This is a genomic window from Azospirillum sp. TSH100, from assembly GCF_004923295.1.
Taxonomy (GTDB): domain Bacteria; phylum Pseudomonadota; class Alphaproteobacteria; order Azospirillales; family Azospirillaceae; genus Azospirillum.
In genome coordinates, this window is the sequence record NZ_CP039635.1 from 541,394 (window position 1) to 998,163 (window position 456,770).

A 456,770-nucleotide genomic window follows, 5' to 3' on the forward strand; every position below is an offset into this window, starting at 1 on the left:
AGGAGGTCGGCATCTTCGTTCGCACGTTCGACCAGATCGACCGCGCCAAGGCCGCCGCCAAGCAGTCAGGTCACCCCTGGGTCACCCTGCAGGACCGCGGCGACGCCGAGAACGGCCGCATCGCGATCGGCACCATGCACCTCGCCAAGGGGCTCGAGTTCAAGGCCGTCGTCGTGATGGCCTGCGATGACGAGGTCATGCCGCTTCAGGAGCGCATCGAATCGGCCTCGGAGGAGTCCGAGCTGGACGAGATCTTCGAGACCGAGCGCCACCTCCTCTACGTCGCCTGCACCCGTGCCCGCGATCGTGTCTGCATCACGGGCGTGGAGCCGGGTTCGGAGTTTCTGGCCGACCTGATGGGGCCCTGAACTCCGGGGAAAATAACGCGGGCCTGAAGGGAGCTGAGAATCGTGAGCCAAGACCGTTTTCGTGCCATGCGATGGCTGACCGGAGAATTCCTGCCGCGACGTGGTCTTGGCGATCCTGATGGTCGGCCGCTCTACGCCTACCGCTGTACCGATGCCGAGTTGGCTGCCCTGAAGGATGGGCTTATCAAGGCGAAGATCGATCAACCGCCTGTAGAGACGCATCTCGCCGCACTGTTTTGCCTTTACGTCGCGGAATGGTGGCGTCGTTACTACGATGGCAACGCTTGGGGATGGGAGCCCGTATTCCAAGCGCTGCGTGCCGAATACGAGTGGAAGACAGCTAGTGAGCTGACGGAAAAGGGACTCCGGTTTTGGCGGCGGGACCTGCGTCATTTGGCGCATCGCCGTGGTTTTCTGGTAAGTCTTGTTCTGGAAGGGGGGCTGCCGCTCGGTCTGCTTGCCTTAGGCAAGGGTCGCCTCACCGACCACCTCCGGCGTGTGCTGGGCGAATTGGATCGCTTCGGCCCCAATGAGGATTTGGGTCGCCGGTTATCGGAACAGCACGCCCATGTTCTGCCGGCGAGTTTCCGGCGGCCGGAGGTCCATGTTCTGATCGGGGGACTGCTCGCCGCGGTGCTGCGCCGGCGTGACGGCATTCCCACATCGGTTGCGCCAGCTGATGCCGTGGCTTGGCTCGACGCGCACGCGCTGGGCTGGCGGGAGGAGTTGCCGCTGTCCGTGGAGGACGACGCGGCGCACGGGCTGCTGGCCGGCCTGATCCGGGAGACTGTGGCGCTGCGTAGCCACAGTGCCGACCTGAACACGCTGGTCAACCGAACGCTGGTGAATGACGGTGTGGCGTGGCGTCCCATGCTGACGTTCACCCTGGACGGTGTGGTTCCTCAGGACGGCCCGATTCCCCTGGGAACGATCGCTGGTGGAGCGACGCGCGCTCGGCTGCGCGCCACCGGCGATCTTGAAGGCGTTGTCGGCGGTCCGTTGGCGCTTCTGCAGGCTGAACGGTCGGAGCGAAGGGAATGGCGGGTCGAGCCGCTGTCGGCGGCGCGGGCGCCCATCGCTTGGCCTCTCAATGCGCCGGTCGAACTTGCCCTGCGCGTGGACAATGCCACGGTCCAGACCTTCGCCGCTCCCGGCGGCGAGCCGGCGTCACAAGAACCCTTGGTGTTCGACGCGATCGACGATGAGGTTCCATTGGTGCGCCTGCGCCTCATCGGCAGCGGCAGCACGCGGACCCGGCGGGACCGCCTGTTCGTCGCCTGCCACGACGGCACCGACCTGATTCCCTCCGACGGGGCAACCGTGCGAGCCTTGGGGCCGATCGGCGGGACGGGCCTTACGATCCATGAGGTGGCCGGAACGATCCGGTGGCGCGACGGCGGCGACGGGCTGTCCGTCGTCTTCCGGACCGGCAGCGACGACGAGGCGCGCAGTCGCCTGAGCGTGGACGGGCGGGCGCCGAACTGGGACGTTGGGGCCCCGCTGGCTGTGCTCGGCCATCCCGTGCTGCGCGAGGTGGCCGGCGGCACGTACGGCCGGCCGGTGCCCCCGGGTGATCTCCGCTGGCGACCGGCGGGCGGGGGCGCCTGGCAGGCGCTTCCACGCGACGGCTCCTGGCCGTGCGGCCTCATCGACGTGGTGCTGGTGCGGGGAGGCGAAGCACTCGACCGGCTGCGCTTGGCGGTGCTGCCGCAGTCCGCTCAAGTGCGGATCGAGGCGCACGGCCCGCGCCGCGGGCGACTCGTGCTGGAGGGCTTCGGCGCGGCCGACCTGCGCGTGGATCGCAACGAACTCGGCGGGGGCGTCCGCTTCGAGGTCGAGCCGGTCGGGTCCGGCGTGGCGATCGCGCTGGATGCCGATGGCAAGCCGCCGAGCCGCGTGCCTCTCGTTGCGTCTTGGCCGGGGCAGGGCGAGGTGTGCTGCCGCTTTCCCTTCCCCGTGCGGGGCGGCGGCTTCATCGATGCCCGCGGGCAGTGGCTTCGGGCGTGGGCGCGCTTGCCCCTCGACCAGCTTTACGGCGTCCGCGCCGTCGCCGATCCCGGCAGCGGCGATGCCGAGATCTTCGGCTGGCTGAAGGCGGACCGGATGGATGACCGCTCGCTCTGGATCCGCCACCGCTTCCAGGGGACTTGCTCCCTGGCGTCCTTACGCGGTGCCATGTTGAACCTGCTTGCGGTGTCCCAGGACCTTGATGCCGTCGTCCGGCTCATGGTCCGATGCGGCGGCCAGGAGAGCGAGATGGTGGAGGTGTGCCGGGTCGACCTGAAGCTGAAGATCCAGGACGAGTCGATCGGCATCGACCCCCACGCTCTCGCCATGCTCGACGAGGCGGAACGTGCGGACATCGAGATGGTCTGTCGTCCCATCACCGACCTCGATGCGCCGGAGGAGCCCCTGCCGTCGGCGCCGTCGACCGACGGCCCGCCCGCCTGGGTGTTCCGCAAAGACAGCCGGGAGCCCGGGCCCTGGCTGATCTATGGCCGCGTCCGCGGCCGCCATCGCTTCCGGCCGCGGGCCGTGCCGGTTGCCGGGGGCGAGGCGCCCGACGCACCGGACACCCTCGGCGCGATCAGCCGCATCGCCGACTTCCTCCAGCGCCAGAGCGCCTTACGGGACCTGCTCGACGCCATGACCGCCGACCCGCAGCACGCCGCGTGGCAGGAACTCGACCAATCGCTGCAGGCGGTCCAGGGGCGGCTTCCCCTGACCACGCTGGACGGGTTGCGCCTGCTGCCGGATCTGCCGGATGCGCTGACCGTCTTCGTGGCACGCGCTCCCGCGCCGATGGTGGGGGCGATCCTGGGGATGCAGGATGAGCTGCCGTTCCTCTGGGCTGCTTTGCCGCTCCGCTCCTGGGTCGGCGCCTTCGCGGCCGCGGAGCGCGGCCTCGCGGCGCTGCTGGTGGCAGGCGGCCAGACGGAGGATAGGGCGCGTGCCCTGGCGGCGCGGGTGACGGACGACACGCTGGGGCAGGTGGAGAACGAGCTTCCGCTGCTGTTCTGCACGGCAGCCCTGGTGCGGGAGCATCTGGGACGGGCTCGGCCGGGAGACTGCACCCTGGCCCGCCTGGGCATGGAGCCGTTCCGGTTGCATTTTGCCGGAAGCCTGGCCGAACTGCGGATGGGCCTGCGGCGGCGCAACGACGGAGCCCGGTGGCCGGACCAGCACGATTTCCGCGGCGTGGTGACCGGCCTTCCCCGCGAGCATCTCGACCTTCCCCAACCGTATCGGCCGGTGCTCGACGCACCCTTCGCCGCTGCCCGGCTCGCGGCTTCCGGTGCCCCGGTCGAGGGGCAGACGCTGCGCGCGCTGCGCCTGTGCCGGGCGTTCGACCCGGAGTGGTTCGATGAAGCCTATGTGTTCGCCCTCGGTCTTGCCGCGTCCGAACCGGACATGATCGCCTGCTGGAGTGCCTGATGCAGACGTCTCTCAACACCCTGATCTCCGCCATCGCCGAACGCTCCGCCTACGCGGTGATCAGCCAGAGCGGCCTGAACTCGGAACCCTTGCGCGAGCATCTGCGCCACCGGCTCGTCCGGTTCCCCGGGCTGGGCGAATCCTTCCTTGCGGACCCCGTGCTCGAGGCGGCGTTCGGCTGGCGGCCGGCGGCGGCCACCATGGGTGATCTGGCAGGGTCCCTGCTCGACCCGCGCCTTGTTCAGATCCTTGACGGCGAGGGGATGGAATGGCCCGATCCCGACCGGGAGCCCTACCGGTTCAGGAAGATCTGGCACCCCCACGCCCACCAGCTTGAGGCTTGGCAACGCTTGGCCGAAGAGCCGCCGCGCTCCGTCCTGGTCGCCAGCGGCACGGGTTCCGGCAAGACCGAGTGCTTCCTCATCCCGATCCTCGACGATCTGGCGCGCCAAGCAGCGGAAGGCGGCGGTCTCACCGGCGTGCAGGCGCTGTTCCTCTATCCGCTGAACGCCCTGATCAACAGCCAGCGCGACCGCCTGACCGACTGGACCCACGGGTTCGGCGGGCGCGTCCGGTTCTGCCTCTACAACGGCGAGACCCCGAACGAAGCCAAGGAGGACCAGCAGCGACGCCGGCCGTCGGAGGTCCTGTCGCGCAAGCGTCTGCGCCAGGACCCGCCGCCGATCCTGGTCACCAACATCACCATGCTGGAGTACATGCTGGTCCGCACCGAGGACGCGCCGATCCTGAACAAGTCGCGGGGGAAACTGCGCTGGATCGTCCTCGACGAGGCCCACACCTACATCGGATCGCAGGCGGCCGAACTGGCGCTGCTCCTGCGCCGCGTCATGCGTGCGTTCGGTGTCGACGGCTCGCAGGTGCGCTTCGTCGCCACCTCGGCGACGCTCGGCGAGGGGCCGGACGTGCGGGACCGGCTGCAGCGCTTCCTCGCCGATCTGGCCGGCGTTCCCAAGGAACAGGTTGTGGTGATAACCGGTGAGCGCGCCGTGCCGGATCTGCCGGAGGTGCCGGACACGGCCATCGGCTCCCCGGCCGAGATCGCCGCCCTGTCATCCAAGGCGGCCTTCGAGCGCTTGGCGGCCAGTCCACGCATGCGCGATCTACGGCAACGCCTCGTCGATTCGCCGCTCAAGCTGAGCGACGCCGTGCGCGTCCTGATGGACGGAGAGGCTGAACTGGCGGAAGATGCCGAGCGCCGGCGCCGGGCGCTCGACTTGGTCGAACAGGGTGGGCGCGCCAAGCGCGACGGCCATGCCTTCCTACCGTTGCGCCTGCACCTGTTCCACCGCGCCCAGCCGGGTTTCTGGGCCTGCATCGATCCCGGATGCCCGGGACGGGCGGGAACGCCGCTCGACACGCCGGACTGGCGCTATGGCGCCGTATTCACCCATGAGACGGACCGCTGCTCCCATTGCGGCACTCCGACCTTTGAGATCGTCGGCTGCACCGATTGCGGCGCGCCGGTTGTGGTGGCAGAGGAAGCGGAGGACTATTCCATTCGCCAATGCCAGAGCGCGGAAGACCTCGACGAGTTCGCCCAGGATGTGGACCCGCCGACCACCGAGTCCGATGATGGCGACGGGGGCGACGACACTCCGGCCGTCGCGCTGGCGCGGCGTCTCATCATTGACCCGGCGCATCCCGATGCCAGACACGCCTGGCTGGATCGCAAGGAATCGCGCCTCCTCGGCCGGGAAGCGCCCGATGCCCTGCCAATCGGACTGCGGGATGACGACGAGTGCCCGGCCTGCGGATGCCGGAAGGACGCGTCATCGGCCCCGCTGTTCCGGTCGGCACGGTTCGGGGCGCCCTTCCTCCTGGGCAACGCGGTTCCGCAGCTCCTGGAAGCGTCTCCGCCCCGTGGTGGCGACGCGCATCTCCCGTTCGACGGGCGCCAGCTCATCACCTTCACCGACAGCCGACAGGGTACGGCGCGGTTTGCTGCAAAGCTGCAGCAGGACGCCGAACGCAACTTCGTGCGCAGCGCCATCTATCACGCCGTGCAGGCAGCCGCCACGGGTGGGCATGAGGAGGAGATCGCCTCACTTGAAAAGGAGATGGCCGAACTCGAGCCGGTCCTCGCCTTGGCGCCGCAACTTCGCGGCCAATACGACACCAAGCGCGAGAAGATCGAGGCGCTCAAGGCCGATGTGCCGGCACCGGCCTGGCGCGACGTTCAACAAGCGCTGGCCGGCCTGGACGATCTGCGGGAGTCCATGGTCGATCTCTGGCATCGCTACGACAGCGACTTCAGTGACCCGTCGCGGTTGGCCGACTTTCAGCTCTGGCGAGAGTTCCTCCGCCGCCCCAAACGGCTGAACAGCGCCGAGACCATGGGATTGGCATCTTTGCGCTTCGACACGATCGAGCGCATCCCGGAGTCCAGTGTGCCAGGGCCGTTCGTCGAGCGCGGGCTCGGCATTTCGGATTGGCGGGACTTCCTCTATGTCCTGATCACGCATTTCGTGCGCAACCGATCGGCCGTAGCGCTCGAGCTCAAGCTCGGCCATTGGATCGGGCGCCGGGTTTCGATCAAGCGGCTCAAGCGCCCAGGTGAGCCGACGCTCGTCAAGGGTATCGAGATCGCGTGGCCGTGGGCCACACGGGAAACCCATACCAGCGCGATGGTCCGCCTTCTGTCGGCCGGGTTGAGGCTCGACCTCGCCGATCCGGCGCAGCGCGATCGCATCAACGAATGCCTGCAGTCCGCCTACAATCAGATCCTAGGGGTGCGGGACCAGCAGAAATCCGATTTCGTGCTCGACCTGCGCAAGGCGCGCATCACACCGGTGGAGAAGGCTTGGCTGTGCCCGAAGACCGGCCGCGTGCTGGACCGCACCTTCCTTGGCCTCACTCCCTTCCTGCCGCTCGGTTCGCGCATCGAAGCGGTATGGTGTGAACCGATTCAGATGCCGCGCCTACCGTTCCCTTGGAGGCGGAGCCGCGACGGTGCCGACGTCTCGGTGGACGCGATCAAGGAATGGCTCTCCCGTGACGAGCGGGTGCAGGCCGTCCGCGACAAGGGCGTCTGGACGGATCTGCACGACCGCATCGTCGAGGGCGCTCCCTACGTGCGGTCGGTCGAGCATTCCGCGCAGCAGCCGAGTCGGCGTCTGCAGCGCTACGAGCGGGCGTTCAAGGAAGGCAGAATCAACATCCTGAACTGCTCCACCACCATGGAAATGGGCGTCGACATTGGCGGCCTCTCCACCGTCGTGATGACCAACGTCCCGCCGGCTCCGGCGAACTATCGTCAGCGCGTTGGCCGCGCCGGCCGCCGCGGCGAATCTCTGGCGATCGGGTTCACCTTCTGCAAGGACAATCCGCTGGGCTGGGCCGTCTTCCGGGAGCCGACCTGGCCGTTCCGCCACGCCATCCGTCCGCCGTCGGTATCCCTGGACAGCCCCGTCATTGTCCAGCGCCACGTCAACGCCCTGCTGCTCAGCGCCTTCTTGCGGGATCGGTCGACGGGATCCGACATTCCCAAGCTTGAGGCCGGCACCTTCTTCGAGCCGTCGGCCGCGGCGGAGGCCGCCGGGCGTGACGACGCACTCAGTGCCGCCTTCCAGGGGTGGTGTGAAAACCCGGCGGGACTTCCACGGGGCGTCGCTAACGACCTCAAGATGCTGGTGGCCGGAACCTGCCTGGAGGGACGCGCCGGCCTGCGTTTCGACACGGCGGCGGCGGTTGCCGAGGTGACCGACGCTTGGCGGCGCGAGTGGCGGGCGCTCAAGGATTCGATGGCGGCGTTGCCGAGCACCGACGATGCGGCCAGGAAGGCCCTGAACGTCCAACTCAAGCGCCTTCAGAAGGCCTATCTGCTGTCGGAACTGGCATCGCGCGGCGTGCTGCCGGGTTACGGCTTTCCGACCGACATCGTTTCCTTCGTCAATACCACGGCCGGCAAACTGGCCGAGGAAGAGGGCGACGGCGGCACTCGCGACGACAATCGATTCACCGCCCGCGGCTATCCGACCCGGCAGCTCAGCTTGGCGATCCGCGACTATGCGCCGGGGTCCGACGTCGTGGTCGATGGATTGGTCTATCGCTCGTCTGGCGTGACATTGAACTGGAAGCGGCCAGCCTCGGACGAGGGGGCGCGAGAGATCCAGGCGATCGGCTTCGCCTGGAAGTGCAGGAGTTGCGGCGTCACGGACACCGCGCCGGTGCAGCCGGAACTGTGCAGCGCCTGCGGAAGCGACGCCATCGAGACCTTGTCGTACCTGCAGCCGGCGGGCTTCTCCGTCGATCTCCGGGAGAAGCCGCACGCCGACATCACGCAGACGACCTACCTGCAGCCGATCAAGCCGTGGATTTCGGCGCGCAGCGGGCAGTGGACGGCGTTGCCCGATCCGTCGCTGGGCCGCTACCGGGTGACCAGGACGGGGCACGTCTTCCACTTCGCCCCCGGTGCAGAGGGCTACGGCTACGCGGTCTGCCTGCACTGTGGCCGGGCCGCCGCCGAACACGCGCGTGCCGGCCAACCCGACGCGGTCATACCGAGGGACCTCGTCTCGCATCTGCCTTTGCGCGGGGCGGTGAAGGGAAGGCAGCATGACGGCGTCTGTCCGGGTGCGGACACGACGTTCGGCATCAAGCGCCACCTGATGCTGGGCCACGGCATCGGTACGGACGTTCTGGAACTCCAACTGCCCGAACTGGGAGACGAAGTGATTGCTACGTCTCTTGCCGTGGCGTTGCGCGAAGCCCTGGCCCGCCGGCTCGGCGTCGAAATCGCTGAACTTGGCTGGGCGTCGGTACTGTCGCGGGCTGAGGGACAGGTAACCTGTTACTCGCTTTTCCTTTACGATCTGGCATCCGGTGGTGCCGGATTCTCCAGCGCTGCCGGCGAGTTCATGGACGCCCTCCTGCGGGATGCCGAAGGCGTCCTGGACTGCCGGAATCCCGATTGCCGTTCTTCCTGCCACGCGTGCCTGTTGTCCCGGGACACCCAATACGACGAACCCAAGCTCGACCGGCGGAGGGCGTTGGAGTTCCTGCAGACCTCCGTCCTGCGACGGCTGGCATTGCCGACGGAGCTTGCATTCTTCGGTATCGGGGCGTCGAGTGCCGAGGTGCGGCCATTGGTCGAGGCCATTGATCGAGCGATGCACGCCCGCCCGGATACTACGCTTCAGCTCTGGCTCGGCGGCACGCCAGCAGACTGGGACTTCGTGTCCTGGCCGGCCCGCCCGCTGCTCGAGAAATGGGGGGCCAAGGACCGCCCGGTCGTCCTGACCCTTGCGGAGGACACTATTGCGACGCTGACGTTCGGCCAGAAGATTTCCTTGCGCAGCCTTCTGGAACGGTCTCGGGCCGACTTGGCCAGTACGCCATCCTTGCCGAAGGTCGGTGGGGGAGCGGTGCTGGCGCGCGTGCACAGCGCTGCCGGAGATGAGCATTGGGCGGCGGCGGGCGCTGTGGCGTGCGTGCCCGATGCCGGCTGGGGTGATGGGCAAGGTGAACCGATCGTCGTCGGACGAGGATCGGCGTCGGGCATTGGCGTGAGCCGTCGCCTCGATTCCGAACTGCTGTTCCAGACCGAGACGGAGCGGGCTGACCTGATCCGGATCGCCAGCGAGATGAATGGCCCGGCGGAGGGCTTCGGTCAACGCTTCTGGGCGCTGGTCCTCGAGCGCAAGCCAGAGATCGGCCAGCTCCTGCAGCCCGGCGGGAAGCTGTCGGAGGTCGTCTACCAGGATCGCTACCTGTTTAGTCCGCTGCCGGTGCGTCTGCTCTGCGAGGTGTTGAAACCGATTGCGGCGACCGGGCGGGCGGGGGAGGTGGATGTGCTGGTTCGGACGCGGGCGCGCCGCTCCTCCGACTATGCTTCTGTCCCGTTCCAGCTTCGTGACGACTGGGCATTCACCGAACACCGGGATGATGTCGTCAAGGCAGCGCTCGCCAGACTCGCCCTGCGAGGGCGTATCGAGACCGGGCAGAACCGTGATCTGCCGCACGAACGTACGCTCCTCCTGCGCTGGGACAACGGTGGAGAGCTGAAGATCCACCTCGACCAGGGTTTCGGGCACTGGGACACGATTCGTCCTGCTTCGTTTCCCTTCACCGCGAACCCTGAGGCGCAGAGCCAAACGTTGCTCGAAATGCGATTCGATATCCGGAACCGCACGATGCACCCGATGTCGGTCTTTGTGCTCGACATCGTACTCGCTGGGGCTACGCGACGACCTGCGTGATGAAAATCTGGGTAGGGAAAGCGGGACCTTCCCCCGGCAGAAAGGACACCAGGTTAAGCGGCTCGAAGCTCGGCCTGGTGCGGGGTGATGTGGCACAAGAGCCGAGTGCAGTCGCTGGCTCCCCTTCCCAAAACGCCCGAACCAGTATCTGCGGCCGAACTGCCAACCACCACGGCAGATCGCCGTGCCGCAACGTCGGACCGCCAGCATGTCAAGGTGTGACGTGTCAGCGGCCTATCGCGAGACGATTACTGCCGCCGCCACGCCCTTGTGCACCGGTTCCGCGGTCGTCGCAGAGCAGCGCAAGGGGCTTCAGGGCGCCGGGATGTCCGCTGGGCTGGATTCCATACGCGAGCCCGCCCTTGCGCCGAGGTGTCGTTATGCGGGCATAGAATGCCGCCGCGAACGCCCTAGACCGCCGGCGAAACCGTCGATGATCCCTGCCGCGTCGGCCGGCTCAACCGGCAGCGCCGATCACGCCGCAACATACGGGACGCGCGCCCTTATCCCGCCATGGTCCTGCGGAACGGTCGGCGACCACTGGAACTCGCGCCATCGACGACACGTCGTGTGATCGGTCCCGAACGTGTGGCGGTGGCTTGACCCGGCGGGCTGCCGAGCCCGCTGCTCTGTTCCGCTCCGAAGTCGACGCTCGCATCGCGTCGGCAGCGAACCCGAAGGAAACCACAAGCGACGCCTCGGACGAGGCCTCGTAACCGCGACGCTTTGCTCCGAGTCATGTTTCATCCCTGAAACGTAATTTACGGTGCAACTCCTTCCTTAGTGGTGGACATGTCGTTCTCCTTATCTATTAGTAGCGAGGGGCGGACGCCCCTCTGGAGACCGGCCGCCACGAGAGCGGAAAGCGCATCGCACCGGCGCCAGGCAGGGAGAATGAGGCCATGGGAACGCCGATCGCCGCCGAGACCATGCCGCCGGCGGTCACGCGCTGGCGCGGCCACGCCGCGCCCGACGCCATCCGCACCGCCCTCCGGCACGCGCTGGAAGGTCGCCCGGAAGGCTTCGACCTCTTCCGCATTCTGCGCTTCCTTCGCGCGGCGCGCCTCGACGCCACGCCGGCAGCGGTCGCCGAGCAGCTCCTCGGTCTGCAGCGCGACGGTCTCGCCCGCGTCGCCCCGGACCGCCGCTGGACATGGATCGCAGGTTCCACCGCCAGCGCGCCGTGGCCGGACGGCGCCGACGACGCCCCGGCGGGCCCGGCCGGGGCCGACGGGCGCCGCCTTCTCGCGGTCCGCGGCACGGTCGCTCTGACCGACGGCCGACGCCACCCGCCGCCCGAGCCGCACGCCTCCGCCGTCCTCGAGCACGGCCTGGACGCCCTGCGCCGGCTCCTCCCCTTCTACCGGGAGTGCCTGATCCGAAACGAGTCCCGGGACACCAACGGGAACGCCGAGGGCTACGGCAAGCAGTTCCTGTTCTGCCGCCCGCCGGAGCGGTGGTGGCCCGAGCTCGGAAGCGAAGGACGCCTGCGGATCGAGCGGGCCCACCTGCCGGAGGCGTTCCTCGCCGGCCTGGCCCGGCGCAAGGCCGAACCCTTGGTGCTCTCCTACCCCGTCCATTACGTCCGGCCGCGCAGCGAGGACATGCCGCCCTTCGTGCTCCCGGTGGCCGCGGTGGCCTGCGGCTGGTCGCTGACGGCGGACGCCTTGGAGATCGTCATCCCCGCCGAGACTCCGCGGTTCGCCGCCGACTGGCTGAAGGACCAGCGCTTCCGGGGCCGCGACACCAGCGATCTCTCGCGCTGGACCGCGCTGGAGGACACCGAGGACGGCAAGGACGCGCCCTTCCAGGACTGGAGGTCGGTCGCCGAACGCGCGCAGATCTTCGCCGCCGCGGACGTGCGGGCGCCCATCGAACCGGCGCGTCTTGCCGATGCCCTCGACCTGTCCGACCGCACGGGCATGTACAACCTGCTGGGCGTCTTTCTTCCCTCGGAGCTGCGCTTCGCCCGCGGCGCGGCGCGCGAGATCGCAGAGATCGCCGCCTGGTCCGAGCACGACCTGTCCGCCACGGCGCTCGCCGCCGTGTTCGCCCTGGCGGCGGACGGAGCTGAAGGCGATCGCGTCGACGACGCCCTCCCGGCGCCGTCGGCGGCAGAGCCACTCGAGCTCGGCCAGGACCAGCTCGCCGCGTTGCGTGACGCGCTGCGCGGGCCGTTGACGGTGGTCACCGGTCCGCCTGGGACCGGCAAGTCCCAAGTCGTCGCGGCAATCATGGCCGACGCCGCGCTTGAGGGCCGCAGCGTCCTTCTGGCGAGCCGCAACCACAAGGCCCTCGACGCGGTGGAGGAGCGCATCCGCGCCCTCGTCGACGACAAGCCCCTCCTGACACGCGCCAACACCGACGAGGACTCTGTCGGCTTCAGCTTCGAGCGCGCCATCGAGTCGATCATGGCGCGCCCCGCCGCCTCCGGACGGCGCGACCGCCTCGCCGAGGCGCTCGACCAGATCCGCCGCCTGGACGGACTGCGCGTCGCGGCCTGCCAGCGGCTCGACGAGGTGGCGGCCGCAGCCGACGCCCTTGGCCGGATCGTCGAGGAAATCGACACCCTCGAGGCCGAACTCGGCGCGGAAACGGCCGGATGGGTGCTTCGCGCTCCGGCGCTGCCGGACCTCCACCGCACCCCCTGGTGGGCGCGCCTCCTGCCCCGGCTCCTCACGCGCCGCATCCTCATGCGCGCCGTGGCCCGCCTCCGCTCGCCGTCCGCCGCCGCGCCCGTCGACGAGGAACACCTCGAGCGCTGGCGCGCCGTCTGCGGGAAGGGGGCGCGGCTGCGGGCCGCGCTGGCCGAACGCGATCGCCTCGAAGCCAAGCTGCGCGCGTTCGACACCGCCGAACGGCCGGATCCGGCCGGATACGCCGCCGACATCCGCAGCCGCTCCGCAGCAGCGCTGCGGACGCTGGTGGACGCCCTGGCGGAGTGCGAGCCGTCCGACCGGGCGGAACTGACGGACCTGCGCGGGGAGGTCGGGCTCACCCAACGGGGCGGCGCCGTCGGCGCCGAGCTGTACCGTGACCTCTGGATGCGCGCCAAGGAGCTCATCTTCCGGCATTTCCCGCTCTGGGCCGTGTCCAACCTCGGCGTCTCCAGCAAAATCCCGCTCATCCCTGGGCTTTTCGACATCCTCATCATCGACGAGGCGTCGCAATGCGACATCGCCTCGGCCCTCCCTCTGCTCGCCCGGGCGCGCTCGGTCGTGGTCGTCGGCGACCCCGCGCAGCTCAAGCACATCACCAAGGTCGACCACGCGTGGGAGGCCGACGCGCTGCGGGCCGCCGGGCTGTACGCCGCCGGCATCGGCCGCTACAGCTTCGTCGCCAACAGCCTGTTCCATGTGGCCGCCGCCGCCGGCGGCCGACAGCACCTGCTGCGCGACCACTACCGCTGCCACCCGGACATCGCCGACTACATCAGCGACACCTTCTACGGCCAACGCCTGCGCCCGCTCACCGCGCCGGCGGCGATCCGCCCGCCGCCCAGCACGCCGCCGGGCTTCCATTGGACATCCGTCGCCGGTCCGATCAGCGCGGCGGCGAGCGGCTGCTGGTCGCGGGCCGAGGCCGACGCCGTCTGCGCGCATCTGCGCACCCTGCTGCTCGACCAGGGCTACCGCGGCTCCGTCGGCGTAGTTACGCCGTTCGTCGCGCAGGCCGATCGCCTGCGCGACCGTCTCGAGGCCGAGATCCCGGCCGAAATCCGCGACGCCGTCCGTCTCACCGTCGCCACCGCGCACAAGTTCCAGGGCGACGCGCGCGACCTCATGGTCTTCAGCCTCTGCCTGGGGCCGGACATGCCCCGCGGCGCCCGGGGCTTCGTGGCCACCACGCCGAACCTGGTGAACGTCGCCGTCAGCCGCGCCCGCGCCGTCTGCCACATCTTCGGCAACATCGAGTTCGCGGCGACGTGCGGCATCGGGCATGTCCAGGCGCTCGCCGCCCGCCGCACGCGCCGATCGGCCGATCGCATCGGCACCTTCGATTCGCCCTGGGAGAAGCGCTTCCATGACGCGCTGCTCGGGCGCGGCGTCGTCACGGTGCCGCAGCTTCCGGTCGCCGGGCGCCGCCTTGATCTGGCGATCGTCGACGGCGGCCGCATGATCGACGTCGAGGTGGATGGCGACCGCTGGCACCGCGACATCGACGGCAGCCGCAAGCAGTCCGACTACTTCCGCGACCTGCAGCTCCGGTCGCTGGGTTGGAAGGTGCTCCGCTTCTGGGTCTACGAACTTCGCGAGGACATGGAGGAATGCGTTGAACGGGTCGTACGAGAACTCTGACGGCGTCCGGGATCCGGGGGCCGGCGAGGCCGACCGGGCCCTCGCCGGGCACTCCCGTCTCTTCAAGACGGTGTTCGGCCTCGGCCTGCTCGGCACGCTCGGGCTCGCCGGCGCCGGCGCCGCCATCGTGTCCGACGGCGCCGCGCGCCGGGCCTGGAGCGAGCAGCGCGTCCAGCTCACCGCCCTCAACGAGGACCTCGTCCGCAGCCGCTCGTCTCTGGAGAAGGACATCGCGCGTCTGCGTCAGGAGAAGGCGGACGCCGACGCCGCGGCCGCGCGCGCCGGCGCCGAGGCCAAGCAGTTCGAAGGCCAGGTCGCCGAGGCGGCGCAGCGTCTCAAGACGTCACGCGAGCAGGAGGCGGCGGCCCGCGCCACGGCGACCGCCCTGGAGGCCGAGAACAAGCAACTCGCGCAGCAGATCGAGACGGCACGCCGCCAAGCGCAGAGCGCCGAGCGCGATCTCGACGGCCTGCGGCGAAGCGTCGCCGCCGCGGAGAAGGACGCGCGCGACGCGGAGACCCGGCGCAAAGCCGCCCAGGAGGCCGAGCAGCAGGCGGCCGCCAAGCAGAAGGAGGTCGCCGCCGTCCTGCAGGATCTGCAGCGCAAACGCGCCGATCTCGAGGACGCCGTCGAACGGGCCTCCAAGGACCATGCCGACGGCGTCGCCAAGCTCACCGCCGCGCGCGCGGAAGCCGGCGCCCTCAAGGTCGCGGCGGACACCGCGCGCGCCGAGCGCGAGCGCGACGCCGCGGCCGCCCAGAAGGCCCGCGAGGCCGCGGCCGACCTGGAGCGGCGGCGCGACGACGCCGAGCGCCAGGCCCGCGACGCCGAGGACAAGGCGCGCGCGGCGACCGGGCGCTTGGCCGAGACGGCCAAGAGGCTCGAGGCCGCGCAGAAGGAGCTCGAGGCCGCGCAGGCCGGAGCCCGCACCGCCGAGGGCCAGGCCGCGGAGAGCCGCGGCGCTCGGGAGCGCGCGGCCGAGGACCTCGCGCGGATGCGGGCGGAGGCCGACCGCCTGCAGGCCGTTCGCCAGGAGTTGGGCGAACGGGAGAAGGCCCTCGCCGCCGCCCGGACGGCGCTCGACGAGGCGGAGCGCCGCCGTGCCGGAGCGGCCGAGTCCGCGGCGCGCGCGGAGAGCCGCCGTCAGGAGGCCGAGAGCGCCGCGATCGCCGCCGAAGCCCGGGTCAGGCGGCTGGAGGAGACGGCGGCCAAGCTGACCGCCCCCCTCCAGGGCGCGTCGGCCCCGTCCCCGTCTCCGGCTGCCGGCGCGGCGGTGACGCCGGCAGTTGAGCTGCAACCGACCTCGCCCGCCCGCTGATCGCGTCGCCAAGGAGCGCTTCCCGATGGACCTCATCGATCCCGGCTTCACCCCCTACCTGTTCCTGATTGGCGCGTTCCTGGCCTTCGCGGCCGTCGTCGTCGGCGGCGTCGCGCTGTACGCCAACGGCATGGTCCTCAAACGCGTGCCGGCCGCCGCCTTCCTCGAGGACGTCGCGGCGCGCCTCGCTACCAAGCGCGAGGAGCTGAAGGCCGTCGCGATCTCCGAGGAGGAGCGGCGTCGGGAGGCCCGCGAGGCGCTGGTCGAGCTCGAGCGGGTCCGCGCCGCCCGCCAAGCCGAGGAGGAGCGTCTGTCGGCGATCCGCGTGGACATCGAAGCCTCGAAGGACGAGGCGCGCCGGGCCGAGGAGATCTCCGCCGAGCTGGCGGAGAAGTTCCAGCGCCTCGCCGAGGTCGAACGGGATCTCCAGGCCAAGGAGGAGCGCCTGGAAGAGCTCAAGCGCCGCGAAGCGCGCGTCGACGACGCGGAGGTGCGCATCGGCGAGATCGAGGCGGCGATCTCCGCGCTCGCCGACGCCCGGAGCAAGGCGCAGGAGGAGCTTGAGCGGACGAGCGGCGATCTGCAGGCAAAGCGCGACGAGCTGCAAGCGGCGGAGCTGGGGGTCGCCGAAGCGGCGACGCAGGCGGAGGCGGCCCGCAGGGAGCTGGAGGCGGCGCGCGGCGCGGCCGACGCCTTGGAGAACCGCATCGCCGAGCTCCGGCGTCTGGCGGACGCCGGAGGCGAGGAGGTCGCGGCCATCGAGGCGCGGGCCCGTGAGGCCCGGGAGCGCGCCGACGCGGCGGACCGGGCCGCCACCGTCGCCGAGGCGGCTGCCGCGGCGCAGCAGGCCCTCCTGGCCGACGCCGAGACGGCCGCCGCCGAGGCCGCCGCGGCGCTCGACCGCAAGCGGGAGGACATGCTCCAGGCCGAGCAGGCCGTCGCCGTCCTCCAGGTGCGAGCCTCCGCCCTCGAGGCGGAGATCCTGCGTCTCCGCGGCGAGCACGCCGGCGGCTCCGCCACCGGTGCGGACGGGACGCCGGCGCCTCTCGACCTCGAGCGGGTCCCCGAGTGCCTCGGCACGGAGGACGCGGACGGCAACGTCAAGCCGGCGATGGCGAAGCGCTTGGCGCGCACCGACGAACGCGACGCCCTGGAGGACGTCCGTAAGCATCTCGCGGCCCTCAAGCTCTCGTTCCCCGATCGGACCCTCAAGGCGTTCCACACCTGCCTCAAGGTCTCGCCGATCAGCCCCATCACCGTCCTCGCCGGCATCTCCGGCACCGGCAAGAGCCAGTTGCCGCGGCGATACGCCGAGGCGATGGGGCTGCACTTTCTCAAGGTCGCGGTGCAGCCGCGCTGGGACGGACCGCAGGACATCCTCGGCTTCTACAACTATCTCGAGAAGACCTACAAGGCGACCGACCTCGCCCGCGCCATGGTGCATCTCGACCCGGTCAACTGGCCGGACCGGGCGCGGCCGTTCCAGGGGCACATGATGCTCGTGCTCCTCGACGAGATGAACCTCGCGCGGGTCGAGTACTACTTCTCGGAATTCCTCAGCGGCCTCGAGGGGCGCCCGCTGCCCGGGACCGAGACCGCGGACCGCGTCCGCAAACTGAGCCTCCAGCTTGACCTCGGACGCATCGGCAAGGGCGTCCGCAGCCTGTACGCCGGCCACAACACCCTCTTCGTCGGCAGCATGAACGAGGACGAGTCGACCCTCTCGCTCTCGGACAAGGTGCTCGACCGCTCGAACCTCCTGCGCTTCCCGAGGCCCGAGGCGCTCGCCAACGAGCCGCCCTCGGATCATGACGCCGCCTTCGACGCACATCTCCCCGAAGAGCAGTGGCGCAGCTGGTGCCGACGGTTCGATGCGCTGCCCGATCCGGTGAAGACCAACGCCAAGGATTGGGTGCGCCGTCTGAACGAGGCCATGGACAGCATGGGCCGGCCCTTCGGCCATCGCCTGAATCAGGCCATCCTGTCGTACGTCGCCAACTACCCCGGCTCCGACGACCAGGGCGTCGCCCGCATCGCCTTCGCGGACCAGATCGAGCAGCGCATCCTGCCGAAGCTGCGCGGCGTCGAGCTTGCGGACTCGGCCGCGCCGCTCGAGAAGCTCCACGGCCTGATCGCCAACGACCTCAAGGACAACGAGCTCGCGAAGGCGCTCCGCGACGCCATGGCCGACGACGGCACCGGGCGGACGTTCAACTGGCGCGGAGTCCGGAGGACCGCCTGATGCCGGCTCTCCCCTTCCTGCTGACCGTGCCGTGGGGGCTCTACGCGGAAACGCCGATCCACGGCGCCGCGCCGCGCGTCCCGTTGCGCGCCGGCGCGCCGGCGCGCGCGATGGCCGCCCATGGCCTCATGCTCGCCGTCCCCGCCGCCGCGCGCGTGCTCGTCGCCGGCCGCCGCATGCGCATGCAGCAGGAGGGGGCGTCCTTCGACTGGGCGCGCGATCGCTTCGCGCTGTACGGCCTCCCGTCCGGGATTCGGCCCGAGGAGCGGGCCCTCACGCTCTCCATCGGGACGCCGGACGCGGAAACGGCGGCGTCCATCGAACTCGACGGCTATCTGCCGAAGCCGCCGAAGCGTCAGCCCGACGCCCCGGCCGCTGACGGCGATCGCATCCAGGACTTCATCCTGAAGGTGCTGTCGCGCATCCGCGAGGCGGAGACGTCGGAGGGCGAGCGCCCCGCCGCCGGCTCGGCCGCGTGGTCGCGCATCGCCACGGCCTGGACCGCCACCGAAGCGAACGCGCTCGACGCCCCCAAGGAGCTCATCGTCGAACACGCCGAAACCCACCGTCGCGTCCTGATGGAGGTTGCCCAGCACCCGCGTCGGGTGCTCGCCCGCGTGCGCCGCCTCATGCCCCTCGATCGCGTCCAGGAGATCGACAAGGGCTGCATCGACTGGCTCATCCGGCAGCCCGGGACGTCGATCGAGGAGAAGGCCGGGCCGCGCCAGGCGGTGCTCGGGATCGCCCGCGAGGAGAACCTGAACACCCTGGAGAACCGCGTCCTGAAGGACCTGCTGCGGCGGTCGGCGATGGAGGCCAACGGCTACCTGCGCGCCAACAGGCGCTACGCGGCCAGCGAGCGCTACCGACTGGTCGCGTCCTACGGCGGCCTGTGCCGCCGCGCCTGGCGCGAGCTCGAGGCGCAGGGCATCGCGGACCCCGCCCCTCCCGTCACGCCCAACTACGTGCTCCAGCACGACGCCCGCTACCGGTCGATCTGGCAAGCCTACCAGGAGATCCTCGGCGACGAGCAGCGCCAGGACGACACGTGGCGTTGGCAGCGCCGGCTGTGGAGCGACTTCGTTCGGCTTTCCGTGCACATCGCGCTCGGCCGGATCCCAGGATGCCGCCCCGTCGCGCTCAGTCCGTTGCGGATCCGACGCGAGCAGGGGCGCGGCCGGTGGAGCGATCTGGCCCAGCAGAGCGGACTCTTCCTGCTTCGTCGCCCTGGCCGCGACCTGGCGATCTCCGTCCTCGATGCCACGTTGTCCGACGGCCATCCGGCGCTTCGCCCATGGCAGCACGCGCTGGGCGCCACCATCGTCCTCGCGGTCGAGGACTGCGCGACCGGGCGCCAGGCCACCATCTGCGTCTGGCCGATCCATGGCACCGGGTCGGAGCCGATCGCGCTTTCGGAGTTCATGTCGTCCGCCGACGAGGCTCTGCGCGCTGTCGTTGAGGAGGAACGACGCTACCGGGATGTCCGAGAGGAGGTCCGCGGCCTGGTGATCCGCTCCACCCTCGACGCGGCCAACCCGGATTGGGGGCAGCGGGGCCTCGTCTACGGCCTCGCGATGGGACCGTCCGCGGAGATGATCGAGGAGACGATGGAGATGGGCGCCATGGTTCTTGAGGACGCCATCATGTCGTTGCGCTGGTAGGAGGCGGTGATGGACGGAAGCGTCATCGAAGATCGTTCGCCTCCCTCGGCGCCGGCGGTCGGCGTGGATCTCAACGGTGTTCGCGACCGCTGCGTCCTCGTCGGCGCGGGCCGCGAGGCTTTCGCCGGTCCGCCCGGGCCGATCGTCGTCCCGCTGGGCGGCACCCAGGTGCTGACCGGCGACGAGGCGATCGCCTCGTTCCATGGTCGCGGCTGGCCGTCGCCGCCCGAGGCCGCCAGCGCGCTCCCGCGCTTGCCGGTCCTCGGGATGATCCAACGCCTCGGGAGCCGCCATGCCGCGGGGACCCAGGCGCCGGACCTCGTCCTCGGCCATCACATCCGTTCCGTCGTTCCCCCGCGCGCGCGCAGCTGCGTTCTGGCGGTGCCGGATCTCCCGGAGTACGACGAGGACGTCCGCAACGCGGTCATCGAGTGCGGCGGGCGCGTCGGCCTCGACGTGAAGCTGCTGTGGCGGCCCGTCGCGGCGATGCTCGGGTGGGGGGAAGACGCGACGCCGGATGAGCTGGCGCGCCTGCACGACGCCGAGGCGCTCGTCGTGCAGATCCTGCCGGACGGCATCACGGCCACCGGCTTGCGGTTGGAGGTTTTGCCGCTCGACGGTCGTCCGGCGGTCGTGCCGGTGCGCCGGCGGGACGACCTCCGCGCTGTTGCCCGTTACGACGGCGCGGACCTCGCCACCCTGCTCCGGACCGCGGCGACCGCCGATGCGGACGGCGATCCCGGCATGGCCGGCCAGATCCTCTGGTCGACCGGGCGCTACCGGAATCCGCTGGCCGGCCTCGAGGCCGCGGACGGCCTCGTGCGCGGAACCGACGGGCGCTGGCGGGTGATCGACGGCGACGCGACTCTCCCCGAAGCCGCCGCAAGCGGCATTGTGCGCGCGATCCAGGCGTTCTGCGCGGATCACGCGACGGCGCTGCGGCGCGCGAGCCTCGTCGTCGTGGAAGGGCCGCTGGCCGCCGCCGTCTTGGGCGAGGGAGCCGGGGCGACCACCCCGCTGGCCGTCCTCGCGGACCTGATCCACGCCCTTCGGCCGGACGGGGCGGCGGTGGTGCCCGTCGCCCCGGAGCGCGGGCTCGTGGCCCTCGGATGCGCCGTCTACGCGCGCCGACGCGCTCTCGGGCAGACCGCCTACTTCGACTTCCTGCCCGCCATCGAGATCAACGCCATCCGTGACGGCCGGCACCGGTTCGTCCACCTCGTCGAACCGAGCGCGCGCGTCGAGGGCGGCATGACCTACGAACGGTCGCTCCTCGACCGCTTCGAGGTCACCGCCGGGACGGAGGAATTGGAGTTCTACCTGCTGAAGCAGGATGAGGCCGGAGCGCGGCACAGCCACGTCCGCCTCCCGAAGCCTCCGGTGTCCGACGTCCGGGTGGCCATCCACGTCACGCAGATGCCGGCCCAGGGGCATGCCCGCGTCGAAGTGCGCCCCGAGACCGCGGGGGCCCTCGGCGCGGCGCCGGTGCTTCTCGACTGGGGGTGCATGGAGGCGACCGCCGACGACCGGGACGCCATCCTGCGCCGTCTGAACGAGAAGGGAAGCTACCCCGCCGTCACCCCTCAGGAGGCACACCTCTGCCTCTGGACCTGGACCCGCGCGAGCGGTTCCTCCCTGAAGGCGGATCTCGACGCCTACCTTCGCATCGGCGCGCCGGACGCCGCCAACGCCATGGCCTACAAGAGGTTCCTGAGCGGCAGGCTGGAGAAGACCTTCGCGGTGCGGGCGTCCCCGATGTTCGCGACGGGTGGCGACGATCCGGATCGGCGGCCGTACACCTTGTTCTCGTCCGACGGACGAACGCCCTCCGCGATCGAAGACGACCCGGCCTGGACCCGTCCGCTTCGGGCGGCATTGGCCAAGCTCGACGCGGATTACGCCACCCTGCTCTCGGCGCCCGCCCTCTCGCCGACGCAGCGGAGCATCCTGCGCGCCTTGCGGAAGATCGCGACCTTCACCTTCGGCGCTTGCCCCCCGGCGGTCCGCGGATCGTTCCGGCGGATGTGCGCCAACAATGCCCCAGATGGCCGCGCCGCGATGTACATGGGGCGCGTCCTGCGCGACGAGACCGATCTCGCCGCCCTATTCGCGTTCGCGTCGGAAAGGGCGTGGCTCAGCATGAACTCTGGCAAGGCGCTGAATTCCGACATCGCGAAGGCAATGGCGGACGTCCTCGCCTTCCATGAGCCCGCCGGGGAAACACTTCAGCCGGAGCAGGCCAACAGGTTGGCGAGGTTCGCTTCGGCGATGCTCGACGAATGCGCGAATCATCAACGTCCGCAGAAGTACGCCGGAGCCTTGCGCCTCACCGCCTTCCTGCTACGCCATCGCGTGCGGCGGCACGACTTCCTGTATCCGGACGCGGCGGACAAGGAGACCTCGGCTCTCGGCAGGAGGGTCGAGAGCCAGTTGAAGGCGTTCAGGGAGAAGACCGCGAAGAGGTCTTACGGGCCTGAGCACGATGCCGCGATCGACGAGATCCTTGCTTTGCTCAGGCATCGCGGCAAGGGCCTTCGCATCGAGATCGATGACGAGGGTGGCGAGGACGACAATATCTTAATCAATGATTAGCAACCTCATATATACGAAACAAAGTCTAAATTTTCCTGTATTTTAAATGACGCATAAGAAAATTTACTGCAACGACATTGCCTTTATTGCGGGCCGAAATTGTAGATAAAATGTTGCGTGTAGAATTTATTCTATGAATAATTCGGAGTGCGCCCCACATAACGATAATCAAGAATGGAGGGCGCACCTATTTATTTTATTATTGCTCGGTTCTGGAGCGCGTAAATACCCTCGCAAGCGCCGCCCTGTGGTGCATCGTGACTGTCAGGTCGTTTCGCTGGGCGAAGTCGAGGACCGCCCCCTGCGTCCGGCTGGGAAGCCGTTTGCGGCGGACGTAGTCGCGGGCAACCTCGACTTCGGATTGCAGCAGCACCAAGGCCGCCAGGACTCGCTCGGGACGCTTGATCTCTCGACGAACGAGGTGAATCGCCCGCTGTACGACATCCCAATCGTGCAGGGAGTTGAAGCCGAAGACTTCGGTTCTGCACAGGGCGTCCTCCCTGACCGTCAGGGTGCCGAAGAAAGGATCAGGGGCGGTGAGCTGGTAGTCTCCATCTCCCCGATGGATGGAAATCCCGGACGGCACGCCGCGACCATGAAGATCAATCCACCGCTCGACGCCACGACGCGCGGAGCAATAGTAGTGCGGCAGGCGCTTGGACCAGAAGTACTGATCGAAGTACGGCTTCGCGATCGTGTTCATGAGATGATCCTCGCTGTTTCTTCGATCTTTTTAAAGGAGTACTGCATTCCGGAGAATCGGTGAAAATTCGGCACAGATCTTCCTCCAGCGTGGGAACCGGCTTTCCGCGACGAACCCATGCCCAGCGGTTTACGCTTCTCGAGAGAGTGGAAACCACTGGGCATGCCGGGGCGATCCACCAATAGCCGCCCCGGCATGGCCGACAACGCCTCCCCGTCACGTCACCGTCGCTTTTCGAGGCGGCCGAACAATGCGGCGCGCTCAACCCTCTCATGGGCCGTCAGGCCGTCCTCGATCCGCTGCTCGATCAACTCCTCGAGCGAACGCGCGGCGGCGACGGTGGAGGCCTGCTGGATGTAGGGCTCGCAGGATCGCGGGTCCCGGTGTCCGAGGAGCCTTGGAATGAGGTCGGCCTGTTCCGGGGCATGGTCGACGATCGCGGTTGCGGCGACATCCCGGAACAGATGAGGTCCCAGCCCCAGCCCGAATTCCTGCTCGGTGATGCCCATCACGCACTCGGTCAGGCCGTTGGGCGTGAGCGGGGAGCCGAAATAGCCCGGACAGGCCGACAACCAAAGAGCGTCTCCGGACTCTTCGGTGACGAGCGTCGGTCGCCAGAAGGCCAGCCAGCGTTCCATCGGCTCAATCATGCCGTCCGCCAACGGCTCCACCCGGCTGTCGCCGTTCTTGGTGTTGAGCCACATGAGACTGAATCCTCCGCGCGGCAGGCGGTCGATGAAGCCGCCGGTAATGGCGTCGTCCGGCGCCTCACCCAGGCGGAGTTCATGAAGATTGCGGCGGCGAACCGGGTGATGAGTCAGCATCAGGATGATCAGCCCCTTCTGGTAGAGCGCCGCTGCCCGCCGGGTCCGTCCGGTGGTCTCCGCCCGCACCATCAGCCCTCGGGCGAGGTCGCGGAGTTCGGTCACGCTTCTCATCCGTTCGGCCTTCCGACGGGCCTTTGGCGCCTCTTCGGCCTCCTCCTCGAGTTCGAAGGCATGATCCCGCAGCCAGCCCCAGTCCTCATCGGGCCACAGCGCGCGGGCCATCATGGCGAGGTTGATCGCCGTGCTCGTCAGCGTAGCGGCAGAACATCCCTTGCCGGCCTTTGCGGCGAGATAGGCCTCCACCTGCTCCGGCGTCACTGCCAGCGGCAACGATGCCGACCGGCAGAAGGCGAGGTACAGGCCCATGTCCTGCTCGCGCAGGTCGACCGTCTTCGCCGACCACTTCCGCGCCGGGTTGTCCTCCTCCGCATGGTCGCGCAGCGACAGCCTCCGCCTGCCCGTTCCCCGTGCGGCGGCCCAGGCGGCGCGGATCGGCGCCGGCCACTCCTCGACCAGCAGGCGGACCCGCCGACGCCGGCTGGTAGCACCCCGGCCCGGTCCGTCCGACAATTTGCGCGCCGGCGAGGCCATCCAGACCGCCCTCACGGCGCGCTCGACCCACAGATGGTCGCCGGCCGGATCGCGCTCCCGCAACGCGGCCGCCAGACCGTAGAGCAGTTCGCACATGTCCTTCGGGCGACTGGCATGCGTTACCGCCAGATGGGCGACGTAGGCCTCGAAGCGGCCAGGGTCGATGCCCGGCTGCTCCTCGCCGCACCACCGGCGATAGGCGTTCCAGCCGCGACGATTCCGGCGATTGTGGATGCGTTCGTCCCGCTTCACGACGGCCTCCATGCGGCTTTTGCCGTCCGGCGTGCGCGGCCGGGGGTGTGCGCCCGAATCCGATCGACCGCGGTCTCCAGCGCCGCCGCAGCCTGATCCTGCGACACACCGCCATACTCGTGCCGCCCCGCCCCATGATGACCGAGGAGGCGGCTGACCGTGTCCCGATAGCGCGGATCCTCATCCAGCAGCAGCTTGGTGGCGAGGTGACGCCACAGGTGCGGGTTCATGGCCAGGCCGGTTTCGCGCGCGACCACCCGCGAAATGAGCCCGGAAAACGGCGCCGCCCGCATCGGCTTGTCCTTGCCGTGACGGGGAAAGAGAAAGGAGTTGCCGACATCGCCGAGCAGCGGGCGGTAGTGGGTGCGATAGATGCTCAACAGCAGAATCTTCCAGGATTTCAGCACGGCGCGCGCAGGGATCTTCCCCTTGGTCTGCCGCGCCTCGTACGCGACGGCGCCATCGGCGTGGCGGGACAGCGGCCATTGCACGTTGTCGAGACGGGTGCCGCTGAGTGTCAGCACACGCACCGGCAGGCTATTGAGCAGCAGCACCCCCATCGCCGCCGCCGCGGTCAGCGCCATGCGCAGCGTGACCGGCGTTTCCCCCGCAGCGGTTCGGGACTGCCGTTCGCTTTCCAGATACTCCATCACCCGGATCGGCATCTCGTGCAGCGCACGCAGGTTCTCCGGGATGGCGAACTGGGCGAGCTTCCGCTGATTCTCTGGAGTCAGCTCACCATAGGTCTCGTGCTCCTCGCGGGCACAATCGAGCATCGGGAGAAGATCGGCGACCACCGGGGCGTCCTTCAGCGGCAGGCGGATGGCGGCCATGGCGAGGAAACCACAGGCATTGTGCAGAGTCTTGGCCGGCTTGCGCGGCATGTCCTCCTCGCCAGCGGGAACGTGCTTGTCACGGTAGGCGTCGTACCACGCAACGAACACCTGCTCATTGACGACATCACTGACGGCACTCAGTTCCTCCAGCTTCCTATGGCCATGGTGAACCGCCCAGGAGGCGAAGCGGCGGAGAAAATCACACATCCCCTCGACAGAGGCGGCGCGGAGCCGCTTGCGCCCGCCGTCATCCTTCTTCCGACGGTCATCGCCCTTGATGGCGCGGCTCTTCCGGGCCTCGGCCCTGGCGCGCAGCCCGGTCACACCGGGCTGGTAGCCGGTGCGCGCGACGGTCCGAAGGTCCTCGAGGCTGCGCTGGAAGGCCGGCGGGAACGCAGTCAGCGGGAGGCTGACCGGCCCCTTGTCGACGAGCCCGAGCGTCAGGTGTCGGCTCGGCCAGCCGGGTACGGTCTCCACCGCCTGGTTCCAGTAGCCACGGACTTGGCGGATCACAACGGTCAGATCCCCGCGACATCCACAGGCCATCATGCGATCGGCCACTGCGGCGGCGACGGCGGCGTCGACGGCGTCCGGGGCGATCCCCACCTCGGAGCAATGACGCATCAGGAAGGACAGCGGGCCATAGGCGCGAGGCACCGTCGTCCGCCACGCCGCCCACAGCGCCCGCCATTCCGGCGTCAGGGCGTTCGGGTCGCTCACCGGAGGCAGGGCCGGTCGCGGAGCGACGAGGTCCAGAGCCTTGCGCAGCAGCGACTTGACGTTCTTCACCGTCTTCCGGGATACCCCGAGCGCGGCATGCTGGTTGGCGAGCGCCTTGAGCTGCGGATCGAGCGACCGCAGGCTGGCCGGCAACTCGCCAGGCGGACGCCCCAGCCAGCGCGCGGTGCTGGTGATCGCGCTGACCAGCGCGGGCCGGTCGCTGTCAGCCACCAGGGCGGACGAGGCGACGACCTGCCGGAGATCCTCGAGCGTCCGAGCCGTTGGGCGGACGGCAGCGGCGACCTGAGGCCTGGGCGGCTGCGGCGGGGCCTGCACGATCGCCTGCGGCCAGCCGGGGACCTTCTTCACGGCAGCGTTCCAATAGGCCCGCACCTGCCGGTAGGCTTCCTTGCGGTCGGTCCAGGTTCCGGCGGTCGTCAGATGGTCGGCCACCGCGTTCAGCACGCCCTCGTCGACGGCGGAGGGCTCGACGCCATTCGCGCTGCACCAGCGCGCGGTGGTGGACAGCGGTCCCGGAATCGTGCCGAGCGCCGCGCGGGCGTCGCACAGGCGACGCCAATCCGGCGACAGGGCGCCCGGCGCATCGCGGCGGGGCAACGTGAGCGGTTCCGTCATACGGTCCTCCTGGTTTCTCCCGACGCGAAAGGCTTCGGGACGGCAAGGGGGCCGACAATGCGCGACGATCCACGACAATCCGCGACATCTACGCGCATTCGGGACAGGGGATGGGGGAAAAGCCCCCATTGTTTCGCACCCCTTGTCCCGAGCCGGCCCAAGTGATTGGAAAATCAGCGACAATCCACGACAATTGACGACCATCCGCGTCGGCGCATCAGCGCGGCCGGCGAGGCTTGGTCGAGGGACGAACGGGCTTGCCTTTCGTATCCCCGCCGGTGTTCCCGGAGGGGTCGGCATCGTTGGGCGTGAGCGCGGGCGGCAGCGTCACAGCCCCGTTCGCCTGTTCGAACGCCAGGAGCGACGCAGCGCTGATGCGGCGGGTGGTGCCGGCCAGCGTGGTGACGACGATGCGTCCGTCCCGCGCCCAGCGTTCGACAGCCCGCCGCGTCACGCCGTAGCGGTCGGCAGCCTCGTCGAGGCTGTACCAGAGCTGATCAAGAGACATCGGATCCTCCTCCTCTGTTGCGTCGGCCATATGGGGCCGTGGAGGGAGGAGGCGCCTGCAGGACGCCGATTTCTTCGACGTCCTGCAGGCATGTGGCGGCCGGGACGACCGGCGTCAGCGAAGGACCGCCACCCGTGCCTTGCGCGGGCGGTCATGCACCGTGATGGTGATCTCGAGGTGCTGATGGGGGGCGGCGAGGCGGCCACTGACGACGGCGGCCTCGGTCATCGCCTGAAGAAGGTCGAGAACCTGGGCCTCGACGGCGCGCTGTTCGGCCTGCCGGCTCAGGGCCGCGTCGAAGGCCGCTTCGTAGCGATCATCGGGGTCGTCACCCTCGTCGTCGACGTTCCGGTCCTGCACCCGGTCGCAGAGGCCCGCCAGTTCCATGATTTGGGACCGGAGCGCCTCGGACGGCGCCGGGCCGTCGAGCAGCGGATGGATCGCGCGCCCCAGGGCGGCGCTGCGGGTGATGAGCCGGGCGAGGGCCTCGAGCGATTGGGTGGTCGTCATGTTGCTCCTCCGCGATGGCCGCCGTGCGATACGGCGGGTCAAGCAGAGGGCTGACTGGCGGAGTACATCGCGTCGCCGCCGACCATATGGGGCCGTTCCGGCGCAGCGTCTCCGAAAAAGTGACGCCGCTCCCGCTGACCGCGGTTGCCGGAATCATCGATGACTCTTCGATGATGGCTCTGTCTCAACCGGACCAAGGGGTTGCGGACCGCTTTCGTCCGCCTTTGCCGGATTTCGTCCGCCGATGGCGGCCCCGCTCAGGGATGCCCCCGAATGGATGCCGGGATGACCCCGAACGAATGCCGGAACCCTCCCGAACAGATGCCGGGATCCCTCCGAACAAATGCCGGGAACCTCCCGAACAGACGCCGGAATGGTGTTGGCAACCGATTGATCGGACGTGGCTTTTCGCTCTCTGAATCAATGAATCCGTCGAATTGGAAGAACAAGGGAGGAAAGGCGACGCCCCTCGGCGAGGGGCATCGCGGGGCCCGCTGCGCGTTCTCCGGTGAGGAAATGGAGGGACGGCGAGGGATGCCGGAAACGGGCCGCACCCATATCCCCGGCGCACCGATGAGCGGAGGGGAAAGGATGGCGATGACGGCGAGTGCGGCGAACTGGAGCGCGGCGGAGACGCTTTCCGGAAAAGGCGGACAATGCCGGTCCGCCGGCTGTCCAGCCCCGTCCGCCGACGGACGGAAACCGCCCGCCTCACACTCGACGACCGGAGGACCGCGATGATCCGCGAGCGCAGGGGCAAGCGTGGAGCTGGCTGCCTTCAGGTGATCAGCGTCCGCTACGATCCCGCGATCGGCCGGAACCGGCAAAGGGTTATCGCCACGCTGCCCCTGGACGCCGACGGCCTGCCGTCACGCGTCGCCGCCGAACTGACGACGACCGAGCGGCGCAACGCCGAGGCCTTCTTCGCCGCCCGCAGCCATGACCTGCGCGAGAGACGCATTTTCGAGAGCGTCGCCGCCCTGGTGGTGCAGGGCCACAGGATCCGCGCGGCGCTGGCCGATCCTGGCGATCGCCCGATGGTGCTTCGGGCGGCGGAACTGTACGGCCTCGGCACCAGCCTAGTGGAGTTGGTCGGCGCGGCCACTGCCAGCGGGTTGCGTGGGCGGATCAGGGTGCCGGCCCGGCGCCGGTAAGGCGCGCAATAGAAAACTTCCGAGGTTGGGGGGAAGCCGAAAATCAACGGACCGACATATCCGCCGGCGCCGCCCGGCGTCCCGGATTGGAAAGGGAGGAAGCAACGACGGCGCAGTGATCGAACTCCGGCATGCTTGATCGCCGGAGCACAGCTGCCCACGGGCTCCTCGGCTCGAGGGTACGGACCGCGTTCCCTCATCATGGAAAAGGACATAGGCATGCTGGCTGTCATGGAGAATCGTCAACCGATGGAGCCCGGGCTGCCGTGCTACTGCATCGAAACGCTGGCCACGGCCTGTGCGAACAGCGCGCGCAATTGAACACATCCCCTCCGAGTGGTCCTCGATTATGATCGCGGGATGATGGTCGCGCTCTCCGGAGGCGATTGGCAGGGAGGTATCTACCCGAGCGCCGAGGAACGGCGCGCGTGGTTCGAGCACATTAACGGCGCCTATGTCAGTCGCGACGTGCTTCTCTGGTGGAGGCGCTACGCGCGCACCCTTGGTGTCCAGCTGAGCAGTGCCACAACGATTCTGATGCCGTCCGGCACGGCGACGTGTCGCCAGGTGCACCATATCCGGGAAAAGCTCCTGATCTCCATTCTGACGTATCTCCCGGAAGAGATGCTGGGGCGTTACGACACTTTTCTCATCAACCTGCTGATCGACGCACCGGAGACCGCCGGCACGGCGCCTGGTAAGCTCCGCGTGCAGTTCCGCGGCGACCGTCGGCAAATGCGTCTCCCCGACGCGGAAGGCGCGATCAGAGCCGTTCTCCAACCTCTCCTACCGGACATCGTTACACCGATCTTGGAAGGGGCGACGGCCTGCAGTATCGGTCTGCGCCTGCGCGTTCCGCGCGTCGCCTCTAACCGTGAGCTCGTGGATATGATCTGTGAGTTGAGGGAAATCTGAGACTGGCGTTCTCCAGCTTCGCAGCTTTCCTCGAGGCCCTCAGTGAGTTTCGACTGTCTTACATCGCCGAGGAGGTCGAACTGGCGAAGGCGCCCTTTACGGCGTGGGGGAGCCGGCGGACCGGGCGGCGAGGAGTCCCCCAGCGGGGTGGCCCCGGGGCCAGCGCCGCCATGGTCGGTAATGGTGGTTACCGGCCATCGACCCTGTCCCCCGCGCCGGCGGCCGTGCCGGGAGCTATCGCCGCCACCATTGACCAGGACAGGACGAAGGGGCAGGTCAGGAAGACCGCCGCCGGAGGCGGCCGGCGCGGCCGTGCCGCGAGACATGGCCGCGACAACCAATCCAATCGATGCTAGAATGGAAGGATGCGATTCTGGCCTTACGATCCCGATCAGCGCGCAGCCGAGAAGGCGGAGTCACGCCGCCGCGACGAGGAGGCTTTGCGCTCGGGCGCGGTCACGCGCGACGAGTTGCAATTCGTGAACGGCGGTTACGGGCTCTTTCGGCGGTCGACCCTCGTGCGCCGGCCGCCAAGAGGTGGCCGTCCCGACTCCGACACGCCCGTCGAGTCCTGAGTCCGACCCCGGTTAGGCCGCTTGGTGCCGCGGCCGGCCGATCGCCGGCGTCCCGCGGCGCCAGATGGCGCCGGTCGCCGCCGTACACCGCCCGCCGGCGCAGCGTCACCAGCGACAGCCCGTTGCCCGCCCGGTACAGATCCTTGAGCCAGCGGCTGCGGTTCTCGGCATGGCCCTGCGAGGGGCGTGCTCCGTTGGCGGCGGAGGCCGGCGGGCGGGACGAGGTGAGCGCCCGCGACATCCCACCGAAGGACATTGAGAAGTTCCTCGTCTTCTCGGCGCTGCGGGCTCTGCCCCATCGCGCGGATCCCGCTGCCCGACGGCTTCGAGATCGAGCACCGCGACGGTCTGGCTGAGAACGACTGGTTGATCGCCCGCGACTTCGTGCTTCGCCGTTCCCTCCCTTCAGCGCCGAGGACTGACCGATGCTGAGCGACCTGCAGACGCTTCTCGACCGGGCGACGGGCAAGGAGGCGGAGACGCTGGAGGGCGACCTGCGCAGCACCGTCCGGACCCTGTGGGATCGCCAGTTCATCTACGCCGATGACCACGGCGGCGCGACACCCTACGAACTAGCGCGACGGCACCGGACCTACCTCGAATCGCTGTTCGAAGCCATGGGCTTCGACCTCGTGATCGACGAGCGCGAGCGGCTGGTCGGCATCCTCGACCAGGACGGGGCCGCGCCGCGCACACTGAAACTAGACGAAGCGCTGTTTCTGCTGGCGCTGCGGGTCATCCTTCGCGGAGAGGATCGCGTCGTTCGACCTCAAGGAACGCGGCCGGTGCGACACCTCGCTCAGCGAGGTCTGGACGCTGATCGAGGAGCGGGCCCAACGCCGACGTCCGCCCCTCACCCGCTGCGTCGAGATCGCCCGCCGTTTCCAGCGCCGCGGTCTCGTACGCGCGCTGGACGACAACGGATAGGACGAGACGCTCGAGATTCGGCCCGCCATCCGTCTCGCGATGAGCGAGGCGAGCTTGGAGTCCCTGCTCCGCTACGCCCAATCCGTCGCGGAGGGCGCCGGAATGGACGCGGGCCGGCCCACCATTCCCTCCGGTCTCATCGACGCCGAGGACGACCGTCCGGACGGGGACGAACCGGACGACGGGCCGGACGGCGACGACTGCGTCCCGTTCCGCGACCACGAACCCTGAGAGGCCCGCGATGCCGGACAGCACGATCACGCCCCCGCTGGATGCCGGCGCGCGGGACGGCGCCGCGGACACCCGACGGCCCTCGTACCCCGAGCTGCGCCACACGGGGTTCGTGAACTGGTACGCCTTCTTCAAGGAGGACATCCGGATCGACGGGCGGACCGCCATCCTCGGCCACAACGGCGCCGGCAAGTCGGCGATCCTCGACGCGCTGCAGACGGTCCTCACCGGCAACGACCGCTCCCGCCTGCGGCTCAACGCCTCGGTCCAGAACGACGAGATCGCCCGTGTCACGAAGTCCCGGCGCAGTGTGCGCGACTACTGCCTGGCGCGATCGACGACGTGGAGACTGACAGCGACGCGGAAGGCGTCGCGTTCCTGCGTGAACAGGCGATCACCTACCTCCTCATGGGATTCCGCCGGACCGAGACCGGCCGCGAGGTAACGCTCGGTGTCTGCCTCGAGGCGCATCGGGAGATGGCGAGCTGAACCGCGAGAACGCCGAGCGCGTCCGTGCCGGCAAGCGTCTGCTGTCCGACCGGACGCTCGCCCTCATGCGTGCGCTGCGGGCGGCATCGAAGCGACCCCGCTTTGCGAGCGCGTGACGGACCTCGACGAGGGGTGGCGCGCCGCCGCCGAGACGGCGCTCGGCGATCGCCGCGAAGCCCTCCCCGTCGACCCCGACGCCTACGAGCAGTCCCTCATGACCTATCGCCGCCAGCAGGGCCTCGACGGCGCGATGCTCGTCAACACCACCAAAACCGCGGAGACGCGGCCGGCCAGGCCCGGGTCGCTGGCGACGGCCATCGCCACCGAGGATCGCCATCCGCGGGCTTTCCTGGACTACGCTTTGGGCGGCATCCTGATGGTCGATACGGAGGCCGAGCTTCGCCGCGAGGACGCCGCCATCACCCGGGACCTGATGTCCGCGGGCGGCCGCACGGTGCGCAAGTTGCGGGCGCCGGTCCCGTTCCTGCTCGGCAAGGTCGACACCCAGGGCATGCTGGACTCGGTGGAGGAGAGCCTGACCGAACAGCGGACCGCGTTGGAGCGCCTGCGCGGCGCCGAGCGCGCCCTGCGGGACGCGGTGGCGGAACTGGAGCGCCTGACGGTCCCCGTTCTCGCGGCAAGCCTGGCGGAGTTCGATCGGATCGCGCAGGACCGTGCCGACGCTGAAGTGCGACAGCAGTTCGAGGCCGCGCAAGACCGGTCGCTGATCGAGGCGATCCGCGCCGCCGAGGCGGATCCTTCCGCGATCGTGGAGGCCATCCGCGAGGCTACGGCGGAGAAAGGACGCATCGAGGGCACCCTGCAGGGTGTGCGCGAGGTGATCGGCGCGGTTGGGCGAACCATCGCGGACCTGCGGGACAAAGTGGAAGGGTTGCTCGCCTACGCTGATCACGTGATGGTCGCGTCGCAGGCGGCCGAGCGCAGGGCCGTGCTGACCGCGGACGGCGCCCCCGGGCGTCCCGAGTTCGACCGCGTGCTGATGGAGGAGGAATTCGCGCTGATCGACCACCCGGCTGACGACCTGCGGTGGCTGCCGGCCGCCCTCGAGCGCCTGGACGGTTACGTCCTGCTCCGCAGCGACAAGCGCCTCGCCGGCACCGAGGACGCCTTACTCGAATCCGTCCGGGCGTACCTCCCGCGCTCTGACCTGCCGCGCCCGGCGTGCGTGCCGGCGGCCCCTCTGGCCGACGACGCGGCGGGCGATGCGTCCGACGACGACCGGATGGCAACGATCGACGTGGTCGCCGCGTGGGTCTTGGGGGAGGACGCCAACCTGCGCGACAACGAGGTCGTGCGCAAGGAGGTCGAGACCGCCCATGCGCGGCTGGAGGCGATCCAGACCTTCAAGGAGGATTTCGTCGGCAAGATGCGCGGCGCGTTCGACGCGATGGGCGGGCTGCTCGCGGAGCTGAACCGGCAACTGCGCAAGCGCTCGTTCCACGGTCTGACGTCCCGCTTCGCGCGCCAGGAGGCGCCGGGCTACCGGGACATGATCGCGCTCATTGAGCGGTCGTCCGACCCGACCTTCGACATGCCGCTGTTCAACACCGCCCCCAAGGACGCCGGCGGTCTGGACGAGGAGAGCGCGCGGGCGCTCAAGCACTTGCAGGAGATCGCCACCGACCCCGACGCCGGCATCGGCGACATCGAGGACCCGCGCCGGTATTTCGAGTTCCGGCTCGAGATGCTGAACAGCAAGGGCGTGGTCAAGACGGACTTGGCGAGGCGCATCGGCACGGCGTCCGGCGGCCAGCTGCAGGTTCCCTTCTATGTCGCGATCGGCGGCGACCTCGCGGGGACCGCCTATCCGGATCGCAAGGGGCTCGACAGCGGAATTTCCCTGGCCCTGTTCGACGAGGCGTTCAACAAGATGGACGCCGCGGTGATCGACGAGGTGCTCGCCTTCAACCGGAGCATCGGCCTGCAGACGGTGATCGCCGCGCCCGATAAGGAGCGGACGACCTTCGAGCAGCTCATGGAGACGATCGTGACGATCTCCCGCATCGGCACCTCAGTGATGATCGACACGCAGCATGTCAAGGAGCTGGCCCGGGAGCGCTTCCGCTCGAAGAACCCGCGGCTGCTGGGCTTCGCGGCGTTCAAGGAGCACGCAGCCGGCGCGTCGGGAGGCGTCGGGTGACGGCGTCCCGCCCACCGGCGGTCCTCGACGGCCCGGCGCGCGACCTGCTGGGGCGCCCGCTGCGGCGGGGCGACCGGCGCCGGGACGGCGCGGCCGGGGCGGAGAAGCCGGACACGCACGGCTGCCGACCGGCCAGGACGAGGCGCGCTTCCTTAAGGCGCTCGCCGCGGCGGAAGCGGCCGGCGCCGTCGAGGTCCGCATGGGCAAGCACGAGCGCGCCCACCTCGTGGACAAGGTCCTGCTCGCCGATCTGGAGGCGCTCGCCGCGTTCCTCGGCGTGCGGCGGGCGACGGCGCAGGCCCGGGACCTGGGCGAGCGGATCCGCTGGCTCCTGCCGGCCGACGCCCGCTGGCTCGATGGGCTCGCCGAGCGCGCCTGCGGCCGCTGGGCGCGCGGCGACAGCGCGTTCGGGCTGGCGCCGTCGGACGAGGCCGGCATCGACCAGCGGTTCCGGATCCTCGCGGCGCTGGCGCGCGGCGAGGCGGAGGGCGCAGATCCGCGGACCTTCTCCGTGCGGGTGTTCCCGACGCATCCGAACGACGCCAGCAAGATCGTCGAACGGCACCGGGCCGGGCTGGTGCGGATGCTGCGCTCGGTGGCCCAGGCCGACGCCGACGACGCGGAGGCTGCCCCGTCGTCGGCTCTTGCGCCGACGACGGACGAGGGGCTGTCCGACGACGAACTCCTCGCCCGTTTCGGCCTGACGCGTTTCCCGGCCCCGATCTTCCTCAGCGGTCCGGTGACCGTCCGCTTCGGGAACACGCCGGAGGACGGCCTGCTGCCCGGCACGGCCCCGCCCTTCGTGGCCGTCCAGCGCGAATGGCTGGACGGGCTGTCCTGGAACGGCGAAGGCCCCTTTTCGATTCTGACGGTCGAGAACCTCACGTCCTTTCACCGCCAGGTGCGCGAGGCGCGGCAGGCGGACGTGTGCGTGGTCTACACCGGGGGCTTCCCGAGCCTCACCGTGATCCGGGCGCTGCGCCATCTGCTCCGCGCGGCCCCGACGCCACCCCGCCTGTTCCATTGGGGCGACGTCGACGTCGGCGGCGCGCGCATCGCCGGACATCTGGAGGACAGCCTCGGGGCCGCGGTCGTTCCGCACCTGATGGACGCATCGACCGTGCGCCGCTTCGGGCGTGCCGGGCGCACGGGCGACGTGACAGCGCTCAGCCGGCGCCCCGGAGCGGTCGGGATCATCGCCCGGACGATTGTGGAAACCGGCCTCCTGCTCGAGCAGGAGGCCGTGGATCCAGTGCCCGTTGGCAACGCCTCCGGGAGCGCGTCCTGTCAGAGCGGCAGGCAGCGTCCGGCATCATCCACAAAGGGAAAGGGTGACCGATCTCGCTATTCGCCCGGCGCCGGATCGCGTTCCGGCACCAGCGGAGCGAAAGTCCAGGATGCGTAGCCCCGGCGATCGAGATAGTGTTTGCGGGCGAGGATTTCCGCCAACTCGTGCCCGCTGATCTCATCCTTCTCCACGCGACGGGCCAGCCTGAGGAGCGCCTTGGTCAACTCGAGCGATTTGCCCATCGCCTGATTCAACCCCTCGAGCATTGCTTCGAGCGACTCTTCCTGTTTTGCCAGCGGCACCGCCGTCCGATAGACAGCCAGCATGGCATCAGCGACGGCTTCACCCACCTTCTTCAGCGATTCCACGTCACGCTTCAGCGTGGCGACGAGGATCATGCACTCCGTGTCGATCGTGTCGGTCATGCGTTCCGTTCCTTACCGAGGGCACCACGTTCGTGCGGTGCCGGGAAGGGAAGATCGGTTCACACGCTGAGGGCATCCTCCGAACCTGCGGAAGCTTCCCCACTCACGCGCATGGCGGCAGCACCAGGCACAGCTGGCCGTCGACCATGGCCGTGTGGAGGCGGTAGTTGATCGACGCGATCGCCTCGGTCAGCTTCGCCAGCCGCGCGCCCTTGTAGTAGCGGTTCCGGGTCTGCCCGTGCTGCGCGTGCCCCATCAGCTCGCTCACCCGGACATCCGGAACCTCGCGGTTGAACAGGTGCGTGTCGAAGCTGTGGCGAAACGAATGAAACGAAAGCCGTTCCCGCTTCATCCCAATGTACTCGAGGTAGCGGCTGAACCATTCTCCAAGGTTTTCGCCGGCGCGCGTCGCTTTTTCCGGCCGGAGGCCGGGGAACAGGTCCCGTTTGCCGGCGCGTTTCTGCGCGTCGACGTAGTCGAGGAAGCCGAGCTCGAGCAGCAGCGGGTGGATCGGAATGATCCGCTTCGAAGAGGGGGTCTTCACGCTCTTGCCGTCCTCCGGAATGACGTCGATGCACCAGATGCCGACGGTCGGAACACCATCCTCATCCTTGGGCGAGAACCGCCGCAGACGGGGCCACGGACCCGACGGATTATCGAGATCGACATCCCAGTCGGTGAAGTCCTCCTGATCGAAGCAGCGCAGTTGGATGTCGGTGGTCAGCAACTGCGCCGCTTCGCCGAGCCGCACCCCCTCGAGGGCAGCCAGCAGCGGAATCCAGAACTTGGCGTCCTTGACCGTGCTGGAGCCTGGACGATGCCGGTAGTCGATCCCGGCGCAGCCGGTCCAGCACGGGCTGGCGAACAGCTTGCGGAGGTCCGCGCTCAAGAAGGCTTCCCGATCGGCGTTGGCCGCGCGTCCGATATCCTTCTGATCGTAGCGGATCTTGAGATCGAGCAGGTCCCGGTCGATCGCCACCTTCATCGTGGTCCGGAGCCAGCGGAGCAGCCCCTTGATCTTGTCGAGGTGCTTGTTGACGGTCTTCATCGACAGGCGCGGCACCTCCGCGTCGCGCATCTCGTGGGCCAAGTTGTCGCGGTCGATCTGTCCGTCCTCCGCACGCGCCATCACCGCAGCCTGCTGGGAGGCCGTCACCGCGTCGGCCCTGGCGACGGCCTCGGCGCCGGTCATGTTGCGATAGGTGCCGCGGCCGAACAGGTTCGGAACCCGGTGCAGTTCCCCCCGGAACCGCAACAGGTCTTCTTCCGTCACCTCGACGGCACGGCGGTCGCCGATGAGGCTGGTGAAGAGCTCCGCGGCAACGCGGTAGTTCCTCTCCTCCTCCTTGCACAGAGACGCTGTCTTGAAGGGGTTCGCATCGCGCTGACGGCGGCGGACCCATTCGCCCATGGCCTGCTGGATCGTCCAGTCCTTTGCCGGGCTGGACCTCTGCGGTTGGTGGCGTGCTTCCGCCTCCGTCGCTTCGGGCGTCCGGTCGACAATGGTGGCAGAGTGGGCGATCGGGCTCGCGGGAGCCGCGGCAGGGGAGGTCGTGACGAGCACGGACGCCGCCGCAGCGACGGCGGGCTGAGCGGCCTGGGAGTGCGGGTGGGCTTCCACCTCCGTCCGGACGGGCACCGGACTGGCGTTGGGTTCAACGGGGTCGATTGATGCCACGGGGGCCGTGACCGAGGAGGACTGCGCCGCCGGCTGCGCAGGCATGACGGTCGGCACCGGCGCTGGCGGCGCCACGACGATGGCGGTCCGACCCTCGGCTCCGGGAACCGCATTGCCCGACGGCGCGCCGGCCGGCATGCCGACCGCCATGCTGCTGGCCGGCAAGGGCGGCAGGACATCCGCAAGGTCGTCGTCGTAGTGATTCTGCTCCCGTTCGGCGTTGATGCGGTGGATGCGGGGAAGCCCGCGCAGCACCAGCCGCGCGAGGTAGCTGTGCTCGGCCGTCTCCGCCGCCGGCACCGGCAGGCCGACGGTGACGGCGCGCTCGAGCACCGCGCGGGCGGCGTCGAGCCGGTTGTGCCGGACGGCGTCCTCGATGGTGGCGACGGCGTCGAGCTCGGCCTGGACACGCCGGGCGATCTCCTCCGGCCCCCGCTCCCCGCCCAGAGCACGCGCCACCTCTGCCCGTTCCAGCTCGCCGAGCAGGATCGGTTGGAGGAGGGCGCGGAGCGCGCTGGTGTCGATGGTGCCGGCCTGCATGACCTCGCCGAGGAGTGCGAGCACGGCATCGACCACGACGCTGAGACGCCGCCCTCGCTGCCGTGCGAGGCCGGGCATATTTGTCCGCAGGGAAAGGCGTATCTCCCGACCGACGATTTTTCTCGAAGAATTTTCCGGGGCGCCGACATCCCCGACCGCAGCCCCACAGGCCGGCAGGATCCGGCGCCACCAGTAGACGGATCCGCGGCGGTAGAGATGGACCCCAAGCGACATCCCCGGCACTCCCCCGTAAAGGGCGCCGAACCGTCGTTGGCACAGGCTGATGGCACAGTTGGGGGACAAGCCTGCTGGCTTCGCCCTAAGTGCCTGATGTGCAAGGATTTCTAGGAAAGGTTGGTTGGGGGACTAGGATTCGAACCTAGGCTGGCGGAGTCAGAGTCCGCTGTCCTACCGCTAGACGATCCCCCAGACCGTCACCGGAGCGGCTCGTTTGCCGTGCCCCGTGGTGTGGGCGGGTTTATAGCGACCACATGGCGGGCTGTGAAGAGCTTTTTTCGCTCCGGATGCATTTTTTTCAGAAGCAGTGCGCCGGCCCGGTTTTCACCCCCCGGACCGGCGGCCTCTGTCGGTCAGTGCGGTGTGATTCCCATCATTGGGGCGATGATGCTGCGCAGCTCGTCGTCGTCCGCCAAATCCTCCAGCTTGCGCGGAAGACGGCGGCGCCAGTTGGGGTGCTGGTCCACCGTGCCGGGCAGGTTGGGCTGCTCGTCGTCGGCCAGCGCATCCTCGATCTGCACCATCACGATGCGGGAAGGCGTGCGCGCCAGATAAGCGTGGACGGCGGCGGACAGCTCCACGCCGAAGGGCTGGTCGCCATCCTCGGTCGGATAGCAGTCCGGACGCAGCCCCTCGCGCGACAGGGCCTGCAGCAGGCGCCAACGGTCGACACCACGGTCCCAGCGATCCTTGTCGCGGCTCGCATCGTCCGGATAAAGGCCGAGGCGCTGGCGCCAGTCGAGATCGCGGCCGGTCCAGAAGCCCTTGAAAGGCGCAAGGTCATGGGTGCTGACCGTCGCCATCGATCCGGCAGGATATTCGCCAGGGGACTTGAAGCCGCCGTCGGCGGTGCGCTCGAAATAGAGCACGCGGTAGCTGAGGATCCCGGCCTGCTCCAGGGCCGGGCGGAAGCCGTCCGGCACGGTGCCCAGATCCTCGCCGATCACCACGCAACGGTTGCGCCGGCTCTCCAACGCCACGATGCGCAGCATGTCGTGAAACGGATAGGCGACATAGGCCCCGGGGCTGCCATCCTCCGGGATCCAGAACAGGTGCTGCAAGGCCATCACATGGTCGATGCGCAACGCCGCGGCATGACGCATGTTGGCGCGCAGAAGCTCGATGAAGGGGCGGTAGGCGGACTCTCGGAGGCCCAGCGGCGACAGCGGGGCAAGACCCCAGTTCTGCCCGTTCATGTTGAACTGGTCGGGCGGCGCCCCGACATTGGCGCCCTGAACCAGCATCGACGGATCGGCCCAGGCAGACCCGCCGCCGGGATGGGCGGCAACGGCAAGGTCGCGGTAGAAGCCCATGCCAAGGCCGGCTGACCGGCCGCGCGCCGCAGCCTCGCCCAGTTGGCGGTCAGCCTCGAACTGTGCCCAGGCGAAGAAATCGACGCGGTCGGCATGCTCGGCGGCGAAGGTCGCAACCTCGGCACTGAGCGGGTCCTGGAAGGCGGCCGGCCAGCTCCGCCACATCCATTGCGAAGAATCCTGGCGGAAGAAATGCTCGTGCAGGGCATCGAACAGGGCGTGGCGGTCGAGCGCCGCTCCCATCTCCTGCCGGAAGGCGGCATAGGCGGCCTTGCGCGGATGGTCGTCGGACAGGCTGCGGAAGCGGGTGTGCAGGGCCTCCAGCAACGGCAGCTTCAACGCGGCGACCGCGGGATAATCGACCAGTTCCGCCTGCCGGGCGGCGGCCAGCGCAGCCTGGAAGTCGGGGTCGCCGATCCGGGCGCGCAGATCGTCGGCACCGGCGAATTCGGGGACAGAGGCCGGATCGATGTAGAGGATGTTGAGGAACTGGCGGCTGGACGGAGAATAGGGGCCGATGTGGTTGGGGTCCGCCGGGAACAGCGCATGCAACGGATTGAGGCCGACCAGTCCGGCGCCGAGCCGCCCGGCAACCTCGGCGAAGCCGGCAAGGTCGCCGAAATCGCCCATGCCCCAGTCATGCTCCGAACGCAGCGAATAGACCTGCAGCCCGATACCCCAGCTGCGGCCGGCCGGCACCATCTCCTCCACCGTCACGCAGCGGTCGGGCGCCACGATCAGGGTGGTTGAGCCGGACGGCCCCGCAGATGGCTCCGCAGCTCCGCCGACAGCCTCCACATGCAGGTCCAGCCGGTGATAGCCGATGGGCAGGGAAACCGGCAGCAGTGCGCCAAGCGCTCGGCGCTCATAGGCGGCGCCGTCCAGGGTGGCCCGGTCGGTCACGGGAAGCTCGCGGACGGTGATGCGGCCGCCCTGGGCGGTCCCGCCCTCCGGCGTCAGTTCCCACACCAGCAGGGCGTCATCCAGGCCGGCCGGCAGGGCGACGCCGAGATCGATCCCCTGCCCTTCCCCGGCGACCAGAACCGCTGGCAGCGGACGGCTCCAGGAGTGGCGTTCCACCGTACGCAGACTGTTGGCGACCTGTTCGTCCGTGGCGGCCGGCAATCCCATGGCGGCGATCAGCGCCCGCTTGGTGGCGGCCGAGGTCTCCCGCCGGTTCCCCCAGATGTCGTGATAGTGGGGTTCGAGTCCAAGCAGATCGGCCAGCCGGTCGAGATCACTCATGCAGGGTCCCCGCAGGTTGTACGGAAAGAAGGATGGGGCTTAGGGATTGGGGCGGCGGCGGCTGGCGTCAATGCCGCACGGCGGCCTATGCCATCGGATCGCATCCCGCCGCCGACCATTCAGCCGGCGGCCAAGGCCGTGCCCGCCGCAGCCGGCGGCGACGGCGGCGGTGGGACGGAAGAGTCGTTGATCACCTCGCCGGGCGCCGCAGCGGTGGAAGCCGGCAGCGCCGATGCAGCGGCGGCCTTGGCCTGGGCGATCTGCTCCAGCCGGATTCGATAGCCGGCGACGGCGGACGACACCTCGCGCGTCATCGCCTCCAGCGGGCGGTCGGGGTCGACCGCCTGCATCAGGGCGCGGGACAGCGCCTGCAGCTGGTCGCGGTCGTCGGCGGAAACGGGCCCCGTTTCGGCGGCCGTGCGAACCTTGTCGGCCAGGGTCTTGATGGCGCGGGCGACCGCCTCCACCGGCGCATGGTCACCGTCGTCGCCCAGCCGGCGCAGCAGGTCGTCCAGGAAGCCGCCGATGCGGCCGACATGGTCGACGGACATGCGGTCCGGCGACGGCCGGGCCAGACCGTCCAGGGCGAATTCAACCAGAAAGGCGACCTGGATGCTGGCGCGCAGCCGCTTCTGAGTGGTGACGGTGGCGATCGCCTCGTTCAGCAGCATGCGGGCGCCGGACTGGGTCCATTGGCCGGTGGCCTTCAATCGCAGCGTGTTGGGGGCGTCCAGCACCGGCACCTGCGCCCCTTCGCGCGGTGACTTGCGGCGATCGGGGCCGGTGTAATCGGCGGTAACGACGAACCCCTTGCGCGACTCGATCAGGCTGATGATGCGGTCGCGCACCTGCTTGGGCGAAACCGGCTTCATCAGCAGGTCATCGCCGCCGGCATTGGTGACCCGGGTCAACAGTGCCGGGGTCGGTGCCCAGGTGGTGACGATGATGCCGGCGAAGGGGTTGGACACGCTCGGTTCGTTGCGCAGCGACCGGATGAAGCGGAAGGCCTCGGAATCCTCGCCATCGGCATCCACCAGCACCAGATCGGGCACGGTGGCACCCAGCAGACCGGCGGCGGCCTTCACTTGGTCAAACAGCTCCACCCGCCGAAATCCCAGCCGGATCAGCACGTCGCGGAACACGCGCGCGGTGTTGATCTGGCTATCGATGATCGCGGCATCGGCCTGTGAGAAGTCGTAATCCGGCATCGTCCTACCCGAAGCTCCGCTGCGGCTGTGACGGGAACGCGCGGCACAGTGTAACACGCTTTGTCTTCGCCCGTCGCGGTAGCATCTCCACCCGGGCGGCGCATTGACAGTGGGCAAAGGATCGCAGGGCGGCTCGCCGCCTGTGACATGCCCGCCCCTCACATGCCCGGCTGTTCCACAAGGGTGAAGACCAGGACCGTCCGCCCGTCGACCAGCACCGACCGGCCGGCAAGATGCATGCGCTCGTCCCCCGCCCCGTCGGCGACACGGGTGTCGAGCACACAGCGCCAGCCCCGGCCGCCCGGCACGTCGGGCAGGGTCACGGTCAGAAGGTCGGCATGGGCGTTCAGCACGATCAGCAGGACGCCATCGGACAGCGACTGCCCGTCCGGCCCGACATGGGTGCCGGCACGGCCGTTCAGCAGCAGGACGATGCAGCGGGCCTGGGTGTTGCGCCAATGCTCCGCCGTCTTTTCCACTCCTTGCGCGTTGTACCAGACGATGTCCTTCAGCCCGTTGGCCGCGACCTCCCGTCCATGCAGGAACAGGGGGCGGCGCAGCACCGGATGAGCGCGGCGCAGCGCGATCAGCCGGCGGACGAAGGAGACCAGCGAGCCGTCGCGCCGGCTCCAGTCGAGCCAGGTGATGTCGTTATCCTGGCAATAGGCGTTGTTGTTGCCGTCCTGGCTGTGGCCCAGCTCGTCGCCGGCCAGCATCATCGGCGTGCCCTGCGACAGCATCAGCGTCGCCAGCATGTTGCGCTTCTGCCGCGCCCGCAGTTCGACCACCGCCGGATCGTCGCTCGGTCCCTCCACCCCATGGTTCCAGGAGCAGTTGGAGGAATGGCCGTCGCGGTTCTCCTCGCCGTTCGCCCAGTTGTGCTTGTCGTTGTAGGAAACGAGGTCGTGCAGGGTGAAGCCGTCATGGGCGGTGATGAAGTTCACGCTGGCCCAGGGGCGGCGTCCGCGCTTCTCGAACAGGTCGGCGGAGCCGGCGATGCGGCCGGCCAGTTCCGGCAGCATGCCGTCGTCACCGCGCCAGTAGCGCCGCACGGTGTCGCGGTAGCGGTCGTTCCACTCCGCCCAGCCCGGCGGGAAATTGCCGACCTGATAGCCGCCGGGACCGACGTCCCACGGCTCGGCGATCAGCTTGACGTCGGCCAGCACCGGATCCTGGCGCACGGCGTCGAGGAAGCCCGAACCGGGGTCGTAGCCGTAGGGCTCCCGCGCCAGCACGGTGGCGAGGTCGAAGCGGAAACCGTCGACATGCATCTCCGTCACCCAGTAGCGGAGGCTGTCCATCACCAGCTGGACCACGCGCGGGTGGCTGAAATCCAGCGTGTTGCCGGTGCCGGTGTCGTTGATGTAGTGGCGCGGGCTGTCCGGCAGCAGCCGGTAATAGCTGAGATTGTCGATGCCCTTGAAGGACAGGGTCGGCCCCAGATGGTTGCCTTCGGCCGTGTGGTTGTAGACGACGTCGAGGATGACCTCGATCCCCGCCTCGTGCAGGCGGGCGACCATCGTCTTGAACTCCGACAGGACGCCGGTGTTCATGTAGCGCGGCTCCGGCGCGAAGAAGCCGATGGTGTTGTAGCCCCAGTAGTTGGTCAGGCCGCGGGTGACGAGATGCTGCTCGTCGGCGATGGCCTGGACCGGCAGGAACTCCACCGAGGTGATGCCGAGCGCCCGCAGATACTCGATGACGCTCTGGGTCGACATGCCGGCGAAGGTGCCGCGCAGATGGGCCGGCACCTCGGGATGACGCATGGTGAAGCCGCGGACATGGGTCTCGTACAGCATCGTGTCGGTCCAGGGCACCCGGCGGTGACGGTCGTGGCCCCAGGTGAAGGCGCCATCCACCACCCGGCATTTCGGCATGCCGCGGGCATTGTCGCGCCGGTCGAAGGAGAGGTCTTCCTTCGTCGAGCCGACCCGGTAGCCGTAATGGGCATCCGACCATTTGAAACCGCCGAACAGCGCCCGCGCATAGGGGTCGAGCAGCAGCTTGTTGGGGTTGAAGCGGTGTCCCTCCTCCGGCTCGTACGGACCGTGGACGCGGTAGCCGTAGAGCAGGCCGGGCCGCGCGTCGGGCAGATAGCCGTGCCAGACCTCGTCGGTGTGTTCCGGCAGGGTGATGCGTTCCACCTCGCGCTGGCCGGTCTTGTCGAACAGGCAAAGCTCCACCCGTTCGGCATGGGCGGAGAAGATCGCGAAATTGACGCCGAACCCGTCCCATGTGGCGCCGAGCGGATTGGGCTTGCCGGGCCAGACCGGGGTACGCGAGGGGGTGGAGGGCATCAGCGGGCGGCCTGTGTGGTGGATGTCTTGGAGGTGATCGTCAGGGCCGGCGATGCAGCGGGGCGCCGATCGGAGAGTCGGCGGATGGAACGTTTGGAACAGGATGAAACAGTTTTCGGAAGGTGTTCCATCGTTTCACGGCCCTGGCGGCACGGCGCCATGCGGTTCGCCGGCCGGTTCCGCAGCGCGTCATCAAGGGGGGTAACAGGGTTCCTATCGACCATCAGCCAACGCACGCCTCACCGGTTCCCCGAAAAGACACAAGGGATCCAATAAGAAAGCCTCCCCCCGGCGGCGTCAAGGGAGGTTGGCAACGATGGGGCGGGTGGCCGCATTTGGCGTGATCGCCCTCTCCCGTCTCGGAAGAGGGTGTGAAATGCGCCGCACCGGTCAGGTCGGGAACGCACCGAACGGGGTCATGACAGTGCAGCACCCCGTGCAAGTGGGGGCTGTGCCTTCTGCACCCCCTCATCCTAACCTTCTCCCCAGGGGGGAGAAGGGATGGGTGTCGGGTTGGAGGAGCGGGTGCGGGTTGGGCGGAAGGGGCTACTCCGCCGTCCGCTCCAGAATCAGCGTCGACAGCGGCGGGATGGTCAGGTCAAGCGAGTGGGTGCGGCCATGCCAGGGGGTTTCCTCGGCATAGACGCCGCCGCCGGGGTTGCCGACGCCGCTGCCGCCGTACGTCGCGTCGTCGGTGTTCAGCCGCTCGACATAGCGGCCGGGCAGCGGCACGCCGACGCGGTAGCCCTGGCGCGGCACCGGCGTGAAGTTGCACACGGCGATGACGATGTGCCCGGACTCGTCGGCCTTGCGCAGGAAGGTGAAGACCGAGTTCTCGTTGTCGTTCGACTCGATCCACTCGAAGCCGGAGGGGTCGCAGTCGGTCCTGTGCAGCGGTTCCAGCTCGCGGTAGAGGTGGTTCAGGTCGCGGACGAGGTCACGCATGCCCCGGTGCATCGGCTGGTCCAGCAAATGCCAGTCCAGGCTGCGCGCCTCGCTCCACTCGTTCCACTGGGCGAACTCGCCGCCCATGAACAGCAGCTTCTTGCCGGGATGGGCGAACATGAAGCCGTAATAGGCGCGCAGGTTGGCGAACTTCTGCCAGTCGTCGCCCGGCATCTTGTTGATCAGCGAGCCCTTGCCATGCACCACTTCGTCATGGCTGAGCGGCAGCACGAAGTTTTCGGAGAACTGGTAGATCAGCCCGAAGGTCATCTGGTGGTGATGGTAGCGGCGGTGGATCGGGTCGTTCTGCATGTAATGCAGGGTGTCGTGCATCCACCCCATGTTCCATTTGTAGCCGAAGCCGAGACCGCCGAGGTAGGTCGGCTTCGACACCATCGGCCAGGAGGTCGATTCCTCCGCCACCGTCATGGCGCCCGGCTGCTGGCCGTAGACCAGCTCGTTCATCCGCTTCAGGAAGGCGATGGATTCGAGGTTCTCGCGTCCGCCGAACTTGTTGGGGATCCACTCCCCTTCCTTGCGGCTGTAGTCGAGATAAAGCATGGAGGCGACGGCATCGACGCGCAGCCCGTCCAGCTTGTACTGGTCGAGCCAGAACAGCGCGTTGCCCAGCAGGAAGTTCTGCACCTCGGTCCGGCCGAAATTGTAGATCAGGGTGTTCCAGTCCTGATGGAAGCCTTGGCGCGGGTCGGCATGCTCGTAGAGATGCGTGCCGTCGAAATTGCCCAGCCCATGCGGGTCGGTCGGGAAATGGCCGGGCACCCAGTCGAGCAGAACGCCGAGGCCGGCGCGGTGGCAGGCGTTGACGAAGTCCTTGAAGTCCTCCGGCGAGCCGTGGCGGGCGGTCGGCGCATAGAGGCCGATGGGCTGGTAGCCCCAGGAGCCGTCGAACGGATGCTCGGTGATCGGCAGCAGCTCGATGTGGGTGAAGCCCATGTCCTTGGCGTAGGGGATCAGCCGCTCCGCCAGTTCCTGATAGGTCAGGAAGCGGTTGTCCTCCTCCGGCACCCGCGCCCAGGAACCGAGATGAACCTCGTAGATCGAGATCGGCGCCGTGCGGTCCGACGACGACAGCTTGCGGCTCTGCCAGTCCTGGTCGCGCCACTCGTAGGACGGCAGGCCGTGGACGACCGAGGCGGTGGCCGGGCGCATTTCCGCCTGGAAGGCGTAGGGGTCTGCCTTGGCCGGCATCAGGTTGCCGTTGGGACCGCGGATCTCGAACTTGTAGCGCTGGCCGGCATGGGCGTGGGGGACGAAGATCTCCCAGACGCCGACCTCGACGCGCCGGCGCATCGGCATCCGGCGGCCGTCCCAGTTGTTGAAGTCGCCGACGACGCTGACGCTGCGGGCGCTGGGCGCCCAGACGGCGAAGGACACGCCGGCGACGCCGTCGACCTCGCGGGGATGGGCGCCCAGCTTCTCGTAGGTGCGCAGGTGGGTGCCCTCGGCCAGCAGATGGACGTCAAGCTCGCCCAGCATGTTGCCGAAGCGATAGGCGTCCTCGAACTCCTGGGTCGCCAGCGGGTACTGGGCGCGCAGCCGGTAGCGGAAACGCTCCGTCCGGTCGGGCAGCACCGCGCGATAGAAGCCGTCCGGGTGGATGCGCTCGGCCTCGCCGGCCGGCTCGCCGGTGGCGCTGTCGATCACCCACAGCTTTTCCGCGCCGGGAACGAAGGCACGGACCTCGACCGGGCGGCCGGGGGCTTCCTGCTGCATGCCGAGCACGGCGAAGGGGTCGCCATGGTCGGCCCGCGCGATGGCGTCCGCCGCCGCGCGCAGGGCCTCGGCCCGGTGGTCGGCGGGGCCGGGGTTGCGGCTTTCGGAGACGCCGGTCTGCGCCTGGTCCTTGCGGGTGTCCGTCGTCATGTCGCTCGCCATTGGCCAAGTGCCCTTCTTCGTGGAGGCCCTGTCGTCCCGTGGACCATACCCGTTCCGACGCCGGGACGCCTTCTCCGGACGTGAACATACCCGCGGCGGTTTCGTCACACCATGCCCGCCGCGGATTTGTCCGGCTATTCCTTCGCGCCCGCCTCTTTGGCGCCCTCTTCCTTGGCACCGTCGAGCAGCCCCAGCACGCCCTTGACCGGGATGCCGATCCAGTTCGGCCGGTTCGCCGCCTCGTAGCCGATCTCGTAGAAGGCCTTCTCCAACAGGAACAGGGTCAGCAGGCCGCGCGCGGTGTCCTCGCCCCCCTGATCGTCCGCCGGCCAGACCGGGCAGCCCTCGATGGCCGAGCGGTAGCCGTCGAGGAAGGAGTCTACGCTGCGGCGTTCCCAGTCGCGCGCGGCGGCCAGTGCCGGGCTATCGCCGCTGTTGGCCCCCTCGCCGGCACTGTCCAGCCGGAACAGCGCCGCCCAGGCGGCATAGTTGAAGGAGCGCAGCATGCCGGCGACGTCGCGCAGCGGGCTGGATTTGGCGCGGCGCTCCTCCAGCGTCTTCGCCGGCTCCCCTTCGAAGTCGAGGATGTACCAGTCGTTCTGCGCCCGCACCACCTGCCCCAGGTGATAGTCGCCATGGATGCGGGTCTTGACCCCGCCGGGCGGCATCGATGCCAGCGCCGCAATCCGCTCCATCGCCTCCGAACGGCGGAACAGAAGCTGTTCGGCGTCGGTCCGCACATCGGCGGGCAGGCGGTCCAGCGCTCCGGGCAGGGCGGCGAAGGCGGCCTCCGCCTGGACGCGGACGGCGGCGGCCCAGCGCGCCAGATCGTCGGCGGCGATCGGCTCCGGATCGAAGGCGGCGTTGCCGGTGTTCTGCGCCAGCGCCCGGTGCAGTTCGGCGGTGCGCTGCCCCAGCGTGGTCATCATCACCAGATGCATACCGAAGGGCTCGCCCGATTCGGCCGCGTCCTCGGTGGTGCCGGCGACGCCCAGGCGGATGTCCTCCAGCTGGCGCTCCAGCTCCTCCACCGTGCTGGCCCAGCCGTCGCCCTGGTTGCGGACGAAGGCCTGGGCCACCGCCAGCGCGGTCGGGGTGCCATCGGCGGCGACCTGCTCCACCGTGCCCAGCAGGGCGGGGGTGTTGGCGAAGCCGACCTCGGTCAGGAAGCGGCCCATCTCGACCTCGGGATGCTCGCCCTCCACCAGACGGCGCAGCACCTTCAGCACGATCTGGCTGTCGACCAGGACGGAGGTGTTGCTCTGCTCGACGCCAAGGCGCCGCACTTCGGCCTCCGGCGACAGCTCGATGGCGCCCAAAGCCTCGGTCGGGGTGAAGCGGATGCTGTCCTCGCCAGCGGTGGCCTTCAGCGTGTCGCCGCGCCGCAGCGCCTCGATCAGCGCCAGGGCGAAACCGTCGGCCTGCACGGCGTCATAGATGGCGCCGGTGCGCGGGCCGCGCCGCACCTTGGCCAGCGTGTAGGGCAGCAGCGGCCAGCCGGTGCCGCCGGCCCCGTCCTCCCAGCTCATCGCCATCGGCAGGAAATAGCTCTGATCGGCGGCGTCGCCGTCCAGCCCAACCCCACTCAGGCCCACTTGAGTTCGGACCAGCATGAAGCCTTCGCCCGGCCCCGGAAGCTGGGCGGCGAGGGTGACGTGGGAACGGGTGATGCGGCGGTCCTTGGCGGAGAACCAGCGCTGCTGCGGCAGGAAAGCCTGCAGGATGTCGCGGCCCAGCTCGTCCGCCGCCTTGCCGCTGGTCAGGCTGTGCCAGCCGTCGCGGACGACGACGGTCAGCAAGTCGGGCACCGGCTCCGGCGGGGTTTCGTGCCAGGTCGGCAGCTCCGCCTCGGCGGTCAGGGCGAACCAGTAGAAGCCGTAGGCCGGCAGGGTCAGCAGATAGGGAAGGTCGCCGATGGGCGGGAAGACGGTGCGGCCCAGCAATTCGACCGGGATGCGGCCCTTCCAGGTCTTCAGGTCGAGCTCCACCGCCTGGGCCGAGCGCGACAGGTTGGCGACGCACAGCGCGATCTCCGACCCGTTTTCCGTCTCCAGCGAGCGGATGTAGGCCAGGACCTTGCGGTTACCGGGATAGAGCAGCGAGAAGCCGCCGCGGCCGAAGCTCTGGCGCTGCTTGCGCACCGCCACCAGCCGCTTCATCCAGTTCAGCAGCGAGGAGGGGTTGCGGGCCTGCGCCTCGACATTGACCGCCATGAAGCCGTAGATCGGGTCGAGCACCGCCGGCAGATAGAGCCGCGCCGGGTCGGCGCGCGAGAAGCCGCCGTTGCGGTCGATCGACCATTGCATCGGTGTGCGCACGCCATCGCGGTCGCCGAGATAGATGTTGTCGCCCATGCCGATCTCGTCGCCGTAATAGAGCACCGGCGTGCCGGGCATCGACATCAGCAGGCTGTTCAGCAGCTCGATCTTGCGGCGGTCGTTCTCCAGCAGCGGGGCGAGGCGGCGGCGGATGCCGAGGTTGATCCGCATGCGCCGGTCGGCGGCGTAGAAGTTCCAGAGATAGTCGCGCTCGGTGTCGGTGACCATCTCCAGCGTCAGTTCATCGTGGTTGCGCAGGAAGATGGCCCACTGGCAGTCGGCCGGGATGTCGGGCGTCTGGCGCATGATGTCGGCGATGGGATGCCGGTCCTCCATCGCCACCGCCATGTAGATGCGCGGCATCAGCGGGAAGTGGAAGGACATGTGGCATTCGTCGCCGCCCCTCGAAGGATCGCCGAAATAGGGCAGCACGTCCTCCGGCCACTGGTTGGCCTCGGCCAGCAGCATGCGGTCGGGATATTCGGCGTCGAGTGCGGCGCGGATCGCCTTCAGGACATCGTGGGTTTCCGGCAGATTCTCGTTGTTGGTACCCTCGCGCTCCTTCAGGTAGGGGATGGCGTCGAGCCGCAGCCCGTCCACCCCCATGTCCAGCCAGAAGCGCATCACCTTCAGCACCTCCTCCAGAACCTCGGGATTGTCGAAGTTCAGGTCGGGCTGGTGCGAATAGAAGCGGTGCCAGTAATAGGCGTTGGCGACCGGATCCCAGGTCCAGTTGGACTTTTCCGTGTCGCAGAAGATGATGCGCGTGCCCTGGTATTTCTGGTCGCTGTCGGACCAGACATAATAGTCGCGGTGGTTGGACCCCGCCGGCGCCTCCCGCGCGCGCTGGAACCAAGGATGCTGGTCGGAGGTGTGGTTGATCACCAGCTCGGTGATCACCCGCAGGCCGCGGTTGTGGCATTCCTCCATGAAGCGCCGGAAATCCTCCAGGTTCCCGTAGGTCGGGTTGACCGAGGTGTAGTCGGCGATGTCATAGCCGTCGTCGCGCAGCGGCGATGGATAGAAGGGCAGAAGCCACACGGCCGTCACCCCCAGTTCCTGGATGTAATCCAGCTTCTGGGTCAGACCGGCGAAATCGCCGATGCCGTCATTGTCGGCGTCGAAGAACGCCTTGATGTGCAGTTGGTAAATGACGGCGTCCTTGTACCAGAGCCGGTCCTGCCGATCGATCATGGGTCCAGCACTTTCGAGAAGCGATTGACGGAACATGTGTCGCGGGAACACGGGACGGAAACACGCCACCGGGTCGAAGGTTTCACCCGCACGTGCGTTCGGCAACCCCTGACTTCCGGATAGGCGGCACGGCGGAATCCAAGGTGTACGACCTTCAGCGGGGGATCGGGAGCGTGCGTTAAAATGCGTGGCGATCCGGACTGGACGCCGGTTGACGTCTAAGGATTATGCAGGCAGGGTGCTTGTACGTACCACTTTGCGCTTAGGGCGTACGGGATATAGAATGTTGGGTTCCTTCATCGTCGTGACCGGCGGCGACTCCCGCTACTGCCCGTTGATCCGCGAGCTGATCGCCTCGCTGCGGGCTTTGAAGCCGGCGGCGGAGTGCCCCATCGGCGTGATCGACGCCGGGCTGACCGCCGAGCAGATCGCCGAACTCAAGGCCGAGGGGGCTGCGGTGGTGACCCCGCCCTGGCCGGTGAGCATCCCGGCGCACAAGCTGCGCAACCGCATCCACCTGAAGGCCAACCTCGCCAAGCTTCACCTGCCGACCTACTTCCCCGGCTACGACACGGTGATCTGGATCGACGCCGATGCCTGGGTGCAGGATTGGGAGGCGGTGGAGATGCTGCGGCGGGGGGCGGCGCTGAACCGCTTCGCCATCGTCGCCCAGTTCGGCCGCTTCTCGGAGACGGAGCTGCGGCTGAACTGGCTGTTCGGTGGCTTCGCCCGGGTGCGCTCCATCCTCTACAAGAACTCCAGCCGCGCCGGCCTGACCACGGCGGAATGCCGCGCGCTGGCGACCCGCCCGACGCTCAATGCCGGCGCCTATGCACTGAAGGCGGACGCGCCGCATTGGGAAGCCTTCCAGCGCTGGCAGAAGCGGGTGCTGCGCAAGGGCCGGCTGTTCACCTCCGACCAGCTGGCGATGGCAGGCGCGATCTATCTGGACGGGCTGCCGGTCGAGCTGCTGCCGGAATGGTGCAACTACATCGGCCCCTGGCGCTTCGACCCGGAGCGGCGGGAGCTGGTGGAGTATTACCTGCCCAACCGCCGCCTGGGCATCGTCCACATGGCCGGCGAGGACGCCATGCGCGCCGACCCGTCGGTGCTGCGCCCGGTGCTGGACATGCAGGACCGCCCGCATCAGCTGAGCCTGCGCTACCCGGCCTGGGAAATGCCGGCGGTGGAACGGGTGGCGGAGGCGGTTTAGCGGTTCGACACGTCCACGGCCAGCCGTGCCAGATCGCGCACCGCGCGGTCCAGCGCTGCCGGGTGGTGGGCGGCGAAGCCCAGCAGCAGGCCGTTGCCGGCGCTCCCGCCGTCGGTGCGGTAATAGCTGGACAGGCATGGCGTGGTCAGGCCGATGCGGGCAGCGCGTTCGGCCAGGGCGTGGTCCGGGCAGTCCGGCGGCAGGCGGAGCAGGACATGCATGCCGGCTTCCCCCGCCTCCGCCGTGGCGACGCCGGCGAAGGCGCCTGAGATCGACTCCAGGATGGCGGTGCGCTTGGCGGCGTAGAGCGAGCGCATGGCCCGCAGGTGCGAGGCGAAATGGCCGTCGGCCAGGAAGCGGTGCAATGCCGCCTGCGGCACCACGCTGGTCCCGCCGTCGAAATGGCGGCGCGCGGCACGCACCGGCTCGACCAGATCGGGCGGCACCACGACATAGCCGAGCCGCAGCGCCGGGAACATCACCTTGCTGAAGCTGCCGACATAGATGACCCGGCCGGCGCCGTCCAAACCCTGGAGGGCGGCCAGCGGCGGGCCAGCATAGCGGAACTCGCTGTCGTAATCATCCTCGACGATCCAGGCGTCGCGCGCCGCTGCCCAATCGAGCAGGCGCAGCCGGCGCGCAAGGCTCATGGTCACGCCCAAGGGAAACTGGTGGGAGGGGGTGACCAGAGCCAGCCGGGCGCCGGCCCCGCGAGCCATGCCGGCGGCGACGTCGATTCCCTCCCCGTCCACCGGCACCAGGACCAGCCGCGCCCCGGCGCCCAGCAGGGCGGCGCGGTTGCCGGGCCAGCCCGGCTCCTCCACCCAGGCCTCGTCGCCGGGATCGAGCAGCAGCTGCGCCATCAGCGCCAAGCCCTGCTGCGCACCGGAGACGATGACGACCTGTTCCGGCTCGCAGCGCACGGCACGGACAGCGCGCAGATAGGCGGCGATCTCCGTGCGCAGGGGGACATGGCCGAGCGGGTCCGGCTCCGTCGCCAGCATCCGCCCGCCATGGCGCCAGCAGCGGCCGAGAAGCTGCGCCCACAGGGCGAAGGGAAAGGCACCGAGATCCGGCGTGCCGAGCGCGAAGGGGCGGCCCACCCGGTCGCGGGCGATGGACGGCGCCTCGGCCAGCGCCCGGCCGCGGGCGGACAAGCCGACGCCGCGGCGCGCTTCGTCACGCGCGGTGCCTCCCGCGGGCATGGCATCGGGCAGGGAGGTGGCGACGAAGGTGCCGGCGCCGACCCGGCCGGTGATATAGCCCTCCGCCAGCAGCGTGTCATAGGCGGTGACCACCGTATTGCGCGACAGGCCCCAGTCGGTGGCGAGCGACCGGCTGGGCGGCAGCCGCTCCCCCGGGCGCAGCCGGCCGTCCAGCACCGCCTGACGCAGGGCGCGGTAGAGCTGGCGGTGCAACGGCTCAGCGCCATCCCGGTCGAGCGCCACCGGCCCCAGGCTGGACAGAACCGGACGTGCTGAACGGGCCATGGCGATACTCACGGGGGGCGGGAGAATTGGTCCCTATGGAATCGGCATTCCGGACCTTTCGAGGGAGCCATTCTGCCGCTCATTCTGGGCCATCGCAACAGTCCGGCCTTGAGCACGAGCATGACCAGCCTTCCCACCGCCTCCGAATCCCCGACCGCCCTGCCCCAGACCCCGCGCACCCGTCCGGTGCGTCTGGGCGACCGCGGCAGTCATGAGGTCGCGCTGATCCACGCCATCATCGACGAGGCGCCAATCTGCCACGTCGGCTTCGTCGACGACGCCATCAAGGGGCAAAGCGGGGGCCATGGCACCCCCTCTCCCATGGTGATCCCGACCATTCCCTGGCGGGTGGGGGACGAGCTGCTGATCCATGGCGCCTCCTCCAGCCGGATGATCCGGCGGTTGCAGGAGGGCGGCGAGGCCTGCATCACGCTGTCGCTGATCGACGGCTGGGTGCTGGCGCGGTCGGCCTTCCATCATTCCGTCAACTACCGCTCGGTCATGCTGTTCGGCCGGCCGCGGCTGGTGTCGGAGGAGGTGGAGAAGCGGGCGGCGCTGGACGCGCTGATGGAGAAGATCGAGCCCGGCCGCAGCGCCAAGGTGCGGGCCCCCAACGCGCAGGAACTGAAGGCGACCAGCGTTCTGGCCTTCCCCATCGCCGAGGCGTCGGCGAAGCGCCGCTCCGGCCCGCCGGGCGACGATCCGGAGGACATGGACCACCCGGTGTGGGCGGGCGTGGTGCCCTTGCGGCTGACCGCGGGGGAGCCGGAACAGGACCCGGCCCAGATCGCCCGCCAAAAAAGCGCCGGTTGAAAAATCTCGGGCTGAAGAATCTCGGGCTGAAGAATCTCGGGCTGAAACGGAAAAAGGCCGCGACCGGGAAGCCCGGTGCGGCCTTTTTCCTGCGGTTTCTCCCGCGGGCGGGAAGGCCGTTCCGAAACCCCCGGAACGGCCCCCTGCCAACCGTCCTTAGGACGACGGAGCGTTCAGCAGGCGCGGCAGGATCTGCGCACGACGGTTGGACGGCTCGCGGACGTTCGGACCGGTCTGGACCAGCAGCTGGCTCTCGCCCTTGCCTTCGGTCGTGATGTTGGCGGCCTGGATGCCCTTGGCGACCAGGGCCTTCTTGACCGCGTCGGCACGACGGACCGACAGCTTCTGGTTGTAGGCCGGCGAACCCGACGTGTCGGTGTGGCCGACGACGTGGATCTTGGCGCCACCGTTCTTCAGGATGGCCGACACCGCGTCACCGATCACGCGATCGGCGGCCGGGGTGATGTTCGACTTATCCCAGTCGAAGAACACCAGGTATTCGCTCTGGACCGCGGCGACGGCGGCCGGAGCCGGAGCGGCAGCGGCCGGCGGGCACGGATAGCTGCCCTGATGGATGACGTAGCCGCCATCAGCGGTGCGGGCGGCGACGCCTTCCGACACCTGACCGGTCCAGCCGATGACCGGGTTGCACCACTGGGTGCCCTTGCCGACCAGGCTCGCGTCCTGGGCATTGGCGGCCGCCGACAGACCGAAAGCGACGATGGCGGCCGGAACGGCAGCCAGACCCGCGCGAACAATAGTCTTCATTGTCTTCACTCCCTTCCAGAACCCTTCCCCATCAGAGTGCCTGCGGGGGATGAACCTATCAATCGAAGCATCCGCCCATGTTCAAGCGCGGCGACGACCTTCCCAACATGTGGTGCCGGATGATGTTCCAGCACCTCAGCCGATTGGCCGAACCGTACCTGTTCTTGGACCTATGCTCCACTTCCATAGCAGCTTTTCCGGTAGGTTTCCGCCAAATCCGTGTAACGGTGGCCGATAACCGGAAAAACCGCGAGATCGCGTTCCGTCAGCTCGCGAACCGGTCTAGCAGGGCTGCCGGCCCACAAGAATCCGGACGTCACCCGTTTTCCAGGGGTCACCAGAGCACCGGCGGCGACCATCGCCCGCGACTCGACATGAGCCCCATCCAGGATGCAGGCCTTCATGCCGATGAAGCAGCCGTCTTCCAGCGTGCAGGCATGCAGCATCGCCATATGGCCGACGGTGATGTCGTCACCGATGTAGGTGCCCTGCCCTTCAGCGGCCACGTGGATCACGGTGCCGTCCTGAATGTTGGTGCGAGCGCCGATTCGGATCTCGTTGATGTCTCCACGCACGGTGCAGCCGTACCAGATGCTGCTGTTCGCCCCGATCACGACATCGCCGATCACCGCCGCCGTTTCCGCGATGAACGCGGTCGGGTCGATGGTGGGCAGGATGCCGTTGAAGGCGCGGACAAGGCCGGACATCAGGTCGTACCGAAATCGTGCATGACGGGCCGGATTGAAGCACCGTAAGGCTTAAGGCACCACCTGATTTCGCATTGACAGGCCAAAGCAAATCCCGATTGGTGCCTCTGTGCAACAGTGCGGACGGGGGGCCACAACGCTGTCACAGCCCCCTGCCTGTCCTTTCGCGGTATCCGATTACGGGAAAAGCGGCGCCTGATCGATGCCGGTCGTCTCGCCCAGCCCCATCATGACGTTCATGTTCTGGATCGCCTGGCCGGAGGCGCCCTTCACCAGATTGTCGATCACCGACACGATGATGGCGCTGCGCGGAGCACGGTCGGCGACCACGCCGATCAGGTTGTGGTTGGACGCGCGGACATGGCGCGTCGCCGGCACCACGCCGGCGGGCGTCACGCCGACAAAGGGCTCGTCGGCATAGCGGGCGGCCAGCGTCGCGCGCAGGTCGTCGGCGGTGACGCCCTCGGCCATGCGGACATAGATGGTCGCCATCATGCCGCGGTTCATCGGCACCAGATGCGGGGTGAAGGAGACGGTGATCGGCCGGCCGGCGGCCAGCCGCAGCTCCTGCTCGATCTCCGGCATGTGGCGGTGGTGGCCGACGCCATAGGCGTTGAAGCCTTCCGACACCTCGGTGAACAGGTTGGCCTGCTTGGCGTCGCGGCCGGCGCCCGACACGCCGGACTTGGCGTCGATGATGATGCCGCCCGGCTCGATCTGGTTTTCCAGCAGCAGCGGCAGCAGCGGCAGCAGCGAGCAGGTCGGGTAGCAGCCCGGATTCGCCACCACCCGCGCCTTGCGGACGCCCTGGCGGTTGAACTCGGTCAGGCCGTAGGCGACCTCCTTCTGGAGATCGACGGCGCGATGCGCGTGGCCGTACCAGGTGGCGTATTCGGCCGGATCGCTGAGGCGGAAATCGGCGGACAGGTCGACCACCTTCAGCCCGCTCGGCAGGCCGGCGATCACCTCCTGCGTGGTGCCGTGCGGCAGGGCGCAGAAGATGAAGTCCAGATTGTCCCACTTCAGATCGTCGATCTTCACCAGATCAGGCAGGCCATAGCCGCCCAGATGCGGGAACACCTCCGCCATCGGCTTGCCCGCCTGTCGTTCGGCGGTCAGCGCGGCGATCTCCACATTCGGGTGGCGCAGCAGCATGCGCACCAGTTCGGCGCCGGTGTAACCGGACGCGCCCAGGATGCCGACGCGGATTTTCGAACCGCCGGAGGTGCTGCCGGGAATGCTGGTCGAGGCCATGGAGGCAATGTCCTTCGCTGAAAACGATCTGAAGACGGGTGGAAACCTGTATCCGGGATAAGCGAAAGCGTGATGACAGCGCAAAAAGAAAGGGGCGCCCCTTTCGGGACGCCCCTCGCTTGTACCGTAAAGGCGCGGGCCCGTGTAGGGATTAGCGCTTCGAGAACTGGAAGCTGCGGCGGGCCTTGGCGCGGCCGTACTTCTTACGCTCGACCGTACGGGCGTCGCGGGTCAGGAAGCCGGCGGCCTTCAACGGCGGGCGCAGGGCCGGCTCGAAGTAGGTCAGCGCCTTGGAGATGCCGTGACGGACGGCACCGGCCTGGCCCGACAGACCGCCGCCGGCGACGGTGGCGACGACGTCGAACTGGTCCAGACGCTCGGTCACGCCGAACGGCTGGGCGATCATCATGCGCAGCACCGGACGGGCGAAATAGACCGACTGGTCGCGGCCGTTCACGGTGACCTTGCCGGTGCCCGGCTTGATCCACACGCGGGCGACGGCGTCCTTGCGCTTGCCGGTGGCGTAGGCGCGGCCCTGGGCGTCCAGCTTCGGAGCGGCCAGCTCCTCGGAGACGGTCGCGGTGGCGGCAGCGCCCGTCAGTTCCTTCAGGCTGGAGAGGGTGGTGGTGACCTGAGCCATGCTTACGCGCTCCGCTTATTCTTCGGGTTCATGGCGCCGACGTCGAGAACGACCGGCTGCTGGGCGTCGTGCGGGTGGGCGGCGCCCTTGTAGACCTTCAGATGGGTCATCTGCTTACGGCCGAGCGGACCACGCGGAACCATGCGCTCCACGGCCTTCTCGATCACACGCTCCGGATACTTGCCGTCCAGGATCTGGCCCTTGGAACGGCCCTTGATCCCGCCCGGATAGCCGGTGTGCCAGTAGAAGATGTCGGCGTCGCGCTTGTTGCCGGTCAGCTTCACCTTCTCAGCATTGATCACGACGACATGGTCGCCGCAATCCATGTGCGGGGTGTAGGTCGGCTTGTTCTTGCCACGCAGGATGTTCGCCAGGATGCTGGCGAGCCGGCCGAGAACGAGGCCGTCGGCGTCGACGACGTACCACTTCTTCTCGATTTCGGTCGGCTTCAGATTGAAGGTCTTCATCGCCACACTCGTTTCTTCGAATACGGATCGGCAGGCCGCCGATACCGGGGCGCCGAAGCGGACGGCTTTCTAAGGGCTCGGGCGCCCCTCTGTCAACGGAAAAATTATCAATTCATTTCAACGACTTGCAAGCGCGGTAATTAGATACCGCTATTGCAAACCCATTGATATTAAGCGTTTTTTTATGACACCCCATCCATACGGTAATTAGATACCGCAACGGTGACGGGATCATGCGGCGGGATGGAGTAGGTTCCGGTGACGTGGGCGACCGGCTCCGGATCGCCTTCGGAGAACAGCAGGATCTCGCCATAGGCCAGCCGCTTGCCCAGCTTGAGGACGCGCGCCTCGGCGATGATGGCGACGGGCGGCGGGCGGCGCAGGAAGTTGATGGTCATGCTGGTGGTCACCGCCAGCTCGACCCGGCCGATCAGGCTCAGCACCGCCCCATAGAGTGCCACGTCGGCCAGCCCGAACATCGCCGGGCCGGTGACGGTGCCGCCGGGCCGGACGAAATCGTCCTTGTAGGGCAGGCGCAAGCGGATCGTGCCGGCGCCCAGGCTTTCGACGACGATGCCGAAGTTTCCGACCAGGGGAACCCCCTCGCGGATCAGTTCCTCCAGCTCCTCCTTCGTCATGGCGGGAACGGGAGCGGCGGCGGGCGTATCGACGGCGGACATGGAGCCTCTGTCGGTGGTCTTGGTTGGATCACCGGACTGTGCGCCATCCCGTCCATTCGGACAAGTATGGTGCTACTCGACGGGCTTCTACTCTGCCGGGGGCTGGCTGGCTGGCTCCGCCGTCGTCGCGGATGCGGGGGCGGCCGAGGGGGTGGCAGGAGGATTGTCGGTCGGGGCGGTCAGGCGGATCGGACCACCGCCGCTGGCGGGCTGCGCCGCACCGGCAGCGGACTGTTCGGCCTGAGCGGGGGCAGTGGAGGGCGCGGAAGCGGGGGCAGCGGGTGCCGTCTCGGTGGGCGGAGCGAGCGGCACCGCCTTGATGTCCGATTTCGGCGTCTCGGGCTTCGGGGCATCGGCCTTGGCGGTGTCGGTCTTCACCGATTCGGCCTTGGCAGGTTCGGGATCGGCAGGGGTGGAATAGTCGGGGACGATGCGGGCCTGACTGCCGGTGATGACCAGGACCTTCTGGCCGATCGGCAGCGGCTGCGGCTCCTTCTGGGTCAGCGACAGCAGTTCGCCGTTCGATTTGCGGACGATGTACTCCCAGCCGTTGGTGTCACCGGCGATATGCTCCATCGCCGTGCCCAGCAGACCGCCGATCGCCGTGCCGCCGACGGTGCCAAGTGCCGCATTCATGCCACCGCTGCCGACCTGCGCGCCCAGGATGCCGCCGGCCGCACCGCCGCTGACGGCGCCGACGGTGCCGTTGGCGCTGATCGCCACCTGACGGAAACCAACGACGACGCCCGGCTCGACCTTGTTAGCCTGCTGGACCGCGCTGGAGGCGTAGGTGTTGGGAGAATAGTCGGAGGTGCAGCCCGCAAGAGCGGCGGCCACGGCGATGAACAGGCAGAGAGAGACCGATCGGAGCACGGGGGAACCATCCGTTTTGAAACCCGCCCAGTTTCTTACGGCAAAGCCCCCCGACTCGTCACCGGGCAAAATCCGGACACGGCGGGAATGCTGCATTGCAGCAAACGGATGGCGGCCCTGGGATGGCGGTCTGGCGTCAGCGGCCGGCGGTCTGGTCGCCGGCCTTCAGCGACAGGTATTTCAGCGTCAGGGTCGGCACATTCTCGATCACCCAGGAGGCCATCGCCTCCTCCTCGCGCAGGGAGGTCTGCAGAAGCGGGGTCGCGAAGGCGAAATTGCCGGCGTCCGCCACGGTCAGCAGCGACCGGTAGCTCGCCACCTCGAAATTCTCGAAGGCGTAGTTGGCGAAGGAGTTCTTGAGGATTTCATCCTCGGCGAAGCTGTGGCCGAGTGCCGCGAGATTGCCCATGATCGACAGGGCAGTGTCCTTCAGGCCGGAATGAGTCTCCTGAAGCTGATCCAGGATCTGCTCGATGCGGCTGATCTGGGACTCGGTCTCGCCACGGTGCATGCGCAGGTGGTCGGAAACCTCCGGATAATTCACCAAACGGTCCAACTGGCGGTCCATCAGGGCCAGCGCCTGCTGTTCCACCGCATGGGCGTTGCGCAGGCCAGTGACGAACAGCGCGCGCGTGAGGTCCGCGGGATAGGCAGCCATGTGTGTCTCCTGTGGCATCAACGCTCCGTTGAACGTCTGCCAGCACCAACAGCAGGACACCGCCTTCGACGCCTACCGCATCCGCCATAACCCGAAGGCGAAAGGCCCGTGCCGCCGAGGGTTCGTGCCGGCTGGAAGTGCCCCGACCGGGACACGGACGCGTGGTTGCCTGAACCGGCGTGCAACGGGGAAATGGCGGCATGATCCGCACCGGCACGCCAGCAAGAGATGCCCCAGCCATGACCAGCACCCTGCCCGGCTCCGTGGGAGCGGTCGTCGTCCTGATCCTGATGCTGGCGGGCCTGGCCGGCTGGCGCCGGGCCGAACCGGAGGATCTGGCCGGCTGGCGCGCCGAACGGATGGCGGCCTTCCATGCCTGGCAGACGGACAGCCCCCCGCGCGAGATCTGGGACCATCCCGACGTCCCCATCCTGGTGACGATCCCCGCCGGCACCTATCTCCAGGGCTCCCCGTCCACCGAGAGGGAACGCTTCCCTGATGAGCCGGAGCAGCGCCCGGCGGCGATCCCGCAGCCCATCGCCGTCGGCAGATATCCGGTGACCCGCGGCGAATATGCCCGCTTCATCGAGGACAGCGGCTACCGGCCGCGGACGGTCTGCCGCGGCTATGCCGGAGAGACGGAGTTGCTGCCGCGCTGGCACTTCTCCTGGCGGCGGCCGGGCTTCGGCCAGACCAACGACGACCCGGCGGTCTGCGTCAGCTGGTACGACGCCAGTGCCTATGTCGACTGGCTCAGCCGGAGGACCGGCGAGCACTATCGCCTGTTGACCGAGACCGAATGGGAATATGCCGCCCGCGCCGGCAGCCGGACCGCCCGCTGGTGGGGGGATGACCCTGCGAAGGGCTGCGACGCTGCCAACGGCGCCGACCTGACGGCAAAGGACCGCTTCACCGACTGGGAGGTGGCGAACTGCCGGGACGGCGCCCTGTTCACCTCACCGGTCGGCAGCTACCACGCCAACGCTTTCGGCCTTTACGACATGCTGGGCAATGTCTGGCAGTGGGTGGAGGACTGCGCGGAGGACAGTCAGGCCGAAGACAAGTCCGGCGGGCGCTGCTCCCGGCGGATGATGCGTGGCGGGGCGTGGCACAGCAACCCGCGCTACGTCCGTTCGGCGGTGCGGCGGGCAGACGCGGCGGAGAGCGGCTATGCCGCCTACGGCCTCCGCGTCGCCCGCGACCCGTAAAGCCGCTTACTGCATGGCGGCGTCGAGCTTGGCTTTCCACAGTCCGCTGGACAGCGCCTTGGTCATCCAGGCGTCGACGGCCTGCTTCAGCTCCGGATCCTTGCGCAGCAGATAGGCGTTCTCGAAATGGGTGAAGGGCGTGGCGACCGGAACGGCGCAGAGAACGCCGGGGTTCAGCTTCGCCTGCATGTCGACTTCGATGCCGTCGGTGACCATGACGTCGGCCTTGTCGGCGGCGATCTGCGCATGGATGGTCTTGTTGTCGGGCCAGACCTCGATCGGCGCCTTGGTGAAATTGGCGCGGGCGAATTTCTCGTTGGTGCCGCCGGGGTTGACGACGACGCGGGTGGTGGGCTGGTCGATCTTCTCGACGGTCGTGAATTTCTCCTTGTCGGCGCAGCGCGCGATCGGCCGCTTGCCGTCGCTGACGTTGGGAACGGAGAAGTCGCCGACGGCGGCGCGGTCGGGATTGACGGTGATGCCGCCCAACGCGATGTCGAACTTCTCGGCCTTGAAGTCGTCCATCAGCGTCTTCCAGCTGGTCTGGACGAATTCCACCCGGACGCCCAGCGTCGAGGCCAGTTCCTTCGCCATCTCGATGTCGGCACCAACCAGCGCGCCATCGGCGCCCTTGTAGCTGAAGGGCTTGTAATCGCCGGTCGTCCCGACCCGGACGACGCCGGCCTGCTTGATCGCCTGAAGCACGCTGTCGGCGGCCCAGGCCGTCGGAACCACGGTGATGGTAGCAATGGCAGTCGTGGCGAGCATCGCGGCCGCCGTCAGAAATACCCTCATCCTGAACCCCTGTCGTTGGTCGTTTCTATCGTTCTTCGCCGTGGCCGGCCTGCCGGTCGGCGCTCCACACCGGGAGTGCACCAGTATGCCGCCGAGCGCGGCGAATGTACGGTCGGAAAATGCCGATCGGGCCGGGTTCCGCGGTGGATCATTGCGCTGTCGAGCAGTGATGCGAACGATTTTCCCCGCATCCCCGCCCGCTCCCTGGTCAGGCGCGCAGCACCTCCAGCGCCGACAGCCCCTGGACCGCATGGTCGAGAAAGACGCGCACCCGGCCGGGCATCAGCCTTGCCGTCGGCACCACGACATGAACCGGGATCGGCGCCGGCTCGGTATCCGGCATCAGCCGCACCAGAGTGCCGGCGGCGAGGTCGTCGGCCGCCTGATAGGACAGCGGGCGGGCGATGCCGTGCCCGTCACGCGCGGCGAGCAGGGCCGGCTCGATGTGGCTGACCGCCAGCTTCGGGGTGACCCGCAACACCCGCTCCCGCCCATCGGCCAGAAAGCGCCAGTCTAGCGGGCCGGGCCGGGCGGTGGTCAGGATGAGGTCGTGGCGGGACAAATCCTCCAGCATCGCCGGCGAGCCGCGCCGCGCCAGATAGCCGGGGCTGGCGACCAGATAGCGCCCGACCTGCCCAACCCGCCGGGCGACGAGGCCGGAGTCGGGCAGCGGGCCGATGCGGATCGCCACATCCAGCTCCTCCTCGATCAGGTCGAGGTTGCCGTCGGACAGCACCAGCTCGACCCGGATGTCGGGGAACTCCCGCATGAAGTCGAGGACCAGCGGCGTCACATGCTTGCGCCCGAACATCACCGGTGCGGTGACGCGCAACCGTCCGCGCAGCGGCCGGTCGGTGCCGGTGGCGGCCAGCGCCTCGTCATAGTCGGCCAGCAGCCGGCGGGCCTGCTCGGCCAGCCGGCGGCCGGCGTCGGTCGGAGCGAGGTTGCGGGTGGTCCGCTCGATCAGCCGCAGACCGAGCCGCTCCTCCAGCCCCGACAGCGCGCGGGTGACGGCGGGAGCAGACCGCCGCAGCCGCTTGGCCGCCCCGGCGAGGCTGCCGGCCTCCAGGATCGCGACGAAGGTCGCCAGTTCGTCCAGCCGGTCCACGATTGTTCCAGTTCCTGAAAGAGAACCTTTCGATGAAAGCGCGTTCCTGCAGAAAGACGCAAGTGGTTGGCTGTCTGGCAACCGCGATCGACTGAAAAGAGGAGCCCTTCCATGAGCATCAGCGCCGATCCCGCCATCACGCTCTACGGCACGCCGCTGTCGGGGCATGCCCACCGGGTGGAGGCCTTCCTGAACATCCTCGGCCTGCCATACCGCTATGTCGAAGCGAATGCGGAGGTGCGGCGGTCGGAGAGCTTCCTTGCCCTGAATCCCTTCGGGCAGATTCCGGTGCTGGTCGACGGCGATCTGGTCCTGCCGGACTCCGTCGCCATTCTGGTCTATCTCGCCGACCGCTACGACGGTTCCGGCCTGTGGAATCCGAAGGTGCCGGAAGAGGCAGCCCAGGTGCAGCGCTGGCTGTCGATCGCCGCCGGCGACCTGCGCTTCGGACCGGCACTGGCGCGCATCCTGACGCTGTGGGGCGGGGCCGGTTCGCTGACCGATGCGCAGAGGGTCGCGGAGCGCGTCCTGCGCTTCATGGACAGCCATCTGGACGGGCGCTACTGGCTGGCGGCGGTACGGCCGACCATCGCTGACATTGCCTGCTATGCCTACGTCGCCCGCGCTCCGGAAGGCCGCATCCCGCTCGATCCTTATCCGGCCGTCCGCCGCTGGCTGGAACGGGTGGAGGCGATCCCGGCGCTGCCCCCAATGCCGCAGAGCGCCATTCCCCAGACTGCCTAGCCGGGTGCCGCAGGACGGCGTGACGCGAGCGTACCCGGATGGCTTGACGCAAGCGTCACGAGACCGTCGCCAAGCAGCCGAATCTGTGCTTCGATGACAGTTCCATGACACTTGATGGATGGGTGAGTCGATGCGCAATTCCGCCTGTTCCGGGCGCTGGTCGCTGCTGTCCGGTGCGGTTGCCCTTTCCCTTCTGGCCGGCCCCGCCTTGGCGGCGGATCCGGTGCCGCAAAGCGATCTGCTGAACGCCGAGCTGTGGATGCAGCGCTCGGTTGAATACAAGGCGAACGCGTTGGCGGTCTATGCACTGGGCAGGATCCAGCTGGACAAGGCGCTGGCCGACAGGAACTGGACTGCGGCGACCGAGCAGACCGGCAATTACCAGGACCTGCCGCCGGCCGTGGTGCTGGACCTGGACGAGACGGCGATGGACAACTCCGCCTATCAGGCCGGGCTGGTCACCACCAACGGCGAATTCTCGCCCAAGACCTGGGATGCCTGGGTGAAGGCGGAAAAGGCGACGGCGGTACCGGGTGCCGTGGAGTTCACCCAATATGCCGAATCGAAAGGGGTGAAGGTCTTCTACGTCACCAATCGCAACGCCGACCAGGAGGAGCCGACCCGCCGCAACGCGCAGGCGCTGGGCTTCCCGATGGGCGGCAACGTCGACACCTTCCTGATGTCGAAGGAAAAGCCGGACTGGGGCTCGGCGAAGGGGACACGCCGCGCCTACATCGCCAAGGATTACCGGATCGTCCTGCTGTTCGGCGACAATTTCGGCGATTTCAGCGATGCCTATAACGGCAGCGAGGCGGACCGCCTGAAGGCGTTCGAAGCGGCGAAGGAGCATTTCGGGCGTGACTGGCTGATGCTGGCCAATCCCGGCTACGGCTCGTTCGAGAGCGCGCCCTACGGGCATAACTTCAAACTGTCGGCAGACGAGAAGCGGGCCAAGAAGATCGGTGCATTGGAGCCCTGGGTGGCGCCGGCCCAATAATGCTGTGAAGAAGGTGCGCCGGTTCTTTAAAAGATCAGGCGCACCGCTTCCACGATCACCACCCACGGCGTGCCGATCATCACCGTCCACACGGCCAGACGCGGCAGGCCGGTCATCTTGCGGACCTTCGGCTCGGCGGAGGGGACGGCTTCGAACGAGGCGGCGTTGTAGATCGACATGACCTGCGGCTCCGTGAGCAAGATGGCGTTGAAACCATCATGCGGTTTGGATCCTTAACGACCTTTAAAGAGCGCTGCCTGCGAAGTCGTCGCTTGTGATGTACCGCCTCGGATAGGTCATACCTCCAATGCAGTGGCGAGGTACGGCGCCGGTCACACCGTCAGATACTTGCGAACCTCCTGCTCGTCCAGGCCGCTGCGCGGGCCGGAAAGCATCACCTCGCCGCGCTCCATCACAACCCAGTTGTCGGCGAGGTCGCGGGCGAAGTCGAAATACTGCTCGACCAACAGGATCGCCATGGTGCCCTTGTCGCGCAGATAGGAGATGGCGCGGCCAATGTCCTTGATGATCGACGGCTGGATGCCTTCGGTCGGCTCGTCCAGCACCAACAGGCGCGGACGGGTCACCAGCGCGCGGCCGATGGCGAGTTGCTGCTGCTGGCCGCCCGACAGATCGCCGCCACGGCGGTCCAGCATGGATTTCAGCACCGGGAACAGCTCGAACACCTCGTCGGGGATCGAGCGCTGGGCGCGCGGTAGCGGAGCGTAGCCGGTCAGCAGGTTTTCCCGCACCGTCAGCAGCGGAAAGATCTCGCGCCCCTGCGGCACATAGGCGATGCCGCGGCGCGCCCGGTCGGCAGGCGCCATCTTCGTCACGTCGGCGCCGTCCCAGCCGATGGAACCGCCGGACACCGGCTTCAGCCCGACGATGGCACGCAGCAGGCTGGACTTGCCGACACCGTTGCGGCCGACCAGACAGGTGACCTTGCCGATTTCGGCCTTCATGGATACGCCGCGCAGCGCCTGTGCAGCGCCGTAATGCAGATCGAGAGAACGAACGTCGAGCATCATGGGATCTCCCGTCAGCGGCCAAGATAGGTGTCGATGACCTGTTGGTTGGCGCTGACCGCGTCCAGCGAGCCTTCGGCAAGGACCGAGCCTTCCGCCAGCACAGTCACCTTGACACCGAGCGCGCGGACAAAGCTCATGTCATGCTCCACCACGATCACCGAATGCTTGCCGGCGATGCTGCACAGCAGTTCGGCGGTCTGTTCGGTCTCGGCATCGGTCATGCCAGCCACCGGTTCGTCGACCAGCAGAAGCTTGGGGTCCTGGGCCAGCAGCATGCCGATCTCCAGCCATTGCTTCTGCCCGTGCGACAGGCTGCCGGCCTGCCGGCCGCGCAGTGCGGACAGGCGGGTGATGTCGAGGATCTCCTCGATGCGGGCGCGGTCGTCGCGGCTGATGGCGTAGGTAAGGGTCTTCAGCGGCCGGCGCGGTGCCTTCAACGCCAGTTCGAGGTTGTCCCACACCGTGTGCGGCTCGAAGACGGTCGGACGCTGGAACTTGCGGCCGATGCCAAGGTTGGCGATGGCCGCCTCGCGCAGGCGGGTCAGGTCGGTGCCGCCCTCGAACAGGATGGTGCCGGTGTCGGGGCGGGTCTTGCCGGTGATGACGTCCATCATCGTCGTCTTGCCGGCGCCGTTGGGACCGATGATCGCCCGCATCTCGCCGGGCATCATCACCAGCGACAGGCTGTTCAGCGCCTTGAAGCCGTCGAAGCTGACCGACACGCCGTCGAGATAGAGAAGGGTCGATTCCGCGCTCATGGGTCAAGCTCCCTTCTGGTCGGCGGGTTGGGCGTTGGAGAGGGGCGAGGCTTTGCGGCCGGGCAGCTTCGCGGTCAGCTGGCCCCACAGACCGAGCAGGCCCTTGGGCAGGAACAGGGTGACCGCCACGAACAGGCCGCCAAGCGCAAACAGCCACAGCTCCGGCAGGGCACCAGTGAAATAGCTCTTGCCCATATTGACCAGCACCGCGCCGAGGATGGCGCCGGCCAGCGTGCCCCGCCCGCCGACGGCAACCCAGATCACCGCCTCGATCGAACTGGCCGGGGCGAATTCCGACGGGTTGATGATGCCGACCTGCGGGACGTAGAGGGCGCCCGCCACGCCAGCCATGCAGGCCGACAGGGTCCAGGCGAACAGCTTGTAGCTTTCGGTGTCGTAACCCATGAAGCGGACGCGGCTCTCGGCGTCGCGCAGGGCCACCAGCACCTTGCCCAGCTTCGAGGCAATGACGCCGGAGGCGATCATATAGGAGAGCGCCAGGGCCACCACCGTCGCCACGAACAGGGCGACGCGGGTGGTGTCGGCCTGGATGTCGTAGCCGAGGATGTCCTTGAAGTCGGTCAGGCCGTTGTTGCCGCCGAAGCCCATGTCATTGCGGAAGAAGGCCAGCAGCAGGGCGAAGGTCAGTGCCTGGGTGATGATCGACAGATAGACGCCGGTGACGCGGCTGCGGAAGGCGAACCAGCCGAAGGCGAAGGCCAAGGCGCCCGGCACCACCAGCACCATGATCGCGGCGAACCAGAACTGGTCGAAGCCCAGCCAGTACCAAGGCAGCTCCTTCCAGTTCAGGAAGACCATGAAGTCGGGCAGGACCGGGTTGCCGTAGACGCCACGCGGGCCGATCTGCCGCATCAGGTACATGCCCATGGCATAGCCGCCGATCGCGAAGAAGGCGGCGTGGCCGAGCGACAGGATACCGCAATAACCCCACACCAGATCGAGCGCCAGCGCCAGCAACGCGAAGCACAGATATTTGCCCAGGAGAGAGACGGTGAAGACCGACAGGTGGAAGGGCGAGTCCGCCGGCACCCACAGCGTCATCACCGGAACCGCCACCGCCAGGATGGCGAGGATCGTCAGGACGATCCCGGCCTTGCGGTCCAGCCCCATCAGGAAAAAGCGCAGCAGCATCGGATCAGGCCTCCACCGCGCGGCCCTTCAGCGCGAACAGGCCGCGCGGACGCCGTTGGATGAACAGGATGATGAAGATCAGCACCAGGATTTTGCCCAGCACCGCCCCGGCATAGGGTTCGAGGAACTTGTTCATGGTGCCCAGCGTCAGCGCGCCGACCAGCGTGCCCCACAGGTTGCCCACACCGCCGAACACCACGACCATGAAGCTGTCGAGGATGTAGCCCTGGCCGAGGTTCGGGCTGACATTGTCGATCTGGCTCAGCGCCACCCCTGCCAGACCGGCAATGCCGGAGCCGAGGCCGAAGGTCAGCGCGTCGACCCGCGCGGTGCGGATGCCCATGGCGTTGGCCATCGGCCGGTTCTGCGTCACCGCGCGGATCGACAGGCCGAACCAGGTGCGCTTCAGCGCCACCAGCAGGGCCGCAAAGACGGTGAAGGCGAAGATGACGATCCACAGCCGGCCGTAGGTGATGGTCAGGCCGCCCAGCTCGAAGGCGCCGGACATCCAGCTCGGCGCGCCGACCTCGCGGTTGGTCGGGCCGAAGATCGAGCGCACCGCCTGCTGGAGCGCCAGCGACAGGCCCCAGGTGGCGAGCAGCGTTTCCAGCGGGCGGCCGTAAAGCCAACGGATCACGCTGCGCTCGATGACGATGCCGACGCCGCCGGACACGAGAAAGGCGGCGGGCAGCGCCACCAGGATCGACAGGTCGAACAGACCGGGGGCATGGGCGCGGAAGAACTCCTGCACCAGGAAGGTGGTGTAGGCGCCGATCATCACCATCTCGCCATGGGCCATGTTGATGACGCCCATCACGCCGAAGGTGACGGCCAGCCCGATGGCGGCCAGCAGCAGCACCGAGCCGAGCGACAGCCCGTACCAGAGATTTTGCAGCGCGGCCCAGAAGGCCAGCTTCTGCTCCAGGGTCGAGACCGCGGCGGCGGCCAATTTCTTGGTGACATCCGACGCGCCGGAGCCGGCGACCATGTTCAGCAGCACCAGGGCGTCGCGGTCGCCGCGGGCGGTCAGCGTGTCGGTCGCCGACTGGATGTCGGCGTCGGTCATCTTGGAGGCGGCCTCGCCGGTCAGCAGGATGGCGGCCCGCGCCTGTTCCATGGCGGCGCGCACGCCCTTGTCCTGCTCCTTGGCGATCGCGGCGCTCAGCGTCTCCAGCGCAGAGGCGTCGCGGCTCTTGAACACCGCATCGGCGGCGGAGCGGCGGACACTGGCATCGGGGCTCATCAGGGTGAGGGCACCCAGCGAGGCGCTGATGGCACGGCGGAGCGAATTGTTGATGCGGATCTTTTCGATTGCAGCGGCCGGCGCATCGCCGAGCGCCGCGCGGGTCAGCGGGTCGGTCAGGGCGAAGGCGTCGCCGGCCTTGCGGGCGATGACGACGGTGCCGTCGGCCTTGCGCACATAGAGGTCGCCGGCCTGGAGCGCCTCGATCACCGGCACGGCGGCCGGGTCGCCGGCCTCCGACAGTTGCGCCAGGGCCTTTTCGGTTCCGGAATAGCCGCCGCTGCCCAGGGCCTGGACAAGCGGGCGGAGATCGGCGGCTTGGGCGGCAGCCGATGTGGCGACCACCACACAGACAGCCATCAGCCAGCGGAGAGCGCGTCGCATCGGGGGTCCTTCGGTGCAGGGACAGTGCGGGAGGGGCGGTGCGGGAGGGCTGGAAACGCGAAACGCTTGCCCTCTCCCCTCCCCCGCCCGGCGGGAAAGGGGAAAGGGCAAGCGTCGCAACCACTCAGGTCAGAGAGGGCAAGTCAGAGAGGGAACGCTGCCCTCACGACCCCTTGCCGCCGCACTTGCCGGTCTTCACGTTGAAGTTGCCGCAGGACATCGGCTTGCGCCAATCGGCGATCAGATCCTTGCTGTCCGGCAGATAGTCCGACCACTCGTCGCCCGGGACGAGGCCCGAGGTCTTGGAGACGACGTCGAACTGGCCGTTCTCCTGCACTTCACCGATCAGCACCGGCTTGGTGATGTGGTGGTTCGGCAGCATCGCCGAATAGCCGCCGGTCAGGTTGGGCACGGCCACGCCGACCATGGCGTCGATCACCTTGTCCGGATCGGTGGTGCCGGCCGCCTCGACCGCCTTAACCCACATGTTGAAGCCGATATAGTGGGCTTCCATCGGGTCGTTGGTGACGCGCTTGTCGTTCTTGGTGAAGGCCTTCCATTCCTTGATGAACTCGGCGTTCGCCGGGGTCTCGACGGACTGGAAATAGTTCCAGGCGGCCAGATGGCCGAGCAGCGGCTTGGTGTCGATGCCGGCCAGCTCTTCCTCGCCGACCGAGAAGGCGACGACCGGGATGTCCTGCGCCTTGACGCCCTGGTTGCCCAGTTCCTTGTAGAAGGGAACGTTGGCATCGCCGTTGATGGTGGAGACCACCGCGGTCTTCTTGCCGGCCGACCCGAACTTCTTGATATCCGCCACGATCGACTGCCAGTCGGAATGACCGAACGGCGTGTAGTTGATCATGATGTCTTCGGGCTTGACGCCCTTGCTCTTCAGGTAGGCTTCGAGGATCTTGTTGGTCGTGCGCGGATAGACGTAGTCGGTGCCGGCCAGCACCCAGCGCTGGACCTTCTCCTTCTGCATCAGGTAGTCGACGGCCGGGATCGCCTGCTGGTTCGGGGCGGCGCCGGTGTAGAACACGTTGCGCGAGGACTCCTCGCCCTCATACTGGACCGGGTAGAAGAGGATGTTGTTCAACTCCTCGAACACCGGCAGCACCGACTTGCGGCTGACCGAGGTCCAGCAGCCGAACACGGCCGACACCTTGTCCTTGCTGATCAGCTCGCGCGCCTTTTCGGCGAACAGCGGCCAGTTGGAGGCCGGGTCGACCACCACCGGCTCCAGCTTCTTGCCCAGCAGGCCGCCCTTCTTGTTCTGGTCGTCGATCAGCATCAGCATGACGTCCTTGAGCGTCGTCTCGCTGATCGCCATCGTCCCGGACAGGGAGTGCAGAATGCCCACCTTGATGGTGTCGTCCGCCGCCTGGGCAGGCATCGCGAAGGACGCCATCGCGCCCATGGCCAGACCGGCCAGCGCGCTGATCCCGAAGCTCGACGTCAGTTGCTTGGTCCGCATGAAGTTGCCCCCTTCCTGTTGACGCCCCGGTTGATCCGGGGCTTCGCCATATCGTCGAAGGAAAAGCTACCGCGCATGCGAAAGGCGGTATCTACGTCAAATGACACATACGGCCAGCGCACCGCCTTCATGGCCGGCTTTGCGGCATTACCTCCAGCGAAGGTTCGGAATAATTCCATCGCCACGACGTCCAACCAGTGGATGAGCGCGTGTAACGGCAACGGCCTTCGACGGGTGAGACGGCGATGCAGGGGAGCAACAGTGTGAACAGCAGGTCTGTCGTCACCAAATGTCGCTTGCGATTCACAGAAGGCTTGTCGAAGGTTGCAGCGTTCGATCCTTTCCGTTCACGTTCCGGTCCCGTCGCCATGCATGACATCCGCCGCCCGATCACCCGCCGCTCCGCCGCCCTCTGCATGGTCGGCGGACTGGTCGGCATCGTCCTGAGCGGCCCGGCCTTTGCCGCGACGGCGAAGGAGGCCGTGCACGCCGCCAAGCCGCCGCTGATCGCCGGCTGGGCCGCGGCGCTGGAGCAGCGCGCGCTGGAGGTGCAGAATGCTCCCAAGGCGACCGCCACCCGCATCGGTTATGGCGCCGTCGTCAAGAAGGGCGACGGCGGCATGGTCGAGAGCGTCGCCCCGGCCGTGGAGCCGCCGCCCGCCGAGGTCCAGGCGCAGGCCCCCACCCTGCCCGGCCTTGCTCCGGTCGAACCGGCGCCGCCGGTGGTGTTCTCCGTCCGCTCGCCGCTGGCCGACCGCGTCGGCAAGGTCTCGCGCCGCCTGATCGAGCTGGGCTTCCTGCCCGCAGACAAGTGGACCGACAGCTTCAACGACGATGTCGAGGCCGCCGTCCGCGCCTTCCAGCTGACCGAGGGGTTGCAGCCCGATGGCAAGGTGGGCGAGGTGACGCGCCAGGCGATGGACCGCACCCCGGCGCAGACCGTGGCGCTTCTGCGCCGGGCCGCCGCGGCGATGCGGGCGCAGCAGGCCTCCATTCCCGACACCACCATCCTGGTCAATCTGCCAGGCCAATCCGTGACGCTGATCGAACATGGCCGCCCCACCTTCACCATGCGTGCGGTGGTGGGTCGGCCGTCGCGCAAGACGCCGCTGCTGCAGGACAAGGTGACCAGCGTCACCATCAACCCGACCTGGACCGTCCCGCCCACGGTGTTGAGCGAGGACAAGCTGCCGGCCCTGCGCAAGAAGGGCACCACCGGCATCAAGAACGCCGCCGTCTATCTGGACGGATCGGAGGTGGTCAACACCCAGTCGGTCAACTGGTGGTCGGTCGATCCCGGCCGCGTCCGCATCGTCCAGAGGCCGGGCGACGACAACGCTCTGGGCCGCTTCCGCTTCAACCTGACCAACGGCGACGGCATCTTCCTGCACGGCACCAACGACCCGCGCCTGTTCAGCCGCGACCTGCGCGCCGCCAGCTCCGGTTGCGTGCGGCTGGAAGATGCGCGGCTGATGGCGGAGACGCTGCTGGGTGCGGCCAAGATGACGCCGGCCAGCATCGGCCAGCAGCTCGACACCGGAGAGACCAAGACGATCCGGTTGCCGAACGCCATCCCCGTGCGCTTCGTCTACTGGAACGCTTCGGTCGACACCGCCGGCGTGGTGCGCGTGCATCCCGACATCTACGAGGATCCGCCCACGCTGGCGACGCCGTCCGGTCAGTCGGGCTCGGCCGCTCCAGCCATGTCGGCCAATCCGGCGTCCGCAAATCCGGTGACCCCGGTGTCGACGCCGCGCCCGCTGTCCAAGCCCGCCCCGCTGCCGGTACCGACCGCCCATGCGCCGACGCCACTGTCCTCCGCCTCCACCCCGGCGCCGGCCAAGCCGCTGCCGCTGTCGACCGGAATGTGAGGCCGATTTGCGGATCGACCGGATCGACCATTTCGTCCTGACGGTCGCCTCGATCGAGGCGACCTGTGCCTTCTACCGCGACGTGCTGGGGATGGAGGTCGTCACCTTCGCCGGCGGCCGCCGCGCCCTGTCCTTCGGTGCGCAGAAGATCAACCTGCACGAGGTCGGTCGGGAGTTCGAGCCGAAAGCCGTCAGCCCCACCGCCGGCAGCGGCGATTTCTGCTTGATCACCGACACGCCGTTGGATCAGGTGATCGCCGAACTCCAGGCCCGTGGCATCACCATAGAAGAAGGCCCGGTGGGCCGCACGGGCGCCACCGGGCCGATCAGATCCGTCTACATCCGCGATCCCGACGACAATCTGGTCGAGATCGCCAATTACGCCTGAGGGCGTCGCGTCCTCAGCGCGCCTGAAGCACGCCGACGGCGCCTTGGGCAACCTCGTGCAGGTCGGACGCGCCGCCGGCCTGGACGTGGGCGAACAGGCCGGCGCGCATGCGCGGATCCCAGAATTTGCGGATGTGGGTCGCGGTTTCGCTCACCGCTTCGTCATGCGGGTAGGTGGCGAAATGGACGGCGATCTGGTTCGCCATCCGGACCAGATCCTTGGCGTGGTTCGTGTGGCTCATCGGTCTCTCCGGACTGGGTTGAAATCAGCGGAACAGGATGACGGTGTCGCGGCGCGACAGGGCACCCAGGGTCAGGTTGGCGTTGCGCGCCAGTTCCAGCGCCAGCGCCGTCGGGGCGGAAATGGTCGCCAGCAGCGGGATGCCCACCGCAGCGGTCTTCTGCACCAGCTCGAAGCTGCAACGGCTGGTCATCACCACGAAGCCGGTGGCCGGGTCGGCACCCGAACCGACGACGGCACCGATCAGCTTGTCCAGCGCGTTGTGTCGGCCGACATCCTCGCGCGCCATCCGGATGCTGCCATCGGGCGCGCACCAGGCGGCGGCATGGACCGAGCGGTTGGTCCGGTTCATCGGCTGATGGTCCGGCAGGGCGCGGAAGGCGGCAGCCACCGCGGTCGGCTCGACATCCAGCGAGGTCTCGATCTTGCGGGGCTCCCGAACGGCGTGGACAAGACTGTCCACGCCGCACAGGCCACAGCCGCTCCGCCCCTCCATGGAGCGGCTGCGCAGACTTCCGCGCAGGAGGCGCAGGGGATCGACCGTCAGGTTGACGACGAAGCCCAGCGGGGTTTCCCGCACGGCGATGTTCTCAATGTCGGCGGCGGACCCGACGATCTCCTCGGCAAGGCTGAAGCCGAGCGCGAAGTCTTCCAGATCGGCGGGGGTCGCCATCATCACGGCGTGGGACCGGCCGTTGTATTCGAAAGCGACCGCGGTTTCCTCCGGCACCTGCCATTCGACATCCGTGCCCTCCTCCACCCCGACACCGGCGGAAAAGCCGGTGCCGGTGACGGCGATGGAGCACATGAGGCTGTCGTCGGGACTGATGGAACCAGAGGGCATCGCGGTCATGCTTCCCACTCCTCACGTCATTCGGCGGCGATCACGTTGGCGGCGGCGATGCGCTTGCGCTCGACGTCGTTCTTCGCATAGTCAACCTGCCAATCGGACGGTTGGTTGCTGCGGGCGACCTGCACCGCCGTCACCTTGTATTCGGGGCAGTTGGTCGCCCAGTCCGAATTCTCGGTGGTGATGACGTTGGCGCCGGTCACCGGGTGGTGGAAGGTGGTGTAGACGACGCCGGCCGGCATGCGGTCGGAGATGACGGCGCGCAGCGTGGTGGCCCCCATGCGGCTGGCGAGCGACACCATGTCGCCGTCCTTGACGCCCCGGAGTTCGGCATCCGCCGCGTTGATCTCCAGCACATCCTCGGGATGCCAAGCGACGTTGGCGGTGCGGCGGGTCTGGGCGCCGACATTGTAGTGGGCGAGGATTCGGCCGGTGGTCAGCACCAGCGGGTACATCCGCGTGGTCCGTTCGTCGGTCGGCACATATTCGGTGATGACGAAGCGGCCGAGACCACGGGCGAAGCTCTCGCCATGCATGATCGCCATGCCGGTGTCGTCGTCCTCCAACCCGGTGCAGGGCCACTGAACGCTGCCGACGCGGTCGAGCTTCTCGAAGCTGACGCCGCGGAAGGTCGGGGTCAGCCGAGCGATCTCGTCCATGATCTCGGACGTGGTCTCGTAGTGCATCGGATAGCCCATCGCCGTCGCCAGCGCGCAGGCGACCCAATGCTCGTCCTTGCCGACCTTGGACGGCATCGCCTTGCGGACGCGGTTGATGCGGCGCTCGGCGTTGGTGAAGGTGCCGTCCTTCTCCAGGAAGGAGGTGCCGGGGAAGAAGACGTGGGCGAAGGCCGCCGTCTCGTTCAGGAACAGATCCTGGACGATGACGATGTCCAGCGATTCCAGCGCCGAGGTGACATGGGTGGTGTTGGGATCGGACTGGACGATGTCCTCGCCCTGGACGAACAGACCACGGAAGCTGCCGTCATGCGCGCTGTCGAACATGTTCGGGATGCGCAGGCCGGGTTCCGGATCCAGCGTGACGCCCCAGGCGGCCTCGAACTCCTGGCGGACGAGGTCGTCCGAGACATGGCGGTAGCCCGGCAGCTCGTGCGGGAAGGAGCCCATGTCGCACGAGCCCTGCACATTGTTCTGACCGCGCAGCGGGTTCACACCGACGCCCTCGCGGCCGATGTTGCCGGTCGCCATCGCGAGGTTGGCGATCGCCATCACCGTGCTGGAGCCCTGGCTGTGCTCCGTCACGCCCAGCCCGTAATAGATCGCGGCATTGCCGCCGGTGGCGTAGAGACGGGCGGCGGCGCGGACCTGATCGGCCGGGACGCCGGTGCGCGATTCCAGGTACTCCGGCGAGTTGCGGTGCTCGGCGATGAACGCCTCCCACTTCGCGAACTCCTTGGGATCGCAGCGCTCCTCGACGAAGGCGCGGTTCACCAGCCCTTCGGTGACGATGACATGGGCGATGGCGTTCACCACCGCGACGTTGGTGCCGGGCTGGAGCTGGAGATGGTATTCGGCCTGGACGTGCGGGCTGCGCACCAGATCGATGCGGCGCGGATCGACGACGATCAGCTTGGCCCCGGCGCGCAACCGCTTCTTCATGCGCGAGCCGAACACCGGATGGCCGTCGGTCGGGTTGGCGCCGATGACCAGGATGACGTCGGACTTGTCGACGCTCTTGAAATCCTGGGTGCCGGCGGAGGTGCCGAAGGTCTGCGACAGGCCGTAGCCGGTCGGCGAATGGCAGACGCGGGCGCAGGTGTCGATGTTGTTGGTACCGAAGGCGGCCCGGATCATCTTCTGGACGACATAGACCTCCTCGTTCGTGCAGCGCGACGAGGTGATGCCGCCGATGGAGCCGCGGCCGTACTTGGCCTGCACCGCCTTCAGCCGCTCGGCGGCGTAGGCGACCGCCTCTTCCCACGACACTTCACGCCACGGATCGGTGATCTTCTCGCGCACCATGGGCTTCATGATGCGGTCCTTGTGGGTGGCGTAGCCCCAGGCGAAGCGGCCCTTGACGCAGGAATGGCCCTCGTTGGCGCCGCCATTCTTCCACGGGGTCATGCGCACCACCGTGGTGCCCCGCATCTCGGCCTTGAAGGAGCAGCCGACGCCGCAATAGGCGCAGGTGGTGATGACGCTGTGTTCCGGCTGGCCGTGCTCGATGATCGACTTCTCGGTCAGGGTCGCGGTCGGGCAGGCCTGGACGCAGGCGCCGCAGGACACGCACTCGCTGTCCATGAAGTTTTCCTTGGCGCCCGGCGACACCGAGGAGGCGAAACCGCGCCCGTCGATGGTCAGCGCGAAGGTGCCCTGGGTCTCCTGGCAGGCACGGACGCAGCGCGAGCAGACGATGCATTTCGACGCATCGAAGGTGAAGTACGGGTTGCTCTCGTCCTTGGCGGCGGCGCGATGGTTTTCGCCGTCGAAACCGTACCGCACGTTGCGCAGACCGACGGCACCGGCCATGTCCTGCAACTCGCAGTCACCGTTGGCGGCACAGGTCAGGCAGTCGAGCGGATGGTCGGAGATGTACAGCTCCATCACGCCACGGCGCAGCTTGGCCAGCTTGTCGGTCTGGGTGTGGACCTTCATGCCGGGGGCGACGGGGGTGGTGCAGGAGGCCGGGGTGCCGCGGCGCCCCTCGATCTCCACCGCGCAGAGGCGGCAGGAGCCGAAGGGCTCCAGGCTGTCGGTTGCGCACAGCTTCGGCACGGTGATGCCGGCATCCATCGCGGCGCGCATCACGGAGGTGCCTTCGGGGACGGTGATGCTGCGGCCGTCGATCTCCAGCGTCACCAGGGTCTCGGAGACGCGGGCGGGAGTGCCGTAGTCGGTCTCGTGGATGAGGGTCATCTCGGGTGCTCCTGGGGCGCTCGTTATTCGGCGGCGATGTGGGTGACGCGGACGGCGTGCTGCTTCTTGCGGAAGTCTTCCGGGAAGTGCTTCACCGCGCTGCGCACCGGATAGGGCGTCATGCCGCCCATGGCGCAGAGCGAGCCGTCCACCATCACGTCGCAGAGGTCGGCGAGCAGTTCGAGGTTCGCATCGACGTTCTTGCCGGCGATGATCTTGTCCAGCGTCTCCATGCCGCGGGTCGAGCCGATGCGGCAGGGGGTGCACTTGCCGCAGGATTCCGCCACGCAGAATTCCATGGCGAAGCGGGCCTGCTGGGCCATGTCGACGCTGTCGTCGAAAACGACGATGCCACCATGGCCGACCATCGCTTCCTGGGCGGCGAAGGCCTCGTAATCCTTGGGCAGGTCGAACTGCGAGGGCGGCAGATAGGCGCCCAACGGACCGCCGACCTGCACCGCGCGGATCGGCCGGCCGGTGATGGTGCCGCCGCCGAAGTCGTAGAGCAGCTCGTGCAGGGTGATGCCGAAGGCCTTCTCGACGATGCCGCCCTGCTTGAGGTTGCCCGCCAGCTGGAAGGGCAGCGTGCCGCGCGACCGGCCGACACCGAAGTCGCGGTAATAGTCGCCGCCCTTGTCGAGGATGATCGGCACCGAGCAGAGCGACAGCACGTTGTTGACCACGGTCGGCTTGCCGAACAGGCCTTCCAGCGCCGGCAGCGGCGGCTTGGCGCGCACCATGCCGCGCTTGCCCTCCAGGCTTTCCAGCATGGCGGTTTCTTCGCCGCAGATGTAGGCGCCGGCGCCGACGCGGACGTCGAGGTGGAAGGTGCGGTTGGTGCCGTGGATGTTGTCGCCGAGCCAGCCCTCGTCATAGGCGAGCTTGATGGCATGGCGCAGGGTGGCCGTGGCGTGCGGGTATTCCGAGCGCATGTAGACGTAGCCGGAGGTGGCGCCCACCGCGATGGCGGCGATGGTCATGCCCTCGATCAGGCAGAAGGGGTCGCCTTCGATGATCATGCGGTCGGCGAAGGTGCCGCTGTCGCCCTCGTCGGCGTTGCAGCAGACGAATTTCTCGTCCGCCTTGGCCTGCATCACCGTGTTCCACTTGATGCCGGTGGGGAAGCCGGCGCCGCCGCGGCCGCGCAGGCCGCTGTCGGTTACCGCCTTGACGATCTCCGCCTGGGACATCGCCAGCGCGTTCTCCAGCCCGCGGAAGCCGCCATGGGCGCGGTAGTCCTCGACCGACAGCGGGTCGATGATGCCGCAGCGGGCGAAGGTCAGCCGCTCCTGCTTCTTGAAGTACGGGATTTCCTCGGTCAGGCCGTGGCCCAGCGCATGCTCCCCGCCGGTCAGGAAGCCGGCGTCGAACAGGCCGGGGACGTCGGCGGCGGTGACCGGGCCGTAGGCGACCCGGCCTTCCGGGGTTTCGACCTCGACCAGCGGCTCCAGATAGAGCATGCCGCGCGAGCCGTTGCGGACGATGCGCAGCGGCAGGTCGCGCTTGGCAGCCTCGGCCCGGATGGCGGCGGCCACGGCATCGGCGCCGACCGACAGGGCGGCGGAGTCGCGCGGGACGAAGACGGTGATCAGATGGCCGCTCATTGGGCGTGACCCTTATGGCTGAGGGCGCGGGGAATTTGCTGGTGGGCGTGCGGGTTGGTCCGCGTCTCCGCCGCCAGCTCGTCGAAGCGGTCGGGCGAGACCCGGCCGTGCAGGTTCTCGTCGATCATGACGGCGGGCGACAGGGCGCAGTTGCCCAGGCAGAAGACCGGTTCCAGCGTGAAGGCGCCGTCGGCGGTGGTGCCATGGAAATCGACCTGCAAGCGCTTCTTGATATGGTCGACCAGCGCGTTGGCGCCCATCGACTGGCAGGCCTCGGCCCGGCACACCTTGATGATGTGGCGGCCCGGCTTTTCGCGGCGGAATTCGTGATAGAAGGAGACAACGCCATGCACGTCGGCGCGCGAGAGGTTCAGCGCCGTCGCCAGCAGGGGGATGGCTTCCTCGTCGATATAGCCGAACTCCTCCTGAAGCGCGTGAAGGATCGGCAGCAGGGCGCCGCGCAGATGCCGATTGTCTTCGACAATCGTCATGGCGCGCTCAGCGCTCCACGGATGGCAAGCGTTCACGGGTGTCCCTCCTTGCGATCGTCCGCGCCGCTCTTGAGGTCGGCGTCGTTCTGGCTTGGCTCTGTTGGCTTTTTCCGGACGTCTCTCGTCGCCCGGCACCGTCAGAGTGGCGGAGGATACGGTATACCAGCAAATTGTATTTTCTGATGGCGTGATAGCTTTTGGCTATCGAGCGCCGCTGCGACCGTTCAGCGGAGCGCCAGCCGCCAGGGGATCATGGCGTCGGCGATGCCGATGGCGACGCGCTGGGCGATGTCGGCGTCGGCTGCCGCCACCGCCAGCGCCTTGGCCAGCGGCGAGGGCGGGTCGCGGTCGGCATAGGCCAACCCGACGACGTGGCTCAGCTCCGGATCGACCAGCGGCAGGGCGACGATGTCGGGATGCGGCGGCACGAAGGTCAGCAGTTGCCCCGGAACGATGCTGGCGCAGCTGCCGGCGCGGACGATGGTGTAGAGGGTGACGATGGAGTTGGTCTCCATCACCGGCTCCACCTTGCGGCCGGTCATGCGGAAGGCGGTGTCGGCGATGCGGCGGTTCTGCATGTCCGGGGTCAGCAGGCAGAGCCGCAAGCTCGCCGCCGTCTCCCACGGCACCGCCCCTTGCGCGATCAGCTCCTCCGCCAGCTCGTCGCGGCGGGCCAGCAGATGGTAGCGCTCGGTGTAGAGCGGCAGGGTGCGGACGTTGTTCAGCGGCTCGTTGTCGAGATAGGTGATGGCGGCGTCCAACTCGAACTCGTCGAGGCCGCGCTGGATCTCGCGTGAGCTGAGCGAGATGACGCTGGAGCGGATGTGCGGGAAGCGCGTGGTGAAGGGCGTCATCACATGGGGCACCACCGGCAGGGCGGTGGGGATGGCGCCCACCCGCAGATGGCCGGTGACGCCCTGGGCCAGCGCCAGCAGCTCGTGACGCAAATTGTCGCGCTCGCCGACGATGCGGCGGGCATATTCCAGCACCTTCAGCCCCTCCGGCGTGAAGCCTTCAAACTTCTGGCCGCGCTCGACGATGGGGACCTGAAGCTCCTCCTCCAGCTGGCGGATGGCGTTGGAGAGGGTCGGCTGCGAGACGTGGCAGCTTTCCGCCGCGCGGCCGAAATGCTTTTCGCGCGAGAGAGCCAGCAGATAGACGAACTTGCGGAACATCGCCGGCCCCCTCCCCGCTCAGGCTTCCGGATCGAAGGGCGGGACCGGCAGGCCCGGCACATCGACCGTCATGGCGAACAGGCCGCCGGACTGCGGCAGCCGCTCCAGCTCGTCCGCCGGGCGGCCGGCGCTGGCGGTGGTGACAAAGAGCGTGCGCAGGTCGGGGCCGCCGAAGGCCACCATGGTCGGGCAGCGCGCCGGCAGCGGGTGTTCCGAGAGCAGCACCCCGTCCGGCGAGAAGCGCGCGACCCGCCCGCCCTCGTAGAGCGCCGACCAGTAGCAGCCCTCCGCATCCACCGCCGCCCCGTCCGGCCGGCCGCGGTCGCCGTCCTTCGGCTCCAGCCGGATGAAGATTTCGCCGTCGGAGATCGCGCCGGTCGCCGGATCGTAGCGGTAGCGGCGGACGGTGAAGGTCGGGGTGTCGGCATGATAGAGCGTCCGCCCGTCCGGGCTGAAGGCCAGCCCGTTGGAGGTCAGCAGCCCGCCGGCCAGCACCGCCAGCCCGCGCCGGTCATAGCGGTAGAGATGCGCCTTGCCGCCGGCCTTCGGCTCGTCCAGCGTGCCGGCCAGATAGCGGCCGGCGGGATCGGTCCTGCCGTCGTTGAAGCGGCTGGCGCCCTGGTCCTCCGGATTGGCGGCGAGGCAGGCGACCGGCCGCCCCTCCCCGTCCAGCTGCCACAGGCCGGAGCGCAGGCCGGCGATGAAGCCGCCGCCCTTGCGCGGGGCGACGCAGCCGATCTCCTCCGGCAGAGCCATCACCCGGTTGGCGCCGGTGGCGGGATCGAAGCGGTTCAGCGCCTTGCCCTTGATGTCGACCCAATAGAGCGCCTGCTCGTCCACCGACCAGACCGGCCCCTCGCCCAGCCTGGCACGGGCATCGAGCACGCAGGTGAAGGTCGGGGCGGAGGCAGGGCCGGCGGTCATCGCGTGATCCTCGGTGGTCGAACGGACCCGCAGGGTCGGACAGTTCGGCCGCGCGATCAAGCCCGCAGGTGGGGCCGGACCGTTGGGGGGCGGCGGAGGGATGGAACGGCGTGGAACGTTTTCCGGCGGCTGTTGCATGGTCCGGCCGGCATCCGGCGGGCGGGCGTCCGGAGCCCCTACCGGCGCCAGGAGAAGGGGCCGGCGGCGCGGCGGCTGACCGGGCCGGGGTTGAGGTTGGGATACTCCTCATACCGGTTGAGGGTGTAGGGGAAGACGCCCTTCGGCCCCTCCGCCTCCGGCTGGGCCAGGACGGCGGCGACCATGGCCGGGCTGGGCGGGTGGCGCTCGCGCAGGGCGCCGGGGATGGCGTCGTCGTCCAGTTCGGGGACGGTGACGGCGGGCGGGTCTTCGGGTTTCGGGGCCGGGACGAGGCCGGCGGCCGACGGATCGTTGGGCTGGCGGTCGGGCTGGGCGGGCGGCCGCTTGGCCGTGGGCAGGTCGAGGCCGGCGAACAGGCCGAGCCGTTCGGCCAGCCAGCGGACGGTGGCGGGATCGCCAGATGAGACCAGCCGCTCGATCTGTTCGGCCACGAGGATGCGCAGGGAGGACAGGCGCAGTTCGGCCTCGCGGTTCAGCGCCTGCCGCTCCCACCACACCCTGTGACGGAAGTCCTTGGAGCCGTAATAGGCGCGCCAGAGGGTGGTGCGGCTGCACCCCATGGCGCGCGAGACCTGGAGGAAGCTGTTGCCGCGCGCCAGCATGCCGGCGGCCATGATCCACTGCTCTTCATGGAACTGCGAACCGGGGACCAGCGAGCCTTCGGACGGGGTCGGCGGCTCTTCGGCCCAGCGGGGGAAGTTGTCGTTGTTGAAGCTGCGGCTGTCGAGGGGCATGGCGTGGCTCCGCGAATGAGGGGGCATTGCGGAGAGAGTATAGGATTTTTATCCTGCTGTGGGGCGGTTTTGGGAAAAAGGGGGATAAACGGATGCGGGAGTAACTGCTTCCACTACGAAACGGACGATACCATCGAGAATCGCCCCTGGTCTTTCCAATAGACAATGAAGTAGATAAATTAGGCTTTCTCAACCACAACAGATACTTTTGATACGTTGTATACCGTAACATTGCCACCGGTTGCCTTATTGGGATCAAAGAGCGCAAGGTTTATCCCATCGCTTACAGAACTACGATAAACGACTCCATCAAATCCAATTTTCTTAATAAATTCACATAAATATTGACTAGGTATATAATCAATGGCGGCGCCTGAAGGCAAAACTGGCCGTGTAAGCTCCTCTCCAAGCCGCTCCAAGAACGGAAGATCAGCACGCAATTGACCGATAGCACTTGCATCCTCAAGAATAAATGGAGATACAAGCTTGCGTGGTTCACGCAGGTCAACTGCAAGTATTTCAGGGATTGTAAAATCGGCTACACAAGCAACCTCACCTGTATGCGGCCTCACCTCAGCTGCGGCCGTCTCAGGCTTTGACCCTAAATAGAGATAGGGGATTCCAGCTGGGTTTGCGCGTCCATGCGATGCTAGCCGATTGGGTGGGGCGCCCATTTTGTCGATTGTATAGTTTTCGCCACCAGACCGAATACGTGCACGATACCAAGCACGCGGGAGCTTAGTAGCTGTCAAATGATACAGTAAATGACGGAGACGATCAGTGTCGATATTCGTATCTAAAAACCACCGGTTTCGGTGCATCATTTCATCTCGCAACGTCTCCCATTGCAATAACCCTTCACTCTTATAGCTGGGAGATGGAGCAAATAATTCTCGCACGATATCGCCATCACTAAGAATATCAGCTAATAGCTCTTTCGTGTGGGCAACATCCATCACATTGTGGGAGAAGAGCTTCCAATCTTCTTTCAACCAATGTGCGAGTGGCTGTCCTTGTTCATTCAGTTCATAAATGCCTATGATCAACTCAAAATAGGGCGCCAGCAATTGCGGCCTGAGTACATCGACATTTACAGTACCACAATAATCACAAGTTCCAGGTTTCGCCTCAAGAAAAGGGAAAATCCGTTCTCTCAGGCCCTGATCATCAAAGCATTCCGGGCAACACATGCGATTTGGCATTATTATTTTCTCAAGTAATCAGAGAAAGTTTCGATATGATGTTTCATCGAGAGCTTCTTCACGTAGCCAAGACCTGGGAAGTGACCTTTAGTATGCAACTCACGGAACTCTCTGATTGCACTAGACTCAAATAGTTTAGAATTTCCACTATCAAGCTTGTCGATAAGCTTTTCCAATGCCTGGGCAAACTTACCAGCTGGATCGGTTGGCGTATCGTTCTTAGTTGACACAAAATGATAAACGAACATCACATCATCTTTATCAGGATCGATGAAGGTAAGATGGATTGCCACCGCATAAGCAGGACCACCACCTTCAGAATAACTATCCCCAACAATCAGAAAATCGCCAAAGCCATTCACATTCAATTCGCTGTATGTCAAGTGTAACTCAGAAAACTCCTCAACAGGAATTTTCGCATATTCTGAGTTTTTCCTACGCTTGAATCCATCTCTTAAAAGAACACGATTACTAGTATCAAAATGCTTGCGATATAAAATATTTGCATGCTCCTCAAAAAACACATGGTGAGTTTGCGGAAGATTTCTTCCTAGATGTTCTGCAAGCCCCTTCTGCGCTGCGAATCCGGCATGAATAAAAGTCGGGTTATACCGCTTATGAGCTTCAAAGGCAGCAATCGCTTGGTCAAGGCTAGTCCCGGCGCTAAGAAATATGCCTGCAGAGATAGCAGCATTCCCAATATAGTTAGCTTGCAGTAACTCAGTGATCACAGTTCCATCTTCTTGATGATCCCCATGATAAGGGTTAATAATAACAATCGCGCGCCCATTAGCGTCACAGATGGCCTTTAATGTCTTTTCCAGGCCACTAAGAGCTTCTCTTACCGGCTCAATGATTGGTATGAATCCGGCATTTGCCATTAATGCTGCCGTTTCACGGATGGTAATGAGTTCAAACTGCTTTCCACGAAAGTAAGGATGGTACATTTGTATTATATCCAAGTCTTTGCCGCTTCGAGCGGTGTCGTGACGGCTCCAACAAGGCGGTCATGATCGGCCCGGCGAACAGGGATCGACAGTGCCGCAGCATGGAGTGAAGCCGGCAATTGATTAATGAGGCCACCCAATGGCGCGAGATTGCGCGTTTGCTTCAACGTCTGCACAAACTCACGATGTAGTATGGCGGGTTGTAGATTAGCGAACAATTCACGCAACATACCATATCGCTGCGTGTTCGGAACAGTGGGAACAGCAATGCCGAGGGATTTAAGGATCGCTTCGGCTTCTGCTGATCGCAATGATTCGAACACCGTCACAGGACAGATACGTTCTGGGCAATCATGAGCATCACGTACCACTGAAATTTGATAACGCTTGGACAAACACATAATGCCGACATCATCTGTCACTACCTGTCGAACGCTTTCTACATGGTTTTCACTGACAATTACGTTAACTGTTGCAAATACATTTTTGTAATTTTCAATCTGGTTTTCCAGTCTAGAGAGTGAATCCCGCTCGGACTTGATTTCGTAGACACTCGACGTGCCATTGAGAATAACCAAATCCGCCTTACATGAACCGGCACGAAATTCATTTAGCATTGATGCGGTATGCAACGAGTGCTTTCCGATCAGAATCTTTTTTACTATAGCAGCACGGTAAATATACTCGTCGCGCTGTCCAGCAATCTGAAGCACCTTGAACGCAGCGTCAAATGCGTCGCCGACACTCGCATCTGCACGGCAGCTCTGCACAATGCCTGTTTGCTCTACTAGGCGTTTGAACAGGGCAGAGCGCCCTCTTTTAGCCATCTCTTGAAAGACAGCCGAAGAAAATAGGCGCGTCAATGCCGACAGTTCAGACACACTCGGCTTCAATTTACCCCCCATATGCCGCGCGTCATAGAGCGCGCCGACAGTCGTTCGATTGCCCCGGATTGTGGCCCAAGGCCAACGCACATTCTACTAACTTCATCACCCCTCCCCCATCGTCTCCACCGCCCGGCGCGAAGCAACGCACCGCGCGATCTCGCCCAGCATCTGGGCGCGGTCGATCGGCTTCGGCACGTGGCAGTCCATGCCGGCCTCGTAGCAGCGGGCGATGTCGTCCGGGAAGGTGTTGGCGGTCAGGGCGATGATGGCGACGCGGGACGCCGGCCCCGGCATGGCGCGGATGGCGCGCGTCGCCTCCAGCCCGTCCATCACCGGCATGTTGATGTCCATCAGGATGGCGTCGAACGGCTCGCCCGCCGCTGTCCGGGCCACCGCCTCCACCGCCTGGGCGCCGTCCTCCACCGCCACCACGCGGTGGCCGGCCTGCTTCAGCAGGGTGACGGCCAGCAGGCGGTTCATCTCCACATCCTCCACCACCAGCACATGCAGGGCGCCCGCCGCCGGCTTCGCGGGCGGTGCCGCAGGGGAAGGCGGGACAGGAGCCGTGGCGGGCGCCGGAGGGGGTGAGGGCGCGGCAGCCCGCGGTGGCGCGGCGGGCGGCGGGGGCTCGGCGGCGGGGAGCGGGACAGGCTCCGCCACCTGCGGCGAAGCGGAGGCCGGCGGGCGCAGGCGGTCGAGCCGCTCGCGCAGTTCGGCCGGGTCATAGGGCTTGGCGATCAGGTCGTAGCCGCCCATCGCCACGTCGTCGGCCACCACCGCATGGGTGGCGAAGCCCGACGCCAGCAGAACCGGCAGGTCGGGGCGCAGGCGCCGCGCCTCGCGCGCCAGCTCGGCGCCGTTCATGCCCGGCGGCATCACGATGTCGCTGAACAGCAGGTCCAGCGGCTCGGTGCCGCGCAGAACCACCAGGGCCTCGCCGGCACCGGCGGCGGCGGTCACCCGGTGGCCCCAGCTGCGCAGCAGGGCGCAGCCGTTCTCGCGGATCTTGTTGTCGTCCTCCACCATCAGGATCGACAGGCTGGGACGGACGCTCGGTGATTGGCTTGCCGGAGGCCGGCCGGGGCGGTCGCTTTCATGCCCCATCCCGGCGCCCATCCCGGCGCCCATCCCGACGGCGACCCGCTCGGGCGGGAAATGGATGGTGACGGTGGTGCCCTGCCCCACCCGGCTCGCCAGGGTCAGCGTGCCGCCATGCAGCTCCACCAGCCGGCGGGTCAGCGGCAGGCCCAGGCCGGCGCCCTCGGTCTGGCGGTTCTCCGGGGTGGCGACGCGGGCATAGGCCAGCAGGACGCGGTCCAGATCCTGTTCGGGGATGCCGACGCCGTCGTCGCGCACCTCCAGCAGCAGGCCGCCGTCGGGCGCCGGGCCGGCGGTCAGCGACACCGAGCCGCCGGAGGGGGTGTATTTCACCGCGTTGGACAGCAGGTTCAGCAGGATCTGGCGGATGCGGCGCTCGTCCCCGCGCAGGGTCGGGGTGGCGGGGTCCACCGTCGCGGCGAGGGCGATGCCGGCGCGGGCGGCGCGCGGGGTCAGCAGGCGGACGGCGAAGGTGGCGGCGGCGTCGAGATCGACCGGCTCGTCGTCGAGGGCCAGCTGGCCGGATTCGGCGCGGACATGGTCGAGGATCTCGTTGATCAGCTCCAGCAGATGCTGGCCGCTGTCGCGGATGTTGACGGCGAAATCGCGGTAATGGGGGGTGCCCACCGGCCCCTCCGACTCGCGCGCGATCAGGTCGGCGAAGCCGATGACGGCGTTCATCGGCGTGCGCAGCTCGTGGCTCAGGCTCGCCAGGAACTCGGACTTGCTGCGGCTGGCCGCCTCCGCCGCGTGGCGGGCGTCCTGAAGCTCCGCCTCCATGATCTTGCGGGCGGTGACGTCGCGCTCGACGCTGACGTAATCCTGCGGCGCCCCCCAATCGTCGGTGACCAGCCGAACCGCCGCCTCGATCCACAGCCAGCGGCCGTCGGCATGGCGCAGCCGGTAGATGGTCTTCAGGGTCGGGCGCTCGGGCGTCAGGCGGGCGAGGCCGGCGGCAAGGGCGTCGCGGTCGTCGGGGTGGACCCGCTCCACCAGCGGGCGGCCGACCAGATCGGCAGGGGCGCAGCCCAGGCTGTCGCGCGTCGCCTCCGAACAGAATCGGCGGACGCCGTCCAGCCCGATGCGGCCGATGATGTCGGTGACGCTGCGCGCCAGCAGGCGGTAGCGCGCCTCGCTGGCGCGGATCGCCCGCTCCGCCTCGTGGCGGCGGGTGATGTCGCGGGCGCCGACCGACAGCATGACGATGGCGCCGCTCGCGTCGCGGATCGGCACCTGCGACAGCTCCCACCAGCGGGTGACGCCGTCGTGGGTGTGCTGCTCCTCGAACCGGGTGGGGGCGCCGGCGTCGATGCAGGATTGCAGGTCGGCCGTCACCTTGGCGGCAAGGTCGGGCGGCAGCAGGGCGTCGATCGGCTTGCCCAGCGCCCGGGTCAGCCGGTCGCCCATCGCCCGGACGGCGGCGTCGTTGGCACGATGAAGGGTGAAGCCGCCGTCGGCGCCGACGCGGACGACGACCAGGATGTCGGCGGAGCTGTCGAAGACGGCGCGGAACAGGGCGGTGCTTTCGGCCAGCGCGGCCTCGTCGGCGAAACGCCGGTGCTCGCGCGCCAGCAGCAGGGCGAACAGGCCGAGGCCGAGCGTGGCGATGGCGGCGACGGTGGCGGTCAGCGGCAGCGGCTCCACCGCCCGCAGGACAGGCTCGCGGTCGGGCGGCAGCAGGACCGTCAGCAGGGAAAGGGCGGCGGCGGCACAGACCAGCAGGGCGGCGAGCGCGGCGGCGGCGATGCGGCCGCTGCCGAACCGCCGCAGGATCCGGCGGTAGGCGAGCAGAACCAGCGCCAGCAGGACGACGCCATGCGCGAGGGCGATGATGATGCCCGTTCCCATTGCTGCGCTCCCCCGCGGCTATGCCCCCACCCCTACGCCAACGGCTAAACCGCTCCCGGCCCTGTGCGTCAAAACCCGACGTGAATTTTTACACACGCAACCGAGCAAGAAGAAGAAGCAATAAGAAACAGTCATACTGCCCTTTTTCCCACTACTGCCGATGATGCCGGCATGACCGCCGGCATCGACGTCGCTGTCGTGTTCGGCCGCCGATTCGGCTAGGATGACGCCGCGTATCGTTCGTGTTCGCCATGTTCTCGGTGGCTGTTCTGGGTGACTGTTCTGGGTGGCTTCGGCATGTTCTTGAAGATCTTCTCACGGAGCCTGGTTGCCCGGACGACGGCATCGGCGGTGGTGCTGGTGTCGGTGCTGGTCGCCGTGCCGATGGTGGTGCTGATCCAGGCCGACGTGCGCAACACGCGGGCCGAACTGGCGATCCGGGCGGAGATGGCGACCCGCATCGTGCTGGACGACGTGACCAACGCCCTGTGGGATCTCGACCCGGAAGAGGCGATGACGGCGCTGGGCCCGCTGCGGTCGATCGACAGCTTCGCCGAGGCGGTGATCCTCGGCACCCATGGCGAACGCTTCGCCACCTTCCGCAAGCCGGGTGCCGCCAGCGTGGGGGAGGGCGCCGCCACGGTCGCCACCGTGCCGCTGATCCGCCAGGACCGCGCCGGCGGCTCGCGCAGCATCGGCACGCTGCTGGTCCGGCTCGACACCGGGCCGACCGACGCGGCGATCCGCCACCATGTGCTGCTGCTGGGCGGGATCGGTGCCGTGACGCTTCTGCTGGTGGTGCTGGGGGTGATCTGGGCGACGCGCGGCATGACCCTGCCGATCGCCGGCATGACCCGCGCCATGGCCGATCTGGCCGCTGGCGACGTGACGGTGACGGTGCCGGTCCGCCACCGCGACGACGAGATCGGCCGCATGGCCAAGGCGCTCGACACCTTCCGCCAGAACGCCATCGACCTGCGCGTCGCCAAGGAGCGCGCCGAGCAGGCGGTGGCGTCGAAGGCGAAGTTCATGGCCGCCGCCAGCCACGACCTGCGCCAGCCGGCCCAGTCGCTGCTGATGCTGACCGCCATGCTGCGCGCCACCGCCCCCAATCCGAAGGTGGCGGACTCGGCGCGCAAGATCGAACAGGTGGTGATGACGCTGAAGCAGCTGCTGGACGAGCTGCTGGAGGTGTCGCGGCTGGATGCCGGCGGCGTCACCGCCAACAAGGCGGTGCACGAGGTCGCCGACCTGTTCGAGGCGCTGGACTCGCAATACGGCCCGGTCGCCCGCAGCAAGGGGCTGGCCTTCTCCGTGCCGCAATACCGGGCGCCGGTGCTGACCGACCGGGTGCTGCTGTTGCGGCTGCTCGGCAACCTGATCGACAACGCCATCCGCTACACCGCCAGCGGACAGGTGCAGGTCGCCTGCCTGGAATCCGGCGGCAGCCTGATCGTCGAGGTGCGCGACACCGGCATCGGCATTCCAGAGGACCGGCTCGACGCCATCTGGGAGGAGTTCCACCAGATCGGCAACCCGGAACGCAACCGCGACAACGGCATCGGCCTTGGCCTGTCGATCGTCCGCCGGCTGGCCGGCGTGCTGGACCACCCGGTCAAGGTGCGCTCCACGCCGGGCAAGGGCTCCGTCTTCTCGGTCACCGTGCCGCTGGCGCCGGTGGAGCAGGTCATCGAAGCCGCGGCGCCAATCCCCGCCCCCGCCCCCGCCCCTGCCCCTGTCCCTGCCCCTATGATGGCTTCCCTGCCGGCCGCCGGACTGGCGACGCTGGCCGATGCGCCGGCGAAGAGCGGCGAGATCGCGATCCTGGTGATCGACGACGACCAGTTCGTGCTGTCGGCGATCTCGATGTTCCTCAACACCGCCGGGCATCGCGTCGTCGGCGCCTCCAGCGTGGCGGAGGGCCTGCGGGCGGTCGAGGGCGGCGACATCCGCCCCGATGCGGTGATCGCCGACTATCACCTCTCCGCCACCGAGAACGGCCTGGATTTCATCGAGAGCGTCTGGCGCCGGCTTGGGCTGCGCATCCCGGCGGTGCTGATCTCCGGCCGGCTCGACGGCGCCGTGAGCGCGCGCGCGGCGGAGATGGGCGTCATCGTCGCCGCCAAGCCGATCATGCCCGACCTGCTGTCGGCGCTGGTCGAACAGATGACGGCGGCGCGCCCGGTGGCCGCGCTCGATACCGCCGCTCCGCATAAGACTCCGACGATCTGAGGGCAGTGGTCCGGCAGTGGTCAGGTCCTGCTTCGATCTTGAGGCTTAGGACCAAAAATGATCTCACATACGGGACTATGCTGTGTCACAACATCAGGGCGGAGCCTTCGGACCGCCTGCTCCCCCGTCCGAGGGCGAACAAAAGCAACCTCGGAGGATTCCATGCCTGGCGCCACCAAGACCGTCACCACCCGTGCCCGTGACATCATCGCCGGTTTCGACTTCGGCTATGTGGTCGACCGTGCGGTCGCCGCAGGCATGTCCCACAGCACCTCGGAGATCGCGCTGACCCAGCTGAAGGCGTTCCTGCTGGCCTGCGCCGAGCATCCGGACCGTGACATCGTTCCGCAATCCGCCGCCTGCGACGAGCTGTGGCACGAGTTCATCGTCGCCGACACCCGCGCCTATTTCCGCTTCTGCGACGCGGTCTATGGCGAGTATCTCCACCACAATGGCGTGACCGTCCCGGCCGAGCGCATGGCCGCCGCCCGCAGCGACAGCGCCCGCCTGTTCGCCGGCGCCGATTGCCTGCGCGAGGCGGCCAAGGCGGACTGCCTGCGCGAGGGCGCGGAGGCCGATTGCCTTCGTGAAGCGAAGCCGGTGGATTGCCTGCGTGAGGCGAAGGCCGCCGACTGCCTGCGTGAAGCCGCCCAGGCCGATTGCCTTCGTGAAGCGAAGCCGGCGGATTGCCTGCGCGAGGCACGGCCGCAGGGCGCCGCCTGACCGTCTCGTCCCGGTAGCGGCGAAAAGCCCCTGTCCGCAAGCGGACAGGGGCTTTTCCATGCCGGCACCCTGCCCTGTCCCGGGTCAGTCCCCAGGGATCAGCCGAAGTTCAGGCCGCCGAAGGGCGTGATGAAGTTGTCGCTCAACACGTTGCCACGCAGCGCCACATAATCCGGAACCACGAGCGGGATCACCGGCAGATCCTGCATGACCAGACGCTCGGCGTCCTTGTAGACCTCGGCCCGCCGGTCCTGATCGGGAATCGCCATCGCCCGCTCGATCAGGCGGTCGAACTGCGCGCTGGTCCAGCCGACGGGATTGAAGCGGCTGCCGCTGCTGAACAGCTCGTCGAGGAAATTCATCGGGTCGGGATAGGTGGCGGTCCAGCCGAACAGGAAGGCGTCATAGTCGCGCCGCCGGGACCGGGCGATGAATTCCTGCCGCGGCGCGATCGCCAGCTTCGCCGGGATGCCGGCATTGTTCCATTGCGAGACGTAATAGACGAACTCCCGCCGGTATTCCGGGACGATGGTCACCTGGAAGGGCTCGATGCCGCGCCCCTCCGGATAGCCGGCCTCCTCCAGCAGGCGCTTCGCCAGCGCCGGATCATAGGCCAGCGGCTCAAGCCGCTCGTTGGACAGCAGTGCCGGCGGAACGATGCCGTTGTGAACGGCCGCCACCCCCCGGAAAAAGCGCTCCGCCATCGCCGCGCGGTCGATCAGCAGCGACATCGCCCGACGCACCCGCAGATCGCCGAAGGCCTTCACCCGCCTGGGGTCGAGCGCCACCACCCGCATCTGCATGCGCGGCACGCTCGACAGCGACCGCTTGAAGCCGGGATCGTCCATCACCCCGCGCAGCGCGTCGGTATCGACGAAGGTGAAGTCGATCTGGCTGTCGTTGAACAGCGTGATGCCGTCGTTGCCGATGCCGGTGGCGAGGAAGGACACGCGCTCGAACGGCACCGATCCGCCACGCCAGTCGGGATTGGCCTCGACGTCCATCCGGATGCCGTCGCTCGACCGCACCAGCCGGTAGGGTCCGGTACCCGCCGAAAGGGTGCGGAACCACTCGGGTCCGGCCTGCGCGGCCGCCTCGACGTCGACGATGTTCAGGCGGGCGAAGGGGAACACCGCGCAGGGTTCGTCGCAGACCACCTCCAGCGTGCGGTCGTCGGCAACGGTGATGCCCGACAGGTCACCGGCCGTCTTCGCCCGCAACTCGCGAAAGCCCCGCACCTTCGCCAGCGCCAGCACGGCGAAGTTGGCGCCGTCGCCGGTCAGCGCCGCCTCGAAACTGCGCTTGACGTCCAGCGCCGTCAGGCGGCGGCCGGTGTGGAAGGTGACGCCGTCACGGATGGTCAGCCGCCAGCGCCGCGCATCGTCCGACGCCTCCCAGCGGGTGGCGAGGCCGGGCAGGATGCGGCCCTTGGAATCGACGGTGGTCAGGCTTTCGTACATCGAGCCGAGAACCTGACGCGCGACCAGATCGCTGACGGTCAGCGGGTTGAGCCCGCCGGGCAGGGACTTCAGCCCGATCCGCAGGGTGCCTGACGCGGCCATCGCCGGACGCGGCAGCGCGGCGGCAAGACCGGCCATACCAAGCAGACCCCCGCCAACCAGACCAAGGAACTGTCGTCTCCGCACCACCGGCATCGCTGACCCGTAACATCAATGATTTTACAGGCAATCCTTACCATGGGGCAGGGCAGGCGGTCACCCTGGCCGACCGCCAGAGGCTTTCGCGCTCGAAAGCAACCTAAGCAGGTATCAGAGGCGTGGAACAACCAAGGCGGGCTTTCGCGCTCGAAAGCCGTCCCTCGGGTCAGCCATTCAGCAGGGAGTCGATGCGGTCGCGCAGGGCCTGCAGGCGTTCGCGGTGTTCGCGTTGCAATGCCTGGGCGACGGCGTCGATGGCGGCCAAATCCTTGTCCATCCGGTTGATCGCCTTGCCCAGCACCCGCAACGGTTCCGCCGAGCTGGACGCCGACGGACGGGCGGCGCGCACCGCGCCGACGGTCAGACCGCCGGTCCGCGCCGTCTGCCACAGCCGGCGCAGTTCGGCCTCGTCCTCGACGAAGGCCAGCTCGACCAGGGCGGAGCGCGAGACGGCGTCGGGGTTGGCGCGGTAATCGGCCAGGATGTCGTCCGGCAGGCGCAGCACCTTCAGGCGCTTCGACACCTCGGCTTCCGAACAGCCGACGGCGGCCGCCACCTCGGTCTGGGTGTAGCCGTGCGCCTCGATCAGCTGCGACAGGCCGCGGGCGAGGTCGATGGCGTCGAGGTCCACGCGCTGGACATTCTCGATCAGCGCGATCTCTTCCGGCCGGCCCTTGGTGATGATGGCGGCGATGGTCGCCCGGCCGAGCAGCCGGTGGGCGCGCAGCCGCCGTTCGCCGGCCACCAGCCGGTAGCGGCCCTTCTCCGGCCCCTCCTGAACCAGGACGGGTTGCTGCAACCCATGACGGACAATGGACTCGGCCAGCGAACGCAGGGACTCGTCGTCGAACACCGTGCGCGGCTGGCCGGGATTGGTCTCGACCGCGTCGAGATCGACCTCGATCAGCCGGGGCAGCACGCCGCTCAGCCCGAACATGCGGTCGGTCTCGGCGGCGAAGCCGGCCTCCTTGGCCTGGAGCACGGTGGCGGCGGTCTGCCGGGTCAGCTTCTTAGGCGGCATCGACGGTCTCCTGCAAACGGCCCATGGCGGTCAGCAGCGCGGCGGCGATGGCGGCGTAGCTCTCCACCCCCGGCGCGCCGATGTCGGCATCCAGCGTGATGACGTTGGCGCCGGCCGCCTGGGCGTAGATGGTGGCGCGCGGCACCGGCGGGAACACGCGGCGGCTGTCGCCCCACAGCCGCTGGATGTCGTCCAGCGACGAGCGGTCCTGGGTCTGGCGCGGATTGACCATGGTCGGCAGAATGCCCAGCAGCTCCAGCCGCGGATTCAGGCGGCGCTGGATCTTGGCGACGGTGTCGAGGAAGGCGCTGACGCCGAGGATGGCGTGCGGTTCCGCCTGGCAGGGCACCAGCACGTAGTCGGCGGCGGTCAGGGCGTTGATCGTCACCGCACCGAGATTGGGGGCGCAGTCGATGACGATGACGTCATAGCGGTCGCGCACGCCGTCGAGCATCTCGGCGAGCGCCGTCTGGGCATTGGTCAGGTTGCCCGGCAGTTCGGTGTCGGCGCTCGCCAGCGCGATGCTGGAGGGAACGATGTCGAGCCCCTCGACGCCGGTCGGGCGGATCACCGCATCGAGCGGCGTCTTGCCCATCAGCGCGTGGTAGAGAACCTTTCCGGCTTCCGTCAGCGCCACCACGTCGGCCTGCGGCACGCCGACATGGACGGTGGCGTTGCCCTGCGGATCGGCATCGACCAGCAGGACGCGGTTGCCGGCACGGGCCAGGATGAAGGCGAGGTTGATCGAGGTGGCGGTCTTGGCGGTGCCGCCCTTTTGCAGGCCGACGGCGACGGTGGTGCCAGGGCGGGGCAGGGGGCTTTCCGGCCGTTCGAGATCGAGCAGCAGCAGCCGGCCCAGCACCTCGCGCGGCAGCGCTTCCTTGCCGGTTTCCCATTTGCTGAGCCGCTGCTTGTCGTATTTGCGGCCGGTCAATTCATTGACGAACGCCGCCATCTGCGTCTGGGTCAGGCCGCGCCGTTCCCGCAACGCCTTCAACTGTTCCCCTGTCACGCCCCGTCCTCCTGCCCCGGCACCGGTCGGCAGGGAGCCTAGCAAGTCGTCGCGACTCCGGCAACGGGTGTCTACCGAAGGGGGAGGGAGCGATTCACACCGTCTCGTCGTATTCCACCTTGGGAACGTCGATCCAGTTTTCCGGCTGGCCCTGGTCCTTCTTCCAGAACAGCACCGGCAGGTCGGCGTTCAGCACGCGGCCCAGCACCGCGCCGCGCGCCTTCATCGTCTCCTTGTATTCCGCGGTCTCGACGATGCGGACGCCATAGCCGGGGATGCGGTCGGCGGCCAGGACGGGATTCAGCGCGTTCTTGAACTTGCGCAGGTCGTTGTCGGAGCCGACGCGCTTGCGCAGCGGTTCCAGCGCCATCCAGAAGGCGTGGCCGCGGGCGAGGTGGGCGCGGGCGATCTCATAGAGCCGCTTTTCCACCGGCTTCAGCGCGAAATACTGGTCGTCGTAGCTCAGCAGATTGTGGCCCAGCGCCGCGCGGGTGACCCAGCCCGACAGCGTCAGCTTCAGCCCGCGCACCGCCCGCTCGCCGTCCTTCTTGCGCTGGTAGAGCAGCTTGTAGTCGGAAATCCAGGAGAAGGCCCCGCTTTCGCCCTCGCCGCCGGTTTCCAGGTTGGTCTTGATCTGCGTGCCCTGAAGCCGCTCCAGCGCCCCTTCGATCTTGTCGTAGGCGCTGCCGCCGGCGGTCTTGCCGACGATGCGCTGAAGGTCGCTGGTGGTGAAGTGCAGCTCGCCCAGCTTGGACGGGCCCTTGCCGGACTCCATCTTCTCGCGCAACAGCGAGATGGCGTAGAGCAGCACCGCCTTGTCCCAGATCGTCGCGACGCCGACATTCTTCGGCGCCCGCACCTCGATCCGCACCTTGCCGTCGTCATAGGTGGGCAGCGATTCCGCCTTGTCCTTCGACAGGCCGAACAGGCTGTAGACCATCATGTGGCGGTCGTTCTGGACATCGCCGGTCAGCGGGGAATCAAGCCGCAGAGCCAATTGCAGCGGCCGGTCGAGCAGCTCGGCGTTGTTGGTCTGGGTCATGCGATTTCTCCGCGGGTCCTGTGCGGCTTCAAAGGTGTCAGTCCCATAATCCACAAGCCCGCCACCCTGTTCCACAATGCCGGACCAAACGTCGCCGTTCTGCCGAAAGATTCCCGGGGACGGCGCCGGTTGGCCGGCCGAACGTCGTCGTTCTGCCAGTTTTTACGGCGGGTGGCGGAGAAGGAGGGGCGAAGGGGAGTTGGACGGCGGCAGGGGTGGGGATGGACCGGCTTCGACCGGCCGGTAGCGAAGCCAACGTCTGCGTTCTGCCGTGCCGAGGGGCGGCAGGAGAGGGCGCCTTCAGGTCAAAGCATTGTTTTTCCTATCTTACTGCTCCCTGCGCGCCACCCGGATGCCGCCGGAGCCCCCCTGGGGAGGCCATCGACTGGCAGAACGGCGACGTTCGGACGATCCGTCGAAGGGCCGATTCCCACCCGATTCTCCGCCGATTCCATCCCGGGGAGGGTGGGGGTGGGGCTGATTCCGCTCCATCATTCGGCAGAACGACGACGTTCGAGGCGGCCGGCGCGTCGTCACAAGCCACTGGCTGCCAAGAATCTTTCGGCACAACGACGACGTTCGGAGCCGAATCTTTCGGCACAACGGCGACACTTGCAGCTGGCCGGCCGGCGCAGCGGCAGAGCAAGTGCTTGATTCCTCCACAAGAATCCAGGCCTGCGTCGGCGAAATGCCGGATGCAGGCGATTTTTCCAAGACCGTGGACAGACGTGCAACGGGACGTACACATTCCAAAAAACGGGCGAAAACCGCCCTCACGCCATTGACATGCGCCCATGCCGGATGCCGGCCGGCGCCACGGGTCTTTGTGGTCCCGTGCTCTCTGAAGGAGCGAAGAGCATGAGTTGATGGAGGACCGACCTCCGCAAACACAAAAGGCCCGGATTGCTCCGGGCCCTTCGTGTCGGACGGAGGAGACCGAGGAAAACCCCGGGCACCCCACATCTGGCTGTTTGGCGACTCCATGATGGCAGGGCAGGCCCGCAAAGCCAAGCGGATTCACAGCGAGTCCGTTGACGCTCCTTCCTTGTCTCCACCCGTCCACGGACCGACCGACAGACGGGTAAAGCAATGAAGCCATACATCGATATGTACAGGCGCTGGATCGCCGTGCCCGGCATCCAGGCCGCCGACATCGCGGTGTTGTCCGCGCTCTATGCCCATGCCGACCGCGACGGTGTCTGCACCGCCACGCAAGGGGAGCTGGCCGAAGAGCTTGGGCAAAGCCGCGCATGGTTCAACGCCGTTCTGAAGGGCCTGCAGGAGAAAGCCGCGCAGGGACCGGCGGCGGCGCTGGTCTGCGCCAAGCCGCGGCGCGGCCTGCGCGGGTTCGCCTATCAGCTGGCGGGGATGGAGGGCTTCACCGCCGGCATGTGCTGTCAGCCGGCTGACAGCAGCGGTTCGCCGGCCGGCATCTCCTTTGATTCCCAGAATCCTGAATCCTCCTCCTCCCATTCGGGCGAAGGGATGAGGATCGGAGAGGACGCCTTGCCGGCGGACTGGCAGCCGGCTGCCGCGGATCTGGCCTGGGCAGCGGCGGAGCGGCCAGAGGTCGATGCCGATCGGGTGACCGTCAAGTTCGTGTCCTGGTGCCGCAAGGCGCATCGCCGCAACGGCTACCGCCCGCCGGATCCGGGGTCGGCCTGGCGCCGCTGGATCATCCGGGAGCTGGTGGCGCCCGCTGATCAGTCCGCCGAACAGCCTTCCGCGCCGCCCACCGCTCCGGCTCCGCAACGCGCCAGGGCGTCGATCCAGTCCTCCACCCCTCCGTTCCGCCGGGAGCACCGCAATGACCGCCGCCCCGATCCCCGCCCAGAGCCTCGGCCCGATATCCGGTCCGCGTCCGATGCCGCAGGCCGCAACCGCGAAACCCTCGCTGCCTTGCGCCTTCGCCTCGCTGGCCCGGCTTGAGGTCGCGGATCTGCGGTTCGAGACACAGGATCTGACGCCCGACGAGATCGGTGCGCTGGCCGAGCGGGTTGAGCAGGCGATCGGCACGCTGACACCGCCGATCGGCATCGAGAATGTGCTGATCGGGCTGGAGAAGCTGGCCGAACGCTTCGCGCTGGAGCTGCCGGACGCCGACCTGCTGGAGGCCGACGTGCGGATGATGGCGGCGTGGCCGGCCGACCGGTGGATGGCCGCCTTCGAGGCGGTGTGGGCCGGTTTCCGCAGCGGCTGGAGCCGCTTTCCGACGCTGGGCGACTTCCGCGAGGCGCTGGGCGCCCTGCCGCCGGCGACGGAAAGCCGCGCCGCCGACGATCTGCGGCGGCTTGCCGGCCGCCTGCGTCAGGAACAGCAGCTGCGCGCCCGCACGGAGGAGCAGCGCCGCCGCACCCGCGCCCGGGAGGCGGCATTGGCAGAGGTGTTGGCCGACCGGCAGCGCCGGCTGTTGCTTGAAGTGTCGCTTGTCGGGGCGACGACCGACCAGCATTATCCGCCGGACCACCAGAGAGTGCCGAACGCGGATGAAACCGAACCATCGCCCGACGCATCGTCCGACCGGCACCGCCGACGCACAGGCGCTGCTGACCCGTGCCGTCACCCATCATCAGAACGGCCAGCTGGCCGAGGCGGCGACGCTCTACGAGCAGGTGCTGAAGCGGCTGCCGAGACAGGCGGACGCGCTGCATCTGTCGGGACTGATCAAGGCGCAGACCGGGGCGCTGGCGGAGGGGATCGACCGGATCCGGCAGGCGGTGAAGGCCGATCCGAAGCAGGCGGTCTTCCATGCCAATCTGGGCCGGCTGATGGAGGCGGCGGAACGTTGGGCGGAGGCGGCGACGGCCTTCCGATCCGCAGCCCGGCTGGCGCCGCTCGATCCGTCGCTGCCGCGGATGCTGGCGGCGGTGCTGACGCAGGCGGGGCAGCAGGGTCCGGCGGCGCAGGCGCTTCAACGCGTGATGGCGCTGGAGCCGGCGGAGGCCGAGAGCGCCGCGAGCCTGGGCGACGTTCTGTACGACGGCGGGCGCTTCCTGCCGGCAGCCAGCTGGTACGGGCGGGCTGCGAGGCTGGAGCCGCATCGGGTGCTGGCGGCCTTCAACCGGGGGGCGGCCCTGCGCGATGCCGGCCGGATCCCGGAGGCGGCGATTGCCTTCCGCGACCTTGTGCAACTGGCACCGCAGATGGTGGAGCCGCTGGAGCAATGCATGCAGCTGCGCCAGCGGCTGGGCGATGGGAGAGAGGCGATGGCGGCTGCCCGCCGGCTGCTGGCGCTGGTTCCCGGCCAACCGGCGGCGCTGCGGCTGCTGGGCAGCTCGGACAGCCGGCCAACGCGGGAGCCGGTCTGGCTGACGCGGCTGGTCAGGCTGGAGCCGCTGGTGGACGAGCTGGTGCTGGCGCTGGCCGGGCGCCTTTATGGCCGGTGGACGGCGCTCGCGGAGCGGGCTTACCGCCATGCGCTGGCTCTGGCGCCGGCCTCCGGGCTGGCGCTGTCGGGGCTGGGACTGGCGCGGGCGACGCTGGGGGTGGAGGGGGCGACGCGGTGGAGCCTGCGCGCGGTGCGGGTGGCCCCCGGCGACGCGGCGCTGACCGCCAATGCCGGATCGGCCTTCCAGCTGGCCTTGCGGCCGCAGGAGGCGCTGTCCTGGCACCGCAGGGCGCTGGCGCTGATGCCCGAGGATGCGGCGGCCTGGGTCAACATCGGCACGCTGCGGCTGGACGCCAACGCGGCGGAGGAGGCGATCCCGCCGCTGGAGCGGGCGAGGCGGCTCGGCGATCCGGGACAATCGGCGCTCGCCAACTCCAACCTTGGCGTCGCCTGGATGGCGCTGGGGCTGCACGGAGAGGCGGTTGCGGCTTTCCGCGCGGCGCTCGACCGGGCGCCGGAGGATGCGGCGATCCGCTCCAACATGCTGTTCTGCCTGTGCTTCGACGACCGTGCCGATCCGCTGGAGGTCTTCCGCGAACACCGGGCCTTCGAGCGCCATCTGCCGGCGGTCCCTGCCGCGCCGCATGCGGTGGAGAGCCGCGATCCGGAGCGTCGGCTGCGCGTCGGCTACCTGTCGCCGGATTTCCAGCGCTATCCGGGGCCGGGCTATCATTTCCTGCTGCCGCTGATCGAGGGGCACGACCGCCGGGCGGTGGAGGTCACCTGCTATCACAACGACCGCAGCCGCGACGCCACCACCGAGCGCTTCCAGGCGGCGGCCGACCGCTGGCGCGATGTGGCGGCCCTGTCCGACGAGGAGCTCGACCGCCGGATCCGGGAGGACCGCATCGACATCCTGGTCGATGCCGGCGGCCACATGTCGCGCAACCGCATGGCGCTGATGGCGCGCCGGCCGGCGCCGGTTCAGGTCAGCCTGCCGCTCTATCCCAACACCACGGGGCTGAGCGCCGTCGACTACCAGATCACCGATCCCCGCGTGGCGCCGCCGGGAGCGGACGCGCTGCATGTCGAGAAGCTGATCCGGCTGCCCGGCTGCGTGCTGTGCTACCGCCCGGCCGAGTCAGCCTTCGCGCCGCCTTCGCTGCCGCCGGTGGAGCGCAACGGCCACATCACCTTCGGGTCCTTCAACAACATCACCAAGGTGAACGCCGCCACCATCGCGCTGTGGGCGAGACTGCTGGCGGCGGTGCAGACGGCGACGCTGGTGCTGAAATGGCGGGGACTGGGCAGCGGCGGCGGTGCCGACCGGCGCCTGCTGGACGCCTTCGCCCGGCACGGAATCGGGGCGGAGCGGCTGGAGCTGCGCGGCATCACCCCGGATCCCTATCAGGATTACGTCACCATCGACGTGGCGCTCGATCCCGTCTTCGCCAATGGCGGGACGACGATCTGCGACGCGCTGTGGATGGGCGTGCCGGTGCTGAACCAGACCGGGCCGACCATGATCGGCCATTGGGGGGCGACGCTGCTCGATGCGGTCGGGATGGAAGAGCTGGTGACGGAGGACGATGACGGCTATCTGGCGCAGGGCGTCCGGCTGGCGACCGACCGTGGGTTCCTCGATGCCCAACGGGCGGAGTTGCGCGAGCGGATGCGGCGGTCGGCGCTGATGGACGAGACCGGCTATGCCCGCGCGGTGGAGGCGGGCTATCGCACGGCATGGCGCCGCTGGTGCGCCGGTTTGCCGCCGGTGGCCTTCGACGTGGCGGACGGGGAGGGGCGGGCATGAGCGTCTGCGATCTGGCGAGCGTGCGCAGCATCCTGGTCGTCAAGCTGGACGAGGCGGGCGACTTCGTGATGGCGACCCCCTTCCTGCGCGGCCTGCGCGCCGCCGCCCCGCAGGCGCGCATCCTGCTGGCGGTGCGCGAGGCGGTGGCCGATCTGGCCCTGACCTGCCGCTGGGTCGACGGGGTGGTGGCGCCGCGGCCGAAGGAGGGCGGCGGCATCGACTTCCGCGGCATCACCCCCGGCGGGCTGACGCTGTTCGCCGAATGCTACCGCGCCGGCTTCGATCTGGCGCTGGTGCCGCGCTACGACTTTGACCGGCATGGCGCGACGACGCTCGCCGCCAACAGCCGGGCGAAGCTGGTCGCCGGTTTCTCCGAGCGGGTCACGCCGTGGAAGGCCGACGGCAACCAGGGTTTCGACCGCGCCTATGGGCTGGCGCTGGCCCCGCCGCCGGGGCGGCACGAGGTGGAGCAGAACGCCGCCCTGCTGGAGGCGCTGGGCGCCGCCCCGGATCTGGGGCCGCTGGAGCTGACGCTGACGGCGGAGGACCGCGAGGAGGCGCGGCGGCTTCTGGGGTCCGGAGATGGCCGGCCGCTGATCGCGGTGGCGCCGGGGGCGGCGAGCCCGCGCCGGGAGTATCCGGCCGGGCGGCTCGCCGCCGTGGTTTCCGCCGTCGTGGCGGGGCTTGATGCGCGCGTCGCCGTGCTGGGCACGTTGGCGCAGCGGCCGGCGGCCACTGTGCTGGCGGCGGCGCTTCCCGGACGCACCATCGACCTGACCGGCGCCACCCCGCTGCGCGTCGCCGCGGGGGTGATGGCGGAGGCGGCGTTGGCGATCACCATGGATTCCGCCCCCGCCCATCTGGCCGCGGCGGCGGGGGTGCCGGTGGCGGTGTTCTCCTGCCATCCGGTCGGCGGCGATCCCAACCATTTCCATGCGCCGGAACGCTTCCGGCCCTGGACCGGCGGGCACGAGCAGCGGGCGCTGGTCCTGCGTCCGGAAGCACCGGTGCCGCCCTGCGCCGTGTCCTGTCTGGCGGCCGAGGCGCATTGCATCACCGCCATCGACCCGGCCGACGCCGCCCGGCGCATCCTGGCCCTGGCGGCCGCCAGCATGGGGGAGCGGCGATGACCGACCCGATCATTCACGTCTCCTTCCCGCAGCCGCCGGACGCCTATCCGAAGACGCTGCACTGGCATGCCCAGCTGAGCCGCCATGTCTTCGAGGCGCTGCAAGGCCGCTTCGGGGGGCGGGTGCGCTTCTCGGCCTGGGGGGCGCCGCTGGAGCCGGCGGGGCGCGACGTGCTGGTGTCCTTCCTGCCGCATCCGGCGCTGAAGGGCTGGAAGCGCTCGGTCCTGATCGAGAATTCCAACTTCGACGTCGACAAGTGGCGCTTCGCCGCCTTCCGCCGCTTCGGGCTGGACGCGCCGGTGGATTCCGTGCGCGAGACCGAAGAGTGGATGCGCGGCCAGTATGCGGCACTGGTGCTGAGCAACGATGTCGCCATCCGCCGCGTCGCCTCCCGCGATCCGCAGGTGGCGGCCTGTCACGACCAAATGGCGTCGCTGGTGCGGCACCTGTCGGTGCATCCGCATCCGATCGACAAGGTGGAGTTTTCCCGCCTCGCCGCCGGCGTTCCGCCGCCGCCGAAGGTGCGGATGCTGGTCTATCATGCCGGCCCGCGGAAGAACTCGGCGGAGCTGATCCAGACCCTGCGCGACCTCGGTTTGCAGGAGAACAGCGATTTCAGCGTCGCCGCCCATGTGCCGAAGGACCGCGCCGACCTGATGGCCTTCCTGCGCCAGAATTTCCTGATCGTCGGCAACACCTCCTACTCGGAGACCGGGCCGATCAACATGATCGAGTATCTGTTGTCGGGCTTCGCCATCTACGGCCATGACGACTGGTGGGACGGGGCGGGCAACCCGCGCTTCGGCTGGTCCTATGATCCGGCGCGGCAGCAGGCGAACCGGGAAAACCTGCGGCACATCTTCCACGAGCTGGGTCCGGCAGGGGTGGCCGCAGAGCGCGACCGCATGCGCACGGCGTTCCTGGAGCGGACCGACAATGACTGGCCGGCGCTGCTCGGCCCGCTCTGCGATCATGTGGAGGCGCTGCTGGACAGCGACCATCCCGGCCGCATCGGCGGTTGAGTCGTCTGCGGGGCGATAGATCGCAAGGGTTGCTTTCGAGTTGGAAAGCCGGCGACGGTTCAGAGAGCCATCACATATGATTCCCTCTTCCGCCTCTCGCACAAACTTTGTTTGTGCTGCCGGCGTCAGGCGGATCGAAGATCCGCTGAGAGCACCGGGAGAGGGCCTTTTCTTGCCGCAAGCGGGGAGACGCCCCCGAAAAGAAAATGGGCGGATCCACGGTGAGGTGGATCCGCCCGAGGCGAGGAGACTGAAAGCCGGTGCCCGAACGTGCCTGCAAAGGCACCGGCGTTCCGGAGGTCCGGCTGCGCAGGACAGTGCAGCCGGGCCGTCCGAACCGAGGGTCTCCTATCCCTGTGACACCATTACCCGCTCCTGTTACCCGGCAATCAGGCCGCGCAGCTGCCGATTTGCGACAGCCAGCATGGCGAGATCGACCGCCGGCTGGGCGCGCAGTTCGGCCAGAAGCTGCTCGACCCGCTCCACCACCAGCGTGCGGCTGGCGATCCAGCCATCGACCGCCGCGGCCTCGTCGCCCTCGCTTTCCAGCACGCGCACGGTCAAGGCACTCTGGTGGGCGAACAGGTCGTCGATGATCGCGGCGACCGCCTGACGCTGCCAGTGGTTGTCGACCTTGGCACCGCTGGCACGGTCGCGCAGCCATTCCAGGCCGAAGCGGCGGCCGAGCCCGAAATAGACCGAGGCGACGCCTTCCACCGCACGGCCGGTGCGCTCGGCGATCCGCACCAGATCCGGGGCGGCGGCCAGGACCGGCAAGGCGGCGATGCGGCGGGCCAGATCCTCCGGCACGCCCTGGGCCATCGCATCGGCGATGCGGATGGCGAGGCGCGAGGATTCCTCTGCGTCGAGGAAGCGGTCGAGGCCGGCGGCGAGCGCCTCCACTCCCGGACGGAAGGCGGCGGACTCGCGGCCGAGATCCAGCGGGTGCGGGCTGTGGGCCAGGAACCAGGCCACCGCGCGGTCCAGCAGCTGGATGGTCTCCAGCATCAGCGCCGTCTGCAAGGCCGCCGGCACGACAGTGTCCAATCCGTCGATGGCATCCCACAGCGGGCGAAGCTGGAACACGTCCCGCGCGATGGCATAGGCGCGGGCGACGTCCGCCGGGCCGAGGCCGGTCTTCTCCACCATGTCGCGGACGAAGGTGGGGCCGACGCGGTTGACCAGGCTGTTGGTGACGGCGGTGGCGATGATCTCGCGGCGCAGGCGGTGGCGGAAGATCGCCTCGCGCTGGCCCTCGCGCAGCGGCTGCGGGAAATAGCGCAGCAGATCCTCGACCGTCGCCGGATCGTCCGGCAGTTCGGACGCCAGCAGATCGTCGTACAGCGTGATCTTGGCGTAGGCCAGCAGCACCGCCAGTTCCGGCCGGGTCAGACCGCGCCGTTCGGCCATGCGCTGGGCCAGCTCCTCGTCGGTTGGCAGATACTCGATGGCGCGGTTCAGCCGGCCGTTGCGCTCCAGGTTGCGCATGAAGCGCAGCTGGGCCTCCAGCAATGCCGGGCCTTGCGCCTCGGCGATGGTCAGGGCCTGGGTCTGGCGGTAATTGTCGGCCAGCACCAGCCCCGCCACCTCGTCGGTCATGGCGGCCAGCAGGGTGTCGCGCTGCTTCAGCGTCATGTCGCCCCGCGCCATGACGTCGCCCAGCAGGATCTTGATGTTCACCTCGTGGTCGGAGGTGTCGACGCCGGCCGAATTGTCGATGGCGTCGGTGTTCAGCCGCACGCCGCGGCCGTCGCGGCCCTTCTGCGCCGCTTCGATGCGGCCGCGCTGGGTGACGCCGAGATTGGCGCCCTCGCCGATCACCTTGGCGCGGATCTGGCCGCCGTCGATGCGCAGCGCGTCGTTGGCCTTGTCGCCGGCCTCGGCGTTGGTCTCGGTCGAGGCCTTGATGTAGGTGCCGATGCCGCCGAACCACAGCAGGTCGACCTCGGCCGTCAGCAGGCGGCGCATCAGCTCGACCGGCGACAGGTGGGCCTGCTCGATGCCGAAGCGGGCGCGGACCTCCGCCGTCAGCTCCACCGTCTTGGCGCTGCGCTCGACGATCATGGCGCCGGCGGACAGCCTGGAGCGGTCGTAATCGGCCCAGGAGGAGCGGGGCAGGGCGAACAGCCGGTTGCGCTCCTCCCAGCTGATCGCGGGGTCGGGATCGGGGTCGAGGAAGATGTGGCGGTGGTCGAAGGCGGCCAGCAGCCGGATGTGCTTCGACAGCAGCATGCCGTTGCCGAACACGTCGCCCGACATGTCGCCGACGCCGACCACGGTGAAGTCGGTGGTCTGGATGTCGGTCCCCATCTCGCGGAAATGGCGCTTCACCGATTCCCAGGCGCCACGGGCGGTGATGCCCATCACCTTGTGGTCGTAGCCGGCCGAGCCGCCCGAGGCGAAGGCGTCGCCCAGCCAGAAGCCGTGGTCGACCGACACGCCGTTGGCGATGTCGGAGAAGGTGGCCGTGCCCTTGTCGGCGGCGACCACCAGATAGGGATCGTCGGCGTCATGGCGCACCACGTCCCTGGCCGGGATCACCGAGCCGTCGGCGGCCAGATTGTCGGTGATGTCGAGCAGGCCGCGCATCAGCGTCTTGTAGCACTCGATGCCTTCGGCGAGCGCCGCCTCGCGGCCGGCGCTCACGGGCGGGGGACGCTTGACGACGAAGCCGCCCTTGGAGCCGACCGGCACGATGACGGTGTTCTTCACCATCTGCGCCTTCATCAGCCCGAGGATCTCGGTGCGGAAATCCTCGCGGCGGTCGGACCAGCGGATGCCGCCGCGCGCCACCTTGCCGCCGCGCAGATGGACGCCTTCCATGCGCGGGCTGTAGACGAAGACCTCCACCCACGGACGCGGCAGCGGCAGTTCATCGATCGAGCCGCTGTCGAGCTTGAAGGACAGATGCGGCTTCGGCGCCCCGTCCGGGCCGGTCTGGTAGGCGTTGGTGCGCAGGGTGGCGCGGATCAGGTTGACGAAGCGGCGCAGGATGCGGTCGTCGTCCAGATTGGTGACGGCGTCCAGCGCGTCCTCGATCTGCTCCAGGATCGGCGCTTCCTCCGTGCGGTTGGCCGGGTCGAAGCGGGCGGCGAACAGGCGGGACAGCAGCCGCGCCGTCTGCGGATGGGCGGCCAGCGTCGTCTCGATGGTGTCCTGGGCATAGGCGAAGCGGGCCTGCTTCAGGTACTTGGCATAGGCGCGCAGGATCGTCACCTCGCGGCCGGCCAGACCGGCGCGCAGAACCAGGCGGTTGAAGCCGTCATCCTCCATCCGGCCGTCCCAGATGTCGGCGAAAGCCTCCTGGAAGGTCTGCTTGACCTTGACGCAGTCGACCGGCATTCCGTTCTGGGTGCGGGCGGCGAAGTCGTGGATCCAGACCGACTGGGCCGGGGTGGCGCCGCCGGCGGGACGGACCTCGTAGGGCTGCTCGGTGATGACCTTCAGGTCCATGTGCTCCAGCATCGGCAGCACGTCGGACAGCGGCACCGGCCGGCCCTGGTGGTAGATCTTGACGTGCAGCTCGTCGCCGTCGGCCTCCAGCGGATGGAACAGGACGATGCCGAGGCGCTGTTCGGCCAGCACGCGTTCAATGCGGTCGATGTCGTGGACCGCGGCCTCCGCCGTGAAGGTCTCGCGGTAGCCGGCGGGGAAGGCGTCGGCGTAGCGGCGCAGGCGGGCGTTGCCGGTTTCCTCGCCCAGCGCCTCGACCAGCGCGTCGCGGATGCGGTCGGCCCAGCCGCGCGAGACCTGGACCAGCCGTGCCTCGATCTCGCTGATGTCGGCGACGGGGATCTTGCCCGGCTCCGTCTTCACCATCAGGTGCAGGCGGGCGAGCGCGCTGTCCGACAGCTGGGTGAAGTAGGAGGTGCAGGTGCCGTGGAAGGCGGTTTCCAGCACCGACTGGATCTTGCGGCGCAGTGCCGTGTCGTAGCGGTCGCGCGGCACGAAGACCAGGGCGGAGACGAAGCGCTCGAACGGGTCGCGGCGCACGAACAGGGCGAGGCGCTGGCGTTCCTGAAGGTGCAGGATGCCGAGCGCCGTCTCGAACAGCTCGTCCGACGGCGTCTGGAACAGCTCGTCGCGCGGGTAGGTCTCCAGGATGTTCAGCAGCGCCTTGCCGTCATGGCCCGACGGGTCGAAGCCGGCGCGCGTCATCACGCGGGCGACCTTGCGGCGCAGGAACGGGATCTCGCGCGGGCTGCGGTTGTAGGCGACCGAGGTGAACAGGCCGACCGCCAGGGTGACGCCGGCCACCTTGCCCTGCTCGTCGAAGCGCTTGACCAGAATGGCGTCGAGCGGGACCGAGCGGTGGACGGTGGCCTGCCGGGTGCCCTTGGTCACCAGAAGCGCGCGCGGCTGGTGCAGGAAGGCGCGGATTTCCTCCGGCAGCACGGCGGCATGGCCGTGTTCGTCGAACACGGTGATTTCCGGGTCGCGCAGCACGCCCAACCCGCTGCCCTCCACCAGCTCCAGCCAGGGATCGCGGCCGTCGCCGCCGACGGTGGCGGTGTAGAGCCGGCTGCCCAGCAGGGTCATGTTGCCGTCGTCGACCCAGGTCAGGAAGTCTGCGGCCTCCTTGGACTCCTCGCTGTCGGGGGCGTTGGCGATGTCGGTCCGGGCGCTGCGGACGCGCTCGCGCATCGGCGTCCAGTCCTCCACCGCGGCGCGGACGTCGGTCAGCACCCGCTCGATGCCCTCGCGCAGACGGGCCTGGGCGGCCGGGTCCGACAGCGGGTCGATCGAGCAGTGCATGAAGGATTCGTCGTGGGCGCCGTCGGCTTCTTCACCGGGCTCCAGCAGCTCGACGATGCGGCCCTCGGCGTCGCGGACGACGCGGGTGACGGGATGGATGATGAGGTGGACGGTGACGCCCTGCCGGTTCAGCTCCGCCGTGACGGAATCGACCAGGAAGGGCATGTCGTCGTTGACGATCTCCACCACCGAGCGTTCGGACTGCCAGCCATGCTCGTCCAGCCGCGGCGCGTAGACCCGCACCTTGGGCTTGCCGGCTTCGCGCTGCTGGCCCCACTGCCACATGGCGAGAGCGGCGCCGTAAAGCTGTTCCGGCGTGCCGCGCAGCAGGTCGTCGGGAGGCACGTTGGCATAGAAGCGCTTCACGAAGCGCTCCGCCCGCGCGTTCGGAACCCGGCTGCGCACCAGTTCGGCCAGTTGCTGCCGCAAGTCGCCCGCCAGATCCTTCGTCGCCGTACGCATGATGGTTGATGTCTCCTCTCGGGGGGGCTTTGGTCGGGTATTCTTTTGATTGGTAGTACCACCCCCCTGCCGGCTTTTCGACGGCAAATAAACGGCAGGACTTCTGACCAAGCGGCGATTCGCCCCCCTTTGGAGGTATTTCTCCAAAGATTCGGACAATCCAGTCACATACTCGCCGAATTTATCCATGGCGCATTCACATCTCCGCCATCGGCGACGCCGCGGCAAAGGCGCACAGCGCCGATCCGCCGCATCCGCCGGTGGATCGGGGAGGGAACGGAGCGGGGGCGGACCGACTCGATTCGGTGGGATGGCCGCCCTGCCGGCAAGTCGGCGGAAAACCAGGAAAAGCGCGGCAGAAAAAGGTAAGCGATACTGACTGAACGGCGTTTCAGATCGGCGCCGGGGCGTTTTCGGACAAGCTATCGACCAGCCGGCGGGCATGGGCGGAAAGATCGGCAAAATTGCGGGCGCACAGCACCAGCAGGCGGGGCGCCCACGGGTCGCTCAGCGGCATGACGCGCAGATCCCCGCTGTCGAGCGCCCGCAGCGCCGCGGTTTCCGGCACGATGCCGACGCCGACGCCGCGTTCGACCAGCCGGCACAGCGCCACCGGCCCGCGCACCCGCACGCGGTAGGACAGGCTGCGCCCGGCGCGGGTGGCGTGGCTGTTCAGATACTCCTGCAGGGCGCTGCCGGCACTGAGGCCGACGAAGGGTTCGTCCAGCAGATCGGCGAAGGATATTCGGTCGCGGTCCGCCAGCCGGTGCGACTGCGGCAGGACGGCGACCAGCCGGTCGCTGCGGAAGGGGCGGGTTTCCAGCCCGCCGAGATCGACCATGTCGGCGACGACGCCCAGGTCGGCCAGCCCGGCGGCCACCGCCTCGACGATGGCGTGGCTCGGCCGCTCCTCCAGGTCGATGTCGATGCTGGGATTGTCGGCCAGGAAGCCGGCGAGCGCGTCGGGCAGGAATTCGTTGATCGCCGCGGTGTTGGAGAGCAGCCGGACATGGCCCTTCAGCCCCTTGGCGTATTCCGCCAGTTCGCCACGCATGCGCTCAAGCTGGTGAAGGACGAGGCGGGCGTGATGGACCACGGCGCGGCCGGCCGGAGTGGGGCGGACGCCGCGGCGGAAGCGTTCCAGCAGCGGGATGCCCAGCGCCTCCTCCATCCCTCGGACCCGCGCGCTGGCCGACGCGAGCGCCATGGCGCTGCGCTCCGCCCCGGCGGTGATGCTGCCGGTCTCGACAATGTGCAGGAACAGCCGCAGGTCGGTCAGGTCGAAGCGCATGGCGGGTCTGGATGGAACCATAAAGTGTTACGAGAGCACCCATATAATGCACTCGCGGGAACCATAAAATGGTCCGCCACAACCGTGTTTGAAAATGGCTGACCAAGCGACGTTGTTGCAGCGAGGCGGGATCGCGGATGGAGGGGCGGCATCGTAGGGGAGACGCCGTTGACCATTTTCCGGCACTGTCACGGGAACTGAGCCGGGGTGCAGAACACCCCCAGTTCGACATTTGCTTACGCAGATGCTGTCGCGAATTGCCAAGCGGCCAGGGCCTGCGCCCGGAAGGTGCGCAGGGTGCGGGCGATGGCCGGCCCAAACTTCAGGACCCAGCGGCGGACGGTCTCGTAGGACACCTCCACGCCGCGTTCGGCCAGTAGCTCCTCGACATCCCGGTAGCTCAGCGTGAACCGGAGATAGAAGCCAGATTGCATGCTGGATGATCGTGGGCGGGAACTGATGGTGGGCAAACGAGAGCGGCGACATCCGAGGAGGATAACGTCACGGCCGGCGAGCCGCGACCATTCCCGTGACAATGCCCCTTCCTCTCTTGTTCAGGTTTGATGGAAACCGAGAAGACTGACCAGCCTGTCCGACGCAGATCAGTGTGCCGCGGACAAAGCTTCTCGACCGACAGGCTCCCTACGGATACGGATCAGCCCCACGGCCAGCGCTGCAATCAGCAGCGGGATGGCTATGGCAACGTAGTAACCGGCGATCCCCCCGGTTTGGAGGAACCAGCCGCCTGCTGCCGAACCGATGATCGAGCCCACGCGCCCCATGCCGATCGCCCAGCCTGTGCCAGTGGCTCGCAAACTGGTCGGGTAAATGTTGGCGATCAGGTAATTGAGCGCGATCTGCTGGCCACCGACACCGAATCCGGTCGTCCCCACCAGCACGAACACCAATGTCCAATTGTCGCCGGCAGCGAAGGCCAGAGCCAAGCAGGTGGCAACGCCGCAGGCGAACATGGCGAGGAGGATGCCCCGAACATCAAGCCGCGCCAGGGTGATCGACAGCGGGATAGCGCAGGCGATGAAGACGCCGTTGACCGTCACCGTACCAAGAGCAGCCCGTTCGGTCGCCAGACCGGTGGAGATCAGCACGGTCGGCAGCCACAGCAGCAACATGTACCAAGCGATCCAATTGAAGAAATACGTCGCCCAGATGGCCAGCGTCCGCAGCCGCCATTCCGGCGCCAGCAGGGCTGACACACGCGATTTTTCCAGGCGCGCCGGAACGAGAAAGCTGATGCCGGGCGCAGGCCGTTCACCGGTCGTCCTCTCCAGCAGCCGCTGGATTTGGTCACGGTTCCGCTCCTGATCCTGGGCCACCAGGAAGTGCGGCGATTCCGGGAGAAGAAGTCCGGCCACCGCCAGAAGACACAGGGGGGCCACTCCGCCAGCGAAGAAGATGCCTTCCCAACCAATCGCCGGCAGCCAGGAGGAGGCCAACAGCCCACCCAGCATCGCCCCGGCCGGGAGGCCCAGCAGAATACCGGTCATCACGGTTCCGCGCCGGCGAACCGGGCTGTATTCGGCAACCAGCGCCAGCAGAACCGGCGTCATTCCGCCCATGCCGAGGCCGGCGAGGAAGCGCAGCACGACGACGTGCTCTGGAGCGGTGGCAAAGCCAGTGGCCAGTGAGCTGATGCCGAATAGAAACAGCGCGGAGAGAATGGCAGGCTTGCGGCCGAGACGATCACCGATCGGACCCAGCGTCATCGCTCCCACCATCATTCCGATGGTGCCGGCCATCAGAATGCCGGCCAACCCGCCTTTGGGGGCAAGCCCGAAGGTTTTGGCAATCGACGGGCCGGTATAGGCAATCGCCTGTGTATCGAACCCGTCCAACAGCGCGCAGAGAAAGCAGAGAAGATAAAGGCGCCATTGGAAGAAGCCGATCGGCGCCGCGTCGATGTAATCCTGTAGGCTCTTTTGCAACGATCTCGTTCCTCAACAAGAGAGGGACGACGTCCCGCACCGCTAAGGCCGGGACGTCGCTGTTGTGGTTGGCGGGAGCAGCAGCCCGGTCAGTCGATGCTGCTCGCGGCCGGCAGCGGGCCGGCGAAGGACGAGGAGGCAGCCGTCTGATGAGCTGGCTGCGGAGCCAACCTACCTTTGACCACCATGAACAGCCCAGCCAGGATGACCGGGATACCGACGATGGCGAAGGCGGTCGGCAGGCCAAGGCCGCTGGACAGAACGGTGCCGCCGACCATCGAACCAAGAACTGATCCGCTGCGCCCGACGGCGTTGGCCCAGGCCACGCCGGTTGCCCGGTTCGCCGTCGGGTAGAAGCCCGCCGCCAGCGCGTTCACGCCAACCTGCGCACCGGCCAGGCAGAAGCCGGCGCCGAACACGGCGCTGGCAAGCAGGGCAGGGGAGGTGGTGGCGCTGCCGATCAGCGCGATGAACAGGGCGGCGGTCGCGTACGCGATGCCCAGAACCTTGTGAGGGTCGACACGATCCATCGCTGCGCCGATCACCAAAGCGCCGACGGTGCCGCCGAACTGCAGCATCATGGTCATCAGCGAAGCATCCTTCAGGGTCATGCCTGCGCTGCTGATCACCGTCGGCAGCCAGCTCGACAGCAGGTAGAAGACGAGCAGACTCATAAAGAAGGTCAGCCACAGCAGCAGCGTGCCGGCGACCAGCCCTGGCTGGAACAGCTGCCCCACCGGCGAGCCTGCCGGCCTGTGCACGCCGATGAACCGCGCGCCGGTCAGCTCCGCCTCCGGAGCGATCCGCTTCAGGATAACCGCCACGCGCTCTGCCGGGGCATTCCGCAGAACGAGAAAGCGCACCGATTCAGGCAGGGCCAGCAGCAGGACCGGCACCAGCAGCAACGGCACGATGCCGCCGAGCAGCAGAACCGACGCCCAGCCGTAGCCGGCCACCAGCTGTGCCGCCGCCAGCCCGCCCAGCGCCGAGCCGAGCGTGAAGCCGCAGAACATCAACGTGGTCAGGAAAGACCGCCGCTTGTCCGGGCAAAACTCCGAAGTCAAAGTGATGGCGTTGGGCATCGCGCCGCCCAACCCCATGCCTGTGAGGAAGCGCAGGATGGTGAGTTCGGTGATGTTCGTCGCCCAGGCGGACGCCAAGCTGGTCAACCCGAAGAACAGGACGGTGAGGATCAGCGCGCGCTTGCGCCCGATCTTGTCGGCCAGAGGCCCAAAGATGAACGCCCCGATCATCAGCCCGAACAAGCCGGCACCGAACAGTGGCGCCAGTTGGGCCGGCGCCAGCTGCCATTCGGCGCGCAGCGCCGGAGCGATGAAGCCGATCGCCGCCGTGTCGAAGCCGTCGATGGCGACGATCAGGAAACAAAGGCCGATCAACGTGACCTGGAATACGGAAAGCTTGTGGGCATTGATGAAGTCCTGGACGTCGATGACGCGTGGTGTCGATGACACGGGCGTTCCTCCCTGTTGACGTGATGGACGGGAAAAGGCTGCGGCGTTGCGCAGTGGACCCATCCGCGTGCTCCCGCGGAGCAGGGCAACGCTTTAGGGTTGATGGGCCGGGATGCCGACGGTTCGGCCGACGCCCACTTGGCAGTGGGCGCCCCTCACGTCATTTGGCGATGGGTTTGTCTTCCGCTCTCGGCAGTCAGCCGAGGGTGTTCAGCCGATGCTGCCACCGGCAACGAAGCAGGTTTGGCCGGTGATGTACGATGCGTCGTTTGACGCGTAGAAGCAGATCGCAGCGGCGATTTCCTCTTGGGTGCCCATCCGTCCCATCATCGTGTCGCGCATGACCTGGTCGTAGGTTTCCCGTTGCCAGATCCTCTCCTGTTCACTCATCGGCTTTGGATTGCGCGGGATGGCACGCTCTCCATTGTCGACGGCGCCCGGGGAGACCGCGTTGACACGGATGCCCTTGTCCGCCAGTTCCATCGCCATACAGGTGGTCATGGCATGCACGCCACCTTTCGCGGCGGAGTAGGGGACACGGTAAATTCCGCGGGTGGCGTTGCTGCCGACATTGACGATGCTGCCGCGGCCTTGTGCAATCATCACCGGGATCACCGCCCGGCAAGACCATAAGGTTGGCCAGAGTGAACGGCCGATCTCCTTCACCATCTCCTCCTCCTGGTATTCCCAGAAAGGTTTCATCCAGATGGTGCCGCCGACATTGTGGACGGAGATGTCGATGCGCCCAAAACTCTCGACCGCGGCATCGATCATCGCTTGAGCGCCGGCATAGGTCTCCAGATCGGCGGTGAGTGCCAGTGCCGACGCCCCCTGGCTCGCCAGCTCCTCCGCCACCTGATGCACCAAGTCGGAGCGATCGACCAGCAGCAGCCGGGCCCCTTCCCCTGCCGCCCGTGCGGCAACCGCTCGTCCGATGCCCTGGGCGGCACCGGTGACAATCATCACCTGATTGTCGAAACGTCCACGCATGGTCATTGGCCATTCCCTTCGCTGGCGGCGAATTTCTCATAATGGAAGCTGGCCGGTGTCAGCCCGCACTCGCGGAAATGAGTGCGCACGGCCTCAACCATCGGCGGCGGACCACAGAGGTAAACGTCGACATTCCCGCCGTTCAGATGCTCCGGCCGAAGATGGTGGGTGACGTATCCCTTCAACGGATGGCTGCTGCCCTGGTCGGCCACGCAGGTGGTGAAGCTAAAGCCTGGGATTCGCTCTGCAAATCTCTGCAGCGCCTCGACCTCGACGAGATCGTGGTCCAGGGTGACACCGTAGATGAGGTGAACCGGGTGCGGATTGCCGCCTTCCACCGCAGCGATGCGGTCCAGCATCGACAGGAAGGGCGCCAACCCTGTCCCACCCGCCAACATCAGCACCGGCCGCCGGACCTCGCGCAAATAGAAGCTGCCGAGCGGTCCGGTCAGGGTCAGACGGTCGCCCGGCTTGGCCCTGCCTGTCAGGTAGCCGCTCATCAGCCCGCCCGGCACGTTGCGGATCAGGAAGGTCGCAAGCTCCGCCCCCGGCGGCGAACTGAAGGAGTAGGAGCGCGTCTGTCCCGTGCCAGGCACCTCGATGTTGACGTATTGTCCGGGCAGGAAGGCCAGGCGCGCGGCATTGTCCAAGGCCAGGGACAGTCCGATGCTGCTGTCCGACAGGCGGGTGACGGACACCACCTCCGCACAGACGTCCATCGCCTTGGTCTTGCACACCTCCGACGATGCGGCGATGCGCAGGACGATGTCGGATGCCGGACGCATCTGACAGGTCAGACAGTAGCCCTCCTCCGCCTCCGCGTCTGTCAGGGCATCCTCGATGTAAGAGCCGCCGTCATAGCGCCCGGCCTCGCAAAAGCTCTTGCAGGTGCCGCAGGCGCCGTCGCGGCAGTCGAGCGGGATGTTGATGCCTTGCCGATAAGCGGCATCCGCGACCGTTTCACCGAGGTTGGCATCGATGAAGCGGGTCAGCCCGTCCTCAAAGGTCAGCGCGATGTGAAAGCTCATGAGTCGTCTCCCTGGCTTTGAGACGCACAGAAGGGCGTCGGGCCAGTTGTCGCCCGTCCGGGATGATCGATCCCGCCCGGCCGATCAGATGTGGTAGATGTCGATGACGTGGTGGATGTAGTCGTTTTTCAGAACCACCGTCTTCTCTTTGATCAGTGGTGTCTCACCCGAAACATCCAGTGTGTAGAAGGACGTGCCGAAATAGGTGTCGGTCGCCTTGTAACGGAAGCTCAGCGTGAACCAGTTGAAGCGCAGCTTGCAGACACCGTCACGCTGCTCGATGACTTCGAGGTTGCTGATATTGTGCGAGGTGCGCGGTTCCGGCAGACTGGTGGCGCTCGACCGTTCCGTCTTGATGCGGAACACGCGATCCTCAAGGCCGCCGCGGTTGCCGTAATAGATCAGGGAGATCTCGCGCTGCGGGTCGGTGGTCAGGGCGCCATCGTCATCCCAGGCCGGCATCCAGAACACGGCGTCCGGTGCATAAAGCTGCACCCAGTCGTCCCATTGTTTTTCATCGAGCAGACGGGCCTCGCGGTGGAGGAAGGCCTGCAGAGCTTCATGGGTGATGGTCATGCGTTCCCCCGTCAAGCCAGCGTCTTCAGGCCGGACGATGCCTCTTCCACCGCCACGGCGCGGCGCATGGTGTCGAGCCAGTGCTGGTGCTGGACGACGAACAGCCCCTCGTCCTCGGTGCGGACACCGCTCATCAGTGGCTTCAGGTCAATGGCCTTGGCCGCCTCGTCGGCGCCGGTCACCCAATGGACCGCCCCACGCGACAGGTCGTTCCAGGGGGCGGCACTGCCGAGATAGCCGGTCTGGCAGGAGCGGAACTCCTCCAGGTCGTCCGGAGTGGCCATGCCGCTGGCGTTGAAGAAATCCTCATACTGGCGGATGCGGCGGGCGCGGGCTTCGGCACTCTCGTTCTTCGGCGCGATGCAATAGATCGTGACCTCAGTCTTGTCGACGGACAGCGGCCGGTAGGTACGGATCTGCGAGCTGAACTGGTCCATCAGGTAGACGTTGGGGTAGAGGCACAGGTTGCGCGAATTGCCGATCATCCAGTCGGTCCGCGCGGCCCCGTACTGTGCCGCCAGCTCGTCCCGGCGCTCATAGAGCGGGCGGTCTTCGGGATTGGCCCAGCGGCTCCACAGCAGCAGATGACCATTCTCGAAGGAATAGAAGCCGCCGCCCTGCTTGGCCCAGCTTCCGGCGTCCATCGCCCGCACGCTGTCGCCGGCGGCGGCCGTCTTGCGGTGGTTGGTGGTTGCCGCATAGTTCCAGTGCACGGCGCTGACGTGATAGCCGTCGGCTCCATTCTCGGTCTGGAGTTTCCAGTTGCCATCATAAATGTAGGACGAGGAGCCGCGCAGCACCTCCAGCCCATCCGGCGACTGGTCGACGATCATGTCGATGATCTTGGCGGCCTCACCCAGATGCTCGGTGAGCGGTGCCACATCGGCGTTCAGGCTGCCGAACAGGAAGCCGCGGTAGGATGCGAACCGGGCAACCTTTGTCAGGTTGTGCGATCCCTCCCGATTGAAGGCGTCAGGGTAGCCGGCGGACTCCGGGTCCTTGACCTTCAGCAGCTTACCGGAGTTGTTGAAAGTCCATCCGTGGAACGGACAGGTGTAAGTTGCCTTGTTGCCGCGCTTGTGCCGGCACAGCATCGCGCCACGGTGGCTGCAGGCGTTGATGAAGGCGTTGAGCTCGTTGTCCTTGTTGCGGGCGATGATGATCGGCTGCCGGCCGATGAAGGTGGTGAAGTAGTCGTTCTTGCCGGGGATCTGGCTTTCGTGGGCGAGGTAGATCCAGTTCCCCTCAAAGATGTGCGTCATCTCCAGTTCGAACAGCTCAGGGTCGGTGAAAATGTCGCGCCTGCACCGATAAATGCCCTGCTCTTTGTCCTCAACGACAGCGCCGTCCAGCCGCGCCATGAGATTGGCAGTCATGATCTGGTCCTCCACAAGATGGCGGGAATGGGGCCGGGCATGGCCCCCCGGAAGATCAGGCGGCCGTGGCGCGCGGACGCTCAGGAAGCGTGTTCAACACGCCATCCAGTGCGGACGGGAGAACGAAGTCGAAGGTGATGGTGGCGAAGGGCCGGTTCACGCCCATGTCGTGGAGGGCGGTCGGGTCCGTGTGGTGCTCGACCTCGGGGATCAGGCCGTCGCGGGTGGCGAAGGCGAAGTCGTCATGGACGTAGGGATCGTCCTTGATGTTGATCTGCGTCGTCAGCGTCCGATAGCCCGGTGCAGACACGAAGAAGTGAATGTGCGCCGGACGATGACCGTGGCGGCCCAGCAGGGTCAGGAGTTTTTGGGTCGGCCCGTTGGGCGGGCAGCTGTAGCCCGACGGCATGATGCTGCGGAAGCGGTAGCGCCCCTCGGCATCGGTGACGATGGTGCGGCGCAGGTTGAAGTCGCTCTGCGACTGGTCGAAGTAGGAGTAGTTGCCACGGCTGTTGGCGTGCCAGACCTCGACCTGCGCACCGGCAACCGGGTTGCCACGGGTGTCGAGGACCCGGCCATCCATGAACAGGATTTCGCCGTCCTCAGTGTCGTCGTCGAGCCGGGCTTCGCCCTGGCAGACGGGAGCACCGGCCACATAGAGCGGACCCTCGATGGTGCGCGGGGTGCCGCCGTCCATTCCGGCAGCGCGCTCCTTCTCATCCTGGCGCAGGTCGAGGAAATGCTCGACGCCAAGACCCGGCACCAGCAGTCCGACTTCATTGGACTTCCCGAGCTCGGTGACATAGCTGCAGGCCGACCAGAATTCCTCGGGCGTGACGTCCATCTCGTCGATCAGCACGAAGAGATCGAGCAGCATGCGGTCGACGACCGCTTTCACCCGCTCGTTAGCCGGAGCAATTTGGGTGCCGGAGATGCGCTTCGCGAACTCTTGGATCTGGTTCTTGTTCATCGTTTTCTCCCTAAACTTCGGTTATGGGTGCCTCAGCGGCGGGTGGGCGGCGACCGGCTCAGCGGTCATCGTCGCGGATGGACGAGGGATGGCGACACAAGGCGGTAACCGTCATCGCCATGTAGGGGAAAAGCGGCAGCGAGGTGAGCAGCGCGTGAAGTTCGTCCGCGCTTTCGACATCGAAGATGCTGACATTGGCGTAGCGGCCGGCGACGCGCCAAAGGTGCCGCCACTTGCCCTCGTGCTGCATCTGTTGGGCGCGTTCGCGCTCGACCCGCTTCAACTCGTCTGCCACCTGTGGCGCCATGTCAGGCGGCAGGCGGACATCCATTTCGACCTGGAACAGCATGATCTTGGCCTCGATCAAGGGGGGTGTGCGAGTGTTACCGGCCGTCACGCCGGAAGAAGGCGATGCGGTCCTCGTCCAAGTCGATGCCGAGGCCCGGCTTGTTGGGGATCTGAAGGCTGAAATCGCCATAAGCCAGGGGTTCGGTCAGGATTTCCTCGGTCAGCAGCAGCGGACCGAACAGCTCCGTGCCCCAGGCGAGCCGCGGGAACGTGGCGAAGAGGTGAGCGGAGGCGATGGTGCCGATCCCCCCTTCCAGCATGGTGCCGCCGTAAAGCCCGATTCCCGCCGCATCCGCAATGGCGCCGACGCGCGCTGCAGCCTGGAGACCGCCGGACTGGGCGATCTTGACGGCGAAGACATCGGCTGCCGCCTGCGATGCGATGGCGAAGGCATCCTCTGGCCCGTGAAGACTTTCGTCGGCCATGATCGGCACGATGAAGCGTGCGGCCAAGCGTGCCAGTGCCGAGCGATTGCTGCGCGCCACCGGCTGTTCGATCAGATCGACGCCAGCGTCCTCCAGCAATGCAATTCCGCGCGACGCGGCGGCTTCATCCCAGGCCTGGTTGACGTCGACACGCACGCTGGCTCGGTCGCCCAACGCGCGTTTGATCTCAGCAACATGCGCGACATCGTCAGCCACCGGACGCTTGCCGATCTTCAGCTTGAAGATGTTGTGCCGCCGCAAAGACAGCATGCGCTCGGCTTCGTCGATGTCCTTGGCCGTGTTGCCGCTGGCGAGCGTCCAAGCGACCGGCAGCGTGTCACGGTGACGCCCGCCCAGCAGTTCGGAAACCGGGAGTCCGAGCCGCTTTCCCATGGCGTCCAAGAGCGCCGTCTCGACCGCCGCCTTGGCAAAGTGGTTGCCAACAACGGCTCTGCCGACCTGCGCCATGGTTGCGGCAACGCGGGTGGGGTCGCTGGTTCGCAGCACCGGGGCTATATAAGTGTCAATCGCCAGCTTGATACCTTCGGGGCATTCTTCGCCGTAGCTCAGTCCCCCGATCGTTGTCCCCTCACCGATGCCCACAACGCCGTCGGAACAGCGAAGCCGGACTACGACGATGGTCTGCCGGTGCATGGTGGCCATCGAGAGCACATGCGGCCGAATGGTCGGCACATCGACAATGAGGGTCTCGATGCCGTCAATTCTGGTCATCCTGCGGCTGTCCTCGGCAAAACTTTGTTGTGCCACCACGCTATCTGTTGCCATGCACATTGTGAAAGACCGTGTTGGTCTGGTTTAATACCCTCCAGGTATGATGTGGCCCGGCGGCATGATCTCATGGCCGCCGCACTCAATGAGGGAGAGGCTCGTTCATGGAACTTCGGCATCTCCGGTACTTCATGGCAGTCGTGAACGAGCGGAACTTCACGCGTGCAGCAGAGCGCCTGAACATGGCGCAGCCGCCGTTGAGCCGACAGATACAGCAATTGGAAGAGGAGCTTGGCCTTCAGCTCATCGAACGGGACAGCCGTCCCCTGCGTCTGACGGAGCCAGGGCGCTTGATCTATGAACAGGCGGTCCACGTGCTGGAGCGCGTCGATGAGATCAAGGCGTTGGCTCGCCGCCTGCGCCACGCCGAGCATAGCCGCTTCACCATCGGCTTTGTGGCGTCCACACTCTATGGCTGGCTGCCAGAGATGATCCGCCGTTACCGCTCGATCCGTCCGAATGTGGAAGTCTCGTTGGTGGAGTTGACAACGGTCGAGCAGGTCGCGGCGCTCAAAGAGGGTCGCATTGACGTCGGCTTCGGCCGCATTCCGCTGGAGGACGCCGCCGTCACGCGGACTCTGCTCCGCTACGAAACCATCATTGCCGCCATTCCGTCAGGGCACCGACTGCTGGAGCAGGACCGCCCGCTCCGTCTCGACGATCTGACAGCCGGAACACTGGTTGTTTACCCCAAAACTCCGCGACCGAGCTTTGCCGATCAGGTGCTCGCGCTCTATCGCTTCCGAGGGTTAAAGCCAGACACCATTCTGGAAGTGCGGGATGTGCAGACGGCGTTGGGTTTGGTGGCAGCCGATGTCGGGTTTAGTTTGGTGACCGCTTCCGTACAGCATTTGCGGCGGGACAAAGTCGAGTATCGTCCACTTGAAGAAGCACATGCTGCCTCGCCGCTTTTCATGAGCCAGCGGGTCAACGACACGTCTCCAGAAATTGCAATAATGCTTGATGCGATCCGCCATGTTTATCGCGCCAACCACGTTGAAAACGAACTTGGTGTCTGAACGTGAAGTTTGATCTAGCCCCGGTTCGGTGGACACCACAGCTAAGCTCCAAGTGGAGCGGGAAGGTGTCTGATGACGAAGACAAGGCGATCCTTCACGGACGAGTTCAAGCGTGAGGCCGCTGCCCTGCCGGAAGGGAGCGGCCGGCCGCTGGAGCATGTGGCGCGGGAGTTAGGCCTTCAGGCCTCGGTGCTGCGGAACTGGCGGCGGGTAGCCCAAGGCCACCCGCCGCGCTCACGGTCTGGTTCCCCTGCCGTATCCGGCACGGCCATGCCGGCCAACCAGCGCCAACGGCCGCCTGTGGGTCTCATCCAGCATTCCGATCGCGGCAGTCCATGTCGCGCAAGGGCTGCTGCTACGACAATGCTCCCATGGAGAGCTTCTTCCACACCCTCAAGGTCGAGTTGGTCCACCGCACTCGGTTCGAAACCCGCGACCAGGCCCGCCGGGAGGTGTTCGCCTACATCGAAACCTATTACAATCGCCAACGCGCTCACTCGGCCATCGGATACATCACTCCCGAACAGGCCGAGCTAAGATCTGCGTGAACCCCTGTCCACCGAACCGGGGCAAGATCAAAACTTTATCGGGGGTGCGGGAGGACGGTGGCGCAGTCGCACCATTGCACGGCGATGCATTTATGAAATGCGGATATAACGTCATGCGGATCATGCAGTCTAATCGGTGGTCTTCCCATCGATTATCTCCCTCCCAACGCAACGTTGAGCGCCCACGGCCGTGGGTGGGAGAGAGCGATGAAAACGCGTGTCCTTGGGAAAAGCGGTCTGGAGGTCTCAGCGATCGGCTTCGGCTGCATGGGCCTGAATTTCAGCTATGGCCATGGGCTGAACCGGGAGGAGAGCATCACGCTGATCCGGCAGGCGGTGGAGCGTGGTGTCACCTTCTTCGACACGGCCGAGATCTACGGCCCCTTCACCAATGAAGAGATCGTCGGTGCGGCGCTGACGCCCGTGCGCGACCGGGTGGTGATCGCCACCAAGTTCGGCTTCGACATCGATCCCGTCACAGGCAAGATGAGCGGCACGAACAGCCGTCCCGAGCATATCCGCACAGTTGCGGAGGCGTCGTTGAAGCGCCTTGGCATCGAGGTCATCGACCTGCTCTACCAGCACCGCGTCGATCCCAACGTGCCGATCGAGGATGTCGCCGGCGCCGTCAAGGACTTGATCGCGGAGGGTAAGGTCAAGCATTTCGGCCTGTCCGAGCCCGGTGCCCAGACGGTTCGCCGGGCGCATGCGGTGCAGCCGGTCACCGCGTTGCAGAACGAATATTCGCTGTGGACGCGCGGTCCGGAGACCAACGGCATCCTCCAAGCCTGCGAGGAGCTGGGCATCGGGCTGGTCGCCTACAGTCCGCTCGGCAAAGGCTTCCTGACCGGCGCCATGGGCAAGGACACCAAAATCAGCGAGAATGACTTCCGCAAGATCCTGCCGCGCTTCACCCCCGAGGCGATGGAGAAGAACCAGGTGCTGGTCGACCTTCTGAGGCGCATTGCGGTTGAGAAGAAGGCGACGGCGGCGCAGGTCGCGCTCGCTTGGCTGCTGGCGCAGAAGCCGTGGATCGTGCCGATCCCCGGCACCACCAAGCTGCACCGGCTGGAGGAGAACCTCGCCGCGGCGGAGGTCGAGCTGACCGTCGGCGACCTCGCCGAGATCCAGCGCGCCGCGGCCGGGATCACGGTCGAGGGACAGCGGTATCCCGAGCATCTGATGAAGACCACCGGCCTCTGAGCGAACCGAGGGAGGCGATCCGATGAAACGCCCGAGCGGCGTGTCGAGGCGGGACACCATGACGGCCGCGCTCTCGTTGCCACTGGTCACGGGACTGGGCCTTTCAGTCGATTCCGCCGCCGCCCAGAATGCCGCGTCCCGCGCGGCACCTCTGGTCGCCTATTTCTCACGCACCGGCAACACGCGCGTCGTTGCGGCCCAGATCCGGCGGGCTTATGGCGCGGACCTGTTCGAGATCGAGCCGGCCGACCCGTACCCGGAAGACTACGAGGCGGTCGTCCGACGGGCGCAGACCGAGCGGGATAGGGGCTATCAGCCCCCGCTGCGGGCCACGATCCCGGACATCCGTTCCTACGACGTCGTTTTCCTCGGCTTCCCGATCTGGGGGATGAGCACTCCTCCGGTGATCCGGTCCTTCCTGGCCGGTCATGATCTGTCCGGCAAGACACTCGTCCCCTTCGTCACCCATGGCGGCTATGGCCTTGGCAACAGCATGGCGATCGTTGCCGCGCACGCACCGCGGTCACGCCTCCTTGAGCCATTCACCATGCGGGCGGATCAGGAGCGGGAAACACTCTCACACGTATCCCGATGGCTCGGCGACATCCGGGTCGGTCGCTGATCCGACCGCAACGCGCGGACACCAGATCCCCGACGCCGGCAACCGGCGGGCGCCGGGTCATCGGACCGAAAGGAAGACATCCATGAGCAGCACCATCGACGGGAAGGTCATCGTCATTACGGGCGCCAGCAGCGGGCTGGGCGAGGCCACCGCGCGGCACCTTGCGAACGCGGGCGCGACGCTGGTCCTCGGCGCCCGCCGGCTGGACCGGCTCCAGGCCCTGGCCCGCGAGCTGAACCTCGCGCCGGGCGCCGCGGTGCAGACCGACGTCACCGACCGCGAGCAGGTCAAGCGCCTGGTCGACGCGGCGGTCTCCGCCCACGGCCGGATCGATGTGATCGTCAACAACGCCGGCTTGATGCCGCACTCGCCGCTGGAGCGCGGCAAGGTGGAGGACTGGGACCGGATGATCGACGTCAACCTCAAGGGCGTGCTCTACGGCATCGCCGCGGCGCTCCCCCACATGACGCGGCAGAAGAGCGGGCACATCATCAACGTCTCCTCGGTCGCCGGCCACAAGGTACGCCCGGGCAGCGCGGTCTACGCGGCGACCAAGGCGGCGGTGCGCATGCTGTCCGAGGGGCTGCGGATGGAGGTGAAGCCCTACAACATCCGCACCACCATCATCTCGCCGGGGGCCGTGCAGTCGGAGCTGCCGCAGAGCATCACCGAGGCCGACGTCGCCAAGGGCATCCGGGACTTCTATCAGGCCGTTGCCATTCCGGCCGACAGCTTCGCGCGGATGGTCGCCTTTGCCATCAGCCAGCCCGACGACGTGGACGTGAACGAGATCCTGTTCCGCCCGACGGCGCAGGAGCTGTGATGTCGATGATCGCCAGTGTTCAGACGCCGGCAGCGCCGACCCGCCATGGCTGGCGCGTGCTCGCGATTCTCAGCGCGCTGATGGGCTTCGCGTCGATCTCGACCGACCTGTACCTGCCGGCCATGCCGGCGATGGGCCAAGCGCTCGGCGCCGATGCCGGCATGGTCGAGTTGACGGTGTCGGGCTATCTCGTCGGCTTCAGCCTGGGACAGCTCCTGTGGGGCCCGATCAGCGACCGCTTCGGCCGCCGCCTGCCGGTGGCGGCCGGGCTGGCTCTGTTCGCGCTGGGTTCGGCCGGCTGCGCCATGGCGGGCAGCGCCGAGGTACTGATCGGCTGGCGCGTCATGCAGGCGGTGGGGGCGTGCGCCGGCGTGGTGCTGGCGCGGGCCATGGTGCGCGACCTCTACGAGGGCCCTCGCGCGGCCCAGATGCTTTCGACGCTGATGACCGTGATGGCCGTCGCCCCGCTCCTCGGACCCGTCATCGGTGGGCAGATCCTCGTGGTCGCGGGCTGGCGGGCGATCTTCTGGGTGCTGGTCGGCGTCGGCCTTGCCACGCTCGCCGCCCTGTTCACCCTGCCCGAGACGTTGCCGCCGGAGCGGCGCAACCGCGAGCCGCTTGGCCGGGCGCTGCTCGGCTACGGCGCGCTGATCCGTCAGCGCCGGCTGCTCGGTTACGCCGGGGCGGGTGGGTTCTTCTACGGGGGCATGTTCGCCTACATCGCCGGCACGCCCTTTGCCTACGTCACGTACCACCACGTGCCGCCGCAGATATACGGCCTGCTGTTCGGCGCCGGAATCGTCGGCATCATGGCGACCAACACGCTCAACGCGCGGCTGGTGCGGCGGTTGGGCGGCGACCGGCTGTTGCTGTGGGGTGCCGGGGTTGCCGCGCTCGCCGGTGGCTTGGTGTCGGTGACGGCTTGGAGCGGGTGGGGCGGGTTGTGGGGGCTGGCGGTGCCGCTGTTCCTGTTCGTCTCGGCCACCGGCTTCATCGTCGCCAACTCCATCGCCGGTGCGTTGGCTGGCTTCCCCGAACGCGCCGGCGCCGTATCGGCGCTGGTCGGAGCGGTCCACTACGGCAGCGGCATCGTCAGCTCGGCCGCGATCGGCGCTTTCGCCGACGGCACGCCCCGGCCGATGGGCTGGGTCATCGCACTTGCCGGCGTCGGCTGCCTGTCGTGCGCGTGGTTGCTGGTTCCAACCACCCGTACAGCCGCAAGGTCAACATAACGAAGCTTGGCGCGTCCTTGCATTGTGGGATCAATCCGGAACCGGCAGCTTGCCCGCACGCATCGCCGCGATCACACCGCCATCGATCAGCAGGTCGCTGCCGGTGATGAATCCCGCATCGGGCCCCAGCAGATAGGAGGCCGCCACCGCGATTTCCTCGGGCGGGGCCATCCGCTTGGACGGAGAGGCGGCGATCATGGCGCGATAGCCATCTCCGATCTCCGAGTTCAGCTCGTGCTGCGCGAGCGGCGTCACGATGATCCCGGGGCTGATCGAATTGACGCGCGCACCGCGAGCGCCCCAGCTCATCGCGGCCGCCTGCGCGCGAAGGTGATTGGCGCGCTTGGCGATCATGTATGCGACAAGCGAATTGGGCACGGCGTCCCCCTTCAGGATAGGCAGATTGAGCAACTCATCGGCGGGCGCGAAGGCCAGCGCGTGCTCCTGATCTGCTGGCAGGGGCGGCATCATGTGGCCTGCCATGCTGGAGATGACCAGACCAGCGCCACCACGGGCGATGACGTGCTCGAACTCCTCGAACACCACGGCCGATCCGTAAAGGTCGACCTCCAGCACCTTGGCAGGGGACGCCATGTTCGGCGACAGGCCGGCGGTGTTGATGACCTGCGTCACGCTGCCCAGCGACGCTGCCTTGCCGGCAAGCGCGCGCACCGACTCCCGCGAAGCGACGTCGACGCCCTGCGCCTCGACGGTGTAACCGGCCGCCGTCATGCCGTCCACCGCAGCCTGCAGCACCGTCTCGCTGAAGTCTGCGAGCAGCACCGTCTTACCGAAGCCCTGCCGCCGGGCGATCGCCAGACCGATGCCGCCGGATCCGATCACCACGATCACGTCGTTCGCCATCTCACATCTCCTTCAAATGCGGGGCCCGTGAACGGCACATCAACGCGAGCGTGCCGGAGAAATGCTCTTCCGGCCCTCCTTGCGAGGGGTTCGCCCCATCGCGCTTGATGTCCATTGCGCCCCCGGTATGGCCGTTGCCGACGGTTCAGACCATCGGCGGCACCCAATGATCTAAACGGGAGGCGCGCCAAGGATTAGACGCTATAAACCGCATGGGGTCATATCGGGGGTTCATGAATGCAACGCGAGGATCTGGTTGACCTCAACGCCTTCCTGCTCGTAGCCGAGGAGAGGAGCTTCACCCGCGCTGCCGCGAAGCTGGGCACGTCGCAATCGACGTTGAGCCATACGATCCGGCGTCTGGAGACGCGGATCGGCGTGCGCTTGCTGACCCGGACCACCCGCAGCGTTGCGCCGACGGACGCGGGCGAACGGCTGCTCGCCACATTGAGGCCGGCACTGGACGTCATTGACGCCCAGCTCGTCTCTCTGGGAGAACTGCGCGAGAGGCCGGCCGGGACGATCCGGATCACCACGTCCGAGCATGCCGCAACGACCGTCCTGTGGCCTGCTCTCGAAAAGCTGCTCCCCAACTATCCCGACATCCACGTCGAGTTGAGCATTGACTCCTCATTCTCCGATATCGTGACCGAACGGTTCGATGCTGGCGTTCGATTGGGCGAAGCGCTTGCCAAGGATATGATCGCCACCAGGATCGGCCCGGATCTGCGCATGGTGGTGGTCGGATCTCCCGCCTATTTCAAATCACGGCCAATCCCCCATTCACCACAGGACTTGGCCGAGCACCGGTGCATCAATCTTCGGCTCCAGAGTTCCGGGACTTTGTATGCCTGGGAGCTGAAGAAGAGCAGTCGCGAACTGCGGGTAAGAGTCGAGGGACAGCTCGCATTCAACAATGTCGGGATGATCGTCCAGGCGGCAACCGCGGGGTTCGGCTTGGCGTTTGTCATGGAAGACCGAGTGTCGGCGCATCTGGCGGATGGGCGCCTGATACGTGTCCTGGAGGATTGGAGCCAGCCTTTCCCCGGCTACCACCTCTATTATCCAAGCAGGCGCCAACCGTCCGCCGCATTTGCGGTCCTGTTGGACGCGCTGCGATATCGTGGATGATCCCCTCGATAAGTCCTCATGAGCAGCTGACGGGATGCTTCTTCAAACGGCAGCTTCCGACAAATGACCGCACCTCCGGTGCATTGCCCCGCCCGCCCGTCCGCTGCCTGGACGGCTATGATGTGGTCGCCCAAGGTCCGACCACCTGCCGCAGAGCAGTCCCGGTCGTGTCGGCAATGGGTTTTCACCTCACAACGCCGATGACTGGCATCCCGTCCATCTGTCATCGTCGAACAGCCGGTCGAACAGCCGGTCACGGTCCTCCTGGGACAGGGGGCACATCCCCAGCAGTTCGGTGACGGCCAGCCCCCGCGCCGCTGCCCAGCGGAGCAGCGCGAGATCGGGGTCGGTTGCCTCCGCTTTGATCTTTGCGACGGTTTTCGCCGAGTGCTCCCGCGCACTGCTCAGCAGGTCCGGATTCTCGGCGACGACCGCGAAGACGGCGAAGGCGATGGCGCGTTGCCGGGTCAGCGTCTGGCGCAGGGTATCGATCTGGGCGGCCAACTGCGGATAGGCGAGCGCATCCTCATTTTCGGCCAGGAAATGCCGCGAAGCCTCCTCGAACTGTTCGGTCTGATAGGCGAGAAGCGCCGCCATCACCGCGCTCTTGTTGTGGAAGTGGTGCAGGAGGGCGCCCTTGCTCATCCCGCTTTCCTTGACGATCGCATCGAGCGTGAGCCGCCCCGGCCCATCCCGCGCGATGATCGTCAATGCTGCCTGAAGAACGGCATTGCGGGTGCGTTCCGAACGGACAGAATTTTCCATGAGAAACTCGAACGAGGCGGTTTCGGCCGGTTCAGGCCGGAAAGTGTGAGGCGGGACGGACAGTCATAGCGCGCCGACGCCTTGAATAACAAGCCGGCTGGTTGGTTTCATGGGCGAGCGGCTCCGTTTCGGATGTCTGCGCGATGGGAGTCCGTCAGGTTCTGGTCACATTGCCTGACGGACTCCAGGCCTCCGGCTTCCCCATGCGGGGCAGGGTCTAGGCAGAGCCGCTTGACCCGGTGGCGCTCCAGTCCGCCACCCCGCTCATCGCAGTTGCGCCGCCAAGGCCGCGGCGCCCTTGTCGATGCCGGTCCTGGCTGCCGCCAGCGATCCGAAGCTCGATGGGATGTTGTAGGGATTGGGGTACTGCTTGGCGATGAAGGCATCCAGCAGCCGGTCCGATGGCGCATCGTAAATCTCGACCGCGTAGATCACCGAACCTGTCATCGTGCCCTCGCCGCCACGCACCGACTGCACCCCGTTGTAGAGGCCGCCGGCGATGTCGAAGCGCGACAGAGTCCCCAGCACCGGCGTCGTGGTGGCGGCGCCGGTCAGGGTCAGCCTGAGACGCAGGGTGTGCGGTGCTGGGGTTTGGACGGTGCGGAAGCGGGGCGACAGCTCCGCGGTGAAGCTGCGCTGCATGTGGTCGGCGAGTGCCCTCTTGTCCTCCTCGGACATGTCGCCGAACTGCTGGTCGGCGCCGCGGTAGATCGCGACCGGATCGATGATGATCTGGTCATAGTCGCGCCAGTTCATCCCGGTGTTGTAGCGGAACGGAATCCGGCCGGTGTCATCCTGTGGATTAGGGGCGAGATAGGAGGAGGATTTGAGGCCGGCGTAGGCGACGGGATCGGGACTGGCGCAGGCGGCGACCAGTGCGCAGACGAAAGCGACGACGGCCGCCGGAATGAGGCGTCGGCGTGCCCGTGACGCGGCGAGGATTTGAGGCATGGAATTTGATCCTTTCCGAGGGTGGTGTTCAAGAAGCCGTAAGCGCGTCCGCGATACGGTCGGCAAGGCGCGCGAGAGCCCGGCTCAGCGCCAGGACGAGCGCATCCGGTCCGGGGCCGGCGGGACTGACGGTTTCCTCGACGCTCCGTTCAGCGGGAGGGCGTGGGGAATGGGGATGGCGCAGGACGAAATGCGCGGTTAGAACGGCGCGTCCGTCGGCGTCGGCCTCGAACCGGTCGATCCTGACCTCGACCAGGACAGCTGGAGCGCCGACTCCGTCGATGGCGCCGGTCGCGATGCCACTGACGGCATCGGTCACGGTGGCGGCGGGCAGCCGGTCGGCCAGGTTCCGTCGCAGCACGGCGGCAATCAGGTCGCCCGGCGCGGCTGCCCATTGCCCGCCGGTCGGAACCAACCGGGTGTCGCCGGCCAGTCTGAGAATGTCCGGGCGATCCAAGGCGCGCGCCACCGTCACGTCGCGCAGTTCGACCCGCGCCATGACGTCCGCACGCACGGGTCCGGCAAGCGGTACAGGACGGAACCAGTCCAGCCGGGCGGAGGTGCAACCGGCCAGCGACACCGCGAGCAGCCATCCCAGCAGGACGCGCCGGCCGGTGGCCCCGGGGAAATATCCGGCCGTCATGGCCCGCGCCCCTGGATCAGGGCCTCGGGGTGGCTCTCCAGCAGTTCGGCGAGCCGGCGCAAGGCCTTGGCGGCCTCGGCAGCCTGCCGCACACCCTGCTCAGTCTGCCGCCGGAACGACGACTCCGCGCCATAGCCTTCCTCCAGAGAGCGTGCCAATGTCTGCACGGCGTTCAGGGATTGGGCGCCGGCCCGCATCAGTTGCGGCAACTGCGCCATGGCCGGTCCCAGCCCGTTGTCCGCCTTGCGCAGAAGGGTCCGGGCACTGCCGGCCAGCCCGTCGATGGCGGCGAGGGCCGAAACCAGTCGGGTGCCGATCGCCTCCAGCGGGAGGGCATCGATCCGGCCCGCCACCGCGCTGAGTGCGGCAATCGGATCGCTTCCCGTGCCGGGGAGCGACGGCAGCAGGATCGCGCCGCTGCCCTCCACCGCCTGTGCGATCGCCGCCGGCCCGTCCGGCTCCGGAGCATCGTTCCAGTGTTCGATCGACAGATGCTTCGCGCCCGTCAACAGATTGCCGGTCCGCAGCGCGATCCGATAGCGCTCCCCAGCCCGGCCGGACAGCAGGCGCTCTGCCTCGGACCGGGTGCTGCCGCTCCCAAGGAGGCGGTCCGGCTCCACCGTCAGGTGAACGGCCACGCGAAACCGCCGGGTCCTGGCGTCGTGGACCAGGCCTACGGCGGTGACAGTGCCGACCCGCAGGCCCTGAAGATCGACGGGAGAGCCGACGCCAAGACCATCGATGGCCTCATCGAAATAGGTGAGGATCTCCACCCGGCCGGCGGTATCGGCCGCCGCAGCCACGCTTCGGTCCGCAAGCAGCGGGAATGCCGCACCCGACGGCGCCGCCGGTCCTCCCAGCTTGTCCGGCGGGGTTTCGAAGGCGATGCCGCCACCCAGGGCCGCCCGCAGACTTTCCAGTTCCAGAGTCAGACCGGTCGAGCCAAGATCGAGGCGGATGCCGCTGCTGTTCCAGAAGCGGGTCTCGGCCCGGACATAGCCGTCATAGGGGGCACGGATGAAGATCCGGAGCGTGATCGGGCCATCCGCGACCGGCGGATCGACATCCAGCACGGAACCGACCGGCTGATCGCGAAAGCTCACGGTCGATCCGGCCGACAGCGGCCCCAACCTTTCGGTTTGCAGAAGATAGACGGAGCCATGTTCCCCGGCGCGGATATCGGGAGGCTGATCGAGGCCGGTGAAGCGGGTTTCCGGCTGCGTTTTGGCCATCCCGGCCGGGTCGAACTCGATGTATGGGCCGGTCAGCAAGGTTTCGAAGCCCGACAGCGCCTCGGCGCCGAGCCGGGGCTGCACGATCCAGAATCGGGCGCCTTCCGTCAGCCAGCCGGCAAAGGTGCCGTCGATCCTCGCGGTGATGCGCAGGTGCGAGCGGTCCTCGGCCAACCGCACCGCCTCCACACTGCCGATCTGGGCCGAGCGATAGCGGATCTGGGTCTGGCCGGCGACAATGCCCGAGGCGCTCCGGAAGTCGATGGTGATGGCTGTTCCCCGCTGACGCCATGCCTGGTAACCGACCACCACCGAGAGGGTGGCCGCCAGCACCGGCACCAGCCAGACCCAGGAGAGCGTTCGCCGGCGTCGTCCGGAGGTGTGGGACCTCAAGGTCATCACCGCCTCCCACAGGACGGGACGGCCGCCGGGCAGGTGCCGGCATCCCACAGCAGCCGCGGATCGAATGCCCTGGCGGCCAGCATGGTCAGGACGACCACCGCTCCGAAGAAGATACCGCCGGGACCGGCGACGACCGAGGCGGCGGCATCGAACCGAAGCAGCGCGATCAGCACGGCCACGATGAAGACGTCGATCATTGACCAGCGACCCAGCGCCTCGATCAGGCTGTAGAGACGTGTGTAGATCCAGGCCCGGTCGCCGGACGGCCTGCTCACATGCAGAAGCATCGCCGACAGGCCGGCAAGCTTCAGCAGCGGAAACAGGACACTTGTCACGAAGACGATCACCGCCAGCGGCCAGAAGCCGTTCTCGGCGAAGGCTGCGACACCGCCCATGATCGTGTGGGATTCAGCGTGACCCAGCCGGATCAGCGTCATCACCGGCAGCAGATTGGCCGGCACATAGGCGATGGCGGCCGCCGTCACCAGGGCCCAGCTTCGCGCCACGCTGTCGGGTTTGCGCGACCGCAGCGGGGTTCCGCAGCGCGGGCAGGGTGCGCCGGGCGGCAGGAACGCCGACCGGCGGCAGCACGGGCAGCTTTGCGGGGGGGAGCCGGCCAGGAAAGGCGCCGGGTCTTCCGCAGCGTTGAGCGCATGCCAGATCGACTGCGGTTCGAACAGGGCATCGGCAACCAGGGTCGTCACCACGAAGGCGAAGAGGCCATAGGCCGCCGGCCCGACCTGAACGTCCGCCATGGTCGTGAGCCGGACATAGGCCACGATCCCGCCGACCAGGAAGATTTCGGGCATGCACCAGGCGCCGAGCCGATCGTGCCAGCGAAGCAGCGCCGCCATGCGGGGCGCCATCCGCTGCGGGGATCGGAACATGAGAAGGCCCGACAGCATCGCGATCCGCAGAGTCAGACGCAGCAGCGGCGCCATCACCACCGTCGCGACCAGCAGCAGGGCGAGCGGGGCGGCACCGTCCTCCAGGAAGAAGCGGGCACCGGACAGCGGGGTACTGTCCCTGTAGCGTCCAAGCAGCCGGATTGAGAGGAGCGGCGACGCAAGGGTAACGACGCCGAGGAGCCAGGCGCCGATGGACAGCGCCAGGGGCGTCGCAAGCGGTTCGTCATGATCCCGCCTGAGCAACTCGCCGCAACGCGAACAATGATGGCGGCGGCCCGGCTCCGGCGAAGGCAGCAGAACCGGTTGGCCGCAGGAATCGCAGATCTCTAGGCAGTCACCGTCGGCGTAGCCGGGAGCGGCGAAGTCAGGGGCGCCCCTGGAGTGGATCGGGGAACCCGTAGGGGTTCCGCCGCTCGAGGGCATCTGCATGTCGGCGGCCATGGCCTGTCCTGCGCTGATGACGACGTTGTCACGCTATCACCAAGCGCCGATCGCTGTAAACCGTCTAGACGGTATGTTTTTATTTTTGTGCGCAGGCCTGCAAGATGGTGGCCCCCCGTGGATTGAAGCAATGTTGAGGAATGAAGTCCTGCAGATTGTAATAAGCCGGCGGATGTCGGCAAACGATCGTGCTTTCATGCTCGCCTTTCGCCGAGGCCATCGGCCCGGTGATGGCGACGCGCAGGTTCTCCACGATCTCGGGACTCAGCGAGGGCAGGAAAGCGAAGGGAATGGCCACCGCGGTAGCGGATGGAAGAGTGGCGGTTTTCGCCATTGTCAGAACTGGCGGCAGTTCAAGGCCGACCATCGGGCGTTCCCGGCTCGCCGCCGACACGCTGATCATCGTCCACCCCCGCCACGGCTTGCAGATCGCGCCGATCGACTTGGCCCGCGAACGCCTGCTGCTGAAGCTCCGCCGCGACATCGAGCGCTTCCTCATCCGTCTGGCCACCGAGCGTTCAAGCCTTACCCCATCGCAACCATATGCTGCATATGGAGCGCGTACTGCGCGAAAGGCGCGCCACCATCACGTTGGCGGAATTCAGCACGCTGGACCGACGGATCGACCAGTTGATCCTGACGGCGGCGGGAGAACCCTTCCTGGAGCATACGCTCCGCCCGCTTCAGACCCTGTTTCGGCGGATCGGCTTCATCCATCACACCCACATGGTGGGGCAGACGAACCTCGACGGGACAATCGGTCATCATCTGGCGGTTCTGAACGCCGTAGCGAATCGCCACCCCGACAGGGCGGTCACCGCCTCGGATGCGCTGATGGATTTCATCGATGGTATGTTCGCTGCGATGGAAACCGGTATCGCCCCCTCCCTGCTGGGTTGCAGCATTGAGTCGTTGCTCTGAGGAGATGGTGCCGTCGATATGCACCGTGCAGGCGCCGCACTGTGCGACGCCGCAGCCGTATTTCGTCCCCGTCAGGCCGACATGCTCGCGAATGACCCAGAGCAGCGGCGTGTCCTCCTCGACATCGACCTCCACCAGCCTGCCATTGACCGTGAGTCTCGCCATCACTTCTCCCTGAGGGGTTGCATCGTCAAAATGGAACGGCCCGAACACACGCCGTTCCGGGCGGCGGTGAAATCGGATCGCTGGACAGGGGTGGATCAAGGCCGTCCTGCGCCGCAGCCGCAGCCGCAGCCGCAGCCTGCCCACCGAACCGGCCCACCGGCGTGGCGCCAGCCCGCGCGTGGAGTTCGACGGCTGGGTGCTGGACATGGGGCGGCGGGAGTTGACGGGCGCCGATGGCGTGGCGGTCTCGCTCAGCACGTCGGAGTTCCTGCTGCTGGAGGCGTTCGTGCGGCGCCCCGGCCTCGTGCTCTCCCGCGAGCAGCTGCTCGACCTGACCAAGGGCAGGGCCGCCGACGCCTTCGACCGCAGCATCGACAATCAGGTCAGCCGTCTCCGCCGCAAGGTGGAAACCGATCCGCGAAACCCGGCCCTGATCAAGACGGTCTGGGGCAGCGGCTATTCCTTCGCCGCCGACGTGAGGGATCTGCCGTGACCGGCCTGCTCCGCCGCCTCGTGCCGCGGACCCTGTTCACCCAGATGGTCCTGCTGCTTACCGCCGCCGCCGTCGTGGGAAAGCTGGGAAGCTGGGTCGTCTATCTGGACGAGCGCGCCCTGGCGATCCAGCAGCCGCGGCTGGACGACACCATCGCCAAGACCGCCGCGACCATCCGGCTGGTCGCGGCGACGCCTGCCGCCCTTCACGACGATGTTCTGGAAGCGTCCGGCAGCGCCGAATTCCGCTTCTGGTGGGATCGCAAGGAACTGGCCGCCTATGTCCACCAGACGGAGGAAACCCTTGCGGCGCGCGCCCGGCTCAGCGCCATGGTCGGGACGTCGTTCCGAGGTCCGGGTCCAGATCATGCGGCCTACCACGCCGAACTGCTCGACAACGGCGAGACGAAGCAGAGAATGCTGCAAAATGTCGAGGAGTTGCGGCTGACCGCCGAAGCCATCCTGAGCTTCGCCCGCGAGGAGGGTGGGGAGGAGGCTCGGGCCATGGATCTCGTCTCGCTGGTCGAGAGCGTCTGCGATGACATGGCCGATGGCGGCGCGGCGGCCGTGTCGGTGGCTCCAGCCGGTGCGGAGGTTCGTGTGGTGGTCGACGACCGCGGGCCGGGCATTGCGCCGGTGGATTTGGAACGGGTCTTCGAGCCGTTCGTACGCCTCGAACGGTCACGGAACCGCTCCACCGGGGGCGTTGGCCTGGGCCTGTCCATCGCCCGTTCCATCGCCCGGGGGCATGGGGGAGACATTGTCCTGGAGAACCGGCCGGATGGCGGGCTGCGTGCAACCCTCACCCTGCCGGCCATGCACAGCGTGGGCGACCGGCCGGCCGGATTTGGAGGGGCATTTGGAGAGGTTCAGCCGATGACGGGCTGAGCATCACTCCGGCGTCGGGAACGGCTCCGGACGGATGCTCTGAACCGGCGTCATTGCCCGGCAGCCGACGGGCCGTTTCGCCATCCTTCGGCAAGCTGCATGTTTTCCGCCACGATCCGGCAGTTCTTCACGCCTTTCTCCTGGCAGACCGTCAGTGCATGCTGGCGTGCATCCTCGATCGACTGGGCGCCGTAGAACCAGAAAAAGCCGTCGCCGCCATCGCCCATCGCGGCGGCTTTCTCGGTGGCGCTCTTCAGGTAGCGCTGCGCGCTGGAGCGATCTGCGGCCGGCAGGACGGAAAGGAGCGGCGCCAGTGCCTCGTTGCTCATCGCCGGCAGATGGTTGCGCCGCAGGAAATCATCGATCCTGGGGTTGAGCAGCACACTGGCTTCCTGCTTGTACAGGGTATGGCCATCCTTTTCGAAGGGCGGCAACCCTACGAATTCGACGTTTCCGCCTTCAGACCGGTATCCGCTCAACAGTCTCTGCGCCAGATCGGGACCGAAATAAGGGTCGTTGGCGGCGTAGATCCAGAGTGTCGGTGTCGGGTTGTCACGGCCGAAGCCGGAGAAATTCCGCACAAGGTCGTCCTGATACAAGGAGCAATTGCTCTCGGCGACGCCGACCTTCGTGTAGTGGTACACGCCGCCGGAGATGTTGACCGCCGCCGTCAGGGGCCTGTCCTTTCGTCCGGCGAGGTCGAGCATGGAAGCGCCGCCGATCGACACCCCGACGCCCAACGTCGTCGACGGGTCGACGTCGCTGCGGTTGCGCAAAGCCGCGAGAGCGGCGGCGAGTTCGTCTCCATGGGCATCGAGGAACAGGGAAACATTCGGCTGCGCGCAATCACCGGCTTTGTTCATGAAGGTTCCGGTCGAGCGGCCATAGCCGGGCCAGACGACCGACGCCGCGATCCAGCCACGATGGGCGAAATCATGAGCCATCTGCGCCAGCCAATCCGGGTGCATCTCGGATGGAGAGGCTCCCGCCGAGCCATTGACGATCAGCACCAAGGGAAATCTGTCGCCGGCAACCGGGCGGACCACCAGCGTTTCAAGCTGTTCCGCAACGGAACCGACCTGGATCGGCAGTTGGAGGCGTTCTTCCTTGACTGTATCGCCGGCAGCGCACTGTTCGGCAATTAAAGAAAATCCGATGCATGCTGCAAAAAAGAATTTCCAGGCCTTCATCTCCCGCCTCTCCATCAAAATCCAGCCTGTGTCTCAGCGCGATTGGCTGCGGCGATACTTTAGCCGGGAATTATGATGAATTCCTGGCGCTATCGTTACAGAACTATGGCGGATTGTGCAAAACTCCTGCACCGATTGGTTGGATGCTAGCAACGGAAGAACATGGACAAGATAAACGGGGGCACCGATCAGGCAACGTGAAGAGGATAATCTCAAGGAATTTCTGGTGGTCACTTGCTTCCGCGTCGGTGGGGACAATCACCCGCTGCGAGATCCTGGCGATGCTCCGCCAAGGGCAGGTCGCCGTGCGTCCCACCGACAACCCGCCCCACTCTGACCGCTCCTGTCCGCCGATGCCCCAATCGGCGAGGCCGCTCACACGGTCGCGGCCTTGGAGCGCCGCTTGCGAACCGGCTTCCCGGACTCCGCATCACCGTCCACCGGAGCGGTGTCGGTGTTGCCGTCACGGCGGTAATGCTCGTAGGACTTGTCGATATGCTGCTTCATCAGCTTTTCGGCTTCGTCGGGCTTGCCGCTCTCGATGGCCGCGATGATCGCGTCATGCTCGTTGGCGGCGGCATGCATGCGCCCGTCCTTGTAGGTGGCGTGCTGGTGCGAGAAGCGGAGCACGTCCGGCCCCATCAGGGCGATCAGCGACCGGAGAAGGTTGTTGTTGGTCGCTTCGGCCACCTTCAGGTGGAACAGGAGATCCTCCTCAAGCGTGTAGGCGTTGGCCTCGGCCTGCTCGCGCATCCGCTGCTGGGCCTTGCGGATTTCGGCGATCTGGGCGCCATGGGCGCGTTCGGTCGCCAGCCGGGCGGACAATGCCTCCAGCGCGCCGCGGACCTCGATCAGCATCTCCGGGCTGGTGTCGCCAGCGTTCAGGATGTTGCTGATGAGGCCGATCAGCACATGCTCGCTGAGATTTTCCACCACCGTCCCGCTCTGCGGCGATGTGCGGACGATCCCGAAGAACTCCAGGCGGCGCAATGCCTCCCGGACCGTGCCGCGGCTGACGTCGAAACGCTCCGCGAGCACCCGTTCGGCCGGCAGCTTCTGGCCGGCCTTGATGATCCGGCGGGCGATCAGGTCGCTGATCTGCTCGATGATGATGTCGGGCGGCCGCCGGATCTTGATCTTCTGAAAGTGGCGGGAGACGTCGAAATCAGGATCATCCATGCCGCTCTCCGATCACCGAACTGGTTCTCTGGTTTGTAATCGCTCCAGTTGTTTAGGCATCCTTGACGGTGGAGTCAATCGCAGGCCCCGCCGGGCGTCTCCGCCCGGCGGGGTGGGAGGTCACGAGGTCAGTAGACGGCCATGATGCCGCCATCGACGAAGATCAGCTGTCCATTGACGAAATCGGAGGCCGGCGAGGCGAGGAACACGGCCGTTCCGACCAGATCCGACGGATTGCCCCAGCGGCGGGCGGGCGTGCGCTTCTTCACCCAGCCGTCGAACTCCTCGTTCTCGATCAGCGGCTTGTTCATCTCGGTGACGATGTAGCCCGGACCGATGGCGTTGATCTGGACGTTGAACTCCGCCCATTCCGCCGTCATCGATTTGGTCAGCAGGCGGATGCCGCCCTTGGCGGCGGCATAGGGCGCCACGGTGACGCGGGCCTGCTCGCTGGTCAGCGACCCGATGTTGATGATCTTGCCCGCCCGCCGCGCGACCATGCGGCGGCCCGCCTCGCGCCCGACGAGGAAGGCGCTGGTCAGGTTGGTGTCGATGACCTTGCGGAAGTCCGAAACCGGGAAATCGACCAGCGGGCTGCGGATCTGGATGCCGGCGTTGTTGACCAGGATGTCGACGGAAATCCCCTGCTCGTCGAACCGGGCGAAGGCCTTCGCCACGGCGTCCTCGTCGGTCACGTCGAAGGCGGATTCATGGACGGTGTAGCCCTTGTCGCGCGCCCTGGCGGCGGCATCGGCGAGGGTGTCGGGGTTGATGTCGCTGAGGATGATCGCGGCACCGGCCTCGGCCAGCCCTTCGGCGATGGCGTTGCCCAGCCCGCGGGCCGATCCGGTGACGAGGGCGGTCTTCCCGCTCAGATCGAACATGGTGGTCATGATGGTGGGTCTTCCGGTTAGAGGCTGGTGCGGCGAACGCGCAGATCGGGACGCTCGAAGACGGCCGGCAGCAGTTCGGTGCCGAGCCCCGGCCCTTCCATCGGCAGGACATGGCCGTCGACGATGCGGGGCACCTCGGTGACGAGTTCGGTGTACCAGCCGGTGTAGAAGGCCCGCACCGACTCCTGGATCAGCGTGTTCGGGTTCGACAGCGAGGAATGGACCGCGGCGACATAGGCGACCGGACCGGTGCAGTCGTGCGGGGCGTAGGGACGATGGTAGGTGTCGGCGAGCGAGGCGATCTTGCGGCCCTCGGTGAGGCCGCCGGTCCACACCAGATCGGTCATCACCACGCCGATGGCGCCGGCTTCCAGCATGTCCTTGTAGGGGAAGCGCGATCCCAGCGTTTCCGAGGCGCAGATCGGCACGCTGGTCGAGGCGGCCAGCTCGGTCAGCGCGTTGACCGAGTTCATGCGGATCGGATCCTCGTACCAGGTGGGATCGTAGTCCTCCAGGACGCGGGCGATCTTCTTGACGGTCGGCAGATTCCACAGGCAGTGGAATTCGACCATGATCTGCATGCGGTCGCCCACCGCCTTGCGGATCTTCTCGAACGGTTCGACGGCGCGCTTCATCTGCTCGGCGGTGATGAACCGGCCGTCGTTGGCGATGGCGGCCGGATCGAACGGCCAGATCTTCATGCCGGTGATGCCCTGTTCCAGCAGGCTTTCCGCCAGCCGGCCGGCATCGCTCATGAAGCCGTTCAGATCCTCGTACGGCCCCTCGCTGGAGCCCAGGTTCCAGGTGTCGACCGGCTTGATCCTGTTGGAGCGCACATAGCCGTAGCCGGCGCAGGTGTTGTAGACCGGCACCCGGTCGTGGCAAAGGCCGCCCAGCATCTGGTGCACCGGCTGGCCGCAGACCTTGCCGAGAATGTCCCACAGCGCGAGGTCGATGGCCGAGGCGGCGCGGTATTCGGCGCCGGTCGAGGACTGCGCCATCGGCAGGTTCACCAGTTCGCGGGCATGGGCCTCGATGCGCAGCGGATCCTTGCCGAGCAGGCGGGCGGCCAGCACGTCATGGATGTGCGCCTCGACCGCGCCGGCGCCGTAGAAGGTCTCGCCAAGGCCGACGATGCCGGCATCGGTGTGGACGCGGACCCAGACGACGTTGGAGAACTCGTCCGTCCTCAGTGTTTCCAGCTGCGTGATTTTCATGGAGCGCTCGCAAGGGTGGGGTGGGCTTGCGCCGTGCCGGGGCACGGCGCCGCCGGATCAGAAGACGATCTGAACCTTCATGTTGCTGTTGCGGTCATGCGCCGCGGCGAACGCCTCGGCCGCCGCCTCGAACGGGAACTGCGCCGTGGCCAGCGGCGACAGGTCGACGCCGCCGGTGGTCAGGGCGGACACCGCCCAGGCGAATTCCTCGTGGAAGCGGAAGGAGGTCTTGAACGTCACTTCCTTGGCGAGCAGCCGGTTCAGCGGAATCGGGGTGAGGCCGGGCGCCAGCATGCCGACCTGGACGACGGCGCCGCCGGGGCGGGTGCTGAGCACGCAGGTCTCCACCGCCCTGGCGCTGCCCGACGCTTCGAAGCAGACGTCGAAGCAGCCGCGGTCGGCCTGCCAGCGGTTGGGGGTTTCGCTGTCGGCCAGCACGTTGACGGTTTCATCGGCGCCGATTTGGGCGGCGATTTCCAGCGGCTTGTCCGACAGGTCGGTGATGGTGATGTGCTCGGCACCCGCCCGGCGCGCGGCGACGGCGATCAGGCAGCCGATCGGCCCGGCGCCGGTGATCAGAACCCGCCGCCCGAGCAGGCTGCCGGCCTGCGCCACCGCATGGAGGGCGACGGCGAAGGGCTCGGCGAAGACCAGATTGGTGTGCTTCGTGTCGGCGGGCACCGGGAAGCACTGGAAATCGCGCACCACCAGCGTTTCACGGAAGGCGCCCTGGACATGGGGGAAGCGCGAGGCGCTGCCGAAGAAGATCATGTTGGCGCAGAGATTTTCCCGGCCGCCCAGGCAGTGCGGGCAGGTCCGGCACGGCTTGCCGGGATTGACGGCGACGCGGTCGCCGATCCTGGTCCGGGTGACGTCGGGGCCGACCTCGACGACATCGCCGCTGATCTCGTGGCCCAGGATCATCGGCTCCCGGACGTTGAAATCGCCGACACGGCCTTCGAAGAAATAATGGAGATCCGACCCGCAGATGCCGCCGGCAGCGATCCTGACGCGGACCTCTCCCGGTTTCAAAGCCGGTTCGTCGAGCGTTTCAAGGCGAAGGTCCTTTTGTCCATGCAGAACACAGCCGCGCATCTGGTCTCTCCTGAAAGGTAACGGCGCGCCGTCGCGCCTCGTGTCCGTGTGGGATGCGGTCCGATTATCCGATCCGCGGGCACTTCGTGCGTTGCCGGGGTGCCCGGCAGAGGCGGTGGTGCGTATCTGGTAAAGTGGACCAATATGCAAATTGGTCTTCTGGTTCGATGATTATGCCGGCTGCGCGGGCTTGTCAACATGGGCGTGTTCGGCCTTGTGGCCGGTGTCGGCGGCATAGGGCGGCGACGATTGCCGGCCTGCCGGGGGCGTCAGGAAAAATATGACGTTCTATCAACGGGATGGGCGTGAACATCCAAGCGGAGGGTTCTGCCGGGCCGGGGACTCGGTCGATGAAGGACCGGGCAGTCAAGGCTCTGCCCTGCGACCGTCGGTCGCACGTTCACAAAACATTTTGTGCATCCAGCGTTATGCAGTTGACAGGCCCTGGCCCGGTGCACTATCCACTGGAATAGAAGACCAGTGTACCAATTGCCCAATTCTCGGCGGCCGGTCCGGCAGATGCCTAAGGACGCAGGGGCGGCATGGGGTGCCTTGCGCCGCCGCCCGCGATAAGAAGCATCCGGAGCGTGAACGGACCGGGACAGGGCATCGGATCCGGTCGGGCAATCAATCCATTCCGCTGACCGCAGCGCTCCGTCGCTGCGGAATTCGGCGGGAACACCATCGAGGGGGAAAACCATGAGTGCCAAGCCCAAGGGGAAATCGCAGGCCGGCGGGGGCAACGCTCCGCCCGTGTCCCCCCTCCGCGTGGTGATTGCCGACGCCAACTTCCTGCCCCACCGCGCCTTGATGGAGGCGCAGCTTCCCGCGGGCACCGTCGTGTCCTGGCATCCCGCCTTCGACGAGGCGGCGGTCGCGGCCGACCTGCCGGGCGCCGAAATCTTCGTCGGTCCGCGCTTCACCGCCGCGATGGGGGCCGCCGCCGATTGCCTGCGGCTGGTCCATGTCGGCGGTGCCGGCTATGACGGCATCGACGGCAAGGCGCTGCCCGATGGCGTGCTGTGTGCCAACACCTTCTGTCACGAATCCTCGATCGCCGAATATGTGGCGGCGACCAGCGTCGTCATGCGCCGCCAGCTTCTGCAACAGGACCGCGAACTGCGCAGGGGGCACTGGGATTCCTCCGTCTACGAAGCGCAGCGCTCCCAACTGGGGTCGCTGGCCGGCGCCACCGTCGGCATCGTCGGGTACGGTCACATCGGATCGCATGTCTGGCGGCTGATGCGGGCGTTCGGCGCCTCCGGCGTCGCCGTCACCTCACGGCCCGCCAGGGCCGAAGGAGAAGGGTTGAACTGGGTCGCCGGCACCGACGGTCTCGACCGCCTGCTCGCGGAAAGCGATATCGTCGTGCTGTGCCTGCCGCTGCTGCCGGAGACGCGCCACCTCATCGGCAAGGCCCAGCTTGCGGCGATGAAGCCCGATGCCTTGCTGGTCAATGTCAGCCGCGGCCCGCTGGTCGATCCCGAGGCGCTTTACGACGCGCTGAAGGAACGCCGCATCGGCGGTGCCGTCATCGACGTGTGGTACCAGTACCCGACCGGCGGCGCCCATGCCCAGCCGGCGGCACTGCCCTTCGACACGCTCGACAACATTCTGATGACGCCGCACATCTCCGGGGTCACCACCCAGACCTTCCAGGGCCGCGTGCGCGACGTCGCCGCGAACATCGCCCGGCTGGCGGCGGGAGAGCCGCTGCGCAATCTGGTCAGCCCCCGCTGAACGCCGGCTGACACCGTCGCGGGCTTGCCCGGCGGCAAGCCCGGCCACGTCAAACCGTTGGGCCAACCGCTGGCCCATTCGCTGGCGCCGTACCGCCGGCTTGTCCATCGCCGGCACCCTCACGATCGCGCCCCTCATCGCGCGGCTCAGGCCGTGCACGCTCATTGCTCCACCGCTGCGGTGGTTGATGAAGGAAGCAGGACATGTCTCAGATATCCAGCTCCATCGCGGAAACCGAACGGATCGCCCGGGCAGATGCCCCTGCCGCCGCTCCTGCCGCCGACGCGCCTGCCGATGCCAAGAATGTGCGCCGTGCCGCGCTGGCGGGGCTCATCGGCACGATGCTCGAAAATTACGATTTCGTGATCTACGGCACCGCCTCCGCCCTGATCTTCAGCAAGCTGTTCTTCCCGACGATCTCCCCGGCGGCCGGCATCATCGCCGCCTTCGGCGCCTATGCCATCGGTTTCCTCGCCCGGCCGCTCGGCGGCCTCTTCTTCTCCCATTACGGCGAGAAGTTCGGCCGCAAGTGGGTGCTGGTCACCACCCTGTTCCTGATGGGCGGGGCGACCTTCGCCATCGGCTGCCTGCCGACCTACGAGACGGCGGGCGTCTGGGCGCCGCTGCTGCTGGTGCTCTGCCGCTTCTTCCAGGGCTTCGGAGCGGGCGCCGAGCAGTCCGGCGGCGCCACGCTGCTGACCGAAACGGCCCCGCTGGGCCAGCGCGGACGGCTGTCGTCGCTGATCATGGTGGGTGCGGCCTTCGGCACCGCGCTGGGGGCCATCGCCTGGATCGGCGTGCAGCAGCTTCCCAACGAGGCGCTGATGAGCTGGGGCTGGCGTGCCATCTTCTGGAGCAGCATCCTCGTCACCATCGCCGCCTTCGTCATCCGGCTGAAACTCGCCGAAAGCCCCGTCTTCACGGAGCTGAAGAAGAAGGTGGATGTCCGCAACCAGGCTCCGCTCCGCGTCGTCGCGAAGCATGGCAAGAAGAACGTCATCAAGGTCATTCTGATGAACTGGGGCGTGTCGACCCAGTCCTACACCTATCAGGTCTTCATGATCTCCTACCTGATCAATGTGGTGGGGGTCGATACGCACTTCGTTCCGCCGGTCCAGCTTGCCGCCGCCATCGCCGCGTCCTTCGCCGCCTTTCTGACCGGCAGCCTGTCCGACCGTTTCGGACGCCGCCGGATGACGCTGGTGCTGACCGGAATCCTCGTCGTTACGCCGTTTCTCGTCTTCCCCGGCCTCAACACCGGCTCGCCGGTCCTGATCACCGCCATCATCGTGTTCGGTTACATGGTCGCCGCCCAGGGCGTGACCGGCGTGCACATGAGCTTCTTCCCCGAGATCTTCGGCAGCCGCTACCGCTATGCCGGCGTGACCCTGGGCCGGGAGTTCTCGTCGATCATCGGTGGCGGCATCGCCCCGCTGCTGTGCGCCTCCCTGCTGGCCTGGTACGGCAATTCCTGGGTTCCGGTCGCGATCTACATGGCCGTCACCATGCTGGTGTCGTTCCTGGCCACCTACTCGCTGCCCGAAACCCTCGACCGCGACCTGAACACGGCGACGGATGCCGAATGGGGCGAAGCGCGGCCTTCCACCGGCCGTGCCTGACCGCCGTCCGCGCCTGACCCGTGCGACGGCCGGTGCGGGGGGGCGCGATCCGGGATTGCGCCCCCCGCAGCCGTGAAAAACTGCCCGCGATAGAAAAGGGGCGACAGCCATGACCATCGAGCATCGTTCCAAGCCCCTCCGCGTCGTCGGCGCCTATGCCGCCCAGCCGGATGAGGCTCATGAGCGCAGGGCGTTTCTGGAGGAGGTTCTCTCTCTTCCCGGTGTCGACGGCCTGGAGATTTCCTGGGGCGCGCCCGGTTGGGAGCAGGATGCCCCCCTTCTGGCCGATGTTTCTGGCAATCGGGAAAGTCGGGGAGGGCATGTGCTGACCCTGATCGGGGCTGCGGCGACGATGGCCGCCAAGGCTCCGTCCGTCGGTTTGGCCTCTCCCGATCCCGATGGACGCGAGCGGGCCGTCCGGCTGGTCGCGTCGGCCCGCGAGGCCGCCCTGGATTGCCTGGCGCGCGGACAGCGCATCGTCGGCGTCGAGCTTCATTCGTTCCCGACCCTGGCGCAGGCCGATGCCGGGCCGGGTGGAGACGCGCTGGAGCGGTCGCTGTGCGAGATTCTGGGGTGGGACTGGGGCGGCGTCGCCGTCGTCCTCGAACATTGCGACGCCCGCACCGCGACCTTGCCCTGGCAGAAGGGCCTGCTTCCCCTCGACATCGAGATCCAGGCCGTAGCCGCAGCTGCGGCTATGTCGCCGACCCCCACGGGAATGGCGGTGAACTGGGGCCGCTCGGCAATCGAGGAGCGGGACGCGACGGCGCCCGAACGGCATGTGCATCGCCTGCGCTCCGCCGGTTTGCTGCGGGGAGTGATGTTTTCCGGTGCGACGGATCGCGATGGCGCTTACGGCATGGCCTGGAGCGACGTGCATCCGCCGCTCCGCGAGCAGGTGCCCGATTCCGTCATGGACCGGTTCAAGGTGGCGGCGGCGCTCGAAGCCGCCGGCGCGGGCCTGCTCTACGAAGGAGTCAAGGTCGCGGTGCGGCCGCCGCAAACCACCGTGAAGGATCGCATCGCCGCAATCCGCGGCACGCTCGCCGCCCTCGATGGCACGTCACCCTGACCGCGGCCTTGGTGCAGAACCCGGCTTGCTGACGGATTTCGCCCACAGGCGATGGAGATCAGGCGACCTGTGCGGGCAGAGTGCGGGCGCGCAGGCTGCGTCCGATCAAAACCTCGGAGCGAAGCATCGCCACCTCGACCAACGATCTCCTGCCATATTGGACGGCTCGCTGCACCAGGGTTTCAGGGGCGGGACTCGTGACGCCGGTTGCGGTGCTGGGCGAGGCTGACGTCGAAATGCGGGGCGGCGCCGTCGGCGACCTCGATGAAGCGGCCCCGCACCCGGAAGACCGTCTCGATCAGGCCGCTGCCGGCCAGCGCGGCCGGCGGGCCGTCGAACATCAGGGTTCCCTGCCGCAGCAGGGAAATGGCGTCGCACACCGCCATCGCCTGATTGATGTCATGGATCGCCATGACGACCGCGACGCCCCGTTCCCGGCTCAGCCGGTGGACGAGGTCGAGCACCTCGACCTGATGGCCGATGTCGAGGAAGGAGGTCGGCTCGTCCAGCAGCAGAACCCGGGCCTGCTGGGCCAGCGCCGCGGCGATCCAGGCGCGCTGGCGCTCGCCGCCCGACAGCTCGCGCAGGCCGCGATCGGCCAGCGCGGTCAGGCCGGTGCCGCCCAGCGCCCAGCCGATCGCCTCCTCATCCTCGGGGGAATAGCGGCGGAACAGCCCGACATGGGCGAAGCGCCCCTGGCGGACCAGCTGCTCGACGGTCATGTCCTCCGGTGCGGCGGGCTGTTGCGGCAGATAGGCCAGCTTCCGCGCCAGCGCGCGGCGGGGCAGGGCGTGGACGGGCTGTCCGTCGATCTCCACCCGCCCGCCGGTCGGGCGGATCAGTCCGGCGATGCTTTGCAGCGCCGTGCTCTTGCCCGAACCGTTCGGCCCGATCAGGCCGCGGATCTCGCCGGGCTGGAGCGACAGGCGGAAATCCGTCAGCGCCCGGTGGCTGCCATAGACGACGGACAGGTCGGAACAGAGAACCGGCATGCTACCCTCAGGGAGTTTTCCGAAGCAGGACGACCAGGACGGGGACGCCGAGCAGGGCGGTGACGACGCCGATCGGGATCTCGTCCGCCCCGCCGATCAGCCGTCCGGCCAGATCCCCGGCGGTGACCACCACCGCCCCCAGCAGGATCGTCACCGGCAGCAGAAGGCGGCGCCGCCGCCCGACGACATGGCGGGCCAGATGCGGCGTCAGCAGCCCGACGAAGGCGATCGGCCCGACCGCCCCCACCGCGCTGGCGGCAAGGCCGCAGGCCAGGCAGAGCGCCAGCGTGAAATGCCGGCGGTAGGACAGCCCGAAGGATTGGGCGACCGGGGCGTCGAGGCTCAGTAGGTCGAGCGGGCGCAGGAACGGCGGCAGCAGCGCCAGCCCGGACAGCGTGAAGGGGGCGAGGAAGGCGGCATGGTCCCAGCTGCGGGCGTAGAGGCTTCCCGCCAGCCATTCGAGCAGGATTTCGATCCGGGTGGAGCCCCAGCCGGCGATGATGCCCATCGCCAGCGCGTGCAGCAGCGCGCCGATCGCCACACCGCACAGGGTGACGCGCATCGGGCCGAGATCGTGACGCAGCGCCAGCAGATGGACCAGTCCCGCCGCTCCCAGGCCGCCCAGCGTGCCGACCGCCGGCAGCCAGGCGACCGGCAGTTCCGGCAGGGTGTTGCCGCCCGGCGCATGGCTGTAGACGCTGACCAGCAGGAAGACGGCGACCGCCAGGGTGGCGCCTTGCGAGATCCCCATGATCGACGGATCGGCCAGCGGATTGCGGGTGATCCGTTGCAGCAGCAGGCCGGCGACGGCGAAGTTGATCCCGGCCAGCACCCCGGTGGCGACGCGCGGCAGGCGGAAATCGAGCAGGATGGAGCGCGCCATGGCGCTGCCGCCGCCGCCCAGCGTGGCGAGGCTGTCGGACAGCGGAATGTCGGCGACGCCCAGCAGGACCGCCAGCGGCAGCGCCAGGGCGACCGCCAGCAGGCAGCCGGCCAGCACCAGCCAGCCGGAGCCGGCACGAAGGGAGGGGGAGCGGGAGGAGGGGAGCGCGGTCGCGGTGCGGTCCATTCTCAGACCTCTGTCCCGGAGGAGAAGCGGTGGCGGCGGACCAGATGGAGGAAGACCGGGCCGCCGATCAGCGCGGCGACGATGCTGACCGGGATTTCGCGCGGCAGGACGACGGTGCGCGCCACCAGATCGGCGGCCACCACCATGGTGCCGCCCAGCGCCGCGGTCAGCCCGATCAGCCAGCCGGGCCCGGGAGGCTTGAGCAGCCGGGCGATGTGGGGCGAGGCCAGCCCGACGAAGGCGACATGCCCGGCGACCGGGGCGACCCCGGCGACCGGCAGCACCGCCAGCAGAAGCAGCACCGGCTTCCACAGGACGAGGTTCAGGCCCATCCCGGCGGCGGCCTGTTCGCTGAGCGTGAACAGGGTGATGACGCGCAGGCAGGCGAGCGCGCCGGCCAGCCCGATGGCGACCCACGGCGTCATCGCCAGCAGCTGCGGCCAGGAGCCGCCCTGGAAGCCGCCCGACAGCCAGAAGAACAGGGAGGTCGATTGCGGGCCGCTGAGCAGGATCAGATAGGTGGTGACGGCCCCCAGGAACAGCGCCACGCTGATCCCGCCCAACGCCAGCCGCATCGGACCGCCGGTCCCGCCGCCGCCCCGCGCGATCCAGGCGGTGACGGCGGCGGCGGACAGGCCGCCCGCCAGCCCGACCAGCGGGTAATAGGCCGAGGAGAAGCCGGGCAGCAGCACGAAGCACAGCAGGATGGCGGTCACCGCGCCGGAGGTGACGCCGGTCAGCCCCGGCCCGGCCAGCGGATTGCGGGTCAGGATTTGCAACAGCAGGCCGGACACCGCCAGCCCGACGCCGCCGACGAAGGCGCACAGGCTGCGCGGCAGCCGCAGCGTCCAGACCAGGATGGAGTCGATGGCGTCGCTCGGGTGGAGCAGAACCGACAGCAGCGTGTCCGGCCGCAGCGGACGGCTGCCGAGCAGCAGCCCCCAGCCGCCGAGCAGCAGCGCCGTGAGCAGCAGCGCGGCCGTCAGCAGGCCGGGGGGCAGCAGGCCCCGGGGCAGCGGACCGGGTGACGGGCGGCTCGCCATCGCGGGTTACTTCCGGACGGCGGCGGGGATCAGCGTCGCCGCCTCGGCCTTGACGTCGATCGCCGGGAAACGGTCGGGATAGAGGAAATGCGCGGCCTCGCGCAGGACCAGCTCGCGGGCGATCGGGCCGTTCGGCTCGACCCACTCGTCGCCGACATAATGGACGCGGCCGTTCTTCACCGCCGACAGCCGGCTCCAGATCGGGTTGGACTGGTGCGGGCGTTCCGGGCCGGAGTCATAGACGAAGATCACCTCCGGATCCTTCTCCAGCATCGCTTCCAGGCTCATCTCCAGCCCGAAGCGGCCGCCCTGGACCATCGGGCCGGCGATGTTCTCGCCGCCCAGTTTGGTGACGATCCAGGCCGCCATGTTCTCGGTGTGGAAGGTGAAGGGGGTGTTGCCCGCCCACATGATCTGGAAGCGCGGGTGCCTGTCCTTCGGCGCCTTGGCGGCATACTCGTCCAGCCGCCTGCTGAAGGCGTCGTTCAGCTCCTGGCCGCGCTGCGGCTGGCCGAACAGGGCGGCCAGCTCCGCCACCTCTTTGAAGCTCTGGCCGGAAAGCTCCATGTTGTAGGCGAGATAGGGGGCGATCCTGTCGAACTGGGCGGCGTTGCCCTGGGTGTAGCGCCGCATGGCGACGATCACGTCGGGCTTGGCCTCCGCCAGCAGTTCCAGATTGGGCTTGGCCCGCTGGCCGATCTTCTTCATGCCGGCGGTCAGCCCCAGCAGATAGTCCGGCTCGCGCCCGGCGGTCATGTAGGTGGTGGCGACCGGCATCACCCCGACCGCCAGCGCCACATCGACGCCGAGATAGGAGACCGCGGCGATGCGCTGCGGCCTGGCGGGAACCTGGACGGTGACGCCGCGGTCATCGACGACGCCGCGGGTCGCAGCATCCTGCGCAAGCGCCGATCCGGCGGTCAGGGCGGCGGCCATTCCCAGGACGAGGCAGAGTTTCGGCAGGGTCCGGGTCATCTCAGCGTGCTTCCTTTGAAACGAGGGGCGGGGTCGCGGTGCCCGTCAGGGGGCGAAGGTCGAGGAGAAAGCGCCGCCACAGCAGCAGGCTGGTGGCGCCGAAGCCGAGGCAGAGGCCGAACCAGACGCCGTAGCCGCCCAGCCCCAGCGGATAGGCGCACAGCGCCATGGCGGGAATGCCGATCAGCCAATATCCGATCAGCGTGCCGGTCAGCCCCGCCCTGGTGTTCCCAAGGCCGCGCAGCAGCCCGACGCAGACATTCTGCGATCCCTTGAAATACTGGTGCGCGATGGCGAACCACAGCAGGGTGGTCGCGGTGGCGATCACGGCGGGATCGGCCCCGCCGCCGAGGAAGGGACGCAGCACCGCCGACGGAACAAGCGCGTAGAGCAGCCCGACCGCCGTCATGATCGACAGGGCGATGGTCATGGCGCGGCGCGCGATGTCGGCCACCTCGTGGCCCTGTCCCTTGCCGATGGCGCGGCTGACCAGGATCGAGGAGCCTTGCGACAGGCCGATGTTGACCTGATAGACGATGTAGGCCAGCTGGTTGACGATGTTGGAGGCGGCGAGCGCCACCGCGCCGAAGCTGCCCATGAACAGGCTGGCGATCGAGGTGATGGCGGCCTCCGACCCGTAGGTCAGGGCGATCGGGGTTCCCATCCCGGTGATGGTCCTCACCGCCGCCCGATCGGCCCGCCAGGCGTCGAGCGCCAGCAGCGGCCCCAGCAGCGGATCCCGCCCGACCGTGCGCAGATAGACCAGGAAGGTCCAGAGCTGCACCAGCGTGGTGGACAGGCCGATGCCGGCCAACCCGAGCCGCGGCAGGCCCAGCCAGCCATGGATGAACAGGGCGTTCAGCAGGGCGTTCACCGCGATGGAGATCAGCGTCACCCGCAGCAGCGATCCGGCCCGGCGCATGCCGACCGCGAATTGCCGCAGCACGTTCAGCCACAGCATCGGCAGCAGGCCGGGGGCGAGCGTCAGCATGATGCCCTGCGCCTGGGCGGCCACCTCCGGCGTCTGGCCGAGCAGCGGCAGCAGCCGGCTCGCCAGCACCAGCAGCAGGGCCGCCGCCGTGGCGGTCAGGGTGGCGACCAGCAGGGCGGAGCGCAGCAGCGCGCGCACCTCGCCGCGGGCGGTGTCGTCCAGCTCCCTCGCGCCGTTGCGCGTCTCGCCGCGCCCGGCGGCGGCGGCGACGAGGTTGCCGACCCCCGTCACCATGCCGACGCACATGGTGCGCAGCTGGTTGTGGAGCAGCATCGCCAGACCGCCGGCGGCCACCGCCTGGACGCCGAGCAGACCCATCATCAGCAGGTCGGTGCTGGTCAGGGCGACCTGGGCGAACTGGATCCCGGCGATGGGGGCCGACAGCGCGACGATGTCCCGATAGGGATGAAAACGGCTTCGCATGCTGCGGTCAGGCCCGCAATTCGATGCCGGCGGGACGGCCGCGGCTGTGGATATGGAGCGCCCGAGGCTGGTTGCAGGATCTCTTCATATCGATGGCCTCTTTCTGAAGGACGGGCGCGCTTCTGTGCATTGATGAATATTTTAAAATTGGCATTCAATCCGCCATCTGTTGGGCGGAGAAATGCCAACTGACTGCCGTATTGATGGCGTTGCAGCCTATTTACACTGTCTGGGCGAAGTTTTGGTCGGGTGTGTATTTGCCGCCGCCCATCCGTCTCTGCCGCTATCTATGACGGAAGCAAAAATGCTGTCAATGAGAATAATTATCAATATCAGAAATTTCGGGCCTGCACCCTTGCTTGGAGCGCCGGTATCATTCTGCCCCCGCGGTGACGGGCCGGTTCCGCCGACAGACCGACAGCCGTCTCCGTGGTTGATAAATGTAATGTTATAACATATCCATTCATTTTCCGCGATTGAACGACCCGGGAGCAACGATGCGCCGAATCCTGTCCTGTCTGGCTGCCTGCCTGGTGCTGGCCTGCACCCCGGCGGTATCCGCCAACGCCGCCGCCCCCCGTACCTTGCGTGTCGTGTCGCCGCTGGAGATCGGCGGAATCGACCCGGCGCGCAGCGGTTACATCTTCACCCGCATGGGGGTTGCCGAAACTCTGGTCGGGGCCGATTCCCAGGGGCGGCCCCTGCCGGCGCTGGCGGAAAGCTGGCGGGTGTCGGACGACGGCCTGACCTGGCGTTTCGCCTTGCGCCGCAACGCGCTTTTCCATGACGGCACCCCGGTCACCGGCGCGCTGGTCGTCCGCGCGCTGGAGCGTGCGCGCATCGCACCCGGCATCCTCGGCGTCGTTCCCATCACCGCCATCACCGCCGATATCGATGCCGATGGCGCCAGCGGCGTGACGATCGTCACCGCGACGCCCTTCCGGTCGCTTCCGGCCTTTCTGGCCCATTATTCCACGATCATCCTGGCGGCGGGGGCCTATGACGCCGGTGGTGCCGTGACGGCGATGATCGCCAGCGGCCCCTATCGGCTGACCGGCCTGAACGCGCCGCTGAACCTGGAGGCCGAGCGCTTCCCCCAATGGTGGGGCAAGGCGCCGGCCATCGACCGCGTGTCCTTCCTGTCGGTGGGCCGGGGCGAGACGCGGGCGGCGATGGCCGAAAGCGGGCAGGCCGATCTGGTCTTCACCCTTGCCCCGGAAACGGCGGCGCGGCTGAAGCGCAACGCCGGCCTGTCGGTGACGGTCCATCCCATTCCGCGCGTCCGCATGCTGAAGCTGAACGCCGCATCCCCCTTCTTCCGCGACGCCGCGGTGCGTCGGGCGGTGAGCCTCGCCATCGACCGCGACGGCATCGCCGCCGGGCTGTTGCGCAGCCCGACCTCGGCGGCGACCCAGCTTTTCCCGCCGACCCTGGCCGACTGGCATCAGGCCGCCCTGCCGCCGCTCCGCCATGATCCGGCCGCGGCGGAGGCGTTGCTGTCGGCGGCGGGCTGGGTGCCCGGCCCGGACGGCATCCGCGTCAAGGACGGCGAAGCGTTCCGCGTGACCTTGCGGACCTTCTCCGACCGGCCGGAGCTGCCGCCGCTGGCGACCGCCTTGCAGGAACAGTTCCGCCGGGTCGGGCTGGACGTGAAGATCGCCATCACCAGCAGCGGCGAAATCCCCGCCGGTCACCGTGACGGGACGCTCCAGATGGCCCTGGCCGCGCGCAATTTCAGTCTGGTCCCCGATCCGCTGGGCACACTTTTGCAGGATTACGGCCCGGAGGGCGGCGATTGGGGCGCCATGGGCTGGAAGAACGACGGCCTGATCGCCGCGCTGACGGATCTGGGCGGCGAAGCCGATCCGGCCCGGCGCGCGGCGCTGCGGGCACGGGTGGCGGACACGCTCCAGGCCGAACTGCCGGTGATCCCGGTGGCCTGGTACGACTATGTCGTCGCCGCCAACAAGCGGGTGGCCGGCGTCGAGGTCGATCCGCTGGAACTCTCCTTCAACCTGGAGCGGATGCGATGGGCCGATTGACCATGACGGTGTCGCGCCGGGTGATCCAGGCTCTGCTGGTCGCGGTGGTGGTCGGCGTGCTGTGCTTCCTGATGTCGGAAACGCTGCCGGGCGATCAGGCCTTCCGCGTCGCGGCGGGACGCTACGGCATCGATCTGGTGTCGGTGCAGGCGGCGGAAACGGTGCGGCTGGATCTGGGGCTGGATCGTCCCTGGTGGCAGCGGCTGGCGGCCTGGGGCGGCGATCTGGCCCGGGGCAATCTCGGCCTGTCGCTGGTGTCCGGCGAGCCGGTGCTGGACGAGCTGGCGCACCAGCTGGGGCACAGCCTGCTGCTGGCGGTCCTGGCGCTGGGGCTGTCGATGCTGATCGGCCCGCCGCTGGGCGTTCTGATGGCCTGGCGTGCCGGCGGCGCCGTCGATCTGGCCGGGCTGCTGCTGGCCGCCGCGCTGCGCGCCGCCCCCAGCTTCGCCTTGGGGATCCTGCTGATGCTGTGCTTCTCGGTCTGGCTGCCGCTGCTGCCGACGGCGGGCAGCGGCGAGCCGCTGGGCTGGATCCTGCCCGCCGGGGCGCTGGCCCTCGGGCTGGCGGCGATGTCCAGCCGGGTGACGCGCGACGCGGCGCTGGCCGCGATGCGGGCGCCGCCGGTCTTCTTCGGCGTCACGCGCGGGTTCAGCCTGTGGCAGGCGGTGCAGCATCACGCCTTGCGCAACGCGCTGGTTCCGGTCGTCACCTATCTCGGCGTCCAGCTGGTGGTGCTGGTGGAGGGCGTGGTGGTGATCGAATCGCTGTTCGCCTGGCCGGGCATCGGCCATGCGCTGGTCCATGCGGTGGTGGCCCGCGACATTCCGATGATTCAGGGAACGGCGCTGGTGATGGGGCTGCTGTTCGTCGGGCTCAACATGGTGGTGGACGCGCTGTGTCTGGCCATCGATCCGCGGGGGCGCGCGTCATGACCGATCACATCGTCGAAACCGTGAGCCTGTCCGCCCTGGACGAACGCCGTCCGGGGCGCTGGCGGCGCCGGCTGGGCTGGGGCCTGCTGGGGGCGGTCGTCGCCTTCGGTCTGCTCGGGCCGTGGCTGATCGCGGCCGACCCGCTGCAACAGAATCTGCGCGCCGTCCTGCTGCCGCCCGGTTCCGCCGAGGCGGTGCTGGGGACCGATCATCTCGGGCGGTCGATGGCGGCCCGGCTGGCCCAGGCCACGCGGCTGTCGCTGTGGCTCGGCCTGCTGACGGTGGCGTCGGCGGCCTTGCCCGGCGTCGCGCTGGGGCTGCTGGCCGCCTGGGCCGGCGGCTGGACCGACCGGCTGCTGACCGGCCTGTGCGATGCGGTGATGGCGCTGCCCGGCCTGCTGCTGGTGGTGATGATCACCGCCTTCTCGCCGGGGGGCTTCCTGCCGCTGTATCTCGGGCTGGCGGTGGCGCTGTGGGTGGAATATTTCCGTCTGGCGCGCGCCTCCGCCCGCACCCGGCTGCAACTGCCCGATGTCGAGGCGGCGCGCATGCTGGGCTTCGGCCGTCTCCACATCATCCGCCGCCACATCCTGCCGGACCTGTGGCAACCGCTGTCGACGCTTCTGGCCTTCGGGCTGGCGACGGTGGTCCTGGCCATTTCGACGCTCAGCTTCGTCAACATCGGTGTCCGGCCGCCGACGCCGGAATGGGGAAACATGATGACCGAGCTTCTGCCCTATTACGACGAGGCGCCGCTGCATGTCCTGATGCCGGCGATCCTGCTGTTCGCCTCCATGTTCGGCCTGGCGCTGCTGACGGATGGAGAACGGTCATGACCGGCGTGGCGGCGGTGGAGGTGGCGGTGGACGGGCTGCGGATCGGTGCCGGTTCGCAGACCCTGGTTCGCGAGGTCGGGTTCACCCTGCCGCAGGGGGGAATCCTGGTGATGATGGGCGAAACCGGGTCCGGCAAGTCGCTGGTCGCCCAGGCGGTGATGGGGTGCCTGCCGGCCGGGCTGTCGGCCGGGGGGCGCATCGCGGTGGCCGGACGATGCACGGTCGAGGAGCGGCGGAGCCTGTGGGGCCGGCATCTCGCCCTGCTGCCCCAGGAGCCGTGGAACGCCCTCGATCCGACGATGCGCGTCGGCCGGCAGGTGGCGCTGGCCCCCGTCCTGCTGGGGCGGAGCGGCTGGCGCGCCGCGCTGCGGCAGGCGGGCGGATTGCTCGACCGGCTCGGGCTGGCCGGGGTGGAGCGCCGCTATCCGTTCCAGCTGTCGGGCGGCATGGCCCAGCGCGTGGCCTTCGCGGCGGCCACCATCACCGGCCCGGCGGTGCTGATCGCCGACGAGCCGACCAAGGGGCTCGACGCCGACCGGCGCGACGCCATCGCCGCCCAGCTGCTGGGGGCGGCGGCACAAGGGGCGGCCGTGCTGGTCATCACCCACGATGTCGCCCTCGCCCGCAGGCTGGGCGGGCGGATGATGGTGATGCTGCGGGGCGAGGTGGTGGAGGAGGGCGGGACGGCGGCCCTGCTCGACCAGCCGGCGCACGCCTACACGCGGCGCCTGATGGCGGCCGATCCCAGCCGCTGGCGGCCGGCGCCGGCCATCGGGGGGAACCCGGCGGCGCCGGTGCTGGAGGCGGAGGGCGTCGCCCTGGCGCGCGGCGGGCGGACGCTGTTCTCCGGGATCGATCTGGCCCTGTCGCCCGGCCGGGTGGTGGCGGTGTCCGGCCCCAGCGGCTGCGGCAAGACAAGCCTGGGCAATCTGCTGCTCGGGCTGCTTCCGGCCGGGGCCGGGCGGGTCCGGCGCAGCGATCCCAATCCGTTGCGCTACCAGAAGCTTCATCAGGATCCGATCGCCGCCTTCGCCCCGGCGGTCAGTCTGCGCACCGGCCTGACCGACCTGTGCCGGCGTCACCGGTTGGATTGGTCGGCCGTGCGGTCGCTGCTGGAGCGGATGGGGCTGGACGAGGCCCTGCTGGAGCGCCGGCCGTCGGGGGTGTCGGGTGGCGAGTTGCAGCGGCTGGCCCTGGTGCGGGCGCTGCTGCTCGATCCCTGTTTCCTGTTCGCCGACGAGGCGACCTCCCGGCTGGATCCCCTGACCCAGGCCGAGGTCATGGGGCTGCTGCGCGATCTGGTGCGGGACCGTGGGCTGGCGATGCTGATGGTGACGCACGATTCCGCCCTGGCGGCGGGCATGACCGATCACCGGCTGCATCTGGCCTGAAGCCATCGGCTGCGACGTTGGCGCATGAGGGGGTTCCGTCAGCTCTCGCGCCAAGTCGGACGAGTGGGCGCGGCGCGGCCAGTTTCCGGCACGGTTGGTCAGGCGATGGGGAGGATGTCGCGCAAGGCGGCGACCCTTTGGGCATGGATTGCCCGTCGCCGGGCGGCCGGGACGTGCTGGTTGCGCCGGGTCGCCGGCCGCAGGACGTTGCGCACTTCATCATAGCGCTGCAGCCCGTTCTTTTCCTCTTGTGCGGAGACGGCCGTCCCAACATGAATCAGGACCGTGCATCGGCGGGCTCTCCCCCGATTCTGACGCCGATCAATCCGCTTCAGGCATAACCATGACGATCCGGCCATTCGATCCCGCCGAGGCGGAGCAGCTCGCCCGGCTGTTCGAAGCGATGCAGACGCATTACGGCGTGCCCTGTCCGCCCCGTGCGGCGATTGTCGCCGATCTGCGCCAGTTGCCGCCGGGCAACCGGATCCTGGTTGCCGAGGCCGAGGGCGTCCTGGCCGGCTTCGCCGCCTTCACCGAGGTCTGGCCCGGACCGGGGTTGCGTAAAGGGCTGTTTCTGAAGGAACTCTACGTCGACGCCGCCCATCGCGGCAGAGGTCTCGGCAGCGGCCTCGTCACGGCGCTTGCCGCCCTCGCTTTGTCCGAAGGACATTCCCGTGTCGATTGGACGGCCGACCGCAGCAACCCGGCACTCCTCGCCTTCTACGACGCGACCGGTGCGCGGCGGGAGAGCGGTAAACTCTATTACCGTCTGACCGGAGAAGCGCTGGCCCGGTTCGCCGGATGGGAGTCCTGAGACGGTCCGCCGATCAGATGGCGCTCCCGGAATACCCCCGATCAGGCGTGACCGGCACCGGCCGCAGTCTCCCGTTCCGACCGCGCCGCCTCGGCGAGCGCCCAGTCGCAGAAGGACTTCAACACCCCTTCCCGCGGCCGCGTCGACGGCGTCGTCAGCCAGTAGCAATTGCGGCTGTCGAAACCGAGGCCGAGCGGGTTGACGAGTTCGCCCGACTGGAGCTCCCGCGCGATCAGCACGCGCGGGACAAGGGCGAGCCCCTGACCGCCGATCGCTCCGCGAATGACGAGCGCATAGTAGGACAGCGGGAACTGTTCCAGGCCGGCCGGAAGCTCGCGCCCATGGGCGGCGAAGAACTGCTCCCAGCCCAGCGGCGTCTGGGAATGGACCAGCAGGCGGTATCTGCCGATGTCGTCGAGACCGGCGATGCCGCCGCCGCGTTCCAGCGTCATCGGCGAACCGACCAGGGCGACATCGCGGCCGAGGAAATAGTCGGCGGTCCAACCGGGACAGTCGCCCTTGCCGAAGCGGAATACCACGTCGATCTCGGGATGGCTTTCGCGCGACGCGTAGGTGACGAACTGGACGTCGACGTCGGGATGCAGGTCGGTGAAGCCGATCAGCTTCTGCATGAACCAGCGGTCGCCCAGGATCGGCAGGACATGGAGGCGCAGGACCGGCCGGGTGTGGCGCAGCCGCGCCGTGCGGACCGCCGCGGTCTCCATCGCCCCGATCGCCACCCGCGCCTGTTCGGTGTAGATGATCCCGGCCTCGGTCGGCACCAGCCCATGCCGCTCGCGGTCGAAGAGCGTGAGGCCGACAAGCGTCTCCACCGACTTCAGCTGCTTGCTCACCGCGCTCTGCGTCATGTTGAGGGCAACCGCCGCCGCCGACACGGTGCCGTGCTGCGACAGAGCAGCGATGACGCGGAGCGCGGTGGTGGTGGGGAGATGCAAACCCGCCTCCTCGGATCAGTATTCCAATTTGGAATACCCTTGCGGAATTCAATTCATTTGTCCAGCCACGGCTTCCTGATGCTCACTGTGTGTGCAGAACGAGGAGTTGCACATGAACAGCGCAGGTGCCCTCTGGGGCGGACGGTTCAAGAAGGCACCGTCCAAGGCCCTGGTCGATCTTTCGCGGTCTCCCGCTGAATATTTCCGGCTCGCGCCCGAGGATTTGCGGTCGTCCGCCGCCCACGCCCGCGAGCTGGTCCGCGCCGGCATCCTCGACGCGCAGGAATGCGCCGCCATCGAACTGGCCCTTGCCGAGGTGGAACAGGATTTCCTTGCCGGCAAGCTGCTGCCGATCCCGGCGGACGAGGACGTCCACACCTTCCTCGAGCGCGTGCTGAAGGACCGCATCGGCGCGCTCGGCGGCAAGCTGCGCGCCGGCCGGTCGCGCAACGATCAGGCGGCCAACGACCTCAAGCTTCATCTCCGGACCAAAATCCGCAGCCTTGCCGCCGATGTCCTGGACCTCCAGAACGCGCTGGTCGCACAGGCGAAGGAGCATGTCGAAACCATCACCACCGGCTTCACCCATCTCCAGCCGGCGCAGCCGGTGACCTTCGCCCATCAGCTGCTCGCCCATGCGCAGGGCTTCGCCCGCGACGTCGACCGGATGATGGACTGGGACCGGCGTTCCGCCCTGTCGCCGCTCGGCGGCGCGGCACTCGCCGGCTCGGCCATCGCGCTCCATCCCGAACTCTCCGCGGTGGAACTCGGCTATGACGGCGCGTGCGAGAACTCGATCGACGCGATCGGCGCCCGCGACCATGTCGCGGAGTTCCTGTTCGTCACCGCCATGCTGGGGGTCAACCTCTCGCGGCTGGCGGAGGAGGTGTTCCTGTGGAACTCCAAGCAGTTCGCCTGGGTCGAGCTTGACGACGGCCATGCCACCGGCTCCTCGATCATGCCGCAGAAGAAGAACCCGGACATCGCGGAGCTGACGCGGGGCCGCTCGTCGCGCCTGATCGCCGTGCTGCAGGGCGTGCTGGTGGCGCTCAAGGGCATTCCCTTCGCCTACAACCGCGACCTTGCCGAGGACAAGTGGGCGGCCTTCGAGGCGATCGACACGCTGGAGCTGGTGCTGCCGGCGATGACCGGGATGATCGCCACCATGGCGGTGGACCGCGAGCGGCTGAAGGCGCAGGCGACGCTCGGGTTCTCGCTGGCGACCGAGGTCGCCGACTGGCTGGCCCGCCGCGGCGTGCCCTTCTCCGAGGCGCACGACATCACCGGCGCGCTCGTCCGCCATTGCGAAGCCAAGGGGTGCGATTTCAGCGACCTGAGCGCCGAAGACCTCGCCGCCGTCGATCCCCGGCTGGAGCCGGAAGTCCTGGCGCAACTGACCGCCGAAGCCGCCGTCGCCGCGCGCTCCGGCTACAACGGAACCGCGCCGTCCAGCGTGCGCCGCCAGATCGGGCGTCTGGAGACGGTGATCGGGCGCCAGCGCGGCTGGGCAGGACCCGGCGCCGGCTGACAGGCTGGGTTGCCCGCACCGGACCGGCGTGCCGGAAGACAAGACCACGGACGAAGGGGGCGGACTGACGCGATGAGCGAGGACATCTACCGAACAAGCCATCTGAAACTTCGTCCCCGCCGGCATTGGGGACGGATGGTCGCCGCCGGGATCGTGCTGCTGCTTCTTGCCGCGCTGGTCCGCGCCTTCGCCACCGGCAAGATCGAATGGTCGTATGTCGGCGAATTCCTGTTCGCCCCGGCGATCCTGGAAGGGCTGGTCAACACGATCCTGATGACCTTCTCGGCCATGCTGATCGGCATCGTCCTCGGCGTGGTCTTCGCGATCATGCGCATTTCCGAGAACCCGGTGCTGTCCTGGATCGCCACCGGCTATGTCTGGATCTTCCGCGGCGCGCCGGCCCTGTTGCAACTGCTGCTGTGGTTCAATCTGGCGCTGGTCTTCCCCAAGATCGGCATCCCCGGCCTGATGGAATGGCGGACCGTCGACGTGATGACGCCGTTCGTCGCCGCCATGCTGGCGCTCGGCATCCAACAGGGGGCCTACACGTCGGAGGTGGTCCGCGGCGGCCTGCTGTCGGTCGACAGCGGACAATACGAGGCGGCGCGCGCCATCGGCATGGGCCAGCTGATGATGCTGCGCCGGATCGTGCTGCCGCAGGCGATGCGGGTGATCCTGCCGCCGATCGGCAACGAGGTGATCGGCATGGTCAAGATCACGTCGCTGGCCAGCGTCATCCAGTATTCGGAAATCCTGCACAACGCGCAGATCATCTACTACGCCAACACGCGGGTCCTCGAACTCCTGCTGGTGGCCAGCTTCTGGTACCTCGCCGTCGTCTCAGTCCTGTCGGTCCTGCAGATGTATGTCGAGCGCCATTTCGCGCGTGGAACCAAACGCCCCAAGGCGACGGGCTGAGGAGGGGACGATGCCGGAAATCCTCGTCAAGGCGATCGACGTCACCAAGCGCTATTCGAGCTTCACCGCGCTCGACCGCGTCAATCTCGAAATCCGCAAGGGGGAGGTCTGCTGCATCATCGGGCCGTCGGGCTCGGGCAAGAGCACGTTCCTGCGCTGCATCAACATGCTGGAGCGCATCGACGGCGGCGCCATCTGGGTCGGCGGCGAACTGCTCGGCTACCGCCGGCAGGGCGATGAACTGCACGAGCTGCGCGACGCCGAGATCGCCCGCCAGCGCCGGCGCACCGGCATGGTGTTCCAGCGCTTCAATCTGTTCCCCCACCTGACCGCGCTGGAGAATGTGACCGAAGGCCCGATCCACGTGCTGAAGGAGGATCGCAAGGCGGCCGTCGCCCATGCCCGCGATCTCCTCGCCAGGGTCGGGCTGGCCGACAAGATGGGCCATTACCCGTCCGAACTGTCGGGCGGCCAGCAGCAGCGGGTGGCGATCGCCCGTGCCATGGGCATGCGCCCGGAACTGATCCTGTTCGACGAGCCGACCTCGGCCCTCGACCCGGAACTGGTTTCCGAAGTCCTCGACGTGATGAAGGATCTCGCCGAAAGCGGCATGACGATGGTGGTCGTGACCCATGAGATGGGGTTCGCCCGCGGCGTCGCCGATACCGTCGCCTTCATGGAATCAGGCCGGATCGAGGAAATCGGTCCGGCGGAGAAAGTCCTGTCCAATCCGGACAGCGCCCGCTGCGCGGCCTTCGTCCGCGCCGTCCACAAGTGAACGATCCCGTGCCCGGAGAAACCATGAAGACCCTGAAATCCGCTCTCCTCGTTGCCGTCGGTCTCGCCTGTGCGACGGCCACCGCCACTGCCGTCCCCGCCGCCGCCCAGGACGTTCCGGCGCGCATCAAGTCCGCCGGCAAGGTGATCGTCGCCAACCAGCCGAACTATCCGCCGATGGAATACAAGGATCCGGCGACCAACACGCTGAAGGGGCTGGACATCGACCTCAGCCTGGCGCTCGCCAAGCAGATCGGCGTCACCGTCGAATGGGCCGACATCGGCTTCGAGCAGATGATCTCGTCGCTGACCACCGGCCGCGTCGATCTCATCCATTCCGGGATGAGCGATCTGCCCAAGCGCCGCGACAGCCTGGATTTCGTCGACTACATGAAGTCCGGCGCCCAGTTCTACACCCTGGCCGACCGCAAGGACGAGTTCAAGGCGCCGACCGACTTCTGCGGCAAGAAGGTCGCCATGAGCCGCCGCACCTCGTTCCCCGACGAAACCGCCAAATGGTCGAAGGACAATTGCGAGGCTCAGGGCAAGCCGGCCGTCCAGGTGGTCGGGTCGGAGGGCTCGGCCGATGCCCGCGCGCAGCTGAAGCAGGGCCGGGTGGACGGTGCCGTCCAGGGTTCCGAGACGCTGCCCTACCTTCTCGGCCTGGAGAAGGACAGCTATGTGATCGTCGGCAAGCCCTTCACCTCGCTCTACCAGGGGATCGCCTTCCCGAAGACCGAACCGGGGCTGCGCGACGCCTATGTCGCCGCCTTGAAGACGCTGATGGAGTCGGGTGAATACAGGAAGATCTTCGACAGCTGGGGGCTGGCCGACGCGATGCTCGACACCGCGATGGTCAACAGCGAACCGGTGAAGTGATCGTCCGGGGACCGCGCCGGCCATCCGGCGCGGTCCCTCCCATCCCCATTCCGGGGACTTCCAGGACAAGCTCAATGACATCCCATCCGACCGCCGCCCCGCCGACCGCGGGAGCGGACGCACTGGCGCGCCTTGCCGCCTTCACAGCAGCCCTCCGTTTCGCGGATCTGCCTGCCGCCGTCGTGGACAAGGCACGGGTCCATATCCTCGACACGCTGGGGGCCGCCCTCGCCGGAACCCGCTCGCACGAATTCGCCCTGGTCGCCGGGATGCTCGGCTCAAGCTCCGGCGGCCCGGCCCGCCTGTGGGCGCTGGGCAGCGCCGCGAGCGCGCGCGACGCCGCGCTGGTCAACGGGGTCGCCGCCCACGTCTTTGAACTCGACGACACCGGCGGCTGCGACCATTCCGGCGCCGTCGTGGTGCCGGCGGTGATCGCCGCCGCCGAAGGCCGCCCGGTTCCGGGCGAGGAGCTTCTCGTCGCCGTCGTCGTTGGCTACGAGGTCGGCCGCCGCCTGCTGGAGGCTGCCGGCGGCTATGACCGGCACAACGGTGCCGGCTGGCATTCGACCGGGACCTGCGGCGCGGTCGCCGCCGCCGCCGCGGTCGCCCGCCTGTGGCGGCTGGATGCCGCCGCGACCGCGCACGCCATCACCATTGCCACCAGCTTCTCCTCCGGCCTGTGGGCCTTCATCCACGACGGCGCGCAGACCAAGAAGATCCATGCCGGCCGCGCTGCCGAAGGCGGCCTGCTGGCCGCCGAACTCGCCCGCGCCGGGATGACCGGCCCGTCACGGGTCTTCGACGACGTCTGGGGCGGCTTCTTCCGCAGCTTCGGCCATGCTGACGGCGATCCCGCCCGTTTCACCGAGGATCTGGGACAGGTCCACCGGATCATGCGGGTGTCGCTGAAGCCCTATGCCGCCTGCCGCGGCACCCATTCGGCGATCGACGCCATCGGCGACCTGCTCGCCGAGACCGGCCGGCCGGGGACGGAGATCGAGCGGATTGACGTGCGGGCCAGCCAATTCCTCATCGGCATGTGCGGCCGGCCGGACATCGAGCCGCTCGCGGCGGCACAGATGAGCCTGCCGCTCGCCATCGCGCTCCGCGCCGTCCATGGCGAGGCCGGCCTGTCGAGCTATGCCGGGCCGAAGCGCCGCGATCCCCGCGTCCGCGACCTGCTGGCACGGATCGTCGTCGAAGCCGATCCGGCGATGGCGGCACTCGACGAACCGGTTGTGGACCTGCGCTTTTCCGACGGAACCAGGGTTGAACGGATGGTGCCACGGGCCACCGGCTCGCCCGAGCGGCCGATGACGTCGGCGGCGGTGCAGGCCAAGTTCGCCGAACTGGCCGGCATGGCATTGCCGGCGGAGTCCGTCGCCGCGCTGGCCGGCCTCGTCGCGGCCCTTCCAACGCTGGAGGACGTCGCCCCCCTGTGCGCCCTGCTCGCCGCCGGGCGTCCCACCGCAGAGCCATTCCGCTGATCAGCCGGGAGCCAGCCATGACCGACTTTCCCCCGATCGCCTTCAACCGGGCACCGCCCGCTCCGCATTACCCCTGGCCGAACGGAGCCAAAAGCGCGCTCTTCGTCGGTTTCGACGTGGATGGCGAGACCGCCTGGATCGGCAACCGGCCGGAGAATGCCGACCGTCTGGTCACCGTCTCGCATGGCGGCTGGGACGGCCGCGTCGGCATCGCCCGCATCCTGGATCTGCTCGAAGAGGTGAAGGTCAAGGCGACCTTCTTCATTCCCGGCTGGACCGCACTCGCCCACCGGCCCCAATGCGAGGCCATCGTGGCCGCCGGCCACGAGATCGGTCACCACGGCTATCTTCATCGCCGGCCGGAACGCTCCGCCTTCGATGCCGCCCGCGAGGAGATCGACCGCGGGTTCGAGGCGCTGGACCGCGCCCTGGGCGTCCGGCCGGTCGGCTATCGCGCCCCGTCCGGCGAGAATTTCCCGGAGCTTCTCGCCTATCTGGCGGACAGCGGCATCGTCTATTCCAGCTCCTTCCGCGACGACGTCCGGCCCTATCGCCATCTCCTGCACGACGACCGGCCCGGCCCCATCGAGATCCCGGTCAATTACGCCTTCGACGACTGGAATTTCGGCATGACCAGCCGGGTCGACCCGCGCCCGATCTTCGGCCGCGACGCGGTCCTGAGCCTGTGGATCGACGAGTTCGAGGCGACGCACGCCTGGGGCGGCTGCACCACCATGGTACTCCACCCGCAGGTGTCCGGGCGGCCGATGCGCTGGCACCTGTTGCGTGACTTCCTGCGTCATGTGCTGGCCAAGGACGATGTCTGGATCGCCACCGGTGCGGAGATCGCCGCCCATTACCGTGCCTGCGAAGCGGCCTGAGCGCCGTCGTCGCCGCCTGAAAGGAGAGCCTCGATGACGCCCGAGAAGCTTGGCGCCCTGCGTGCCCGTTACGCCGATGCCGGCGGCGCCGACATCGACGACCCCGATTTCCGCAAGGTGGCGGGGCTGCAATTCTCCGATGGCGAGCGCCGGAAATGGCCGTTCTCCGACCCGGCGACCCTGCTGGACGCACCGTTCCGGCCGGACGCGCCGGCGGCGGGCTTTGCAGACCTCGACGTCGCGCTGGTCGGCGTGCCGATGGACCTGGGTGTCACCAATCGCGCCGGCGCCCGGCTGGGCCCGCGTGCGGTGCGGGCGGTCGAGCGCATCGGCCCCTTCGAGCATGTGCTGCGGGTCACGCCGATGGCCGACCTGCGCGTCGCCGACGTCGGCGACGTGCCGTTCCGCTCCCGCTTCGATCTGGCGCTCTGCCATGCCGACATGGAGGAGTATTTCGGCCGGCTCGTCGCCTCCGGCGTGACGCCGCTGTCGGTCGGCGGCGATCATTCGATCACGCGGGCGATCCTGGCCGCCGTCGGCCGTGACCGCCCGGTCGGGATGGTCCATATCGACGCCCATTGCGACACCGGCGGCGTCTATGAGGGGTCCAAGTTCCACCATGGCGGACCCTTCCGTCAGGCCGTGCTGGAAGGCACCCTGGATCCGGAGCGCTGCATCCAGATCGGCATCCGGGGCGGCGCCGAATATCTCTGGGAGTTCTCGAAGATCGCCGGCATGACCGTGATCCATGCGGAGGAGGTCGCGGAGATGGGGCTCGCCGCGGTGATCGCGAAGGCCCGCGCGGTGGTCGGCGACGGGCCGACCTACGTCACCTTCGACGTCGACGGGCTGGATCCCGCCTATGCGCCCGGCACCGGCACCCCCGAAGTGGGCGGGCTTCAGCCGCGTGAGGTAATGGCGATCCTGCGCGGGCTCGCCGGCATCGACATCGTCGGCGGCGACGTGGTGGAGGTGGCGCCCCAGTATGACGCCACGACGAACACCGCCCAGATCGGCGCACAGGTCCTGTTCGAGCTTCTCTGTCTCGTCGCGCTGAGGAGCACCGATCCGCGCCGCCGATCCGGCATCGGCGCCAGTGAAGAGTGAGCTGGTACCGGTGCTGACCGTGCCACGGGGCAGCGCCGGTACAGGACATCACGAATGGTCAGGCGTAGCGGACCTCCTCGCTTTCGACGGCGAGCGGATCCCGGCCGCGCTTGGACAGCCAGGAATAGACCGGCGGCACCCGGTCGGCGATGGATTCGACATGGATGTCGATCAGGCAGGGGCCGCTGTCATAGGCGAAGGCTTCCGCCAGCGCCTTGTCCAGGTCAGCCGACGTCCGGGCCGTCCACGCCTTGACCCCGAAGGCTTCGGCGATGGCCTGCCCTTGCGGCGGCATGAAATCCACGCTGAAGCACTGGTTGTGGCCGCGCAGCCGGTGAAGCCCCTTGATCCAGCCGAAGGTGCCGTTGTTGAACAGGAGAAGGATGGCCGGCACCTGCAGCCTGACCAGCGTTTCCAGCTCGCCCACCGCCATGCCGAAGGAACCGTCGCCAAACAGGCCGATGGGACGACGCTCCTTGTCGGCGAACCAGGCACCGACGGTGGCCGGCAGGGCGGAGCCGAGGCCGCCGAAGGCGCGCGGAATCGCGAAGCGGGTGCGTCGGTCCTTCAGTTTCAGGAAGCGGGTCATGTAAGGGGTCGGCGTTCCGGCGTCGGAATAGATGTGGGCCGGTTTGCCATGGGCCTCCAGCGCCTCGTTGAAGCAGCGCACCACCCGCTCCGGCCGCAAGGGAAGGGCGTCCGAATTCAGCAGCGGTTCGGCGTTGCGCCAGAACTCCGCGCGCAGCCCGTTCAGTTCATCGATCCAGGGCTGGGTCTTGCCGTGATCGCGGCCGGCCGGGGCAAGGTCGATCAGCTGTGCCAGCGTCAGCTTGGCGTCGCCCGGCACCGACAGGACATTCTCGTAATTGTTCGCCATGATCTCCGGATCGATGTCGATCTGGGCGACGCGCTTGTTCAGCGTGATCTTCGGGAAGGTCCAGCCGATGGTCACCACCGATCCCATCTTCGAGCCGACGAACAGCACGAAGTCGGCATGCTCCAGCGCCCAGTTGGCATGAGGATGGAAGCCGTTGTCGCCGATCACCCCAACCGCCAGACGATGATCGTCCGGCATGGTGCCCTGTCCGGTCATGGTGGTGCAGACCGGAATGTTCAGCCGCTCGGCCAGCGCCGTCACCTCCGGCCCGGCACAGGACCGGTTCACCCCGCCACCCGACACGATCAGCGGCCGCTCGCTGGTGGAAAGCAGCGTCATCAGCCGGTGCAGCGCGTCCGGCGTCGGCAGGGTCGGGAAGGCCGGGAAGCTGGCGCACTCCTCTTCGACATGGAGGGAGACACGGGCCGGATCGACTTCGGCGCGGAGCATGTCCTCCGGGATTTGCAGATGGACGGCGCCCGGCTTGCCGGAACAAGCGACGCGGAAGGCGCGCCGCAGGATTTCCGGCAGCTTCTCGGCCGATTTCACCTGCACCGACATCTTGGTGACCGGCTCGAACAGGCGGGCGCAGTCAAGTTCGGTCAGGACGCCGCGTCCCTCCCCCGGCAGGGGAATGTCGATGGTCAGCAGGATCACCGGCACGGACGAGGCGTTGGATTCCGCGACAGGCGGCAGGGAATACATGGCGCCGGCGCCCGACGGGCATTCGAACACCGCCGGCTTGCTGGTGAAGCGCCCATAGGCATCGGCCATGTATCCGGCGGACCGCTCGTCCCGCGCCATGACATGGCGGATCCGCCCTTCGCGCTCTTGAAGCGCCTCGTAGAACGGCACGTTGGTGTCGCCCGGAACGCCGAACACGACGTCGACTCCATAGGCGATCAGCATCTCCACCAGGATATCCGCGCCACGCATCGATCTTCTCCTTGGAAGCGAAATCTATCTTGAGGGGTGGGGTCGGGACCTAGACCCGGCCGAAGGCGAAGCGGCCGGCCGCGAAGGGCGTCACGTCGCGGAGCGGACTGGCGCCGGCAACCAGATCGGCGACGATGCGGCCGGTGATCGGCCCGCTGGCGAAGCCGACATGACCATGGCCGAAGGCATGGACGATGTCGGAAGAACGCGACGCCGGGCCGATCACCGGCAGGCCGTCCGGCGTCGAGGGGCGATGTCCCATCCAGCGGTCGCGCACCGCCTCCGACCCGCCCGGCAGTCCCGGATAGGTCTTCCTGGCATGGTCGACCAGGATGTCGGCCCGCCTCCAGTTGGGCGGGGCGTCGATGGACGCCAGTTCGACCTGCCCCGACAGACGCAATCCATCGGCGGTCGGCGTGTTCGCCATCCGGCCGTCGCTGGGCATCACCGGATGGAGAGGGCCGGCCGACCCGTCCTCCATGACGGCATGATAGCCGCGCTCGGCCTCCAGCGGGACGGGGTCGCCGGCCGCAACGGCCAGCGCCTTGGATCGGATGCCCGACGCGATCACCGCCCGATCGCAGGGAATGGGGCCGCCATCGGTCTCCACCGCCGCCAGCCGGCTGCCGTCGAAGGCGAAACCGGTGGCACGGGCAGGCACCAGCCGGGCGCCCAACGCCACCGCATGCGCGACGATCGCCGACACGTAGCGGCCCGGATCACGGCAATACGCGCCCTCCTCCACCAGCACTCCGAAGCGGTAGACGTCGGACAGGCCGGGTTCACGGGCTTCCAACCCCGCACGGTCGAGTTCGCGCCATGTCAGGCCGGTCATGCGGCGCAGCCGCCAGGACAGCGCTTCCGCCTCGAACGCCGGCCGGTCGGGATAGGCGTAAAGCAGCCCGTCCTGCCGGATCAGTTCGCCGCACCCCACCTCGCTGGACAGCGCCTGATGCCGGCCGGGGCTGTCGGCCAGGATCGAAGCCAGCGCCGCGGCCGTCCGTTCGACCCGGCCGACGGTGGCGCCCGCCATCATGAAGCGGAACAGCCAGGGGGCCAGCCGCGGCAGATGACCCCAGCGGATGACCAGCGGCCCCTGCGGATCGAACAGATATCCGGGCACCTGCCGCCACAGGCCGGGCATCGACATCGGCACCACCGAGGCCGGACTGATCCAGCAACCGTGACCATAGCTGGCCGATTGCCGCCCGCCGGGGGTGGCCGGTTCGAGGATCGTCACCCGATGACCATCACGGACGAGTTCCAGCGCGCAACTGGCGCCGACGATCCCCGCCCCTGAGACAACTACGTGCATTGCCGCCCTTTCGCGCCTCTCCCGAGGCAGGTCTTGACAGTTCAATGGTGCGCGCGACCAGCCGTCTGGAATGGCCGCCGGGCATGGGACATCCTTCACCGCCGCCCGTGGACGGGCCGGAGCCGGATGGTCGCGATGAAGAGAAAGCGGGCCGCTCAGCCCGCCGGGGGGTGAACCGCCGTCAGGACGGTCCCAACCCGTTGTGGAAATGGCTGAGGAACGCCCGGGTCGCCGGCTGGGACGGGGTCTCGATCACCTGCCGGGCGGGGCCTTCCTCGACGACGCAGCCGTCGCGCATGAACACCACGCGGTCGGCGACATCGCGGGCGAAGGCCATCTCGTGCGTCACCAGCAGCATGGTCATGCCCTCCGCGGCGAGCGAGCGGATGACGGCCAGCACCTCGCCCACCAGTTCAGGGTCGAGCGCGGAGGTCGCCTCGTCGAACAGCATCACCTCCGGCTTCATCGCCAAGGCGCGGGCGATGGCGACCCGCTGCCGTTGCCCGCCCGACAGCGTGTCGGGACGGGCCGTGGCCTTGTCGGCCAGCCCGACCTTGGCGAGCAGTCCATGGGCGAGGGTCCGCGCGTCGGCCTTGGGCATGCGCAGGACCTTCACCGGGCCTGCCATCACATTCTCCTCAACGCTCATGTGCGGGAAGAGGTTGAAGGTCTGGAAGACCATCCCGGTCCTGGCACGGAAAGCCGACAGTTCGCGGTCGCCCGGCAGCCGGTGCCCACGGGTGAAATCCAGGGCCTGTTCTCCGACCCGGATGAACCCCTGATCCGGCACCGTCAGCAGGTTGACGCTGCGCAGCAGGGTGGATTTCCCCGATCCGCTCGGCCCGATCAGCGCCACGACGCTGCCCCTGGCGACGCTGAGCGTGATGTCCTTCAGCACCTCGACCTTGCCGAAGGATTTGCGAACCCCCACAAGCTCGATCATCTTCTGGGCGGACATATCGTCTTTACTCCCGCAACAGGTGGCGTGCCGTCAGTGGCTCATCCGCGCTTCCAGCCGGTGGGCGAAGCGGGTCAGCGGGAATAGGATGATGAAATAGATGACGGCGATCATGGTGTAGGTCTCCAACGGCCGGTAGCTCGCCGACGTGATCAGCTGCCCCTGATAGAGCAGGTCCGGCACCGCCAGAACCGACAGCAGCGAGGTGTTCTTCAGCTGGAGCACCGTCTGGTTGACCAGTGGCGGCACCATGCGCCGGAAGGCTTGCGGCAGGATCACTCCGCCCATCAGCTGGTGCCGGCGCATGCCCAGCGCCCGGCCGGCATCCCATTGCCCCATGTCGACGGAGATGATGCCGCCCCGGATGATCTCGCCGAAGAACGAGGCGCCGTAGAGCGTCAGCGTGATGAAGGCGGCGACCGACGGGCTCAGTTCGATGCCGGTCAGGATCGGCAGCGCATAATAGACCCAGACCAGCTGTACGAGAACGGGGGTGCAGCGGAAGATCTCGATGATGCCGGTCACCACCGCCGTGGCGATGCGCATGTTCGACAGCCGGGCCAGCGCGATCATGCATCCCACCACCAGTCCGGACACCGCCGTGCCGATGGTGAAGCCGAGCGTATAAAGGACGCCGACCCCGATCAGACCCTTGTATTGCAGCAGGAAACCGAAATCCCATTGATACTGCATCTATCGATCCCGTGTGTGAGGGCCGGCCGGACTTCCGCCGCTCCGAAGTCAGCCCGCCGGGACCCCGGCATGCAGCCAGCGGCCGAGCGTCAGGACGTCGAAGACCGGAAGCCCGAAGCGGGCGGCAATCCCGGCCGAGAAAGGCGGCAGGTTGGTGCATTCCAGCAGGATGGCGCCGATGGCAGGCTCCCGACGCACCAGCTCCTCCACCACCGCCATCAGTTCCGCCTCCAGGCGCGGCCGGTCGTAAGGTTCATTCTTCTCGATCAGCCGATGAAAGGCGCCACCCCGGGGCAGGCCGGCGACGGGCGGCAGGCCCGACGTCTCCGTCAAGCCGGCCTCGCGGAAATGGGCGGGCGTCAGCGAGCCGGCGTCATAGGTGACGACACCGATCTTCCGGCCGGCCGGCAGCATGGCGGCGATCTGCGGCAGTTGCAGCAGGCTCGACGTGGCCAGCGGCCGCGACAGCCGGGCTGCGAGCTGGCGTTGGCGCAGCACCAGAAAGCCGCAGGAGGTCAGAAGCGCTCCCGCTCCCTGGCGGATCAGCTCCTCGCCCGCCGCGACGAAGGCATCCATCAGCCCGCCCTCGCGTCCATCGACCACATCGCGCGGCAACGCCCCGGAGACCGTCCGATAGAGAACGGGAAAGGGCCAGCTGCCGGCATTGCCGACATCGCCGACCGGCCGCTCGAAAGCGGTGTCGAGCATGATGATGCCAAGCGGTCGGGCCATTCCCGATCTCCTTCCCACTCTCCTCGCCGAAAGCCGCCCACAGGCCGGCCGGAAGGCCGCAGCCGCCGTCAGAACTGGAGTTCGGGCGGAATGTCTTCCTTGCGCACCCCGACCAGTTCGAGACTGGACGTGATCCAGTCGGTGACCACGCCGGAGGAGCGGTTGTATTCCAGCCAATTGTCCACGAAGGTGCGGAAACGCGCGCTGTCCTCGGCCCGCACGCCGGCGCAGGTCGGCTGGCGGATGGCCGGACCGGGGATGACGATCTTCCCGACATTCGGGTTCTTCTTGACCGTCACCAGCGACAGCATGGCGACCTGGATGACCAGATCGGCGCGGCCGGTCTGGACGGCCAGCGTGGCCTCGTCCGGGGTCTTCAGGGCGACCAGCGTCGCCTTCGGCAGAACGCGGCGGGCGAACAGGTCATGGGTGGAGCCGATGTCCACCGCGACGCGGATGTCCGGCTTGTTCAGCTCTTCCCACGTCTTCGGTTCCAGCCCCTTCTTGGTGATGATGGTGAAGGTGTTCTGCATGATCGGCCGCGTGAACTCCACCACCAGCGCCCGCGACGGCGTGGGGCTGAGGCCGAACATGATGTCGATCTTGTTGGCCTGCAGGTCGAGGACGGCGTTGCCCCAGGTGGTCTCGCTGATCTCCAGCTCCGCCTCCAGCGACTTGGCCAGATCGCGCGCCATGCTCATGCAGAAGCCGGACCATTCGCCGGTGGCGATGTCCTTGTGGTAGTAGGGTTCGGTCCCGACAATGCCGGCGACGCGCAGCTTCTTCGTGCTGCGAACCCGGTCGAAGGTGGATCCGGCGGCCGGCTGCTGGGCCAGGGCCGGCGTGGAAAGCGCCAGTGCGCCCGCACCCACTGTGGCCGTTCCGGCGGCGGCAATACCGACAAGTCCGGCGAACTCCCGTCTGCTGACCATCTCGATCCCCTGTCCGTTCAATATTGCCGGAATCCATTCAACCTGAGGCGGCTGCCGGGCAGCGGATTGTCTTTCTCTCCGCAGTCCTGGCCATCTCCCATCGGTCGGTACGTTCCGTTGATGGGACTATTTGATGACGCAGAACGCCCGCCGGAAAAAACATTGAAAAATCCGTCTATCATGACTTTTATTCATGCTCTGGCAGGCGGGCGACCATGCGGCGATATCTTCCCTCCCTTTCGGCACTGCACGCTTTCGAAGCGGCGGCCCGGTTCATGAACTTTACCAAGGCGGCCGAGGATCTTGGCCTGACCCAGAGCGGGATCAGCCGGCAGATACGGAATCTCGAGGATTTTCTGGGCGTTACCCTATTTCACCGATCCGGCCCCCGCCTGGTTCTGACGGAGGTCGGCGCCACCTATTACCGCGATCTGGCACTGGCGCTCGACAAGCTCCAGGAAATCTCGATCGACGCCGTCCGTGGGCGCAGCATAGAGTCCTCGTTGATGATAGGAACCCACCATACGCTTGCCTCGCGCTGGCTTCCGGCGAGGCTGGGGTCCTTCATCGCCGCCCACCCCGACATACCGATCGAGGTCTCGCCGGCGCTGCCGACCACGGATTTCGACACGACGAGGTTCGACATCACCATCCTGCGCGGTGCCGGCACCTGGCTGCACACACGAGCCATCGAGCTGTTCGATGAAAAGCTGGCGGTTGTCGCCTCACCCACCCTGATCGCGGCGGGTGAAAGGCTGGATCCGCTGGATTTCGCCAAATTCCCGATGCTTCAGAACGCCGGCCGTCCCAGCCTGTGGCTGCACTGGCTGCGCGTGGCCGGGCTGGACTACAGCGGACGGATCCAAGGAAACCGCTTCGCCCACAACGACATGCTGATCAACGCAGCCGTCCACGGCATCGGCATTGCCGTAATCCCGGTTTGCTACATCGAGCGGGAATTGGCGCGGGGCGAGTTGCACACGCCCTTTGGTGAGCCCATCCGCTCCGGCGACTCCTATTATGCGGTTTATCCGGAGCGCAAAGCCCACCAGCCCAACGTTATTCTGTTCCGCGATTGGCTGATCCGTCAAACCCGCAGATATGAACCGATCGTCAATGCGGATGAGTGAGCGCCCCTCGGTCCAGCTCATCTGGTCCCGAGGTGCGGTGCAGGAATACTTGGAAGAGTCCTGAACTGATCCTTCCGCGTTTTCGGTGCAGCGTGAAGCAATTATGGGCAGCAGTGAGCACATGGAAGGAACGGTATCCCTTTTCTGAGTGTTCTGGTTTTCTTATCGGAATCGCTGCTATCCCTGCTCCCGCCCGGCCTCGCCGTTGATCACGTCACGGCCGCCGCCGACCGCGTTGTTGTGACCATGCGCGCTCGTGCCTCTATGGCGGCCTGCCCGGTGCATCGGCGTCCGTCATGCCGCCGCGTCGTCGCTAACGCCCCCACTGCCTTCAATACCGGCGGCCGGGTTGCCGATAGCGGATCGTAACGGTGTTCGACAGGTCCGGTTCGACGAGGTGATCGCGTTGCACGGCCAGGGCTGGCCGATGAAGCGGATCGCCCGGACGCCCGGCATCAATCGCAGGATGGTTTGCACGCGGGCGACGGCGGGCGAATTTTCACTCTGGTCTCGTCTCGAACCTCGCCGCCGGGATCGGCAACACCGCCGGCCAGGGCGCCCTCGTCCGCCAGCGCGGATCACCGGGTTTGAGCCTTCATTCCTCCCCGACTTCGGCCCACGGCCTCGGCCCCGAGCTGTTCGTCCGCCAGGGCCTTCTCTTTGCCTGCTTCAGGCGAAGCCGGTGGCCGGTCAGTTCTTCAGCTTGTAGCCCGTGCGGAAAATCCACCACACGACGGCAAGGCAGATCGCCAGCAACAGGGCGGTCATGCCGAGGCTCAAGGCGACGGGCATGTCGGCGGCGCCGTAGAAGCTCCAGCGGAAGCCGCTGACCAGATAGACGACCGGATTGAACAGGGTGACCGTTTGCCAGAACGGCGGCAGCATGTTGATCGAATAGAAGCTCCCGCCCAGGAAGGCGAGCGGTGTCACGATCAGCATCGGCACGATCTGAAGCTTTTCCCAGCCGTCGGCCCAGATGCCCAGAATGAAGCCGAGCAGGCTGAAGGTCACCGACGTCAGCACGAGGAAGGCGACCATCCAGACCGGGTGGGCGATGGAAAAATCCACGAACAGCCGCGCCGTCAGCAGGATCAGCGTTCCAAGGATGATGGACTTGGTCGCCGCCGCGCCGACATAGCCGATCACCGTCTCGAAGGCGGAGACGGGGGCCGACAGCAGCTCGTAGATCGTGCCGGAATAGCGTGGCATGTAGATGCCGAAGGACGCGTTCGACACGCTTTCCGTCAGCACCGACATCATGACGAGGCCGGGGACGAGGAACGCGCCGTAGCTGACGCCTTCGATGGATGCGAAACGCCCGCCGATCGCCGCCCCGAAGACGACGAAGTACAGCGAGGTGGAGATCACCGGGCCGGCGATGCTCTGCGCCAGCGTCCGCCAGGTGCGGGCCAGCTCGAAGAGATAGATGGCCTTGATCGCATGAAGGTTCATGCCCGCTCCCTCACCAGATTGACGAAGATCTCCTCCAGGGAGCTCTCTTCGGTGCGCAGGTTCGTGTAGGTGATGCCGTGGTCGCCCAGCTTGCGGAGAAGCCCGGCGATGCCGGTGCGCTCCTGCTGCGTGTCGAAGCTGTAGACCAGTTCCCGCCCGCCCTCCGACAGGGTCAGGGGATAGCCGGCGAGTTCGGCCGGGATGGCGGTCAAGGGCGCCTGCAATTGCAGGGTCAGCTGCCGCTTCCCCAGCTTCTGCATCAGCGCGGCCTTTTCCTCCACCAGGACGATCCGGCCGCCGGAGATCACGCCGATGCTGTCGGCCATCTCCTCCGCCTCCTCGATATAATGGGTGGTCAGGATGATGGTGACGCCGCTGTCGCGCAGGCGCCCGATCATCTCCCACATGCCGCGGCGAAGCTCCACGTCCACGCCGGCCGTCGGCTCGTCCAGGAACAGGATGCGCGGCTCGTGCGACAGCGCCTTCGCGATCAGCACGCGCCGCTTCATGCCGCCGGACAGCGCCATGACCTTGGTGTCCTTCTTCTCCCACAGGGACAGATCCTTCAGGATCCGTTCGATCACCGCGGGGTTGGGCGGCTTGCCGAACAGGCCCCGGCTGAAGCTGACGGTCGCCCAGACGCTTTCGAACGATTCGGTCGTCAGTTCCTGGGGGACCAGACCGATCAGCGACCGCGCGGCGCGCCAGTCGCGGCGGATGTCGTGGCCGTCCACCGTCACGCTGCCCGCTGTCGCCCGGACGATGCCGCAGACGATGCTGATCAGCGTCGTCTTGCCGGCACCGTTCGGACCGAGCAGCGCCAGGATCTCGCCGCGGCGGATGTCGAGATCGACTCCTTTCAGGGCCTGGAAGCCGGATGCGTAGGTCTTTTCCAACCCACGAATCTCAATGATAGGCTGCATATCTTTCCTCGGCTTGGGGCCAACTCCCGGATGCGGACGCCACCAGGGCCGGGCCACCATAGCGCTGTGCGGCGCCCGGCGGAATTTTACCTGAGTGATAGGACCCGGCGCAGCGCGACCTCGAACAGGGCGCCGCGTTCGGACGGCAGCAGGGCGATGCTGCCGCCATGGGCCTCCACCAGCCCCCGCGCGATGGTGAGGCCGAGACCGGTGCCGCTGCGGTCGCGCGCGGTGGTGAAGAAAGGGACGAAGACCCGGTCGGCATTCGCCGGCGAGATGCCCGGCCCGTCGTCGGCAATCCGCAGGATCGCCCGCTCGCCCTCGGCCCGCAGGGTGACGGTCACCCGCGCGTCCGCGCCGGCATGGTGCCTCGCATTTTCGATCAGGTTCGCCAGGACGCTTTCCAGGGAGTCCCGCCCCATGGCGACCGGCAGCGAGGCCGGCAGCGACACGTCCGCGCCATGACGCTCGGCCAGACGGGCGGCGACCGGCACGGCGTCGGTCACCGCATCCTCGGTCACGGTCATCACGTCGGCGCGGGCCAGTTCCAGCAGGCGGCGGACGAGGCGGGACAGCCGTCCGGCCTCGGCGTCCATGTTGGCGAGGAAGCGGTCCCGTTCCTCGGGAGGCATGCTGTCCATGTGGTCGCGCAGCAGCTCGACGGTGCCGCGGATGGTCGTCAGCGGAGTCTTGAACTCGTGCGAGACATGGGCGGCGAAGTCGCGGATATAGTCGGCCCGCTCCTCCAGCGTCCTCGCCATGCGGGTCAGCGCGTCGGACAGTTCGGCGACCTCGCGCACCACCGGGCGCGGCAGCGGGACCATCACGCCCCGTTCGCCGTCCGCCGTGCGCTTCGCCAGCCCGGTGACCGCCCGGAGCGGGCGGGCGATGGCGACCGTCCCCAGCCGCGCCAGCACCCCCACCGACGCCAGCAGCAGCACCGCCAGCCCGGCGAGGTGCCAGCGCTTGCCGTAGAGGGTGTCGGCGATGCTGCGCGGCGTGCGCGACACCACCACCACGCCGACGACACGCCCGTCGTCGAGCACGGGCTGGGCGGTGAAGACCCGCACCGACCGGCTGCGGTCCGGCACGGCCGGGCTGTCCGAACCGGACCGGTAGCTTATCCGGTCGTGACTTGTGCGTTCGCGCAGGACGCTGGCGGCCTCGCCGGCCAGGGCACGGCGGACCTCGTCCTGCCGCGCCAGGGACAGGCCCATCTCCTCGCCGGTGCTGGCGACGACCACTCCCTGGCGGTCGGTGACCCTCATGCCGGCCAGGGTGATGCGCTGCGCCTCGCGCAGGATCGGGCCGAGCGTCGATCCGGCAATGGCGGCGGATGGGTCGCTCGCCATCGCCGGGACCGGATCGGGGGCGGGGGGAAGGATCGGATCCTCGGCTAGGTCGAGGCTGGCGAAGCGAGGCGTCCAGGGCGGGTCGAAGCCGGGCGGGCGGGTCCAGGCCGGATCCACCGGGGGGCCGAGATCCTCCGCCTTGCCGCCGGCCCGGCGCCAGGCGTCGCGGTAGAAGGCGGCGACCACCCCGGCCTGGGCGATCAGTTCGGATTCGGTCTGGCGGATCAGGGCGCTCTCGTAGAGGCGGAGGATCCACAGGCCGCTCAGCGGCAGGACCAGCGCCGCCACCGTCATCACCAGCAGCACGGTTCCGATGGACGGCCGCCGTCCGGACGGCGACCTCCCGGATGGCGATGTCATCGGCAGTCCGACAGCTTGTAGCCCAGCCCATGCACGGTCTCGACCGGAGCGCCGCCGACCGCCTGGAATTTGGCCCGGACCCGGCGGATGTGGCTGTCCACCGTGCGGTCGGCGACATAGCGTTCGGTGGCATAGGCGCCGTCCATCAGGGCGTCGCGGCTGAACACCTTGCCCGGCCGGTCGGCGAGCGTGCGCAGCAGGCCGAACTCGGTGGCGGTCAGCACCACCTCGGTCTCGTCCCAGAAGGCGCGCACGCCCTCCAGGTCCAGGCGCAGGCGGTTGTGGCGGAGGATTGGTGCCGGCCCCTCGGGAGCCGGCGGCTCCGGCGGGACCGTCCGCCGCAGCACCGCCTTGACCCGCGCCGTCAGCTCGCGCGGCGAGAAGGGCTTGGTGACGTAATCGTCGCCCCCCAGTTCGAGGCCGAGAATCCGGTCGATCTCATCGTCGCGCGACGACAGGAAGATGATGGGGACCCGGCTCTCCCGGCGCAGCCGGCGGCAGACCTCGGAGCCGTCCATCTCCGGCATGCCGATGTCGAGCAGGATCAGGTCGGGGGAGTCCGCCTGGGCCAGCGCCAGCCCCCGGACGCCGTCCCCGGCCTCGACCACGGCGAAGCCCTCCCGGTTCAGGGCGAAGCGGACGATGTCGCGGATGTGGGGATCGTCGTCGATCAGCAGGATCTTGGTCATGACAGCGCAACCCTACCCGATAATCTGCACAAGTTCTGCACGGAGATTCCTTCCCGGCTGCACAACCGCGTCATCGCCGCGGCATGCCGGGCCGCCACGCTGGGGGCCTGTTTGCCATCGCCCCGTGGAGTGTCCGAATGACCGTGCCGTCTGATCCCCCACCCAGCATTCCGCCCGCGCGCCGCAACCGCCGGTCCGCGAAGTTCCTGCAGATCGTCCTGCTTCTGGCGGCGACCCTCATCGCCGGCCTGCCGGTCTCCGGGATCATCGGCGAACGCTCCGACCGGCAGGCCGAGATGCAGGAGGAACTGGCGCGGAGCTGGAGTCCCGAACAGACTGTGCGGACGCCGGTGCTGGCGGTTCCCTATCTCGCCGCCGACGGCAAGACCCGCGGTTACCTGAAGATCGCGCCCGCGACCCTGGCGACGCAGGCGGCCCTGGTGCCGGAGCGCAAGAGGCGCGGCCTGTTCTCCGCGACCGTCTACACCGCGGCGCTGGAGATGACCGGCAGCTTCGCGGTCCCGTCCGCGTCCAGCCTCGAAAAGCTGGTCGGGCGCAGCGGTTCCATCTCCTGGCAGGACAGCGTCTTCCTGCTCCAGGCGTCGGGGCTGGCCGGCATGACCGCCGAGGACCGCGTGGTCTGGAACGGGGAGGCCATCCCCTGGCGCGGCTGCCAGGAACTGGTCGCCCGCGCCGAAGACTGCCGGGGTGCCGCGCTGGCCGCCCGCCCGACCATGGCGGCGGCCCCCGCCACCAGCGTGGAGATGAAGTTCCAGGCGACGGTGACGCTGCGCGGCACCGGGGCCTTCCACCAGACCCTCGACAGCCGGCAGGCCACGGCGGTGATCAAGGCGCCGTGGCCGACGCCGAGCTTCGTCGGCACCGTGCTGCCGTCGGACCCGACCGTGACCGCCGACGCCTTCGAGGCACGGTGGACCGTCTCGGACTATTCCAGGCCGCCGCTCCGCTCCGACGCGACGCTGTTGGATTCCGCCGAAGCCCAATATCTCCCCTCGGTCGGCGTCGAACTGCTGGAGGCGGTTCCCACCTACCGCATGATCAACCGCGCCTCGAAATACGCCAGCCTCTTCGTCGTGCTGTCTTTCACGGTCTATGCGCTGTTCGAGCTTCTCTCCAGCGTGCGCATCCACATCCTCCAGTATGGCCTGCTCGGACTGTCGATGACGCTGTTCTCCCTTCTGCTGGTGTCCTTCGCCGAACCGTTCGGCTATGTCGCCGGCTACTGGATCAGCGCGGCGCTCGTCCTGGTCCAGGCAACGGCCTACACCGCGGCGGTCACCCGGCGCACCGGTCCGACCCTGGTCTTCGCGACGGCGCTGGCGAGCCTGTTCGCCTTCCTCCACCTGCTCATCGGGCTGGAGAACTATTCCCTGCTGGTGGGGACGGTCGCCCTGTTCCTGGTCCTGTCGGCGGTCATGGCCGTCACCCAGCGCGTGGACTGGCAGGGAGAGGAACCGTGAGGGCTTTTGCCTGGTGTGCCGGCCGCCGGCTCTGTCGCAAAGTTTGCCGGCACGCGGCGGAAGGGCTGGACCCTGCGTGCTCGCCGAGGCCGTCCGGTTCATCAGCCGGCAGCTCGAACTCCAGGACGCATCGCGTCGGTGCTGAGGCCCGTAATCATCATCTCGCGCCTGCCGGCAAACTTTGCGACAGAACCCTCAAACGGGCTTTCAGCCCTCACTTCCCAGGCAATGGCCGGTCATGAGGACATCTCCCCAAGCGCCGCCACGACCGCCGCGCTGGGGGCGGTCCAGCCGACGATGCCGCCCTGGGCACGGATCATCGCCAGGGTCGCCGCCTTGAAGGCCGGAAAATAGCTGTCCGTGGCGTCTTCGACCAGCAGGCAGTCAAAGCCGCGGTCGTTGGCCTCGCGCATGGTGGTCTGCACGCAGACTTCGGTGGTGACGCCGGCGAAGACGAGATGGCTGGTGCCGAGTTCGGCCAGCACGCCGGCCAGCGGCGTGGCGTAGAAGGCGCCCTTGCCGGGCTTCTCGATCACGATCTCGCCCGCCAGCGGGGCGAGTTCGGGGATGATGTCGCTGCCGGGTTCGCCCGCGATCAGGATGCGGCCCATCGGTCCCGGATCGCCGATGCGCAGCGGCCCGCCGCCGCGGTTGAGCTTGGAGGGCGGGCAGTCGGACAGGTCCGGCCGATGGACCTCCTTGGTGTGGATGACCGGCAGTCCGCGGGCGCGGAAGGCGTCGAGCAGCGCACGGGTCGGCGCAATCGACGGGCGCAGCTGCGTCACGTCGTTGCCCAGGGCCTCGCCGAAGCCGCCGGGCTCCAGGAAATCGCGCTGCATGTCGATGACGATCAGCGCCGTCCGCGCCACGGGAAAGGTGAAGGGGTAGGGCAGGGCGGGGATCGTCAGCATGGCGGCAGCTCCGTCCATCGGGTTTTCAGTCAATGGCCGGCCATGCAGCGCCCGATGACCGTCAGGTCGGCGGCGGCCGGGGTGGTCTCGTGGACGATGGCGCCGTGCGACATCACCACCAGCCGGTCGGACAGTTCCAGCAGCTCGTCGAGATCCTCGCTGACCAGCAGCACCGCGGTGCCGCGGTTGCGGGCCTCGACGATCTGGGCGTGGATGTCGGCGACGGCGGCGAAATCCAGGCCGAACACCGGGTTGGCGGCGATCAGCACATCGACCTCGCGCGACAGTTCGCGGGCCAGCACGGCGCGCTGGACATTGCCGCCGGACAGGGTGGCGATCGGCGCGTCCGGCCCGGTGGTCTTCACCCGGTAGCGGGCGATCAGGTCGAGCGCCGCGCGGCGCATCGCCGCCGGATCCAGCCACCAGTTGCCCAGCCAGCCCCCCAGCCAGTTGCCGCCACGGGTGATCGGCGGTTCGTCGAAGCTGCGGAAGGCCATGTTCTCCGCCACGCTCATGCCGGGCACGCAGGCATTGCGCAGCGGCTCCTCCGGCAGGCAATGGACCTTGTGGCGCCGCATCTCCTCCCGCGTCGCCCGATAGGGCTCGCCGCCGACCTGCACGCTGCCGGCGGTGGCGGCGCGCTGGCCGGCCAGCACCTGCACCAGTTCGACCTGCCCGTTGCCGGACACCCCGGCGACCCCGACGATCTCGCCCATGCGCACGGTCAGGTCGACGCCATGCAGCGCCGGCAGGCCGCTGTCGTCGTCGGCGCGCAGGCCGGCAATGCGCAGCCGCGCCGCCGTTCCGGGTGGGCCGCGGCGTTCGACCGGCACCGCCGTGCTGCTGTCGCCGATCATCAGCCGGGCGAGGCTGTCGGGTGTGTGGTCGGCGACCGCCCCCGATCCGGCGAGCCGGCCGCGCCGCAGCACGGTCACGTCGTCGGCGAAGGCCATCACCTCGCGGAATTTGTGGGTGATGATCAGCACGCTGAGCCGCCCGGCCAGCGCCATGCCGCGGATCAGCCCCAGCGTCTCGTCGGCCTCGTCCGGGGTCAGGACCGAGGTCGGCTCGTCCAGGATGAGCACGCGGGCGTCGAGGTAGAGCTGCTTGACGATCTCCGCCTTCTGCTTGTCGCCGGCGGCGAGCGTGGCGACCGGCGCGTCGACGTCGATGGTGAAGGGCATGGTGTCGAGGAAGGCGGCCAGCCGCCGCCGCTCCGCCCGCCAGTCGATCACGGCGGGGACGCTGGCCCGCGCCATCACCAGATTCTCCAGCACCGTCATGCGCGGCACCAGGGTGAAATGCTGGTAGACCATCCCCAACCCATGAATCTGGGCGGCGCGCGGATCGCCGATCACCACCTCGCGATCGCCGACCACCACCGCGCCCTCGTCCGGCCGGTGGAAACCCATGATGCACTTCACCAGCGTGCTCTTGCCGGCGCCGTTTTCGCCAAGCAGGGCGTGCACGGTGCCGGGGCGCAGCTTCAGCGACACGCTGTCGAGCGCGGTGAAGGCGCCGAAACGCTTGGTGATGGCCACCGCCTCCAGCCCCGGCGCTGGCGGGCCGTCGGCGGGGCCAAGGGGCACGGTTGGTGGCGGGACGATCCGCGACATCACGTTCATGGCAGCGCCTCGATGAAGCCGCGGGAGTTGGCGACGGCGCCGAAGACGCCGCCCTGCATCGTCACCATCTTGACCGCCGCCGCATGGTTGCCGGGATCGGTGGCGCCGCAGCAATCGGCCAGCAGCAGGCACTCGAACCCGCGGTCGTTCGCCTCGCGCATCGTCGTGTGGACGCAGACGTCGGTGGTGATGCCGGTCAGCACCAGATTGCGGATGCCGCGCGTGGTCAGGATCAGCTCCAGGTCGGTGGCGCAGAAGCTGCCCTTGCCCGGCTTGTCGATCACCGGCTCGCCGGTCAGCGGCGCCAGCTCGGGAATGATCTCCCAGCCCGGTTCGCCGCGCACCAGGATGCGGCCGCAGGGGCCGGGGTCGCCGATGCCGGCGCCGATCCGCCGCGACCGCCAGCGCTTGTTGGCCGGCAGGTCGGACAGGTCGGGCCGGTGCCCCTCGCGGGTGTGCAGGATGTGGTAGCCGCCGGCCCGCATCGCCGCCAGCACCGCCCGGATCGGCTCGATCGGCGCACGGGTCAGGCTCAGATCGTAGCCCATGCTGTCGACATAGCCGCCGGTGCCGCAGAAGTCCGTCTGCATGTCGATGACGATCAGCGCGGTGTTGGCCGGCGTCAGGTCGCCGTTGTAGGGCCAGGGATAGGGTTCGGCCGGCACGAAACGCTCGGTCATGGCGGATCTCCTATCGGGTGACGGACAGTTCGGCCGGCGCCCCGGCCAGCCGGTGGCGCGAGGACGAGGTGGCGATCATGATGGCGAGCGTCAGGACGTAGGGGGCGGCGTTGAACAGGTGGTAGCCCTGCGTGACCCCGACCGATTGCAGTGCCGGCCCCAGCGCCCCCGCCCCGCCGAACAGCAGCGAGGCCCAGACGCACAGCACCGGGTCCCAGCGGGCGAAGATGACCAGCGCCACCGCGGTGATGCCCTGGCCGCTCGACAGCCGCTCGTTCCAGCTGCCGGGGTAGGACAGCGACAGGAAGGAGCCGCCGACCCCGGCGAAGAAGCCGCCCGCCGCGGTGGCGAGCAGGCGCACCCGGTTGATTGGATAACCCATGGCGCGGGCGGCCTCGGCGCTCTCGCCGACGATGCGCAGCACCATGCCCCAGCGCGTGGTGCGCAGCCCCCACAGCAGCAGCGGCGCCAGCGCCAGACCGACGAGGAACAGCGGGTTGATGTCCAGCGCCGAGCGCACCTGCGCCGAGTTGCTCCACCAGCCGAAGGGAATTGAGGGCAGCTGCGGTGCCTGCGGCTGGATGAAGGGCTTGCCGAGGAAGAAGGCCAGGCCGGTGCCCAGCAGCATCAGGGCGATGCCGACCGCGATGTCGTTCACCCGCTCCAGCGCGCAGATCATCGCGTGCAGCGTGCCGAGCAGCGAACCCGCCAGCCCGGCGACCAGCACCCCGGCCCACGGGTTGCCGGTCAGGTAGGCGGTGGCGTAGCCGCTCATGGCGCCCATCACCAGCGTGCCTTCCAGGCCCAGATTGATGCGCCCGCTCTTCTCCGTCAGGCATTCGCCCAGGCTGACGAACAGGAAGGGGGTGGAGACGCGGATGGCCCCGGCCAGCACGGCCAGCGGCACCCCCCACCATCCCAGCGACGCGTGGTCCATGCTCAGGCCTCCTTCGGTACGGGGGTCGGGCGGGCGAAGGTGAACAGGCGCAGGCGGCCCCGCATCGCCTCGCTGGCCAGCAGGACGACGAAGATGATGCCCTGAAGCACCAGGACCGAGGCGTCGGGCAGATCCAGCCGGCGTTGCAGCAGGCCGCCGCTGGCGCCGATGCCGCCGAACAGCACGGCGACCGGGATGACGGCCAGCGGGTTCTGGCGGGCGAGGAAGGCGACCAGAATGCCGGTGGAGCCATAGCCGGCGACCAGCGAGGCGCTGGCCCGGCCATGCACCGCCGCGACCTCCACCATGCCGGCCAGCCCGGCCGCCGCCCCGGCCAGCGCGGTGGTGACGACCAGCAGCCGGCCGACCGGCAGCCCGGCCATCCGCGCCGCCCGCGGGTTGCCGCCGACCATGCGGGCGGCGAAGCCGAAGGTGGTCCGCCGCATCAGCACCCAGGCCGCCACCGCGCAGACGATGCCGGCCACCAGCCCCCAATGGACGCTGCTGCCCGGCAGGGTGCCGATCATGTAGGCGTCGGCCAGCGGCGGGGTGGAGGGCTTGTTGAGGCTGGACGGGTCCTTCAGCGGCCCTTCCACCATGTGGTTCAGCACGGCAATGGCGATGTAGGTCAGCAGCAGGCTGGAGATCGTCTCGTTGACGCCACGCCACTGGCGCAGCGCCCCGGCCCCGCCGATCAGCAGCGCGCCGCCGGCCATGCCGGCCAGCGCCATCGCCGGCAGCACCAGCGCCGCCGGCGCGCCGTTCAGCGCCATCCCCATCGCCGCCGCCGCCAGCGCCCCCAGCACCAGCGCGCCCTCGCCGCCGATGATGACCAGCCCGAGCTGGGCCGGCAGCGCCGTGCATAGGGCGGTCAGGATCAATGGCGCGGCGCGGGTCAGCGTGTTCTGCCACGAGAACCACGTGCCGAAGGCGCCCCGGTACATCAGCTGGTACATCTCCACCGGATCGACCCCGACCAGCGCCACGAAGGCGCCGAACAGGGCGAGCGACACCGCCACCGCCGCGACCGGCAGCGCCAGGGCCGAGAAGGTCACGGACAGTCTGGTCACGGCACCGTGCAGGAACGGCGGCATCGGCGGCACTCCCGGCTTTTCTGCTGCGGTCAGGAAAGGGCGATCAGGAGATCGAGCCGGTCACGCCCTCGACCAGCCAGTTCATCGATTCCAGCGCGATGTCGGTCTGGCCGTGGCTCTTGCCTTCGGCGATCACGCTGTTGCCCTTGTTGTCCTTGATCGGCCCCTTGTAGATGACGAAGCTGCCGTCCATGAACTTGGCCTTGACCTCGTCGGCGTGCTTGCGCGCGGCGTCGGGCACTGCCGCACCGTAGGGGGAGGTCTTGATGATGCCCTCCTTCAGCCCGCCGCGCACGAGGTTGGGCGGCTTGATCCCGCCCTGCACCATCTTCACGAAGTCGGTGTAGACCTTGGCCCAGTTCCATTCGGCGCCGGTCAGATAGCCCTTGGGCGCCAGCGTCGCCTGGCTGGCATGGTATCCGGTGCAGAAGACGCCGCGCTTCTCGGCGGTCTCCACGATCACCTTGGGGCTGTCGACATGGCAGGTCAGCACGTCGGCGCCCTGGTCGATCAGGCTGTTGGCCGCCTCCGCCTCCTTGACCGGCATCGACCAGTCGCCGGTGAAGACCACCGCGGTGGTGATGGTCGGATCGACCGAGCGGGCGCCCAGCGTGAAGGAGTTGATGTTGCGCAGCACCTGCGGGATCGGCTTGGCGGCGACGAAGCCCAGCTTCTTCGACTTGCTGGCATAGGCGGCGACGATGCCCGACAGATATTCCGCCTCGTCGATGTAGCCGAAATAGCTGCCGACGTTGGTCGGGTGCTTGCCCGGCGTCCACAGCCCGCCGCAATGCAGGAAGGTCAGGTCGGGGTGCTTCTTCGCCTCCTTCAGCACATAGGGATCGAAATAGCCGAAGGAGGTCGGGAACAGCAGCGAGGCGCCGTCGAGGTTGATCATGCTCTCCATGCTGTTCTCGACGTCGATGGTCTCGGGGACCTTCTCCTCCTCCAGCACCTTGACGCCGGGCATCGCCTTGACGGCGGCGGCCCCTTCGGCATGGGCCTGGTTGTAGCCGTAATCGTCGCGCGGACCGACATAGAGGAAGCCGATCACCAGGGTCTTGGCCATGGCCGGCGTCCAGGGCAGACCGGCGCCGAGCGCCCCCAGCCCACCGGCCGCCGTCATCGTCTTCAGAACGGAGCGGCGGGAAAAGCGCAACGCGTTGCCCATGGTGCATACCCCTTGTCGTGTGGTGCAGGTTTGCCGGGTACATCCGCAAAACCTGTGCCAGGGGAGGGCCGGGCAATCATGGCGGCAGGAATCCAGCCGGATTGTATTCAAGAGCGGGATCGAGCCGGTCGGCGAACCTGTTTGTGTGCCCGTTTTTTCGCCTTGGCGTCAGAATTTGCCTGCGCAGCGGTCAAACAGGGCGTGCGACGATCATCACGAGGTGGGCGCCATAACGGCTGTTTCCATCTAAAATACTGATTTTAAAAGAATCTGTTTCGGGCAAATCCCCGGACACTCTGCATGCATCCGTGCATGCAAGGTGGCGCGTGTCTTCCGAATGACCACTCAGCCGGACGACCGGCCGACATAATCGGCCGAGGCATCGCCGACCGTGGTGACGTGCAGGCGCAGCGCGTGATAGGCGGCCTCGCCGTCGCCATGCAGGATGGCGCGGACCACCGAATCATGCTCCAGCCAGGACAGCGACAGCCGGCCGCTGACGCGGAACTGGGCACGGCGGAACGGACGCAGGCGCTGGCGGATCGCCTGGGCGGTCTCCTGCATGTAATCATTGTGCGCGCCGGCATAGATGGCGGAATGGAACCGGGTGTTCATGGCGTCATAGGCCTCGCGGTCGCCGGCACGGGCCAGCGCCCCGGCCTCCGCATGCAGGGCGGCCAGCCGCTGGCGCTCCTCCGCCGTCATGCGCTGGGCGGCGAAGCGGGCGCAGGCCGCTTCGATCTCGCCCATCACCTCGAACATCTGGGCCAGCCGTTCCGGAGTGATGGAGGTGACGACGACGCCCTTGTTGGGGCGCACCTGGACCAGCCCGGTGGCGGCCAGCAGCTTGAACGCCTCGCGCACCGGGGTGCGGGAGACGCCGAAGCGGGCGGCCAGCTCCTGCTCGTCCAGGCGGACGCCGGGCAGCAGGCGGCCGTCCAGGATGTCGTCCGCCAGGTGCCGCCGCAGGGTTTCCGCCAGCGTGCCGCGCGACTGGCGGTCCAGCGGCTCGGTGGTGTCGTCCTGCTCCAGACGCAAACCGGGTCCGGCCTGCAAGGTCATGGCTGGGTGTATCCTCTTCCCGCGGTCATGCGCGCCGCCGCGATAGACAGCTGCCGTGGTATACATGGGATGCGCGCAATGGTTCCAGCCTTGCGTATCGCGGCAGCCAATCCGCGCAAGCACCAAACCGGCGATTGGGCCGTCAGGGCGCCGGCCCCAGGCTGACATGGGCGGCGACGATCCGCCAGCCGTCGGGCATCCGCACCCAGCTCTGGCTTTGCCAGCCGACCCGGCCGGTGGCGGTGCGGCGGTAGGCGCACAGCGCCGTGGCGAAGCGATCGCCGAAGCTGGTGATCACCACCCTTTCCAGCACGCGGGCGAGGCCCGACACATCGCGGCCGCTACGGAAGGCGGCGATGGCGTCGAAGCCGTAGGCCGGCCCGTCGGTGCCAAAGCGCACCGTGCGCGGATCCTGCCAGAACAGCGCGTTCAGGGTTGCGACGTCGTTGCTCATCAGCGCCGCCTCGTACCGCTCGAACGCCGCCGTCACCGCGGCGACCACGTCGGGCCGGTTGATCTCAGCATCGTCGGTCGTGGCGGTATCGGTGTCCATGCCGGTCGTCCTTTCCATCTGCAAACAGGTGGCGCCTGCGCCATATTGCATGCAAGACTGCATGCAGGCCAGCCCCGCCGCCCTTATCGCCGCCGTCGTCACGGCGCCTTTCCGGATGGGAGTCCCCGACGCATGACCGATCCCGCCTTCGATCCAGTGCTCCATATGGAGGCGATGGCCCCCGCCTGCGGGCTGACGATCGCCGACGCCCACAAACCGGGCGTGGCGGTCTTCCTGACGCTGGCCCAGGCCATGGCCGCGACGCTGATGGCCGCGCCGCTGGCCGACGATGCGCTGGAACCTGCCCCGGTGTTCACGCCCGGCCAGACCTCTTCCGGTCAAGCCCCGTCGGGTGACGCATGAGCGTCGCCATCCTGGCTCGTCCCGCCTGGGAGATCGCCGCGGCGGTGCGCGGCGGCAGCCTGTCCGCCACGGCCGTCACCGAGGCGGCGCTGGACCGCATCGCGCGGCTGAACCCGGTGCTGAACGCCTTCACCGACGTCACCGCCGACCGGGCGCGGGCCGAGGCGGCGCATCTCGACGCCCGCATCGCCGCCGGGGCGGATCCGGGACCGCTCGCCGGGGTGCCGGTGGCGGTCAAGAACCTGTTCGACATCCGCGGGCTGCCGACCCGCGCCGGCTCGCTCATCAACCGGGAGCGTCCGCCGGCCGGCGCCGACGCCGTGCTGCTGCAACGGCTGACAGGGGCCGGGGCGGTGCTGGTCGGCGGGCTCAACATGGGCGAGTACGCCTATGACTTCACCGGCGAGAACGCCCATGACGGCGCCTGCCGCAATCCGCATGATCCGGCGCGGATGGCCGGCGGCTCGTCATCGGGCTGCGGGGCGGCGACGGCGGCGGGGCTGGCCCCTTTGTCGCTGGGGTCGGACACCAACGGATCGATCCGCGTGCCGTCCTCGCTCTGCGGCATCTTCGGGCTGAAGCCGACCTATGGGCGGCTGACCCGGCACGGCAGCTTCCCCTTCTGCGACAGCCTGGACCATCTCGGCCCCTTCGCCCGCTCGGCGCGCGATCTTGCGCTGGCCTACGACATCCTGCAAGGCCCGGCGGAGGGCGACCACGCCTGCGCCGGCCGGCCTGTGGAGCCGGTGTTGCCCACGCTGGGAACGGGTCTGGAGGGGCTGCGCATCGCCGTCGCCGGCGGCTATTTCTCGCGCGGCGGCCTGCCGGAGGCGCACGACGCGGTGGAACGCGCCGCCCAGGCGCTCGGCACCGATCGGGTGGTCGAGGTGCCGGGGGCGGAACTGGGCCGGGCGGCGGCCTATATCATCACCAATGCCGAAAGCTCGGCCTTCCATCTCGATCGGTTGCGGACACGGGCCGGAGACTTCGATCCCGACACGCGCGACCGTTTCCTGGCCGGCGCCCTGCTGCCGGCGGCGTGGTATGTCCAGGCGCAGCGGGTGCGGCGCTGGTACCACGATCAGGTGATGGCGCTGTTCCGCGAGATCGATGTCCTGCTGGCCCCGGCCACCCCCTGCACCGCGCCGCTGGTCGGCCAGAAGACGATGGTGCTGGACGGCCGCGAGATGCCGGTGCGCCCGCATCTGGGGCTGTTCACCCAGCCGATCTCCTGCATCGGCCTGCCGGTCTGCGCCGTGCCGATGGCGCTGCCGGGCGCGCTGCCCATCGGCATCCAGGTCATCGCAGCCCCCTGGCGGGAGGACCGCTGCCTGAGGGTCGCCGCCGCGTTGGAGCGGATCGGCCTCGCCCGCGCGCCGTTGGCCGGACCGGGGGAAGCGTGATCCGATAATTGCATGCAATATGTCCGCTGTTGACGCGAAGCACCGCAACATTCATGCTCTAGACGCAATATTGCATGCAATGATGGTCAGCTGGTCGCAATCGGCTCTCCACCGGCAGTGCCCGCCCGAACAAGGAGTGTTCCCATGTCACCGCTCCCCAGCAACGCCGCCGGTGCGCCCGATGCCGTTCGTCTCGATCTCGCGACGCTCGATCAGGGCTACCGCGACGGCACGCTGACACCGGGCGCGGTCGTCCGCATCGTGCTGGAGCGGATCGCGGCTGCCGGCGAGGATCATGTCTGGATCCACCGCGTGCCGGCCGCCGACCTGCTGGCGCGGGCCGCGGCGCTGGAGGCGCTGACAGTGGCGGAGCGGGCGGCCCTGCCGCTCTATGGCGTGCCGTTCGCGGTCAAGGACAACATCGACGTCGCCGACATGCCGACGACCGCCGCCTGTCCCGAGTACACCTATACTGCGACCGACACGGCGACGGCGGTGCAACGCCTGCTCGACGCCGGGGCGATTCTGGTCGGCAAGACCAACCTCGACCAGTTCGCGACCGGGCTGGTCGGCGTCCGCTCCCCCTATGGCGTGGCGCGCAACCCGATCGACCCGCTGTGCGTTCCCGGCGGCTCCAGCTCCGGATCGGCGGTGGCGGTGGCGTCGGGGCTGGTCGGTTTCTCGCTCGGCACCGACACCGCCGGGTCGGGTCGGGTGCCCGCCGCCTTCAACAACATCGTCGGACTGAAACCGACCAAGGGGCTGGTCAGCACCGCCGGGGTGGTGCCGGCCTGCCGCTCGCTGGATTGCGTGTCGGTCTTCGCCCTGACGGTGGAGGACGCCATGGATGTGCTGGCAGTGATGGCGGCACCCGATCCGCTCGACCCCTACAGCCGCGTGGCGCCACCGGTGCCGGCCGCCCCGCATGCGCCCTTCCGCTTCGGCGTGCCGGCCGCCGACCAGCTGCGCTTCTTCGGCAATGCGGAGGCCGAGCGGCTCTATCGCGCGGCGCTCGACCGGCTGTCGGCGCTGGGCGGCGTGGCGGTCCCGATCGACTTCGCCCCGTTCGCCGAGGCGGCGGCCCTGCTCTACAGCGGCCCCTGGGTGGCGGAGCGCACGGCTGCGGTGGGCGAGTTCCTGGCCGATTACACCGAGGCCGGGCTGGAGGTGACGCGCGGCATCATCGAGGGCGGATACAAGCACGACGCGGTGGGCTGCTTCCGCGCCATGTATCGTCTGGAGGCCCTGCGCCGCGACACGGCACCGGTGTGGGACGCCATCGACCTGCTGGCGGTGCCGACCACCGGAACGATCTACACGGTGGCGGAGGTGATGGCCGATCCGATCGCGCTCAACACCAATCTCGGCACCTACACCAACTTCACCAACCTGCTGGACCTCTGCGGCATCGCCATTCCCAGCGGTTTCCAGGCCGACGGCCGGCCGGCCGGGCTGACGCTGCTCGCCCCCGCCTTCCGCGAAGCCGCCGTCGCCGCTGTGGCGAGCGCCGCGCACCGGGCGGCGGAGGTGACGGCGGGTGCAATCGGTCTGCCCCTGCCGCCGGCCCGCCCGACGTCCTACGGCGGCGAGGGGCTGATTTCCCTGCTGGTGGTCGGCGCGCATCTGAGTGGCCAGCCGCTGAACCGGCAATTGACCGACGCGGGTGGACGGCTGGCCGGGGCGGTGATGACGGCGTCGTGCTACCGGCTCTACGCCCTGCCGGGAGAACCGGCGCGACCCGGCATGCTGCGCGTGGCGGAGGGTGGCGTCGCCATCCCCGGCGAGCTGTGGGAGCTGACGCCTTCAGCCTTCGGGCGCTTCGTCGCCGGGCTGCCGCAGCCGCTGTGCATCGGCACGGTCGAACTGGCAGACGGCCGCATGGTCAGCGGATTCCTGTGCGAGGCGATCGACACCGCGGGCGCCCCGGATATTTCAGGCTTCGGCGGCTGGCTGGCCTATCTGGCCCGATGATCCTGGCGCTGTCCAGGGCACGCGATCTCATCGACTTCGGCGGCATCGTCAACCCGCTGGCAGCGTGGAAGGTGGCGGGCGCGGTCTGACCCCTGAACGGAGTGAAGGAGGAGGTTCCACCGCGTCAGGCTCGGGCGGCGAGCACCGCCTCGTCGTGCATGAGGTGCAGAATCTCCCGCTTGAACCGCATGAATTCCGGCGAGGTCAGGGCATCGAGGTTGCGCGGACGCGGAATATCGATCGTCATGGATCGCTTGATGCGCCCCGGCCGCGCGGTCATCACATGCACGGTGTCGCCAAGGATGATCGCCTCGTCGATGTCGTGGGTGATGAACAGGACCGTCTTGCGCCGCGCCTGCCAGATTTCGAGAAGCAGTTCCTGCATCAGCTGCCGGGTCTGGCTGTCGAGCGCACCGAAGGGCTCGTCCATCAGCAGGATGCGCGGATCGTTGGCGAGCGCCCGCGCCAGGGCCACGCGCTGGCGCATGCCGCCCGACAGCTCCTTGGGAAAGGACCGCTCGAACCCGGACAGTCCGACCGCGCGGATCAGGTCGTCGGCGATATCCTCGCACTCCGCCTTCGGCAGCTTCTTCAACTTCGGGCCGAACATCACATTCTCGCGCACGCTCAGCCAGGGAAAGAGGGTGTAGCTCTGGAACACCATGCCGCGGTCGGCCGACGGGCCGGCAATCGGCTGGCCGTCCAGCGTCATGCTGCCGGAGGTCGGCGTTTCCAGTCCGGCGACCAGCCGCAGCAGGGTGGACTTGCCGCATCCGGACGGACCGACGATCACCGCGAAGGTGTCGTGGGCAACCCGCAGCGAGACATCGTCGAGGGCCGTCACCTCCGGCTTGCCTTTGGGCTGGAAGCGGACGGCGATGTGATCGAGCGCGAGCAGGCTCATGGGATGCTCCTTACAGATCGGCGGACCAGGACAGCAGGCGCTGGCGCAGCAGTTTGAACAGGAAGTCGGTGATCAGCCCGAGGACACCGATGGTGAAGACACCCAGCAGGATCACGTCGGTGAACAGGCCGCGCATGGCGTTGAGGATCATGTAGCCGAGCCCGCTGTCGGCGGCGACCAGCTCCGCCACCACCAGATAGGTCCAGGCCCAGCCCATGGTGACGCGCAGATTGTCCAGCACGCCGGGCATGCAGGCTGGGAACAGGATGCGCTGCACCACTTGCCGGCGGCTGGCCCCCAGCGTATAGGCGCAGTCGATCAGATCCTTCGACACGCGGGCCGACACGTCGGAGATCAGGATCAGCTGCTGGAAGAAGGTGCCGAGGAAGATCACCATGATCTTCTGTTCGATGCCGATGCCTATCCACAGGATCAGCAGCGGGATCAGCGCCGACACCGGGATGTAGCGCATGAAGCCGGTGATCGGCTCGATGGCCGCCTGCACCGCCCGGAAGCTGCCCATCAGGATGCCGAGCGGCACCGCCGGGATGGAGGCCAGCAGGAAGCCGGACAGGATGACGGTCAGGCTCGACCCGATGTGGCGGAACAGCGACAGGTCGCCGATCCGCTTGATCCCGGCCGCCAGCACCCTGTCGGGCGCGGCCAGGAAATCGGGGGGCGTGAAGCCGCCATAGGTGAGCAGGCACCAGATGCCGATCAGGATGCCGACGGAGCCGGTACCGAGCGCCAGGCTGGCGCCGCGCGGGATATCGACTTTCGGTGCGAACAGGGAACGGGTCGACATGGTGCCTGCTCCGTGGGTCACTTGACGATGCCGGCGGCGACCATGGCGGCCGGATCGGCGTCGAGCTTGAACAGGCCGGCCGCCTCGCCCAGCGTCCTGGCGTTGGCGATGGTGGCGACGATGCCGTCCGGCTTGGCCGGATCCATGAAGGCGGCGTTCATGGCGGAATCGTAGAAGGCGATGCCGGCGCGGGTTTCGGCGAAGACCGCCGGATCCTCCAGCCAGCCGCCGACGCCCTTCGCCATGATGGCGTCGGCTTCCTTCGCATGGGTCTTCTGCCAGTCGACCGCCTTGCTCCAGGCGCGATAGAGCGCGACCATCTCCGGCCGGCGCGCCTCCAGCTTGGCCTTGGTCGTCACCATCACGTCGGTGATCAGACCGGGCTTGGCCGAGCTGTCGACCAGCAGCGCGCCATGCGAGGTGGCCTTGCCGCGGCTGAGCCAGGGCTCCCAGGTCACGGCGGCGTCGACCTTGCCGGCGACGAAGGCGGCGCCGGCGTCGCCGGCCGTCATGTTCAGCGCCTCGACATCCTTGACGCTCAGCCCGGCGTCCTTCAGCAGCACGCTGAGAAAGAACTGCGAGACCGAGCCTTCGGTGAAGGCGACCTTCTTGCCCTTCAGCCCCGCGATGTCCTTGATCGCCTTGTTGGCGACGATGCCGTCGCCGCCGCGGCTGTCGTCGACCGCGAACAGGTAGGTGAGCGGACGGTCGGCCGAGGTGAAGCCGAGCACCGCGTCGACCGTCGTCACCGCCACGTCGATGCGGCCGGCGGTCAGCGCCGGCATGCGGGTCTTGACGTCCTCCATCAGCACCAGCTTGACGTCGAGCCCCTCGTCCTTGAAGAACCCCTTCTCCTTGGCGATGTAGAGCGGGCCGTAGCCGACCCAGGTCGAATGGGCGACGGTCAGCTCGGCCGCCGATGCAGTGGATGCGAAGCCGCCGAACGCGGCGGGGGACGCAAGACCGCCGAACGCGGCGAGAAGGGCGAGCGCCGGGCCGCGAAGTCGCGAAAGGAACTGCTTCATGCTTCGGTCTCTCTTTCTTTGAAGGCGTTCAGACGGATCGGGACTTGCTGCGCAGCGTGGCCGGGGAAGCGGCGAGCACGCAGAGCAGTTCGAACATCATCGAGATGCCGACCCAGGCGGTGCCGCCCGACGGATCGAAGGGCGGCGAGACCTCCACCAGATCGGCGCCGACGAGGTTGAGGCCGGACAGCAGACGCACCATGCGCTGCGCCTCGCGCGTGGTCAGGCCGCCGATCTCCGGCGTGCCGGTGCCGGGGGCGAAGGACGGGTCGATGCAGTCGATGTCGAAGCTTGCATAGGTGGGACCGTCGCCGACGATGGCGCGCGCCTCCTCCATCACGGCGGCGATTCCGCGATCCTCGACCTCCTCGATGCGGATGATCCGCACCCCCTGCTCCAGGCCCCAGACGACATCGGCGCCGTCATACATCGTGCCCCGGATGCCGATCTGCACGACGCGGCGGGGATCGAGATAACCGTTCTCGATGGCGCGGCGGAACGGCGTGCCGTGGGTGTATTTGAAGCCGCCGAAATAATTGTCGAACAGGTCGGTGTGCGCGTCGAAATGGATCATCCCGAGCGGCCCGTCCGCCGCCAGCGCCTTCAGGATGGGGTAGGAGACCAGATGGTCGCCGCCGGCGCTGAGCGGCGTGATCCCACGGCTCTTGAGCGTGCCGTAGAAGCCGGCGATGCGGTCGAGCGCGTCGGCGACATCGGCCGGATTGACCGGTGAATCGCCGAGGTCGGCGACGTTGCGCAGGCTGAACGGATTCATGCCGGTGACGGGGTGGACCGGCCGGATCATGGTCGAGAGGTCGCGCAGCTGGCGGGGGCCGTGGCGGGTGCCGGGACGGTTGGTGGTGCCGCCATCCCAGGGCACGCCGACGATGGCGATGTCGACCTCCGCGGTGGCGGGATCGTCGAGACCGAGATAGGGCAGGCGCATGAAGCTGGGCAGCCCGGCGTAACGCGGCAGGTCGAACGCCGACACCGGCTGGAAGGAGGTCGCCGAGGCGCCCGGCAGGGGCGTTTCGCCGTCGGATTTCAAGGGCATCGCGGTCTCCGCAGGGGATCGATGACCGCAACGTTGCCATAGGATGAAACGTCCAATAATATCAGATTTCAAATCTAAACGTCCGACGATACCAACCTATCATGCAGCCCACTCTGCCGCCGCTCAGCGACGTGGATCTGCGTCAGCTCCGCATTTTCCGAACCGTTGTGGAGAGCAGGGGGTTCACCCAGGCGCAGGGTGAACTCGGCATTTCGCGCTCGACCATCAGCGCCCAGATGGCGGCGCTCGAAACACGGCTCGGGCTTACGCTTTGCCGGCGCGGCCGGTCGGGATTCGCGCTGACCGAACATGGGCAGAAGATCTATGCGGAGACCATCAAGTTCTTCGCGGCCATGGACAATTTCCGCACCGAGGTCGGCGCCATGCGCGGCAGCCTGGTCGGAGAGCTGCGGATCGGGATCGTCGACGCGGTCGTCGAGAACCCGAATTGCGCGTTCGACCGGGCAATCGCCGTGTTCAACGAGCGGGTGCCGAACGTTCATCTGACCTTGACGGTCATCTCGCCCAACCAGATCGAAAGCGAGCTGCTCAGCCGGCAGATGGAGATCGCCATCGTCCCGAACCAGCCGATGAACGGCGCGGTCCAATTGCAGCAGCTGTTTCATGAGGAACAGAACCTGTTCTGCGGCGCGCGTCATCCGCTGTTCGAGATGGACACGGCGCGGCTGTCGCTGGAGCTGATCGCCGAACAGGCTTACGCGCGCCGCGGCTATGCCGTGGCGACCGCCTACAACACGCTTTTCAAACATGCGCCCAGCGCAACGGCCTACAACATGGAGGGCCAGGCGCATCTGGTCCTGAGCGGCCGGTTCGTCAGCTTCCTGCCGCGGCACTATGCGCAGCGCTATGTCGAACGCGGCGAGATGCGATCCTTGCGGCCGGATCTGCTGAGCTTCAAAATTCCGCTTTGCATCGCCCATCTTCCGCAAAGCGTGCTGTCGCGGGTGGCAAGGGCCTTTCGTGAGTGCCTGCTGGAGGTCCACGCACGCAAACCGCGGTAAGGCCGGCGCGACGCCCCGGATCGGGCACCGAGCCTGCGCCCCGCAGCCGGCGGGGCACAGGCAGCTCGGCTTGGGAAATCGCCGTCTCTCAGTGGCCGTGCTTCAGTGGAAGACGCGCGACAACGCGCCGTCGATGGCGGCGACGATGCGGTCGATGTCGTCGGCGGTGGCGATCAAGGCCGGGCTCAGGCACAGCGTGTTGTTCAGCCCGGGCAGCGAGCGGTTGGTGGCGCCGATGATGACGCCGTTCGCCATGCAGTCGGCCACCACCGCCTGCACCAGCTTCTCCTCCGCCGGTTCCTTCGTCCCCCTGTCCTGCACCAGCTCGACACCGCAGAACAGGCCCTTGCCGCGCACGTCGCCGACGGCGCGGTGACGCTCCGACAGCGCCCACAGGCCGGACATCAGCCGCTCGCCCATCGCCTGGGTGTTGGCGATCAGATCCTCGTCCTCGATGATCCGCATGTTCTCCAGCGCCGCCGCCGGCCCGGCGACGCAGCCGCCGAAGGTCGAGATGTCTCGGAAGAAGGACATGGGATCGGCGGGGTCGTCCTTGAACAGCTCGAAGATCTTCTCGTTCGTCACGGTGCAGGAGATCGCGGCATAGCCCGACGCCACCCCCTTCGCCATGGTGACGAAATCCGGCTGCACGCCGTAATGCTGGTAACCGAACCATGTGCCGGTGCGCCCGACGCCGCACACCACCTCGTCGATGTGCAGAAGCACCTCGTGGCGGCGGCAGATGTCCTGCACCTTCTCCCAATAGCCCTTCGGCGGGGTGATGACGCCGCCGCCGGCGGTGATCGGCTCCAGGCACAGCGCGCCGACCGTGTCCGGCCCCTCGCGCAGGATCACCGCCTCGATGGCGTCGGCGGCCAGCTCGCCGTAATTCTCCACCGCGCCGTACTGGCTGCGGTATTCCAGGCAATGCGGCACCTCGACGAAGCCGTCGGGGAAGGGGCCGAACTGGGCGCGGCGCTGTGCCTGTCCCGCCGCCGCCAGCGTGCCGAGCGTGGTGCCGTGATAGTCGCGCTCGCGGTAGAGGATCTTGGATTTGCGGCCGCCATGGTGCCGGTGCGCGATCTGGCGCACCATCTTGAACACCTTCTCGTTCGCCTCCGACCCGGAGTTCGAATAATAGACCCGGCTCATCCCCGGCATCTTGCCGATCAGCTTCTCGGCGAAGCGGGCGCCGGCAATCGACCCGGCGGAATTGGCGAAATAATTGAGCTTCACCAGCTGGTCGCGCACCGCGTCGGCGATGCTGGTCCGGCCATAGCCGACATTGACCGTCCACACGCCGCCCGACACGGCGTCGAGATACTCGCGCCCGGTGGCGTCCCACACCCGCATCCCCTTGCCTTCGACGAAGATGCGCGGGTCGGTCGTCTCGAACCCCTTGTGCTGGGTCAGATGGTGCCAGACATGGGCGCGGTCGGCCTCGATGATGTGGCGGATGTCGTTGGTGCGTGACTGGTCGGTCCGAAGGACGTCATCCATCGGTCATCTCCTAGGGGTCGGATGCGGTGCCGGTTGCGGCGGGTTCAGGCGGGGGTTTTGCGGTGGATCTTGAACGGCGACCAGGACTGGCTCACCGGCATGATCTCGACGCTGTTGATGTTGACGTGCGGCGGCAGCGAGACCACCCAGCGCACCGTCTCGGCGATGTCCTCGGGCTGCAACGGGTTCGCCCCGCCATAGAGCGCGTCGTAGGCGGCCTTGTCGCCGCCGGTGCGCACCAGGGTGAATTCGCTCTCCGACAACCCCGGCTCGATGGAGGTCACCCGCACGCCCTGGGCCGACAGGTCGCAGCGCAGGCCAAGCGAGAACTGCTTCACGAAGGCCTTGGTGCCGCCATAGACGTTGCCGCCGGGATAGGGCCAGTTGGAGGCGACCGACGCGAGGTTGACGATCAGCCCGCGCCGGGCGATCAGCCGGTCCAGCAGCAGCCGGGTGATGGTGACCAGCCCGGTGACGTTGGTGTCGATCATGGTGCGCCACTGGTCGAGGTCGCAGTCCTGTGCCGCCCCGGTGCCCAGCGCCAGCCCGGCATTGTTGACCAGGACGGAGATGCCGGCGAAGGCGTCGGGCAGGGTGGCGAGGGCGGCGCTGGTCGCCGCTTCGTCGCGGATGTCGAAGCACAGCGGATGGACGACATCCGGCCCGCCCAGCGCCTCGGCCAGCGCGTCCAGCCGGTCCCGGCGCCGGCCGGTGGCGACGATCCGCCAGCCCTCCGCCACCAGCCGCCGGGCGATGGCGTCGCCGAAGCCGGAGGTGGCGCCGGTGACGATTGCCGTTCTGGCCGTGGCGCTCATCGGGGCGGTGTTCGACATTGTGCGATCTTTCCTCATGACGGTGTGAAGCTCAGGCCAAGGGTGACGGCGGTCTGGATCAGTCCCGCGACGGCCACGGCGAACAGCCCCCCGGAGGCCAGCCGCCGCCAGCCCTCGACACCGAGGCGGGTGGACAGCAGCCGGCCGGCGGCGAAGCCGGCAAGGGTGGGGGCCATGTAGGTCGCCAGCAGCCCGACCACGCCGGGGTCGATGGCTCCGACCATGGCGCGGCCGGCGAGGCTGAGCGCATCGACCGCACCGAAGAACACCGCCAGCGTCCCCTTGATCGTCCGCCGATCCCGCCCGCCCGCCAGCAGCCACGCCGCGATCAGCGGCCCGCCGACGGCGAAGGCGGCGAGCAGAACGCCGACGACGAAGGCGATGGCGGCGCCGATTGTCCGGTGCCGCAGCCAGGGTGGCGGCTCGCGCACCAGGGCGACGCAGGCCGCCCCGAAGATGGTCACCGCCACCAGCAGCCGCGACGTACCCTCATCGAGGCTGGCGGCGATCAGGCTGCCGCACAGCGCCCCGGCGAAGCCCATCGCCAGCAGCAGCCCCGACACCGCCCAGTCCACCCTCCCCTGTTCGCGGTCCAGCAGCAGGAATCCGGTCAGCAGCAGGTCGCTGATCAGGATGAAGGGGATGCCGGCGGCGGGCGACGGCAGGAACAGCAGACCCAGCGCCGCGATCAGCGCATATCCGAACCCCGTCACCCCGCGGAAGGCGGCGGCGAGGAAGGTCACGCCCCCGAAGAGGATCATCGACATCGGACCCGATACCTTCCCGGAGCGGAGTCAGACCTTGCCCTTCCAGGGCACCAGGCGGCGTTCCAGCCAGCGCATGCCGAACTCGAACAGGGCGGCGAAGGCGCCGATGACGAAGATCCCCATCAGCACGATGTCGGTGCGCAGGAAGTTGGAGGCGTTCAGCACCATCTGCCCGATGCCGGTGGAGGCGGCGACCATCTCGGCGGCGACCAGCGTCGTCCAGCCCACCCCCATGCCGATCCGCAGGCCGACCAGGATGTCGGGCAGGGCGGCCGGCAGCACCACATGCACCACCACCTGCCAGCGGCTGGCGCCCAGCGCCCGGGCGGCGTTGACCTGATCGGCGGCGGCGGCCGACACGCCGGCCCGGGCGGCCAGCGCCACCGGGGCGAAGCAGGCGAAGAAGATCAGCAGGATCTTCGAGGTCTCGCCGATGCCGAACCAGATGATGACCAGCGGCAGATAGGCCAGCGGCGGCAGCGGCCGGTAGAATTCGATGAAGGGATCCAGTGCGGCGCGCAGGGTCGTGCTCAACCCGGTCGCCAGCCCGACCGGGATGCCGATCAGCGCCGCCAGCACAAAGGCGCTGACCACGCGCAGCAGGCTCATGGCGATGTGCTCGGTCAGCGGCGCGCCATCGATGCGGCCGTCCACCGCGTCGAGGAAGGCCTGGAAGACCGTCCCGATCTTCGGCAGGAACAGCGGCTTGACCACGCCCTGGCCGGTCAGCGCCGCCCACAGCGCCAGTGCCGCCAGGATGGCCGCCATGCTGATCAGCGCCGGCTGGGAGCGGAAGCCCTGCATCCGGCGGCGCAGCCGGCTCAGCGGCACCATCCCGGACGGAATGCCGGTCAGCCCGGTGCCGAGGCTCTTGGCGGGTTGCGCCTGCTCCGTGGCGGTGGGTTTCATGCGGCCTCTCCTGTGGCGGCGTGGCTGCCGTGGTCGCTGCGCTCGTGCCCCTGGTCGCTGCGCTCATGGATGAAGCCCAGCACCCGCTCGCGCATCGCGATGAAGTCGGGGGAGGATTTGACCGACCGGGCGTCCTGCCCGGCCAGGAAGCGCCTGCTGAAATCGAGCGGGATCGTCTCGGCGATCCGGCCGGGGCGAGGGGTCATGATGATCAGCTTGGTCGCCAGGAAGATCGCCTCCTCCACCTCGTGGGTGATGAAGAAGGCCATCTTGCGCGTCTCCGCCCACACCCGCAGGATCAGCTCCTGGATCTGCTCGCGGGTGAAGGCGTCGAGCGCACCCAGCGGTTCGTCCATCAGCAGCATGCGCGGGTCGGCGGCCAGCGCGCGGGCGATGCCGACGCGCTGCTGCATGCCGCCCGACAGCTCGTAGATCCGCTTGTCGGCGAAGGACGCCAGCCCGACCAGCTCCAGCATGCTGCGGGCGCGGCGGCCGCGTTCGGCCTTGCCCATGCCCTGCATCCTCAGGCCGAAGGCGACATTGTCGGCCACGCTCAGCCAGGGCATCAGGGCGTGGCGCTGGAACACCACGCCGCGGTCGGCCCCCGGCCCGGTGACCGGCTTGCCGTCCAGCAGGATCTCCCCGTCCGTCGGCGGCAGGAAGCCGGCGATGCAGGACAGCAGGGTGGTCTTGCCGCAGCCCGACGCGCCGAGCGCCACCACGAATTCCCCCGGTTCGATGGTCAGATCGACCCAGGACAGGGCGACGGTGGCGCTTTCCCCGCCGCCATACTGGACGCTGACATTGCGGACTTCGAGCATGGCTGGACCTCCTGACGTGCGGGGGATGGCGCTGCGGAGCGGAGCGTTACTTCGCCGCCGCCTTGACCACGTCGGCGGTGACGAAGGGGCCGTAGTCGGGGGCCAGTTCGGTGACGCGGCCCTGGCTCTTCAGGAACTCGGCGGTCGATTTCAGCGCCTCGGCGGCACCACCGCCCAGCCACTCCTTCGACGCCTGCTCCTCCAGGGTCGGGAAGCGGTAGGCGGCCAGCCCGTCCGGCACGTCGGCCGGGGCCGCACCCGTCCATTTGGCGATGGCGGCGGCCTGCGGCGACGACGCGGTCCAGCCGGCGCCGGTCTTGGCGTAATCGGCGTCGGCGGCGGCCAGCAGCTTGACGAAAGTGGTCATGAAGTCGGGGTTGGCGGCCATGAAGGCCTTGGTGGCGACGATGCCGTCGAAGGTCGCCTTGCCCTTCTTGGCGAAGTCGCCGGCGCTGGCGATGACGGTGCCGTTCTTCTTCGCCGCGGTCAGGACCGGCGCCCAGATGAAGGTGGCGTCGATGTCGCCGCGCTCCCACGCCGCGGCGATTTCCGGCGGACGCATGTTCAGCAGCTTGACGTCCTTGCCCGACAGCCCGGCCTCCTGCAGCGCGTACATCAGCTGGTAGTGGGAGGTCGAGACGAAGGGAACGGCGACCGTCTTGCCCTTCAGGTCGGCGATGGACTTGATGCCGCTGCCGTTGCGGACGACCAGCTGTTCGGCGTTGGCGATGTCGTCCAGGATCCAGAACAGCGTGATGGGAAGCCCCTGCGAGGCCGCCGCGGCGATGGGGGAGGATCCCGCCTCGCCGATGTCGACATTGCCCGACGACATGGCGCGGATCACGTCGCCGCCGCCGCCGAACTTCACCCATTTCACGGCATAGCCGGTCTTCTTCTCCAGTTCGCCGCTCTCCATCAGGACGCGGATGGGCGTCATCATGTCCTGATAGGCGAAGGTGACGGTCTTCCCCGCGGCCACGGCCGGGGCGGCGGCCCCGAACAGCGCGCCGATGGCGACAAAGGCGGTGGCGAGCAGGGTCTTGCTGAAGGTCATGGCGGGGTCTCCGTCGAGGCCTGTGATCCGAGGCGGCCATTAGGACCCGGCCGCCGGCCCCGCCGAAAGGTCCAGATCCCCCCGGTTTGCGGCGGTGGCTGGTCCAGAGCCGGTTGCGCTGCCGCATCGCGCGCCATGTGGCGCCCGTTTGGGCAGGCGCCCGTCCGGCGGGCACCCCAATCGTCCGTCCGGCACGGTTCCGCCGCTCCGCCGGCCGGCACTCTTCTTGCTTTTCCGCATACCAGGGCAGGCAGCCCCACGCGGCGCGAAGAAGAAGGACGGTTGCACCATGCAGATCGACACCGCCTGGCGGCTGCTGTTCGGTGGAATGGAGCGCGACGCGCAGGGTCTGAGCGCGCGTGTCCGCGGCATCATCGCGGACGCCATCGAGACCGGCCTGCTGGCACCCGACATGCGGGTCCCCTCCAGCCGCAGCCTTGCCGAGGCGCTGGGCATCTCGCGCAACACCGTCAACGCCGCCTACCAGCATCTGATCGACGACGGCCTGCTGGTCGCGCGCGAGCGCAGCGGCTGCTTCGTCGCCTCGTCGGAGGACCGGCGCCCGGCTGGGCAGGCGGATGCCGCCGCGGACAAGGCCGGCGGCTGGGCGGCGCGCTTCGCCATCCGGCCGTCGCGGATGCCGCAGATCACCAAGCCGCGCAACTGGATGGACTATCCCTATCCCTTCCTGTTCGGACAGTTCGATCCCAGCCTGTTCCCGACCAACCCGTGGCGGGAGAGCGTGAAGGCGGCGTCCAGCGTGCAGGAGATCACCCGCTGGGCCCGCGACATGATCGACGACGACGACCCCGACCTGCTGGACCAGCTGCGCCACAAGGTGCTGCCGCGCCGCGGCATCTTCGCCGGTCCGGGCGAGATCATCGTCACCATCGGGTCGCAGCATGCCCTGTCGATGCTGGTGCAGCTGCTGGTCGGACGCGACACGCCGGTGGGGATCGAGAATCCGGGCTATCCCGACGTGCGCCACATGGTCGGCATGGCGACGGCGGACATGCGGGCGCTGACCTGCGACGGTTTCGGCGTCGTGCCGGACGCGGTGTTCGCCAGCCGCCGGGTCGCCTTCGTGACGGTCGGGCACCAGTGTCCGACCACCGCCGTGATGCCGATGGGGCGGCGGCGGGCCCTGCTGGACGCCGCCGCCCGCCACGACGTCGTGCTGGTCGAGGACGATTACGAATCCGACCTTTCGGTGGAGGGCGATGCCGATCTGCCCTGCCTGAAGAGCCTCGACCGGGCGGACCGGGTGATCTACACCGGCAGCTTCTCCAAGATCCTGGCGCCGGGCCTGCGCATCGGCTACGTCGTGGCGCCGAAGCCGGTGATCGACGAGTTGCGCGTTCTGCGCCGGCTGATGTTGCGGCACCCGCCGACCAACAACCAGCGCAGCCTCGCCACCTTCATCCAGCTCGGCCATTACCGCCAGCATCTGCGCCGGACCGCAACCGTGCTGGAGGAGCGGGCCGCGCGGATCGCCGACCTGCTGCCGGCGCTTCTGCCAACCTGCCGTTTCCGCCGCGACTTCGGCGCGAAAAGTTTCTGGATCGAAGGCCCGCCCGACTTGGACAGCCGCGATCTGGTTCGCAGGGCGCGCGAGCAGGGCGTTCTGATCGAGGCCGGCGACATCTTCTTCCTCGATCCGGCAGAGGGCCGCCGTTATTTCCGGCTCGGCTTCACCTCCATCGCCACGCACCGGATCGAGCCGGGACTGCGCCGTCTGGGTGCCCTGCTTCGGAACGAGGCTGTCTCGCAGGCTGCTGAAAGGTGAGCCGGTCCCGTCTGGTCTCGCGCCACGGCGAGCCGCTGGCTGATTTTCCAAATCACCACGCCGTCTGATCCAAGGTCGTGTCAGGTTTCGGTGCGTCCGCGTCGACCTCGCTGCACGAACACCGCAACATTCCACTTTGTCCGGCAAGGTGCCTGTGGGACAAAGCGGAATGTCAACGAAGCTGGACTTCCGCCGTCTCCGCTATTTCGTCGCCGTCTGCGAACTCGGCAGCTTTTCAAGAGCCAGCGAGTTTCTAAACGTGGCGCAGTCGGCGCTCAGCCAGCATGTGGCGACGCTGGAGGAGGATCTCGGCGTCCAACTCCTGGTCCGTCAGCCGCGGGGTGTCAGCCGGACCGAGGCCGGCGACCGGCTGTTCGCCCATGCCAGGGGCGTGCTGCACGCGCTGGAGCAGGCGGAACTGGACGTGCTGTCGTTGTCGCGGACGGTGGTGGGCCCGGTGATGGTCGGCTTCAACTATACCGCCATGGAGGCCATCGGCCTGCCCTTCATCCGCCGCGTCGCCTCCACCCTGACCGAGGTGAAACTGCGCGTGATCGAGGCGCACAGCGAGATCATGCACCAGTGGATGCTGTCCGGTCAGGCCGATCTCGCCCTGACCCTGGTTCCGCCCAACGACGACCGGCTGGAAGGACTGCCGCTGCTGGACGAGGAGCTGGTCTGCCTCGGCACCCGCGCGATGATCGGCGAGGGCGGCCCCATCGATCTGGCCGACGTGCTGCGCCTGCCGCTGATCATGCCCGGCCGCACCGCCGTTCTCCAGGCGTTGGCAAGCGACACCGACGTACGCAACGCCATCGCCGCCAAGGTCTATCTGGAAATCGAAGCCGCCGTGCCGCTGAAACGGGCGGTCAGCGCCGGGCTGGGGGTGACGGTCCAGTCGGCGGCCCTGGCCGGTGACGAGATCGCCCGCGGCGAGCTGGTGGCGCGGCCGGTGGTCAACCCGTCGATGAGGCGTACCCTGTATCTGGTGTCCTCGCGGATGAAGACCGCGTCCCGTGCCGTGGTCGAGGCGCGGCGGCTGATGATCGACGTGGTGCGCGAGGCACAGGCGAGTGGCCGCTGGCCCGGCCGGCTACGCGGAACCTATCTCGAAACCAGATAGATCGCTTCATTTCTTTATAATTTACGACACCGTCTCTCCGTGCTGTTCTGTTTTGCAGGCAAACAATCCGAAGGCCCGCAGTTGAACGGGCTCCGATTCCGGACCCGGCTTTCAAGCCCGCCGGAACGCCGCAACGAACCATCACGGGAGGTGCAGGACATGACGCCCGCCAAGACGTCGAGCCACACGAAGACCATGCTGTCGCTGTTCGCCGCCGCATCGGCCACGGCGCTGATGACGCTGCCGATGGATGCGGAGGCAGCGACGCGGATGCGGTGCAGCCACCAGCTGCCGCCGGGCCATCACATCGCCAAGGTCATAGACCGCTGGGCGGCGGAGGTGAAGACGCTGTCGGACGGCAATCTCGACGTCCAGGTCTTCGGGTCCGACAGCCTGATCAAGGCCAACGACAACATCCTGGCTGTCGCCAAGGGCGACATCGAATGCGCCTTCTCCCTGAATTTCCAATGGGGCAAGACGCTGCCGCTGATGAACGTCACCGTCGGCCCCTACACCATGTCGTCGATCGAGGCGTGGCGGAAATGGCCGACCTCCGAAGCGGCGGCCTTCCTTGAGGAACGCCTGCTGAAGAAAGGTGTGAAGAATGTGGTCTGGATGTTCCAGACCAACACGACCGTCTTCACCTCCAAAGGCAAGCCGTTGCTGAAGCCGGCCGATTTCCAGGGCCAGAAGATGCGCGGCATCGGCCCGGCCTTCGACCGCGGGCTGAAGGCGATGGGCGCCACGCCTGTCGCGATCCCCGGCAGCGAGGTTTATCAGGCGCTGGCGACCGGCGTCATCGACTCCGCCCTCACCGACGTCGCCGCCGCCTGGTCGCGCAAATACTACGAGGTGCAGGATCACATGACGGTGGTGCCGGTGCTGGCCGCCTATCTGCATGGCTACGTCAATCCCCGCTGGTACGACAAGCTGACCGACAAGGACAGGGCCGCCCTGAAGAAGGCTGGCGAGGATGCCGCCGGCTGGGCGCTGGACGCCTCGCAGGAGGCCGCCGCCAGTGCCCCGGCGGAGCTGGAATCGAAGGGTGTCAAAGTGCATATAGCGACCGCCGAGGAGAATGCCGCCTTCAAGGCAGCCATGGCTCCCGCCTTCGCCGAGGGCTTTGCCGACGAGACCGGCGCGGACGGCCGCAAGCTGCTGGAACTCGTCCAGAAGCTTCAATAAGGGAGGGCAAGCCATGAGCAGCATGTCCACCCCGGATGCCGTAACGCCAGTGAACGGCAAGGCCACCTCCCATGGCGCCCTGCGCCTGCTGACCACCACCGCATCGGCCCTGTCGCGCATCGGCGGCGCACTGAGCATCCTGCTGATCGCCATCGTCCTGGCCCTGACCACGGTCGGGGTCGTCGCCCGTTATGTCCTCGGCCATCCGCTGGAGGGGGTGGACGAGGCCTGCGGCTATCTGGTCGTCGCCATGGTGATGGCGGGTGCGGCCGAGGCGCTGCGCACCGGCCATCACATCCGCATCGACCTGATCATGGGCTTCATCGGTCCGCGCGGCCGGCGCTGGCTCGACGCCTGGTCGAACCTGGCGGTGCTGGTCTTCGCCGTGCTGCTGGTCCGCACGGGCTGGCACAGCGCCGCCTTCTCCTATGATTTCGACGCCTTTTCCTCGGGCCAGCTGGAGCTTCCGCTGTGGATCCCGCAGGCAACGCTTCCCATCGGCGCCGTCCTCCTGGGGGTCGTCGCCTTCGCCAAGCTGATCGCCGCCCTGGCGGGCATTGAATCCGACGAGCGGACAGGGGGCCACTGATGACGTTCCTGATCCTTGGCCTGCTGCTGCTCCTGCTGTTCAGCGGCATGCCGATCTTCGCCGCCCTCGCCCTCACCTCGCTCGGCGTGCTGGCCCTGTTCGAGGGCAGCGTCGACAGCATGGCCGACGCGGTGTTCGCCAGCCTGAACAACCCCCTGCTCGCCACCATCCCGATGTTCGCCTTCATGGCGCACATCATGATCAAGGCCAAGGTGGTCGACGATCTCTATGAGATGTCGAACACGCTGGTCGGACACATCAAGGGCGGACTGAGTTTCGCCACCATCCTGTCCTGCACCATCTTCTCCACCATCTCCGGCTCCTCGGTGGCGACCGCGCTGACCATCGGGTCGATCTCCATCCCGCAGATGAAGCGCTACGGCTATCGCGAGCGCGACACCTACGGGCTGATCGCCGCCGGCGGCACGCTGGGCATCCTGATCCCGCCGTCGGGGCCGATGATCCTCTACGCCATCGTCACCGACGCCTCGATCGGCGCCCTGTTCCTGGCCGGCATCATCCCGGGCCTGCTGATGGCGGTGATCTTCGCCGGCTACAGCTGGCTGCGGGCCAGGGGTCAGGACAGCGTCCAGTCGCAGCCCTGGCCAGGCTTCGGCATGATCGCCGCCGCCTTCCGCAAGTCGGTCTGGGCGGTGATGATGCCGCCGCTGATCCTGGGCGGCATCTATCTCGGCGTCTTCACCGCCGGGGAGGCGGCGGCGGTCGGCGCGGTCTATGCGCTGGCGGTGGCGCTGCTGGTCTACCGCAACGTCACCGTCGCCGACCTGCTGGACTGCGGTGTCCAGACGATGCGTACCAGCGTGATGCTGTTCATGATCATCGCCGCCGCCGGCATGTTCGGCCACGCCATCACCATCATCCGCCTGCCGGCGCAGATCATGGAGACGGTGGCGACGCTGGGCTTGTCGCAGAGCGGCTTCATCCTGGCGGTGATGTTCGCGATCTTCATCCTGGGCATGTTCCTGGAGACCATCGCCATCATCCTGATCACCACGCCGATCATCCTGCCGGTGATGACGGCGCTGGGGATCAACCCGATCTGGTACGGCGTGATGCTGATGATCAATTTGGAACTGGCGCTGATCACCCCGCCCGTCGGCATGAACCTGTTCGTCATCAAGGGCATCACGACGTCTTCCCTGGCGGAGGTGACGCGCGGGGCCCTGCCTTATGTGCTGCTGATGATGGCGGGCCTGTTCATCATCTGGCTGTTCCCGCAGCTGTCGCTCTGGCTGCCGCAGGCCGCCGGCTTCGGAACATAAGCGCCGGCTTCAGACCCACATTCCCTTCAAAGCCTTCCCCCGGATATGCGCCGTCCCGCGCGCATCCGACCGGAGATCCCTTGCCATGACGAAAGCCCCCGTGACCATCGTCGAGGTCGGCCTGCGCGACGGGCTCCAGATCCTCGACCGCGTGGTTCCCACCACCGACAAGCTGCGCTGGCTGGAGGCCGAGCACCGTGCCGGCGTCCGTCGGTTCGAGGCCGCCTCCTTCGTTCCGCCCAGGCTGCTGCCCCAGATGGCCGACGCCGCCGAGGTGGTGGCCGGCGCCCGCAAGCTGCCCGGCGTCATCGTCCACACGCTTGCCCCCAACCTGAAGGGCGCCGTGGCAGCTCTTGCCGCCGGCTCCGACGTCATCGTCCTGCCCCTGTCGGCCAGCGAGGCGCACAGCCGGGCCAACATCCGCAAGACCCGCGAGGAGTCAGTGGAGGAACTGGCCCGCGCCTGCCGCGCCCGTGATGAAGGCGGTTACAAGACCCGCATCGACGCCGGCATCTCGACCGCCTTCGGCTGCACCATCCAGGGCGAGGTGCCGGAGGACGAGGTGGTCCGCCTGTGCGAATCCTGCCTGGAGGCCGGGGCCGACCGCGTGGCGCTGGCCGATACCGTCGGCTATGCAGATCCCGCCCAGGTCCGCCGCCTCTACAAGCGGGTGAAGGACGTCGCCGGCGACCGGCTGCAAAGCGCCCATTTCCACGACACCCGCGGTCTCGGCCTCGCCAACTGCCTCGCCGTGCTGGAGATCGGCATCCGCGAATTCGACGCCTCGCTAGGCGGGCTCGGGGGCTGTCCACATGCCCCCGGCGCCAGCGGCAATGTCGCGACCGAGGATCTGGCCTTCATGCTGGAGGCGATGGGCTTCGATACCGGCATCGACCTGGACGCCCTGATCGAGGCGCAACGCCTGCTCGCCACCCTGCTTCCCGGCCAGACGCTGCACGGCAAGATCGCCGCCGCCGGCCTGCCCAAGCATTTCTACCAAAGCCGTTTCCACCGGAGCCCCGTCCATGCCTGACAGCATCCCCCTTCCCTTGGCCGGCATCCGCGTCGTCGAATTCTCCCACATGGTGATGGGCCCGACCTGCGGCATGATCCTGGGCGACCTCGGCGCCGACGTGATCAAGGTGGAACCGGTGACGGGCGACAAGACCCGCGCCCTGCCGGGGGCCGCCGCCGGCTTCTTCCGCACCTTCAACCGCAACAAGAAGTCGCTGGCCGTCGATCTGAACAGCCCCGACGGACTGGCCGCCGTGCACAGGCTGGTCGACACCGCCGATGTGGTGCTGGAGAATTTCCGCCCCGGCCTGATGGCGAAATACGGTCTCGATTACGCCAGTCTCTCGGCGCGCAACCCTCGCGTTATCAACCTGTCGCTGAAGGGCTTCCTCCCCGGACCCTATGAGAAGCGCACCGCGCTGGACGAGGTGGTGCAGATGATGGCCGGCCTCGCCTACATGACCGGCCCGACCGGCCGGCCGCTGCGCGCCGGCAGCTCGGTCAACGACATCATGGGCGGCATGTTCGGGGTGATCGGCGTCCTGGCGGCGCTGCGCACCCGCGACGCCACCGGCCGCGGCCAGGACATCCAGTCCGGCCTGTACGAGACCTGCGTCCTGCTGTCGGCCCAGCACATGCAGCAGTTCGCCGTGACCGGCGAGGCCCCGCCGCCCTTCCCCGAACGCATCGCCGCCTTCAGCATCTACGACACCTTCGAGGTCAAGGACGGCGAGCAGATCTTCCTCGGCGTGGTCAGCGACGTGCAGTGGCGGACCTTCTGCACCGCCTTCGGCTTCGACGACCTGGCCGCCGACTCCAGGCTGGACGGCAACACCAAACGCTGTCAGGCCCGCGACTGGATGCTGCCCGAAATCCGCCGCCGCCTCGCCGCCTACAGCAAGGCCGAGATATCCCGTCTGTTCGAGCGCAACGGCCTGCCCTATGCCCCGATCAACCGGCCGGAGGAGCTGTTCGACGATCCGCACCTGATCGAGAGCGGCGGGCTCGCCGCCATCACCACCGAAACGGGCGGGGAAACCCGCGTTCCGCTTCTGCCGCTGACGCTGGACGGCCGCCGGTTGGAACCGCGCATGGCGCTGCCTTCGGTGGGTGCGCAGAGCGCGACGCTGCTGGCCGAACTGGGCTACAGTCGTGCCGACATCGACCGCCTGCTCGCCGCCGGGGTGGTCGCTGACCCGGCAGCGGAGACGGAGGCCGAACGGCTCGCCTCCTGACCGTCGCCCAGCCACGGCAGGCCCGAAAAAGGGATAAGAAGAATGAGCACCGAGAGCGCAACTGACGCCGCCTTTGAAACCGGGGAGACCCTGCTCGCCCGCCATCCCGGCGCCATCATCCGGCCCGTCCGGGGCGTGTGGCCGCGCATCGCCGCCGACGCCCATGTCGCGCCCGGCGCCGTGGTGGTCGGCGACGTCACCATCGGGGCGGAGGCCAGCGTCTGGTACGGCTGCGTCCTGCGCGGCGACGACCACAGCATCACCGTCGGCCCGCGCACCAACATCCAGGACGGCACCATCATCCACGTCATGCTGAACGACTACCCCACCGTCATCGGCGCCGACGTGGTGATCGGCCATGGCGTGCGGATGCATGGCTGCACGCTGGCGGACGGCTGCCTGATCGGTATCGGCGCCATCGTGCTGGACGGCGCGGTGGTGGAAAGCGGCGCCATGCTGGCCGCCGGCGCGGTGCTGACCCCGCGCAAGCGCATCCCCGCCCGCCAACTCTGGGCCGGCAGCCCGGCCAAGCATCTGCGCGACGTCACCGATGCCGAGGTGGAGTTCATCGCCTTCGACGTCCGCCACTATGCCGGGCTGGCGCGGGCTGCGGCGGGACGTGGGTGACCGCTGCCGAGGGCGCCGATCGGATGGATGCCGATTGCGACAGTGATTGCGGAGATCGCAAAAATAAAAAAATCAACCCTGCTTTCTATTGGCCGCGAAATAGCCGCGGAAACCGCAATTCGGATTGCCATGCTTCCGTCTGCGTGTGCTGTTCGGCCAATACCGCCACTTTTGCCGGAGGAGACCATCGGCCGCGAATGAATGTATTTTCATGAACCCAATTTAAAATTCAGACGCTATACAGTGCAGTATTGGGGGATCGCAGTCCTCGTTGCTGCCGGCAAAAGTCGACCATGACGCTTTCATGAAGAGCGAAGGAACGCGCGCTCCCGCCCTTGACCTTGTCCGGCCGGCGGAGTAGAGGGGCGGCATCGTCACCGCATGATCGTTCCTGTCCGCCCGGCCCGCCGGGCCGGCGGCCGGATCGAAAAGGCAAGAGATGGACAGCCCCAGTAGTCGATCTACTCCCATACCCCTGACGACGCCGTTCGCGGGCTGATCTCTTGCGGGGATCCACCCGCGGCCCGCCGTCGTCGGGCCGATCAGAGGTGGACCATGGTGACGTTCCTCACCAGCCGGGTTTCCGTTCACCGCCGCCCCCACGGGCGCGCGTGCTTTTCCGTGACGGGCGATCTGCGCCCGCCAGGTCGCTGACCCCACGCCACTCTTCCTGAAAATCAGTATTGGCGGTTGCCGACCCCAGGGGAAAGAAGAATGAGCAGTGAAAAGGAAACCGTGGCACTCGGCTCCATCCTGGCCAGCGGGGCGATGACGGTGGGCAAGTTCGGCGTCGGGCTGTCGACCGGCAGTCTCGGGCTATTGTCGGAGGGGCTGCACAGCCTGCTCGACCTCGGTGCCACGGTGATGACGTGGTTCGCCGTGCGGGTCAGCGACAAGCCGGCGGACGCCGGGCACCCCTATGGCCATGGCAAGATCGAAAGCGTCGCCGCACTGGCGGAGACCGGGCTGCTGTTCCTGACCAGCGCCTGGATCGCCTACGAGGCGGTCCGCCGGCTGATCAACGGCGGGGTCGAGGTCGAGGCGACCTGGTGGTCGGTTGCGGTGGTGGTGGTCTGCATCGCCATCGACGCCTACCGTGCGCGCGAACTGTCGCGCGTCGCCAAGGAGACCCGCAGCCAGGCGCTGGAAGCCGACGCGCTGCATTTTTCCTCCGACATCCTGAGTTCGGCGGTGGTGCTGGTCGGGCTGGGGCTGGTGTGGCTCGGCTATCCCAAGGGCGATGCGCTGGCGGCCATCGGCGTGTCGGTGTTCGTCTGCCATGCCGGCTACCGGCTCGGCCGGCGGACCATCGACACGCTGATCGACGCGGCACCGGCCGGCACGGCGGAACGGGTCGAGGCGGTGGTGAGGGACCTGCCGGGCATCGCCGGGGTCCAGCGCGTGCGGGTCCGCCCGGCCGGCAGCGTGCTGTTCGTCGACCTCGACCTTCTGGTCGGACGGACCCTGACGCTCGACGCCGCGGCAGCGCTCCGCGAGCGGGCAATCGGGGCCGTCCAGGCCGAGATGCCCGAGGCCGAGGTTTCCGTCGCCACGCATCCGCTGGCGCTCGACGACGAGACGGTGATGGACCGTGTGGCGGTGCGCGCTGCCGGGCTGGGGCTGGCCGTCCACCATGTCACCGTCCAGCGGGTGAACGGACGCCTTGCGGTCGGCTTCGACCTGGAGGTCGACGGCTCGCTGCCGATCGAGGCGGCGCATGCGCTGTCCTCGCGGCTTGAGGCTTCGATCAGGGAAGAGCTGGGGAGCGACATCGAGGTCGAAAGCCACATCGAGCCGTTGCAGGAGAATGGCCAGACCGGTGTGGATGCCGAACCCGAACTGCTGCGGGCCATCGGCGCGCATCTCTCCGCATCCCTTCCGGTGACCGGTCCGCTGCTGGATGTCCACAATCTGCGGGTTCGCCGCAGCGCCGCCGGTCTGGTCGTGACCTTCCACAGCCATGTGGTGCCCGGCACCACCGTGGTGGCGGTGCACGATGCGATCGACGCCCTGGAACGCGACCTGCGCAGCCGTTGGCCGGACATCGTCCGCGTCATCGGCCATTCCGAGCCCGATCACGAAGGGCGGCCAATGCCGGGTACTGTTTCGGGCACTCTGCCGGGCGGGAGGGGGACGGATGCAGCTTGACCTGTCCGACGCCGCCGTCGCGGCCACCACCTTCGCCCGCTTCGCCCTTGCCTTCGTTCTGGGAGCCCTGATCGGTTTCGAGCGTCAGTACCGGCAGCGGACCGCCGGGCTGCGCACCAACGTGCTGGTTGCCGTCGGGGCGGCCGCCTTCGCCGAGATCGGCATGCGGCTGCTTGGGGCCGAGGGGGCGACGCGGATCGTCGCCTATGTGGTGTCCGGCATCGGTTTCCTCGGTGCCGGCGTCATCATGAAGGAAGGGACCAATGTCCGGGGCCTGAACACCGCGGCGACATTGTGGTGTTCGGCGGCGGTGGGGGCCTGTTCGGGCTGCGGCCTGCCCATGGAAGCGGTGATGCTGACCTTCTTCGTGCTGGCCGGCAACACGCTGCTGCGGCCGCTGGTGAATTACGTCAACCGTCTGCCGATAGACGAGCGGGTGACCGAGGCGCTCTACCGGGTGCATGTGGTCGCCAATCCGGATGGGCTTTCGGACGTGCGCGATGCCCTGGCCCGCGAACTGGAGGCTCTCGATTACCCGATCCGCGACATCGAGCAGCTGTCCGAAAGCGAGGAGCAGGTGGAATTGGCGGCGGCCCTGGTTCCGACCACCGCCAATCCCGGTGAGCTTGACCGGGCCGTTCAGAACCTGGAGAAGCAGCCGGGCATCCGGAGCGCGACTTGGACCGTCAGCACGACGACGTGACCGGTGCCGGCTCACCGGCACCCAGACCACCATGCTCCGCGGCCATAGCGACAGGGTGACCAGCGCGGCTTTGGGACGCCGTCAGATCGTCTTCCACACCCATATGGGGCGCATAGCCTGGATCCAGGGTCATCCTGATCGGACGTGGGAGGCCATGCACGAAGCGATGGAGCAAGCGCTGGCCTCCGGCCACATGCCCCCCGTCCGTCCGGCCTTTGATACCTGAGTATGGGTTCCCGCACATCCGGACCTCCGGCACTGTCGCCGTCACGGTGACCTGAGCAGGAGATCGACATGGGCCTGGCTGCTTCCGAGACGGTGCGTCCTCTTCCGGCTTTGGCAGCCCCGGCGTCCGTCGGCCAAGCGCGGGATGATGGCGACAGGCTGGCGGCGGCGGCCGATCGGCTGTTGCAGGTGGCGAACGATATGCTGGCGCCGGATCGGCAGTCGGTGGAGCATTGCCTGTCGTTGGCCCTGGCCCGGCTGCAGCGCGCCGGCGGTGAGCATCATCAAGCGTCCGATGCGCCGGATGACGGCGGACAGAAAGCCGAACCGGCGAAGGCCGGGCTTGCGGCTTGGCAAGCCCGGCGGGTTATCGCCTACATCGACGACCATCTTGCCAGCTCCATCCGCAACCGCGATCTGGCCGCGGCGGCGAAGCTGAGCTGCGGCTACTTCTGTCAGGCCTTCAAGGACAGTTTCGGCTGCCCGCCGCATGCCTACATCGTACGCCGGCGGGTGGAACGCGCGAAGGAACTGCTGGAAACCACGACCACGCCATTGTCGCAGATCGCGCTCGACTGCGGCTTTTCCGACCAGTCGCATTTCTCGCGCATCTTCCGCCGCGTTGCCGGTGAAGCGCCTCGGCTGTGGCGGCACAAGCGTCTGATCGATGGGGGCGCCGAAGAGGGGTAACGGGCTTTTCCGGCGCGGCAAGCCCGGCGGAAGGAGGGCGGCGGCTGCCCGATGGCCCGTCTCCCGATGGCCAGTCGCCGCCGCCTTCCGTTCAGCCGTGCGCGGCGTAGGCGTCCATCACGCGGGTGGAATAGACCAGCGCCGCCCCGGCGTTCAGTGCGACGGCGACGCCCAGCGCTTCGGCGATCTCCTCCTGGGTGGCGCCATGTTTGATCGCCGCTTCGGTATGGACGGCGATACAGCCATCGCAGCGGATGCTGACGGCGACCGCCAGCGCGATCAGTTCCCGCACCTTGGCGCCCAGCAGATCCTTCTTCTGGCCGGCGGCGCTCAGACCGGCATAGCCCCGCACCGTGTCGGGGCTGAGCTTGGCGATCTCGCCGACGCCGGTAAGGACCTGCTGACGGTATTCGTTCCAGTTGAGCATCATGGTCGTGTCTCCTCGCGGGTTCCGGTCCCGCTGTCGCGGGTGCCGGTAGGGTGGGATCACGCTACGTCCAGCCGGGGGCACGATATAGAAGGATGCACCCATCTTTTGGACGCCGTTCCGGGCACCTTACCCGGCCGCGGAGACACCGCTTTCAACCGCCGCCAGATCAGCCATGGCGCAGCCCCCGCGGGGCATGTCCGGAATCGTCGTATCTTTGACATTCCAGACGGCGCGGCTGCCGCATAGTCTGAGCACAGCCGACGCATCGACGAAGGGGCGGCTTATGGGCGAGGCAAGACTGGAGAGGCAGGGCGGAACATGCTCACCATCGGTTTCCTGGTGTTCGACGATTTCCAGGTGATGGGAATGGCTGCGCTTTCGGCGTTCGAGATGGCGAATCTCGTGCTCGGCCGGCCGGCTTATCAGGTCCATGTCCTGTCGGAACAGGGCGGTCCGGTGCGAAACTCGCTGGGTTTTGCCGTCGAAACCCAGCCCTTCGGCGACGGCTTCTTCGACACCACCGTCACCATCGGCTCGCTGCGGGTCAAGCCGTCCACCCCCGGCCTGCTGGCTTATCTGCGCGAGGCGGCGGGGATGTCGCGCCGGGTCGCCGGCATCTGCACCGGGGCCTATGTGCTGGCGGAGGCCGGCCTTCTCGACGGGCGCCGCGCCACCACCCATTGGAACCATGCCCGCAGCCTCCAGCGCCTCTATCCCGCAGTGAAGGTGGAGGAGGACCGCATCTTCAGTGTCGACGGCAATGTCTGGACCTCGGCCGGGATGACCGCCGGCATCGACCTCGCCATGGCATTGGTCGAGGATGATTTCGGCGCCGAGGTTGCCAAGGCGGTCGCCCGCAAGCTCGTCGTCTATCTGCGCCGGCCCGGCGGGCAGTCGCAATTCTCCGCCCTGCTGGATCTGGAACCGCGCTCCGACCGTGTGCGGCGGGCTTTGGTCCACGCCAAGGAAAATCTGAGGAACGGGTTGTCGGTGGAGGAACTGGCGGAGGCGGCGAATCTCAGCCCGCGCCAGTTCAGCCGTCTGTTCCGCCAGGAGACCGGCCAGACCCCGGCCAAGGCGGTCGAGCATCTGCGGCTGGAGGCGGCGCGCGTGATGATGGAGGAGGGGCGCCATTCGATGGACGTGATCGCCCGCGAAACCGGTTTCGCCGACCGCGAGCGGATGCGCCGGGCCTTCCTGCGCGCCTATGGTCAGCCGCCGCAGGTGGTGCGCCGCTCCGTCGAAAGCAGCCGCGTTTCAGCGCTGGACTAGACTTCGGTTCGTTCCCGGACAGTCGAGCCCTTGCTTAATACCTAGATATGGCTCCCGGAATATTTCCGGTGCGATAGATTTTCACATCATCGGACACGGCGTCTGTGCGGGGAGGACTTCACTTCCCCCGGCGCCCCTGCTTGCCCTTTTCAAACCTGAACGGACATCACACCATGCAACTCACCGGCAACACGATCTTCATCACGGGATCGACCTCCGGCATCGGCCGTGGTCTGGCCGAGGCGTTCCACAAGCTGGGCAATCGGGTCATCATCGCCGGCCGCCGCAAGGCCCTGCTGGACGAGGTGACCGCCGCCAACCCCGGCATGACGGGCATCGAGCTGGACATCGCCGACCCGATCAGCATCCAGATCGCCGCCGAGCGTCTGGTGGCCGAGAACCCGACGCTGAACGTCCTGATCAACAACGCCGGCATCATGCCGTTCGACGATGCCTCCGGCCCCATCGACGACGCGCAGGCGCAGTCGATCATCACCACGAATCTGCTCGGGCCCATCCGCATGACCTCGGCCCTGATCGAGCATCTGAAGGCGCAGCCGCGGTCGGTGATCGTCAACAACACCTCGGTGCTCGCCTACACGCCGCTGGCGACGACGGCGGTCTATTCGGCCAGCAAGGCGGCGCTGCACAGCTTCACGCTGTCCCAGCGCTTCATGCTGCGCAACACCAGCGTCACCGTGCAGGAAATCGCGCCGCCCTGGGTCAACACCGACCTGATCAAGAAGGGTGACGATCCGCGCGCCATGCCGCTGGATGCCTTCATCGAACAGACGATGGCGGCGCTCGGCACCGATGCCGAGGAGGCCATCGTCGAAGGCGCCCGGCAGATGCGCGACAATGCCGGCCCGAACGAGCATGCCCTGGTCATGGGCTTCAACAGCTACATCGCCGAGAACCCGATTCCGGTCTGATCGGGAGCGAAGCAAAACAGGGCCGCCGGACTTTCATCCGGCGGCCCTTTCTTATTGGGGCAATTTCATTCCGCCGGGACGTCGGCCATCCGCGGCGCCTTGGCCGGGGCGAACTCCAGCAGGCAGGCGAGCGCGACGCAGAGCGCGCCGATCCACCCCAGTTCCCGCACGCTGGCGACGCCCAGCACCAGAGACCCCAGCCCCGCCCCCACCGAAAAGCCGAAATAATGGAAGGAGGCATTGACCGACAGGATGACCGGCGCGTGCTTCGGTCCGGTGATGCCGATCAGCCGGGCCTGCTGGCCGGGATAGAAGGCCCAGGCGGAGAAGCCCCACAGCATGATGCCGACGAAGGACGGGATCAGCGCCAGGGACGGCGGCAGCAGTTCCGCCGTCACCGACAGGCTCGCCAGCGCCAGCACGATCAGCGGCAGGGTCAGCGCCACGATGCGGGCGCCGCCCAGCCGGTCGGTCAGCCGGCCGCCGATCGCCAGCCCGACGAAGGCCGACAGCCCCCAGGCGAACAGGGCGAAGCCGACCGCCGCCCCTTCCAGCCCGGTCACCCGCTGCAGGTAGGAGGCGATGTAGGGATAGACGGTGAAGGGCCCCATGGCCCACAGGGTGGTGACCGCCAGCGGCCGGCGCACCGCCGGGTTCGCCAGCGCCCCCAGCCGGTCGCGCAGTCCGACCACCGGTGCGGCGGAATTGATGGCCTTCGGCAACCCGACCAGCAGCCCGGCCGCCGCCGCGACCGACAGGACGGCGACGCCGCCGAAGGTCATGCGCCAGCCCAGCGTGTGGCCGACGACGGCGCCGAGCGGCACGCCGAAGACGATGGCGAGGCTGAGGCCGCTGGTGACGATGGAAAGCGCGCGGCCGCGCTCCGACGGCGGCACCAGCACGCCGGCCAGCGCGTTGGCGTTCGGCACGAACAGCCCCGCCGCCATCGCCAGCAGGACGCGCGCCGCCATCAGCCCGCCATAGCTGTCGGCGAGCGCTGCCACCACGTTGGCGGCGACGAAGGCCAGCATGGTGGCGATCAGCAGGAGACGGCGGCTGACCGCCCCGGTCAGGACGGTCAGCAGCGGCGAGCTGGCGGCATAGGTCAGCGCGAAGACCGACACCAGCTGGCCCGCCGCCTGCTCGCTGACGGCCAGATCGGTGGCGATGTCCGGCAGGATCGCCGCGATCATGAAGCTCTCGGTTCCGACGGCGAAGGACCCGAGCGCCAGCCAATAGAGCGGCGCCCTCGAATGAAGGGTGGTGGTTGCCATGGAAGGATTCCTGTGCGGGGCCATTTCGCACGGCACCGATCACGGGGCGCTGGCGCCCCGTGCGTGGACCGGCGGCGGAAAATGGCGGATGCCCGAAGTTTAGGTCGGATGCCCGATGGCGTGAATGTCACGGAAACGACGTTTCCGGACATTCACGCCGGATGGGAGGCTTTCCGGCCTCACACGCCGATCTTGTTCTTCACCAGCGGCAGGCTGCGGATGCGCTGGCCGGTCAGGGCCGCCACCGCATTGACCACCGCCGGCGGAACACCCGGCAGGCCCGGTTCGCCGACGCCGCCCATCGGGGCGCCGCTTTCCACGATCTCGACATGAACCGCGGGCATGGAGCGGCGCGACAGGATCGGGTAGTCGTCGAAATTGTGCGACTGGCGGACACCGTCCTTGTAGACCAGCTCCTCGAATAGGGTGGCCGACAGGCCGAGAGCCACGGCGGATTCGACCTGCGACTTCACGATGGCCGGATTGACGATGCTGCCGGGATCGAAGGCAACCCAGACGTTGTGGACCTGCGTCTCGCCGCCCTGGACCGACACCTCGGCGATGGTCGCCGTCTCCGATCCGAAGGGGGAGGCCATGGAGACGCCGCGGGCGCGGCGGGTGCCGTCCACCTCATAGGGGCCGCGCTTCCAGCCGCCGGACATCGCCGCCACCGTTTCCAGCAGTTTGCGGTGGCGCGGCTTGTCCTTCAGCAGCTCCATCCGCAGGGCGAAGGGGTCCTGGCTGCCGGCATCGGCGATCTCGTCCAGGAATCCCTCATAGAAGAAGTCGTTCATCGAATGGCCGACGGAGCGCCAGAAGGCGATGGTCACGGGGTGGGGGAACTTGACGTACTCCATCCGCCGGTTGGGGATGGCGTAGGGCTTTTCCGTGACGCCCTCCACCGCCGAACTGTCGACGGGATCCTTGAACACCGCGCCGAACCAGCGTCCCAGCGGCCCTTCGCCCACCGTGCGCGCCTGGATGGCGGTGGGGCGGCCGTCCTTGCCGAGGGCGGCGCGGAAGCGGGTGAAGCTGAGCGGTCGGACAGCGTCCATGCGGAACTCCTCCTCGCGCGACCACAGCACCTTCACCGGCCGCCCGGTGGCCTTCGCCAGCTGGATCGCCTGGAGGAAGGGGTTGGCGCTGCCATAGAGGAAATGCCGGCCGAAGAAGCCGCCGAGCATCGGCGAATGCAGGATGACCTTGTCCGGCGCCAGCCCGGCGGTCTGGGCCGCCACCGACTGGAACAGCTCCGGCATCTGGTTGGGCGCCCACAGCTCCAGCGTGCCGTCGGCATTGAAGCGCGCCATGGAGGATGGCGGTTCCAGCTGTCCGTGGACCAGATAGGGCGCGTCGTACTCCGCCTCGATCACCTTGGCGCCATTGGCGGCGGCAGTGGCAAAAGCGGCGGCGGCATCGCCGTCGGATTCGGCGGGAAGACCGGCTGCGCCGGAGGATTTCAGCGCCGCCAGCATCCCGTCCGACGCAAAGTCGGCGGCCACGCTGTCCAGACCGGAGGCGGCGGGGGCCGACCAGCTCACCGACAGCGCTTCCACCGCCTTGCGGGCACGCCACCAGCTGTCGGCGGCGACCGCCACCGCGCCCGGCATCTTGTGGACGGAATGGACGCCGGGCATCGCCGCGACCGCGGCCTCGTTGGCGACCGACTGGACGGTGGTGCCCTGGTTCGGCGCATGCCGGACCGCGGCGTAGAGCATGCCCTCCAGCTTCTGGTCGATGGCGTAGACGGCCTTGCCGGTCGATTTCGCCCGCACGTCCAGCCGGGCCACCGGCTGGCGGATGTAGCGGAAGCTGGCCGGGTCGCGCAGGGCCACGTCGTCGCGCGGCGGCAGGGCGAGGGCCGCCGGGGCCAGCTCGCCATAGGACAGCCGCTTGCCGCTGGCGGCATGGATGACGACGCCGTCCTCCGTCTTCAGGCTCTCCGGCTTGACCTTCAGTTTCGCTGCGGCGGCACGGATCATCATGTCGCGGGCGGTGGCGCCCAGCCGGCGCATCAGCGGATAGCTCGACCGGGTGGAGAAGCTGCCGCCGGTCATCCGCAACCCGTTGATGACCGCGTAATCCGGCCCCGGCGGGGCGCATTCCACGGTGAAGCGGGCGGGATTGACGTCCAGCTCCTCGCCGACGATCTGGGCAAGGCCGGTGTTGATGCCCTGGCCGCCTTCGACGAAGGGGCTGAGCAGGGTGACGGCATTGTCCTTGCCGATGACCAGGAAGGCCGGGATGCGGGTGCCGGGCTTGACTGCTGCGGCAGCGGCGGCGGTGGCGGCCCGCGCCGGCATCGACGGCAGCAGGGCGCCCAGCACCAGGGCGCTGGTGCCGAAGCCGAGGAAGGCGCGGCGCGAAAGGTTGGAAATGCCATCCGGCTTCATCAGCGGGACGGCTGACTGCGCCTCGATCCGGAGGTCGAGCGGGTCTTTCAGCGTGATCGGGGCTGCGGTGAGCAGGCGGTCCATGATGGGTGCTCCTCTCAGCCGGCGGCCTGGCGGACGGCGGCGGCGATGCGGTTGTAGGTTCCGCAGCGGCACAGGTTGGTCATCGCGTCGGCGATGTCGCCGTCGGTGGGGTGGGGCGTCTGCTTCAGCAGGGCGGTCGCCGCCATCACCTGTCCGGACTGGCAATAGCCGCATTGCGGCACCTGGGCGGCGACCCAGGCCTCCACCACCTTGCGGCCGACGGGATCCTCCTCGATGGCGTCGATGGTGCGGATGTCGGCTGAACCGACGCTGTCCACCGGCACCTGGCAGGAGCGGGTGGCGGTGCCGTCGATCATCACGGTGCAGGCGCCGCATTGCGCGATGCCGCAGCCGTATTTCGTCCCGGTCAGCCCCAGCGTGTCGCGAAGGACCCAGAGCAGCGGCGTGTCGTCCTCGACCGTCACCTGATAGGCGCGGCCGTTGACATGGAGGGTGGTCATGCTGGTCTCCGTGAAGGAGGTCGTTTGGGGGTCGGCTGACGCTTATTCTTGTCCGGCGCCCGTCGGTCTCGTATCCATCTCTAGGTATTAGGGGTGGCGGGCCGTCCGGCCGCCGAATGACTGGAAACTGTTCAAGACCGCCAATCGGGACAAAGTTGCGGTGCTGCCAAGAATTTCCTATAGATGACCGAAGACAGGCGACCGCAGAGGACCATCGTCCGGAATGGCGATGGGGGAGGATTTCGACCGATGGACCTTCGGCATGCCGACTTGTTCGAGATATCGCCGATCTCGATCCTGTGCGAGGACTGGTCGGGGGTGAAGCGCGCCGTCGATGAAGCGATCGCCGGCGGGGTGACGGACTTCGACCGCTTTCTGGACGACAACCCGCAGTTCTTTTTCGATGTGCGGTGGTTCCACCGGATCCTCGACGCCAACCGCTCTGCGCTCGACCTGCTGGGATTCCAGGACAAGGAGAGCTTCCTGCGGGAATCGCGGGTGCGGTTGCCGGCCAATCCCGCCAGCAATGCCCAGGTCTTCAAGGCGATGGTGCGTGGCGACACGGTTTGCCAGGGCGAGCGTGTGCTGCACACCAAGGACGGACGCGTGGTTCCCATCCTGTGGCGGGCGAGCCTGCCGCCGGGACCTGCCGATCCCGAGGCCTACGGCCGCCTGTACTTCTTCGCCGTCGATGTGTCCGAACTGAAGCGGGTGCAGGAGGCGCTGATGGCGGCCCAGGCCAACCTCAGCCATGCCGGGCGCCTGTCGCTGGTGGGGGAACTGGCGGCGTCGCTGACGCACGAGGTGTCGCAGCCCCTGGTCTCCATCGCCAGCCATGCCGCCGCGGCGACGCGCTGGTTGTCGCGCCAGCCCCCGAACCTGGAAGAGGTGGCGACCAGCCTGCAGCGCATCACCACCAGCACGCAGCATACGGTGCGCATCGTCGGCAAGATGCGCTCCTTCGCACGCCGCGGCGAGCTGGTGACCGAACCGTTGAAGCCGCAGGACTGCATCGCCGATGCCGTGACGCTGGTGGAACACGAGGCCTATCGCCAGAAAACCAGCATCGCCGTCGATGTCCCGCCGCAGCTGCCGGCCATCCTCGGCGACCGCACCCAGATCCAGCAGGTGATCGTCAACATCGCCTACAACGCCGTGCAGGCCATGCAGGGGGCGAAGTCGCCGGACCGGCGCATCGCCATCACCGCCGGCGTGGACGATGCGGAAGCGGTGACCTTCACCGTCGCAGACACCGGTCCCGGCATCCCCGACGAGCTGCTGTCGCGGATCTTCGACCCCTTCTTCTCGACCAAGCCGGACGGCATGGGGCTGGGGCTGTCGATCTGCAAGACCATCGTGGAGGAGCATGGCGGCCGGCTGTGGGCGGCCAGCGGCCCGCAGGGGGCCTCGCTGTCCTTCTCGCTGCCGGTGGCGCCGGTGGTGGCGTCCGCTCAGCCAGCCGTGCTGTAGCGGGTGACGGTGCGTTCGCGCACGCCCAGGATTTCGGCCATCCGCACGAGGTCGGCCAGCGATTGGGCATGCATCTTGCGCATCAGGTTGCCGCGGTGGATCTTCACCGTGACCTCGCTCAGCTCCAGTTTCGCCGCCACCTGCTTGTTCATCAGCCCGGCGGTGACCAATCCCATCACGTCGCGCTCGCGCGGGGTCAGCTTGCCGTAGAGGCTGCGCACCGCGTCGTCCTCGCCGCGTTCGGAGCGGCGGCGGCCGTCCAGCGCCACCGCCTCGCCGACCGCGTGCAGAACCTCGTCCTCGGTGAAGGGCTTGGTCAGGAAATCGACGGCTCCGGCCTTCATGCCGCGCACGGTCATCGGGATGTCGCCCTGGCCGGTCATCAGCACCACCGGCACCAAGATCGAGCGCTCATGCAGCGCCTTCTGCACCTCCAGCCCGTCGGCACCGTCCAGATAGACGTCCAGCAGCAGGCAGGCGGCATCGGCAGCCCCAGCGCAGGCCAGGAACTCTTCCGGCGACGCGAAGGACATCACCCGGTGGTCGGAGGAGCGCAGCAGGCTCTCGATCGCGCAGCGCACCTCCGCATCGTCATCGACGATGCAGATCAGGGCCGGGCCGCCATTCGCCACGGAGTTTTCCGCCATGCTGCCCGTCATGCTGCCCTCCGTCACACCTCTCTGCCGGCCTTGCGGCCGACCGGTCGGGCTATGGTAGCCGGACCGCTCCTCCGCGGCAAAGCCGGCAAGGTCGTACCTCCCGAAGGATGTGCCGCTGCGCTGGGCCGGGCTGGTCATTGTCTGCGGTTCCCCTGGTTTGTCCTGAGCGCGTCTTCGATGAGAAGGAGCAGGTTTTCCGGATCGAGCGGCTTGGTCACGAAGGCGAAGGCGCCCTGGGCCAGCGAGCGGCTGCGGGCGGCCGGGGTGGCGAAGGCGGTCATCACGATCACCGGATGGCTGCGCCCGAGTTGCAACAGCACCATCTGCAGGCTGAACCCGTCCATGCCCGTCAGGTTCAGGTCGGTGATGAGGCAGCCGACCTCGCCCTCGTAGGCGATGAACTCCTCGGCCGAGGAGAAGGTGCGGACCCGCATGTCGACCGAGCGCAGGAAGTTGTCGAGGCTTTCCCGGATGGCTTCGTCGTCATCGACGACACAGATGGTGGGACCACTCAGCACGACATCACACTCCAGCCACGGTCCGCCTCATCGACCGCCTCGGCCGCAAGCGGTCCATTCCAAACAACCGGAGCAGGATGCGCCATCCATACCTGCGTATAGGTTGACCCCCGCGGGCGCCTGAGCAGGTTTCTCCAGATCGGGCCACAGGCCCGGCCTGGAGAAACCTGCCGACTCTATGGTTTTGCAGGTTTTCCGAGCCCGCGCATTTGTGGGCGGAATTCGGAAAACCTGCTTAGGATGGCGCCGCGCGGGACACCGGATGGCGTCAGGCCTTGAAGAAGGCCAGCAGGTCGGCGTTGATGGTTTCCGCATGGGTGGTCGCCATGCCGTGCGGGAAGCCCTTGTAGACCTTCAGGCTGCCCTTCGGCAGCAGCTTGGACGACAGCATCGCGGAATCGGCGATCGGCACGATCTGGTCGTCGTCGCCATGCATCACCAGGACAGGAATGTCGATCTTCTTCAGATCCTCGGTGAAGTCGGTCTCGGAAAACGCCTTGATGCAGTCGTAATGGGCCTTGGTCCCGCCCATCATGCCCTGCCGCCACCAGTTGTCGATGACGCCCTGCGAGACCTTGGCGCCGTCCCGATTGAAGCCGTAGAAGGGGCCCGAGGGGATGTCGCGGAAGAACTGGGCGCGGTTCGCGGCGAGCGCGGCGCGGAAGCCGTCGAACACCTCCAGCGGCAGGCCGCCGGGATTGGCCTCCGTCTTCAGCATGATCGGCGGGACGGCGCCCAGCAGCGCCGCCTTGCCGGCCCGCGCTGTGCCGTGGCGGCCCAGATAGCGCGCGACCTCGCCGCCGCCGGTCGAGTGGCCGACATGGAAGACGTTCTTCAGCCCCAACCCGGCGACGACGGCCAGCACGTCGTCGGCATAGGTGTTCATCTCGTTGCCGGTCGCCGTCTGGGTCGAGCGGCCATGGCCGCGCCGGTCATGGGCGACGACGCGGTAGCCGTTGTTCAGGAAGAACAGCATCTGGGCGTCCCAGTCGTCGGCGCTCAGCGGCCAGCCATGATGGAACATGACGGTCTGCGCGTCGCGCGGTCCCCAATCCTTGTAGTAGATCGAGGCGCCGTCCTTGGCGGTGACGAACCCGTCTTCGGTCTTGCCGCTGGTCATCGTCCGTTTCCCTTCCTTGCCGTGGGATGCAGTGTCTCCTGAATGGCGGCGTTCGGCCGCGGCGGCATCGGCTGCGCCGACGACCGCGGAGGTGGCGACGGCGGCGCCGGCGACGGTGGCGCCGACGATCAGGGTGCGGCGGGTGGTGCCCGGTGCCGTGGTGTCTTCGGATGGCATCGTCATGTCCTCTGTCAATGCGTCAACGATCACGTCGATCGGAGTTGAGCCGGTTGGCGCCGCGGAACGCCGATGCCCACAATGGCTACCGGAATTAAGCACTTTTCAAAGCCATCCCTAGGTATTAGGAATGCGTGTAAGGAAATATCCGCAAAGAAATCGGACGTCTTCAGGATTGTTCGTGTCTTCATTTGCGTGAATGTTGCAAAAACGGACATGGCACTCTTCGTCCGTGAGTCCTGATGTGCAGGTCCTTTTCGATTGAGACGCCTAAATGACCGATTTCTTATGAACCCCTTTGCGCGCTTGGAATGGCGGATGGAGAAGGCCCATGGCACTGCCGAACGTTGCCGCCGGTGATCCACCGTCACCGTCGCCTCCCGCCACCATCCTGGCGCTGTCGATCGGCAATGCGGTGGAGCTTTACGATTTCACACTCTACAGCTTCTTCGCGCTGACCATCGGCAAGCTGTTCTTTCCGGTCCAGTCGGCTTTCGGGCCGCTGCTGCTGGCGCTGCTGACCTTCGGCATCGGCTTCGTCGTGCGGCCGTTGGGCGGCATCGTCCTCGGCGGCTATGCCGACCGGGTCGGGCGCAAGCCGGCGCTGGTGCTGACCATCGTGCTGATGGCGCTGGGCACCCTGATGATCGGGCTGTGCCCGACCTATGCGCAGATCGGTGTGGCGGCACCGGCGATCATTGTTGTCGGCCGCCTGCTTCAGGGCTTTTCGGCCGGCGGCGAGATCGGCGTGGCGACGACCGTCCTGATGGAGTTGGGACACCCCGGCGGACGCGGCCTGCGTGTCGGCTGGCAGATGGCGAGCCAGGGGGCGGCGGCCCTGATGGGCGCGCTCGGCGGTTACCTGCTTTCGACGCTGCTGCCGGCGGACGCGCTGGGCAATTGGGGATGGCGCCTTCCGTTCCTTGCCGGACTGCTGATCCTTCCCATCGGCCTGTATCTGCGCCGCCTGCTGCCGGAGACCGCTCATCCCGGTGCCGGAAGCCGGACCGCGCTGGCGGAGCTGCTTTCCGCCCATCGGGCGAAGCTGCTGCTCGGCGTGATGATGATCATGGGCGGCACCGCCTCGACCTACGTCAATATTTTCTATATGCCGACCTATCTGATCAAGGTGGTGGGATTGCCATCCGACACCGCCTTTCTGACGGGCTGTGCCGCCGGGGCGACCATGCTGGTGGTGGCGCCGCTTGCCGGGCTTCTGTCGGACCGTCTGGGCCGCCGCCGCCCCTTCGTCATCTGGACAGCACTGGCGAGCGCGCTGCTGACCTATCCCGCCTTCTGGGTGCTGTCCCACGTCGCCAGCGTTTCGGCGGCCCTGGCAGTGGTCAGCCTGCTGATCGCGATGAATGCGGTTGGGGCGGGGGCCTGTCTGCTTCTGCTTTTGGAGAGCTTTCCGTCCCGTGTCCGTGCCTCGGGCCTGTCGATCGTCTATAGTGTAGGCGTATCGATCTTTGGTGGCTTCGCCCAGTTCATCGTCACGTGGCTGATCAGCGTCACGGAAAATCCGACTTCTCCCGCCTGGTACGTCATGGCCTGTGCCCTTGCCACCGCCTGCGGCGCATCAAGAATGCGCGAGGTGCCACGATCGCGGCAGTCCAGCGTATCGGATAAACCGGAACTCCCCGCCGGGCGACTATACGATCGTGCCCCGACACGGTGACGGCTGCTTCGCGCCCTCTCCCGAGACCGGGGTGAACGGGATGGGCAGCGCGATCAAGCGAGACGATGCATAGCGCTCGGGGCGCTTGAAGATGGTCTGCGTTCATACCCTGCGCTCTTCTGGAAGGCGTCGGGATGCGGATCGTATCTCGTCGAGCACGGCCAGGGCCGCCGGGGAAAGCATCGCCCCCTCGCGCGACGTGATGCCGATCTGGCGGACGGTCTTTCCCAGAGCGACGGGCAATTCGACGAGATCGCCCGAAGTGATTTCGTGGTGCAACTGGTGCGGCGAGATGGCCGTCAGCATGTCGCTGTTCTTCAGCAGGCCGCGCAGCACGGCCAGATCCCCGGTTTCCACCGAGGGAACGGGTGGTTCGATGGCGAGTTCGCGAAAGGACTGGTCGATCAGCCGGCGTCCCGGCGCCCCCGGCCGGGGCAGGATCCAGCGTTGCGGCAGCAGGTCTTTCAGCGATGCCGGCGCGCCCGCCAACGGATGTCCGGCCCGCGCGATGATGCCCAGCCGGTCCTCGAACAGGCTTTCGGTGATCAGGCCGGCGTTGCGTTCTCCGACACGCAGGGCACCGACGATGAAGTCGATGTCGCCATCGCGCAAGCCTGCGACCAGTGCCTCGTAGGGGCTTTCGACAGTCGTCACGCGGATGTTGGGGTGGCGTTGCAGGGCTGCCGCTACGGCGGCCGGCAGGATGTGGGTCCGGCCGAGCGGCAGTGCGCCGATGGCGATGCGCCCCTGCATGGTGCCGGCGATGGCGGCCACGTCGGACTGCATGTGGCGCAGCTCGGCGACGATGCGCTTGCCGCGCGAGACGATCATCGCGCCGGCATCGGTAACGACCATCCCCTGCATCATGCGCTGGAAGAGCGGCTGCCCCAGCGCGCTCTCCATCCGTGACAGCGCCATGCTGGCGCCGGCTTGCGACAGGCCGACATGGGCGGCGGCGGCCGACAGGTTGCGCAGTTCCGACACGCTGATGAGAAGCATGAGCCCCCGGCCGTTGAGCAGCAGGTTGCTGACGGCGTTGCGCTCGACCGTCGGCCGGCGCTTTGCGAAGCGGGCGATCTCCTCCACCGCGCCGGAGATTTCATCGATGATCCGGCGTGCCCGGTTGCGCACGGCCTCGCCATAGGCATTGAGCAGCATGCCGCGGGGCTTGCGTTCAAACAGACCGACGCCGAGGCTGTGCTCCAGCTCGCTGATGGCGCGGGCGATCGCGGAGGATGCCTTGAAGATCACTTCGGATGATCGGGCAATCGATCCCGTCTCCGCCACCGACAGGAAGTCGCGGATGTAGCGCAGACTGTTCTCGAGCCTTTCCGGCGTTGTTGCACTCTCGGTCATCGCAAGTCCTCACGTCGCCGCCGGCCCATACAGGGGCGAGATGGTCCATGCATTCTAATCCGCCCGATGCGGCCAGGGTATGCACCATCACGCGGCACGGGTGCAGAACCGCGTTTGGGCAATGCAATGCCGCTCTTTGCATTGCAAAGCAAGACTTCCGGCAGCCGGGACGCTTCGTCGCGAAAGGCACCAGGATCACGGCATCACGAAATTAGAACGCGCGATCAGGGGGTAGCAACGGTGCCGCCGGCCGGTCCGACTATAGTGGCCGTCATCGCCCCACCTATTCGAGCAGATCGATGACTCACAGCGCTGCGACGGCGTTTGATCTCACCAGGATCGCCTGTGTGTGGATGCGCGGCGGCACCTCGAAGGCCGCGTTCTTTCGCGCCCGGGATTTGCCGGCCGACCCGGAATTGCGCGACCGCCTGCTGCTTGCGGCGATGGGGACCCCCGATGCGCGGCAGATCGACGGCATCGGCGGCGGCACGCCGCTGACCACCAAGGTCGCCATCATCTCCGCCTCCGGCGCCGATCAGTCCGACATCGACTATCTGTTCGGCCAGGTCGTGATCGGCGAGGACCGCATCGACTATGCGCCGACCTGCGGCAACATCCTGGCCGGCGTCGGACCCTACGCCATCGATCAGGGGTTAGTGCCGGCCGGGGACGGCGAGACCATCGTCCGCATCCGCATGGTCAACACCGGGGGGCTGTGCGAGGCGGTGGTCCGGACGCCGGGTGGGCGGGTGTCCTACACCGGCGACACCCGCATCAGCGGCGTGCCGACCTCCGGCGCCCCCATCGAACTGCGCTTCCGCGACATCGCCGGATCGAGCTGCGGCGCCCTTTATCCCACCGGCCGGCGGCTCGATGTGATCGAGGGCGTTGGCGTCACCTGCATCGACAACGGCATGCCGGTGGTGCTGATCCGTGCCGGGGATGTCGGGGCCACCGGCTACGAGACGCCGACGGAGCTCGATGCCAACGCCGACGTGAAGGCGCGGGTCGAGGCCATCCGCCTCGCCGCCGGCCCCCTGATGGGCCTGGGCGACGTTGCCGGCAAGGTGGTGCCGAAGATGACCCTGGTGTCGCCGCCGCGCGATGGCGGCCACCTCAACACCCGTACCTTCATTCCCCGCAAGTGCCACGACGCCATCGGCGTCCTGGGGGCGGCGTCGGTCGCCACGGCGTTCGACGACCAAGGCACCATCTGCGCCTCGCTCGGCGCCGGCCCTGCCGGCTCCGGCCTGCGCGACATCTCGGTGGAGCACCCCACCGGCGAATTCACCATCAGGCTGAGTGGCGGGCTGAGTGGCAGGCCGGGCGGCGGGGAAGGCGAAGCGCCTTCGGTCGCCCTGCTGCGCACGGCGCGCCCCCTCTTCGACGGGCATGTGCTGGTGCCGCCCGCCACAGCCGCATAATCAGAGTTCTGGGAGGAAATCATGAGTGCGTCCGCCACTCTCGAAATACGCTCTTTCATCGACGAGCGCCGCATGTCCAGGCGCCAGTGGGTTTTGACGGTCCTGTGCTTTCTGATCGTGCTGGCCGATGGCATGGACGTGGCGATCATGGGCTTCGTCGCCCCCTCCATCATCGAGGAATGGGGCATCTCGCGCCCGGCGTTCGGCATGGTCATGGGGGCCGCACCCATCGGCCTCGCGATCGGCGCCATCTTCGCCGGGTCGTCCTCGGACTGGTTCGGACGCCGGCGCGTGCTGCTGGCGTCGGTGCTGAGCTTCGGCCTCTTCACCCTGCTGACCGCCTTCACCCGCAACCCGACGGAAATGGCGGCCCTGCGCTTCCTGACCGGCCTCGGCCTCGGTGCCGCCATGCCCAACACGACGACGCTGCTGTCCGAATATGTGCCGCAGCGCACGAAGTCGTTCCTGCTGGCGACGATGTTCACCGGGTTCAACTTCGGCTCGGCGCTGATCGGCTTCGCCGCCGCCTGGCTGCTGCCGATCCACGGCTGGCAATCCGTGCTGTATTTCGGCGCGGCCATCCCGCTTGCGCTGTTCCCGCTGCTGTATGTGGCGCTGCCGGAATCGGCGCGCTACATGGTGGTCCGCAACGTCGCCCAGGACAAGATCGGCGCGGTGCTGTCGCGCATCTCCGGCGCCGACCTGTCGGGCTATGGACGCTTCACGCTCAAGGAGGAGGCGGTCGCGGTCAAGCAGCCCATCGCCGTCCTGTTCACCCGCGCCTTCGCGCTGCGCACCTTCACCCTGTGGATCACCTACTTCATGGGTCTGCTGGTCATCTATCTGACCACCAGCTGGCTGCCCACCATGATGAAGGACGCCGGCATGACCATCGACCGCGCGGCCAACGTGACTGCGATGTTCCAGCTCGGCGGCACCGTCGGCGCGGTGCTGGTCGGGCTGGCGATGGACCGCTTCGGTCCCAACCGGACGATCAGCCTGTCCTATGCCCTGGGTGCCGCCGCCCTGGTGATCCTGGGTGTCGGCGGACTGCAGTCGGCGTGGCTGGCCGTCATCGTCGGCGCCGTCGGCTTCTGCATGAGCGGTGCGCAGACCGGCCTCAACGCCTTTGCGCCCGGCTGCTACCCGACGCTGGCCCGTGCCACCGGCGTCAGCTGGATGCTGGGCGTCGGCCGCCTCGGCAGCATCCTCGGCTCCTCGATCGGCGGCGTGCTGCTGGGGTTCGGTTGGGGGTTCGACGGGATCTTCTCGGCCCTGGCCATCCCCGCTGTCCTCGCGGCCGCCGCCATCATGGTCAACAGCCTGTCCCTGCGCTCCGCACAAGTCGAGAGCGCCGAACGCAGCGGGCAGCCGGCCCGTGCCGGCAGCTGAACACCCACCGTACAAAGCAAGAGATCAGAGCATCCGGAGGACCCCCATGGCACGCATCATCGGCGGCATCGCCTGTTCCCATACCCCGACCATCGGTTTCGCCGTGGACGCAGGCAAGCGCAACGACCCGGTCTGGGCGCCGATCTTCGAGGGGTTCGAACCGGCCCGCCGCTGGCTGGCGGAGAAAAAGCCCGACGCGCTGTTCATGATCTTCAACGACCACGTCACGTCCTTCTTCTTCGACCATTACTCGGCCTTCACGCTGGGCATCGACACCGAATACGGCGTTGCCGACGAAGGCGGCGGCGCGCGCGACCTGCCGCCGGTGAAGGGCCATGCCGCCCTGGCGCAGCACATCGGCGCCTCGCTGATGGCCGACGAGTTCGACATGTCCTTCTTCCAGGACAAGGCGCTGGACCATGGCTGCCTGTCGCCGCTGTCCGTCCTGTGCGACCGGCCGGACGGCTGGCCGGTGCCGATCGTGCCGCTGGCGGTCGGCGTGCTGCAATTCCCGATCCCCTCTGCCCGGCGCTGCCACAAGCTGGGACAGGCGCTGCGCACGGCCATCGAGAGCTACCCGGAGGATCTGAACGTCGCGATCGTCGCCACCGGCGGCCTGTCGCATCAGGTGCACGGGGCCCGTGCGGGCTTCAACAACACGGAGTGGGACCACCAGTTCCTCGACCTGTTCGAGAACGACCCGGAGGCGCTGACCCGCCTGACCATCGCCGACTACGCCGAACTGGGCGGCCTCGAAGGGGCGGAGGTCATCATGTGGCTGATCATGCGCGGCGCTCTGTCGGCCAACATCACCAGGGTGCATCAGTCCTATTATCTGCCGTCGATGACCGGCATCGCCACCGCGGTCTATGAGAACCGCGACCGCCCGCTTCCCAAGGACAAGGGGCCGGAACAGCGTGCGCGGATCGGCCACCAGCTGGCCGGCGCCGAGACCCTTGCCGGCGTCCACCCCTTCACGCACGCCGTCAGCGTCAGAGCGTACCGCCTGAACAGGTTCCTGCACCGGATGATCGACCCGTCGCACCGCGAGCGCTTCCTGGCGGAGCCGGACGCGGCGTTCGACGCCGCCGGCCTCAGCGAGGAGGAGCGGGACATGGTGCGGCGTCGCGACTGGGACGCGATGATCCGCTACGGCGTCATCTTCTTCATGCTGGAGAAGCTGGGCGCGGTGGTCGGCGTGTCCAACCTGCACATCTACGCCGCCATGCGCGGCGAGACGCTGGAGCAGTTCCAGGCCACCCGCAACGCGCCGAACGCCCTCTATTCGGTGGCCGGCAAGCAGGGCCTGGGGACCCTTGCCTGGGACAGGAGCGCCCAGGGCAAGAGCACCCCGGACAAGAGCACCCCGGACAAGAGCAAGTGAGCGCAGCCCGATGATCATCGACATTCACGGCCACTACACCACCGCCCCCAAGGCCCTGGAGGACTGGCGGGCCCGGCAGATCGCCGGCCTCACCGACCCATCGCAGGCGCCGAAGGCATCGGACCTGAAGATCGGCGACGCCGAGCTGATGGAGAGCATCGAGGTCAACCAGCTCGCCAAGATGCGCGAGCGCGGGCTGGACCTGACGGTGTTCTCGCCGCGGGCGAGTTTCATGGCGCACCACATCGGCGACTTCCAAACCTCGTCCAGCTGGGCGGCGATCTGCAACGAGCTGTGCCACCGGGTGGCGCAGCTTTTCCCTGACAATTTCATCGGCGCGGCCATGCTGCCGCAGTCGCCGGGCGCCGACCCGAAGACCTGCGTTCCCGAGATCGAGAGGTGCGTCAAGGACTACGGCTTCGTCGCCATCAACCTCAACCCCGACCCGTCGGGCGGTCACTGGACCGCGCCGCCGCTCTCCGACCGCCACTGGTATCCGATCTACGAGGCCATGGTGGAATACGAGCTGCCGGCGATGATCCATGTCTCAACCTCGTGCAACGCCTGCTTCCACACCACCGGAGCCCACTATCTGAACGCCGACACCACGGCCTTCATGCAGTGCCTGACCTCGGACCTGTTCAAGGACTTCCCGACGCTGAAGTTCGTCATTCCGCACGGGGGCGGTGCGGTGCCCTACCACTGGGGCCGGTTCCGCGGCCTGGCGCAGGAGCTGAAGAAGCCGCAACTGCGCGAGCATCTGCTGAACAACATCTTCTTCGACACCTGCGTCTACCACCAGCCGGGCATCGACCTGCTGACCAAGGTCATCCCGGTCGACAACATCCTGTTCGCCTCCGAGATGATCGGCGCCGTGCGCGGCATCGATCCGGAGACCGGACACCCTTATGACGACACCCGCCGCTACATCGAAGCGACGCTGAACCTGTCCGCCGACGACCGCTTCAAGGTCTACGAGGGCAATGCGCGCCGCGTCTATCCGCGCCTCGACCGGGCGCTCCAGGCCAAGGGACTGTAACCGCCATGACCATGAACACTCTGGGCATCGTGAAGCGCACCATCGACCGGGCCGACCGCGACGCGGTGGAGCGCCTGTCCGCCTTCGGCGTCGCCACCATTCACGAGGCCATGGGCCGCGTCGGCCTGATGAAGCCCTACATGCGCCCGATCTACTCCGGCGCCCACCTGTGCGGCACGGCGGTGACGGTGCTGCTGCACCCCGGCGACAACTGGATGATGCATGTGGCGGCCGAACAGATCCGGCCGGGCGACGTGGTGGTCGCGGCGGTGACCGCCGACTGCACCGACGGCTTCTTCGGCGACCTGCTCGCCACCTCCTTCCGGGCGCGTGGTGCCGTCGGGCTCATCATCGACGGCGGTGTCCGCGACGTGAAGGATCTGACCGCCATGGAGTTCCCGGTGTTCTCCAGGGCCGTCAGCGCCAAGGGGACCATCAAGGCGACGGTGGGGAGCGTCAACGTCCCGGTGGTCTGCGCCGGCGCCGCGGTCAATCCGGGCGACGTGGTGGTGGCCGACGATGACGGCGTCGTGGTGGTGCCGGCGGCGGCGGCCGCGGCGGTCGCCGATGCCGCACGAACCCGCGAGGCCAACGAGGCGGGCAAGCGCGAGCGGCTGGGCGCCGGCGAACTCGGCCTCGACATGTATGCGATGCGCGAGGCGCTGGCCAAGGCCGGCCTCACCTACATCGATTGATGCCGTTCTCGCTTGATACCGCCACCGATCGACAACCGTGGACTGACGCCATGACCCGACCCGACACCCCCATCGAGAACTGGACCATCGGCCTTGTCGGCTATGGCGAGGTCGGGCGCATCCTGGCCGAGGATCTGCGCGCGCGCGGCGCCAGCCGCCTCGTGGCGTCGGATATCAAGCTGGGCAAGCCGGAGGAGCAGCCTCTGGTCGAGCACGCCGGCCGCCATGAGGTCAGGCTGGTTGCCGATCCGGCTGTGCTGGCGGCCGAGGCCGACCTCGTGATCTCGGCGGTGACCGCCAGCCAGGCGGTTGCCGTGGCGGAAGCCGCGGCACCGGGGTTGCGGGCCGGCACCTGGTATCTGGATGTCAACTCCGCATCGCCCGGCGCCAAGTCCAGGGCGGCGGAGCTGGTGAGGGCGGCGGGCGGACGCTTCGTCGAGGGGGCGGTGATGACGTCCGTGCCGCCTTACCGCATCAAGGTGCCGCTGCTGCTCGGCGGCCCCGATGCCGCCGGGCTGGCCCCGGCACTGAATGGCCTGGGCTTCGCCGCCACCGTGGCCGATGAGCGTTTGGGCGTGGCCTCGGCCACCAAAATGTGCCGTTCGGTGATGATCAAGGGCCTGGAGGCCATGGTCATCGAGAGCTTCACGGCGGCGCGGGCCTATGGCGTCGAGGATTCGGTGATCGCTTCGCTGAAGGAGACCTTTCCGGGGATCGATTGGGAACAGCTCGGCGCGTATTTCTTCCAGCGGGTGATCCAGCATGGACGCCGCCGCGCCGAGGAAATGCGCGAGGTGGCCCGGACGGTTCGCGAAGCGGGCCTGGAGCCCTGGTCGGCGGCGGGCACAGCCGAGCGCCAGGACTGGGTGGCCGACTTGGCCGGGCAGGGCGTCTTCGGTCCGAAGGACGCGGCGGATTTCGCCAGGGCGGATGACTGGCGTGTCGAAGCCGACCGCATCCTCGCCCGCCGGACGGCCCCCGATCCCCGCGCATCCACATAACCTGCCGGGACCGGTGACGTGTTGGCTTGTCGACCCGCCAGATGGTCGACCGCGGGCAGCGCCACTGCCAGCCTGGCCGCGTCTCGATCTCCGGCGTGGACTTCTGCACCCGGCGGCAAATGGGCGAGTGGTCGACCGAAACGTCGCGCTCGCCCTCGAACTGGTCTCCCTTGAAGTCCGACACGGCTTGGCTCCAGCCATTCCGCCGCCCGCCGGCAGACTTTTGAAAAGAGCCGGACTGTTCGAGGTCATCGCGCCGATTTGCGCGCCGAAGTCGCGCGTGGGGCTTGATCGCCGCAGGGGCCTCGGGCCTACTGGACGGATATTTTCCGCCGCCCGCCGGTCGATGTGGAGTCCTGGGGTTGTCCTACCGATGCGCCTGATCGCCGTTCTCCTGCTGTTGGCGGCACTGCTGGCCGGAGGATTGGTGTTGCCGTCGCTGACGTCGCGATCCGCGATGCGGGAAAATGTCGGCACCGTCCGCATCGCCTATGCCGGAAACCTGTCGGAAGGCGGCCAGGACATCGTCAGGGCGCTGGGGCTTCTGGCGGACGGTGTCAATGCCGCCGGTGGAATCGACGGGTTGCAGCTTCAGTTCGTGCCGTTCGACGATCATGGCGTTTCCCCCGGCGCGCGGAAGGCCGCGGCGGAGATCGTGGAGGATGACAGCATCCTGGCGGTGATCGGCCATGACAGTTCCGCCACCTCGCTGGCGGCGGCTCCCCTCTATGCAGCAGCCGGCATTCCCGCCCTGGCACCGATGGCGAGCGAAACCAGCCTGACGCGGAACAACGCCTGGTATTTCCGCATCGGCCATTCGGACGAGCGCGAGGCCGCCTTCATGGCGGATTATGCAAAGCTGGGATTGCTTGCCGATTCGGTGGCGCTGCTGCGCACCCCGCAACCGGTCACGGAACGGCTGGCGGCCCCCTTGCGCGAGGTCTTGCCGCAGCGCGGTGTCGGATTGCGGCTGGATGCGGCGGTCAATCCGGCGGCGGCCGGCTTCGCCCGCGACATGGCCGATTTCGTCAGCGCTCTGCGCGCCCAGTCCCCCGAGACGGTCGTCCTCCTTCTGGCGACGGAGGAACCGGCGGTCATGCTGGTCCAGGCGCTTCGCGATGCGGGCGTGACCAACCGCATCCTCGGCCCCAACTGGCTGGGCGCCCCGTCCTTCGGCAAGCGCCTGTCGCAGTTGCCGCGCGAATCGTCCCGCCCCGGCCTTTATACCGGGAAGCTCTTCGTCATCAGCCCCTTCCTGCCGGATATCGCGAACCAGCAGGCAAACCGCCTGCTCGCCGCCTACGATGCGCGGTTCGGGCCGCTCGGCAACTGGGCGGCGCTCTATGCCTACGATGCGGGGCAGCTTCTGATCGCCGCCGTGCGACGGGCCGGGCTGGCCGCCAGCTGGAGCACCCGTGCGTCGGCGCGGCGCATGGTGCGGGACCAGCTCGCCGCCATCCGCTCCGTTCTGCATGCGGTGCCCGGCGTCACCGGCCCGCTCTATTTCGGTGAGGACGGAACGCCGGAACGGGCACTCGGCGTCGGGCAGTTCACCAGCGCCAGGCTGGACGACGGTCTGGCCACCGCGCTGACCCAGCTGCGCTATACGGCCGACGGCGATGGCAGGGACGGGGGCAAGGATGGCGGCGGTGCGATGCGGCCGCTGTCGGTGGTCCATGTCGGCATGTCGGTCAGCCGCATTTCCGACATCGATCCGGTTAACCGGTCGGCGCGGATCGAGTCCGACCTGTGGTTCCGCTATCGCATCGTTCCCGACAGCCCGTCGCCCGATGCCGTCACCGATATCCAGTTCCTCGACACCGCGGAACCGGTGGTCCTGGGTTCCCCGGTGGAACAGGTGCGCAACGGCGACGAGGAATACCGGCTCTACCATGTCGCCGGCCGTTTCCTGATGGATGCGTGGCAGGATGCCCATCCGCCGCCGGGCGGCCATCGGGTCGGCCTGCGGTTCCGCAGCCGCGATCTCGGTCACGACCGGATGATCTTCGCCGTCGACGAGGGCGATGGCACCGCCCACCGCGACCTCGCGGGCGTCCTGGCCGGGCGCAAGGTCGCCGGGGCCGGCTGGGCGGTGACCGACGCTGTCCTGACCGCCGACATTCCGGCGGCGGTCCCCGGCGCCCAGCTGCGGCCGGAAGAGCGGCGCGCCGGGCGCGACGCCCCGGCGGTCCGGTTCGAACTGTCGATCGAGCCGCAGGACCGCGGGCTCCGCCGGCAGATCGTCGGAATGCCGGCGCTCGTCGGGGTGTGGGGCGCCTGCCTGCTGCTGCTGGCCCTGCGCGCCGCGGAGGCATGGCAGACGGACCGCCGGTCCCCCCGCCTGTTCCTGCTGGTCGAGGCGGCGGCGACCGGGGTGGGCATGCTCGCCGCCGAAGCGGCGCTGATCGACGGTTTCGCGCGGTACGACGCCGAACGGGCGATGGCCGCCGTGGTCACGATTTTCGACGTGGCGTGGTGGCTGATCCCCGCCCTGTTCATCAATCTGGCCCTGCACCGCTTCGTCTGGGATCCGCTGGAGGAGACCAGCGAGCGGGCGATCCCCCAGGTGGTCAAGAGCACGCTGACGCTGATGATCCTGATCCTGGCGATCTTCGGCGTGATCGCGCAGGTCTTCCAGAAGGACCTGACCAGCCTGCTCGCCACATCGGGCGTGCTGGCGATGATCATCGGCCTGTCGCTGCAGAGCAACCTGTCCAACATCTTCTCCGGCATGGTGCTGAATCTCGAACGGCCGTTCCGCCGCGGCGACTGGATCAAGGTGGGTGACGCCCCCATCGGCCAGGTGATCGACATCTCCTGGCGGTCGACCAAGATCCAGACCTTCAACAACACGGTGGTCAGCATTCCGAACGCGGTTGCGGCGGGGACGCGGATCGAGAACTGCTCGCACCCCAACAACCGCTTCATCGCCCAGATGCTGCTGCATGTGACGCTGGGCCACGATCCGGACCGGATCGTCAATCTGCTGACCGACGCGCTGCGGCTGGTGAAGAGCGTCGACGGGCGCAAGCATCTCGGGCTGGTCTGGGTGAAGTTCAACGGCATCGACGAATTCGGGATGCGCTTCCTGATCTCCTTCGACCTGACCGACCGCTCGCTTCTGCAATCGCAGGAGCATGCCGTGCTGCTCAGCATCCATTCGGTCCTCCGCCACGCCGGAGTGACGCTGGCGCAGCGGCATGCCAACATCCGGCTGGTGGAAGGCGGGACCGACCCCGCCGACGCCCATCCCGATGCGTCGGCGCTGATCGCCGGCGCCGCGCTGTTCCAGCCGCTGGACGTGGCCGCCCGCGAGCGGCTGGCGGCTGGCGCCCGGCCGCAGCGGGTGGCCACCGGCACGCCGCTGTACCGCCAGGGGGACGCCGGCCGTTCGCTGTTCCTGGTTGCGGAGGGGATCGTCGCGCTCAGCACCACCGGCGTCGACGGCACCGAGATCGAGTTGTCCAGGCTCGGTCCGGGCGCGCTGTTCGGGGAGGGCGCCCTGCTGGATGGAACCGCCAGGACCAGTTCGGCGCGGACCCTGGGGCCGGCACTGCTCTACGAGATCGATGAGACGGTGCTGGCCCAGGCGCTGGACGGCCAGCCGTCGCTGCGCGAGCTGCTGGGCCGCATCGCATCGACCCGTTCCGCGGACGGGACTGACGCCGGTCGCCCGGACGACGAGGACCGTCAGCGCGGCCAGGGAACCGGCATGCTCGCCCGGCTGCGCGACGCCCTCGGCTTCAGCGACGCCAACGCGTGACTGGTGGGCCCGGCTCCGTCAGGACCGCCGACGCGCCCTGATGCGGTCCACCAGACTGCCGGGGACCGGCGGCGCAAAGCGGACGCAGTCTGCGGCGGCACCCTGCGGCCAGCCGATCCAGCCCTGCGCCATCAGCTCCATCTGGCGGGGCAGATCGGTCAGCGGCACCATCTCCCCCCCGTCGGGGATCGCCCCGTCGCCCGGCGTGATCCGGAACAGGGTGTGCCGGATGTGGCCGTCGAACTTGGGGGCGGCCCAGACCATGGCGAAGCCGCAGGCCAACATGCTGCGCAGGCTGGGGGGGTTGTCGGCACGCACGGTGACGAAGCCGTAATCGTGGGGGCTGTCGGGAAACAGCCGCCAATCCACCGCCGCGACCATCCGCTGCTGCAACCGGTGTCCGCGGAAGGCGGGATCGACGATCACCGCCGTCCAATGGACCACCGCATCCAGCTCCCCGTCCGCAAGTCCGAAGCCGATGCCCATCGAGTCTGGATGCCGGCCGGGAAACAGCAGGGAGAAGAAGGCGACCAGCCGGTCGGTGGCGAGCACCCCCACCGTCATGCCGCGCGGGCCGAGCATCTCGGCGATCTGCTCGGCGCTGACCGGATACATGCGGTCGCCGATGGCCGCGTCCTGCAACGCGGCGATGGCCGGCGCCCAGGCCCCGTCGAGAAGGGCGAAGCGCAGCGGCTGCCGGGGGGCCGACCGGCCCGGGCCGGGTCCGTGCGATCCCGTCTCCGGCCACAGCGGCTGCGTCGAGATCTCCCTCATGCCGTTCCGGTGACGACCGGGCGCCGGCGCAGGGACAGGAAGGACAGCGCCAGATGAAGCAGCAGCGCGGCCGCCAGCCCGAGGCCGATCAGCGTCGCGCCGGCTCCGCCGGCGACCGCAGCGGCGCTGAACAGCATCGGACCGATGACCTGACCGATCTTGCGTGCGTTCAGATGGTAGGATTGCGGCACGGCCAGCCCATGGGTGCCAACCACCGGCAGCCGCTCCAGATAGCGCTGCTGCGCGGTCAGGCCGAAACTGTCGCTGAGGCCGAGAAGCAGGATCGCCAGGAACGCCCCCATCAGGCTGCCGGTCAGCGCGAAGGTCGTCAGCCCCGCGGCCATGATGAGGCCGGAGGCCAGGACCGGCAGGCCGGGTGCGACGCCGCTCGACCGCATCAGGCGCGACAGCAGCGGGCCGAGATAGACGATGCACAGCCCATAGAGCAGGAAAGCCTGCCCGACCGTGGAGGCCGGTTTGCCCAGCCCGCTGGCGAACAGGGGAAAATAATAGATCAGGAACATGCTGCAGGCGGAGGTCGGCACCGACACCAGCAGCAGAAAGGCGAGGAAGGACCCGTCGCTCCACACCCGCCGCCCGGCTGCTGCGGCGTCCGGCTTGTCGACAGCGGCGGTCGCGGCAGCGGCGGCCGCGACGGGGGCGGCTTCTCCCGTCGGCTCGGGTGTCAGAAGCAGCAACTGCGCGATGCCCAGCGTCAGCACGACGGCGGCGATCAGGAAGACGGCATGGGGCCCGATCTCGTCCGCCAGCAGACTGCCGACGACGGCACCGCAATTGACGCCGACATACATTCCGGAAAACAGGTCGGAATAGGCCCCGGTGGCCGGATCGACCCGGCGGACACGGTCGATCAGGCGGTACAGCCCCATCAGAGCCGTCATCGTCCCGGCCCCCAACAGGCCGCGCGCCACCACGAACAGGACCGGATCGCCGGTCAGCCCGGAGGTCAGCGCCCCCAGCGCGGCGACCGCCAGACCGGCGGCGGTCATCGTCCGCCAGGGCAGGCGTGCGCTGATCCGTCCCGCCAGCAGGATCGCCAGCGCGCCGCACAGCATCTCCGCCGACACCGGAATCGCCGCCGCCTGGGGCGGGGCCAGCCCGAACAGGCCGCTGTCGAAGGTCTGCATGATGACGGGCACGAAGGACGCCGACAGGAACATGCCGAAATACAGCATGAAGGTGAGGAAGCGCAGGCCGGCGAGGGAGCGGTCGGTCGCGGCGGGACTACTCCCGACCCCCTCCGCCTCGGTTTTCGCCTCCATCGGCCGGCGCATCCGCCGGCTGAAGAAGGCGTGCAGTTCATAGATGAACATCAGCGAGATGATCAGGATCGTCACGTTGTTGGCGACGACCTCCAGCACGTTGCGCTGGATGTAATCGCTGTCGATGACGATGCGCAGGGTCGGCGTGACGAGATCGGCGTCGGTAGCCAGCGCCCGTCCGGTCACCAGATCCCCCCTGGCCGCCGGCTGGCCGGAGCCGAGCGATCCCGGCAGGTCGGCTCCTTCCGGAACGGCCAGCGACATGCCCTTGAAGTGTGGAACGATGGCGATGATCTCGCGGAAATAATCGTCGATGCCCGAGAAGGAGCGGTAGGTCGCCCCGCGCCCGATGATCGAGGCGATGTCCGTCGCGACGATGTTCTCGACGATCCCGGTGGTGTTCTCCACGGTGCGCAGATAGGCGTCGCTGAAGGCGCCATAGCCGGTCACGCCGACCGAGATCTGCACCAGCGCCGCGACGGCGAGCGCCGTCCGTCCGGAGTGGGGCCGTCCGGAGGCGTTGCGCGCCGGCAGAAGGGCGAGGCCGCCCAGCAGGAGGATCGCGACGGCGCCCAGCCCGCCGACGAAGATCAGGGTGTGGCGTTCGAAGTCGCGGACGTAATTGTCGATCACCGCGTCGCCGGCCGCGATCACCAGCGTGCCGATCCAGCGCCCGTCGCCGGGATCGCGGATCGGCAGGAACAGCTTGTGCGACCGGTTGTCCGTGTCGTGGTAGTTGAAGGACGGGCTGTGCTGGAATTCCCCGGCCGTCCTGCGCTGCTCGTAGCCGGTCAGCCGGTCGCCGATCCGGTCCTTGAAGCCGTAGGTGCCGATGGCGTAGGCCACCTGTCCGTCCGGCAGCGCCACGGCGACCCCGTCCGCCTGCGGCAGATAGGTCTTCAGCTGGCTGAGCGCCCGCTCCATGCCGAAGAAATTCTCGATGGTCTTGCCGTACTTCACCGCATATTCGATGCTGGTGACCACCTTCCGCCCGGCGACCCCGAAGGTCGAGAACAGCGCGTCGCCGCAATCCCGCCGGAAGGTGCCGAGATTGACGCCGGCGCTGAAGACCAGCGCCGCCACGATCAGCAGCACCGACGGAAGGAAGGTCGCCAGGAAACGGCCGGTCTTGCGTTGCACGTGACGGTTCCTCTCGGCTGGTGTCGGGCCGCTCAAGGCATTGCGCGGAGGCTGGTGTAGATGTTGTCGGCGGCCAGCAGCGCCGACATCGCCGGGCGGTAGCCCATCCGGCTCGCGACCGCGAGGTTCCACGCGATGGTGGGCGTGTCGAAATAGATCTGACGCATGTCAGCCAGCTTCTCGCCGTTGGCCAGCCGGGCGATCACCGACGCGCCGAACTGGCCGATCCCGTCGAAGTCGCCGCGGGCGACGCTCATCAGGGCGCCCTGCGCCACCTCCTCCGGTCCCAGCTGCGAGAAGGTGGGGATGCCGCGTTCCTGGAAGACGCGGACCAGGGCCGGAAAGCGGTCCAGGCTCCAGCGGCCGAAGGTGATGTACATGGCGTCCACCCGCTGGGCGAGGTCGCTCCAGGCGGCGGCGAGATCGGCGTAATAGCGCTCCTGATCGTCGGGGCCGGCGGGTGCCTGGACATGGCGCGCCACCAGTTCGTAGCCCAGTTGTCCCGCCACGGCTTCGATGTCGGCGATGGAGGCGATGGCCCGGCCGGCCGGGCTGTTCTCGTAGGCGATCCCCAGCCGGCGGAAGCCGAAGGTCTCATGGAAGATACGGAGCTGGCGGTGGTAGCGCTGGGGATCGACATGGGCCCAGACGTGATCGCGGCCGGATTGTTCGGCGGCGGTGACGATGCCGGCGGCGACGGCATTGGTCGTGGAGAACACCAGCGTCGGGACGCTGTGACGGTCCACCGCCAGCTTGCGCCCGGCGATGGTGCCCATCACGATCATCAGATCGATGTCGCCACCGCTCTCCAGCCGTTGCAGGATCGGTTCCGCCGGCGCCTGATCCAGCCCGCCGTACCAGCCGTCGGCGACGAAGCGGATCCGCGGCCCCAGATCGTGCGCCGACAGCCAGCGCCACAGCGCCTGGCTGTCGGTCTGGCCGGCATCATAGGGCATCCGTGCCGCCCCATTCAGCCAGGACAGGGCGTCCAACCCTTTCACGATGCTGGCCAGGGTGCCCGCATAGTTGCCGTAGGGCATCGTCTCGGCATAGCCGATCCGCCAATGGCGCCCGTCGGTCAGCCTGGGCAGCAAGGCGTTGTCGGTCGCGCGGCCGGCCCCGGCAGCGCCCGGAAGGAGCGTGCCCAGGACCGCCGCGCCGGCACCGGCGATCATCCGGCGCCGGTTCACGATCTGACCGGATCCCGTCATTCCTCACCCCCCACCTGTCCGACGGACCGGCGCGCCACGCGCGGCCCCAGCATCAGAATGGCCGACGGGCGGATGCCGTTGGCCTTGCCGATGTCCTCCACCGTGATCGTCTCGATGCCCTGGGTGCCGACGAACACCGCCTCGTCGCCCAGAGCGGCTTCGGGTATGTCGGTGACGTCGGCCAGAACCTTTCCCATGAAGGCTTCGCCGATCAGCGGCGCCCGCCGCCCGCGGATCAGCACGGCGCTGTCCCGGAAGCGCAGCAGGAAGGGAAGGTCGGCATAGCCCACCGGAATCATCGCCGCCCGTCCTGCGCTCCGCCCCCCGTTCGAGCCCTCGCTCCGCCCCTCGTTCCGCTGCCGGGCGCCCGGGCTGTATCCGATGTCGTCCCCCGGGTCCAGTCTGCAGAGATGCGCGACGCGCGAGACCAGGTCCATCACCGGGCGGAAGGGGAACGGCGCGCCGCCGGCCTCGACCATGCGGATGCCGTAGAGCACGGCACCCAGCCGCACCATGTCGAACCGGGCGTCGGGGGCATTGAACAGGCCGGGGCTGGTGACGGCATGGACGAGCGGCGGTTTCGGCACATCCGCCGGCAGCCGGTCGATCAGGGTGCGGAAGCCGGCGACCTCCCGCCCGATCTGGACGGGATCGTCACGATAGGGGCCGATCATGTGGGTGAACAACCCGTCCAGCCGCAGATTGGCGAAGCCGCGCACCCTGCGCAGGAGGACCGCCACGTCACCCCGGTCCACGCCCAGCCCGGCGCCGTCCGACCTGACCCTGACATGGACGCCGGCCGGACGCCCGGCCCGGCGGGCGGCGGATTGCAGCGCCTCGGCCGCCTCGACGTCGCTGACGGTGGCGGTCAGGCCGGCGGCGATCATCGGGGAGGCGTCGCCGGGGCAAAGCGGGTTCATCACCAGGATCGGCGACGCGATCCCCTCCCGCCGCAGGTCCAGCCCTTCGTCCGGGCTGTCGACGGCCAGCCCGTCGATGCCTGCGCGTTCCAGCGTCCGCGACACCGCCAGGGCGCCGTGGCCATAGGCATTGGCCTTGACCACGCCAAGGATCCGGACGCCGGCCCCCAGGATCGATCTGGCCATCGCGAGGTTCGCCGCCAGCCGGTCGAGATGAAGGACGGCATGGCAGCCTGCGACATCATCGGTCATAACGACCGGCCCAGCCCGCTGTTCTCGGGTGCTTGCATCGTCTCCGCTCCGGCCATGAAACCCGCAAGCTCCGGACCTTTCCACCCTCAATCCGCCGCCCTCAATGGACCGCCGCAGGAACGGCGCCGGCGGGAGCATAGGCTCCGGCCGGGTCTGGTTCCTGCGCCGTCCCGTGTTCGGCGCCCGGTGCGGTGGCATGTCCGGCGGCCGGTCCGGTGCCGTGCCCCCCACCATGCCCTCCGCCATGGCTGTTGTTGATGCCGAGCAGTCCGTAGATCACCAGGAGCAGGACGTTGGTGCTGTGGCCGCCGTCATGGCTGCCATCATGACTTTCGCCATGGGCCTTGCCCTTGTCGCGGTGAGGCGATGCATGCTTGGCATCGGCGTGGGCCGGCACCGCATGGCGGGCGTAGCGACCGCCATGCCCGCTGCTGCTGCCATGCCCACCCGACGCAACGGCCGGCGCCGCTGCGATCAGGATCGCCATCGCCGCTGCGGTCGCCGTGGCGACGGTCGTGTGGTGCGCGCTCCGCCTCATGCTTCGGCCCTCCTCTGCCACGCCGTCAGTTCATGTTGGCGGTGGCCGGTACGTTCTGGACGGTGCCGATCAGGTTTTCGGTATAGACGACCTCCTTCGGCGCAAGCTTCAGCGCCTTGGCGGTCATCCGCTCCGCCTCCTCGCGGCGTCCATGGGCACTCAGCACCTCGGCCCAGCTCGAATAGACGTCGGAGAAGTTGGGATCGGTACGGCTGGACTCGTCGAACTTGGCGTAGGCCTCTTCGATCCGGCCGGTCAGGGCCAGGGTGAAGCCCCATTCGCTCAGTGCCGCCGCCTTCACCGCCGGGCTCTGGGCCACGTTGGGGTGCTCCACCACCGCCGCGAAGTTCTTCACCGCCGCGTCATACTCGCCGAGCCTGGCATTGACGACACCCAGGTTCAGGACCGGCGACAGGAAATTGGGGTCGAGATGCACCGCCTCCTCGAACTGGTGGATGGCGCCGTGGCGGTCGTTCTGCTGGTACAGGACCATGCCCCACAGATTGTGCAGCCACGGGGCATAGCGCGAGTCGTGCCCTTCCAGTTCGAGGCGCAGGATCTCCAGCGTCGGGGTGAAGTCGCGCGACAGCCGGTCGCGCTTGAACTGGTAGGCGGCCAGGATATAGGGGTTCACCACCCGCATCGCCTCATAGGCGACGCCATGGATCAGCCCCTTCATGTTGTCGACCGAGCCGTTGCGCTGGATGCGCGTCTTGTTGTGGTGGCTGTCGTAGCTGCGCAGGATGAATTCGACCTGCTGGTCGTGGCGCACGATCTCCCCGGAGAAGGTGAAGGGAATCATGTGGGCCGATTCCTGCACCACGCGGATCAGCGGGGTGACGCCGAGATATTCGCCCAGCACCGAGGTGGCGCTCTGGTCGGCGTGAAGCTCGACCTGGCGGGCTTCGGCCTTGGTGAAGGCCTGCCGCTCGATCTCCTGCATCTCGTCGGCCAGCTTGGTGATGACCACCGCCGGTGTCAGGCCGGTCTCCTGGGAGATCGAATCGGGCACGTCGACATAGTCGAAATGGATGGTCTGGGTGTCGGTGAAGACGGCGAAGCCGAAGGCCATCGCCAGCGTCACCAAAGGAATTGTGAGAATGCCGAAATCCATCTTGTCCCCCCTGTCGCTCTGCTTTCGCTGTGCTGTCTGTCCGCCGTCAGCCCGCTGCGGACGCCGCCCTTGCGGCAGTCATAAGGCAGCGGTCATGAGGCGGCCTTGCCGGCGAAGGACAGGAAGCGGCTGGGATGGACATCGCGCACGTTGTAGACCCAGCCCTTGATCTTCTGGCTGACCAGCGACTTGGTGGAGAAGTGGTAGATCGGGATGACCGGGTTGTCGTCGATCATCGTCTTCTCGGCCTGGGCGAGCAGGCTGGAGCGCTGGGCCGCATCCTCGCTGGCCGCCGCCTTGGCAAGCAGCTCATCATACTTGCGGCTGCGGTAGCCGGGATCGTTGCGCGGCGGCAGGGCGGTGGACAGCATCAGATTGAGGAAGACGGTGGGGTCGGCGTAATCGCCGATCCAGGCCGCGCGCACGATCTGGAAATCGCGCCGGGCGCGGCGCTTGAGATAGTCGGTGCGCTCGACGCCGACCGGCTTGACCTGGATGCCCTTGCCGAAGGCGTCCTGCCACATGGAGACGACGGCGTCGGCGATGACGCGGTTGTTTTCCGACTGGTTGTAGAGGATTTCGACCGTCAGCGGCTGCATCGGGCTGAAGCCCGCGGTGGAGAACAGGCGGCGCGCCTCGCGCAGGCGGTTCTCCATCGGTTCGGAGATGAAGTCTGCGGTCTGGCGGCGGTAGTTGGGGACGATGGGCGGCACCAGCCCATAGGCCGGGGTCTCGCCGGCGCGGGTGACCTTGTCGACGATGTTCTCGCGGTTGACCGCCAGCGACAACGCGCGGCGCAGGTCGCGGTTGCTCTTGAAGGGTTCGACCGTGAGGTTGAAGGCGTAATAGTAGGTGGCGAGGAAGGGCCTGTTCCAGAACACCTTCGGTTCGGTCAGCGAGATCCACTTCACGCGGTCCTGCGGAACCTCGTAGGTGAGGTGGAGGGCTCCGGCCTTGAAGCGGTCGACCTCCTCGGCGGAATCGTCGATGGGGAAGAAGTTGACGCGATCGATGGCGACGCTGCCGTTGTCATGGAAGTTGGCGTTCTTGGCGAGGCCGATCTGTTGATGGGCGCGCCATTCCTCCAGCACATAGGCACCGTTGCTGACCATCTTGCCGGGGTCGGTCCAGCGTTCGCGCTGGGATTCGACGGTGGCGCGGTGCACGGGCAGCGCGCTGTTGTCGGCGGCGATCAGATCGAGGAAATAGGGGGTGGCCGCCTCGAGCGCGATGGTCACGGTGCGCGGGTCCGGCGCCGCCACGCCCAGCGTGTCGGCCGGCTTGGCACCGTCGATGACGGCCGCGGCGCCCTTGATCACGCGCATGTTGGAGGAAGGCTGGATGCCGTCCTTGGGCGTCAGGGCGCGGCGCAGGCTGTAGACGAAATCCTCCGCCGTGATCGGATCGCCATTGGACCAGCGGGCGTCGGCGCGGAGCTGGAAGCTGTAGAGCTTGCCGTCATCCGACACCTGCCAGCTTTCGGCGACGCCCGGCAGGATGCGGCCGTCGGGGCCGTACACCACCAGCCCCTCGAACAGGTCGCGCAGAATGTTCGATTCGATGCGCCCGTCCGTGCGGTGCGGGTCCAGCGTCGACGGTTCGCCGCCATTGCCGCGATTCAGCACCGTCGCAGCCTGCGCCGCCGTCCCGGCGAAAAGCGCAAGCCCGGCGGCAAGCATCACCGCCGATACCCTCTTCGTTAGCTCTGTCACCGGAGGCCCTCACAATCTTGGCGGTGGAATTCTTGGACGTGGACAATCACCGAATCCGCAAGGCCGGAAACGACCTGGCGGTTCGAGCCGGATCGGCTGCCGATTCCATCGGTCGATTGGACGTCCTGCATACGGTCAGGCCCCGCTCGGTTCGGCGCGGCTGCCACGAACCGCAAGTCACTGAAGACGGACGATTCCCCCGCCCAGCGGCACGGAGACGGCCCGGTCGGCGCGCCGGTCCTTTCCGCGATCGGCCGGTGTGGGGTTGCCTCCCCTGCTTGCGACATCGACATGTGAAAAAGGGGTCCCTGGTTAGGGGGGCGAGTAGTCCGCATATCTCATTTGGGTAGGCTACCTCAATCGGGGTAACGGGAAAAGCGTGCAGGAAAATTTTGCATAAATCAGAGCTGAGGAAGTTTCCCGTTATGAATCAATGATTTGTGATTGCTTGCTTGAGAACGCTTGAGCAAAAGGCGGTGCCGGCCAAGCTCCGGGAAAATTTCTGGTTGAGAATGTAGTCCATAGTGATAACCGAGATTCCGGCCCTCCTCCCTTTGAGAAGGGTCGGTTCTGCATAGTGTTGGGGAGACAAGGCCTGCAAAAATATTTCCATTGCGGATTTTTTAATATTTCAGGCAGCCGCATCCCGGCGCCGCTATTCGTGATTCGTCAGGCGGCTCTGTTGCAAAGTATGCCGGCAGACCGGACCATCGCACCGATGTTCGCAGCAGCCTTGAAGACGTGCCTGCTTGGCTCCGCAGCCCTGTCCGGATTGGCCGAGATCCCCCGCACGACGGCCGATTGTTCCTTAGCAGCCGTGGCGATCGGGGCTGCCGCCAGTCGAGCGCAGTCGACCATGTCAACGACGGGCCGGACGGTCGGGAACAGCGGGCCGTCCGCGTACATGGGAATTTCCCTATAGAAACGATCGACATTTGATTGAAAACTCTATGGCTCTTTGTGCAAATGGTGTTCTCATCGACTGAAGCAGTGCGAGGAGCGCCAGGAATGACGTCGAAAGCAGAACGGTTCATTGTTGGAATCACCGATCACATGATTCCGCCCCCCGACCTGGAGGCCGCCGTGCTGGATGGGCTGGCGGAGGTCGATTTTCTCGACTGCCGCCGGGAGGAGGATCTCGATCCGGAACGCCTCGCCCGTCTGGACGCCCTGCTGGTCTGGAGCACGCGTATCGGTCCGGCGACGGTCGAGCGGCTGAAGCGCTGCCGGATCGTCGTGCGCTTCGGCGTCGGCTATGACCGCGTCGACGTCGCGGCGTTGGCGGCTGCCGGGATCCCGTTCTGCAACAATCCCGATTACGGGACGGAGGAGGTCGCCGACCACGCCGTCGCCATGATCCTGTCGCTGCAACGCCGGCTGTGGGAGCATGATGCCCGCGCCCGCGGTTACACGGCGACATGGCAGGCCAACACGTTGACACCGCTGCACCGCTCCAGCGCCGCGACGGTCGGCGTGGTCGGGGTCGGGCGGATCGGAACCGCCGTGGTCAACCGGCTGAAGGGATTCGGCCATCGCATCCTGGGCTACGATCCGTTTCAGCCGGCCGGGCACGAGAAGGCTGTCGGCTATCGCCGCGTCCGCAAGCTGGAGGAGTTGCTGGCGGAATCCGACGTCGTCACCTTCCACTGTCCGCTGAACGGAGAGACGCGCGGCCTGCTGAACGAGGCCACCCTGGCGGCGATGAAGCCGGGCGCCATTCTGGTCAACACCGCGCGCGGCGAACTGTTCGCCGGGCTGGACCCGCTGGCGGCGGCCCTGCGCAGCGGCCGGCTGGCCGCCGTCGGGACCGACGTGCTGCCGGTCGAGCCGCCCACAGCCCACCCGCTGCTGGATGCGTGGCGGGCGCGCGAGGAGTGGCTGGCCGGTCGGCTGGTGGTGACGCCGCACAACGCCTTCCACTCCGATCAGGCGGCGGTGGAGATGCGGCGCAACGCGGCCGAGACGGTGCGGCTGTTCCTGGAGGACGGGGAGTTGCGGAACAGGATCACCGCCTGACCGGGGGCAGAGGGGAGAGCTGGGAAGGCCGCCCGCTCCCCGTTAACCTCCCAGCAACTCCTTCACCTCCAGCCCCAGCCCGCCGCCGATGCGGTGCAGAGCCGCCACCGTGTCGGGATCGAGCGCGATGCCGTGGTCCATCGCGGCCATCCGGTGCAGCGCCTCCGGCTCGCCGGGAATGGTGACGCCGTTGCTTCCGGGGGCTGCGGGCGTGTCGGCGACATGGTCGAGGACGGCGTCGGTCAGGGTCTGCCATTCCGGGCCGGCCACCCGGTTGGGGTCGATGACGAAGGCGAGCGCGTTGTTGACCACCCGCCCCGGCCGCAGATTTTCCGGTAGCGCGGGCAGGCCGCCGGCCAGCGCCCCCGCCAGGATTTCGCAGGCCAGCGCCAGCCCATAGCCCTTATGGCCGCCGAAGGGCAGGATGGCCCCGGTGGGGTCGGTGAACATCACGCCGGGATCCCGCGTCGGCCTGCCCTCCGGGTCCAGCAGCAGACCGTCCTCCACCTCCTTGCCCAGCGAGGCGGCGATCCGGCATTTGTTGGCGGCGATGGCGCTGGTGGCGAAATCGAGCAGGAAGGGCGCATAGCCCGGCGTGCCGGGAACGGCGATGCAGACGGGGTTTGTCCCCAGCCGGGGTCGCCCGCCGCCATGGGGCGCCGCCAGCGGCCGGCTGACCACATTGACGAAGAACAGCCCGATCAGCCCGGCGGCGATGCATTGCTCGCCATAGGAACCGACCCGGCCGATGTGGTGGGCGTTGCGCAGGGCAAGGATGCAGGCGCCGCCCGCCTTGGCACGTGCGATGGCCAGGTCGGTCGCCTCCTTCGCGATCACCTGCCCATAGCCGACATCGCCGTCCACCACCAGGAAGGGCGCCTCGTCGCGGACGATGCGGGCATGGCGGTTGGGCTGGAGATGGCCCAGTTCCAGGCTGCGGGCATAGACGGCGATCTGGCAGACGCCGTGGCTGGCATGGCCGTGGGCGTCGGCCTCCACCAGATTGGCGGCGACGATGGCCGCCTCCTCCGCCGAGCTGCCGCTGCGGCGGAGGATGGCTTCGAGCGTCGCGACCAGCCGGTCGGGGCGGTAGCGGACCTCGCTCATCGGCCGCTGTCCTGAAAGAGCGAGTAGTCGATGGCCCGGGTGCGGTCGAGCGTGCGGTGTACCGGTGGCAGCGGGTATTTCAGGCCGGTGGCGCAGTTGAACAGGACGGCGCGTTCCTCCGTGCCGACCCGGCCGTCGGCCAGCGCCTGCCGGTAGGCGGCGTAGGTCGCGGCCCCTTCGGGGCAGAGCAGGAAGCCTTCCTCGCGCGCCACCTCGTCGAGCGCCGCCCGGATGGCATCGTCGGGCACGGCGATGGCGAAGCCGCCGCTTTCGCGCACGGCGCGCAGGATCAGGAAATCGCCCACCGCCTGCGGCACGCGGATGCCGGACGCGATGGTGTGGGCGTCCTCCCAGCGCGGGGCATGCTCCTCCCCCTGTTCCCAGGCGCGCACCATCGGGGCGCAGCCGGCGGCCTGGACCGCCACCATGCGCGGGCGCCGGGAGCCGATGAAACCGATGGCCTCCAACTCGTCGAAGGCCTTCCACATGCCGATCAGGCCGGTTCCGCCGCCGGTCGGATAGAAGATGACGTCCGGCACCTCCCAGCCCAGCTGTTCGGCAAGCTCCAGACCCATCGTCTTCTTGCCCTCGATCCGGTAAGGCTCCTTCAGGGTGGAGACGTCGAACCAGCCGACCTTGGCCTTGCCCTCGCCGACGATCCTGCCGCAATCGTCGATCAGGCCGTTGACGCGGTAGACGGTGGCGCCCTGCAGCTCGATCTCCGACACGTTCACCTCCGGCGTGTCGGCCGGACAGAAGATGGTGGTTCGGATGCCGGCGCGGGTGGCGTAGGCGGCCAGCGCCGCCCCGGCATTGCCGTTGGTCGGCATCGCCATGTGCCGGATGCCGAAGGACTTCGCCATCGACACCGCCATCACCAGCCCGCGCGCCTTGAAGGAACCGGTGGGCAGCCGCCCCTCGTCCTTCACCAGCAGCTCGGCCGCACCCAGGCGCTTCGCCAGCTTGGGCAGCGGCACCAGCGGGGTCACCGCCTCGCCCAGGCTGACGATGTCCTCGACTTTGCGGACCGGCAGAAGCTCGCGGTAGCGCCACAAATCCTGCGGACGCTCGGACAGCGAGCTTTTGGTCAGCGCCTGTTTCACGCCGTTCAGGTCGTAACGGACCAGCAGCGGCTTGCCGGCGCGCGACAGGTTGTGGATCGTGTCGGCCTCGTACCGCTCGCCGGTGTAGGCGCATTCCAGATGGGTGACGAAGGTCGGGCGCTCGACCGTCAGGTTGGAATCGAAGCGAACGGGATTGATGTCTTGGAAAGCCATTTTAGCGGACCATGCCCCATTTGCGGACCGTGTGGACCTCGATCCAGCGGAAGACGACGTTTTCGACCAGCAGGCCGATCAGGATGACGGTGACGAGGCCGGCGAAGACCTTGTCGATGTAAAGCTCGTTGCGGTTCTGGAAGATGAACCAGCCGAGCCCGCCCTTGCCGGACGAGACGCCGAACACCAGCTCCGCCGCGATCAGTGTGCGCCAGGCGAAGGCCCAGCCGACCTTCAGCCCGGTCAGGATCGCCGGGAAGGCGGCGGGGATCAGCAGCGTGACGACATAACGCAGGTTGCCCAGCCCGTAGTTCCTCCCGGCCATGCGCAGCGTTTCCGAGACCGAGGTGAAGCCGGCATGGGTGTTCAGCGCCAGGGGCCACAGCACGGCATGGACCAGCACGAAGATCAGGCTGACCTCGCCCAGCCCGAACCACAGCATGGCGATCGGCAGCAGGGCGATGGCCGGCAGCGGGTTGAACATGGAGGTCAGCGTCGACAGCAGGTCGTTGCCGATGCGGGTGGAGACGGCGACCGTGGTCAGCAGCACGGCCAGCACCACGGCCACCGCATAGCCCTTCAGCAGCACCGCCAGCGAGGTCCAGGCCATCGACAGCAGGCCGTCGCGCCGGATGCCGTCCCACAGCGCCGCAATGGTGTCGGTGAAGGTCGGGAACATCAGCGGGTTGTTCTGCCAGACCGCCGCCGCCTGCCACAGCACCGCGACCGCCGCCAGGACCAGCAGCCGGCGCAGCGCCGTGACGTTGGCAAGCCGCTCCCACAACGACAGCGGGCGGGCGATGTCGCCGATCGGGCCGGTGGCGGTGACGGTGCGCTCATATTCCGGACGCCGCGGCGGTTCGCGTCGCCTGCCGGGCGGAAGGGGGCGCGGGGGGAAGGACAGGTCGGTCATGCGCTTGGTCCTTTTCCGCTGCCTTCGATGTCCTCGGCGAACAGCATGGTATGGATACGATGGGCCAGCGCCTGAAACTCCGCCCCACCGACGGCACCATGATCGTAGCCGTCGCAGTTGACCTCCGCCTTAACCTGCCCCGGATGGGGCGACAGCACCAGGATGCGCGAGCCGACGACCAAAGCCTCCTCGATGGAGTGGGTGACGAACAGCACGGTGAAGCGCACGTCGTCCCACAGTTGCAGCAGCTCCTCCTGCATCTTGCGGCGGGTCAGCGCGTCGAGTGCGGCGAAGGGCTCGTCCATCAGCAGGATGTCCGGCTCCATCGCCATGGCGCGGGCGATGGCGACGCGCTGCTTCATGCCGCCCGACAGCATGTGCGGGTGGACGTCGGCGAACTTGGTCAGGTTCACCCGCGCGATGCAGTCGAGCGCCTTTTCCTCAGCCTCGCGTCGCCTGGCCTTGCCGCTGGCGAGCAGGGGGAACATGACGTTCTCCTTGACCGTCTTCCAGGGCGGAAGCTGGTCGAACTCCTGGAACACCATCATGCGGTCTGGGCCGGGCTTGGTCACCGCGCGGCCATTCAGGCGGATCGTTCCCTCGACCGGCTGGAGGAAGCCGCCGACCGCTTTCAGCAGGGAGGATTTGCCGCAGCCCGACGGACCCAGCAGGACATAGCGCTCGGCCTGGAAGACCTGGAAATCGACGCGGTAGGTCGCAGTGACGAGGTGCCGGCGCGTCTTGTATTGCAGGGTGACGCCGGAGACGTCGAGCAGCGGGCGCTCGGACAGGCCGTCGCTGTCGATGCTGTGCGGGTAGGTCAGCGCGTTCATCGCCTCAGCTCCCGGCGCCGTCATGCAGGTCGTCGAAGAAATAATCCTTCCAAGAGGCCGGCTTGTTCCTGATGGCGCCGACCTTGTGCATGAAGTCGGCGAAGGCCTCCGTCCGGTTGGGCGTGACGGTGAAGCGGATGTCGGGGTCGTTCAGCAGGCGCAGGATATAGGCCTTGTCGAGGCTGCCCTTGTTCTGGGCCAGATAGGCGTCCGCCGCCGCCTCATGGTTGGCGTTGATGAGGTCCATCGCCTCCTTCAACGCATCGAGGAAGGCCCGGTAGGTCTTTGGATTTTCGTCGCGGAAGGACTGCTTGCTCCAGATCAGGTTGAAGCTGTGCGGGCCGCCCAGCACGTCGTAGGAGCTGACGACCTTGTGGATCTTCGGGTCATCCAGCTGCTGGTACTGGAAGGGCGGGCTGGAGATGTGGGCGGTGATGCCGCCGCTGCCCGACAGCAGGGCCGCAGTGGCGTCGGGATGCGGCATCGACACCGTCAGCTTGTCGAGCGCGTCGTAGTTGCCGGCGCCAAGCTCTTTCTCCGCCGCCATTTGCAGGATACGGGCCTGCACCCCGACCTTCACCGCCGGCAGCGCGATCTTGTCGGCGTCGGTGAAGTCCTTCAGCGACTTGACCTTCGGGTTGCTGGTGGTGAGGAACAGCGGCATGTCGTTCAGCGACGCGATCGCCCTGACGTTGGCGTTGCCCTTGGTGCGGTCCCAGATGGTCAGCAGCGGCCCGACCCCGGCGGATCCCAGATCGATGCTGCCGGACAGCAGCGCATCGTTCATCGCAGCACCGCCGGACAACTGGACCCAGTCCACCGCGATGTCGAGGCCCAGAGCCTTGCCGTGCTTCTCGATCAGCTGGTTGTGGCGCAGCACATGCAGCGGCAGATAACCGAGGCCATACTGCTCGGCGATGCGGATCCGCCCCTCGGCAGCCGCGGGCGCCGCGATGGCCGACGTCATCAGCAGCCCCATCACCGACGCGGCGATGGCCGCGAGGGCGCGGCGGCTGGGGCGTCCTGGCTGGCGCATGGTGGTGCTCCCCTTTATCTCGATAAATATACTAGATTTAAGGGGAACATGATTCTGATTTACCGTCAATAGTGTAAAATATGTGTTGCGATCGAGTATATTTCACATTATTTTTTGCTTTTTGTAGGGCGGTCACCGTTCGAGAGCGGCGCGTCCGGCGCCGCTCAGGATCATGTCGTTCTGCGGGGCGTGGACGCGGGCGCACAGCACGTCGCGGTGATGGCGTTCCAAAGGGTTGTCGCGTGACAGGCCGGGGTTGCCGGTGACCTCCAGCGCCCGCGCCACCGCATCGATGGCGTTGTTGGTCACCGTATATTTCACCAGCAGGCTGTCGCTCTGCGAGGGTGGCGTCCCGCCGTCCACCGCCACCGACAGGGAACGCAGAAGGATGCGGTTTGTCAGCAGAAGCGCCTCGATCCCGCCCAAGGCCTCCTGAAGGCGTGGGACGGTGGCGAGCGATGCCCCATTCAGTGCTGTGGGCTTTCGCGCGTGCAGGAAGCCGACCAGCCAGTCGCGAGCCGAGCGGGCGATGCCGTCGTAGACACCGCTGAACAGTGTGGACATCCAGGCGGTGGCGGCCGCGTCGGGAGCCGACCAGCCGGTGGGCGGGCGCAGCTCGCCGGCATGATCGGCGGGGACGAAGACGTCGCGGAACACCACCTCGTGGCTGCCGCTGGCCCGCATGCCGATGTGGTTCCAGGTCTCCCGCACCTCTATTCCCTGTTCCGCCAGTCCGGCGCCACGCGGGACCACCCAGGTGCCGACCAGCGGTTCGTCGTCCTCGGTGCGTGCCCAGACGCCGAGCCAGGACAGCGCCGGAATGCCGGTGGAGTAGATCTTGGTGCCGGAGATCCGCCAGCCGCCCGGCACCTTGCGCGCCACCGTCGCCGGCAACCCGCCGCGGTGAGGCGTGCCCAGTTCCGGTTCCACCCGCAGGATGTTGATCAGCGCGCCATCGGTCGCGGCGGAGCGGGCGATGCGGTCGCGCAGGGCTTCCGGCCATGCCGGGCCGCGCCAGAGCTGGTTGTGGATGACATATTGCAGCACCAGGACCAGCGCGGTGGACGGCTCGCCACGCGCAATCCCATTCACCACCGCCAGCGCGTCGCCCAGCCCGCCGCCCTTGCCTCCGGCCAATTTCGGCGTGACCAGGGCCGGAAGCCCCTCTGCCGTCAACCGATCGAAATTCTCGAAGGGGAAGCTGGCGGCGGCGTCATGCTCGGCGGCCCGCAGCGCGAACTCCGCCGACAGGGCGGCGATCAGCGACGGATCGACCGCCGGGGCGATGCCGGCTTCACCGAAGGCGGCGGGAAAGGGCAGGTCGTCGAAGGGCATGGCAGGCGGGTCCGCTTCAGTGGAAATGGGTCAGGCGAGGTCGACCGTGATGCGCCCGGCGAAGCGCTGGCTGTCGGTGGAGCGTTTGATGACCGACACGCTCTTCAGCTCGTCGGTGTAGAGGGCAAGTTGCTGGCGCAGCTCGTCACCGATCGGGGTGACGTTGTGGGCGTGGCTGCGCAGCATCGCTTCCAGTTCCTCCACCGGGAATTTCGGGGCGAAGGGGGCATAGGCCGCGGCGGCGGCGCGCAGGTCGGCGTAGGCGGCGTGCTGCGCCTCGATCAGGGCGGTGGTCAGCGCCTTCGCCGCCGGTCGGTTGTCCCGCAGCAGGCTGCCGCGCACGCCGACGAGGCAGCAGGTGCGGGTGGCGAACTCGCCGCAGACATTGTTGGTGATCTCCACCATCTGCGGGTTCTTGGTCTGGCTCCACACCAGCGGGTCGCCGTCGGCGATGGCGTGGATTTCCCCCTTCTCCACCGCCAATCCCAGCAGGTCGGCGGGGAACTGGCGCCATTCCACGTCCTTGTTGGGGTCGAGGCCGAATTTGGTCAGCACGACCGAGAAGAAGTTCTTCGACGGGCTGGCCATGTCGCTGACGCCGATGACCTTGCCCGGCAGGTCCAGAACCGTCTTCACCCCAGCCGCCTTGGCCCCGAACAGCCGCATGCAGCCGCCATGCAGGCCGGCGGAGATCTTCACGTCGAATCCCTGCTCCAGCGGTTTCAGCCAGCGCAATGCCATGCCGACGCCGGCATCCGCCTTGCCGGTGGCGATGGCCTCCAGCAACTGGTCGGTGGAGCCGGTGAAATTGACCAGCTCCACCTCCAGCCCGTGCTTCTTGAACAGGTCGAGCCGGAAGGCCAGCGGCACGGCGGAGAAGCAGACGGCGCCGGCGTTCCAGGACAGGCGCAACGGTTCGGCTGCCACCGCCCGGCGGCGCAGGACGAAGGGGGCGGCGAGGGTGGCGGCGGCGCCTGCGATCAGGCCGCGTCGGGAAAGGGCGCGCGAGAGGGGGCGGGAATGGGCCGGATTCGCGGTCATCGTTCTTGTGCCTTCGCGAAGGTGGGACGGGACGGGATCAGTCGAGCAGGTCGGGTTCGGCCGCGACAATCCACTCCCACAGCGGGTGGAAGTTGTAGGCGCCGCCCTGGTGGGTGCCGACCTGGGACCGGGTCAGCAGCGCAGTCTCATGGTCGATCGGCTCGGGCCGGCCGGCCGCTTCGGCCAGCAGTTGGGTGTGGGCGGCGTTGTCGGCGCTGATGAACCACCAGGCTGCCGCCTCGACGCTCGGGCCGACGGTCAGCAGGCCGTGGTTCTTGAGGATCGCCAGCTTCCGGTCGCCCAGCGCCTCCACCAGCCGCTTGCCCTCTCCTTCGGTCAGGACGACGCCGGAATAGGGGTCGAAGATCACCTGATCCTCGTAGAAGGCCGCGGCATCCTGGCTGAGCGGGGCGAGCGGCAGGCCGAGCGCCGACCATGCCTTGCCGTAGGTGGAATGGGTGTGGGCGGCGGCCACCACCCCGGGCAGAGCCCGGTGGATGGCGGAATGGATGGTGAAGCCGGCCTGGTTGATGGCGCGGTCGCCTTGCAGGATGGTGCCGTCGCCGTCGACCAGATGCAGGTCCGACACCCGGATGGTGCGGAAATGCTGGCCCAGCGGGTTGATCCAGAAGCGGTCGGGATGTTCCGGGTCGCGGGCGGTTACGTGGCCGGCCAGACCCTGGTCGAAGCCGTAACGGCCGAACAGGCGGAAGGTGGCGGCGAGGCGCTGCTTGCGGTGCTGCCGCTCCTCCTCGACGCTGGTGTGGCTGACCAGATCGACCGGCGGCCAGAATTTGCGCGGCCGTGGCTGGATATGGGTCATCGGGCGGGGGCTCCGTCGGAAAAGGGGCTCAATAGCCGGTGCGGGCGTCCACCACATCGCGCAGCGGTTCGCCGCGCGCATAGGCGTCGAGGTTGGCGAGGATGCGGTCGGCCAGCCGCCGGTCGAAATCCGGGGCTGACCATGAGACGTGCGGCGTCAGCCGTATGGCGGGATGGCGGTAGAAGGGATGGCCGGCGGGCAGCGGTTCCGGGTCGGTCACGTCCAGCGTGGCGCCGGCGATCCGGCCGCTGTCGATGGCGTCGAGCAGGGCGGTCTGGTCGACCAGCGCGCCGCGGGCGACGTTGACCAGATGCAGCCCCGGCTTGGCCTGCGCCAGCAGCTCGGCCCCGATCAGCCCGCGCGTGGCGGCGGTCAGCGGCAGGGCCAGCACCAGATGGTCGCTGGCCGCCGCCAGATCCTCCAGCCGGCCGAACGGCTCGACGTCGGGTTCCGGTTCGGCCCAGCCGGAGCGGCGCACCGCCCCCACGGTCATCCCGAAAGCGAGTGCTCGCTCGGCCACCGCCTGGCCGATGGCGCCGAAGCCGGCCAGCCCCAGGCGCTTGCCGGACAGGCTGCCCAGCGTCTCGCGTCGCCAGTCCTCCGGTCCGGCGAGGCGGATGGTGTCCCACCGCTTCTCGACGGTCAGGATCGCCGTCATCACGTAGTCGGCGATGGCGACCGCCGATACGCCGCGGGCGCAGGTGACGACCGGGGCGCCGTCGAGCAGCCAGGGTGGGTAGAAATCCATGCCCGTGGAGGCCGACTGGATCCAGCACAGGCCGTTTCCCCAGCCGGGGGGAGGGGCGGCAGGGGCCTCCTCCCACCCGATCAGCGGTCGGGTCAGCAGGACCTCGACGCCGGCTGGGAGGTTCCAGGGCGGATGGCCGCCCCGATGCTCCAGCACCGTGGGGCGGGAGGGATGGGCGGCGATGCGCTCTCCCACAGCGGGGCCCAGCTGGTTGAGGATGATCGGGGAGCGGATCGCCACCTTGCGGTTACTCCGCCGCGACGGCCTGGGCGCGCTGGCGGTCCGCCACCAGCTGGCGGACGCGTGGCAGCAGGTCGCGGCCGTAGGCGATGGCGTCCGGCAGCGGGTCGAAGCCACGGATCAGGAAGGTGGTGACGCCGAGGTCGTAATAGTCGAGCAGGGCGTCGGCCACCTGATCCGGCGTGCCGACCAGCGAGGTGGAGTTGCCCTTTGCCCCGGTCAGTGCGGCGATGGCGGTCCACAGGCGCTTGTCGTGCCGATGGCCCTTGTCTGCGATGGCCAGCAGACGGCGGGCACCCTCGTTGTTCGGCAGGTCGCCGCGGGTGAAGCCGGTCTTGTCCAGCAGTGCCTTGGCCTTCTCGTGGATGGCCTCGGCCTTGGCCCAGGCGGCGTCTTCGGTCTCGGCCAGGATCGGGCGCAGCGACAGGCTGAAGGCCGGCTGCGGACGGCCCGCCTTGGCGACGGCGGCGCGCACGCGGGCCAGCAGCTCGCGCACCTGATCGTGGGTCTCGCCCCACACCGCATAGGTGTCGGCATGGCGCCCGGCGACTTCGACCGCGGCCGGGGAGGCGCCGGCAATCCAAACCGGGATGCCCGACGGATTGTAGGGCTTCACCTGGGAAAAGGCCTTCTCGACCTGATAGAAGCGGCCTTGATAGTCGAAGGGCGCGTCGCTGGTCCATTCGGCGCGGACGATGTCGAGGAACTCGGACGTGCGGGCGTAGCGGTCGTCCTTGTCGTCCACAATGTTGCCGTCGCGGGCAAGCTCGCTGCGCTCCGCACCGGTGATGACGTTGATGGCGACGCGGCCGCGGCTCAGCTGGTCGAGCGTGGCGAGCTGGCGGGCCAGGATGGTCGGCGCCTGGAAGCCGGGGCGGTGGGCGATCAGCACGCCCAGCCGGTCGGTGACGCTGGTGATGTGCTGGCTGACCTGTAGGCTGTCGGGCGCGTCGGCATGGAAGGCCTGGAGCACGGAGTCGAAGCCGCCCAGCTCATGCGCCTTCGCCACCGTCTCGATATAGTCGCGGTCCACCACCGGACCCTGGCGCGGGATGATCTCCGACGCATTGTGGTTGCCGACGAAGCCGACGAAGCGGAGCGGATAGGCTGACGGGCTGTGGGAGGCGGAATTGTGAACGGCGGTCATGGCGGTGGTCCCCATTTTTATGGCTGGCGAGGAGTCAGGACGGCGCCGGCTCAGCTGAGCGGACGCGACAGGATGTCGGTGAAGCGGCGGTCGAAAGCCGGGGCGATGTCGATGCGCCTGGGCAGCACGCCCAGCTGCTGGAAGGTGTCGGCGACATTCTGTGCGGACGCGATGTCCGCATCGGTGATCGGCGCCAGATCGCGCTGGCGGGAATTCCTGCGCAGGATTTCCAGATCGGTTTCGAGCGGCACGCCGATGGCCGCGGAATGGACCTGGGCCCAGCGCTCCAGATTGGCGGCGCGCCAGGCGAAGGCGCGGCGCAGCCGCAGGAAATAATCTCCGATGGCGGCGGACTTGCCCGGATCGGCCAGCGCGTCGGGCGAGGCGAGATAGAGGTAGTTGCCCGACAGGTAGCCGTTGGAGGTGACGAGGACGCGTGCCCCCTTCTTGATGGCGAAGGGCACCGAATAGCCGTAGATCGCCCAGGCATCGAGCGCACCCTGCTCGAAGGCTGCCTGTCCCTCCGACGGGGTCAGGCTGATCGCCTGGATGTCGGTGAAGCGCAGGCCGGATTCGCCGAGCATTTTGGCGAGATAGTATTGCGTGGTGGTGGCACGGACATAGCCGACGCGCTTTCCCTTCAGGTCGGCGACCGACTGGATCGGGCTGCCCGGCGGCACCAGAACGACCTGCCAGTTCACGTCGTCCTTCACGACGGCGACGATGGACAGGCGGGCGCCGGCGGCGATGCCGAAGGCGGGCGGGATCTCGCTGCTGGAGCCGACATCGATGGAGCCGGCGTTGATCGCCTCGACGATCAGGTTGCCCGATGCGAATTCGGCGAACTGCGACCGGTAGGTGGATTGGGCATTGCCGGAGGCCTCCAGCGACAGGCCGTCCAGCGCCTTGTAATCGGCGATGCGCAGGACCGTTTCGGTGGCGGGACCGGACGCGGCCCGCGACGTGGTGGGCAGGCTGCCCAGCGCCAGGGCGCCGCAGGCTCCGGCCGCACCGCGCAACAGGCTGCGGCGGCCCAAGGAAACGGAGGGGAGGCGGATGGCGTCGGTCGTCATGGCGGGCAAGTCCGTCGGCGTTCGTGTCATTAAAAGCTGGGTGCGGCTGCGGCACCGGCGGGCAGGCCGTAGCCGCCGGGCGTTACGCCGGATGCCCTTGCGTCGATGCGCTGCGGCTCGCGCGCGGCCAGATGCTCCTCGTCGACACCCAGTTCGGCCAGCAGGCGGGAGCGCAGAGCAATGAAGCCGGGGTCGCCGTGGCGGCGCGGGCGGGCCAGCGGGATCGGGATGTCGGCGGCGATCCTGCCCTGCGCCATCACCAGGGCGCGGTCGGCCAGCAGCAGCGCCTCGTCCACATCGTGGGTCACCAGCAGGACGGCGGGGGCATGGGCGCGCCACAGCGTCTCCACCAGACCCTGCATGCGCATCCGGGTCAGGGCGTCCAGCGCCGCGAAGGGCTCGTCGAGCAGAAGCAGGCGGGGTTCGCGCACCAGGGCGCGGGCCAGGGCCGCCCGTTGCGCCTCGCCGCCGGACAGGGTCAGCGGCCAGGCATTGGCGCGGTGGGACAGCCCGACCTCCGCCAGGGCCGCAAGGCCGCGCTCCTCTGCATCCGGATGCCGCAGACCGAGCGTGACGTTGCGCAGCACCCGCTTCCAGGGAACCAGCCGCGGCTCCTGGAACACCACGGCACGCTCGTCGGGAAGCTGCACGGTGCCATCCGGTGCCGGGTCGAGCCGCGCCAGCGTGCGCAGCAGCGTGGACTTGCCGCAGCCGGAGCGGCCGAGCAGGGCGGTGAAGGAGCCCGGCTGAAGGTCGAGCGACAGGCCGTCCAGCACATTGCCGTTGCCGAAATTGCGGACGAGGCCACGGACGCCGACGACAGGCTTTGAGGAGGCGGGGATGCGGGAAGGGGCTTGGCTCATGGAGGGTCACTCCTTGATGAAGGCCGGGCGCCAGACCAGCGCCGAGCGTTCGATGAAGCGGACGATCAGGTCGGCGAGCAGGCCGAGGATGGCGTAGACGATCAGGGCGACGATGATCACGTCGGTGCGCAGGAACTCCCGCGCCGTCATCGCCAGATAGCCGATGCCGCTGGAGGCGTTGATCTGCTCGCCCACCACGAGGCTGAGCCAGGCGACGCCGAGCGCGTAGCGCAGCCCGGTCAGGAAGGACGGCAGGGCGCCCGGCAGGATCACCTGGGCGATCATCTCTCCCCTTGTCAGGCCGAGGGTGGAGACGGCCTCCACCACCTTGGCGTCGACGGTGCGGATGCCGGCGAACAGATTGAGGTAGATCGGGAAGGCGGTGCCCAGCGCGACGAGGGCGATCTTCGGCGTCTCGCCGATGCCGAACCACAGGATGAACAGCGGCACCAGCGCCAGATGGGGCAGGGTGCGCAGCATTTGCAGCGGCGCGTCGAGCGCATCCTCCCCCCGCCGCGACAGGCCGGCGATCAGGGCGCAGACGGTGCCGGCCGAAACGCCGATGGCGAGCCCGGCGCTGACCCGGCCGAGCGAGACCAGCAGATGCACCGCCAGTTCGCCGCTGACCGTCAGGTCCCAGAAGGCGGTCAGGATCTGGCTGGGCGAGGGAATGGAGCGGGTGGAAATCCAGCCCAGCCCGACGCTGGCCTGCCACAGCACCAGAAGCGCCAGCGGCACCGCACAGCGGCGCAGACCCGCTGGAGCTGTCCATGTGGGGGATCGGCTTCCCGTCCTTCGGGTCGCGGTGGCTGCCGTCATGGTTCCTCCCGTTGCCGGTCTGTCGCGGTGGCTACGGGAGAAAGCGTATCCCTATTGTGTGAATAGGAAAAACGAAAAACACAAACGGCACTGTTGAGAAAAACTTAAGTAACTAGAAAAATATGTTGTTATTGGGTGTCCGCATCGCGCAGGACAGCGGCCAGGGACTCCGCAAGGATTCCATGCAGGCGGTCGACCGCCGGGTTGTCGGCGGACGCGATCGTCGAGGATGCGCGGTGCAGCTCCAGCGGGACCGATCCCAATTCCGGGAGGCCGAACCGTGGCTCAAGGATCGCCAGCGTGTCGGGCAGGCCGAGCGGCGTGCGGATGGTGACGCCCAACCCGGCCTCCACCGCCGCCCACAGGCCGGACAGGCTGGGGCTGGTGAAGGTGATGCGCCAGGGGCGTCCGCCGCCGTCCAGCCGGTCGATGCCATGCTGGCGGAACATGCAGGGCGCGTCGAGCAGGGCCAGCGGCAAAGGGGTCTCCGGATCGGCGCTGAAGCCTTCCGACCCCACCCAGGCCACCGGCAGATGGGCCAGAGTTGCGCCGGCGGCGGTGGCTGCCGTCCCGGTGCCGCCGATCTCGCCGAAGGCCAGGGCGAGGTCGAGCGTCCCCTGCGCCACGCGCTCGCGCAACTCCCGTCCCCGGCCGACCTGGGCCTCGACATGAATGCGGGGATGGGCGCGGTGGAAGGAGCCGAGCACGGATGGCAGCCAGCGTTCCGCCAGATCCTGGGGGAAGCCGACCCGCACCGTGCCGTCCATCGCCCGGCCTCGCGCCGCCGACAGGGCTTCATCGTTCAGCGCGACGATGCGGCGGGCATAGCCCAGCAGCAAATCGCCGGCATCGGTCAGCGCCACCGTGCGGCCGGCCTTGCGGAACAGCGGTTGGCCGACCTGTTCCTCCAGCTTCTTCATCTGCAGGCTGATCGCCGACTGGGTCCGGCCAAGACGTTCGGCGGCGCGGGCGAAACCGCCATGCTCCATGGCGATCACCAGCGCCCGCAGCACGTCCATGTCGAGGTTGGTCGGGAGCATCGCCAATCCGTGGTCCGGTGACGTCAGGCCGGCAGCGCGCTGTTGAAGCCGGGATCGAAGATCGTCGCCGCGTCCAGCCGCTTGGGGATGATGCCGAACTCGCGCCAAACGTCGGAGGTCGCCTGCTGGTCGGCGACGACCGAGCCATCGATGGCGACCGGCCGCGCCCGTTCGACGCCGAAGGTGTGGCGGGCGATGGCCGGGTCGACGCCCACCGCCTTGGCCCAGATGTCGGCATAGGCGGTGCTGTTCTCCAGCGCCCACAGCCGGGCGGCGGCGGTGCGGCCGATCAGGTCTGCCAGTGCGTCACGCTTGGTGGCAATGGCCTCCAGCGTGGCGGACTGATAAGACAGACCGCTCATCAGTCCGCTTCCGGTGACCACCGCGCGGGCGCCATCGACCAGCAGGGACTGCGACACATAGATGCCCCAGGTCGACCACGCGTCGATGGAACCGGCGGCCAGCGCCGACTTGGCGTCCGACGGCAGCAGGAAGGCGATCTTCACGTCGTCGGGCTTCAGACCGTTCGCCTTCAGCGCCGCCAGCACGAGGTAATGGCCGATCGAGCCGCGACCGGTGCCGATGGTCCTGCCCTTCAGGTCGGCGACGCTGCGGATGGGCGAGGTGCCCGGCACCAGGATGGTGGTGCTTTGCGGGTTGGAGCGCACGGCGCCGATGATCTTCGCCGCAGTGCCGGCCGCCAGAGCGAAGGTGGTTGGTGCGTCGCCGGCATAGCCGACCTCGATGGCGCCGGCGTTCAGCGCCTCCAGCAGAGGGGCGGCGGCCGGGAATTGGCTCCATTCGATGCGATAGGGCAGGTCGGCCAGAAGTCCGGCGGCCTCAAGCACCGACTGCACGCCGCCCTTCTGGTCGCCGACCTTCAGGATGGTGCCGGCGGGAATGGCAGCTTGCGCAGACCGCGGGGGCAGGAGGCTGGCGGCGAGCGCGCCGACGCCGAGACCGAGGGCGTGGCGGCGCGACAAGGACGGGAGCGTCTTGGGGAACATGGTCATGGCGGGCTCCGTCAGATGACGTGGAAATTGTGCGCGCCGTCGCGCTTCAGCTGATCGACCAGTTCCAGTTCCCAGTCGATGTAGCCCTGCATGGCGGCGGCGCTGTTGTCGGTGCCCTCGTAGGGGCGCTTGTAGACGTCGTCCGGTTCACCCCCCAGCCGGTCGAGGTCCGTGCTGAGCGGCAGTCCGGCAGCGACCCACCCCTTGGTGCCGCCCGTCAGCAGCAGCGGGCGTTGACCGGCGGGAAAGTCGGCGACGGCGTAGCGGGTCAGCGTGCCGTCGCCGCAGGTCAGCACCGGCCGGACACCCTTGGGCAGCCGGGCGATGGTCTCGGCCAGCCGGGCGCGGGTGGAGAAATGCGCGCCCGGTATGTGGCCGGCGCGGTAGCGCGGGCTGCGGGTGATGTCGATCACCGCCGCCTCGCCAGTCTCAAGCAGGGCCAGCAGGTCGCGCGGGGCGATGGTCTCGGCCCCCACATCCGGTTCTGGCGGCAGGACGCGGCGGTCGGGGCCGCTCTCGCTGCCCAGGGCCGAGACGTCGCCCTCCAGCACATGCACGTCCCAGCCGAGCTGCGACAGCCAGGAGGCGGTCATGTCGGCACGCGGTCCGCCGCCGGCGACGGGATCGTCGGCCAGGACGATGCGGGCGCCGCGCACCGCCACATACTCGTCGGTCGCCTGCACCAGCTGTCCGCCGGCCGCATGGCGGAAGCCCGGCAGATGGCCGGCCTCATACTCCTCCGGCGTGCGCACGTCGAACAGGTGGAGCGTGCGGCGCTCGTCGCCGCGGAAGCGGTCCAACGTCTTGGCGTCGACCCTGCCGACGCCGGCGCGATCGGCCACCGCGCGCGCCGCCCGGCGGCCGGCGGCATCGCCTTCGGCCGAGACCTTGGGGAAGCGTCCGTCACGGCCGCTGTCCAGCGTCAGCCCGGCCAGCGTCCAACCGATGGTGCCGTTGCGCAGGGCTGCCACCCGGTTGGGAATTCCGGCATTGACCAGCGACTGCGTGCCGATGATCGACCGCGTGCGGCCGGCGCAATTGACAACCACCAGCGTGTCCGGGTTGGGGGCGATGTCGTGGACGCGCTTGACCAGTTCGGCGCCCGGCACGCTGATGCCGCCGGGGATCGACATGGTGCGGTATTCCTCGAACCGGCGGGCGTCGAGGATGACCAGATCGGCCTTGGCGTCGATCAGCGCCTTGACCTCCGCCGCCGGCAGCGACGGGGTGTGGCGATGGTGCTCGACCCACTCGCCGAACGCCTTGCTGGGCACGTTCACATCCCGGTAGACCTCGAACCCGGCGCCGATCCAGCCCGCCAGCCCGCCCTCCAGCAGCGTCACGTCGCCGTAGCCCAGCGCCTGGAGCCGGCGGGCGGCCGGCTCCGCATAGCCCTCGCCGTCGTCATAGACGGTGATCGGCACGTCGCGCCGCGGCAGCAGGTCGTAGGCCAGCAGTTCGACCCGGCTGAACGGGATGGAGACGGCGAACAGGGGATGCGCCAGCGAATAGGGGCCTTCCTCCCGCGCGTCGAGCAGGGCGACCTCGTCACGCTCGATCCAGGCGCGGCGGATGTCGGCGGGCTTGCGGGTGGCGAGCGGTGCGGCTTTCGTCATGATTGCTGGTGATCCTCAGGCGGCATGGGGAACGGGCTGCGAGCGGTCCCACAGGTTGGGCAGAGTGCTGTTGGCGTAACCGGAGATGAAGGGTTTGCGCTGGCCGGTCAGCGGGTCGAACACCGACCGCCGGATGGCGCCGATGTTGCCGCCATAGACATGGATGCTGATGGACGGCCGGTCAGCCAGCGCGTTGGAGATCGCATGGACGTCGCCGATGCGGGGCGACACCGCCTCCACCGACCCGGCCGCCAGGATCCCGGGCGGAAAGGCCACGGGCGGGCCACCCTGCGGCTGGAGGTCGTAGCGTTGCGAGCGTTCGGCCCCGCGCAGAACGCCGACCAGGCCCCAAACGGTGTGGTCGTGGATCGGCGTCCGCTGCCCCGGCCCCCAGACGAAGCTGACGACGGAGAAGCGCTCATACGGGTCGCAATGCAGAAGATACTGGCGGTAATGCACCGGGTCGGGCTGGGCACAGGCGTCGGGCAGCCAGTCGTCGACGGCGATCAGGCCGGCCAGCAGGACGTGGCCGGCGTCCAGAATGGTGGGCTCGTCGGCGCCGTGCAGTTCCACCAGCCGGGTGAAATCGGCGATGAAGCCGCGCAGGCGCTGCAAGTTGGGGGTGGCTTTGGCGGGCGTGCTGCTGTCGGGCATGGTCGGCTGTCCTCACCAGGTCTCGGCAAGGCCGAGGAGTTCGAGAATGCGGTGGCGCAGCCCGGTCAGAACCGGGTCGCCGCGATGACGGGGATAGGGGCGGTCGACGGACAGGTCGGCCTTGATGCGGGCGGGGCGGCCGCTGAACACGATCACTCGGGTCGCCATGAACAGCGCCTCTTCGATGTCGTGGGTCACCAGCAGGCCGGTGAAGCCGGTGCTGCGCCACAGATCGACCAGTTCGCTCTGCATGGCCAGCCGGGTAAGGCTGTCCAGCTTGCCCAGCGGCTCGTCGAGGATCAGCAGGCGCGGATCGTTGACCAGGGCGCGGGCCAGCGCCGCGCGCTGGGCCATGCCGCCGGACAGCTGGTGCGGATAGGCCTTCTCGAATCCGGCCAGCCCGACGAGCGCCAGCGCCTTGTCCACCCGATGGCCTTGCGATCGCAGCAGGCCGCGCGCCTCCAGCCCAAGGGCGACATTGTCGCGCACGGTGCGCCAGGGGTAGAGCGTCGGGTCCTGAAACACCACGACGCGCGACGGATCGGGGCCGGTGATCGGGTGGCCATCGGCCAGGATGCGGCCATCGCTGGGCGGCTCCAGCCCGGCGACGAGGCGCAGCAGGGTGGATTTGCCGCAACCGCTCGGCCCGAGCAGGGCGACCAGTTCGCCCGGCTCGACCCGCAGCTCCACCCCGTCCAGCACCGGCAGCGGCGCGCCATGCAGCTCGAAGCTGTGGCTGACCGTCTGCACGTCGATGGTCATGCCGGCCACCCCGGCTTGGGTGTCGGTGTTTTCCAGCGCTACCATTTCAACATTCCCTTCTGCCAGGCGAGCAGGCGGTCGCGGACGCGGAACAGCAGCGTCACCAGACCGGAGCAGAGCAGCGCCATCACCAGCAGGGCCGCATACATGTTGCCGTAGGCGGCCCAGCCCTGGGCCCATTGCAGGTACCAGCCGACGCCGGACTTCACGCCCAACATCTCCGCCACCACCAGGACGGCGAAGGAGGCGCCAAGCCCCATGAACAGGCCGACGAAGACATGCGGCATCGCCGCCGGGACGGCGACCTTCAAGACGAGGAAGCGCGGGGAGGCACCCAGCGTGCGGGCGATGTCGTAATAGGCGCTGTTGACACCGGCGACGCCCGACCATGTCAGGACCGTCACCGGCACGCCGCTGGCGAGCGCGATCAGGAAGACGCTGGCGCTCCAACTGGTTGGGAAGGCGAAGAACGCGATGGGCAGCCACGCGGTGGCCGGCAGCGGGCCGATCAGCCGCAGAACCGGATGGACCCAGTAGCCGACCGCGCGCGACCAGCCGATGGCGACGCCGGTCACCACGCCCAGCACCGATCCGACCACATAACCGGTGACCAGCAGCCTCAGCGAAGCGGCGAAACAGTCGAGCAGCCGCGGCCAGTCGTCGAGATAGACCTCAAGCAGCGCCTGCGGCGGGACGAAGAAGGGCCTCGGCAGAAGATTGAGTTTGGCGGTCAGGATTTCCCAGCCGGTGACGCCCAGCGCCAGGGCGATCAGCCAGGGAACGGATGCCGACAGGGTCGCGCTGGCGGAGTCCAGCCGGCTGCGCGGCGCCGGGCGGATTGTTGCGGCCAGCAGGGCAGCAAGCACCAGCAGCCCGGCCGCGACCACCAGCAGGCTCGCGAACTCGCCGGTCCGCTCCCACTCCTGGGCATCGGCGGCATCGGGCCAGAGAGCCGTCACCCCGGAGGCGGCGAACCACAGCAGGGCGGCCGCGGAAAATCGCAGGGGGGGGCTGGGGCTGGACGTGAGGCCGCCGGTAATCGGCAAGGCTCCGCCGTTGGCCGCCGGCAGGGCGGCGGCCGTGTCGTTCACGCTCATGATCGATCTCCGGTTCGGCCGGGGATGGTCGGCCGCTACGGCGTTGGGCTCAAAGGATCACCACCGCCTTCGACAGGTCCAGCCGCGGGGCGCGCGGACGTGATGGCGGTCCGTCGGCATGGCCCAGCGCGACCAGCAGGTTGGTGCGCAGCCGGCCGTCGGCGAAGAACTCCGCATCGACCGCTTCGGCATCGAAGCCGGACATCGGCCCGGCATCCAGTCCCAGCAGCCGGGCGGCCAGGATCAGGTAGCCGGCCTGGAGGCTGCCGTTGCGGAACGCCGTGGTCTCGGCCAGGGACGGCTCGTCGACGAACAGCGGCGAGGGATCGTAATGCGGGCTCAGCAGCGGCAGATGCTCGAAGAAGCGGCGGTCGTAGGCGACGATGGCGATGACGCCGGCTGTCAGCTTGGACTGGTTGCCGCGGCTCAAGGCCGGACGCAGCCGCTCCTTGGCCTCCGGCGTGGTCAGGAAGACGAAGCGCGCCGGGCTGCCGTTGAAGGCGGTCGGCGCCAGCCGGACCAGTTCGTAGAGGCGGTGGAGCGTCTCCACCGGGACCGCGCGGTCGGACCAGGATTGCGGCGTGCGGGCGTTGAGGAACAGGCGGTCAGCCGCCGCCTGGGCGATGTCATCGGGCAGCTGTTCGGTGACGGGAAGATGGGTGTCCGGCATGGGAACGGGCTCCGTCAGGGGATTGGGTCACGACCACACATGCTGGCGGCGGTCGTCGATTCGTTTGGCCTTGTGGACGGCACGGGGCAGGGTGCCGGGGGCGAGCAGGGCGACCTCCGCCCCGACGCCGGTTGCAGCTTTCAACTGGCGGCGCAGCCGGCCCCGCAGCTCTTCCAGATCACCGTTGAAGCCCTGGGTGTGTTCCGCCTCGACCGTCAGGCGGTCCAGCCGCTCGATCCGCTCCAGCACCAGCCGGTATTCGCCGGTCAGCGCCGGATCCTGGCGCACCACCGCCTCAACGTCGCCGGGGAACAGGTTGACTCCCTTGACGATCAGCATGTCGTCGAGCCGCCCATGAACCCCCTTCAGCCGCAGGGAGGTGCGGCCGCAGCGGCAGGGCTGCGTCGTCACCGACACGATGTCGCCGGTGCGGAAGCGGATGATCGGGCGCGCGCGCTTGCGCAGGGTGGTCAGCACCAGTTCGCCTCGCCCGCCCTCCGCCACCGGTTCCAGGGTCTCCGGATCCAGCACCTCGACCAGGATATGGTCCTCGGCCCAATGCAGCCCGTCCTTCTCCACGCACATGCCGGCGCAGGAGCCGAAGATGTCGGACAGGCCGTAATAGTCGTAGACCTCCGCCCCCCACAGCGCCTCGATCCGTTCGCGCGTCTCCGGGATGGAGCCGCCGGGCTCGCCCGCCACGAACAGGCGGCGGACGGCGAGATCACGGGCCGGGTCGATGCCCTCGCGCTGGGCGGTCTCGCCGAGATGCCAGGCATAGGACGGCGTCGTCCACAGTGCCGTCGCCCTGAACTGGTTCAGCACCGCCAGCAGCCGTTCCGACGGCAGGGTTCCGGCATGGATGCTGAGCGCCCCCAGCTTCTGCGCGCCCAGCACGCAGGGGCCGCCGACGAACAGCGAGAAGTTCAGCGCATGGGCATAACGGTCGGTCGGCCGCAGGCCGCTCGACCAGAACTGCCGTGCCTCATAGTCGATCCATTCCTCGAAATCCTTGGCGGTGAAGGGCGAGGCGGTCGGCACCCCGGTCGACCCGCTGGAGGCGGAGATGTAGACGATCTCCCGTTCCGGCACGGCGACCAGATCGCCGAAGGGCGGCACCGCGACCTGCCGGTCGCGGATGGTCGCCTTGTCCAGGAAGGGGAAGCGCCGCAGATCGTCCAGCGTGCGCAGGTCCCCCGGCGACACCCCCTGCGCGTCGAAGGCGGCCCGGTAGTAGGGCGAGCCTTCGTAAGCATGCCGCAGATGGTCCTTCAGCAGATCGAGCTGCAATTGCCGCCAGTCGGCGCGGCTCTGGGTCTCCAGGCCGGGCTGCCAGTATGCGTCATGATCCTGAACCGCCACTTTTCCTTATCCTTCGAGAGTTTGGCAACGGCTGCCGGTCCGATCAGGCCAGCGCCGCCAGCGATGCAAGGAGAATGGCCGAGACGATGCCGAGGCCGAGGGGCAGCAGGCTGCGGTCCGGAAGCCCATCGTCGCCGATCCCTTCCGCCGGCTCCGCCATCTGCCCCTCAGGCGGCAGAAGCGGGAGCACGAGCGTGCCCGAGGGGCAGAGGGACGCCATCACCATCCGGTCAAAATCACTCAAACCCTGCATGGCGGAACTCCTTGTCCGGTGGTTTTGGGGCGTGGCGCTTGCCATCGGCGCTCGGGATACAACAGATGAGAGCTGTTCAAATATCTTATTGTCTATAGGAAAATGGGAAAAAGCGCCGAGGTCAAGTGCCGGCTTCATGTCGGCCGATGTTTTTGGCGGAAGCGGTAGCGCGTCCAGCCGGCCCATGGCGGGGAAATCCTGCTTCCGACCTTAATCCGGCAACGCACCGGCATCAAAATTGGGCGTTTCAATACAATCTTTTTATGTCAAATCTTATATAGAGAAATGGATTTCGCGATGACAACCGCGCTGGCATCGCTTCAGAGGCCGGAACGGCCGCTATCCATGCAGCGGCCGACGCGGGCAGGCCGTCAGCCGGCGCGGCCCGGCGTCGGTCACCAGAATGGTCTCGCTCACCGCGACGCCACGTGCCGACGCGTACATGTGGAACACCTGACCGGGCTGCAAATGGAAGTCGGCTCCGGGGTGAAAGGCGTGCGAGAAATCGCTCGGCCGTGGCGTGCGGGCGTAGAGGCCCATGGCGTAGCCGGTCACGTTGCCGTAATCGGCGCGCAGCCCGGCATCCAGCACCGCGGTCCGTAACAGGGCATCGACATCGCGCGCAATGGTGCCTGGTCGCATGGCGGCGATCTGCCGGTCCTGCAACTCCGCCAGACGGTGGAAGGTCTCGGCCGCCCCGTCCGGCGGGTCCTCGACGAAGACCGGCCGCATCAGCCGGGCGCCGTAGTTGCCGACCCGCGGCGTCAGCTCGACATGCAGGATGTCGCCCGGCATCAGCGTCCGGTCGAGGCCGCTGCCGTGCAGGAAATCGACATGGCTTTCGCGTCCATGGCCGCCCGAAACCAGGATCGGTCCCGGCCCGCCATCGTCGGCGCCGAGCCGGAGCTGTGCCGCCGCTGCCATCGCCGCCACCTCCCGCACCGTCAGGCCGGGATGGATGTGGCCTTCCAGACCCAGCATGCAGCGGTCGGCGATGGCCGCCGCCGCCGCGATGGCGTCGATCTCGTCGGCGAACTTGCGGGCGCGCAAAGTGTCGCTCAGCCCCGGCAGCGGGACGAAGCGGGCATCGGGGAGCAATCCGGCAAGGCGCTGCGCGGTGGCGACGGTGTGGCCATAGGACATCGGATCGACACCGATCCGCGCGCCGGCGAGGCCGCGTGCGACGAGCGCAGTCGCCACCGCGCCGTGCGGCTCCTCATGGTCGTCGAAGGTCGCCACATCGTCGAACCACACCCCGGACCGGCAGGGGCCGGCGTCGATGGCGCGCAGGACGAAGCAGGGGGCGCCGTCCATCGGCACGATGACGGCGCGGTAGAGCGTTTCCGACACGGTGTAGCCGCTGATCCAGGCGATCAGCTCGGCATGGTCGGCCAGAAAGGCGTCGCAGCCCTCGGCCGCCATGGTCTCGCGCAGCCGGGCCATCCGCGGCGCGAAGCGTGCTGCGGACGAGCCGGCCATTATCCGCAGATCTCCAGGATGGCCAGCATGTAGACGCGGATCATGTCGAGATAGTCGTCGATGTCGACCCGCTCGTCCGGCATGGTGTTGTAGCGCCCGCCGGGACCGCAGACGACGCCCTCCATGCCGCCGGAATGCTGGAGATGGCCGGCATCGGTGCCGTAGAAGCCGGGCGGGGTGATGGCGCCGGTCGGCTGGTCGGTGCCGCGCACCGCGCGGTAGGCGCGGTTCACCGCCTGGACGATCGCGCTGTCCTTCGCCACCTCGAAGGTCGGCATCGTCGGGGTGCCGCCGCGGTCCTCGGAGAAGACGCTGGCCTTCAGCCCCGGAAAGCGCGCCTCCAGCGCATCCAGCTCGCGCCGCAGATCGGCCAGCGCTTCCTGCTCGCTCTGGCCGGTGGCGTAGCGGGCCGAGCCCTTGATCCGCACGAAGTCGGCAACCTGCGGCGAACGCCACTCGTGCAGTTCCTTGCCCAGCGCGCCGTGGACGACGCCGACATGGACGCGGTTGATCGTCGCGTGTTCCGGCGACTTGGCGCCGGACAGGGCGAGCGCGTTCAGCCGGGGAATCAGGTCGCAGGCGGCGGCGATGGCGTCGACCGCCTCCTCGCGTTTGGACAGGTGGCGGGTGTCGCCGACCAGCTCGATGACGAAACTCAGCGCCGCCGCGTGCATCGTCATCGCCTGGAGGTCGGTCGGCTCGCTGTTGATGAAGCAGTCGGCGCGCAGCCCCTGCTCCATCAGCGCCAGCGTGCCGACGCCGCCCTGAAGCTCGCCCACCACATAGGTCAGGATGACGTCGCCGCGCAGCCTTACCCCGGCATCCATCAGGGTCTTCACCGCGCAGAAATAGGCGGCGTCGCCCGCCTTCATGTTGGAGCAGCCTATGCCGTAGATGAACCTGTCGTCGATCTTTCCGCCCCAGGGATCGACGGTCCAGCCCTCGGTCACCGGGTTGGTATCGATGTGGCCGTTGAACAGCAGGCTCCTGCCGCCGCCGGTGCCGCGCCAGCGGCCGACGGCGTTGACCCGCCCGCCGGGCACCGGCGTCAGCTCCGCCTCCAGCCCCAGGCCCGACATGGAGGCGGCCATGAAGCGGGCCAGCTCGCGCTCGCCCTCGGTCTGGCTGTAGCTCTTGTGCTGGACCATGCGAGAGAGGAAGGCGAGGGCGGCATCGGTGTCGAGACGGGCGAGAATCTCTGCGGTGTCCATGGGGGAGGTTCCTGGCGAGTCAGCCGACCGGAATCGGCGAGGCGGCCATCAGGTCGCGCGTGTAGGGGTGGACATGGTCGGCGTCGACCGCGTCGATGGGCAGCAGGTCGACCAGCTCGCCCCGGCGCATCACGGCGATGCGGTGGGCGATCTGGCGGATCAGGTTGATGTCGTGGGTGATGAAGAGATAGGCGGCCCCGGTCTCCGCCCGCAGCGCCAGCAGCAGCTCGATGATCGAGGCCTGGACCGAGACGTCGAGCGGGGCGGTGATCTCGTCGCAGATGACCAGCGAGGGCTTGGCGGCGAAGGCGCGGGCGATGGCGACGCGCTGCTTCTCGCCGCCGGAAAGCTGGTGCGGCCAGCGGGTGGCGTAGGCGGCCGGCAGCCGCACCTGTTCCAGCAGCCGGCCGATCTCGGCTGTCAGATTGGTGGAGCCGATGCCGAACAGCTTCAGCGGGCGGGACAGGATCTCCCCCACCGTCTGGCGCGGGTTCAGCGAGCCGTCGGGATGCTGGAAGACGATCTGCACCGCGCGGCGGTAGGCGCCGTCCATGTCGCGGACCGAGCCGATCGGCCGGCCGTCGTAGCGGATGCCGCCGGAGAAGTCGGCCAGCCCGGTCAGCGCCCGCGCGATGGAGGATTTGCCGGAGCCGGACTCGCCGACGATGCCCAGGATCTCGCCGGCCTTGATGTCGAAGCCGACCGCGTGGGTCGCCGGCGGCGGGGGTGGACGGAACAGGCGCGGCCGGGCATAGCGCACCGAGACCGCCTCGGCGGCGAGCAGGACGCGGTCGCCCGGCCGGTCATGGACCAGCCGGTTTTCCGGGCGCGGCACCGCCGCCACCAGCTTGCGCGTCTCCTCGTGGGCGGGACGGGCGAAGATCGAGGCGGCCGGCGCCTCCTCCACCAGCCGGCCCTTCTTCATCACCGCCACCCGGTCGGCGACGCGCGAGACCAGGGCGAGGTCGTGCGAGATGTAGAGCGCCGCCACCCCGGTCTCGGCACGCAGCCGGGCGAACAGGTCGAGGATGCGGGCGCCGGTGATGACGTCGAGCGCCGTGGTCGGCTCGTCGAAGACGATCAGTTCCGGCCGGCAGCCGAAGGCGGTGGCGATGAGGATGCGCTGCTTCTCGCCGCCCGAGATCTCGTGCGGATAGCGCCGCATCAGCGCGTCCGGATCGCGCAGCTCGACATGGCCCAGCAGCTCCAGCGCCAGATCCCAGGCGGCCCGCCGGGTCAGGCCGCGGTTGTGGACCAGCGTCTCCGTCACCTGCCGGCCGACGGTCAGCGTCGGGTTCAGCGCGGTCGAGGGATCCTGGAACACCATGCCGATGCGCCGGCCGCGGATCCGGGTCAACTCGCGCGGCGGCAGGCCGCGCAGGTCGGTGTCGCCGAGCCGGATGGTGCCCGACAGCTCGCGGGCGTTCTTCGGCAGGTGCCGCATGATCGCCCAGGCCAGCGTGCTCTTGCCCGAACCGGATTCGCCGACCAGCCCCAGCACCTCGCCGGGCGCGATGTCGAGGCTGATGTTCTGCAAAACCTGCAAGGGGCGGCTGCCGGTGAGGTAATCCAGCGTGTAGTCGCGCAATGAGAGGACTGCGGTCATCGTTCGTCCCGCGGGTTCATGGCGTCGCGCAGCCCGTCGCCGAGCAGGTTGAAGGCGATGGCGGTCATCGCGATGGCCAGCGACGGCGCGATGAGGATCCAGGGCGCCTGATGGACGTACTGGCGCGCCTCCGCCACCATCAGGCCCCATTCGGAGGCCGGCGGCTGGGCGCCGAGGCCGAGGAAGCTGAGGGTGGCGAACAGCATCACCGCGAAGGAGACGCGGATCGTCGCCTCGATCACCACCGGGGCCATGACGTTGGGCAGCATCTCGCGGAAGATGATCCAGGACGCGCTCTCGCCGCGCACGGTGGCCGACTTGACATAGTCCTGGCCGCGCACGGTCAGCGCCACCGCGCGGGTGACGCGCGCCATGCCGGGGGCGAAGGTGACGGCGATGGCGATCATCGCGTTGCCGGCGCCGTTGCCCAGCGTGCTGACCAGCAGCAGGGCGAGCAGCAGGCCGGGCACCGCCATCACCGCGTCGATGGTGCGCATGATCGCCTCGTCCCAGCGCCCGCCGAGATAGGCCGACGCGGTGCCGACCACCGCGCCGGCGACGGTGCCGAGCAGGGTGGCTGCCAGCGCCATCGGCAGGGTGGAGCGGGCGCCGACCAGCAGGCGGCTCAGCACGTCGCGGCCGAACTGGTCGGCGCCGAACCAGTTCTGCGCGCCGAGCGGGCGGAAGCGGCCGAGGAAGTCCATCTTCTCCGGGTCGTGGGGCGCCAGCCAGGGGCCGAACAGGCAGGCGGCGGCCAGCACCGCCAGCAGGATCAGGCCGATGGCGCCTTGCGGCGTGCGCATCAACCGGCGCAGCAGGTCAGTCATATCGGATCCTCTTGTCGAGGATGGCGTAGGCGACGTCGGCCAGCGTGTTGGCGACGGCGTAGGTCGCCGACATGATGAGGGCGCCGGCCTGGATCGACGGCAGGTCGCGGGCGGTGACCGCCACCATCAGCTGCCGGCCGATGCCGGGAATGGCGAAGATTTCCTCGATGACGATGATGCCGCCCAGCAGATAGCCGACATCCAGCGCCACGATGGTGACCACCGGCAGCAGCGCGTTGCGCAGGGCATGGCGGACCAGCACCGTGCGCTCCGGCAACCCCTTCAGCCGGGCGGCGCGGATGTAATCGCTGTGCAGCACGTCGAGCGTTTCCGACCGCACCATGCGGGCGACATGCGCCACCAGGATCAGCGAGGCGGTCAGTACCGGCAGGGCCAGATGCCGAACCGCCCCGCCGAAATCCTCCAGCGGCGAGACGTAGCCGGTGGCGGGCAGCCATTGCAGCGTGTCGGCCAGCAGCATCGCGAGCAGCGTCGCGGTGACGAATTCCGGGAAGGAGACTCCGAGATAGGAGATCAGCCCGGTCGCCATGTCGGCCAGCTTGCCCTGGCGCACCGCCGCCAGCATGCCCAGCGGCACGGCGATCACCAGCATGACCAGGATGGCGGCGGCGGCCAGCAGAAGCGAGCGGCCGAGCGCCGTCAGCATCTCCGGCCCCACCGGCTGGCCGGTGCGCATCGACAGGCCGAAATCGCCGGTCGCGGCGTGCCCGACCCAGCGCAGATACTGCCACCAGATCGGGTCGCCGAGGCCGAGGCGCTCGCGGATCGCGTTCAGCGCCTCGGCGGTGGCGTTCTCGCCCAGCAGGGTGACGGCGGCGTCCGCCGGCAGGGCCTGGGTGATGCCGAAGACCAGCACCGACACGATGAACACCGTGTAGAGGATCAGCGCCAGCCGCCGCAGGAGCCAGGACGCGCTCACGGCCTCAACCCCGCTTGGGCGCCGCCGCCCCGAGCGAGACGAAGTCGAGGCGGAACACCGAGCCGCGCGGGTGCAGCTCGTAGCCCTCGACATAATCGCGCCGTGCCGCCAGCAGGTCGAAGAAGACCGGGATGACCGACGGCACCTCGTCATGCATCAGCTGCTGCGCCTTGGCGTAGAGGGCGGCGCGCTCCGCCTCGTCGGTCTTGGCCCGCGCCTCGGCGACCAGGGTGTCAAAAGCCTTGTTGTTCCAGCGCGTCTCGTTCCAGGCGGCGTCGGAGGTGTAGAGCAGCGAGAAGACCGCGTCGGCGGTCGCCTGCATGTTGTAGAAGCCGACGTAGAAATTGCCCTTCTTCCACACCTGATCCAGGTAGGTGGCGTGCGGCATGGTCTGCACCTGGATGCGGAAGCCAGCGGGCTTCGCCATCTCGCGGATGGCGACCGCCAGTTCGGTGCGGGTGCCCGGCTTGTCCGACGCGATCATGGTCAGGTCGACGCCATTCGGATAGCCGGCCTCGGCCAGCAGCTTCTTCGCCTGGGCGAGGTCGGCCCTGCGCAGCGGCTGCTCGCGGTGGAAGCGGTAGGCCGGGCTGATCGGCGTGTCGTTGCCGGGGGTGCCGTAGCCGCCGGCGACGAAGCCGACCATCGCCTCGCGGTCGATGGACAGCGCCAGCGCCTTGCGGACGCGCGGGTCGGAGAAGGGCTTCTGGTCGCAGCCCATGTTGACGTTCAGGAATTGGCCCGACGGCACCCGCAGCGCCTTGACGCCGGAGGCCTTCTCCAGCCGCTGGTATTCGCCGGGGGCGGTGCCCAACATCAGGTCGATGTCGCCGGAGATCAGCGCCGAGGCCTCGGCGGTGCGGTCGGGATAGACCAGCACCTCGACCCGGTCGAGATGGGGGCGCGCCGGGTCGTAATAGGCCGGGTTGCGCTCCACCACGATCTTGCGGTCGGGCTCGAAGGAGACCAGCTTGAACGGGCCGGTGCCGACCGCGCTGCGCGACAGGCTGTCGAGGTCGGTCTCGATCACCTTGGCCGGGACGATGCGGGCGTTGGTGTAGGCCAGCGCCACCGGCAGGTCGGCATAGGGCGAAGTCAGGCGGAACAGCACGGTCCGCTCGTCCTTGGCCGTCACCTCCTTGATCGGGCCGACATTGGTGCGGCCCGGCGAGGCGGTCTTGGGGTCGAGGATGGCGGTGAAGGTGGCGACCACGTCGGCGGCGGTGCAGGGCGACCCGTCATGGAAGGTCAGGCCCGGCCGCAGAACGAAGGTCCATTCGGTCAGCGTCTGGTCGGGCGACCAGGATTCGGCGAGGTCCGGTTCCACCTTCATGCCGGCGGCGAGCCGCGTCAGGCCGGAATAGAGCAGCTCGGCCACCAGATATTCCGGGTTCACGCGGGTGCGCAGCGGGTGGATGACGCTGGCTGCCTGATCGACCGAAATGCGCAGCACGCCGCCGCGGCGCGCGGCGCTCTGCTGGGCGAAGGCCGGTGCCGCACCAGTCAGGCTGAAAGCGGGCAGGGCGCCGAGGCCAGCGGCGGTCCCGGCGAGGAAGAGGCGGCGGGTCACGGAACTCATCGGTCGGACTCCTTCTGCGGGCCGCGGCCTGGGGTCGGCACGGCGTTCGGTTCGGTGTTCTGGTCAGTCTTTTCGGGGATCAGGTCGGGGGCGAAGCCGGCGGCCAGATAGGCCAGCACGCTCTGCGCCAAGGCCACGATGTCGGCGACGGTGGTGTGTTCGTCGGGGGAATGGACGTTGCTCTCGGGCCGGCCGAGCCCGGTCAGCAGCACCTCCTGCATGCCGGTGCGCTGGACCCAGCCGAAGTCGGAGCAGCTCGCCGCCCCCCAGGCACGGAACTCGTCCGGGCGGTAGCCGAAGCCGGCCGACAGCGCCGCCTGCCAGCGCGGCCAGTGCGCCCCGGTCGGGTCGCCGGTCGGGGCGAGGTGGCCGACCAGCCGGATGTCCACCGCGATGTCGGGACTCCCGGCCATCGCATGGGCGACGGCCGTTTCGATCTCCGCCCGCGCCTCCTCATAATTCTCTTCCGGCGCATAGCGGCGGCAGACCAGGATCTCGAACAGCGAGGGGATCTGCCCGCCGCAGATGCCGCCATGGGCGGCGGCGATGTCGAGCCGGGCGGCCAGCGGGCCCGAGGCGGTCGGCGGCGGCGGCAGGGCCGAGGTCCGTTGCGCCACCACCGGCTTGAGGTCGGTCAGGGCCTGGAGCAGCGGCAGCGCCGCCTCGATGGCGTTGACGCCGGAGCCGGATTTGTTGCCCTCGCCGGCATGGACGGTGTGGCCATGCAGCCGGATCTGCAGGTTGAACAGGCCGAAGCAGCCCGCCCAGATGCGCGGCGCGGCACTGCCGTTGAAGTTCAGGACATGGCCCTTCAGCAGCCCCTGTTCGGCTAGATACCGCACGCCGGGATAAAGCCCGCCCTCCTCGTCGGTGCAGAACAGCAGCATCGGGTCGTAGGCAAGCGGCAGGCGGCAGGCCGCGGCGGCGCGCAGAGCCAGCAGCACGGCGGCGATGGTGCCCTTCATGTCGGCGGCGCCCAGCCCGTAGAGACGGTCGCCCTCGCGGGTCAGGCGGAGCGGATCCTTGTCCCAGCCTGGAGCGGCGGGCACGGTGTCGACATGGAAATAGAGCCCGAGAACCGGCTTGCCCGTTTCCCGTTCGCCGATGAGATTGGTGCGCCGGCCGGACGCCGGCCCGCCGGGCACCCGCCACAGGGCGTCGGGGACAACGACCCGGCTGGAGCGGAAGCCCAGCGGGGCGATCAGCTCATCCATCAGGTCGGCGAAGGCGTCATAGCCGGCACCGGGAGGAAAGGACGTGTCGACAGCGATCATACGGGCGAGATCGGCCACGGCGGGTTCCGCCGACCGCGCGATCCAGGCCATCGCCGCATCGAGGGAGTCGTCGCCGGTGGGCTGGCCGCTTCCGTACCGATTGTCCATGACAGGCTCGCTGTTTTCTATATTCTATAAAGAAATGTGACCGGCGCACAAATCTTTGTCAATCGTCAAGATTTCAGCAATTTCCGACTATTTTTGAGGCATCAGTGACCAAAAAGACGGCGAACATGGCGGGTGACCTGCCGATTCCGCTCTATGAGCACGTCAAGCGTCGCATGGCGGATGCCATTCTGCTGGGCGAATGGCCGCCCGGCATGGTGCTGCCGGGCGAGGTCGCGCTGGCCGCCGATTACGGAGTTGCGGTGGGAACGATGCGCCGCGCGCTGGCCGACCTGACCGCGGACGGCATGCTGATGCGCCGGCGCAAGACCGGGACGGTGGTCACCGGGCGCACGCCGCAGCACAGCCTGCGCTTCTTCTTCCAGTATTACCGCCTGCATGGCGGCGACGGCCGGCTGCTATCGTCCGAGGCGGTGGTGACCGAGGTTGGGCAAAGCCCGGCCACTGTCGCCGAAGCCGCCCTGCTGGGCGAGGCGCCCGGGGAGCCGCTGATCCGCATCGCGCGGCTGCGCCGGGTGGAGGGGCGGGCGGTGATGCGCTCCCACATCGCGCTGGTCGCCCGACGGGTGCCCGATTTCCCCCTGGAACCATCATTGGTGCCGCAGCGGCTCTACATCCATCTGCTCGACGTTCACGGCATCCGCATTTCCGCTGTGCGCGAACGGGTCTCGGCCGGGCTCGCCACCGCCGAGGATCGCGCCCACCTCGGCGTTCCCGACCCGACGCCGCTTCTGGTCATCGACGAGGAGGCGTTCGACCAGACCGGAACCCTGACCATCATCAGTCATCACAGGACGCTGACGGACGATCACAGATATGTGAACGAAGTGCGCTGACGGACGAGAAAGCGATGCAGCGCAACATCATATAATCGGCTCTGCGTCCGCCACGACGCCATTTCTTGCAGACGCACGTGATCCTGTGGTCGTGAAAGCCGGAACGATTGCGAGTCACCTTCGCCGTCGGGCAGGCGTGCCCTCAACTGAGAACGCGCCTGCCCGGGAGTGCTCTAAAATTCGAGAAAGAGCAGAACTTATTGCCTGTATTCTATTTTGTCCGTGAACAACACGCACGTCCGATTTCCACTCTTTACTCCACCGTCACGCTCTTTGCCAAATTCCGGGGCTGATCCACGTCGGTGCCCTTCAGCACCGCCGTGTGATAGGCCAGGAGCTGCACCGGAATGGCGTAGAGCAGCGGCGCCACCAACGGGTCGCAGGCCGGAAGTTCGACCGACCAGCGGACCTTGTCCTTCAGCTTGTCGATGCCCTTCCTGTCGGCCAGCAGCAGAACCTTGCCGGACCGCGCGCAGACCTCCTGCACGTTCGACACCACCTTCTCGAACAGGGCGTCGGACGGCACCAGCACGATCACCGGTACATTGTCGTCGATCAGCGCGATCGGACCATGCTTCAACTCACCGGCGGCATAGCCTTCGGCGTGGATGTAGCTGATCTCCTTCAGCTTCAGCGCCCCTTCCAGCGCCAACGGGTACATGGCGCCGCGGCCGAGATACAGCACATCGCGCGCCTCCGACACCTCCTGCGCCAGTTCCTTCAGCCGCCCGTCATGAGCCAGCACGTCGGCGGCGCGGGCGGGAACCTCGCGGAGCGCGTGGGCGATCTGCTGCATCCGTTCCTGGTCGATGGCGCCGCGGGCGCGGCCGACGGTGACGGCAAGGCAGGCCAGCGTGGTCAGCTGGGTGGTGAAGGCCTTGGTCGAGGCGACGCCGATCTCCGGACCCGCCATGGTGTAGAGCACCGCGTCGGATTCGCGCGCAATGGTGCTTTCCGGCGCGTTCACGATGGACAGGATCTTCTGGCCCTGACGCTTGCAGTAGCGCAGGGCCTCCAGCGTATCCAGCGTCTCGCCCGACTGCGAGATGAACAGCGCGATGCCGCCCGGCGGCAGCGGCGCCTCGCGGTAGCGGAACTCCGAGGCGATGTCGACCTCGACCGGGATGCGGGCCAGCGTCTCGAACCAGTATTTGGCGACGAAGCCGGCGTAATAGGCCGTGCCGCAGGCGACAATGGTCAGCTTGGACGCGCCGGCCAGATCGAAGGGGAAGTCCGGCAGGGTGAAGGTGCCGGTTTCCGGGTTGATGTAGGCGTTCAGCGTGTCGCCGATGACCTGCGGCTGCTCGTAGATTTCCTTGAGCATATAGTGGCGGTAGCCGTCCTTGCCGATCAGGGCGCCGGAGACGGCGGTGGTCTTCACCGGGCGCTCAACCACCGCATCCGATGCGTCGTGGACAATGGCGGCGGTGCGGCTGACCTCGCACCAGTCGCCATCCTCCAGATAGCAGATGCGGTTGGTCAGCGGCGCCAATGCGAAGGCGTCGGAAGCCAGATACATCTCTCCCTCGCCATAGCCGATGGCCAGCGGCGTGCCATGGCGGGCGCCGATCATCAGTTCATGCTCGCCGGCGAAGATCAGCACCAGGGCGAAGGCGCCGGTGAAGCGCTTGAAGGCGGCGGCCGACGCCTGGACCGGCGTCATGCCGTGCTGGTCCAGGTAATAGGTGACGAGGTGGACGATCACCTCGGTGTCGGTGGCGCTTTCAAAGACATAGCCGTGGCCGGTCAGCTCGTCCTTCAGCTCCTGGTAATTCTCGATGATGCCGTTGTGGACGACGGCGACGCGCTTGGTGGCGTGCGGGTGGGCGTTGTTCTCGGTCGGGCCGCCATGGGTGGCCCAGCGGGTGTGGCCGATGCCCACAGTGCCCGACAGCGGCTGGTCGCGCAGTTTCAGGTCCAGGTTGCTCAGCTTGCCCTCGGCGCGGCGGCGTTCGATGTGGCCGTTCACCAGGGTGGCGACCCCGGCGCTGTCATAGCCGCGGTATTCGAGCCGGCGCAGGCCTTCCACCAGCCGGGGGGACGCGTCGTGAATGCCGTTGATGCCGATGATGCCGCACATGGACCTGATGCTCCTGAAAAGATGCCGACCGGAGAGAAGACCCGAACCGACCTTACGCCTTTTTCGCTTTCTCGTTTTGCTTCCGTTCGCGGAAACGCTTCGCCCAGCCGGCGTAAGCCTTCTGGCTGCCGCGGGCGACCACCAGCGCGTCGGCCTCCACCGCCATCGTCACCACGCTGCCGGCGCCGACGATGGCGCCGTCGCCGATGACCACCGGGGCGACCAGTGCGCTGTTCGAGCCGATGAAGGCCCCGGCGCCGATCTCCGTCCGGAACTTCCCGAAGCCGTCGTAATTGCAGGTGATGGTGCCGGCGCCGATGTTGGCCTTGGCGCCGACGCGGGCGTCGCCGATGTAGGTCAAATGGTTGGCCTTGGCCCCGGCCTCGATCACCGCGTTCTTCACCTCGACGAAGTTGCCGATGTGGGCATCCGGGCCGATCTCCGCCCCGGGCCGCAGCCGGGCATAGGGGCCGATGACGGCGCCGCTGTCGATACGCACGCCTTCCAGATGGCAGTAGGGCTTGATCTCCACCCGGTCGCCGACCGTCACCCCGGCGCCGAAGAAGCAGCCCGGCCCCACCACCACGTCGCGGCCGAGCCGGGTGTCGACGCTGAGGAAAATGCTGTCGGGGTCGATCAGGGTGGCGCCATTGTCCATCGCCGCCTTGCGCAGGCGGCGCTGCAGCAGCTTTTCCACCTCGGCCAGTTCGGCGCGGGAGTTGACGCCGACCACCTCGGCCGGGGCGGCCTCGACCACGGCGCAGGCCATGCCGGCGCGGCGCGCGATCTGGACCACGTCGGTCAGGTAATATTCGGACTTGGCATTGTCGTTGCCGACGTTGCCGATCAGGTCGAACATGCGGGCGCCGTCGAACGCCATCAGGCCGGCGTTGCACAGCCCGACCGCGCGTTCCTGCTCGCTGGCGTCGAGATACTCGACGATCTTCTCCAGCCCGCCGCGGGCGTTCAGGATCAGGCGGCCATAGGCGCCGGGATCGTCGGGACGCATGCCCAGCACCACCACCGCCGGGTCGCTCGCCTGCCGGCGTGCCTGCACCAGGGCGCGCAGCGTGTCCGGCGTGACCAGCGGCGTGTCGCCGTAGAGCACGATGACGTCGCCGGTGAAACCTTCCAGCAGGCCGAAGGCGGCGCGCACGGCATCGGCGGTGCCGCGCTGCTCATGCTGGACGGCGGTGGGGTAGGGGGCGACGGCGGCGGCCACGCTGTCCATACCGGGACCGACGACGACGACGACATGGTCGGGGTCGAGCGCCTTCACCGCGGCCAGCACATGCCCGACCATCGGCCGGCCGGCCACCCGGTGCAGCACCTTGGGCAGATCGGATTTCATGCGCGTGCCCTTGCCGGCGGCGAGGATCACGCAGGCGAGCGGACGATGGGCCATGGTGGTGTTCCTGGTCGAGCCTTGAAGTGGAAGGGGAAACCGGTCGATGGAGGCGCCGTACTTGAGCCGGTAAAGGTTAAGACATCACTGCCGGAACGGACGACGCTTCTTCCGGAGTGGGCGCCGCACCATCGGCAATTCCGAGAGTGGTGTGCCACAGCACGCGGTGGAAGCCCAAGTCAACTTTTGTTTCAATCTGCAATAAACAAATGTTTCCAACGAGTTACCTGCCTAATTTTCCTACGTTTTCCGTCGGTAATTTTCCAGCTTCGCGATGGCTGCGTTCGCCCTTTGTCGCTGATCCGCCTGACGTGTGTAAATCTCGAGATTTTTCAGTGACATGTGCCCTGTGATGGCCGCGATCTCCAGAGCCGAACAGCCGGCCTCCGCCAGTAGCGAGGCGGAGGCCTTCCGCAAGCCATGGAAAACGTAACCCTTCAGCTCCGGATGAGCTTTGATTGCCAAACGGACGGCGTTGGAAAATCCTATTCTGTTCCAGGGCTGTTCGGAAGCGGGGTTTACCAGTATTGTCACGGAGGTAGCGTTTCTCTTCCACTCCGTCAACTCGGCCTTTAGGTCCGCGTGGCACGGTACCCACAGCCGGGTACCGGTCTTTTTCTGAGTAACCTGGATCGCAGAGCCGTCATAGTCATCCCACCGCATCTTGATGAGGTCGGATGACCTCTGGCCGGTGTAGAGCGCCAGCACCACGGCCCGGCGCATAGGCTCCTTGAAGTGGGTGAGGGCGAAATCGACCGCCCGGTCCGGCCACCGCTCCCATTCGCCGAGCTGGAGGCGTTCGACGCCGGCGGCCGGGTTCGCCAGCACATATTCCCGGTCGACGGCGAACTTCAGCAGGATCGACCAGATGCTGATGATGCTGTTCGCCAGCCCCGGCCTGTCCGCGTAGCTGTCGCGCATGCCGAGGATGTGGCGCCGCCGGACATCGCTGATCGGCACATGCAGCACCTCCTCGAACTTGCCGAGGACGCCCAGATAGTCCTTCTTCGTTGAGGGGGCGAGCTTGGAGTATTCGGGCGACCGCCGGTATTCCTCGACGATGGCGCCCACGGTTCTTGGTTCGTATCGGCGCTCTGGATAGCGGTATTCTCTCACTTCACCGCTTGCCAGGCGCCGCCTTACGATTTTCTCGCGCGGCATGATTTGCCCTTTCGAATGCCTGATCGGGATCGGCAAAACGCCGACCGCGGGGAGTGTACACCCGGTCGAAAGTCTCTCTCAGGGTGCGGATCGCCTGCTCCAGATCGGCCACCCGGCGGCGGAGAAAGGCCAGCTCGCGTTCCTGGGTGTTCACCGGTCCGCCTCCCGCTTTTGCTGCCGCTCCCTGCGGCCAGTCCGTTGAAAGTGCATCTCAGGAATCACGGCGCAGGATGCAGGCCGCGACCGCGTCGCGGTGCCGGCCATGGGTGACGTCCAGCAGGGTCCAGGTTCCGGCCCTGCCGGCGAGCTGGTCCGCGAGGCTGCTGAAATCGAGCGCTCCCAGCAGCGCCAGCAGGACCGCCCTCTCGCCGGAGGACAGGACACCGAACAGCCGTTCAGCGGCACGCCACACACCGCCGTCGGTCCGGCTGTTGTGGGCGATCGCCGCCGCGGTGAGCCTTGCCCAGCACGAGCAGCCGGCAATGAGATCGGCCGGCAGGCCGAGACGGCGGACAAGTTCGCCGCCGGGGCCAGCGAGGAAATCCAAAAGGGTCAGGTTCACGGCAACTCCTCCCATGCCCCGCTGGCGCGGTCATGGTCATCTGCCTCAGATGCGTAGCGGGCTGGCGACGAAGCCGCGCCCGTAGGGCCGCCGCGCCTCCCCCAGGAACTCCAGCACCGCCTCCGGCGCCGTGTAGGTTTGCAGGAACAGCCGCACCATCGCCGTCAGCGGCAGGTCGGTGGCGTGGAACCGGTCATGCACCGCGCTGACCAGCACGTCGCGGTTGGCGTAGCCCTCCAGCTCGGCGATGTGGTCGAGCAGCAGCCAGGACGTCACGTCCAGCCGCATCGAGGTCCGGTGCGAAATCCGGCGGTTGGCGATCACCACGTTGTAGGTGACCAGTGGCGTCGCCCCGTCCTTCGGCAGCGCCGGCGCCATGTGGCGCAGCGTGCGCTCCATCTTCCCGGACAGATCGCCGAAGCTTCGGTCCATTGCCACGTTCTGCGGTCCGTCCCTGCGTTGTAACGGGACCTTGATCGCTCCCTTCATCGGTCGCACTCCAACAGCGCCTGCATCCAAGGGTACTGGCGTTCACGCCATACCCTGTATTAGGATGGGCGGTATACCGTGATTTCGTCAATGGCAAAAATCACGGTAAAGCGATCATTCTGAACCCTGCCCGCGGGCTGACCGGAGGGGTTCCCCTTTGCCGCCAGCCGCCTTCGCGCAACTTGTGGAAACCGGTTGAGAAACGATGCGACTTTTTCGTTTGCCCAGGCGGGGCGGTGCCATAGGATGCCGGCGCCTCTCACCTTCCCATCCAGGAAGGCGGAGGCAGGGAGACGCCATCTCCCCACCCACGCGGCTGCCAACCGCATCGATGAGCCGTGCTGAGCCGGGGCGCGCACCCGTGCCCAGCCGCACACCTGTCCGCCTACCGGGGCCGGCCCCGGTAGAGTGTTGATTTATGGGGGGTTGGCGGTGCCGAACACACCGAAGAACGAAAAGACCGAAGACTTATCGCATCGCAAGGCGCGCGAGGATCGCGCGGTCGAACTGGTGACGCAGCTGTGCCGCCGCGACGGCGCGGACAAGATCCTGCCGCTGATCGACCGCTGGATGAGAATGCGCCGGAGCCGGGCGGCTAGGTGCGCCGCTCAAGAACCCGGATCAGGGCATCGAAATCCTCGGTAGACCATGAGCGGAAGGTCCGGCGGGTCTTCACCTGCATTTCCCAGTCGGGATCGCCATAGGCCAGCAGCTCGGCCAGCGACAGGCCGGCGCCTTCCGCAAGCTTGGTCAGGGTGTCGATGGTGCTGTTGGCGCCATTGAACGCGTCCAGAACCGTTGTGGCTGGCAGCTTCGACAGGCCAGCCCAATGGTTCTTGGACCGCAGGCGCTCCTTGTGCGTCTGAAGAACACGATTGAGTGCTGCGGCGATGTCGGTCTTGGGCGGCGTATCCATGCCGGCATTATGCGGACCCCGTGCAAAAGCGCGAGAACGCTGTGCCGATGAATCTATCTCGTGCAGCACCGATGAGCCCCCTTGACATTCACGGTATAGCGTTGAATCCTGATGGGCATGAAGCACGTCATGCACATCGATGCCTCGATTCATCGGATCTGCGCCTTCGCCCGGCATCAGGGCTGGAGTGCGGAGTCATTCGGCCGAGCCGCCGCCGTGCCGCCCAGCACCGTGCGTGACGTGCTCCGCCAGGAAGGCAACCCCACCGCTACGACCCTGCGGGCCATGGAGGCGGTGATTCCCCACGATTTCATGACCGATCCCGTCGCGCTGGCCAGCAGCGGCCTTTGCGCGCCGATCCTGGGAAAGCCGCGGAAAAAGAGGCGGACATGAACAGGGAGATCCGGCAAGGCGCCACACCCTCGGTTGTTTCGGCGGGAAGCATCGCTCGCACTGAGCGACTGCGCAACCCCCAAGCTCCGGCTCGGGCGCAACGCTTTCCCGCCGCCGAATCAGGCGCCGCCGGTCCGGCCCGGTCAATCGGGAGCGTCCCGAGTCCGGCCAGCCGCCGCCACAGCCACCGATCCGCCGGGTTCCTTGTCCGTACCGGCGGAGCGGTCGCGGCCGGAGTCGCCATCCGACTCCGGCCGCTTTCCCTGCCTGGGGCCGGCCATGCCCACCGCTGACCCGGCCCTCACCGACGCGCAGCGCGCCGTCCTGGCTGCCTGGCCAGCCTTCGAGGCCGCCGCCGCGGTGACATGGTGCAGCGTCGACCGCCTGGTGCGGACGCTCTGCCACCGCGACTCCCTCGCCGATCTGCCCGACGACGACGCGGCCGAGCTGCTGGCGCTGATGCAGCGCGCCACCGACCGCCTGCATGGCTTGCGGCCGGCATCCCCGCAGCGGGGATCCGCATGATCGGGCCCCGCCCGACAGCCAGCCCCCCTTCGGATCCCAGATCTATCCAGAAAACCAACGGCTTCCCCCGCGAGGCCCGCCCCCTGGCCCGCCATCGCGCCGGCTGCGCCATGGCGCGCGGCCCGCCGTGCGGCCGCTCGACGGTCGCCAGTCAGCCGCCCCCATCGACTTTGAAGACCGCGCCGCTTTCGGCCGCCAGACGGCCGGAAGCGATGCGCGTCTTCACCCCCTGACGCCGCACGCCCCCGCGCCGGTGAACCCTGGAGCTTTGCCCGATGGCATCGCCACGCGCGCCGCCCTGACCGGCGCCGGCTTCTCCCCGTAAGCCCCCGTCATCCGGTGCCCAGCGTCCGCCCTTGCCGGTGGCCGCGCCGCACCCGTCTTGTCCCCACCGTTGCGCGCCCGCGCGGCGGTGAACGCCGGAGCCTTGCCGTGTATCCGCGCGCCCCGCCCTGAGACGGGACGGCCCCGCCGAGGCCGCCCCGCTAGGACCGCAATCATCGCCAATGCCCCATGCCCCTGCCGTGCCCACGGCGGGAACGCGGCGATCTGCGTCCAGAGGCTAACAGAAATCAGGATTAAAATCCGCTGTTCCTTGCAGCCACGGATTCGTGCGCCCGCAGGGAGCCGCATTGCCGCCGGCCGGCCACCGCGCCGCCGGGGAGGTGCCCCCATGTCCTCGTCATCCGCCTCGACCACCCCCGCAACCCCCGCCGCCAAACCGCAAGCCGCCTTCCGCGAGACCGTCGGCCGGTTCCGCTGCGCCGTTCTGGCCTGCCCGGCGCTGAAGCCGCGCGACAAGCTGGTCGCCCTGGTGATGCTGGAGCGCGTCAACCGCCAGATGTTCGAGGCGCTGGGCCTGCTGCTGACCTGGACCGGGGTGGAGGCGGTGGCGCGGCTCTGCGCCCTGTCCACCCGCGATGTGGAGCGGGCGCGCAGCGCGCTGCTGGCCGCCGGCGTCATCGTCCGCGACCGCGCCGGCGGCAGGGGCCAGCCCACCCGCATGCGCCTGTGCCTGGACTGGCTGGAGCGCGAGGACGGCCCGGCCGGCGACGCCCCCGATCCGTCCGACGATCCATCGCCCGACAGCGGTGTCGCCGACACGGGAGTCGGCCAAAGCGCCCAACGCCCGCCAACCGCCCCCGGATCGCCCGCCGGAACCGGCCTTCATCGCCCGACACTGGTGTCGGCCAAACCCTGTGATAAAACCCGTGAACCCACGCGCGCGAGCCCACACGCGAGCGCCGGCACCAGCCCGCCACCATCCGCCGCCGACATCGAGCGCGACGGCCACGCCCGAATCGCCCGCCGGATCGGCGCCGTCCAGCATGCGACGTGGTTCCGGGGATGCAGGCTTGGGCTATCCGGGGATCGCAGGCTGACCATCACCGCGCCGAATCGCTGCGTCGCCGACCGGATTCGGGTGGCCTACGAGCTGGAGCTGCTGCGGCTGTTCCATGTCGAGGCGGTGGACATCACCGTCGCCGTTCCGCCGGTCGCCGCCGATTCGGCCTTCCTGCTGATCGAGGGGAGGGCCTGAGCCATGCCCGTCCAGCCCGGCACCCTGTCCCGCCGCCGGCCCGACCGGCAGTTCCGCCTGGATCTGGGCGATCCGCCCCGCACCGCGCGCCACCGGCCGGTGCAGCCTCAGCGCGAGGCCGACGCCCTCTATCGCGCCGTCCAGGCCCTGCGCGCCGCCGGCCATCGGGTCTATCGCTGCGGCGCGCTGCACCGGGTGGACGAGCGCCTGTTGACCACGGCGGACCTGATCCGGCTGCGCCATGCCGATCCGCGGTGCCGACAGCCCGAGGGGGAGCGGTGATGGCCGGGCTGGGGCTGGTCTTCGCCTTGCTCGGCGCCGCCATGCTGGGCGGCTTCGGGTGGGAGCTGGGGCGCTGCGCCGCCCGCTGGCTGCTGGGGCGGCGGGCGGACGTGACGATCCTGCTGCCGGGCCTGCACCGGGAGCGGCGGCGATCCGATGCGGAGTGACGCCGCCGGCCCGGTCAGGCGGCGCGGGGGGCGATGCTGCGCTGGATTTCCTCGCCATGGTCGGCGGCGGTGACGGACAGGTCATGCGCCATCTGAAGGTTCAGCCAGAATTCCGGCGTGGTGCCGAAATAGCGCGCCAGCCGCAAGGCGGTGTCAGCGGTGATGCCGCGCCGTTCGTTGACGATTTCCCCGATGCGGGTCGCCGGCACGCGCAGAGCCAGGGCCAGAGCATGGGCCGAGAGATCGAGCGGGACGAGGAACTCTTCGCGCAGAACCTCGCCGGGGTGGGTCTTGATCCGCATGGCGCCCTCCTTGGCGTCGGCCGGTCAGTGGTAATCGACGATTTCGACCTCGTGCGCGCCGCCGTCGCGCACGAAGACTATGCACCATTGGCAGTTGATCCGTATGGTGTGCTACCGGGCACGATCGTACTTCGGTCATTCCACGCGTTTCCATGTGGTAATCGCATATCGTATATTGGGGTTGCATCCAATGTGATCGTCTTATAATCAATCTATTCAAAGTAATGCTTTTCTGACCATTCGGTTCTTTCTTCTGATGATTGAGGATTTGATAATAGTATTGGGCAGTAGTATTGATGCTGATCCCATTTTGGGAATTCTGTGATATGCACCATGGAACTTATGTTTGTATCTTCTAATATAACTTCGGTTATCCCGTACTGAGCTATAAGCATAATAAACAATGCTGACGTCGACAGAAATGCATTCTCAAGGCTTGCTCCACTAAAATGCTTCTCTCTATCATGCTTTGTTTTGTTATAGTCGCTGTACCAATTCAAGACTTTATTTTCATGATCTGCGCTCCAATTCGTAAAAGGAGCGAAATCTCCTATCCAAGGATATTTTGGAAAAGAAATTTTGTATTCATTTAGTCTCATAGGTGCGCATAACTTTCTATAATCATTGACTATCAAGTTCTTGTTTTTTCTTTTCTCATTTTCATTATAGAAATTTTTCTTCAAAACCCCCTTCCAGCACGACTCAACCTCAGTGCAAGAGATAATCAATAAGTTCCTTATCTTATTACCATATACTTTATCCATGCTTCCTTTATCTGGATGAACATATTGACAGATATTATCTAACTCACTTAAAAGAACGTTTAGTTGGCTTCTCATTATAGCCAAGTTGTTAATATCATCTATGTCAGACGGGCAAAAAGTATCGCTCGGAAAATGATCGAGAGGATTAAAACCATAGTTTTTTAGTACAGGCCTAGCCATTCTTGGAAAATACTGGCCCGGCTGATGTTCCAGCTCGTAGAATGATCTGCGTGGTAAATTAGTAAATTCTTCGATATCATCCCATCTGTCATGAAATCCTTCCTTAAATGTTATGTGTGGCTTATCGTTTAAATTTATCATGCTTCTGTCAATTCTCTCTGCATGTCTATCTGAGATTTTCCAGATTTGATAAAATTTACCGTGCACGCAAACTTCATTATAAGGGGCCGTAGCCGGAATATATTCCGCAATATAGAATTTGCAATCAGAATTCATTTTCTTCTCCAATTCCCCTATTATTTACTGAGAGATTTCTGCGGTCTTTATAAAGGAGTGAATATCTATCTCTTTTGGTGATAATCCGGCCATATGTAAAGCAATTTGCGCTTTAATTGCGCTCTTGATACTATCGTCACCAATGCTTTCAACTATTGCTTCTGCCCTTTGCATCTGCTGGTCCTTTCGAAGTCGGTCATACAGTTCAGTGGCGCGTTGGCGTGTTTGTTCAGCTTGTCTAAAAAACAGAGCAGCAATGGCATCCACAATGACTCCTGGCAATATTTTTACAACCGTAAGCATGTTTGCGTCATCTATCCCATAAGATGCATACATGATATATATGAAACCAATTGTCGCAGCAAATATGCTAAATAGAAACTGAACTCTTGCTTGCGACAGTGCTTGTTGATGATAGTTTGTGACTAGATCCTCGACAAGTTTTGAATTGTCTTTTCGATCTGTCTCTCTCTCAAAAGAGAATTTATCTGCACTGACATGGTGGTTATTTTCAATTCCTCGGGTAACTTCTGATTTATCGGATTTAACAGTTTCATAAGAATTTCCTGTCATCGCTGAGTTGAATATATTTTTTGATATTAGTTCAATTTGTAACTTCCTTTGCTGTGCCTTTTTCTGCCTTTCTGCTAACGCATTGATTGCTATCCCAGCTATGCCGGTGAGTGCAGCAGCAACCGAAGCTGCACCACCAATTTCTGAAATCCATGAAATAATCTCGCTAGACACTTAAGCCTCATTAACTAAAGTCCTCGCAGTGGTTATTTTATCAGTGATTGCATAAATATAAAGCGAGAAAATTTCGTCTTCTACAGATGAGAGTGCTTCGCGTTGGTTTAGCGTCTTGACGGGCATCCCCAACGGAGCGACTCTTCCCCCGGAGCCTCGAAACCTCCACTAGGCGGCAAGCCACCCGCGCGTTTTCGCGATGTGGCTCTTTTCATGCCCGGACTCTGTCCGTAGCATGCCCCTTCGCCGGGGGTCGGATAATACAACACCCGCAAGGGGAATAGTCCGGCCTGTCCTAGTCAGGTTTCGAGCCCCCGGCACCAGGGCTGTCGTCGAAAGCAGTCCTTCTGCCGGAAATCCCGGACTAGGAGGGCTCGCCATGGAAACCGTGGGCGACAACGGGCAGGTCTTGCCCAACTTATCTACCTCTGACATCGACGTTGCGATAAGCAGCGAACCACGCATCCTGGATCTGCGCTTGGCCGAGGCGCTGGGCTTCGGACGCCCGCGTGATATTCGACAGTTGATCGAGCGACATCGTAAGGTGCTGGAACAGCTTGGGGAGGTTTGCGGCACCGTACCGCAAACCTCTCGGAAGGGCGGCCGCCCAGCCACCGAGTTCTGGCTGACGAAGAAGCAGGCCGTCTATCTCTGCACCAAGGCCGAGACCGAACGCGCCATCACCGTCACCATCCAGATCGTCGAGCTGTTCGACGCCGTGACCGGCGGGGCCGCGCATCCCGCCCTGGCGCCGGTCCTCACCCGCGCCGACCTCGACGCCATCGACCGCCGCGCCCGCCGGATCGGGCAGGAGGAGGAGCAACGGGCGCGCTCTGCCCTGACCGACCGGGCGCTCGACCGTCTGCGCCGGGGCGAGCGGATCGACATCGCCTCGCTGTCCGCCGCCCGGCCGGATGAGCCCGCCGCTCTGCCCCCGCCGCCCGCCCGGACGCGCGAGGAGAGCATGGACCTCGCCCTTGCCCATCTGCGCGCCCTGCCGCCCGAGCTGCGGCAGGAGGGCTTCCGCCTGATGCACGCCATCAAGGCCCACAGCGACGCCCTGAAGGCGCTGAAGGCCGCGACCGAGGCGATCAACTCCCCGCTCGACACCATCGCCGAAATCCTGGAACGCGAGGCGACCCTCATCCGCCAGACCATCGCCGCCCAGGCGGTCCGGCCCGGACAGGGGGGCCGGACATGAGGACGATCCTGGTGGTCCAGGGGAAGGGCGGCGGTCCGAAGACCGCCACCGTCCGCAATCTGGCCGTCGCGGCCGCCGTCGCCGGCCGGCGGGTGGGCACGCTCGACACCGACCCGCAAGGCTCGCTGACCCACTGGCACGGCCTGCGCCCGGCCGACGCCGCCCCGATCCTCCACGAACAGCGCCCGCTGGGCGCGGTGACGGAGCGGCCGACTCCGCACGGCCTCGACCTGCTGGTGATCGACACCCCGACCGCGGTGGAGAACTTCCCCCAGGCGACCGCCCTGCTGTTCGACTGCGCCGATCTGGTGCTGGTGCCCGTCCGCCCCGGCCCGGAGGATCTGGTCAGCATGCAGGCCATGCTGCCCTACCTGCGCACCCGGCGCCGGCCGCTGCGTCTGCTGCTGAGCCAGGTCGTCCCGCGCCTGCGCGAGACCGCCGACGCCCGCGCCATCGTCTCCGCCATGGGGGCGGTGGCGCCGGTGGAGATCCCGCAGCTTCAGGAGGTGCCGCGCAGCTTCATCGCCGGGCTGGGCACCGCGGAGATCCCCGGCACCCGCACCGGCCCACTGTTCCGCGACCTCTGGCTCCACCTGTCCGCCGCGATGGAGGGCTGACCCCATGTCCCGATCCGACTCAGGGCCCAGGCCGCCCGCCCGCCGCAGCCTGGGCGATGCCCGCCTGTCGATGCTGGCCACCCCGCGCCCGCTGACCACGCGGGCCGAGTTCGCCGCCGACATCCGCCGCGAATGGTCGAACGCCCTGGAGGCGACCATCGCCGTCGGCCGCCGCCTGAACGAGGCCAAGGCGGCTCTGCCCCATGGCGAGTACGAGGCGATGGTGGCGACCGACCTTCCGTTCAGCACCTCCACCGCCCGCAAGCTGCGCGAGATCGCCGCCTTCGTTGACGAGGGGCAGGTGCCGCTGGACCGTCTGCCGGAAGCGATGAGCACGCTTTACGCCATCGCCACCCTGCCGGACGACACCCGCCAGCAGGCCCTGGACGCCGGCACGATCCACCCGACGGTGACAAGGGCGGAGGTGGAGGCGCTGAAGGTGCCGGCGGCAACGCTGGCGCCGGCCCGGCCGGTGGAGAAGGGGACCGCTCCGCCCCCGGCGCCGGCGCGCGAGTCACGCTTCGCGGCGGCCCTGTCGCTGCCGTGGACCACGGACCCGGCCGATCCAGGGGCCATCACCGTCGAGCTGGACGGCGTGCGCCGCTACCTGCTGGTGATGGTCGCGCCCGATCCGGCTACGGCGGACGTGGTGCGGCATGTGGTGGAGTTGCATAACGCGGGATTGAGCGGATAGGTGCGTTCCCGAACTTGGCTGGACGTATCTGGTCGTTGGTCGAGCATACATTGTGGTACGCGGTCCACATATGGCCTGTTGATACGGGGCATATATTTGGTCATTTCTTTTTGTGTTGAATGTAAATTCTCTTGGAGTTGCTGATTTTGACGTTTTATCTAATAGAACAACAAGGGGTGTAAAGTCGTCAAGCGCTTTATCAGCGTATTAAAAAGCTATAGAAATTCTGTGCGGTTCTCCGATAAGTCTGCCTGAATACGTTGAAATCCTCTGTGGCTTACTCACCATCCATGCTGAACGGCGTTGATAAAAAACAATTATGTGCGTGACCGTTTGCCCTTCTCTGGATTGTGCAGCTTCGGCACATGTGATGCGGGGTTGAAGAACATGAGAAAAAATTTTATTTTTGATTAGAGGCACCCGTATGCGCTGCCTTCAAGGTAGAAAATTATAATTTAACCAACTATCGAGCGAGGCGGAGATGAACCGGCAGGCTATATTAGGTTTGATAGCGTCAATTGCTGCCATCGTCGGAGCTTTTGCGACTATAATGGCTTCATTGAGCACAACAATGTCAAACAAACAAATTATAAATGGAGATAATAATACCAGCGTAGCAAACGTAAATGGAAATGTTACAATTGAAAAAGATAGCGAAGCCAAGAAATTTGCAGATAATATAAAGCATTTGTTAATCAATTTTCCGAGAAATAACGAAAAAGCGTGGGGAAATGATGATATATTTAGTTTTGCTGAGATGGATGGAAAAATAGTGAGCGTCTTTGATAAATTATTTGAACTAAATGGAAGCATTATCTACATAAGATTTTCTACATATGTGGGTGCTGGATTTGGGATTAATGATTTGCCTAAAGAGCAAAAAATAAAAGCTGGGGTGTTGTTCGACTTAGGGCAAATTGACGGGTTTGGCGGGGATATTTCTAATTATGTATATGGTTATCAAGTTAAGCTTGATAGCTACAGAGAGAAATGGGGTAAGGGCATAGAAGCAACGCTGTTATTTCCTAAAAGCGGGAACGCTTTCTTCGAAGTTCATTATATGAAAAGCATGAATTTTGAGGGCATGGCAAGGGTAAAAATATCCGGAATACAAGGAAGTCAATTTATAGAAATAATACCTGTAGTGCCAACAGACAGCATGATAGCAAAATATAATCAAATAAAAAGCAAAGTTGGGTCTCTGAAGAACAACGAATTTTAGTCATAATAATTATCAAAATTTTGCTTTGGTCATAAAAATGAGGGCGGTGTTCTTATTTTCTTGCTTCGTGTGATTACCGACTCATTCGGTGTGGGCGGTGCTTCATCTGTGAGCTAACGCTTGTACATCGTTTACAGGCTTCGGTAGATGGGCGACGCCTGCCTGTCGGTGCGGGCCCCCTGCGCCAGATGCCGCCTGCTTAGCCCCAGACCAAGCAGGCGGCGGATTGTCACTTGCGCACACCGCTATGCACGACAAACCGAACAGACGTGTTGTCGGCCTTGTAGACCGTCATGCGGGCGCCGCGGAACACGATGTCGGTGGGCCCTGTGGCTGAGACCGTATAGGTTAGATCCTGTTGGAATGCCGGCCTGGCCATCTGATCCACGAACTCTCGATACGTGATGTTCAGGGTGTTGCCCGAGATCCCGTTGTAGAGGAGTTCGTACTTGAACCCTTTTCCAGAGCTGTTGAGCTGCGTTAACTCGTAGCCGACTGGCGGCATCGGCTTGTCGCCCCAGTTGTCAGCGAGTGCCGGTATAACCGCCTCGAGGCGTTTGTCGTTGTCGCGGTCGAAGAAGCAGGCGTGGAAGACCGGATTGCCGAAGATATTGTAGATGATTGGTGTCGTCGAGCAGTAGCTCAACTGTTTGTCGATCCGTGACTCGACGAGCGTATAGCCGGCCGGGGCTTTGATCGTCATGGCTTGGTAGCCAGTGTTCAGATCGTCGAGAAGGACAGCGCCGTTCACAGCCCGATAGTCAAATTGCCCAAACATTACGTCGCCGACGCTTACGGCCGTCTCTTTCCCGAACTCAGTCGTCTGGCCGACGTTATGGCGCGCCGGGGCAACTTCAATCGTCGTGCAGCCAGTGGCTAATAAAGCTATGGAAAAAACTACAGCCGCTCTAAGCATGAATTTTTCCCTTTGCATACTTGTCTCGCGGGGCGCGTTAACGTTGAGCATCCGGCCTGATATGCGCCGAAAGAGCTTGGGCGCTGTTACCATTTTCCGGATTTCTGTTCAATGGTCATTCAACCGGGGGCGGCCTGGAGCCGAAGTGGCGCTCTGAATGGGCCGCGGCGCCGTCAGGCCTGCACCACCGGCACTTCGTCCAGCCGCGTGGTATAGCTGGGCGAACGTTGGTCCTGACGCATGTGCCAAGAGCGGCCGATGGTGGCCGCTGGCACCAGGGTGTTCCGTCCCATCCTGGTGTTGACCGCATCGAGCGCGGCCATCAACTTCGCGCCGCGTTGCCGATCGGCGACCTGCAGCAGGTCGGGCTGCACCTTTCCCTCCGGGATAAGGCCAGTCAGGATTACGCCAGCCTTGCTCATGTCGTAGCCGTCACGCCAGATCCGGCGAGCGCCGGCGGTTGCCGCAGCAATCAGCTGGAAGGTGTCACTGCTCGCCGGCTGTACCTCCACCGTCACCGCATTGCTGTAGCTTGGACCGGGGCGGAATGGCGAGGTGTGGCAGAATACCTGGACGGCTTCGGTCGCGAGCTTTTCCCCACGAAGCTTCTCCGCCGCCCTGGTGGCGTAGGTCGCCACTGCCTCGCGCATCTCATCCCACACCGTCACCGGCTGGCCGAACGAGCGCGTCACCGCGATGGTCCTACGCGGGCTGGGCGCCAGATCGAGCGGCATGCAGGTGATGCCGCGCAGCTCGTAGACGAGCCTTTCGCCGGTCACCGTCAGCACTTGGCGGGCGAGCCGCGGATCGAGGTCGCGCAAGTCGGCTGCGGTATGCACGGACAGCCGCTCCAGCTTCTCGGCCGATCGCCGGCCGATGCCCCACACTTCGGCGATTGGCACCCGCGCGAGGATCGCTTCCCGATCGTCCGGGTTGGTCAGGTCGCAGACGCCGCTATCATCTCGCAAGGCTTTCTTGGCTGCGAAGTTCGCCAGCTTCGCCAGCGTCTTGGACGGGGCGATCCCGACACAGGTGGGAATGCCGGTCCAGCGCCGCACTGTCCGGCGGATATCGGCGGCATAGGCGGGCAGGGAGCCCGTCATTCCGGTCAGATCAAGGAACGACTCGTCGATCGAATAGATCTCCAGAGCCGGAGCAAAGCCCCGCAGGCAATCGGTCACGCGGGCGCTGAGATCCCCGTAAAGGGCATAGTTGCTGGACAGGACCCGGACATTGTGGCGACGGACGAGGTCGCGCACCTCGAACAGGGGCTGGCCCATGGTGACGCCCAGCGCCTTCAACTCGGCCGACCGGGCGACGAAGCAGCCGTCGTTGTTCGACAGCACGCCGACCGGCACCCCCTCCAGCCGCGGGTTGAAGACCCGTTCGCAGCTCACATAGAAATTGTTGCAGTCCACCAGGGCGAAGGTGCTGGCCATCGTCAGCCCCGATGGATCCGGATGGTCGCGCTGACGACACCCCAGACTTCGAAGTCGCGGCGATCGGTGACGTCGATGACCTGATACGCCCGATCGTCCGTTTCCGGTGTGAGGTAATAGCGACCACGGCGGACCAACAGGCGCTTGCACACCAGCTCGCCATCCAGCACGGCAACCACCACGTCGTCATGCCGCGCCGTCAGGCTTCGGTCGACGATCGCCAAATCGCCATCGTGGATGCCGGCGCGAGTCATGCTGTGGCCCGAGATGCGCAAGGTGAAGGTGGCGCTGGGGTGCGGCACCAGCACCTCCGCAAGGTCGATGCGGCCTTCGACATAATCTGCTGCCGGGCTGGGGAAACCTGCCGAGATCACGGCATCGTATGAGGCAATTGGACATGAGCGCATCAAAACCAATTGCGGCTCGCACATGGCTTCCTCCTTGCTGCTGACACTGGCCGTCAGGATGGCGCGGCATGAGAACTTTTCAAGAACATTGATGGGTTGACAGCCGTTCCGCGCGACCCGCTTGGGGAAAAGCAACAAAAAACCCCGTCAGGGAAATTTGTCGCAAGGAATTGGTAATCCTTTTGGGCAAACAATCCTAACGACCCTGGCGGGTGTGTGCCGCCGGATGGCCGCCGGAGGTTGCCCCATGCCCGCCAATTCCAAGCTGATGCCTGCGTTTCTCGCCTATGAGGCTCTTGGTGAAGGCGAGTCCGACCTGATGGACGCGTTGCGTGGACAGTTGGAGGAAGTTCTGGCCAAGGGCACCATCCTGACCCCTGCCGACCTCTTCGCCAAAGCGCGTTACCTCCAGCATACCGCCCGGATCGATCCGGGCCTCATCAGCATGGAAGCTGTCGACACCCTGGTGGTGGGCATCGCCCTGCTGTGTGGCAATGCGTTGAGCCAGCCGGCCGTCATGCCAGCTGCGGCCTGATCGGGGGCGACCGTGGCCTTAGCCATCGCCCAGCCTGCGAATGACCGTCGCCGGCCAGTGGACCTGGAGGAACTGGTGGTGTGGGCCTGCCGTGACCAGCAAGCGCTGCGTGATGGCTGTGCGCTTCACATAGTCGAAGCTGCGGCGCAGTTCGGGATCCGAAACCAGCGCCGGCACCTGACCGGGAGCGACTATCCCGGTGCATGGGGAGTCGACAGCTGCGCCCGCTTGGCCGCGATCGGCGCCATTGGCACCAGGTTGGACGGTGGTGGCCCGACGCGCGGCCTTGCTCCCCGGATCGCCGCCGATGCCGAAGCCGTGGCGGCCGCCATCGAGGCGCTGCCGCCCGGCCAACGACGGTTGGTGCGAACCCACGGAGCGGCAGGCACTCGGCCGGATTGGTTGAGCCTGCAACAGCCGTTGGTCGCCTGCCAGCGGCCTTCAGACCGGCCGGGCCGCTATCGCCACCTGGTGGAGGAGGAGTGGCAGCCAACGCCGCTCCGGTCCGAATTGGCCGCGCGCTACCTGGCGCGGGGACAGTCGCTCTTCGACGCCAACGGCCGGCGCCGGATCGTTGAGGACGAGCGGGGGTTCAGTTTCCGCACCGTCGATGATGGGAAGCGGGAGTTGCTGGTGCGCTGGTGCCCATTGGAGCCGGAGCACAGCGACGCCGAGATCATCGAAGCCAACTGCGACTATGCCGAGTGGCATGACGGCCTGGCCGCGTTGCTGAAGTCGATGCGAGCCCGGCATCTGCTCGATCATCGCGTGACGGGCTTCGCCGCTCCTGCGCGTCCTTGGGAACTTATTCCTTGCAAAAAGGTCATTCCCTTGACAGAGTGAGCGGGACGAATTGCGTTCACAGGAAGGCCCGCCCGGCAGCTGCCGCGGCGGGCCTTCTGCTGTCTGGGGGCTGGCCATGCGAACCGAATGGGACGGCGTGCTGTGCCTTCAGCTCGGCCTGGTCGATCGGCAGTTCGATGCCCGCATCGTCTATCAGGCCGGCCCCTTCCGGGCCGACATCCGCGCTATCGAGATCCGGACCGCACAGGGCTGGCTCCCGGTGCCTTGGCTGCTGGACCTGGTGGAGGATAGCGCGCCTCTCTTCGACATGCTGCGGGACCACGCCGCCGGCCGAACGGCCGACGCGCGCAGGATCGCACGCGGCGCCTGAGACAGGACACCCGCCATGGCCGTCCCCGCCCTGCCGGGCAGCCCGGACGGACAGGATGTCGCCGACGCCCGGCAAGCTCCGGCGCTGCGGCTGGACCGCATCCAGGAGCACCTCCTGGACGCCTTCTATGCCGGGCGCTCTGCCAACACGGTCCGGGCATACCGCCGGGACCATGAGGATTTCCGAGCCTTCGTGGCCCGGCAGGACGGGCTCGCCGCCTTCGCCGCCACCGCCGAACAGGCGGTGCGGATGCTGCTGGCGATCGAGCACGGGCAGGCCAACGCTTTGGCGTTGGGCTACCGCACCGACATGGTGCGGCGGCAACTCCAGCCCGCCACCGTCAACCGCCGGCTGGCGGCGTTGCGGTCGGTGGTCAAGCTGGGCAACACGCTGGGTCTGGTCAACTGGACGCTGGACGCTGAGAACATCGACTCCGTGACCTACCGCGACACGCGGGGGCCGGGGCGGGACGGCGTGCGGGCCATGGTGGCGCAGGCTAAGGAGCGCACCGACGCCAAGGGCCTGCGCGACACCGCCATTGTCAGGCTGCTGCACGACGTGGCCCTGCGCCGCGGCGAGGTGGTGTCGCTGGATCTGGAGCATTACGAGAGCCGGCGCGGCACCATCGCGGTGCTGGGCAAGGGGCGGACCCAGCGCGAGCGGATCACCCTGCCGGCCGCCACCAGGACGGCGCTCGATGCGTGGATCGCTGTCCGCGGCAAGGCCGCTGGACCGCTGTTCCACCGCCTCGATGTCGCCGGCCGAGGCACAGGGCGCCTGACCGGCGCCGCCGTCTACCAGATCGTTCGTGAGCTGGGGGCCGGGGTGGGCATCGCCACCCGGCCGCACGGGCTGCGGCACTCGGCCATCACCGCGGCGCTGGACGCCAGCAACGGCAACATCCGTGCGGTGCAGCGCTTCAGCCGGCACCGCACCGTCCAGACCTTGCAGATCTACGACGACAACCGCGCCGATCTGGCTGGCCAGATGGCGGCGCTCATTGCGGAGGATTGACATGGGCGAGACCCTCACCGCTCCGGTGCGCAGGGTGCGCACCCTGGACCAGGCCACGGCTGTTGTCGGCCGGATCGGCGCTGCGCAGGTGCAGCTGAGCCGCCTGAAAGGCTCGCTGGACGTGGCGATCGCACAGGCCAACCTCGCCTATGAGACTGCGGCGGCGCCGTTGCGCACGGCGATCGCCGCCGACACGGAGCTGCTGCGCGGCTACTTCGACGCCAACCGGGCCAGCTTGCTGACTGGTGGCAAGAAGTCGGTGGCGCTGCCCACCGGCATGATTGGCGTGAAGAAGACGACGGCCAAGGTGGTGGTGGCCGATGTCGACGCGCTGCTGAAGCGGCTGGAGGACGACCGCAAGCTGCGGCGCTTCATCCGCACCAAGTGCGAGGTCGATCGGGCCGCACTGCTGGCCGAGCCGAAGGTGGCGGTGACCATCGAAGGCGTGTCCATCGAGGGGGGTGAGGACGCCTTCTTCGTCAAGCCGCTGGCGGTCGGGACGCCCTGAAACCGAGCTTGCGAAAATGAGCATTATCGCAAGCTGCCCCCTGAAAACCGGCTGAAATCCAAGGGTTTCGCAATGACTTCCCATTCCGTGACGATCGGCGCCGCGACGCTGATGTTGGGCGACTGCATCGAGCGGATGCGGGAGCTTCCCGACAGTTCGGTCAGTCTGGTGCTGACCGATGTTCCCTATTCCAGCGGCGCCACCCGCGAGGCCGGACGCACGGCCTACGGCAAGACCATGACGCGGTCGACCAAGGGCGGCGGTGACCGGTGGTTCGGCTCCGACAGCCTGAGCACGCGCGGCTTTCTCCACCTGCTGCGCAGCTGCGCCATGGAGTGGCAGCGGGTGTTGAAGCCCGGCGGCCATGTACTGGCCTTCATCGACTGGCGCATGGGCGATCATCTGGCCGACGCCATCGATGGGGGCGAGGCCGCGCTGTTCCTGTCCGGCCATGCCGCCGACGCCATGGAAAGCGCCGACCTGAAGCGGGTGGGGCTGCTGGTGTGGGACAAGACCTATTTCGGCATGGGGACGCACTTCCGTCACCAGCATGAGCTGATCCACCACTTCACCAAGGGCAAGGGCAGCGAGCCGCTGCGCCGCAACGTCGCCAACGTGCTGCGTCACGCGCCGGTGCGGTTCGGCGCCCACCCGACGGAGAAGCCGGTGGGGCTGCTGGCCGAACTGATCGGCACCGTCTGCCCGCTGGGCGAGACGGTGCTCGACCCGTTCTTCGGCAGCGCGTCGGCCGGCCATGCCGCGCTGACCACCGGCCGGCGCTTCATCGGCATCGAGCGCGATCAGCGCTATTTCGAGGCCGGATGGCAGCGGCTGGCCAACCTCACCGAGGAGCTGGCAGCATGACCATGCAGCTGGAGGACGTGATGCACGGACTCACCACCCGAACCGCCACCGACGGCGTCATTGTCACGATCGGCGGCACCATGGGCTGGTGGCTCGATGCCCTGCACGGGCCGGCGCAGGAGCTGGCCTTCTGGGGCACGGTGACGCTGGTGGTCGGGCGGCTGGTGCTGCTGGCGCTCGACGTCCGCGACCGCCTCCGCCGCCCGTCCAAACTGTTCACGCGTGAACACTTTGACGACGCCCCCAAGCCGTGAACGGCCGGCCGCCCGCGGGTCCTTCCGGCCCCGGAGGGAATACGGGTGGCGAAGTCGCGGTGAACGGCCGGGTCCGAGGGAAATCGAAGGGGGGTTCCGGTTCCGGTTCGAAGGGACGCCATGGCAACGCAAGAAGAAGTCGCGGCGTATCTCGACCTGACCGACCGCAGCGTGCGGGAGCTCCGCGACAAGGGGGTGTTCCAGGACAACGGGCGCGGTGGCCTGGACCTGGACGACTGCCGCATCGCCTACATCCAGCACCTGCGCGAGCGGGCCGCCGGACGCAACGCAGACCAGGACGACACGCTGAAGCGCGAGCGCGCCTTGTTGGTGCGGGAACAGCGCGAGCGCATCGCCATCAAGAACGCGGTCGACCGTCGCGAGCTGGCGCCGGTGGCCGACATGAGCGCCGCGGTGGTCTCCATGATCGAGATCGTGAAGGCCAAGCTGCGCCGCCTGCCGGCCAAGGTTGCCAAGTCGGATAGCCGGCTGAAGGTCCGGATTTCCGACGCGCTGGAGGAGGCGCTGGACGAGTTGAGCCTGGAGCGGGTGGAAGAGCAGCTCGCCGACGGCGGCGGTGCGGACGAGGCCGACGGTGAGTGACGTGGCCGTTGCCCGCGGCGCCAACCTGGTGGCGCAGATGCGGGCCTGGTTCGCGGCCTGGAAACCGCGCCGGGCGATGTCGCTGTCGGATTGGGCGCGCGAGCATGCCCGGCTGGAGGATGGCAGCCGCTACACGCCGTTCCCCTTCCAGGTCGGCATCATGGATGCCTTCACCGATCCGGCGGTGCGCCAGATCACGGTGCGGAAATCCAGCCGCATCGGCTACAGCCAGATCGTCAAGAATTACATCGGCTATTGCGCCGACCAGAACCCCAGCCGGGTGCTGGTCTACCAGCCGACGATCGACGATGCCGAGGACTTCGCCAAGGACGACGTCGCCAAGCTGCTGCTGTGGCCGGCGGTGCGGCGGCTGTTCTCCGGCAGGAAGCGGGACGCCAGCAACACGATCCGGTCCAAGCGCTTCCCCGGCGGCTGGATCAAGATCAAGGGCGCCAACAGCCCGAAGGAGTTCCGCCGCATCACCGCGGACAAGGTGCTGCTGGAGGAGCCCGACGGCTACCCGCCGACGGCCGGCATGGAAGGCGACCAGGCGGAGCTTGCCTTCAAGCGCTGCCTGACCAGCGACGAGCCGCTGAAGGCCGCCGGGTCCACCCCGACGGTCAAGGGCGCCAGCAAGATCGACGCCCTGTTCGAGCAGGGGACGCAGGAATACCGCTACGTCCCCTGTCCGCATTGCGGCGAGATGCAGTTCCTGGTGTTCGGCGACGGCACCGGGCCGGGCATCCGGTGGGAGCCGAAGGAGGCGCCGGAGCGCGCCTGGTACGTCTGCACCAACGGCTGTGCGATCGGGGAGGAGCACAAGGCCGAGATGGATGAATGCGGTGAGTGGCGCGCCCACGCCCCGCAGAACTATCCGCATCGGTCCTTCCACATCTGGTCCGGTTACAGCCAGTTCGAACAAGCGTCCTGGCTGGAGCTGGCCAAGGAGTTCGTCCGGGTCCGGAAGGACCCGAACAAGCTGCGCGTCTTCGTCAACCAGGTGCTGGGCGAAACCTATGCCGTGAAGGGGGAGGCCCCGGAGTGGCGCCGCCTTTACGAGCGCCGGGAGGAGTTCCGGGGAGTTCCGGCCGGCGGCCTGATCCTCACCGGCGGCCTCGATGTCCAGAAGAACCGCGTCGAGCTTTTCGTCTGGGCCTGGGGCGCCGACGGGCAGAGCTGGCTGGTGGATCACATCGTCCTGCCGGGCAACCCCTACGAGGCCGCCGTCTGGCGCGCGGCATCGGAGGCGATCCAGGGGATTTGGCAGCACGAGTCCGGTGTGGAGCTGCGCCTGACCAAGGTCGGGGCGGACACCGGCTTCGCCACCACGCAGGTGGAGGCCTGGGCGCGCAAGCACCCCGGCCTGGTGATCCCGATCAAGGGCGCCACCTCGCTGGGCGCTCCGGCCTTCGCCTGGTCCAGCGTGCGGGAGTCCAACCCGAACGGAAAGCGGCGCAAGCGCGGCCTGCGGCTCGGCATGGTGGGCGGCCACACGCTGACCCTGGAGCTTTACGGCCGGCTGAGTCTCGACCCGCCGACGGATGAGGACATGGCCGGCGGCGCCGGCTACTCCGCCGGCTATGTCCACCTGTCCAGGCAGGCCTCGGAAGAGGTGTGCAAGCAGATGGTGGGCGACCAGTGGGTGGAGGAATCCGGGCAGTGGAAGCAGGTCCACGCCACGGAGGCCCTGGACGGCTGGAAATACGCCCGCGCGATGATGATCGCGTTGGGCGCCGAACGCTGGACTGCCGCCCGGTGGGCGCAGCTGGCCGCCCCTCTGACCATCGCCGCCCCGCCGGCACCGGAACCCAACAGCCCGGCGCCGCCGGCTGAAGACGCATCGCAACCCCGCCAGCCCGATCCGGTGCCGGCGCCGGCCGCTCCCGCACGGGGGCGCCGGCCCGGCTTCATCGGCCGTGGCCGCGGCTTTCTGAGGTGACCCAATGGCCTTCACGCAGACCCAGCTGGACGCGCTGAGCGCGGCGATCGCGTCCGGCACGCTGCGCGTCACCTATGACGGCAACACCGTGGAATATCGGTCGATGGCCGAGCTGGTGCGGGCACGCACGCTGGTGATGAACGGGCTGAACACACAGGCCGGCGGTGCGCCCACCGGGCGCCGCTTCGCCTCCTACCGCTCGGGGCTGAGATGAAGACGCCGTCCCTGAACTGGCTGGACCGCGCCATCAGCTTCGTCAGCCCGACGGCCGGTTTCCGCCGCGCCCGTGCCCGGCTGCTGGAGCAGGTGGTGGCCGGTCCGCGCAACGCCTTCGAGGGTGCCAGCCGCGGCCGGCGCACCGAAGGCTGGCGCACGCCGGGCAGCTCGGCCAATGCCGAGACCCGCGACCAGCTCTATCCGCTGCGGAACCGCTGCCGCGACCTGGTGCGCAACAATGCCTATGCCGCCCGCGCGGTGTCGGTGATCGCCACCAACACGGTGGGCGCCGGCATCATCCCGCGCATCGAGGGCGGCAGCGAGGCCAAGCGCAAGCGGGCGGCCAAACTGGTGACGGATTGGCTCGACACCACGCTGTGCGACGCCGACGGCCGGAACACCTTCTATGGCCTTGAAGCCCTGGCCATGCGCACGGTGGCGGAGGCGGGCGAAGTCCTGATCCGCCGTCGCTGGCGCCGTCCCATCGACGGGCTGCCGATCCCGATGCAGCTCCAGGTCCTCGAGCCCGATTTCCTGGACAGCAGCAAGGACGGACCGCTGGGGAACGGCAACACCTGCTATCAGGGGGTGGAGCTGGACGCGCTTGGCCGGCGCGTCGCCTACTGGCTGTTCGATGACCATCCGGGCGACCTGACCCGCATGCGCTCGCTGACCTCCCGCCGGGTGTCGGCGGCCGAGGTGATCCACGTCTTCCGGCAGGACCGGCCGGGACAGGTGCGGGGCATCCCATGGGGGGCGCCGGTCATCATCCGCATGCGCGATTTCGCCGACTATGAGGACGCGCAGATCCTCCGGCAGAAGATCGCCGCCTGCTTTGCCGTCTTCGTCCATGACGATGAAGGGGGCGACACCGGCCCGGTGGGCGCGGCAGCTCCTCCGCTGGAGGAAATCGGCCCCGGCATCGTCGAGCACCTGCCGCCGGGCCGCGATGTCCGCTTCGCCACGCCGCCGGGGGTGGACGGCTACGCCGATTTCAGCCGCTTCACGCTGGCTGCGGTGGCGGTGGGCTACGGCATCACCTATGAGGCGCTGACCGGCGACCTTGGGAACGTCAATTTCTCCTCCGGCCGCATGGGCTGGCTGGAGATGGCCCGCAACATCGAGGCATGGCAGTGGAACATGCTGATCCCGCAGATGTGCGGCGGCGTGTGGGCCTGGATGATGGAGGCCGCCGCCATTGCCGGGCTAGGACTGGAGGGCATCGTCGCCTCCTGGACGCCGCCGCGGCGCGAGATGATCGACCCGGTGAAGGAAACCGAAGCGGCGCGCGATGGGGTACGAGCCGGCATCTGCACCCAGTCCGAGCTGATCCGCCGGCAGGGCTACGACCCCGAGACGGTCTTCCAGGAACGCGCGGCCGAGCTGAAGCGCATGCGTGAGCTGGGGATCACCTTCGACACCGACCCGGCGGTGAAGCCGGGCGCCAAACAGCAGCCGGCCGATGCCGGCAGCGCCCCCGCCACCGCCTGAAAAGAGGCTTTCCATGAGCGACCGCAAGCCGCGGAACGCCGTCAGCGCTGACGGCGAAGTGATGATCTATGGCGTCGTCGGTGACGAATGGGACGGCTTGGACGCCAAGTCCGTCATCAACGGCATCAAGGCGCTGGGCAAAGTGGACACGATCACCCTGCGCATCAACAGCGGTGGCGGCTACGTCTACGAGGGCCTCGCCATCTTCAACTATCTTCAGGCCCATGCCGCCCGGAAGGTGGTCCATATCGACGGCATCGCCGCCTCGATGGCGTCGGTCATCGCCATGATCGGCGACGAAATCCACATCCCGGCCAATGCGCTGATGATGATCCACAACCCGTGGAACCTCGCGATCGGCGACGCCTCCGCCATGCGCAAGGAGGCCGACAACCTGGACCGGGTGAAAGCCTCCATCATCGCGATCTATGCCGCCCGCACCGGCAAGAGCGAGGCCGAGCTGTCGCAGCTGATGGACGCGGAAACCTGGATGCGGGGGCAGGAGGCCGTCGACGCCGGCTTCGCCACCGCCGTGGGCACGTCGGTGGATGCCGCCGCCCTGCTGCGGACCGACCTGTCTTTGATGAATTTCACCAATCTGCCCGACGCGCTGCGCCGGGAGACCAAGCCCAACCCGGCCGCGGTGGCCGGGTTGGTCCGCGCGGCTTTGACCGCCGAGCACATCGAGGAGAGCACCATGGCCGATACGGTCAATGACTCGGCGCAGAACGCTGGCGCCGATGAAGCGAAGATCCGCGCCGAGGCGCAGGCGGCCGAGCGTACCCGCGCTTCGGGCATCCGCGCCGCCGTGCGCGCCGCCAAGCTGCCGGAAACCCTGGCCGACGAGCTGGTGGACGCCGGCACGCCGCTGGACAAGGCGCGCGAGACCATCATCAACAAGCTGGCCGAGGCCGACGAAAGCGGACCGCAGACCCGCAACCAGGTGCGCATCACCGGCGACGCGGTGGACCGCTTCCGCACCGGCGCACAGGCCGCGCTGCTGGGCAAGGCCGGTCTGGCCAAGGACGATGCCGGCAACGAGCTGCGCGGGCTGAGCCTGCGCGAGATGGCCCGCGAGTCCCTGGAAATCCAGAACGTCGCGACCCGTGCCATGCGGCCGATGGACATGGTCAAGGCGGCCATGACCCACAGCTCCGGCGACTTCGTCTTCATCCTCGCCAACGTCGCCGAAAAGTCGATGATGCGCGGCTATGAGGAGGCGAACGAGACCTTCCAGCAGTGGACCTCCACCGGCCAGCTGTCGGACTTCAAGCCCACCAGTCGCATCGACCTGAACAGCTTCCCCTCGCTGGGCAAGGTCGATGAAGGGGCGGAGTACCAGTACGCCACCATCGGCGAGCGCGGCGAGACGGTGCAGCTGGCCACCTATGGCAACCTGTTTTCGATCACCCGGCAGGCGATCATCAACGACGACATGTCGGTGTTCACCCGCATCCCTCAGCGCATGGGCCGGGCCGCCATCCGCACGGTGGGCAACCTGGTCTATGCCACGCTGACCGCCAACCCGACCATGTCGGACTCCGTGGCGCTGTTCCATGCGACCCATGCGAACCTCGGCACCGCCGCGGCGCCGACGGTGGCCAGCCTCGATGCCGGCCGGGTGGCGATGGCGACGCAGAAGGACCGCTCCAAGAACGCGGTCGCGCTGAACCTGCGTCCCCGCTTCATGCTGGTGCCGGTGGCGCTGGAGGGCACCTCCAAGGTGCTGATGGCCAGCGAGTTCGACCCGTCCAAGACGCAGCGCGTGCCCAACAGCGTGGCCGGGCTGGCCGAGGTGGTGTCCGACGCCCGCTTGGACGCGGCCAGCACCACCGCCTGGTATCTGGCTGCCGACCCGAACGCCACCGACACGGTGGAAGTCTCCTATCTGGACGGCGTTTCCACCCCCTGGCTGGAGCAGCAGGAGGGATGGAAGGTCGATGGCGTCGAGTTCAAGGTCCGGCTGGACGCCGCCGTGAAGGCCCTGGCCTGGGAAGGCCTCTTCAAGAACCCTGGCGCCTAAACGCCATCCACACCACCGTTGCAGCGATCGGGGCGGCCAGAGTGCCGCCCCGCTGCGTTTCGCGAGGACATCCCGATGAAGAACTATGTCCAGGACGGCCACACGCTGTCCCTGAACGCCCCCTACGATGTCGCCTCCGGCGGCGGCCTGCTGGTGGGCGCCCTGTTCGCGGTGGCCGTCAGCGCCGCCACCAGCGGCAACGCAGTGCAGGGTGCCACCTGCGGCGTGTACACCCTGCCCAAGACCAACGCGCAGGCCTGGACGCTGGGCGCGAAAGTCTATTGGGACGACACCAACAAGGTGGCCACCACCACGGCCAGCGGCAACACGCTGATCGGCTGCGCCGTGGCCGCCGCTGCCAACCCGTCCACCACCGGCACCGTCCGCCTGAACGGCACGGTGTGACCATGAGCGCCTTCGCCGCCATGCTCGACACGCTGTTCGCCGACCCGAACATGGCGGTGGACGCGCTCTATACCCCGCCCGATGGCAGCCCGGCGGTGCCGTGCCGGGCGCAGCTCCGACAGCCGGATCTCGACTGGCGGGGCGGAGATGCCAGCGTCGGCACGCCATCGCGCGTCGCCGAGGTGCGCGTGTCGGAAATTCCGCTGGTGGAGGAGGAGGGCGCGCTCACCGTCGGTGGGCAGGCCTATACGATCCAGAAGGCCAGCCGGCCGGACCGCGCCCGGCTTATCTGGCGGCTGGAGCTGCGGTGATGCCGGTGTCGGTCCGCGAACAGATCCTCACCGCCTTTCAGGGCCTGCTGGGCACGGTGGTGGCGGAAAACGTCACCGGCACGCTGACCGTCTACCGCGGCCGGCGCAAGGCGGTGCCGGAGGAGAAGCTGCCGGCGCTGGTCATGCGCGGCAGTCCGGTGTCTTCCGACCAGGAATCGGCTGCGGTGACCCGCAATTTCGAGCGCGTCGCCGTGACCGCTCTGGCGAAGGACGCCACCGATGCCGGCCTGGACCGGACACTGGTGGACCTGTGGGCGGCGCTTCAGCGTGCGATCGAGGCCGACCCGACCTTGGGCGGCATCGCGGTGGACACGACCATCACCGAGGCCGACCAGGGCGCCGCCGACGACGAAGGCGTGGGCGGGCTGGGCGATGTCTTCATCGCCGTCACCGTCGAGTATTGGACCCGGCCCGGCGACCCCTACGCCCTGGCTCCCTGACCCTTTCACCCATTCGGAGAGCATCCATGAACATCCCGGCCCATCGGGCGGCGGCGGTGGAGCCGACGCCTGCCCACAGCTTCGAGCTTCGCGACGGCGAACTCGTCAACCTGACCGAGGAAGACGCCAAGGCGGCCGACGCTGTCCCCGCTTCCTCCGTCGCCACCGTCACCAAGGGCCGCCGGCCCGCCAGCGAGGCGCCGATCGTCACCGCGCCCATGGCCGAGTAAGGAGCACCCGCCATGGCCCTGCGCACCCGCAACAATGCCCTGCTGGCGAAGATCGAAACCACTGAAGGCACGGACGCCGGTCCGGTGCCGGGCACCGATGCGGTGCTGGTGGAGAACCCGCAAATCAGCTTCAACCCCAACACCGTCCAGACCAACGAGTCGACCGGCAGCCTGGATGGCCGCGGTCCGATCACCGGCGGCATGACGGTGCAGCTGACCTTCGATGTCCTGCTGAAAGGCTCGGGCACCCCCGGCACCCCGCCGGAGTGGGGCGATTTGATGAGGGCGGCGGGCTGGGCGGAAGTCATCACCGCTGCCGCTGTCCCGGCCGTGCCGGAGGCCGCCACCGCCGGCACCACCAGCAGCCTGACGCTGGGCAGCGGTGCCAGCGGCACGGCGCAGGCCTATCGTGGCATGCCGCTGCTGCTGACCGGCAACCCGGCGGCTGGCGCCACCAGCTTCGTTGCCGACTACACCGCCGGCAAGCTGGCTACCCTGGCCGACCTGTTCGGCACGGCGCTGTCGACCGGCACCAGCTACCAGGTGCCGGTGAATGTGCTGTATCGGCCCGCCTCCACCAACATCCCGTCGCTGACCTTCTATTTCTACCAGGACGGCGTGCTTTACAAAGTCGTGGGCGCCCGCGGCAACGCCACCCTGAAGCTCCAGAGCGGCAACATCGGCCGCATCAGCTTCACCTTCACCGGCATGTTCGTCAGCAAGACCGACGCCAGCGTTCCAACCGGGCTGGTCTATGACGCCACCCGGCCGCCGGTGTGGAAGGGCGGCAAGGCGCTGGTGAACCGGGTGGCATCGGCCATGGCGGCGATGTCGATCGAGTTCGGCAACCAGATGACCAATCCGGACAACCCGAACGCGGCCGAGGGTTTCGACCCGTCCATCATCACCGCCCGCAACATGACCGGCAGCTGCGACCCGCTGGAGACGCTGATCGCCACGCGCGACAGCATGGCGGCGCTGCGCGCCGGCACCCAGCAGATCATCCATGCCAGCTATGGCACGGCGGCAGGCAACCGGATCGGCCTGACCGTTCCGGCGGCTTTCTACACCAACCTCCAGCCGGGCGACCGTAACGGGCTGCTGACGAACACGCACCAGTTCGCCTGCACCGGACAGGATGCCGGCGCCTTCCTCTGCCTCTTCTGACCCCGCGACCCCGGCCGGCACCGGGCAACCAGTCGGCTCCGGCCGGCGGGGCGCCGTCGTGCGCCAGCGGGCGGAGATGTCGGCTCCGCCCGCACCCCACCCCTCACCGACAGAGGACACCCCCATGCTTCCCGTCTCGACCAAGGACGTGGTCCATTTCATCCCGCGCCTCGACCAGATTGCGACGCTGACCGCTCTGCGCGCCAAGGCCGAAACTCCCGACCTGGAGGAGGGCTTCACCCGGCTGATCGACGCCGTGCAGGCCGAGATCGACTCTGCGCCGCAGCCGGTCTACCTGCTGGCCGTGCCCAGCCATTTCCAGCGCGCCGCCTTCCGCCGCGACCTGCGCGCGGCCGGCGCCAACTACCCCGGCGATGCCGAGCTGTACAGGGCACTGCGCGAGGATCTGCGCGAGGTGAACCCCTACAACCTCGACACCCTGCTGGAGCTGATCGACGAGGTAGAGGCCTCTGCCCAAGGCGACGTCGACCCTGACGCGCTGGACGGGCTGGAGACCATCACGCGCCTGGCACGCGCTGCCGGCGGGCGGTACGCCGCCATGGAAGGCGATCGGGAGTTCTGGCTGTCGGTGGCGCCGATCGTCGCCTGCCGCCACTTCCTGCGCGGCTGGGAAGGCGTGAAGGCTGCCGATGGCACGGATGCCCCCTTCGTCCGGCGCCGCGACCTCACCACCGATGAGACGCTGGCGCATCTGGAGGAGGCCGAGCTGCGCGCCGTCGGCTTCAAGATCATGAGCCTGATGCGCCCGTCCAAGGACATGGAAAAAAACTCCGCATCGCCGTCGCGGTCAGCCTCCAGCCGGAAGCTTTCCCCGACGGCGAAGAAGCAGCGCCTGACGGCTCCGCGTGGCTCCTCTTCGGAGAGCGCTTCGACCGAAACCCCCGCCTCGACCTGACCGAGGATCACTTCGACATGGTGCAGCTCTGGCGGGCCTACCGGCCGCAGCCGGGGCGGATCGGCGGCATGGCCGCCGGTGTGGTGCCGGTGGTTGGCCATCTGCCGGATGCCGGCGGCACCGGCGACCAGGCCGCCATCATGATGGACGCCTTCGCCATCATGAGCGACGCCGAGGCCGAGCTGCTGGCGGGAGAGCCATCATGATGATCCTTGGCCGGATCACCGGGGACCTGAAGGAGCTGGTGAACACCAGCTTCGACGAAATCGGCGATGCCGCCCGTGCGGCAGTGCGTTCGGCTTCCGAAGGCCTTCAGGCCGAGCTGCGCCGGCAGACCCGCGCCGCCGGGCTCGGCACCGGCCTGGAGAAGGCGTGGCGGCTGGAGCTGTATCCCAAGGTCAGCCGTCGGCGCACCCTGCGCCCGGCCGGCCTGGTCTACAGCAAGGCCACCCGGCTGCATGAGGCCTTCGACAGCGGCGAAACCATCACCGCCCGCGGCGCCAAATGGCTGGCCATCCCGCTGCCGGCCGCCAAGGCCGCCGGTTTCGACAAGCAGCCGCAGCGGCCGGATTCCCGGCGGGCCAGTGCGGTGCCGGCCAAATGGTCCAACGTCAAGGCGGCGGAGGCGAAGTTCGGTCCGCTCCGCTTCCAGCCGATCGGCAACGGCGCCCGCGCGCTGCTGGTGGCCGACGGCAAGGCCCGCGGCGACACGCTGGCGCGCGGCGGCGCCGGCCGGGCCACCTCCATCCCGCTCTTCCTGCTGGCCAAGAAGGTCCGCGGCCGCAAGCTGCTGGACATCGACGCCGCCACCAAGGCGGCCGAGGCGCAGCTGGCCACCAACCTCTCCAACATTCTCGGGCGGTAACAGCCATGGCGCAGAAGAAGGTCAGCGTCCGCCTGTCGGTGGAGGCGGACAACGTCGATGCGATCCGCAGGAAGCTGGAGGAGCTGGGCGTCTCCATCAAGTCGGTGGGGAACGACAACAGCCCCGACCGCCTGCGCCGGCAGTTCGAGGCATTGGAGGGCCGGCTGGACACCACGTCGCGCGCCACCCGCAAGCTGGCCGACGACGAGGCCCTGCTGAAGCGTGCGGTGGACGAGCTGGGCGTGTCGCGGGAACGGGCCAACGCGCTGCTGAAGGCGGCCAAGGACGCCTACGATCCGGCAGCGATCGCCGCCCGCAAGGAAGCGGATGCGCTGCGCGGGCTGATCGACACGCTGGACAAGACCGCCGCCGCGAACCGGAAGGTTGCTGACGGGCAGGCGTTGCTGGACAAGGCTCTGGCCGGTGGCGTGCAGGGCACCACCCTGACCGAAACGCAGCACCGCAAGCTGAGTGCCGCTCTGCGCGAGCAGCATGGTGTGCTGGAGGAGAGTGCCAGCAAAACCAAGCTGGCGGCGCACGAGATGACCAACCTGAGCTATCAGGTGCAGGACTTCGCTGTCCAGGTCGGATCCGGGCAGGGCCTCTTCCGCCCCCTCCTTCAGCAGGCGCCGCAGGCCGTCGGCGCCGTCGGCGGTGTGAGCCGTGCCCTGTCGCTGCTGCTGTCGCCGATCGGCCTGACCATCGCGGCCGGTGCCACGCTGGCCACCGGGCTGGCGGTGATTTCGTCGCGCGCTGTCGGCATCGAAGGACAGCTGCGCAGCCTGTCCGTCGCCACCAAGGCCTATGGCACGGAAGCGCAATCCACCGCGGCGCAGCTGCGCGACCTGGCCAAGGCCCTGTACGCCGACGGCGCCGGCAAGGACGAGTCGGAAGCCGCATCCAAGGTGATCGCCACCACCCGCGGCCTGTCTTCCACCATGGCCAAGGAGATTGCCGGCATCGGCAACGACATGGCCGCCGGCATGGGCAAGTCGGTGGACGAGATGGTGAAGCAGCTCGGCTCGCTGGCGACCGAGGGCTATCCCGCCATCAAGAAGCTTCAGGACGAGATCGGCTTCCTGACCTCCGATGAGCTGAAGGCCGTGCGCGCCATGGCCGAGCACGGGCAGCAGGCCCAAGCCCTTGGCGTTGCGGTGGAGGCGTTGCACCGTCGCTTCGACGGTTTGCGGCAGCAATCCATGTCCCCGGCCGAACAGGCGTTCCGCGACCTTGGCGTCGGCTGGAACGCCTTCATGGATGCGGTGGCGCAGAGCCGCCCGGTGATGGAGATGATTACTGGAGTCTCCGGCGCCGTCACCCGGATGGCGGCGGCAGTCACCAGCACGCCGAAGGAGCAGATTGCCGACCTGGAGACCCGCATCGCGGCGGTGAAGAAGAGCATCGCCACCCGCGACGGCGCCAAGGCGGACGGCGAGACCTATCTGAACCTCAATCTGCGATCGCTGCTGTTCGGCACCACCGATGGCTCCGACCTGGATAAGCAGCTGGCCGACCTCGAGCAGCAGCTGAAGGCCGCGCAGGGCCGGCTGGTGACGGAGCTGGCCAAGACGCCTGTACGCGTGGCCGGCACGTCGGCCGGTGCCGCCAGTGCCGGCGGCAAGACCGACGAAAAGGCCGTCCAGTACGTCGATGAACAGACCGCCGCCTATGAACGGCTGGCCAAGGCGATGGGCGGCAGCCAAGCCGCCCGGACGCTGCAAATGGCGTCGATGCGCGCCGAAGACGAGATCCGGGAGCGGCGGCTGTCCGGGCAGGAGGCGGAGGACATCCGTGACCTGCGGCGCAAAGAGGCCCTGTTGCAGCTGTCGGTCGCCTATGGCGACGAGCTGCGCAGCCTGTCGCTGGCGGCACAGGGCAACGTCCAGCTGGCGGCGGCTTATGGCCAGAGCGAGGCGGCGGCGCTGCGCCAGAAGGCCGCCAACGATGCGCAGGCCGCTGCTGCCGGCAATGCCGCCGTCAGCGTGGCCGAGCTGACCCGCCAGAATGTGCTGAACGCCGCCTCCTCGACCGCGGCCGACGCCGGCAAGGCGGTGGCCGACCTCACCCGGCAAGCGGTGGCGCAGGAGAAGATCGCCGACGCGGCCAAGCATGGTGCCGCGGCGCAGGCCGAGGCCGAGCGGCAGGCGCAGGTCGCTGCCCAGACCTCCGGCATCCTCGCCGCTGCGCAGGTGGCGGAGGAGGAGGGGGCGGCCGAGCTGGCCAGGACGCTGCGCGATCTGGCCGGCGCCTACGACCTGGTGTCCAGGCGCGGCACCGAGGCGCAGAAGCGGACGCAGGGAGAGGAGACCCTGCGCACCGCCCGGCAGGGCCTGGACTATGCCCAGCAGGAGCTTGCCCTGATGGGGCAGGCCGAGCCGCTGCGCAATCGGGCGCTGAAGTCGCTGCAAATCCAGCAGCAGGCGCAGGGGATGGCCAAGTCGGCGACCTCCGACCAGATCGCGGAGTGGGTGAAGCTTCAAGAGCAGATCGCCGACACGCAGGCGCTGACGCAGTACGCGAACGACGTGAAAGCCACCTCCAAGGAAATTGCCGGCAGCATTTCGGAGAACCTGTACGACCGCCTGACCGATCCGAGCAAGGCCACCAGTGTGGTGGACTTTTTCAAGTCGATCTTCAAACGGATCGGCCTGGCGGCGCTCGAGAACGCGGTCGTGCTGCCGATCGTCACCTCCGTTGTCGGTGCGGCGCCGTCGCTGTTCGGCGTCCAGGCTCCGGCTGGTGCCGGCGGGATCGCTGGTGCCGCGCAGGGATCGGGCGGGCTGCTGAGCAACGCCACCAGCTTGGTCAGTCTTGGCCGGTCCGGCTGGCAGCTCTTGAGCGGCGGATCGGGCTTGGCCGCGACGCAGGCCGCCGGCTCCTTCGCCACCAGCAGCCTGGGCGAAGCGCTCGGCCTGTCCACGTCGGCGGCGGGGGTGATCCCGGAGGCCGCCGCCACTGACTTGATGCTGACCAGCACCGGCAATGCCGTTGTCGGCGCCGCCGGCACCATCGGCGCGGCGATGCCCTACGGTGCGATCGGTGGCTTCGGCGGCGCCTATCTTTCCAACAGGTTCATGGGCGGGTCGAAGGTTGGTGGAGCGCTGACCGGTGCTGCGCTGGGCGCCGGCAGCGCCGCACTGGGCGCCTCGATCTGGGGCATGGGCGCTGTCGGCGGCCCGTGGGGCATCGCCGCCGCTGCCGTCATCAGCGCCGTCATGGCGATGCTGGGGTCGCAGAAGAAGAGCGTCGGGCCGAACAGCTCGGGAAATGTGGTTCTGGACGGTGCTGGTGGCTTCCGGACCGATCGGGCGCTTGCGGACAACGGGGCAGACGCCTCGCAGATGCAGACCGTGACGGACTCCGTCGCCAAGGCCATGACCGCGATCATCGCGGGGGTTGGCGGCAAGCTGACCGGCGGTGACGGCGCCAACACCGGGCGGCTGCAATATTTCGCCGAAGGCAACAAATGGTTCGTCACCCCGCAGGTGGGCGACAAGGCGGGTCAGAAGACCGAGTTCACCGACCAAAGCCAAGCCGTCCAGTTCTACATGCGGGAGAGCCTGAAGGGGCTGATCGGCAACGGCTCGCTGACCGGTGTGAACGACGATGTGAAGACGGTGCTCGCCAAGAGCAACGCCACCACGTCGGAAGCGTTGACCAAGCACCTTCAGCTGGCCGCCACCTTCCAGGACTCGGTCGATGCGATGAACAACGCGATCGGCTTGGAGGATGCCGCCCGCAAGCAGGGCAAGACGGCGGCGGCCGATCTGACCACCGCCATCAAGGATTTCCGTCAGACCGCATCCGACGCCGGGCTGGACGCGACCAAGGCCGCCAATGCGACCCGCAACTGGATCGACACGCTGGTCTCCGGCGCCGATCCCAAGACCTACACCGTCTATGAGGCGCAGGCGGCGCAGTTCCGGGCGCAATGGTCCAACATGGGCGACGTGCTTCAGGCCGTCGGCTACTCCGCCGCCGATGCGGCGAAGAAGATGGACGAGGGCTTGGGCAACGCTCTGAAGAAGCTTGCCAAGACGCTGAACACCAGCCTGGACCAGCAGATCAATGCGGCGCTCGGTCGCGACTTCCTGAACCAGATCACCAAGGCGCTGGAGGACGAACAGACCAACGCCCGCGATCTGGCCGCGGTGGGAGAGCCGATCACCAAGGCGCAGACCCTGCGGGCGGCGCAGCTCAACAGCATCATGACGCAGCTGAACGCCACCCAGCTGGACGTCATCACCTCCACCTATGGGGCGACCAGCGACATCGGCAAGCTGGGGCAGACCATCAAGGCGATGGGCACCGACGCCGGCACCGCCGCAGCGAACCTTGCCTCCTTCCAGGCCGATGTGCAGAGCCGGATGTATGCCGCGTTGGGCAACGACCGCGGATCGCAGCTGATCGCGCTGGATGCCCAGCAGGCCAAGGCCCTGGCCGAGGCGCAGGCCGCCGGCTACGACATGACGGCGCTGCAACAGGTGCAGGCGGCGGAGCGGGCGGCCAAGGCCTTTCAGCTCGCGCAGGCCGATGTGCTGGGCGCTTACGACCAGCAGATCACGGCGCAGCAGGATTACATCACCGGCCTGACCAACGGCGCGATGAAGATCGCACAGTCGGCCCGCCAGTTCCGGAGCGCCTTCGACGCCCTGGCGCTGAACGACAACTCGCCGCTGTCCGACCTGGAGCGGCTGAAGGAGGCCCGCCGGCAGGCCGCGGTCGATTACGCGACTTACAAGGACACAACGAAGAGCGATGAGGATCGGGACGCGGCGAAGCAGGATCTGCTGTCCATCGGGCCAACCCTGATCCAGCTTGCACGGAGTTACTTCGGCCCGACCGACAGCACCGATTACAAATGGATGCGCTCCGTCTTCGCTGAGTTCGGCGATACCACCGCCTTGGGCGTGGATACAGCCGAAAGCACGCTGAAGACGGCGAACGACACGCTGAAGGAGATGCAGAAGAGCCGGGCGGAGGCCGCAGCCCTGGGGCAGAAGCAATATGCTGCGGTGACCGATCTGACCGGCATCATGCAGCGCTCCTACCTGGTCTATCAGGCGCAGCTGACGGCGCTTCAGAAGCTGACCGGCACGACCTCGACCACGGCGCCCGTCACCACCGTCGATCGGACGGTGGAGCAGAAGCGGGCGCAGCTGGAGGCCTTCAGCAACGCTGACATCGAGCGCTATTTCGGCGGCTTCAGCGACATCATCGCCGCCCGCGACGCCGATCCGCTCTTCAACCTTGCCAAGTGGTTCAAGGAGTTCGGCATCGGCGAAGTGTTGTCCGGCGCCCGGATCATCCCCGGCTTCGCAACCGGCACACCGTCGGCCCCGCCTGGTTTGGCGTGGGTGGGTGAGGAAGGGCCGGAGCTGGTGCGGCTGGCCGGCGGTGAGCGGGTCTTTCCCCACGACGCCAGCATCGAGATGGCGCAGCGCTTCAACGCGGCGAACGACCGGCTGCCGGCTGGCGTCACCAGCTTCCGGCCGCGCCTTGCCGCGTCCGATGCGGGGGTGGGCGCCATGGTGTCGGAACTGCGCAAGTTTCGCGAAGAGGCACGGCAGGACGCCCGCGCCATCGCCGACACCGTCATCGACATGATGGAAAAGCAGATCACCGCCCTTCGTGACGAGAACGCGGAGCTGCGCCGCCGCATCGACAAACAGTCTCAGGAAATCCGGCTCGGACAGGCCGTGCCGCAGTATGCAATGAAAGGAAGATGACCCATGCCGATGTCGAATTACCTACGCAACAAGGTGCTGGACCACGTCAACGGTAAGACCGCCTTCACCATGCCGACCACCGTCTATGTGGCCGCGCTGACGTCACCTTCGACCGTTTCCGGTCCCGGCACCGAAGTCAGCACGACCAGCACCGGCTATGCCCGGCAGGCGATCACCGCCACCATGTCGGCCGCATCGGCGGGCACCACCTCCAACGGCGGCACAATCTCCTTTGGGCCGGCGACCGCCGCCTGGGGCACCCTCACCGACTGGGCGATCTTCGACGCGGCGACGGCGGGCAACATGCTGTGGTTCGGCTCCCTCTCCGCCAGCAAGACCATCGCATCGGCCGACTATTTCCAGTACGCCGCCGGTCAGCTCCAGCTGTCGCTGAGCTGATCCAGCCATGCTGGGCTTTGGCCCCATCGCCGATACGCCGCTGGCGACAGCCGGGGGCGGCAACGTCTATTCGGCGTCGGCGACCGGCTCGGCAACCTCATCGGATGTGGCTGCGGCGGGCCTTGTCGCGTCCACCTCTGGAGCGACGGCAGGGGCCGGCATGTCGTCTGCGGTCGCTGTCCGGGCCGCTGGGGGTGCTGGTGCCGCCAGCGGAGCGGGGGCTGCCGTCGGGGCCGCAAACCTCACTGCCGCCGGCAGCGCGACCGCCACCGCCACCGCCGTCGGTGCAGCAGCGCCGCGGCTGATCGCCCAGCCTGCGGCAACGGCATCGGCGGCAGCTGCCTTCATCGCCGCTCCGGCTATTGTGGCCGCGGCGGCCGGCGGCGCCAGCGGGGCCTCGTCCAGCTCGGCAACGGCCGGCCGTGGGCATCCTGCTGCCGGTGCTGCCGCATCGTCCAGCACGGCATCGGCGGTGCCGGGCCTGGTTGCCGGTGGCACCGGGACCGCCGCCGCCGCAAGTTCTGTCTCGTCGGCTGCAAATCTGGTGGCAGGCGGGCAGGCAGTCACGGCGGCGGCCGCTGTGTCCGTCGGCAGTCCGTCGCGCATCGCCGTGATGGCCGGCACCGCCGCTGCGGCCTCCTCCGCCTTGGCCGGCAGCGGCCTGGTGGCCTCCGGCACCGCGGTGGCGATCGGCAGCAGCACCGTCACCGCCGTAGGGCGGATGACCGCTGCCGGTGTGGGTGGTGCCTTTGGCACCGGCACCGGGATGGCCCGGCCTGCGCTGCTGGCCAGCGGATCGGCTGCCGCTGTGGCGGCAGCCGGTGGGACCGGCGCCGCTGCAATCCGCGCCGCCGGGGTGGCGAGTGCTGCCGGGCTATCGACCAGTTCGGCCGGCGCCACTGCCCTTCGCAGCGGCGCCGGGGCAGCGGCGGCGGCCTCCGCGGCGATCGCCGTACCGCGCCAAATCCACTCGGCATCGGCATCGGCCGGGGCGGCCTCTGTCGCCTACGGCTTTGGCGAGCTGCCGATTGAGCGGCTGACCGCCGGCCGGACCCGGCTGGTCTACACCATCGAAATGACCATGCGTCAGATCCCGAGGTAGCGCCATGCTTGGTCAGTCCATCAGCGAGGCGCCTCTGGCCAGCACAGCCGAGGCGCCAGCGTCTTCGGCTGTGCTGTCGCTCTATGCCGCGACCGAGGATTTCGAGACCGGCTTCGGCGAAACGCCGGAGAACGTGATCATGCCGGGCACCCTGCTGTCCCCGCTGCGGGTGGAGCGGTCGCTGCTGTCCGATCTGCTGGGCGGCACCGTTGCCGTCTCCTATGGCGAGGCCGAGCTGGTCAATGTCGATCGGACCTATGACGACCTGGTGCACGACTTCGACGTGGCCGGCCGGCCCGTCACCATCCGCGTTGGCGCGGCGGGTGGGCGCTTCAGCGACTTCGTGACGCTGTTCGATGGCACCGCCTCCGGCTGGTACGCCACGGACGAGCGCCTGATCGTCCAGCTTCGCGGTTGGGAGTTCCTGCTGGAGGTGGCTTTCGAGAGCCGGACCTTCTCCGGCGCGGGCGGGCTGGACGGCACCAGCGACCTGGAGGGCAAGCGGCTGCCGGTGGCGCTGGGCTGGGCGAACAACGTCACGCCGGCTTTCGTCATCCCGGCCGAGCTGCTGTTCATGGTCCATGGCGGCCGGGTCAGCGATATCCCCGCCGTCTATGTCCGGGGTGCCGCCCTGACCAGGGGGCCGGACTATCCCACCGCTGCCGCTCTGCGCGTGGCAGCGGTCCCCGAAAACAGCTTCATCACCTGTGTGGCGGAGGGCCTGTTCCGTGTCGAGTACCTGAACGACAGCGAAAAGGGTGCCGTCACCTGCGACGTGAAGGGGGCCGTGGTCGGTGGTGTCTTCCTTCAGACCACGGCGCAGATCATCGGGCATGTGCTGCTGGACCGGGCGGCGGTGCCGGCGGAGCGCGTCGCCGATCTGTCGACCGCTCCGTGGCAGCTCCACAAGCCGATCGGCTTCTATGCCGGCCCGGAGGACACCTCCACCTGTGCCGACATGGTGGCGCTGCTGCTGCGCGGCTGTGTCGGCTGGGGCGGCTTCAGCCGGCGCGGCGTGTTCGCACTCGGCTCCTTCCGCCTGCCCACCGGTCCGGTGGTGGCGAGCTATGAGGAAGCGGACATCGTCACCGCCACCGCGCTGGAGCTGCCCAGCGAGGTGACGCCGCCGCCCTGGCGCTGGAGGGTGGGCTATGACCGGAACTGGACGCCGCAGTCCTCCGACATCGCAGGTGTGGTGACGGAGGAGCGCAAGAAGTGGCTGAAGGAAGAGCGGCGGCTCGCTGAATACACCAACGACACCACCAGGGCCTTCTATCAGAAACCCAGCGACCCCGCGCCGATCGACGGCTACTTCCGCGACCGTGAGGACGCCCGGCAGCTTGCGGCGGAGCTGGAAGCCATGTGGCAGACCCCGCGTGGCCTTTACCGGATCACGGTTGGCACGCAGGCCTTTGCCCGCGACCTGGGCGAGGTGGTGAGCATCGACTATCCCCGCTGGCGCCTGAAGGGCGGGGCCTTGGCCGTCATCGCCGCCCTGTCCGAAGACGCCGAAGACGCCCGATCCGAAATCACCGTCCTGGTGGCCTGACATGAACACCGTCTTCAAGATCGGCTACATCAACCACGCCGACACCGCCGTGCTGGCCGCAAGCGCACAGGTCGGCACCAAGCCCGTGACCCTGTTGACCGATCCGCACCCGGCGCGCCGCTGGTCAGCCGGGCTGACGACGTCGGCCTGGATCAACATGGCCTGGACGGACCCGCGGACCATCGACTGCGTCATGCTGGCCGGCAGCAGCCATTCCGCTGCCGGCCGCTGTCGGGTGACGGCGTCGGACACCTCCGGCGGTTCTGACCTTTACGACAGCGGCGATGTGCCGGCGCGGGTGGACCCCCGCTTCGGCTATCTGATCCATGTCTTGCCGGCGCCGGTCACCACCCGGTCTCTGCGCCTCTCCCTGTCGGATCCGACAGTGCCGGAGCTGCGCGGCGGCCGGCTGTTCGCTGGACCCCTATGGACGCCGGAGCGCTCGCCATCCTTCGGCTATGACTTCGGCCGGGCGCCGCTGAGCACGCAGACCATTGGCCGCGCCGGTCAGACCTTCATCGACCGCCGCGGCAACCCGCGGGCAACCTCCTTCACCTTGGGGTTGGTGACGCTGGAGGAGGAGCGCACGCATCTGCGCGAGATGCAGCGGCTGTGCGCCAACAGCGACGACATGCTGGTGATCTTCGACGCCAGCGATCCCAACCCCGGCGACGTGTCGATCTGGGGCATTGCCAAGGATCTTCAGCGTCCCCGCCGCGAGCTTGCCCGCCACCATTCCAACGCCTTCGCCATCACGGAGAGACTGTAATGCCCCTTGTGAAAGACAGGGTCAAACAGACCAGCACGACCACCGGCACCGGGGCGGTTGCCCTGTCCGGCACGGTGTCCGGTTTCCAGACCTTCGCCCAAGCCTTCAGCAGCGGTTCGTCCGTCTATTACTGCATTGCCGATGGCACGAACTGGGAAACCGGGATCGGCACCTATACGGCGGGATCTCCTGGATCGCTGTCCCGCGACACCATCCTGGACAGCTCCAACAGCGCTGCCGCCGTTTCCTGGGGTGTCGGCACCAAGGATGTGTTCGTCACGATGCCGGCAGCGGCGATCGCCACTGTTGAGGATACCGCCGTCTCCATTGCTGCCGCCTCGACGGTCAACCTTGGGGCCAGCACGGCGAAGGCCGTGACGATCACCGCAGGCACCGGGCCGATTACGGCTTGGGGCACGGTTGCGGCCGGCGCGCACCGGGACATCACCTTCGCCACCAGCGTATCGCTGACCTACCACTCGACCAACGCCATCCTGGTGGGCGGTGGCAACATCGTCACCCAGCCCGGCGACACCTGCCGCCTGGAAAGCCTGGGCGGCGGAAAATGGCGCATGCTGAGTTACCAGCGCGCCAACGGCCAGGCGCTCGGCACCGGAACCTCTGCACAGGCCCTGAGCCTGACGGACCGGGCCACCGGCATCGGCATCAGCAACAATGCGCTGACGGCGACCGACTCGTCGGGCGCCCTGTTGTCCGGGCGGGCCGCCACGGCGATGACGACCCCGGTCTATTGGGAAGTGGCCGTCGATGTCCTCACCACCAACGTGTCGCTCGGCATCGCGACGTCCTCTGTGCCGCTGACCGACTACATCAGCAACAACGCGGGTGGCTACGCCTACGGTATCAATGGAAACAAGGCGAACAACGGCAGCGGATTCTCCTTCGGTGCGACCTGGGGGGCCGGGGACCGTCTCTGCTTCGCCTACAATCCCACGACCACCAAGGTATGGGCGGGCAAGGTGATTTCCGGCGCGGCGGTGTGGGGCGGCAGCGGTGATCCTGCCTCCGACATCAACCCGATGTTCACGACCACCGGCACGCTTTACCCGGCTTACACGCTCAACGGCACTGGCTCGGCCGTGACCTTCGCCTTCTCCCGCGCCCAGATGCTTGCCGCCCCGCCGGCCGGCTTCTCGACCTTTGCATAAGGAGCGGATGCCATGGACATTCTCAACATGGTCGAAACCTTCGACGCCGCCACCCACCGCATGGCGGAAACCTTTACCGACACACTGGAGCCGGAGCGGAACCGCATCGTCCGCCGCTGGCATGTGGAAGCGATTCCCCTGAGCGAAGTGAAGGCGGTTCGCAAGGCCGCTGCCACTGCCAAGCGGTATGAGGTGGAGACCGGCGGCATCCTGATGGCCGGTACGATCGTCCGCACGGATCGGGAAAGCCAAGGGCTCATCAACGGTGCCTATGGCCTCGCCCGCGACATGCTGGCGGGCGGTGTTCCCGCCGCGCCCATCGACTTCAAGGGTGCCGGCGGGTGGGCAGAAATCCCGCCGTCCGTCATGGTGGACATCGGCCGGGCGGTGGGTTTGCATGTGCAGGCGTGCTTTCGCGCCGAACGGCAGCTTCACGAAGCGATCGACGCGGCGGAGGATGCGGCGGCTGTGCTGGCCGTGGACATCGCTGAAGGCTGGCCGGGATGATCGGCCGCTATCTGCTGAACGTCCTGATCGCCATCGACCAGCTCCTCAACGCGCTGTGTGGCGGTTGCCCGGACGAGACGATCAGCAGCCGGCTGGGCAAGATGGCGCGCGGCGACTATGGGCCGCTCTGGCGCCGGGCCACCGCTCCGCTGCGGTGGCTGGTGGACGCCGTGTTCCGTACCGCCTTCCGCCAACCCCGGCACTGCGCCACCAGCATCGAGGCGGACGAAGGCGCAGGCGACCTGCTGCGCTGATCGCCGCGACAACACTCCAACCCCTGACCTTTCCCGGCCGCCGCGAGCGGCCTTTTTCATGCCCGGAGGATCCCATGCGCACCATCCCGCAAGCTGCTGTTGACTTGGTGAAAGAGGCCGAAGGCCTGCGCCTGACCGCCTACCCGGATCCCGCCACCGGCGGTGCTCCCTGGACGATCGGCTACGGCCACACCGGTCCGGATGTCCGGCCGGGCCTGCGCATCACCGAGGCGCAGGCCGAGCAGCTGTTGCAGGCCGATCTGGACGCCGCCGCGGCGGTGGTCGACCGCGCCGTCACCGTGGACCTGAGCGACAACCAGCGCGGGGCGCTGATGGCTTTCGTCATGAACGTCGGCGCCGGCCGGAAGGCGAAGGGGAAGGACGCTGGCAAAGACGGGTTCGTCACCCTGAAGACCGGGCAGCCGTCCACCCTGCTGCGCAAGCTGAACGTTGGTGACGCCGCTGGTGCCGCGGCCGAGTTCGCCAAATGGACACGCGGCGCCGGCAAGATGATGCCCGGCCTGGTCAAGCGCCGGGCGGCCGAGGCGGCGCTGTTCCTGTCGGGCGAGGTTCATCCGGTGAGCCGGGTTGCCGAGCCGGCGCCGACCATGAAGCCGATGGCCAAGTCGGTCAGCGCCGTCAGCGGCGGCGGTGCGCTCGGCCTCGCTGGTGTCGCCGCTCTTCTGGACCAGGCGCGCGATGTGTCGGCGGCGCTCAAGGAGCTGCTGGAGGTGCTGCCGTCGGGGGCGCTGGGCTGGGCGGTGGCCACTCTGCTGGGAGCGGCAGTGGCGGTGATGCTGTATCGCCGCTGGGAAGACCAGCGTGAGTCGGCCTGATGCTGGCCTTTCTTGCCACGGGCTGGGGTCGAGCGGCTGCCGGTCTGATCCTCGCCAGCCTGGTGCTGGCGGGGATCGTCACCTTCGGCGCGCGTTGAAGGAGTAATGCTTAAATTAATCATCCTACGAACGTGGTCTATACCAATTATAAAGCAACATTTGCGGGAAAATCGAATTTTTCAGCGATTTTGGTGCGATTTCTCGCAGGCACTTTACTAAGTCTTCCCAATATTCACCTATTTCCTGCATGCGATACGAGGCGTCAATGATAGAGAGATTGTCAAGAGTTCTCCAGCTTCTTGCGTCTAAAATTGCATTATCATTGCTGCCTTGTCGTGAATTACTAGATTTATTGTCGTCCGTCTCAGGCTTTTTTTCCGGCAATCCGCCGTTAAATCTGGCAATCGCTCCAATAGCTACAGCAATAGCAGCGCTTCTATTTTCCCAGTACTTTCCCGTGTATCCTTTTATGCTTCCGGTGGCATGAAATGCGAGCAATAAGCGTGACGGAACAGGTGGGTGTGTCCTCTTTTTTGTGGTTTCGAATTTGTCTGAGTCGAGGTGAGGCGACAGTGAAAGTACTGCTACGGCGACTCCAATGAAGAGCATTAGCTGTTCTTGGTCATGTTCTCGAAGAAGTGTTCTCCAGACATGTTCCATTATGCCATTATTGGTATGATTATCACGCAGTTGCTGTGCTTTATCACGCAGCAATGAACGTGTATAAAACATCCCATGTACGTCGGCATCAGTTTCGAAAGCCTGCTTCGAAAGGGCGTCGCCAGAAACTGATCTTTCACTCACAACTCCGGCTAATTCATCTAGAATAACATTCCCCTGACTGTCGGCCTCGTCTTCCGCTAACGCTCCTTGCCTGCAAATTGATCCCAAATGCCCAAGCCCGACGTGTGCCAGTTCATGATGAATGATGAATGTGAAGGCGATGTAGGCAATAAGATTGCCGAAATGCATTAAATAATTTTCAGCAACAGGCAGGTCATCCCATAAGAGTTTGAGGAAGTTAGGGCGCTTGTCCGATGGCTTTAGCGCATCTGGCATGGCTTCCGAAGCTTCGTTACAAATCCCAACAATCTTCGAAACTAACTTTTTGGTGATCAGAATGCCATAACATTTCGGAGAGCGTAAAACCCATGCGCCTACTTCTTCCAAGTCAAGTATTGCAAACTGCAACGGAACTCTTTTATCGTTATCTAGCGCATCATATATACGTGATACTAGCGCCTCTCCGAACTTTTGGTAACCGATTAGTTGACTAGTTATAAGAGCATTGACGCCCATAAACTTCGGGCAATCTTTGCGTCCTGGCCAAAGTTGCTTGTAATTGGAGCGTATCCATTTGATGAGATAGCCTGTATTGGTTGTCGACTCTCCTTCTTTTTTCATCATAGCCATTTTGATCTGTCTTTTGGTGATTGGTCTTTGCAATTCAGCTTCCAATTCTAAATGCTGTTAGCGTATGGATCGGAGAAAATATTGGACTTATCTTATTTGCAGTCTCGGCATGCCAAGCCGAGACTTTGAGCGGCATTGCAACTCCTTGCCAGTTCTGCCATTAAGTGCATCATACATCTGATGCACCAGCAAGTCTTGTTATCCCAAAACCCATTTTGGTGGCTAAAATGTTCTGCAGTCTCAAGAAGCATGTAGCGATTGAATATCACCATACGTGAATAGCGAATATCCTTTGCTCGTATCACATCGCGAAATTGCCTGCATCGCGATGCTCGCAGAGGACGATAATTATCGTCCGCGAAAACGCTGTTCGATGGTTAGCCTTCAAAGTGTCCGCTGATCCGCGCTGACGACGGCTTTCCTGGAAAAAATGCTGACTAAAGTGCGGGCGGCCGGTAAATCACAGCCACCCGCAGGAAAAGACGACCTCTTTCAGTTACTAAGTCTCTGGCATCATTCGAAAACTGCAGATTGTTTCAGCCTGTCATAGCCGCGGTGGGTTAGGTCTGGCAGGTGCCCGACGCCGGAACTAGACGGTTCGGACGGTATTTTGACAGTTGGGGATGCAGGTTCGGGGGTGAAAGTCTGGCCTGGGTTGCTCCCATGCGGGTGGTTGCTCCGTGGGGGCCCGTGTTATCCATGGGACATCGTCAGATCCATGGCAGTTTGCGGGGCTTTCCATGCCGTTTCCCTTCCAGGCGCTCGTCTTCGACCTCGACGGAACGCTGATCGACAGTGCGCCCGACATGACCCGCGTGCTGAACCGCACCCTGACCGAGTTCGGCCGCACCGCCCTGACGGAGGCGCAGGTGCGGACGATGATCGGCGACGGGTCGGCGATGCTGGTGCGCCAGGCCTTCGCCGCGACGGGCGCCCCGTTGGGGGACGAGGCGGTGCAGCCGGTGCTGCGCCATTATCTCGATACCTATTACGACGATGCCGAACCGCCGGTGCTCTATGCCGACGTGGCGGAAACCCTGACGGCGCTGGCGGAGCGTGGGGTGCGGCTGGGGCTGTGCACCAACAAGCCGGAGCGGATCACCCGCAAGCTGCTGGGGATCATGGGGCTGGAGGGGCTGTTCGGCGCGGTGGCCGGCGGCGACACCCTGCCGGTCAAGAAGCCGGACGGCCGTCATCTGACCTGGGTTCTGGAACAGCTGGACGCCAAAGTCGACTCCACCGGCGGGCCGGCACGGGCGGCGATGATCGGCGACAACGGCAACGATGTTAAGGCGGCGCGGTCGGCGGGCGTGCCGGTGGTCGCCATGAGCTACGGCTATCCCCGCATGCCGGTGGAGGAACTGGGCGCCGACCTGATCCTCCACCGCTTCGCCGATCTGCCGGAAGGGCTGACCCGGCTGGCATTCACGTGAGGGACGGCGCCTGACGGACGGCACCGGCCAAGCGTGTCGCGACTGGTCCGTACACGGACGATTGCATACGCGGATACTATCCCTTTGGACAGCGGGGGTATCCCTCAGGACCGGCAGGCCGACGGAGCAAAGCCCCTAAACTGCTATGGTCGATCCGGCCCCGCCGGGCGACGGGACGCCGATCCGGAGGAGGACGCGCCATGATGCAGGACGATGCCCTGACGGCCGGCTCGCTGGCTTTCGCCGCAACTGTCCTGCTGCTGACGCTGGCCGCAGCCGGCAGGCACAACAAGCAATCAAGAACCTGCCGGGTGCGGGTCGGACGGCGGCGGAGGATGCCGCTGTCCGGCCAGCGCGACGGCGGTCGTCAATGGGAAGGACCTCCACCATGGCTTCTCGCATGGCTCGGATCGTTCATATGGGCAAACTGGGCGGCTATGCGGCGCTGCTGGACGGCAAGCTCCTCGAACTGGAAGGCCGCTTCCTTTGGCCGTCGGCATCGGCGGTAGGCGAGGCGGCCCGCCGTGCCGGCATCGTGCCGTCCGACATGATCATCGACACCCGCTCTCCCGGTGGCGTCAAGCCGGTTGGCGCCGTCAGCGCACCGGCTGCGGCGACACCCCGGCCCGGCGGTCTGCCGCTGGCGGCGTGACACCGGTCAGATGGACCACGACGCTGCCGAAGTCGCTGTCCGTCTCCAGCCGCACCGGCAGGGGCGGATAGCCGGCGGCGACCGGTGCCAGCCATAGATTGACCGGCGGCCGGTCCGCCGGGTTGTTCCGCTGCCAGAAGCGTCCGCCCGAAGATGAGCGAGCATAGCCGGCGACCGGTTTGTAGGTCACGCGGCATTGCTGGGCGACGCCAGAGAAGATCGAGTAGCGTGACGGATCGACGATCCGCCGCCCGACCTCGCTGAACACCATGTCATAGCGGCGGCGGCCATCGAACACCGGCAGCGACCGGTCACAACTCTGGCTCGCTCCCACCGCGAACAGCAGATCGAGCACGGCGGTCAGCGGATCCAGCGTGTCGCGCTGCAAGGCTGGGGGCACCGGTTCGCGGTCGTCCGTCTCCGGCGGCGGTGTGACGCTGGTGGAGACGTCGCCCTGCGGCCCATAGGTCAGGGTGACGTTGCGCGGCTCCCCGCGAAGCAGGCTGGTCTGGCGGTGGCTGGTCGGCCGCAGATCATCGCCATGGACATTGCCGTCGCTCTGCGAGTCCGAGCGCCAGTTGAACAGCCGGCCGATGGTGCCGCCGGTCACCGCCGACACCGCGACGCGGTAATGGTCGCCGGCCACGTCCAGCGTGGCGTCGACATCCAGCGCGGTGACGCCCCCGACGAAGACCCGGTAGGTCACCTTCACCGGTTCCGCCGCTGCCACCAGCGTGGACAGCGCAAGGAAGGGCAGGGACAGGCCGGCCGCGGCCACGGCTTGCCGGATGGGGCGGGGGAGGCGGCGGGCAAGGCGGCGGTCAAGGCTGCGGGGGCTGGGCTGGGGCACGGTCCGAGGCTCCTGCGGTCGGCCAATCACTTTCGGATGGGCCATGTCTGGACGGGCGATCTTTTTTTAAGATAGGGATGAATCTGACGCTTGACACCCGGTGGGGAAGGCCGTAGAAACCCGCCCACCGCAGCGGTGGGGCCGACGAAAGACGGTCGCGACGCTCAAGAGTTCGGTATAAGATTTCAGGGTTCGGGCGCGTAGCTCAGCGGGAGAGCATTCGCTTCACACGCGAAGGGTCACAGGTTCAATCCCTGTCGCGCCCACCATCAAAGAAGGCTCTGGACGATGTCCGGGGCCTTTCTTGCTTTCCGGTCCTGTTTCCCCGGCTTCGACCCGACCTCATGGTCTGATGTCGCGGCGTGTGCCGGGCACGAGAGCAACACGAGAAAGATGCGCCATAGGATGCTGATGTGGTCGGTGAATCCGCGGTGGATTGACGCAGATCAGCCCTTTTTGCGCTGCAATAGGCTAGACAGGGCCCATCCCTGTCACCCGTTTCGGAAAGCCAACACAGATGGACGATACCCGTATCGCTTTGCTCTCCCTCGCCCTGCTGGTCGCTGTCCTCGCCGTCATCATCGGTTCGGTGGTTCTCGTTCCGTCCTTCACCGCCCTGCTGGCGACCCTGCTGGCCTGGGCCAACCTGGCCTATCTGGTCGGTATCACCATCAAGCGCTGATCCGAAACCATGGCGAAGGGGGGAGTCGCCCCCCTCCGCTGCGGGTGCCGAACCATGATTTTCGGCAACAGTCTGTCCTGCGGAAAGCTTTTCTGGACAGGAACGGTCCGTCGGGTTATCCAGCGCCCGTTTTCGCCGCGCAAGGACCGACGCCATGACGCCGACCACCGCCCCGACTTCACCCCCGATCGGCAACCAGATCGCCAGCGCGCTGCCGGTTCTGAGGACGGTGGAAGATCTGCGTGTCCAAGTCGCAGCCTGGCGCCGTGAGGGGCTGACCGTCGCGCTGGTGCCGACCATGGGTGCGCTGCATGACGGCCATCTCGGCCTCGTGCGGCACGGGCGTGAACTGGCCGACCGGGTGGTCGCCAGCGTCTTCGTCAATCCGACCCAGTTCGCCCCGCACGAGGATTTCGACCGCTACCCGCGCGATGAGAGCGGCGATGCCGCCAAGCTGGCCTCGGCCGGTTGCCACGCGCTTTATGCGCCGTCCGTTCGCGCCATGTATCCGGAAGGGTTCGCCACCGCCATTTCCGTCGGCGGCCCGGCGGAGGGGCTGTGCGGTGCCTTCCGGCCGCAGATGTTCGGCGGGGTGGCCCTGGTGGTGACGAAGCTGTTCCTCCAAGCGCTGCCCGACGTGGCGGTGTTCGGTGAGAAGGATTACCAGCAGCTGATGGTGATCCGCCGCTTCACCCGCGATCTCGACATTCCCGTCCGCGTCGAAGGCCTGCCGACGGTGCGCGAGGCCGACGGGCTCGCCATGTCGTCGCGCAACGCCTATCTCAGCGCCGACGAGCGCGCCCGTGCCCCCGAACTGAACCGGGCGCTGACCGCGGCGGCCGACGCGCTGGCGCGCGGGGCGGAGGTCGACGGCGCCCTGACCGGGATTCGCGGCCGCATTGCCGAGGCCGGTTTCGGCACCATCGACTATGTCGAATTGCGCGACGCCGAAACGCTGGAGCCGGTGACCGCCGTCACCCGTCCCGCCCGTCTGCTGGCCGCCGCCTGGATGGGCAAGGCCCGGCTGATCGACAATGTGCCCGTGATTCCAGGTGTCTGATTCCGGCCGCCTGATCTCGGCCTGATCTCCGCCGGCTGAGCGGCCGGGAACGAGGGCCGAAAACGCTGGTCAACGCCATTATCGGCATTTGACCGGCATTTGTTGCTCGCCTAGCATTCCATTGTGGGCATGGCCACGACGGGTCTCGTGATCCCCGCGATGGGGGCGGAAAGGCGATCTTGCGGCTCGTTCGTCGCAACCGGCATGGCGAAACGGTTTCCCTGATGCCGCTCCTCCTGACCGGCCTGTTGCTGGTTCTGGCGGCGCTTGGGGCGACCGGCGCCGTGGTGGCCAGCCGCAATCGCGCTCCGGCAGCCCAGTCGCAATTGGGCCCCGACAAGAAATACGCAGCCTTGCCGATGATGACCTTCAGCCTGGGCGGCAACGATGCCCGGATGGTGGATGTCAAGGTTCTGCTGGAGATCGACCCGACGGTGGACGGCAAGGTGGCCGATCCGTATGTGCCCCGCATCTCCGACCGCCTGTCCGACCGCATGCGCCAGATCGATCCGCAACAGCTGACCGGCGCCGATGGGGCGATGCTGATGAAGAGCACGATCGCCGGTGTGCTCGACCGCGAACTGCGCGGCGTGCGGGTGAAGGAAATCCTGCTGGACCGCATGGTGGTCCGGTAACGCCAAAAGGAATGCCGGCCCCGATGCCATCCATCCAGGGGCCGGCTCTTGCGCTCGATCTGCCGGCTTTCAGTCCGCCAGACGGGTGGTCAGGCGCGGGGCGGCGCTGCTGGCCGCCGCGACATAGCGGGCGCGCATCGGCTTCAGGACGAACAGGGCGAGGAAGGCGGCCAGCGCGTTGACGATGGCGACGCTGTAGAAGACGGTCTGCCAGCTGCCGGTCGCTTCCACCATCAGGTTGCCGACGGGGACCAGCAGGGCGGCCACGCCCTTGGCGGTGTAGAGCATGCCGGCGTTGGTGGCGGCGAAGCGCGAGCCGAAGGTATCGCCGCAGCAGGCGGGAAACAGGCTGAAGATCTCGCCCCAGGCGAAGAACACCAGACCGGTCAGGATGACGAAGGCGACCGGATCGGCGCCATAGGCGCTGAGCGCCATCACGCCGACCGCCTCGATGGTGAAGGCGATGAACATGGTGTTTTCGCGCCCGATATGGTCGGACACCCAGCCGAAGAAGGGCCGCGTGATGCCGTTCATCACCCGGTCGATCGACAGGGCGAAGGTCAGCGCCGGCAGGGTCAGGCCCAGGATGCTGACCGGCGCGTCGATCAGCTTCATGTCGGTGGCGATGGGGCCGAGCTGGGCGGTCACCATCAGTCCGCCGGCGGCGACCATGGTGAACATGCCGTACATGATCCAGAAGACCGGGGTGCGCAGCATCTCCTGCGGGGTGTAGTGGCGGCGCTGAGAGGCGGCGGCGCCACGCGCCGGCCCATAGCCATGCTTGGGCGGGTCGGCCATGAAGCAGGCCAGCACCAGGATCACCAGCCCCTGGCCCAGCCCGAAGGTCATGAAGGTGGTCTCGAAGCCGGAGGTCTCGATCATGGTGGCGATCGGCACCACCGTCAGGGCGGAGCCGGCGCCGAAGCCGGCGGCCGTCAGGCCGGCGGCAAGGCCGCGGCGGTCGGGGAACCACTTCAGGGCGTTGCCGACGCAGGTGCCATAGACACCGCCGGCGCCGATGCCGCCGATCACCGCGGCCAGATACAGCAGGGGCAGGGAATCCGCCACCGCGTTCAGCGCCCAGGACAGGGCGCACAGGGCGCCGCCCACCAGCACGACGATGCGCGGGCCGAATTTGTCGACGAACCAGCCCTCCACCGGCACCAGCCAGGTTTCGGTGACGATGAAGATGGTGAAGGCCACCTGGATCGCCGTGCGGCCCCAGCCATGCTTGTCGTCGATCGGCTCGACGAACAGGGTCCAGCCATATTGCAGGTTGGCGATCATCGACATGCAGACGATGCCGAGGACCAACTGCATCCAGCGCCCGCCCCAGGGTGCGACCTGGGCCGTATTGCCGTGCGCGTCACGCACCATGTCCTTCCTCCCCTTTGCACCTGACATGTTCTGTTCGGCGACATGTTTTGTTTGGACTGCCGGACCCTTGGTTTTTGTACGGCCGTGGTCTGCGTTTCTGGTGTCCGGTCCGGAAAAGGCGACGGGATGGGGTTCCCCTAATACCAACTTACGATTGCTGGCATGCCAAATGCCCCATGCCCGCCTCCACGATCGTCAGTTTGGCTGATGATGTCAATACGAACCATCTGCCGGCCCAGCGACAGGCATGCGAAATGTCGATATGAATCCCTTGGGTTTCCGCAGGCTGGAAAAATCCGCATTGGCCGGCTGGCCGCAAGCCTTGTGTCTTGCAATGATATGCGCCGCAAAAAGCGGGTCGAACATAAGGATGCGGTCCCATGCCATTGCCCATGCCGCCGCTTCTGGCCGTCACCGACCGGACACTGGCCGACCGGCCGCTGCCGCAGGTGGCCGAGTGTCTCTTCGCCTGCGGCGTGCGCTGGCTGTCCTTGCGGGACAAGGATTTGCCGGATGCCGAGCGGGTGGAGCTGGCTCGCGCATTGGTGGTGCGGGCAGCCGGTTGGGGCGCCCGCGTCACCTTGCATGGCGACCCGGTGCTTGCGGCGGCGGCCGGGGTGGATGGGGTGCATCTTCCCTCCGGCGGCGATCCGGCGGCGGCACGCGCTCTGCTGGGCAGCAGGGCGCTGATCGGCCTGTCGCTCCACGACTCGGACGGCGCCGAGGCGATGGAGCGGGTGGCCGGGCAGGCCGATTACGTGACGCTTTCGCCGGTTTTCCCGTCAGCCAGCAAGCCGGGCTACGGACCCTGCCTGGGTGTTGCCGGGCTGCGGCGGTGGGTGGAGATGGGAAGGAGCAGGGGGGTGCCGGTCATCGGGCTGGGCGGCGTCGATCAGGTGGACGCGGTGGCGGAATGCCATGCCGCCGGGGCTGCCGGCATTGCTGTGATGGGGCTGGCGATGCGGGACGCGCAAGCGCTGGCGCCGCTGCTGGCCGTCCTAGCGCCTGCCGCGGCCGCGACACCGTCCCGGGCCTGACCTCAGGCGCGCTTCACGCCTGTCCCCCTGGACATTTCAACGCCTTGCATGCATCTGGTATGTAGGATACGAAAACGCTGATGGTCCCGAACCGGGACCCGGCCGGGTGCGCCGCAACGTCCGGCGATAAACGTCCGGCGAGACATGAGGACATCGACTCCATGACCGTTCCCGCTCTGAACGTCCAGCCGCTCGACACCGGAACCACCTTCCGCAGTCAGGTCTATCACGCGCTGAAGCAGGCGATCACGGAGATGGACATCTATGACCATGACCGCGAGATCCGGCTGGACGAACGGCAGCTCAGCGACAAGCTCGGCGTCAGCCGCACCCCGATCCGCGAGGCGTTGACCCTGCTGGAGCAGGAGGGCTTCATCCGCCTGCAACCGCGCCGCGGCATCTTCGTCGTCCGCAAGACCAAGACCGAGATCATCGAGATGATCCAGGTCTGGGCCGCGCTGGAAAGCATGGCCGCCCGCATGGCCGCCGAACACGCTCCGGCCGCGGAGATCCACAAGCTTTGGGACCTGTTCGGCAACTTCGAGCAGCGCAGCCCGAAGGACCATGTCAGCGAATATTCCGACGCCAACATCGCCTTCCACAAGAGCATCATCCAGTTGAGCGGCTCGAAGCTGATCCAGGACGTCACCGACAACCTGTTCATCCACATGCGGGCGATCCGCAAGCTGACCATCGGCCAGGAGGACCGGGCCGAACGGTCCATCCACGACCACCGCGCCATCATCAAGGCCCTGGAGGACCGCGACGCCAACCTCGCCGAGCGGCTGGTGCGCGAGCACACCATGGGCCTGGCCGCGCATGTGGAGAAGCATTGCGACTTCCTGGAGTGAGCAGGCGGTCAGGGCGGCCTTGCGCCACCCTGATCTTGCCGGACCTCAGGCCGTCACCGTCTCACTCTGCGCCGCTTCCGCACGCGGCGCATCGTCGCCGTCGATGGTCACCACCCTGAGCGCGTTGGTCTTGCCCGGCGTTCCGAACGGCACGCCTGCGGTGACGACCAGCGCCTGACCCGACCGGCCGATGCCGGCATCCGCCGCCGCACTCAGCGCCCGCCCGACCATCTCCGAGAAATTCGCCACGTCGTCGGTCAGCACGGCATGGACGCCCCAGGCAAGCGACAGCCGCCGCGCCGTCGCCTCGTTCGCGCTGAGGCCCAGGATCGGCACGCTCGGCCGCTCGCGCGAGGCGCGCAGCGTGGTCGATCCGGTGGTGGTGTAGGTGACGATGGCGGCGGCGCTGATCGTCTCCGCCACCTGTCTTGCGGCGGCGGTCAGCGCGTCGGGGGCGGTCGCCTCCGGGCTGGGATGGTCGGCGTCCATGATGCGGCGGTAGAGCGGGTCGCTCTCAACCCGGCGGACGATGCGGTCCATCATCGCCACCGCTTCCACCGGATAGCGGCCGGAGGCGGATTCGGCGCTGAGCATCACCGCGTCGGCCCCGTCATAGACGGCATTGGCGACGTCCGACGCCTCGGCGCGGGTCGGGGTCGGTTCCGACACCATCGATTCCAGCATCTGCGTGGCGACGATCACCGGCTTGCCCATGGCGCGGCTCAGCCGGATCATCTTCTTCTGCAGGCCCGGCACATCCTCCGGCGGGAGTTCCACGCCCAGGTCGCCGCGCGCCACCATCACCGCGTCGGACAGTTCGATGATGCGGTCGAGCGTCGGCAGGGCGGCGGGCTTCTCGATCTTGGTCATCACATGGGCGCGGTTGCCGATCAGCTCGCGCGCCTCCAGGATGTCCTCCGGCCGCTGGACGAAGCTGAGGCCGATCCAATCCACCCCAAGCTCAAGCCCGAAGGCCAGGTCGCTGCGGTCCTTCTCCGACAGGGCGCTCAGCGCCAGCGCCGCACCCGGCACATTGACGCCCTTGCGGTCGGACAGCATGCCGCCGGCCAGCACCTCGGTCTCCGCGAAGTCGGGGCCGCATTCCAGGACGCGCAGGCGGATGCGCCCGTCGTTCAGCAGCAGGTCCAGACCGGGCTCCAGGCTGGCGAACACCTCCGCATGGGGCAGGCAGACGCGGCGGCTGTCACCCGGCCGGCGGTCGAGATCCAGACGGAAGCGGTCGCCGATGGAAAGCTCCACCGGTCCGAAACCAAAGGTGCCGACCCGCAGCTTCGGCCCCTGGAGGTCGAGAAGAACGCCGATCGGCCGGCCCACGGTCTTCTCGGCGGCGCGGATACGGGCGTATCGCTCGGCATGTTCGGCCTGGGTGCCGTGGCTGGCGTTCAGGCGGAAGACATTCACCCCGGCCCGGGCCAGGGCCGTGATCTGGCTTTCCGACGAGCTGGCGGGGCCCAGCGTGGCGACGATTTTTGTGCTGCGGTGAAACGGCATGACGACAGCCTTCCTCCGCCCGGCCCTTCGCAAAAAAAGGGGCGGGACTGGCGAACGATGATGAGTTGAGGGTCGGTGTTGGCCCGATGCTGGAAGTCCTAGGCCGGATGGTCAAACGGCGCCCGTCCCTTATTCCGCATCGTGAGAGTGGTTCTTTCCCTCGCACATGGACAGCCGTCCACCCTCTCGGCGACACTCGGACATGCCCGAGACCATACCTGAAAGCCCTGTTCAGCCCCGTCCCGCCGCCACGCTGATCCTGCTGCGCGACGGTCCGGAAGGGCTGGAACTGCTGGTGATGGAACGCCACGCCGGCCTGCGCTTCGCCCCCGGCGCCACCGTCTTTCCCGGCGGCCGGCTGGAGGAGGCGGATCATGACCCGCACTGGCGCAACCGCTGGCCGGAGGGCGACCCGCCGGCCGATCTCGCGCATCGCGTCGCCGCAGTGCGCGAGTGTGCGGAGGAGTGCGGCCTGCCGCTGACCCGCGATCCCCTCGCTCCAGCCGCGCTCGACGGGCTGCGCCGCGCGCTGGCAGCGGGGGAGGTCTTCGCCGAGGCCCTGGCGCACACCGGCGCCGTCCCCGCTTTCGACCGGATGGCGGTGCTGGCGCGCTGGGTGACGCCGGAGATGCTGCCCCGCCGTTTCGACACCCTGTTCTTCCTGGCCGCCGCGCCGGACGGTCAGCAGCCGGTCTGCGATGGCGGCGAGGCGGTGGGCGCGCTGTGGGCCAGCCCGCGCCGCCTGCTGGCAGAGGAGGAGGCCGGGCGGCGCCGGCTGGTTTTCGCCACGCGGATGACCCTGCTGCGGCTGGCGGGCTGTGCCGACGTCGCGGCGGCGATGGCCTGCGCCCGAACCGATGGCGGATTCCCGCCGCCGATCCTGCCGCGTCTGGTGGAGACGCCGGCCGGTCCGGTGTTCCGGCTTCCGGCCGGCTGCGGCTTTTTGCCACTGGAGACCTCCGCCGAACATGTTAGGCTCGGGTAAGATTAGGTAAGTCAGACCGGGTTTCCGCGATGTGAAAATTGCGCGATGGTGCTATTGTGCGACGCGGAATGCGCAATCAATCTCCAACCTGACGCTTGGAGCCCGATGACGGGGCCGGAGCGGAGGCGGGAGGATCGCGCAATGGATGTCGGGTTCATCGGGAACGGGGAGATGGCCGATGCGATCATGGAAAGGCTGCGGCAGGCCGGGCACCGGCTGCACCACGACCGCCATGGCGGCAGCGCGTTCCGTGACCGCGCCGGAGCCTGTGACGTCGTGATGATGCTGTTGCCCGATTCCCGCGCGGTCGAGGCCGCCCTGTTTGCCGACTACGGTTCCGGCGACAACGGTTTCGGCGATGGCGGTTTCGCCGCCGCTCTCGCGCCGGGTGCGCTGGTGATCGACCTGTCCTGCATCCCGCCGGCCGAGGCTTCGGCCAATGCCGCGCGGCTTGCCGATCTGGGCGTTCTGCTGGTCGATGCGCCGGTCCCCCCTGGGCCTGCCGTCGCTCCCATCATCACTCTCCGCGGCAGTGACGCGGCCTGCGCGCGGGCCGAACCGCTGCTGCGGCTGTTTACCAATGGCGTTGTCCGCGCCGCGGACAGGAAAAGCGACGATCCGGATGGACTGCACCGGCTGCTGCGTCTGATGGCCTTCGACGGGCCGGCTGAACCCATGTTGAGCGCATCATGAACACCCACACGGCTCCCGACATCGCCCCGATCCGCCTCCCGGCCGCTCCGATCCTGGCGGCCGTAGCGGACGTGATCGTTCCGTTCGGAGCCGGGCTGGTCCATGGCCAGGCCGATGTGGAGCGGCTGGGCAACAAGGGTGCGCGGCTGGTGGAGATGGCCGCGCTGGGCATTCCGGTGCCGCCGGGGTTCGTCATCGCTGCGGAGGCGGGACGTGGGCTGGGTGCTGCGGATGCGCTGCCGGCCGATCTGCTGGAGCGGATCGACGACGCCATCCTGATGCTGGAGCGGCAGGCGGGCGCGCGCTTCGGTGATGCCGACCGGCCGCTTCTGCTCTCCGTCCGTTCGGGGGCTGCGGTGTCGATGCCCGGCATGATGGACAGCATCCTCAATCTCGGACTGAACGACCGCAGCGTCCAGGGGCTGGCGGCGAGTTCGGGCGATGCGCGCTTCGCCTATGACTGCTATCGCCGGCTGGTCCAGTGTTTCGGCTGTGTGGTGATGGGCGTCCCCGGCCACCGGTTCGAGGCGCTGCTGGACGAACACAAGGAGGAGCGGGGGCTCCAGCGCGACGGTGACCTGACCGCGGAGGACTGGCGCCTCCTGCTGCCGCGCTTTCTGCGTCTGGTCGAGACGCGCTGCGGCCGGCCCTTCCCGCAGGATCCGGCCGAGCAGCTGCGTCTGGCGGTGGCGGCGGTCTTCCGCTCCTGGATGAATCCGCGGGCGGTGGCCTTCCGCGCCCTGCACGACGTCCCGGAGGATCTGGGGACGGCGGTGACGGTGCAGGCGATGGTGTTCGGCAACCGCGGGCCGCAGTCCGGTACCGGCGTGCTGTTCACCCGCGATCCTTCCAGCGGCGCCCCCGGCCTGTGCGGCGAGTTCCTGGCCGACGCCCAGGGCGAGGACGTGGTGTCCGGCACCTGCGACCCCGACCCGCTGAGCGCCGATCAGCCCAATCCCGACCGCTCGATGGAGCGCCGCCTGCCGGCGGTCCATGCCGAGCTGTGCGCCGTGGCCGACCGTCTTGAGCGTGCTTTCGGCGACATGCAGGACATCGAATTCACGGTGGACAGCGGACGCCTGTTCATCCTGCAATCGCGCAGCGGAAAGCGCTCCTCCGAAGCGGCGGTCCGCATCGCCGTCGACATGGCGGAGGAAGGGCTGATCAGCCGCGAAGAGGCGGTGCGCCGCGTCGATCCGCAGGCGCTCGACGAACTGCTGCGCCCGACCCTCACGCCGGAGGCCCTTGCCGCCGCCATCGCGACCGGCCTTCCCGCCTCGCCGGGGGCGGCGACCGGCCGTGCCGCCTTCACCACCGAGGAGGCGATGCGGCTGGTCCGCGGCGGAGCGCCGGTGATCCTGTGCCGGCCGGAAACCTCGCCGGAGGACATCCACGGCATGCAGGCCGCCGTCGGCATCGTCACCGCCCGCGGTGGCTTCACCAGCCATGCCGCCACGGTCGCCCGCGGCATGGGACGCCCTTGTGTTTGCGGCGCCCGCGGGTTGCGTATCGAGGTGGACGAGGGGGTGATGCGGGTTGGTGAACTGACCGTCCGCGCCGGCGACCTGCTGACCATCGACGGCAGCAACGGCGCCGTGGTTCTGGGGACGGCTGCCTTGCGGCGGCCGGAACCGGACGGTGCGACGGCCCGCCTGCTGGACTGGGCGCGGCAGTGCGGGGTGGGGCTGGCGGCTGATTGATGAGGGGGAGCGTCGGGGGCGTGCCTTGGGGGGCGTGCCTTGTGCCGCCCCCGCCTTCAAAGCGCTTCTCTCCTCACCCCCGCATCAGCGCCGTCAGGTGCGCCGCGCACCCTTCCGCCAGTCCGGTCGCGTCATAGCCGCCTTCCAGCGCCGACACCACCCGGCCCCCGCAGACGCGGTCGGCAAGCTCGACCAGCTTGCGCGTCACCCACTCGAAATCCTCCGCCGTCAGACCGAGTTGCGCCAGCGGATCGCGCTTGTGCGCATCGAAGCCGGCGGAGATCAGCAGCAGTTCCGGCTGGAACGCCTCCAGCGCCGGCAGAATGACCCGTTCCACCGCCTGGCGGAACTCGACGGAGCCGCTGTAGGGCTCCAGCGGCAGGTTCAGGATGTTGCCGTCGACGCCGCGCTCCCATGAATTGCCGGTGCCGGGATAGAGCGGCGACTGGTGGGTGGAGGCGAAGAACAGGTCGGGATCGTCGGCGAACATCGCCTGGGTGCCGTTGCCGTGATGCACGTCGAAATCGACCACGGCGATGCGGGTCAGCCCATGCACCTCGCGGGCATGCAGGGCGCCGACGGCGACGTTGTTGAAGACGCAGAATCCCATGGCGCGGGCGGGTTCGGCATGGTGGCCGCAGGGGCGCACCGCGCAGAAGGCGTTGGTCGCCTCGCCGGCCAGCACGGCGTCCACCGCGGCGCACACCGACCCGGCCGCGCGCAGGATCGCCCCGCGTGAGCCCGGCGACAACAGCGTGTCGCCGTCCAGCCGCTGATAGCCGTCGGTCGGCACCGCCTCCAAAACGGCCTCGACATAGCTGCGCTCGTGGACACGCGACAGCTGCTCCACATCGGCTTCGGGGGCGGAGCGGCGCTCCAGATCGCGGAACTCCGGCCGGTCGAGCACCTGCCACACCACGGCCAGCCGTTCCGGCGCCTCCGGGTGGCCGGGGCCGGTGTCGTGCGCGAAGCAGTCGTGATGGGTGAAGATCAGGGTGGTCACGGGCGGTCTCTCCCATGGCAAAGGCGCCGCCGGGCAGGATGTGCCGGCGGCGCCGCAGTGGGTGGGGCGGTCGGGTGGGATGGATCAGTGGGCGTAGGTGGCGGCGGTCGGGGGCGGTTCCGCGACGGCGGAGACGGTGCCGTCAAGCTCCTGCAATTGCAGACGGGTGAAGTCGCGCGCGCTGACGACGCCGACCAGATGGCCGTCCTCAAGAACCGGAAGATGGCGGATATGGTGCTGGTCCATCAGCTGCAAGGCCTGCCGGACGCTGTCGGACGGGGCGCAGGTCACCGGCTGGCGCGTCATCAGCTGCGACACCGGCATGGACAGCAGCGAGCCGCCGCGCTCCAGCAGGGCATGGACGATGTCGCGTTCCGACAGGACGCCGGCCAGCGTGTTGCCTTCGGTGCGGCAGACGTCCTTGACCACCAGGGCGCTGATGTTCTCCGCCTTCATCAGGCGGATGGCATCGGCGACCGTTGCGCTGGTCCGCACGGCAACGACGCGGGCTTGCTTGGTGCGCAGGATATGTTCGACCTTCATGGCGTGGCTCCTGATCGGCTGCGGCTGGCGGAAAACCGTCGGTGGGGTGGCCCCATCCACGGGCGACCCTCTATGAATATGGTATGCCAAATACAGTACGCCAATCAAACAATTTCGCAAGCTGGCTTGTCGGAGGCGTCGTGATGCCGTCCCTCATACGATGGTGCAGCGCATCCGGGCCTGCACTGTTAGGGCCATGATACCAAGGCAGCACAGCAAGACTGTTGGTAATGCGGTATGTTTGGTAAGCATGCAAATGAGGCGAGGCATGCGGCATGCGCATGACCGGCATCATGTACCTTGTATACCAAAAAACTTGATGGGGTTGCTGCGCTGCGTCATAACGGAATTGTCACGCCGAAGCCGACCAAACAAAAAAGCACCCCACCGAGACACTGGAGCGATGAACATGTTGGAAATGCTGGTTCTGGCGCTTGTGCTGTCCGTCTTCGGCGGCACCGTCCACTACATCCTGTCGATGCAGGTCGCCAATGCGGGCAAGTCGCAACGCGATTTCTCCTCAGCGCCGCTTCGACTCGCCAACCCGACCGAAGCCGATTTGAAGGAACAGGAAGACGAATTGCCGCCGGGCCCGTCCTGGGCGAGCTTCCCGCGCGCGTTCTGATCCGCGGCTTCTCCGATCCTTCATCGTGAAAAAGACGGCCTCCCGCAGGCCGTCTTTTTTCGTTTCCGCCCCTTTCGGACGGCTACACCGGGTCAGGCGAGCGGCAGCACCAGCTGGAAGCTTTTGATGGTCATCCGCTTGCGGTGATAGAAGCGGTGGGCTTCGCCGCGCTGGATGCCGGAAATGATCTCCATTTGGGCGCAGCCGCGCTCCCGCGCCTCGCCCGCCAGCCAGTCGAACAGCTTGTCGCCCAGCCCATAGGAGCGCTTGGCGGCGCTGGTCACCAGATCCTCCACATACATGTAGCGGCCGCGCGACAGCGTCTCGTGGACGCGGAAGCCGCCGCAGCCGGCGATCTCGCCGTCCAGCCGCAGCAGGGCGAGGTTGTAGCCGTCGTCCATCTGTCGGCGAATCTGCGCGCGGTAGGCCTCGGGGTCGGTCATGTGGGTCCGCAGCTCCTTCATGATCGGGTAGCTGGCGGCGATATCGGCATCGTCACGCGCCACGACGATCTCGATGTTCTGCTGCTGGTCCATGGCGGTCGACTCCTTATCAATATGGGTTCTGCCCGGATGGGCCTGAACGGCGGCGGTGTGCCGTCGGAACTGGCATACCATATGCCAACAATCCGCCCCGCCCAAAGCTGCCCCGCCGTGCTTTCCGCGTGCCGGAAAACCAAAAGCCGCCCCTCGCCCGCGATGGCCGCCCGAATGCAGCCTGCGGAAACAGTTCGCCCCTTCCACTAATCGCTTGCGCGGCATTCGGCATCTGGTATACCATATTGATAATTCCAGATCGGACCAGGACCGTACCGATCTGGCGGGGGACGAAAACCCGTCCCCCAGGAACAGTGGAGCGCCCCGAGGCCGCATCCTCGCCGCGCTGCCACCTGCAGCAAATAATGACAGCAAATAGCCGCATCAAATTCCGAAGTATCTCAGAAGACACCCAAGAAAACGCCTGAAGCATCAAAACAGAAGCGACGCCAGAACCGGCAGAGAACCGCTTCCTAGGAGGAGATAGAAGATGCAGCATACGAATTCGGAGGCGCAGGGAGCACCGCTCGGCGGCCGCTGGATGCAGTTGGTCATTGGCGTGATCTGCATGTCGATGATCGCGAACCTGCAATATGGCTGGACGCTGTTCGTCAACCCCATCGATGAGAAGTATCATTGGGGTCGTGCCGCCATTCAGGTCGCCTTCACCATTTTCGTCGTGACCGAAACCTGGCTGGTGCCGGTCGAAGGCTGGTTCGTCGACAAGTTCGGTCCCCGCATCGTCGTTCTGATCGGCGGCGTGCTGTGCGCGCTGGCCTGGGTCATCAACTCGTTCGCCGACTCCCTGGCGCTGCTCTATCTCGGTGCGGCCATCGGCGGCATCGGCGCCGGCGGCGTCTATGGCACCTGCGTCGGCAACGCCCTGAAGTGGTTCCCCGACCGCCGCGGCCTGGCCGCCGGCCTGACGGCGGCCGGGTTCGGCGCCGGCTCCGCCCTCACCGTCGTGCCGATCGCCAACATGATCCAGGCGTCGGGCTTCGAGCAGACCTTCCTGGTGTTCGGTCTGGGCCAGGGCCTGATCGTCTTCGCGCTGGCCTGGTTCCTGAAGGAAGCCGACCCGGCCCTGCTGCCGAAGAACAAGGCCAGCATCTCGCAGAGCCGCCGCAACTACACCCCGCAGGAGACGCTGAAGTCGCCGGTCTTCTGGGTGATGTACCTGATGTTCGTCATGGTCGCCGCCGGCGGTCTGATGGCCACCGCCCAGCTCGGCCCGATCGCCAAGGACTTCCATCTCGACGGCTCGCCCGTCAGCATCCTGGGTCTGACCCTGCCGGCGCTGACCTTCGCGCTGACCATCGACCGCGTGCTGAACGGCGTGACCCGTCCCTTCTTCGGCTGGGTGTCCGACCATATCGGCCGTGAAAACACGATGTTCATCGCCTTCGCCATCGAAGCGGTCGGCATCCTGGCGCTGAACCAGTGGGGCCACAACCCGGTCGCCTTCGTCATCCTGACCGGTCTGGTGTTCTTCGCCTGGGGCGAGATCTACAGCCTGTTCCCGTCCTGCTGCGCCGACAGCTTCGGGTCGAAGTTCGCCACCACCAACGCCGGCCTGCTCTACACCGCCAAGGGCACCGCGTCGCTGGTCGTTCCCTTCGCCAACGTCATCGTGACCTCGACCGGCAGCTGGCAGGCGGTGTTCTTCTTCGCCGCCGCGGTCAACGCCATCGCCGCCTTCATGGCCCTGTTCGTCCTGAAGCCGATGCGTGCCCGCCAGATCGCCGAGGACACCACCCAGCCGGTCGGCAAGCTGGTGACCGAAGGTGCCGATTGAAAGAGACATGATTTGAAGAGGCACGGGGTTCCGGCTGACCGGGGGGCCGACCGGAACTCTCGATAACGGCGGTATCGCTATCGCCAAACGACACGGCAAACCGGCACCGGGACCACCGCATTGGTCCTGGTGTCGGTTTGTCGCGTTTTGGGGGGGTGATCGTGAATCACGGTCACGACCGGCATTCCCCCTCAGATCCGGTCCGGCAGAGATCGCGTCGGAGGTCTGATATTCTGTATACAGAATACGATTGGCATCGTCAACACGGATCGAAAAGGGTGTGTCGATCATGCTGGGTATTTTTGTCCTGATGCTGGCCGCCTTCTCCTCGGGCGCGCTGAACGCCGTCGCCGGGGGCGGCGCCTTCATCACCTTTCCGGCCCTGCTGTTCGCCGGGGTGCCGCCGGTCGCCGCCAACGCCTCCAGCACGGTGGCGCTGTTTCCGGGGCAGGCGGCCAGCAGCTGGGCCTATCGGCGGGAGATCGCGGCGGGCGGACAGGTGAATGTCCCGGTGTTCGCTGCCCTCAGCCTCGTCGGCGGGCTGGCCGGCGCGCTTCTTCTTCTGCTGACGCCCAATGCGGTCTTCGCGCGATTCGTGCCTTGGCTGCTGCTGTTCGCGACGTCCATCTTTGCCATCGGTGCCTATGCGCCGGGCATCGTGTCCCGGCTGCGGCTGGGCGGGCGCAGCGTGCTGGTGGTGCAGTTCCTGATCTCGATCTATGGCGGCTATTTCGGCGGCGGCATCGGCTTCCTGATGCTGGCGGCGCTGACCCTGTTCGGGCTGCGCGACATCCACGCGATGAACGGGCTGCGGCTTCTGTTGGCGATGCTGATGAATGCCGCGGCGGTCGGCACCTTCATCGTCGCCGGTGCGGTGTCCTGGCCGGAAACCACGGCTATGGCGCTGGCTGCGGTGGCCGGCGGCTATGCCGGCGCCATGGGGGCCAAGCGGGTCGATCCGAAGCTGCTGAAGACCCTCGTGGTCATTATCGGAACGGTGCTGACCCTCTACTTCTTTGCGAAGGGTGCCTGATTCGATCGGGGAGCCGCCCGATTCCGCAATCTTCGACCGTGACCCCACATTCCGCATTGACATACGGTATGTGGTATACCAAACTCCAGACACAGTTTGCGCGACAGACTGTTGGATGCCGCTGCAAAGCAACCGGTCAGCCGATGGATGCGGCCGGTGTGGGCAGGCTGGCGTCGTCCAGCCCCACAGCATTCAAAAAGTGAAATCGGGGGAGAGGGGAATCCGGCATGAAGATTTGCATCTACGGATCCGGGGCCATCGGCGGCTATCTCGGCGTGCGCCTGCACCAGGCGGGCGCCGAAGTCAGTCTGGTGGCGCGTGGTGCGCATCTGGCGGCGATGCGCGAGAACGGCGTCACCTTGCTGATGGGGGAGGAGAAGACCGTCGTCCACCCCCGCTGCACCGACAACCCGGCCGAACTCGGCCCGCAGGATTACGTCATCATCGCGCTGAAGGCCCACTCCGTCCCCGGTGTCGTGCCCGCGATGCAACCGCTGCTGGGTGACGACACCGCCGTCGTCACCGCGGTCAACGGTATTCCCTATTGGTATTTCCACGGCACCGGCGGCGAATTCGACGGCCGCACGCTGGAGACCGTCGATCCCGGTTCGGTCCAGTGGAACGGGCTGGGTCCGCAGCGCGCCATCGGCTGTGTCGTCTATCCGGCGACCGAGGTGGTGGAGCCGGGCGTCATCCAGCATGTCTATGGCGACAAGTTCTCCCTCGGTGAACCGGACGGGTCGAAGTCGGAACGTGTGGTCGCCCTGTCGAAGGCGATGGAGGCCGGTGGCCTGCGCGCGCCGGTTCTCGACCGCATCCGCGACGAGATCTGGCTGAAGCTGTGGGGCAACCTGTGCTTCAACCCGATCAGCGCGTTGACCCATGGCACGCTGGAGGTCATCTGCGGCGATGCGGAAACCCGCGCCGTCGCCAAGGCGATGATGCTGGAGGCCAAGGACATCGGCGACAAGCTGGGCGTCCATTTCCGCGTCGATGTCGAGCGCCGCATCAACGGCGCCGCCGCCGTGGGCGCGCACAAGACCTCGATGCTCCAGGATCTGGAGCGCGGCCGGCCGATGGAAATCGACCCGCTGCTGTCGGTGGTGCAGGAGATGGGCCGCATGGTTGGCGTGCCGACGCCGACAATCGACGTGGTGCTGGCGCTGGTGAAGCAGCGGGGCGAGACAGCCGGCTGCTACAGCCGGCCGCAGCCCGCGGCGGCTCCCGCCCGCGCCCCGGAGGCGGTGGCGGCCCAATAGCCAAGTCAGGGCAACCAAATCAGGTGACGCGGCCGGCGCTGACCCGGGCAGGGATCATGCCGGCCGCCTCAAAGGGGGGTGGAGCGTCATGAAGGTCGAGGACATTCTCCGCAAGAAGGGCACGCGCATCGGCATGGTGCGCATCAATGAAACGGTGACCACGGCGTTGCGCCTGATGAAGGCGGAGAACACCGGCGCGCTGGTGGTCAAGGACGTCTGCCGCACCGAAGGCAACACGGTGGTCGGCGTCATTTCCGAACGCGACGTCGTCCGCGCGCTGGTCGACCGCGGGCCGGCCATCCTGGAGCAGGCGGTATCGGCGCTGATGACGCGCGATCCCTATTGCTGCAGCCCGTCCGATCCGGTGCGGCATGTGCTGAGCCTGATGGACGAACACGGCATCCGCCACGTGCCGGTGCTGGAGGGGGCGACCCTGGTCGGCGTCGTCAGCGTCCGCGACCTGATCCGCCTCCAGTTGGACGAGCGGCCGGCGGACGATCTGCCGCTGACGGCCGCCACCACGGCCGCCGCCACCGAAGGCTGGGACTTCCCGGTCGTTGCCAACCAGTGAGTGCCGCGGGTGGGGCCGGCACACAGCCGCTGCCCCACCTGACCTGCCGCTTCGGCGCCTGCCCGCCCTGATCCGCCCCTGGCCCGGCCCTGGCCCGGAAGCGGGCCGATCATCGCCTGCCGCCATGGCCGGCCTTCGAAAGCAAACGACATGAAGATCGCGATACCCAGGGAGCGCCGCCCGGGCGAGCGCCGCGTCGCCGCGTCTCCCGAAACCGTCAAGAAATTCAAAACCCTCGGTCTGGACGTGGTGGTTGAGAGCGGGGCCGGTCTCGGTTCCAGCATCACCGACGCGGCCTATGAGGCGGCGGGGGCCGCCATCGCCGCCGATGCCGCGTCCGCGCTCGCCGATGCCGACATCGTGCTGAAGGTCCAGCGGCCGCTGATCGCCGCGGAAGGCGGCGAGGACGAGCTGGCGCTGATCCGCAAGGGTGCGCTGCTGTTCGCCATCCTCAATCCCTACAACAGCCGCGACCATGTGAAGGCCTATGCCGATGCCGGCGTGAACGCCTTCGCCATGGAGTTCATGCCGCGCATCACCCGCGCCCAGGTCATGGACGTGCTGTCCTCCCAGGCCAACCTCGCCGGCTACAAGGCCGTCGTCGATGCCGCGTCGGAATATGGCCGCGCCTTCCCGATGATGATGACCGCCGCCGGCACCGTGCCGCCGGCCCGTGCCTTCATCATGGGCGTCGGCGTCGCCGGTCTCCAGGCCATCGCCACCGCCAAGCGCCTCGGCGCCATCGTCTCGGCCACCGACGTGCGCCCGGCGGTGAAGGAGCAGGTGCAGTCGCTCGGCGGCAGCTTCGTCGCGGTCGAGAACGACGAGTTCCGCCAAGCCGAGACCGCCGGCGGCTATGCCAAGGAGATGTCCGACGACTACAAGCGCCAGCAGGCCGCCCTGGTCGCCGAGCACATCAAGAAGCAGGACATCGTCATCACCACCGCGCTGATCCCCGGCCGCAAGGCGCCGATCCTGGTGACGGCGGAGCATGTGGCGTCGATGAAGCCCGGTTCGGTCATCATCGATCTGGCGGTTGAGCAGGGTGGCAACGTCGAGGGTTCCAAGCTGGGCGAGGTGGTGACCACGGCCAACGGCGTGAAGATCGTCGGCCATGCCAACTACGCCAGCCGCATCGCCGAGAGCGCCTCGCTGCTCTACGCCAAGAACCTGCTGGCGCTGCTGACGTCGCTGCACGGCAAGGACACCGGCGTGGCCGTCAACTGGGACGACGAGATCGTCAAGGCCATCGCGCTGACCCGCGACGGCGCCATCGTGCATCCTGCCTTCGCGGACGCCCGCGAAGCGCAACCCGCGTGAGGAGGCGGATCCCATGGAACACCCGGATCCCGCAAGCAACATCGCCGCCTTCCGCCAGACCCTGGCGGCCCTGACCAACCAGGTCGATGCCCTGGCCGCGCAGGTGGCGCAGCTGTCGCCGGTCCCCGTCACCGAAGCCGCCGGCCACGGCAACTTCTTCGTCACCGGCCTGACCGTGCTCGTGCTCGCCTGCTTCGTCGGCTACTACGTCGTCTGGCGCGTCACCCCGGCCCTGCACTCGCCCCTGATGGCCGTCACCAATGCCGTGTCGTCGGTCATCATCGTCGGCGCGCTGGTCGCCGCCGGACCGGCCGGCTTCGGCTTCTCCAAGGTTCTCGGCTTCCTCGCCGTCATCCTGGCGTCCGTCAACATCTTCGGCGGCTTCCTGGTGACCCAGCGCATGCTCTCCATGTTCAAGAAGAAGGGCAAGTAAGATCATGGAAACCTTGTCGGCCCTTCTCTACCTCGTCGCCTCCATCTGCTTCATCATGGCGCTGCGTGGGCTCTCCAGCCCGGAGACCTCGCGCCAGGGCAACATCTACGGCATGGTCGGCATGACCATCGCCATCCTGACCACGCTGGCCTCGCCCATCGTCCAGTCCTACTGGATGATCGTGCTCGGCATCGCCATCGGCGGCGCCATCGGCTATGTCGTCGCCAAGAAGATCGAGATGACGGCGCTGCCGCAGCTGGTCGCCGCCTTCCACTCGCTGGTCGGTCTGGCCGCCGTCTTCGTGGCGCTCGCCGCCTTCTACTCGCCGGAGGCCTACGGCATCGGCGTCCGCGGCGCCATCGCCAAGGGCTCGCTGATCGAGATGGCGCTGGGCACCGCGGTGGGTGCGATCACCTTCACCGGCTCCATCGTCGCCTTCGCCAAGCTCCAGGGGCTGGTCACCGGCAAGCCGCTGGTCTTCCCGATGCAGCATCCGCTGAATGCGGCGCTGGGCGTGCTGACCGTCATCCTGATCGGCTGGCTGGTGCAATCGAATGCCGACGCGGCGCTCTGGCTGATCGTGGCGGTTTCGCTGGCTTTGGGTTTCCTGCTGATCCTGCCGATCGGCGGCGCCGACATGCCGGTGGTGATCTCGATGCTGAACAGCTACTCCGGCTGGGCGGCCTGCGGCATCGGCTTCACCCTGCAGAACAATCTGCTGATCATCACCGGCGCGCTGGTGGGATCTTCGGGCGCGATCCTGTCCTACATCATGTGCAAGGGCATGAACCGCTCGATCTTCAACGTCATCCTCGGCGGCTTCGGCGGCGAGGCGGCTGGTGCGGCGGCTGGTGCCAAGGGTCCGCAGGGCTCGGTCAAGGCCGGTTCGGCCGAAGATGCCGCGTACATCATGAAGAACGCCCAGTCGGTGATCGTGGTCCCGGGCTACGGAATGGCGGTGGCCCAGGCACAGCATGCCCTGCGCGAGATGGCGGATGCGCTGAAGCATGAGGGCGTGGACGTGAAGTACGCCATCCACCCGGTGGCGGGCCGTATGCCCGGTCACATGAACGTGCTGCTGGCCGAAGCCAATGTGCCCTACGACGAGGTGTTCGAGCTGGAGGACATCAACCGCGACTTCGGCACGGCGGATGTGGCCTTCGTCATCGGCGCCAACGACGTGACCAACCCGGCGGCCAAGACCGACCCGACCAGCGCCATCTACGGCATGCCGATCCTGGACGTGGAGAAGGCCAAGACGGTGTTCTTCATCAAGCGCGGCATGGCCGCCGGCTATGCCGGTGTCGAGAACGAGCTGTTCTTCCGCCCCAACACCATGATGCTGTTCGGCGACGCCAAGAAGGTCACCGAAGAGGTCGTCAAGGCGATGGAAGCGTAACGGACACCTCGACAAAAAGGCGCGCCGCTCCGGTCGGGGCGGCGCGCTTTTTTATTTCTGGAGCGGGTGTCATCCCGTTACCAGATCGTCCAGCCGGAAGCCGGCGATCTTGTAGATCTCCTCCAGCGCCCGGCCGAACTCCACTTCGGGTTCGTTCGCCACGCGCTCGCGCATTGCCGCCAGGATCTCCTGCTTGCTGCTGAAACGCACCGCCATGATGAAGGGGAAGCCGAAGCGCTCGCGGTAGGCGCGGTTCAGGTCGCGCTGCTCCTGGGCCTCCGCCTCCGTCAGCTCGTTGAGACCCGCCTTCGCCTGCTCGGTCTGCGAGAAGGCGGTCAGATTGGCCGGGCGGCTGGCGCGGTCGGCAAGGTCAGGGTGGGACAGGATCAGCGCGCGCTGCCGCTCCGTCCCCGCCGCGCGCACGATGCCGGTCATCGCCGCGCGCAAGCCTGTGGCATCGGCGAAGGGGCGCTGGTCCCAGGCGGCGTCGGCGACCCAGGGGCTTTCCTCGAACACCGCACCCAGTGCCGCGACGAAGGCGGCGCGGTCCATCCGGTTCAGATCGTCCATGCTGTAGGGCATCTGCGCTCTCACGTCGCGGTGTAGGGGTGTTCGGCGATCCAGTGGCGGGCGATGTCGAGCCGGGTCGCCACCCACGCCTTGTCATGGCTGCGCACATAGTCGAGGAAACGGGCCAGCGACGCCGCACGGCCGGGACGCCCGACCAGCCGGCAATGCAGGCCGATGGACAGCATCTTCGGCGCCGTCTCTCCCTCGGCGTAGAGGGTGTCGAAGCTGTCCTTCAGATAGGCGAAGAACTGATCGCCGCTGTTGAAGCCCTGGTTCGTCGCGAAACGCATGTCGTTGGCGTCCAGCGTATAGGGCACGATCAGCTGCGGCCGGCCATGGCTGTCGTCCCAATAGGGCAGGTCGTCGGCGTAGGAATCGGCGTTGTAGACGAAGCCGCCCTCCTCGGCGACCAGCCGCCAAGTGTTGGGGCTGCACCGCCCGAGATACCAGCCGAGCGGACGTTCCCCGGTGACACGGGTGTGGACCTCGATGGCGCGCAGCATATGCTCGCGCTCCACCTCGGCCGGCAGATGCTGGTAGTCGATCCAGCGCCAGCCATGGGTGGCGATCTCCCAGCCGGCGGCCTTCATCGCGGCGACCACCTCGGGATTGCGTTCCAGCGCCATGGCGACGCCATAGACGGTGACCGGCAGGTTGCGCTCGGTGAACAGGCGGTGCAGCCGCCAGAAGCCGGCGCGCGAGCCGTATTCGTAGATCGACTCCATGTTCATGTGGCGGGCGCCGGGGATCGGCTGGGCGCCGACGATCTCCGACAGGAAGGCCTCCGACGCGGCGTCGCCGTGGAGGACGCAATTCTCGCCGCCCTCCTCGTAATTGATGACGAACTGCACCGCGATCCGGGCGCCGCCCGGCCAGTTGGCCTGCGGCGGGGTGGCGCCATAGCCGATCATATCGCGGGGATAGCCCTGGGGTTGGGCGGTGTCGGTCATCGTCGTCTCGCTCTTAACGCTGCGGTCGAAGCGGTGTCTAGGCTAAGCCATTGGCGGCCGGGGGTTCAATCGGCGGATTGGAGGCGGGGGTGAAGACTGTTTCCGGATTTTCGCGGGTGGGCAGGGGAGGGCGGTTGGGCTTAAGCTGCGGCATCCCGAACCGCACCGCCGTGGAGACCGCACCGCCATGGGCCGCCTGACCACCCACGTCCTCGACATTGCCGCCGGCCGTCCGGCGCCGGGGATGCGCATCCGCCTGACCTCGCTAGACACCGGTGTCGTTCTCGGCGAGTTCACGACGAATGCCGACGGCAGGCTCGACGCCCCGGCGCTCCAGGGCGAGGATTTCAAGCCCGGCCGTTATGAGCTGCTGTTCATGGCCGGCGAGTATTTCCGCCGCATCGCCGTGATCTCAGGGGATGGCCCGGACTTCATCGACGAGGTTCCCCTGCGCTTCGGCATCAAGGATGCGTCCCAGCATTACCATGTGCCGCTGCTGGTTTCGCCCTGGGCCTATTCGACCTATCGCGGCAGCTGAGGCTCCTCCCCATTCGGCGCCGCTTTCCAGTCTGTGGAAAAGGCAAGCCGTTGATTTGCCGTCCCCACCATCCGCGCGCTTAGCTGTCCTCAGCAACAATCGCGTTTGGTGAGGAGTCGAGCGATGGCGAAAATGACGGCGGCGGAAGCGGCGGTGCGGGTGCTGGAGCGGGAGGGCATCGACGTCTGCTTCGGCGTCCCGGGCGCCGCGATCAACCCCTTCTATGCGGCGATGCAGCGGCGCGGCACGATGCGCCATGTCCTGGCCCGCCATGTCGAGGGTGCCTCGCACATGGCCGAAGGCTACACCCGGGCCAAGGCCGGCAACATCGGCGTGTGCATCGGCACCTCCGGCCCGGCCGGCACCGATATGATAACCGGCCTCTATTCGGCGATCGCGGACTCGATCCCGATCCTGTGCATCACCGGCCAGGCGCCGCGCGCCCGCCTGCACAAGGAGGATTTCCAGGCGATCAACATCGCCGACATCGCCAAGCCGGTCGCCAAATGGGCTGTGACCGTGCTGGAACCGGCGCAGGTGCCCTACGTCTTCCAGCAGGCCTTCCACCTGATGCGCAGCGGCCGGCCCGGCCCGGTGCTGATCGACCTGCCGATCGACGTCCAGATGGCCGAGATCGAGTTCGACGACGAGACCTATGAGCCTCTGGCCGTCTACAAGCCCTCGGCCACCCGCGCCCAGGTCGAGAAGGCGTTGGCGATGTTCGCGGCGGCGGAACGTCCGCTGGTCGTGGCCGGCGGCGGCATCATCAACGCCGATGCGTCCGACAAGCTGGTGGAGTTCGCCGAGCTGCTCGGCGTGCCGGTGATCCCGACCCTGATGGGCTGGGGCACCATCGCCGACGACCATCCGCTGATGGCCGGCATGGTCGGCCTGCAGACCTCGCACCGTTACGGCAACGCCACCATGCTGAAGTCCGACTTCGTGCTGGGCATCGGCAACCGCTGGGCCAACCGCCACACCGGCTCGGTCGAGGTCTACACCAAGGGCCGCAAGTTCGTGCATGTCGACATCGAGCCGACCCAGATCGGCCGCGTCTTCATGCCGGATCTCGGCATCGTGTCGGACGCCGGCGCAGCACTCGACCTGTTCATCGAGGTCGCGAAGGAGTGGAAGGCTGAGGGCCGCTTCAAGGATCTCGGCGGCTGGGTCAAGGATTGCCAGGGCCGCAAGCGGTCGATGCACCGCCGCAGCGACTTCGATCAGGTGCCGATGAAGCCGCAGCGCGTCTATCAGGAGATGAACAGCGCCTTCGGCCAGGACACCACCTACGTCACCACCATCGGCCTGTCGCAGATCGCCGGCGCGCAGTTCCTGCACGTCTACAAGCCGCGCCACTGGATCAACTGCGGCCAGGCCGGCCCGCTGGGCTGGACCCTGCCGGCCGCACTCGGCGTCCGGGTGGCCGATCCGAAGCGGCGCATCGTCGCCCTGTCCGGCGATTACGACTTCCAGTTCATGATCGAGGAGCTGGCGGTCGGCGCCCAGCACAAGTTGCCCTACATCCATGTGCTGGTGAACAACGCCTATCTCGGCCTGATCCGGCAGGCGCAGCGCGCCTTCCAGATGGACTTCCAGGTCCAGCTGTCCTTCGAGAACATCAACGCGCCGGAGATCGGCGTCTATGGCGTCGATCACGTCGCGGTGGCGGAAGGGCTGGGCTGCAAGGCGATCCGCGTCACCGAGCCCGACCGCATCCAGGAGGCGTTCACCCAGGCCCAGGCCTGGATGGACGAGTATCAGGTGCCGGTCGTCGTCGAGCTGGTGCTGGAACGGGTGACCAACATCTCCATGGGCGCCGACATCGACAGCGTCAACGAGTTCGAGGAGACGCTGGACCTGCCGGTGGAGGAGAGCGAGACCGTTCTGGTCTGACGATCCGCTTCCATCCCGTCCGACAGGAAAGCCGCCGGGGCGCAGACGCGCTCCGGCGGCTTTCGTTTGGGCGGGCTTGCTGCGTCGCGGAAATTCCCTCTCCGCGGCACCCGTGCTAGCGTCCGTCCCGGCCGTAAACCCACCGGTCCGGCCCATTCGTCTGGCAGGGAGTCCGCGCGAGCATGGCGTTGCTTGAGAACATGCGCATCTTCGTCCGCGTCGTCGAACTGGGCAGCCTGTCGGCCGCCGGGCGGAACCTGCGCATGTCGCCGGCCATGGTCAGCCACCGGATCCAGCAGTTGGAAACCCATCTCGGCGTCCGGCTGCTGAACCGCACGACGCGGCAGTTGCAGGCGACCGAAACCGGCATGGATTTCTACCAGAGCTGCCTTGAAGTCCTGGAAGCGGTGGAGCGGGCGCAGAGCAGCATCGCCGCCGGATCCGGCGTGCCGTCGGGCAGCGTGCGGGTGACGGCGCCGCTGGGCTTCGGCCGCCGCATCCTGTCGCCTCTGGTGCCGGATTTCTGCGCCGCCCACCCGCTGGTCGAGGTGCGGCTGCGCCTGTCCGACCATCTGCTCGACCTGCTGCGCGAGGCGGTCGATGTGGCGGTGCGGATGGCGGCGCTGAAGGATTCCAGCTTCGTCGTCCGCAAGATCGCCGACGTGCGCCGCGTGCTGGTGGCGGCACCCGCCTACCTGTCGGAGCGCGGCCGGCCGGAAAGGCCGGCCGACCTGTCGGGCCACAACTGCCTGCTCCTGCGCTTCCCCGGCACCCAGCAATATCAATGGAGCGTGCTGGAGGGCGGCGAGCCGGTGAAGCTGCCGGTGTCCGGCCGCTTCGACGCCGACGACGGCGATGTGCTGACCGGCTGGGCGCTGGACGGCCGCGGCATCGCCATGAAGCCCTTGTGGGAGGTGGCGGAGCATCTGGCCAGCGGCGCGCTGGTGCCGGTCTTGCCCGACTTTCCGCCGGAACCGGTGACGCTCGCCGTGCTTTATCCCCATCGCGCGCTGGTGCCGGCCAAGGTGCGGGCTTTCGCCGACTATATGGTGCCGAAGATCAAGGCGGCGCTGACGGAGATTTCTCCAGAGACGATCATGTGAATGTTTTAGGGTGTACCGGATGGTAGTTTCCGGATTGTAGATTGCTCAGTTTGGTTCCAAAGAGTTAAAAGCTCAACTGAAATTTATGCAAATATCGTGAATGGGCGCGTCCAATGAGGCTGTTATTTCTTATTTCTTGCAAGTATGTCGTTTTTCGCACTAACTATTTCTTTCCGAGAAATGAAAATAGAGCCACTCCACCTGCCTTTGATCCCGTCAATTCCATAAATTGTCTAAAGCGGAAGCCGTTGGTTGCTTCCGGATGGCGGCGATTGCTATGGGCTTGCTCCTGCTCTGCCACTCAGAGACATAAGCGGCTGCTGGCGTTGGGGCACATGAAGGCCTTCGAGCTTTTTGCCGTTCCGTTCTGCTCGAAATCCAACCTCTGGTCTTATGGACTGTCGGGCATTCCCTACGACACCGATACGCTCAATCGGTTGACCTGTCGCTCCCCAATCCGGTACTGCGCCCTCACATCCCCCGCGACCGCACCAGCAGCACCCGCGCCTCTTCCGACGCGCGGTGCAGGTGCGGCAGGAACTGCACCTCCATTTCCGGGCAGGTGACGCGGGCGGCCTGGGCGCTGATGTTCATTGCGGCGACCACGCCACCCGTTGCCGTGCGGATCGGCACGGCGATGGAGCGCAGCCCCAGTTCCAACTCCTGGTCCACCAGCGAGAAGCCGCGGTCGCGCACCCGTTCCAGTTCACGCTTCAGCGCATCGGCGGCGGTGATGGTGCGTTCGGTGAAGGGCTTCAGCGGCACCCGTGCCAGATAGGCGTCAAGTTCCGTCTCGGGCAGGGCAGCCAGCAGCACGCGCCCCATCGAGGTGCAATAGGCAGGCAGCCGGCTGCCGACATTCAGCCCGACCGACATGATCCGCTTGGTCGCCGCCCGCGCGATATACACGACGTCGTCCTCGTCCAGCACGGCGGCGGAGCAGGATTCCTGGACGACGCCGCTGACCTGTTCGATCAGCGGGTCGAGGATCGTCGCCAGCGGAGCCGACGACAGGAAGGAATAGCCGAGCGCCAGGATCTTCGGCTTCAGATGGAAGGTCCGGCCGTCCGACCCGGCATAGCCCAGCTGCATCAGCGTCAGCAGGCAGCGCCGCGCCGCCGCCCGTGGCAGGCCGGTGATCTTGGCGATATCGGCGATGGTCAGGTTCGGATCCCGCTCGGTGAAGGCGCGAATCACCGACAGCCCACGGGCCAGCGAGGTCATGAAGTTCGGGTCGGAGGTCTCTTCCGCCGCGCCGGACGACGTCTTGTCTGCGGCCGCGGCCAGATGCTGGGTGTCGGCCATGCGCGGGTCCCTTCCCGAAAAACGATCCCAAGGGCTCAAATTAGGGCGATTACCGCGCAATAGCCAGAAAAATCGAACAAAACAGCCCCCAACTCCGTCGGCGACAGAAATAGTTCGAGGTTCCCGCAATTGCTGTTGCGGGTGTCTGGCATCTGGTATACCGTATCGATAATTCAAAACGACGCGCCGCCCAAAACGACGCACAGAGGGCGATCATCCGAACGCTCGCACAGGAACGCTCACGACAACAAGCGGCGCCGATGGCGTCGGCGCGCAAAGGGTCGGAAACGTGATGAACCGAGAAAGATTCAGTGTCGAACCGCTCGAACAGGGCATGAGTTTCAAGGCGAAGGCCTATCAGGCGCTGCGACAGGCGATCACGCAGATGAACATCTACGGCCAGAGCAGCGAGATCAGGTTGGACGAACGCCGTCTGTGCGAGGCGTTGGGTGTCAGCCGCACTCCGGTGCGGGAGGCGATGGCGCTGCTGGAACAGGAGGGGTTCATCCGCTCCCAACCGCGGCGCGGGATCTTCGTGGTGCGCAAGACGAAGGCCGAGCTGGTGGAGATGATCACGGTGTGTGCCGCCCTGGAAGGCATGGCGGCACGCCTGTTCGTCGAGAACGCCACCACCGACAAGCTTGAACTCCTGCACGCCGCGTTCGACAAATACACGAAGGCCGAGTTGGCGGAACATGTCGCCGAGTATTCGGACGCCAACATCGTCTTCCATCAAAGCATCGTCCAGGCTTCGGGTTCCACCCTGATCTCGGACCTGACCGACCGCTTCTTCATCCATATGCGTGCGATCCGGCGCGCGACGATGGGCCTCGGCGACCGTGCCGACCAGTCCATCCACGAGCATCGGGACATCATCGAGGCGCTGGCCGCCCGTGATGCCGATCTCGCGGAACGCCGCGTCCGGGAACACACGCTCGGTCTCGCACAGTACGTGGAACGGCATTGCGCCTTCCTCGACTAACCAACTTTGAACCTTTTTCGGAGCCTCGGGGAGGAGTCACCCATATGTCTACTGCGGCTGCAACGATCACTAAGAACCAGGCCACGGAAGCATCTGTTGTCGAAGACGCGCCGGCGCTGACCGACGGCTTCCAGCTCGTCATCGACGCGCTCAAGCTCAACGACATCAACAACCTGTATGTCGTCCCCGGTATTCCGATCTCCGACCTGCTGCGCATGGCGCAGGCCGAGGGCATGCGGGTCGTCTCGTTCCGCCACGAACAGAACGCCGGCAACGCCGCCGCCATCGCCGGCTTCATGACGAAGAAGCCGGGCGTGTGCATGACGGTGTCGGCGCCGGGCTTCCTGAACGGCCTGACCGCGCTGGCGAACGCCACCACCAACTGCTTCCCGATGATCCTCATCAGCGGTTCGTCGGAGCGTGAGATCGTCGATCTCCAGCAGGGCGACTACGAGGAGATGGACCAGCTGGCCATCGCCAAGCCGCTGTGCAAGGCCGCCTTCCGCATCCTGCACGCCCAGGACATCGGCATCGGCGTGGCGCGCGCCATCCGCGCCGCCGTGTCGGGCCGTCCGGGCGGCGTCTATCTCGACCTGCCGGCCAAGCTGTTCTCGCAGGTGATGGACGCCGCGGAAGGTGCGAAGTCGCTGGTCAAGGTGGTCGATCCGACCCCGGCGCAGTATCCGTCGGCCGAGGCGGTGAACCGCGCGCTCGACCTGCTGAAGGGCGCCAAGCGTCCGCTGGTGATCTTCGGCAAGGGCGCCGCCTACGCCCAGGCCGACGAGACGATCCGCTCCTTCGTCGAGAAGAGCGGCATCCCCTTCCTGCAGATGAGCATGGCCAAGGGCCTGCTGCCCGACACCCATCCGCAGTCGGCCGGCGCCGCCCGCTCGCTGGTGCTTCAGGAAGCCGACGTGGTCATGCTGGTCGGCGCCCGCCTGAACTGGCTGCTGTCGCACGGCAAGGGCAAGACCTGGGGCAAGCCCGGCTCCAAGAAGTTCATCCAGGTCGATATCGAGCCGCGGGAGATGGACAGCAACGTCGAAATCCATGCTCCGCTGGTCGGCGACATCGCGTCCGTCATGGAAGTGATGCTGAAGGGCATCGACGGCGGCCTGACCCCGCCGACCGACTGGATGGCCACCGTCGCGGCCAAGCGTGAGCAGAACGTCGCCAAGATGGCGCCGAAGCTGATGAGCAACGCCTCGCCGATGAACTTCCATGGTGCGCTTGGCGCCCTGCGCCGCGTCATCAAGGAGCGGCCGGACGCCCTGCTGGTCAATGAGGGCGCCAACACGCTCGACCTCGCCCGCGGCATCATCGACATGTACCAGCCGCGCAAGCGCCTGGACGTCGGCACCTGGGGCGTGATGGGCGTCGGCATGGGCTATGCGGTCGCCGCTGCGGTGGAGAGCGGCAAGCCGGTGCTGGCGGTCGAGGGTGACAGCGCCTTCGGCTTCTCCGGCATGGAGGTGGAGACGATCTGCCGCTACAACCTGCCGGTCTGCATCGTCATCTTCAACAACAACGGCATCTATCGCGGGACCGACGTCAACCCGACCGGCGGAAACGACCCGTCGCCGATGGTCTTCGTCCCCGGCTCGCGCTACGACAAGATGATGGAAGCCTTCGGCGGCGTCGGCGTCCATGTCACCAACCCGGACGAGCTGTACCGCGCGGTCAGCGAGGCGATGGACAGCGGCCGTCCGACCCTGATCAACGCCGTCATCGATCCGGCCGCCGGCACCGAAAGCGGCAACATCGGCAGCCTCAATCCGACCAGCTCGGTCCGCAAGATGCCGTCCTAAGGGACGGCATCGGGGAAGCGGCCGAGCCGACCAACACGACTTAAAGAGCAGGGGGAAAATACATGGGCAAGGCACTTCAGGGCGTGCGGATTCTCGACTTCACACATGTTCAGTCGGGACCGACCTGCACCCAGTTGCTCGCCTGGTTCGGCGCCGACGTCATCAAGGTCGAACGGCCGGGCGAGGGTGACATCACCCGCAGCCAGCTGCGCGACCTGCCGGACGCCGACAGCCTGTATTTCACCATGCTGAACCACAACAAGCGGTCCATCACCCTCGACACCAAGACGCCCAAGGGCAAGGAGGTGCTGGAGGCGCTGATCAAGACCTGCGACGTGATGGTCGAAAACTTCGCCCCCGGCGTGCTCGATCGCATGGGGTTCACCTGGGAGCGTATCCAGGAACTGAACCCCGCGATGATCGTCGCGTCGGTCAAGGGCTTCGGGCCCGGGCCGTTCGAGAACTGCAAGGTGTACGAGAACGTCGCCCAATGTGCGGGCGGTGCCGCCTCGACCACCGGCTTCGACGACGGCCCGCCCATGGTCACCGGCGCCCAGATCGGCGACAGCGGCACCGGCCTGCATCTGGCGCTCGGCATCGTCACCGCGCTTTACCAGCGCAAGGAGACCGGCCGTGGCCAGAAGGTGCTGGCCGCCATGCAGGACGCCGTGCTGAACCTGTGCCGCGTCAAGCTGCGCGACCAGCAGCGTCTGGCCCACGGGCCGATGAAGGAATACCCGCAATACCCGAACGGCGAGTTCGGCGACACGGTGCCGCGCGCCGGCAACGCGTCGGGCGGCGGCCAGCCGGGCTGGATCCTGAAGTGCAAGGGCTGGGAGACCGATCCCAACGCCTACATCTACTTCATCGCCCAGGCACCGGTGTGGAAGTCGATCTGCAAGGTCATCGGCAAGGAGGAGTGGATCACCGATCCCGACTACGCCACCCCGGTGGCCCGCCTGCCGCGCCTGATGAGCATTTTCGCCACTGTCGAGGAGTGGACCAAGACCCTGACCAAGTTCGAGGTCATGGACCTTCTCAACAAGTACGACATTCCCTGCGGCCCGATCCTGTCGATGAAGGAAATCGCCGAGGACAAGTCGCTCTACGAGACCGGCACGCTGGTCGAGGTGGAGCATCCGACCCGCGGCAGCTACCTGACGGTCGGCAATCCGATCAAGCTGTCCGACAGCCCGACGGAGGTCACCCGCTCTCCCCTGCTGGGCGAGCACACCGACGAGATCCTGCGCGACGTGCTGGGCTTCGGTGAGCGTGAAATCCTGGAAATCCGCGACAGCGGCGCCATCGGCGTCGTGGAGCGGCTGGCGGCGGAGTAACAGTTTCCGCTCTTCCCCGATCCTCTTCCCTTCGGTGGGAGAGGGTCGGAGAAGAGCTAGGCCCCAATATTTGAAACGCCTGCCACTTTTTTGAAAACCCCGCTTCCCCTCTCCCCGACCGTCCCCTTCCCGGTCGCCTGAGAGCCGAAGCCCGGATTTTTAAAAATCCGCCGCCCGTCAGCCGAAGAATTTCCGGCTCCCCGCGGCCTCCAAAAAACAATTCCCGACTGGGACAGAGACGAAAACCATGAACATTCACGAATATCAGGCCAAGGATCTGCTGCGGGGGTACGGCGTCGCCGTTCCGCGTGGCGGCGTGGCCTTCACCCCGGAAGAGGCTGCATCGGTCGCCCGTGAACTCGGCGGTCCGGTCTGGGTGGTGAAGTCGCAGATCCATGCCGGCGGCCGCGGCGCCGGCCGCTTCCAGGACAATCCGGGCGGCAAGGGCGGCGTCCGCGTCGTCAAGTCGGTCGAGGAGGTCGCCTCCAACGCCGCCGAGATGCTCAATCACGTCCTCGTGACCAAGCAGACCGGCCCGGCCGGCAAGGAGGTCAAGCGCCTCTATGTCGAGGAAGGTGCCGACATCAAGCGCGAGCTGTATCTCGGCCTGCTGACCGACCGCGCCACCGGCCGCGTCACCATCATCGCCTCGACCGAAGGCGGCATGGAGATCGAGGAGGTCGCCCACAACACGCCGGAGAAGATCGTCAAGGTCGCCGTCGATCCGGCCACCGGCATCCAGGGGCACCACACCCGCAAGGTCGCCTTCGCGCTGGGGCTGGAAGGCAAGCAGGTGGGATCCGCCGCCAAGTTCATCCAGGCCGCCTACAAGGCGTTCACCGAGCTGGACTGCGCCATCGTCGAGATCAACCCGCTGATCGTCACCGGGTCTGGCGACATCCTGGCGCTCGATGCCAAGATGAGCTTCGACGACAACGCGCTGTTCCGTCACAAGGACGTGGCCGCCCTGCGCGACGAGGCGGAAGAGGATCCGGCGGAGATCGAAGCCGCCAAGCATGAGCTGAACTACGTCAAGCTCGACGGCAACATCGGCTGCATGGTCAACGGCGCCGGCCTCGCCATGGCCACCATGGACATCATCAAGCTGTATGGGGCCGAGCCGGCCAACTTCCTCGACGTCGGCGGCGGCGCCACCAAGGAGCGCGTCACCGCGGCCTTCAAGCTGATCCTGTCCGACAGCGCGGTCGAAGGCATCCTGGTCAACATCTTCGGCGGCATCATGCGCTGCGACGTGATCGCTGAGGGCGTGGTCGCCGCGGCCCGCGACGTGAAGCTGCATGTGCCGCTGGTGGTCCGGCTGGAAGGCACCAACGTGGCGCTCGGCAAGCAGATCCTGGCCGACTCCGGCCTGCCGATCCTGTCCGCCGACAATCTGGACGACGCAGCCAAGAAGATCGTCGCCGCCGTGAAGAAGGAGGCCGCGTAACATGGCTGTTCTCGTCGACAAGAACACGAAGGTGATCTGCCAGGGCTTCACCGGAGCCCAGGGCACCTTCCACTCCGAGCAGGCGATCGCCTACGGCACCAAGATGGTCGGCGGCGTCACGCCGGGTAAGGGCGGCGCCAAGCACCTCGACCTGCCGATCTTCGACACCGTCGCCGAGGCGGTCGAGAAGACCGGCGCCAACGCCTCCGTGATCTACGTGCCGCCGCCGTTTGCGGCCGACGCGATCCTGGAAGCGATCGACGCCGGGATCCCGCTGGTGGTCTGCATCACCGAAGGCATCCCGGTGCTGGACATGGTCCGCGTCAAGCGCGCGCTCGACGGCTCCAAGACCCGCCTGATCGGCCCGAACTGCCCCGGCATCATCACGCCGGACGAGTGCAAGATCGGCATCATGCCGGGCCACATCCACAAGCGCGGCAAGATCGGCATCGTCTCGCGCTCCGGCACGCTGACCTATGAGGCGGTGGCGCAGACCACGGCGGCCGGTCTCGGCCAGACCACCTGCATCGGCATCGGCGGCGATCCGGTCAACGGCACCAACTTCGTCGACAGCCTGGAGCTGTTCGTGAAGGACCCGGAGACCGAGGGCATCATCATGATCGGCGAGATCGGCGGCGACGCCGAAGTCCGCGGCGCCGAGTTCATCAAGGCGTCGGGCACGAAGAAGCCGGTCGTCGGCTTCATCGCCGGCCGCACGGCGCCTCCGGGCCGCCGCATGGGCCATGCCGGTGCGGTGATCTCCGGCGGCAACGACACCGCCGACTTCAAGATCGACTTCATGAAGTCGGTCGGCATCGCCGTCGCCGACAGCCCCGCCAGCCTGGGCTCCACCATGCAGTCGATCTTCAAAGGTTGACCGGTACCCCGCGGGACCGCCGTCCGCGACGGTCCCGCGGCCTTAGCCAAGCCTTCTGTCACTCACGCCATCAGCCGCAACAGACAGGCGCAACCAACGCGCCGGACCCCGAGGGAGATGGGACATGAAAGCGCAAGCCCAAAACAGCATCCTGGCCCGCCGCGTCATCCATGACGACCCCAGCGAGGGCGCCGCGGCCATCATCAAGACCGCGATCATCGAGACGCCGCGGGTCAAGAACGACAATGGCAAGGACGCCAAGGCCGAGCGCGGCCAGGTGGTGCAGTCGCTGTGCCGCGCCCTGAATATCCTGACGATCCTCGGCTCCAACGACGGTCCGATGACGCTGACCGAGCTGTCGGAAGCCGCGAACCTGTCGCCCTCCACCACCCATCGCCTGCTGACGACCCTGCAGTACGAGCGCTATGTGCGCTTCGACCAGAGCGCGCGCGGCTGGGTGGTCGGCGTCCAGGCTTACATGACCGGCGCCAATTTCCTGAAGACCCGCAATCTGGTCGATGTCGCCCGTCCCCGCATGCGCCGCCTGATGGAGGAGAGCAGCGAGATCGTCAATCTGGCGGTCGAGGAGAATGGCGAGGCGCTCTATCTGGCCCGCGTCGGCGGTCCCCGCGCCGCCCAGGTGGCGGTTCCGCAGACCGACCGCACGCTGCTGCACTGCTCCGCCGTCGGCAAGGCGCTGCTGGCCGGCATGCCGGAGACCAAGGTGCAGACCATCGTGACCCAGCGCGGCATGCGCCAGTTCACCCGCAGCACCCTGTCGTCGCTGCCGGCGCTGTACCGCGATCTGACGCTGGTGCGCACCCGCGGCTATGCCCTGGACCAGGAGGAGCGGGTGTCCGGCCTGCGCTGTGTCGCCGCCCCGATCTTCGACGAGAATTCCCGTGTGATGGGCGCCCTGTCGCTGTCCGGCTCCAGCCGGCGCATCGAGGACGCGCGGCTGCGCGCCCTGGGCGAAATGGTCAAGCGTGCCGCCGCCGCGGTGACGCAGGAGCTGGGCGGCCGCGTGCCGGTTCACAACTGACCCGTTCTTTGCACGGACAAAAGAACGCCAAGAGCTGACGGCAGGTGGTGCACGTTGGCATTCCTCCCTGGCGCACTCAGGGCCGCATTCCTCACGGGATGCGGCCCTTTTTCTCGAGAAAAGAGCCGTTTCCACGGAATGGAAAAGCGTCTTTTTTCTCGGGAAAAACGGCGGAGCCCGTGCGATTGTCTGTTTCGGGAAAGGCGTTCCTTTCTCATCGGGCGGATGTGTTGTTTTGCATGTTCGCGCTTCTCTCGGAGACTGGCCGTGCTGTGTGCAGCACGGCCATTTTTTTTGACTTTTCCGCAGGACGAAATCGGATCCATCGCCGCGTGGACTGGCCGTCCGCCGCGACGACACAGTGCCCCCAGACCTTTCACCAGAACAGGGCAGGGGAGCGATCCGAATGGCAGACTCCAGACAGATGACGGCAATCGAGGTGAGCCAGCCCGGCAAGCCGGAGGTGCTGGTCCCGGCGAAGCGTCCGGTTCCCGATCCGGCGCCGGGGGAGATCCGCATCGCCGTCCAGGCCGCCGGCGTCAACCGGCCCGACGTGCTTCAGCGGCTTGGCAAGTACAACCCGCCGCCGGGCATCACCGACATCCCCGGCCTGGAGGTCGCCGGCACAATCGATGCGCTGGGCGAGGGGGTGGAGGGCTGGCGGGTCGGCGATCCGGTCTGCGCCCTGCTGGCCGGCGGCGGCTATGCCGAGTATTGCGTGGTGCCGGCGGCGCAGTGCCTGCCGATCCCCGCCGGCCTGTCGATGGCCGAGGCGGCGGCCCTGCCGGAGACCTTCTTCACCGTCTGGTCGAACGTGTTCGAGCGCGGCGCGCTCCAGCCCGGCGAGGCGCTGCTGGTCCATGGCGGCACGTCCGGCATCGGCACCACGGCGATCCAGTTGGGTGCCGCCTTCGGCGCGCGGGTCTTCGCCACCGCGCGAGGGGCGGAGAAATGCGCCGCCTGCGTCCGTCTGGGCGCCGAGCGCGCCATCGACTATGCCGAGGAGGATTTCGTCGCGGTGGTCAAGGAGGCGACCGGCGGGGCCGGCGTCAATGTGGTGCTGGACATCGTCGGCGGCGATTACGTCGCCCGCAGCATCGACGCGCTGGCGGTCGAGGGCCGCTATGTCTGCATCGGTTTCGTCCGGGGAGCGACGGCCAACGTGAATTTCTTCCCGGTGATGACCAAGCGGCTGGTGCTGACCGGCTCCACCCTGCGGGCGCGTCCGGTCGCCTACAAGCAGGCGGTGGCCGAGCAGCTGAAGGCCCGTGTCTGGCCGCTGGTGGCCACCGGCACGGTCAAGCCGGTCGTCCACGAGGTCTTCCCGCTCGCACAAGCCGCCGACGCCCACCGGCTGATGGAGAGCAACCAGCATGTCGGCAAGCTGGTGCTGGCGGTGGGGTGAGCGGAAGCTTTCTCAGATCCAGCAATCCCCTCTCCCCCCCGGGGAGAGGGTTAGGGTGAGGGGGGCGCGTGGCGAGGATTCTCAAGCATCGCGCTGTCCCCATTCCCCACCGAATTCACCCTGTGCATCCCCCTCACCCCGACCCTCTCCCCGGGGGGAGAGGGGGATTTCCCCCAAAGGTCGCCGCACACTCAATCCAGCATCGGCAGACCGGTCTCGATCCTCACCAGTGCTGCCAGCAACGGGGCGCCGATGTCGCGGCGGACGAAGTTGCTGGCCTTCTCCGCCGCGTTGATCGCCAGCTGGAAGGTCCGGCGCCAGCGGTCGTCGTTGTAGAAGGCCTTCTCCGCCTTGGCCCGCTGCGCCAGCAGGCCGGGGCGACGGCCGGCGGCATCGTCCGTCAGCTTGTTCAGTCGGTTCATCAGGTCGTTGGCGACAGCCGGTTCGCCGCGCTTCATCGCCGCCTCGATCACCTCGGCATAGGCTTCGCCGCGGGTGTCGATGTCGGTCACCTGATCGGCATAGGCGACCGCCATCCCCGCCTCGCCCCGCTTGGCCAGCCGCCCCAGCACCGCCGGGATCGTCCAGGGATTCTCGTCCTGCACCGTGCTGAGCAGGCCCAAAGCCAGTTTCGGCTCGCCGATGTCGGCCGCCGCCACCGCCAGTTCCGGCGGGCAGCAGTCGCCGCGGGTTTCCTTGAACTTGGAGAACTGCGTCTCCACGGTGTTCAGGAACAGCGTGCGGGCCTGCGCCTCCTTGCCGGCGCGCAGCAGGGTCTGGGCGACCAGCCCCAGCTCCCAGGCGCAATTGTGGCTGGAGGCGTAGCTCTTGGCCTCGTCGGCCAGCGCGTTGGTCAGGCCGGCGTCGCCGCGCCATGCCGCCGCCTTGGCGATGTCGGCGAGGTTGTAGATGCGGGTCGAGCAGTCGTTGATCTGCCGGGTGATGTCGAGCGCCAGCGGCGTCTGCCCCATCAGCGATAGGGCGCGGGCGACGAACAGGTCCTGGCCGGAGCTGTCGGCGACGCCGCCGCGGCGCACCGCGCTGACGAAGGGCGCCATGATCTCCTTGGCGCGGCCGGTATCGCCCAGTTGCTGGTAGGCGACGGCCAGTGACAGCCAATCCCAGCGCGCCGCATTGATCGGCGTTTCCACCGGTGGCAGCATCTCGCCGATGCGGTGGAGGAAGCACAGGCTGTTCAGCGCGTCGTTGCAGACCAGTGCCCGTATGCGCGAGCGGAATTCGTAGAAATCGAAATCGCCGACGAACTGGTTGGTGACGAGTTGCACCGCCAGCGGACTGTCGGGGTACTTCGTCACGATGTCGTTGAACAGCTTGTCCGCCTCCTTCAGAAGGCGGCCCTCCTCGGCGACGTCATAGGTGTTGTCGGCCTGCCGGATCAGCTGCAAGGCCTGCACGAACAGGCGGTTGGCCGGACCCGGCGTGCCGGCGGCCGGGTTGTCCGCCCCGCCGCCATCCTGATCCTGTGCCAGCACAGTCTGTTTGGCCCCATCCTGCGCCACGGCCTGCACGCCCGTTTCCGCCGTTGCGTCCTGCGCCAGAACGGGACCGGCCGCGAACGCCGCCGGCAGGCCCAATGCTGCGGTGACGGCGGCGGTGCGGAGAACGGCGAGGACGCGGGATAGGGCGGAGGCCATGGCGGTCGGGGTTCAACCCTGGAGGTTTGGGTTCGGAAGCAGACGGACGTAGCTGACGACGCGCTGGACGTTGGGCACCGAACGGGCGTGCTGGAGAGCACGGTCCAGCTCTTCCTGCGAACTGGCCACACCCATCAGATAGACAACACCGTCGACGGTATCGATGCTGTAGTTCTGGCTATGAATATCCGCGTCGAACGTGATCCGGCTGCGAATCTGGGTCGAGATCCAGGTGTCGCGCGCGGTGTCCATGATGCTGGACCCGTTGTCGATCTGGATTTCGTTGATGACTTCCTTGACGCCCTGTGCCTGCCAGACGAGGCGCACCGCGTCGAGCCGCATCTGCGCATCGGCGGCGCGGCCGGTCAGCAGCACGCGGCCCTGGTCCACGGTCAGCCCGATGCGGTTGGTCATGTCGACCGAATGCTGCAGCCACAGCGCGTTGATGCGGGCGCGGATTTCGGTGTCGCTGACGAAGCCGCCGAATCCACGCTCCTGCGTCGCCACGACGGCGGTGCCGCCCGCGGCGCCCAGCACCAGCGGCCCGCAGCCCGCCAGCGAAACACCGGCAGCGCAGGCGAGTGCGTACAATGTCCAAAGGCGGCTCAAACCCGTCACAGCGTGCCTCCCTTCGCCCGCGTGGCGCGCACCGGGCGGATGCGGCGCGCGGCCGGAAAAGGTCACGGCGGAACGGTCTTTGCAATGGGGAAATTCGAGGCTTTCACCAGTCATCGTCACTTTGTCCCGAGGTGATGCACGGATGTTGCAGTCGCTGCGACTGCGAAGGAAGCGTCGTCACGGCGCTTCCCACAGTCTCGGGGCGAAATCAGGCGAAAGCTGGGCTGGACAGCACGCCGGCGATTTCACGCGCCAGGACGCGGGAAACCACCCGCCGGGCGGTCGCGTCGCGGAGGATTTCCTCGTCCCTGGGGTTGGACAGGAAACCGGTCTCCACCAGCACCGACGGCACGTCCGGCGCCTTCAGCACGGCGAAATTGGCGGAGCGCATCGGGTTTTCCAGAAGGCGCAGCTCCTTCCCGGCTCCCTCCACCAGGATCTGGCGGGCCGCCAGCGAGGCATGGCGGGTGTGGCGCGCCGTCAGGTCCATCAGGATGTCCTTGACGATCCGGCCGCCGCCGACCGCCCCCGGCTTGCCGAAGCGGTCGGCCTGGTTTTCCTGCTGGGCAAGGCGCGAAGCGAAGGAGTCCGATGCCTTTTCCGACAGGATGTAGGCCGACAGGCCGCGGGCCTCGGCGTTGGGGGCGCTGTCGGCGTGGATCGACACGAACAGGTCGGCTCCGGCCTCGCGCGTCAGCGCCACCCGGTCGTCCAGCGCCAGGAACCGGTCGTCGCGGCGGGTCAGCTTCACGGCCAGACCATGCCGTTCCGCCAGGATGCGCGCCACGTCGCGGGCGATGTCGAGCGTCACCTCCTTCTCGAAGGTGCCGCGGGTGCCGATGGCGCCGGGATCGTTGCCGCCATGGCCGGGATCGAGCATCACCAGCCGCGGCCGCGACGAAGTGCCGCCGGCCGGCTTGCGGTCCGGCCGCCTGTCCGCCGCCAGGGCGCCGGCTGCCCCCAACGGTTGCGCCAGTGCGAGCCCCGCCGTGCCGAAGGCGGTTAACCAAAGCTTGCTAAGCCCGAGCCCAAGCAGCTGTCGTCGATCCATGGCCAAAAATACCGTGCTGCAAAGGAGGGAGGGCTGCGGCACCAAGCCGCGCACTCCGTTCATCTAGCCTGAATCATTAACCAATGCGGTGGCGCAAAAGTATTGTCAAGGCCGGGCAGATTACCGTTTCTGAATATTTGTGGGCGGTCGGTAACCGGGGCAGACTTGACCCGGCGAGGATTCGACAGACGTCATTGGTTGCTTGAAGGCAGAGTGGAAAAGCGCTAAAATTTTAGCGATCAGCTCGGGAGGTGTCGATGTTGAGGAAAGCCCTGTTCAACATCATCCGGCAAGAGCAGCGCGAGATCGAGGACAAGCTCGAACGCGAGGAACAGCAACCGAGTCCTGACGCCCGCCGGATCGTCGGACTGCGGCAGGAGGCCACCAGCCTGCGTCGTGAGCTGGAGCATTTCCAGGACGTTTGATCCCGGCTGCCGGCTGTGGCCGGCTGGTGTGCTCTGGGCCCGCGTCTTTTGCGCCGGTCGCCCCTGAATTTCTGTGACGGATCGGTCGCCCCCTTTTCCGCAGGATCGCGGGGAAGGGGGATTTTGTTTCCGGGTGGAGACGGAGCCCCCTCTGGTCTCACCCCAGCTTCGCGTATCCGCGCTCGATCACCCGTTCGGCCGCCTCATAGACCGCCAGCATCTCCTCGTACGCCGCGCGCAGGCGGGCAAGGTCGCTGACCGCGGCGGGGGTCGGGTGCCGGGATTCGGACATCTTCAGGCCGGCGCGGATGTAGTCGGCGCGCAGTTCGGCCACCCGCACCGCCATGCGCAGGAAGGTGTCGCGGTTCAGGTTGGGCAACTCGCGGCCGATGACTTCGCAGTTGGCCTCCAGGATCGCGGCATCCATGTTTTCCAGGAAATGACGGATGCGCTGGCTGCGGCTGCTGTCGGCGGCGTCGGCCGTCATCAGCTTGTCGACCTTGCCTTTGGCGTATTCGCCGATGATCTTGCCGCCGGATGCCATTGGTGATCCCGCCTCGCTTAGAGTGTGACCGGTTCAAGCACGACCGCTTGAAGCGTGAAGCCGGGCGCCAAACGTCAGCCGGCCGGTCCGGCCCTGCGCCATTTTCGCACCGCCTGCCCGCGGATGCCAGAGTGGTGTGAATCGTCCGCTGTCGGGGTCAATCCCGCTTGACGATACAGCCATGTGCCGATCCGCACATCAAGCGGGTGCAACATGACGGCGTTCGTGCTACGGAAGCCTCCCCCTTTTCTTGCTGTACGTCATGGTGGACGCGCGATGTCTGAGACCGGCTCCGACTATATCCTCACCGTTTCCTGCCCCGACACCGTCGGCATCGTCTTCGCGGTGTCCGGCTTCCTGGCGGAGCGGAGCTGCAACATCATCGACAGCGCCCAGTTCGGCGACCGCATCTCCGGGCTGTTCTTCATGCGCGTCAGCTTCAACGGCAATCCGGCCGGGCCGACGAAGCAGCAGCTGGAGGCCGATTTCGCCGCGCAGGTGGCGGAACGCTTCGGCATGACCTGGAAGATCCATGATTCCCGCCGCCGTCCCCGCGTGCTGATCATGGTATCGAAGTTCGGTCACTGCCTGAACGACCTGCTTTACCGCTACCGCACCGGCTACCTGCCGATCGAAATCCCGGCCATCGTCTCCAACCACCGCGACTTCTACCAGCTGGCGGCGTGGCACAACATCCCGTTTCACCATCTGCCGGTCGGCTCCGACAACAAGGCGCAGCAGGAAGCCCGCCTGCTGGAGATTGTGGATGAGGAGAAAGTCGACCTCGTCGTCCTCGCCCGTTACATGCAGGTGCTGTCGGGCGCGCTGTGCGAGCGGATGGCCGGCCGGGTCATCAACATCCACCACAGCTTCCTGCCCAGCTTCAAGGGCGCCAAGCCCTATCACCAGGCCCATGCCCGTGGCGTGAAACTGATCGGCGCCACCGCGCACTACGTCACCTCCAACCTCGACGAAGGCCCGATCATCGAGCAGGAGGCGGAGCGTGTCGACCATACGATGACGCCCGACGACCTGGTGGCCATCGGGCGTGACATCGAGAACATCGTTCTGGCCCGTGCCGTCCGCTACCACGTGGAGCATCGCGTGCTGCTGAACGGCAACAAGACGGTGGTCTTCCGCTGAACCCATCGGCCCGCGGCGCAGCCCCTCAGTGGGGCTGCGCCGTCTCGCGGGCGTCTTCCGGTTGCGGCATGAACACCGCGCGGGTGATCGCCTGTTCGATCTGGTCGCGGGTGAAGGGCTTCGGGATCACCGGGCCCAGATGCTCCAGCCCATGCTTGGCCAGATCGTCGGGGAAGGCGGTGACGAAGATCACCGGCAGGAACCGCCGGGCCCGCAGTTCGCGTGCCACCTCCAGTCCGTTGTCGCCGTCGGCCAGCCGGATGTCCATCAGGGCCAGCGTCGGCCGGTGTTCGGCGGCCAGCGACAGCGCCTCGTCCATCGTCGCCGCGTTGCCGCAGACGATGTGGCCCATGCCGCGCACCGTCTCCGCCAGATCATAGGCGATGATGGCGTCGTCCTCGACGATCAGGATGGTGGCGGTCAGCCGGGCGCGGACCCGCTCGCGGGCGTGGGTCAGCCGTTCCACCGCGTCCTCCGGAGCGAGGGCCAGCACGGCGGCGGCATCGCCGACCGGCAGATCCTCCAGATTGACCAGCAGGTAGAGCCGGCGATCGATCTCATCCAGCGTCATCAGCGCCGATTCGACCGGATGGTAGGGCGCCACCACGGGCGGCGAGCCCTCTTCGTCCTGCAGCTTGTTCAGATGGCGATAGAGCGTGCCGCGCGAGATGTCGCCGCCGCGGCCGGTCTCCGCCTCGTCCGCCTCCAGATACCATTCCAGGGTGCGGGTCACCAAACTGTCCCCCCGCCCGTTCGTCCCGGTCAGCGCGCGGGCATAGCGGCGCAGGTAGGGCAAATGCTGCATGAAGTGACCGGTGTACTGCTCCATCTCTCTCCCCGTGCCTTTCTGCGGCGCGTGTTCCTGGCATCCACCCGATGTGCCGTTCCGGAAGCCCGGAGACGGCCGGTGCAACTCGATCTCGTCCGGGCCGCCTCTTTCAGGGCTGCCTGTCCTGGCGAAGATGGCTGCGCCGTCGACGCTGCCTCGATCAGCAGACTGACGCATCCCGGGCTGCAACGGTCGAATTCATATGGCGCAGTCCACGGCCTAACGGGAGTGAACCCGAAAGATTTATTCGAGATACCTTCAAAGGATTACTCAGTATGCATAATATGAAACACGGCCTGACATGGCTTGGCGGACCTTGCGGCTTGCCTATGACCTGCAAGTCATAGGGGGTGGCGGAGGGGGAGGCTTAACTGTTCTGAAAGACTTACAAGCATACTCTGTCTTTGCCCTCCGGTATTTGCCACGCAACTGCCGTGTGAGGGCGAGGCGAGTGTTCCCGATCCTCGTGCGCGCCGGCCATCCCCCAGGCCGGCGCGTTTTTCTTTTCCGCCGGCCGGCTCTCCGATCGACTGGTGCCAAACCAAGGAAAAACCAAGCGCCAGGCATGGGAACCAACCCATGGGGACCGTGTTGAAGCGGGCATGGTGTGATTCCTCCCTGAACCGCCAATCCTGATCGCCGCCCAAGCGCCGCCGCGACATCACGCGGCCGGTGCGGGCGGCGATTTTTTCTCTGTCCAGATATCTGTCAAGATAATGAGCCTGTCGCCGTCTCCGTCCTGTCAATCGGGGACTTTCACAAGGCGGTGCTTGCAACGCGTTTAATCCAACGTTAAGGACATCGGCACACGGTTGGAGTCCGGCGTCTTCGGGCGCACCATCCGTTGTGAAGGCCGGCGGAACGGTGCCGGCCCGGGTTTCGCGTTGGCTGCCGCATCGGGTCCGGGTTTGTGCATGGAAGACCAAGAGTTGGATCGGTCCCTGATGGACGGCATTCCGCCGGATGAGCTGGCCGACTTCGCCCGGTGGCGGGAGCGCGTGCGCGGCACGAACATCTCCGAGAAGACGCTGCTGGCGACCGACTATCTCAATCACTTCAACGAAATCGTGATGCTGATCGAGATGATTCCGGACATGCCGGACATGCTCGAGGAATGCCGCATCTGGCAGCCCAAGAGCTATGCCGAGCATTTCCGCGACAGCGGTTTCTCCGACAAGGAACTGGCGATCGAGGCCTATGGCCATGTGCCGTCCAAGTTCCTCCGTCCCTTCGAGGACACCATCGCCCAGGCCCATCAGGTGATCGCCCACACGCTGGAGCGGATCGGCACCGACATCGACAGCGGCGATCCCGACAAGTTGCGGATGGACTGCCAGACTTCCGTCGCGATGATCCACCGCATCATCCAGGTCGCCAACGGGATCATCCACGGCACCGCCCATGTGATGGAGCAGGGCGAGATCGATCTTTATCTCCAGAACGGCTGACGATCGGTACGCCGACCCGTACTTTCGTTCCAAATCATGCGTCTTACCAACGAAAAACAGGTGTTTTCAGTCACTTGTCCCGGCACGAATGGCGATTGATGGTGCACCCACCATTCGTTCGTTGCATGGCTCACTTGCGCCCCCTGGCACTATAGTCGGAGCATAAAAGATAAGACGGAGGCGTGTTCATGCGTCCTCTGCGGGGGGAGATGGAGCATTGCCCATGAAGGGATGCGCATTCGCGCCGGCCGATGGCATGGCCGTGTCTGAACCGCGCGTGTGGCGGCCGGGTCCGCCCACCGATCACGCCGGCCCCGGTCTTCCCATCCTGCAACGGGGGGAGGCAGCAGCGCGCATGACGCCATCGGGACATCTGGACAGCTTCACCCGCGACCGGCTGCCGGCGCCGTCGCAGCGCCCCGACCTGATTCTCGAACGCCCCGAACTCCAATATCCGCAGCGGCTCAACGCCGTCTCCGTGCTGATCGACGGCTGGCGCGAGCGCGGCTGGGATGGGCGCCCCTGCCTGATCGGCGGCGACGGCGAGGTGTGGAGCTATGGCCGGATGCGCGACACCGTCGACCGCATCGCCCGCGTCCTGACCGAGGATTACGGGCTGGTCACCGGCAACCGCGTCCTGCTGCGCGGCCCCAACACGCCGATGCTGGCCGCCTGCTGGCTGGCGGTGATCAAGGCCGGCGGCGTGCTGGTGCCGACCATGCCGCTGCTGCGCGCCCCAGAACTGGCCGACGTGCTGAAGCGCGCCGCCATCGACATGGCGCTGTGCGACACCCATTTCCTAGACGATCTGGAAGAGGCGGCGCTGCCGTCGCTGCGCATCGTCGGTTTCCGCGACGGCGAACTCGAACACCGGATCGCCACCAAGCCGCCCGGCTTCCAGGCCGCCGACACGGCGCAGGACGATGTCGCGCTGATCGCCTTCACCTCCGGCACCACCGGCACGCCAAAGGCGGCGGCCCATCTGCACCGCCATCTGCTGGCGATTTCCGACCTGTCGCCGCGCTCCGTTCTGGGCACGACGGCCGACGACGTGTTCTGCGGCTCGCCGACGCTGGCCTTCGCCTACGGGTTGGGCGGGCTTCTGCTGTTCCCCTTGCGCATCGGCGCCTCGGTGATCCTGCTGGAACGTGGTACCGCCGACCGGTTGCTGGACGCGGTCACCCGCCACCGGGCGACGGTGATGTTCACCGTGCCCACCGTCTATCGCGGCATGATCGGCCGCATGGCCGCCGACCCGGCGCTGGCCAGGGGCGTGTCCTCGCTCCGGCTCTGCGTGTCCGCCGGCGAACCCTTGCCGCAGCAGACCTTCGAGGGCTGGCGCGACGCCACCGGGCTGGAGATCCTCGACAGCCTGGGCACCACCGAACTTCTGAACGCCGTGTTGCACGCCGTTCCGGGCGACGTCCGGCCGGGCTCCACCGGCAAGCCGGTGCCGGGCTACGAGGCGATGGTGGTCGACGACCAGTTCCGCCGGCTGCCGCCCGGTCAGGTCGGCCGGCTGGCGGTGCGCGGAGCGACCGGCTGTCTCTATCTCGACGACCCGCGCCAGGAAAGCTATGTCCAGCAGGGCTGGAACCTGACCGGCGACGCCTTCCATGTCGATGAGGACGGCTTCTTCTGGTACCACGCCCGCACCGACGACCTGATCGTCTCCGCCGGCTACAAGATCTCCGGCCTGGAGGTCGAGAATATCCTGCTGAGCCACGAGGCGGTGCAGGAATGCGCGGTGATCGCCGCCCCCGATCCCGTGCGCGGCACCATCCCCAAGGCCTTCGTCGTGCTGCGTGACGACGTCCGTCCCGACGAGCGTCTGGCGGAGGAACTGCAAGCCTTCGTCAAGGAGCACATCGCGCCCTACAAGTACCCCCGCGCGGTGGAGTTCCTCGATGCGCTGCCGCGGACGGAAACCGGCAAGGTCCAGCGCTTCAAACTGCGCCGCCGCGCATGGCAGCCGGACGACGCCGACTGACCGCCCCTACCGGGGAAAGCCGGCGAAGCGGGTCAGCCGGATGTTGCGCGCCTCCAGGAGCGCGGCGAACTCCGGCCCGCGCAGATAGTCGTATTCGGCGCGCCGCGGCTCGACCAGCGTGTCGACGCGGCGCAACGCCTCGTCGGGCAGGCCGGGGTGGACCATAACCAGGGTGCGGCCGCCGATCCCATCGAGGAAGCGGGGCATCAGGTCCGCGAAGGGCCGGCTGCCGGCGAAGTCGTAGACCCCGGCGAAACGGTCGTTGGCCGGGATGCCGTGCGCCCGCACCATGCGCCTCAGCCCGCCGCCCAGCCCGCCGATCAGCAGGGTCTTCGGCACAGCCACGCCGCGGCGCAGCACCGCCGTAATCGGCTCGCCGCACAGGCGGACATAGGGGCCAGAGGGGGATCCGGGCAAGGCGCCCAGCGCCTCCACCACCGCCTCGCGGACGCCGGGCAGCTGATGGATGTGCTGGTGGCCGTCGATATAGTCGGGCGGTCCGCCCCAGGCGTCGGTGAAGGCGTCGATCTGGCGCGACAGTTCGTCCCGGATCTCCACTCGAGCCGCCCCACCGTTCAGTTTTCCACGATAGGCCCAGCCCATCAGCCGCCCCAGCGGCGGCAGCCGCCCGCCCGGCGCCAGTGTCGGCATGGCGCCCAGCGGCGGCTGGTCGGTCAGGGTGAAGTGCAGCCCGACATCGGCCTTGTCCCTCAGTTCCCGCAACGAGTCGGCTCCGCCGCGCCAATGCGGGCAGAGGCTCATGACCGAGGTCGCGGTCAGCCGGCCCCCGGCGATCAGGTCGCGGATTGCGGCGTTGACGCCCGGCGCCAGTCCGTAATCGTCGGCACAGAGCAGCAGTGGGGTGGGGTCGGTATCGGGCATGACCGGACGGGTGCGGGTGGCGACTGTCCGGCCAAGATGGGAGGGCGGCCGGTGGCGATCAAGCGATACTGGCAAGCGATACCGGCAAGCGATACCGGTCAGGCCGCGTCGGCCGTCGGCTTCGCCACCGGCTTTCGGCTGTGCAGGGTCGCCAGCATCACCCCGGGCAGCACCAGCATCACTCCCATCAGATGGAAGCCCTGCAACGGCTCCGCCAGCAGCACCCAGGAGGCCAGCGCCGCCCACAGCGGCGACACGTAGAGCGCGGTGGAGGCGCGTGCCGCCCCCATCAACGCGATGGTCTTCTGGTAGGCAAGCAGTGCCAGGACGGAGGCGAACAGCGCCACCGCGGCGATCGACAGGATGGTGGAGGCCGAGAAGGGGACCGGCCGCACCGCCATGGTTTCCCACGCGTAGAAGGGCGCCAGCACCAGCACGCCGGACAACGCATTGGCGGCAAAGGCGGTAACCACCGGCAGGGGTGTGCCCGATTGCCGCAGCAGGATGGTGTAGACCGACCACGACACCGCCCCGGTCAGCACCAGCAAGTCGCCGGAATTGAAGGACAGGTGGCGCAAGGCGTCGAGATCGCCGCGGGTCAGGATCACCAGCACGCCGGCCATCGCCAGCAGGATTCCGAGAATCTGCCGCGGCCGGATGGCGTCGCCCAGCCAGACGGCGGCCAGCGCCAGGATCATCGCCGGACTGGTGGCATAGATCAGGCTGGCGTTGGTGGCACTGGTCCGCTCCAGCCCGTAATAGACAATGGCGCCCGAAATCCCCTGACCCAGCACGCCCAGCAACAGGTAACGCCGCCATTGCGCCTTCAACTGGCCGCGATGGGTCAAAAGGCCGGGCAGGGCGAAAGGCAGCACGATCAGAAAGGCGATCAGCCAGCGCCAGAAGGCCAGCCCGATCGGTGGCACCACATGCGCCACCGCCCGGCCGACCACCGGGTTTGAGGCCAGCAGCGCCGATCCGACGAGATAGAGGCCATAGGCGGCCAGCGGGCCGGTCCGCAGGAAGGACGGCAGGAGCGGAAAGGACATCGCCGGGCCGGGTTCCAAAAAAAGGGTTCCATCACAGGTGAAACCCAGCCTAGCATGGCTTGCCGAAGCCGCCTTCACGGTGGGTGTGCATGGCAGCAGTCCGCCGCCGGACGCATGCGCGCAAGCCGATAACCATCCGCCCGGACAACCTGATTCGCAGGGTTAGCGACCTGTCGATTCGGTCAACCGGATGGTTGGCTTTGCAACTGTTTCGTTTTTGGGGCCGAAAATGTATCCATACGGACGTATTGGCGCCACGAATTGTGCTCTGCGCCACGGTATAGCCACGTATGCATGTAGGCGTTGACAGGGGGCTTTGGCACGCGCCAAATGGCGACGCTATTTCCAAAAGCGTTCTGGCAAATTTCCATACGCTCCAACCGGAATCGGGAGGCAAGACGAATGAAGCGCATCCTGCTGGGTGCCGGGCTTGGTATGGCCGCGGCGCTGGCGCTGTCGGCGCCGGCCCAGGCGGCGAAGACCCTTGTTTATTGCTCCGAGGGTAGCCCCGAAAACTTCAACCCCATGTTGAATACGACCGGCACCAGCTTCGACGTTGCCCTCCCGGTCTACAACAATCTCGTCCAGTTCGAGCATGGCGGCACCAAGGTCGTTCCCGGCCTGGCGGAGTCCTGGACCATTTCCGACGACGGGCTGGTCTACACCTTCAAGCTGCGTGCCGGTGCCAAGTGGCACAGCGTCGGCGATTTCAAGCCGACCCGCGACGCGAATGCCGACGACGTCATCTTCTCGTTCGAGCGCCAGTGGAAGCCTGACCATCCCTTCCACAAGGTGTCGGGCGGCGCCTACGACTACTTCAACGACATGGCGATGCCCAAGCTGTTGAAGTCGATCGAGAAGGTCGACGACCTGACGGTCAGGTTCACGCTGAACGCGGTTGAGGCGCCGTTCCTGGCCAACCTCGCCATGCCGTTCGCCCCGATCATGTCCGCCGAATACGGCGCCATGCTGCTGAAGAAGGGCACGCCGGAGAAGCTTGACCAGGTTCCGGTCGGCACCGGTCCCTTCCAGTTCGTCGCCTACCAGAAGGACGCCGTCGTCCGCTACAAGGCGTTCGAGCAGTATTGGGGCGGCAAGCAGCCGCTCGACAATCTCGTCTTCGCGATCACGCCCGATGCGGCGGTTCGTCTGGCCAAGCTGAAGGCCAACGAATGCCAGGTGATGCCGTACCCGAATCCGGCCGATATCGACGGCATGAAGAAGGACAGCTCGATCGTCGTTCAGGAGCAGGAAGGCCTGAACGTCGGTTACGTCTCCTTCAACGTGACCAAGAAGCCGTTCGACGACGTTCGCGTCCGCCGCGCCGTCAGCATGGCGATGGACAAGAAGGCGATGGTCTCCGCGGTCTATCAGGCCGCCGGCGTCCCGGCCAAGAACCCGATCCCGCCGACCATGTGGTCGTACAACGACTCGATCGAGGACTATCCGTACGACGTCGAGCGGGCGAAGAAGCTGTTGGCCGATGCCGGCTACCCGAACGGCTTCGAGACCGACCTGTGGGCGATGCCGGTGCAGCGCCCGTACAACCCCAACGCCAAGCGCATCGCCGAGATGATGCAGGCCGATCTCGCCAAGGTCGGCATCAAGGCGAAGATCGTGCAGTACGAGTGGGGTGAGTACCGCAAGCGCATGCAGCAGGGCGAGCACCAGATGGGCATGCTCGGCTGGACCGGTGACAACGGCGATCCGGACAACTTCCTCTACACCCTGCTGGGTTGCGAGGCGGCCCGTCCGGGCGGCAACAACCTGTCGAAGTGGTGCAACAAGGAGTTCGACGACCTCGTCGTCCAGGCCAAGCGCACCACCGACATCGCCGCGCGCACCAAGCTGTACGAACAGGCCCAGGTGATCTTCAAGGAAGAGGCTCCGTGGTACACCATCGCCCATTCGGTGGTTTACATGGGCCTCGCCAAGAACGTCGTCGGCTACAAGATGGATCCGTTCGGCATCCATCGCTTCGACGGCGTCGACCTGAAGTGATCGAAACGCACCTCCGGCGCAAGCCGGGGGTGCGGCGGAGAGATGTACAAGGTGGGGCCATGCATCGCGATGCCTCCATCTGACCGGAACGAGTGGCATGCCCTTCTCCGCGAGAGCTGGAGGAGGGGTTGGAGTTGGGGCAGGTGCCCTTGACGGAACGGAGCGTTGCCAAGCGGTTTTCTGCCGGGCCAGCGCTCCGTTCCAGTTTTCACCGCAGTTTTAAAAAAATGAGTGCCCGTCGATGCTTCGCTTCATCCTGACGCGGGTGAGCTTGGTGATTCCGACTTTTCTCGGCATCACCTTTCTGACCTTCATCCTGATCCGGCTGGTTCCCGGTGACCCCATCGAGGTGCGCACCGGCGAGAGAGGCATCGCGCCTGAACGGCTGGCCGAACTGCGCCATGAGATGGGCCTGGACCGGGCGCTCTGGCAGCAGTTCCTCGATTATGTCAGCAACGTGCTGCACGGTGATTTCGGCCTGTCGCTGATCACCCACAATTCGGTTCTCAGCGAATTCCTGACGCTGTTCCCGGCGACGCTCGAACTGGCGCTGTGCGCCATGCTGTTCGCGACGCTCGTGGGGCTGCCGGCCGGCATCCTGGCGGCGGTGAAGCGCGGCTCGCTGTTCGACCATGGCGTGATGGGCGCCAGCCTGACCGGCTATTCGATGCCGATCTTCTGGTGGGGCCTGCTGCTGATCCTGTTCTTCTCGGTGGCACTGGGCTGGACCCCGGTGTCGGGCCGTCTGGACCTGGTCTATTACGTGGAGCCGGCGACCGGCTTCATGCTGATCGACACGCTGATGGCCGGCGAATACGACGCCTTCCGCTCGGCGCTGTCGCACCTGATCCTGCCGACCATCGTGCTGGGCACCGTGCCGCTGGCCGTGGTGGCGCGCATGACGCGCTCGGCCATGCTGGAGGTGCTGGGCGAGGATTACATCCGCACCGCCCGCGCCAAGGGGCTGGCCGACGGACGGGTCATCGGCATGCACGCGCTGCGCAACGCGCTGATCCCGGTGGTGACCGTCATCGGCCTTCAGGTCGGCACGCTGCTGGGCGGCGCCATCCTGACGGAAACCATCTTCTCCTGGCCGGGGGTCGGCAAATGGCTGATCGAATCGATCAACCGCCGCGACTATCCGGCCTTGCAGGGCGGGGTCCTGCTGATCGCCACCTCGGTGATCCTGGTCAACCTGCTGGTGGACGTGCTGTACGGCGTCCTCAACCCCCGCATCCGTCACGCGCGGTGAGGCCAATCCATGTCCACTGAAATCTCCACCAACGCAGAACCCGCCGCTCCGGAGCCGGTCGCCGTGTCGCGCCCGCCGCATCCGCTGACCGAGTTCTGGTATCATTTCAAGCAGAACAAGGGCGCGCTCGGCGGTCTGGTCGTCATCGCGCTGATCGCGCTGATCGCCATCTTCGCCGGCGTCATCGCCCCGCATGATCCCGACATCCAGTATCGCGAAGCGATCCTCACTCCGCCGGTCTGGCAGGAGGGCGGAAGCTGGAGCTTCATCCTCGGCACCGACGACATCGGCCGCGACATGCTGTCCCGCCTGATGTACGGCGCGCGCCTGTCGATGATGATCGGCATGATCGTCGTCACCCTGTCGCTGGCCGTCGGGCTGGGGTTGGGGCTGGTCGCCGGCTTCTTCGGCGGGATGGCCGACGTGCTGATCATGCGCGCCATGGACATCCTGCTGGCATTGCCGTCGCTGCTGCTGGCCGTGGTGGTGGCCGCCATCCTCGGGCCGGGGCTGGTGAACGCCATGCTGGCGGTGTCGGTGGTGGTGATCCCGCATTATGCCCGCCTGACCCGCGCCGCCGTGCTGGCGGAGGTGAACAAGGACTATGTCGTCGCCTCGCGCGTCGCCGGGGCCGGGCCGCTGCGCCTGATGCTGATCGTGGTGCTGCCCAACTGCGTCGCCCCGCTGATCGTGCAGGCGACCCTCGGCTTCTCCACCGCCATCCTGGACGCGGCCGCCCTGGGTTTCCTCGGCCTCGGCGCGCAGCCGCCGACGCCGGAATGGGGCACCATGCTGGCCTCCTCGCTGCAGTTCCTTCAGCGCGCGCCCTGGGTCGTGACCTGGCCCGGCATCGCCATCCTGGTGACCGTGCTGGCCTTCAATCTGTTGGGCGACGGTCTTCGCGACGCGCTCGACCCCAAGCTGAAACGTTGACCTCATGCCTCTTCTCGACATCAAGAACCTGTCGGTCGAGTTCACCACCCGCGCCGGCACCTTCCGCGCGGTGGATGGCATCGACCTGACCGTGGACGAAGGCGAGGTCGTCGGCATCGTCGGCGAATCCGGCTCCGGCAAGTCCGTCACCTCGCTCGCCGTGATGGGGCTTCTCGGCTCCAACGGCCGTGTGGTCGCCGACCGGATGATGTTCGGCGGCCGCGACTTGCTGACCATGCCCGCCGCCCAGCGCCGGAAGATCACCGGCAAGGACGTCGCCATGGTTTTCCAGGAGCCGATGACCAGCCTGAACCCCTGCTTCACCGTCGGTTTCCAGATCATGGAAACCCTGCGCGTTCATGAGGGGCTGTCCGGCAAGGCGTTGCGCAACCGTGCCATCGCCCTGCTGGAGCAGGTCGGCATCCCGGCGCCGGAAACCCGCCTGTCCGCCTTCCCGCACCAGCTGTCGGGCGGCATGAACCAGCGCGTGATGATCGCCATCGCCATCGCCTGCAACCCGCGCCTGCTGGTGGCGGACGAGCCGACGACCGCGCTGGACGTCACCATCCAGAAGCAGATCCTCGACCTGCTGGTCCAGTTGCAGCGCGAACGCGGCATGGCGCTGATCCTGATCACCCACGACATGGGCGTGGTGGCGGAGACGGCGCAGCGCGTCGTCGTCATGTATGCCGGCCAGGTGGCGGAGACGCGTCCGGTCCATTCGCTGTTCGAGCGGCCGCGCCACCCCTACACCGGCGCCCTGCTCGACGCGTTGCCGGAGCGGGCGCTGGGCAAGCGCCGGCTGCCGACCATTCCCGGCATGGTGCCGGGCATCGCCGACCGGCCGGCCGGCTGCCTGTTCAGCCCGCGCTGCCGTTTCGCCGACGTCCGCTGCCGTGCCGAGCGCCCGGCGCTGTTCGACGTGGACGACGGGCGGGCCCGCTGTTTCTACCCGCTGCCGGACGGCCATCTCGCCGCCGGGGAGGCGTTGTGATGAGCACCGAGACCGAACCCCATGTTTTCGAGGCGGCGGCCGACCGGTCGGTCGTGCTGGAGGCGCGCAACTTGCGCAAGCACTATGCCGTCAAGCGCGGCGCCTTCAAGCCGATGGCGACGGTGAAGGCGCTGGACGGCGTGTCCTTCAGTCTCCAGGCGGGCAGGACGCTGGCGGTGGTCGGCGAATCGGGCTGCGGCAAGTCGACGCTGGCGCGGGCCGTGACGATGATCGAACCGCCGACCTCGGGCGAGCTGCTCTACGACTGCCGCGAGGTGGTCGGGCGCAGCGCTGCCGAGATGAAGGAACTGCGCCGCACGGTGCAGATGGTCTTCCAGAACCCCTACGGTTCGCTGAACCCGCGCAAGACGGTGGGATCGATCCTGACCGAGCCGCTGGTCATCAACACCGCCATGGACAAGCATGAGCGGCGTGAGCGCGCGGTGGCCATGATGGGCAAGGTGGGCCTGCGTCCCGACCAGGTCGACCGCTATCCGCATATGTTCTCCGGCGGCCAGCGCCAGCGAATCGCGATCGCCCGCGCGCTGATGCTGAACCCGCGCGTCGTCGTGGCGGACGAGCCGGTGTCGGCGCTCGACGTGTCGATCCAGGCGCAGGTGCTGAACCTGATGATGGATTTGCAGGAAGAGCTGAACCTCGCCTACCTGTTCATCTCCCACGATCTCAGCGTGGTGCGGCACATCGCCGATTCCCTGATGGTGATGTATCTGGGCAAGCCGGTGGAGCATGGCGCCAAGGACGTGGTCTTCACCCGGCCGCGCCATCCCTACACCCGCATCCTGCTGGCGGCGACGCCGCGGGTGAATCCGGACCTGCGCGTCGACCGGGTGGTGCCGAAGGGTGAGCTGCCGTCGCCGCTGAACCCGCCGCCGGGCTGTGCCTTCCACAAGCGCTGCCCCTTCGCCACCGAGCGCTGCGCCGCGGAGGTTCCGCCGCTGCGTCCGGTCGACGAACGGCTGGTCGCCTGCCATTACGCCGAACAGATGGACTGACCGGCGGACCCCGGCCGCCCTTGCGGCGGCCGGGCTATCTTTGATCCACTGTTGCGGCTTCCTTGCGACGGACTCCGCAGCATGACCCTCCGCACCGCCACCGTTCTCTGCCTGCCGCTTCTGTTTGGTCTCGCCGGTCCGGCCGCCGCGGCCAGTTTCGACTGCGCCCAGGCCCGCGCCGGATCGGGACGTGCGGAGGAAAAGCTGATCTGTTCTACCCCGGCGCTCAACGCCGCCGATGCGGCGATGGGAGCGGCTTACAAGGCCCTGTTGGGCGAGCTGGCGGTCGACGAGGCGGGACGCGGCTTCGCCCGCGCCGAACAGCGTGCCTGGGCCGGGCGGCGCAACCGCGCCTGCGGCTTCGGCCTTCCCGCCGGTGCCGAGTCCGACAGCGGCTTCGGCGATCCGGCCGATTGCCTGCTGGTGGAGACGGAGCGGCGAACGACGCAGCTTGCCGCCCTACGGGCCGATCCGGCGCTCGGCGCCCGGCTGCGCACGGTTGTGCTGACCGACGGCAAACCCCGAGCCCGCCTGTTCATCCGCGCCGAACGGCCGGAGATCGCCGATCCGGCCGTTCCCGGCGCGGCCTTCTTCAATGACACGGTGCGCCGCTTCGTCGAGAGGGAAACCAGCGAATTCCGCAAGAACTCGATCGATCTGCCCGAGGGGATGGAGGCGGAACTGCTCCTGACCGCCGATGTCCACGTCACCGCCCCCGGCCTGCTGTCGGTCCAGTTCCGGGGCGACGGGGTTCAGGGAAACGGCTTCCGCTATGCGGCGGGGCTGACGGTGGATCTCGGGCGGGGACGGGTGCCGACCCTGGCGGAGCTGTTCGGCGGCGGTTCCTGGCTTGCAACCGCGACCGCCGCCTGCCGGGCGGCGCTGGAGCCCGAGATGGCGGCGGAGTGCAGCGGTCCCGAGCTGAAAGACCCGCGCAGCTGGCGCTTCGAGCCGCAGCGGGCGGTGGCGACCCTGCTGTTGCCGGGCAAGGAGCTGCGGGAAATCGCCATGCCGTTCCATCCGTCCGCCCGCTGACGCGTCCGCCTAAGGTGTTCTGGGCGCAAAGCGGTTGTTGAGTGCGGCGGCCGTCTTCTTTACGGTGCGCGCGATTCGTTCATGAGACGTCCTATCAGGGAGAGAGCCGCCATGCCGTCCTTTGACATCGTGTCCGAGACGGATGTCCACGAGGTCGACAACGCCATCGCCGGCGTCCGTCGCGAGATCGACACCCGGTTCGACTTCAAGGGCTCCAAATGCACGGTCGAGCGGACCGAGAACGAGATCGTTCTGCTGGCCGACGACGCCACCAAGCTGGAGCAGATGCAGGAACTGCTGCGCGTCTATGTGACCCGCCGCAAGCTGGATGCCGCGGCGCTCGACTTCTCCGCCAAGCCGGAGCGGGCCGCCGGCGACGCGTTGCGCCACGCCGTGACGATCAAGCAGGGAATTGCGCAGGAGTTGGCGAAGACCATCGTCAAAGGGATCAAGGACAGCAAGATGAAGGTCCAGGTCTCGATCCAGGGCGACGAACTGCGGGTGACGGGCAAGAAGCGCGACGACCTCCAGGACGCCATCGCCCTGGTCAAGCGGATGGGCATCGAGCAGCCGCTGCAATATCAGAACTTCCGCGACTGACGGGTCGCGGTCGGTGGGCAAGGCTTGCCGGCCGGTGGGAAACTTATGCCGGGTGGCTGGGTAATTTTTGCCGGTCAAATCGTCGCAGGGGCGGTGCTGCCCCTTGTGAATCGCCGGTTGTGCTGATGGCGTGATTTTTGCGTGGTCCCCTGCGGTTCGCCACTAACCGCAGGGGATCGTCCCATGTCGATGATGGCCAACAGCGAGGCCACGCAAGCGATGCGCATCCGGGCGGAAGACGTCCTGGAGCGCAAGGGGACGTCCGCGTCCCGGCAGGCGGGTGCGCTGGCCGGTCAGTTCGCGGCGATGCTCGAAACCCTGAACGGGGTGGGAGAGGGTGGCGCCTCGGGTGTCGACGCCACGGGCGTGGTGCCGAACGCCCAGCCCTCGGTGCGTCTCGGCGTCGGTGCCGTGACGCTCTTCGCGCAGGAGGACGGGCAGGCAGCGGCCGGCATGGACCAGACCGCCCCGGTGCCCGACCCGCAGGATCCGGCGACGGCGATGCAGGTGGTGGACAGCGCCATCCAGAATGGCGACGGCGCCAATTTCCGCTGGCTGACCACCCTGCTGACACAGAACTCCGCGGCCTGAGCAGGACCGCTTTCAAGAAATCCGTTCAGAACCCCCGGCCGAACTCGGCCCAGGACAGCGCAACGTCCGGCGACTCCGGCTTGCGCTTGCCCCCGCCGTGGCGGGTGCGGAAGCCGGCGAACAGATCCGGCAGGGCGACGTGGAGGAACCCCTCGGAAGCAGCGATACCCGCAGGGGCGAATCCGGCCGGAGCCAGAGTGGCGGGGACCAGAAGGGCAGGGCCGGCGAACAGGCTGGTCAGGACGCTGGACATCATGTGATTTCCCCTGGCTGCGGCGCAGCTTCTCAGCGCCGTTGGACATGACCGGATCATGCGCCCTCCGCTCGCACCGCAACAAGATATTCTGTATACCAGATACCGTATTTCAAATATGTGTGCGTTGCATGGCTGGGCCTCGACAGTTTAGTTCGTGAGGCGAGCAATCGGTGCATGCCTGATCTCGTGAAAAGGCAAGCCTTTTCAAAGCATTCCACGATGTGGAAAAGAATAACGCATTCCGTATCTGGTATTTGGAATACGGATTGTTGAGGAGCACAGTCATCCCCGAACGGCGCAAGAGGCGGTGTGAACCCGGCTCGATCCTGCGCCCCCACGCTCAACGGGACTTTGGGGCATGACCACAGAGACGACCGAAGACCGCGGTCTTCTGAACAACAAATGGTTCCAGCTCAGCGTCGGCCTGCTGTGCATGGCGATGATCGCGAACCTGCAATATGGCTGGACGCTGTTCGTCGATCCCATCGATGCCAAGCATGGCTGGGGACGCGCAGCCATCCAGATCGCCTTTTCCATCTTCGTCTTCACCGAAACCTGGCTGGTTCCGGTCGAGGGCTGGTTCGTCGACCGCTACGGCCCCCAGGTTGTGGTGCTGGTCGGCAGCCTGCTGGTCGGCGGCTCCTGGGTGATCGACAGCCAGGCCTCCTCGCTGCCGATGCTCTACACCGCGGCGGTGATCTCCGGCATCGGCGCCGGCTGCGTCTACGGCACCTGCGTCGGCAACGCGCTGAAATGGTTCCCGCAGCAGCGCGGTCTTGCCGCGGGCGTGACCGCCGCCGGCTTCGGCGCCGGTGCCGGCGCCACGGTCATTCCCATTGCCAACATGATCGCCGCCCAAGGCTACGAGCAGGCCTTCCTGGTCTTCGGCATCGGACAGGGCGTGGTGATCTTCGTGCTGTCCTTCTTCCTGCGCAAGGCGCCGAAGTCGCAGGCGGTGGCGCGCAAGAGCGGGCTTGCCCAGACCAAGGTCGACCATCCGCCGTCCCGCGTCATCCGCACGCCGGTCTTCTGGCTGCTCTATGTCATGTTCGTGATGGTGGCCTCCGGCGGCCTGATGGCGGCTGCCCAGATCGCGCCGATCGCCCATGACTTCCACGTCGCCGATTCGCCGATCAACATGTTCGGCCTGATCCTGCCGGCCCTGACGCTGGCGATCTCCATCGACCGCATCCTCGATGGTGCCGGCCGGCCCTTCTTCGGCTGGGTGTCCGACCGCATCGGCCGCGAGAACACCATGTTCATCGCCTTCGGCATCGCGGCGCTGGCCATCATCCTGGTGACGCAGCTCGGCCGCAACCCGGTCATGTTCGTGATCTTCACCGCGATGTTCTTCTGCGTGTTCGGCGAGATCTACAGCCTGTTCCCGGCCACCGCCGGCGACACCTTCGGCTCGAAGTTCGCGGCGACCAACGCCGGCATGCTCTACACCGCGAAGGGCACGGCGGCGCTGCTGGTTCCGCTCAGCAGCATCATCGCCAGCCATTTCGGCTGGCACGCCGTGTTCTACATCGCCGCCAGCTTCAATCTGGTTGCTGCGGTGCTGGCGCTGTTCGTCCTCAAGCCTCTGCGCGCGGCCTTCATCCAGGCCGACGATTACGGCTTGCAGGCGGCTCCCGTCACCGTGGAGCGCTGAGGGCAGTCTTTCTCAACGCCCCAGCTTCGCCCAGGCCGCCCAATCGTCGAGAGAGGTGCGGGCGGCAGCGACCAGTGCATCGGCGAATGCCTCATGCGCCCCGGCCTCCATGGCCGGGGCGTCGCCGTATCCGGTCCCCAGCCCAGTCCGAAGCCCCAGCCGCCGCAGCATGCCACGCTCCTGCTGCACCACGCGCAACCGAACCTTCTCGCCGAAGCGCCCGCGCATGACCGAGCGGATGTCGCCCAGCCCGTCGATCAGCCCGAGCGCCAGCGCCTTTCGCCCGGCCCAGAAGGCGCCGGAGAACAGCTCCTCCTCCGGTCCGGCCAGCCGGCCGCCCCGCCGTGCCCGCACCATCGCCTTGAACGCCTCATGCACGTCGGCCTGAAGCGCCTTCAGATGGGCGACGCCATCTTCCCGTTCGGGCGAGAAGGGGTCGAGCAGCACCTTCTTGTCGCCGGCTGTGTAGAGACGCCGTTCGATGCCGTGACGCTCGATCAGCCCATGCAGTCCGAAGCCGGACGACACCACGCCGATCGACCCGACGATGGAGCTTTCGTCGGCCCAGATCTCGTCCGCCGCGCAGGCCAGCCAATAGCCGCCCGACGCCGCCGCATCCTCGCAGAAGGCGAAAACCGGCACCTTCTTCTCGTCCGCCAGATCGCGGATCCGCTTGGCGATCAGCGCCGACTGCACCGGCGAGCCACCGGGCGAGTTGATGATCAGCGCCACCGCCTTCTGGTCCTTGGGTGCGAAGGCGCGTTCCAGCAGCGGGGCGACGCCGGCCAGCGACAGGCCGGAGCGCAGGGGGCCGCCCTGGCCGATGACCCCGGTCAGGCTGACGACGGACACCAGCGGCCCGGCCTTGCGCCAGGGGCCGAAGGGAAGTTTGGCGAGGAGGGAGTGCAGGCTCATGCCGGCAGAGATGGGAGTGTCGTCTCCCGATTGAAAGGCTCCGCCCCCGCTAAATAAGGATCAGAACACGAGCGCTTCGGCGTCGCGCAGAACCCGCTCCGCCTCCGGGCTGTAGCCGCCTTCGGCCCTGTGCACGGTCAGGCCGGCGGTCAGGCGGGCCGGCGCCTTGCCGCCCTTGCGGGCGACCAGCAGCAGCCGCTTCGCCTCCACCCCCGGCTTGGGCCAAAGCGGCACCAGGATCAGGCTGCCGAAGCGACCGCGCAGCGCGTCGAGGATATCGTCGATCCGGTCGGCGCGATGGACCATTGTCAGGGTTCCGCGCGGCTTCAGCATGCGGCTGGCGAAGCGCACCCAGTCTGCCAGCCCCGCTGCGCCCTCCACATTCGCCGCCGCCTTCCAGTCGTCGGGCGGGATGCTGGCGGCGCCGGCCTTCAGGTAGGGCGGATTCATCATCACCCGGTCGAATCCAGCGCTGCCGAACGTCTCCGGTGGGGCCAGCAGGTCGCCCTCCACCACCGTCACCCGCTCCGCGACACCGCTCAGGTCGGCATTGCGGCGGGCGAAGGCGCAGGCGTCGGCCCGCTGTTCCAGTCCGACCACCATAACCTCCGGCACCCGGACGGCGAGGCACAGTGCCGCAGCCCCGGTGCCGGTGCCGACATCCAGCACCCGCTCGCCGGCGCTTGCGGCGGTAAGTGCGGCGAGGAAGACCGGATCGATGGCGGCGCGATAGCCCCCCTCCGGCTGGAGGAGCCTCACCCGGCCGTTCAGCAGGAAATCCACCGGGGTCTCAGGACTTGGTTGCGAAACCGGAACGATTGGCCTGGTCACGCTTCGCCAGCCTCGCGCAGGATGCGGACGGCCTGTGCGGCGTCCTCCGTATCGACCATCAGCCGCCGGGGAATGGCGCCGATGGAGCCCTCCAGAATGCTGGTGTGGCTGTCCAGCACGATGGCCTCGATTCCGGCATCGGCCAGCAGGGCGACCAGCCAGGACAGGCGGACGGGATCGGTGGTGCGCAGCAATTCGGTCATTGTGTCTCGAAATAACGGTCCCCTGCGGACTTGACCGAAGAGGCTAGGCCGTTATGCTCCCTAGCGCAAATTCTGGCGTCAATCATCCGTGGAGTCGACCTTGGCGGTCGTGACCAACTTCGAGCCGAAACGGCGCAAGTCTACCCCGCTCGACGACCTGACCGCTTTGGTGGCCGAGGACCTCAGCGCCGTCAACCAGATCATCCTCGACCGCATGCAGTCGTCGGTGGAGATGATTCCCCAGCTGGCCGGCTATCTGATCGCCGCAGGCGGCAAGCGCCTGCGCCCGGTGCTGACGCTGGCCGCCGCCAACCTGTGCGGTTACCAGGGGGAGCATCACCGGCTGCTTGCCGCGGTGGTGGAGTTCATCCACAGCGCCACGCTGCTGCACGACGATGTCGTCGATGAAAGCGATCTGCGCCGCGGCATGGCTTCGGCCAACGCGGTGTTCGGCAACAAGGCCAGCGTGCTGGTCGGCGATTTCCTGTTCTCCCGCGCCTTCGAGATGATGGTGGAGGTGCAGTCGCTCGACGTGCTGCGCATCCTGTCCGGCGCGTCGGCCATCATCGCCGAGGGCGAGGTGCTGCAACTGCGCACCACCAACGACACCGAGACCAGCGAGCAGGCCTACCTTGAGGTCATCAAGGGCAAGACGGCCGAGCTGTTCGCCGCCGCCTGCCGCGTCGGCGCCGTCGTCGCCAACCGCCCCCAGGCGGAGGAGCTGGCTCTCTACGATTACGGGATGAATCTCGGCATCGCCTTCCAGCTGGTCGACGACGTGCTGGATTACTCGGCCTTGCAGGCGAAGCTCGGCAAGACGGTCGGTGACGATTTCCGCGAGGGCAAGATCACCCTGCCGGTCGTCCTGGCCTTCCGCCGCGGCAACGACGAGGAGCGCGCCTTCTGGCGCCGGGTGATGGAGGATCTGGACCAGAAGGACGGCGACCTGGAGCATGCCCAGGTGCTGATGGCCCGGCATAACGCCCTGAAGGACACGGTGGAGCGGGCGCGCCATTACGGCGCCATCGCCCGCGACAGCCTGGGCCTGTTCGCCGATGGGCCGATCAAGCAGGCCCTGCTGGAAGTCATTGATTTCGTGATCGATCGCGATTTCTGACACGCGGTCAGGGGGGGTGCCGGGAGGCGGATCGGCGGCCCGGATCTTTTTGACGATGACGCATTTTTTGCGTTGCGCACCCGGGCCGGACCGTTTATACACCCCCTCCACCGGCGGACGACGCGTTCCAAAGCGACGGACCGCCGGTGACAGGACCGGAGAGTAGCTCAGCCTGGTAGAGCACTGCTTTCGGGAGGCAGGGGCCGGAGGTTCGAATCCTCTCTCTCCGACCAACATGACAGGGGCTTCCGGAGAAATCCGGGAGCCCTTCGTCGTTTCAGGGTCCTGCTCGGTCCGTCAGATCGTCCCCTTCAAACTGGGCCCCCAAATTGGCCCCCCAAATCGGCATGGCAAAAATGCTGCGGACGGGCTGTGACTTTGCATTGCGCCATCGGCCGGAAACGTTTATACACCCGCTCCACCGGCGGACGGCGCACTCCAAAGTGACAGGCCGCCGGTGACAGGACCGGAGAGTAGCTCAGCCTGGTAGAGCACTGCTTTCGGGAGGCAGGGGCCGGAGGTTCGAATCCTCTCTCTCCGACCAACATGACAGGGGCTTCCGGAGAAATCCGGGAGCCCTTCGTCGTTTCAGGTGGTCGCGATCGAGCTGCCTGTCCGCGCCGGGCTGGCTGCGTCCGCGCCTTATTCTATTTCACATACTGATCGCTTATGCGTTGGGCGGTTCCGTCGGCAATGACGGAGTCGACGGCCGCTTTGAGCGTTTCGACGAGGTGTGGCGAGCATTTCCGGGAGCAGGCGAGATAGACGTCATCGAACGCGACGGCCTTGCCGATCACGATCTTTTCCGGACGGCCGGACCTCTTCCACTTCCAGAGGGTTTCCGGCGTTCCGTTGAACCAGGCCTCGTCACCGTTCGGGCTGAGAACCTCCGTTTCCCTCTGTCCGACCTTGAGGGTGCGAAGCTGGCTTTGCGGGAAGCCCTTGGCCTTCAACAGCTCTTCCTGAGCGGTGCCCTGGCCGACGATGATGCTGCTCAGTTCGGCCCTTGCCTGCTCGAAGCTGTCGATCGATTTGCCGACCGTCGCGAAACTCCGCTCCGTCGTGAAGATTTTCGCGATCCAGGTATAGTTCGGCTCGCGTGCCGGGGAACGCGCGAAGGGGATGATCAGCAGATTTTCGCCCTCGGCCACCTCCTGCTGCCCGCGCTTCCAAGGGTCGAAGATGATTTCGCCCTGATATCCCGCGCGTTTCAGCGCCTCAAGCGTGATATCGGCGACGAAGCCGCCCTGATCCGCCTGATCCATCGTCATCGGCGGGGCATCTACGCTGTAGATCCTCAGCCTTTCCGCCATGACTGGAGCCGCCGCAGCCGAGGCAACCACCGTCATTGCGATCAGAATGCTGTTTCGCATTGGGGCTCCTCCTTGACAGCGTGCCGGTTTATCGTGACTTCCTTCGCGCCTCTAATATACTCCCCGGTGCGGAATGAGTGCCGGTTGGGTGCTGCATTGATTTTCCAGGCACGCCACCATAAGCCATCCTGAGAGCTTAAAGAGATTATTTGCTCTGTTTTCCCGATCAATGGGTGATCGGACCCGTCTGATGCTTAAATATTTCTTAACGCATCTGCGAGGTGTGTCTGACGCTATTTGCCCGGGTCGGGTCGTCGCTGCATGCCGTCGACATTCCGCAGCCTGACGGGTCCGGATCGCGTTTCGTCATTGGTGCGTGTCTGGTGCGTCATGGACGCGCCGACAGACCCTAGATCGTGCACAGGAACCGACGCTCCGTCCCCTCCAGCACCAGGGCGGTCAGGCGGTTGGTGGCATAGGCGCCGGTGTCGATGCCGATGCGGTTGGGCAGAAGTTCGGGCTCCGGCGCGATGGTATGGCCGTGGACCACCACCTTGCCATGGTCGACTCGCGATGCCAGGAAGGCATCGCGGATCCACAGCCGGTCCTGGTCCTCCTGCTGGTCGAGCGGCACGCCGGGTCGGACGCCGGCATGGACGAAATGATAGTCGCCGATGGTCAGATGGTTGCGCAAGGCGCCCAGAAAGGCGCGGTGATGGGCCGGCAGCAGGCTGTTCAGCATCATCTGCGCCTGCTGGAGATGTTCGACCGGCGAATCCGGGTCGGGGGCGGGGATGCCGTAGCTTTCCAGCGTCGCGTCGCCGCCGTAGGTCAGCCAGCCGGGGGCGACGCGCAGGTCCGACAGGAAGCCCAGCATCGTGTCCTCGTGGTTGCCGCGCAGGAACACGGCGCCGAAGGCCGGCGGCAGCCCGCAGGCCAGCCGTTCGATCACCAGCCGCGAGTCCGGGCCGCGGTCGACGTAGTCGCCAAGGAAGACCAGATATTTCAGCAGGTTCGGTGCCTGATCAGCGTCGCGTGCGATCTGGCCCAACATCTGGTCGAGCAGGTCGAGCCGGCCATGGATGTCGCCGACCGCATAGACCCGCATGCCGCGCGGCACCGATGCCGGCCCCATCCGCCCGGCCGAGGGAGTGCCCGAAATGGCCTCCGTCCACAGTTTCCGTGCCAAGCTCAACACGAGGTGATTCTCGACGTCGTCACGTTCCGCCCTGTCACCTGTGTCCGGGCCGGCGCCTCTTCAAGGGGCTTCGCCTGTTGCACCGCATTTGCGTCGCCTTCGACCCGATGGTGATGCCGTCGGACATTGCGGTCAATCCATTGCGCATTGAACGACTTCGACGATTCCACTTTGACACCGAGGGGGTGCCGGGTGAAATCTTCGGTCGACAAGATCCGTTTTGCGACCAGCCAAAAGGCCCCCGCAGCATCATGACCAACGACCATAAGAACCGTTCCGCCGGAGGATCCGCCCTGTCCCGCCGCCTGCTGGGTCAGGCCGCCATCGCCGGTGGCGTGCTGGCCGGATTCGGCCGTGCGCCGGTCTTCGCCCAGGACACCACGCTGAAGGTCGGCGTGCTGCTGCCGCGCTCCGGCCTGCTGGCCCAGGCGGGCCAGGCCTGCCAGCGCGGCGCCGACATCGCCCCGGCGGTGCTGTCCGAACTCGGCTACAAGGTCGAGGTGATGTCGGCCGACACCGAATCGAACGCCGACGTCGCCCGCTCGCGCACGGAAAAGCTGATCAACGACGGCGCCCATGTCATCGTCGGCGCTTTCGACAGCGGCCAGACAGCCGCCGCCGCCCAGGTCTGCGAGCAGCGCGGCGTGCCGCTGGTGATGAACATCGCCGCTGCCGACAAGCTGACCGAGCAGGGCTACAAGACCGTCTTCCGCAACTTCCCGACCTCGACCATGCTGGTGTCGAACGGGATGTCGCTGATGAAGGACCTGTTCGCCGCCACCGGCACCACGCCGAAGACCGCCGTCTTCCTGCATGCCAACGACACCTTCGGCATGGCGAACAAGGCCGCCATCGACGCGCTGTTCCCCAAGCTGAACATGCCCTTCCAGATCCTGGAATCGATCTCCTACGACCCGAAGGCGCAGGACCTTGCGGTGGAGGTGGCGAAGGCCAAGGGCACCGGCGCCGAACTCGCCATCGTCACCACCCGCGCCAACGACGCCATCATGATGGTGCGCGAAATGGTGAAGCAGCGCTGGGAGCCGAAGGGCATCGTCTCCCCGGGTTCGCCGGGCCTGTATGACGAGCAGTTCTACAAGGTGCTGGGCAAGTACGCCGACTATGCCATCACCAACCTGCCCTGGTACGACCCCAAGGCGGCGATGACCAAGCGGGTCGAGGCGGCCTTCAGGAAGCAGTTCCCGAACGACCGGTTCGAGGGCTACGCCTTCAACGTCGCCTTCACCTTCGAGGCGATCCTGATCGCCGCCGACGCCTTCAAGCGGGCGGGCACCGCGGAATCTTCGGCGATGCTGGCGGCGCTGCGTCAGACCAACCTGTCGGACAAGCTGATGGTCGGCCCGGCGATCACCTTCGACGACAAGGGCCAGAACACCAACCTGATCTCCGCCTGCATCCAGAACCACAAGCTGCGCCCGACCGTGGTGCTGCCGAAGGGGTCCGCCGAAGCCGACCCGGTCTTCCCGATGCCGGGCTGGGGCAAGCGGGCCTAAACTGCCTTACCGTGACTATCCCCTCTCCCCCCAGGGGAGAGGGGATCTTGATATGGGGAAAGTGGAGCGGGAGCCCCCCTCAACTCCCCGGTGCTCTGGGCGCGCTCCAGTTGCGCATCACGCTGACCACGCGCAGCACGAACACCGCGAGCGCGCCGACCACCGCGACCGGTACCGGCGGCAGTTCCATCCACTGGCCGGCGACCATCACCGCCGCCCCCAGCAGCGAGGCCATGGCATAGATCTCCTCGCGCAGCACCCGCGGCACCTCCGCCACCAGCAGGTCGCGCATCGCCCCGCCGCCGCAGGCGGTCATCACCCCCAGCAGGGCGGCCGGAAGCGGGCTCAGCCCATAGGCCAGCGCCTTGCCGCAGCCGGCGACGGTGAACAGCCCGAGCCCGGCGGCGTCCAGCACCATCACCGGCTTGCCCAGCCGGTTGATCGGCTTGTGGAACAGGAAGGCGGTCAGACCGGCAGCCAGGGCGACGAAAAGATAGCTGTCGTCGCGCAGGCTGGCGGGGGGCAGCGAACCGATCAGCAGGTCACGCATCACGCCGCCGGCCAGCGCCGCCGCCAGCGACAGCACCATCACCCCGAACAGGTCAAGCCGCTTGCGCACCGCCAGCGTGCCGCCGCTGAGGCCGAAGACGAACACGCCGATGAAATCCATCACCGTCAGCAGGATGGACAGGTCGGTCGGCATCGGAATGGGAAGTGGCGGCATGGGGCGAACTCGGCGGAGAATGTCTGCTCAATGATTGAGCATAGGCGCCCCCGCGCCGCCAAGCGAAACCTCAGCTACACCGTGTCGGGTGCCGACAGCCGGATGCCCATCCGCCGCGCTTCCAGCAGGAAGGCGCGGGTCATCTGCAACAGGTCGGTACGCCAGTAGAGCTGGGTCAGCGGCTCGTCCAGGAAATCCTCCGGCAGCATGGCGTAGCAGTAGGTCTCCACCACCCGGATGTCCTGCTTCCAGGGATCGACGCCGTCGCGCCAACCGATGGTCCAGCCGGCATGGCCGGCGCCGATGGCCCAGCGCTCGAAATGCGGGGCGATGGTGTTGCTGTCGATCGGATCCGTCACCGGCACCTGATAGATGGCGACGAAGCGCCGGACATTCAGCTGAAGCCGCATCAGCAGCGAATCGCCGAAGGCGCCGATGCGGTACAGGCAGTCGGGCGAGCCGGGGGCATGGCTGAAGGCCACCTCGGCCCGCCGAAGCCCGCTCAGCGGCGTGGCGGACGGCGCATCGGCCAGCGGCGGCGTCTCATACTCCACGGCGCGCAGATCCTCGACCACGTCATGGGTCAGCATGTGGGAAACGCGGCTCTGCGCCTCGGCGATGGTCAGGCGGGTCAAGGGGCGGTCCCTTCGGGCAAGTTGCGCAATGGTCAGGACACGAACGTCTTCTTCGCCCATTTGTTCAGGAAGAGACGACTCTGCGTCGATCGGCCCCTTGACCTTCCAATTGCTGGAAGCCCCATATCCTTTCATGCCGAGCGGAATCGAAGGAGAACCGGCATGACCACGACCCAGCACAGCAGCAGCCCCACGGCGATCGCCGCTCTCGACATCGGCGTGTCTGGCATGACCTGCGCCTCCTGCGTCCGCCGGGTAGAGAAGGCGCTGGGCCGGGTGCCGGGCGTCACCGCCGTCTCGGTCAATCTGGCGACGGAGCGGGCGCGGCTGAGCTTCGCCGGTCCGCCCGATGCCAGGGCCGCGGCGCAAGCGGTCGAGGCCGCCGGTTTCCATGCCGAACGGCGTGAATTCGACCTGTCGGTCACCGGCATGACCTGCGCCTCCTGTTCCGGCCGGGTGGAGAAGGCGCTGAACCGCCTGCCGGGCGTCGAGACAGCGACCGTCAATCTGGCGACCGAGCGCGCCCATGTCGTCGCCTTCGCCGGCAGCCTGGACACCGCCGATCTGGTCGCGGCGGTGGAGAAGGTCGGCTACGGCGCCGCCCCCGTCGCGCAAGGCGGCGAGCAGCGGGAGGAGGAGGCGCGGGCCGACCGCAGCCGGCGCGGTCTGCACCATGTGCTGATCGCCGCGGCGCTGTCGCTGCCGCTGCTGGCGGGCATGATCGGCGACCTGTTCGGGGCGGACTGGATGCTGCCGGGCTGGGTGCAGCTGATCCTCGCCAGCGTCGTGCAGGTCTGGCTGGGCGCGCGTTTCTACCGTGCCGGCTGGAACGCGCTGCGGGCAGGGGCCGGCAACATGGATCTGCTGGTGGCGCTCGGCACCTCGGCGGCCTGGGGACTCAGCCTGTACCTGATGCTGACCGCGCATCCGGGCCACCAGCCGCATCTCTATTTTGAAGCCTCGTCGGTGCTGATCACCTTCGTGCTGTTCGGCAAATGGCTGGAGGCGCGGGCCAAGGGACAGACCGCGGCGGCGATCCGCGCGCTGATGGATCTGCGCCCGGCCACCGCCCGGCTGCGCCGCGACGGCGTCGAGACCGAGGTGCCGGTGGAGCGCGTCCGCGTCGGCGATCTCGTGGTGATCCGCCCCGGCGAGCGGGTGCCGGTCGACGGCCGGGTGATCGAGGGTGGCGGTGGCGTCGACGAATCGATGCTGACCGGCGAGAGCCTGCCGGTCGACAAGGAGCCGGGCGCCCGCGTCACCGGCGGCTCGATCAACGGCGACGGCCTGCTGGTGGTGGAGACCACGGCGGTCGGCACGGAGACCATGCTGGCGCAGATCGTCCGCATGGTGGAGGGCGCCCAGGCGTCGAAGGCGCCGATCCAGCGTCTGGTCGACCGGGTCAGCGCGGTCTTCGTCCCGGCGGTGCTGGCGGTGGCGGCGCTGACACTCGCCGGCTGGTGGGTCGTCGGCGGTGACCTGGAGGCGGCCATCGTCACCGCCGTCTCCGTGCTGGTCATCGCCTGTCCCTGCGCGCTGGGTCTGGCGACGCCGACCGCCATCATGGTCGGCACCGGCGTCGCAGCCCGTCACGGCATTCTCATCAAGGACGCCGAGGCGCTGGAACGCGCCCACGCCCTGACCGCCGTCGCCTTCGACAAGACCGGCACGCTGACGGAAGGCAAGCCGCGCGTCACCGACCTGATCCCCGCCGACGGCACCGATGGCGAAACCCTGCTGCGCCTCGCCGCCGCCCTCCAGGCCGGCAGCGAGCATCCGCTCGCCCTTGCCCTGCGCGACCGCGCCGCCGGCGCCGGCATGGCGGCGGACCCGGTGAGCGATTTCCGCGCGCTGGCCGGCCGCGGCGTTGCCGGCACGGTGGCGGGGCGCCGCCTGCAACTCGGCAACGCCCGCGCGGTGGCGGAGGCCGGCTTGCGGCCCGGTGTCCTCGCCGAACAGGCCGACGCGCTCGCTGCATCCGGGCGCACCCTGTCCTGGCTTATCGAGGTCGGCGAGGGGCCGCGTCCGCTCGGACTCGTCGCCTTTGGCGACATTGTGAAGGACAGCGCGATCACCGCAGTCGCTTCGCTGAAGGCCCAGGGGGTTGAGCCGGTGATGGTGACCGGCGACGGCTGGGGCGCCGCCCGCTCCGTCGCTGCGGCGCTCGGCATCGGGCGGGTGTTCGCCGAGGTGCTGCCGGGCGACAAGGCCGCCGTTGTCGCGACCTTGAAGGGGGAGGGCAAGGTGGTCGGCATGGTCGGTGACGGCATCAACGACGCGCCCGCTCTTGCCGCCGCCGATGTCGGCATCGCCATGGCGACCGGCACCGACGTGGCGATGCACAGCGCGGGCGTCACCCTGATGCGCGGCGATCCCCGTCTGGTCGCCGGCGCCATCGACGTGTCGCGCCGGACCTATGCGAAGATCCGCCAGGGGCTGTTCTGGGCCTTCGCCTACAACGTGATCGGCATCCCGCTGGCGGCGTCGGGCAATCTCAGCCCGGTGCTGGCGGGGGCGGCGATGGCGCTGAGCTCGGTCAGCGTGGTGGTGAATGCCCTGACCCTGCGTGGCTGGACGCCACCCAAAACCGAGGACGCATGATGAAGGACGGCATGACCATCGGCGATGCCGCCAAGGCGTCGGGCGTCAACGCCAAGCTGATCCGCTATTACGAATCGATCGGCCTGATCCCGGAGGCCGGGCGGACGGCGTCGGGCTACCGCGTCTACAGCGACCGCGACGTGAATGTGCTGCGCTTCGTCAAGCGGGCGCGCACGCTGGGCTTCGGGATCGAGCGTATCCAGAAGCTGGTCGGGCTGTGGCAGGACCGTTCCCGGTGCAGCGCCGAGGTCAAGCGCATCGCGCTCCAGCATATCGACGAGCTGGAGGCGAAGATCGCCGAACTGCAGGCGATGCGCGACACGCTGCACGAGCTTGCCGACGCCTGCCATGGCGACGAGCGACCGGATTGCCCGATTTTGAAGGATTTGGCGTCGTGAGGCAAAGCACCCTCTCCCGGGACGGGAGAGGGCCTTCCCCCTTACCGCTTCGTCTTCGGGTCGTGCGTGTGGTGCAGGTCCTGTTCGCCGCCGCCGCTGGAGCTGCCGGACTGCCGGCCGTTGGTCGGCTCGCCCGGATGCGGGTGTTTCTCCGGCGCCGCTTGCGGCTTGTCGGCGTTCTGCTGGCTGCTGCCGGGGCCGCCATGGTGGCGGTCGGTCGCCTCGTTGCGCTTGCTCATGCCTCACCGATCCTGCTGATAGCCCTGGTGGGTGGTGTTCTGCCGGGTGTTGCCCTGCTGGCCCTGTTCCTTGGTGTTCGGGGCGCCGCGGTTGCTCACGCCGTCGTCTGGTGATGCGCTGGTCGCCGGCTCGCCGGGGCCCGTCTTCCCACCTCCCTTGTCGCTGCGGCCCTCGGGCGGGACGGGCGGGATGTGCTTGGTCATGGTGGCGCTCCTTTTTGTTGGCTCGCGTCTCAACCCAACAGAAGGATGGGAGAGGGGTTCCGGGAATAGAGAGACCCACCCATGCGCTCGGCTTCCGCAATGCTTTCATGCGAAATTGCTGCGACCGCAGGGTGCATGACGGCCCTTATGCTGACGGGCATGTCGAACCCCTCCGCGCCCTCCCTCTCCCCTGCCCGATCCGCCACCATCAGGCCGCCCGCCGCGGTGGACGGCCTGCCGATTCCGCAACGCTACTGGGCGATGGCGGCGATGACCGTCGCGCTTATCATGGCGGTGCTGGACGGGGTGGTCGCCAACATCGCCCTGCCGACCATTCAGCGCGAGTTCGCCGTCGATGCCGCCAGTGCGATCTGGGTGGTCAACGCCTACCAGCTGGCGGTCACCGTCTCGCTGTTTCCGATGGCCTCGCTTGGCGACATCATCGGCTACCGCAAGGTCTACTGGTTCGGGCTGGCGGTCTTCACCGCAGCCTCGCTGGCCTGCGCGCTGTCGCCGACTCTGCCGGTGCTGACCGCCGCCCGCGTGTTGCAGGGCATCGGCGGTGCCGGGATCATGAGCGTCAATCTGGCGCTGGTCCGCCACATCTATCCCTCCACCCATCTCGGCCGGGGCGTCGGCTACAACGCGATGATCGTCGCGGTGTCCTCCGCTGCGGGCCCCAGCCTTGCGGCGCTGATCCTGTCGGTGGCCTCCTGGCCCTGGCTGTTCGCCGTCAATGTGCCGCTCGGGCTGGCGGCGCTGGCGGTGGCGGCGCGGGCGATGCCGGCGTCGAACCCGGCCGGTCACCGCTTCGACTGGCTGAGCGCCGCGCTCAATGCCGGCACGCTCGGCCTGCTGATCGTCGGCTTCAAGGGGGTGGACGGCAGCCAGCCCTATTGGCTCGTTGCGGCGGAACTGGTCGGGGCGCTGGCGCTGGGCGCAACGCTGGTGCGCCGCGAATTGGCGCAGGCGGCGCCGTTGCTGCCGGTGGATCTGCTGCGCCGTCCGGTCTTCGCCCTGACGGTCGTCACCTCGGTCTGCTCCTTCGCGGCGCAGAACATCGTCTTCGTCGCCATGCCCTTCTTCTTCGAGGATGTGCTGAACCGGTCGCTGGCCGAATCGGGGCTGCTGATGACGCCCTGGCCGCTGGTGGTGGCGCTGATCGCCCCGATCTCCGGCCGGCTGGCCGACCGCTACGAGCCGACGCGGCTGGCGGCGGCGGGTCTGCTGGCCTTCGCCTCCGGCCTCGCCCTGATGGCGCTGCTGCCGCCCGACCCGTCGACGCTTGATGTCGTCTGGCGCATGGCGCTGGCCGGTTTCGGTTTCGGCCTGTTCCAGACCCCGAACAACAAGGTGCTGGTCAGCAGCGCGCCGAAGGAGCGCAGCGGCGGCGCCAGCGGCATCCAGGCGACCGGCCGGCTGCTCGGCCAGACGCTGGGCGCCGCCACGGTCGGTCTGGTCTTCACCGCCATCGGCAAGGCGGACGGCAGCGTCGTCGTGCTGTGGCTGGGCTCCGGCCTGTGCCTCGTCGCCTGCCTGACCGGCATCTTCCGCCGCCGCCCGGCCGCCTGACGGCTTATTGGTTGCCGGGCTGCCGGCTTTCCGGCCGGGTCAGCGTCGGCTCGTCGCCGTAGGCGAAGATGGGGGCCTTGTCCAGCTCGTCCTGCCCGATGTCCAGCATCGGCCCGTCAGGGCCGTTCGCCAGGGTGCCGGCCGGCACGGCCACCAGCTTTTCACCCAGCCCCAGAACCTCGTTCGGCGCCATCACGATGCGGTCGACCCGGTCACCGCTGCGGTCCATGGTGAAGTCGAGGATGCGGCCGGCCGGCTGCCCGTCGCGGGTGCGCAGCTCCGTCCCCACCATCGCCCGCGCCTGCTCGGGATTGAGCGCTGCGGAGGGCAATGCCGCCACCGGCGGCGACGAGCCCTGTCCAACGCCCATCTGCGCACCGGTCACCGGTGGGGCGGGATTCTGCACCTCAAGTGACGGCGCCTCGCCACTGACCCCCTGCGGGGAGATGATCTGCCCGGTCGCCGGCTGGTCGTCGGGCCGGGGCGCGGTCATCAGCGGCGGCGTGGCGGTGGCGCTCGGTGCGGTTTGGGCAAAGGCGGTGCCGGTCAGCAGCAGCGCCGTGGCCGGAGCGAGCAAGAGAGGGCGGAGCATGGGGGCGACCCTTCCGTTCGGATTCACGCATCGCCCTGGTTAACAGCGCAAGGTGGGCTTGGGTTGCCGACATGAATCCGTGCCCGTCTCCCGCTCCCTGGGGGGAGAGGGGACTTCCCCTACTTTCCGCGGCCGGTCTTGTCCTGAAGCGCGTCGATACGCTTGGACGCTTCCGCCTTGGTCAGGCCGTCATCGAAGGACTCGCCGGCCTCCTCGCTCAGGGTCTTCAGATACGAGGCCTGGGCGCCGGTCATAGGCTCGTCGCCGGTGGTCCAGTCGTCGGGGTTCTTGTCGCGGTTCGACGTGTCTTCGCCGGTCTTCGGATTCCCGTGGCCGGCATGGTCGTGCTGGTCGGCGGTGTGCTTGGTCGTCATGATCCGTGCCTCCTTGAAAGGAACGCATCATGAACAGAGGCGACAATGGGAAGTTCCCGCCCTCACCGCAAAATACTCAGCTGCCGTTGCGCCGCAGCAGGAAAACCCCCTGCTCGCCCAGCAGGTTGGCGAAGCCGGAATGGGCGCGGCTGGTCACCCGGCCGGCGCGGTCGATGATCCGGGTCTGCTCGATGGTGATGCCCATTTCCTCCGTCAGCACGACGAAGTCGCGCAGGGTGCAGAAATGGATGTTGGGCGTTTCCCACCACTGGTAGCCCAGCTTTTCCGTCACCGGCATGCGGCCGGTCAGCATCAGCTGCATGCGGACGCGCCAATAGCCGAAATTCGGAACCGAGACGATGGCGCGCCGTCCGATGCGGCACAGCATCTCCAGCACGTCGCGCGGCTGCTTCATCGCCTGCAGCGTCTGGCCGAGGATGACATAGTCGAAGGCTTCCGCCGGATAGTCCTTCAGGTCGGTCTCGGCATCGCCCTGGATTACCGACAGGCCGTGGGCGACGCACTGGCGCACGCCGTCCATGCTCAGTTCGATGCCGCGCCCGTCGACATTCTTGGTGTGGGACAGATAATCCAGTAGGGCGCCGTCGCCACAGCCGACGTCCAGCACGCGGCTGTTCGGCTCCACCATCTCGGCGATCAGCTTCAGGTCGTCGCGAATGTCCACCATCTTCGGTTGTCCAGCTCCAATCCCACTCAGCGCGCGCGGCGGCGGACGGACAGGCCGCGATGCTCGGCGCAACCCTCCAGGAAGCCGTGGATGACCTGATGGAACTCCGGCTCGTCCAGCAGGAAGGCGTCGTGGCCCTTGTCGGTCTCGATCTCCACGAAGCTGACATTGGCGGCGACGGCGTTCAGCGCATGCACGATGGCCCGCGATTCCGAGGTCGGGAACAGCCAGTCGCTGGAGAAGCTGGCAAGGCAGAAGCGCACCGGCGTGGTCTTCCCCCCCGGCCGGAAGGCGTTGGCCAGCGATCCCCCGGCATCGGCGGCGAGGTCGAAGTAATCCATCGCGCGGGTGATGTAGAGGTAGGAGTTGGCGTCGAACCGCTCGACGAAGGCCGCCCCCTGATAACGCAGGTAGCTTTCCACCTGGAAATCGGCGTCGAAGCCGTAGGTGACCGACTTGCGGTCCTGCAGATTGCGGCCGAACTTGCGGTGCAGCGCCGCTTCCGACAGGTAGGTGATGTGCGCGGCCATGCGGGCGACGGCCAGACCGGCTTCCGGCTTGGTGCCTTCCAGCAGGTAATTGCCGCCGCGCCATTCCGGGTCGGCCATGATCGCCTGACGGCCGACCTCGTGGAAGGCGATGTTCTGGGCCGAATGGCGGGCGGCGGTGGCGATGGGCACCGCGGCGAACACCGACTCCGGATAGGCGACCGCCCATTGCAGCACCTGCATGCCGCCCATCGAGCCACCGATGACGCAGAACAGCTTCTCGATGCCGAGATGCTCGACCAGCAGCTTCTGCGCCCGCACCATGTCGCCGATGGTCACGACGGGGAAGGACAGGCCATAGGGCTGGCCGGTGGCCGGATCGACGTCCTTCGGCCCGGTGCTGCCCAGGCAGCCGCCCAGCACGTTGGAACAGATGACGAAATAGCGGTCGGTGTCCACCGGCTTGCCAGGGCCGACCAGCATCTCCCACCAGCCGGGCTTGCCGGTGACCGGGTGCTTCTCCACCACGAAATGGTCGCCGGTCAGGGCGTGGCAGATGAAGATCGCGTTGGACTTGTCGGCGTTCAGCGTGCCGTAGGTCTGGTAGGCGATCTGGAAGCCGCCGATCTCCACCCCGCTGTCCAGCCGCATCGGCCGGTCGACCGCCAGACGCACGCGCTTGCCCGGCATGACCTGTTCAGTGGAGGCTGGGGCATTGGGGGCGGAGCTGTCGAGGGCCGCGGACATCTCGTTTCGTGCCTTGTCGGAAGCCTTACGGCGCCTTGATGGAGACCGTCAGGGAGCTGTGGCGGAACGGGAGCGTATAGCTACGAAGCCGGCCTTCGGAGTGTCAATGTTTTCTTTGATTTCAGGGCGCATGCGGACTACTACTAACCGGCTCTGCATTCGATGGTTTTTTGACCCATGGCCTCCGCACGGACCCCGCTCGACGATTTGCGCCGCGAAATCGACCAGATCGACGACGCGATCCATGACCTGTTGATGCGCCGCGCCGCCGTGGTGGAACGCATCGGAGCGGCCAAGGGCAATGGCGCGGCGGAAGTCGGCGCCCAGCCCGTCTTCCTGCGCCCGGCGCGCGAGGCGACCATCCTGCGCCGCCTGATGGCCCGCCATGCCGGCACCTTCCCCGCCCAGGTCGTCGTCCGCATCTGGCGGGAGATGATCACCGCCTTCACCCGCATGCAGGGGCCCTTCGCCGTCGCCGTCTATGCGCCGGAGGACCGCCGCGGATTCTGGGACGTGGCGCGCGACCATTTCGGCGGGTTCGTGCCGATGACCGCCGTCAACACCCCCGCCGCCGCCCTGCGTGCGGTGTCGGAGGGAACCGCGACAGTCGCCGTGGTGCCCTATCCGGCCGAGGACGATTCGGACCCCTGGTGGCGTTTCCTGGTGTCGGCCGACGCCGGCCGGCCGCAGGTGGTGGCGCGGCTGCCCTTCGGCGGGCGCGGCAATGCCCGCGGCGAGAACCGCGACGCGCTCGCCATCGCCGCCGTCCCGCACGAGCCGACCGGCGACGACCGCACCCTGCTGAGCATCGAGATCGGCGGCGACCTCAGCCGCGGCCGTCTGAAGGATGCGCTGGAGGCCTGCGGCCTGCCGCCGGTCGGCTTCTGCACCTGGCATCCGGCCGGCCACGCCACCGGGATGAGCGGCGGCGGCCCGTCGGTCCATCTGGTCGAGATCGCCGATTTCGTCGGCCAGGGCGACCCCCGCCTGGCCCGGCTGACCGAACGCACCGGGGACATCCCGGTGCGGGTCAATGTCGTCGGCGGCTATGCCGTGCCGCTCGCTCTGGGCTGATGTGCACGAATGAGGCGAGCCGCCGGGGCGGCTCCTGCCTTATCCTGCCGGCCCTCCGTGAAACGATGGAACAGTGCCGTCGGAACTGTTCCTCCCGATCCATGAACCGCCCATCCACCATCGTCGGAAGGTAAGCAGACCATGACCCAGCCGAACGGCCCACAGCCGCGTCCGGGGATTCTCGACATCGCCGCCTATGTCGGCGGCGAGCATCAGGGTCATATCCGTCTCGCCTCAAACGAAGGGGCATTGGGGCCGAGCCCGAAGGCGATGGAGGCCTATGCGGCGGCGGCCGGAACCCTGCATCGCTATCCGGATGGCGGTTCGGCCGCGCTGCGCGGCGCCATCGCCAAGCGCTTCAACCTGGATGCCGACCGCATCGTCTGCGGTGCCGGGTCGGACGAGATCATCAGCCTGCTGATCCGCTCCTATGCCGGACCGGGCGACGAGGTGCTGTATTCGCAATACGGCTTCCTGATGTACCCGATCGGCGCCAAGTCGGTCGGCGCCACCCCGGTGACGGCGCCGGAGGACGGGCTGACCGCCAGCGTCGACAATCTGCTGGCCCGCGTCACCCCGCGCACCCGTCTGGTCTTCCTCGCCAACCCGAACAACCCGACCGGCACCTATCTGCCGGCCTCGGAGGTGGCGCGGCTGCATGCCGGCCTGCCGCCGGACGTCATCCTGGTCATCGACGCGGCCTATGCCGAATACATGAACAAGGATGACTACACCGCCGGCGAGGAGTTGGTGGAGCGGTTCCCCAACGTGGTGATGACCCGCACCTTCTCGAAGATCTTCGCGCTGGGCTCCCTGCGCATCGGCTGGTGCTATGGGCCGGCGGGGATCGTCGACGTGCTGAACCGGGTGCGCGGCCCCTTCAACGTGTCGAATGCCGCCCATGTCGCCGGCGTCGCCGCGGTGGAGGATGCCGAGTTCCTCGACCGCTCCCGCCGCCACAACGAGCATTGGCGCGAATGGTTCTCCGCCACCGTGCGGGAGCTGGGCCTGACGGTGCATCCCAGCGTGACCAACTTCGTGCTGGTCGATTTCAAGGGCCAGCCCGCCGGCAAGGACGATGCCGAGGCCGCCCGCCAGTTCCTGAAGGCCCGCGGCATCCTGGTCCGCCAGATGCCGTCCTACGGCCTGCCGAGCTGCCTGCGCGTCACCATCGGCACCGAGCAGGAGATGCGCGCGGTCGCCGAGGCGTTGCGGGATTTCCTGAAGGCTTGAGTGTTCCGGCTTGGGAGAATCTCCCTCTCCCCCCCGGGGAGAGGGGCGGGGTGAGGGGGATGCGCTGCGTGGCCATCCCGAGAATCCTTGCTGTGCGCCCCCCTCACCCTAACCCTCTCCCCGGGGGGGGAGAGGGGACTCTCGTTCACGTGCCTCACCCCCGCTTCAGCAGGAAATCGACGGTCTCCGGTCGCCCCGGCAAATCGAGCTTCGCCTGCACCGGCTCGCAGCGGCTGACGATCCGTCCCCGGCGCAGCACGAACAGGCGGGCGGCGCGGGTGCGGATCGCCTCCACCGGGCTGCCGGCCTGGAGCACCACGAGGTCGGCGTTGCAGCCCGGCTCCAGCCCATAGCCGTCCAGATGCAGCAGCCTGGCCGGGTTGACCGTCACCGCGTCGAAGGCGGCCTTCATGCCGTCCTGTCCGGTCATCTGGCCGACATGCAACCCCATATGCGCCACCTCCAGCATGTCACCGGAGCCCAGCGGATACCAGGGGTCCATCACACAGTCATGGCCGAAGGCGACGGTCAGTCCGGCGGCCATCAGCTCCGGTACGCGGGTCATGCCCCGGCGCTTGGGATAAGTGTCGTGGCGGCCTTGGAGGACGATGTTGATCAGCGGGTTGGCGATCACCCCCAGCCGCGCCTCCGCCATCAGCGGGATCAGCTTGGAGACATAGTAATTGTCCATCGAGTGCATGGAGGTCAGGTGCGACCCCGTCACCCGGCCCTGCATCCCCAGCCGCTGCGTCTCGTAGGCCAGTGTCTCGACATGGCGGGACAGCGGGTCGTCGCTCTCGTCGCAATGCATGTCGACCAGCAGCCCGCGCTCCGCCGCGATCTCGCAGAGCAGCCGGACCGAGGCCGCGCCGTCGGCCATTGTGCGTTCGAAATGCGGGATGCCGCCGACGACATCGACGCCCATGTCCAGCGCCCGCACCAGCAACTCCTTGGCGCCGGCCGAGCGGAGAACGCCGTCCTGCGGGAAGGCGACCAGTTGCAGGTCGAGATAGGGGGCGACGCGCTTCTTGACGTCGAGCAGCGCCTCGGTCGCCAGCAGGCGCGGATCGCAGATGTCGACATGGCTGCGGATCGCCAGCAAGCCGCGCCCGACCGCCCAGTCGCAGTAGGCGAGCGCCCGCTCGACGATGGCGTCCTGGGTCAGCTGCGGCTTCAGCTCGCCCCACAGCGCGATGCCTTCCAGCAGGGTGCCGCTCCGGTTCACCCGCGGCAGGCCGTAGCTGAGCGTGCTGTCCATATGGAAATGGGCATCGACGAAGGGGGGGCTGACCAGCCGGCCGGTGGCGTCGATCTCGGTGCCCGCCTCGCCGGCCAGAGTGGCTTCGACCGCGGCGATGCGCCCGTCCTTGATGCCGATGTCGATACCGGTGCGGCCATCCGGCAGGGTGGCGCGGCGCAGGATCAGGTCGAACATCAGCGTTCTCCTTTGCGGTACGGAATCATCAGGGCGCGCGGGTAGGAGGCCCGGCGGGCCACCAGAACCAGCGCCAGGATGCTCAACAGATAGGGCATCATCAGGAACAGCTGGTAGGGCAGGACGCCGCCGCTGGCCTGCTGCAGCCGCAGCTGCAGCGCGTCGAACACCGCGAACAGCAGGGCGCCCAGCATCGCCTTGCCCGGCCGCCAGGAGGCGAAGACCACCAGCGCGATGCAGATCCAGCCGCGCCCGTTGACCATGTTGAAGAAGAAGGCGTTGAAGGCCGACAGCGTCAGGAAGGCGCCGGCCAGCGCCATCAGCGCGCTGCCCGCCACCACGGCACCGATGCGGATGGCGGTGACGTTCAGCCCCTGCGCCTCGGCGGCGGCCGGATTCTCGCCGACCATCCGCACGGCCAGCCCGACCGGCGTGCGGTAGAGGACATAGGCGACCACCGCGACCAGCAGGAACGCAAGGTAGGTCAGCGGCGTCTGGGCCAGGGCGCCGGGCAGGGCCAGCGGCTGGAACGGCTCGACGGTCGGCGGGGTGCTGGCCTGCGGCAGGACGAGACGGTAGACGAAATAGGACAGGCTGGTGCCCAGCAGGGTCACGCCGATGCCGGTCACATGCTGCGACAGACCGAGCGGCACGGTCAGCGCCGCATGCAGCAGGCCGAGCAGCGCACCGCAGCATGCCGCGACCAGCACGCCGGTCCACAGGTCGGCCCCCTGGTAGACCGCCATCCAGCCGGCCATGGCGCCCAGCGTCATGATGCCTTCGATGCCGAGATTGAGAACTCCGGCCCGCTCGCACACCAGCTCGCCCAGCGTGCCCAGCACATAGGGGGTGGCGATGCGCAGCACCGCGGTCCAGAAGGCGGCCGACAGCAGGATGTCGAGGAGGATCGACAGGAAATCCATAACCCCTTACCCCCGCCGCAGCCGGTAGCGCGCCAGCAGCCCGGCGACCAGCATGCACAAGAGGCTGGCGGCGACCAGGACATCGGCGATGTAGTTGGGAACCGGCATGGCCCGGCTCATGGCGTCGGCGCCGACGAAGATGCCGGCGATGAACAGCGCGGCCCCCACCACCCCGATCGGGTGCAGCTGCGCCAGCATGGCGACGACGATGCCGCTGTAGCCGAAGCCCGGCGACAGGTCGAGCGTCAGGTAGCCTTTCAGCCCGCAGACTTCCGCCGCCCCGGCCAGCCCGGCAAGACCGCCCGACAGCAGGGCGGTGCGCAGCATGACCCGCGTCACCGGCATGCCGGCGAAGGCGGCGGCGCGCGGGTTGGCGCCGACCGCGCGGTTCTCGTAGCCCCAGATGGTCCGGGTGTCGACCAGCCACAGCAGCAGCGACAGGCCGAGCGCGATGGCGAGCCCGGCATGCAGCCGGGTGCGGGCCACCAGCTTGGGCAGCTCCGCCGCCTCGACCACCGGCGCCGATTGCGGCCAGCCCATGCCCATCGGGTCCTTCAAGGCGCCTTCCAGCAGCAGCGACACCAGCAGCAGGACGACGAAGTTCAGCAGCAGGGTGGTCACCACCTCGTCGACGCCGAAGCGGACCTTCAGCACGGCGGGGCCGAGCAGGGTGACGCCGCCCGCCGCCATGCCGGCGATCATCACAACCGGGATCAGCGCCCAGGCCGGCAGGTCGAGCATGCCGCCGCCGACCACCACGGCGGCCAGCGCGCCCATGTAGAGCTGGCCCTCCGCCCCGATGTTCCACAGCTTGGCGCGGAAGGCGACGGCGGCGGCAAGGCCGGTCAGGATCAGCGGGGTGGCGCGGGTCAGCGTTTCGGTCAGGGCGAAGCGGGAACCGACGGCGCCTTCGAACAGCAGTCCATAGGCGCGCAGCACCGGCGCGCCGGTCCAGGCGACCAGCAGGGCGCAGAGAGCAAGCGCCGCGACCACGGCGCCCACGGGCGCCAGCAGCCGCAGGGCGAGCGGGGTATCGGTGCGCGGTTCAAGCCGCATGAACGGTCTCCGGCAGAATGTCGCGCAAAACGTCCCAATGCCCGGCCATCAGCAGGCCGAGCTGGCTGACCAACACCCGGTCATGCGGCAGCAGCGGGGTGAGGCGCCCGTGATAGGCGACGGTGACGCAGTCGGCCAGCGCCAGGATCTCGTCCAGATCCTCGGAGATCAGCAGCACGCCGGCCCCGGCGGCGCGGGCATCGAGCAGACGGCTGTGGACGTAGGACACCGCGCCGATGTCGAGCCCGCGCGTCGGCTGGCTCGCCAGGATCAGGTCCGGCCCATGGGCCAGCGTGCGGCCCAGGATCAGCTTCTGCATGTTGCCACCCGACAGCAGCTGTGTCCGGGCATCGGGGCCGGGGCAGCGGACGTCGAACTCCTCGATCACCTTGCGGGCGTAGGTGCGTGCTGCCCCGCGCCGCAGCACGCCCAAGCGCGAGAAGGCGGAGTCGTGATAGCGCTCGGCGATCAGGTTTTCCCACACCGCCATGGCACCGACCAGACCGGCGCTGTGCCGGTCCTCCGGGATGCGGGCGACGCCGCGCCGCACCATGTCGGCGGGATCGCCATGCTCGACCGCGCTGCCCTTCAAGGACAGCCGGCCGGAGTCGGGGCGGATCAGGCCGCTGACCAGTTCGGCCAGCGCTGTCTGGCCGTTGCCGGACACGCCGGCGATGCCGACCACCTGATGGCGGCGCACCGTCAGATCGACCCCGTCCAGCAGCGGACGGCCATGGCCGGAGGCCACCGTGACGCCCGCCAACTCCAGCACCGGCTCGCCGGGGCTGAGCGGGGCTGGGGCCGGCGGCTTGACGCTGCGGCCGACCATCAACTCGGCCAGCTTGGCGCGGTCGGTCGAGGCGGTCGCGTGGGTGGCGACCAGCTTGCCGGCGCGCAGGACGGCGACGGTGTCGCTGGCGGCGAAAACCTCGTTCATCTTGTGGCTGATGAAGACGACGGCCAGCCCGTCGGCGGTCAGCCGGCGCAGCGTCTCGAACAGTCCTGCCGATTCCTGCGGCGTCAGCACCGCGGTCGGCTCGTCCAGGATCAGGATGCGGGCGTCGCGGTAGAGCGCCTTGAGGATCTCCGCCCGCTGGCGCTCGCCGACCGACAGCTCGCCGACCAGCGCGTCCGGCCGCACCTCCAGCCCGAAGCGCTGGGAGAGGTCGAGCAGCCGGCGGCGGGCCGCACTCCGGTCGGAGCGCCAGCGCCACAGCGATTCGGTGCCGACGGCGATGTTGTCCAGCACCGACAGATTGTCCGCTAGGGTGAAATGCTGGTGGACCATGCCGATGCCGGCCTTCAGCGCCGCGCGGGGAGAACCCGGCGGCAGTGGGCGGCCGAATGCCTCGATGGTCCCCTCGTCGGCGACGTAATGGCCGAAGAGGATGTTCATCAGGGTGGTCTTGCCGGCGCCGTTCTCGCCCAACAAAGCCAACACCTCGCCAGCGCGAAGCGTCAGCGAGATGCCGTCGTTGGCGAGCAGCGGGCCGAACCGTTTGGAAATGCCGGCGAGCCGGAGGACGACCTCCGGCCCGCCTTTCACGGGTGATGACATTGCGGATACGCCGGGCGTCACATCGTCGACTTCGGCTCGGCGTCGTTGACCTTCACGGTGAACTTGCCGTCGCGGATCTGCTGCTCGCGCTCCGTCACCTTCGCCTTGATGGCATCGGGAACCTTCGACTCGAAGGTGCCGAGCGGCGCCAGGCTGGAGCCCTTGTGCGCCATCATGCTATAGGGGCCGTAATCCTCGGCCTTGTAGCTGCCGGCCTTTACCGCGGCGATGGCGCGCTCCACCGACGGCTCCATGTGCCAGAGGGCGCTGGCGACGACGGTGTCGGGATATTGCGGCTGGGTGTCGATGACGTTGCCGATGGCGAGCACCTTGCGCTCCTTGGCGGCGTCGGACACGCCGAAGCGCTCGGCGTACATCACGTCTGCGCCGCGGTCGATCATGGCAAAGGCGGCTTCCTTGGCCTTCGGCGGATCGAACCAGGAGCCGATGAAGCTGACGGAGAACTTGACCTGCGGGTTGACCTCCTTGGCGCCTTCCATGAAGGCGTTCATCAGGCGGTTGACCTCGGGGATCGGATAGCCGCCGACCATGCCGATCATGTTCGACTTGGTCATGCCGCCGGCGACCATGCCGGACAGGTAGGCCGGCTCCTGGATGTAATTGTCGAAGACCGAGAAGTTCGGCTCCTGCGGCTTGAAGCTGGAGCCCATGACGAAGGCGGTCTTCGGATAATCCTTGGCGACGGCGCGGGCGGCGCGCTCCACCCCGAACACCTCGCCGAAGACCAGCTGCTGCCCGGCCTCGGCATACTGGCGCATCACGCGCTCATAGTCGGTGTTGGCGACCGACTCGGCCCAGACATACTCGATGTCGCCGCGGTCGGCGGCGGCCTTCAGCGCGACATGGATGCGGCTGACCCACTGCTGCTCGATCGGCACGGTGTAGATGCCGGCGACCTTCAGCTTGCCCTGCGCGAAGGCCGGCAGCGAGCCGCCAGCCACCGCCGCGAAGGCCACCGCCCCAAAGGCCGCGGTGGCGATGCCGCACAGCATCGCACGGCGCGTCATTCCCAGAGCGGTCTTCGCCCGATCCCCCATCCCCCGAACCGACATCGTGAGCCCCCTTTGTCGCTGAGTGTCATTGGCTGCATCTGTTGGCAGCAGTGCGGCTGAGCCGCATGGAACATGAATACCCGGGAATGCTCCCGCGATCCATGGCCCCCACCGGGGCCGCACATGCAAATGCAACGGAAATGCCATCGACCGGAACCGCCGCCCGCCTTGCGGACGCGGTAATCCGGCCGGTCAGAATGCTGGCATGTGACCGAAAAAAGGGCAACTCGTCTTGACGACTTGGTCAGGATCGCGGCGTGCCGTCCTCCTGACGGTCTCCGCATTTCCGGGCATCGCCGCGGCAGCGGTCGGAGCAGTATTTCACCTCGTCCCACACTCGCTCCCATTTTTTCCGCCAGGTGAAAGGGCGGTTGCAGACGGGGCAGGTCTTGGTCGGCAGGTCGGCCTTCCTGACGCCCCTCACGCCGGGCCGCCTCCCAGCACCGCGGCGGGGCGGCGCAGCACAGGGTCGAAGGGGTTCAACTGGCGGCTGATCGCCGCGGACTCGCGTTTCAGGATGTCGACCACCACCGGCAGCCGTTCCTCGTTCAGCCGTTCGCTGATCGTGCCGACGCTGAGCGCCGCCACCGCATGGCCGTCGCGGTCCAGAACCGGCACCGCGACACCCGACATGCCGGGCAGCAGGCCGGTGGAACGACTGGCATAGCCGAGATCGCGCACCCGGGCGATCTCCGTGCGCAGATAGACCTCGTCGATGATGCCGACCCCCTGCATGCGCGGCAGGTTGAAGCGGATGACCTCCTCCCGCTCCTCCGCATGCAGGAAGGCCATGATGGCGAGGCTGCCCTGACCGACGCCGAGCGTCACCCGGCCGCCGATGTCGCCGGTGAAGGAGCGGATGGGGAAGGGGCCCTCGCTGCGGTCCAGGCACACCGCGTCGAAGCCGCTGCGCACCAGCAGGAAAATGGTGTCGCGCAGGGTCGCCGACAGGCGCAGCAGGATCGGCCGGCAGATGTCGCGCAGGTTGTTGGGATTGCCGGCCTGGGCGGCCAGCCCGAACAGGTCGATGCCCAGCCGGTATCGCTTGGTCGCCTTGTCCGCCTCCGCCATCCCTTCCTCCACCAGGATCTTCAGCAGGCGGTGGACGGTCGGTGGGGTGAGGTCGAGCGCGCGGGCGATGTCGGTCAGCCTTGCGCCGGTTTCGTTGGACGAGGCCAGCAGGCGCAGGATCGCCAGCCCGCGCTGGAGGCTGGACTTGCCGCCCGCCTCGCCGCCCGCTTCATCCCCACCCGAACCGTCATTGGCGCCCTTATTGGCGCCCTTGTTGGCCATGCTGCGGATGTCGGCACTCATATTCAGGTCCGTTCTGAAAATTGGTGATGTTCGCTGCCCCATCTATTCCGCATATCGGAAGCTTTTGCAAAATCTTTTCTTCCTATGGAAAAAGCGGATTGACGCCAACGGTCAGGAAACGGAACCATCGGGATAACAGGTGGGGCCCGGAGACCGGTGCCAAGTGTCGCAAGAGGGAGAATTCCCCCGTGTCGTTCCTCGAATTGAAAAACATCACCAAGCGTTACGGTCCGCTGACCGCGGTCGGCGACGTTTCGCTGTCGGTGGAAAAGGGCGAGTTCGTCTCCCTGCTCGGCCCGTCCGGCTGCGGCAAGACCACGACTTTGCAGATGATCGCCGGTTTCGTCGAACCGTCGGCCGGCACCATCCGGCTGGATGGCCGCGACATCACGCGGGCCAAGGCGAACAGCCGCGGGCTGGGCATCGTGTTCCAGAGCTATGCGCTGTTCCCGCACATGACCGTGTTCGACAATGTCAGCTTCGGCCTGGAGATGCAGCGCGTGCCCAAGGGCGAGCGCAAGCCGCGGGTGGAAGAGGCGTTGTCGCTGGTCCACCTCTCCCCCTATGCCAAACGCTATCCGCGCGAATTGTCGGGCGGCCAGCGGCAGCGCGTGGCGCTTGCCCGCGCCCTGGTGATCTGCCCGCCGGTCCTGCTGCTGGACGAACCGCTGTCGAACCTGGACGCCAAGCTGCGCGAGGCGATGCAGTTCGAGTTGCGCGAGATTCAGCGCAAGGTCGGCACCACCACCGTGATGGTCACCCACGATCAGGCGGAAGCCTTCTCAATCAGCGACCGCGTCGTGGTGATGGAGGCCGGGCGCATCACCCAGATCGACCAGCCCTATCGCATCTACGAGCATCCGGAGACGGAGTTCATTTCCCGCTTCGTTGGTAAGACCAACCTGCTGCCGGGCAAGGTCGCCAGCGCGACCGGCGCTGGCGCCACGGTGTCGCTGGCCGGCATCGCCGTGCCGGTGGAAACCGCCGGCCTGTCGGTGGGCGATACGGTGACCCTGTGCATCCGGCCGGAGAAGCTGCACCTGACAGCACCGTCGAACGGGCTGCTGACCGGCCGCGTCGCCGACCGCTTCTTCCTGGGCAGCCAGTGGCTCTATCACATCGACGGGCCGCTCGGCACGCTGATGGTGGTGACGCCGAACGACGGCTCCACCCCGGCCGAGCAGGGCGCCCCGGTCGGGCTGGAGTGGTCCCCGTCGGTGGTGCGCGTCCATCGCGGCGCCATGGCGGAGGCGCCGGATGTCGCCCTTGAGGTGACGGGATGAGCGCCACCCTGCCCAACACCGCCCCGGCATCGCCGGGCGACGAGACGCCGGTCCGCCGGTTCCCGACCGCTCCGCTGTTCCTGTCGGGACCGGCAGCCCTGCTGTTCGCGGCACTGGTGCTGACGCCGCTGTTCCTGACGGCGCTGCTGTCCTTCAATCAGTTCGACTATGCGACCGGGCGCACCGGCGGCTTCACGCTGGAGCATTACCTGTCGGTGGTGACCGACGAGTATTACCTGGAAATCTTCCTGCGCACCTTCCGCATCTCGGCGCTGGCGACCGCCATCTGCGTGGTGATCGGGGTGCCGGAGGCCTACATTCTCAGCCGGATGAGCAACCCCTGGCGGTCGATCTTCCTGCTGGTGATCCTGGCGCCGCTGCTGGTGTCCGTCGTCGTCCGCGCCTTCGGCTGGAGCATGCTGCTGGGGCCGGAAGGGCCGGTGAACGGGGCGCTGATCGCGCTTGGCATCGGCCGGATGAAGCTGCTCTACAGCGAGGGCACGGTGGTGGTGGCGCTGGTCCACGTCATGCTGCCCTTCATGGTCATCCCGGTCTGGACCTCCTTGCAGAAGCTCGATCCGGCGGTGGAGCAGGCGGCGCTGTCCTTCGGCGCCTCGCGCGCCACGGCCATCGTCCGGGTGGTGGCGCCGCAGATCCTGCCCGGCATCCTGTCGGGAAGCCTGATCGTCTTCGGCCTCAGCGCCAGCGCCTTCGCCATCCCAGGATTGCTCGGCGGGCGGCGGCTGAAGATGGTCGCCACCGTGGTCTACGACCAGTATCTCAGCGACCTCAACTGGCCGATGGGGGCGGCGGTCGCCGTCATCCTGCTGGCCGCCAACCTGATCATCATGCTGACCTACCACCGCATGGTGGAAGGCCACTACCGCCGCCGGCTGGGGTGAGGACGCCATGACCCGCAACGGACCCGTTGCCCTGATCTTCCACACACTGGTCGTCATCTTCATGCTGGCGCCGCTGGTGATCGTCTGCCTCGTCGCCTTCACGCCGGAAAACACCCTGTCGCTGCCGACCAGGGGCTTTTCGCTGCGCTGGTTCCAGGCGGTGTTCCACCACCCGGACTTCGTCCAGTCCTTCTGGAACAGCCTGTGGCTCGCCGTGCTGTCGGCGACGCTGGCGGTGGCGCTGGCGGTGCCCGCCTCGCTGGCCATCACCCGCTGGGAGTTTCCCGGCCGCGGCTTCCTCAACGCGCTGTTCCTGTCGCCGCTGATCATCCCGCATCTGGTGCTGGGTGTCGCCATGCTGCGGCTGTTCGCCGTCGTCGGCGCCGCGGGCAGCTTCGGCTGGCTGGTGGCGGCGCACATGGTGATCGTCACCCCCTATGTGATGCGCCTGCTGATCGCCGCCATCTCCGGCTTCGATCGCAGCGTGGAGCAGGCCGCCTATTCGCTGGGCGCCAGCGAGGCCACCGTGTTCCGCCGCGTCACCCTGCCGATGATTCTGCCCGGCGTCACCGGCGGCTGGCTGATCGCCTTCATCAACAGCTTCGACGAACTGACCATGTCCATCTTCATCACCTCGCCGTCCACGGTGACGCTGCCGGTGCGGATGTACATGTACGCCACCGAATCCATCGACCCGATGATGGCGGCGGTGTCGGCGCTCATCATCGGCATCACCGCGGTCGCAGTTCTGCTGCTCGACCGCGTCTATGGGTTGGACCGCATCCTGGTCGGTCAGCACTGAGCATCCGCTCCGGCCGTCCTCTCTTCGGAGACCAGTCATCATGGCTTTGTTGCAGCGTGTGGCCGAACAGGGCCGGCGCGTGGTCCGCTTCACCCTCGACGGGCGCCCGGTGGAGGCGCTGGAGGGCGACACCGTCATGACCGCCATGCTCACCAATGGGGAGCGGCTGCGTCGGACCGAGTTCGCCGACAGCCCGCGCGCCGGCTTCTGCATGATGGGCGCCTGCCAGGATTGCTGGGTGCGGACGGAGGAGGGCGAGCGCCTGCGCGCCTGCGGCACCTTCATTGCCGACGGCATGCGCCTGCTGAGCGGCGGGGAGTGGACGTCGTGAGCGAACCGCTCCCCCCCGTCATCGTCGGTGCCGGTCCGGCCGGCATCCGCGCGGCGGAACGGCTGGTCGCCGCCGGCCTGCGTCCGGTGGTGGTGGACGAGGCGGCGCGCTGGGGCGGCCAGATCTATCGCCAGCCGCCGGACGGCGGTTTCGTCCGCCCGAAGACCGCGCTTTATGGGTTCGAGGCCGGCAAGGCCGATGCGGTCCACCGCGCCATGGCGGCAATCCGCGACCGCGTCGACTACCGCCCGCGCACGCTGGTGTGGAACTGCGAGGCTGGCGCTCTCGACCTGCTGAGTGACGGGGCGAGCGAGACCTTGCCTTTCAGCCATCTGATCCTGGCGACAGGCGCCACCGACCGCGTGCTGCCCTTCCCCGGCTGGACCCTGCCCGGCGTCTTCACGCTCGGCGGATCGCAGGTGGCGCTGAAGTTCCAGGGCTGCGCCGTCGGCCGGCGGGTGGCCTTCCTCGGCACCGGGCCGCTGCTCTATCTGGTCGCCTACCAGTATCTGAAGGCCGGGGTCGAGGTGGCGGGGGTGTTCGACACCACGCCCTTCATTGCCCAGGCCCGCGCCACCGCCGGCATGCTGCGGGATCCGGCGACTCTGGCGAAGGGGCTGCTGTTCGTCGGCTGGCTGCGCGCCCATGGTGTGCCGATCCACAATGGCGTCCGCCCGGTGCGTGCCGAAGGAGCGGAACGGGTCGAGGCGCTGGTCTGGCGCGATGCGCGCGGGCAGGAGCGGCGCACGGTCTGCGACTCTATCGCTTTCGGGCTGGGCTTGCGGTCGGAAACCCAACTCGCCGATCTCGCCGGCTGCCGTTTCCGCTTCGACGAGGCCGACCGGGCGTGGCTGCCGGAGCGGGACGGGGCAGGACGCAGCTCGGTTGCCGGCGTCTATCTGGCCGGTGACGGCAGCGGCATTGCCGGTGCCGATGCGGCGGAACTGGCGGGGGAGCGCGCGGCGCTGACCCTGCTGGAGGATCGCGGGCTGCCGGTGGACGGAAAGCGGATGAATGAGCTGGACGGTCGGCTCGCCCGCATCGCCGCCTTCCGCCGGGCCCTGAACGCGGCCTTCCCCTTCCCAACGGACTGGGCCGACGCGATTGCCGACGACACCATGATCTGCCGCTGCGAGGGCATCACCGCCGGTGCGGTGCGCGAGGTCGCCCGCAGCGGACAGGCCCGCGAGATGAACCGCGCCAAGGCATTGACCCGCGCCGGCATGGGCCGCTGCCAGGGCCGCATGTGCAGCGCCACCACGGCGGAACTGCTGTCCCGTACGCTCGGCACCGGCCCGGATGGGGTGGGGCGCCTGCGGGCGCAGCCGCCAATCAAACCCCTCCCCATCGCGACGATTATCCCCTCTCCCCCCCGGGGAGAGGGTGAGGGGGATGCATTGCGAGGATCTGGTCGGTCGGACGCACCGTTCCAACCTGCCATAAGCGCTCTGCCGCGCGTCCCCCTCACCCAACCCTCTCCCCGGGGGGGAGAGGGCTCCAGCGGCAGGGAGGTCGCGTGATGCGGGAACGGATCGACTGCGACGTCGCCATCGTCGGCGGCGGAATCGTCGGCGGGTCTGCGGCGCTGTTCCTGCGGCAGGCCGGCCTGTCGGTCACGCTGCTGGAGCGCGACTGGTGCGGCGCCAAGGCGAGCGGCGTCAATTTCGGCGGCGTGCGCCGGCAGGGCCGCCCGCTGGAGCAGCTGCCGCTGTCCCAGCGCGCCCACGCCATCTGGGGCCGGTTGCCGGAGCTGCTGGGCACCGATGCGGAATACATCCGCTCCGGCCATCTGAAGCTGGCGCGGAGCGAGCCCGACCTTGCGTCCCTGATCGACTACCGGGAACGCACCCAGGGCTTCGGCCTCGGGCTGGAGATCATTGTCGGCGAGGAGTTCCGACGGCGCTGGCCGGCGCTGGGCGACCGGGCCATCGGCGGATCGCTCTGCCCGGAGGACGGCCATGCCAACCCCCGTTTGGTCTCCCCCGCCTTCGCCCGTGCCGCGGCGAAGCTTGGCGCGGTGGTGCGCGAACAGACGCCGGTCGACCGGGTGGAGAAGGACGGCGACCGCTTCGTCCTGCTCAGCGGCGACGCTTTGGAGGTCCGCGCCCGCTTCCTGCTGAACACCGCCGGGGCGTGGTCCTGGCGGGTGGCGGAAGCCTTCGGCGAGCCGGTGCCGCTGGAATCGCTCCACCCCAACATGGCGGTGACGGAGCCGCTGCCCCGCTTCCTCGACGTCAACATCGGGGTGGAGGGCGGCGGCGTCTATGGCCGGCAGGTGCCGCGCGGCAACATGGTGGTCGGCGGCGGGCGCGGCTTCGCGCTGGACGCCGACCGCGCCCGACCGCAGCGCGACGCCGTGCTGACGCTGATGCGCGACGCGGCGGAGCTGTTTCCGCAACTGCGCCACGCCCACGTCATCCGCTGCTGGACCGGGGTGGAGGGCTACACGCCCGACCGCAATCCGATCATCGGCCCCAGCCGCACCACGCCCGGCCTGTTCCACGCCTTCGGCTTCTCCGGCGCCGGCTTCCAGATCGGCCCCGGTGTCGGCCAGACGCTGGCCGAACTGGTGGTCACCGGCGAGACGCCGATGCCGCTGGAGCCCTTCCGCATCGACCGCTTCACACCGACCGCTTAAGAACCCACCCCTTGGCCCCTTGGAGGACGTGCATGCCCACCTTGCGTTCCCTGTCGCTCACCGGTCTCGCCACGGTTGCCATCACGGCCGCCGCGGCGCTGTCCACCCCCGCCGCCGCCCAGACCAAGACGGTCTATATCGGCATGAATGGCGGCACGATGGAGAAGACCTACACCGAGAACGTCTTCCCCGCCTTCGAGAAGGCGACCGGCATCAAGGTGGTGGTGGTCCCCGGCACCTCGTCCGACATCCTGGCCAAGCTGCAGGCGCAGAAGGACAATCCGCAGATGCACGTCGTCTTCCTGGACGACGGGCTGATGTACCGCGCCATCGGCATGGGCCTGTGCCAGAAGATGGACAGCTCGCCGGTGTTGAACGACGTCTATCAGTCCGCGCGGCTGAAGGGCGACATGGCGGTCGGCGTCAACATGGGCATGACCGGTCTCGCCTATAACAAGGCGATGTTCGACGAGAAGGGCTGGGCGCCGCCGACCAGCTGGATGGATCTGGCCGACCCCAAGTACAAGGGCAAGATCGTCGTCCAGTCGGCCGCCAGCAGCTCCTTCGGCCTGCATGCCTTCCTGATGTACAACCGCATCAAGGGCGGCACCGAGGCCAACGTCGATCCGGGCTTCACCACCTGGCGCAAGACCATCGGCCCGAACGTGCTGGAATACATCCCCAGCTCCGCGAAGATCGCAGAGATGGTGCAGACCAACGAGGCGGCCATCTTCCCGCTGACCCCGACCGGCGTCGGCAGCCTGAAGGCCAAGGGCATCCCGGTGGAATACGCCCAGCCCAAGGAAGGCTCGGTCGTGCTGATGGTCGGCGAATGCGTCGTCGCCAAGAACCCGGACAACGAGGCCGCCCAGAAGCTCGCCGCCTATCTGCTCGGGCCGGAGGCGCAGCTCGCCGCCCTGCAATATGGCGCGCAGATCCCGTCCAACACCAAGGTCACCCCGCCGGCCGAGGTCGCCGACGACATGAACAAGTTCCAGGGCTACATGAAGAACGCCGTGACGGTGGACTGGGACGTCATCAACGAGAAGCGCCCGGACTGGAACCAGCGCTGGAACAAGGAAATCGAGCGGTAATCAGGACATGAAAAAGGGGGCGGGAACGCCCCCTTTTCTCTCTGTCGGACCTTTTCGCCGGACCTTTTCGGTGGGGGCTTACTCCGCCGCCACCGCGGCGCGGCGCTGGGCGTCGCGGGACTGGCGGCCCGCCTTCAGCTTCTCCGACAGCAGGAAGGCCAGCTCCAGCGACTGGCTGGCGTTCAGGCGCGGATCACAGGCTGTGTGGTAGCGCAGAGCCAGATTGTGATCGGTGATCGCCTGGGCGCCGCCCGTGCATTCCGTCACATCCTGGCCGGTCAGCTCGAAATGCACGCCGCCAGCATGGGTGCCCTCGGCCTGATGCACCTCGAAGAAGCCGCGCGCCTCGGCCAGCACCCGCTCGACGGGGCGGGTCTTGTAGCCGGTGGTCGACTTGATCGTGTTGCCGTGCATCGGGTCGCAGGACCACACCACCGTGCGGCCTTCGCGCTGGACCTTGCGCAGCAGCGGCGGGAACTTCTCCGCCACCTTGTCGGAGCCCATGCGCACGATCAGCGTCAGACGCCCGGCCTCGTTGGTCGGGTTCAGGATGTCGATCAGGCGGATCAGCTCGTCCGGGTCGGTGGTCGGGCCGCACTTCAGGCCGATCGGGTTCTTCACGCCGCGCAGGAACTCGACATGGGCGCCGTCGGGCTGGCGGGTGCGGTCGCCGATCCACAGCATGTGGGCCGACACGTCGTACCAGTCGCCGGTGGTGCTGTCGACGCGGGTCAGCGCCTGCTCGAACGGCAGCAGCAGCGCCTCGTGGCTGGTGAAGAAGTCGGTCTCGCGGATCTGCGGCGTGGTTTCCGCAGTGATGCCGCAGGCGGCCATGAAGGCCAGCGTCTCGTCCAGTCGGGTGGCCAGCTCCTGGAAATGCTCGCCGGCCGGCGACTTCTCGACAAAGCTCAGCGTCCACTGATGGACCTTGTGCAGGTCGGCATAGCCGCCCTGGGCGAAGGCGCGCAGCAGGTTCAGCGTCGCGGCGGCCTGGGTGTAGGCCTGCATCATGCGTTCCGGGTCGGGAACGCGGGCGTCGCTGGTGAAGTCGAAGCCGTTGATGATGTCGCCGCGGTAGGACGGCAGCTCCACCCCGTCGATCGCCTCCATGTCGGCCGAGCGCGGCTTGGCGAACTGGCCGGCCATGCGGCCGACCTTGATGACCGGGATCGAGGCGCCGAAGGTCAGCACCACGGCCATCTGCAGCAGGACGCGGAAGGTATCGCGGATGTTGTTGGGGTGGAACTCGGCGAAGCTCTCGGCGCAGTCGCCGCCCTGCAGCAGGAAGGCCTGGCCGGCGGCGGCCTCGGCCAGCTTGGCCTTCAGCCGGCGGGCCTCGCCGGCGAAGACGAGCGGCGGATAGGAGGACAGACGCTGTTCGACCGCCTCGACCTTGGACTGGTCGGGATAAGTCGGCATCTGCTTCGCCGGTTTCGTCCTCCAACTGGCGGGTGTCCAACGCTCGACCATGACGCGCCTGCTCTTCCTTGACGATTGCGGAACGGGGGCCGGGCGGGCGGCGAACGACCGGCGGCGAAACCCGTGGGGGGTACTCTATAGCGCGACTCGCGGTAACTTTTCCACAGTTTCGGCCGGCATCCCGGCAATGCTGTGCCGCCGGGATATGCCGCCTGCCACCGGGGGTGATTTCAGATGAAAGGAACTTCGCGTCGACCTGAAATATATGGGCTGTTGGCGGCAGGCGCGTGCCGCCGCTATACATCGAAGGAGACCGACCAAGCGCCTGAGAGGAGCCTCCCCGGTGAAAGCGACATCCTGGCAGGCGGAACGCCTGTCTTCCTGGGGGCAGGCCCTTGCGGTTTACCGCGACCCGCGCGTGCTGGCGATCCTGTTCCTTGGCTTTTCCGAAGGGCTGCCGCTGGCGCTGACCGGAGGGACGCTGAATGTCTGGCTGACCGAGCAGGGCGTCAGCCGGACCAACATTGGGCTGTTCGCGCTGGTCACCATGCCCTATGCGCTGAAATTCCTGTGGGCGCCGCTGATCGACCGGCTGCGGCTGCCGGTGATGACGCGGCTGTTCGGGCGGCGGCGCGGCTGGGCGCTGACGGCGCAGGCGGCGCTGATGGCGGCGCTGCTGGGGCTGGGCAGCACCAGCCCGGGGCAGGATCTGTGGTGGACGGCGATGTGCGCCGTGCTGGTCGCCTTCTGCTCCGCCAGCCAGGACATCGTCGTGGACGCCTATCGCGTCGAGGTGCTGGAGGAGCATCAGCAGGCGGCTGGTGCTGCGGTGCTGGTGCTGGGCTATCGCTTCGGCATGATGGCGGCGGGGGCTGGCGCCCTCTATGTCGCGGAGTTCTGGGGCTGGCGCACGGCCTATGAGGTGATGGCCGGGCTGGTCCTGGTCGGCATGGCGACCATCCTGCTGTGCCGCGAGCCGAAGGAACCGCCGCCGAACGCCCGCGAAAAGCTGATCGCCGAATGGCTGTCGCATCGGCCCCACCTGTCGGGCCGCAGCGCCGTGGTGCTCGCCTGGATTTACGGTGCGGTGGTGGCGCCCTTCGCCCAGTTCATGGAGCGGCGGGGCTGGGTGGTGATCCTCGCCTTCATCGCCAGCTACAAGTTGGGGGAGGTGCTGGCCGGCCAGATGTCCTCGACCTTCTACATCAGCCTGGGCTTCACCAAGGCGGAGATCGCCACGGTCAGCAAGCTGTTTGGCCTGTGGGCGACGATTGCCGGCGGCCTGCTGGGCGGCTTGCTGGTGGGGAAGGTCGGGATGCTGCGCGGCCTGATGGTTGGCGGCATCCTGCAGATGGTGTCGAACTTCGGCTATGTCGTGCTGGCCTGGAGCGGCAACGACGTGTCGATGCTGGCGGTCACCGTGGCGGTGGAGAATGTCTGCGCCGGCATCGCCACCTCGGCCTTCGTCGCCTATCTGTCCAGCCTGTGCAACGTCGCTTACACCGCGACCCAGTATGCGCTGCTCTCCAGCCTGTACAAGCTGGGCGGCGACCTGTTCGGCGCCTCCTCCGGCTGGCTGGCGGAGCGGATGGACTGGGTCAGCTTCTTCCTGCTGTCGATGGCCGGCGCCGTCCCGGCGCTCTGCCTGCTGGTCTGGCTGATGGGCCTGCACCGGCGCGAGGAAGAGGCCGCCGTCCCCGCGCAGTGACGGGGACGGCTTTGCCGGAACAGCCTGTCAGCCCCCGGTGGTGGACTTGGTCTTGCCGGCGCCCGGCCCGGCGCCCAGGTCGGCGCCGGTCAGAGGATCGGCGTCCGGCTTCGACATGGTGCGGGCGGCCACGGCATTGACCGCCGCCAGTTCCGACGCGGCGAGCTTCACCGTCGGATTGCCGTCGCCGCCGTTGACCGGGGCGTCGCCCATCTTGACGTCGACGAATTCCCACTGGGCGCCCTGGTTCCAGGGGCCGCGCATGTCGCCCTCGCCCTGGCTCATGTTGTAATACTTGTCGGTGTATTCCGGCTTGCCTGGCAGCTTGCCCGGCGGGAAGTTGTTGTCGATGGCGTAAAGCGCCTTCTCGAAACTCTTCTGGTGTGCGATTTCTCGGGTCATCAGGAAGCCCAGCGCATCCTTCACGCCGGGATCGTCGGTGACGTTGATCAGGCGCTCATAGATGATCTTGGCGCGCGCCTCCGCGGCGACGTTGGAGCGCAGATCGGCCGTCGGCTCGCCGATGCTGTCGATGTAGCCGCCGGTCCACAGCTGCCCGGCGGAGTTCACCAGGGCCGGACCGCCGCCATAGAGCAGCGACAGAGTGTGGCTGCCGTTGCCCTGCGTGATGTTGGCATAGAGGTCGGCGGTCGCCTCCGCCCCCTCGGCCAGCTTGCCCTTGGCGCCCTTGGTCAGCATGGCGACGATGGAGCCGATCACCTCAAGGTGGCTCAGTTCCTCGGTCGCGATGTCGATCAGCATGTCCTTGCGGCCCGGATCCTCATCGGCCAGACCCTGGGTGAAATAGCGCATGGCCGCGGCCAGTTCGCCCTGCGGGCCGCCGAACTGCTCAAGCATCAGGCTGGCGAGCACCGGATTCGGCTCAGACACGCGGACCGTGTACATGAGCTTTTTGTTGTGCATGAACATGCGAGGGATTCCTCCTGCGTCAGATGGCCCGCTTTGCAGGGGCCGCGGATCGGTGCGACCGGGTCCGGACCGGATCGCTCCCTGCCCTCAACCGAGGATCTTTAGAAGCGTTCCAGGAGAAATGCCTGTATCGGAGTGTTTGACGGATTGATCCTAACGGTGGCCGCACCCATTGCCTTCCGTGCGGATTTGGCAAGGCCAGCGGGGCGCCCGCAGATGTCGGACGCCCCGCTGGCCTTGCCGTTTCGGTTACTGTGCCTGGGCGCGGCAGGCTTCCAGGGCGGAAATCGCCTTGCGGGTGTCGTCGAGGTAATAGGTGTAGGCGTAATCGTCACTCTTGCCGTCGATTTCCATGTAAAGTTCACGGCCGTTCATCAAGGCGTCGACCACCTTGGAGGTTGCCGGGATGCCGACCACGGCCATCGTCTTGTCGATGGCGGCACCCGGAATCTTGTCGCTCCACTTCTTGTCGACCGACAGGGAGATGGTGAGGTCTTCCTTCTCCTTCAGCTTCCAGGCGGAATCGCCGAAAATCAGCACCATCGCCTGCCCCTTGTTCGTGTAGGCGAGGGCGATGGTGGCGGTATCCTTCGTTTCGGTCTTCCATTCCTGGCTGATGGCGCAGTCCTTGTCGATCTTGACGTCCCACACGCCGATCTTGGTCTGGGCCTGAGCCGCACCGACAGAGGCGAACGCCGCAATGCAGGCAGCCGCTGCAAAAATTCCGCGCATGTTTCGAACCATTCCCTGGGAAAATTATATGTACCACTATGGTAGGTATTACAATCGGGATAGGTCCAGGGCTTTTTCTGACTCTTCACGGTGAAAAGCAATGGAACCATGAGCGGGGAGCTCCGCCCATGGTTCCACGCGGTGCAACCACCCGTTCAGATCTTCTTTTCCGGCTCCGCCTTCTCGCGCATCAGGACGAATTCCTCCGCCGTGGAGGGATGCAGGGCGATGGTTCGGTCGAAATCGCGCTTGGTGGCGCCGCAGTTCAGCGCGATGGCCAGCGCCTGCATCATCTCCGGCGCGTCCATGCCCATCATGTGGCAGCCCAGCACGCGCTGGCTTTCGCCATCCACCACCAGCTTCATCAGCACCCGCTCGTCCCGACCGGACAAGGTGTGCTTCATCGGGCGGAAGCCCGCCTTGTAGATGTCGATCTGAGGGTATTTGGCGCGGGCCTGCATCTCGGTCAGGCCGACGGTGCCAAGCGGCGGCAGCGAGAACACGGCGGTCGGCACGTTGTCGTAACCGATGCGCATCGGGTTGTCGTTGAACAGCGTCTCGGCCAGTGCCCGACCCTCGGCGATGGCGATCGGGGTCAGCGCCATGCGGTCGGTCACATCGCCGATGGCATAGATGTTGTCGATGGCGGTGCGCGACCATTCGTCGACCGGAACCGCGCCGGCCTCGTTCGGCGTGATGCCGACCTCCTCCAGGCCCAGATTCTTCGTGTTCGGGCGGCGGCCGGTGGCGGCCATCACCAAGCCGGCCGAATGCTCGCGGCCCATATGGTCGGTCAGGGTATAGCCGCCGGGACCCTTTTCCAGCTTCGCCGGCTTGCAGCGCGAGATGATGTTGACGCCGCGCTTGCGCATTTCCTGTGCCAGGGCGACGCGGATGTCGTCGTCGAAGCCGTTCAGCAGATCGTCGCCGCGGATCATCAGCGTCACTTCGGCACCCAGGCCGCGGAAGATGCTGGCGAACTCCACCGCGATGTAGCCGCCGCCGATGATCAGGACGGAGTGGGGCAGCTTTTCCAGATGCAGCGCCTCGTTGGAGGTCACGGCATGCTCGATCCCTTCGACCGGCGGCAGCGACGGCCAGCCGCCGGTGGCGATCAGGATGTTGCGGGCGGTGTAGCGTTTGCCGTCGACCTCCACCGTGTGGCGGTCGACGATCCGGCCGAACCCCTCATACAGGGTGACGCCGGAATTCTTCAGCATGTTGATGTAGATGCCGTTCAGCCGGTCGATCTCGCGATCCTTGCGCGCGATCAGCGTCTCCCAGTCGAAGGACGCCATCGGCGCGCTCCAGCCATAGCCGGCGGAATCCTCGAAGCCATCGCGGAACTGTGCGGCGTAGACCAGCAGTTTCTTCGGCACGCAGCCGCGGATCACGCAGGTGCCGCCGACGCGGCTGCCCTCGCAGATCGCCACCTTGGCGCCATAGGACGCCGCGCGCCGGCTGGCGGCGACACCGCCTGACCCCGCCCCGATGGTGAAGAGGTCGAAATCGAACTCGGCCACGGCCGTCTCCTTCCGCAACTGGACCCATATCCCACGAATGGTTCCCACGAGCTATCGTGGTCCGGCAGGATATGGGGTGGCAAGGTCCGTTGGGAAGCGCGCCCTCAGCGCAGCAGCATGTCCTGGATCAGCACTTGTCGAAGCTTCAGTGGCCGCATGGTCTTGTTGGCAAGATAGCGCAGCGCGTCCTTGACGTAGACCTGTCCGTCGGCACCGCGCAGTTCAGCCGGGTCGACCTCCAGCAGGCGTCGGCCAATGGCGTCTGCGATGCGCGGCAGGTGCGGCGTGACCGCCTCCATCGGGGTTGCCGGATCGAACTCCAAGACGGCGCGCAGCCGCAGTTCCTGCAGGCGGCGGCCGTCGTTCAGCGTGACGGTCAGGGTGGGCAAGGCGGCATAAACGGCCTGCGACGCCTCGATCCGTGCGGGAGGATGGGCGCCCTGGGCGGGCATCGGACGCAGCAGCAGCGCACCACCGGCTCCGGCACCGGCAAAGGCCAGCATCAATCCCAGCAACGCCAGAATGATGCGGTTTCCGGTTCCCTCGAACGAGGGCAGGGTGCCCTGAATGGGTTCGGCGAACTCCGCTTCGGCGGACATCGCTGCCTTGGTCATTCCGCCCTGCCTGATTGTTGCCGATGAGATGCTGTTGTTACTCTAAAAGCGCGGAAGTGGTAGGTCAAATAAAGGTATTTTATCTGGTTTTTGCTTGGATTGCCGGGGAGAGCGTGGTGTTGAACTTTGGGGCTATGAAGTATTTTTTACCGGTATTTGATCTACTCGACGGATGCGGCCGCCCGCTTTTCCGCATGAAAAATGCAACCCAGCCATCCGCCGCCGGTTGACAGAGTGGGAAGCCTCTTCCCCCGCCCGCCCGGGGCGTATAATGCTGGGATTCCAACACAACCGGCCGGCTGCCCAGTCCGGGGGCCGGACCATCGACGACGAAGCACTGAAACGTCCTGCGCACACATAGGCGCGGATACGTGCAGACACGGGGCGAAAGGCGAGGGTGACGGGTATGAGCGACACCGATAACCGATCAGCTGGCAATCAATCAGCTGGCAGCCGGAAAGCCGGAAATGGGCCGACGGCTCTTCTCCCGCCCTCCGCCGCGGTTCCCGACTGGACGGACACCTATTTCCGCCGCACCAAGGAAGCGGTGGGCAAGTTCGGCGACAAGACCGTCACCTACGCCATCTTCATGCGGCGCCCGGTGGTCTGCGCCCCGCGTCTGGCGGTGGAATGGCTGGAGTCGGTGGCGCGCGAGCGCAACACGACCTTCCAGATCGAGCTGAACTATCCCGAGGGCAAATGGGTCGGCGCCGGCGAGCCGATCATGTACATCACCGGCTCCTTCTACCATCTGGTCGATTGCGAGACGATCCTGCTGCAGAAGCTGGGGCCGGCCAGCGTCGCCGCCTACAACGCCTTCACCATGTGCGCCGACCTGCCGAAGGTCGCATTCCTCGCCATGGATGCCCGCCACTGTGCGGGGACGGAAATGGCGGAGATGATGGCCTATGCCGCCTCCGTCGGCTCCGACCGGGCCAAGCGCAAGGTCGGCGCCAAGGGCTTCGTCGGCAACGCCACCGACGCCACCGCCCCCTATTTCGGGCAGGAGCGCGGCATGGGCACCATGCCGCACGCCCTGATCGGCTATGCCGGCTCGACCGTGCGCGCGGCGGAGATGTTCCACGAGACCTTCCCCGACCTGCCGCTGACCGTATTGGTCGATTATTTCGGCCGCGAGATCACGGATGGGCTGGAGGTCTGCCGCCGCTTCCCGCAGCTGGCCGCCCAGGGCAAGCTCTCGTTGCGGCTCGATACCCCCGGCGGCCGTTTCGTCGAGGGACTGGACCCGCCCGGCTCCTACGCTGTGCTGGAACGCCATGCGCCGCACGCCATCCGCGGCTATCGCGACGAGACGCAGCTGCGCTATCTGATCGGCACCGGCGTGTCGGCCGCCGCGATCCATTACGTCCGCGAACGGCTGGACGAGGCCGGTTTCCCGGCGGTGAAGATCGTCGCCAGCAGCGGCTTCGGCCCGGCCAAATGCCGCCTGATGGCGGAGGCCAACGCCCCGGTGGACGTCATCGGCACCGGCAGCTACCTGCCCGAGCGCTGGACCGAAACCTACGCGACCGCCGACATCATCGAGTATGACGGCGAACGCCGCGTGAAGGTCGGCCGCGAGTTCCTGTTCCGGCGGTAAGCCGCGGTCGCTCCCTCTCCCACCTTGGGAGAGGGAGCGACAGGCTCACCCCAAACGCTTGGCGATCAGCGGCCCGCGCACCGGTGCCGTGTCCGTCACCCTGACCGACGCGCGCAGGCGGCGTTCCGCCTCGTCGGCCTGTGCCTCGGTGCGGGCGTGCAGGATCGCCAGCGGGCGCTCGTCCGGCCCCACCGCGTCGCCCAGCCCGGCCACCTCGTCGAAGCCGACGGCGAAGTCGATGGCGTCGGTCGTCCTGGTCCGCCCGCCGCCCAGCGCCACCACCGCCATGCCGACCCCACGGGTGTCGATGGTTCCGACGAGGCCGGCCCGCTCGGCGAAGACCGGGCGAACGATGGGCGCGCTCTCCAGATGGCGGTCCGGCTGTTCCAGCAGGTCGGCTGGCCCGCCGAGCGCTTCCACCATGCGGGCGAAGCGCTCCGCCGCCGCGCCGCTGGCGATCGAGCGGTCGGCCATGGCCCGCCCGGCCGCGGCATCCGGCGCCAGTCCGGCCAGCGCCAACAGTTCCGCCGCCAGCGCCGCCGTCACCTCATAGAGCCGCGGTTCGGCCGGCTCACCGCGCAGGATGGCGAGGCATTCGCGCATCTCCAGCGCGTTGCCGGCGCTGCGGCCCAGCACCTCGTTCATGTCGGTGAGCAGGGCGACTGCCGGCAGGCCGGCGCCCTTCGACACGGTGACGATGCTGTCGGCCAGCGCCTCCGCGTCCTCAAAGCGCTGCATGAAGGCGCCGCTGCCGAACTTTACATCCATCACCAGCGCATCCAGCCCGGCGGCGAGCTTCTTCGACAGGATCGACGCAGTGATGAGGTCGAGCGACTCCACCGTCGCCGTCACGTCGCGGATGGCGTAGAGCCGCTTGTCGGCCGGAGCGATGTCGTCGGTGGCGCCGATCACTGCGCAGCCGACCTCCTTCACCACCCGGCGCAGCAACTCATTGTCGGGTTTGGCGCGATAGCCGGGGATGCTCTCGAACTTGTCGAGCGTGCCGCCGGTGTGACCGAGGCCGCGGCCGGACACCATCGGCACGAAACCGCCGCAGGCGGCCAGCATCGGCGCCAGGATCAGGCTGACCTTGTCGCCGACGCCGCCGGTGGAATGCTTGTCGATCACCGGACCGGGCAGGTCCAGCGACCGCCACTCCATCACCGTGCCCGAATCGCGCATGGCGCGGGTCAGCGCCACCCGCTCGTCCAGGCTCATGCCCCGGAAGAAGACGGCCATGGCAAAGGCCGACGCCTGGGACTCCGACACCCGGCCATCGGTGATGCCACGGACGAAGTCCTGGATGGTGGCGGCGTCAAGCGGCTGGCCGTCGCGCTTGGCGCGGACGATTTCCTGCGGAAGCATGGTTCAGTACCCTCCCGCCGGAGCCGGTTCACGTTCGCCTTCCTGCTCTCCATGCCCGGCTGCCGCCAGCAGCGAATCGAGCAGGCTGGAGGCACCGAACCGGAAAGTGTTCGGCGTCGCCCAGCCATCGCCCAGGATGCGGTCGGCCAGCGCCAGATAGCGTGCCGCCTCGGCCGTGTCGCGGATGCCGCCGGACGCCTTGAAGCCGACCTGCTTGCCCGATTCATAGATGCTGTCCAGCATCACCGCCGCCGCCGGCAGGGTGGCAGCCGGCTGGGTCTTGCCGGTGGAGGTCTTCAGGAAATCGGCGCCGGCGGCGATGGCGTCGCGCGCCGCCCAGGCCAGCAGGTCGGCGTCGGGGAAGGCCCCCGATTCCAGGATCACCTTCATCAGGGCCTTGTCGCCGCAGGCCTCGCGGCAGGCTTTCACCACATTGATCGGCTGGGTGCGGGCGCCGTCGATGAAGGCCTTATAAGGCAACACCACGTCAATCTCGTCCGCGCCATCGGCGATGGCGCGCCGCGTCTCGGCAGCCACGGCCGCGGCGTCGGCCTCGCCGGTCGGGAAATTGACCACGGTGGCAATCTTGACGGGCGTGCCGTCGAGTGCCTTGCGCGCGGTGGGGACGAAGCGTGCCCAGACACAGACGGCGGCGACCGGCCCCACGGGCGTGACGGCGCGGGCGCAGAGGTCCTGCACCACCCGGTCGCTGTCATCGCCGTTAAGGCTGGTGAGGTCGAGCATGCCCACGGCCCGGCGCGCCAGATCGGCGTTGGACGGGGCGTTGGCGCTGGCGTCGAGCGCGCTTTGCAGGTCGGCAGACAGTTTCATGACCGGGACCCGTCCTTCTCATGCAGGCGTTCGAGGAAGCCGACCAGCAGGCGCTCCAGGTCGGCGGCTGCCGCCGAGGCGGCGGTCAGGGTCTGATGATGGTCAACCGGCCCATCGCCGAGCCCGACGCCCAGATTGGTGACGACGGCGCAGCCGACGACCCGCAGGCCGCAATGACGTGCGATGATGCATTCCGGTACGGTGGACATGCCGACCGCGTCGGCGCCCAGCATCTTCATCATCCGCACCTCGGCCGGCGTCTCGAAGGACGGACCGGGATAGGCTGCGTAAACGCCTTCCGACAGATCGATCGACAGGCCGGCGGCGACATCCTTCAGCAGGGTGCGCAGTTCCGGATCCCAGGCGTCGGTCATGCTGGGGAAACGCTCGCCGAAGACCTCGTCGTTCGGGCCGGTCAGCGGGTTGGCGCCCAGCAGGTTCAGATGGTCGCTGATCGCCATCAGCCGGCCGGGGCCGACCTCCAGCCGGAGCGAGCCGACGGCGGCGGTCAGCACCAGCGTGTCGCAACCGGCCAGCTTCAGCGCCCGCACCGCGGTCTTCAGCGCATCGAAGCCGTTGCCCTCATAGGCATGGACGCGGCCCTGCATGCAGGCGACCTCGACGCCGCCGAGTTGTCCCACCATCAGTCGTCCGGCATGGCCGGAGACGCTGGGGATGGGGAAGCCGGCGATGTCGGTGTAGGGGATGGCGACCGCATCGCCGATGCGGTCGGCGATGCCGCCCAGGCCGGAGCCCAGCACGATCCCGACCCGCGGCCGATGGCCGGGGGCATGGTGAAGGATGTCCGCGGCGGCGCGGGCTGCGGTCATGTCGGGAAACTCCGCTCAGAAGGCTAAATTGGTGGGGCCGAAGGATTCGGGCAACAGGGCTTCCAGTGAGAACGTCCGGCGCAGGCCGGCCGGGTCGCAGATGTGGATCGGCGTTTCCGGTGTCGCGAACTCGCGGATGCGCTGGCGGCAGCCGCCGCACGGTGTGCAGATCTCCTCCGCCCCGGCGTCGCCGCCCATCACGACGATGGCGCGGATGCGGCGGTCGCCGGCGGTGACCATGGCGCCGATGGCGCTCGATTCCGCGCATTGCCCCTGCGGATAGGCCGCGTTCTCCACATTGCAGCCGGCGAAGACGCGGCCCGAGTCGCCTAGGATGGCCGCGCCCACCTTGAATTTGGAATAGGGAGCGTGGGCGTTCTCGCGCGCGGCGCGGGCCGCTTCGATCAGCCGCGACAGCTCTGCCGGCTCGGCCATGGGCTCAGCGCTCCTTGACATAGGGGATGCCGCTCGCCTTCGGGGCGATGGCCTTGCCGACGAAGCCGGCCAGCAGCAGGACGGTCAGCACATAGGGCAGCATCTGGATGAACTGCACCGGGATGACGCCGATGCCCGGCAGGACCACGCCCTGGAGGCGGACCTGCACCGCGTCGGTGAAGGCGAACAGCAGGCAGGCGAACAGGGTCGGACCCGGCCGCCATTTGCCGAAGATCAGCGCCGCCAGCGCCAGATAGCCCTTGCCGGCGGTCATGTCGCGGACGAAACCGGCGCCATGGCCGGTGGACAGGTAGGATCCTGCCATGCCGGTCAGCACGCCGGTGACCAGCAGCGCCTGATACCGCAGCCTCGCCACCGAAAGGCCGGCGGTGTCGACCGCCGCCGGATTCTCGCCCACCGCGCGCAGCCGCAGGCCGAAGCGGGTGCGGTAGAGCACCCACTGGGTGGCGATCACCAGCACCAGCGTCACCCAGATCAGCACATTGTTGCCGTTGAACAGCTCGCGATAGACCGGCCCCAGGAACGGGACGCCGGACAGCGCCTCGACCCCCGGCAGCTCCACCGCGGGGAGACGTGCCTGGTTGGGCAGCAGCGGGGTCTGGCCGCCCTGCTGGAACCAGGCATAGGCCAAGGTCGGGGCCAGCCCGGCGACCAGGATGTTGATCGCCATCCCCGACACCACCTGATTGCCGTTGTGGGTGATGCAGGCGAAGCCATGGACCATCGCCAGCGCCATGCCGGCGGCGATGCCGGCCAGCAGCCCGAGCCAGGGGTTCAGCGTGGTGGAGGCGACGGCGGCGGAGAAGAAGGCGCCGGCCAGCATCTTGCCTTCCAGCCCGATGTCGACCACGCCGGCCCGCTCGCAATACATGCCGGCGAAGGCGGCCAGCACCAGCGGCGTCGCCACCCGGATGGTGGCGCCCAGCAGCTGCAAGGCCAGAAGCAGCGCGTCTTCCATCGCTCAACCCCTTCCCGTCTCGGCGGCGGCAGTGCCGCCGCGGCGGCGGAACAGCGCCTCGACCTGCGGTTTGAACAGGTTTTCCATCGCGCCGGCGAACAGGATGACCAGACCCTGGATGACCATCACCAACTCGCGGTTGATCGTGGGGTATTCGAAGGACAGCTGGCCGCCGCCCTGCGCCAGAACCCCGAACAGCAGTGCCGCCAGAATGATCCCGACCGGGTGGTTGCGCCCCATCAGCGCCACGGCGATGCCGACGAAGCCGACGCCGCCGGTGAAGTTCAGGATCACCCGGTGCTGCACGCCCAGGATCTCGTTCACGCCGACGAAGCCTGCCAAGGCACCCGAGATCAGCATGGCGATGATGATGTTGCGTGCCGGCGAGATGCCGGCATAGACCGCCGCCCGCTCGTTGCGGCCGACTGTGCGCAGTTCGTAGCCCCAGCGGGTTCGGCGCAGGAAGATGTGGAACAGAGCGCAGCAGGCCAGCGCCCACAGGAAGGACAGGTTAAGCGGTGACGCGGGAATCGCGATGCCGAACCAGCCGAGCGCCCGGTCCATCGACGGCAGCCAGACGCCGGGATCGAACTCGCGCGTTTCCGGCGACTGGCTGCCGGGGCGGATCAGCACGTCCACCAGCAGCCAGGTCATGATCGAGGCGGCGATGAAGTTGAACATGATCGTCGTGATGACGATGTGGCTGCCGCGCTTGGCCTGAAGCCAGGCCGGGATGAAGGCCCAGGCGGCACCGAACAGAGCGGACGCCAGCACCGCCAGCAGCGCCACCACCGGCCAGGGCCAGCCGGTCAGCGCCAGCGCCACCAGCCCGGCGCCGAGCCCGCCCAGATAGGCCTGTCCCTCGCCGCCGATGTTGAACAGGCCGCAATGGAAGGCGATGGCGACCGCCAGCCCGGTGAATATGTAGTCGGTGGTGTAATAGAGGGTGTAGCCGATGGCCTCCGGATAGCCCAGAGCCTCCGACAGCAGCAGCGACAGAACGTCCACCGGGTTCTCGCCGATCACCAGGATCACCAGACCCGACAGCACGAAGGCCGCGACGAGGTTGAGAACCGGCAACAGCGCATACCCGACCCAGCCCGGCACGGCGCCCGGCTGACCCTTCCCCGACCCGCTCAGCAGCACCGGCGTCTCCTGGATTGCCCCTTGCCGGCGATTCTTAACCGCCAATGCTCTGCCGACCAAGCGTTTCGTGATGTGGGAAAGCCAGCGGACATCGGGACTTGGAAGCGTCACAAAAGTCTTGCCGCATCGCAGCATTCTGGCATGCTTCTTACCCATAGAAATTTTATGGCTATGGAGCATGCCCGATGCCGCTCGACATTCCGCGGACCTTCCGCCACCATGTCTTCTGCTGCGCCCAGCAGCGCCCGCCCGGCCATCCGCGCGGCAGCTGCGCCGCCAAGGGCGCACATCCGCTGTGGCAGCGGCTCGATCAGAAAATCCAGGGCAAGGGTCTCACCGATGTCGGCATGGCGATGACCGGCTGCCTCGGCTTCTGCTCCGCCGGGCCGCTGATGGTGGTGTATCCGGAAGGCATCTGGTACCGACCGGAAACGCCGGAGGACATCGACGAGATCGTCGACTCGCATCTGGTCAACGATGTGCCGGTGGAGCGGCTGGTGATGGTGCTGACTCGGTGAGGTGAGGGAGGTTACGCCTACCAGGCCTGCGGTTGCGGCATTGGGACGCCGGTGCATTTGCCCATAATGTGGGCAGTCCCCGCCATTGCCGTACCGAACATCTCCCATGACCGACGCCGAAACCGCCGACCTGCTGCCCGCCGAGGCCGATTCGGTTCCCTATGCCGTCGGCTGCTTCCTGGGCGCGATCCTGCTGTTCGCGGCGATGGACACGCTCATCAAATTCCTGACCGCCGATTACCCGGTGCCGCAGCTGATGTTCGTGCGCTCGCTGGTCGCCCTCCTGCTGGTGGGCGGCTATACGCTTTGGCGTGGCGGCGGGATTGCGGCAATGCGGACGCAACGGCCGTGGGGGCATGTCTGGCGGGCCTTTGCCGGGCTGATCTCGATGGGCTGCTTCTTCTATGCCTTCCGCGAGCTGCCGCTGGCCGACGTTTATGTCCTGAGCTTTGCAGGACCGCTGTTCATCACCGCACTGTCCGCTCCGCTGCTGGGGGAGCCGGTGGGCTGGCGCCGTTGGGCCGCTGTCGTGGTCGGTTTCGGCGGCGTGGTCGTGATGGCGCAGCCCTCGGCCGGGGCCCCGCTGGTGCCGGTGCTGGTCGGGCTGTGCGCCGCCCTGTTCTATGCACTGGCGGCACTCGCCGTGCGCGGCCTGTCGCGGACGGAGACCAGCGCATCGATCGTGCTCTATCTGCTGCTCACGACGACGGTGGTCAGCGGTGCGCTCGCGGTCCCGGTCTGGACGGCGCCGACGGTCTTCGCCCTCGGGCTGATGGCGCTGGTCGGTGCGATCGGCGCCGGAGCGCAGGTTCTGCTGACCCAGGCCTTCCGCCGCGCGCCGCCGGCGGCGGTGGCGCCCTTCGAATATACCGGCATGGTCTGGGCCAGTCTGTTCGGCTGGCTGGTGTTCGGCGATCTGCCGACCGTGCCGGTGATCGCCGGCGCCATGGTCATCATCGGCAGCGGGCTCTACATCCTGCATCGTGAAACGGTGGTGGCGCGCCGCCGGCTGGGTGCTTGACAGGACAGGGCCGGCGGCGACACTCTCGCCGCCTGTTCAAGGCTGGGGTGCCTGTGCAAAGACCGGATCGGCGGCTGTGCGGGCTGAGACAACACCCATCGAACCTGATCCGGGTCATGCCGGCGAAGGGAGCCGACCGGAACCCGACGGATCGCCTGCAAAACGTCCCGTCTCATCCGCGTCGCCCCGGTGCCGGCGCGTGTTGAGGAGTTTTCGGTCATGCGGCGCGCGCTTTCCCTTCTGATCGGCCTGCTGGCGGCATCGACCTGCCTGTCCCCGGCGGCACGGGCCGACGACACGCTGTCCTTCCCGGTGCTGGTGCCGCTGACCGGATTCCTGTCGCTGGAGGGCACCAGCCAGCGCAACGGCGCCGTCCTGGCACTGAAGCAGACCCCTGCCGGCGTGGCCATCGCATCCGAGATCGTCGACACCGGCACCTCGCCAGAAGCGGCGGTGACGGCGCTGGAACGCGCGGCCGGCGGCGGCACGGTCGGCGCGGTCGCCGCCAGCATGCTCGGCACCCAGATGCTGGCGATGCTGCCGCTGGCGAATGAGCTGAAACTGCCGCTGGTCACCGTGTCGGGCACCGCCTCGATCACCGAGCAGGGCAATCCCTGGGTCTTCCGCTTCTTCCCCGGTGACGCCGTGACCAAGGCCGCCCATGCCCGCTATGTGGTGGAGGAACTGGGCAAGCGCCAGCCGGCGGTCATCTACCAGACCACCGCCTATGGCCAGAGCGGCAAGGCCCATCTCGACGCCGCCTTCAAGGCGCTGGGCGTCACGCCCGTCTTCGAGGAGGGGGTGGACCCGGCGGCCAAGGATCTGCTGCCGGTGCTGACCAAGGCGCTGGCCGCCAACCCCGACGTGCTGGTGCTGCATCTGCATTCCGGCCCGACCGCGCTGCTGCTGCGGCAGGCGGCGTCCGGCGGTGTGACCCTGCCGATCGTCGCCGGTTCCGCCATGCATCAGCCGAGCACCGCCGCCCTGCTGGAACCGGCCGAACTCAAGGGCGTCTGTGCCGAGACCGCGGCCTCGCCGATCTCGGGCGGCACGCCTGAGGTCAAGGCCTTCACCGACGCCTACCGCGCCGCCTTCGGCAAGGAGCCGGACGCCTTCGCGCTCGGCCAGTATGACGGCATGACCATGGTGCTGGAGGCGGTGAAGGCCGGCGCCCGCACGCCCGACGCCATCCGCAAAGCCCTGTCGTCCGAGACCTTCAAGGGCCTCGCCATGACCTACAAGTCCGATGGCAAGGGCAACATGGCCCATTCCGCCGTCATCGTCTGCTATGACGGGACCAGCCGCGTGCCGGCGCTGGTGAAACGGTACGACGACCCGACGCTTGCGGCGAAGTGAGCGGATGGCGGCGCTTCAACTGCTGGTCAACGGGGTGGCGCTGGGTGCCGCCTATGCCCTGGTGGCGCTGGGCTTCGTGCTGGTGCTGAACGCCACCTCGGCGGTGAATTTCGCCCAGGGCGATCTGGTCATGGCCGGCGGGCTGCTGGCGGTGGCGCTGGCGCCGCTGATCCCGCTGCCGGGCATCGCCCTGCTGCCAGCGGTGCTGGTCCTGATGGCGGCGCTCGGACTTGTGCTGGCGCTGGCGGCCTATCTGCCGCTGCGCAGCCGGCCGCCGGTGTCGGTCTTCATCAGCACCATCGCAGTCGGCATCATCCTGCAGAACGGCGCCGCCATCCTGTTCGGGCCGGAGCCGCGCGCCGCACCGCCGCTGTTCGGCGACGACACTCTCCATATCGCCGGGCTTGCGGTTCCCGAGCAGTCGCTCGCCATCGTCGCGGTGGCGGGGCTGCTGATCGGGGTGCAGCAATGGGTGTTCGCCCGCACCCAGTTGGGCCGCCGGCTGCGCGCCACGGCGCAGGACCCGGAGATGGCGCGGGCCTGCGGCGTGCCGGTCACCGCGATGATCCTGGTGACCTTCGCCATCGGGGCCGCCTGCGCCGGAGCGGCCGGGCTGCTGCTGGCCAACCGCTATTTCGTCACGCCGACTTCGGGCGGCGATCTGATTTTGAAAGCCTACATCGCGGTGACGGTCGGGGGCTGGGGCTCCGTGCCGGGGGCGGTGGTCGGGGCTCTGCTGATCGCGCTGTTCGAGGTGGGGGTGTCGTCGGTGCTCTCATATCCGGTGGCGCTGGGGGCCCTGTACCTGACGCTGCTGGCGATTCTGGTGCTGCGCCCGCAAGGTCTGTTCGGCGAAGCGGTGCGACGTCGTGGGTGAGCGATCCCCGTTGCGCATCCCCTTGATAGCAGGCGCCCTCGCCATGCTGGTGTACGCGCTCGCCTTCGCCTCCCCCTACGGCCTGCGCGTTCTGACCGTCGCCGGTGTCTATGCGCTGGCGACCTTCGGCTTCCAGATCGTCTTTGGCCTGGGCGGAGCACTGTCGCTGGCACAGGGGGCCTTTTTCGGTATCGGCGCCTATGTCACCGGCATCCTCGGCAGCCGCTATGGTCTCGGTTTCGAGGCGACCTTCCCGCTGTCGATGCTGGTGCCGCTGCTGCTGGCCCTGCCGGTCGGGCTGGCGGTGCTGCGGCTGGAGTCGCATTACTTCGCGCTGGCGACCCTCGGCATCGCCCAGGTGCTTCATCTGCTGGCGGTCAACCTGCCGGAGCTGACCGGCGGCTCCAACGGGCTGGCCGGGGTGCCGGCGGCGGTGTTGTTCGGCTGGACGGTGCCGCGCGGGCTGCCGATGGCCGGGCTGGTCTGGGGGCTTGTCGCGCTCGGCGGACTGATCGGCTGGCGGCTGGCGCGCGGGCGGCTCGGCCGGTCGCTGACCATGCTGCGCGACGATCCGCTGGCGGCGGCAACGTTGGGGCTGGACGTCGGGCGTCTGCGGCTGGCCGCCTTCGGCATCAGCGCGCTGTTCGCCGGAGCGGCCGGCGCATTGGCCGTGCATACCCAGCGCGTCGTCTCGCCGGAGGTGCTGGAGTTTCCAGTGATGGTCTCCATCCTCACCATCGCCATCGTCGGAGGGCGGGGGCGGATGGCCGGGGCGGTGTTGGGCGCCGTGCTGCTGCTGCATCTGCCGGAATGGTTCCGCTTCCTGGAGCGCGGCTATCTCGTCGTCTATGGCGTCGCCCTGCTGGCGACCGTCGTGCTGGCGCCGGCCGGGCTGACCGGGGTGCTCGACCGTATCGCGGCGCGCCTGTTCGGCCGCAAGCCGCATCCAATCCCGGATGCGCAGGAACCGCCCAGGTCGTCCGATCCGTCGGCTGGTTTGACGGTGGAGGGCTTGCGGAAGTCGTTCGGCGGCGTGGTCGCGGTGGATGGGGTGTCGTTGGACCTGCGGCCGGGCACCATCACCGGGCTGATCGGCCCTAACGGCTCCGGCAAATCCACCGTCATCAACCTGCTGTCAGGGCTGGAGCGGCCGGATGCCGGGCGGGTGCGGCTCGGCGGGCGGGAGGTCACCGGCGCCCGCGCCGACCGGCTGGCCCGCGCCGGGCTGGCCCGCAGCTTCCAGGCCGCGGCACTGCCGACAGGGTCGGGCGTGCTGGAGGCGGTGGCCGCTGCCCGCCTCGCCACCGATCCCGATGCTGCGATGGCCGAGGCGCATGCCCTCTGGGCGCTTGACCGGCTGGGCGTCGGCGGGCTTGCCGGACAGTCCTGCGACGGGCTGCCGGCGGCGGTTCGGCGCCGGGTGGAACTCGCCCGTGCCCTGGTCCGCCGGCCGGCGGTGCTGCTGCTGGACGAACCTGCCGCCGGTCTGACCGACGGCGAAAAGGCTGAATTGGCGTCCCTGCTCCGCAACCTGGCGGGGGAGGGGATGGCGATCCTGCTGGTGGAACATGACATGGGGTTCCTGCTGCCGCTCTCCGGCCGGGTGCTGTGCCTCGACCGTGGGCGAGCGATTTATGACGGTCCGGCCGGCTGCGTGCGCCACGATCCGGCGGTGGCCGCCGCTTACATGGGGCGGGTGGCATCAGCATGAGCGCGCTGCTGTCCATCAGAAACCTGACCGCCGGCTATGGCGGCGCCACGGCGCTCGACGATGTTGCGCTGAGCATCGCGGCCGGTGAGACGGTGGCGCTGCTCGGCGCCAACGGGGCGGGGAAATCGACGCTGCTGAAGGCTCTGCTCGGGCTGGTGCCGGCACAAGGAGAGTTGCGGTTCGACGGTGCCGACCTCGGCGGGCTGGCGACGGAGGCGCGGGTGCGGCGCGGCATCGGCTATGTGCCGGAAGGGCGGCGGGTCTTTCCCGGCATGAGCGTCCGCGACAATCTGGAGGTCGCCGGCCTGCCTGCCGCCCGCGACCGCGCGCAGGATGTCGAGCGCGTCTTCGCCCTGTTCCCTGACCTTGTGGGCAAGAGCGGGGAAAGTGCGTGGCGGCTGTCCGGCGGCCAGCAGCAGATGCTGAGCCTTGGGCGCGCGCTGATGGGCCGGCCGCGTCTGCTTCTTCTGGATGAGCCGTCGCTCGGCCTGTCGCCCAGGCTGTCCGACGAGCTGTTCGCAGCCGTCCGCCGCATCGCCGCCACCGGCACCGCCGTGCTGCTGGCGGAGCAGAGTGCCGCCCGCGCCCTGGCGGTTGCCCCGCGCGCCGTGCTGTTGCGGCTCGGCCGTGTCATCGGCGATGGGCCGGTGGAGTCACTGTCTGAGCAGGCGCTGCGCGAAGCATTCTTCGGTGGTTAGCACAAATCCCCTGCGTGTCCTGTGCAACAGGTGTCGGCCTCCTGCAACAGGACGGGCGGTTGGGCTTGCGGACGGGGGCAGGCGCGGATAGCTTCGCCGCCACAACCATCTATGGACTACCTCGTCATGACCGCCCGCTTCGCCGCATCGCTGTCCGCGCTTCTCCTGCTGGGGGTGGCGTCGGCTCCGGCGATGGCCGAACTGGTGCCGGTGCAGCCGACGATTCCTCCCGCCGCCTATTACGGCCTGCCCGAACCGGAGGCCGAGATCGTCGTTCCCGGCGGTCCGGTGCAGGACGCGAAACCTGGCAATACGCCGGCCAATCCGTCCGCATCCGCCCCCGCTCCCGCCAAGCCCGACGGGCCGGGCGAACTGATCGAGAGCTGGGACGGCGGAGCCGCCAAGAAGAAGGACGGCAGCTTCGCCTATTGCGTGGTGGAGGGGGAATTCACCTCCGGACATGTGCTTATGTTCGCCCGCAGCCCGAAGGGCGAGACCAACATCGGTATCGGCATTCCCGGCGCCGACCTGCCCAAGGGCGGCGAATGGCCGGTGACCATCGAGGTCGACAAGAAGCTGAAGCGGGAACGCACCGCCGTCGCCTCCCAGCCTGACATGCTGGTGGTCTCCAACGGCAAGGACGAGGATCTGGTCAACGCCCTGATGGCCGGTAACGAACTGGTGGTGTCGTCGGCCAGCGACCGCATCGTCTTCAAGCTGGCCGGCACCAAGAAGGTGCTGGCCGACCTGCGGACATGCGTCGACAAGGGCGGCAACGTCCCGCCGATCAAGGTCGCCGCCGGCCGCCCGGCGGAGAAGGACAGAAAGAACCGCCTGCCGGAAGGGCTGGACAGCCTGCTGACCGCCGCCGGTGTCCATGACGCTGAACTGGTGCCGATGGACAATGTCCCGCAGGACCGCCGCCCGGCCGATGTCGCCTGGCGTTTCGGCCCCATCGTCGGCGGCATCCGCGAACGCGCGGTGGGCGAGGGCGCCAAGATCGACGAGCTGTCCGACAGCTTCGCCGATGCGATGAAGCAGCGCTGCGAAGGCACGCCGACCGTCACGCTGAACCAGCCCGAGCAGGCGGGTTCGGTCTGGCTGCGCACGGGATCGGTCGATTGCGCGATGTCGCAGGGCAAGCTGCACGTCACACTCAATTTCCTGCTGTCGCAGCGTCGGCTGTTCACCGTGATCTTCCACGAGGCCGGCGAACAGGATGTTGTGCTGGCCGACAAGGTGCGTGACAACCTCGCCCAGGTGCTGCGCCGTGCCGGTGTCGCTCCGGCACCCGCCGCCACGGATGTGGCCCCTGCCCAGCCGGCTCCTGCTCAGTCTGCACCCACGCCGGCTGCTCCGGGGCCAGCCGCACAGACCCCGGCCGCCCAGGCGCCTGCACCGGCCCCCGCCGCGCCGCCGGCAACCCCGGCCGCACCTCCTCCGGCGACGGTGAAGCCGCAATCGAAGCCGCAGCCGTCGAAGCCCTGACGGAACTCACGCTCTTCCGGCCCATTGTCCCTAGACGGAAGAGCCATCAATCAGCGTGATCATGCCTGACAATTCCGCCTCCATCGACGGCGTGGGCGACAACGCCCGCGCCGGAAGCGATCCCTATGCGGCGCTCGATGCGTCCGCCGCCACCACCCTCTCCGAGCGCTGGAGCGTGCGCAACAGCGCGCTTGCCGTGGTTGCGCTCGCAGCACTGGTCGGTGGCATGGTCGGGCTGGTGGTCGGGCTCCTGCATGAATCGGTGCTGCTGATGCAGGCGCTGGCCTTCGATCTGCCTGACGGCGAGCGGCTGGGGCAGGGCGTGCCCGACCTGCTGCGGACGCTTGCCGTACCGATGGTCGGCGGGCTGCTGCTGGGTATCCTGTCGGTGCTGGTGCGGCGCTGGCGCCCCAACGCCATCGTCGACGCGGTGGAGGCGAATGCGCTCTACGGCGGCAAGATGTCTTTGATCGACAGCCTGCGGCTGACGGTGACGACCGCCCTGTCCAACGCCTCAGGGGCTTCGGTCGGCATGGAGGCGGCCTATACCCAGGCCGGCGCCGGGCTCGCTTCCACGCTGGGGCAGCGTTTGCGGCTGCGCCGGGCCGATCTGCGCACCTTGGTCGGTTGCGGGGCGGCGGCGGCCATCGCCGCCGCCTACCATGCGCCGCTGGCCGGGGCCTTCTATGCCTTTGAACTGGTTCTCGGCGGCTACACGCTGGCGGTGCTGGCCCCGGTCGGGGCGGCGGCGGCGCTGGGGGTGGCGGCCTCGGCCCTGCTGACCGGCGGCGAGGTGCCGCTGGCGCTCGGCCGGCCGGTGGAGATCGCCGGTTGGGATTATGCCGCCTGCGGCGTCGTCGGCTTCCTGGCCGGCTGGCTCAGCATCCTCGCCATGCAGGCGGTGACGGTGGCGGAGCGCGGCTTCAGCCGCCTGCCGGTTCCGCGCTGGATGCGCCCTGCCATCGGCGGGCTGACGGTCGGTGGACTGGCGCTGGCGGTGCCGGCGGTGATGGGCAGCGGCCCCGGCGCGGTGCCGCCGGAACTGGCCGGTGGTGCTCTGGCGCTGGCCCTGACCCTGGTGGCGAAGATTCTGGCGTCGGCCCTGTCTCTGGGGTCCGGCTTCCGCGGCGGCCTGTTCAGTGCCTCGCTGTTCATCGGCGGGCTGTTCGGCGGCCTGCTCGGGCAGATGACCTCCATGGTTCTGCCGGGGCTTGGGGTCGACAGCGGCCTGCTGCTGCTGGTCGGCATGGGGTCTGTCGCCGCCGGCATCGTCGGTGCGCCGGTGACCATGGTGCTGCTGGTGCTGGAGACAACGCAGGATCTGTGGGCGGCGTCGGGCGTGCTGATCGGGGTCGTTCTGTCGACCACCGTGGTTCGGCAGGCCTTCGGCTACTCTTTCGCCACCTGGCGTTTCCACCTGCGTGGCGTGCCGATCCGCGGCGCTTACGACATCGGCTGGCTGTCGGAGCTGACGGCTTTCCGGCTGATGCGCCGCGACGCAAAGACCGTGCCTGCCACCCTGACGGTGGAGGCGCTGCGCCGCCTCTACCCGCTGGGGTCGACCAAGGCGGTCTTCGCCGTGGACGAGACGGGCCGCTATGCCGGTCTGGTCGACATGTCGCTGATCCACGATCCCGACCAGGACGCCGCCGCGACCGAGACGCGCGTGGGATCGCTTGCCTGCAAGGCCGACGCGGTGCTGATGCCCGGCGACGATGCCCGCACCGTGCTGAACCGTTTCGGCAGTGAGGAGGTGGAGGCCTTGCCGGTGCTGTCCTCCCCCACCGATCGCCGGATCATCGGCTATGTGACGGAGTCCTTCGCGCTTCGCCGCTATTCCCAGGCGCTGGAACGCCAGCGTGGCGAGGATCTGGGCGAGCGGGGGCTCTGGGGCCGGGACTGACCCGGCGGGAAAAAGGCGACGCCGGTTCCTGGGCTGGAACCGGCGTCGCCGTTATCACTTCGCGTTTCGATTACTGCTGGGTGCCGGTCTGGCCCGTGGTGCCGGTCGTGCCGGCCGGCGTGGTGGTGTCGCCGGGCATCGTGTTGCCGGTCGTCCCGCCGGTCGTGCCCGTGGTACCGGTGGTGTTTCCGGTGCGGGTGCTGCCGGAGGTCGCCTGACCGTTGCCGTTGAGGTTCAGGGCGGTCATCGTCTGCTGATCGGCGCGGCCGGTGGCGCGCAGGCCGTTGTCGCGCTGGAACTTCATCAGGGCGCTACGGGTGCTGGCGCCCCAGACGCCGTCGACGGTGATGTCGCGGCCGTCATTGCGGTCGTTCAGCGCCTGCTGGAGTTCGCGCACCTGCTCGTGGCTCAGCTTGGTGTTGGAGGCCATGCTGCCGGAATGGTTGGCAGACGACCGGCGCGTGGAGCTGCCCGAGGTCTCGTCGCGCACTTCGGCGGTGGCGCGGTCGGTCACGCGGTCGGTTTTCTTGCTGAGGCTTTCGTCCATGCTGTTGCCGGCGACCGCGCCGCCGACACCGCCGACCACCGCACCGACCGGGCCGCCGACGACGGCGCCGGCGACCGCACCCGAACCGGCGCCGGTGGCGGTCCGCGAGGTTTCCGTGCTGCCGCACGCGCTGAGCGCGAACAGGGCGCCGGCCGCGGTGGCGGTCATGACGATCTTCGAAATCCCACGCATGGTTGCCATCCTTCTCGATTACGATTCGATGTTGGCGACCCGCCGCCCGGTGCGGCCTGTACTGTCCTGCCGCACGGCAAGCGACAGCTGGGTCATGTGATGAACAATCAGCAGCGGGCCCTCTTGTTCCCTGGCATCGCCCCGGGATTTTCCGCCGGCGCCCTTTACCATGGCGCAAACGGAGCCTCGGCCGGAGTAATACTCGGCCGACGCCCCGCACTGTTCGCCGGACATGTGGCGGAGTGGGACCGTACCGTCCGGTTGCGGTTGCCGGGACCTTCGATAACGGGTTGGTTCCCACAGCCCTCCCGAGAAGGGCTTAACGCTTTTCCCCTTCTGCGCCGCGTTGGAAGGATTCTCCCATCGCGTTGGACAGCCGGCCGGCGGAATTGACCATGATCGGGTTACATCCGTCGTGGCTGTGCCGGACCTGCGGTGGTCCTGCGCTTCCGCGATTCGTCTGCTGACATCAAGGCAGGAGAGGCAAGGGCTGAATGCAGCACCGTCAGGCACGCGACGCACGGCTCGATCTTTTCAAGGGCGTGGCCCTTCTCATCATCTTCATCAACCATGTCGGGGGAAATCCGCTGGCCAAGCTGATGCCCGCCCGCTTCGGCCCGTCGGATTCGGCCGAGATCTTCGTCTTCATCTCCGGCTATGCCATCGCACTGGCCTACGGCCCGGTTCTGGCGGAGCGCGGATTCGTGGCCTGCCAGCGCAAGGCGCTCGACCGCTGCCGGCAGCTGTGGGTGGCGAATATCCTGACCATGCTGGTCAGCGCGCTGGTGGTGGCCTTCGCGGTCCATATCGGCGACCTGCCGATGGCGGCGTCGAATCGCCTGCAAAGCTTCGCGCCGCTGTTCGACACGCCGGTCACCGCGATGGCATGGCATCTGGTGCTGCTGTATCTGCCCTTCGCCTTCGATATCCTGGCGCTTTACATCCTGCTGGTGGCGGCGGCGCCGCTGTTCCTCTGGACCTATGCCCGCTTCGGCTATGCGGCGATCGTGCTGTCGGTCCTGCTCTATCTGGTCGCCCAGGCGGCCCCGGGGCTGGTGCCGCCCAATTTGTGGGATGAGGACTGGAACTTCAGCCCGCTGGCCTGGCAGTGCGTGTTCTTCCTCGGTACCGGTCTGGCGCTGGTGGTGCGCGGTGGCCGGGTGCGGCTGCCGCAGTCACGCTGGCTGCTGGCGGTTGCGCTGGCTCTGCTGGGCGGCATGGCGGTGTGGAAGTTCGCGGCCTCCGACATCGGCCAGGCCCTGGCGCCCGCGGCGTTGCGGGACTGGCTGCCGGAGGAGACAATTCCCTGGGCCGACAAGGACACACTGGGGCCGATGCGGCTCCTGCATTTCCTGGCGCTGGCCTGTGCGGCGGCGCTGCTGGTGCCGCGCGATGCGGCGTGGCTGCGCTCCGCCCCCGCCCGGCTGCTGGTTGCCTGCGGCCGGCATTCATTGCCGGTCTTCTGCGTCGGCGTGGTTCTGTCCATCGCCGGTTCCGCCCTGCTGGTGGCGGAGGATGGCGCCCTGATGGTGCTGGCGGTCAATCTGGCCGGAATCGCCGTCCTGTTGGCCCTGGCTCTGGTTCTGGAGCGGCGCCGGACCCGACGTCAGCCGTCGAAGCCTTCCGTCCCGCCGACGGCAATGCCTGAAACACCATGAGACCTGAGAGCAGCTACGGCCGGGCTTCTTGAATCCTGCGCCGGGTGAGCGCATAATTTGAAGATGCAAGTCAACCCGGCCATACCGTCGTCCTACCAGACGCTGAAGCCAACCCCGCAGCTGACGCCCGCGGCGCAGATCGCCATGTCCCCGGCGGTACAGGCGGCCCAGCAGACGGCGCCCGCGGTGCGGACTCAGACGGCCGTGGCCCCGCAGGCAGCCGGCAAATCCGACGAGACCCGGGATGGCCGCACCGCCACCCAGGGCAAACAGTCCATCGACACCACCGCCGGCGCGCTTGGTGCCCGGGTGAATGCCCAAGGCTATCAACAGCGCGGTTCCCTGTTGAATCTTTCGGTCTGACTGGGCATCAGCCTGACAGTCCGCGCACGGCGCCTTCAAAAACCGGTCTCGAAAGCAAAAGGGCCTCTCTCCATCCGGAGAGAGGCCCTTTTCCCATAAATGCTGTCCGGACCGTTACTTCAGCTCGTCCATCGTGTCGATGACGTGACTGACGATGCCGTATTCCTTGGCCTCGTCGGCCAGCATCCAATAGTTGCGGTCCGTGTCCTTGGCGACCTTGTCGAACGGCTGCCCGGTCTCACGCGCGATGATCTTGTTCAGACGCTCGCGCATGCGGATGATTTCCTTCGCCTCGATGGCGATGTCCGTCGCCCGGCCGCCCGTTCCGCCAAGCGGCTGGTGGATCAGGAATCGGGTGTTGGGCAGGCAGAACCGGTCTTCCTTGTTCGCCGCCAGATAGATGTGGCAGCCGGCGCTGGCGACCCAGCCGGTACCCAGCATCTTCACCCGCGGCTTGATGAAGCGGATCATGTCGTGGATGGTGTCGCCCGCCTCGACATGCCCGCCCGGCGAGTTGACCACGACGGTGATGTCGTCGTCGCTCTCATGCGCGAGCGCCAGCAGCTGGGCCGACACGACCTGTGCCAGCTTCATGTCGATCTGACCGAAGATCAGGACCGTGCGCGCCTTGAACAGGCTCTGCTGCACGGCGGCGAATTGCGGCTGGGCGCTTTCCTTCGACTTCTCGTCCGGTTCCTTTTCGGGTTCGTCGTCGAACCGGGTGTATCCGACCTGCGCCATTGATGTTCTTCTCCCTGGTATCGGAAGCGGGGGTATCGGAAGCGGGGTACCGGGACCGGGATGCGATGCCGGAGGAATGCCCCGGCCGCCGTCCCGCTGCCGCATGCGCCTTGCCTGCTTCACCACATAGCCCGTCCGGGCTTCATGTTCAACGTCCGGCGGGCCAAAATCGATGGTGCCGATTGCGCATCGGGGGCCGGACCGCCACACTCCCCCGCCGAACGGCAAAAGCGGCGGGGCAGGGAGTGCGGCGGAATGTCCGAAGGCGGTGTGAAGCAGGGCGTGTCGGTCATCATCGCTGCCCACCGTGCCCATGACACCATCGTCCGGGCGGTGCGAAGCCTGCTGGATCAGGACTGGATGGCGTGGGAGGCGGTGATCGTCAGCGATGACGGCACCGATTATCGCCCGACGCTGCTGGCCGCCGGGATCGATGACCCGCGGCTGGTCTTCACCGGCACCGGCCGGGTGGGAGCCGGGGCGCCCGCCGCGCGCAATGCCGGCTTGGCGGCGGCTCGCCTCGGGCTGGTGGCGCCGCTGGACGCCGACGACCGTTTCCGTCCCGGCCGGCTGTCCGCGCTTGCGCCGCTGGCGCTGGCCGCTGGCGCCGCCTTCGACAATGTCGCCGTGGTACGCGACGAGGATGATTCGCCCCTGTTGAGGCTCTATCAGGAGGAACAGGCCCCGGCCCTGCTGGATGGCGAGGGCTTCGTCGCAACCTCGGTGCCGATGTTCCCGGTGGTGCGGCGTGATCTGGTGCCGGGCTGGGACGAGGATGTGAATTTCTGTGACGATGTGGTCTTCAATGTCCGGGTGCTCGACGGCACCGGCCCGGTGCCGCTGGTGGCGACGCCCTTCTATGAATACCGCCAGCGCGCCGGCTCCATCACCTTCTCCGCCGACAGCGGCGAGCGGGCGGAGCGCTGCTACCGCCATGTGCTGGATCGGCTGGCCGGCGACGGGCTCGGCATCCGCGACGACTTCTTGCGTGACGCCTTCGCCCGGTCCATCGCTGCCAAGCGCGCCCGCAACGCCGCCTATGAAGAGGCTTTCAAGGCGGGCCGCTGCGCCAATTTCCAGGAGTTCCTGGCGTTGGAGGGAGCCTTGGACGGGACGTCGGGGGAGGGGTAAAACCCGTAAAAGGCCAAGCTCCTGCTGGCTTTGCTTTACCATTCTGTGTCAGTTTCGATGCGTCGCACATCGCCGGACCGGACACGGGTATCAGTCCATGAACGCCCCGACCTGCTGCCTCGCCCGCATCCCCGCCAATGGAAAGTTCTGGCTGAAGAACGCGCGCGTTCACGATGGATTATGCGACATCCGGATCGAGAATGGCCGGGTCCGCGCCCTGGTGCCGGCCGGCGAATCGCCGTGCTGCGCGCCTGGACTGGATCTTGACGGTGGCGAGGTGCGGCGGATGGACGGTGATGTCCCGGTGATGGCCGGCGATCCGGCGGATCTGTTGGTGACGCTGTGCGGCGGCCGAACGGTGCCGATGCGCGCGGGAAAGCTGGAGACCGTGACGCCGCAGGAGACCGACGGGCGTCGAAATGTGGCAGTATTGGACGGTTCGGGGCGCTGAACCTTCTCGACTCCGGATGTGAACTGAACGATATAGTTCAGTTTGGCCGCTGCCCCTGTCGGTTGCACTGCGGCAAACCGAAACCCGTCCGGATCCCGGTCCCATGCGCCATACGCTCCGCATTGCTGCACTCCTCGTCCTGGCGGCGCTCGCCGGCGGGGCCTACTGGTATTTCGTGAAGCAGGGCGGGACCGTTGCCGGGCTGACCGCGATGGTGAATGGCCTCCTCTCCGGTGGCGCGCAGGCTCAAGGAGGCGCCTCCGGGGGCGCCAAGCCGCCGGGCGGCGCCCCGCCGATGCCGGTGGAGGCCGCCCAGGTCCGCGTCGGCACGGTCGAGCGGACGGTGACCGCCGTCGGCTCGCTGCTGTCCAACGAATCGGTGGTCGTCCGGCCCGAGATCGCCGGCCGCATCAGCGAGATCGCCTTCAAGGAGGGCCAGCGCGTCGCCAAGGGCACGGTGCTGGTCCGACTGGACGACGCCATCGCCCGCGCCACCCTGGCCCAGGCGCAGGCGAGCATCGCCTTCTCCCGTGCCGAGCTGTCGCGCGCCGACCAGCTGGTCCGCCAGAACACCGGTCCGTTGCGCAACCGCGAACAGGCATCGGCCAAGCTTCTGGCCGACGAGGCGGCGGTGCAGCTGGCCAAGGCGCAGCTCGACAAGCAGGTCATCACCGCCCCCTTCGACGGGGTGCTGGGCCTGCGCAAGGCGTCGGTCGGCGATTTCGTCCAGGCCGGAAAGGACATCGTCAACCTGGAGGACATCGACACGCTGAAGCTGGACTTCCGCGTACCGGAGATGTTCCTGCCGGCGGTGAAGGTCGGCCAGACGGTGAAGGTGGCGGTGGACGCCTTCGGCGGGCGCAGTTTCGACGGAACCGTCTATGCCATCGACCCGCTGGTCGATGTGAACGGCCGTGCTCTGGCGATCCGTGCCCGCGTGCCGAATCCCGACGGCTTGCTGCGCCCCGGCCTGTTCGCCCGCGTGTCGCTGACGCTGACCACGGTGCCGGACGCGGTGCTGATCCCCGAACAGGCCATCGTCGCCTTCGGCAAGGACCAGTTCGTCTTCAAGGTGGTGGACGGCAAGGTGGCGCAGACCCGCGTGACGCTCGGTGAACGCCGCAACGCCGAGGTGGAGATCGCCAAGGGCCTCGCCCCCGGCGACATGGTGGTCACCGCCGGCCAGTTGAAGATCCGCGACGGCGTGCCGGTGACGGTGCTGCCTGCCAAGCCGGCCCCCAGCCCATCGTCGGGGAGCTGACGCCATGGTCCTGTCCGACATTTCCGTCCGCCGTCCCGTCCTGGCGACGGTGATGAGCCTCGCCCTGATGCTGATCGGCATCGTGTCGTACCAGCGCCTGTCGGTCCGCGAATATCCCAAGATCGATGAGCCGGTCGTCACCGTGGAGACGACCTACAAGGGCGCCTCGGCCCAGATCATCGAAAGCCAGGTCACCCAGACGCTGGAGGACAGCCTCGCTGGCATCGAGGGCATCGACGTGATGTCCTCGATCAGCCGGGCGGAGAAGTCGCAGATCACCCTGCGCTTCCGGCTGGACCGCAACGTCGATGTGGCGGCCAGCGACGTGCGCGACCGGGTGGGTCGCGTCCGCGCACAGCTTCCCAGCGAGATCGACGAGCCGGTGATCGCCAAGGTGGAGGCCGACGCCCAGCCGATCATCTATCTCGCCTTCTCCTCCGACCGGCATTCGCCGCTGGAGGTGACCGATTTCGCTGACCGCTACGTCAAGGACCGGTTGCAGAACCTGCCCGGCGTCGCCCAGGTCCGCATCTTCGGCGAGCGGCGCTTCGCCATGCGGCTGTGGCTCGACCCGCAGCGGATGGCCGCCTACCGGGTGACGCCGCAGGATGTCGAGACCGCGCTGCGCCGGCAGAATGTCGAGATTCCGGCCGGTCGCGTCGAAAGCGTGGCGCGCGAGTTCACCGTGGTGTCGGAAACCGACCTGCGCAGCCCGCCGGAGTTCGAGAACATCATCCTGCGCGACGATGCGGGATATCTGGTGCGGCTGCGCGATGTGGGGCGGGCCGAGCTGGGCGCGTTGGACGAGCGGGTCAGCGCCCGCTTCAACGGCCGCGGCGCCGTCGCCATCGGCGTGGTGAAGCAATCCACCGCCAACCCGCTGGACGTGTCGAAGGCGGTCAATGACGCCCTGCCCAAGATCCGCGCGGCCGTCCCCGAGGGCATGGGGGTGGATGTCGGTTATGACAGCTCCGTCTTCATCGCCAAGTCGATCGACGCGGTGTTCCACACCATCTTCGAAGCGATCGTCCTGGTCGTTCTGGTCATCTTCTTCTTCCTGCGCTCGCTGCGGGCGACGCTGGTGCCGCTGGTGACCATTCCTGTGTCGCTGATCGGCGGCTTCGCCCTGATGTACGCCTTCGGCTTCTCGATCAACACGCTGACCCTGCTGTCGATGGTGCTGGCGATCGGCCTGGTCGTCGACGACGCCATCGTCATGCTGGAGAACATCTTCCGCTACGTGGAAGAGGGCATGAGCCCCTTCCAGGCGGCGCTTAAGGGATCGCGGGAGATCGGTTTCGCCGTCATCGCCATGACCATCACCCTGGCGGCGGTCTATGCGCCGATCGGCTTCATGACCGGCCGCACCGGGCGGCTGTTCACCGAATTCGCGCTGACGCTGGCCGGTGCGGTGATCGTGTCCGGTTTCGTGGCACTGACCCTGTCGCCGATGATGTGCTCCAAGCTGCTGAAGCACGAGACCAAGCACGGGCTGCTCTACCGCGCCATCGAACGCTTCCTGGAGGGGATGACCAACGGCTACCGCCGTCTGCTGCGCCTGTCGCTGCGGGCGCGGCCGCTGGTGCTGCTGATCGGTGTCGGCGTCGCCGCCGCCAGCTATTTCCTGTTCACCGGCCTGAAGTCGGAGCTGTCGCCGGTCGAGGATCGCGGCACCATCGTCGGCATCGCCATCGCGCCGGAAGGCTCCACGCTCGACTACACCATGGGCTACGCCCAGCGGATGGAGGCGCTGTTCCGCCAGATTCCGGTGCTGGAGAAGTTCTTCGTCGTCGTCGGCTTCCCGGTGGTGAACCAGGGCATCGCCTTCGTCCGGCTGATCGACTGGGACGAGCGCGAGGTGAAGCAGCAGGCGATCACCGCCCAGCTGTTCCCCAAGATGTTCGGCATCCCCGGCATCCTCGGCTTCGTCACCAACCCGCCGTCGCTGGGTCAGAGCCCGATCGACAAGCCGGTGAACTTCGTCATCCAGACCTCTCTGCCCTTCGAGGAATTGCAGGCGATGGTCAACGCCATGATGGCGGAGGCGCGCAACTTCCCCGGCCTGACCAACCTCGACACCGACCTGAAGCTGAACAAGCCGGAATTGCGGGTCTCGCTGGACCGCGACAAGGCAGCCGATCTGGGGGTGGATGTCGACACTGTCGGCCGCACGCTGGAAACCCTGCTGGGCGGCCGGCAGGTGACGCGCTTCAAGAAGGACGGCAAGCAGTATGACGTGATCGTCCAGGTCGCCAACGTCGACCGCCGCAATCCCGACGACATCGCCGGCATCTATGTCCGCGGCGGCACCAGCGCCACCGGCGGAGCGGGGCAGATGATCTCGCTTGCCAATCTGGTGAAGGTCGAGGAGCGGGTGGCGCCGAAGGAGCTGAACCACTTCAACAAGCTGCGCTCCGCCACCATCACCGCGACGCTGGCGCCGGGAACCTCGCTGGGCGAGGCGCTGGCGGTGATGCAGGCTGCGGCGAACAAGGTGCTGCCGGCCACCGCCCAGACCGACTATGCCGGGCAGAGCCGCGAGTTCCGCGAATCGGCCACCGGGCTCTATTTCGTCTTCATCCTGGCGCTGGCCTTCATCTATCTGGTGCTGGCGGCGCAGTTCGAGAGCTTCATCGATCCCTTCGTCATCATGCTGACGGTGCCGCTGTCGATGACCGGCGCGCTGGCCGCCCTACAAATGAGCGGCGGGACGATGAACGTCTACAGCCAGATCGGCCTCGTCACCCTGGTCGGCCTGATCACCAAGCACGGCATCCTGATCGTGGAGTTCGCCAACCAGCTCCAGCGCGCCGGGACCGACATCCGCAAGGCGGTGGAGGAGGCGGCCGTGCTGCGCCTGCGCCCGATCCTGATGACCACCGGCGCCATGGTGCTGGGTGCGGTGCCGCTCGCCTACGCCAAGGGGGCGGGGGCGGAAAGCCGGCAGGCCATCGGTGCGGTCATCGTCGGAGGCATGACACTGGGCACGTTGCTGACTCTGTTCGTCGTGCCGACGGTTTACAGCTATCTTGCCCGCAAGAAGCCGATGCAGGATGAGGCCGTGGAGGCGGCCGATGGGCAGGCCCATGGCATGCCCCATCCCGCTGAGTAGGAGGGGGACCGGCGCCATGGCAAGCGTGCTGATCATCGATGACGACGATGTCGCCCGTGCGGTTCTGCTGCGCACGCTGACGATGGCCGGCCATGAGGCGGTCGGCGCCCGCGACGGGCTGGAGGGGATGGAGCGGTTCCGCGACCGCCCGGCCGACAGTCCGCTCGACCTCGTCATCACCGACATCTTCATGCCGAACCAGGAAGGGCTGGCGACGATCATGGAACTGCGGCGTGGCGCGCCGTCGCTGAAGATCATTGCGATTTCCGGCGGCGGCGCCCGCGCCTCGCTGGACGTCCTGCCGGTCGCGGAGGCGCTGGGCGCGCACCGCACGCTGCGCAAACCCTTCACCCCGACCGAGGTGATGGAGGTCGTGCGCTCGGTTCTGGAAGGGTGAGGCGCCTGTGTCCCAAATCGCGAAGCGCCGCTTTCCAGGGAAAGCGGCGCTTCGCAGAAAGGGGTTCAGCCGAAGGTTTCTGACCGGGTCTTGTTCGACGCCCGCGTGGGGGTGTCTGCGACGCCTGGGTCAGTATGGCCGCTGGTCAGGCGGCGAGCCGTTCTTCCTGTACTCGGCGGCTCCGGCGCAGGCGCTCGAAAAGCTGCTGGACACTGTCGGGGCTGATCCCGTCGCGTGCCATGACGGCGATCACGATCGGATCTTCGAGCAGTTCGGAAAGGGTCGGCGTCGTGTTGCGGTCCATGCGTCCCTCCCTTGGTGTCCGGCCTCCGGGTGCCGTTGCCGTCCCTGAAGGGGGATCGGCGGACGGTCGAAGCCGGCAATGGCGATTGGCCTAATCCCTGCTGCGCGCTCGTCTCGGCTTTCGGTGTCCGGATAGCCTCCGGGGATATACCCCCTTCGGTCCGGATTGTGGGTCTGAAATACAATATGGCGACCATAACTCAGACAAGGTGGTATTGTCACCCGTCCTTTTGTCAACAGCCGCTATATCTTTGTGTATTGCAGTATTAAGGCGGTCGCGCGTCGCGATCGGGCGTTCACGCCTGCCCTGGCCGTGCCCGTGTCAGGCTGGCGCCAATCGAAGGATCGCCCGAGTCGGCAGCGGGAATCGTAACCTCGACCTGCACCTGCCGCACTTTTGCGTGGGAAAGGCAAAGATCCGCGGCACGGTCTGCCAAATAATCGGCGCCAGATACATTGGATTCGCCGCAAAGACGACGCAAGT

The 456,770-nt window shown here is 67.6% G+C and carries 403 protein-coding genes, 4 tRNA genes, 6 pseudogenes and 1 riboswitch (2 of these 414 running past the window's edge); of the genes and pseudogenes, 197 read left to right on the forward strand and 216 right to left on the reverse strand.

Annotated features, from left to right (window positions below):
- The 8 genes from E6C72_RS15075 to E6C72_RS15110 all read left to right on the forward strand — a co-directional run.
- Window positions 1-368, forward strand: the 3' end of a protein-coding gene (locus E6C72_RS15075) for a 3'-5' exonuclease (RefSeq protein WP_109083902.1). Its footprint begins 1,732 nt before the window's first position; the window shows 368 of its 2,100 coding nt (coding positions 1,733-2,100); the start codon falls outside the window, past its left edge; it ends in the stop codon at window positions 366-368.
- A 42-nt stretch (window positions 369-410) separates the two neighbouring features.
- Window positions 411-3,803, forward strand: coding sequence for an STY4851/ECs_5259 family protein (locus tag E6C72_RS15080; RefSeq protein WP_136700774.1), 3,393 nt, complete (start codon window positions 411-413; stop codon window positions 3,801-3,803).
- Entirely contained in the window at window positions 3,803-10,021 is a 6,219-nt protein-coding gene (locus tag E6C72_RS15085; RefSeq protein ID WP_109083900.1) for a DEAD/DEAH box helicase, read from the forward strand. The genes E6C72_RS15080 and E6C72_RS15085 overlap by 1 nt, the downstream gene beginning before the upstream one ends.
- Window positions 10,022-10,923: 902 nt before the next feature.
- Entirely contained in the window at window positions 10,924-14,319 is a 3,396-nt protein-coding gene (locus E6C72_RS15090; RefSeq protein WP_109083899.1) for an AAA domain-containing protein, read from the forward strand.
- Complete coding sequence (locus tag E6C72_RS15095) at window positions 14,294-15,637, forward strand: hypothetical protein (protein ID WP_109083898.1); 1,344 nt, start codon at window positions 14,294-14,296, stop codon at window positions 15,635-15,637. The genes E6C72_RS15090 and E6C72_RS15095 overlap by 26 nt, the downstream gene beginning before the upstream one ends.
- A gap of 25 nt (window positions 15,638-15,662) precedes the next feature.
- Window positions 15,663-17,879: a hypothetical protein gene (locus E6C72_RS15100; protein ID WP_109083897.1), complete on the forward strand. Its 2,217-nt coding sequence runs from the start codon at window positions 15,663-15,665 to the stop codon at window positions 17,877-17,879.
- The gene (locus E6C72_RS15105) at window positions 17,879-19,540 is read left to right on the forward strand and encodes a hypothetical protein (protein WP_109083896.1); all 1,662 of its coding nucleotides are present in this window, start codon (window positions 17,879-17,881) and stop codon (window positions 19,538-19,540) included. The genes E6C72_RS15100 and E6C72_RS15105 overlap by 1 nt, the downstream gene beginning before the upstream one ends.
- A gap of 9 nt (window positions 19,541-19,549) precedes the next feature.
- Window positions 19,550-22,132 carry a hypothetical protein gene (locus E6C72_RS15110; protein ID WP_109083895.1) on the forward strand — a complete coding sequence of 861 codons (2,583 nt, stop codon included), beginning with the start codon at window positions 19,550-19,552 and terminating at the stop codon, window positions 22,130-22,132.
- A 199-nt stretch (window positions 22,133-22,331) separates the two neighbouring features.
- On the opposite strand, the gene E6C72_RS15115 is transcribed toward E6C72_RS15110, so the two are convergent.
- The 5 genes from E6C72_RS15115 to E6C72_RS15135 form a co-directional block, all read right to left on the reverse strand.
- Entirely contained in the window at window positions 22,332-22,835 is a 504-nt protein-coding gene (locus E6C72_RS15115) for a hypothetical protein (protein ID WP_109083894.1), read from the reverse strand.
- Between the two features lie 221 nt (window positions 22,836-23,056).
- Window positions 23,057-24,505, reverse strand: a complete 1,449-nt coding sequence (locus tag E6C72_RS15120) for a site-specific integrase (protein ID WP_136700775.1) — start codon at window positions 24,503-24,505, stop codon at window positions 23,057-23,059.
- Complete coding sequence (locus tag E6C72_RS15125; RefSeq protein WP_109083892.1) at window positions 24,502-26,697, reverse strand: hypothetical protein; 2,196 nt, start codon at window positions 26,695-26,697, stop codon at window positions 24,502-24,504. Before E6C72_RS15125 ends, E6C72_RS15120 begins: the two co-directional genes overlap by 4 nt.
- A gap of 217 nt (window positions 26,698-26,914) precedes the next feature.
- Entirely contained in the window at window positions 26,915-27,205 is a 291-nt protein-coding gene (locus E6C72_RS15130) for a helix-turn-helix domain-containing protein (protein ID WP_158280094.1), read from the reverse strand.
- A gap of 114 nt (window positions 27,206-27,319) precedes the next feature.
- The gene (locus E6C72_RS15135) at window positions 27,320-27,715 is read right to left on the reverse strand and encodes a hypothetical protein (RefSeq protein ID WP_109083890.1); all 396 of its coding nucleotides are present in this window, start codon (window positions 27,713-27,715) and stop codon (window positions 27,320-27,322) included.
- A 656-nt stretch (window positions 27,716-28,371) separates the two neighbouring features.
- Between E6C72_RS15135 and E6C72_RS15140 the strand changes: the two genes are divergently transcribed.
- From E6C72_RS15140 to E6C72_RS15165, 7 genes and pseudogenes are all read left to right on the forward strand, one after another.
- A complete protein-coding gene (locus E6C72_RS15140) occupies window positions 28,372-28,869 on the forward strand; it encodes a hypothetical protein (protein ID WP_109083889.1) in 498 nt (165 codons plus the stop codon).
- Between the two features lie 360 nt (window positions 28,870-29,229).
- Complete coding sequence (locus tag E6C72_RS15145; protein ID WP_136700776.1) at window positions 29,230-29,784, forward strand: hypothetical protein; 555 nt, start codon at window positions 29,230-29,232, stop codon at window positions 29,782-29,784.
- 1,000 nt (window positions 29,785-30,784) lie between these two features.
- Window positions 30,785-31,057 (forward strand): annotated as a pseudogene (locus tag E6C72_RS32705) (DUF4194 domain-containing protein); the annotation flags it as partial.
- A 283-nt stretch (window positions 31,058-31,340) separates the two neighbouring features.
- Entirely contained in the window at window positions 31,341-31,517 is a 177-nt protein-coding gene (locus tag E6C72_RS32275) for a hypothetical protein (RefSeq protein WP_247875449.1), read from the forward strand.
- 10 nt (window positions 31,518-31,527) lie between these two features.
- Window positions 31,528-31,962 (forward strand): ATP-binding protein, encoded by a 435-nt coding sequence (locus E6C72_RS15155; protein ID WP_109083885.1) that lies wholly within the window; start codon window positions 31,528-31,530, stop codon window positions 31,960-31,962.
- Window positions 31,963-32,118: 156 nt separating this feature from the next.
- The gene (locus tag E6C72_RS15160) at window positions 32,119-34,167 is read left to right on the forward strand and encodes an SbcC/MukB-like Walker B domain-containing protein (RefSeq protein WP_109083884.1); all 2,049 of its coding nucleotides are present in this window, start codon (window positions 32,119-32,121) and stop codon (window positions 34,165-34,167) included.
- A 199-nt stretch (window positions 34,168-34,366) separates the two neighbouring features.
- Window positions 34,367-35,572: a Wadjet anti-phage system protein JetD domain-containing protein gene (locus E6C72_RS15165; protein ID WP_247875448.1), complete on the forward strand. Its 1,206-nt coding sequence runs from the start codon at window positions 34,367-34,369 to the stop codon at window positions 35,570-35,572.
- Here E6C72_RS15165 and E6C72_RS15170 read toward each other — a convergent pair.
- The 8 genes from E6C72_RS15170 to treS form a co-directional block, all read right to left on the reverse strand.
- Window positions 35,512-35,880, reverse strand: a complete 369-nt coding sequence (locus tag E6C72_RS15170) for a hypothetical protein (RefSeq protein ID WP_109083883.1) — start codon at window positions 35,878-35,880, stop codon at window positions 35,512-35,514. The two genes, E6C72_RS15165 and E6C72_RS15170, sit on opposite strands and share 61 nt — an antisense overlap.
- A 103-nt stretch (window positions 35,881-35,983) precedes the next feature.
- Window positions 35,984-38,134 (reverse strand): site-specific integrase, encoded by a 2,151-nt coding sequence (locus tag E6C72_RS15175; RefSeq protein WP_247882144.1) that lies wholly within the window; start codon window positions 38,132-38,134, stop codon window positions 35,984-35,986.
- 319 nt (window positions 38,135-38,453) lie between these two features.
- Window positions 38,454-38,527 (reverse strand) — tRNA-Gln (locus E6C72_RS15180).
- A 161-nt stretch (window positions 38,528-38,688) separates the two neighbouring features.
- Window positions 38,689-40,893: a 4-alpha-glucanotransferase gene (malQ, locus tag E6C72_RS15185; protein WP_109083881.1), complete on the reverse strand. Its 2,205-nt coding sequence runs from the start codon at window positions 40,891-40,893 to the stop codon at window positions 38,689-38,691.
- 119 nt (window positions 40,894-41,012) lie between these two features.
- On the reverse strand, window positions 41,013-42,101 hold the full coding sequence (locus E6C72_RS15190; protein ID WP_247875446.1) for a two-component system response regulator: 1,089 nt from the start codon (window positions 42,099-42,101) through the stop codon (window positions 41,013-41,015).
- A gap of 158 nt (window positions 42,102-42,259) precedes the next feature.
- Complete coding sequence (gene glgX, locus E6C72_RS15195; RefSeq protein WP_109083880.1) at window positions 42,260-44,398, reverse strand: glycogen debranching protein GlgX; 2,139 nt, start codon at window positions 44,396-44,398, stop codon at window positions 42,260-42,262.
- 546 nt (window positions 44,399-44,944) lie between these two features.
- Complete coding sequence (glgB, locus tag E6C72_RS15200; protein ID WP_371298442.1) at window positions 44,945-47,227, reverse strand: 1,4-alpha-glucan branching protein GlgB; 2,283 nt, start codon at window positions 47,225-47,227, stop codon at window positions 44,945-44,947.
- Window positions 47,228-47,373: 146 nt separating this feature from the next.
- Window positions 47,374-50,751 (reverse strand): maltose alpha-D-glucosyltransferase, encoded by a 3,378-nt coding sequence (gene treS, locus E6C72_RS15205; RefSeq protein ID WP_109083878.1) that lies wholly within the window; start codon window positions 50,749-50,751, stop codon window positions 47,374-47,376.
- 283 nt (window positions 50,752-51,034) lie between these two features.
- Here treS and E6C72_RS15210 point away from each other — a divergent pair, with 283 nt between their 5' ends.
- Window positions 51,035-51,964 carry a glycosyltransferase gene (locus E6C72_RS15210; protein ID WP_109083877.1) on the forward strand — a complete coding sequence of 310 codons (930 nt, stop codon included), beginning with the start codon at window positions 51,035-51,037 and terminating at the stop codon, window positions 51,962-51,964.
- Here the strand turns inward: E6C72_RS15210 and E6C72_RS15215 are convergent.
- Window positions 51,961-53,454 carry a PLP-dependent aminotransferase family protein gene (locus E6C72_RS15215; RefSeq protein WP_109083876.1) on the reverse strand — a complete coding sequence of 498 codons (1,494 nt, stop codon included), beginning with the start codon at window positions 53,452-53,454 and terminating at the stop codon, window positions 51,961-51,963. The genes E6C72_RS15210 and E6C72_RS15215 overlap by 4 nt on opposite strands.
- A 120-nt stretch (window positions 53,455-53,574) precedes the next feature.
- Between E6C72_RS15215 and E6C72_RS15220 the strand changes: the two genes are divergently transcribed.
- Window positions 53,575-54,267 (forward strand): pyridoxamine 5'-phosphate oxidase family protein, encoded by a 693-nt coding sequence (locus E6C72_RS15220; RefSeq protein WP_109083875.1) that lies wholly within the window; start codon window positions 53,575-53,577, stop codon window positions 54,265-54,267.
- Between the two features lie 156 nt (window positions 54,268-54,423).
- Here E6C72_RS15220 and E6C72_RS15225 read toward each other — a convergent pair whose 3' ends face one another.
- The 8 genes from E6C72_RS15225 to E6C72_RS15260 all read right to left on the reverse strand — a co-directional run bounded on the left by E6C72_RS15225 (window position 54,424) and on the right by E6C72_RS15260 (window position 60,314).
- The gene (locus E6C72_RS15225) at window positions 54,424-55,035 is read right to left on the reverse strand and encodes an OmpA family protein (RefSeq protein WP_109083874.1); all 612 of its coding nucleotides are present in this window, start codon (window positions 55,033-55,035) and stop codon (window positions 54,424-54,426) included.
- 170 nt (window positions 55,036-55,205) lie between these two features.
- The gene (locus E6C72_RS15230; protein WP_109083873.1) at window positions 55,206-55,742 is read right to left on the reverse strand and encodes a gamma carbonic anhydrase family protein; all 537 of its coding nucleotides are present in this window, start codon (window positions 55,740-55,742) and stop codon (window positions 55,206-55,208) included.
- 177 nt (window positions 55,743-55,919) lie between these two features.
- Window positions 55,920-56,996, reverse strand: a complete 1,077-nt coding sequence (gene argC, locus E6C72_RS15235) for an N-acetyl-gamma-glutamyl-phosphate reductase (RefSeq protein WP_109083872.1) — start codon at window positions 56,994-56,996, stop codon at window positions 55,920-55,922.
- A 151-nt stretch (window positions 56,997-57,147) separates the two neighbouring features.
- A complete protein-coding gene (rpsI, locus tag E6C72_RS15240) occupies window positions 57,148-57,636 on the reverse strand; it encodes a 30S ribosomal protein S9 (RefSeq protein ID WP_109083871.1) in 489 nt (162 codons plus the stop codon).
- Window positions 57,637-57,638: 2 nt separating this feature from the next.
- Window positions 57,639-58,103, reverse strand: coding sequence for a 50S ribosomal protein L13 (rplM, locus tag E6C72_RS15245; RefSeq protein WP_109083870.1), 465 nt, complete (start codon window positions 58,101-58,103; stop codon window positions 57,639-57,641).
- Between the two features lie 182 nt (window positions 58,104-58,285).
- On the reverse strand, window positions 58,286-58,783 hold the full coding sequence (locus E6C72_RS15250; protein WP_109083869.1) for a PaaI family thioesterase: 498 nt from the start codon (window positions 58,781-58,783) through the stop codon (window positions 58,286-58,288).
- An 87-nt stretch (window positions 58,784-58,870) separates the two neighbouring features.
- Window positions 58,871-59,656, reverse strand: coding sequence for a glycine zipper 2TM domain-containing protein (locus E6C72_RS15255; RefSeq protein ID WP_109083868.1), 786 nt, complete (start codon window positions 59,654-59,656; stop codon window positions 58,871-58,873).
- Between the two features lie 136 nt (window positions 59,657-59,792).
- Window positions 59,793-60,314, reverse strand: a complete 522-nt coding sequence (locus E6C72_RS15260) for a ferritin-like domain-containing protein (protein ID WP_109083867.1) — start codon at window positions 60,312-60,314, stop codon at window positions 59,793-59,795.
- 239 nt (window positions 60,315-60,553) lie between these two features.
- Here E6C72_RS15260 and E6C72_RS15265 point away from each other — a divergent pair, with 239 nt between their 5' ends.
- Window positions 60,554-61,522, forward strand: a complete 969-nt coding sequence (locus tag E6C72_RS15265) for a formylglycine-generating enzyme family protein (protein ID WP_109083866.1) — start codon at window positions 60,554-60,556, stop codon at window positions 61,520-61,522.
- A gap of 6 nt (window positions 61,523-61,528) precedes the next feature.
- Here E6C72_RS15265 and E6C72_RS15270 read toward each other — a convergent pair whose 3' ends face one another.
- On the reverse strand, window positions 61,529-62,317 hold the full coding sequence (locus E6C72_RS15270) for a transporter substrate-binding domain-containing protein (RefSeq protein ID WP_109083865.1): 789 nt from the start codon (window positions 62,315-62,317) through the stop codon (window positions 61,529-61,531).
- Between the two features lie 208 nt (window positions 62,318-62,525).
- Window positions 62,526-63,425 carry a LysR family transcriptional regulator gene (locus tag E6C72_RS15275; RefSeq protein WP_109083864.1) on the reverse strand — a complete coding sequence of 300 codons (900 nt, stop codon included), beginning with the start codon at window positions 63,423-63,425 and terminating at the stop codon, window positions 62,526-62,528.
- A gap of 111 nt (window positions 63,426-63,536) precedes the next feature.
- Between E6C72_RS15275 and E6C72_RS15280 the strand changes: the two genes are divergently transcribed.
- Together E6C72_RS15280 and E6C72_RS15285 are read left to right on the forward strand one after the other, a co-directional pair.
- Window positions 63,537-64,169 (forward strand): glutathione S-transferase family protein, encoded by a 633-nt coding sequence (locus tag E6C72_RS15280; protein WP_109083863.1) that lies wholly within the window; start codon window positions 63,537-63,539, stop codon window positions 64,167-64,169.
- A 118-nt stretch (window positions 64,170-64,287) separates the two neighbouring features.
- On the forward strand, window positions 64,288-65,166 hold the full coding sequence (locus tag E6C72_RS15285) for a 5'-nucleotidase, lipoprotein e(P4) family (RefSeq protein WP_247882117.1): 879 nt from the start codon (window positions 64,288-64,290) through the stop codon (window positions 65,164-65,166).
- A gap of 26 nt (window positions 65,167-65,192) precedes the next feature.
- On the opposite strand, the gene E6C72_RS31785 is transcribed toward E6C72_RS15285, so the two are convergent.
- The 6 genes from E6C72_RS31785 to urtA all read right to left on the reverse strand — a co-directional run bounded on the left by E6C72_RS31785 (window position 65,193) and on the right by urtA (window position 71,208).
- Window positions 65,193-65,345, reverse strand: a complete 153-nt coding sequence (locus tag E6C72_RS31785) for a hypothetical protein (protein ID WP_169055208.1) — start codon at window positions 65,343-65,345, stop codon at window positions 65,193-65,195.
- Window positions 65,346-65,498: 153 nt separating this feature from the next.
- Complete coding sequence (gene urtE, locus E6C72_RS15290; RefSeq protein WP_109083995.1) at window positions 65,499-66,194, reverse strand: urea ABC transporter ATP-binding subunit UrtE; 696 nt, start codon at window positions 66,192-66,194, stop codon at window positions 65,499-65,501.
- A gap of 14 nt (window positions 66,195-66,208) precedes the next feature.
- Complete coding sequence (urtD, locus tag E6C72_RS15295; RefSeq protein WP_109083861.1) at window positions 66,209-66,955, reverse strand: urea ABC transporter ATP-binding protein UrtD; 747 nt, start codon at window positions 66,953-66,955, stop codon at window positions 66,209-66,211.
- Between the two features lie 3 nt (window positions 66,956-66,958).
- Window positions 66,959-68,107 (reverse strand): urea ABC transporter permease subunit UrtC, encoded by a 1,149-nt coding sequence (urtC, locus tag E6C72_RS15300; protein ID WP_109083860.1) that lies wholly within the window; start codon window positions 68,105-68,107, stop codon window positions 66,959-66,961.
- 4 nt (window positions 68,108-68,111) lie between these two features.
- On the reverse strand, window positions 68,112-69,734 hold the full coding sequence (gene urtB, locus E6C72_RS15305) for an urea ABC transporter permease subunit UrtB (protein WP_109083859.1): 1,623 nt from the start codon (window positions 69,732-69,734) through the stop codon (window positions 68,112-68,114).
- Between the two features lie 163 nt (window positions 69,735-69,897).
- On the reverse strand, window positions 69,898-71,208 hold the full coding sequence (urtA, locus tag E6C72_RS15310; RefSeq protein WP_109083858.1) for an urea ABC transporter substrate-binding protein: 1,311 nt from the start codon (window positions 71,206-71,208) through the stop codon (window positions 69,898-69,900).
- Between the two features lie 368 nt (window positions 71,209-71,576).
- Between urtA and E6C72_RS15315 the strand changes: the two genes are divergently transcribed.
- Both E6C72_RS15315 and E6C72_RS15320 read left to right on the forward strand, forming a co-directional pair.
- The gene (locus E6C72_RS15315) at window positions 71,577-73,079 is read left to right on the forward strand and encodes a L,D-transpeptidase family protein (protein ID WP_109083857.1); all 1,503 of its coding nucleotides are present in this window, start codon (window positions 71,577-71,579) and stop codon (window positions 73,077-73,079) included.
- Between the two features lie 7 nt (window positions 73,080-73,086).
- On the forward strand, window positions 73,087-73,467 hold the full coding sequence (locus E6C72_RS15320; RefSeq protein ID WP_199228648.1) for a VOC family protein: 381 nt from the start codon (window positions 73,087-73,089) through the stop codon (window positions 73,465-73,467).
- Window positions 73,468-73,480: 13 nt separating this feature from the next.
- Here E6C72_RS15320 and E6C72_RS15325 read toward each other — a convergent pair whose 3' ends face one another.
- From E6C72_RS15325 to E6C72_RS15380, 12 genes are all read right to left on the reverse strand, one after another.
- On the reverse strand, window positions 73,481-73,708 hold the full coding sequence (locus tag E6C72_RS15325; RefSeq protein WP_109083855.1) for a formate dehydrogenase subunit delta: 228 nt from the start codon (window positions 73,706-73,708) through the stop codon (window positions 73,481-73,483).
- Window positions 73,709-73,732: 24 nt separating this feature from the next.
- On the reverse strand, window positions 73,733-74,560 hold the full coding sequence (gene fdhD, locus E6C72_RS15330) for a formate dehydrogenase accessory sulfurtransferase FdhD (RefSeq protein WP_109083854.1): 828 nt from the start codon (window positions 74,558-74,560) through the stop codon (window positions 73,733-73,735).
- Between the two features lie 17 nt (window positions 74,561-74,577).
- Window positions 74,578-77,433 (reverse strand): formate dehydrogenase subunit alpha, encoded by a 2,856-nt coding sequence (gene fdhF, locus E6C72_RS15335; RefSeq protein ID WP_109083853.1) that lies wholly within the window; start codon window positions 77,431-77,433, stop codon window positions 74,578-74,580.
- A 23-nt stretch (window positions 77,434-77,456) separates the two neighbouring features.
- Window positions 77,457-79,037, reverse strand: a complete 1,581-nt coding sequence (locus E6C72_RS15340; RefSeq protein WP_109083852.1) for an NADH-quinone oxidoreductase subunit NuoF — start codon at window positions 79,035-79,037, stop codon at window positions 77,457-77,459.
- A complete protein-coding gene (locus E6C72_RS15345; RefSeq protein ID WP_247875444.1) occupies window positions 79,034-79,528 on the reverse strand; it encodes a formate dehydrogenase subunit gamma in 495 nt (164 codons plus the stop codon). The genes E6C72_RS15340 and E6C72_RS15345 overlap by 4 nt, the downstream gene beginning before the upstream one ends.
- A gap of 224 nt (window positions 79,529-79,752) precedes the next feature.
- A complete protein-coding gene (locus E6C72_RS15350) occupies window positions 79,753-80,703 on the reverse strand; it encodes a LysR family transcriptional regulator (RefSeq protein WP_109083850.1) in 951 nt (316 codons plus the stop codon).
- Window positions 80,704-80,721: 18 nt separating this feature from the next.
- Window positions 80,722-81,627 carry an SMP-30/gluconolactonase/LRE family protein gene (locus E6C72_RS15355; protein ID WP_109083849.1) on the reverse strand — a complete coding sequence of 302 codons (906 nt, stop codon included), beginning with the start codon at window positions 81,625-81,627 and terminating at the stop codon, window positions 80,722-80,724.
- 176 nt (window positions 81,628-81,803) lie between these two features.
- Window positions 81,804-82,520, reverse strand: coding sequence for a hypothetical protein (locus E6C72_RS15360; protein WP_109083848.1), 717 nt, complete (start codon window positions 82,518-82,520; stop codon window positions 81,804-81,806).
- 179 nt (window positions 82,521-82,699) lie between these two features.
- Window positions 82,700-83,722 (reverse strand): RES family NAD+ phosphorylase, encoded by a 1,023-nt coding sequence (locus E6C72_RS15365; RefSeq protein WP_109083847.1) that lies wholly within the window; start codon window positions 83,720-83,722, stop codon window positions 82,700-82,702.
- A gap of 2 nt (window positions 83,723-83,724) precedes the next feature.
- On the reverse strand, window positions 83,725-84,669 hold the full coding sequence (locus tag E6C72_RS15370; protein ID WP_109083846.1) for a sce7725 family protein: 945 nt from the start codon (window positions 84,667-84,669) through the stop codon (window positions 83,725-83,727).
- 5 nt (window positions 84,670-84,674) lie between these two features.
- Entirely contained in the window at window positions 84,675-85,550 is an 876-nt protein-coding gene (locus E6C72_RS15375; RefSeq protein WP_247875443.1) for a sce7726 family protein, read from the reverse strand.
- A gap of 108 nt (window positions 85,551-85,658) precedes the next feature.
- Window positions 85,659-88,502: a response regulator gene (locus E6C72_RS15380; RefSeq protein ID WP_109083844.1), complete on the reverse strand. Its 2,844-nt coding sequence runs from the start codon at window positions 88,500-88,502 to the stop codon at window positions 85,659-85,661.
- Window positions 88,503-88,799: 297 nt separating this feature from the next.
- On the opposite strand from E6C72_RS15380, the gene E6C72_RS15385 reads away from it, so the two are divergent.
- Window positions 88,800-90,734 carry a hybrid sensor histidine kinase/response regulator gene (locus E6C72_RS15385; protein ID WP_109083843.1) on the forward strand — a complete coding sequence of 645 codons (1,935 nt, stop codon included), beginning with the start codon at window positions 88,800-88,802 and terminating at the stop codon, window positions 90,732-90,734.
- 162 nt (window positions 90,735-90,896) lie between these two features.
- Window positions 90,897-91,457, forward strand: coding sequence for a hypothetical protein (locus E6C72_RS15390; RefSeq protein WP_109083842.1), 561 nt, complete (start codon window positions 90,897-90,899; stop codon window positions 91,455-91,457).
- Between the two features lie 98 nt (window positions 91,458-91,555).
- Here the strand turns inward: E6C72_RS15390 and E6C72_RS15395 are convergent, their stop codons facing one another.
- The 4 genes from E6C72_RS15395 to E6C72_RS15410 form a co-directional block, all read right to left on the reverse strand.
- On the reverse strand, window positions 91,556-93,055 hold the full coding sequence (locus E6C72_RS15395) for an ABC transporter substrate-binding protein (RefSeq protein ID WP_247875442.1): 1,500 nt from the start codon (window positions 93,053-93,055) through the stop codon (window positions 91,556-91,558).
- Between the two features lie 226 nt (window positions 93,056-93,281).
- Window positions 93,282-94,136: a ParB/RepB/Spo0J family partition protein gene (locus tag E6C72_RS15400; RefSeq protein ID WP_109083840.1), complete on the reverse strand. Its 855-nt coding sequence runs from the start codon at window positions 94,134-94,136 to the stop codon at window positions 93,282-93,284.
- On the reverse strand, window positions 94,126-95,148 hold the full coding sequence (locus E6C72_RS15405; RefSeq protein ID WP_109083839.1) for an AAA family ATPase: 1,023 nt from the start codon (window positions 95,146-95,148) through the stop codon (window positions 94,126-94,128). Before E6C72_RS15405 ends, E6C72_RS15400 begins: the two co-directional genes overlap by 11 nt.
- Before the next feature lie 94 nt (window positions 95,149-95,242).
- Complete coding sequence (locus E6C72_RS15410) at window positions 95,243-96,190, reverse strand: replication initiator protein A (protein ID WP_109083838.1); 948 nt, start codon at window positions 96,188-96,190, stop codon at window positions 95,243-95,245.
- 1,089 nt (window positions 96,191-97,279) lie between these two features.
- Here E6C72_RS15410 and E6C72_RS15420 point away from each other — a divergent pair.
- The 4 genes from E6C72_RS15420 (at window position 97,280) to E6C72_RS15435 (ending at window position 103,480) form a co-directional block, all read left to right on the forward strand.
- Window positions 97,280-98,119, forward strand: coding sequence for a helix-turn-helix domain-containing protein (locus E6C72_RS15420; RefSeq protein ID WP_109083837.1), 840 nt, complete (start codon window positions 97,280-97,282; stop codon window positions 98,117-98,119).
- Between the two features lie 557 nt (window positions 98,120-98,676).
- Entirely contained in the window at window positions 98,677-101,328 is a 2,652-nt protein-coding gene (locus E6C72_RS32630; RefSeq protein ID WP_282183280.1) for a tetratricopeptide repeat protein, read from the forward strand.
- Window positions 101,325-102,458, forward strand: coding sequence for a glycosyltransferase family 9 protein (locus tag E6C72_RS15430; RefSeq protein WP_109083836.1), 1,134 nt, complete (start codon window positions 101,325-101,327; stop codon window positions 102,456-102,458). The genes E6C72_RS32630 and E6C72_RS15430 overlap by 4 nt, the downstream gene beginning before the upstream one ends.
- Entirely contained in the window at window positions 102,455-103,480 is a 1,026-nt protein-coding gene (locus E6C72_RS15435) for a hypothetical protein (RefSeq protein ID WP_109083835.1), read from the forward strand. The genes E6C72_RS15430 and E6C72_RS15435 overlap by 4 nt, the downstream gene beginning before the upstream one ends.
- A gap of 378 nt (window positions 103,481-103,858) precedes the next feature.
- Here E6C72_RS15435 and E6C72_RS15440 read toward each other — a convergent pair whose 3' ends face one another.
- From E6C72_RS15440 to E6C72_RS15495, 12 genes and pseudogenes are all read right to left on the reverse strand, one after another.
- Complete coding sequence (locus E6C72_RS15440; RefSeq protein ID WP_109083834.1) at window positions 103,859-108,697, reverse strand: NAD-glutamate dehydrogenase; 4,839 nt, start codon at window positions 108,695-108,697, stop codon at window positions 103,859-103,861.
- A 391-nt stretch (window positions 108,698-109,088) separates the two neighbouring features.
- Window positions 109,089-109,988, reverse strand: coding sequence for a LysR family transcriptional regulator (locus E6C72_RS15445; protein ID WP_109083833.1), 900 nt, complete (start codon window positions 109,986-109,988; stop codon window positions 109,089-109,091).
- A 260-nt stretch (window positions 109,989-110,248) separates the two neighbouring features.
- Window positions 110,249-110,474 (reverse strand): annotated as a pseudogene (locus tag E6C72_RS15450) (IS6 family transposase); the annotation flags it as partial.
- 116 nt (window positions 110,475-110,590) lie between these two features.
- Window positions 110,591-111,931, reverse strand: a complete 1,341-nt coding sequence (locus E6C72_RS15455) for an MFS transporter (protein ID WP_109083832.1) — start codon at window positions 111,929-111,931, stop codon at window positions 110,591-110,593.
- Window positions 111,932-112,020: 89 nt separating this feature from the next.
- Window positions 112,021-113,403, reverse strand: a complete 1,383-nt coding sequence (locus E6C72_RS15460; RefSeq protein ID WP_247875441.1) for an aromatic acid/H+ symport family MFS transporter — start codon at window positions 113,401-113,403, stop codon at window positions 112,021-112,023.
- A 210-nt stretch (window positions 113,404-113,613) separates the two neighbouring features.
- Window positions 113,614-114,399 carry a 1,6-dihydroxycyclohexa-2,4-diene-1-carboxylate dehydrogenase gene (locus tag E6C72_RS15465; protein WP_199228646.1) on the reverse strand — a complete coding sequence of 262 codons (786 nt, stop codon included), beginning with the start codon at window positions 114,397-114,399 and terminating at the stop codon, window positions 113,614-113,616.
- Window positions 114,396-115,421 (reverse strand): benzoate 1,2-dioxygenase electron transfer component BenC, encoded by a 1,026-nt coding sequence (gene benC / locus E6C72_RS15470; RefSeq protein ID WP_109083830.1) that lies wholly within the window; start codon window positions 115,419-115,421, stop codon window positions 114,396-114,398. The genes E6C72_RS15465 and benC overlap by 4 nt, the downstream gene beginning before the upstream one ends.
- 84 nt (window positions 115,422-115,505) lie before the next feature.
- A complete protein-coding gene (benB, locus tag E6C72_RS15475; protein ID WP_109083829.1) occupies window positions 115,506-115,997 on the reverse strand; it encodes a benzoate 1,2-dioxygenase small subunit in 492 nt (163 codons plus the stop codon).
- A gap of 11 nt (window positions 115,998-116,008) precedes the next feature.
- Window positions 116,009-117,373: a benzoate 1,2-dioxygenase large subunit gene (benA, locus tag E6C72_RS15480; protein ID WP_199228645.1), complete on the reverse strand. Its 1,365-nt coding sequence runs from the start codon at window positions 117,371-117,373 to the stop codon at window positions 116,009-116,011.
- 55 nt (window positions 117,374-117,428) lie between these two features.
- Window positions 117,429-118,343, reverse strand: a complete 915-nt coding sequence (catA, locus tag E6C72_RS15485; RefSeq protein WP_109083828.1) for a catechol 1,2-dioxygenase — start codon at window positions 118,341-118,343, stop codon at window positions 117,429-117,431.
- 58 nt (window positions 118,344-118,401) lie between these two features.
- Window positions 118,402-118,692, reverse strand: a complete 291-nt coding sequence (gene catC / locus E6C72_RS15490) for a muconolactone Delta-isomerase (protein WP_109083992.1) — start codon at window positions 118,690-118,692, stop codon at window positions 118,402-118,404.
- 34 nt (window positions 118,693-118,726) lie between these two features.
- Window positions 118,727-119,848, reverse strand: a complete 1,122-nt coding sequence (locus E6C72_RS15495) for a muconate/chloromuconate family cycloisomerase (RefSeq protein WP_109083827.1) — start codon at window positions 119,846-119,848, stop codon at window positions 118,727-118,729.
- A 161-nt stretch (window positions 119,849-120,009) separates the two neighbouring features.
- Between E6C72_RS15495 and E6C72_RS15500 the strand changes: the two genes are divergently transcribed.
- The 7 genes and pseudogenes from E6C72_RS15500 (at window position 120,010) to E6C72_RS15530 (ending at window position 125,352) form a co-directional block, all read left to right on the forward strand.
- Window positions 120,010-120,924 carry a LysR family transcriptional regulator gene (locus E6C72_RS15500; protein ID WP_109083826.1) on the forward strand — a complete coding sequence of 305 codons (915 nt, stop codon included), beginning with the start codon at window positions 120,010-120,012 and terminating at the stop codon, window positions 120,922-120,924.
- 72 nt (window positions 120,925-120,996) lie between these two features.
- Window positions 120,997-121,086, forward strand: a pseudogene (locus E6C72_RS32710) (hypothetical protein); the annotation flags it as partial.
- A 123-nt stretch (window positions 121,087-121,209) separates the two neighbouring features.
- Window positions 121,210-121,472, forward strand: a pseudogene (locus tag E6C72_RS15510) (IS3 family transposase); the annotation flags it as partial.
- 207 nt (window positions 121,473-121,679) lie between these two features.
- Entirely contained in the window at window positions 121,680-122,675 is a 996-nt protein-coding gene (locus E6C72_RS15515; protein WP_109083825.1) for an aldo/keto reductase, read from the forward strand.
- 22 nt (window positions 122,676-122,697) lie between these two features.
- A complete protein-coding gene (locus E6C72_RS15520; RefSeq protein WP_199228644.1) occupies window positions 122,698-123,297 on the forward strand; it encodes a flavodoxin in 600 nt (199 codons plus the stop codon).
- An 82-nt stretch (window positions 123,298-123,379) separates the two neighbouring features.
- Window positions 123,380-124,120 (forward strand): SDR family oxidoreductase, encoded by a 741-nt coding sequence (locus E6C72_RS15525; protein ID WP_109083824.1) that lies wholly within the window; start codon window positions 123,380-123,382, stop codon window positions 124,118-124,120.
- Window positions 124,121-124,125: 5 nt separating this feature from the next.
- A complete protein-coding gene (locus tag E6C72_RS15530) occupies window positions 124,126-125,352 on the forward strand; it encodes a multidrug effflux MFS transporter (protein WP_199228643.1) in 1,227 nt (408 codons plus the stop codon).
- Between the two features lie 30 nt (window positions 125,353-125,382).
- On the opposite strand, the gene E6C72_RS15535 is transcribed toward E6C72_RS15530, so the two are convergent.
- A complete protein-coding gene (locus E6C72_RS15535) occupies window positions 125,383-126,216 on the reverse strand; it encodes an SDR family oxidoreductase (RefSeq protein WP_109083822.1) in 834 nt (277 codons plus the stop codon).
- Window positions 126,217-126,453: 237 nt separating this feature from the next.
- Between E6C72_RS15535 and E6C72_RS15540 the strand changes: the two genes are divergently transcribed.
- Window positions 126,454-127,347: a LysR family transcriptional regulator gene (locus E6C72_RS15540; protein ID WP_109083821.1), complete on the forward strand. Its 894-nt coding sequence runs from the start codon at window positions 126,454-126,456 to the stop codon at window positions 127,345-127,347.
- 189 nt (window positions 127,348-127,536) lie between these two features.
- Here the strand turns inward: E6C72_RS15540 and E6C72_RS15545 are convergent, their stop codons facing one another.
- The 6 genes from E6C72_RS15545 to E6C72_RS32010 form a co-directional block, all read right to left on the reverse strand.
- The gene (locus tag E6C72_RS15545; RefSeq protein WP_247875440.1) at window positions 127,537-128,058 is read right to left on the reverse strand and encodes a TetR/AcrR family transcriptional regulator; all 522 of its coding nucleotides are present in this window, start codon (window positions 128,056-128,058) and stop codon (window positions 127,537-127,539) included.
- Window positions 128,059-128,376: 318 nt separating this feature from the next.
- Window positions 128,377-129,063 carry a DUF3313 domain-containing protein gene (locus E6C72_RS15550; RefSeq protein ID WP_109083819.1) on the reverse strand — a complete coding sequence of 229 codons (687 nt, stop codon included), beginning with the start codon at window positions 129,061-129,063 and terminating at the stop codon, window positions 128,377-128,379.
- Between the two features lie 28 nt (window positions 129,064-129,091).
- A complete protein-coding gene (locus tag E6C72_RS15555; RefSeq protein ID WP_109083818.1) occupies window positions 129,092-129,706 on the reverse strand; it encodes a membrane integrity-associated transporter subunit PqiC in 615 nt (204 codons plus the stop codon).
- The gene (locus E6C72_RS15560) at window positions 129,703-131,277 is read right to left on the reverse strand and encodes an intermembrane transport protein PqiB (RefSeq protein ID WP_158280092.1); all 1,575 of its coding nucleotides are present in this window, start codon (window positions 131,275-131,277) and stop codon (window positions 129,703-129,705) included. The genes E6C72_RS15555 and E6C72_RS15560 overlap by 4 nt, the downstream gene beginning before the upstream one ends.
- Window positions 131,278-131,336: 59 nt before the next feature.
- Window positions 131,337-132,689, reverse strand: a complete 1,353-nt coding sequence (locus E6C72_RS15565; RefSeq protein ID WP_109083816.1) for a paraquat-inducible protein A — start codon at window positions 132,687-132,689, stop codon at window positions 131,337-131,339.
- Window positions 132,690-132,768: 79 nt separating this feature from the next.
- On the reverse strand, window positions 132,769-133,173 hold the full coding sequence (locus tag E6C72_RS32010) for a hypothetical protein (protein ID WP_199228642.1): 405 nt from the start codon (window positions 133,171-133,173) through the stop codon (window positions 132,769-132,771).
- Window positions 133,174-133,241: 68 nt separating this feature from the next.
- Here E6C72_RS32010 and E6C72_RS32715 point away from each other — a divergent pair, with 68 nt between their 5' ends.
- Window positions 133,242-133,610 carry an FCD domain-containing protein gene (locus E6C72_RS32715; protein WP_371298445.1) on the forward strand — a complete coding sequence of 123 codons (369 nt, stop codon included), beginning with the start codon at window positions 133,242-133,244 and terminating at the stop codon, window positions 133,608-133,610.
- A 9-nt stretch (window positions 133,611-133,619) separates the two neighbouring features.
- Here E6C72_RS32715 and E6C72_RS32720 read toward each other — a convergent pair.
- Window positions 133,620-133,775: pseudogene (locus E6C72_RS32720) on the reverse strand ((2Fe-2S)-binding protein); the annotation flags it as partial.
- A gap of 178 nt (window positions 133,776-133,953) precedes the next feature.
- On the opposite strand from E6C72_RS32720, the gene E6C72_RS15580 reads away from it, so the two are divergent.
- Both E6C72_RS15580 and E6C72_RS15585 read left to right on the forward strand, forming a co-directional pair.
- A complete protein-coding gene (locus E6C72_RS15580; RefSeq protein WP_348981106.1) occupies window positions 133,954-134,268 on the forward strand; it encodes a winged helix-turn-helix domain-containing protein in 315 nt (104 codons plus the stop codon).
- Window positions 134,265-135,155, forward strand: coding sequence for a cell wall metabolism sensor histidine kinase WalK (locus tag E6C72_RS15585; protein WP_247875438.1), 891 nt, complete (start codon window positions 134,265-134,267; stop codon window positions 135,153-135,155). The genes E6C72_RS15580 and E6C72_RS15585 overlap by 4 nt, the downstream gene beginning before the upstream one ends.
- A 50-nt stretch (window positions 135,156-135,205) precedes the next feature.
- Here the strand turns inward: E6C72_RS15585 and E6C72_RS15590 are convergent, their stop codons facing one another.
- From E6C72_RS15590 to E6C72_RS15610, 5 genes are all read right to left on the reverse strand, one after another.
- Entirely contained in the window at window positions 135,206-136,345 is a 1,140-nt protein-coding gene (locus E6C72_RS15590; protein ID WP_199228641.1) for a S9 family peptidase, read from the reverse strand.
- A gap of 375 nt (window positions 136,346-136,720) precedes the next feature.
- Window positions 136,721-137,524 carry a FadR/GntR family transcriptional regulator gene (locus tag E6C72_RS15595; protein WP_109083815.1) on the reverse strand — a complete coding sequence of 268 codons (804 nt, stop codon included), beginning with the start codon at window positions 137,522-137,524 and terminating at the stop codon, window positions 136,721-136,723.
- Window positions 137,525-137,652: 128 nt separating this feature from the next.
- Window positions 137,653-138,417, reverse strand: coding sequence for an SDR family oxidoreductase (locus tag E6C72_RS15600; protein ID WP_109083814.1), 765 nt, complete (start codon window positions 138,415-138,417; stop codon window positions 137,653-137,655).
- Window positions 138,418-138,434: 17 nt separating this feature from the next.
- Complete coding sequence (locus E6C72_RS15605; RefSeq protein WP_109083813.1) at window positions 138,435-139,634, reverse strand: mandelate racemase/muconate lactonizing enzyme family protein; 1,200 nt, start codon at window positions 139,632-139,634, stop codon at window positions 138,435-138,437.
- 57 nt (window positions 139,635-139,691) lie between these two features.
- Window positions 139,692-140,729, reverse strand: coding sequence for an L-idonate 5-dehydrogenase (locus E6C72_RS15610; RefSeq protein WP_109083812.1), 1,038 nt, complete (start codon window positions 140,727-140,729; stop codon window positions 139,692-139,694).
- Window positions 140,730-141,428: 699 nt separating this feature from the next.
- On the opposite strand from E6C72_RS15610, the gene E6C72_RS15615 reads away from it, so the two are divergent.
- From E6C72_RS15615 to E6C72_RS15625, 3 genes are all read left to right on the forward strand, one after another.
- Window positions 141,429-142,469 carry a 2-hydroxyacid dehydrogenase gene (locus E6C72_RS15615; protein ID WP_199228640.1) on the forward strand — a complete coding sequence of 347 codons (1,041 nt, stop codon included), beginning with the start codon at window positions 141,429-141,431 and terminating at the stop codon, window positions 142,467-142,469.
- Between the two features lie 203 nt (window positions 142,470-142,672).
- Entirely contained in the window at window positions 142,673-144,088 is a 1,416-nt protein-coding gene (locus tag E6C72_RS15620; RefSeq protein ID WP_109083811.1) for an MFS transporter, read from the forward strand.
- Window positions 144,089-144,197: 109 nt separating this feature from the next.
- Window positions 144,198-145,160, forward strand: coding sequence for a DUF4862 family protein (locus E6C72_RS15625; RefSeq protein ID WP_109083810.1), 963 nt, complete (start codon window positions 144,198-144,200; stop codon window positions 145,158-145,160).
- Window positions 145,161-145,227: 67 nt separating this feature from the next.
- Here E6C72_RS15625 and E6C72_RS32725 read toward each other — a convergent pair.
- The 6 genes and pseudogenes from E6C72_RS32725 to E6C72_RS15655 all read right to left on the reverse strand — a co-directional run.
- Window positions 145,228-145,434: pseudogene (locus E6C72_RS32725) on the reverse strand (IS5/IS1182 family transposase); the annotation flags it as partial.
- A complete protein-coding gene (locus E6C72_RS15635; protein WP_109083809.1) occupies window positions 145,343-146,152 on the reverse strand; it encodes an ABC transporter ATP-binding protein in 810 nt (269 codons plus the stop codon). The gene E6C72_RS15635 and the pseudogene E6C72_RS32725, both read right to left, overlap by 92 nt.
- 7 nt (window positions 146,153-146,159) lie before the next feature.
- Entirely contained in the window at window positions 146,160-147,221 is a 1,062-nt protein-coding gene (locus E6C72_RS15640; RefSeq protein ID WP_169055209.1) for an iron ABC transporter permease, read from the reverse strand.
- A 2-nt stretch (window positions 147,222-147,223) separates the two neighbouring features.
- A complete protein-coding gene (locus E6C72_RS15645; RefSeq protein WP_109083808.1) occupies window positions 147,224-148,264 on the reverse strand; it encodes an iron ABC transporter permease in 1,041 nt (346 codons plus the stop codon).
- 6 nt (window positions 148,265-148,270) lie between these two features.
- Complete coding sequence (locus tag E6C72_RS15650; protein ID WP_109083807.1) at window positions 148,271-149,239, reverse strand: ABC transporter substrate-binding protein; 969 nt, start codon at window positions 149,237-149,239, stop codon at window positions 148,271-148,273.
- A 1-nt stretch (window position 149,240) separates the two neighbouring features.
- Window positions 149,241-150,653, reverse strand: a complete 1,413-nt coding sequence (locus E6C72_RS15655; RefSeq protein WP_109083806.1) for an MATE family efflux transporter — start codon at window positions 150,651-150,653, stop codon at window positions 149,241-149,243.
- A gap of 497 nt (window positions 150,654-151,150) precedes the next feature.
- On the opposite strand from E6C72_RS15655, the gene E6C72_RS15660 reads away from it, so the two are divergent.
- From E6C72_RS15660 to E6C72_RS15680, 5 genes are all read left to right on the forward strand, one after another.
- Entirely contained in the window at window positions 151,151-152,695 is a 1,545-nt protein-coding gene (locus E6C72_RS15660; protein ID WP_109083805.1) for an ABC transporter substrate-binding protein, read from the forward strand.
- Entirely contained in the window at window positions 152,683-153,627 is a 945-nt protein-coding gene (locus tag E6C72_RS15665; protein WP_109083804.1) for an ABC transporter permease, read from the forward strand. The genes E6C72_RS15660 and E6C72_RS15665 overlap by 13 nt, the downstream gene beginning before the upstream one ends.
- Window positions 153,624-154,463, forward strand: a complete 840-nt coding sequence (locus E6C72_RS15670) for an ABC transporter permease (protein ID WP_109083803.1) — start codon at window positions 153,624-153,626, stop codon at window positions 154,461-154,463. Before E6C72_RS15665 ends, E6C72_RS15670 begins: the two co-directional genes overlap by 4 nt.
- On the forward strand, window positions 154,460-155,854 hold the full coding sequence (locus E6C72_RS15675) for an ABC transporter ATP-binding protein (protein WP_109083802.1): 1,395 nt from the start codon (window positions 154,460-154,462) through the stop codon (window positions 155,852-155,854). Before E6C72_RS15670 ends, E6C72_RS15675 begins: the two co-directional genes overlap by 4 nt.
- A 343-nt stretch (window positions 155,855-156,197) precedes the next feature.
- Window positions 156,198-156,668 carry a GNAT family N-acetyltransferase gene (locus E6C72_RS15680; protein ID WP_109083801.1) on the forward strand — a complete coding sequence of 157 codons (471 nt, stop codon included), beginning with the start codon at window positions 156,198-156,200 and terminating at the stop codon, window positions 156,666-156,668.
- A gap of 41 nt (window positions 156,669-156,709) precedes the next feature.
- On the opposite strand, the gene E6C72_RS15685 is transcribed toward E6C72_RS15680, so the two are convergent.
- On the reverse strand, window positions 156,710-157,624 hold the full coding sequence (locus E6C72_RS15685; RefSeq protein ID WP_109083800.1) for a LysR substrate-binding domain-containing protein: 915 nt from the start codon (window positions 157,622-157,624) through the stop codon (window positions 156,710-156,712).
- Window positions 157,625-157,736: 112 nt separating this feature from the next.
- On the opposite strand from E6C72_RS15685, the gene argH reads away from it, so the two are divergent.
- The 7 genes from argH to speB (E6C72_RS15720) all read left to right on the forward strand — a co-directional run bounded on the left by argH (window position 157,737) and on the right by speB (E6C72_RS15720) (window position 165,201).
- Window positions 157,737-159,152 (forward strand): argininosuccinate lyase, encoded by a 1,416-nt coding sequence (gene argH, locus E6C72_RS15690; RefSeq protein ID WP_109083799.1) that lies wholly within the window; start codon window positions 157,737-157,739, stop codon window positions 159,150-159,152.
- A gap of 72 nt (window positions 159,153-159,224) precedes the next feature.
- Window positions 159,225-160,070 (forward strand): amino acid ABC transporter permease, encoded by an 846-nt coding sequence (locus tag E6C72_RS15695; RefSeq protein ID WP_109083798.1) that lies wholly within the window; start codon window positions 159,225-159,227, stop codon window positions 160,068-160,070.
- Window positions 160,071-160,080: 10 nt separating this feature from the next.
- Window positions 160,081-160,848 (forward strand): amino acid ABC transporter ATP-binding protein, encoded by a 768-nt coding sequence (locus E6C72_RS15700; protein ID WP_109083797.1) that lies wholly within the window; start codon window positions 160,081-160,083, stop codon window positions 160,846-160,848.
- Window positions 160,849-160,871: 23 nt separating this feature from the next.
- Entirely contained in the window at window positions 160,872-161,726 is an 855-nt protein-coding gene (locus tag E6C72_RS15705; RefSeq protein WP_109083796.1) for an ABC transporter substrate-binding protein, read from the forward strand.
- A gap of 74 nt (window positions 161,727-161,800) precedes the next feature.
- A complete protein-coding gene (locus tag E6C72_RS15710) occupies window positions 161,801-163,213 on the forward strand; it encodes an MmgE/PrpD family protein (RefSeq protein ID WP_109083795.1) in 1,413 nt (470 codons plus the stop codon).
- A gap of 17 nt (window positions 163,214-163,230) precedes the next feature.
- Entirely contained in the window at window positions 163,231-164,094 is an 864-nt protein-coding gene (locus E6C72_RS15715) for a polysaccharide deacetylase (protein ID WP_109083794.1), read from the forward strand.
- A gap of 33 nt (window positions 164,095-164,127) precedes the next feature.
- Entirely contained in the window at window positions 164,128-165,201 is a 1,074-nt protein-coding gene (speB, locus tag E6C72_RS15720; protein ID WP_109083793.1) for an agmatinase, read from the forward strand.
- Window positions 165,202-165,259: 58 nt separating this feature from the next.
- Here the strand turns inward: speB (E6C72_RS15720) and E6C72_RS15725 are convergent, their stop codons facing one another.
- The 6 genes from E6C72_RS15725 to E6C72_RS15750 all read right to left on the reverse strand — a co-directional run bounded on the left by E6C72_RS15725 (window position 165,260) and on the right by E6C72_RS15750 (window position 171,644).
- Entirely contained in the window at window positions 165,260-167,014 is a 1,755-nt protein-coding gene (locus tag E6C72_RS15725; protein ID WP_109083792.1) for a thiamine pyrophosphate-binding protein, read from the reverse strand.
- 49 nt (window positions 167,015-167,063) lie between these two features.
- Window positions 167,064-168,329 (reverse strand): FAD-binding oxidoreductase, encoded by a 1,266-nt coding sequence (locus E6C72_RS15730; protein WP_109083791.1) that lies wholly within the window; start codon window positions 168,327-168,329, stop codon window positions 167,064-167,066.
- Window positions 168,330-168,510: 181 nt separating this feature from the next.
- Window positions 168,511-169,287 (reverse strand): amino acid ABC transporter ATP-binding protein, encoded by a 777-nt coding sequence (locus E6C72_RS15735; protein WP_109083790.1) that lies wholly within the window; start codon window positions 169,285-169,287, stop codon window positions 168,511-168,513.
- A gap of 33 nt (window positions 169,288-169,320) precedes the next feature.
- On the reverse strand, window positions 169,321-169,980 hold the full coding sequence (locus E6C72_RS15740) for an amino acid ABC transporter permease (RefSeq protein ID WP_109083789.1): 660 nt from the start codon (window positions 169,978-169,980) through the stop codon (window positions 169,321-169,323).
- A 48-nt stretch (window positions 169,981-170,028) separates the two neighbouring features.
- Window positions 170,029-170,712, reverse strand: a complete 684-nt coding sequence (locus E6C72_RS15745) for an aspartate/glutamate racemase family protein (RefSeq protein ID WP_109083788.1) — start codon at window positions 170,710-170,712, stop codon at window positions 170,029-170,031.
- Between the two features lie 68 nt (window positions 170,713-170,780).
- A complete protein-coding gene (locus E6C72_RS15750) occupies window positions 170,781-171,644 on the reverse strand; it encodes a transporter substrate-binding domain-containing protein (RefSeq protein ID WP_109083787.1) in 864 nt (287 codons plus the stop codon).
- Window positions 171,645-171,859: 215 nt separating this feature from the next.
- On the opposite strand from E6C72_RS15750, the gene E6C72_RS15755 reads away from it, so the two are divergent.
- The gene (locus E6C72_RS15755) at window positions 171,860-172,774 is read left to right on the forward strand and encodes a LysR substrate-binding domain-containing protein (RefSeq protein WP_109083786.1); all 915 of its coding nucleotides are present in this window, start codon (window positions 171,860-171,862) and stop codon (window positions 172,772-172,774) included.
- Window positions 172,775-173,464: 690 nt separating this feature from the next.
- On the opposite strand, the gene E6C72_RS15760 is transcribed toward E6C72_RS15755, so the two are convergent.
- The 4 genes from E6C72_RS15760 to E6C72_RS15775 all read right to left on the reverse strand — a co-directional run bounded on the left by E6C72_RS15760 (window position 173,465) and on the right by E6C72_RS15775 (window position 177,550).
- A complete protein-coding gene (locus E6C72_RS15760) occupies window positions 173,465-174,226 on the reverse strand; it encodes an ABC transporter permease (RefSeq protein ID WP_109083785.1) in 762 nt (253 codons plus the stop codon).
- On the reverse strand, window positions 174,223-175,149 hold the full coding sequence (locus tag E6C72_RS15765) for an ABC transporter ATP-binding protein (RefSeq protein ID WP_109083784.1): 927 nt from the start codon (window positions 175,147-175,149) through the stop codon (window positions 174,223-174,225). Before E6C72_RS15765 ends, E6C72_RS15760 begins: the two co-directional genes overlap by 4 nt.
- An 86-nt stretch (window positions 175,150-175,235) precedes the next feature.
- Window positions 175,236-176,861 carry a HAMP domain-containing sensor histidine kinase gene (locus E6C72_RS15770; protein ID WP_109083783.1) on the reverse strand — a complete coding sequence of 542 codons (1,626 nt, stop codon included), beginning with the start codon at window positions 176,859-176,861 and terminating at the stop codon, window positions 175,236-175,238.
- Window positions 176,858-177,550, reverse strand: a complete 693-nt coding sequence (locus E6C72_RS15775; protein ID WP_109083782.1) for a response regulator transcription factor — start codon at window positions 177,548-177,550, stop codon at window positions 176,858-176,860. Before E6C72_RS15775 ends, E6C72_RS15770 begins: the two co-directional genes overlap by 4 nt.
- A gap of 137 nt (window positions 177,551-177,687) precedes the next feature.
- Here E6C72_RS15775 and creD point away from each other — a divergent pair, with 137 nt between their 5' ends.
- Window positions 177,688-179,031 (forward strand): cell envelope integrity protein CreD, encoded by a 1,344-nt coding sequence (creD, locus tag E6C72_RS15780; RefSeq protein WP_247875437.1) that lies wholly within the window; start codon window positions 177,688-177,690, stop codon window positions 179,029-179,031.
- Between the two features lie 236 nt (window positions 179,032-179,267).
- Here the strand turns inward: creD and E6C72_RS15785 are convergent, their stop codons facing one another.
- The 8 genes from E6C72_RS15785 to hpxZ form a co-directional block, all read right to left on the reverse strand.
- Window positions 179,268-179,942, reverse strand: a complete 675-nt coding sequence (locus tag E6C72_RS15785; RefSeq protein WP_169055210.1) for a cysteine hydrolase family protein — start codon at window positions 179,940-179,942, stop codon at window positions 179,268-179,270.
- Window positions 179,943-179,971: 29 nt separating this feature from the next.
- A complete protein-coding gene (locus E6C72_RS15790; protein ID WP_136700778.1) occupies window positions 179,972-181,567 on the reverse strand; it encodes an ABC transporter ATP-binding protein in 1,596 nt (531 codons plus the stop codon).
- A complete protein-coding gene (locus tag E6C72_RS15795) occupies window positions 181,564-182,247 on the reverse strand; it encodes a cysteine hydrolase family protein (RefSeq protein WP_109443999.1) in 684 nt (227 codons plus the stop codon). Before E6C72_RS15795 ends, E6C72_RS15790 begins: the two co-directional genes overlap by 4 nt.
- 10 nt (window positions 182,248-182,257) lie before the next feature.
- Window positions 182,258-183,184: an ABC transporter permease gene (locus E6C72_RS15800; RefSeq protein WP_109443998.1), complete on the reverse strand. Its 927-nt coding sequence runs from the start codon at window positions 183,182-183,184 to the stop codon at window positions 182,258-182,260.
- Window positions 183,185-183,186: 2 nt separating this feature from the next.
- Window positions 183,187-184,278: an ABC transporter permease gene (locus E6C72_RS15805; RefSeq protein ID WP_247876054.1), complete on the reverse strand. Its 1,092-nt coding sequence runs from the start codon at window positions 184,276-184,278 to the stop codon at window positions 183,187-183,189.
- Between the two features lie 43 nt (window positions 184,279-184,321).
- Entirely contained in the window at window positions 184,322-185,449 is a 1,128-nt protein-coding gene (locus tag E6C72_RS15810) for a BMP family ABC transporter substrate-binding protein (RefSeq protein ID WP_109443996.1), read from the reverse strand.
- 345 nt (window positions 185,450-185,794) lie between these two features.
- Window positions 185,795-186,511, reverse strand: coding sequence for a GntR family transcriptional regulator (locus E6C72_RS15815; protein WP_109443995.1), 717 nt, complete (start codon window positions 186,509-186,511; stop codon window positions 185,795-185,797).
- Window positions 186,512-186,653: 142 nt separating this feature from the next.
- A complete protein-coding gene (hpxZ, locus tag E6C72_RS15820) occupies window positions 186,654-187,064 on the reverse strand; it encodes an oxalurate catabolism protein HpxZ (protein WP_109443994.1) in 411 nt (136 codons plus the stop codon).
- A 132-nt stretch (window positions 187,065-187,196) separates the two neighbouring features.
- On the opposite strand from hpxZ, the gene E6C72_RS15825 reads away from it, so the two are divergent.
- The 3 genes from E6C72_RS15825 to atzF all read left to right on the forward strand — a co-directional run bounded on the left by E6C72_RS15825 (window position 187,197) and on the right by atzF (window position 190,801).
- Window positions 187,197-187,427, forward strand: a complete 231-nt coding sequence (locus E6C72_RS15825; protein WP_109443993.1) for a DUF4089 domain-containing protein — start codon at window positions 187,197-187,199, stop codon at window positions 187,425-187,427.
- The gene (locus E6C72_RS15830) at window positions 187,424-188,830 is read left to right on the forward strand and encodes an AtzE family amidohydrolase (protein ID WP_109443992.1); all 1,407 of its coding nucleotides are present in this window, start codon (window positions 187,424-187,426) and stop codon (window positions 188,828-188,830) included. The genes E6C72_RS15825 and E6C72_RS15830 overlap by 4 nt, the downstream gene beginning before the upstream one ends.
- A gap of 144 nt (window positions 188,831-188,974) precedes the next feature.
- Complete coding sequence (gene atzF / locus E6C72_RS15835) at window positions 188,975-190,801, forward strand: allophanate hydrolase (RefSeq protein WP_109443991.1); 1,827 nt, start codon at window positions 188,975-188,977, stop codon at window positions 190,799-190,801.
- Window positions 190,802-190,925: 124 nt separating this feature from the next.
- On the opposite strand, the gene E6C72_RS15840 is transcribed toward atzF, so the two are convergent.
- Genes E6C72_RS15840 through speB (E6C72_RS15855) form a run of 4 tightly spaced genes read right to left on the reverse strand, consistent with a single transcriptional unit; the run spans window position 190,926 to window position 194,589 of the window.
- A complete protein-coding gene (locus E6C72_RS15840; protein WP_109443990.1) occupies window positions 190,926-191,705 on the reverse strand; it encodes an ABC transporter ATP-binding protein in 780 nt (259 codons plus the stop codon).
- A gap of 10 nt (window positions 191,706-191,715) precedes the next feature.
- Window positions 191,716-192,510, reverse strand: coding sequence for an ABC transporter permease (locus tag E6C72_RS15845; RefSeq protein WP_109443989.1), 795 nt, complete (start codon window positions 192,508-192,510; stop codon window positions 191,716-191,718).
- 17 nt (window positions 192,511-192,527) lie between these two features.
- Window positions 192,528-193,535, reverse strand: a complete 1,008-nt coding sequence (locus tag E6C72_RS15850) for an ABC transporter substrate-binding protein (protein WP_109443988.1) — start codon at window positions 193,533-193,535, stop codon at window positions 192,528-192,530.
- 28 nt (window positions 193,536-193,563) lie between these two features.
- Window positions 193,564-194,589, reverse strand: coding sequence for an agmatinase (gene speB / locus E6C72_RS15855; protein WP_109443987.1), 1,026 nt, complete (start codon window positions 194,587-194,589; stop codon window positions 193,564-193,566).
- A gap of 101 nt (window positions 194,590-194,690) precedes the next feature.
- Here speB (E6C72_RS15855) and E6C72_RS15860 point away from each other — a divergent pair, with 101 nt between their 5' ends.
- A complete protein-coding gene (locus E6C72_RS15860) occupies window positions 194,691-195,611 on the forward strand; it encodes a LysR family transcriptional regulator (protein WP_109443986.1) in 921 nt (306 codons plus the stop codon).
- 102 nt (window positions 195,612-195,713) lie between these two features.
- Here the strand turns inward: E6C72_RS15860 and E6C72_RS15865 are convergent, their stop codons facing one another.
- The 6 genes from E6C72_RS15865 to tauA are packed head-to-tail and all read right to left on the reverse strand — an operon-like array spanning window position 195,714 to window position 201,495.
- Window positions 195,714-197,111: an aspartate aminotransferase family protein gene (locus E6C72_RS15865; RefSeq protein WP_109443985.1), complete on the reverse strand. Its 1,398-nt coding sequence runs from the start codon at window positions 197,109-197,111 to the stop codon at window positions 195,714-195,716.
- 44 nt (window positions 197,112-197,155) lie between these two features.
- The gene (locus tag E6C72_RS15870) at window positions 197,156-197,944 is read right to left on the reverse strand and encodes an SDR family NAD(P)-dependent oxidoreductase (RefSeq protein ID WP_136700779.1); all 789 of its coding nucleotides are present in this window, start codon (window positions 197,942-197,944) and stop codon (window positions 197,156-197,158) included.
- A 14-nt stretch (window positions 197,945-197,958) separates the two neighbouring features.
- Window positions 197,959-198,711, reverse strand: a complete 753-nt coding sequence (locus E6C72_RS15875) for a sulfite exporter TauE/SafE family protein (RefSeq protein WP_109443288.1) — start codon at window positions 198,709-198,711, stop codon at window positions 197,959-197,961.
- A 27-nt stretch (window positions 198,712-198,738) separates the two neighbouring features.
- On the reverse strand, window positions 198,739-199,620 hold the full coding sequence (locus tag E6C72_RS15880; RefSeq protein WP_109443289.1) for an ABC transporter permease subunit: 882 nt from the start codon (window positions 199,618-199,620) through the stop codon (window positions 198,739-198,741).
- Entirely contained in the window at window positions 199,617-200,441 is an 825-nt protein-coding gene (gene tauB / locus E6C72_RS15885) for a taurine ABC transporter ATP-binding subunit (RefSeq protein ID WP_109443290.1), read from the reverse strand. The genes E6C72_RS15880 and tauB overlap by 4 nt, the downstream gene beginning before the upstream one ends.
- Before the next feature lie 46 nt (window positions 200,442-200,487).
- Complete coding sequence (tauA, locus tag E6C72_RS15890) at window positions 200,488-201,495, reverse strand: taurine ABC transporter substrate-binding protein (protein ID WP_109443291.1); 1,008 nt, start codon at window positions 201,493-201,495, stop codon at window positions 200,488-200,490.
- Between the two features lie 289 nt (window positions 201,496-201,784).
- Between tauA and E6C72_RS15895 the strand changes: the two genes are divergently transcribed.
- The 11 genes from E6C72_RS15895 to E6C72_RS15945 all read left to right on the forward strand — a co-directional run bounded on the left by E6C72_RS15895 (window position 201,785) and on the right by E6C72_RS15945 (window position 214,103).
- Window positions 201,785-203,281 carry a PLP-dependent aminotransferase family protein gene (locus E6C72_RS15895; protein ID WP_109443292.1) on the forward strand — a complete coding sequence of 499 codons (1,497 nt, stop codon included), beginning with the start codon at window positions 201,785-201,787 and terminating at the stop codon, window positions 203,279-203,281.
- Window positions 203,282-203,450: 169 nt separating this feature from the next.
- Complete coding sequence (locus E6C72_RS15900; protein WP_109443293.1) at window positions 203,451-204,404, forward strand: LysR family transcriptional regulator; 954 nt, start codon at window positions 203,451-203,453, stop codon at window positions 204,402-204,404.
- Between the two features lie 159 nt (window positions 204,405-204,563).
- Window positions 204,564-205,589, forward strand: a complete 1,026-nt coding sequence (gene dctP / locus E6C72_RS15905) for a TRAP transporter substrate-binding protein DctP (protein ID WP_109443294.1) — start codon at window positions 204,564-204,566, stop codon at window positions 205,587-205,589.
- A gap of 13 nt (window positions 205,590-205,602) precedes the next feature.
- Complete coding sequence (locus E6C72_RS15910; RefSeq protein ID WP_109443295.1) at window positions 205,603-206,178, forward strand: TRAP transporter small permease; 576 nt, start codon at window positions 205,603-205,605, stop codon at window positions 206,176-206,178.
- Window positions 206,178-207,461, forward strand: coding sequence for a TRAP transporter large permease (locus E6C72_RS15915; RefSeq protein WP_109443296.1), 1,284 nt, complete (start codon window positions 206,178-206,180; stop codon window positions 207,459-207,461). The genes E6C72_RS15910 and E6C72_RS15915 overlap by 1 nt, the downstream gene beginning before the upstream one ends.
- Window positions 207,462-207,546: 85 nt before the next feature.
- Window positions 207,547-208,494 carry a hydroxymethylglutaryl-CoA lyase gene (locus E6C72_RS15920; protein WP_109443297.1) on the forward strand — a complete coding sequence of 316 codons (948 nt, stop codon included), beginning with the start codon at window positions 207,547-207,549 and terminating at the stop codon, window positions 208,492-208,494.
- Window positions 208,487-209,710 (forward strand): CaiB/BaiF CoA-transferase family protein, encoded by a 1,224-nt coding sequence (locus E6C72_RS15925; RefSeq protein WP_109443298.1) that lies wholly within the window; start codon window positions 208,487-208,489, stop codon window positions 209,708-209,710. The genes E6C72_RS15920 and E6C72_RS15925 overlap by 8 nt, the downstream gene beginning before the upstream one ends.
- A 42-nt stretch (window positions 209,711-209,752) precedes the next feature.
- Window positions 209,753-210,337 carry a gamma carbonic anhydrase family protein gene (locus E6C72_RS15930; RefSeq protein ID WP_109443299.1) on the forward strand — a complete coding sequence of 195 codons (585 nt, stop codon included), beginning with the start codon at window positions 209,753-209,755 and terminating at the stop codon, window positions 210,335-210,337.
- A 714-nt stretch (window positions 210,338-211,051) separates the two neighbouring features.
- Window positions 211,052-212,485: a cation diffusion facilitator family transporter gene (locus tag E6C72_RS15935; RefSeq protein WP_109443300.1), complete on the forward strand. Its 1,434-nt coding sequence runs from the start codon at window positions 211,052-211,054 to the stop codon at window positions 212,483-212,485.
- A complete protein-coding gene (locus E6C72_RS15940; protein WP_109443301.1) occupies window positions 212,475-213,188 on the forward strand; it encodes an MgtC/SapB family protein in 714 nt (237 codons plus the stop codon). The genes E6C72_RS15935 and E6C72_RS15940 overlap by 11 nt, the downstream gene beginning before the upstream one ends.
- A gap of 294 nt (window positions 213,189-213,482) precedes the next feature.
- Window positions 213,483-214,103, forward strand: a complete 621-nt coding sequence (locus tag E6C72_RS15945; RefSeq protein WP_109443303.1) for a helix-turn-helix transcriptional regulator — start codon at window positions 213,483-213,485, stop codon at window positions 214,101-214,103.
- Window positions 214,104-214,194: 91 nt separating this feature from the next.
- On the opposite strand, the gene E6C72_RS15950 is transcribed toward E6C72_RS15945, so the two are convergent.
- Window positions 214,195-214,530, reverse strand: a complete 336-nt coding sequence (locus E6C72_RS15950; protein WP_109443345.1) for a carboxymuconolactone decarboxylase family protein — start codon at window positions 214,528-214,530, stop codon at window positions 214,195-214,197.
- Between the two features lie 321 nt (window positions 214,531-214,851).
- Here E6C72_RS15950 and E6C72_RS15955 point away from each other — a divergent pair, with 321 nt between their 5' ends.
- Together E6C72_RS15955 and E6C72_RS15960 are read left to right on the forward strand one after the other, a co-directional pair.
- Window positions 214,852-215,805 carry a GlxA family transcriptional regulator gene (locus E6C72_RS15955; RefSeq protein WP_109443304.1) on the forward strand — a complete coding sequence of 318 codons (954 nt, stop codon included), beginning with the start codon at window positions 214,852-214,854 and terminating at the stop codon, window positions 215,803-215,805.
- 173 nt (window positions 215,806-215,978) lie between these two features.
- Window positions 215,979-216,737 (forward strand): SDR family oxidoreductase, encoded by a 759-nt coding sequence (locus E6C72_RS15960; protein WP_109443305.1) that lies wholly within the window; start codon window positions 215,979-215,981, stop codon window positions 216,735-216,737.
- 65 nt (window positions 216,738-216,802) lie between these two features.
- On the opposite strand, the gene E6C72_RS15965 is transcribed toward E6C72_RS15960, so the two are convergent.
- The 3 genes from E6C72_RS15965 to E6C72_RS15975 all read right to left on the reverse strand — a co-directional run bounded on the left by E6C72_RS15965 (window position 216,803) and on the right by E6C72_RS15975 (window position 220,949).
- Entirely contained in the window at window positions 216,803-218,011 is a 1,209-nt protein-coding gene (locus tag E6C72_RS15965; protein ID WP_109443306.1) for an MFS transporter, read from the reverse strand.
- Between the two features lie 179 nt (window positions 218,012-218,190).
- Window positions 218,191-220,488: a xanthine dehydrogenase family protein molybdopterin-binding subunit gene (locus E6C72_RS15970; RefSeq protein WP_109443307.1), complete on the reverse strand. Its 2,298-nt coding sequence runs from the start codon at window positions 220,486-220,488 to the stop codon at window positions 218,191-218,193.
- 14 nt (window positions 220,489-220,502) lie between these two features.
- Complete coding sequence (locus E6C72_RS15975; RefSeq protein ID WP_109443308.1) at window positions 220,503-220,949, reverse strand: (2Fe-2S)-binding protein; 447 nt, start codon at window positions 220,947-220,949, stop codon at window positions 220,503-220,505.
- Between the two features lie 249 nt (window positions 220,950-221,198).
- On the opposite strand from E6C72_RS15975, the gene E6C72_RS15980 reads away from it, so the two are divergent.
- The gene (locus E6C72_RS15980) at window positions 221,199-222,419 is read left to right on the forward strand and encodes a sensor histidine kinase (RefSeq protein WP_109443309.1); all 1,221 of its coding nucleotides are present in this window, start codon (window positions 221,199-221,201) and stop codon (window positions 222,417-222,419) included.
- Here E6C72_RS15980 and E6C72_RS15985 read toward each other — a convergent pair.
- The 3 genes from E6C72_RS15985 to E6C72_RS15995 form a co-directional block, all read right to left on the reverse strand.
- The gene (locus E6C72_RS15985) at window positions 222,401-223,216 is read right to left on the reverse strand and encodes a response regulator transcription factor (RefSeq protein WP_247875976.1); all 816 of its coding nucleotides are present in this window, start codon (window positions 223,214-223,216) and stop codon (window positions 222,401-222,403) included. The genes E6C72_RS15980 and E6C72_RS15985 overlap by 19 nt on opposite strands.
- Complete coding sequence (locus E6C72_RS15990) at window positions 223,213-223,596, reverse strand: response regulator transcription factor (RefSeq protein WP_109443310.1); 384 nt, start codon at window positions 223,594-223,596, stop codon at window positions 223,213-223,215. Before E6C72_RS15990 ends, E6C72_RS15985 begins: the two co-directional genes overlap by 4 nt.
- Window positions 223,597-223,864: 268 nt before the next feature.
- Window positions 223,865-224,716 (reverse strand): alpha/beta fold hydrolase, encoded by an 852-nt coding sequence (locus E6C72_RS15995; protein WP_109443347.1) that lies wholly within the window; start codon window positions 224,714-224,716, stop codon window positions 223,865-223,867.
- Between the two features lie 508 nt (window positions 224,717-225,224).
- On the opposite strand from E6C72_RS15995, the gene E6C72_RS16000 reads away from it, so the two are divergent.
- The gene (locus E6C72_RS16000; protein WP_109443311.1) at window positions 225,225-226,571 is read left to right on the forward strand and encodes an MFS transporter; all 1,347 of its coding nucleotides are present in this window, start codon (window positions 225,225-225,227) and stop codon (window positions 226,569-226,571) included.
- A gap of 102 nt (window positions 226,572-226,673) precedes the next feature.
- Here the strand turns inward: E6C72_RS16000 and E6C72_RS16005 are convergent, their stop codons facing one another.
- Entirely contained in the window at window positions 226,674-227,927 is a 1,254-nt protein-coding gene (locus tag E6C72_RS16005) for a LysR family transcriptional regulator (RefSeq protein ID WP_109443312.1), read from the reverse strand.
- 299 nt (window positions 227,928-228,226) lie between these two features.
- On the opposite strand from E6C72_RS16005, the gene E6C72_RS16010 reads away from it, so the two are divergent.
- From E6C72_RS16010 to E6C72_RS16040, 7 genes are all read left to right on the forward strand, one after another.
- A complete protein-coding gene (locus E6C72_RS16010; protein WP_109443313.1) occupies window positions 228,227-229,351 on the forward strand; it encodes a 4-oxalomesaconate tautomerase in 1,125 nt (374 codons plus the stop codon).
- 72 nt (window positions 229,352-229,423) lie between these two features.
- The gene (locus tag E6C72_RS16015) at window positions 229,424-230,743 is read left to right on the forward strand and encodes an aromatic acid/H+ symport family MFS transporter (RefSeq protein ID WP_199228877.1); all 1,320 of its coding nucleotides are present in this window, start codon (window positions 229,424-229,426) and stop codon (window positions 230,741-230,743) included.
- 46 nt (window positions 230,744-230,789) lie between these two features.
- Window positions 230,790-232,127 (forward strand): gallate dioxygenase, encoded by a 1,338-nt coding sequence (locus E6C72_RS16020; protein WP_109443315.1) that lies wholly within the window; start codon window positions 230,790-230,792, stop codon window positions 232,125-232,127.
- Between the two features lie 10 nt (window positions 232,128-232,137).
- Window positions 232,138-233,166: an amidohydrolase family protein gene (locus E6C72_RS16025; RefSeq protein WP_109443316.1), complete on the forward strand. Its 1,029-nt coding sequence runs from the start codon at window positions 232,138-232,140 to the stop codon at window positions 233,164-233,166.
- A gap of 5 nt (window positions 233,167-233,171) precedes the next feature.
- Window positions 233,172-233,861 carry a 4-carboxy-4-hydroxy-2-oxoadipate aldolase/oxaloacetate decarboxylase gene (ligK, locus tag E6C72_RS16030; protein WP_109443317.1) on the forward strand — a complete coding sequence of 230 codons (690 nt, stop codon included), beginning with the start codon at window positions 233,172-233,174 and terminating at the stop codon, window positions 233,859-233,861.
- A 50-nt stretch (window positions 233,862-233,911) separates the two neighbouring features.
- The gene (locus tag E6C72_RS16035; RefSeq protein ID WP_109443318.1) at window positions 233,912-234,862 is read left to right on the forward strand and encodes a DUF1932 domain-containing protein; all 951 of its coding nucleotides are present in this window, start codon (window positions 233,912-233,914) and stop codon (window positions 234,860-234,862) included.
- A gap of 373 nt (window positions 234,863-235,235) precedes the next feature.
- Window positions 235,236-238,625: an ABC transporter substrate-binding protein gene (locus E6C72_RS16040; RefSeq protein WP_247875977.1), complete on the forward strand. Its 3,390-nt coding sequence runs from the start codon at window positions 235,236-235,238 to the stop codon at window positions 238,623-238,625.
- Window positions 238,626-238,643: 18 nt separating this feature from the next.
- Here E6C72_RS16040 and E6C72_RS16045 read toward each other — a convergent pair whose 3' ends face one another.
- The 7 genes from E6C72_RS16045 to E6C72_RS16075 all read right to left on the reverse strand — a co-directional run bounded on the left by E6C72_RS16045 (window position 238,644) and on the right by E6C72_RS16075 (window position 247,536).
- Window positions 238,644-239,399: an N-acetyltransferase gene (locus E6C72_RS16045; RefSeq protein WP_199228879.1), complete on the reverse strand. Its 756-nt coding sequence runs from the start codon at window positions 239,397-239,399 to the stop codon at window positions 238,644-238,646.
- Window positions 239,396-241,822: an MFS transporter gene (locus tag E6C72_RS16050; RefSeq protein WP_247875978.1), complete on the reverse strand. Its 2,427-nt coding sequence runs from the start codon at window positions 241,820-241,822 to the stop codon at window positions 239,396-239,398. Before E6C72_RS16050 ends, E6C72_RS16045 begins: the two co-directional genes overlap by 4 nt.
- Window positions 241,823-241,854: 32 nt before the next feature.
- Window positions 241,855-243,033, reverse strand: a complete 1,179-nt coding sequence (locus E6C72_RS16055; protein WP_109443320.1) for an ABC transporter substrate binding protein — start codon at window positions 243,031-243,033, stop codon at window positions 241,855-241,857.
- Complete coding sequence (alr, locus tag E6C72_RS16060; RefSeq protein WP_109443321.1) at window positions 243,030-244,205, reverse strand: alanine racemase; 1,176 nt, start codon at window positions 244,203-244,205, stop codon at window positions 243,030-243,032. The genes E6C72_RS16055 and alr overlap by 4 nt, the downstream gene beginning before the upstream one ends.
- A 100-nt stretch (window positions 244,206-244,305) precedes the next feature.
- Complete coding sequence (locus E6C72_RS16065) at window positions 244,306-244,743, reverse strand: hypothetical protein (RefSeq protein WP_109443322.1); 438 nt, start codon at window positions 244,741-244,743, stop codon at window positions 244,306-244,308.
- A 25-nt stretch (window positions 244,744-244,768) separates the two neighbouring features.
- The gene (locus tag E6C72_RS16070) at window positions 244,769-245,857 is read right to left on the reverse strand and encodes a tetratricopeptide repeat protein (protein WP_109443323.1); all 1,089 of its coding nucleotides are present in this window, start codon (window positions 245,855-245,857) and stop codon (window positions 244,769-244,771) included.
- 92 nt (window positions 245,858-245,949) lie between these two features.
- On the reverse strand, window positions 245,950-247,536 hold the full coding sequence (locus E6C72_RS16075; protein WP_247875980.1) for a peptide ABC transporter substrate-binding protein: 1,587 nt from the start codon (window positions 247,534-247,536) through the stop codon (window positions 245,950-245,952).
- A 1,086-nt stretch (window positions 247,537-248,622) separates the two neighbouring features.
- Here E6C72_RS16075 and E6C72_RS16080 point away from each other — a divergent pair.
- Window positions 248,623-249,585, forward strand: a complete 963-nt coding sequence (locus E6C72_RS16080; RefSeq protein WP_247882120.1) for a C-terminal binding protein — start codon at window positions 248,623-248,625, stop codon at window positions 249,583-249,585.
- 42 nt (window positions 249,586-249,627) lie between these two features.
- Here the strand turns inward: E6C72_RS16080 and E6C72_RS16085 are convergent, their stop codons facing one another.
- The 29 genes from E6C72_RS16085 to E6C72_RS16225 form a co-directional block, all read right to left on the reverse strand.
- Window positions 249,628-250,692: a malate/lactate/ureidoglycolate dehydrogenase gene (locus tag E6C72_RS16085; RefSeq protein WP_109443327.1), complete on the reverse strand. Its 1,065-nt coding sequence runs from the start codon at window positions 250,690-250,692 to the stop codon at window positions 249,628-249,630.
- Window positions 250,689-251,969, reverse strand: a complete 1,281-nt coding sequence (locus E6C72_RS16090) for a threonine synthase (protein ID WP_109443328.1) — start codon at window positions 251,967-251,969, stop codon at window positions 250,689-250,691. The genes E6C72_RS16085 and E6C72_RS16090 overlap by 4 nt, the downstream gene beginning before the upstream one ends.
- Window position 251,970: 1 nt before the next feature.
- Window positions 251,971-252,882, reverse strand: a complete 912-nt coding sequence (locus tag E6C72_RS16095) for an ABC transporter permease (protein WP_109443329.1) — start codon at window positions 252,880-252,882, stop codon at window positions 251,971-251,973.
- Window positions 252,879-253,715, reverse strand: coding sequence for an ABC transporter ATP-binding protein (locus tag E6C72_RS16100; protein ID WP_109443349.1), 837 nt, complete (start codon window positions 253,713-253,715; stop codon window positions 252,879-252,881). Before E6C72_RS16100 ends, E6C72_RS16095 begins: the two co-directional genes overlap by 4 nt.
- Window positions 253,716-253,719: 4 nt before the next feature.
- Entirely contained in the window at window positions 253,720-254,751 is a 1,032-nt protein-coding gene (locus E6C72_RS16105; protein WP_109443330.1) for an ABC transporter substrate-binding protein, read from the reverse strand.
- Window positions 254,752-254,883: 132 nt separating this feature from the next.
- Window positions 254,884-256,086: an acyl-CoA dehydrogenase family protein gene (locus E6C72_RS16110; RefSeq protein WP_109443331.1), complete on the reverse strand. Its 1,203-nt coding sequence runs from the start codon at window positions 256,084-256,086 to the stop codon at window positions 254,884-254,886.
- A gap of 30 nt (window positions 256,087-256,116) precedes the next feature.
- Entirely contained in the window at window positions 256,117-257,127 is a 1,011-nt protein-coding gene (locus tag E6C72_RS16115) for an ABC transporter substrate-binding protein (RefSeq protein ID WP_109443332.1), read from the reverse strand.
- A gap of 37 nt (window positions 257,128-257,164) precedes the next feature.
- On the reverse strand, window positions 257,165-257,950 hold the full coding sequence (locus E6C72_RS16120; RefSeq protein WP_109443333.1) for a class II aldolase/adducin family protein: 786 nt from the start codon (window positions 257,948-257,950) through the stop codon (window positions 257,165-257,167).
- A gap of 28 nt (window positions 257,951-257,978) precedes the next feature.
- Window positions 257,979-258,938: a D-isomer specific 2-hydroxyacid dehydrogenase family protein gene (locus tag E6C72_RS16125; RefSeq protein WP_109443334.1), complete on the reverse strand. Its 960-nt coding sequence runs from the start codon at window positions 258,936-258,938 to the stop codon at window positions 257,979-257,981.
- Window positions 258,939-258,945: 7 nt separating this feature from the next.
- Complete coding sequence (locus E6C72_RS16130) at window positions 258,946-260,085, reverse strand: LLM class flavin-dependent oxidoreductase (protein WP_109443335.1); 1,140 nt, start codon at window positions 260,083-260,085, stop codon at window positions 258,946-258,948.
- Between the two features lie 50 nt (window positions 260,086-260,135).
- A complete protein-coding gene (locus E6C72_RS16135) occupies window positions 260,136-261,158 on the reverse strand; it encodes an ABC transporter substrate-binding protein (RefSeq protein WP_199228883.1) in 1,023 nt (340 codons plus the stop codon).
- A 29-nt stretch (window positions 261,159-261,187) separates the two neighbouring features.
- Entirely contained in the window at window positions 261,188-262,021 is an 834-nt protein-coding gene (locus tag E6C72_RS16140) for an ABC transporter ATP-binding protein (RefSeq protein WP_109443336.1), read from the reverse strand.
- Window positions 262,022-262,027: 6 nt separating this feature from the next.
- Window positions 262,028-262,840, reverse strand: coding sequence for an ABC transporter permease subunit (locus tag E6C72_RS16145; RefSeq protein WP_109443337.1), 813 nt, complete (start codon window positions 262,838-262,840; stop codon window positions 262,028-262,030).
- A 128-nt stretch (window positions 262,841-262,968) separates the two neighbouring features.
- On the reverse strand, window positions 262,969-263,880 hold the full coding sequence (locus E6C72_RS16150) for a LysR substrate-binding domain-containing protein (protein ID WP_109443338.1): 912 nt from the start codon (window positions 263,878-263,880) through the stop codon (window positions 262,969-262,971).
- A gap of 23 nt (window positions 263,881-263,903) precedes the next feature.
- Window positions 263,904-264,893: an ABC transporter substrate-binding protein gene (locus E6C72_RS16155; RefSeq protein WP_109443339.1), complete on the reverse strand. Its 990-nt coding sequence runs from the start codon at window positions 264,891-264,893 to the stop codon at window positions 263,904-263,906.
- Between the two features lie 11 nt (window positions 264,894-264,904).
- Complete coding sequence (locus tag E6C72_RS16160) at window positions 264,905-266,509, reverse strand: rhodanese-like domain-containing protein (protein WP_109443340.1); 1,605 nt, start codon at window positions 266,507-266,509, stop codon at window positions 264,905-264,907.
- Between the two features lie 15 nt (window positions 266,510-266,524).
- Window positions 266,525-267,163: a cysteine dioxygenase gene (locus E6C72_RS16165; protein WP_109443341.1), complete on the reverse strand. Its 639-nt coding sequence runs from the start codon at window positions 267,161-267,163 to the stop codon at window positions 266,525-266,527.
- A gap of 12 nt (window positions 267,164-267,175) precedes the next feature.
- Window positions 267,176-267,970, reverse strand: a complete 795-nt coding sequence (locus E6C72_RS16170; RefSeq protein WP_109443342.1) for an ABC transporter ATP-binding protein — start codon at window positions 267,968-267,970, stop codon at window positions 267,176-267,178.
- Window positions 267,964-269,022: an ABC transporter permease gene (locus E6C72_RS16175; RefSeq protein ID WP_109443343.1), complete on the reverse strand. Its 1,059-nt coding sequence runs from the start codon at window positions 269,020-269,022 to the stop codon at window positions 267,964-267,966. The genes E6C72_RS16170 and E6C72_RS16175 overlap by 7 nt, the downstream gene beginning before the upstream one ends.
- A 49-nt stretch (window positions 269,023-269,071) precedes the next feature.
- On the reverse strand, window positions 269,072-269,692 hold the full coding sequence (locus E6C72_RS16180; protein ID WP_109443344.1) for a malonic semialdehyde reductase: 621 nt from the start codon (window positions 269,690-269,692) through the stop codon (window positions 269,072-269,074).
- Between the two features lie 27 nt (window positions 269,693-269,719).
- Window positions 269,720-271,054, reverse strand: coding sequence for a phenylacetate--CoA ligase family protein (locus E6C72_RS16185; protein ID WP_136700780.1), 1,335 nt, complete (start codon window positions 271,052-271,054; stop codon window positions 269,720-269,722).
- 43 nt (window positions 271,055-271,097) lie between these two features.
- Complete coding sequence (locus E6C72_RS16190) at window positions 271,098-271,493, reverse strand: hypothetical protein (protein WP_136700781.1); 396 nt, start codon at window positions 271,491-271,493, stop codon at window positions 271,098-271,100.
- 153 nt (window positions 271,494-271,646) lie between these two features.
- Window positions 271,647-272,786: a Xaa-Pro peptidase family protein gene (locus tag E6C72_RS16195; protein WP_109086436.1), complete on the reverse strand. Its 1,140-nt coding sequence runs from the start codon at window positions 272,784-272,786 to the stop codon at window positions 271,647-271,649.
- Window positions 272,786-273,997 (reverse strand): M20 family metallopeptidase, encoded by a 1,212-nt coding sequence (locus tag E6C72_RS16200; RefSeq protein ID WP_109086435.1) that lies wholly within the window; start codon window positions 273,995-273,997, stop codon window positions 272,786-272,788. Before E6C72_RS16200 ends, E6C72_RS16195 begins: the two co-directional genes overlap by 1 nt.
- A 19-nt stretch (window positions 273,998-274,016) precedes the next feature.
- On the reverse strand, window positions 274,017-275,603 hold the full coding sequence (gene nikE / locus E6C72_RS16205; RefSeq protein ID WP_109086434.1) for an ABC transporter ATP-binding protein: 1,587 nt from the start codon (window positions 275,601-275,603) through the stop codon (window positions 274,017-274,019).
- Window positions 275,600-276,430 carry an ABC transporter permease gene (locus tag E6C72_RS16210; protein WP_109086433.1) on the reverse strand — a complete coding sequence of 277 codons (831 nt, stop codon included), beginning with the start codon at window positions 276,428-276,430 and terminating at the stop codon, window positions 275,600-275,602. The genes nikE and E6C72_RS16210 overlap by 4 nt, the downstream gene beginning before the upstream one ends.
- Window positions 276,423-277,370 (reverse strand): ABC transporter permease, encoded by a 948-nt coding sequence (locus tag E6C72_RS16215; protein WP_109086432.1) that lies wholly within the window; start codon window positions 277,368-277,370, stop codon window positions 276,423-276,425. The genes E6C72_RS16210 and E6C72_RS16215 overlap by 8 nt, the downstream gene beginning before the upstream one ends.
- 4 nt (window positions 277,371-277,374) lie before the next feature.
- On the reverse strand, window positions 277,375-278,949 hold the full coding sequence (locus E6C72_RS16220) for an ABC transporter substrate-binding protein (RefSeq protein ID WP_109086431.1): 1,575 nt from the start codon (window positions 278,947-278,949) through the stop codon (window positions 277,375-277,377).
- Entirely contained in the window at window positions 278,946-280,331 is a 1,386-nt protein-coding gene (locus tag E6C72_RS16225; protein ID WP_109086430.1) for a M20 family metallopeptidase, read from the reverse strand. Before E6C72_RS16225 ends, E6C72_RS16220 begins: the two co-directional genes overlap by 4 nt.
- Before the next feature lie 104 nt (window positions 280,332-280,435).
- Here E6C72_RS16225 and E6C72_RS16230 point away from each other — a divergent pair, with 104 nt between their 5' ends.
- Window positions 280,436-281,185: a GntR family transcriptional regulator gene (locus tag E6C72_RS16230; protein ID WP_211100497.1), complete on the forward strand. Its 750-nt coding sequence runs from the start codon at window positions 280,436-280,438 to the stop codon at window positions 281,183-281,185.
- Window positions 281,186-281,438: 253 nt separating this feature from the next.
- Here E6C72_RS16230 and glmS read toward each other — a convergent pair whose 3' ends face one another.
- From glmS to E6C72_RS16265, 7 genes are all read right to left on the reverse strand, one after another.
- A complete protein-coding gene (gene glmS, locus E6C72_RS16235) occupies window positions 281,439-283,265 on the reverse strand; it encodes a glutamine--fructose-6-phosphate transaminase (isomerizing) (protein ID WP_109086428.1) in 1,827 nt (608 codons plus the stop codon).
- Between the two features lie 52 nt (window positions 283,266-283,317).
- On the reverse strand, window positions 283,318-284,670 hold the full coding sequence (glmU, locus tag E6C72_RS16240; RefSeq protein ID WP_109086427.1) for a bifunctional UDP-N-acetylglucosamine diphosphorylase/glucosamine-1-phosphate N-acetyltransferase GlmU: 1,353 nt from the start codon (window positions 284,668-284,670) through the stop codon (window positions 283,318-283,320).
- A 240-nt stretch (window positions 284,671-284,910) separates the two neighbouring features.
- Window positions 284,911-285,741, reverse strand: a complete 831-nt coding sequence (locus E6C72_RS16245) for a tyrosine-type recombinase/integrase (RefSeq protein WP_109086426.1) — start codon at window positions 285,739-285,741, stop codon at window positions 284,911-284,913.
- Between the two features lie 46 nt (window positions 285,742-285,787).
- Window positions 285,788-285,985, reverse strand: a complete 198-nt coding sequence (locus E6C72_RS16250; protein WP_136700782.1) for a hypothetical protein — start codon at window positions 285,983-285,985, stop codon at window positions 285,788-285,790.
- Between the two features lie 57 nt (window positions 285,986-286,042).
- A complete protein-coding gene (locus E6C72_RS16255) occupies window positions 286,043-286,393 on the reverse strand; it encodes a hypothetical protein (protein WP_109086425.1) in 351 nt (116 codons plus the stop codon).
- A gap of 45 nt (window positions 286,394-286,438) precedes the next feature.
- A complete protein-coding gene (locus E6C72_RS16260) occupies window positions 286,439-286,825 on the reverse strand; it encodes a ribbon-helix-helix domain-containing protein (protein WP_247875780.1) in 387 nt (128 codons plus the stop codon).
- A gap of 652 nt (window positions 286,826-287,477) precedes the next feature.
- The gene (locus E6C72_RS16265) at window positions 287,478-287,798 is read right to left on the reverse strand and encodes a hypothetical protein (protein ID WP_109048454.1); all 321 of its coding nucleotides are present in this window, start codon (window positions 287,796-287,798) and stop codon (window positions 287,478-287,480) included.
- 129 nt (window positions 287,799-287,927) lie between these two features.
- On the opposite strand from E6C72_RS16265, the gene E6C72_RS16270 reads away from it, so the two are divergent.
- The 5 genes from E6C72_RS16270 (at window position 287,928) to E6C72_RS31790 (ending at window position 290,705) form a co-directional block, all read left to right on the forward strand.
- Entirely contained in the window at window positions 287,928-288,191 is a 264-nt protein-coding gene (locus E6C72_RS16270; protein WP_109086438.1) for a hypothetical protein, read from the forward strand.
- Between the two features lie 279 nt (window positions 288,192-288,470).
- On the forward strand, window positions 288,471-288,716 hold the full coding sequence (locus tag E6C72_RS16275; RefSeq protein ID WP_109086423.1) for a hypothetical protein: 246 nt from the start codon (window positions 288,471-288,473) through the stop codon (window positions 288,714-288,716).
- Window positions 288,717-289,389: 673 nt separating this feature from the next.
- Window positions 289,390-290,256 (forward strand): hypothetical protein, encoded by an 867-nt coding sequence (locus E6C72_RS16280; protein WP_109086422.1) that lies wholly within the window; start codon window positions 289,390-289,392, stop codon window positions 290,254-290,256.
- 3 nt (window positions 290,257-290,259) lie between these two features.
- A complete protein-coding gene (locus tag E6C72_RS16285; protein WP_108547805.1) occupies window positions 290,260-290,538 on the forward strand; it encodes a hypothetical protein in 279 nt (92 codons plus the stop codon).
- Window positions 290,538-290,705 carry a hypothetical protein gene (locus tag E6C72_RS31790; RefSeq protein WP_158280178.1) on the forward strand — a complete coding sequence of 56 codons (168 nt, stop codon included), beginning with the start codon at window positions 290,538-290,540 and terminating at the stop codon, window positions 290,703-290,705. Before E6C72_RS16285 ends, E6C72_RS31790 begins: the two co-directional genes overlap by 1 nt.
- Window positions 290,706-290,719: 14 nt before the next feature.
- Here the strand turns inward: E6C72_RS31790 and E6C72_RS16290 are convergent, their stop codons facing one another.
- The 3 genes from E6C72_RS16290 to E6C72_RS16300 all read right to left on the reverse strand — a co-directional run bounded on the left by E6C72_RS16290 (window position 290,720) and on the right by E6C72_RS16300 (window position 292,974).
- Window positions 290,720-291,007, reverse strand: coding sequence for a HigA family addiction module antitoxin (locus tag E6C72_RS16290; protein ID WP_109048450.1), 288 nt, complete (start codon window positions 291,005-291,007; stop codon window positions 290,720-290,722).
- Between the two features lie 212 nt (window positions 291,008-291,219).
- Window positions 291,220-292,227 carry a hypothetical protein gene (locus E6C72_RS16295; RefSeq protein WP_136700783.1) on the reverse strand — a complete coding sequence of 336 codons (1,008 nt, stop codon included), beginning with the start codon at window positions 292,225-292,227 and terminating at the stop codon, window positions 291,220-291,222.
- A gap of 24 nt (window positions 292,228-292,251) precedes the next feature.
- Window positions 292,252-292,974, reverse strand: a complete 723-nt coding sequence (locus E6C72_RS16300) for a hypothetical protein (protein WP_136700784.1) — start codon at window positions 292,972-292,974, stop codon at window positions 292,252-292,254.
- Between the two features lie 523 nt (window positions 292,975-293,497).
- Here E6C72_RS16300 and E6C72_RS16305 point away from each other — a divergent pair.
- From E6C72_RS16305 to E6C72_RS16320, 4 genes are all read left to right on the forward strand, one after another.
- On the forward strand, window positions 293,498-294,175 hold the full coding sequence (locus tag E6C72_RS16305) for a hypothetical protein (RefSeq protein ID WP_247882123.1): 678 nt from the start codon (window positions 293,498-293,500) through the stop codon (window positions 294,173-294,175).
- Window positions 294,172-294,792 (forward strand): AAA family ATPase, encoded by a 621-nt coding sequence (locus E6C72_RS16310; protein ID WP_109086420.1) that lies wholly within the window; start codon window positions 294,172-294,174, stop codon window positions 294,790-294,792. The genes E6C72_RS16305 and E6C72_RS16310 overlap by 4 nt, the downstream gene beginning before the upstream one ends.
- A gap of 4 nt (window positions 294,793-294,796) precedes the next feature.
- Window positions 294,797-295,486, forward strand: coding sequence for a DUF3102 domain-containing protein (locus E6C72_RS16315; protein WP_109086419.1), 690 nt, complete (start codon window positions 294,797-294,799; stop codon window positions 295,484-295,486).
- A 481-nt stretch (window positions 295,487-295,967) separates the two neighbouring features.
- Complete coding sequence (locus tag E6C72_RS16320; RefSeq protein WP_136700785.1) at window positions 295,968-296,708, forward strand: hypothetical protein; 741 nt, start codon at window positions 295,968-295,970, stop codon at window positions 296,706-296,708.
- A 229-nt stretch (window positions 296,709-296,937) separates the two neighbouring features.
- Here E6C72_RS16320 and E6C72_RS16325 read toward each other — a convergent pair whose 3' ends face one another.
- The 3 genes from E6C72_RS16325 to E6C72_RS16335 form a co-directional block, all read right to left on the reverse strand.
- The gene (locus E6C72_RS16325; protein WP_136700786.1) at window positions 296,938-297,717 is read right to left on the reverse strand and encodes a hypothetical protein; all 780 of its coding nucleotides are present in this window, start codon (window positions 297,715-297,717) and stop codon (window positions 296,938-296,940) included.
- 80 nt (window positions 297,718-297,797) lie between these two features.
- The gene (locus E6C72_RS16330) at window positions 297,798-299,063 is read right to left on the reverse strand and encodes a Y-family DNA polymerase (RefSeq protein WP_109086417.1); all 1,266 of its coding nucleotides are present in this window, start codon (window positions 299,061-299,063) and stop codon (window positions 297,798-297,800) included.
- Between the two features lie 2 nt (window positions 299,064-299,065).
- Window positions 299,066-299,605: a LexA family transcriptional regulator gene (locus E6C72_RS16335; RefSeq protein ID WP_247875779.1), complete on the reverse strand. Its 540-nt coding sequence runs from the start codon at window positions 299,603-299,605 to the stop codon at window positions 299,066-299,068.
- Between the two features lie 112 nt (window positions 299,606-299,717).
- Between E6C72_RS16335 and E6C72_RS16340 the strand changes: the two genes are divergently transcribed.
- The 29 genes from E6C72_RS16340 to E6C72_RS16475 all read left to right on the forward strand — a co-directional run bounded on the left by E6C72_RS16340 (window position 299,718) and on the right by E6C72_RS16475 (window position 326,760).
- Window positions 299,718-300,005 carry a hypothetical protein gene (locus tag E6C72_RS16340; protein ID WP_109086415.1) on the forward strand — a complete coding sequence of 96 codons (288 nt, stop codon included), beginning with the start codon at window positions 299,718-299,720 and terminating at the stop codon, window positions 300,003-300,005.
- 57 nt (window positions 300,006-300,062) lie between these two features.
- Window positions 300,063-300,848 (forward strand): hypothetical protein, encoded by a 786-nt coding sequence (locus tag E6C72_RS16345; protein ID WP_247875778.1) that lies wholly within the window; start codon window positions 300,063-300,065, stop codon window positions 300,846-300,848.
- Between the two features lie 76 nt (window positions 300,849-300,924).
- Window positions 300,925-301,179, forward strand: coding sequence for a hypothetical protein (locus tag E6C72_RS16350; protein WP_109086413.1), 255 nt, complete (start codon window positions 300,925-300,927; stop codon window positions 301,177-301,179).
- A 15-nt stretch (window positions 301,180-301,194) separates the two neighbouring features.
- Window positions 301,195-302,193, forward strand: coding sequence for a tyrosine-type recombinase/integrase (locus E6C72_RS16355; protein WP_109086412.1), 999 nt, complete (start codon window positions 301,195-301,197; stop codon window positions 302,191-302,193).
- Window position 302,194: 1 nt separating this feature from the next.
- Entirely contained in the window at window positions 302,195-302,701 is a 507-nt protein-coding gene (locus tag E6C72_RS16360) for a host-nuclease inhibitor Gam family protein (RefSeq protein WP_109086411.1), read from the forward strand.
- Between the two features lie 72 nt (window positions 302,702-302,773).
- The gene (locus E6C72_RS16365; protein ID WP_109086410.1) at window positions 302,774-303,565 is read left to right on the forward strand and encodes a DNA methyltransferase; all 792 of its coding nucleotides are present in this window, start codon (window positions 302,774-302,776) and stop codon (window positions 303,563-303,565) included.
- Window positions 303,562-303,819: a hypothetical protein gene (locus tag E6C72_RS16370; protein WP_109086409.1), complete on the forward strand. Its 258-nt coding sequence runs from the start codon at window positions 303,562-303,564 to the stop codon at window positions 303,817-303,819. Before E6C72_RS16365 ends, E6C72_RS16370 begins: the two co-directional genes overlap by 4 nt.
- A gap of 120 nt (window positions 303,820-303,939) precedes the next feature.
- A complete protein-coding gene (locus E6C72_RS16375; protein WP_109086408.1) occupies window positions 303,940-304,422 on the forward strand; it encodes a hypothetical protein in 483 nt (160 codons plus the stop codon).
- Window positions 304,415-306,361, forward strand: coding sequence for a phage terminase large subunit family protein (locus E6C72_RS16380; RefSeq protein WP_136700787.1), 1,947 nt, complete (start codon window positions 304,415-304,417; stop codon window positions 306,359-306,361). Before E6C72_RS16375 ends, E6C72_RS16380 begins: the two co-directional genes overlap by 8 nt.
- Before the next feature lie 4 nt (window positions 306,362-306,365).
- Window positions 306,366-306,575, forward strand: a complete 210-nt coding sequence (locus tag E6C72_RS16385) for a phage head-tail joining protein (protein ID WP_109086406.1) — start codon at window positions 306,366-306,368, stop codon at window positions 306,573-306,575.
- Window positions 306,572-308,068 carry a phage portal protein gene (locus E6C72_RS16390; protein ID WP_109086405.1) on the forward strand — a complete coding sequence of 499 codons (1,497 nt, stop codon included), beginning with the start codon at window positions 306,572-306,574 and terminating at the stop codon, window positions 308,066-308,068. Before E6C72_RS16385 ends, E6C72_RS16390 begins: the two co-directional genes overlap by 4 nt.
- A gap of 13 nt (window positions 308,069-308,081) precedes the next feature.
- The gene (locus tag E6C72_RS16395; protein ID WP_158280177.1) at window positions 308,082-310,091 is read left to right on the forward strand and encodes a ClpP-like prohead protease/major capsid protein fusion protein; all 2,010 of its coding nucleotides are present in this window, start codon (window positions 308,082-308,084) and stop codon (window positions 310,089-310,091) included.
- A gap of 75 nt (window positions 310,092-310,166) precedes the next feature.
- Entirely contained in the window at window positions 310,167-310,496 is a 330-nt protein-coding gene (locus tag E6C72_RS16400) for a DUF2190 family protein (RefSeq protein WP_109086403.1), read from the forward strand.
- A 2-nt stretch (window positions 310,497-310,498) separates the two neighbouring features.
- Window positions 310,499-310,807 carry a hypothetical protein gene (locus E6C72_RS16405; RefSeq protein WP_109086402.1) on the forward strand — a complete coding sequence of 103 codons (309 nt, stop codon included), beginning with the start codon at window positions 310,499-310,501 and terminating at the stop codon, window positions 310,805-310,807.
- Window positions 310,807-311,268: a hypothetical protein gene (locus E6C72_RS16410; protein ID WP_109086401.1), complete on the forward strand. Its 462-nt coding sequence runs from the start codon at window positions 310,807-310,809 to the stop codon at window positions 311,266-311,268. The genes E6C72_RS16405 and E6C72_RS16410 overlap by 1 nt, the downstream gene beginning before the upstream one ends.
- A gap of 26 nt (window positions 311,269-311,294) precedes the next feature.
- Entirely contained in the window at window positions 311,295-311,498 is a 204-nt protein-coding gene (locus E6C72_RS16415; RefSeq protein WP_109086400.1) for a hypothetical protein, read from the forward strand.
- Between the two features lie 12 nt (window positions 311,499-311,510).
- Window positions 311,511-312,665 carry a hypothetical protein gene (locus E6C72_RS16420; RefSeq protein WP_109086399.1) on the forward strand — a complete coding sequence of 385 codons (1,155 nt, stop codon included), beginning with the start codon at window positions 311,511-311,513 and terminating at the stop codon, window positions 312,663-312,665.
- A 124-nt stretch (window positions 312,666-312,789) separates the two neighbouring features.
- Window positions 312,790-313,581 (forward strand): hypothetical protein, encoded by a 792-nt coding sequence (locus E6C72_RS16425; protein ID WP_109086398.1) that lies wholly within the window; start codon window positions 312,790-312,792, stop codon window positions 313,579-313,581.
- Between the two features lie 17 nt (window positions 313,582-313,598).
- Window positions 313,599-313,787: a hypothetical protein gene (locus E6C72_RS16430; RefSeq protein WP_109086397.1), complete on the forward strand. Its 189-nt coding sequence runs from the start codon at window positions 313,599-313,601 to the stop codon at window positions 313,785-313,787.
- A complete protein-coding gene (locus E6C72_RS31795) occupies window positions 313,784-314,446 on the forward strand; it encodes a DUF6441 family protein (RefSeq protein WP_158280176.1) in 663 nt (220 codons plus the stop codon). The genes E6C72_RS16430 and E6C72_RS31795 overlap by 4 nt, the downstream gene beginning before the upstream one ends.
- A 5-nt stretch (window positions 314,447-314,451) precedes the next feature.
- Window positions 314,452-320,175 carry a phage tail length tape measure family protein gene (locus tag E6C72_RS16435; RefSeq protein WP_158280175.1) on the forward strand — a complete coding sequence of 1,908 codons (5,724 nt, stop codon included), beginning with the start codon at window positions 314,452-314,454 and terminating at the stop codon, window positions 320,173-320,175.
- Between the two features lie 3 nt (window positions 320,176-320,178).
- On the forward strand, window positions 320,179-320,574 hold the full coding sequence (locus tag E6C72_RS16440) for a hypothetical protein (protein ID WP_109086395.1): 396 nt from the start codon (window positions 320,179-320,181) through the stop codon (window positions 320,572-320,574).
- A gap of 7 nt (window positions 320,575-320,581) precedes the next feature.
- Window positions 320,582-321,676, forward strand: coding sequence for a hypothetical protein (locus E6C72_RS16445; RefSeq protein WP_136700788.1), 1,095 nt, complete (start codon window positions 320,582-320,584; stop codon window positions 321,674-321,676).
- Between the two features lie 4 nt (window positions 321,677-321,680).
- Entirely contained in the window at window positions 321,681-323,225 is a 1,545-nt protein-coding gene (locus tag E6C72_RS16450; RefSeq protein WP_109086318.1) for a hypothetical protein, read from the forward strand.
- A gap of 1 nt (window position 323,226) precedes the next feature.
- Window positions 323,227-323,994, forward strand: coding sequence for a hypothetical protein (locus E6C72_RS16455; RefSeq protein ID WP_109086317.1), 768 nt, complete (start codon window positions 323,227-323,229; stop codon window positions 323,992-323,994).
- Window positions 323,994-325,163, forward strand: a complete 1,170-nt coding sequence (locus tag E6C72_RS16460; RefSeq protein WP_109086316.1) for an SPRY domain-containing protein — start codon at window positions 323,994-323,996, stop codon at window positions 325,161-325,163. Before E6C72_RS16455 ends, E6C72_RS16460 begins: the two co-directional genes overlap by 1 nt.
- A 12-nt stretch (window positions 325,164-325,175) precedes the next feature.
- Window positions 325,176-325,670: a DUF4376 domain-containing protein gene (locus E6C72_RS16465; protein ID WP_109086315.1), complete on the forward strand. Its 495-nt coding sequence runs from the start codon at window positions 325,176-325,178 to the stop codon at window positions 325,668-325,670.
- The gene (locus E6C72_RS16470; protein WP_109086314.1) at window positions 325,667-325,924 is read left to right on the forward strand and encodes a hypothetical protein; all 258 of its coding nucleotides are present in this window, start codon (window positions 325,667-325,669) and stop codon (window positions 325,922-325,924) included. The genes E6C72_RS16465 and E6C72_RS16470 overlap by 4 nt, the downstream gene beginning before the upstream one ends.
- Window positions 325,925-325,998: 74 nt before the next feature.
- Window positions 325,999-326,760, forward strand: coding sequence for a lysozyme (locus tag E6C72_RS16475; RefSeq protein ID WP_109086313.1), 762 nt, complete (start codon window positions 325,999-326,001; stop codon window positions 326,758-326,760).
- 123 nt (window positions 326,761-326,883) lie between these two features.
- On the opposite strand, the gene E6C72_RS16480 is transcribed toward E6C72_RS16475, so the two are convergent.
- On the reverse strand, window positions 326,884-328,173 hold the full coding sequence (locus E6C72_RS16480; protein ID WP_136700789.1) for a hypothetical protein: 1,290 nt from the start codon (window positions 328,171-328,173) through the stop codon (window positions 326,884-326,886).
- A 740-nt stretch (window positions 328,174-328,913) separates the two neighbouring features.
- On the opposite strand from E6C72_RS16480, the gene E6C72_RS16485 reads away from it, so the two are divergent.
- Together E6C72_RS16485 and E6C72_RS16490 are read left to right on the forward strand one after the other, a co-directional pair.
- Complete coding sequence (locus tag E6C72_RS16485) at window positions 328,914-329,606, forward strand: HAD family hydrolase (RefSeq protein WP_109086312.1); 693 nt, start codon at window positions 328,914-328,916, stop codon at window positions 329,604-329,606.
- A gap of 400 nt (window positions 329,607-330,006) precedes the next feature.
- Complete coding sequence (locus E6C72_RS16490) at window positions 330,007-330,258, forward strand: hypothetical protein (protein WP_199228765.1); 252 nt, start codon at window positions 330,007-330,009, stop codon at window positions 330,256-330,258.
- Here E6C72_RS16490 and E6C72_RS16495 read toward each other — a convergent pair.
- Window positions 330,203-331,108 carry a DUF3108 domain-containing protein gene (locus E6C72_RS16495; protein ID WP_247875762.1) on the reverse strand — a complete coding sequence of 302 codons (906 nt, stop codon included), beginning with the start codon at window positions 331,106-331,108 and terminating at the stop codon, window positions 330,203-330,205. The two genes, E6C72_RS16490 and E6C72_RS16495, sit on opposite strands and share 56 nt — an antisense overlap.
- A gap of 194 nt (window positions 331,109-331,302) precedes the next feature.
- On the opposite strand from E6C72_RS16495, the gene E6C72_RS16500 reads away from it, so the two are divergent.
- The 4 genes from E6C72_RS16500 (at window position 331,303) to E6C72_RS16515 (ending at window position 333,485) form a co-directional block, all read left to right on the forward strand.
- Window positions 331,303-331,377, forward strand: a tRNA-Val gene (locus tag E6C72_RS16500).
- 248 nt (window positions 331,378-331,625) lie between these two features.
- Window positions 331,626-331,790 carry a sugar tyrosine-protein kinase gene (locus tag E6C72_RS16505; protein WP_109086310.1) on the forward strand — a complete coding sequence of 55 codons (165 nt, stop codon included), beginning with the start codon at window positions 331,626-331,628 and terminating at the stop codon, window positions 331,788-331,790.
- Window positions 331,791-331,944: 154 nt separating this feature from the next.
- On the forward strand, window positions 331,945-332,850 hold the full coding sequence (panC, locus tag E6C72_RS16510; RefSeq protein ID WP_109086309.1) for a pantoate--beta-alanine ligase: 906 nt from the start codon (window positions 331,945-331,947) through the stop codon (window positions 332,848-332,850).
- Window positions 332,851-333,074: 224 nt separating this feature from the next.
- A complete protein-coding gene (locus E6C72_RS16515) occupies window positions 333,075-333,485 on the forward strand; it encodes a flagellar basal body-associated FliL family protein (RefSeq protein WP_169055212.1) in 411 nt (136 codons plus the stop codon).
- A 69-nt stretch (window positions 333,486-333,554) separates the two neighbouring features.
- Here the strand turns inward: E6C72_RS16515 and oxlT (E6C72_RS16520) are convergent, their stop codons facing one another.
- A complete protein-coding gene (gene oxlT / locus E6C72_RS16520; protein WP_109086307.1) occupies window positions 333,555-334,862 on the reverse strand; it encodes an oxalate/formate MFS antiporter in 1,308 nt (435 codons plus the stop codon).
- Window positions 334,863-335,242: 380 nt separating this feature from the next.
- Here oxlT (E6C72_RS16520) and E6C72_RS16525 point away from each other — a divergent pair, with 380 nt between their 5' ends.
- Together E6C72_RS16525 and E6C72_RS16530 are read left to right on the forward strand one after the other, a co-directional pair.
- Window positions 335,243-335,899 (forward strand): thiamine phosphate synthase, encoded by a 657-nt coding sequence (locus E6C72_RS16525; RefSeq protein WP_109086306.1) that lies wholly within the window; start codon window positions 335,243-335,245, stop codon window positions 335,897-335,899.
- 161 nt (window positions 335,900-336,060) lie between these two features.
- Window positions 336,061-336,750 carry a GntR family transcriptional regulator gene (locus E6C72_RS16530; protein ID WP_109086305.1) on the forward strand — a complete coding sequence of 230 codons (690 nt, stop codon included), beginning with the start codon at window positions 336,061-336,063 and terminating at the stop codon, window positions 336,748-336,750.
- A gap of 45 nt (window positions 336,751-336,795) precedes the next feature.
- Here the strand turns inward: E6C72_RS16530 and pyk are convergent, their stop codons facing one another.
- Window positions 336,796-338,262, reverse strand: coding sequence for a pyruvate kinase (gene pyk, locus E6C72_RS16535; RefSeq protein WP_109086304.1), 1,467 nt, complete (start codon window positions 338,260-338,262; stop codon window positions 336,796-336,798).
- A 202-nt stretch (window positions 338,263-338,464) separates the two neighbouring features.
- Between pyk and E6C72_RS16540 the strand changes: the two genes are divergently transcribed.
- From E6C72_RS16540 to E6C72_RS16550, 3 genes are all read left to right on the forward strand, one after another.
- Window positions 338,465-339,247: an NUDIX domain-containing protein gene (locus E6C72_RS16540; protein WP_158280173.1), complete on the forward strand. Its 783-nt coding sequence runs from the start codon at window positions 338,465-338,467 to the stop codon at window positions 339,245-339,247.
- A 171-nt stretch (window positions 339,248-339,418) separates the two neighbouring features.
- Window positions 339,419-339,940 carry an NAD(P)-binding domain-containing protein gene (locus E6C72_RS16545; protein WP_247875761.1) on the forward strand — a complete coding sequence of 174 codons (522 nt, stop codon included), beginning with the start codon at window positions 339,419-339,421 and terminating at the stop codon, window positions 339,938-339,940.
- A complete protein-coding gene (locus tag E6C72_RS16550; protein ID WP_247875760.1) occupies window positions 339,937-341,640 on the forward strand; it encodes a pyruvate, phosphate dikinase in 1,704 nt (567 codons plus the stop codon). Before E6C72_RS16545 ends, E6C72_RS16550 begins: the two co-directional genes overlap by 4 nt.
- A gap of 73 nt (window positions 341,641-341,713) precedes the next feature.
- Here E6C72_RS16550 and E6C72_RS16555 read toward each other — a convergent pair whose 3' ends face one another.
- Window positions 341,714-342,643 carry a histone deacetylase family protein gene (locus tag E6C72_RS16555; protein ID WP_109086301.1) on the reverse strand — a complete coding sequence of 310 codons (930 nt, stop codon included), beginning with the start codon at window positions 342,641-342,643 and terminating at the stop codon, window positions 341,714-341,716.
- A gap of 84 nt (window positions 342,644-342,727) precedes the next feature.
- Window positions 342,728-343,186, reverse strand: a complete 459-nt coding sequence (locus E6C72_RS16560; RefSeq protein ID WP_109086300.1) for a CBS domain-containing protein — start codon at window positions 343,184-343,186, stop codon at window positions 342,728-342,730.
- Between the two features lie 403 nt (window positions 343,187-343,589).
- Here E6C72_RS16560 and E6C72_RS16565 point away from each other — a divergent pair, with 403 nt between their 5' ends.
- A complete protein-coding gene (locus E6C72_RS16565; protein ID WP_109086299.1) occupies window positions 343,590-343,811 on the forward strand; it encodes a hypothetical protein in 222 nt (73 codons plus the stop codon).
- Between the two features lie 92 nt (window positions 343,812-343,903).
- On the opposite strand, the gene E6C72_RS16570 is transcribed toward E6C72_RS16565, so the two are convergent.
- On the reverse strand, window positions 343,904-344,347 hold the full coding sequence (locus E6C72_RS16570) for a GNAT family N-acetyltransferase (RefSeq protein ID WP_109086298.1): 444 nt from the start codon (window positions 344,345-344,347) through the stop codon (window positions 343,904-343,906).
- Between the two features lie 490 nt (window positions 344,348-344,837).
- Between E6C72_RS16570 and oxlT (E6C72_RS16575) the strand changes: the two genes are divergently transcribed.
- The 7 genes from oxlT (E6C72_RS16575) (at window position 344,838) to E6C72_RS16605 (ending at window position 352,157) form a co-directional block, all read left to right on the forward strand.
- Window positions 344,838-346,142, forward strand: coding sequence for an oxalate/formate MFS antiporter (gene oxlT / locus E6C72_RS16575; RefSeq protein WP_109086297.1), 1,305 nt, complete (start codon window positions 344,838-344,840; stop codon window positions 346,140-346,142).
- Between the two features lie 289 nt (window positions 346,143-346,431).
- Complete coding sequence (locus tag E6C72_RS16580; protein WP_109086320.1) at window positions 346,432-347,175, forward strand: sulfite exporter TauE/SafE family protein; 744 nt, start codon at window positions 346,432-346,434, stop codon at window positions 347,173-347,175.
- A gap of 227 nt (window positions 347,176-347,402) precedes the next feature.
- Window positions 347,403-348,434: a 2-dehydropantoate 2-reductase gene (locus tag E6C72_RS16585; protein ID WP_109086296.1), complete on the forward strand. Its 1,032-nt coding sequence runs from the start codon at window positions 347,403-347,405 to the stop codon at window positions 348,432-348,434.
- Window positions 348,435-348,522: 88 nt separating this feature from the next.
- Window positions 348,523-349,005 (forward strand): CBS domain-containing protein, encoded by a 483-nt coding sequence (locus tag E6C72_RS16590; protein WP_109086295.1) that lies wholly within the window; start codon window positions 348,523-348,525, stop codon window positions 349,003-349,005.
- A 150-nt stretch (window positions 349,006-349,155) separates the two neighbouring features.
- A complete protein-coding gene (locus E6C72_RS16595) occupies window positions 349,156-350,325 on the forward strand; it encodes a Re/Si-specific NAD(P)(+) transhydrogenase subunit alpha (protein WP_136700790.1) in 1,170 nt (389 codons plus the stop codon).
- 13 nt (window positions 350,326-350,338) lie between these two features.
- Window positions 350,339-350,758 carry an NAD(P) transhydrogenase subunit alpha gene (locus E6C72_RS16600; RefSeq protein WP_136700791.1) on the forward strand — a complete coding sequence of 140 codons (420 nt, stop codon included), beginning with the start codon at window positions 350,339-350,341 and terminating at the stop codon, window positions 350,756-350,758.
- 4 nt (window positions 350,759-350,762) lie between these two features.
- Complete coding sequence (locus E6C72_RS16605; protein WP_136700792.1) at window positions 350,763-352,157, forward strand: NAD(P)(+) transhydrogenase (Re/Si-specific) subunit beta; 1,395 nt, start codon at window positions 350,763-350,765, stop codon at window positions 352,155-352,157.
- A gap of 69 nt (window positions 352,158-352,226) precedes the next feature.
- On the opposite strand, the gene uraD is transcribed toward E6C72_RS16605, so the two are convergent.
- Entirely contained in the window at window positions 352,227-352,739 is a 513-nt protein-coding gene (gene uraD / locus E6C72_RS16610) for a 2-oxo-4-hydroxy-4-carboxy-5-ureidoimidazoline decarboxylase (protein ID WP_109865348.1), read from the reverse strand.
- A gap of 8 nt (window positions 352,740-352,747) precedes the next feature.
- Window positions 352,748-353,677: an allantoinase PuuE gene (gene puuE / locus E6C72_RS16615; protein ID WP_136700793.1), complete on the reverse strand. Its 930-nt coding sequence runs from the start codon at window positions 353,675-353,677 to the stop codon at window positions 352,748-352,750.
- Window positions 353,678-353,864: 187 nt separating this feature from the next.
- On the opposite strand from puuE, the gene uraH reads away from it, so the two are divergent.
- The 3 genes from uraH to E6C72_RS16630 all read left to right on the forward strand — a co-directional run bounded on the left by uraH (window position 353,865) and on the right by E6C72_RS16630 (window position 357,211).
- Complete coding sequence (gene uraH / locus E6C72_RS16620; protein ID WP_109865350.1) at window positions 353,865-354,215, forward strand: hydroxyisourate hydrolase; 351 nt, start codon at window positions 353,865-353,867, stop codon at window positions 354,213-354,215.
- 123 nt (window positions 354,216-354,338) lie between these two features.
- On the forward strand, window positions 354,339-356,108 hold the full coding sequence (gcl, locus tag E6C72_RS16625) for a glyoxylate carboligase (RefSeq protein ID WP_109865351.1): 1,770 nt from the start codon (window positions 354,339-354,341) through the stop codon (window positions 356,106-356,108).
- Between the two features lie 182 nt (window positions 356,109-356,290).
- Window positions 356,291-357,211, forward strand: coding sequence for a LysR family transcriptional regulator (locus E6C72_RS16630; protein WP_109865352.1), 921 nt, complete (start codon window positions 356,291-356,293; stop codon window positions 357,209-357,211).
- A 471-nt stretch (window positions 357,212-357,682) separates the two neighbouring features.
- On the opposite strand, the gene E6C72_RS16635 is transcribed toward E6C72_RS16630, so the two are convergent.
- Window positions 357,683-358,516 carry an IclR family transcriptional regulator gene (locus tag E6C72_RS16635; RefSeq protein WP_109865353.1) on the reverse strand — a complete coding sequence of 278 codons (834 nt, stop codon included), beginning with the start codon at window positions 358,514-358,516 and terminating at the stop codon, window positions 357,683-357,685.
- Window positions 358,517-358,808: 292 nt separating this feature from the next.
- Between E6C72_RS16635 and E6C72_RS16640 the strand changes: the two genes are divergently transcribed.
- From E6C72_RS16640 to E6C72_RS16670, 7 genes are all read left to right on the forward strand, one after another.
- On the forward strand, window positions 358,809-359,498 hold the full coding sequence (locus E6C72_RS16640) for a GntR family transcriptional regulator (protein ID WP_109865354.1): 690 nt from the start codon (window positions 358,809-358,811) through the stop codon (window positions 359,496-359,498).
- Window positions 359,499-359,542: 44 nt separating this feature from the next.
- Window positions 359,543-361,306, forward strand: coding sequence for an oxalyl-CoA decarboxylase (oxc, locus tag E6C72_RS16645; protein WP_199229009.1), 1,764 nt, complete (start codon window positions 359,543-359,545; stop codon window positions 361,304-361,306).
- A 62-nt stretch (window positions 361,307-361,368) separates the two neighbouring features.
- Window positions 361,369-362,643, forward strand: a complete 1,275-nt coding sequence (gene frc, locus E6C72_RS16650) for a formyl-CoA transferase (protein ID WP_109865355.1) — start codon at window positions 361,369-361,371, stop codon at window positions 362,641-362,643.
- Window positions 362,644-362,890: 247 nt separating this feature from the next.
- A complete protein-coding gene (gene sucC, locus E6C72_RS16655; protein WP_109865356.1) occupies window positions 362,891-364,090 on the forward strand; it encodes an ADP-forming succinate--CoA ligase subunit beta in 1,200 nt (399 codons plus the stop codon).
- Window position 364,091: 1 nt separating this feature from the next.
- Complete coding sequence (gene sucD / locus E6C72_RS16660; RefSeq protein WP_136700794.1) at window positions 364,092-364,967, forward strand: succinate--CoA ligase subunit alpha; 876 nt, start codon at window positions 364,092-364,094, stop codon at window positions 364,965-364,967.
- Between the two features lie 124 nt (window positions 364,968-365,091).
- Window positions 365,092-366,009, forward strand: a complete 918-nt coding sequence (locus tag E6C72_RS16665; protein WP_109865274.1) for an IclR family transcriptional regulator — start codon at window positions 365,092-365,094, stop codon at window positions 366,007-366,009.
- 406 nt (window positions 366,010-366,415) lie between these two features.
- Window positions 366,416-367,414 (forward strand): NAD(P)H-quinone oxidoreductase, encoded by a 999-nt coding sequence (locus E6C72_RS16670; protein ID WP_109865275.1) that lies wholly within the window; start codon window positions 366,416-366,418, stop codon window positions 367,412-367,414.
- A 191-nt stretch (window positions 367,415-367,605) separates the two neighbouring features.
- Here the strand turns inward: E6C72_RS16670 and E6C72_RS16675 are convergent, their stop codons facing one another.
- The 3 genes from E6C72_RS16675 to E6C72_RS16685 all read right to left on the reverse strand — a co-directional run bounded on the left by E6C72_RS16675 (window position 367,606) and on the right by E6C72_RS16685 (window position 370,738).
- Window positions 367,606-369,069: a hypothetical protein gene (locus E6C72_RS16675; RefSeq protein WP_109865276.1), complete on the reverse strand. Its 1,464-nt coding sequence runs from the start codon at window positions 369,067-369,069 to the stop codon at window positions 367,606-367,608.
- 12 nt (window positions 369,070-369,081) lie between these two features.
- The gene (locus E6C72_RS16680; RefSeq protein WP_247876143.1) at window positions 369,082-369,801 is read right to left on the reverse strand and encodes a BON domain-containing protein; all 720 of its coding nucleotides are present in this window, start codon (window positions 369,799-369,801) and stop codon (window positions 369,082-369,084) included.
- 94 nt (window positions 369,802-369,895) lie between these two features.
- Window positions 369,896-370,738 carry an N-acetylmuramoyl-L-alanine amidase gene (locus E6C72_RS16685; protein WP_109865278.1) on the reverse strand — a complete coding sequence of 281 codons (843 nt, stop codon included), beginning with the start codon at window positions 370,736-370,738 and terminating at the stop codon, window positions 369,896-369,898.
- 257 nt (window positions 370,739-370,995) lie between these two features.
- Here E6C72_RS16685 and E6C72_RS31800 point away from each other — a divergent pair, with 257 nt between their 5' ends.
- Window positions 370,996-371,163, forward strand: a complete 168-nt coding sequence (locus E6C72_RS31800; protein ID WP_169055213.1) for a hypothetical protein — start codon at window positions 370,996-370,998, stop codon at window positions 371,161-371,163.
- Window positions 371,164-371,320: 157 nt separating this feature from the next.
- On the opposite strand, the gene E6C72_RS16690 is transcribed toward E6C72_RS31800, so the two are convergent.
- On the reverse strand, window positions 371,321-371,707 hold the full coding sequence (locus E6C72_RS16690) for a hypothetical protein (protein WP_109865279.1): 387 nt from the start codon (window positions 371,705-371,707) through the stop codon (window positions 371,321-371,323).
- Window positions 371,708-371,983: 276 nt separating this feature from the next.
- Between E6C72_RS16690 and purU the strand changes: the two genes are divergently transcribed.
- A complete protein-coding gene (gene purU, locus E6C72_RS16695) occupies window positions 371,984-372,850 on the forward strand; it encodes a formyltetrahydrofolate deformylase (RefSeq protein WP_109865280.1) in 867 nt (288 codons plus the stop codon).
- 25 nt (window positions 372,851-372,875) lie between these two features.
- Here purU and E6C72_RS16700 read toward each other — a convergent pair whose 3' ends face one another.
- Window positions 372,876-373,679, reverse strand: coding sequence for a response regulator (locus E6C72_RS16700; protein ID WP_109865281.1), 804 nt, complete (start codon window positions 373,677-373,679; stop codon window positions 372,876-372,878).
- Window positions 373,680-374,623: 944 nt separating this feature from the next.
- On the opposite strand from E6C72_RS16700, the gene E6C72_RS16705 reads away from it, so the two are divergent.
- Entirely contained in the window at window positions 374,624-375,127 is a 504-nt protein-coding gene (locus E6C72_RS16705; protein WP_042704187.1) for a hypothetical protein, read from the forward strand.
- Between the two features lie 355 nt (window positions 375,128-375,482).
- Complete coding sequence (locus E6C72_RS16710; RefSeq protein WP_109865297.1) at window positions 375,483-377,117, forward strand: AMP-binding protein; 1,635 nt, start codon at window positions 375,483-375,485, stop codon at window positions 377,115-377,117.
- Window positions 377,118-377,123: 6 nt separating this feature from the next.
- On the opposite strand, the gene E6C72_RS16715 is transcribed toward E6C72_RS16710, so the two are convergent.
- Entirely contained in the window at window positions 377,124-377,999 is an 876-nt protein-coding gene (locus tag E6C72_RS16715) for a ChbG/HpnK family deacetylase (RefSeq protein ID WP_109865282.1), read from the reverse strand.
- 98 nt (window positions 378,000-378,097) lie between these two features.
- Entirely contained in the window at window positions 378,098-379,048 is a 951-nt protein-coding gene (locus tag E6C72_RS16720; protein WP_109865298.1) for a DMT family transporter, read from the reverse strand.
- 402 nt (window positions 379,049-379,450) lie between these two features.
- Between E6C72_RS16720 and E6C72_RS16725 the strand changes: the two genes are divergently transcribed.
- From E6C72_RS16725 to E6C72_RS16760, 8 genes are all read left to right on the forward strand, one after another.
- Window positions 379,451-381,049 (forward strand): ABC transporter substrate-binding protein, encoded by a 1,599-nt coding sequence (locus E6C72_RS16725; protein ID WP_109865283.1) that lies wholly within the window; start codon window positions 379,451-379,453, stop codon window positions 381,047-381,049.
- Window positions 381,050-381,290: 241 nt separating this feature from the next.
- Window positions 381,291-382,301, forward strand: coding sequence for an ABC transporter permease subunit (locus E6C72_RS16730; protein WP_109865284.1), 1,011 nt, complete (start codon window positions 381,291-381,293; stop codon window positions 382,299-382,301).
- A 9-nt stretch (window positions 382,302-382,310) separates the two neighbouring features.
- Entirely contained in the window at window positions 382,311-383,234 is a 924-nt protein-coding gene (locus E6C72_RS16735; protein ID WP_109865285.1) for an ABC transporter permease subunit, read from the forward strand.
- Window positions 383,235-383,238: 4 nt separating this feature from the next.
- Window positions 383,239-384,228 (forward strand): ABC transporter ATP-binding protein, encoded by a 990-nt coding sequence (locus E6C72_RS16740; RefSeq protein WP_109865286.1) that lies wholly within the window; start codon window positions 383,239-383,241, stop codon window positions 384,226-384,228.
- The gene (locus E6C72_RS16745; RefSeq protein ID WP_109865287.1) at window positions 384,228-385,241 is read left to right on the forward strand and encodes a peptide ABC transporter ATP-binding protein; all 1,014 of its coding nucleotides are present in this window, start codon (window positions 384,228-384,230) and stop codon (window positions 385,239-385,241) included. The genes E6C72_RS16740 and E6C72_RS16745 overlap by 1 nt, the downstream gene beginning before the upstream one ends.
- 81 nt (window positions 385,242-385,322) lie before the next feature.
- The gene (locus E6C72_RS16750) at window positions 385,323-386,276 is read left to right on the forward strand and encodes a lysozyme inhibitor LprI family protein (protein WP_109865288.1); all 954 of its coding nucleotides are present in this window, start codon (window positions 385,323-385,325) and stop codon (window positions 386,274-386,276) included.
- A gap of 111 nt (window positions 386,277-386,387) precedes the next feature.
- Window positions 386,388-386,876, forward strand: coding sequence for a YajQ family cyclic di-GMP-binding protein (locus tag E6C72_RS16755; protein WP_109865289.1), 489 nt, complete (start codon window positions 386,388-386,390; stop codon window positions 386,874-386,876).
- A 183-nt stretch (window positions 386,877-387,059) separates the two neighbouring features.
- Entirely contained in the window at window positions 387,060-387,467 is a 408-nt protein-coding gene (locus E6C72_RS16760) for a hypothetical protein (protein WP_109865290.1), read from the forward strand.
- Between the two features lie 25 nt (window positions 387,468-387,492).
- Here the strand turns inward: E6C72_RS16760 and E6C72_RS16765 are convergent, their stop codons facing one another.
- Entirely contained in the window at window positions 387,493-387,723 is a 231-nt protein-coding gene (locus E6C72_RS16765; RefSeq protein ID WP_109865291.1) for a hypothetical protein, read from the reverse strand.
- A gap of 358 nt (window positions 387,724-388,081) precedes the next feature.
- Here E6C72_RS16765 and oxlT (E6C72_RS16770) point away from each other — a divergent pair, with 358 nt between their 5' ends.
- The gene (gene oxlT, locus E6C72_RS16770; protein ID WP_109865292.1) at window positions 388,082-389,377 is read left to right on the forward strand and encodes an oxalate/formate MFS antiporter; all 1,296 of its coding nucleotides are present in this window, start codon (window positions 388,082-388,084) and stop codon (window positions 389,375-389,377) included.
- Window positions 389,378-389,389: 12 nt separating this feature from the next.
- On the opposite strand, the gene E6C72_RS16775 is transcribed toward oxlT (E6C72_RS16770), so the two are convergent.
- From E6C72_RS16775 to E6C72_RS16785, 3 genes are read right to left on the reverse strand one after another with little or no spacing between them, the layout of a single operon-like run.
- Window positions 389,390-390,292: a S49 family peptidase gene (locus E6C72_RS16775; RefSeq protein WP_109865293.1), complete on the reverse strand. Its 903-nt coding sequence runs from the start codon at window positions 390,290-390,292 to the stop codon at window positions 389,390-389,392.
- Window positions 390,293-390,352: 60 nt separating this feature from the next.
- On the reverse strand, window positions 390,353-391,075 hold the full coding sequence (locus tag E6C72_RS16780; RefSeq protein WP_247876144.1) for a tRNA1(Val) (adenine(37)-N6)-methyltransferase: 723 nt from the start codon (window positions 391,073-391,075) through the stop codon (window positions 390,353-390,355).
- Between the two features lie 44 nt (window positions 391,076-391,119).
- A complete protein-coding gene (locus E6C72_RS16785) occupies window positions 391,120-391,326 on the reverse strand; it encodes a DUF2007 domain-containing protein (RefSeq protein ID WP_109865295.1) in 207 nt (68 codons plus the stop codon).
- Between the two features lie 100 nt (window positions 391,327-391,426).
- On the opposite strand from E6C72_RS16785, the gene E6C72_RS16790 reads away from it, so the two are divergent.
- The 3 genes from E6C72_RS16790 (at window position 391,427) to E6C72_RS16800 (ending at window position 392,987) form a co-directional block, all read left to right on the forward strand.
- The gene (locus E6C72_RS16790; protein ID WP_109865296.1) at window positions 391,427-392,443 is read left to right on the forward strand and encodes a polyprenyl synthetase family protein; all 1,017 of its coding nucleotides are present in this window, start codon (window positions 391,427-391,429) and stop codon (window positions 392,441-392,443) included.
- Between the two features lie 156 nt (window positions 392,444-392,599).
- A tRNA-Pro gene (locus E6C72_RS16795) sits at window positions 392,600-392,676 on the forward strand.
- Between the two features lie 234 nt (window positions 392,677-392,910).
- Window positions 392,911-392,987, forward strand: a tRNA-Pro gene (locus E6C72_RS16800).
- A 103-nt stretch (window positions 392,988-393,090) separates the two neighbouring features.
- Here the strand turns inward: E6C72_RS16800 and E6C72_RS16805 are convergent.
- On the reverse strand, window positions 393,091-393,816 hold the full coding sequence (locus tag E6C72_RS16805; protein ID WP_109086862.1) for an ABC transporter substrate-binding protein: 726 nt from the start codon (window positions 393,814-393,816) through the stop codon (window positions 393,091-393,093).
- 349 nt (window positions 393,817-394,165) lie between these two features.
- Window positions 394,166-394,954: a metallophosphoesterase family protein gene (locus tag E6C72_RS16810; protein ID WP_109086863.1), complete on the reverse strand. Its 789-nt coding sequence runs from the start codon at window positions 394,952-394,954 to the stop codon at window positions 394,166-394,168.
- Between the two features lie 251 nt (window positions 394,955-395,205).
- Here E6C72_RS16810 and E6C72_RS16815 point away from each other — a divergent pair, with 251 nt between their 5' ends.
- Complete coding sequence (locus E6C72_RS16815; RefSeq protein WP_109086864.1) at window positions 395,206-396,468, forward strand: ABC transporter substrate-binding protein; 1,263 nt, start codon at window positions 395,206-395,208, stop codon at window positions 396,466-396,468.
- A 79-nt stretch (window positions 396,469-396,547) separates the two neighbouring features.
- Here the strand turns inward: E6C72_RS16815 and E6C72_RS16820 are convergent, their stop codons facing one another.
- A complete protein-coding gene (locus E6C72_RS16820; RefSeq protein WP_109086865.1) occupies window positions 396,548-397,192 on the reverse strand; it encodes a trimeric intracellular cation channel family protein in 645 nt (214 codons plus the stop codon).
- A gap of 74 nt (window positions 397,193-397,266) precedes the next feature.
- Window positions 397,267-397,827, reverse strand: coding sequence for a hypothetical protein (locus E6C72_RS16825; protein ID WP_109086866.1), 561 nt, complete (start codon window positions 397,825-397,827; stop codon window positions 397,267-397,269).
- A 162-nt stretch (window positions 397,828-397,989) separates the two neighbouring features.
- Here E6C72_RS16825 and E6C72_RS16830 point away from each other — a divergent pair, with 162 nt between their 5' ends.
- Together E6C72_RS16830 and cueR are read left to right on the forward strand one after the other, a co-directional pair.
- Window positions 397,990-400,428, forward strand: a complete 2,439-nt coding sequence (locus tag E6C72_RS16830; protein ID WP_109086867.1) for a heavy metal translocating P-type ATPase — start codon at window positions 397,990-397,992, stop codon at window positions 400,426-400,428.
- An 11-nt stretch (window positions 400,429-400,439) separates the two neighbouring features.
- Window positions 400,440-400,826, forward strand: coding sequence for a Cu(I)-responsive transcriptional regulator (cueR, locus tag E6C72_RS16835; protein ID WP_109086942.1), 387 nt, complete (start codon window positions 400,440-400,442; stop codon window positions 400,824-400,826).
- Window positions 400,827-400,867: 41 nt separating this feature from the next.
- On the opposite strand, the gene E6C72_RS16840 is transcribed toward cueR, so the two are convergent.
- Both E6C72_RS16840 and E6C72_RS16845 read right to left on the reverse strand, forming a co-directional pair.
- Entirely contained in the window at window positions 400,868-401,065 is a 198-nt protein-coding gene (locus tag E6C72_RS16840; RefSeq protein ID WP_109086868.1) for a hypothetical protein, read from the reverse strand.
- Window positions 401,066-401,068: 3 nt separating this feature from the next.
- A complete protein-coding gene (locus tag E6C72_RS16845) occupies window positions 401,069-401,269 on the reverse strand; it encodes a hypothetical protein (RefSeq protein ID WP_109086869.1) in 201 nt (66 codons plus the stop codon).
- A gap of 135 nt (window positions 401,270-401,404) precedes the next feature.
- Between E6C72_RS16845 and E6C72_RS16850 the strand changes: the two genes are divergently transcribed.
- A complete protein-coding gene (locus tag E6C72_RS16850) occupies window positions 401,405-402,841 on the forward strand; it encodes an MFS transporter (RefSeq protein ID WP_247875828.1) in 1,437 nt (478 codons plus the stop codon).
- Window positions 402,842-402,845: 4 nt separating this feature from the next.
- Here the strand turns inward: E6C72_RS16850 and E6C72_RS16855 are convergent, their stop codons facing one another.
- From E6C72_RS16855 to E6C72_RS16870, 4 genes are all read right to left on the reverse strand, one after another.
- The gene (locus E6C72_RS16855; protein WP_109086871.1) at window positions 402,846-403,433 is read right to left on the reverse strand and encodes a PRC-barrel domain-containing protein; all 588 of its coding nucleotides are present in this window, start codon (window positions 403,431-403,433) and stop codon (window positions 402,846-402,848) included.
- Window positions 403,434-403,552: 119 nt separating this feature from the next.
- On the reverse strand, window positions 403,553-403,807 hold the full coding sequence (locus E6C72_RS16860) for a DUF3072 domain-containing protein (protein WP_109086872.1): 255 nt from the start codon (window positions 403,805-403,807) through the stop codon (window positions 403,553-403,555).
- Window positions 403,808-403,883: 76 nt separating this feature from the next.
- A complete protein-coding gene (gene metW, locus E6C72_RS16865; protein ID WP_109086873.1) occupies window positions 403,884-404,495 on the reverse strand; it encodes a methionine biosynthesis protein MetW in 612 nt (203 codons plus the stop codon).
- Between the two features lie 26 nt (window positions 404,496-404,521).
- Window positions 404,522-405,730 (reverse strand): homoserine O-acetyltransferase, encoded by a 1,209-nt coding sequence (locus E6C72_RS16870; protein ID WP_109086874.1) that lies wholly within the window; start codon window positions 405,728-405,730, stop codon window positions 404,522-404,524.
- Window positions 405,731-405,907: 177 nt separating this feature from the next.
- Here E6C72_RS16870 and pheA point away from each other — a divergent pair, with 177 nt between their 5' ends.
- Together pheA and hisC are read left to right on the forward strand one after the other, a co-directional pair.
- Window positions 405,908-406,804: a chorismate mutase gene (pheA, locus tag E6C72_RS16875; RefSeq protein WP_109086875.1), complete on the forward strand. Its 897-nt coding sequence runs from the start codon at window positions 405,908-405,910 to the stop codon at window positions 406,802-406,804.
- A 141-nt stretch (window positions 406,805-406,945) separates the two neighbouring features.
- Window positions 406,946-408,037, forward strand: coding sequence for a histidinol-phosphate transaminase (hisC, locus tag E6C72_RS16880; protein WP_109086876.1), 1,092 nt, complete (start codon window positions 406,946-406,948; stop codon window positions 408,035-408,037).
- A gap of 154 nt (window positions 408,038-408,191) precedes the next feature.
- On the opposite strand, the gene E6C72_RS16890 is transcribed toward hisC, so the two are convergent.
- The 7 genes from E6C72_RS16890 to E6C72_RS16920 form a co-directional block, all read right to left on the reverse strand.
- Window positions 408,192-409,472 carry an amidohydrolase family protein gene (locus tag E6C72_RS16890; RefSeq protein ID WP_109086878.1) on the reverse strand — a complete coding sequence of 427 codons (1,281 nt, stop codon included), beginning with the start codon at window positions 409,470-409,472 and terminating at the stop codon, window positions 408,192-408,194.
- Complete coding sequence (locus tag E6C72_RS16895) at window positions 409,472-410,395, reverse strand: ABC transporter permease (RefSeq protein ID WP_109086879.1); 924 nt, start codon at window positions 410,393-410,395, stop codon at window positions 409,472-409,474. The genes E6C72_RS16890 and E6C72_RS16895 overlap by 1 nt, the downstream gene beginning before the upstream one ends.
- Window positions 410,396-410,401: 6 nt before the next feature.
- Complete coding sequence (locus tag E6C72_RS16900) at window positions 410,402-411,451, reverse strand: ABC transporter permease (protein WP_109086880.1); 1,050 nt, start codon at window positions 411,449-411,451, stop codon at window positions 410,402-410,404.
- Window positions 411,441-413,009, reverse strand: coding sequence for an ABC transporter ATP-binding protein (locus E6C72_RS16905; protein ID WP_109086881.1), 1,569 nt, complete (start codon window positions 413,007-413,009; stop codon window positions 411,441-411,443). Before E6C72_RS16905 ends, E6C72_RS16900 begins: the two co-directional genes overlap by 11 nt.
- A 17-nt stretch (window positions 413,010-413,026) precedes the next feature.
- On the reverse strand, window positions 413,027-414,037 hold the full coding sequence (locus E6C72_RS16910; RefSeq protein WP_109086882.1) for a BMP family protein: 1,011 nt from the start codon (window positions 414,035-414,037) through the stop codon (window positions 413,027-413,029).
- A 289-nt stretch (window positions 414,038-414,326) separates the two neighbouring features.
- Window positions 414,327-414,506, reverse strand: a complete 180-nt coding sequence (locus E6C72_RS16915) for a DUF2256 domain-containing protein (RefSeq protein WP_109086883.1) — start codon at window positions 414,504-414,506, stop codon at window positions 414,327-414,329.
- A complete protein-coding gene (locus E6C72_RS16920) occupies window positions 414,503-415,396 on the reverse strand; it encodes an IclR family transcriptional regulator (RefSeq protein ID WP_247875829.1) in 894 nt (297 codons plus the stop codon). The genes E6C72_RS16915 and E6C72_RS16920 overlap by 4 nt, the downstream gene beginning before the upstream one ends.
- A 188-nt stretch (window positions 415,397-415,584) precedes the next feature.
- Between E6C72_RS16920 and E6C72_RS16925 the strand changes: the two genes are divergently transcribed.
- The 7 genes from E6C72_RS16925 to E6C72_RS16955 are packed head-to-tail and all read left to right on the forward strand — an operon-like array spanning window position 415,585 to window position 422,446.
- Window positions 415,585-416,679 (forward strand): ABC transporter ATP-binding protein, encoded by a 1,095-nt coding sequence (locus E6C72_RS16925; protein ID WP_109086884.1) that lies wholly within the window; start codon window positions 415,585-415,587, stop codon window positions 416,677-416,679.
- Window positions 416,676-417,581 (forward strand): ABC transporter permease, encoded by a 906-nt coding sequence (locus tag E6C72_RS16930; protein WP_109086885.1) that lies wholly within the window; start codon window positions 416,676-416,678, stop codon window positions 417,579-417,581. Before E6C72_RS16925 ends, E6C72_RS16930 begins: the two co-directional genes overlap by 4 nt.
- 7 nt (window positions 417,582-417,588) lie before the next feature.
- A complete protein-coding gene (locus E6C72_RS16935) occupies window positions 417,589-418,383 on the forward strand; it encodes an ABC transporter permease (RefSeq protein ID WP_109086886.1) in 795 nt (264 codons plus the stop codon).
- A 40-nt stretch (window positions 418,384-418,423) separates the two neighbouring features.
- On the forward strand, window positions 418,424-418,714 hold the full coding sequence (locus tag E6C72_RS16940) for a (2Fe-2S)-binding protein (protein ID WP_085083858.1): 291 nt from the start codon (window positions 418,424-418,426) through the stop codon (window positions 418,712-418,714).
- On the forward strand, window positions 418,702-420,234 hold the full coding sequence (locus tag E6C72_RS16945) for an NAD(P)/FAD-dependent oxidoreductase (protein ID WP_109086887.1): 1,533 nt from the start codon (window positions 418,702-418,704) through the stop codon (window positions 420,232-420,234). The genes E6C72_RS16940 and E6C72_RS16945 overlap by 13 nt, the downstream gene beginning before the upstream one ends.
- Complete coding sequence (locus E6C72_RS16950) at window positions 420,234-421,352, forward strand: FAD-binding oxidoreductase (protein ID WP_109086888.1); 1,119 nt, start codon at window positions 420,234-420,236, stop codon at window positions 421,350-421,352. Before E6C72_RS16945 ends, E6C72_RS16950 begins: the two co-directional genes overlap by 1 nt.
- Window positions 421,353-421,384: 32 nt before the next feature.
- The gene (locus E6C72_RS16955) at window positions 421,385-422,446 is read left to right on the forward strand and encodes an ABC transporter substrate-binding protein (RefSeq protein ID WP_109086889.1); all 1,062 of its coding nucleotides are present in this window, start codon (window positions 421,385-421,387) and stop codon (window positions 422,444-422,446) included.
- 78 nt (window positions 422,447-422,524) lie between these two features.
- Here E6C72_RS16955 and E6C72_RS16960 read toward each other — a convergent pair whose 3' ends face one another.
- Complete coding sequence (locus E6C72_RS16960) at window positions 422,525-423,916, reverse strand: class II 3-deoxy-7-phosphoheptulonate synthase (RefSeq protein WP_109086890.1); 1,392 nt, start codon at window positions 423,914-423,916, stop codon at window positions 422,525-422,527.
- 292 nt (window positions 423,917-424,208) lie between these two features.
- Here E6C72_RS16960 and E6C72_RS16965 point away from each other — a divergent pair, with 292 nt between their 5' ends.
- Entirely contained in the window at window positions 424,209-425,573 is a 1,365-nt protein-coding gene (locus E6C72_RS16965) for an AmpG family muropeptide MFS transporter (protein WP_109086891.1), read from the forward strand.
- Window positions 425,574-425,600: 27 nt separating this feature from the next.
- Here the strand turns inward: E6C72_RS16965 and E6C72_RS16970 are convergent, their stop codons facing one another.
- The 4 genes from E6C72_RS16970 to fliL form a co-directional block, all read right to left on the reverse strand.
- On the reverse strand, window positions 425,601-426,503 hold the full coding sequence (locus E6C72_RS16970; protein ID WP_109086892.1) for a manganese catalase family protein: 903 nt from the start codon (window positions 426,501-426,503) through the stop codon (window positions 425,601-425,603).
- 249 nt (window positions 426,504-426,752) lie between these two features.
- Window positions 426,753-427,235 carry a hypothetical protein gene (locus tag E6C72_RS16975; RefSeq protein ID WP_109086893.1) on the reverse strand — a complete coding sequence of 161 codons (483 nt, stop codon included), beginning with the start codon at window positions 427,233-427,235 and terminating at the stop codon, window positions 426,753-426,755.
- A gap of 155 nt (window positions 427,236-427,390) precedes the next feature.
- Window positions 427,391-428,758, reverse strand: coding sequence for a glutathione-disulfide reductase (gene gor, locus E6C72_RS16980; protein WP_109086894.1), 1,368 nt, complete (start codon window positions 428,756-428,758; stop codon window positions 427,391-427,393).
- A gap of 104 nt (window positions 428,759-428,862) precedes the next feature.
- Complete coding sequence (gene fliL / locus E6C72_RS16985; RefSeq protein WP_109086895.1) at window positions 428,863-429,372, reverse strand: flagellar basal body-associated protein FliL; 510 nt, start codon at window positions 429,370-429,372, stop codon at window positions 428,863-428,865.
- Window positions 429,373-429,778: 406 nt separating this feature from the next.
- Between fliL and E6C72_RS16990 the strand changes: the two genes are divergently transcribed.
- Window positions 429,779-430,972 carry a nicotinate phosphoribosyltransferase gene (locus tag E6C72_RS16990; protein WP_109086896.1) on the forward strand — a complete coding sequence of 398 codons (1,194 nt, stop codon included), beginning with the start codon at window positions 429,779-429,781 and terminating at the stop codon, window positions 430,970-430,972.
- A gap of 45 nt (window positions 430,973-431,017) precedes the next feature.
- On the opposite strand, the gene deoA is transcribed toward E6C72_RS16990, so the two are convergent.
- Genes deoA through E6C72_RS17020 form a run of 6 tightly spaced genes read right to left on the reverse strand, consistent with a single transcriptional unit; the run spans window position 431,018 to window position 436,558 of the window.
- A complete protein-coding gene (gene deoA / locus E6C72_RS16995; RefSeq protein WP_109086897.1) occupies window positions 431,018-432,337 on the reverse strand; it encodes a thymidine phosphorylase in 1,320 nt (439 codons plus the stop codon).
- Window positions 432,338-432,340: 3 nt separating this feature from the next.
- Entirely contained in the window at window positions 432,341-433,168 is an 828-nt protein-coding gene (gene deoC, locus E6C72_RS17000) for a deoxyribose-phosphate aldolase (RefSeq protein WP_109086898.1), read from the reverse strand.
- On the reverse strand, window positions 433,165-433,998 hold the full coding sequence (locus E6C72_RS17005) for a purine-nucleoside phosphorylase (RefSeq protein ID WP_109086899.1): 834 nt from the start codon (window positions 433,996-433,998) through the stop codon (window positions 433,165-433,167). Before E6C72_RS17005 ends, deoC begins: the two co-directional genes overlap by 4 nt.
- A 15-nt stretch (window positions 433,999-434,013) precedes the next feature.
- Window positions 434,014-434,433: a cytidine deaminase gene (cdd, locus tag E6C72_RS17010; RefSeq protein WP_109086900.1), complete on the reverse strand. Its 420-nt coding sequence runs from the start codon at window positions 434,431-434,433 to the stop codon at window positions 434,014-434,016.
- A 4-nt stretch (window positions 434,434-434,437) separates the two neighbouring features.
- Entirely contained in the window at window positions 434,438-435,412 is a 975-nt protein-coding gene (locus E6C72_RS17015) for an ABC transporter permease (protein WP_109086901.1), read from the reverse strand.
- A gap of 3 nt (window positions 435,413-435,415) precedes the next feature.
- Window positions 435,416-436,558: an ABC transporter permease gene (locus tag E6C72_RS17020; RefSeq protein WP_109086902.1), complete on the reverse strand. Its 1,143-nt coding sequence runs from the start codon at window positions 436,556-436,558 to the stop codon at window positions 435,416-435,418.
- A 185-nt stretch (window positions 436,559-436,743) separates the two neighbouring features.
- On the opposite strand from E6C72_RS17020, the gene E6C72_RS17025 reads away from it, so the two are divergent.
- The 8 genes from E6C72_RS17025 (at window position 436,744) to E6C72_RS17060 (ending at window position 446,130) form a co-directional block, all read left to right on the forward strand.
- A complete protein-coding gene (locus E6C72_RS17025) occupies window positions 436,744-437,076 on the forward strand; it encodes a ferredoxin (protein WP_109086903.1) in 333 nt (110 codons plus the stop codon).
- A gap of 106 nt (window positions 437,077-437,182) precedes the next feature.
- Window positions 437,183-438,097, forward strand: a complete 915-nt coding sequence (locus E6C72_RS17030) for a DMT family transporter (RefSeq protein WP_109086904.1) — start codon at window positions 437,183-437,185, stop codon at window positions 438,095-438,097.
- A 33-nt stretch (window positions 438,098-438,130) separates the two neighbouring features.
- Window positions 438,131-438,245: riboswitch (TPP riboswitch) on the forward strand.
- 71 nt (window positions 438,246-438,316) lie between these two features.
- Window positions 438,317-439,453, forward strand: coding sequence for an ABC transporter substrate-binding protein (locus tag E6C72_RS17035; RefSeq protein ID WP_109086905.1), 1,137 nt, complete (start codon window positions 438,317-438,319; stop codon window positions 439,451-439,453).
- A 4-nt stretch (window positions 439,454-439,457) separates the two neighbouring features.
- Window positions 439,458-440,330, forward strand: a complete 873-nt coding sequence (locus E6C72_RS17040) for a branched-chain amino acid ABC transporter permease (RefSeq protein ID WP_109086906.1) — start codon at window positions 439,458-439,460, stop codon at window positions 440,328-440,330.
- Between the two features lie 43 nt (window positions 440,331-440,373).
- Window positions 440,374-442,041 (forward strand): ATP-binding cassette domain-containing protein, encoded by a 1,668-nt coding sequence (locus E6C72_RS17045; RefSeq protein ID WP_109086907.1) that lies wholly within the window; start codon window positions 440,374-440,376, stop codon window positions 442,039-442,041.
- The gene (locus tag E6C72_RS17050; protein WP_109086908.1) at window positions 442,038-442,739 is read left to right on the forward strand and encodes an ABC transporter ATP-binding protein; all 702 of its coding nucleotides are present in this window, start codon (window positions 442,038-442,040) and stop codon (window positions 442,737-442,739) included. Before E6C72_RS17045 ends, E6C72_RS17050 begins: the two co-directional genes overlap by 4 nt.
- A gap of 126 nt (window positions 442,740-442,865) precedes the next feature.
- On the forward strand, window positions 442,866-444,227 hold the full coding sequence (locus E6C72_RS17055) for a hypothetical protein (RefSeq protein ID WP_109086909.1): 1,362 nt from the start codon (window positions 442,866-442,868) through the stop codon (window positions 444,225-444,227).
- A gap of 61 nt (window positions 444,228-444,288) precedes the next feature.
- Window positions 444,289-446,130 carry a chloride channel protein gene (locus tag E6C72_RS17060; protein WP_109086910.1) on the forward strand — a complete coding sequence of 614 codons (1,842 nt, stop codon included), beginning with the start codon at window positions 444,289-444,291 and terminating at the stop codon, window positions 446,128-446,130.
- A gap of 70 nt (window positions 446,131-446,200) precedes the next feature.
- Here E6C72_RS17060 and E6C72_RS17065 read toward each other — a convergent pair whose 3' ends face one another.
- Window positions 446,201-446,869: a peptidoglycan-binding domain-containing protein gene (locus tag E6C72_RS17065; protein WP_109086911.1), complete on the reverse strand. Its 669-nt coding sequence runs from the start codon at window positions 446,867-446,869 to the stop codon at window positions 446,201-446,203.
- A 494-nt stretch (window positions 446,870-447,363) separates the two neighbouring features.
- Between E6C72_RS17065 and E6C72_RS17070 the strand changes: the two genes are divergently transcribed.
- Both E6C72_RS17070 and E6C72_RS17075 read left to right on the forward strand, forming a co-directional pair.
- The gene (locus tag E6C72_RS17070) at window positions 447,364-448,527 is read left to right on the forward strand and encodes an OpgC family protein (RefSeq protein WP_109086913.1); all 1,164 of its coding nucleotides are present in this window, start codon (window positions 447,364-447,366) and stop codon (window positions 448,525-448,527) included.
- Window positions 448,528-448,590: 63 nt separating this feature from the next.
- Window positions 448,591-448,890, forward strand: coding sequence for a hypothetical protein (locus E6C72_RS17075; RefSeq protein WP_109086914.1), 300 nt, complete (start codon window positions 448,591-448,593; stop codon window positions 448,888-448,890).
- Between the two features lie 114 nt (window positions 448,891-449,004).
- On the opposite strand, the gene E6C72_RS17080 is transcribed toward E6C72_RS17075, so the two are convergent.
- Window positions 449,005-449,631 (reverse strand): ATP-dependent Clp protease proteolytic subunit, encoded by a 627-nt coding sequence (locus tag E6C72_RS17080; RefSeq protein ID WP_109086915.1) that lies wholly within the window; start codon window positions 449,629-449,631, stop codon window positions 449,005-449,007.
- 255 nt (window positions 449,632-449,886) lie between these two features.
- Here E6C72_RS17080 and E6C72_RS17085 point away from each other — a divergent pair, with 255 nt between their 5' ends.
- From E6C72_RS17085 to E6C72_RS17105, 5 genes are all read left to right on the forward strand, one after another.
- Complete coding sequence (locus E6C72_RS17085; protein WP_247875830.1) at window positions 449,887-450,762, forward strand: glycosyltransferase; 876 nt, start codon at window positions 449,887-449,889, stop codon at window positions 450,760-450,762.
- A gap of 97 nt (window positions 450,763-450,859) precedes the next feature.
- Window positions 450,860-451,213 (forward strand): hypothetical protein, encoded by a 354-nt coding sequence (locus E6C72_RS17090; protein WP_247875831.1) that lies wholly within the window; start codon window positions 450,860-450,862, stop codon window positions 451,211-451,213.
- A 103-nt stretch (window positions 451,214-451,316) separates the two neighbouring features.
- Window positions 451,317-452,474 carry an efflux RND transporter periplasmic adaptor subunit gene (locus tag E6C72_RS17095; protein ID WP_109086916.1) on the forward strand — a complete coding sequence of 386 codons (1,158 nt, stop codon included), beginning with the start codon at window positions 451,317-451,319 and terminating at the stop codon, window positions 452,472-452,474.
- Between the two features lie 4 nt (window positions 452,475-452,478).
- A complete protein-coding gene (locus E6C72_RS17100; RefSeq protein WP_109086917.1) occupies window positions 452,479-455,586 on the forward strand; it encodes an efflux RND transporter permease subunit in 3,108 nt (1,035 codons plus the stop codon).
- Window positions 455,587-455,602: 16 nt separating this feature from the next.
- Window positions 455,603-455,983, forward strand: a complete 381-nt coding sequence (locus E6C72_RS17105; protein WP_109086918.1) for a response regulator — start codon at window positions 455,603-455,605, stop codon at window positions 455,981-455,983.
- A gap of 145 nt (window positions 455,984-456,128) precedes the next feature.
- Here E6C72_RS17105 and E6C72_RS31805 read toward each other — a convergent pair whose 3' ends face one another.
- Both E6C72_RS31805 and E6C72_RS17110 read right to left on the reverse strand, forming a co-directional pair.
- Window positions 456,129-456,287 (reverse strand): hypothetical protein, encoded by a 159-nt coding sequence (locus E6C72_RS31805; protein WP_169055215.1) that lies wholly within the window; start codon window positions 456,285-456,287, stop codon window positions 456,129-456,131.
- 295 nt (window positions 456,288-456,582) lie between these two features.
- Window positions 456,583-456,770: the end of a dihydroneopterin aldolase gene (locus E6C72_RS17110; RefSeq protein WP_109086919.1), read on the reverse strand. 193 nt of this gene lie beyond the right edge of the window; the window shows 188 of its 381 coding nt (coding positions 194-381); its start codon lies off the right edge, out of view; its stop codon occupies window positions 456,583-456,585.

Excerpts from the sequence above, each read along its gene's own strand:
- E6C72_RS15085 (WP_109083900.1), top strand. The coding sequence starts at position 3,803 with ATGCAGACGTCTCTCAACACCCTGATCTCCGCCATCGCCGAACGCTCC.
- E6C72_RS15090 (WP_109083899.1), top strand. The coding sequence starts at position 10,924 with ATGGGAACGCCGATCGCCGCCGAGACCATGCCGCCGGCGGTCACGCGC.
- E6C72_RS15100 (WP_109083897.1), top strand. The coding sequence starts at position 15,663 with ATGGACCTCATCGATCCCGGCTTCACCCCCTACCTGTTCCTGATTGGC.
- E6C72_RS15105 (WP_109083896.1), top strand. The coding sequence starts at position 17,879 with ATGCCGGCTCTCCCCTTCCTGCTGACCGTGCCGTGGGGGCTCTACGCG.
- E6C72_RS15110 (WP_109083895.1), top strand. The coding sequence starts at position 19,550 with ATGGACGGAAGCGTCATCGAAGATCGTTCGCCTCCCTCGGCGCCGGCG.
- E6C72_RS15115 (WP_109083894.1), bottom strand. The coding sequence starts at position 22,835 with ATGAACACGATCGCGAAGCCGTACTTCGATCAGTACTTCTGGTCCAAG.
- E6C72_RS15125 (WP_109083892.1), bottom strand. The coding sequence starts at position 26,697 with ATGACGGAACCGCTCACGTTGCCCCGCCGCGATGCGCCGGGCGCCCTG.
- E6C72_RS15130 (WP_158280094.1), bottom strand. The coding sequence starts at position 27,205 with ATGTCTCTTGATCAGCTCTGGTACAGCCTCGACGAGGCTGCCGACCGC.
- E6C72_RS15135 (WP_109083890.1), bottom strand. The coding sequence starts at position 27,715 with ATGACGACCACCCAATCGCTCGAGGCCCTCGCCCGGCTCATCACCCGC.
- E6C72_RS15140 (WP_109083889.1), top strand. The coding sequence starts at position 28,372 with ATGCCGGTCCGCCGGCTGTCCAGCCCCGTCCGCCGACGGACGGAAACC.
- E6C72_RS15145 (WP_136700776.1), top strand. The coding sequence starts at position 29,230 with ATGATGGTCGCGCTCTCCGGAGGCGATTGGCAGGGAGGTATCTACCCG.
- E6C72_RS15155 (WP_109083885.1), top strand. The coding sequence starts at position 31,528 with ATGCCGGACAGCACGATCACGCCCCCGCTGGATGCCGGCGCGCGGGAC.
- E6C72_RS15165 (WP_247875448.1), top strand. The coding sequence starts at position 34,367 with ATGGGCAAGCACGAGCGCGCCCACCTCGTGGACAAGGTCCTGCTCGCC.
- E6C72_RS15170 (WP_109083883.1), bottom strand. The coding sequence starts at position 35,880 with ATGACCGACACGATCGACACGGAGTGCATGATCCTCGTCGCCACGCTG.
- malQ (WP_109083881.1), bottom strand. The coding sequence starts at position 40,893 with ATGAGTGATCTCGACCGGCTGGCCGATCTGCTTGGACTCGAACCCCAC.
- E6C72_RS15190 (WP_247875446.1), bottom strand. The coding sequence starts at position 42,101 with ATGCCGGATTACGACTTCTCACAGGCCGATGCCGCGATCATCGATAGC.
- glgX (WP_109083880.1), bottom strand. The coding sequence starts at position 44,398 with ATGCCCTCCACCCCCTCGCGTACCCCGGTCTGGCCCGGCAAGCCCAAT.
- glgB (WP_371298442.1), bottom strand. The coding sequence starts at position 47,227 with ATGACGACGGACACCCGCAAGGACCAGGCGCAGACCGGCGTCTCCGAA.
- treS (WP_109083878.1), bottom strand. The coding sequence starts at position 50,751 with ATGATCGATCGGCAGGACCGGCTCTGGTACAAGGACGCCGTCATTTAC.
- E6C72_RS15210 (WP_109083877.1), top strand. The coding sequence starts at position 51,035 with ATGTTGGGTTCCTTCATCGTCGTGACCGGCGGCGACTCCCGCTACTGC.
- E6C72_RS15215 (WP_109083876.1), bottom strand. The coding sequence starts at position 53,454 with ATGGCCCGTTCAGCACGTCCGGTTCTGTCCAGCCTGGGGCCGGTGGCG.
- E6C72_RS15220 (WP_109083875.1), top strand. The coding sequence starts at position 53,575 with ATGACCAGCCTTCCCACCGCCTCCGAATCCCCGACCGCCCTGCCCCAG.
- E6C72_RS15225 (WP_109083874.1), bottom strand. The coding sequence starts at position 55,035 with ATGAAGACTATTGTTCGCGCGGGTCTGGCTGCCGTTCCGGCCGCCATC.
- E6C72_RS15230 (WP_109083873.1), bottom strand. The coding sequence starts at position 55,742 with ATGTCCGGCCTTGTCCGCGCCTTCAACGGCATCCTGCCCACCATCGAC.
- argC (WP_109083872.1), bottom strand. The coding sequence starts at position 56,996 with ATGGCCTCGACCAGCATTCCCGGCAGCACCTCCGGCGGTTCGAAAATC.
- rpsI (WP_109083871.1), bottom strand. The coding sequence starts at position 57,636 with ATGGCTCAGGTCACCACCACCCTCTCCAGCCTGAAGGAACTGACGGGC.
- rplM (WP_109083870.1), bottom strand. The coding sequence starts at position 58,103 with ATGAAGACCTTCAATCTGAAGCCGACCGAAATCGAGAAGAAGTGGTAC.
- E6C72_RS15250 (WP_109083869.1), bottom strand. The coding sequence starts at position 58,783 with ATGTCCGCCGTCGATACGCCCGCCGCCGCTCCCGTTCCCGCCATGACG.
- E6C72_RS15260 (WP_109083867.1), bottom strand. The coding sequence starts at position 60,314 with ATGGCTGCCTATCCCGCGGACCTCACGCGCGCGCTGTTCGTCACTGGC.
- E6C72_RS15265 (WP_109083866.1), top strand. The coding sequence starts at position 60,554 with ATGACCAGCACCCTGCCCGGCTCCGTGGGAGCGGTCGTCGTCCTGATC.
- E6C72_RS15270 (WP_109083865.1), bottom strand. The coding sequence starts at position 62,317 with ATGAGGGTATTTCTGACGGCGGCCGCGATGCTCGCCACGACTGCCATT.
- E6C72_RS15280 (WP_109083863.1), top strand. The coding sequence starts at position 63,537 with ATGAGCATCAGCGCCGATCCCGCCATCACGCTCTACGGCACGCCGCTG.
- E6C72_RS15285 (WP_247882117.1), top strand. The coding sequence starts at position 64,288 with ATGGGTGAGTCGATGCGCAATTCCGCCTGTTCCGGGCGCTGGTCGCTG.
- E6C72_RS31785 (WP_169055208.1), bottom strand. The coding sequence starts at position 65,345 with ATGTCGATCTACAACGCCGCCTCGTTCGAAGCCGTCCCCTCCGCCGAG.
- urtE (WP_109083995.1), bottom strand. The coding sequence starts at position 66,194 with ATGCTCGACGTTCGTTCTCTCGATCTGCATTACGGCGCTGCACAGGCG.
- urtD (WP_109083861.1), bottom strand. The coding sequence starts at position 66,955 with ATGAGCGCGGAATCGACCCTTCTCTATCTCGACGGCGTGTCGGTCAGC.
- urtC (WP_109083860.1), bottom strand. The coding sequence starts at position 68,107 with ATGCTGCTGCGCTTTTTCCTGATGGGGCTGGACCGCAAGGCCGGGATC.
- urtB (WP_109083859.1), bottom strand. The coding sequence starts at position 69,734 with ATGCGACGCGCTCTCCGCTGGCTGATGGCTGTCTGTGTGGTGGTCGCC.
- urtA (WP_109083858.1), bottom strand. The coding sequence starts at position 71,208 with ATGCGGACCAAGCAACTGACGTCGAGCTTCGGGATCAGCGCGCTGGCC.
- E6C72_RS15315 (WP_109083857.1), top strand. The coding sequence starts at position 71,577 with ATGCATGACATCCGCCGCCCGATCACCCGCCGCTCCGCCGCCCTCTGC.
- E6C72_RS15325 (WP_109083855.1), bottom strand. The coding sequence starts at position 73,708 with ATGAGCCACACGAACCACGCCAAGGATCTGGTCCGGATGGCGAACCAG.
- fdhD (WP_109083854.1), bottom strand. The coding sequence starts at position 74,560 with ATGACCGCGATGCCCTCTGGTTCCATCAGTCCCGACGACAGCCTCATG.
- fdhF (WP_109083853.1), bottom strand. The coding sequence starts at position 77,433 with ATGACCCTCATCCACGAGACCGACTACGGCACTCCCGCCCGCGTCTCC.
- E6C72_RS15340 (WP_109083852.1), bottom strand. The coding sequence starts at position 79,037 with ATGAGCGGCCATCTGATCACCGTCTTCGTCCCGCGCGACTCCGCCGCC.
- E6C72_RS15345 (WP_247875444.1), bottom strand. The coding sequence starts at position 79,528 with ATGACGATTGTCGAAGACAATCGGCATCTGCGCGGCGCCCTGCTGCCG.
- E6C72_RS15350 (WP_109083850.1), bottom strand. The coding sequence starts at position 80,703 with ATGTTCCGCAAGTTCGTCTATCTGCTGGCTCTCTCGCGCGAAAAGCAT.
- E6C72_RS15355 (WP_109083849.1), bottom strand. The coding sequence starts at position 81,627 with ATGACCGCCGGCCCTGCCTCCGCCCCGACCTTCACCTGCGTGCTCGAT.
- E6C72_RS15360 (WP_109083848.1), bottom strand. The coding sequence starts at position 82,520 with ATGCCCCTCGACAGCCGCAGCTTCAACAACGACAACTTCCCCCGCTGG.
- E6C72_RS15365 (WP_109083847.1), bottom strand. The coding sequence starts at position 83,722 with ATGCCAAATCGCATGTGTTGCCCGGAATGCTTTGATGATCAGGGCCTG.
- E6C72_RS15370 (WP_109083846.1), bottom strand. The coding sequence starts at position 84,669 with ATGTACCATCCTTACTTTCGTGGAAAGCAGTTTGAACTCATTACCATC.
- E6C72_RS15380 (WP_109083844.1), bottom strand. The coding sequence starts at position 88,502 with ATGGGAACGGGCATCATCATCGCCCTCGCGCATGGCGTCGTCCTGCTG.
- E6C72_RS15385 (WP_109083843.1), top strand. The coding sequence starts at position 88,800 with ATGTTCTTGAAGATCTTCTCACGGAGCCTGGTTGCCCGGACGACGGCA.
- E6C72_RS15390 (WP_109083842.1), top strand. The coding sequence starts at position 90,897 with ATGCCTGGCGCCACCAAGACCGTCACCACCCGTGCCCGTGACATCATC.
- E6C72_RS15395 (WP_247875442.1), bottom strand. The coding sequence starts at position 93,055 with ATGGCCGGTCTTGCCGCCGCGCTGCCGCGTCCGGCGATGGCCGCGTCA.
- E6C72_RS15400 (WP_109083840.1), bottom strand. The coding sequence starts at position 94,136 with ATGCCGCCTAAGAAGCTGACCCGGCAGACCGCCGCCACCGTGCTCCAG.
- E6C72_RS15410 (WP_109083838.1), bottom strand. The coding sequence starts at position 96,190 with ATGACCCAGACCAACAACGCCGAGCTGCTCGACCGGCCGCTGCAATTG.
- E6C72_RS15420 (WP_109083837.1), top strand. The coding sequence starts at position 97,280 with ATGAAGCCATACATCGATATGTACAGGCGCTGGATCGCCGTGCCCGGC.
- E6C72_RS32630 (WP_282183280.1), top strand. The coding sequence starts at position 98,677 with ATGAAACCGAACCATCGCCCGACGCATCGTCCGACCGGCACCGCCGAC.
- E6C72_RS15430 (WP_109083836.1), top strand. The coding sequence starts at position 101,325 with ATGAGCGTCTGCGATCTGGCGAGCGTGCGCAGCATCCTGGTCGTCAAG.
- E6C72_RS15435 (WP_109083835.1), top strand. The coding sequence starts at position 102,455 with ATGACCGACCCGATCATTCACGTCTCCTTCCCGCAGCCGCCGGACGCC.
- E6C72_RS15440 (WP_109083834.1), bottom strand. The coding sequence starts at position 108,697 with ATGCGTACGGCGACGAAGGATCTGGCGGGCGACTTGCGGCAGCAACTG.
- E6C72_RS15445 (WP_109083833.1), bottom strand. The coding sequence starts at position 109,988 with ATGCGCTTCGACCTGACCGACCTGCGGCTGTTCCTGCACATTGTCGAG.
- E6C72_RS15465 (WP_199228646.1), bottom strand. The coding sequence starts at position 114,399 with ATGACCATGCGTGGACGTTTCGACAATCAGGTGATGATTGTCACCGGT.
- benC (WP_109083830.1), bottom strand. The coding sequence starts at position 115,421 with ATGAGCTTTCACATCGCGCTGACCTTTGAGGACGGGCTGACCCGCTTC.
- benB (WP_109083829.1), bottom strand. The coding sequence starts at position 115,997 with ATGACCATCACCCATGAAGCTCTGCAGGCCTTCCTCCACCGCGAGGCC.
- benA (WP_199228645.1), bottom strand. The coding sequence starts at position 117,373 with ATGACTGCCAATCTCATGGCGCGGCTGGACGGCGCTGTCGTTGAGGAC.
- catA (WP_109083828.1), bottom strand. The coding sequence starts at position 118,343 with ATGAACAAGAACCAGATCCAAGAGTTCGCGAAGCGCATCTCCGGCACC.
- catC (WP_109083992.1), bottom strand. The coding sequence starts at position 118,692 with ATGCTGTTCCAGGTCGAAATGGATGTCCGCCTGCCGCCTGACATGGCG.
- E6C72_RS15495 (WP_109083827.1), bottom strand. The coding sequence starts at position 119,848 with ATGACCAGAATTGACGGCATCGAGACCCTCATTGTCGATGTGCCGACC.
- E6C72_RS15500 (WP_109083826.1), top strand. The coding sequence starts at position 120,010 with ATGGAACTTCGGCATCTCCGGTACTTCATGGCAGTCGTGAACGAGCGG.
- E6C72_RS15515 (WP_109083825.1), top strand. The coding sequence starts at position 121,680 with ATGAAAACGCGTGTCCTTGGGAAAAGCGGTCTGGAGGTCTCAGCGATC.
- E6C72_RS15520 (WP_199228644.1), top strand. The coding sequence starts at position 122,698 with ATGAAACGCCCGAGCGGCGTGTCGAGGCGGGACACCATGACGGCCGCG.
- E6C72_RS15525 (WP_109083824.1), top strand. The coding sequence starts at position 123,380 with ATGAGCAGCACCATCGACGGGAAGGTCATCGTCATTACGGGCGCCAGC.
- E6C72_RS15530 (WP_199228643.1), top strand. The coding sequence starts at position 124,126 with ATGATCGCCAGTGTTCAGACGCCGGCAGCGCCGACCCGCCATGGCTGG.
- E6C72_RS15535 (WP_109083822.1), bottom strand. The coding sequence starts at position 126,216 with ATGGCGAACGACGTGATCGTGGTGATCGGATCCGGCGGCATCGGTCTG.
- E6C72_RS15540 (WP_109083821.1), top strand. The coding sequence starts at position 126,454 with ATGCAACGCGAGGATCTGGTTGACCTCAACGCCTTCCTGCTCGTAGCC.
- E6C72_RS15550 (WP_109083819.1), bottom strand. The coding sequence starts at position 129,063 with ATGCCTCAAATCCTCGCCGCGTCACGGGCACGCCGACGCCTCATTCCG.
- E6C72_RS15555 (WP_109083818.1), bottom strand. The coding sequence starts at position 129,706 with ATGACGGCCGGATATTTCCCCGGGGCCACCGGCCGGCGCGTCCTGCTG.
- E6C72_RS15565 (WP_109083816.1), bottom strand. The coding sequence starts at position 132,689 with ATGGCCGCCGACATGCAGATGCCCTCGAGCGGCGGAACCCCTACGGGT.
- E6C72_RS32010 (WP_199228642.1), bottom strand. The coding sequence starts at position 133,173 with ATGTCGCGGCGGAGCTTCAGCAGCAGGCGTTCGCGGGCCAAGTCGATC.
- E6C72_RS32715 (WP_371298445.1), top strand. The coding sequence starts at position 133,242 with ATGGAGCGCGTACTGCGCGAAAGGCGCGCCACCATCACGTTGGCGGAA.
- E6C72_RS15590 (WP_199228641.1), bottom strand. The coding sequence starts at position 136,345 with ATGAAGGCCTGGAAATTCTTTTTTGCAGCATGCATCGGATTTTCTTTA.
- E6C72_RS15595 (WP_109083815.1), bottom strand. The coding sequence starts at position 137,524 with ATGGATGATCCTGATTTCGACGTCTCCCGCCACTTTCAGAAGATCAAG.
- E6C72_RS15600 (WP_109083814.1), bottom strand. The coding sequence starts at position 138,417 with ATGACCACCATGTTCGATCTGAGCGGGAAGACCGCCCTCGTCACCGGA.
- E6C72_RS15605 (WP_109083813.1), bottom strand. The coding sequence starts at position 139,634 with ATGAAAATCACGCAGCTGGAAACACTGAGGACGGACGAGTTCTCCAAC.
- E6C72_RS15610 (WP_109083812.1), bottom strand. The coding sequence starts at position 140,729 with ATGCGCGGCTGTGTTCTGCATGGACAAAAGGACCTTCGCCTTGAAACG.
- E6C72_RS15615 (WP_199228640.1), top strand. The coding sequence starts at position 141,429 with ATGAGTGCCAAGCCCAAGGGGAAATCGCAGGCCGGCGGGGGCAACGCT.
- E6C72_RS15620 (WP_109083811.1), top strand. The coding sequence starts at position 142,673 with ATGTCTCAGATATCCAGCTCCATCGCGGAAACCGAACGGATCGCCCGG.
- E6C72_RS15625 (WP_109083810.1), top strand. The coding sequence starts at position 144,198 with ATGACCATCGAGCATCGTTCCAAGCCCCTCCGCGTCGTCGGCGCCTAT.
- E6C72_RS15635 (WP_109083809.1), bottom strand. The coding sequence starts at position 146,152 with ATGCCGGTTCTCTGTTCCGACCTGTCCGTCGTCTATGGCAGCCACCGG.
- E6C72_RS15640 (WP_169055209.1), bottom strand. The coding sequence starts at position 147,221 with ATGGACCGCACCGCGACCGCGCTCCCCTCCTCCCGCTCCCCCTCCCTT.
- E6C72_RS15645 (WP_109083808.1), bottom strand. The coding sequence starts at position 148,264 with ATGGCGAGCCGCCCGTCACCCGGTCCGCTGCCCCGGGGCCTGCTGCCC.
- E6C72_RS15650 (WP_109083807.1), bottom strand. The coding sequence starts at position 149,239 with ATGACCCGGACCCTGCCGAAACTCTGCCTCGTCCTGGGAATGGCCGCC.
- E6C72_RS15655 (WP_109083806.1), bottom strand. The coding sequence starts at position 150,653 with ATGCGAAGCCGTTTTCATCCCTATCGGGACATCGTCGCGCTGTCGGCC.
- E6C72_RS15660 (WP_109083805.1), top strand. The coding sequence starts at position 151,151 with ATGCGCCGAATCCTGTCCTGTCTGGCTGCCTGCCTGGTGCTGGCCTGC.
- E6C72_RS15665 (WP_109083804.1), top strand. The coding sequence starts at position 152,683 with ATGGGCCGATTGACCATGACGGTGTCGCGCCGGGTGATCCAGGCTCTG.
- E6C72_RS15670 (WP_109083803.1), top strand. The coding sequence starts at position 153,624 with ATGACCGATCACATCGTCGAAACCGTGAGCCTGTCCGCCCTGGACGAA.
- E6C72_RS15675 (WP_109083802.1), top strand. The coding sequence starts at position 154,460 with ATGACCGGCGTGGCGGCGGTGGAGGTGGCGGTGGACGGGCTGCGGATC.
- E6C72_RS15680 (WP_109083801.1), top strand. The coding sequence starts at position 156,198 with ATGACGATCCGGCCATTCGATCCCGCCGAGGCGGAGCAGCTCGCCCGG.
- argH (WP_109083799.1), top strand. The coding sequence starts at position 157,737 with ATGAACAGCGCAGGTGCCCTCTGGGGCGGACGGTTCAAGAAGGCACCG.
- E6C72_RS15695 (WP_109083798.1), top strand. The coding sequence starts at position 159,225 with ATGAGCGAGGACATCTACCGAACAAGCCATCTGAAACTTCGTCCCCGC.
- E6C72_RS15700 (WP_109083797.1), top strand. The coding sequence starts at position 160,081 with ATGCCGGAAATCCTCGTCAAGGCGATCGACGTCACCAAGCGCTATTCG.
- E6C72_RS15705 (WP_109083796.1), top strand. The coding sequence starts at position 160,872 with ATGAAGACCCTGAAATCCGCTCTCCTCGTTGCCGTCGGTCTCGCCTGT.
- E6C72_RS15710 (WP_109083795.1), top strand. The coding sequence starts at position 161,801 with ATGACATCCCATCCGACCGCCGCCCCGCCGACCGCGGGAGCGGACGCA.
- E6C72_RS15715 (WP_109083794.1), top strand. The coding sequence starts at position 163,231 with ATGACCGACTTTCCCCCGATCGCCTTCAACCGGGCACCGCCCGCTCCG.
- speB (WP_109083793.1), top strand. The coding sequence starts at position 164,128 with ATGACGCCCGAGAAGCTTGGCGCCCTGCGTGCCCGTTACGCCGATGCC.
- E6C72_RS15725 (WP_109083792.1), bottom strand. The coding sequence starts at position 167,014 with ATGCGTGGCGCGGATATCCTGGTGGAGATGCTGATCGCCTATGGAGTC.
- E6C72_RS15730 (WP_109083791.1), bottom strand. The coding sequence starts at position 168,329 with ATGCACGTAGTTGTCTCAGGGGCGGGGATCGTCGGCGCCAGTTGCGCG.
- E6C72_RS15735 (WP_109083790.1), bottom strand. The coding sequence starts at position 169,287 with ATGTCCGCCCAGAAGATGATCGAGCTTGTGGGGGTTCGCAAATCCTTC.
- E6C72_RS15740 (WP_109083789.1), bottom strand. The coding sequence starts at position 169,980 with ATGCAGTATCAATGGGATTTCGGTTTCCTGCTGCAATACAAGGGTCTG.
- E6C72_RS15745 (WP_109083788.1), bottom strand. The coding sequence starts at position 170,712 with ATGGCCCGACCGCTTGGCATCATCATGCTCGACACCGCTTTCGAGCGG.
- E6C72_RS15750 (WP_109083787.1), bottom strand. The coding sequence starts at position 171,644 with ATGGTCAGCAGACGGGAGTTCGCCGGACTTGTCGGTATTGCCGCCGCC.
- E6C72_RS15755 (WP_109083786.1), top strand. The coding sequence starts at position 171,860 with ATGCGGCGATATCTTCCCTCCCTTTCGGCACTGCACGCTTTCGAAGCG.
- E6C72_RS15760 (WP_109083785.1), bottom strand. The coding sequence starts at position 174,226 with ATGAACCTTCATGCGATCAAGGCCATCTATCTCTTCGAGCTGGCCCGC.
- E6C72_RS15765 (WP_109083784.1), bottom strand. The coding sequence starts at position 175,149 with ATGCAGCCTATCATTGAGATTCGTGGGTTGGAAAAGACCTACGCATCC.
- E6C72_RS15770 (WP_109083783.1), bottom strand. The coding sequence starts at position 176,861 with ATGACATCGCCATCCGGGAGGTCGCCGTCCGGACGGCGGCCGTCCATC.
- E6C72_RS15775 (WP_109083782.1), bottom strand. The coding sequence starts at position 177,550 with ATGACCAAGATCCTGCTGATCGACGACGATCCCCACATCCGCGACATC.
- creD (WP_247875437.1), top strand. The coding sequence starts at position 177,688 with ATGACCGTGCCGTCTGATCCCCCACCCAGCATTCCGCCCGCGCGCCGC.
- E6C72_RS15785 (WP_169055210.1), bottom strand. The coding sequence starts at position 179,942 with ATGCTGACGATCCCCGCCCTGCCCTACCCCTTCACCTTTCCCGTGGCG.
- E6C72_RS15790 (WP_136700778.1), bottom strand. The coding sequence starts at position 181,567 with ATGAACGTGATGTCGCGGATCGTCCCGCCACCAACCGTGCCCCTTGGC.
- E6C72_RS15795 (WP_109443999.1), bottom strand. The coding sequence starts at position 182,247 with ATGACCGAGCGTTTCGTGCCGGCCGAACCCTATCCCTGGCCCTACAAC.
- E6C72_RS15800 (WP_109443998.1), bottom strand. The coding sequence starts at position 183,184 with ATGGACCACGCGTCGCTGGGATGGTGGGGGGTGCCGCTGGCCGTGCTG.
- E6C72_RS15805 (WP_247876054.1), bottom strand. The coding sequence starts at position 184,278 with ATGCCGCCGTTCCTGCACGGTGCCGTGACCAGACTGTCCGTGACCTTC.
- E6C72_RS15810 (WP_109443996.1), bottom strand. The coding sequence starts at position 185,449 with ATGGGCAACGCGTTGCGCTTTTCCCGCCGCTCCGTTCTGAAGACGATG.
- E6C72_RS15815 (WP_109443995.1), bottom strand. The coding sequence starts at position 186,511 with ATGACCTTGCAGGCCGGACCCGGTTTGCGTCTGGAGCAGGACGACACC.
- hpxZ (WP_109443994.1), bottom strand. The coding sequence starts at position 187,064 with ATGGACACCGATACCGCCACGACCGACGATGCTGAGATCAACCGGCCC.
- E6C72_RS15825 (WP_109443993.1), top strand. The coding sequence starts at position 187,197 with ATGACCGATCCCGCCTTCGATCCAGTGCTCCATATGGAGGCGATGGCC.
- E6C72_RS15830 (WP_109443992.1), top strand. The coding sequence starts at position 187,424 with ATGAGCGTCGCCATCCTGGCTCGTCCCGCCTGGGAGATCGCCGCGGCG.
- atzF (WP_109443991.1), top strand. The coding sequence starts at position 188,975 with ATGTCACCGCTCCCCAGCAACGCCGCCGGTGCGCCCGATGCCGTTCGT.
- E6C72_RS15840 (WP_109443990.1), bottom strand. The coding sequence starts at position 191,705 with ATGAGCCTGCTCGCGCTCGATCACATCGCCGTCCGCTTCCAGCCCAAA.
- E6C72_RS15845 (WP_109443989.1), bottom strand. The coding sequence starts at position 192,510 with ATGTCGACCCGTTCCCTGTTCGCACCGAAAGTCGATATCCCGCGCGGC.
- E6C72_RS15850 (WP_109443988.1), bottom strand. The coding sequence starts at position 193,535 with ATGAAGCAGTTCCTTTCGCGACTTCGCGGCCCGGCGCTCGCCCTTCTC.
- speB (WP_109443987.1), bottom strand. The coding sequence starts at position 194,589 with ATGCCCTTGAAATCCGACGGCGAAACGCCCCTGCCGGGCGCCTCGGCG.
- E6C72_RS15860 (WP_109443986.1), top strand. The coding sequence starts at position 194,691 with ATGCAGCCCACTCTGCCGCCGCTCAGCGACGTGGATCTGCGTCAGCTC.
- E6C72_RS15865 (WP_109443985.1), bottom strand. The coding sequence starts at position 197,111 with ATGGATGACGTCCTTCGGACCGACCAGTCACGCACCAACGACATCCGC.
- E6C72_RS15870 (WP_136700779.1), bottom strand. The coding sequence starts at position 197,944 with ATGTCGAACACCGCCCCGATGAGCGCCACGGCCAGAACGGCAATCGTC.
- E6C72_RS15875 (WP_109443288.1), bottom strand. The coding sequence starts at position 198,711 with ATGTCGATGATCCTCTTCGGGGGCGTGACCTTCCTCGCCGCCGCCTTC.
- E6C72_RS15880 (WP_109443289.1), bottom strand. The coding sequence starts at position 199,620 with ATGAAACCCACCGCCACGGAGCAGGCGCAACCCGCCAAGAGCCTCGGC.
- tauB (WP_109443290.1), bottom strand. The coding sequence starts at position 200,441 with ATGCTCGAAGTCCGCAATGTCAGCGTCCAGTATGGCGGCGGGGAAAGC.
- tauA (WP_109443291.1), bottom strand. The coding sequence starts at position 201,495 with ATGACCTTCAGCAAGACCCTGCTCGCCACCGCCTTTGTCGCCATCGGC.
- E6C72_RS15895 (WP_109443292.1), top strand. The coding sequence starts at position 201,785 with ATGCAGATCGACACCGCCTGGCGGCTGCTGTTCGGTGGAATGGAGCGC.
- E6C72_RS15900 (WP_109443293.1), top strand. The coding sequence starts at position 203,451 with ATGTCAACGAAGCTGGACTTCCGCCGTCTCCGCTATTTCGTCGCCGTC.
- dctP (WP_109443294.1), top strand. The coding sequence starts at position 204,564 with ATGACGCCCGCCAAGACGTCGAGCCACACGAAGACCATGCTGTCGCTG.
- E6C72_RS15910 (WP_109443295.1), top strand. The coding sequence starts at position 205,603 with ATGAGCAGCATGTCCACCCCGGATGCCGTAACGCCAGTGAACGGCAAG.
- E6C72_RS15915 (WP_109443296.1), top strand. The coding sequence starts at position 206,178 with ATGACGTTCCTGATCCTTGGCCTGCTGCTGCTCCTGCTGTTCAGCGGC.
- E6C72_RS15920 (WP_109443297.1), top strand. The coding sequence starts at position 207,547 with ATGACGAAAGCCCCCGTGACCATCGTCGAGGTCGGCCTGCGCGACGGG.
- E6C72_RS15925 (WP_109443298.1), top strand. The coding sequence starts at position 208,487 with ATGCCTGACAGCATCCCCCTTCCCTTGGCCGGCATCCGCGTCGTCGAA.
- E6C72_RS15930 (WP_109443299.1), top strand. The coding sequence starts at position 209,753 with ATGAGCACCGAGAGCGCAACTGACGCCGCCTTTGAAACCGGGGAGACC.
- E6C72_RS15935 (WP_109443300.1), top strand. The coding sequence starts at position 211,052 with ATGAGCAGTGAAAAGGAAACCGTGGCACTCGGCTCCATCCTGGCCAGC.
- E6C72_RS15940 (WP_109443301.1), top strand. The coding sequence starts at position 212,475 with ATGCAGCTTGACCTGTCCGACGCCGCCGTCGCGGCCACCACCTTCGCC.
- E6C72_RS15945 (WP_109443303.1), top strand. The coding sequence starts at position 213,483 with ATGGGCCTGGCTGCTTCCGAGACGGTGCGTCCTCTTCCGGCTTTGGCA.
- E6C72_RS15950 (WP_109443345.1), bottom strand. The coding sequence starts at position 214,530 with ATGCTCAACTGGAACGAATACCGTCAGCAGGTCCTTACCGGCGTCGGC.
- E6C72_RS15955 (WP_109443304.1), top strand. The coding sequence starts at position 214,852 with ATGCTCACCATCGGTTTCCTGGTGTTCGACGATTTCCAGGTGATGGGA.
- E6C72_RS15960 (WP_109443305.1), top strand. The coding sequence starts at position 215,979 with ATGCAACTCACCGGCAACACGATCTTCATCACGGGATCGACCTCCGGC.
- E6C72_RS15965 (WP_109443306.1), bottom strand. The coding sequence starts at position 218,011 with ATGGCAACCACCACCCTTCATTCGAGGGCGCCGCTCTATTGGCTGGCG.
- E6C72_RS15970 (WP_109443307.1), bottom strand. The coding sequence starts at position 220,488 with ATGGACCGCCTGCTCACCGCAGCCCCGATCACGCTGAAAGACCCGCTC.
- E6C72_RS15975 (WP_109443308.1), bottom strand. The coding sequence starts at position 220,949 with ATGACCACCCTCCATGTCAACGGCCGCGCCTATCAGGTGACGGTCGAG.
- E6C72_RS15980 (WP_109443309.1), top strand. The coding sequence starts at position 221,199 with ATGGACCTTCGGCATGCCGACTTGTTCGAGATATCGCCGATCTCGATC.
- E6C72_RS15985 (WP_247875976.1), bottom strand. The coding sequence starts at position 223,216 with ATGACCAGCCCGGCCCAGCGCAGCGGCACATCCTTCGGGAGGTACGAC.
- E6C72_RS15995 (WP_109443347.1), bottom strand. The coding sequence starts at position 224,716 with ATGACCAGCGGCAAGACCGAAGACGGGTTCGTCACCGCCAAGGACGGC.
- E6C72_RS16000 (WP_109443311.1), top strand. The coding sequence starts at position 225,225 with ATGGCACTGCCGAACGTTGCCGCCGGTGATCCACCGTCACCGTCGCCT.
- E6C72_RS16005 (WP_109443312.1), bottom strand. The coding sequence starts at position 227,927 with ATGACCGAGAGTGCAACAACGCCGGAAAGGCTCGAGAACAGTCTGCGC.
- E6C72_RS16010 (WP_109443313.1), top strand. The coding sequence starts at position 228,227 with ATGACTCACAGCGCTGCGACGGCGTTTGATCTCACCAGGATCGCCTGT.
- E6C72_RS16015 (WP_199228877.1), top strand. The coding sequence starts at position 229,424 with ATGTCCAGGCGCCAGTGGGTTTTGACGGTCCTGTGCTTTCTGATCGTG.
- E6C72_RS16020 (WP_109443315.1), top strand. The coding sequence starts at position 230,790 with ATGGCACGCATCATCGGCGGCATCGCCTGTTCCCATACCCCGACCATC.
- E6C72_RS16025 (WP_109443316.1), top strand. The coding sequence starts at position 232,138 with ATGATCATCGACATTCACGGCCACTACACCACCGCCCCCAAGGCCCTG.
- ligK (WP_109443317.1), top strand. The coding sequence starts at position 233,172 with ATGACCATGAACACTCTGGGCATCGTGAAGCGCACCATCGACCGGGCC.
- E6C72_RS16035 (WP_109443318.1), top strand. The coding sequence starts at position 233,912 with ATGACCCGACCCGACACCCCCATCGAGAACTGGACCATCGGCCTTGTC.
- E6C72_RS16040 (WP_247875977.1), top strand. The coding sequence starts at position 235,236 with ATGCGCCTGATCGCCGTTCTCCTGCTGTTGGCGGCACTGCTGGCCGGA.
- E6C72_RS16045 (WP_199228879.1), bottom strand. The coding sequence starts at position 239,399 with ATGAGGGAGATCTCGACGCAGCCGCTGTGGCCGGAGACGGGATCGCAC.
- E6C72_RS16055 (WP_109443320.1), bottom strand. The coding sequence starts at position 243,033 with ATGACGGGATCCGGTCAGATCGTGAACCGGCGCCGGATGATCGCCGGT.
- alr (WP_109443321.1), bottom strand. The coding sequence starts at position 244,205 with ATGACCGATGATGTCGCAGGCTGCCATGCCGTCCTTCATCTCGACCGG.
- E6C72_RS16065 (WP_109443322.1), bottom strand. The coding sequence starts at position 244,743 with ATGAGGCGGAGCGCGCACCACACGACCGTCGCCACGGCGACCGCAGCG.
- E6C72_RS16070 (WP_109443323.1), bottom strand. The coding sequence starts at position 245,857 with ATGGATTTCGGCATTCTCACAATTCCTTTGGTGACGCTGGCGATGGCC.
- E6C72_RS16075 (WP_247875980.1), bottom strand. The coding sequence starts at position 247,536 with ATGCTTGCCGCCGGGCTTGCGCTTTTCGCCGGGACGGCGGCGCAGGCT.
- E6C72_RS16080 (WP_247882120.1), top strand. The coding sequence starts at position 248,623 with ATGATTCCGCCCCCCGACCTGGAGGCCGCCGTGCTGGATGGGCTGGCG.
- E6C72_RS16085 (WP_109443327.1), bottom strand. The coding sequence starts at position 250,692 with ATGAGCGAGGTCCGCTACCGCCCCGACCGGCTGGTCGCGACGCTCGAA.
- E6C72_RS16090 (WP_109443328.1), bottom strand. The coding sequence starts at position 251,969 with ATGGCTTTCCAAGACATCAATCCCGTTCGCTTCGATTCCAACCTGACG.
- E6C72_RS16095 (WP_109443329.1), bottom strand. The coding sequence starts at position 252,882 with ATGACCGACCTGTCCTTCCCCCCGCGCCCCCTTCCGCCCGGCAGGCGA.
- E6C72_RS16100 (WP_109443349.1), bottom strand. The coding sequence starts at position 253,715 with ATGAACGCGCTGACCTACCCGCACAGCATCGACAGCGACGGCCTGTCC.
- E6C72_RS16105 (WP_109443330.1), bottom strand. The coding sequence starts at position 254,751 with ATGCGCCAGCCAGGACGCCCCAGCCGCCGCGCCCTCGCGGCCATCGCC.
- E6C72_RS16110 (WP_109443331.1), bottom strand. The coding sequence starts at position 256,086 with ATGCCCTTCGACGACCTGCCCTTTCCCGCCGCCTTCGGTGAAGCCGGC.
- E6C72_RS16115 (WP_109443332.1), bottom strand. The coding sequence starts at position 257,127 with ATGACCGCGAATCCGGCCCATTCCCGCCCCCTCTCGCGCGCCCTTTCC.
- E6C72_RS16120 (WP_109443333.1), bottom strand. The coding sequence starts at position 257,950 with ATGACCCATATCCAGCCACGGCCGCGCAAATTCTGGCCGCCGGTCGAT.
- E6C72_RS16130 (WP_109443335.1), bottom strand. The coding sequence starts at position 260,085 with ATGACCGCCGTTCACAATTCCGCCTCCCACAGCCCGTCAGCCTATCCG.
- E6C72_RS16135 (WP_199228883.1), bottom strand. The coding sequence starts at position 261,158 with ATGACGACCGACGCCATCCGCCTCCCCTCCGTTTCCTTGGGCCGCCGC.
- E6C72_RS16140 (WP_109443336.1), bottom strand. The coding sequence starts at position 262,021 with ATGAGCCAAGCCCCTTCCCGCATCCCCGCCTCCTCAAAGCCTGTCGTC.
- E6C72_RS16145 (WP_109443337.1), bottom strand. The coding sequence starts at position 262,840 with ATGACGGCAGCCACCGCGACCCGAAGGACGGGAAGCCGATCCCCCACA.
- E6C72_RS16150 (WP_109443338.1), bottom strand. The coding sequence starts at position 263,880 with ATGCTCCCGACCAACCTCGACATGGACGTGCTGCGGGCGCTGGTGATC.
- E6C72_RS16155 (WP_109443339.1), bottom strand. The coding sequence starts at position 264,893 with ATGACCATGTTCCCCAAGACGCTCCCGTCCTTGTCGCGCCGCCACGCC.
- E6C72_RS16160 (WP_109443340.1), bottom strand. The coding sequence starts at position 266,509 with ATGACGAAAGCCGCACCGCTCGCCACCCGCAAGCCCGCCGACATCCGC.
- E6C72_RS16165 (WP_109443341.1), bottom strand. The coding sequence starts at position 267,163 with ATGCCCGACAGCAGCACGCCCGCCAAAGCCACCCCCAACTTGCAGCGC.
- E6C72_RS16170 (WP_109443342.1), bottom strand. The coding sequence starts at position 267,970 with ATGGTAGCGCTGGAAAACACCGACACCCAAGCCGGGGTGGCCGGCATG.
- E6C72_RS16175 (WP_109443343.1), bottom strand. The coding sequence starts at position 269,022 with ATGAGCGTGAACGACACGGCCGCCGCCCTGCCGGCGGCCAACGGCGGA.
- E6C72_RS16180 (WP_109443344.1), bottom strand. The coding sequence starts at position 269,692 with ATGCCGGACACCCATCTTCCCGTCACCGAACAGCTGCCCGATGACATC.
- E6C72_RS16190 (WP_136700781.1), bottom strand. The coding sequence starts at position 271,493 with ATGGGCCGGCTGGACGCGCTACCGCTTCCGCCAAAAACATCGGCCGAC.
- E6C72_RS16195 (WP_109086436.1), bottom strand. The coding sequence starts at position 272,786 with ATGGCCGGCTCGTCCGCAGCACGCTTCGCGCCGCGGATGGCCCGGCTG.
- E6C72_RS16200 (WP_109086435.1), bottom strand. The coding sequence starts at position 273,997 with ATGGACACCGCAGAGATTCTCGCCCGTCTCGACACCGATGCCGCCCTC.
- nikE (WP_109086434.1), bottom strand. The coding sequence starts at position 275,603 with ATGACCGCAGTCCTCTCATTGCGCGACTACACGCTGGATTACCTCACC.
- E6C72_RS16210 (WP_109086433.1), bottom strand. The coding sequence starts at position 276,430 with ATGACTGACCTGCTGCGCCGGTTGATGCGCACGCCGCAAGGCGCCATC.
- E6C72_RS16220 (WP_109086431.1), bottom strand. The coding sequence starts at position 278,949 with ATGAGTTCCGTGACCCGCCGCCTCTTCCTCGCCGGGACCGCCGCTGGC.
- E6C72_RS16225 (WP_109086430.1), bottom strand. The coding sequence starts at position 280,331 with ATGGACAATCGGTACGGAAGCGGCCAGCCCACCGGCGACGACTCCCTC.
- glmS (WP_109086428.1), bottom strand. The coding sequence starts at position 283,265 with ATGTGCGGCATCATCGGCATCAACGGCATTCACGACGCGTCCCCCCGG.
- glmU (WP_109086427.1), bottom strand. The coding sequence starts at position 284,670 with ATGGCCCATCGTCCGCTCGCCTGCGTGATCCTCGCCGCCGGCAAGGGC.
- E6C72_RS16260 (WP_247875780.1), bottom strand. The coding sequence starts at position 286,825 with ATGGACCGAAGCTTCGGCGATCTGTCCGGGAAGATGGAGCGCACGCTG.
- E6C72_RS16265 (WP_109048454.1), bottom strand. The coding sequence starts at position 287,798 with ATGGATACGCCGCCCAAGACCGACATCGCCGCAGCACTCAATCGTGTT.
- E6C72_RS16270 (WP_109086438.1), top strand. The coding sequence starts at position 287,928 with ATGCACATCGATGCCTCGATTCATCGGATCTGCGCCTTCGCCCGGCAT.
- E6C72_RS16275 (WP_109086423.1), top strand. The coding sequence starts at position 288,471 with ATGCCCACCGCTGACCCGGCCCTCACCGACGCGCAGCGCGCCGTCCTG.
- E6C72_RS16280 (WP_109086422.1), top strand. The coding sequence starts at position 289,390 with ATGTCCTCGTCATCCGCCTCGACCACCCCCGCAACCCCCGCCGCCAAA.
- E6C72_RS16285 (WP_108547805.1), top strand. The coding sequence starts at position 290,260 with ATGCCCGTCCAGCCCGGCACCCTGTCCCGCCGCCGGCCCGACCGGCAG.
- E6C72_RS31790 (WP_158280178.1), top strand. The coding sequence starts at position 290,538 with ATGGCCGGGCTGGGGCTGGTCTTCGCCTTGCTCGGCGCCGCCATGCTG.
- E6C72_RS16290 (WP_109048450.1), bottom strand. The coding sequence starts at position 291,007 with ATGCGGATCAAGACCCACCCCGGCGAGGTTCTGCGCGAAGAGTTCCTC.
- E6C72_RS16295 (WP_136700783.1), bottom strand. The coding sequence starts at position 292,227 with ATGAATTCTGATTGCAAATTCTATATTGCGGAATATATTCCGGCTACG.
- E6C72_RS16310 (WP_109086420.1), top strand. The coding sequence starts at position 294,172 with ATGAGGACGATCCTGGTGGTCCAGGGGAAGGGCGGCGGTCCGAAGACC.
- E6C72_RS16315 (WP_109086419.1), top strand. The coding sequence starts at position 294,797 with ATGTCCCGATCCGACTCAGGGCCCAGGCCGCCCGCCCGCCGCAGCCTG.
- E6C72_RS16320 (WP_136700785.1), top strand. The coding sequence starts at position 295,968 with ATGAACCGGCAGGCTATATTAGGTTTGATAGCGTCAATTGCTGCCATC.
- E6C72_RS16325 (WP_136700786.1), bottom strand. The coding sequence starts at position 297,717 with ATGGTAACAGCGCCCAAGCTCTTTCGGCGCATATCAGGCCGGATGCTC.
- E6C72_RS16330 (WP_109086417.1), bottom strand. The coding sequence starts at position 299,063 with ATGGCCAGCACCTTCGCCCTGGTGGACTGCAACAATTTCTATGTGAGC.
- E6C72_RS16340 (WP_109086415.1), top strand. The coding sequence starts at position 299,718 with ATGCCCGCCAATTCCAAGCTGATGCCTGCGTTTCTCGCCTATGAGGCT.
- E6C72_RS16350 (WP_109086413.1), top strand. The coding sequence starts at position 300,925 with ATGCGAACCGAATGGGACGGCGTGCTGTGCCTTCAGCTCGGCCTGGTC.
- E6C72_RS16355 (WP_109086412.1), top strand. The coding sequence starts at position 301,195 with ATGGCCGTCCCCGCCCTGCCGGGCAGCCCGGACGGACAGGATGTCGCC.
- E6C72_RS16360 (WP_109086411.1), top strand. The coding sequence starts at position 302,195 with ATGGGCGAGACCCTCACCGCTCCGGTGCGCAGGGTGCGCACCCTGGAC.
- E6C72_RS16365 (WP_109086410.1), top strand. The coding sequence starts at position 302,774 with ATGACTTCCCATTCCGTGACGATCGGCGCCGCGACGCTGATGTTGGGC.
- E6C72_RS16370 (WP_109086409.1), top strand. The coding sequence starts at position 303,562 with ATGACCATGCAGCTGGAGGACGTGATGCACGGACTCACCACCCGAACC.
- E6C72_RS16375 (WP_109086408.1), top strand. The coding sequence starts at position 303,940 with ATGGCAACGCAAGAAGAAGTCGCGGCGTATCTCGACCTGACCGACCGC.
- E6C72_RS16385 (WP_109086406.1), top strand. The coding sequence starts at position 306,366 with ATGGCCTTCACGCAGACCCAGCTGGACGCGCTGAGCGCGGCGATCGCG.
- E6C72_RS16390 (WP_109086405.1), top strand. The coding sequence starts at position 306,572 with ATGAAGACGCCGTCCCTGAACTGGCTGGACCGCGCCATCAGCTTCGTC.
- E6C72_RS16395 (WP_158280177.1), top strand. The coding sequence starts at position 308,082 with ATGAGCGACCGCAAGCCGCGGAACGCCGTCAGCGCTGACGGCGAAGTG.
- E6C72_RS16400 (WP_109086403.1), top strand. The coding sequence starts at position 310,167 with ATGAAGAACTATGTCCAGGACGGCCACACGCTGTCCCTGAACGCCCCC.
- E6C72_RS16405 (WP_109086402.1), top strand. The coding sequence starts at position 310,499 with ATGAGCGCCTTCGCCGCCATGCTCGACACGCTGTTCGCCGACCCGAAC.
- E6C72_RS16410 (WP_109086401.1), top strand. The coding sequence starts at position 310,807 with ATGCCGGTGTCGGTCCGCGAACAGATCCTCACCGCCTTTCAGGGCCTG.
- E6C72_RS16415 (WP_109086400.1), top strand. The coding sequence starts at position 311,295 with ATGAACATCCCGGCCCATCGGGCGGCGGCGGTGGAGCCGACGCCTGCC.
- E6C72_RS16420 (WP_109086399.1), top strand. The coding sequence starts at position 311,511 with ATGGCCCTGCGCACCCGCAACAATGCCCTGCTGGCGAAGATCGAAACC.
- E6C72_RS16425 (WP_109086398.1), top strand. The coding sequence starts at position 312,790 with ATGCTTCCCGTCTCGACCAAGGACGTGGTCCATTTCATCCCGCGCCTC.
- E6C72_RS16430 (WP_109086397.1), top strand. The coding sequence starts at position 313,599 with ATGGTGCAGCTCTGGCGGGCCTACCGGCCGCAGCCGGGGCGGATCGGC.
- E6C72_RS31795 (WP_158280176.1), top strand. The coding sequence starts at position 313,784 with ATGATGATCCTTGGCCGGATCACCGGGGACCTGAAGGAGCTGGTGAAC.
- E6C72_RS16435 (WP_158280175.1), top strand. The coding sequence starts at position 314,452 with ATGGCGCAGAAGAAGGTCAGCGTCCGCCTGTCGGTGGAGGCGGACAAC.
- E6C72_RS16440 (WP_109086395.1), top strand. The coding sequence starts at position 320,179 with ATGCCGATGTCGAATTACCTACGCAACAAGGTGCTGGACCACGTCAAC.
- E6C72_RS16445 (WP_136700788.1), top strand. The coding sequence starts at position 320,582 with ATGCTGGGCTTTGGCCCCATCGCCGATACGCCGCTGGCGACAGCCGGG.
- E6C72_RS16450 (WP_109086318.1), top strand. The coding sequence starts at position 321,681 with ATGCTTGGTCAGTCCATCAGCGAGGCGCCTCTGGCCAGCACAGCCGAG.
- E6C72_RS16455 (WP_109086317.1), top strand. The coding sequence starts at position 323,227 with ATGAACACCGTCTTCAAGATCGGCTACATCAACCACGCCGACACCGCC.
- E6C72_RS16460 (WP_109086316.1), top strand. The coding sequence starts at position 323,994 with ATGCCCCTTGTGAAAGACAGGGTCAAACAGACCAGCACGACCACCGGC.
- E6C72_RS16465 (WP_109086315.1), top strand. The coding sequence starts at position 325,176 with ATGGACATTCTCAACATGGTCGAAACCTTCGACGCCGCCACCCACCGC.
- E6C72_RS16470 (WP_109086314.1), top strand. The coding sequence starts at position 325,667 with ATGATCGGCCGCTATCTGCTGAACGTCCTGATCGCCATCGACCAGCTC.
- E6C72_RS16475 (WP_109086313.1), top strand. The coding sequence starts at position 325,999 with ATGCGCACCATCCCGCAAGCTGCTGTTGACTTGGTGAAAGAGGCCGAA.
- E6C72_RS16480 (WP_136700789.1), bottom strand. The coding sequence starts at position 328,173 with ATGGCTATGATGAAAAAAGAAGGAGAGTCGACAACCAATACAGGCTAT.
- E6C72_RS16485 (WP_109086312.1), top strand. The coding sequence starts at position 328,914 with ATGCCGTTTCCCTTCCAGGCGCTCGTCTTCGACCTCGACGGAACGCTG.
- E6C72_RS16490 (WP_199228765.1), top strand. The coding sequence starts at position 330,007 with ATGGCTCGGATCGTTCATATGGGCAAACTGGGCGGCTATGCGGCGCTG.
- E6C72_RS16505 (WP_109086310.1), top strand. The coding sequence starts at position 331,626 with ATGGACGATACCCGTATCGCTTTGCTCTCCCTCGCCCTGCTGGTCGCT.
- panC (WP_109086309.1), top strand. The coding sequence starts at position 331,945 with ATGACGCCGACCACCGCCCCGACTTCACCCCCGATCGGCAACCAGATC.
- E6C72_RS16515 (WP_169055212.1), top strand. The coding sequence starts at position 333,075 with ATGCCGCTCCTCCTGACCGGCCTGTTGCTGGTTCTGGCGGCGCTTGGG.
- oxlT (WP_109086307.1), bottom strand. The coding sequence starts at position 334,862 with ATGGTGCGTGACGCGCACGGCAATACGGCCCAGGTCGCACCCTGGGGC.
- E6C72_RS16525 (WP_109086306.1), top strand. The coding sequence starts at position 335,243 with ATGCCATTGCCCATGCCGCCGCTTCTGGCCGTCACCGACCGGACACTG.
- E6C72_RS16530 (WP_109086305.1), top strand. The coding sequence starts at position 336,061 with ATGACCGTTCCCGCTCTGAACGTCCAGCCGCTCGACACCGGAACCACC.
- pyk (WP_109086304.1), bottom strand. The coding sequence starts at position 338,262 with ATGCCGTTTCACCGCAGCACAAAAATCGTCGCCACGCTGGGCCCCGCC.
- E6C72_RS16540 (WP_158280173.1), top strand. The coding sequence starts at position 338,465 with ATGCCCGAGACCATACCTGAAAGCCCTGTTCAGCCCCGTCCCGCCGCC.
- E6C72_RS16545 (WP_247875761.1), top strand. The coding sequence starts at position 339,419 with ATGGCCGATGCGATCATGGAAAGGCTGCGGCAGGCCGGGCACCGGCTG.
- E6C72_RS16550 (WP_247875760.1), top strand. The coding sequence starts at position 339,937 with ATGAACACCCACACGGCTCCCGACATCGCCCCGATCCGCCTCCCGGCC.
- E6C72_RS16560 (WP_109086300.1), bottom strand. The coding sequence starts at position 343,186 with ATGAAGGTCGAACATATCCTGCGCACCAAGCAAGCCCGCGTCGTTGCC.
- E6C72_RS16565 (WP_109086299.1), top strand. The coding sequence starts at position 343,590 with ATGAACATGTTGGAAATGCTGGTTCTGGCGCTTGTGCTGTCCGTCTTC.
- E6C72_RS16570 (WP_109086298.1), bottom strand. The coding sequence starts at position 344,347 with ATGGACCAGCAGCAGAACATCGAGATCGTCGTGGCGCGTGACGATGCC.
- oxlT (WP_109086297.1), top strand. The coding sequence starts at position 344,838 with ATGCAGCATACGAATTCGGAGGCGCAGGGAGCACCGCTCGGCGGCCGC.
- E6C72_RS16580 (WP_109086320.1), top strand. The coding sequence starts at position 346,432 with ATGCTGGGTATTTTTGTCCTGATGCTGGCCGCCTTCTCCTCGGGCGCG.
- E6C72_RS16585 (WP_109086296.1), top strand. The coding sequence starts at position 347,403 with ATGAAGATTTGCATCTACGGATCCGGGGCCATCGGCGGCTATCTCGGC.
- E6C72_RS16590 (WP_109086295.1), top strand. The coding sequence starts at position 348,523 with ATGAAGGTCGAGGACATTCTCCGCAAGAAGGGCACGCGCATCGGCATG.
- E6C72_RS16595 (WP_136700790.1), top strand. The coding sequence starts at position 349,156 with ATGAAGATCGCGATACCCAGGGAGCGCCGCCCGGGCGAGCGCCGCGTC.
- E6C72_RS16600 (WP_136700791.1), top strand. The coding sequence starts at position 350,339 with ATGGAACACCCGGATCCCGCAAGCAACATCGCCGCCTTCCGCCAGACC.
- E6C72_RS16605 (WP_136700792.1), top strand. The coding sequence starts at position 350,763 with ATGGAAACCTTGTCGGCCCTTCTCTACCTCGTCGCCTCCATCTGCTTC.
- uraD (WP_109865348.1), bottom strand. The coding sequence starts at position 352,739 with ATGCCCTACAGCATGGACGATCTGAACCGGATGGACCGCGCCGCCTTC.
- puuE (WP_136700793.1), bottom strand. The coding sequence starts at position 353,677 with ATGACCGACACCGCCCAACCCCAGGGCTATCCCCGCGATATGATCGGC.
- uraH (WP_109865350.1), top strand. The coding sequence starts at position 353,865 with ATGGGCCGCCTGACCACCCACGTCCTCGACATTGCCGCCGGCCGTCCG.
- gcl (WP_109865351.1), top strand. The coding sequence starts at position 354,339 with ATGGCGAAAATGACGGCGGCGGAAGCGGCGGTGCGGGTGCTGGAGCGG.
- E6C72_RS16630 (WP_109865352.1), top strand. The coding sequence starts at position 356,291 with ATGGCGTTGCTTGAGAACATGCGCATCTTCGTCCGCGTCGTCGAACTG.
- E6C72_RS16635 (WP_109865353.1), bottom strand. The coding sequence starts at position 358,516 with ATGGCCGACACCCAGCATCTGGCCGCGGCCGCAGACAAGACGTCGTCC.
- E6C72_RS16640 (WP_109865354.1), top strand. The coding sequence starts at position 358,809 with ATGAACCGAGAAAGATTCAGTGTCGAACCGCTCGAACAGGGCATGAGT.
- oxc (WP_199229009.1), top strand. The coding sequence starts at position 359,543 with ATGTCTACTGCGGCTGCAACGATCACTAAGAACCAGGCCACGGAAGCA.
- frc (WP_109865355.1), top strand. The coding sequence starts at position 361,369 with ATGGGCAAGGCACTTCAGGGCGTGCGGATTCTCGACTTCACACATGTT.
- sucC (WP_109865356.1), top strand. The coding sequence starts at position 362,891 with ATGAACATTCACGAATATCAGGCCAAGGATCTGCTGCGGGGGTACGGC.
- sucD (WP_136700794.1), top strand. The coding sequence starts at position 364,092 with ATGGCTGTTCTCGTCGACAAGAACACGAAGGTGATCTGCCAGGGCTTC.
- E6C72_RS16665 (WP_109865274.1), top strand. The coding sequence starts at position 365,092 with ATGAAAGCGCAAGCCCAAAACAGCATCCTGGCCCGCCGCGTCATCCAT.
- E6C72_RS16670 (WP_109865275.1), top strand. The coding sequence starts at position 366,416 with ATGGCAGACTCCAGACAGATGACGGCAATCGAGGTGAGCCAGCCCGGC.
- E6C72_RS16675 (WP_109865276.1), bottom strand. The coding sequence starts at position 369,069 with ATGGCCTCCGCCCTATCCCGCGTCCTCGCCGTTCTCCGCACCGCCGCC.
- E6C72_RS16680 (WP_247876143.1), bottom strand. The coding sequence starts at position 369,801 with ATGACTGGTGAAAGCCTCGAATTTCCCCATTGCAAAGACCGTTCCGCC.
- E6C72_RS16685 (WP_109865278.1), bottom strand. The coding sequence starts at position 370,738 with ATGGATCGACGACAGCTGCTTGGGCTCGGGCTTAGCAAGCTTTGGTTA.
- E6C72_RS31800 (WP_169055213.1), top strand. The coding sequence starts at position 370,996 with ATGTTGAGGAAAGCCCTGTTCAACATCATCCGGCAAGAGCAGCGCGAG.
- E6C72_RS16690 (WP_109865279.1), bottom strand. The coding sequence starts at position 371,707 with ATGGCATCCGGCGGCAAGATCATCGGCGAATACGCCAAAGGCAAGGTC.
- purU (WP_109865280.1), top strand. The coding sequence starts at position 371,984 with ATGTCTGAGACCGGCTCCGACTATATCCTCACCGTTTCCTGCCCCGAC.
- E6C72_RS16700 (WP_109865281.1), bottom strand. The coding sequence starts at position 373,679 with ATGGAGCAGTACACCGGTCACTTCATGCAGCATTTGCCCTACCTGCGC.
- E6C72_RS16705 (WP_042704187.1), top strand. The coding sequence starts at position 374,624 with ATGGACGGCATTCCGCCGGATGAGCTGGCCGACTTCGCCCGGTGGCGG.
- E6C72_RS16710 (WP_109865297.1), top strand. The coding sequence starts at position 375,483 with ATGACGCCATCGGGACATCTGGACAGCTTCACCCGCGACCGGCTGCCG.
- E6C72_RS16715 (WP_109865282.1), bottom strand. The coding sequence starts at position 377,999 with ATGCCCGATACCGACCCCACCCCACTGCTGCTCTGTGCCGACGATTAC.
- E6C72_RS16720 (WP_109865298.1), bottom strand. The coding sequence starts at position 379,048 with ATGTCCTTTCCGCTCCTGCCGTCCTTCCTGCGGACCGGCCCGCTGGCC.
- E6C72_RS16725 (WP_109865283.1), top strand. The coding sequence starts at position 379,451 with ATGAAGCGCATCCTGCTGGGTGCCGGGCTTGGTATGGCCGCGGCGCTG.
- E6C72_RS16730 (WP_109865284.1), top strand. The coding sequence starts at position 381,291 with ATGCTTCGCTTCATCCTGACGCGGGTGAGCTTGGTGATTCCGACTTTT.
- E6C72_RS16735 (WP_109865285.1), top strand. The coding sequence starts at position 382,311 with ATGTCCACTGAAATCTCCACCAACGCAGAACCCGCCGCTCCGGAGCCG.
- E6C72_RS16740 (WP_109865286.1), top strand. The coding sequence starts at position 383,239 with ATGCCTCTTCTCGACATCAAGAACCTGTCGGTCGAGTTCACCACCCGC.
- E6C72_RS16745 (WP_109865287.1), top strand. The coding sequence starts at position 384,228 with ATGAGCACCGAGACCGAACCCCATGTTTTCGAGGCGGCGGCCGACCGG.
- E6C72_RS16750 (WP_109865288.1), top strand. The coding sequence starts at position 385,323 with ATGACCCTCCGCACCGCCACCGTTCTCTGCCTGCCGCTTCTGTTTGGT.
- E6C72_RS16755 (WP_109865289.1), top strand. The coding sequence starts at position 386,388 with ATGCCGTCCTTTGACATCGTGTCCGAGACGGATGTCCACGAGGTCGAC.
- E6C72_RS16760 (WP_109865290.1), top strand. The coding sequence starts at position 387,060 with ATGTCGATGATGGCCAACAGCGAGGCCACGCAAGCGATGCGCATCCGG.
- E6C72_RS16765 (WP_109865291.1), bottom strand. The coding sequence starts at position 387,723 with ATGATGTCCAGCGTCCTGACCAGCCTGTTCGCCGGCCCTGCCCTTCTG.
- oxlT (WP_109865292.1), top strand. The coding sequence starts at position 388,082 with ATGACCACAGAGACGACCGAAGACCGCGGTCTTCTGAACAACAAATGG.
- E6C72_RS16775 (WP_109865293.1), bottom strand. The coding sequence starts at position 390,292 with ATGAGCCTGCACTCCCTCCTCGCCAAACTTCCCTTCGGCCCCTGGCGC.
- E6C72_RS16785 (WP_109865295.1), bottom strand. The coding sequence starts at position 391,326 with ATGACCGAATTGCTGCGCACCACCGATCCCGTCCGCCTGTCCTGGCTG.
- E6C72_RS16805 (WP_109086862.1), bottom strand. The coding sequence starts at position 393,816 with ATGCGAAACAGCATTCTGATCGCAATGACGGTGGTTGCCTCGGCTGCG.
- E6C72_RS16815 (WP_109086864.1), top strand. The coding sequence starts at position 395,206 with ATGACCAACGACCATAAGAACCGTTCCGCCGGAGGATCCGCCCTGTCC.
- E6C72_RS16820 (WP_109086865.1), bottom strand. The coding sequence starts at position 397,192 with ATGCCGCCACTTCCCATTCCGATGCCGACCGACCTGTCCATCCTGCTG.
- E6C72_RS16830 (WP_109086867.1), top strand. The coding sequence starts at position 397,990 with ATGACCACGACCCAGCACAGCAGCAGCCCCACGGCGATCGCCGCTCTC.
- cueR (WP_109086942.1), top strand. The coding sequence starts at position 400,440 with ATGACCATCGGCGATGCCGCCAAGGCGTCGGGCGTCAACGCCAAGCTG.
- E6C72_RS16840 (WP_109086868.1), bottom strand. The coding sequence starts at position 401,065 with ATGAGCAAGCGCAACGAGGCGACCGACCGCCACCATGGCGGCCCCGGC.
- E6C72_RS16845 (WP_109086869.1), bottom strand. The coding sequence starts at position 401,269 with ATGACCAAGCACATCCCGCCCGTCCCGCCCGAGGGCCGCAGCGACAAG.
- E6C72_RS16850 (WP_247875828.1), top strand. The coding sequence starts at position 401,405 with ATGACGGCCCTTATGCTGACGGGCATGTCGAACCCCTCCGCGCCCTCC.
- E6C72_RS16855 (WP_109086871.1), bottom strand. The coding sequence starts at position 403,433 with ATGCTCCGCCCTCTCTTGCTCGCTCCGGCCACGGCGCTGCTGCTGACC.
- E6C72_RS16860 (WP_109086872.1), bottom strand. The coding sequence starts at position 403,807 with ATGACGACCAAGCACACCGCCGACCAGCACGACCATGCCGGCCACGGG.
- metW (WP_109086873.1), bottom strand. The coding sequence starts at position 404,495 with ATGGTGGACATTCGCGACGACCTGAAGCTGATCGCCGAGATGGTGGAG.
- E6C72_RS16870 (WP_109086874.1), bottom strand. The coding sequence starts at position 405,730 with ATGTCCGCGGCCCTCGACAGCTCCGCCCCCAATGCCCCAGCCTCCACT.
- pheA (WP_109086875.1), top strand. The coding sequence starts at position 405,908 with ATGGCCTCCGCACGGACCCCGCTCGACGATTTGCGCCGCGAAATCGAC.
- hisC (WP_109086876.1), top strand. The coding sequence starts at position 406,946 with ATGACCCAGCCGAACGGCCCACAGCCGCGTCCGGGGATTCTCGACATC.
- E6C72_RS16890 (WP_109086878.1), bottom strand. The coding sequence starts at position 409,472 with ATGTTCGACCTGATCCTGCGCCGCGCCACCCTGCCGGATGGCCGCACC.
- E6C72_RS16895 (WP_109086879.1), bottom strand. The coding sequence starts at position 410,395 with ATGGATTTCCTGTCGATCCTCCTCGACATCCTGCTGTCGGCCGCCTTC.
- E6C72_RS16900 (WP_109086880.1), bottom strand. The coding sequence starts at position 411,451 with ATGCGGCTTGAACCGCGCACCGATACCCCGCTCGCCCTGCGGCTGCTG.
- E6C72_RS16905 (WP_109086881.1), bottom strand. The coding sequence starts at position 413,009 with ATGTCATCACCCGTGAAAGGCGGGCCGGAGGTCGTCCTCCGGCTCGCC.
- E6C72_RS16910 (WP_109086882.1), bottom strand. The coding sequence starts at position 414,037 with ATGACGCGCCGTGCGATGCTGTGCGGCATCGCCACCGCGGCCTTTGGG.
- E6C72_RS16920 (WP_247875829.1), bottom strand. The coding sequence starts at position 415,396 with ATGAGTGCCGACATCCGCAGCATGGCCAACAAGGGCGCCAATAAGGGC.
- E6C72_RS16930 (WP_109086885.1), top strand. The coding sequence starts at position 416,676 with ATGAGCGCCACCCTGCCCAACACCGCCCCGGCATCGCCGGGCGACGAG.
- E6C72_RS16935 (WP_109086886.1), top strand. The coding sequence starts at position 417,589 with ATGACCCGCAACGGACCCGTTGCCCTGATCTTCCACACACTGGTCGTC.
- E6C72_RS16940 (WP_085083858.1), top strand. The coding sequence starts at position 418,424 with ATGGCTTTGTTGCAGCGTGTGGCCGAACAGGGCCGGCGCGTGGTCCGC.
- E6C72_RS16950 (WP_109086888.1), top strand. The coding sequence starts at position 420,234 with ATGCGGGAACGGATCGACTGCGACGTCGCCATCGTCGGCGGCGGAATC.
- E6C72_RS16955 (WP_109086889.1), top strand. The coding sequence starts at position 421,385 with ATGCCCACCTTGCGTTCCCTGTCGCTCACCGGTCTCGCCACGGTTGCC.
- E6C72_RS16960 (WP_109086890.1), bottom strand. The coding sequence starts at position 423,916 with ATGGTCGAGCGTTGGACACCCGCCAGTTGGAGGACGAAACCGGCGAAG.
- E6C72_RS16970 (WP_109086892.1), bottom strand. The coding sequence starts at position 426,503 with ATGTTCATGCACAACAAAAAGCTCATGTACACGGTCCGCGTGTCTGAG.
- E6C72_RS16975 (WP_109086893.1), bottom strand. The coding sequence starts at position 427,235 with ATGCGCGGAATTTTTGCAGCGGCTGCCTGCATTGCGGCGTTCGCCTCT.
- fliL (WP_109086895.1), bottom strand. The coding sequence starts at position 429,372 with ATGACCAAGGCAGCGATGTCCGCCGAAGCGGAGTTCGCCGAACCCATT.
- E6C72_RS16990 (WP_109086896.1), top strand. The coding sequence starts at position 429,779 with ATGAGCGACACCGATAACCGATCAGCTGGCAATCAATCAGCTGGCAGC.
- deoA (WP_109086897.1), bottom strand. The coding sequence starts at position 432,337 with ATGCTTCCGCAGGAAATCGTCCGCGCCAAGCGCGACGGCCAGCCGCTT.
- deoC (WP_109086898.1), bottom strand. The coding sequence starts at position 433,168 with ATGAAACTGTCTGCCGACCTGCAAAGCGCGCTCGACGCCAGCGCCAAC.
- E6C72_RS17005 (WP_109086899.1), bottom strand. The coding sequence starts at position 433,998 with ATGACCGCAGCCCGCGCCGCCGCGGACATCCTTCACCATGCCCCCGGC.
- cdd (WP_109086900.1), bottom strand. The coding sequence starts at position 434,433 with ATGGCCGAGCCGGCAGAGCTGTCGCGGCTGATCGAAGCGGCCCGCGCC.
- E6C72_RS17015 (WP_109086901.1), bottom strand. The coding sequence starts at position 435,412 with ATGGAAGACGCGCTGCTTCTGGCCTTGCAGCTGCTGGGCGCCACCATC.
- E6C72_RS17025 (WP_109086903.1), top strand. The coding sequence starts at position 436,744 with ATGCCGCTCGACATTCCGCGGACCTTCCGCCACCATGTCTTCTGCTGC.
- E6C72_RS17030 (WP_109086904.1), top strand. The coding sequence starts at position 437,183 with ATGACCGACGCCGAAACCGCCGACCTGCTGCCCGCCGAGGCCGATTCG.
- E6C72_RS17035 (WP_109086905.1), top strand. The coding sequence starts at position 438,317 with ATGCGGCGCGCGCTTTCCCTTCTGATCGGCCTGCTGGCGGCATCGACC.
- E6C72_RS17040 (WP_109086906.1), top strand. The coding sequence starts at position 439,458 with ATGGCGGCGCTTCAACTGCTGGTCAACGGGGTGGCGCTGGGTGCCGCC.
- E6C72_RS17045 (WP_109086907.1), top strand. The coding sequence starts at position 440,374 with ATGCTGGTGTACGCGCTCGCCTTCGCCTCCCCCTACGGCCTGCGCGTT.
- E6C72_RS17050 (WP_109086908.1), top strand. The coding sequence starts at position 442,038 with ATGAGCGCGCTGCTGTCCATCAGAAACCTGACCGCCGGCTATGGCGGC.
- E6C72_RS17055 (WP_109086909.1), top strand. The coding sequence starts at position 442,866 with ATGACCGCCCGCTTCGCCGCATCGCTGTCCGCGCTTCTCCTGCTGGGG.
- E6C72_RS17060 (WP_109086910.1), top strand. The coding sequence starts at position 444,289 with ATGCCTGACAATTCCGCCTCCATCGACGGCGTGGGCGACAACGCCCGC.
- E6C72_RS17065 (WP_109086911.1), bottom strand. The coding sequence starts at position 446,869 with ATGCGTGGGATTTCGAAGATCGTCATGACCGCCACCGCGGCCGGCGCC.
- E6C72_RS17070 (WP_109086913.1), top strand. The coding sequence starts at position 447,364 with ATGCAGCACCGTCAGGCACGCGACGCACGGCTCGATCTTTTCAAGGGC.
- E6C72_RS17075 (WP_109086914.1), top strand. The coding sequence starts at position 448,591 with ATGCAAGTCAACCCGGCCATACCGTCGTCCTACCAGACGCTGAAGCCA.
- E6C72_RS17080 (WP_109086915.1), bottom strand. The coding sequence starts at position 449,631 with ATGGCGCAGGTCGGATACACCCGGTTCGACGACGAACCCGAAAAGGAA.
- E6C72_RS17085 (WP_247875830.1), top strand. The coding sequence starts at position 449,887 with ATGTCCGAAGGCGGTGTGAAGCAGGGCGTGTCGGTCATCATCGCTGCC.
- E6C72_RS17090 (WP_247875831.1), top strand. The coding sequence starts at position 450,860 with ATGAACGCCCCGACCTGCTGCCTCGCCCGCATCCCCGCCAATGGAAAG.
- E6C72_RS17095 (WP_109086916.1), top strand. The coding sequence starts at position 451,317 with ATGCGCCATACGCTCCGCATTGCTGCACTCCTCGTCCTGGCGGCGCTC.
- E6C72_RS17100 (WP_109086917.1), top strand. The coding sequence starts at position 452,479 with ATGGTCCTGTCCGACATTTCCGTCCGCCGTCCCGTCCTGGCGACGGTG.
- E6C72_RS17105 (WP_109086918.1), top strand. The coding sequence starts at position 455,603 with ATGGCAAGCGTGCTGATCATCGATGACGACGATGTCGCCCGTGCGGTT.
- E6C72_RS31805 (WP_169055215.1), bottom strand. The coding sequence starts at position 456,287 with ATGGACCGCAACACGACGCCGACCCTTTCCGAACTGCTCGAAGATCCG.